At 63.9% G+C, this 457664-nt stretch carries 407 protein-coding genes, 13 tRNA genes, 3 rRNA genes, 1 other RNA gene and 5 pseudogenes (2 of these 429 running past the window's edge); 271 read left to right on the top strand and 158 right to left on the bottom strand.

Annotation, left to right across the window (positions count from 1 at the left end; genetic code table 11):
- Positions 1 to 162, bottom strand: the start of a protein-coding gene (gene rnhA, locus JYK05_RS08960; protein ID WP_175944412.1) for a ribonuclease HI. 300 nt of this gene lie to the left of the window's left edge; the window shows 162 of its 462 coding nt (coding positions 1-162); its start codon is at positions 160 to 162; the stop codon falls past the left edge of the window.
- On the bottom strand, positions 162 to 965 hold the full coding sequence (locus tag JYK05_RS08955) for a class I SAM-dependent methyltransferase (RefSeq protein WP_175944410.1): 804 nt from the start codon (positions 963 to 965) through the stop codon (positions 162 to 164). The genes rnhA and JYK05_RS08955 overlap by 1 nt, the downstream gene beginning before the upstream one ends.
- Before the next feature lie 17 nt (positions 966 to 982).
- Here JYK05_RS08955 and gloB point away from each other — a divergent pair, with 17 nt between their 5' ends.
- The 7 genes from gloB (at position 983) to JYK05_RS08920 (ending at position 10859) form a co-directional block, all read left to right on the top strand.
- Entirely contained in the window at positions 983 to 1831 is an 849-nt protein-coding gene (gene gloB, locus JYK05_RS08950) for a hydroxyacylglutathione hydrolase (protein ID WP_206466699.1), read from the top strand.
- Positions 1832 to 1980: 149 nt separating this feature from the next.
- On the top strand, positions 1981 to 3633 hold the full coding sequence (locus JYK05_RS08945; RefSeq protein ID WP_206466698.1) for a transglycosylase SLT domain-containing protein: 1653 nt from the start codon (positions 1981 to 1983) through the stop codon (positions 3631 to 3633).
- A 110-nt stretch (positions 3634 to 3743) separates the two neighbouring features.
- Positions 3744 to 4976, top strand: coding sequence for an MFS transporter (locus JYK05_RS08940; protein ID WP_175944405.1), 1233 nt, complete (start codon positions 3744 to 3746; stop codon positions 4974 to 4976).
- A 352-nt stretch (positions 4977 to 5328) separates the two neighbouring features.
- Entirely contained in the window at positions 5329 to 6471 is a 1143-nt protein-coding gene (gene carA, locus JYK05_RS08935; RefSeq protein WP_175944403.1) for a glutamine-hydrolyzing carbamoyl-phosphate synthase small subunit, read from the top strand.
- A 21-nt stretch (positions 6472 to 6492) separates the two neighbouring features.
- Entirely contained in the window at positions 6493 to 9747 is a 3255-nt protein-coding gene (gene carB / locus JYK05_RS08930) for a carbamoyl-phosphate synthase large subunit (RefSeq protein WP_206466697.1), read from the top strand.
- 114 nt (positions 9748 to 9861) lie between these two features.
- Positions 9862 to 10338, top strand: a complete 477-nt coding sequence (greA, locus tag JYK05_RS08925) for a transcription elongation factor GreA (RefSeq protein ID WP_175944399.1) — start codon at positions 9862 to 9864, stop codon at positions 10336 to 10338.
- Positions 10338 to 10859, top strand: coding sequence for a DUF4149 domain-containing protein (locus tag JYK05_RS08920; protein ID WP_371826374.1), 522 nt, complete (start codon positions 10338 to 10340; stop codon positions 10857 to 10859). Before greA ends, JYK05_RS08920 begins: the two co-directional genes overlap by 1 nt.
- 46 nt (positions 10860 to 10905) lie before the next feature.
- On the opposite strand, the gene JYK05_RS08915 is transcribed toward JYK05_RS08920, so the two are convergent.
- Positions 10906 to 11445: a YhbY family RNA-binding protein gene (locus JYK05_RS08915; protein ID WP_206466696.1), complete on the bottom strand. Its 540-nt coding sequence runs from the start codon at positions 11443 to 11445 to the stop codon at positions 10906 to 10908.
- 333 nt (positions 11446 to 11778) lie between these two features.
- Between JYK05_RS08915 and JYK05_RS08910 the strand changes: the two genes are divergently transcribed.
- The 11 genes from JYK05_RS08910 to phoR all read left to right on the top strand — a co-directional run bounded on the left by JYK05_RS08910 (position 11779) and on the right by phoR (position 23978).
- Positions 11779 to 12453, top strand: coding sequence for an RlmE family RNA methyltransferase (locus JYK05_RS08910; protein WP_175944395.1), 675 nt, complete (start codon positions 11779 to 11781; stop codon positions 12451 to 12453).
- Positions 12454 to 12626: 173 nt separating this feature from the next.
- Complete coding sequence (gene ftsH / locus JYK05_RS08905) at positions 12627 to 14513, top strand: ATP-dependent zinc metalloprotease FtsH (protein WP_175944393.1); 1887 nt, start codon at positions 12627 to 12629, stop codon at positions 14511 to 14513.
- A 195-nt stretch (positions 14514 to 14708) separates the two neighbouring features.
- Positions 14709 to 15509, top strand: coding sequence for a dihydropteroate synthase (folP, locus tag JYK05_RS08900; RefSeq protein ID WP_206468260.1), 801 nt, complete (start codon positions 14709 to 14711; stop codon positions 15507 to 15509).
- Positions 15510 to 15619: 110 nt separating this feature from the next.
- A complete protein-coding gene (gene glmM, locus JYK05_RS08895; RefSeq protein ID WP_206466695.1) occupies positions 15620 to 16978 on the top strand; it encodes a phosphoglucosamine mutase in 1359 nt (452 codons plus the stop codon).
- A 207-nt stretch (positions 16979 to 17185) separates the two neighbouring features.
- Entirely contained in the window at positions 17186 to 18217 is a 1032-nt protein-coding gene (gene pstS, locus JYK05_RS08890) for a phosphate ABC transporter substrate-binding protein PstS (RefSeq protein WP_175944389.1), read from the top strand.
- 161 nt (positions 18218 to 18378) lie between these two features.
- On the top strand, positions 18379 to 19362 hold the full coding sequence (gene pstC, locus JYK05_RS08885; RefSeq protein ID WP_206466694.1) for a phosphate ABC transporter permease PstC: 984 nt from the start codon (positions 18379 to 18381) through the stop codon (positions 19360 to 19362).
- Complete coding sequence (pstA, locus tag JYK05_RS08880; protein ID WP_175944385.1) at positions 19359 to 20246, top strand: phosphate ABC transporter permease PstA; 888 nt, start codon at positions 19359 to 19361, stop codon at positions 20244 to 20246. The genes pstC and pstA overlap by 4 nt, the downstream gene beginning before the upstream one ends.
- Positions 20247 to 20261: 15 nt before the next feature.
- Positions 20262 to 21137: a phosphate ABC transporter ATP-binding protein PstB gene (gene pstB / locus JYK05_RS08875; protein WP_206466693.1), complete on the top strand. Its 876-nt coding sequence runs from the start codon at positions 20262 to 20264 to the stop codon at positions 21135 to 21137.
- A gap of 42 nt (positions 21138 to 21179) precedes the next feature.
- The gene (phoU, locus tag JYK05_RS08870; protein ID WP_206466692.1) at positions 21180 to 21884 is read left to right on the top strand and encodes a phosphate signaling complex protein PhoU; all 705 of its coding nucleotides are present in this window, start codon (positions 21180 to 21182) and stop codon (positions 21882 to 21884) included.
- 39 nt (positions 21885 to 21923) lie between these two features.
- Positions 21924 to 22625: a phosphate regulon transcriptional regulator PhoB gene (phoB, locus tag JYK05_RS08865; protein ID WP_159836615.1), complete on the top strand. Its 702-nt coding sequence runs from the start codon at positions 21924 to 21926 to the stop codon at positions 22623 to 22625.
- Between the two features lie 39 nt (positions 22626 to 22664).
- On the top strand, positions 22665 to 23978 hold the full coding sequence (gene phoR, locus JYK05_RS08860; protein ID WP_206466691.1) for a phosphate regulon sensor histidine kinase PhoR: 1314 nt from the start codon (positions 22665 to 22667) through the stop codon (positions 23976 to 23978).
- A gap of 40 nt (positions 23979 to 24018) precedes the next feature.
- Here phoR and ppk1 read toward each other — a convergent pair whose 3' ends face one another.
- Positions 24019 to 26082, bottom strand: a complete 2064-nt coding sequence (gene ppk1 / locus JYK05_RS08855) for a polyphosphate kinase 1 (protein ID WP_175944377.1) — start codon at positions 26080 to 26082, stop codon at positions 24019 to 24021.
- 257 nt (positions 26083 to 26339) lie between these two features.
- Here ppk1 and ppx point away from each other — a divergent pair, with 257 nt between their 5' ends.
- A complete protein-coding gene (ppx, locus tag JYK05_RS08850) occupies positions 26340 to 27848 on the top strand; it encodes an exopolyphosphatase (protein WP_206466690.1) in 1509 nt (502 codons plus the stop codon).
- A 15-nt stretch (positions 27849 to 27863) separates the two neighbouring features.
- Here ppx and JYK05_RS08845 read toward each other — a convergent pair whose 3' ends face one another.
- Both JYK05_RS08845 and JYK05_RS08840 read right to left on the bottom strand, forming a co-directional pair.
- The gene (locus JYK05_RS08845) at positions 27864 to 28685 is read right to left on the bottom strand and encodes a GNAT family N-acetyltransferase (RefSeq protein WP_175944372.1); all 822 of its coding nucleotides are present in this window, start codon (positions 28683 to 28685) and stop codon (positions 27864 to 27866) included.
- A 126-nt stretch (positions 28686 to 28811) separates the two neighbouring features.
- A complete protein-coding gene (locus tag JYK05_RS08840) occupies positions 28812 to 29270 on the bottom strand; it encodes a histidine phosphatase family protein (RefSeq protein WP_206466689.1) in 459 nt (152 codons plus the stop codon).
- A 121-nt stretch (positions 29271 to 29391) separates the two neighbouring features.
- Between JYK05_RS08840 and JYK05_RS08835 the strand changes: the two genes are divergently transcribed.
- Positions 29392 to 29468: transfer RNA gene (locus JYK05_RS08835), tRNA-Pro, on the top strand.
- Positions 29469 to 29530: 62 nt separating this feature from the next.
- Entirely contained in the window at positions 29531 to 29704 is a 174-nt protein-coding gene (locus JYK05_RS08830; protein WP_175944367.1) for a hypothetical protein, read from the top strand.
- Between the two features lie 262 nt (positions 29705 to 29966).
- Here the strand turns inward: JYK05_RS08830 and JYK05_RS08825 are convergent, their stop codons facing one another.
- The 3 genes from JYK05_RS08825 to JYK05_RS08815 form a co-directional block, all read right to left on the bottom strand.
- The gene (locus tag JYK05_RS08825; RefSeq protein WP_371747339.1) at positions 29967 to 30287 is read right to left on the bottom strand and encodes a hypothetical protein; all 321 of its coding nucleotides are present in this window, start codon (positions 30285 to 30287) and stop codon (positions 29967 to 29969) included.
- Between the two features lie 29 nt (positions 30288 to 30316).
- The gene (locus tag JYK05_RS08820; protein WP_175945236.1) at positions 30317 to 31003 is read right to left on the bottom strand and encodes a peptidoglycan DD-metalloendopeptidase family protein; all 687 of its coding nucleotides are present in this window, start codon (positions 31001 to 31003) and stop codon (positions 30317 to 30319) included.
- Between the two features lie 128 nt (positions 31004 to 31131).
- Positions 31132 to 32037: an aldose epimerase gene (locus tag JYK05_RS08815; protein ID WP_206466688.1), complete on the bottom strand. Its 906-nt coding sequence runs from the start codon at positions 32035 to 32037 to the stop codon at positions 31132 to 31134.
- A 509-nt stretch (positions 32038 to 32546) separates the two neighbouring features.
- On the opposite strand from JYK05_RS08815, the gene JYK05_RS08810 reads away from it, so the two are divergent.
- Together JYK05_RS08810 and JYK05_RS08805 are read left to right on the top strand one after the other, a co-directional pair.
- The gene (locus JYK05_RS08810; protein WP_206466687.1) at positions 32547 to 33377 is read left to right on the top strand and encodes an undecaprenyl-diphosphate phosphatase; all 831 of its coding nucleotides are present in this window, start codon (positions 32547 to 32549) and stop codon (positions 33375 to 33377) included.
- A gap of 79 nt (positions 33378 to 33456) precedes the next feature.
- A tRNA-Arg gene (locus tag JYK05_RS08805) sits at positions 33457 to 33533 on the top strand.
- Positions 33534 to 33762: 229 nt separating this feature from the next.
- Here JYK05_RS08805 and JYK05_RS08800 read toward each other — a convergent pair.
- The 8 genes and pseudogenes from JYK05_RS08800 to imuA (JYK05_RS08765) form a co-directional block, all read right to left on the bottom strand.
- Positions 33763 to 33954 (bottom strand): annotated as a pseudogene (locus JYK05_RS08800) (IS5/IS1182 family transposase); the annotation flags it as partial.
- A gap of 249 nt (positions 33955 to 34203) precedes the next feature.
- The gene (locus JYK05_RS08795; RefSeq protein ID WP_206466686.1) at positions 34204 to 36855 is read right to left on the bottom strand and encodes an SIR2 family protein; all 2652 of its coding nucleotides are present in this window, start codon (positions 36853 to 36855) and stop codon (positions 34204 to 34206) included.
- Positions 36856 to 37026: 171 nt separating this feature from the next.
- Complete coding sequence (locus tag JYK05_RS26635; RefSeq protein ID WP_206466685.1) at positions 37027 to 37509, bottom strand: HNH endonuclease; 483 nt, start codon at positions 37507 to 37509, stop codon at positions 37027 to 37029.
- A gap of 262 nt (positions 37510 to 37771) precedes the next feature.
- A complete protein-coding gene (locus tag JYK05_RS08785) occupies positions 37772 to 38683 on the bottom strand; it encodes a hypothetical protein (RefSeq protein WP_206466684.1) in 912 nt (303 codons plus the stop codon).
- 99 nt (positions 38684 to 38782) lie between these two features.
- The gene (locus JYK05_RS08780) at positions 38783 to 39391 is read right to left on the bottom strand and encodes a hypothetical protein (protein ID WP_206466683.1); all 609 of its coding nucleotides are present in this window, start codon (positions 39389 to 39391) and stop codon (positions 38783 to 38785) included.
- A 314-nt stretch (positions 39392 to 39705) separates the two neighbouring features.
- A complete protein-coding gene (locus JYK05_RS08775; RefSeq protein ID WP_206466682.1) occupies positions 39706 to 42867 on the bottom strand; it encodes an error-prone DNA polymerase in 3162 nt (1053 codons plus the stop codon).
- 20 nt (positions 42868 to 42887) lie between these two features.
- Positions 42888 to 44375 carry a DNA polymerase Y family protein gene (locus tag JYK05_RS08770; RefSeq protein WP_206466681.1) on the bottom strand — a complete coding sequence of 496 codons (1488 nt, stop codon included), beginning with the start codon at positions 44373 to 44375 and terminating at the stop codon, positions 42888 to 42890.
- Positions 44299 to 45012 (bottom strand): translesion DNA synthesis-associated protein ImuA, encoded by a 714-nt coding sequence (gene imuA, locus JYK05_RS08765; RefSeq protein ID WP_206466680.1) that lies wholly within the window; start codon positions 45010 to 45012, stop codon positions 44299 to 44301. The genes JYK05_RS08770 and imuA (JYK05_RS08765) overlap by 77 nt, the downstream gene beginning before the upstream one ends.
- A gap of 283 nt (positions 45013 to 45295) precedes the next feature.
- Between imuA (JYK05_RS08765) and JYK05_RS08760 the strand changes: the two genes are divergently transcribed.
- The 3 genes and pseudogenes from JYK05_RS08760 to JYK05_RS08750 all read left to right on the top strand — a co-directional run bounded on the left by JYK05_RS08760 (position 45296) and on the right by JYK05_RS08750 (position 46968).
- Entirely contained in the window at positions 45296 to 45640 is a 345-nt protein-coding gene (locus JYK05_RS08760) for a hypothetical protein (protein WP_206466679.1), read from the top strand.
- A 53-nt stretch (positions 45641 to 45693) separates the two neighbouring features.
- Positions 45694 to 46666 (top strand): annotated as a pseudogene (locus JYK05_RS08755) (SOS response-associated peptidase family protein).
- 80 nt (positions 46667 to 46746) lie between these two features.
- Complete coding sequence (locus JYK05_RS08750; protein WP_206466678.1) at positions 46747 to 46968, top strand: hypothetical protein; 222 nt, start codon at positions 46747 to 46749, stop codon at positions 46966 to 46968.
- A gap of 32 nt (positions 46969 to 47000) precedes the next feature.
- Here the strand turns inward: JYK05_RS08750 and ligD (JYK05_RS08745) are convergent, their stop codons facing one another.
- A complete protein-coding gene (gene ligD, locus JYK05_RS08745; protein ID WP_206466677.1) occupies positions 47001 to 48965 on the bottom strand; it encodes a DNA ligase D in 1965 nt (654 codons plus the stop codon).
- 1 nt (position 48966) lies between these two features.
- Entirely contained in the window at positions 48967 to 49254 is a 288-nt protein-coding gene (locus JYK05_RS08740) for a hypothetical protein (protein WP_206466676.1), read from the bottom strand.
- 424 nt (positions 49255 to 49678) lie between these two features.
- Here JYK05_RS08740 and yidD point away from each other — a divergent pair, with 424 nt between their 5' ends.
- The 5 genes from yidD to JYK05_RS08715 all read left to right on the top strand — a co-directional run bounded on the left by yidD (position 49679) and on the right by JYK05_RS08715 (position 55467).
- Complete coding sequence (gene yidD, locus JYK05_RS26630) at positions 49679 to 50161, top strand: membrane protein insertion efficiency factor YidD (protein ID WP_206466675.1); 483 nt, start codon at positions 49679 to 49681, stop codon at positions 50159 to 50161.
- Between the two features lie 589 nt (positions 50162 to 50750).
- Entirely contained in the window at positions 50751 to 51377 is a 627-nt protein-coding gene (locus JYK05_RS08730; RefSeq protein WP_206466674.1) for a tyrosine-type recombinase/integrase, read from the top strand.
- A gap of 750 nt (positions 51378 to 52127) precedes the next feature.
- Complete coding sequence (locus JYK05_RS08725; RefSeq protein ID WP_206466673.1) at positions 52128 to 53690, top strand: recombinase family protein; 1563 nt, start codon at positions 52128 to 52130, stop codon at positions 53688 to 53690.
- The gene (locus JYK05_RS08720) at positions 53687 to 54586 is read left to right on the top strand and encodes a ParB/RepB/Spo0J family partition protein (RefSeq protein WP_206466672.1); all 900 of its coding nucleotides are present in this window, start codon (positions 53687 to 53689) and stop codon (positions 54584 to 54586) included. Before JYK05_RS08725 ends, JYK05_RS08720 begins: the two co-directional genes overlap by 4 nt.
- Positions 54583 to 55467: a plasmid partitioning protein RepB C-terminal domain-containing protein gene (locus JYK05_RS08715; protein WP_206466671.1), complete on the top strand. Its 885-nt coding sequence runs from the start codon at positions 54583 to 54585 to the stop codon at positions 55465 to 55467. Before JYK05_RS08720 ends, JYK05_RS08715 begins: the two co-directional genes overlap by 4 nt.
- Positions 55468 to 56803: 1336 nt before the next feature.
- Here JYK05_RS08715 and JYK05_RS08710 read toward each other — a convergent pair.
- The 6 genes from JYK05_RS08710 to JYK05_RS08685 all read right to left on the bottom strand — a co-directional run bounded on the left by JYK05_RS08710 (position 56804) and on the right by JYK05_RS08685 (position 61687).
- Positions 56804 to 57559, bottom strand: a complete 756-nt coding sequence (locus JYK05_RS08710; RefSeq protein ID WP_206466670.1) for a hypothetical protein — start codon at positions 57557 to 57559, stop codon at positions 56804 to 56806.
- Positions 57559 to 58596 carry a hypothetical protein gene (locus JYK05_RS08705; protein ID WP_206466669.1) on the bottom strand — a complete coding sequence of 346 codons (1038 nt, stop codon included), beginning with the start codon at positions 58594 to 58596 and terminating at the stop codon, positions 57559 to 57561. Before JYK05_RS08705 ends, JYK05_RS08710 begins: the two co-directional genes overlap by 1 nt.
- The gene (locus tag JYK05_RS08700) at positions 58597 to 58998 is read right to left on the bottom strand and encodes a hypothetical protein (protein ID WP_206466668.1); all 402 of its coding nucleotides are present in this window, start codon (positions 58996 to 58998) and stop codon (positions 58597 to 58599) included.
- Positions 58999 to 59208: a DNA-binding protein gene (locus JYK05_RS08695; protein ID WP_206466667.1), complete on the bottom strand. Its 210-nt coding sequence runs from the start codon at positions 59206 to 59208 to the stop codon at positions 58999 to 59001.
- Between the two features lie 121 nt (positions 59209 to 59329).
- Entirely contained in the window at positions 59330 to 60181 is an 852-nt protein-coding gene (locus tag JYK05_RS08690; RefSeq protein WP_206466666.1) for a hypothetical protein, read from the bottom strand.
- Positions 60182 to 60316: 135 nt separating this feature from the next.
- Positions 60317 to 61687: an integrase family protein gene (locus tag JYK05_RS08685; protein ID WP_206466665.1), complete on the bottom strand. Its 1371-nt coding sequence runs from the start codon at positions 61685 to 61687 to the stop codon at positions 60317 to 60319.
- A 615-nt stretch (positions 61688 to 62302) separates the two neighbouring features.
- On the opposite strand from JYK05_RS08685, the gene JYK05_RS08680 reads away from it, so the two are divergent.
- The 4 genes from JYK05_RS08680 to JYK05_RS08665 all read left to right on the top strand — a co-directional run bounded on the left by JYK05_RS08680 (position 62303) and on the right by JYK05_RS08665 (position 64467).
- Positions 62303 to 62668 (top strand): DUF805 domain-containing protein, encoded by a 366-nt coding sequence (locus tag JYK05_RS08680; RefSeq protein WP_206466664.1) that lies wholly within the window; start codon positions 62303 to 62305, stop codon positions 62666 to 62668.
- A 308-nt stretch (positions 62669 to 62976) separates the two neighbouring features.
- Positions 62977 to 63432 carry a hypothetical protein gene (locus tag JYK05_RS08675; RefSeq protein WP_206466663.1) on the top strand — a complete coding sequence of 152 codons (456 nt, stop codon included), beginning with the start codon at positions 62977 to 62979 and terminating at the stop codon, positions 63430 to 63432.
- A 152-nt stretch (positions 63433 to 63584) separates the two neighbouring features.
- Positions 63585 to 63983 carry an RT0821/Lpp0805 family surface protein gene (locus tag JYK05_RS08670; RefSeq protein WP_175944359.1) on the top strand — a complete coding sequence of 133 codons (399 nt, stop codon included), beginning with the start codon at positions 63585 to 63587 and terminating at the stop codon, positions 63981 to 63983.
- Positions 63984 to 64005: 22 nt separating this feature from the next.
- Positions 64006 to 64467: an NUDIX hydrolase gene (locus JYK05_RS08665; RefSeq protein ID WP_206466662.1), complete on the top strand. Its 462-nt coding sequence runs from the start codon at positions 64006 to 64008 to the stop codon at positions 64465 to 64467.
- A gap of 15 nt (positions 64468 to 64482) precedes the next feature.
- Here the strand turns inward: JYK05_RS08665 and JYK05_RS08660 are convergent, their stop codons facing one another.
- Together JYK05_RS08660 and JYK05_RS08655 are read right to left on the bottom strand one after the other, a co-directional pair.
- Positions 64483 to 65424 carry a transporter substrate-binding domain-containing protein gene (locus JYK05_RS08660; RefSeq protein ID WP_241269788.1) on the bottom strand — a complete coding sequence of 314 codons (942 nt, stop codon included), beginning with the start codon at positions 65422 to 65424 and terminating at the stop codon, positions 64483 to 64485.
- Positions 65425 to 65458: 34 nt separating this feature from the next.
- The gene (locus tag JYK05_RS08655) at positions 65459 to 67168 is read right to left on the bottom strand and encodes a glutamine--tRNA ligase/YqeY domain fusion protein (RefSeq protein WP_206466661.1); all 1710 of its coding nucleotides are present in this window, start codon (positions 67166 to 67168) and stop codon (positions 65459 to 65461) included.
- A 314-nt stretch (positions 67169 to 67482) separates the two neighbouring features.
- Here JYK05_RS08655 and JYK05_RS08650 point away from each other — a divergent pair, with 314 nt between their 5' ends.
- Entirely contained in the window at positions 67483 to 67695 is a 213-nt protein-coding gene (locus tag JYK05_RS08650; protein WP_206466660.1) for an ornithine carbamoyltransferase, read from the top strand.
- A gap of 7 nt (positions 67696 to 67702) precedes the next feature.
- Here the strand turns inward: JYK05_RS08650 and JYK05_RS08645 are convergent, their stop codons facing one another.
- Positions 67703 to 68923: a CaiB/BaiF CoA-transferase family protein gene (locus JYK05_RS08645; protein WP_206466659.1), complete on the bottom strand. Its 1221-nt coding sequence runs from the start codon at positions 68921 to 68923 to the stop codon at positions 67703 to 67705.
- Between the two features lie 267 nt (positions 68924 to 69190).
- Between JYK05_RS08645 and alaS the strand changes: the two genes are divergently transcribed.
- The 9 genes from alaS to JYK05_RS08600 all read left to right on the top strand — a co-directional run bounded on the left by alaS (position 69191) and on the right by JYK05_RS08600 (position 78594).
- Positions 69191 to 71815, top strand: coding sequence for an alanine--tRNA ligase (gene alaS, locus JYK05_RS08640; protein ID WP_206466658.1), 2625 nt, complete (start codon positions 69191 to 69193; stop codon positions 71813 to 71815).
- Positions 71816 to 71953: 138 nt separating this feature from the next.
- Positions 71954 to 72190, top strand: a complete 237-nt coding sequence (locus JYK05_RS08635; protein ID WP_206466657.1) for a hypothetical protein — start codon at positions 71954 to 71956, stop codon at positions 72188 to 72190.
- Between the two features lie 175 nt (positions 72191 to 72365).
- The gene (locus tag JYK05_RS08630) at positions 72366 to 73421 is read left to right on the top strand and encodes a low specificity L-threonine aldolase (protein ID WP_206468258.1); all 1056 of its coding nucleotides are present in this window, start codon (positions 72366 to 72368) and stop codon (positions 73419 to 73421) included.
- A 97-nt stretch (positions 73422 to 73518) separates the two neighbouring features.
- The gene (locus JYK05_RS08625) at positions 73519 to 74667 is read left to right on the top strand and encodes an iron-containing alcohol dehydrogenase (protein WP_206466656.1); all 1149 of its coding nucleotides are present in this window, start codon (positions 73519 to 73521) and stop codon (positions 74665 to 74667) included.
- Between the two features lie 3 nt (positions 74668 to 74670).
- Complete coding sequence (locus tag JYK05_RS08620) at positions 74671 to 75108, top strand: thioesterase family protein (RefSeq protein ID WP_206466655.1); 438 nt, start codon at positions 74671 to 74673, stop codon at positions 75106 to 75108.
- Positions 75109 to 75178: 70 nt separating this feature from the next.
- On the top strand, positions 75179 to 76060 hold the full coding sequence (locus JYK05_RS08615; protein WP_241269896.1) for a branched-chain amino acid ABC transporter permease: 882 nt from the start codon (positions 75179 to 75181) through the stop codon (positions 76058 to 76060).
- On the top strand, positions 76053 to 77165 hold the full coding sequence (locus JYK05_RS08610; protein ID WP_206466654.1) for a branched-chain amino acid ABC transporter permease: 1113 nt from the start codon (positions 76053 to 76055) through the stop codon (positions 77163 to 77165). The genes JYK05_RS08615 and JYK05_RS08610 overlap by 8 nt, the downstream gene beginning before the upstream one ends.
- A complete protein-coding gene (locus tag JYK05_RS08605) occupies positions 77162 to 77899 on the top strand; it encodes an ABC transporter ATP-binding protein (protein WP_206466653.1) in 738 nt (245 codons plus the stop codon). Before JYK05_RS08610 ends, JYK05_RS08605 begins: the two co-directional genes overlap by 4 nt.
- Positions 77896 to 78594: an ABC transporter ATP-binding protein gene (locus JYK05_RS08600; RefSeq protein WP_206466652.1), complete on the top strand. Its 699-nt coding sequence runs from the start codon at positions 77896 to 77898 to the stop codon at positions 78592 to 78594. The genes JYK05_RS08605 and JYK05_RS08600 overlap by 4 nt, the downstream gene beginning before the upstream one ends.
- Position 78595: 1 nt before the next feature.
- Here the strand turns inward: JYK05_RS08600 and iolB are convergent, their stop codons facing one another.
- From iolB to JYK05_RS08565, 7 genes are all read right to left on the bottom strand, one after another.
- Positions 78596 to 79402, bottom strand: a complete 807-nt coding sequence (gene iolB / locus JYK05_RS08595; RefSeq protein ID WP_206466651.1) for a 5-deoxy-glucuronate isomerase — start codon at positions 79400 to 79402, stop codon at positions 78596 to 78598.
- Positions 79399 to 80301 (bottom strand): myo-inosose-2 dehydratase, encoded by a 903-nt coding sequence (iolE, locus tag JYK05_RS08590; RefSeq protein WP_206466650.1) that lies wholly within the window; start codon positions 80299 to 80301, stop codon positions 79399 to 79401. The genes iolB and iolE overlap by 4 nt, the downstream gene beginning before the upstream one ends.
- A 21-nt stretch (positions 80302 to 80322) precedes the next feature.
- Positions 80323 to 82191, bottom strand: a complete 1869-nt coding sequence (iolD, locus tag JYK05_RS08585; protein ID WP_206466649.1) for a 3D-(3,5/4)-trihydroxycyclohexane-1,2-dione acylhydrolase (decyclizing) — start codon at positions 82189 to 82191, stop codon at positions 80323 to 80325.
- Complete coding sequence (gene iolC / locus JYK05_RS08580) at positions 82188 to 84194, bottom strand: 5-dehydro-2-deoxygluconokinase (protein WP_206466648.1); 2007 nt, start codon at positions 84192 to 84194, stop codon at positions 82188 to 82190. The genes iolD and iolC overlap by 4 nt, the downstream gene beginning before the upstream one ends.
- 17 nt (positions 84195 to 84211) lie before the next feature.
- A complete protein-coding gene (locus JYK05_RS08575; protein WP_371747337.1) occupies positions 84212 to 85000 on the bottom strand; it encodes an ATP-binding cassette domain-containing protein in 789 nt (262 codons plus the stop codon).
- Positions 85001 to 85011: 11 nt separating this feature from the next.
- Complete coding sequence (locus tag JYK05_RS08570) at positions 85012 to 86181, bottom strand: ABC transporter permease (RefSeq protein WP_206466647.1); 1170 nt, start codon at positions 86179 to 86181, stop codon at positions 85012 to 85014.
- Between the two features lie 140 nt (positions 86182 to 86321).
- Complete coding sequence (locus JYK05_RS08565) at positions 86322 to 87374, bottom strand: sugar ABC transporter substrate-binding protein (protein WP_175944318.1); 1053 nt, start codon at positions 87372 to 87374, stop codon at positions 86322 to 86324.
- Between the two features lie 228 nt (positions 87375 to 87602).
- Here JYK05_RS08565 and JYK05_RS08560 point away from each other — a divergent pair, with 228 nt between their 5' ends.
- From JYK05_RS08560 to JYK05_RS08550, 3 genes are read left to right on the top strand one after another with little or no spacing between them, the layout of a single operon-like run.
- A complete protein-coding gene (locus JYK05_RS08560) occupies positions 87603 to 88481 on the top strand; it encodes a MurR/RpiR family transcriptional regulator (RefSeq protein WP_206466646.1) in 879 nt (292 codons plus the stop codon).
- Positions 88471 to 89475: an inositol 2-dehydrogenase gene (iolG, locus tag JYK05_RS08555; protein ID WP_206466645.1), complete on the top strand. Its 1005-nt coding sequence runs from the start codon at positions 88471 to 88473 to the stop codon at positions 89473 to 89475. The genes JYK05_RS08560 and iolG overlap by 11 nt, the downstream gene beginning before the upstream one ends.
- 5 nt (positions 89476 to 89480) lie before the next feature.
- Positions 89481 to 90497 (top strand): Gfo/Idh/MocA family oxidoreductase, encoded by a 1017-nt coding sequence (locus JYK05_RS08550; protein WP_206468256.1) that lies wholly within the window; start codon positions 89481 to 89483, stop codon positions 90495 to 90497.
- Positions 90498 to 90539: 42 nt separating this feature from the next.
- On the opposite strand, the gene JYK05_RS08545 is transcribed toward JYK05_RS08550, so the two are convergent.
- Positions 90540 to 90875, bottom strand: a complete 336-nt coding sequence (locus tag JYK05_RS08545) for a helix-turn-helix domain-containing protein (RefSeq protein WP_175944313.1) — start codon at positions 90873 to 90875, stop codon at positions 90540 to 90542.
- Complete coding sequence (locus tag JYK05_RS08540; RefSeq protein WP_175945230.1) at positions 90872 to 91198, bottom strand: type II toxin-antitoxin system RelE/ParE family toxin; 327 nt, start codon at positions 91196 to 91198, stop codon at positions 90872 to 90874. Before JYK05_RS08540 ends, JYK05_RS08545 begins: the two co-directional genes overlap by 4 nt.
- A 247-nt stretch (positions 91199 to 91445) precedes the next feature.
- Here JYK05_RS08540 and JYK05_RS08535 point away from each other — a divergent pair, with 247 nt between their 5' ends.
- A complete protein-coding gene (locus tag JYK05_RS08535; RefSeq protein WP_206466644.1) occupies positions 91446 to 91673 on the top strand; it encodes a sulfurtransferase TusA family protein in 228 nt (75 codons plus the stop codon).
- Between the two features lie 74 nt (positions 91674 to 91747).
- Here the strand turns inward: JYK05_RS08535 and galU are convergent, their stop codons facing one another.
- Together galU and JYK05_RS08525 are read right to left on the bottom strand one after the other, a co-directional pair.
- The gene (gene galU, locus JYK05_RS08530; protein ID WP_175944309.1) at positions 91748 to 92629 is read right to left on the bottom strand and encodes a UTP--glucose-1-phosphate uridylyltransferase GalU; all 882 of its coding nucleotides are present in this window, start codon (positions 92627 to 92629) and stop codon (positions 91748 to 91750) included.
- A 74-nt stretch (positions 92630 to 92703) separates the two neighbouring features.
- A complete protein-coding gene (locus JYK05_RS08525) occupies positions 92704 to 95571 on the bottom strand; it encodes a valine--tRNA ligase (protein ID WP_206466643.1) in 2868 nt (955 codons plus the stop codon).
- A gap of 220 nt (positions 95572 to 95791) precedes the next feature.
- On the opposite strand from JYK05_RS08525, the gene JYK05_RS08520 reads away from it, so the two are divergent.
- From JYK05_RS08520 to JYK05_RS08490, 8 genes are all read left to right on the top strand, one after another.
- Complete coding sequence (locus JYK05_RS08520) at positions 95792 to 98146, top strand: UvrD-helicase domain-containing protein (protein ID WP_206466642.1); 2355 nt, start codon at positions 95792 to 95794, stop codon at positions 98144 to 98146.
- Complete coding sequence (locus JYK05_RS08515) at positions 98143 to 98895, top strand: 5'-methylthioadenosine/adenosylhomocysteine nucleosidase (protein WP_206466641.1); 753 nt, start codon at positions 98143 to 98145, stop codon at positions 98893 to 98895. Before JYK05_RS08520 ends, JYK05_RS08515 begins: the two co-directional genes overlap by 4 nt.
- 95 nt (positions 98896 to 98990) lie before the next feature.
- A complete protein-coding gene (locus JYK05_RS08510) occupies positions 98991 to 99251 on the top strand; it encodes a hypothetical protein (RefSeq protein WP_206466640.1) in 261 nt (86 codons plus the stop codon).
- Between the two features lie 38 nt (positions 99252 to 99289).
- Positions 99290 to 99721 (top strand): hypothetical protein, encoded by a 432-nt coding sequence (locus tag JYK05_RS08505; RefSeq protein ID WP_241269787.1) that lies wholly within the window; start codon positions 99290 to 99292, stop codon positions 99719 to 99721.
- Between the two features lie 241 nt (positions 99722 to 99962).
- Positions 99963 to 101867, top strand: a complete 1905-nt coding sequence (locus tag JYK05_RS08500; RefSeq protein ID WP_206466638.1) for a propionate--CoA ligase — start codon at positions 99963 to 99965, stop codon at positions 101865 to 101867.
- 115 nt (positions 101868 to 101982) lie between these two features.
- Positions 101983 to 102114, top strand: coding sequence for a hypothetical protein (locus JYK05_RS26520; protein ID WP_256443308.1), 132 nt, complete (start codon positions 101983 to 101985; stop codon positions 102112 to 102114).
- Positions 102114 to 102374: a BPSL0067 family protein gene (locus tag JYK05_RS08495; RefSeq protein WP_241269786.1), complete on the top strand. Its 261-nt coding sequence runs from the start codon at positions 102114 to 102116 to the stop codon at positions 102372 to 102374. The genes JYK05_RS26520 and JYK05_RS08495 overlap by 1 nt, the downstream gene beginning before the upstream one ends.
- Positions 102375 to 102382: 8 nt before the next feature.
- On the top strand, positions 102383 to 102817 hold the full coding sequence (locus JYK05_RS08490) for an STY0301 family protein (RefSeq protein WP_206466637.1): 435 nt from the start codon (positions 102383 to 102385) through the stop codon (positions 102815 to 102817).
- 66 nt (positions 102818 to 102883) lie between these two features.
- On the opposite strand, the gene JYK05_RS08485 is transcribed toward JYK05_RS08490, so the two are convergent.
- Complete coding sequence (locus JYK05_RS08485; RefSeq protein WP_241269785.1) at positions 102884 to 104134, bottom strand: MFS transporter; 1251 nt, start codon at positions 104132 to 104134, stop codon at positions 102884 to 102886.
- Positions 104135 to 104491: 357 nt separating this feature from the next.
- On the opposite strand from JYK05_RS08485, the gene JYK05_RS08480 reads away from it, so the two are divergent.
- Complete coding sequence (locus tag JYK05_RS08480) at positions 104492 to 106114, top strand: methyl-accepting chemotaxis protein (RefSeq protein WP_371826373.1); 1623 nt, start codon at positions 104492 to 104494, stop codon at positions 106112 to 106114.
- Positions 106115 to 106985: 871 nt separating this feature from the next.
- Here JYK05_RS08480 and JYK05_RS08475 read toward each other — a convergent pair.
- Together JYK05_RS08475 and JYK05_RS08470 are read right to left on the bottom strand one after the other, a co-directional pair.
- Entirely contained in the window at positions 106986 to 108458 is a 1473-nt protein-coding gene (locus tag JYK05_RS08475) for an HDOD domain-containing protein (RefSeq protein WP_175944288.1), read from the bottom strand.
- Between the two features lie 141 nt (positions 108459 to 108599).
- Positions 108600 to 110477 carry a bifunctional diguanylate cyclase/phosphodiesterase gene (locus JYK05_RS08470; RefSeq protein WP_241269784.1) on the bottom strand — a complete coding sequence of 626 codons (1878 nt, stop codon included), beginning with the start codon at positions 110475 to 110477 and terminating at the stop codon, positions 108600 to 108602.
- Positions 110478 to 111011: 534 nt separating this feature from the next.
- Here JYK05_RS08470 and JYK05_RS08465 point away from each other — a divergent pair.
- The 3 genes from JYK05_RS08465 to JYK05_RS08455 are packed head-to-tail and all read left to right on the top strand — an operon-like array spanning position 111012 to position 113413.
- Positions 111012 to 112286 carry an EAL and HDOD domain-containing protein gene (locus JYK05_RS08465; RefSeq protein ID WP_175944284.1) on the top strand — a complete coding sequence of 425 codons (1275 nt, stop codon included), beginning with the start codon at positions 111012 to 111014 and terminating at the stop codon, positions 112284 to 112286.
- A 52-nt stretch (positions 112287 to 112338) separates the two neighbouring features.
- Positions 112339 to 112890 (top strand): peroxiredoxin, encoded by a 552-nt coding sequence (locus JYK05_RS08460; RefSeq protein WP_371826421.1) that lies wholly within the window; start codon positions 112339 to 112341, stop codon positions 112888 to 112890.
- A 37-nt stretch (positions 112891 to 112927) separates the two neighbouring features.
- Positions 112928 to 113413 carry a hypothetical protein gene (locus tag JYK05_RS08455; RefSeq protein WP_206466636.1) on the top strand — a complete coding sequence of 162 codons (486 nt, stop codon included), beginning with the start codon at positions 112928 to 112930 and terminating at the stop codon, positions 113411 to 113413.
- A gap of 15 nt (positions 113414 to 113428) precedes the next feature.
- Here the strand turns inward: JYK05_RS08455 and cydB are convergent, their stop codons facing one another.
- Positions 113429 to 114436 (bottom strand): cytochrome d ubiquinol oxidase subunit II, encoded by a 1008-nt coding sequence (gene cydB, locus JYK05_RS08450; RefSeq protein WP_206466635.1) that lies wholly within the window; start codon positions 114434 to 114436, stop codon positions 113429 to 113431.
- A 24-nt stretch (positions 114437 to 114460) separates the two neighbouring features.
- Positions 114461 to 115924, bottom strand: coding sequence for a cytochrome ubiquinol oxidase subunit I (locus JYK05_RS08445; RefSeq protein ID WP_206466634.1), 1464 nt, complete (start codon positions 115922 to 115924; stop codon positions 114461 to 114463).
- 224 nt (positions 115925 to 116148) lie between these two features.
- On the opposite strand from JYK05_RS08445, the gene sugE reads away from it, so the two are divergent.
- The 7 genes from sugE (at position 116149) to JYK05_RS08410 (ending at position 122762) form a co-directional block, all read left to right on the top strand.
- Positions 116149 to 116469, top strand: a complete 321-nt coding sequence (sugE, locus tag JYK05_RS08440; RefSeq protein ID WP_206466633.1) for a quaternary ammonium compound efflux SMR transporter SugE — start codon at positions 116149 to 116151, stop codon at positions 116467 to 116469.
- A 273-nt stretch (positions 116470 to 116742) separates the two neighbouring features.
- The gene (locus tag JYK05_RS08435) at positions 116743 to 117372 is read left to right on the top strand and encodes a DUF4126 domain-containing protein (protein ID WP_206466632.1); all 630 of its coding nucleotides are present in this window, start codon (positions 116743 to 116745) and stop codon (positions 117370 to 117372) included.
- Complete coding sequence (locus JYK05_RS08430; RefSeq protein ID WP_371826372.1) at positions 117369 to 119969, top strand: ABC transporter permease; 2601 nt, start codon at positions 117369 to 117371, stop codon at positions 119967 to 119969. The genes JYK05_RS08435 and JYK05_RS08430 overlap by 4 nt, the downstream gene beginning before the upstream one ends.
- Before the next feature lie 20 nt (positions 119970 to 119989).
- Entirely contained in the window at positions 119990 to 120424 is a 435-nt protein-coding gene (locus tag JYK05_RS08425; RefSeq protein WP_206466631.1) for a group II truncated hemoglobin, read from the top strand.
- A gap of 83 nt (positions 120425 to 120507) precedes the next feature.
- Positions 120508 to 121239 carry an alanyl-tRNA editing protein gene (locus tag JYK05_RS08420; RefSeq protein WP_206466630.1) on the top strand — a complete coding sequence of 244 codons (732 nt, stop codon included), beginning with the start codon at positions 120508 to 120510 and terminating at the stop codon, positions 121237 to 121239.
- The gene (locus JYK05_RS08415) at positions 121236 to 121820 is read left to right on the top strand and encodes a DUF924 family protein (protein ID WP_241269783.1); all 585 of its coding nucleotides are present in this window, start codon (positions 121236 to 121238) and stop codon (positions 121818 to 121820) included. Before JYK05_RS08420 ends, JYK05_RS08415 begins: the two co-directional genes overlap by 4 nt.
- A 66-nt stretch (positions 121821 to 121886) precedes the next feature.
- A complete protein-coding gene (locus JYK05_RS08410; RefSeq protein ID WP_206466628.1) occupies positions 121887 to 122762 on the top strand; it encodes a DUF5672 family protein in 876 nt (291 codons plus the stop codon).
- A 16-nt stretch (positions 122763 to 122778) separates the two neighbouring features.
- Here JYK05_RS08410 and JYK05_RS08405 read toward each other — a convergent pair whose 3' ends face one another.
- The 10 genes and pseudogenes from JYK05_RS08405 to JYK05_RS08360 form a co-directional block, all read right to left on the bottom strand.
- Positions 122779 to 123525, bottom strand: coding sequence for an SDR family oxidoreductase (locus tag JYK05_RS08405; RefSeq protein WP_206466627.1), 747 nt, complete (start codon positions 123523 to 123525; stop codon positions 122779 to 122781).
- A gap of 13 nt (positions 123526 to 123538) precedes the next feature.
- On the bottom strand, positions 123539 to 124123 hold the full coding sequence (locus tag JYK05_RS08400) for a TIGR00730 family Rossman fold protein (protein WP_206466626.1): 585 nt from the start codon (positions 124121 to 124123) through the stop codon (positions 123539 to 123541).
- Positions 124123 to 124860, bottom strand: a complete 738-nt coding sequence (locus JYK05_RS08395) for a TetR/AcrR family transcriptional regulator (RefSeq protein WP_206466625.1) — start codon at positions 124858 to 124860, stop codon at positions 124123 to 124125. Before JYK05_RS08395 ends, JYK05_RS08400 begins: the two co-directional genes overlap by 1 nt.
- Before the next feature lie 161 nt (positions 124861 to 125021).
- The gene (locus JYK05_RS08390) at positions 125022 to 125588 is read right to left on the bottom strand and encodes a diacylglycerol kinase (RefSeq protein WP_206466624.1); all 567 of its coding nucleotides are present in this window, start codon (positions 125586 to 125588) and stop codon (positions 125022 to 125024) included.
- Entirely contained in the window at positions 125585 to 126616 is a 1032-nt protein-coding gene (locus JYK05_RS08385; RefSeq protein WP_206466623.1) for a glycosyltransferase family 1 protein, read from the bottom strand. The genes JYK05_RS08390 and JYK05_RS08385 overlap by 4 nt, the downstream gene beginning before the upstream one ends.
- A gap of 31 nt (positions 126617 to 126647) precedes the next feature.
- A pseudogene (locus JYK05_RS08380) lies at positions 126648 to 127424 on the bottom strand (UDP-2,3-diacylglucosamine diphosphatase); the annotation flags it as partial.
- Positions 127425 to 127681: 257 nt separating this feature from the next.
- Complete coding sequence (locus JYK05_RS08375; protein WP_206466621.1) at positions 127682 to 128185, bottom strand: RDD family protein; 504 nt, start codon at positions 128183 to 128185, stop codon at positions 127682 to 127684.
- 7 nt (positions 128186 to 128192) lie between these two features.
- A complete protein-coding gene (locus tag JYK05_RS08370; protein ID WP_175944247.1) occupies positions 128193 to 128948 on the bottom strand; it encodes a DUF3106 domain-containing protein in 756 nt (251 codons plus the stop codon).
- Positions 128949 to 128975: 27 nt separating this feature from the next.
- Entirely contained in the window at positions 128976 to 129428 is a 453-nt protein-coding gene (locus JYK05_RS08365) for a DUF3619 family protein (protein WP_206466620.1), read from the bottom strand.
- On the bottom strand, positions 129425 to 129988 hold the full coding sequence (locus JYK05_RS08360; RefSeq protein WP_175944243.1) for an RNA polymerase sigma factor: 564 nt from the start codon (positions 129986 to 129988) through the stop codon (positions 129425 to 129427). Before JYK05_RS08360 ends, JYK05_RS08365 begins: the two co-directional genes overlap by 4 nt.
- A 368-nt stretch (positions 129989 to 130356) precedes the next feature.
- On the opposite strand from JYK05_RS08360, the gene JYK05_RS08355 reads away from it, so the two are divergent.
- The 5 genes from JYK05_RS08355 (at position 130357) to pssA (ending at position 135436) form a co-directional block, all read left to right on the top strand.
- Positions 130357 to 132120: an acetolactate synthase 3 catalytic subunit gene (locus tag JYK05_RS08355; RefSeq protein ID WP_206466619.1), complete on the top strand. Its 1764-nt coding sequence runs from the start codon at positions 130357 to 130359 to the stop codon at positions 132118 to 132120.
- Between the two features lie 109 nt (positions 132121 to 132229).
- Positions 132230 to 132721 carry an acetolactate synthase small subunit gene (gene ilvN / locus JYK05_RS08350; protein WP_008341906.1) on the top strand — a complete coding sequence of 164 codons (492 nt, stop codon included), beginning with the start codon at positions 132230 to 132232 and terminating at the stop codon, positions 132719 to 132721.
- Positions 132722 to 132789: 68 nt separating this feature from the next.
- On the top strand, positions 132790 to 133806 hold the full coding sequence (ilvC, locus tag JYK05_RS08345; RefSeq protein ID WP_175944239.1) for a ketol-acid reductoisomerase: 1017 nt from the start codon (positions 132790 to 132792) through the stop codon (positions 133804 to 133806).
- 105 nt (positions 133807 to 133911) lie between these two features.
- Positions 133912 to 134556 (top strand): phosphatidylserine decarboxylase, encoded by a 645-nt coding sequence (locus tag JYK05_RS08340; protein WP_206466618.1) that lies wholly within the window; start codon positions 133912 to 133914, stop codon positions 134554 to 134556.
- Positions 134557 to 134569: 13 nt separating this feature from the next.
- Complete coding sequence (gene pssA / locus JYK05_RS08335) at positions 134570 to 135436, top strand: CDP-diacylglycerol--serine O-phosphatidyltransferase (RefSeq protein ID WP_175944235.1); 867 nt, start codon at positions 134570 to 134572, stop codon at positions 135434 to 135436.
- A gap of 75 nt (positions 135437 to 135511) precedes the next feature.
- Here the strand turns inward: pssA and JYK05_RS08330 are convergent, their stop codons facing one another.
- Positions 135512 to 136192 carry a glycine zipper 2TM domain-containing protein gene (locus JYK05_RS08330; RefSeq protein ID WP_206466617.1) on the bottom strand — a complete coding sequence of 227 codons (681 nt, stop codon included), beginning with the start codon at positions 136190 to 136192 and terminating at the stop codon, positions 135512 to 135514.
- Between the two features lie 320 nt (positions 136193 to 136512).
- Here JYK05_RS08330 and JYK05_RS08325 point away from each other — a divergent pair, with 320 nt between their 5' ends.
- Positions 136513 to 137433, top strand: a complete 921-nt coding sequence (locus JYK05_RS08325; RefSeq protein ID WP_206466616.1) for a restriction endonuclease — start codon at positions 136513 to 136515, stop codon at positions 137431 to 137433.
- 471 nt (positions 137434 to 137904) lie between these two features.
- Here JYK05_RS08325 and lysS read toward each other — a convergent pair whose 3' ends face one another.
- The 4 genes from lysS to JYK05_RS08305 form a co-directional block, all read right to left on the bottom strand.
- Positions 137905 to 139431, bottom strand: coding sequence for a lysine--tRNA ligase (lysS, locus tag JYK05_RS08320; protein WP_206466615.1), 1527 nt, complete (start codon positions 139429 to 139431; stop codon positions 137905 to 137907).
- 93 nt (positions 139432 to 139524) lie between these two features.
- Positions 139525 to 140629, bottom strand: a protein-coding gene (prfB, locus tag JYK05_RS08315) for a peptide chain release factor 2 (protein WP_175944228.1) whose coding sequence is annotated in 2 segments (ribosomal slippage) — positions 139525 to 140547 and positions 140549 to 140629 — 1104 coding nt in all. Because the reading frame shifts where the segments join, the coding sequence is not laid out codon by codon here.
- 240 nt (positions 140630 to 140869) lie between these two features.
- Positions 140870 to 142570 (bottom strand): single-stranded-DNA-specific exonuclease RecJ, encoded by a 1701-nt coding sequence (gene recJ / locus JYK05_RS08310; protein ID WP_206466614.1) that lies wholly within the window; start codon positions 142568 to 142570, stop codon positions 140870 to 140872.
- Positions 142571 to 142582: 12 nt separating this feature from the next.
- Entirely contained in the window at positions 142583 to 143695 is a 1113-nt protein-coding gene (locus JYK05_RS08305) for a regulator (RefSeq protein ID WP_206466613.1), read from the bottom strand.
- 222 nt (positions 143696 to 143917) lie between these two features.
- Between JYK05_RS08305 and JYK05_RS08300 the strand changes: the two genes are divergently transcribed.
- The 9 genes from JYK05_RS08300 to ftsB all read left to right on the top strand — a co-directional run bounded on the left by JYK05_RS08300 (position 143918) and on the right by ftsB (position 154860).
- On the top strand, positions 143918 to 145171 hold the full coding sequence (locus JYK05_RS08300) for a lipoprotein-releasing ABC transporter permease subunit (protein ID WP_175944223.1): 1254 nt from the start codon (positions 143918 to 143920) through the stop codon (positions 145169 to 145171).
- Positions 145164 to 145877: a lipoprotein-releasing ABC transporter ATP-binding protein LolD gene (lolD, locus tag JYK05_RS08295; protein WP_206466612.1), complete on the top strand. Its 714-nt coding sequence runs from the start codon at positions 145164 to 145166 to the stop codon at positions 145875 to 145877. The genes JYK05_RS08300 and lolD overlap by 8 nt, the downstream gene beginning before the upstream one ends.
- Before the next feature lie 22 nt (positions 145878 to 145899).
- Positions 145900 to 146688 (top strand): TatD family hydrolase, encoded by a 789-nt coding sequence (locus JYK05_RS08290; RefSeq protein WP_175944219.1) that lies wholly within the window; start codon positions 145900 to 145902, stop codon positions 146686 to 146688.
- A gap of 84 nt (positions 146689 to 146772) precedes the next feature.
- On the top strand, positions 146773 to 149292 hold the full coding sequence (locus tag JYK05_RS08285; protein WP_206468251.1) for a ComEC/Rec2 family competence protein: 2520 nt from the start codon (positions 146773 to 146775) through the stop codon (positions 149290 to 149292).
- A gap of 28 nt (positions 149293 to 149320) precedes the next feature.
- Positions 149321 to 150124, top strand: a complete 804-nt coding sequence (locus JYK05_RS08280; protein ID WP_206466611.1) for an alpha/beta fold hydrolase — start codon at positions 149321 to 149323, stop codon at positions 150122 to 150124.
- Between the two features lie 147 nt (positions 150125 to 150271).
- Entirely contained in the window at positions 150272 to 151966 is a 1695-nt protein-coding gene (locus tag JYK05_RS08275; RefSeq protein ID WP_206466610.1) for a CTP synthase, read from the top strand.
- On the top strand, positions 151963 to 152817 hold the full coding sequence (gene kdsA, locus JYK05_RS08270; RefSeq protein WP_206466609.1) for a 3-deoxy-8-phosphooctulonate synthase: 855 nt from the start codon (positions 151963 to 151965) through the stop codon (positions 152815 to 152817). Before JYK05_RS08275 ends, kdsA begins: the two co-directional genes overlap by 4 nt.
- 175 nt (positions 152818 to 152992) lie before the next feature.
- Entirely contained in the window at positions 152993 to 154276 is a 1284-nt protein-coding gene (gene eno / locus JYK05_RS08265; protein WP_206466608.1) for a phosphopyruvate hydratase, read from the top strand.
- 119 nt (positions 154277 to 154395) lie between these two features.
- The gene (ftsB, locus tag JYK05_RS08260) at positions 154396 to 154860 is read left to right on the top strand and encodes a cell division protein FtsB (protein WP_206466607.1); all 465 of its coding nucleotides are present in this window, start codon (positions 154396 to 154398) and stop codon (positions 154858 to 154860) included.
- Positions 154861 to 154949: 89 nt separating this feature from the next.
- Here the strand turns inward: ftsB and JYK05_RS08255 are convergent, their stop codons facing one another.
- From JYK05_RS08255 to JYK05_RS08245, 3 genes are all read right to left on the bottom strand, one after another.
- Positions 154950 to 155297, bottom strand: a complete 348-nt coding sequence (locus JYK05_RS08255; RefSeq protein ID WP_175944207.1) for a hypothetical protein — start codon at positions 155295 to 155297, stop codon at positions 154950 to 154952.
- Between the two features lie 148 nt (positions 155298 to 155445).
- Positions 155446 to 156396 carry an Hsp33 family molecular chaperone HslO gene (gene hslO / locus JYK05_RS08250; RefSeq protein ID WP_175944205.1) on the bottom strand — a complete coding sequence of 317 codons (951 nt, stop codon included), beginning with the start codon at positions 156394 to 156396 and terminating at the stop codon, positions 155446 to 155448.
- 60 nt (positions 156397 to 156456) lie between these two features.
- A complete protein-coding gene (locus JYK05_RS08245) occupies positions 156457 to 156981 on the bottom strand; it encodes a gamma carbonic anhydrase family protein (RefSeq protein ID WP_206466606.1) in 525 nt (174 codons plus the stop codon).
- Positions 156982 to 157165: 184 nt separating this feature from the next.
- On the opposite strand from JYK05_RS08245, the gene JYK05_RS08240 reads away from it, so the two are divergent.
- The 10 genes from JYK05_RS08240 (at position 157166) to JYK05_RS08195 (ending at position 166334) form a co-directional block, all read left to right on the top strand.
- Positions 157166 to 158020, top strand: a complete 855-nt coding sequence (locus tag JYK05_RS08240; protein WP_206466605.1) for a ferritin-like domain-containing protein — start codon at positions 157166 to 157168, stop codon at positions 158018 to 158020.
- Positions 158021 to 158069: 49 nt separating this feature from the next.
- Complete coding sequence (locus tag JYK05_RS08235; RefSeq protein ID WP_206466604.1) at positions 158070 to 158954, top strand: alpha/beta fold hydrolase; 885 nt, start codon at positions 158070 to 158072, stop codon at positions 158952 to 158954.
- A gap of 89 nt (positions 158955 to 159043) precedes the next feature.
- A complete protein-coding gene (locus tag JYK05_RS08230) occupies positions 159044 to 159874 on the top strand; it encodes a 3',5'-nucleoside bisphosphate phosphatase (RefSeq protein ID WP_206468250.1) in 831 nt (276 codons plus the stop codon).
- A gap of 147 nt (positions 159875 to 160021) precedes the next feature.
- Positions 160022 to 160651 (top strand): L-threonylcarbamoyladenylate synthase, encoded by a 630-nt coding sequence (locus tag JYK05_RS08225; protein WP_206466603.1) that lies wholly within the window; start codon positions 160022 to 160024, stop codon positions 160649 to 160651.
- A gap of 97 nt (positions 160652 to 160748) precedes the next feature.
- On the top strand, positions 160749 to 161414 hold the full coding sequence (locus JYK05_RS08220) for a site-2 protease family protein (protein ID WP_159836517.1): 666 nt from the start codon (positions 160749 to 160751) through the stop codon (positions 161412 to 161414).
- A 4-nt stretch (positions 161415 to 161418) separates the two neighbouring features.
- On the top strand, positions 161419 to 162621 hold the full coding sequence (locus JYK05_RS08215) for a tryptophan--tRNA ligase (protein WP_175944195.1): 1203 nt from the start codon (positions 161419 to 161421) through the stop codon (positions 162619 to 162621).
- Positions 162621 to 163229, top strand: coding sequence for a bifunctional 2-polyprenyl-6-hydroxyphenol methylase/3-demethylubiquinol 3-O-methyltransferase UbiG (locus JYK05_RS08210; protein WP_206466602.1), 609 nt, complete (start codon positions 162621 to 162623; stop codon positions 163227 to 163229). Before JYK05_RS08215 ends, JYK05_RS08210 begins: the two co-directional genes overlap by 1 nt.
- Positions 163230 to 163292: 63 nt before the next feature.
- Positions 163293 to 164213, top strand: a complete 921-nt coding sequence (dapA, locus tag JYK05_RS08205) for a 4-hydroxy-tetrahydrodipicolinate synthase (RefSeq protein WP_206466601.1) — start codon at positions 163293 to 163295, stop codon at positions 164211 to 164213.
- 186 nt (positions 164214 to 164399) lie between these two features.
- The gene (gene bamC, locus JYK05_RS08200) at positions 164400 to 165542 is read left to right on the top strand and encodes an outer membrane protein assembly factor BamC (protein ID WP_206466600.1); all 1143 of its coding nucleotides are present in this window, start codon (positions 164400 to 164402) and stop codon (positions 165540 to 165542) included.
- Between the two features lie 18 nt (positions 165543 to 165560).
- Complete coding sequence (locus JYK05_RS08195) at positions 165561 to 166334, top strand: MBL fold metallo-hydrolase (protein ID WP_206466599.1); 774 nt, start codon at positions 165561 to 165563, stop codon at positions 166332 to 166334.
- A 110-nt stretch (positions 166335 to 166444) separates the two neighbouring features.
- Here the strand turns inward: JYK05_RS08195 and JYK05_RS26285 are convergent, their stop codons facing one another.
- Positions 166445 to 166699 (bottom strand): hypothetical protein, encoded by a 255-nt coding sequence (locus tag JYK05_RS26285; protein WP_236572749.1) that lies wholly within the window; start codon positions 166697 to 166699, stop codon positions 166445 to 166447.
- A gap of 264 nt (positions 166700 to 166963) precedes the next feature.
- Positions 166964 to 168202, bottom strand: coding sequence for a cupin domain-containing protein (locus JYK05_RS08185; RefSeq protein WP_206466597.1), 1239 nt, complete (start codon positions 168200 to 168202; stop codon positions 166964 to 166966).
- A 33-nt stretch (positions 168203 to 168235) separates the two neighbouring features.
- Between JYK05_RS08185 and JYK05_RS08180 the strand changes: the two genes are divergently transcribed.
- Entirely contained in the window at positions 168236 to 168781 is a 546-nt protein-coding gene (locus JYK05_RS08180; RefSeq protein ID WP_175944186.1) for a peptidylprolyl isomerase, read from the top strand.
- 53 nt (positions 168782 to 168834) lie between these two features.
- On the opposite strand, the gene JYK05_RS08175 is transcribed toward JYK05_RS08180, so the two are convergent.
- From JYK05_RS08175 to JYK05_RS08155, 5 genes are all read right to left on the bottom strand, one after another.
- Entirely contained in the window at positions 168835 to 170229 is a 1395-nt protein-coding gene (locus tag JYK05_RS08175; protein WP_241269782.1) for a hypothetical protein, read from the bottom strand.
- Entirely contained in the window at positions 170192 to 172816 is a 2625-nt protein-coding gene (gene mutS / locus JYK05_RS08170) for a DNA mismatch repair protein MutS (RefSeq protein ID WP_206468248.1), read from the bottom strand. The genes JYK05_RS08175 and mutS overlap by 38 nt, the downstream gene beginning before the upstream one ends.
- A 281-nt stretch (positions 172817 to 173097) precedes the next feature.
- Entirely contained in the window at positions 173098 to 173466 is a 369-nt protein-coding gene (locus tag JYK05_RS08165) for a YqjD family protein (RefSeq protein WP_175944184.1), read from the bottom strand.
- A 181-nt stretch (positions 173467 to 173647) separates the two neighbouring features.
- Positions 173648 to 174946 carry a lysophospholipid transporter LplT gene (lplT, locus tag JYK05_RS08160; protein ID WP_206466596.1) on the bottom strand — a complete coding sequence of 433 codons (1299 nt, stop codon included), beginning with the start codon at positions 174944 to 174946 and terminating at the stop codon, positions 173648 to 173650.
- A gap of 223 nt (positions 174947 to 175169) precedes the next feature.
- On the bottom strand, positions 175170 to 175973 hold the full coding sequence (locus JYK05_RS08155) for an inositol monophosphatase family protein (RefSeq protein ID WP_206466595.1): 804 nt from the start codon (positions 175971 to 175973) through the stop codon (positions 175170 to 175172).
- A 278-nt stretch (positions 175974 to 176251) separates the two neighbouring features.
- On the opposite strand from JYK05_RS08155, the gene JYK05_RS08150 reads away from it, so the two are divergent.
- Complete coding sequence (locus JYK05_RS08150; RefSeq protein ID WP_241269781.1) at positions 176252 to 177019, top strand: RNA methyltransferase; 768 nt, start codon at positions 176252 to 176254, stop codon at positions 177017 to 177019.
- 180 nt (positions 177020 to 177199) lie between these two features.
- Complete coding sequence (cysE, locus tag JYK05_RS08145; RefSeq protein ID WP_175944178.1) at positions 177200 to 177994, top strand: serine O-acetyltransferase; 795 nt, start codon at positions 177200 to 177202, stop codon at positions 177992 to 177994.
- Here cysE and JYK05_RS08140 read toward each other — a convergent pair.
- From JYK05_RS08140 to JYK05_RS08125, 4 genes are all read right to left on the bottom strand, one after another.
- Positions 177989 to 178798 (bottom strand): UDP-2,3-diacylglucosamine diphosphatase, encoded by an 810-nt coding sequence (locus JYK05_RS08140; protein WP_175944176.1) that lies wholly within the window; start codon positions 178796 to 178798, stop codon positions 177989 to 177991. The genes cysE and JYK05_RS08140 overlap by 6 nt on opposite strands.
- An 11-nt stretch (positions 178799 to 178809) precedes the next feature.
- Positions 178810 to 179301 carry a peptidylprolyl isomerase gene (locus tag JYK05_RS08135; RefSeq protein ID WP_175944174.1) on the bottom strand — a complete coding sequence of 164 codons (492 nt, stop codon included), beginning with the start codon at positions 179299 to 179301 and terminating at the stop codon, positions 178810 to 178812.
- A gap of 73 nt (positions 179302 to 179374) precedes the next feature.
- Positions 179375 to 179953 carry a peptidylprolyl isomerase gene (locus tag JYK05_RS08130; protein ID WP_206466594.1) on the bottom strand — a complete coding sequence of 193 codons (579 nt, stop codon included), beginning with the start codon at positions 179951 to 179953 and terminating at the stop codon, positions 179375 to 179377.
- Between the two features lie 92 nt (positions 179954 to 180045).
- Complete coding sequence (locus JYK05_RS08125) at positions 180046 to 180846, bottom strand: M48 family metallopeptidase (protein ID WP_175944171.1); 801 nt, start codon at positions 180844 to 180846, stop codon at positions 180046 to 180048.
- A gap of 454 nt (positions 180847 to 181300) precedes the next feature.
- Between JYK05_RS08125 and cysS the strand changes: the two genes are divergently transcribed.
- The 7 genes and pseudogenes from cysS to JYK05_RS26280 form a co-directional block, all read left to right on the top strand.
- Positions 181301 to 182698: a cysteine--tRNA ligase gene (gene cysS, locus JYK05_RS08120; RefSeq protein WP_206466593.1), complete on the top strand. Its 1398-nt coding sequence runs from the start codon at positions 181301 to 181303 to the stop codon at positions 182696 to 182698.
- Positions 182699 to 182745: 47 nt separating this feature from the next.
- A complete protein-coding gene (locus JYK05_RS08115) occupies positions 182746 to 183780 on the top strand; it encodes a DNA-3-methyladenine glycosylase (protein ID WP_206466592.1) in 1035 nt (344 codons plus the stop codon).
- A gap of 127 nt (positions 183781 to 183907) precedes the next feature.
- Positions 183908 to 184879 carry an acetyl-CoA carboxylase carboxyltransferase subunit alpha gene (locus tag JYK05_RS08110; RefSeq protein WP_206466591.1) on the top strand — a complete coding sequence of 324 codons (972 nt, stop codon included), beginning with the start codon at positions 183908 to 183910 and terminating at the stop codon, positions 184877 to 184879.
- A 54-nt stretch (positions 184880 to 184933) separates the two neighbouring features.
- Positions 184934 to 186361, top strand: coding sequence for a tRNA lysidine(34) synthetase TilS (tilS, locus tag JYK05_RS08105; protein WP_206466590.1), 1428 nt, complete (start codon positions 184934 to 184936; stop codon positions 186359 to 186361).
- 345 nt (positions 186362 to 186706) lie between these two features.
- Positions 186707 to 187957, top strand: coding sequence for an aspartate kinase (locus JYK05_RS08100; protein WP_175944160.1), 1251 nt, complete (start codon positions 186707 to 186709; stop codon positions 187955 to 187957).
- A gap of 176 nt (positions 187958 to 188133) precedes the next feature.
- Positions 188134 to 188226: transfer RNA gene (locus JYK05_RS08095), tRNA-Ser, on the top strand.
- Positions 188227 to 188705: 479 nt separating this feature from the next.
- A pseudogene (locus tag JYK05_RS26280) lies at positions 188706 to 188950 on the top strand (T6SS effector amidase Tae4 family protein); the annotation flags it as partial.
- 165 nt (positions 188951 to 189115) lie between these two features.
- On the opposite strand, the gene JYK05_RS08090 reads toward JYK05_RS26280, so the two are convergent.
- The 10 genes from JYK05_RS08090 to JYK05_RS08045 form a co-directional block, all read right to left on the bottom strand.
- On the bottom strand, positions 189116 to 189880 hold the full coding sequence (locus JYK05_RS08090) for a M48 family metalloprotease (RefSeq protein ID WP_175944158.1): 765 nt from the start codon (positions 189878 to 189880) through the stop codon (positions 189116 to 189118).
- A gap of 141 nt (positions 189881 to 190021) precedes the next feature.
- On the bottom strand, positions 190022 to 190969 hold the full coding sequence (gene mdcH / locus JYK05_RS08085) for a malonate decarboxylase subunit epsilon (protein ID WP_175944156.1): 948 nt from the start codon (positions 190967 to 190969) through the stop codon (positions 190022 to 190024).
- Positions 190966 to 191604 (bottom strand): malonate decarboxylase holo-ACP synthase, encoded by a 639-nt coding sequence (locus tag JYK05_RS08080; protein ID WP_206466589.1) that lies wholly within the window; start codon positions 191602 to 191604, stop codon positions 190966 to 190968. The genes mdcH and JYK05_RS08080 overlap by 4 nt, the downstream gene beginning before the upstream one ends.
- Positions 191605 to 191619: 15 nt before the next feature.
- Entirely contained in the window at positions 191620 to 192228 is a 609-nt protein-coding gene (locus JYK05_RS08075; protein ID WP_206466588.1) for a hypothetical protein, read from the bottom strand.
- A 43-nt stretch (positions 192229 to 192271) separates the two neighbouring features.
- Entirely contained in the window at positions 192272 to 193096 is an 825-nt protein-coding gene (gene mdcE, locus JYK05_RS08070) for a biotin-independent malonate decarboxylase subunit gamma (protein WP_175944151.1), read from the bottom strand.
- The gene (locus tag JYK05_RS08065; protein WP_175944149.1) at positions 193093 to 193950 is read right to left on the bottom strand and encodes a biotin-independent malonate decarboxylase subunit beta; all 858 of its coding nucleotides are present in this window, start codon (positions 193948 to 193950) and stop codon (positions 193093 to 193095) included. The genes mdcE and JYK05_RS08065 overlap by 4 nt, the downstream gene beginning before the upstream one ends.
- On the bottom strand, positions 193947 to 194261 hold the full coding sequence (locus JYK05_RS08060) for a malonate decarboxylase subunit delta (protein WP_206466587.1): 315 nt from the start codon (positions 194259 to 194261) through the stop codon (positions 193947 to 193949). The genes JYK05_RS08065 and JYK05_RS08060 overlap by 4 nt, the downstream gene beginning before the upstream one ends.
- 21 nt (positions 194262 to 194282) lie before the next feature.
- On the bottom strand, positions 194283 to 195158 hold the full coding sequence (locus JYK05_RS08055; RefSeq protein ID WP_206466586.1) for a triphosphoribosyl-dephospho-CoA synthase: 876 nt from the start codon (positions 195156 to 195158) through the stop codon (positions 194283 to 194285).
- Between the two features lie 5 nt (positions 195159 to 195163).
- Positions 195164 to 196840 carry a malonate decarboxylase subunit alpha gene (gene mdcA, locus JYK05_RS08050; RefSeq protein ID WP_206466585.1) on the bottom strand — a complete coding sequence of 559 codons (1677 nt, stop codon included), beginning with the start codon at positions 196838 to 196840 and terminating at the stop codon, positions 195164 to 195166.
- Positions 196837 to 197619 (bottom strand): GntR family transcriptional regulator, encoded by a 783-nt coding sequence (locus JYK05_RS08045; RefSeq protein WP_206466584.1) that lies wholly within the window; start codon positions 197617 to 197619, stop codon positions 196837 to 196839. The genes mdcA and JYK05_RS08045 overlap by 4 nt, the downstream gene beginning before the upstream one ends.
- Before the next feature lie 168 nt (positions 197620 to 197787).
- On the opposite strand from JYK05_RS08045, the gene JYK05_RS08040 reads away from it, so the two are divergent.
- The 3 genes from JYK05_RS08040 (at position 197788) to JYK05_RS08030 (ending at position 200249) form a co-directional block, all read left to right on the top strand.
- Positions 197788 to 199104: an MFS transporter gene (locus JYK05_RS08040; protein WP_206466583.1), complete on the top strand. Its 1317-nt coding sequence runs from the start codon at positions 197788 to 197790 to the stop codon at positions 199102 to 199104.
- Positions 199105 to 199325: 221 nt separating this feature from the next.
- The gene (locus JYK05_RS08035) at positions 199326 to 199673 is read left to right on the top strand and encodes a hypothetical protein (protein WP_206466582.1); all 348 of its coding nucleotides are present in this window, start codon (positions 199326 to 199328) and stop codon (positions 199671 to 199673) included.
- Between the two features lie 210 nt (positions 199674 to 199883).
- On the top strand, positions 199884 to 200249 hold the full coding sequence (locus JYK05_RS08030; RefSeq protein WP_206466581.1) for a hypothetical protein: 366 nt from the start codon (positions 199884 to 199886) through the stop codon (positions 200247 to 200249).
- Between the two features lie 82 nt (positions 200250 to 200331).
- Here the strand turns inward: JYK05_RS08030 and fabI are convergent, their stop codons facing one another.
- Positions 200332 to 201123, bottom strand: a complete 792-nt coding sequence (fabI, locus tag JYK05_RS08025; RefSeq protein ID WP_175944135.1) for an enoyl-ACP reductase FabI — start codon at positions 201121 to 201123, stop codon at positions 200332 to 200334.
- Between the two features lie 324 nt (positions 201124 to 201447).
- On the opposite strand from fabI, the gene JYK05_RS08020 reads away from it, so the two are divergent.
- The 6 genes from JYK05_RS08020 (at position 201448) to JYK05_RS07995 (ending at position 209766) form a co-directional block, all read left to right on the top strand.
- Positions 201448 to 203271, top strand: a complete 1824-nt coding sequence (locus tag JYK05_RS08020; RefSeq protein WP_241269895.1) for an extracellular solute-binding protein — start codon at positions 201448 to 201450, stop codon at positions 203269 to 203271.
- A 10-nt stretch (positions 203272 to 203281) separates the two neighbouring features.
- Positions 203282 to 204322 carry a microcin C ABC transporter permease YejB gene (locus JYK05_RS08015; RefSeq protein WP_206466579.1) on the top strand — a complete coding sequence of 347 codons (1041 nt, stop codon included), beginning with the start codon at positions 203282 to 203284 and terminating at the stop codon, positions 204320 to 204322.
- A gap of 1 nt (position 204323) precedes the next feature.
- On the top strand, positions 204324 to 205436 hold the full coding sequence (locus JYK05_RS08010) for an ABC transporter permease (protein ID WP_371747335.1): 1113 nt from the start codon (positions 204324 to 204326) through the stop codon (positions 205434 to 205436).
- Positions 205433 to 207031 (top strand): ABC transporter ATP-binding protein, encoded by a 1599-nt coding sequence (locus JYK05_RS08005; RefSeq protein ID WP_175944129.1) that lies wholly within the window; start codon positions 205433 to 205435, stop codon positions 207029 to 207031. The genes JYK05_RS08010 and JYK05_RS08005 overlap by 4 nt, the downstream gene beginning before the upstream one ends.
- Positions 207032 to 207178: 147 nt before the next feature.
- Positions 207179 to 207850: a C40 family peptidase gene (locus JYK05_RS08000; RefSeq protein ID WP_175944127.1), complete on the top strand. Its 672-nt coding sequence runs from the start codon at positions 207179 to 207181 to the stop codon at positions 207848 to 207850.
- A 371-nt stretch (positions 207851 to 208221) separates the two neighbouring features.
- Positions 208222 to 209766 (top strand): 2-isopropylmalate synthase, encoded by a 1545-nt coding sequence (locus JYK05_RS07995; RefSeq protein WP_175944125.1) that lies wholly within the window; start codon positions 208222 to 208224, stop codon positions 209764 to 209766.
- Between the two features lie 63 nt (positions 209767 to 209829).
- Here the strand turns inward: JYK05_RS07995 and JYK05_RS07990 are convergent, their stop codons facing one another.
- Positions 209830 to 210345, bottom strand: coding sequence for a hypothetical protein (locus tag JYK05_RS07990; protein WP_175944123.1), 516 nt, complete (start codon positions 210343 to 210345; stop codon positions 209830 to 209832).
- Between the two features lie 152 nt (positions 210346 to 210497).
- Here JYK05_RS07990 and JYK05_RS07985 point away from each other — a divergent pair, with 152 nt between their 5' ends.
- From JYK05_RS07985 to JYK05_RS07865, 25 genes are all read left to right on the top strand, one after another.
- Positions 210498 to 211793, top strand: a complete 1296-nt coding sequence (locus JYK05_RS07985; RefSeq protein WP_241269780.1) for a branched-chain amino acid ABC transporter substrate-binding protein — start codon at positions 210498 to 210500, stop codon at positions 211791 to 211793.
- A gap of 206 nt (positions 211794 to 211999) precedes the next feature.
- Positions 212000 to 212269: a 30S ribosomal protein S15 gene (gene rpsO, locus JYK05_RS07980; RefSeq protein ID WP_175944121.1), complete on the top strand. Its 270-nt coding sequence runs from the start codon at positions 212000 to 212002 to the stop codon at positions 212267 to 212269.
- A gap of 352 nt (positions 212270 to 212621) precedes the next feature.
- Positions 212622 to 214760: a polyribonucleotide nucleotidyltransferase gene (gene pnp / locus JYK05_RS07975; protein ID WP_175944119.1), complete on the top strand. Its 2139-nt coding sequence runs from the start codon at positions 212622 to 212624 to the stop codon at positions 214758 to 214760.
- Positions 214761 to 214968: 208 nt separating this feature from the next.
- A complete protein-coding gene (locus JYK05_RS07970) occupies positions 214969 to 216000 on the top strand; it encodes an NAD(P)H-quinone oxidoreductase (protein ID WP_175944117.1) in 1032 nt (343 codons plus the stop codon).
- Between the two features lie 171 nt (positions 216001 to 216171).
- Positions 216172 to 216945 carry a triose-phosphate isomerase gene (tpiA, locus tag JYK05_RS07965; protein ID WP_175944115.1) on the top strand — a complete coding sequence of 258 codons (774 nt, stop codon included), beginning with the start codon at positions 216172 to 216174 and terminating at the stop codon, positions 216943 to 216945.
- An 81-nt stretch (positions 216946 to 217026) separates the two neighbouring features.
- Positions 217027 to 217413 carry a preprotein translocase subunit SecG gene (gene secG, locus JYK05_RS07960; protein ID WP_175944114.1) on the top strand — a complete coding sequence of 129 codons (387 nt, stop codon included), beginning with the start codon at positions 217027 to 217029 and terminating at the stop codon, positions 217411 to 217413.
- A 128-nt stretch (positions 217414 to 217541) separates the two neighbouring features.
- A tRNA-Leu gene (locus JYK05_RS07955) sits at positions 217542 to 217626 on the top strand.
- Positions 217627 to 217800: 174 nt separating this feature from the next.
- The gene (locus JYK05_RS07950) at positions 217801 to 218160 is read left to right on the top strand and encodes an NADH-quinone oxidoreductase subunit A (RefSeq protein WP_040051564.1); all 360 of its coding nucleotides are present in this window, start codon (positions 217801 to 217803) and stop codon (positions 218158 to 218160) included.
- A gap of 61 nt (positions 218161 to 218221) precedes the next feature.
- Positions 218222 to 218701 carry an NADH-quinone oxidoreductase subunit B family protein gene (locus tag JYK05_RS07945; RefSeq protein WP_006052903.1) on the top strand — a complete coding sequence of 160 codons (480 nt, stop codon included), beginning with the start codon at positions 218222 to 218224 and terminating at the stop codon, positions 218699 to 218701.
- Positions 218702 to 218721: 20 nt separating this feature from the next.
- Positions 218722 to 219324: an NADH-quinone oxidoreductase subunit C gene (locus tag JYK05_RS07940; RefSeq protein WP_175944110.1), complete on the top strand. Its 603-nt coding sequence runs from the start codon at positions 218722 to 218724 to the stop codon at positions 219322 to 219324.
- A 9-nt stretch (positions 219325 to 219333) separates the two neighbouring features.
- Positions 219334 to 220587 (top strand): NADH-quinone oxidoreductase subunit D, encoded by a 1254-nt coding sequence (locus tag JYK05_RS07935; protein WP_175944108.1) that lies wholly within the window; start codon positions 219334 to 219336, stop codon positions 220585 to 220587.
- 168 nt (positions 220588 to 220755) lie between these two features.
- On the top strand, positions 220756 to 221241 hold the full coding sequence (gene nuoE, locus JYK05_RS07930; RefSeq protein ID WP_206466578.1) for an NADH-quinone oxidoreductase subunit NuoE: 486 nt from the start codon (positions 220756 to 220758) through the stop codon (positions 221239 to 221241).
- Complete coding sequence (gene nuoF, locus JYK05_RS07925) at positions 221238 to 222560, top strand: NADH-quinone oxidoreductase subunit NuoF (protein ID WP_175944104.1); 1323 nt, start codon at positions 221238 to 221240, stop codon at positions 222558 to 222560. Before nuoE ends, nuoF begins: the two co-directional genes overlap by 4 nt.
- A gap of 49 nt (positions 222561 to 222609) precedes the next feature.
- Positions 222610 to 224946, top strand: a complete 2337-nt coding sequence (gene nuoG, locus JYK05_RS07920; protein ID WP_206466577.1) for an NADH-quinone oxidoreductase subunit NuoG — start codon at positions 222610 to 222612, stop codon at positions 224944 to 224946.
- Positions 224947 to 226011, top strand: a complete 1065-nt coding sequence (gene nuoH / locus JYK05_RS07915) for an NADH-quinone oxidoreductase subunit NuoH (RefSeq protein WP_175944100.1) — start codon at positions 224947 to 224949, stop codon at positions 226009 to 226011.
- A gap of 35 nt (positions 226012 to 226046) precedes the next feature.
- Complete coding sequence (gene nuoI, locus JYK05_RS07910; protein WP_159836462.1) at positions 226047 to 226535, top strand: NADH-quinone oxidoreductase subunit NuoI; 489 nt, start codon at positions 226047 to 226049, stop codon at positions 226533 to 226535.
- Positions 226536 to 226659: 124 nt separating this feature from the next.
- Positions 226660 to 227358, top strand: a complete 699-nt coding sequence (locus JYK05_RS07905) for an NADH-quinone oxidoreductase subunit J (RefSeq protein WP_206466576.1) — start codon at positions 226660 to 226662, stop codon at positions 227356 to 227358.
- A gap of 20 nt (positions 227359 to 227378) precedes the next feature.
- A complete protein-coding gene (nuoK, locus tag JYK05_RS07900; protein WP_007588140.1) occupies positions 227379 to 227684 on the top strand; it encodes an NADH-quinone oxidoreductase subunit NuoK in 306 nt (101 codons plus the stop codon).
- Between the two features lie 17 nt (positions 227685 to 227701).
- A complete protein-coding gene (gene nuoL / locus JYK05_RS07895) occupies positions 227702 to 229807 on the top strand; it encodes an NADH-quinone oxidoreductase subunit L (protein WP_206466575.1) in 2106 nt (701 codons plus the stop codon).
- 13 nt (positions 229808 to 229820) lie between these two features.
- Positions 229821 to 231311, top strand: a complete 1491-nt coding sequence (locus JYK05_RS07890; protein WP_175944094.1) for an NADH-quinone oxidoreductase subunit M — start codon at positions 229821 to 229823, stop codon at positions 231309 to 231311.
- 25 nt (positions 231312 to 231336) lie between these two features.
- Positions 231337 to 232809 (top strand): NADH-quinone oxidoreductase subunit NuoN, encoded by a 1473-nt coding sequence (nuoN, locus tag JYK05_RS07885; RefSeq protein WP_175944092.1) that lies wholly within the window; start codon positions 231337 to 231339, stop codon positions 232807 to 232809.
- Positions 232809 to 233129 carry a DUF2818 family protein gene (locus tag JYK05_RS07880; RefSeq protein ID WP_175944090.1) on the top strand — a complete coding sequence of 107 codons (321 nt, stop codon included), beginning with the start codon at positions 232809 to 232811 and terminating at the stop codon, positions 233127 to 233129. Before nuoN ends, JYK05_RS07880 begins: the two co-directional genes overlap by 1 nt.
- A gap of 49 nt (positions 233130 to 233178) precedes the next feature.
- Positions 233179 to 233775, top strand: coding sequence for an NUDIX domain-containing protein (locus JYK05_RS07875; protein WP_206466574.1), 597 nt, complete (start codon positions 233179 to 233181; stop codon positions 233773 to 233775).
- A 205-nt stretch (positions 233776 to 233980) separates the two neighbouring features.
- Complete coding sequence (locus JYK05_RS07870; protein WP_206466573.1) at positions 233981 to 234430, top strand: DUF1178 family protein; 450 nt, start codon at positions 233981 to 233983, stop codon at positions 234428 to 234430.
- Between the two features lie 218 nt (positions 234431 to 234648).
- Complete coding sequence (locus JYK05_RS07865; protein WP_206466572.1) at positions 234649 to 235104, top strand: MaoC family dehydratase; 456 nt, start codon at positions 234649 to 234651, stop codon at positions 235102 to 235104.
- On the opposite strand, the gene JYK05_RS07860 is transcribed toward JYK05_RS07865, so the two are convergent.
- The 8 genes from JYK05_RS07860 to JYK05_RS07825 all read right to left on the bottom strand — a co-directional run bounded on the left by JYK05_RS07860 (position 235101) and on the right by JYK05_RS07825 (position 243119).
- Positions 235101 to 235790, bottom strand: coding sequence for a glutathione binding-like protein (locus tag JYK05_RS07860; RefSeq protein WP_206466571.1), 690 nt, complete (start codon positions 235788 to 235790; stop codon positions 235101 to 235103). The two genes, JYK05_RS07865 and JYK05_RS07860, sit on opposite strands and share 4 nt — an antisense overlap.
- Positions 235791 to 235906: 116 nt before the next feature.
- The gene (locus JYK05_RS07855) at positions 235907 to 237133 is read right to left on the bottom strand and encodes an acyl-CoA dehydrogenase family protein (protein WP_206466570.1); all 1227 of its coding nucleotides are present in this window, start codon (positions 237131 to 237133) and stop codon (positions 235907 to 235909) included.
- A gap of 22 nt (positions 237134 to 237155) precedes the next feature.
- Complete coding sequence (locus tag JYK05_RS07850) at positions 237156 to 238253, bottom strand: phosphotransferase (RefSeq protein ID WP_206466569.1); 1098 nt, start codon at positions 238251 to 238253, stop codon at positions 237156 to 237158.
- Positions 238254 to 238287: 34 nt separating this feature from the next.
- The gene (locus JYK05_RS07845) at positions 238288 to 239007 is read right to left on the bottom strand and encodes a histidine phosphatase family protein (protein ID WP_206466568.1); all 720 of its coding nucleotides are present in this window, start codon (positions 239005 to 239007) and stop codon (positions 238288 to 238290) included.
- A 4-nt stretch (positions 239008 to 239011) separates the two neighbouring features.
- Positions 239012 to 239800: an oxepin-CoA hydrolase, alternative type gene (locus JYK05_RS07840; RefSeq protein ID WP_206466567.1), complete on the bottom strand. Its 789-nt coding sequence runs from the start codon at positions 239798 to 239800 to the stop codon at positions 239012 to 239014.
- Positions 239797 to 241338 (bottom strand): 3-hydroxyacyl-CoA dehydrogenase, encoded by a 1542-nt coding sequence (locus JYK05_RS07835; protein ID WP_206466566.1) that lies wholly within the window; start codon positions 241336 to 241338, stop codon positions 239797 to 239799. Before JYK05_RS07835 ends, JYK05_RS07840 begins: the two co-directional genes overlap by 4 nt.
- A gap of 62 nt (positions 241339 to 241400) precedes the next feature.
- The gene (locus JYK05_RS07830; protein ID WP_206466565.1) at positions 241401 to 242582 is read right to left on the bottom strand and encodes a pyridoxal phosphate-dependent aminotransferase; all 1182 of its coding nucleotides are present in this window, start codon (positions 242580 to 242582) and stop codon (positions 241401 to 241403) included.
- A gap of 42 nt (positions 242583 to 242624) precedes the next feature.
- A complete protein-coding gene (locus JYK05_RS07825) occupies positions 242625 to 243119 on the bottom strand; it encodes a putative toxin-antitoxin system toxin component, PIN family (RefSeq protein ID WP_206466564.1) in 495 nt (164 codons plus the stop codon).
- 55 nt (positions 243120 to 243174) lie between these two features.
- On the opposite strand from JYK05_RS07825, the gene yaaA reads away from it, so the two are divergent.
- Together yaaA and JYK05_RS07815 are read left to right on the top strand one after the other, a co-directional pair.
- A complete protein-coding gene (gene yaaA / locus JYK05_RS07820; protein WP_175944065.1) occupies positions 243175 to 243954 on the top strand; it encodes a peroxide stress protein YaaA in 780 nt (259 codons plus the stop codon).
- A 24-nt stretch (positions 243955 to 243978) separates the two neighbouring features.
- Positions 243979 to 245139: a M14-type cytosolic carboxypeptidase gene (locus JYK05_RS07815; protein WP_206466563.1), complete on the top strand. Its 1161-nt coding sequence runs from the start codon at positions 243979 to 243981 to the stop codon at positions 245137 to 245139.
- 87 nt (positions 245140 to 245226) lie between these two features.
- On the opposite strand, the gene JYK05_RS07810 is transcribed toward JYK05_RS07815, so the two are convergent.
- The 4 genes from JYK05_RS07810 to JYK05_RS07795 all read right to left on the bottom strand — a co-directional run bounded on the left by JYK05_RS07810 (position 245227) and on the right by JYK05_RS07795 (position 248924).
- Positions 245227 to 245829, bottom strand: coding sequence for a BspC domain-containing protein (locus JYK05_RS07810; protein ID WP_175944062.1), 603 nt, complete (start codon positions 245827 to 245829; stop codon positions 245227 to 245229).
- A gap of 146 nt (positions 245830 to 245975) precedes the next feature.
- Positions 245976 to 246650, bottom strand: a complete 675-nt coding sequence (locus JYK05_RS07805) for a hypothetical protein (protein WP_206466562.1) — start codon at positions 246648 to 246650, stop codon at positions 245976 to 245978.
- A 67-nt stretch (positions 246651 to 246717) separates the two neighbouring features.
- A complete protein-coding gene (locus tag JYK05_RS07800; protein WP_206466561.1) occupies positions 246718 to 247527 on the bottom strand; it encodes a response regulator transcription factor in 810 nt (269 codons plus the stop codon).
- Between the two features lie 185 nt (positions 247528 to 247712).
- Entirely contained in the window at positions 247713 to 248924 is a 1212-nt protein-coding gene (locus JYK05_RS07795; protein WP_175944055.1) for a DUF2863 family protein, read from the bottom strand.
- A gap of 615 nt (positions 248925 to 249539) precedes the next feature.
- Between JYK05_RS07795 and JYK05_RS07790 the strand changes: the two genes are divergently transcribed.
- From JYK05_RS07790 to JYK05_RS07755, 8 genes are all read left to right on the top strand, one after another.
- Positions 249540 to 251071 (top strand): 16S ribosomal RNA (locus JYK05_RS07790).
- Between the two features lie 63 nt (positions 251072 to 251134).
- Positions 251135 to 251211: transfer RNA gene (locus JYK05_RS07785), tRNA-Ile, on the top strand.
- 69 nt (positions 251212 to 251280) lie between these two features.
- A tRNA-Ala gene (locus JYK05_RS07780) sits at positions 251281 to 251356 on the top strand.
- 288 nt (positions 251357 to 251644) lie between these two features.
- Positions 251645 to 254522 (top strand): 23S ribosomal RNA (locus tag JYK05_RS07775).
- Positions 254523 to 254663: 141 nt separating this feature from the next.
- Positions 254664 to 254777 (top strand): 5S ribosomal RNA (rrf, locus tag JYK05_RS07770).
- The 16S, 23S and 5S rRNA genes sit together here with 2 tRNA genes alongside, the layout of an rRNA operon.
- Before the next feature lie 213 nt (positions 254778 to 254990).
- Entirely contained in the window at positions 254991 to 255854 is an 864-nt protein-coding gene (imuA, locus tag JYK05_RS07765; protein ID WP_175940535.1) for a translesion DNA synthesis-associated protein ImuA, read from the top strand.
- On the top strand, positions 255739 to 257403 hold the full coding sequence (locus tag JYK05_RS07760; protein WP_206466560.1) for a DNA polymerase Y family protein: 1665 nt from the start codon (positions 255739 to 255741) through the stop codon (positions 257401 to 257403). The genes imuA (JYK05_RS07765) and JYK05_RS07760 overlap by 116 nt, the downstream gene beginning before the upstream one ends.
- A 5-nt stretch (positions 257404 to 257408) precedes the next feature.
- On the top strand, positions 257409 to 260873 hold the full coding sequence (locus JYK05_RS07755) for an error-prone DNA polymerase (RefSeq protein ID WP_241269779.1): 3465 nt from the start codon (positions 257409 to 257411) through the stop codon (positions 260871 to 260873).
- A gap of 1 nt (position 260874) precedes the next feature.
- On the opposite strand, the gene JYK05_RS07750 is transcribed toward JYK05_RS07755, so the two are convergent.
- Both JYK05_RS07750 and JYK05_RS07745 read right to left on the bottom strand, forming a co-directional pair.
- Positions 260875 to 261804, bottom strand: a complete 930-nt coding sequence (locus JYK05_RS07750) for an SDR family oxidoreductase (RefSeq protein ID WP_206466559.1) — start codon at positions 261802 to 261804, stop codon at positions 260875 to 260877.
- A complete protein-coding gene (locus tag JYK05_RS07745; protein WP_206466558.1) occupies positions 261801 to 262007 on the bottom strand; it encodes a heavy-metal-associated domain-containing protein in 207 nt (68 codons plus the stop codon). The genes JYK05_RS07750 and JYK05_RS07745 overlap by 4 nt, the downstream gene beginning before the upstream one ends.
- 95 nt (positions 262008 to 262102) lie before the next feature.
- On the opposite strand from JYK05_RS07745, the gene cueR reads away from it, so the two are divergent.
- Together cueR and JYK05_RS07735 are read left to right on the top strand one after the other, a co-directional pair.
- A complete protein-coding gene (gene cueR, locus JYK05_RS07740; RefSeq protein WP_175940531.1) occupies positions 262103 to 262489 on the top strand; it encodes a Cu(I)-responsive transcriptional regulator in 387 nt (128 codons plus the stop codon).
- A 222-nt stretch (positions 262490 to 262711) separates the two neighbouring features.
- Positions 262712 to 262858, top strand: coding sequence for a DUF3563 family protein (locus JYK05_RS07735; protein ID WP_175940530.1), 147 nt, complete (start codon positions 262712 to 262714; stop codon positions 262856 to 262858).
- Positions 262859 to 262953: 95 nt separating this feature from the next.
- Here the strand turns inward: JYK05_RS07735 and JYK05_RS07730 are convergent, their stop codons facing one another.
- Positions 262954 to 263358, bottom strand: a complete 405-nt coding sequence (locus tag JYK05_RS07730; protein WP_206466557.1) for a DUF305 domain-containing protein — start codon at positions 263356 to 263358, stop codon at positions 262954 to 262956.
- Positions 263359 to 263457: 99 nt separating this feature from the next.
- Here JYK05_RS07730 and JYK05_RS07725 point away from each other — a divergent pair, with 99 nt between their 5' ends.
- Positions 263458 to 263802 carry a hypothetical protein gene (locus JYK05_RS07725; protein WP_241269778.1) on the top strand — a complete coding sequence of 115 codons (345 nt, stop codon included), beginning with the start codon at positions 263458 to 263460 and terminating at the stop codon, positions 263800 to 263802.
- A 10-nt stretch (positions 263803 to 263812) separates the two neighbouring features.
- On the opposite strand, the gene JYK05_RS07720 is transcribed toward JYK05_RS07725, so the two are convergent.
- The gene (locus JYK05_RS07720) at positions 263813 to 264658 is read right to left on the bottom strand and encodes a 23S rRNA (adenine(2030)-N(6))-methyltransferase RlmJ (RefSeq protein WP_206466556.1); all 846 of its coding nucleotides are present in this window, start codon (positions 264656 to 264658) and stop codon (positions 263813 to 263815) included.
- Positions 264659 to 264918: 260 nt separating this feature from the next.
- Between JYK05_RS07720 and JYK05_RS07715 the strand changes: the two genes are divergently transcribed.
- From JYK05_RS07715 to JYK05_RS07650, 14 genes are all read left to right on the top strand, one after another.
- A complete protein-coding gene (locus JYK05_RS07715; RefSeq protein ID WP_241269777.1) occupies positions 264919 to 265077 on the top strand; it encodes a hypothetical protein in 159 nt (52 codons plus the stop codon).
- Positions 265078 to 265090: 13 nt separating this feature from the next.
- A complete protein-coding gene (locus tag JYK05_RS07710) occupies positions 265091 to 266296 on the top strand; it encodes a patatin-like phospholipase family protein (protein ID WP_206466555.1) in 1206 nt (401 codons plus the stop codon).
- Between the two features lie 130 nt (positions 266297 to 266426).
- Positions 266427 to 266909 carry a low molecular weight protein-tyrosine-phosphatase gene (locus JYK05_RS07705; RefSeq protein ID WP_175940526.1) on the top strand — a complete coding sequence of 161 codons (483 nt, stop codon included), beginning with the start codon at positions 266427 to 266429 and terminating at the stop codon, positions 266907 to 266909.
- Between the two features lie 128 nt (positions 266910 to 267037).
- The gene (gene iscR, locus JYK05_RS07700; protein WP_040050918.1) at positions 267038 to 267565 is read left to right on the top strand and encodes a Fe-S cluster assembly transcriptional regulator IscR; all 528 of its coding nucleotides are present in this window, start codon (positions 267038 to 267040) and stop codon (positions 267563 to 267565) included.
- Positions 267566 to 267654: 89 nt separating this feature from the next.
- Complete coding sequence (locus JYK05_RS07695; RefSeq protein WP_206466554.1) at positions 267655 to 268878, top strand: IscS subfamily cysteine desulfurase; 1224 nt, start codon at positions 267655 to 267657, stop codon at positions 268876 to 268878.
- Between the two features lie 48 nt (positions 268879 to 268926).
- The gene (gene iscU / locus JYK05_RS07690) at positions 268927 to 269355 is read left to right on the top strand and encodes a Fe-S cluster assembly scaffold IscU (protein ID WP_206466553.1); all 429 of its coding nucleotides are present in this window, start codon (positions 268927 to 268929) and stop codon (positions 269353 to 269355) included.
- A 100-nt stretch (positions 269356 to 269455) separates the two neighbouring features.
- A complete protein-coding gene (iscA, locus tag JYK05_RS07685) occupies positions 269456 to 269779 on the top strand; it encodes an iron-sulfur cluster assembly protein IscA (protein WP_175940523.1) in 324 nt (107 codons plus the stop codon).
- An 84-nt stretch (positions 269780 to 269863) separates the two neighbouring features.
- Positions 269864 to 270394: a Fe-S protein assembly co-chaperone HscB gene (gene hscB, locus JYK05_RS07680; RefSeq protein ID WP_175940522.1), complete on the top strand. Its 531-nt coding sequence runs from the start codon at positions 269864 to 269866 to the stop codon at positions 270392 to 270394.
- A 75-nt stretch (positions 270395 to 270469) separates the two neighbouring features.
- On the top strand, positions 270470 to 272335 hold the full coding sequence (gene hscA / locus JYK05_RS07675) for a Fe-S protein assembly chaperone HscA (RefSeq protein ID WP_206466552.1): 1866 nt from the start codon (positions 270470 to 270472) through the stop codon (positions 272333 to 272335).
- 25 nt (positions 272336 to 272360) lie between these two features.
- Complete coding sequence (fdx, locus tag JYK05_RS07670; RefSeq protein WP_206466551.1) at positions 272361 to 272702, top strand: ISC system 2Fe-2S type ferredoxin; 342 nt, start codon at positions 272361 to 272363, stop codon at positions 272700 to 272702.
- Between the two features lie 14 nt (positions 272703 to 272716).
- The gene (gene iscX, locus JYK05_RS07665; RefSeq protein WP_175940519.1) at positions 272717 to 272914 is read left to right on the top strand and encodes a Fe-S cluster assembly protein IscX; all 198 of its coding nucleotides are present in this window, start codon (positions 272717 to 272719) and stop codon (positions 272912 to 272914) included.
- Positions 272915 to 273223: 309 nt separating this feature from the next.
- Positions 273224 to 276043, top strand: coding sequence for a xanthine dehydrogenase family protein molybdopterin-binding subunit (locus JYK05_RS07660; protein ID WP_206466550.1), 2820 nt, complete (start codon positions 273224 to 273226; stop codon positions 276041 to 276043).
- A complete protein-coding gene (locus JYK05_RS07655) occupies positions 276040 to 276612 on the top strand; it encodes a (2Fe-2S)-binding protein (RefSeq protein WP_206466549.1) in 573 nt (190 codons plus the stop codon). The genes JYK05_RS07660 and JYK05_RS07655 overlap by 4 nt, the downstream gene beginning before the upstream one ends.
- Positions 276612 to 277862: a c-type cytochrome gene (locus JYK05_RS07650; protein ID WP_371826420.1), complete on the top strand. Its 1251-nt coding sequence runs from the start codon at positions 276612 to 276614 to the stop codon at positions 277860 to 277862. The genes JYK05_RS07655 and JYK05_RS07650 overlap by 1 nt, the downstream gene beginning before the upstream one ends.
- A 46-nt stretch (positions 277863 to 277908) precedes the next feature.
- Here JYK05_RS07650 and JYK05_RS07645 read toward each other — a convergent pair whose 3' ends face one another.
- Positions 277909 to 278847 (bottom strand): patatin-like phospholipase family protein, encoded by a 939-nt coding sequence (locus JYK05_RS07645; protein WP_241269776.1) that lies wholly within the window; start codon positions 278845 to 278847, stop codon positions 277909 to 277911.
- A 314-nt stretch (positions 278848 to 279161) separates the two neighbouring features.
- On the opposite strand from JYK05_RS07645, the gene gltX reads away from it, so the two are divergent.
- The 7 genes from gltX to JYK05_RS07610 all read left to right on the top strand — a co-directional run bounded on the left by gltX (position 279162) and on the right by JYK05_RS07610 (position 282084).
- Positions 279162 to 280568, top strand: coding sequence for a glutamate--tRNA ligase (gltX, locus tag JYK05_RS07640; RefSeq protein ID WP_206466547.1), 1407 nt, complete (start codon positions 279162 to 279164; stop codon positions 280566 to 280568).
- Positions 280569 to 280706: 138 nt separating this feature from the next.
- Positions 280707 to 280782 (top strand) — tRNA-Ala (locus JYK05_RS07635).
- A 154-nt stretch (positions 280783 to 280936) separates the two neighbouring features.
- Positions 280937 to 281012: transfer RNA gene (locus tag JYK05_RS07630), tRNA-Glu, on the top strand.
- Between the two features lie 76 nt (positions 281013 to 281088).
- Positions 281089 to 281165 (top strand) — tRNA-Asp (locus JYK05_RS07625).
- A gap of 73 nt (positions 281166 to 281238) precedes the next feature.
- A tRNA-Glu gene (locus JYK05_RS07620) sits at positions 281239 to 281314 on the top strand.
- Between the two features lie 74 nt (positions 281315 to 281388).
- Positions 281389 to 281465, top strand: a tRNA-Asp gene (locus JYK05_RS07615).
- A 7-nt stretch (positions 281466 to 281472) separates the two neighbouring features.
- Positions 281473 to 282084 carry a GNAT family N-acetyltransferase gene (locus tag JYK05_RS07610; RefSeq protein WP_206466546.1) on the top strand — a complete coding sequence of 204 codons (612 nt, stop codon included), beginning with the start codon at positions 281473 to 281475 and terminating at the stop codon, positions 282082 to 282084.
- Positions 282085 to 282103: 19 nt separating this feature from the next.
- Here the strand turns inward: JYK05_RS07610 and JYK05_RS07605 are convergent, their stop codons facing one another.
- The gene (locus tag JYK05_RS07605; RefSeq protein ID WP_175940512.1) at positions 282104 to 282946 is read right to left on the bottom strand and encodes a helix-turn-helix domain-containing protein; all 843 of its coding nucleotides are present in this window, start codon (positions 282944 to 282946) and stop codon (positions 282104 to 282106) included.
- Positions 282947 to 283077: 131 nt separating this feature from the next.
- Between JYK05_RS07605 and JYK05_RS07600 the strand changes: the two genes are divergently transcribed.
- Positions 283078 to 283497 (top strand): gamma-glutamylcyclotransferase, encoded by a 420-nt coding sequence (locus tag JYK05_RS07600; protein ID WP_206466545.1) that lies wholly within the window; start codon positions 283078 to 283080, stop codon positions 283495 to 283497.
- A gap of 94 nt (positions 283498 to 283591) precedes the next feature.
- On the opposite strand, the gene JYK05_RS07595 is transcribed toward JYK05_RS07600, so the two are convergent.
- Together JYK05_RS07595 and JYK05_RS07590 are read right to left on the bottom strand one after the other, a co-directional pair.
- Complete coding sequence (locus JYK05_RS07595) at positions 283592 to 283840, bottom strand: hypothetical protein (RefSeq protein ID WP_175940510.1); 249 nt, start codon at positions 283838 to 283840, stop codon at positions 283592 to 283594.
- Between the two features lie 286 nt (positions 283841 to 284126).
- The gene (locus JYK05_RS07590; RefSeq protein WP_241269775.1) at positions 284127 to 284843 is read right to left on the bottom strand and encodes a YdcF family protein; all 717 of its coding nucleotides are present in this window, start codon (positions 284841 to 284843) and stop codon (positions 284127 to 284129) included.
- 280 nt (positions 284844 to 285123) lie between these two features.
- Between JYK05_RS07590 and JYK05_RS07585 the strand changes: the two genes are divergently transcribed.
- The gene (locus JYK05_RS07585; protein ID WP_206466544.1) at positions 285124 to 285435 is read left to right on the top strand and encodes a hypothetical protein; all 312 of its coding nucleotides are present in this window, start codon (positions 285124 to 285126) and stop codon (positions 285433 to 285435) included.
- A 164-nt stretch (positions 285436 to 285599) separates the two neighbouring features.
- On the opposite strand, the gene JYK05_RS07580 is transcribed toward JYK05_RS07585, so the two are convergent.
- Both JYK05_RS07580 and JYK05_RS07575 read right to left on the bottom strand, forming a co-directional pair.
- A complete protein-coding gene (locus JYK05_RS07580; protein WP_175940508.1) occupies positions 285600 to 285851 on the bottom strand; it encodes a hypothetical protein in 252 nt (83 codons plus the stop codon).
- Between the two features lie 184 nt (positions 285852 to 286035).
- Positions 286036 to 286437, bottom strand: a complete 402-nt coding sequence (locus tag JYK05_RS07575) for a transposase (protein ID WP_035969202.1) — start codon at positions 286435 to 286437, stop codon at positions 286036 to 286038.
- A 401-nt stretch (positions 286438 to 286838) separates the two neighbouring features.
- Here JYK05_RS07575 and JYK05_RS07570 point away from each other — a divergent pair, with 401 nt between their 5' ends.
- The 9 genes from JYK05_RS07570 to truB all read left to right on the top strand — a co-directional run bounded on the left by JYK05_RS07570 (position 286839) and on the right by truB (position 299239).
- Entirely contained in the window at positions 286839 to 287738 is a 900-nt protein-coding gene (locus JYK05_RS07570) for a LysR family transcriptional regulator (RefSeq protein WP_206468243.1), read from the top strand.
- Positions 287739 to 287797: 59 nt separating this feature from the next.
- Entirely contained in the window at positions 287798 to 289036 is a 1239-nt protein-coding gene (locus JYK05_RS07565) for a pyridoxal phosphate-dependent aminotransferase (RefSeq protein ID WP_206466543.1), read from the top strand.
- 323 nt (positions 289037 to 289359) lie between these two features.
- Positions 289360 to 290406, top strand: coding sequence for an SMC-Scp complex subunit ScpB (scpB, locus tag JYK05_RS07560; protein ID WP_206466542.1), 1047 nt, complete (start codon positions 289360 to 289362; stop codon positions 290404 to 290406).
- Between the two features lie 129 nt (positions 290407 to 290535).
- Complete coding sequence (gene rluB / locus JYK05_RS07555; RefSeq protein WP_206466541.1) at positions 290536 to 292476, top strand: 23S rRNA pseudouridine(2605) synthase RluB; 1941 nt, start codon at positions 290536 to 290538, stop codon at positions 292474 to 292476.
- A 349-nt stretch (positions 292477 to 292825) separates the two neighbouring features.
- Positions 292826 to 293284 (top strand): ribosome maturation factor RimP, encoded by a 459-nt coding sequence (gene rimP, locus JYK05_RS07550; RefSeq protein WP_175940666.1) that lies wholly within the window; start codon positions 292826 to 292828, stop codon positions 293282 to 293284.
- Positions 293281 to 294756: a transcription termination factor NusA gene (nusA, locus tag JYK05_RS07545; protein WP_175940503.1), complete on the top strand. Its 1476-nt coding sequence runs from the start codon at positions 293281 to 293283 to the stop codon at positions 294754 to 294756. The genes rimP and nusA overlap by 4 nt, the downstream gene beginning before the upstream one ends.
- A gap of 92 nt (positions 294757 to 294848) precedes the next feature.
- Positions 294849 to 297833, top strand: a complete 2985-nt coding sequence (gene infB, locus JYK05_RS07540) for a translation initiation factor IF-2 (protein ID WP_206466540.1) — start codon at positions 294849 to 294851, stop codon at positions 297831 to 297833.
- Positions 297834 to 297928: 95 nt separating this feature from the next.
- The gene (gene rbfA, locus JYK05_RS07535) at positions 297929 to 298306 is read left to right on the top strand and encodes a 30S ribosome-binding factor RbfA (RefSeq protein WP_175940501.1); all 378 of its coding nucleotides are present in this window, start codon (positions 297929 to 297931) and stop codon (positions 298304 to 298306) included.
- Positions 298307 to 299239 carry a tRNA pseudouridine(55) synthase TruB gene (gene truB / locus JYK05_RS07530; RefSeq protein ID WP_206466539.1) on the top strand — a complete coding sequence of 311 codons (933 nt, stop codon included), beginning with the start codon at positions 298307 to 298309 and terminating at the stop codon, positions 299237 to 299239.
- An 80-nt stretch (positions 299240 to 299319) separates the two neighbouring features.
- On the opposite strand, the gene JYK05_RS07525 is transcribed toward truB, so the two are convergent.
- From JYK05_RS07525 to JYK05_RS07510, 4 genes are all read right to left on the bottom strand, one after another.
- The gene (locus JYK05_RS07525; RefSeq protein WP_175940499.1) at positions 299320 to 300879 is read right to left on the bottom strand and encodes a DHA2 family efflux MFS transporter permease subunit; all 1560 of its coding nucleotides are present in this window, start codon (positions 300877 to 300879) and stop codon (positions 299320 to 299322) included.
- A 24-nt stretch (positions 300880 to 300903) separates the two neighbouring features.
- Complete coding sequence (locus JYK05_RS07520; RefSeq protein ID WP_175940498.1) at positions 300904 to 302154, bottom strand: HlyD family secretion protein; 1251 nt, start codon at positions 302152 to 302154, stop codon at positions 300904 to 300906.
- A gap of 52 nt (positions 302155 to 302206) precedes the next feature.
- Positions 302207 to 303730 carry an efflux transporter outer membrane subunit gene (locus tag JYK05_RS07515; RefSeq protein WP_175940497.1) on the bottom strand — a complete coding sequence of 508 codons (1524 nt, stop codon included), beginning with the start codon at positions 303728 to 303730 and terminating at the stop codon, positions 302207 to 302209.
- Between the two features lie 86 nt (positions 303731 to 303816).
- Positions 303817 to 304329 carry a MarR family winged helix-turn-helix transcriptional regulator gene (locus JYK05_RS07510; protein WP_175940496.1) on the bottom strand — a complete coding sequence of 171 codons (513 nt, stop codon included), beginning with the start codon at positions 304327 to 304329 and terminating at the stop codon, positions 303817 to 303819.
- A gap of 325 nt (positions 304330 to 304654) precedes the next feature.
- Here JYK05_RS07510 and typA point away from each other — a divergent pair, with 325 nt between their 5' ends.
- The 6 genes from typA (at position 304655) to JYK05_RS07480 (ending at position 314356) form a co-directional block, all read left to right on the top strand.
- Positions 304655 to 306478, top strand: coding sequence for a translational GTPase TypA (gene typA / locus JYK05_RS07505; RefSeq protein WP_175940495.1), 1824 nt, complete (start codon positions 304655 to 304657; stop codon positions 306476 to 306478).
- A gap of 355 nt (positions 306479 to 306833) precedes the next feature.
- On the top strand, positions 306834 to 309695 hold the full coding sequence (locus tag JYK05_RS07500) for a 2-oxoglutarate dehydrogenase E1 component (protein WP_206466538.1): 2862 nt from the start codon (positions 306834 to 306836) through the stop codon (positions 309693 to 309695).
- Between the two features lie 82 nt (positions 309696 to 309777).
- Positions 309778 to 311091 carry a 2-oxoglutarate dehydrogenase complex dihydrolipoyllysine-residue succinyltransferase gene (odhB, locus tag JYK05_RS07495; protein ID WP_206466537.1) on the top strand — a complete coding sequence of 438 codons (1314 nt, stop codon included), beginning with the start codon at positions 309778 to 309780 and terminating at the stop codon, positions 311089 to 311091.
- An 87-nt stretch (positions 311092 to 311178) separates the two neighbouring features.
- Positions 311179 to 312609 carry a dihydrolipoyl dehydrogenase gene (lpdA, locus tag JYK05_RS07490; RefSeq protein WP_206466536.1) on the top strand — a complete coding sequence of 477 codons (1431 nt, stop codon included), beginning with the start codon at positions 311179 to 311181 and terminating at the stop codon, positions 312607 to 312609.
- 85 nt (positions 312610 to 312694) lie between these two features.
- Positions 312695 to 313792: a cell division protein ZapE gene (zapE, locus tag JYK05_RS07485; protein WP_175940491.1), complete on the top strand. Its 1098-nt coding sequence runs from the start codon at positions 312695 to 312697 to the stop codon at positions 313790 to 313792.
- Between the two features lie 147 nt (positions 313793 to 313939).
- On the top strand, positions 313940 to 314356 hold the full coding sequence (locus tag JYK05_RS07480) for a transposase (RefSeq protein ID WP_175940490.1): 417 nt from the start codon (positions 313940 to 313942) through the stop codon (positions 314354 to 314356).
- A 76-nt stretch (positions 314357 to 314432) separates the two neighbouring features.
- Here the strand turns inward: JYK05_RS07480 and JYK05_RS07475 are convergent, their stop codons facing one another.
- The 7 genes from JYK05_RS07475 to JYK05_RS07445 form a co-directional block, all read right to left on the bottom strand.
- Positions 314433 to 314882, bottom strand: a complete 450-nt coding sequence (locus JYK05_RS07475) for a DUF2147 domain-containing protein (RefSeq protein ID WP_206466535.1) — start codon at positions 314880 to 314882, stop codon at positions 314433 to 314435.
- Positions 314883 to 314990: 108 nt separating this feature from the next.
- Positions 314991 to 315779: a 5'/3'-nucleotidase SurE gene (gene surE / locus JYK05_RS07470; protein ID WP_206466534.1), complete on the bottom strand. Its 789-nt coding sequence runs from the start codon at positions 315777 to 315779 to the stop codon at positions 314991 to 314993.
- Positions 315780 to 315849: 70 nt separating this feature from the next.
- Positions 315850 to 316089: a hypothetical protein gene (locus tag JYK05_RS07465; RefSeq protein WP_206466533.1), complete on the bottom strand. Its 240-nt coding sequence runs from the start codon at positions 316087 to 316089 to the stop codon at positions 315850 to 315852.
- A 170-nt stretch (positions 316090 to 316259) separates the two neighbouring features.
- Entirely contained in the window at positions 316260 to 317141 is an 882-nt protein-coding gene (locus JYK05_RS07460; RefSeq protein ID WP_206466532.1) for a DUF1571 domain-containing protein, read from the bottom strand.
- A gap of 142 nt (positions 317142 to 317283) precedes the next feature.
- Positions 317284 to 318504, bottom strand: coding sequence for an MFS transporter (locus JYK05_RS07455; protein ID WP_206466531.1), 1221 nt, complete (start codon positions 318502 to 318504; stop codon positions 317284 to 317286).
- Between the two features lie 291 nt (positions 318505 to 318795).
- Positions 318796 to 318882: transfer RNA gene (locus tag JYK05_RS07450), tRNA-Leu, on the bottom strand.
- A gap of 135 nt (positions 318883 to 319017) precedes the next feature.
- A tRNA-Leu gene (locus JYK05_RS07445) sits at positions 319018 to 319104 on the bottom strand.
- A gap of 255 nt (positions 319105 to 319359) precedes the next feature.
- Here JYK05_RS07445 and rnr point away from each other — a divergent pair.
- The 5 genes from rnr to rpiA all read left to right on the top strand — a co-directional run bounded on the left by rnr (position 319360) and on the right by rpiA (position 324690).
- Entirely contained in the window at positions 319360 to 321828 is a 2469-nt protein-coding gene (gene rnr, locus JYK05_RS07440; protein WP_206466530.1) for a ribonuclease R, read from the top strand.
- A gap of 97 nt (positions 321829 to 321925) precedes the next feature.
- Positions 321926 to 322669, top strand: a complete 744-nt coding sequence (gene rlmB, locus JYK05_RS07435) for a 23S rRNA (guanosine(2251)-2'-O)-methyltransferase RlmB (RefSeq protein ID WP_206466529.1) — start codon at positions 321926 to 321928, stop codon at positions 322667 to 322669.
- 10 nt (positions 322670 to 322679) lie between these two features.
- Positions 322680 to 323504, top strand: coding sequence for an N-acetylmuramoyl-L-alanine amidase (locus tag JYK05_RS07430; RefSeq protein WP_206466528.1), 825 nt, complete (start codon positions 322680 to 322682; stop codon positions 323502 to 323504).
- Positions 323505 to 323528: 24 nt separating this feature from the next.
- The gene (locus JYK05_RS07425; protein WP_206466527.1) at positions 323529 to 323924 is read left to right on the top strand and encodes a SirB2 family protein; all 396 of its coding nucleotides are present in this window, start codon (positions 323529 to 323531) and stop codon (positions 323922 to 323924) included.
- Positions 323925 to 324003: 79 nt separating this feature from the next.
- On the top strand, positions 324004 to 324690 hold the full coding sequence (gene rpiA, locus JYK05_RS07420) for a ribose-5-phosphate isomerase RpiA (protein WP_206466526.1): 687 nt from the start codon (positions 324004 to 324006) through the stop codon (positions 324688 to 324690).
- A gap of 81 nt (positions 324691 to 324771) precedes the next feature.
- On the opposite strand, the gene JYK05_RS07415 is transcribed toward rpiA, so the two are convergent.
- The 3 genes from JYK05_RS07415 to JYK05_RS07405 all read right to left on the bottom strand — a co-directional run bounded on the left by JYK05_RS07415 (position 324772) and on the right by JYK05_RS07405 (position 328904).
- The gene (locus tag JYK05_RS07415) at positions 324772 to 326172 is read right to left on the bottom strand and encodes an undecaprenyl-phosphate glucose phosphotransferase (protein ID WP_206468242.1); all 1401 of its coding nucleotides are present in this window, start codon (positions 326170 to 326172) and stop codon (positions 324772 to 324774) included.
- A gap of 28 nt (positions 326173 to 326200) precedes the next feature.
- Entirely contained in the window at positions 326201 to 326947 is a 747-nt protein-coding gene (locus JYK05_RS07410; protein WP_159836384.1) for a Crp/Fnr family transcriptional regulator, read from the bottom strand.
- Positions 326948 to 327917: 970 nt separating this feature from the next.
- The gene (locus JYK05_RS07405) at positions 327918 to 328904 is read right to left on the bottom strand and encodes a DUF1839 family protein (protein WP_241269774.1); all 987 of its coding nucleotides are present in this window, start codon (positions 328902 to 328904) and stop codon (positions 327918 to 327920) included.
- Positions 328905 to 329388: 484 nt separating this feature from the next.
- Here JYK05_RS07405 and JYK05_RS07400 point away from each other — a divergent pair, with 484 nt between their 5' ends.
- The 4 genes from JYK05_RS07400 to JYK05_RS07385 all read left to right on the top strand — a co-directional run bounded on the left by JYK05_RS07400 (position 329389) and on the right by JYK05_RS07385 (position 333620).
- Positions 329389 to 329922 carry a GNAT family N-acetyltransferase gene (locus JYK05_RS07400; protein WP_175940479.1) on the top strand — a complete coding sequence of 178 codons (534 nt, stop codon included), beginning with the start codon at positions 329389 to 329391 and terminating at the stop codon, positions 329920 to 329922.
- 128 nt (positions 329923 to 330050) lie between these two features.
- A complete protein-coding gene (locus JYK05_RS07395; protein WP_175940478.1) occupies positions 330051 to 331202 on the top strand; it encodes a glycosyltransferase family 4 protein in 1152 nt (383 codons plus the stop codon).
- Between the two features lie 536 nt (positions 331203 to 331738).
- Positions 331739 to 332500 carry a FadR/GntR family transcriptional regulator gene (locus JYK05_RS07390; protein WP_175940477.1) on the top strand — a complete coding sequence of 254 codons (762 nt, stop codon included), beginning with the start codon at positions 331739 to 331741 and terminating at the stop codon, positions 332498 to 332500.
- Positions 332501 to 332648: 148 nt separating this feature from the next.
- The gene (locus tag JYK05_RS07385; RefSeq protein ID WP_206466524.1) at positions 332649 to 333620 is read left to right on the top strand and encodes a Gfo/Idh/MocA family protein; all 972 of its coding nucleotides are present in this window, start codon (positions 332649 to 332651) and stop codon (positions 333618 to 333620) included.
- 14 nt (positions 333621 to 333634) lie between these two features.
- Here JYK05_RS07385 and JYK05_RS07380 read toward each other — a convergent pair whose 3' ends face one another.
- The 6 genes from JYK05_RS07380 to JYK05_RS07355 form a co-directional block, all read right to left on the bottom strand.
- Positions 333635 to 334294, bottom strand: a complete 660-nt coding sequence (locus tag JYK05_RS07380) for an amino acid ABC transporter permease (protein ID WP_175940475.1) — start codon at positions 334292 to 334294, stop codon at positions 333635 to 333637.
- 152 nt (positions 334295 to 334446) lie between these two features.
- Positions 334447 to 335247 (bottom strand): cystine ABC transporter substrate-binding protein, encoded by an 801-nt coding sequence (locus JYK05_RS07375; protein ID WP_175940474.1) that lies wholly within the window; start codon positions 335245 to 335247, stop codon positions 334447 to 334449.
- 114 nt (positions 335248 to 335361) lie between these two features.
- On the bottom strand, positions 335362 to 336393 hold the full coding sequence (locus tag JYK05_RS07370) for a quinone-dependent dihydroorotate dehydrogenase (RefSeq protein WP_175940473.1): 1032 nt from the start codon (positions 336391 to 336393) through the stop codon (positions 335362 to 335364).
- A gap of 95 nt (positions 336394 to 336488) precedes the next feature.
- Complete coding sequence (locus JYK05_RS07365; RefSeq protein WP_206466523.1) at positions 336489 to 337316, bottom strand: arginyltransferase; 828 nt, start codon at positions 337314 to 337316, stop codon at positions 336489 to 336491.
- A 123-nt stretch (positions 337317 to 337439) separates the two neighbouring features.
- Positions 337440 to 338189 carry a leucyl/phenylalanyl-tRNA--protein transferase gene (aat, locus tag JYK05_RS07360; protein WP_175940471.1) on the bottom strand — a complete coding sequence of 250 codons (750 nt, stop codon included), beginning with the start codon at positions 338187 to 338189 and terminating at the stop codon, positions 337440 to 337442.
- Between the two features lie 16 nt (positions 338190 to 338205).
- Positions 338206 to 338751, bottom strand: coding sequence for an NUDIX hydrolase (locus tag JYK05_RS07355; protein WP_175940470.1), 546 nt, complete (start codon positions 338749 to 338751; stop codon positions 338206 to 338208).
- A 194-nt stretch (positions 338752 to 338945) separates the two neighbouring features.
- On the opposite strand from JYK05_RS07355, the gene glp reads away from it, so the two are divergent.
- From glp to moaE, 3 genes are read left to right on the top strand one after another with little or no spacing between them, the layout of a single operon-like run.
- A complete protein-coding gene (gene glp, locus JYK05_RS07350; protein WP_371826371.1) occupies positions 338946 to 340172 on the top strand; it encodes a gephyrin-like molybdotransferase Glp in 1227 nt (408 codons plus the stop codon).
- 13 nt (positions 340173 to 340185) lie between these two features.
- Entirely contained in the window at positions 340186 to 340443 is a 258-nt protein-coding gene (gene moaD, locus JYK05_RS07345) for a molybdopterin converting factor subunit 1 (RefSeq protein ID WP_035970519.1), read from the top strand.
- Position 340444: 1 nt separating this feature from the next.
- Positions 340445 to 340918 (top strand): molybdopterin synthase catalytic subunit MoaE, encoded by a 474-nt coding sequence (gene moaE / locus JYK05_RS07340; protein WP_175940468.1) that lies wholly within the window; start codon positions 340445 to 340447, stop codon positions 340916 to 340918.
- 70 nt (positions 340919 to 340988) lie between these two features.
- Here moaE and JYK05_RS07335 read toward each other — a convergent pair whose 3' ends face one another.
- A complete protein-coding gene (locus tag JYK05_RS07335; RefSeq protein WP_175940467.1) occupies positions 340989 to 341531 on the bottom strand; it encodes a group III truncated hemoglobin in 543 nt (180 codons plus the stop codon).
- A 293-nt stretch (positions 341532 to 341824) separates the two neighbouring features.
- Here JYK05_RS07335 and JYK05_RS07330 point away from each other — a divergent pair, with 293 nt between their 5' ends.
- Both JYK05_RS07330 and clpB read left to right on the top strand, forming a co-directional pair.
- Positions 341825 to 342316, top strand: a complete 492-nt coding sequence (locus JYK05_RS07330; protein WP_206466522.1) for an Rrf2 family transcriptional regulator — start codon at positions 341825 to 341827, stop codon at positions 342314 to 342316.
- 184 nt (positions 342317 to 342500) lie between these two features.
- Entirely contained in the window at positions 342501 to 345098 is a 2598-nt protein-coding gene (clpB, locus tag JYK05_RS07325) for an ATP-dependent chaperone ClpB (protein WP_206466521.1), read from the top strand.
- 166 nt (positions 345099 to 345264) lie between these two features.
- On the opposite strand, the gene JYK05_RS07320 is transcribed toward clpB, so the two are convergent.
- From JYK05_RS07320 to trxA, 10 genes are all read right to left on the bottom strand, one after another.
- Positions 345265 to 345849 (bottom strand): YidB family protein, encoded by a 585-nt coding sequence (locus JYK05_RS07320; protein ID WP_371826419.1) that lies wholly within the window; start codon positions 345847 to 345849, stop codon positions 345265 to 345267.
- Positions 345764 to 346327, bottom strand: a complete 564-nt coding sequence (locus tag JYK05_RS07315) for a helix-hairpin-helix domain-containing protein (RefSeq protein ID WP_206466519.1) — start codon at positions 346325 to 346327, stop codon at positions 345764 to 345766. Before JYK05_RS07315 ends, JYK05_RS07320 begins: the two co-directional genes overlap by 86 nt.
- A gap of 264 nt (positions 346328 to 346591) precedes the next feature.
- Positions 346592 to 348856, bottom strand: a complete 2265-nt coding sequence (gene pbpC, locus JYK05_RS07310; protein WP_206466518.1) for a penicillin-binding protein 1C — start codon at positions 348854 to 348856, stop codon at positions 346592 to 346594.
- A 4-nt stretch (positions 348857 to 348860) separates the two neighbouring features.
- Positions 348861 to 354851 (bottom strand): Ig-like domain-containing alpha-2-macroglobulin family protein, encoded by a 5991-nt coding sequence (locus JYK05_RS07305; RefSeq protein ID WP_206466517.1) that lies wholly within the window; start codon positions 354849 to 354851, stop codon positions 348861 to 348863.
- A gap of 119 nt (positions 354852 to 354970) precedes the next feature.
- Positions 354971 to 356332 (bottom strand): MATE family efflux transporter, encoded by a 1362-nt coding sequence (locus tag JYK05_RS07300; protein WP_206468241.1) that lies wholly within the window; start codon positions 356330 to 356332, stop codon positions 354971 to 354973.
- A 43-nt stretch (positions 356333 to 356375) separates the two neighbouring features.
- Positions 356376 to 358139: a glycosyltransferase family 39 protein gene (locus JYK05_RS07295; protein ID WP_206466516.1), complete on the bottom strand. Its 1764-nt coding sequence runs from the start codon at positions 358137 to 358139 to the stop codon at positions 356376 to 356378.
- 235 nt (positions 358140 to 358374) lie between these two features.
- Positions 358375 to 358629, bottom strand: a complete 255-nt coding sequence (locus JYK05_RS07290; RefSeq protein WP_175940459.1) for a type B 50S ribosomal protein L31 — start codon at positions 358627 to 358629, stop codon at positions 358375 to 358377.
- A 155-nt stretch (positions 358630 to 358784) separates the two neighbouring features.
- Entirely contained in the window at positions 358785 to 359612 is an 828-nt protein-coding gene (locus JYK05_RS07285; protein WP_175940458.1) for a zinc-dependent peptidase, read from the bottom strand.
- 153 nt (positions 359613 to 359765) lie between these two features.
- The gene (rho, locus tag JYK05_RS07280; RefSeq protein WP_159836362.1) at positions 359766 to 361031 is read right to left on the bottom strand and encodes a transcription termination factor Rho; all 1266 of its coding nucleotides are present in this window, start codon (positions 361029 to 361031) and stop codon (positions 359766 to 359768) included.
- 281 nt (positions 361032 to 361312) lie between these two features.
- On the bottom strand, positions 361313 to 361639 hold the full coding sequence (gene trxA / locus JYK05_RS07275; protein WP_008349330.1) for a thioredoxin TrxA: 327 nt from the start codon (positions 361637 to 361639) through the stop codon (positions 361313 to 361315).
- A 332-nt stretch (positions 361640 to 361971) separates the two neighbouring features.
- On the opposite strand from trxA, the gene ffs reads away from it, so the two are divergent.
- The 9 genes from ffs (at position 361972) to JYK05_RS07230 (ending at position 370393) form a co-directional block, all read left to right on the top strand.
- Positions 361972 to 362070: signal recognition particle sRNA small type (gene ffs, locus JYK05_RS07270), an RNA gene on the top strand.
- Positions 362071 to 362198: 128 nt separating this feature from the next.
- Complete coding sequence (dnaX, locus tag JYK05_RS07265; protein WP_175940457.1) at positions 362199 to 365003, top strand: DNA polymerase III subunit gamma/tau; 2805 nt, start codon at positions 362199 to 362201, stop codon at positions 365001 to 365003.
- Positions 365004 to 365138: 135 nt separating this feature from the next.
- Positions 365139 to 365465: a YbaB/EbfC family nucleoid-associated protein gene (locus JYK05_RS07260; RefSeq protein ID WP_159836360.1), complete on the top strand. Its 327-nt coding sequence runs from the start codon at positions 365139 to 365141 to the stop codon at positions 365463 to 365465.
- Positions 365466 to 365515: 50 nt separating this feature from the next.
- Positions 365516 to 366112, top strand: a complete 597-nt coding sequence (gene recR, locus JYK05_RS07255) for a recombination mediator RecR (RefSeq protein ID WP_175940456.1) — start codon at positions 365516 to 365518, stop codon at positions 366110 to 366112.
- Positions 366113 to 366122: 10 nt separating this feature from the next.
- Positions 366123 to 366347: a DUF1653 domain-containing protein gene (locus JYK05_RS07250; protein WP_206466515.1), complete on the top strand. Its 225-nt coding sequence runs from the start codon at positions 366123 to 366125 to the stop codon at positions 366345 to 366347.
- A 31-nt stretch (positions 366348 to 366378) separates the two neighbouring features.
- On the top strand, positions 366379 to 367584 hold the full coding sequence (locus JYK05_RS07245) for a CaiB/BaiF CoA-transferase family protein (protein WP_206466514.1): 1206 nt from the start codon (positions 366379 to 366381) through the stop codon (positions 367582 to 367584).
- A gap of 94 nt (positions 367585 to 367678) precedes the next feature.
- Positions 367679 to 368716: an ABC transporter substrate-binding protein gene (locus JYK05_RS07240; protein WP_206466513.1), complete on the top strand. Its 1038-nt coding sequence runs from the start codon at positions 367679 to 367681 to the stop codon at positions 368714 to 368716.
- A 2-nt stretch (positions 368717 to 368718) separates the two neighbouring features.
- Entirely contained in the window at positions 368719 to 369549 is an 831-nt protein-coding gene (locus tag JYK05_RS07235) for an ABC transporter ATP-binding protein (RefSeq protein ID WP_206466512.1), read from the top strand.
- A 10-nt stretch (positions 369550 to 369559) separates the two neighbouring features.
- The gene (locus tag JYK05_RS07230; protein ID WP_206466511.1) at positions 369560 to 370393 is read left to right on the top strand and encodes an ABC transporter permease; all 834 of its coding nucleotides are present in this window, start codon (positions 369560 to 369562) and stop codon (positions 370391 to 370393) included.
- Positions 370394 to 370416: 23 nt separating this feature from the next.
- Here JYK05_RS07230 and JYK05_RS07225 read toward each other — a convergent pair whose 3' ends face one another.
- On the bottom strand, positions 370417 to 371391 hold the full coding sequence (locus JYK05_RS07225; RefSeq protein ID WP_206466510.1) for an NADPH:quinone oxidoreductase family protein: 975 nt from the start codon (positions 371389 to 371391) through the stop codon (positions 370417 to 370419).
- 103 nt (positions 371392 to 371494) lie between these two features.
- Between JYK05_RS07225 and surE (JYK05_RS07220) the strand changes: the two genes are divergently transcribed.
- From surE (JYK05_RS07220) to rlmD, 6 genes are all read left to right on the top strand, one after another.
- Entirely contained in the window at positions 371495 to 372253 is a 759-nt protein-coding gene (surE, locus tag JYK05_RS07220; protein ID WP_175940449.1) for a 5'/3'-nucleotidase SurE, read from the top strand.
- A complete protein-coding gene (locus JYK05_RS07215) occupies positions 372250 to 373248 on the top strand; it encodes a protein-L-isoaspartate(D-aspartate) O-methyltransferase (protein WP_206466509.1) in 999 nt (332 codons plus the stop codon). The genes surE (JYK05_RS07220) and JYK05_RS07215 overlap by 4 nt, the downstream gene beginning before the upstream one ends.
- 5 nt (positions 373249 to 373253) lie before the next feature.
- A complete protein-coding gene (locus JYK05_RS07210) occupies positions 373254 to 374195 on the top strand; it encodes a peptidoglycan DD-metalloendopeptidase family protein (protein WP_175940662.1) in 942 nt (313 codons plus the stop codon).
- 13 nt (positions 374196 to 374208) lie between these two features.
- Entirely contained in the window at positions 374209 to 375315 is a 1107-nt protein-coding gene (gene rpoS / locus JYK05_RS07205) for an RNA polymerase sigma factor RpoS (protein ID WP_175940447.1), read from the top strand.
- A gap of 60 nt (positions 375316 to 375375) precedes the next feature.
- A complete protein-coding gene (locus JYK05_RS07200; RefSeq protein WP_206466508.1) occupies positions 375376 to 376149 on the top strand; it encodes a 3'-5' exonuclease in 774 nt (257 codons plus the stop codon).
- Between the two features lie 63 nt (positions 376150 to 376212).
- Positions 376213 to 377631, top strand: a complete 1419-nt coding sequence (gene rlmD, locus JYK05_RS07195; protein ID WP_206466507.1) for a 23S rRNA (uracil(1939)-C(5))-methyltransferase RlmD — start codon at positions 376213 to 376215, stop codon at positions 377629 to 377631.
- Between the two features lie 85 nt (positions 377632 to 377716).
- Here the strand turns inward: rlmD and JYK05_RS07190 are convergent, their stop codons facing one another.
- Positions 377717 to 378415 carry a Bax inhibitor-1/YccA family protein gene (locus JYK05_RS07190; RefSeq protein WP_206466506.1) on the bottom strand — a complete coding sequence of 233 codons (699 nt, stop codon included), beginning with the start codon at positions 378413 to 378415 and terminating at the stop codon, positions 377717 to 377719.
- 326 nt (positions 378416 to 378741) lie between these two features.
- Between JYK05_RS07190 and ndk the strand changes: the two genes are divergently transcribed.
- From ndk to JYK05_RS07105, 17 genes and pseudogenes are all read left to right on the top strand, one after another.
- Entirely contained in the window at positions 378742 to 379167 is a 426-nt protein-coding gene (gene ndk / locus JYK05_RS07185; RefSeq protein WP_175940443.1) for a nucleoside-diphosphate kinase, read from the top strand.
- Between the two features lie 156 nt (positions 379168 to 379323).
- Entirely contained in the window at positions 379324 to 380466 is a 1143-nt protein-coding gene (rlmN, locus tag JYK05_RS07180) for a 23S rRNA (adenine(2503)-C(2))-methyltransferase RlmN (protein ID WP_175940442.1), read from the top strand.
- Between the two features lie 185 nt (positions 380467 to 380651).
- On the top strand, positions 380652 to 381764 hold the full coding sequence (locus JYK05_RS07175) for a helix-turn-helix domain-containing protein (protein WP_206466505.1): 1113 nt from the start codon (positions 380652 to 380654) through the stop codon (positions 381762 to 381764).
- A gap of 145 nt (positions 381765 to 381909) precedes the next feature.
- On the top strand, positions 381910 to 383226 hold the full coding sequence (ispG, locus tag JYK05_RS07170; protein WP_175940440.1) for a flavodoxin-dependent (E)-4-hydroxy-3-methylbut-2-enyl-diphosphate synthase: 1317 nt from the start codon (positions 381910 to 381912) through the stop codon (positions 383224 to 383226).
- 6 nt (positions 383227 to 383232) lie between these two features.
- On the top strand, positions 383233 to 384582 hold the full coding sequence (gene hisS / locus JYK05_RS07165) for a histidine--tRNA ligase (protein WP_175940439.1): 1350 nt from the start codon (positions 383233 to 383235) through the stop codon (positions 384580 to 384582).
- A gap of 124 nt (positions 384583 to 384706) precedes the next feature.
- Positions 384707 to 385336, top strand: a complete 630-nt coding sequence (locus JYK05_RS07160; protein ID WP_175940438.1) for a tetratricopeptide repeat protein — start codon at positions 384707 to 384709, stop codon at positions 385334 to 385336.
- Between the two features lie 137 nt (positions 385337 to 385473).
- Positions 385474 to 386616 (top strand): outer membrane protein assembly factor BamB, encoded by a 1143-nt coding sequence (bamB, locus tag JYK05_RS07155; RefSeq protein WP_175940661.1) that lies wholly within the window; start codon positions 385474 to 385476, stop codon positions 386614 to 386616.
- A gap of 361 nt (positions 386617 to 386977) precedes the next feature.
- Positions 386978 to 388318 carry a ribosome biogenesis GTPase Der gene (der, locus tag JYK05_RS07150; RefSeq protein ID WP_206466504.1) on the top strand — a complete coding sequence of 447 codons (1341 nt, stop codon included), beginning with the start codon at positions 386978 to 386980 and terminating at the stop codon, positions 388316 to 388318.
- 149 nt (positions 388319 to 388467) lie between these two features.
- Positions 388468 to 388704 carry an RNA chaperone Hfq gene (gene hfq, locus JYK05_RS07145; protein ID WP_006999489.1) on the top strand — a complete coding sequence of 79 codons (237 nt, stop codon included), beginning with the start codon at positions 388468 to 388470 and terminating at the stop codon, positions 388702 to 388704.
- A 73-nt stretch (positions 388705 to 388777) separates the two neighbouring features.
- A pseudogene (hflX, locus tag JYK05_RS07140) lies at positions 388778 to 389858 on the top strand (GTPase HflX); the annotation flags it as partial.
- Between the two features lie 316 nt (positions 389859 to 390174).
- Positions 390175 to 391563 carry an FtsH protease activity modulator HflK gene (hflK, locus tag JYK05_RS07135; protein WP_206466502.1) on the top strand — a complete coding sequence of 463 codons (1389 nt, stop codon included), beginning with the start codon at positions 390175 to 390177 and terminating at the stop codon, positions 391561 to 391563.
- Positions 391564 to 391575: 12 nt separating this feature from the next.
- Positions 391576 to 392475 (top strand): protease modulator HflC, encoded by a 900-nt coding sequence (gene hflC, locus JYK05_RS07130; protein ID WP_206466501.1) that lies wholly within the window; start codon positions 391576 to 391578, stop codon positions 392473 to 392475.
- 54 nt (positions 392476 to 392529) lie between these two features.
- Positions 392530 to 392715 (top strand): DUF2065 domain-containing protein, encoded by a 186-nt coding sequence (locus JYK05_RS07125; protein ID WP_175940433.1) that lies wholly within the window; start codon positions 392530 to 392532, stop codon positions 392713 to 392715.
- An 89-nt stretch (positions 392716 to 392804) separates the two neighbouring features.
- Positions 392805 to 393977, top strand: a complete 1173-nt coding sequence (locus JYK05_RS07120) for an ATP phosphoribosyltransferase regulatory subunit (protein WP_206466500.1) — start codon at positions 392805 to 392807, stop codon at positions 393975 to 393977.
- A 129-nt stretch (positions 393978 to 394106) separates the two neighbouring features.
- Positions 394107 to 395453 (top strand): adenylosuccinate synthase, encoded by a 1347-nt coding sequence (locus JYK05_RS07115; RefSeq protein ID WP_175940431.1) that lies wholly within the window; start codon positions 394107 to 394109, stop codon positions 395451 to 395453.
- Between the two features lie 104 nt (positions 395454 to 395557).
- A complete protein-coding gene (locus tag JYK05_RS07110; RefSeq protein ID WP_175940430.1) occupies positions 395558 to 396118 on the top strand; it encodes a phosphoribosyltransferase in 561 nt (186 codons plus the stop codon).
- 285 nt (positions 396119 to 396403) lie between these two features.
- Entirely contained in the window at positions 396404 to 398296 is a 1893-nt protein-coding gene (locus JYK05_RS07105; RefSeq protein WP_206466499.1) for a potassium transporter Kup, read from the top strand.
- A gap of 76 nt (positions 398297 to 398372) precedes the next feature.
- Here the strand turns inward: JYK05_RS07105 and JYK05_RS07100 are convergent, their stop codons facing one another.
- Both JYK05_RS07100 and JYK05_RS07095 read right to left on the bottom strand, forming a co-directional pair.
- Positions 398373 to 400715, bottom strand: a complete 2343-nt coding sequence (locus JYK05_RS07100) for a Tex family protein (protein ID WP_206466498.1) — start codon at positions 400713 to 400715, stop codon at positions 398373 to 398375.
- A complete protein-coding gene (locus JYK05_RS07095; RefSeq protein ID WP_206466497.1) occupies positions 400712 to 400963 on the bottom strand; it encodes a hypothetical protein in 252 nt (83 codons plus the stop codon). Before JYK05_RS07095 ends, JYK05_RS07100 begins: the two co-directional genes overlap by 4 nt.
- 25 nt (positions 400964 to 400988) lie before the next feature.
- On the opposite strand from JYK05_RS07095, the gene JYK05_RS07090 reads away from it, so the two are divergent.
- The 3 genes from JYK05_RS07090 to JYK05_RS07080 all read left to right on the top strand — a co-directional run bounded on the left by JYK05_RS07090 (position 400989) and on the right by JYK05_RS07080 (position 404394).
- Positions 400989 to 401801, top strand: coding sequence for a colicin transporter (locus JYK05_RS07090; RefSeq protein ID WP_206466496.1), 813 nt, complete (start codon positions 400989 to 400991; stop codon positions 401799 to 401801).
- A 64-nt stretch (positions 401802 to 401865) separates the two neighbouring features.
- Positions 401866 to 402087 (top strand): DUF465 domain-containing protein, encoded by a 222-nt coding sequence (locus tag JYK05_RS07085; RefSeq protein ID WP_206466495.1) that lies wholly within the window; start codon positions 401866 to 401868, stop codon positions 402085 to 402087.
- Between the two features lie 78 nt (positions 402088 to 402165).
- A complete protein-coding gene (locus tag JYK05_RS07080) occupies positions 402166 to 404394 on the top strand; it encodes an ATP-dependent DNA helicase (RefSeq protein ID WP_206466494.1) in 2229 nt (742 codons plus the stop codon).
- On the opposite strand, the gene JYK05_RS07075 is transcribed toward JYK05_RS07080, so the two are convergent.
- Together JYK05_RS07075 and JYK05_RS07070 are read right to left on the bottom strand one after the other, a co-directional pair.
- Positions 404391 to 404984, bottom strand: coding sequence for a transposase (locus JYK05_RS07075; protein WP_206466493.1), 594 nt, complete (start codon positions 404982 to 404984; stop codon positions 404391 to 404393). The two genes, JYK05_RS07080 and JYK05_RS07075, sit on opposite strands and share 4 nt — an antisense overlap.
- Positions 404985 to 405188: 204 nt before the next feature.
- Positions 405189 to 405992 carry an outer membrane protein assembly factor BamD gene (locus JYK05_RS07070; protein WP_371747414.1) on the bottom strand — a complete coding sequence of 268 codons (804 nt, stop codon included), beginning with the start codon at positions 405990 to 405992 and terminating at the stop codon, positions 405189 to 405191.
- A 261-nt stretch (positions 405993 to 406253) separates the two neighbouring features.
- On the opposite strand from JYK05_RS07070, the gene JYK05_RS07065 reads away from it, so the two are divergent.
- The 11 genes from JYK05_RS07065 (at position 406254) to JYK05_RS07015 (ending at position 419046) form a co-directional block, all read left to right on the top strand.
- The gene (locus JYK05_RS07065) at positions 406254 to 407438 is read left to right on the top strand and encodes an RluA family pseudouridine synthase (protein WP_206466491.1); all 1185 of its coding nucleotides are present in this window, start codon (positions 406254 to 406256) and stop codon (positions 407436 to 407438) included.
- A complete protein-coding gene (pgeF, locus tag JYK05_RS07060) occupies positions 407435 to 408277 on the top strand; it encodes a peptidoglycan editing factor PgeF (protein WP_206466490.1) in 843 nt (280 codons plus the stop codon). Before JYK05_RS07065 ends, pgeF begins: the two co-directional genes overlap by 4 nt.
- A 299-nt stretch (positions 408278 to 408576) precedes the next feature.
- Positions 408577 to 410628 carry a class I poly(R)-hydroxyalkanoic acid synthase gene (gene phaC / locus JYK05_RS07055; RefSeq protein WP_206466489.1) on the top strand — a complete coding sequence of 684 codons (2052 nt, stop codon included), beginning with the start codon at positions 408577 to 408579 and terminating at the stop codon, positions 410626 to 410628.
- Between the two features lie 62 nt (positions 410629 to 410690).
- Positions 410691 to 411872 (top strand): acetyl-CoA C-acetyltransferase, encoded by a 1182-nt coding sequence (locus JYK05_RS07050; protein WP_175940418.1) that lies wholly within the window; start codon positions 410691 to 410693, stop codon positions 411870 to 411872.
- 94 nt (positions 411873 to 411966) lie between these two features.
- Positions 411967 to 412707, top strand: coding sequence for a 3-ketoacyl-ACP reductase (locus tag JYK05_RS07045; RefSeq protein ID WP_175940417.1), 741 nt, complete (start codon positions 411967 to 411969; stop codon positions 412705 to 412707).
- A 161-nt stretch (positions 412708 to 412868) separates the two neighbouring features.
- On the top strand, positions 412869 to 413444 hold the full coding sequence (gene phaR, locus JYK05_RS07040) for a polyhydroxyalkanoate synthesis repressor PhaR (protein ID WP_175940416.1): 576 nt from the start codon (positions 412869 to 412871) through the stop codon (positions 413442 to 413444).
- Positions 413445 to 413618: 174 nt separating this feature from the next.
- A complete protein-coding gene (gene rimO / locus JYK05_RS07035) occupies positions 413619 to 414956 on the top strand; it encodes a 30S ribosomal protein S12 methylthiotransferase RimO (RefSeq protein WP_206468240.1) in 1338 nt (445 codons plus the stop codon).
- Positions 414957 to 414959: 3 nt separating this feature from the next.
- On the top strand, positions 414960 to 415892 hold the full coding sequence (locus tag JYK05_RS07030) for a sugar kinase (RefSeq protein WP_206466488.1): 933 nt from the start codon (positions 414960 to 414962) through the stop codon (positions 415890 to 415892).
- A 37-nt stretch (positions 415893 to 415929) separates the two neighbouring features.
- Positions 415930 to 417114: a beta-ketothiolase BktB gene (gene bktB, locus JYK05_RS07025; protein WP_206466487.1), complete on the top strand. Its 1185-nt coding sequence runs from the start codon at positions 415930 to 415932 to the stop codon at positions 417112 to 417114.
- Between the two features lie 22 nt (positions 417115 to 417136).
- Positions 417137 to 417820, top strand: a complete 684-nt coding sequence (locus tag JYK05_RS07020; protein WP_241269773.1) for a hypothetical protein — start codon at positions 417137 to 417139, stop codon at positions 417818 to 417820.
- A gap of 32 nt (positions 417821 to 417852) precedes the next feature.
- Positions 417853 to 419046, top strand: a complete 1194-nt coding sequence (locus JYK05_RS07015) for a cystathionine beta-lyase (RefSeq protein ID WP_175940412.1) — start codon at positions 417853 to 417855, stop codon at positions 419044 to 419046.
- Here JYK05_RS07015 and serB read toward each other — a convergent pair whose 3' ends face one another.
- Positions 419047 to 419886, bottom strand: coding sequence for a phosphoserine phosphatase SerB (gene serB, locus JYK05_RS07010; RefSeq protein WP_206466486.1), 840 nt, complete (start codon positions 419884 to 419886; stop codon positions 419047 to 419049). It lies immediately after the preceding gene.
- A 772-nt stretch (positions 419887 to 420658) separates the two neighbouring features.
- A complete protein-coding gene (locus tag JYK05_RS07005) occupies positions 420659 to 421615 on the bottom strand; it encodes a LysR family transcriptional regulator (protein ID WP_175940410.1) in 957 nt (318 codons plus the stop codon).
- Between the two features lie 120 nt (positions 421616 to 421735).
- On the opposite strand from JYK05_RS07005, the gene JYK05_RS07000 reads away from it, so the two are divergent.
- The 11 genes from JYK05_RS07000 (at position 421736) to JYK05_RS06950 (ending at position 434440) form a co-directional block, all read left to right on the top strand.
- Positions 421736 to 422752: a zinc-binding alcohol dehydrogenase family protein gene (locus JYK05_RS07000; RefSeq protein WP_175940409.1), complete on the top strand. Its 1017-nt coding sequence runs from the start codon at positions 421736 to 421738 to the stop codon at positions 422750 to 422752.
- 148 nt (positions 422753 to 422900) lie between these two features.
- On the top strand, positions 422901 to 423455 hold the full coding sequence (locus JYK05_RS06995) for a DUF6013 family protein (RefSeq protein WP_175940408.1): 555 nt from the start codon (positions 422901 to 422903) through the stop codon (positions 423453 to 423455).
- 199 nt (positions 423456 to 423654) lie between these two features.
- Positions 423655 to 424572, top strand: a complete 918-nt coding sequence (locus tag JYK05_RS06990; RefSeq protein ID WP_175940407.1) for a Ku protein — start codon at positions 423655 to 423657, stop codon at positions 424570 to 424572.
- Positions 424573 to 424614: 42 nt separating this feature from the next.
- On the top strand, positions 424615 to 427413 hold the full coding sequence (ligD, locus tag JYK05_RS06985) for a DNA ligase D (protein ID WP_206466485.1): 2799 nt from the start codon (positions 424615 to 424617) through the stop codon (positions 427411 to 427413).
- Positions 427414 to 427434: 21 nt separating this feature from the next.
- Positions 427435 to 427656 (top strand): hypothetical protein, encoded by a 222-nt coding sequence (locus JYK05_RS06980; protein ID WP_241269772.1) that lies wholly within the window; start codon positions 427435 to 427437, stop codon positions 427654 to 427656.
- Between the two features lie 207 nt (positions 427657 to 427863).
- Complete coding sequence (locus JYK05_RS06975; RefSeq protein WP_206466484.1) at positions 427864 to 428481, top strand: biliverdin-producing heme oxygenase; 618 nt, start codon at positions 427864 to 427866, stop codon at positions 428479 to 428481.
- Positions 428478 to 430856, top strand: coding sequence for an ATP-binding protein (locus JYK05_RS06970; protein WP_206466483.1), 2379 nt, complete (start codon positions 428478 to 428480; stop codon positions 430854 to 430856). Before JYK05_RS06975 ends, JYK05_RS06970 begins: the two co-directional genes overlap by 4 nt.
- Positions 430849 to 431313 (top strand): response regulator, encoded by a 465-nt coding sequence (locus JYK05_RS06965; RefSeq protein WP_206466482.1) that lies wholly within the window; start codon positions 430849 to 430851, stop codon positions 431311 to 431313. Before JYK05_RS06970 ends, JYK05_RS06965 begins: the two co-directional genes overlap by 8 nt.
- Before the next feature lie 74 nt (positions 431314 to 431387).
- Positions 431388 to 433325 carry a response regulator gene (locus JYK05_RS06960; protein WP_206466481.1) on the top strand — a complete coding sequence of 646 codons (1938 nt, stop codon included), beginning with the start codon at positions 431388 to 431390 and terminating at the stop codon, positions 433323 to 433325.
- A gap of 135 nt (positions 433326 to 433460) precedes the next feature.
- On the top strand, positions 433461 to 433928 hold the full coding sequence (locus JYK05_RS06955; protein ID WP_175940401.1) for a VOC family protein: 468 nt from the start codon (positions 433461 to 433463) through the stop codon (positions 433926 to 433928).
- A gap of 35 nt (positions 433929 to 433963) precedes the next feature.
- Positions 433964 to 434440, top strand: coding sequence for a VOC family protein (locus JYK05_RS06950; RefSeq protein ID WP_206466480.1), 477 nt, complete (start codon positions 433964 to 433966; stop codon positions 434438 to 434440).
- Here the strand turns inward: JYK05_RS06950 and fetB are convergent, their stop codons facing one another.
- Positions 434441 to 435256 carry an iron export ABC transporter permease subunit FetB gene (gene fetB, locus JYK05_RS06945; RefSeq protein ID WP_175940399.1) on the bottom strand — a complete coding sequence of 272 codons (816 nt, stop codon included), beginning with the start codon at positions 435254 to 435256 and terminating at the stop codon, positions 434441 to 434443. It lies immediately after the preceding gene.
- Positions 435253 to 435951, bottom strand: coding sequence for an ATP-binding cassette domain-containing protein (locus JYK05_RS06940; protein WP_206466479.1), 699 nt, complete (start codon positions 435949 to 435951; stop codon positions 435253 to 435255). Before JYK05_RS06940 ends, fetB begins: the two co-directional genes overlap by 4 nt.
- A 114-nt stretch (positions 435952 to 436065) precedes the next feature.
- Between JYK05_RS06940 and JYK05_RS06935 the strand changes: the two genes are divergently transcribed.
- The gene (locus tag JYK05_RS06935; protein WP_206466478.1) at positions 436066 to 438450 is read left to right on the top strand and encodes an AsmA family protein; all 2385 of its coding nucleotides are present in this window, start codon (positions 436066 to 436068) and stop codon (positions 438448 to 438450) included.
- A gap of 526 nt (positions 438451 to 438976) precedes the next feature.
- On the opposite strand, the gene JYK05_RS06930 is transcribed toward JYK05_RS06935, so the two are convergent.
- The 5 genes from JYK05_RS06930 to JYK05_RS06910 form a co-directional block, all read right to left on the bottom strand.
- On the bottom strand, positions 438977 to 439222 hold the full coding sequence (locus JYK05_RS06930) for a DUF2795 domain-containing protein (protein WP_206466477.1): 246 nt from the start codon (positions 439220 to 439222) through the stop codon (positions 438977 to 438979).
- Positions 439223 to 439255: 33 nt separating this feature from the next.
- Entirely contained in the window at positions 439256 to 439516 is a 261-nt protein-coding gene (locus JYK05_RS06925) for a hypothetical protein (RefSeq protein ID WP_206466476.1), read from the bottom strand.
- A 228-nt stretch (positions 439517 to 439744) separates the two neighbouring features.
- Complete coding sequence (locus JYK05_RS06920) at positions 439745 to 441481, bottom strand: ClcB-like voltage-gated chloride channel protein (RefSeq protein WP_175940394.1); 1737 nt, start codon at positions 441479 to 441481, stop codon at positions 439745 to 439747.
- Between the two features lie 146 nt (positions 441482 to 441627).
- On the bottom strand, positions 441628 to 442431 hold the full coding sequence (locus JYK05_RS06915) for an aldo/keto reductase (RefSeq protein ID WP_206466475.1): 804 nt from the start codon (positions 442429 to 442431) through the stop codon (positions 441628 to 441630).
- Positions 442432 to 442471: 40 nt separating this feature from the next.
- Positions 442472 to 443209: a glutathione S-transferase gene (locus tag JYK05_RS06910; protein ID WP_206466474.1), complete on the bottom strand. Its 738-nt coding sequence runs from the start codon at positions 443207 to 443209 to the stop codon at positions 442472 to 442474.
- Between the two features lie 221 nt (positions 443210 to 443430).
- Here JYK05_RS06910 and JYK05_RS06905 point away from each other — a divergent pair, with 221 nt between their 5' ends.
- Positions 443431 to 444669, top strand: coding sequence for a cystathionine gamma-synthase family protein (locus JYK05_RS06905; RefSeq protein ID WP_206466473.1), 1239 nt, complete (start codon positions 443431 to 443433; stop codon positions 444667 to 444669).
- A gap of 216 nt (positions 444670 to 444885) precedes the next feature.
- Here JYK05_RS06905 and JYK05_RS06900 read toward each other — a convergent pair whose 3' ends face one another.
- Both JYK05_RS06900 and JYK05_RS06895 read right to left on the bottom strand, forming a co-directional pair.
- Positions 444886 to 445140 carry a hypothetical protein gene (locus JYK05_RS06900; RefSeq protein ID WP_175940391.1) on the bottom strand — a complete coding sequence of 85 codons (255 nt, stop codon included), beginning with the start codon at positions 445138 to 445140 and terminating at the stop codon, positions 444886 to 444888.
- 300 nt (positions 445141 to 445440) lie between these two features.
- The gene (locus tag JYK05_RS06895; RefSeq protein ID WP_175940390.1) at positions 445441 to 446505 is read right to left on the bottom strand and encodes a YeiH family protein; all 1065 of its coding nucleotides are present in this window, start codon (positions 446503 to 446505) and stop codon (positions 445441 to 445443) included.
- 115 nt (positions 446506 to 446620) lie between these two features.
- Here JYK05_RS06895 and JYK05_RS06890 point away from each other — a divergent pair, with 115 nt between their 5' ends.
- From JYK05_RS06890 to JYK05_RS06855, 8 genes are all read left to right on the top strand, one after another.
- Positions 446621 to 447511, top strand: a complete 891-nt coding sequence (locus JYK05_RS06890) for a LysR family transcriptional regulator (protein WP_175940389.1) — start codon at positions 446621 to 446623, stop codon at positions 447509 to 447511.
- 99 nt (positions 447512 to 447610) lie between these two features.
- A complete protein-coding gene (locus JYK05_RS06885; RefSeq protein ID WP_175940388.1) occupies positions 447611 to 448387 on the top strand; it encodes a sugar phosphate isomerase/epimerase in 777 nt (258 codons plus the stop codon).
- A 34-nt stretch (positions 448388 to 448421) separates the two neighbouring features.
- Positions 448422 to 449429, top strand: a complete 1008-nt coding sequence (locus JYK05_RS06880; RefSeq protein ID WP_206466472.1) for a sugar kinase — start codon at positions 448422 to 448424, stop codon at positions 449427 to 449429.
- 76 nt (positions 449430 to 449505) lie between these two features.
- A complete protein-coding gene (locus tag JYK05_RS06875; protein WP_175940386.1) occupies positions 449506 to 450789 on the top strand; it encodes an MFS transporter in 1284 nt (427 codons plus the stop codon).
- 135 nt (positions 450790 to 450924) lie between these two features.
- Positions 450925 to 451896 (top strand): D-glycerate dehydrogenase, encoded by a 972-nt coding sequence (locus JYK05_RS06870; RefSeq protein WP_206466471.1) that lies wholly within the window; start codon positions 450925 to 450927, stop codon positions 451894 to 451896.
- Positions 451897 to 452020: 124 nt separating this feature from the next.
- Positions 452021 to 453115, top strand: coding sequence for a LacI family DNA-binding transcriptional regulator (locus tag JYK05_RS06865; RefSeq protein WP_206466470.1), 1095 nt, complete (start codon positions 452021 to 452023; stop codon positions 453113 to 453115).
- A 10-nt stretch (positions 453116 to 453125) separates the two neighbouring features.
- Positions 453126 to 453944, top strand: a complete 819-nt coding sequence (locus JYK05_RS06860) for a YhfC family intramembrane metalloprotease (protein WP_206466469.1) — start codon at positions 453126 to 453128, stop codon at positions 453942 to 453944.
- Between the two features lie 14 nt (positions 453945 to 453958).
- The gene (locus JYK05_RS06855) at positions 453959 to 454324 is read left to right on the top strand and encodes a DUF3022 domain-containing protein (protein WP_175940382.1); all 366 of its coding nucleotides are present in this window, start codon (positions 453959 to 453961) and stop codon (positions 454322 to 454324) included.
- A gap of 235 nt (positions 454325 to 454559) precedes the next feature.
- Here JYK05_RS06855 and JYK05_RS06850 read toward each other — a convergent pair whose 3' ends face one another.
- Together JYK05_RS06850 and JYK05_RS06845 are read right to left on the bottom strand one after the other, a co-directional pair.
- On the bottom strand, positions 454560 to 454988 hold the full coding sequence (locus JYK05_RS06850) for a PGDYG domain-containing protein (RefSeq protein ID WP_206466468.1): 429 nt from the start codon (positions 454986 to 454988) through the stop codon (positions 454560 to 454562).
- A 168-nt stretch (positions 454989 to 455156) separates the two neighbouring features.
- Positions 455157 to 455690 (bottom strand): Spy/CpxP family protein refolding chaperone, encoded by a 534-nt coding sequence (locus JYK05_RS06845; protein ID WP_206466467.1) that lies wholly within the window; start codon positions 455688 to 455690, stop codon positions 455157 to 455159.
- A gap of 235 nt (positions 455691 to 455925) precedes the next feature.
- On the opposite strand from JYK05_RS06845, the gene JYK05_RS06840 reads away from it, so the two are divergent.
- Both JYK05_RS06840 and JYK05_RS06835 read left to right on the top strand, forming a co-directional pair.
- Positions 455926 to 456381 (top strand): Lrp/AsnC family transcriptional regulator, encoded by a 456-nt coding sequence (locus JYK05_RS06840; RefSeq protein ID WP_175940379.1) that lies wholly within the window; start codon positions 455926 to 455928, stop codon positions 456379 to 456381.
- 136 nt (positions 456382 to 456517) lie between these two features.
- Positions 456518 to 457633: a saccharopine dehydrogenase family protein gene (locus tag JYK05_RS06835; protein WP_206466466.1), complete on the top strand. Its 1116-nt coding sequence runs from the start codon at positions 456518 to 456520 to the stop codon at positions 457631 to 457633.
- A gap of 9 nt (positions 457634 to 457642) precedes the next feature.
- On the opposite strand, the gene JYK05_RS06830 is transcribed toward JYK05_RS06835, so the two are convergent.
- A protein-coding gene (locus JYK05_RS06830; protein WP_175940377.1) for an ATP-binding protein crosses the window boundary here: on the bottom strand, positions 457643 to 457664 show its 3' end. The gene runs 563 nt beyond the window's last position; the window shows 22 of its 585 coding nt (coding positions 564-585); its start codon lies beyond the right edge, outside the window; its stop codon occupies positions 457643 to 457645.

Genomic DNA, 457664 nt, shown 5'->3' with positions numbered 1-457664 from the left:
CTCCATGCGGTTGTTCGTGGTCGCGGCTTCGCCGCCGAACAGTTCCTTTTCGAGCGCGCCGAAACGCAGAAGCGCGCCCCAGCCGCCTGGACCGGGATTGCCTTTGCAGGCGCCGTCAGTATAGATGTCGATTACTTTGGCCGATGCGGATTCGTCAGTCATCAATGCTCGTTGCGAGTGTGCGGGGCCGCGACCGGCGCGAGTCCGGGCGCGAGCGCGGTTTTGATCAGCTTGCGTGGACCGATGAGCCGCATGCCGCGCACGCGCTTCACCGCGGTGATCATGTACGCAGCGCCGAAGATGGGCCACCAGCGGTCGCCGGCGGGCTCCATGAATTCATAGCGCTGCAGCCATTTGTCCGTCAGCAGCGGCGGACGATAGCAGCCGAAGCGCCCGCGTTCAAGGTCGAAGCCGAGCAGCTTTATCCAGTCCTTGATGCGCGTGAACGCGATCATGTCGTGCGCCTCTGGCACGAACGGGCGTCCTGCCACCTTGCCGAGCGATTGCCGCGCGCCCCACAAGCTCAGCGAATTGAAACCCAGGATGATCAGCTGGCCTTCGGGCACGAGCACGCGCTCGGCTTCGCGCAAAAGCCGGTGCGGATCGCGCGAGAATTCCAGCGTATGCGGCAGCACGAGCAAATCGACGCTCTGCGCTTCGAACGGCAAATCCAGGAATTCACACCAGACCGTGCTCCGGCCTTCCGGCGCGCTCGCGCCTCGTGCGGACGTGCGCGGCAGCGTGTACGGCGCGCTCGCGCCGCTTTCGGCGTCGAGTACGAGCGCGCGCCCGGTCATGCGATTCTCGCGCAAGGCGTCCAGTTGCGGCATGCCGAGCTGAAGCGCGTGATAGCCGAAGATGTCGCAGACCACGCGGTCGAGCTGCGCCTGCTCCCACTCCAGCACGTAGCGTCCGGGCGCGGAGTTCGTCCAGGCGGGCCAGTCTATAATCGCTCGGTCAGACATGTTCGGATGCCGCGTAGATGATCGCCATGGATTCGTTTGCTGAAGATTCGTCCAAACGCGCGCCCAGGCGCGAACTCGAGTACGTGCCGGTCCCGGCCTTCGAAGACAACTACATCTGGCTCGTGTCGGATTCGCGCAATGCCGTCGTGATCGACCCGGGCGACGCCGCGCCCGTCGAGGCCTATCTCGCCGAACGCGGCTGGCGGCTGACCGCTATTTTACTCACGCACCATCATCGCGACCATGTCGGCGGCGTGAAAGCATTGCTCGATAGCCGATCGGACGAGGGCATTCCGGTGTACGGACCGGCCGGCGAGCGCATCGAGCATCTGACCGAGCGGCTGGCAGGCGGCGACACGGTACGCATCGCGCAGCCTGCGCTCCGCTTCACCGTTATGGATGTGCCCGGCCATACGGCCGGCCATATCGCTTACTTCCAGGAAGACGACGGCAACGGCACGCCGCATGTCTTTTGCGGCGACACGCTGTTCGCGAGCGGCTGCGGGCGTCTTTTCGAAGGCACGCCGCAGCAAATGCTCACGTCGCTCGACGCACTCGCCGCGCTCCCGGACGCGACGCTCGTGCACTGCGCGCACGAGTACACGCTGTCGAACATTCGCTTCGCGCGGGCCTGCGAGCCGGACAGCGCGGCGCTCTCACGCTGGAGCGACGAAGCGCAGGCGCTGCGCGCCGCCGGCAAGCCGACGCTGCCTACGACCATCGGTCATGAAAAAGCGGTAAATCCGTTCTTGCGCGTCGATCAGCCGACAATTCAAGCGGCGCTTGTCGCGCAGTTCCAGGAGCCGGTCAGCAGCCGCACGGAGGCGTTCCGCATGCTGCGCGGATGGAAGGATAACTTCCGCTGATCGCAGGGAACTTAATCCAATACTTTAGGAACGGCGATAGATGCAAGATTTTGCAGGGGTTTTACGTGCATTCTTATTGACGTCCTAGGTTCGGTTCCGTACCATCGGCTCCAAATTTCCAAGCATATCTTTTGGAAGCCGAGACGTTCATGCGACTAACATTAAGTGCGCTATCCGTCCTGACGCTGGCCGCGTGCGCCAGCCAGGGGCCGACAGCGCCCGCCTCCGATCCTACTTCCGCCACTCCTACCGCCGCCTCGCAGCAACAAGTCGCCGACACGATTCGCCGCACCGCAGCCGCCAAGGAAACCATCAACGTCGACAAGACGCCTGTCACTTCGCTCGCCGGTTCCGCGGACTTGTGGAGCCGCATTCGCAATGGCTTCCAGATTCCGGACCTGCAAAGCGATCTCGTCGACATGCAGGTGAACTGGTACGCGCAGCGTCCGGATTACGTCGAGCGCATGACCACGCGCTCGCAGAAGTACCTGTATCACATCGTCGAGGAACTGGAGCAGCGCCACATGCCGACGGAACTGGCGCTTTTGCCGTTCATCGAGTCGGCGTACAACCCGCAGGCGCTGTCGGTTGCGAAGGCGGCCGGCATGTGGCAGTTCGTGCCGGGCACCGGCCGCGATTACAACCTCAAGCAGAACATGTGGCAGGACGAGCGCCGCGACGTGCTTGCGTCGACGAGCGCCGCGCTCGACTATCTCTCGCGTCTGCATGACATGTTCGGCGACTGGCACCTGGCGCTTGCCGCATACAACTGGGGCGAGGGCAATGTGCAGCGGGCCATTGCGCGCAACGAAGCGGCCGGCTTGCCGACCGACTACGAAAGCCTGCGCATGCCCAACGAGACGCGCAATTACGTGCCGAAGCTGCAGGCCGTCAAGAATATCGTGACGAATCCGCAGCAGTACGGTCTCGCGCTGCCGGACATTCCGAATCACCCGTACTTCGTCACGGTCACGACCGCGCGCGATATCGACGTGACCATGGCCGCGAAGCTCGCCGGCATGAGCGTCGAGGAATTCCGCTCGCTGAATCCGTCGTTCTCGAAGCCGGTCATTCTCGGCGCGACGAATCCGCAAATCCTGCTGCCGTTCGACAACGCCGCCACGTTCCAGCGCAACCTCGGTTCGTACACGGGCGCGTTGTCGTCGTGGACCACGTACACGGTGACGGAGCGGGCGCGGCCCGCAGCCATCGCGGAGAAGATCGGCGTCGACGCGGACACGCTCATGTCGGTCAATCGCATTCCGGCGGGCATGCGTCTGAAGCCGGGTTCGACCATCGTCGTGCCGCGTACGGACGACGACGACGAAGACATCAGCGCGGACGTCGCCGCCAACGCGATGCTCGCGGTCGAGCGCGACGTGCCCGACACGCGCAAGATGGCCATTCGCGTGCGCCGCAAGCAGTCCATCGCGACGCTGGCGGACCGTTACAACGTATCAGTGGCGCAGGTGCGCGCCTGGAACCATACGCATCGCGATATGTTCATGCCGGGGCAAGTGGTCGTGCTGCATGTTCCGTACGGTCGTGCCGTGCCCGCCGAGCCGGGCCCGGTGCGCGTCGAGACGGTGGCGGCGTCGAGCCGTTCTTCGGGCGGCGTCAGCCGAATCGGCACGCATGTCACCGCGAAAACGCCGCACGGCAAGGCGCCGGGGCATACGCTCACGCGCGTGTCGGCCACGATCTCGCCGAAGACGGGGGCTTCCGCCAAGCCCGCTGCCGCGGCCAAGACGGAAAAGCACGCCGCCGCGCATTCGGCCGGTTCCAAGGCCAAGAAGAAATAAGCGCAGCGCGGCTCGCGCTTTCTGCTTATTCCACGCCGTCACCAAGGTGACGGCGTTTTCATTTGGCGGCGCAGTTAAACTGGCGTTTCAAAAGAACAACTGTCCAGCGCATGCCGTCCTCCGTTCGTCTCCGGGTGTTCTTCCTCTTCGCCGCCGGGTATTTCGTCTCGTACGTGTTCCGCGGCGTCAATCTCGGCTTCGCGCCGCTCATCACGCATGATCTCGGTCTCTCCGCCGCCGATCTCGGCTTGCTAACGTCGCTCTATTTCATCGGCTTCGCGATCGCGCAGATTCCGGTCGGCGTGCTGCTCGACCACTACGGGCCGCGCCGCGTCACCGCCGGCATGCTGGTCTTCGCGGCGGCCGGCATCTGGACGTTCGGTGCGTCGCACGGGCTGGGCGGATTGATGGTGGGCCGCTTGCTGATCGGCGTAGGCGTTTCCGTCTGTCTGAGCGCGGCGTTTAAGGCGTCCGCGCAGCATTTTCCGGTCGCGCGCCTGCCGCTCGTCAACGGCTTCACGATGGCGGTCGGCGGGCTCGGCGGCGTGGTCGTCGGCTCGCCGCTCGCGTCGCTGTTGCAGACGGCGACATGGCGGCAGGTGTCGATCGGCCTTGGCGTCTTCACGCTCGTCGTCGCGGCAGCCATCGCGCTGTTCGCGCCTCGCAAGGCCGACACGCATCATCAGGCCGATATCATCAGCCAGTTCAAGGGCACCTGGCACATCCTCAAAAGCGGCGCGTTCTGGAAGATCGCGTCGTTCTCCGTCGTCACGCAGGGCGTCTTTTACGCGATGCAATCGCTGTGGATCCGCCCCTATCTGCTCGACGTGATGAACCTGACGCCCGCGCACGCCGCCGCGCTCGTCTCGGTGCTCGGTTTCGCGATGATGCTCGGTTGCGTCGGCTTCGGCGCGGCGGCGCGCGGCATGGAGCGGCGCGGCGTGTCCGTCTACGCGTTCTGCGGCGTGGGAATGGCGCTCTACGTGCTCGTGCAGGTGTTGATGGTGCTGCGCGTGCCGCTGCCGCCCGCGACGTTACTTGCCGCGTACGGCGTGTTCGGCGGCACGGGCATATTGAGCTATGCGGTGATGGCCGAGTATTTCCCGTCGCACATGATCGGCCGGGCGACGACGACGCTCACGCTCGTGATTTTCCTGTTGATCTTCGGGTTCCAGGTCGGCGTGGGCGCAGTGCTTTCGCGCTGGACGCCGGAAAGCGGCCACTATCCGGCAGCTGCGCACGTGACGGTGTGGAGCGTTTTGATCGCGTTGCAATTGGCGAGCGCGGTATGGTACGTGTTGCCGAGCCGCGTGCTGCATAAGACGGGGCGAACTGCATCGTAGAGGTGTCGCGAGAACGGGACGTGCGGCAAGCGGAGACTTCCGAAATTTGGCGAAACGTCTGATTTCACGCTATAATTCGAAGGTTTGAGCATATCAACCCGCACCCTAGCGCCTACCTCCCATACACCGTCGTTCGCTGCGCCTGGCAGCGCGCGCTGCACGCCGCAATCGTCCGCTCCGCAACCTCGTTCGCTTAGTGCGAGCAAGCTGGTCGGAGCCGCGATTCCCGGGTTTCCCGCGTGTCAGCCGCCGCCCTCGCGCAAGGATGCCCGCGCTCGTTTCGTGCCGCGGCCCCACGCCTGAATTTCGGACAGACAGGTCGGTAACAGGGTGTTCCCCCAAGGAGCTTCCCGTGTTGCCGTCATTCTCCCCAGCACTTCTCGCACTTGCCGACGGCACGGTCTTTCGTGGTCAATCGATCGGCGCCGAAGGTTCGACGATCGGCGAAGTGGTGTTCAACACCGCGATCACCGGCTATCAGGAAATCCTGACCGATCCGAGCTACGCCCGCCAGATCGTCACCCTGACGTATCCGCATATCGGCAACGTCGGCGTCAACGCCGAGGACGTCGAAGCCAGCCGAGTCCATGCCGCCGGCCTCATCATCCGTGACCTGCCGGTGCTCGCTTCGAATTTCCGTTCCGAGCAAACCCTCTCCGATTATCTGAAGGCGCAAGGCATCCCCGCCATTGCGGGCATCGACACGCGCAAGCTCACGCGCATTTTGCGCGACAAGGGCGCGCAGAACGGCTGCATTCTCGCCGGCAGCGACGACGAGGCGAAGGCTCTCGAACTCGCGCGCTCGTTCCCCGGACTCGCCGGCATGGACCTCGCGAAGGTCGTGTCGACGAAAGAGCGTTACGAGTGGACGCAGCGCGAATGGCGCCTCGGCAGCGGCTACGGCACGCAGGACGCGCCGAAATTCCGCGTCGTCGCGTTCGACTACGGCGTCAAGTACAACATTCTCCGCATGCTGGCCGAGCGCGGCTGTCACGTGACCGTGCTTCCGGCTGAAGCGACTGCCGCCGACGCGCTGGCGCTTAACCCGGACGGCATCTTCCTGTCGAACGGCCCCGGCGACCCCGAACCGTGCGACTACGCGATCGCCGCCACGCGCGAATTCATCGAGCGCGGCATTCCCACGTTCGGCATCTGCCTCGGGCATCAGATCATGGGGCTCGCCGTCGGCGCCAAGACCACGAAGATGAAGACCGGCCACCACGGCGCGAATCATCCGGTGAAGGACATGGAAGACGGCCGCGTCGTGATCACGTCGCAGAACCACGGCTTCGCGGTCGATGCCGCGACGCTCCCCGCGAACGCCAAGGTCACGCACGTCTCGCTTTTCGACGGCACGCTGCAAGGCTTCGCGCTGACCGACAAGCCCGCGTTCTGCTTCCAGGGCCACCCGGAAGCGTCGCCCGGCCCGCACGACATCGCGTATCTGTTCGACCGCTTCATCAAGCTGATGGAGACGGCGAAGGTCGCCGCATAAAGAACACCACAGAGCACAGTTATGCCGAAGCGCACAGACATCAAGAGCATTCTCATCATCGGCGCGGGCCCGATCATCATCGGTCAGGCGTGCGAGTTCGACTATTCCGGCGCGCAGGCGTGCAAGGCGCTGCGCGAGGAAGGCTACAAGGTCATTCTCGTCAACAGCAATCCCGCGACGATCATGACCGATCCGAACACGGCGGACGTCACCTACATTGAGCCGATTTCGTGGGAAGTGGTCGAGCGCATCATCGCGAAGGAGCGCCCGGACGCGATCCTGCCGACCATGGGCGGGCAGACCGCGCTCAATTGCGCGCTCGACCTGTTCCATCACGGCGTGCTGGAGAAGTACAACGTCGAGCTGATCGGCGCGTCGCCGGAAGCCATCGACAAGGCGGAAGACCGCCAGAAGTTCAAGGACGCGATGACCAAGATCGGCCTCGGTTCGGCCAAGTCGGGCATCGCGCATTCGATGGAAGAGGCGCTCGCCGTCCAGGCGCAGATCGCCGAAGCGACCGGCAGCGGCGGTTATCCGACCGTGATCCGGCCGTCGTTCACGCTCGGCGGATCGGGCGGCGGCATCGCGTACAACAAGGAAGAGTTCGAGGAAATCTGCCGTCGCGGTCTCGATCTTTCGCCGACGCGCGAGCTCTTGATCGAAGAATCGCTGCTCGGCTGGAAAGAGTACGAGATGGAAGTGGTCCGCGATAAAAAGGACAACTGCATCATCGTGTGCTCGATCGAAAACCTCGATCCGATGGGCGTGCACACCGGCGACTCCATCACCGTCGCGCCCGCGCAGACGCTCACCGACAAGGAGTATCAGGTGCTGCGTAACGCGTCGCTCGCGGTGCTGCGCGAGATCGGCGTGGACACGGGCGGCTCGAACGTGCAGTTCGCGATCAACCCGAAGGACGGCCGCATGGTCGTCATCGAGATGAATCCGCGTGTGTCGCGCTCATCCGCTTTGGCGTCGAAGGCGACGGGCTTCCCGATCGCGAAGGTCGCCGCGAAGCTCGCCTGCGGCTACACGCTCGACGAGCTCAAGAACGAAATCACCGGCGGACAGACGCCGGCATCGTTCGAGCCGACCATCGACTATGTCGTGACGAAGGTGCCGCGTTTCGCGTTCGAGAAATTCCGCGAGGCCGATTCGCGTCTCACGACGCAGATGAAGTCGGTCGGGGAAGTGATGGCCATTGGCCGCACGTTCCAGGAGTCGTTCCAGAAGGCGCTGCGCGGTCTGGAAGTCGGCGTGGACGGTCTCGACGAAAAGACCACGAGCCGCGACGAAGTGATCCGCGAGATCGGCGAGCCGGGCCCGGACCGCATTTGGTATCTCGGCGACGCTTTCCGCCTCGGCCTCACGCCCGAGGAAATCTTCGAGGAAACGTCGATCGACCCGTGGTTCCTCGCGCAGATCGAACAGATCGTGCTGAAGGAGAAGGCGCTGCAAGGCCGTGCGCTCGAAAGCCTCACGCGCGACGAACTGCTGTATCTGAAAAAGAGCGGCTTCTCGGATCGGCGTCTCGCGAAGCTGACGGGCTCGACGCAAGCCGACGTGCGCAAGAAGCGCCATGAACTGAAGGTGCGTCCGGTGTACAAGCGCGTCGATACGTGCGCGGCCGAATTCGCGACGAAGACCGCCTACATGTACTCGACGTACGAGGACGAGTGCGAAGCGAATCCGACGGACAAGAAGAAGATCATGGTGCTCGGCGGCGGGCCGAACCGGATCGGGCAGGGCATCGAGTTCGACTACTGCTGCGTTCACGCCGCGCTCGCCATGCGCGAAGACGGCTATGAAACCATCATGGTCAACTGCAATCCGGAGACCGTGTCCACGGACTACGACACCTCCGACCGCCTCTACTTCGAATCGCTCACGCTCGAAGACGTGCTCGAAGTCGTCGATCTGGAAAAGCCGGTCGGCGTGATCGTGCAGTACGGCGGCCAGACGCCGCTCAAGCTCGCGCTGGACCTCGAGGCGAACGGCGTGCCGATCATCGGCACGTCGCCGGACATGATCGACGCCGCCGAAGACCGCGAACGCTTCCAGAAGCTGCTGAAGGATCTCGACTTGCGTCAGCCGCCGAACCGCACCGCGCGCACCGAAGACGAAGCGTTGAAGCTTGCGGAAGAAATCGGTTATCCGCTCGTCGTGCGTCCTTCGTACGTGCTGGGCGGCCGCGCGATGGAAATCGTGCACGAGCCGCGCGACCTCGAACGCTACATGCGCGAGGCCGTGAAGGTGTCGAACGATTCGCCGGTGCTGCTCGACCGGTTCCTGAACGACGCGATCGAATGCGACGTCGACTGCATCTCGGACGGCGAAGCCGTGTTCATCGGCGGCGTGATGGAGCACATCGAGCAGGCGGGTGTGCATTCGGGCGATTCGGCCTGTTCGCTGCCGCCGTATTCGCTGTCGGACGCGACCGTCGACGAGCTGAAGCGTCAAACCGCTGCCATGGCCAAGGCGCTGAACGTCGTCGGCCTGATGAACGTGCAGTTCGCCATCCAGCAGGTTCCGCAGGACGACGGCACGAAGAAGGACGTCATCTACGTGCTGGAAGTGAACCCGCGCGCATCGCGCACGGTGCCGTATGTGTCGAAGGCGACGAGCCTGCCGCTCGCGAAGATCGCCGCGCGCGCGATGGTCGGTCAGACGCTCGCGCAGCAAGGCGTGACGAAGGAAGTGGTGCCGCCGTACTTCAGCGTGAAGGAAGCGGTGTTCCCGTTCGTCAAGTTCCCGACGGTCGATCCGGTTCTCGGACCGGAAATGCGTTCGACCGGCGAAGTGATGGGCGTGGGCCGCACGTTCGGCGAGGCGCTTTTCAAATCGCAACTCGCGGCCGGTTCGCGCTTGCCGGAATCGGGCACGGTGCTCTTGACGGTGATGGACGCGGACAAGCCTAAGGCCGTGGAAGTGGCGAGCATGCTGCACGAGCTCGGCTATCCGATCGTCGCGACCAAGGGCACGGCTGCGGCCATCGCGGCGGCGGGCGTGCCGGTCAAGGTCGTCAACAAGGTGAAGGACGGCCGGCCGCATATCGTCGACATGATCAAGAACGGCGAGATCGCGCTCGTCTTCACGACGGTCGATGAAACCCGCGCGGCGATCGCCGATTCGCGCTCCATCCGCATGAGCGCGCAGGCCAACAAGGTCACGTACTACACGACGATGTCGGGCGCGCGTGCCGCCGTGGAAGGCCTGCGTTATCTGCGCGATTTGGAAGTCTATGATTTACAAGGCTTGCATGCTCGCCTAAACTAAGGCTTCGACGACTGGTCTAAGTAACACGAGCCGCGGTTGAGCGGTATCTCCTAATACGGGAGATGCGCTAACCGCGGTAATTTTTTTACGGCTGTTTTTTGCTTTGGGTTGTCTATGAGCACGATTCCCTTGACCAAGCGCGGCGCGGAGTTGCTGCGCGACGAATTGCAACGCCTGAAGGCTGTCGAGCGTCCGGCGGTCATCAACGCGATCGCGGAAGCGCGCGCGCAGGGCGATCTGTCTGAAAACGCAGAATACGATGCCGCGAAGGAGAAGCAGGGCTTCATCGAGGGCCGGATCGCCGAACTCGAATCGAAGCTGGCGGCGGCGCAAGTGATCGACCCGACGACCGTGGATGCGGATGGCCGCGTGGTCTTTGGCGCGACGGTCGAACTGGAAGACCTGGAATCGGGCGATACGGTGACCTACCAGATCGTTGGCGACGACGAAGCGGATATCGATCACGGCCTGATCTCGGTGAGCTCGCCGATTGCGCGCGCGCTCATTTCGAAGTCGGAAGGCGACGTCGCGTCGGTGCAGGCGCCGGGCGGCGCGCGCGAGTACGAAATCATCGCTGTCCGTTACGTCTGATGGCCATCGCGCACCGCGTTTTTCGCATCGTCAGCATGCTCTGGGTCGGCAGCCTGCTGACGCTCGGCCTCGTTGCCACGCCCGTTCTCTTTTCGATGCTGGACTCTGCCGTGGCCGGATCGGTGGCCGCGCAGTACTTCAGGATCGAGGCGTTCGTGGGCGTCGTCAGCGCGCTGATTCTCGTTCTGATCGGCAATCGCTTCGTGAAAAGCGGTATCGCGGACTATAAGCGCGTGCGGTGGATTGTCGCCGTGATGCTGGTGTGCGTGCTCGCCGGTTACTTTGCGTTGCAGCCGTTCATGAACTCGCTGCGGATGGCGGCGCAGGCAGCCGGCACCGATCTCGCCAGTTCGCCGTATGCGCGGCAGTTCGGCATTCTGCACGGCATATCGAGCGCCATCTATCTGATCGAATGTCTTTTCGGTATCGCGCTCGTGTGGCGCTTGCCGGGCAGTGCGCCGAGCGCCATCGTGCCGAAGAACAAATCGGCGAAGATGGCGGCCAAGCGGGCGCGGAGCTAATCGCGCCGTGGCCACATGCGGCGCGAACGCTCTCGCGCCGCGCTGCTTACTTCGCGGCCTGATGCTGGCGCTTCGAGCTCGTCTGACGCTTCTTCGCGCGCTTCACGTTGCCACCCGCGGTCACGCGCTCGTTGCCGAGCACTTTAAGCGTCTGCTTCTTGGGCTTTTTGAACGCAGGTGCATCGCGCGAGATTTTCACGGCTTTGACGATGCGCGGCGCGCGGCCCTTCGAAGGGCGCTCGACGGCTTCGGCCGCGCTCGGCGGCATAGTGCTGCGCGTGCGCGTGTTGCGGCTTTTTGCCGGCGCGGCGCCTTCCGGCCGCCAAATGACGAGCAGCTTGCCGATATGCTGGATAGGCGCTGCGTTCAGGCGGTCGCAGATTTCGTCGTAAATGGCGATGCGCGCTTCGCGGTCGTCGCCGAACACGCGAATCTTGATGAGCTGGTGCGCTTCGAGGTGCACGCCGATTTCGTTCAGCACGGCATCCGTCAAACCCTCCGCGCCGACGAGCACGACGGGCTTGAGCGCATGGGCCTGGGAGCGCAGGTCGGAGCGTTGGGCAGGAGAGAGTTCGAGAGCTGGCATGAGAAATTGGGGAGTCGACTAAAATAGGGCGGCGCGGGCCTGACGGCGTGCCAAACGCGTATGCGAAGTGCGAAGAAGCCGGCAAGATGGCCGGGTTCGGCCGGTCGAGGTGGACCGCCGCCAAAAACAAAATAGGCCGAAGACGCGATTGCCGGGCGCATTCGAGCGCCCGCGGAAACGTTCCGGCCGACAAGACGCGTATTATCCGCTAAAAGCGCCGCATGTTGCTGCAAGATTTCGCGCACGCAATCCCGAGACCACGCATCGGCGCGGACTGCTCGCGCCACCGAAACACCTTCCACGCCGCACGAATGCGGCATGAGTTCAGCTTGAATGGCAAAGAATCGCTTCAATCATTCGTGGTTGCATGACCACATCAACGATCCGTACGTGAAGATGGCGCAGCGCGAGGGCTATCGGGCCCGCGCCGCGTACAAACTCAAGGAGATCGACGAGCAGGATAAGCTCATCAAGCCGGGGCAGGTCATCGTCGATCTGGGTTCGACGCCCGGAAGCTGGAGCCAGTATGCGCGCAACAAGCTCGCGCAGGGTTCGAAGCGCGACGCGCAGCGCGAGGGCGGCATCGACGGTACGATCATCGCGCTCGATATCCTGCCGATGGAACCGATCGCGGACGTGACTTTCATTCAAGGCGACTTCCGCGAGGACTCGGTGCTCGCGCAACTGGACGAAATCGTCGGTGAGCGGCAAGTCGACCTTGTAATCTCCGACATGGCCCCCAACCTCTCCGGAGTAGCGAGTGCGGATGCGGCGCGGATCGAGCATCTTTGCGACCTGGCGCTGGAATTCGCTCAAAACCATCTGAAACCGGAGGGTGCGCTGCTAGTCAAATGTTTTCATGGCAGCGGCTACAGCCAGATCGTCGAGAAGTTCAAGCACCAGTTCAAAGTCGTCGCGCCGCGCAAGCCCAAGGCGTCTCGGGATAAATCGTCCGAGACTTTCATCCTCGGGCGGCGGCTCAAAAATCCGGCTGCCGGACCCGCTTAAACGATGTCGGCGAATTTCAGCGATGTTTTCGCGGATTATGCCGAAAAAAGACCATCTAACGCTATTTAGGCGGTAGTGAAACCTTATGGCAGGGGTTAGCGGTCTGGATTAGAATGCTTTGGTGGCGCCGCAAGGTTTATGTAGGCGCCCGTCTATGAGTGAGGAGTGGTGCTTTGAACAACAATATGTTCTCTAAAGCGGCAGTGTGGCTCGTGATCGCACTGGTGCTGTTTACGGTGTTCAAGCAGTTCGATAAGCCCCGCGTCCAGGAAGGCGTGTCGTATTCGCAGTTCATGGACGACGCCAAGAACGGCAAGGTCAAGAACGTCACGGTTCAGGGGCGCAATCTCACGGTCACTCCGACAGACGGCCAGAAGTACCAGATCGTGTCGCCCGGCGACATCTGGATGGTCGGCGATCTGATGAAATACGGCGTTCAGGTCAGCGGCAAGGCTGACGATGAACCGAATGCGCTCGTCTCCGCGCTGTACTACCTTGGGCCGACGATCTTGATCATCGGTTTCTGGTTCTACATGATGCGGCAGATGCAGGGAGGCGGCAAAGGCGGGGCGTTCTCGTTCGGCAAGTCGCGAGCGCGGCTGATCGACGAAAACAACAACGCGATCAACTTCACGGACGTGGCCGGCTGCGACGAAGCGAAGGAAGAAGTGTCGGAACTGGTGGACTTCCTGCGCGATCCGCAGAAGTTCCAGAAGCTCGGCGGGCGCATTCCGCGCGGCGTGCTGCTGGTCGGCCCTCCAGGTACTGGTAAGACGCTTCTGGCGCGCGCCATTGCGGGCGAAGCCAAGGTGCCGTTCTTCAGCATCTCGGGTTCGGACTTCGTGGAAATGTTCGTCGGCGTGGGCGCGGCCCGCGTGCGCGACATGTTCGAGCAAGCCAAGAAGCATGCGCCGTGTATCGTGTTTATCGACGAAATCGACGCGGTCGGCCGTCATCGCGGCGCCGGCATGGGCGGCGGCAACGACGAGCGCGAGCAGACGCTGAACCAGATGCTCGTCGAAATGGACGGCTTCGAGGCGAATTCGGGCGTCATCGTGATCGCCGCGACGAACCGTTCGGACGTGCTGGACAAGGCGCTCTTGCGTCCGGGCCGTTTCGACCGTCAGGTGTACGTCGGTCTGCCGGATATCCGCGGTCGCGAGCACATCATGAAGGTGCATCTGCGCAAGGTGCCGATTGCGAACGACGTGGACGCATCGGTCATCGCGCGCGGCACGCCGGGATTCTCGGGTGCGGATCTCGCGAACCTCGTGAACGAAGCCGCGCTCTTCGCGGCGCGTCGCGGCAAGCGGATCGTCGAAATGCAGGACTTCGAGGACGCGAAGGACAAGATCTTCATGGGTCCCGAGCGCAAGTCGGCGGTCATGCGTGAAGAGGAACGCCGCAACACGGCGTACCACGAGTCGGGCCACGCGGTCGTCGCCAAGCTGTTGCCGCATGCGGACCCGGTTCACAAGGTCACGATCATGCCGCGCGGCTGGGCGCTGGGCGTTACGTGGCAACTGCCGGAGCATGATCGCGTGAACCTGTATCGCGACAAGATGCTTGAAGAGATCGCGATCCTGTTCGGCGGCCGCGCAGCGGAAGAAGTGTTCCTGAACTCGATGTCGACCGGTGCTTCGAACGACTTCGAGCGCGCAACGAAGATGGCGCGCGACATGGTGACGCGTTACGGCATGTCCGACGTGCTCGGCACGATGGTGTACGTCGACACGGAACCCGACGGCATGTTCGGCAAGCTCGCGTCGAAGACGGTTTCGGAAGCGACGTTGCAAAAGGTCGATGCTGAGATCCGCCGCATTCTCGACGAGCAGTACGCGCTTGCGCGCAAGCTGCTGGAAGACAACCGCGAGAAGGTCGAAGCCATGACCAAGGCGCTGCTCGAATGGGAAACCATCGACGCAGACCAGATCAGCGACATCATGGCCGGCCGTCCGCCGCGTCCGCCGAAGAACATGCCGCCGCCGTCGGGCGACTCGCCCTCGAGCGGCAATAGCGGCACCGAAGTGAAGCCGGGCAGCGCAACCGCGCCGGCCTAAGCTTCCCGAGTCGTATCATGGGCCGGCGTGCACTGCACGCCGGCCCATTTTTATTTTCAGGCCCGCGTTCTGCCGGGTCGAACGCCCAGCCACTCGCTCTCGCCCATACGCTTGACCACGCTCACTTCCTCCCCCGCACTCGCCGAGCCGCTGCAATGCGGCCGTTTCACGCTGACGTTCGAGCGACCGCTCGTCATGGGCATCCTGAACGTCACGCCGGACTCGTTCTCTGACGGCGGCCGCTTTCTTTCCCGCGACGCGGCATTGGCCCGCGCCGAGCAGATGCTCGCAGACGGCGCGGACATGATCGACATCGGCGGCGAATCGACTCGTCCAGGCGCCCCGCCAGTGCCGCTCGACGAAGAGCTCGAACGCGTCGTCCCGATTGTCGAAGCATTGCGCGGCGTGCAGGTTCCGCTTTCGGTGGATACCTACAAGCCCGCCGTGATGCGCGCCGCGCTCGAAGCCGGCGCGGACATGATCAACGACATCTGGGGGCTGCGCCAGGACGGCGCACTCGACGCCGTGAAGGACAGCAACTGCGGTCTGTGCGTGATGCACATGCTCGGCGAGCCCCGCACGATGCAACTTCACGAACCGGTCTACGACGACGTCGTCGCCTCGGTGCGAGACTTCTTCGCCGAGCGGCTGGCCGCGCTCACGACGGCGGGCATTGCGGCGAATCGCATCACATTCGATCCCGGCTACGGCTTCGGCAAAACCGTCGGGCATAATTACACGCTACTTGCCGAACTCGCGGCAACGCTGCCAGGCGGCACGCATCGCGCGCTATTGGCCGGCATGTCGCGCAAATCGATGCTTGGCGCCGTCACCGGTCGCAGCGCGAGTGAGCGCGTGTTCGCGAGTGTCGCGGCGGCGGTGTGCGCGGCCGAACGCGGCGCGGCCATCATCCGCGTGCACGACGTAGCCGAGACCGTAGACGCACTGAAAGTTTGGCAAGCCACCAGGCAGGCGGCGCGTCGCGCGCACGATTGACGCGCGCTGGCGTCGTAGCACTGCGGCGAAGGCGCTCGCGCTCGCAGTTCACCAACGAACAACGCGGATAAAGAACAGGCGCCGTAATCCGCGAGGAGGGTCACGCAACAATGGCAAGACGATATTTCGGAACGGACGGCATTCGCGGGCGCGTGGGCGCGGCCCCGATCACGCCGGATTTCGTGCTCAGGCTCGGCTACGCGGCCGGGAAGGTGCTCGCGGGCGGCGACCAGTCGCCGCAGAAGGGCAACCGGCCGACGGTGCTCATCGGCAAGGACACGCGCGTGTCCGGCTACATGCTGGAAGCGGCGCTCGAGTCCGGCTTCTCGGCAGCCGGCGTCGACGTGATGCTCGCCGGCCCGATGCCCACGCCCGGCGTCGCTTATCTGACGCGCGCGCTGCGGCTGTCGGCGGGCGTCGTCATCAGCGCGTCCCACAATCCCTACGAGGACAACGGCATCAAGTTCTTCTCCGCCGATGGCAACAAGCTGCCCGACGAAGTCGAACACCAGATCGAGGCGCAGCTCGAACAGCCGATGGACTGCGCGCCGTCCGAACGGCTCGGCAAGGCGCGCCGTCTCGACGACGCGGGCGGCCGTTACATCGAATTCTGCAAGAGCACGTTCCCCGCGAGCTTCGACTTGCGCGGCTTGAAGCTGGTGGTCGACTGCGCGCACGGCGCGGCGTACGACGTCGCGCCGCACGTGTTCCACGAACTCGGCGCGGAAGTGGTGCCGATCGGCGTGTCGCCGAACGGCTTCAATATCAACGATGGCGTCGGCGCGACGGCCCCGGATGCGCTCGTGCGCGCGGTGAAGGAGCATGGTGCGGATATCGGCATCGCGCTGGATGGCGACGCGGACCGCCTGCAGATCGTCGATTCGGCCGGGCGCCTCTATAACGGCGACGAGTTGCTCTACGTGCTGGTGAAGGACCGCATCGCGACGCACGGCAACGTGGAAGGTGCGGTCGGCACGCTGATGACCAACATGGCGGTCGAAGTCGCGCTGAAGGAGGCCGGCGTGCAGTTCGTCCGCGCTGCGGTCGGCGACCGCTACGTGCTCGAGAAGCTGCGCGAGCGCGGCTGGCAACTCGGCGCGGAAGGCTCGGGCCACATTCTGTCGCTGGACCGGCACTCGACGGGCGACGGCATCGTCTCGGCGCTCCTCGTGCTCGCGGCGCTCAAGCGCAGCGGCAAGACGCTCGCCGAACTGCTCGACGGCGTGAGCCTTTTTCCGCAGAAGCTCATCAACGTGCGCATGAAAGCGGGCGCGGACTGGAAAAACAGCGACGCCATCCGCCGCGCCGTCGAGCAAGCCGAGCAATCCCTCGAATCGCGCGGTCGGGTCTTGATTCGCGCGTCGGGAACGGAACCGGTGTTGCGCGTGATGGTGGAAGCCGCCGCGCAGGCGGACGCCGTCCGGCACGCGGAAACGATTGCGCAGGTCGTAAAAGACGTCACGTCGTAAGCGTGCGCGGAAGAATGCACGTTTCGCGAAAAGCGGGCTTCGGCCCGCTTTTTTATTGCACGTTCGCAGCCTGACGAATGAACGCACGATCGACTTTCCGTTTGAAAGTCGCCTGTCACATGCCCTTAACCGAGAGTCACATTACTGTCACAGAGACTGCCTATATTTCGCGTATCGTCCCACACGCTATTCAACCCTGGAGGTCTCATGAAATTGATGCACACCGCGCTCGCTGGCGTAATTGGCGCAATGCTGGCCATCTCTGCGCAAGCGGCCGATATCACCGGCGCGGGCAGTACCTTCGCAGCTCCGATCTACACCAAGTGGGCAGATGCCTATCAAAAAAGCGGCGGCGGCAAGGTCAACTATCAGGGCATCGGCTCGTCGGGCGGCGTGAAACAGATCATCGCGAAGACGGTCGATTTCGCGGGCTCCGACGCTCCGCTGAAAGATGACGAGCTCGCGAAAGACGGCCTCTTCCAGTTCCCGACGGTGGTCGGCGGCGTGGTGCCGGTCATCAACGTGCCGGGCGTGAAGGCGGGCGAACTGACGCTGTCGGGCCAGGTGCTCGGCGACATCTATCTCGGCAAGATCAAGAAGTGGAACGACCCGGCTATCGCGGCGCTGAACCCGAAGGTCAAGCTGCCGGATACCGACATCGCCGTGGTGCGCCGCGCGGACGGCTCGGGCACGAGCTTCATCTGGACGAATTATCTGTCGAAGGTCAACGCCGACTGGAAGTCGAAGGTGGGCGAGGGCTCGACGGTCAACTGGCCGACGGGCACGGGCGGCAAGGGCAACGACGGCGTCGCGGCATTCGTGCAGCGTCTGCCGGGCGCGATCGGCTATGTCGAGTGGGCGTACGCGAAGCAGAACCACATGACCTACGTCGGCCTTAAGAATTCGGCGGGCACGGTGGTGGAGCCGAAGACGGAGACGTTTAAGGCGGCGGCCGCGGGCGCGGACTGGTCGAAGTCGTTCTATCAGATCCTGACGAACGAGCCGGGCAAGGACGCATGGCCGATCGTCGGCGCGACCTTCGTGCTCTTGCATTCGACGCAGGACAAGGCGGCGCAAGGCACCGAGACGCTCAAGTTCTTCGACTGGGCGTTCAAGAACGGCGGCCAGGCTGCGAACGACCTCGATTACATCTCGCTGCCGGAGTCGGTCGTCTCGGAAATCCGCACGCAGTGGAAGGCGAAAGTCAAGGATGGTTCGGGTAAGCCGGTCGCGGAGTAATGCCGAAGTAGCGCAGTCATATTGTCTGAAACTGTCCTAAGCTGAAGCGGCGGACAAATGCAGCAAAGCAAGCAGTAAAGAAGCAGTAAAGAAGCAGTAACAAGCCGCGCGGCGATCGAGAGGTTGCCGCGCGTCTGACACGTAGCGTAACCAAGGCTCCCATGTCGGACATCAACTTAGCGTCGGCACCGCCGGCGGCGCAATCGCAGCGCGCGCCGAGCCGTATCGGCGACATCATTTTCGGCGGCATTACCCGGCTGGCGGCCGTGGTGACGCTGCTCCTGCTTGGCGGCATCATCGTCTCGCTCATCATTGCGTCGATGCCGACCATCCAGAAATTCGGGCTCAGCTTTCTCTGGCGCGCGGAGTGGGATCCGCCCAGCGAGAGCTTCGGCGCGCTCGTGCCCATCTACGGCACCATCGCGACCTCGATCATCGCGCTCATCATCGCGGTGCCGGTGAGCTTCGGCATCGCGCTCTTTCTGACGGAACTGTCGCCGACGTGGCTGCGCCGGCCGCTCGGCGTCGCCATTGAACTGCTCGCGGCGATTCCGTCGATCGTCTACGGCATGTGGGGTCTGCTCGTGTTCGCGCCGATCTTCGCGACGTACTTCGAAAAGCCGCTCGGCGCGCTGCTCGGCGGCGTGCCGCTCATCGGCGCGCTGTTTCAGGGACCGCCCATCGGCATCGGCATTCTGTGCGCGGGCGTTATTCTCGCGATCATGATCATTCCGTACATCGCGTCCGTGATGCGCGACGTGTTCGAAGTCACGCCCGTGCTGCTGAAGGAATCGGCGTACGGCATCGGCTGCACGACGTGGGAAGTGATGTGGAAGATCGTGCTGCCGTACACGCGCGCCGGCGTGATCGGCGGCGTCATGCTCGGTCTCGGCCGCGCGCTCGGCGAGACCATGGCGGTGACCTTCGTGATCGGCAACACCAATCTGCTCGACAACGTGTCGCTCTTTTCTCCGGGCAACAGCATCACCTCGGCGCTCGCGAACGAATTCGCGGAAGCGAGCCCCGGCCTGCATACATCCGCGCTGATGGAGCTCGGTTTGATTCTCTTCGTCATCACGTTCATCGTGCTCGCGCTGTCAAAGCTGCTCTTGATGCGCATGCAGCGCGCGGAGGGTGCAAAGTGAGCCGTCCCGCAACGTTCAATCAGGACCACGAGCGCACCGTCGCCACGCGCATGAAGCTGCAACGCCGCCGCCGCGGCACCAACGCGATCGCGCTGACGCTCTCGCTCGCGGCCATGGCGTTCGGCCTCGTCTGGCTCGTGTGGATTCTCTTCACGACGCTGAAGCTCGGCGTCTCCGGGCTGTCCGTCGAACTGTTCACGCAGTCGACGCCTCCGCCGAACACCGATGGCGGCGGTCTCGCCAACGCGATCGTCGGCAGTCTCATGCTCGTCGTGCTGGCAACGTGCATCGGCACGCCGCTCGGCATTCTCGCGGGCGTGTATCTCGCGGAATACGGGCAGAAGCGCTGGCTCGCGAACGTGACGCGCTTCATCAACGACATTCTGCTGTCCGCGCCGTCCATCGTCGTCGGTCTCTTCGTGTATGCGCTCGTCGTCGCGAAGATGGGGCGTTTCTCGGGCTGGGCCGGCGTGATCGCGCTCGGACTCTTGCAGATTCCCATCGTCATCCGCACGACGGAGAACATGCTGAACCTCGTGCCCAACGCGCTGCGCGAGGCGGCCTTCGCGCTCGGCACGCCGAAGTGGAAGATGGTGATGTCGATCACGCTGAAGGCGTCGGTCGGCGGCATCGTGACGGGCGTGCTGCTGGCCGTCGCGCGCATTGCAGGCGAGACCGCGCCGCTGCTCTTCACGGCGCTGTCGAACCAGTTCTTCACGCTCGACATGAATCAGCCGGTGGCGAATCTGCCGGTGACGATCTACAAGTTCGCGATGAGCCCGTTCCCGCAATGGCAAACGCTCGCGTGGGCCGGCGTGTTCCTGATTACGCTCGGCGTGCTGGGTCTGAATATCCTGGCGCGCGCGATTTTTTCCAAGAAATAAGGGTGGAGTGATTCCATGAACATGGTCGAAAGTGGTGTCAGCCACCTGAATTCGAAGACTGAAGCCAAGCCGGTCGAGCGCGGTCCCGCGCCGGGCAGCGTACGTCCGACGCACGGCTCGCAGCCGGCGGATTCCATCAAGCCGAAGATCGAGGTGAACAACCTCAACTTCTTCTACAACAAGTATCACGCGCTCAAGAACATCAACTTGCGCATTCCCGAGAAGAAAGTGACCGCGTTCATCGGTCCGTCGGGATGCGGCAAGTCCACGTTGCTGCGCACGTTCAACAAGATGTTCGCGCTGTATCCGGAGCAACGCGCGGAAGGCGAAATCCTGATGGACGGCGCCAATCTGCTCGACACGACGAAGGACATCTCGCTCTTGCGCGCGCGCGTCGGCATGGTGTTCCAGAAGCCGACACCGTTCCCGATGTCGATCTACGACAACATCGCGTTCGGCGTGAAGATGTTCGAGCAACTGTCGCGCTCGGAGATGGACGACCGCGTGGAATGGGCGCTGACGAAGGCCGCGCTCTGGACCGAAGTGAAGGACAAGCTCACGCAAAGCGGCTACGGTCTGTCGGGCGGCCAGCAGCAGCGTCTGTGCATCGCGCGCGGCATCGCCATCCGGCCGGAAGTGCTGCTGCTCGACGAACCGTGCTCCGCGCTCGATCCGATTTCGACGGGCCGCATCGAAGAACTGATCGCGGAGTTGAAGAGCGACTACACGGTGGTGATCGTCACGCACAACATGCAGCAGGCCGCGCGCTGCTCGGACTACACTGCTTATATGTACCTCGGTGAATTGATCGAATTCGGCGACACGGAAAAGATCTTCATCAAGCCGGCCCGCAAGGAAACGGAAGACTACATCACGGGCCGCTTTGGCTGATCGGCCGGTCAGCGAACGAACAAAGGACTACAGGAGCAGAACATGTCCGATAAACATCTGTCGAGCCAGTTCGACGCCGATCTGAACGCGGTGTCCTCGAAAGTGCTGGAAATGGGCGGTCTCGTCGAGTCGCAGATCACCGCGGCGATGCAGGCGCTGAACGAGTTCGACGTGCAGATCGCCGATCAGGTCATCGCGGCGGAAGCGCGCCTGAACACGATGGAAGTCGAGATCGACGAGGAGTGCAGCAACATCATCGCGCGCCGTCAGCCGGCCGCGCGCGACTTGCGCCTGCTCATGGCGATCTCGAAGACCATCACGAATCTCGAACGCGCCGGCGACGAAGCCGAGAAGATCGCGAAACGCGTAAAGCGCATCAACGAAGACGGCGCGGGCCGCACGGTGAACATCGCGGAAATCAAGCTCTCGGGCGAGATGGCCGTGTCGATTCTGCGCCGCGCGCTCGATGCGTTCGCGCGTCTCGATACGGTCGCCGCCGCGCAGATCGTGCGCGACGACAAGGCCATCGACGACGAATTCCGCGCCTTCGTGCGCAAGCTCGTGACGTACATGATGGAAGACCCGCGCACCATTTCGGCGGGGCTCGATTATCTGTTCATCGCGAAAGCCGTGGAGCGCATTGGCGATCACGCGAAGAACATCGCGGAGTTCATCATCTACATCGTGAAGGGCACGGACGTGCGCCACATCTCGCGCGACCAGCTCGAACGCGAGGCGCTCAGTTAATCCAACGATTCACTCAAGCAAAAAGGTCAAGAGGTGCCGATGCCCAGCAGTATCCTCGTCGTCGAAGACGAACCCGCGATCTCCGAACTGATCTCGGTGAATCTGCAACATGCGGGACATTGCCCGATTCGCGCGTATAACGCGGAGCAGGCGCAAAACCTGATCAGCGACGTGCTGCCCGACCTCGTGCTGCTCGACTGGATGCTGCCCGCGAAGTCCGGCATCGCGTTCGCGCGCGAGCTGCGCAACAACGAGCGCACGAAGCACATTCCGATCATCATGCTCACCGCGCGCGGCGACGAGCAGGACAAGGTGCTCGGACTCGAAATCGGCGCCGACGATTACGTGACCAAGCCGTTTTCGCCGAAAGAACTGATGGCGCGCATCAAGGCCGTGCTGCGCCGGCGCGCGCCGCAGCTGACGGAAGACGTCGTCGCGATCAACGGCCTGCGTCTCGATCCGGCGACGCATCGTGTTGCCGCCAATCATTCGGGCAACGACATCAAGCTCGATCTCGGGCCGACGGAGTTCCGTCTGCTGCATTTCTTCATGACGCATCCGGAGCGCGTGCACAGCCGCACGCAGCTGCTCGATCAGGTCTGGGGAGATCATGTGTTCGTCGAGGAGCGCACGGTCGATGTGCACATCAAGCGTCTGCGCGCCGCGCTCAAGCCTGCGGGCTGCGATGCTATGATCGAAACGGTACGCGGCAGCGGCTACCGGCTCGCGAAGGGCGCGTGAGCCCGCGCCCATCTTCGCCTTCATCGATCTCCCGACAACATGAACATCATCTGGACGCGTTCTATCGTGTCCCTCGCGCTCCTCGCGGTGCTGTGCGCCGCGATCGGCGCATTCGCGGGCGTGCGCGCGGCGCTCGCTGTCGCCGTCATCATGCTCGTCGTGCAGAGCTTCGTGAGCACGTATCACACGCAGCGGCTATGGCGTCTCCTGGACGCGCCGGTGTACGGCCAGGTGCCGAGCGCGCTCGGCATCTGGGGCGAGATCTATTACCGCCTGCACAAGCTCGCCAAACGCTGGCATGCGCAGGTGCGTCAGGTCGAGCAGCAGCATTCGCGCTTCATTCAGGCGATTCAGGCATCGCCCAACGGCGTGGCGATGCTGGACGATCACGACCAGATCGAATGGTGCAACGCCATTGCGGAGAAGCACTTCGGGCTGGACGCGAAGCGCGATCTGCGTCAGCACATCACACATCTCGTGCGTCATCCGGATTTCATCCGCTATCTGAATTCGCACCGCTACGAAGAGATGCTCATCATGCGGGGCATGGGCGCGAACCGGCAGCGGACTGTCTCGGTGCAGGTGTTCCCGTACGGCGAGAATCGCAAGCTGATTCTCACGCAAGACATTACCGAACTCGAGCGCACCGATTCGATGCGCCGCGATTTCGTCGCGAACGTCTCGCATGAACTGAAGACGCCCCTCACCGTGCTCTCGGGCTTTCTCGAAACGATGCGCGAGTTGCCGCTCGACGAAGCCGACCGCGCGCGCTATCTCGACATGATGAATCAGCAGGCCATGCGCATGCAGAACATCGTGCGCGATCTGCTCGTGCTGGCGAATCTCGAAGGCGATGTGCGTCCGCCCGGCGACGAACTGCTCGACATGCGCGCGGTGCTGCGTCATCTGGAAGACGACGCCAACAGTCTTTCGGGTGGGCGTCATCGCATCCATTTTCATAACGATGACGCGCTGACCGTGGCCGGCGCGGAGACGGAACTGGTGAGCGCGCTCGGCAATCTGGTGACGAACGCGGTTCGCTACACGCCGGATGGCGGCAGCATCGACGTGTCATGGGAACGCGTGGACGATCGCGCGGTCTTCACCGTGCGCGACAGCGGCCTCGGCATTCCGGCGGAGCATATTCCGCGCTTGACGGAGCGTTTCTATCGCGTGGACCGGAGCCGTTCGCGCGATACGGGCGGCACCGGGCTCGGGCTTGCCATCGTCAAGCATGTGCTGCAACGGCATCATGCCGATCTCGACGTGAAAAGCGAAGTAGGGCGGGGCAGCACGTTCACGGTGCGCTTTCCCGCGTCGCGCACGGCGTTGCGCAAATCCGTGGCTGCTTGAATCTGCACGGCGCGCCGCGCGCCGCCGCGCCGCTCGCCAATCACGAACAGAACTTCGCGAGCAGTCCCAACTGTGCGTTGCGCAGCGCCTTGCCCGAACGGCGCTTGCGATAGTGCCCGTCGCTTTGCATGACCCACGCCGACTGGTTGTCGCCGAGACACACGGACAAGCCTTCGGCAATCACGCGGCGCTTGAGACGCCGGTCGCGGATCGGGAACGCCACTTCCACGCGGCGAAAGAAGTTGCGATCCATCCAGTCGGCGCTCGACAGATACACGTCTTCCTTGCCGTTCGCATAGAAATAGAAGATGCGGTGATGTTCGAGGAAACGCCCGACGATCGAGCGCACCGTGATGTTCTCCGACAGATCTTCGACGCCCGGCTTCAGCGAACACACGCCACGCACGATCAGGTCGATTTTCACGCCCGCATGCGATGCCTCGTAGAGCGCCGCGATCACGGTTGGTTCGAGCAGCGCGTTCATCTTCGCGACGATGCGCGCCCGTCGGCCCGCGCGCGCATGTTCGGCTTCGGCGCGAATCGCTTCGATCAGCTTGGCGTGCAGCGTGAACGGCGACTGCCATAGCTGATGCAGCGCAAGCTCGCCGCCGATGCCCGTCAACTGCTGGAAGACGTGATGCACGTCTTCGCACATTTGCTGATCCGCGGTCATCAGGCCGAAGTCGGTATAAAGGCGCGCCGTGCGCGGATGATAGTTGCCGGTGCCCAGATGCGCGTAACGCTTGAGCACGGTCTTGCCGCCTTGCGACACGCGCCGCACGATCAGCATCATCTTCGCGTGGCACTTGTGGCCGACGACGCCATACACGACATGCGCGCCCACCGCTTCGAGTTGCGACGCCCAGTTGATGTTCGTTTCTTCGTCGAAGCGCGCGAGCAGTTCGACCACGACGGTCACTTCCTTTCCGTTGCGCGCCGCCTGCATGAGCGCGTCCATCAGCGGCGAATCCGTGCCGGTGCGGTAGATGGTCTGCTTGATCGCCACCACTTGCGGATCTTTGGCCGCTTGCAGCAGCAGTTCCAGCACGGGCTGAAAGCTCTCGTACGGATGATGCAGCAGGATATCGCCCTGATCGATGGCATCGAAGAGATTGGTCGTATTCGCAATCGACTTCGGCACCGACGGAATATGCGGCACGAACTTGAGGTCCGGCCGGTCGACCATTTCGGGCAACTGCATGAGTCGCACGAGATTGACCGGCCCGTTCACGCGATAGCAGTCGCGCGGATTGAGCTGGCTTTCGTCGAGCAGGCGGCGAATGAGATGCGGCGGCGTTTCCGCAGATACTTCGAGCCGCACCGCATTGCCGAGATGCCGCGCGGGCAGTTCGCCCTGCAACGCGACGCGCAGATTCGTGATCTCGTCTTCGTCGACGAAAAGCTCGCTATTGCGCGTAATGCGAAACTGATTGCAATTGCGCACCGTCAGGTGCGGAAACAGTTCGCTCACGAAGTGCTGCATGAAAGAACTCAGCAGCACGAAACCATGCGGATAACCCGAAAGCGCCTCCGGCATGCGCACGAGGCGCGGCAACGCGCGCGGCGCCTGCACGATGCCCATCATCGCCTGACGGCCGAACGCGTCGGTGCCTTCCAGTTCGACGACGAAGTTCAGGCTCTTGTTCAGCACGCGCGGAAAAGGATGCGCGGGATCGAGCCCGATCGGCGTCAGCACCGGCAGCAGTTCGTTCTGGAAGTATTCGCGCGCCCACGCGGTCTGCTGTTCGGTCCAGGTTTCCGCGCCATGAAAATAAATTCCTTCCATTTCGAGCGCGGGCAGTACGGTCTCGTGCAGCATCGCGTATTGTTGATGCACGAGGCGTTGCGCGCGTTCGGAGACGAGATCGTAGACGTGTTGCAGCGACATTCCGTCCGGCGAGAGCGTGCCGGGGTTGTCGCGCATCTGCTCCTGAAGCCCGGCCATGCGGACTTCGAAAAATTCGTCGAGATTGCTGCTCGTAATGCAGATAAAGCGCAGACGTTCGAGCAGCGGCACCGATGTGTCGGCGGCTTGCGCCAGTACCCGCTCGTTGAAACCTAAGATGCCTAGTTCACGGTTGAAGAGCGGATAACGTATGGACATCGGCTGGGCGTAAGGTGTCTCGATCGGAAGGGCAGAAAAGCGTTCGGATGATCTCACACTAGGATGTCTTTATTGTGACAGAACGATTTTCACAAATTCTACTCACATTGCGGATAGCGTCGCTAGCGGGCGCGCGCGTTCGCGCTTCTGTTGCGGTTTCGGATCGTCGCGCCTGCATGAAATAAAATCCGTGTCTCTCGGCAGCGTGTCGCTGACACGCGGTTGCGCTTTCTCACTTCACGATTTCCGGATATCCGATGGTCACACATCCTCATCTTCTCGCCGCCGTCGACCTCGGATCGAACAGTTTCCGGCTGATCGTCGGCCGGGTCGAGGAAACGCCCGCGGGCAGCCAGATCTATCAGGTCGATGCGTTGCGCGAGCCGGTTCGTCTCGCGGCCGGTCTCTCGAAGGACAAGATGCTCGATCGCGCGTCGCAGTTGCGCGGCTGGGATGCGCTGAAGCGCTTCGGCGAGCGTCTGCGCGACTTTCACCCGGATCAGGTGCGCGCGGTCGCCACCAACACCCTGCGCGTCGCAAAAAACGCGCACGACTTTCTGATCGAAGCCGAAATCGCGCTCGGTTTTCCGATCGAAGTGATCGCGGGCCGCGAGGAAGCGCGCCTCATCTACGCGGGCGCGGCGCATTCGGTGCCGGCGAGCGCGGGCAAGCGGCTCGTCGTGGATATCGGCGGCGGATCGACGGAGTTCATCATCGGCGCGCATTACACGCCGATCCACATGGAAAGCCTCTATATCGGCTGCGTGAGCCACAGCCGCCAGTTCTTCCCGGCCGGCAACGTCGACGAATACACGATGCGTCAGGCCGAACTCGCCGCCAAGCGCGAGATCCAGATCATCTCGCGCGAATACAAGCAGACCGGCTGGGATCAGGCGATCGGCTCGTCGGGCACGGCGCGGGCGCTCGCCGAACTGGTCGAGGCGAACGGCTTCAACGATCCCGAGTACACGCACGGCATTTCGCGCGGCGGGCTGGAACGGCTGAAGCGCGCGCTCATCAAGGCGGAGAACGTGAACCGGCTGAAGCTCGTCGCGCTGAAGCCGGACCGCATACCGGTGCTGGCGGGCGGGCTTTCCATCATGCTCGGCGTGTTCGAGGAACTGGGGATCGAATACGTCGATACGACCGACGCTGCGTTGCGCCTCGGCGTACTGTACGACCTGCTCGGCCGCTCGCAACATCAGGACATGCGCACCGTGACGGTCGAAGGCTTCAAGCGCCGTTACGGCGTCGATGCCGCGCAGGCCGAGCGCATCGGCAATCTCGCGATCAGCTTCTACGATCAGCTCGGCGAGCCGGACGGCGAGCGCAGCGCGGAGAACCGCATGTTCCTCGCGTGGGCGGCGTCGCTGCACGAGATCGGCTTGTCCATCGCGCACAGCGCGTATCACAAGCATTCGGCGTATATCGCGAGCAATGCCGACATGCCCGGCTTTTCGCGCACGGATCAGGCGCGGCTCGCGGCGCTCGTGCTCGGTCACGCGGGCAAGCTCGGCAAGCTCGCGCAGGCGCGCGGCGTCGACTGGACGCTGCTGTTCTGCCTGCGACTCGCCGCGCTTCTGTCGCGCCGCCGCACGGATGTCGGCCTGCCCGGCATCGAAGTCAAAGCCGCGGGCGGCGGCTTCGAAGTGCGTCTGCCGAGCGAGTGGGTGACGAACAATCCGCTGACCGACTACAGCCTCGCGCAGGAAGCGATGGAATGGGAAAAGATCGGGCGGCCGTATCGCGTGATTTACACGGATTGAGCATCCTCCCGACGCTCAACGTCCCGCGTCGCCGATGAAGTGCCGCGCGTAACGCGCGTTGATGTCGGAGAGGCGGAATAGCGTCAGAAAATCCGCCGTGTTGAAATCCGGGTCCCACGCGGGCGCGCCGCAAATCTTCGCGCCGAGGCGCAGATAGCCTTTGACGAGCGGCGGCGGACTCACCGCGACGCCCGTGCGCAGCTCCTCGACTGGCAGCGGCGTATGCGCGAAGGCGCGGTACTCGTGCGCGGTGAGCGCGTCGGCGGGCAGCGACGCGTACAGATTCGCGGCGTAATGACCGCCGTCGTTCATGCCGACGCTCGCGCAGCCGAGCATCGTCTCGTAGCCGTTCTGCATCATGTACGTGGCGAGCCCGCCCCACAGCGACATGATGACCGCGCCGTTGCGATAGTCCGGATGCACGCACGAGCGGCCCACTTCGACGAGCTTCGGCCGCAGATGCGTGAGACGCGACATGTCGAATTCGCTTTCCGCATAGAGACGGCCGATGCGCGCGGCCTGATGCGGCGGCAACACGCGATACGTGCCGACGACCTTCAGCGTGTCGAGATCGCGCACGAGCAGGTGATCGCAATAGGCGTCGAACGCGTCGACGTCCAGCCCGGCGGGGCCCGAAAGACGCGCGCCCATTTCCTCGGCGAACACGCGGTAGCGCAGACGTTGTGCTTCGCGCAGCGCGTCGTCGGAGCGCGCCCATGCGACCTGCAAGCGGTGCTGGCCCGTGACGGTTTCGGCCGTGCGCGGAAGGTGGCGGCGCGAATCGAGCGAGAGCGATGACGCTCCGAAGGGCAGGAAAGGCGTCGGCAGATCGTGCATTGGCATTCCTCGGCGGAAAGGTGACTAACTTTCCGCCAATGTAAGGATGCCGGGTGACGCTCGCATGGCTTGGCAGTGACGTTTCGATGAAACGACACACGCCCCCGCGACATGCGCTTTCGACCTCTAAAGCAGGTCCGGACACATCACCGTGCGCACCACGACTTGCCCGTCGCCGCCGCGCGAGCGGCCTTGGAACCACCACACGCCGCTTTTCTTGATGGACCAGTCCGCTTCGTGTCCGGTCAGCAGCAACGCGGCCACGCGCCCGAGCGTCGGCTGATGCCCGATCACCACGACGGTTTGTCCGACGACATCGGGCCAGCCGGCGGCGTCGAGCACGTGCTGCGCGGTCTTGCCGGGCGCGAGATCGTCCACCACGCGATAGCGGTCGCCGAACGCTTCGGCGGTCTGGATCGTGCGCGTGGCGGGACTCGCGAGGAAGAGGGCGTCGTCGTCGATGCGCGCTCGCAGCCACTTCGCCATGCCTTGCGCCTGCTTGCGTCCGCGCGAGGTGAGCTGACGCGCGAGGTCGCTCGACGCCTGGTCTTCCGCTTCGGCGTGACGCCAGATAATGAGGTTCATCGATCGTCTCCAGAATGAATGGCGTTTGCGATTGGCTTAGAACGTTGCGTGCCCGCTCGTAGCGTCGCCGCGCAGTCGCATTTGCGGATATGAGGCATCGACGCTACAATACGCGGCTCGTCGGAGCGTAGCGCAGCCTGGTAGCGCATCTGATTTGGGATCAGAGGGTCGAAGGTTCGAATCCTTTCGCTCCGACCACGATACAACGAAGGGGTTACAAGTCTCGGCTTGTAACCCCTTCGTCTTTTCCAGGAAACCTCATGCCGCGTATCGCCTTGTCGTTCGCATGCTCCGCCGTCTTCGCGCTCGCGTTGTCCGCGTGCGCCGATTCCTCCAGCCAGAAGCATCCTCCGCAAGATCCGCCCGACTATCACGGCGTGCCGACCGACACGCGTCCGCCGTCGATGTTGATCGCGCCGACGCAGCCGCAGTAATCCGACTGCGAATCGGTCATAACGACTGAGTAAGAGACTCTAACGCAGATCGAAGCGAATTTTTTGCAGCACGGTTATCATGGGGCAACTCGTCGCAACTGGGTTTCGCCATGAATCTGTTGTGGGTTTTCGCTGCGGTCGCGCCTCTCGCGCTTGCTTCGCTTTTCGGGTTCGCCGCCCGCATCGATCCGGCATCGGGCCGCTGGCGCACGCGAAGGAGTACGCGAAGAGACGCGCCTTCGGACGCCTGAGTCAGCAGGCGCTACTGCTTGCAGCGGATCACCATCGAACGATTCTTGATGTTCGCGCCGAAGATGCCCGCCACCGATCCGCCCGAAGTGGCGCCGTTGTCGGCGTCTTTCGAAATCACGTCGTAGCCGTACGCGCCGCACACTTCGCCCGCTTGCTTGTAGCACGCTGCCCAGCTCGTGCTCGCGTCGCTGCCGCTGCAGTTGATCGCGAAGCCCGTGTCACCCGAGGGCAGGTAGGTCATCGTGGCGGTGTGCGCGCAGCCGGCCAGCGCGCCGCTCAAGGCCGCCGCCGCGAATAGCGCGGCCGCGGTCATCGTGTTTGCGAATCTCATTGTCTTCCTCGTAACGGCCGCGCGCCTCTTTAGCGCGGCGGCAAATAGCGCGACGGGTCCGTCGAGCGGCCCATGTAGCGCACCTCGAAGTGCAGCATCGTGCGATCGCTGTCGGTGTCGCCCATTTCGGCGATCTGTTGTCCCTGCTGCACCGTCTGACCTTCCTTCACCAGCAACGCGCGATTGTGGGCGTAGGCGGTCAGATAGTCGTCGTTATGCTTGACGATCAGCATGTTGCCGTAGCCGCGCAGGCCGTTGCCCGCATAGACGACACTGCCTGTCGCCGCCGCCACGACCGGCGTGCCCGCCGAGTTCGCGATGTCGATGCCTTTCGAATTCTTGCCGTCGAAGCCGCGGATCACGGTGCCTTGCGCCGGCCATACCAGTGAGACGCCCGGACCTGGTTTCGCGGGTGCATCGGCCTTTGCTTCGCTCTTTGCGCCGGTGCCTGCGCCTGCCGACGTCGCGCCGGACGCGCTCGCGCTGCCCGCAGGCGGCTCGACGCGCAGCACCTGGCCGACTTCGATGGCGTCCGGATTCGTGAGCGCGTTCCAGCGCGCGATGTTCCTGGTCGACGTGCGGTTCTCCCGCGCGATCTTCGAGAGCGTGTCGCCGCGCTGCACGCGATAGTATCCCGGCGCGACCGGGGCTGATCCGCACGCGGCGAGCACCGCGACCAAGGATGCGACGACCGCTGCGCGGACGACCTGTCCAATTCTTTTCTGCAAAACCTGACCTCGTAGAGCGCCGCCGCGCGTCGGGCGGCGGCGGATAGGAAGGCAGGATTTTACCGTCCCGGATTTGCGCGCACAGAAAGGCGCGTGCGAGTCGGCGGGCGCGGGCTTTAGGGCGCTGACGAGATCACGAGCCGAAGCGACGCCGTCTCGGTCTTGCCCGGCGCGAGCCAGCGCAGGCCGTAGCCGTTGTGGATGGCGTCGGGCAGGCCGATCCACGGCTCGACGCAATAGAAGTCCGACGTATCCGACTCGGTCCACGTCGTGACGGCGTACCACGGCACCGAATCGGGCTGTTGCAGCTCGAAGCTCACGGTGCGGTTCGGCAAGACGAGCCGCACGGGTTCATCGGAAGGCCCCGTCAGGCAGTGAAAGCAGTCGACGATACTCGCATCCGCCAGCGAATAGCGCGGCGCGCCCGTTTCGGCATCGGTGATGGAGCCGTCCGGCAACTGACGCCGCCGCTCCGTGCGCGGCAGCTCGACGCTGCTTTGGGCGCGCTGATCGTGCGGCAGATGAAAGTAGAAGTGATGCCCCGCGTAGTAAGGCAACGCGACTTCGCCCGGATTCGATGTCGTGAGTTCGACCTCCAGCGTCACGCCGTCGATGAGACGGTAGGCCGCCTCGAAACGGAATGCGAACGGGTAGCCCTCGCGCGTCGCGTCGCTGTCCACGAGCGTCATGCGCACGCCGTGGCCGTCGGCATCGCGCGTGGAAGAGAAGGGGAGATCGCGCGCGAAGCCGTGCGTCGGCAGCGCATGCACGGCGCCGTCCGGATCGCGCCATTTGCCGATTTCGCCATCGACGAAATGCCGCCCGAGAAACGGGAACAGCAACGGATTGCCGCCGCGAATCTTCGCGGCATTCGACCAGGCGGTTTCATCGAGCGAATCCGGCCAGTGGATGACCGGCTGGCCGCCGACGCGCCAGGTCATGAGCCGGCCGCCCGCTTGCGGCGCGAGCTGGATGACCGCGCCGTCGCGCTCGATTTCGATGACGTCTTTCTCGGATGACATGATGGCAACGCACTCCGTTCAATGGCCGACTGGTTCAAGGATTTGTCGATTCTGCCTTGGATTGTTCTACGCATAAACCCTTTGCGGGAAACCGCGACTGCACAGCGCAATCACCATGTGTTGTTATATGTACCTAATGTGAGGAACCAGACGGACAGGAGTCGACATGGATCTGGCGATGGCAATGGGCGTCGCGATGTTTAGCCTCTTCGGCGCGAGCACGGCGGTCTTTCTCTATAAACTCAAAGGATGAAACCTTAATAAACGGTCACGCGTTTCTTTCGGTTTTATTGGACTCTGCTTTCCGTTATATTCTGATTCGCCGACGTTCTCCTGTCGGTGTCCATTTGTGTGCGCAAGCCGCTTGGCGCTGGGTTTTCCCCTAGGCATAATCGGTCCCGGCTTGCGCGCCGCACCATTTTTTCCCCATTTATCTCTGCTTCGCGCCACACGGCGCGGCGAGCGATTTCGCGGCGCGTCCTTCATTTCTCCACGACAAGGACCGACGCGTGACTCTCTGGTTTCTCGTATTTCTCAGCGTGCTTCAGGGCGTAACCGAACTCTTTCCGGTGAGCAGCCTCGGCCATACATTGCTGGTTCCAGGTTTGCTCGGCATGCATATCGACAAGCACGCGCCGCAATTGCTGCCGTTTCTCGTCGCGCTGCATCTCGGCACGGCGCTCGCGTTGCTCTGGTATTTCCGCAAGCGCTGGATTGCGCTGATCGGCGGCTGGTTCGCCTCCCTCGGCGGACGCCGCAACGACGACGCGCACATGATGTGGGCGCTCATCATCGGCACGATTCCGACGGGCATCGTCGGTCTGTTGCTCGAAAAGCGCCTCGAGGCGATTTTTCATGATCTGCGGATCGTCGCTGCGGCGCTGATCGTGAACGGCGTGTTGCTGTGGCTCGGTGATCGCCTGCAGAGAAGCCGCGCCGCGCGCGCGCCGGAAAAGCTCACGTTCAAGCAGGCGTTTCTGGTCGGCCTGGCGCAGATCGGCGCGCTGATTCCCGGCTTCTCGCGTAGCGGCCTGACGATGATCGCGGGCGTCGGCGCCGGTCTGACGGCCGAGGCGGCGGCGGAATTCTCGTTCTTGCTCGGCACGCCGATCATTTTCGCGGCGGGCGTGCTCGAATTGCCGAAGCTCTTTCACGCGCCGGGCCAGCTGTTCGACGCCGTGCTCGGCGGCGTGCTGACCGGCATCGCCGCTTACCTGAGCGTTCGCTTCCTGATGCGCTATTTCGAAGGCCACGGCAAGCTCGCGTCGTTCGGCGTGTATTGCGTGATCGCGGGCGTCTTCTTCCTCGGCTGGTTCATGATGCACCCCCAGCCGGTTTGATGCGCGTGACCGCGCGGCATGTCGGATGAGGTAAAATCCCGGCTCTCCCGGCTGCGCGACTTGCGCGCGCAGCCGTCACCCGCCCTTAGCTCAGTTGGATAGAGCAACGGCCTTCTAAGCCGTAGGTCACACGTTCGAGTCGTGTAGGGCGGGCCAGTAGAATCAGAGACTTAGGCTTGTGAAACGTCGCTGCGAGTCGGCTTGTTATTCTTTGTAACCACTATGTAACCCGATTGTGTCAACAGTAGATCGACGCTTCGAGAACCGCGTCGCTCTGTTGCGCTACGGCGGGTGGCCCGAAAAGCCGTTCAAGAGCAAGCTAACGACCTGTGCTGCGTCGATCAAGCTCTTGCACATTAAGAGTCAAAAAGTAGGGCGGCGGGGTCACTGCTGGATGATAGGACGGGCGACCTGTAACCGACGGCATTGCGCCATCGAAGCCCAATGATGCAAGGTCAAGCTCTTCAACAAATGCCTCGATAACCCTTACCGGATTGTCCTCAGCAACAAAGTCATCGAGGCATTCTGGAAGCAGCGTCACCTGCTTGCGATCTTCACCTTCTATGAATCGCTTCATCCGGTCGCCTATCTGAATGAGTTAATCCAGTTTAGGCGATCTACGTGTTTTCACACAAGCTCGACCCGATGCTGTCGTTCAGCAACTCGCAGATCTGACGACAGCTTCCAGGGTGGAACGGTCGTCGGGTTGACAAAATTGGCGGCCGAACACGAGTAGCCGAAGCCGGCACCAAATTGCACAAAAAGGTTTCCGCACAATCGTGTTCGAGTTTTGCATATGTAAAGCAAATGCGTTCGAGAGGATGTCTCAACGTTTCTTTTTTGACATCTGTTCGCTCAGGTCCGAGAAAAAGTTGGCCTCTAGCGTACCTAGCGACTTGAACGCTTTAACACGCGTCGCTGGGTCATGAGACTCCAGATCGGCGCCTTGTCGCTCCAGCTGCTTTGCGATGTTTTCAGACTGGGCTTCAACAACTGAATGCAGCGTCATTGCCATCGCGGCGTCATACTTACTCAATGCCTCAACCGTGAGGTACGAGCGAATTCTTTGCGATTTTTCGGAAACTTTGTTACTCCACAACAGCTCGCCGAGTGTGCGATCATCGCTTCTCAGACCCACCAAAAGATCGACAAACTGAACAATCCCAATATGGCTGACCATAAACTCGGTGAGATGATTAAAGTTCGAAGACGCCACGTCTTCATACAGCTGTCGGTCGGCAGTGGCAAACAGTGCTCGCGTTCCCTTTTTGTGATCGGCATCTATGAGTGCCAGCTGCAAAGCATCGTGCTCCACGAGAATGGGCTGCTTGCCATTCGACAGGCGTGTCGCATTACGCTGCTCGAGCGTCGGGTAAAGCTTGCTGTAGACCCCGTTCTTGACCGACTCAACAACCACAAAACCGTTCTTCTCGATCCAGCGCCTTAGTTCCCTCTCAGTTGTGTATGGAGCAACACGCTTTACGAACGCGTCGAATCCACGCGAGTGGCCATTTTCCACTGCGTTCACATATGCGCCAACGAACACATTGATATTACCCGGGCCGTGATATAAGGCATCACTACGAGCCAAAGCTTCAAAATTGTCACCGGCCTCTTTTGCGTACACAATTGCGGCGTTCTTGTGGCTTATCATCTCGTTCAGGTAACCACTATACGCAGTTATTTGAAGCTTGTTCCCGGCTTTGGCGGCAGCATCCTTAATCCGCTTCAGTAAATCAACATAAGTTTGGTGATGAGGATGCCCCTCAATGAAGGTTGGCAAGAGCAGATTCGTATCGAAATAGATTTTTTGAGGAAGTGTCGCGCGATGCAATAACGTTGTATGTGGCGCCCGAAAAGCAAGTTCAACGGCGAAGCTTATACGGCCCAGTTCCCCCAGGAGTTCAGCCTCTCGTTCAGTTGGGTGTTGAAACAAGCTATCGATTGTGCGTTCCACTCGCTCACGATCGAAGGCCGACAGCTTATGTGCGCACTCGGCAAGAACTGGGCGAAAAGCCAGATTGTCAGGTGCCTTCCCGGCCGCGAAAGCCGCACCTAAGTCCCACCCGCGACGATGGACGATTTCCTTGAGGAACATAGTTAGCGCATCGCCGACGTGCTGCGGGGGGCGCCACCCCTCCTGCACATGAGCGCGATCCATCAGACTTGTTTTTAAGCATTGTATGGATTCATTCAGCGTTGAGGCGCCATCTGGATCGCCCATCCACGCGAAACGGTTACCTCTTGCACCTTCTACACGGTGTCTGCGAACCAGCTTTGCGTCGATAAGCTCTTTGATTGCGGAATCAACGATCTGATCTACATCTCTACCTTTTACACCCAGCGCGTTTCTGACGGTCTCGCGAAGGTCAATCAGACCGAGCGATTTAGGATGGGCGCGTTGAAGCGACGCTGACAGAATCCCCTCGATTACGATTTCTCGAAGGGGTGTATTTTCGGATGCAACGCTAACCCGCGCATAGCATGCAGCAAGGTATTGCTTGGTTACAGAATATGGATGGTCTGTCGAGAGGGATGTTTTTTGATGTCCACGTTTATTTGCATTTGCGAACTCAGAAATTCCCGCCCAGAGTGCTTCATGTTTGTTGCTCTCTTGGTATTTTATGACCGTAATATTGAGACGATTCGCCTTTTGAATCAGTTCGGAAGCGTTTGACTCCGGCAGGATCGCCATATGCCGCCCCGGCGGAGCAACGCCGAACTTCTTTTCTATTTGTTCAAGAACGTAACGAATCGCTGGATCGTAAAAGGAAAATCCAAGAAATAGCACTTCCCTGTGTAGAAAAATTTGCGTCAGAAGATCGATGTACGCGTCATTTCCCATTAATGTGTGGAACTGATTCTCAGACAGGATCATGCCCTGCGGAAATTCTACACAACCGTGAATTCGCGCTACATATAACTCGGTTTCCCAGGTTGCCTGTGCGAAACTGGCATCCCCTAGTCGATAGTCTCGCGGTACTTGTTGACGGGCAACGGCAATTGCATCGAGTATCGACCGGTCGAAGTTCGTTGTTAAGACACCCTTGAAGGGCAGGGACGCGAGGTGTTTTAGCGGCTTGGCGTCGTATGTACCGAGTATTGCCTTGATGATCGAATGCTTATCGCTTTCCAGCGTTTCGTCGGTGACCCAAAAAAAGTCTGCGGCTTTCGTCAAACTACCTTTCGCAACGTAATGCACTATCTGTGTCGCGGTCATCGGATCGTTCGGACGAATAGTCTCCGCCATGCGGTTGAGTAGGCCCTTCCAATCTGGTAACCCCGCCAACATTGATACCCCAGCACCGGTGAAGAGGATGGGGAATTCCGATTTTCGGAAAAAATCCGCAAGAGCGTCCGCGACCAACGTCGTTTGATTTGTCATTGAGAATACGGGTCGAATCGAGGGAATCATTCTGCCACATTGGCACATGGGATAAGCACTGTTCCGCGCATGGGCGGCTGCTTTCAGAGTCATCGGGGCGCTCGAATGTCTCACAGGCCACCGAGCCGACCGGCAGTTCCTGGCCGACAAGAGGCGGACACGAACACGCGGCCGGCAGTCCGCGCCCACCCCCAGCGCGCGCTACAGTCCGAATTTTGAAGCCGCCGCTCACGGGGAGCGGCGACCTCTGCTCACAACGCAGCCTCAGGAATAAGCGCTGCAGAATTGAAGTGCAATCGTCTTCAGTCTCCCTCCGCGTGCGTACCATTCCTTTATCGACATGGCCGCTTTCGCGCGGTTACATGTCCGACAGGAGGTGGCGAGGTTGCTGTCTTCATGTGATCCACCCAGTGACCTTGCTATGATGTGGTCAACTTCCAGCGGTCCTTCAGTTGTGCCGCAGTAGAGACACGTGTACGCGTCACGTTTGAAGATGCGGTCGCGGGTAGCAGACCATTCGCGCTGCGGCTGGCGACTGCCATAAGAACGAGTAGTGCGCAACTGCGACTCCGACTTCAAGAACTCCTCGTCCTCGAATTGGCGCACGTCCTTCGCGCTATATCTCACGATCCCCTTTGCACGATGGCAGCGCGGCGTGGTCCCGCGAGATCGCAAGCTCCGAAGCGAAAGAACAGAGATGGCCCAACGATTGGCGAGTTCTTCTTCGCTTAGATTTGAAGGGTTCATGACGCCTCCTGAGGCCGGGTTAGCGCACGCTTCGGGATTGCGCAGCCTCAACTGTAACGGCGTTCTGGTGAATCGCTGCTGCGCTCTGAATGCTGACATCGTTTTGTGATGGCGGTGGCTGTGCCCGCTTTATTGCGAACCGCCAAGTGCCGCAACCGGCCAAAAGCCGCCGGTCGTGTCAAGGGGCCATAGGACGTTCGGGCGGCGGCTTCGCCTCACATAACGGACTAATCAATTGCAAGGCATTAGATGCGCAGCCGAGCTAGGCATGGGGTGATGCGGCGGCATCAGACCAGCCGTACTTGATTGCAATATCGTGCCACTTCTCGGCCACCGGGAACAGGGGTGAAAGGATCTCGTCACGCAGGCGGTCAAACTCGCGATCACGATGGGCCGTCATGGCTTGCTGCGCTTCGCCGGCGCTGTTGTACTGCTCCGGTACATACCGGCCATCGAGCGAGTATCCCCATGGCTCACCGTGCATTGCAGGCAGTCGGTCCGCGTCGGAGAACCGGCTTCGGTTGTACTGATCGAGCGTGACGAGAAAATCGCCGTGCATCCTCCACAGCCCAGCGGCAATCTCCGCGACGTTCTTCCTGTCGCCTTCAGCCTTCGATTTGGTGTGGATCTCCTGCAGGATGGCAAGTTCCAAGCCGCCGACTATCGCGAAGCTGGCGACCGTCGGCAATCGCACCGTGTATGCACGGAAAACGATGTTGTCGGCCATCCGTCGCAGCGGCTTGAGTTCTGCCTCGTCCTTGTCGTTAAGATACATCCTAAATTGGCTCTGTAGCGACATCAGATCGGCCTCAATCTGCCGCTTTGCATCCTGCGTGACGGCTGCATTCACGATGCCCGCGATGCGTTCGAGCAGCTGCAACTGAAAGGCTGTAAAGTCCCGCGTATGGTCGCCAAACACCGTATTCCACACCTGCGTGCCGATGCCTTGAAGAATGCCCTCGGAGATCATGATCGCCACCCATCCCCAAGTGAACGGCTCCACGACAAACTCGCGAATGGGCGGGCCGCCTTCCGGTGGTCGAAAGGTGGTCAATAAGAAGCGTTGTCCGGAATCGCCTAGAATTTCGCGCATCTGAATGTGGGGGATAGTCGCTTTCGGATAGCGCTGAGGAGGCAATTCAAAATCTGACCGGAGTCGAAGGTGGCAGGGCATCGTGAGGCTCCGAAAAATGGCTGCAATGTGTCAGCCCGCACGGTCATCTTGACGCGCGACCGAGCCTGCTTTACTCGCTATCGCAACGGCACACCCCCATCACAAGGGCGGGCGAGAGGGCTTCATCCGTCCGCGGTATTCCATTCCGTGCCACTCACTGAACGGGACATAGCGAGAAACGTCCGCCTCAAACGCAAGTCGTTCGTTGTCCGGCAGATTCGGTTCGGTTTGCGCGGTACAGCTGGCCTGCGCCGAGCGGTCGAGCAGCACCCATAGCGTATTGGGGATGATCTGCTTGCGTTGACCATCGGCTGCGACGTACTGATTAAACGGATCGATGTCGACGCCGGCAGCCTTCAGGCTGTCATAGCTCGATCGCGCACAGTGGGTCTCGGCGGGCGACATCGGGTTCCAGTCCCAGACGCGTCGCTTGCGGTGGCCCTTCGCAGTCGCTTCAAAGGCGGTAGGCATCGCTAGCGGCAGCCGGTAGATCGCGCTTGCGGTCCGCCCCTCTTCCCGGATCGTCTGGTCGTATGAGAAGCAAATGTTAGGGCCATGGGCCACTCTCGAAGCGCCGGGCTGGTGTGGGAACTGGCTCAGCACTACCTGCTCGGAATCGGCGTACGTGATCATGACGTGCCCCACGCTAACTGCAAACGAGGCATTGATCCGGTAACCCCAGATGGCGATATCGATCGTAGTTCCCATGGGTGTCCCCGTGAACCGGATGCGATACTACTACATTCATTTTTCCCGACACACCGTTCGTTTGCGCACAGACTATTGGAGATCCGCTTACCACGCTGTCGCTGCGCACAGCTACTGAAGGACTGCGGTAGCAATACAGACTTCCGGCGCGATCTTAAACTGGCCCTTCGAATGGACCTTGCGGAATGGCTTAGCGATGTGCCCACTTATCTAACGACCGCTTGGCACATGATACTGGCCATTTCAAAACCAACGCCTTGATGGGCAGCAATGGGTCGCTAAGCGCCGGCCGGGCCGGCCTATACTGCTACGCTCTAGCAGAAGTTCTTGCTAACCGCCGTCAGTCCACCGAGAAGATGCGACATGTCGACAAGTCGCTGTGCGACCAAGTGTCGGACTTCACCTTCGCATTGCCACGTGCCGTACACCGCGAGCAATGACGCGCCCAACGCTTCACGCCGCTGCCTTTCGAGCAGGGAGGGCCACACAATGACGTTGACGTTGCCCGTCTCGTCTTCGAGCGTCACGAACATGACGCCCTTCGCGGTGCCGGGCCGCTGCCGGACGGTCACGAGCCCGCAGCCTCTCGCGAGACGCCCGTTCCGGTAGGTACGTAAAGTCGATGCCGGCACGAGCCGCTGTTCGAGCAGCGCCGGCCGCAGCAGCGACAATGGATGACGCCCGAGCGTGAGGCCCGCGGAGTTGTAGTCGCTCACGATGTCCTGCGCCTCCGACGGCGCGCCCAGCGTCGGCGTTTCGTCGTCGATGCGCGTATCGGCGAGCATGTCATGGTCAGGCACTGCGGCAGCCGACTGCCACAGTGCTTCGCGACGATTCCCTGCAAGCGACTGCAAAGCGTTGGCCGCGGCAAGCACCTGCAGGTCGCGGCGGTCGAGTTGTGCGCGTCGCGCGAGGTCGCTCACGCTTTCGAACGGCTTCACGGCTCTGGCCGTTTCGATTCGCTCGGCCGCGCCTTCGCGCATGCCCTTGAGCAACGACAGCCCAAGCCGAACGACAGGCTTCTGCCGACCGGGGCGCTTTTCGAGCACCGAATCCCAGCCGCTGATGGTGACGTCGATCGGCGCCATCTCGACTCCGTGACGCCGCGCATCCTGCACGAGCTGAGACGGCGAATAAAAGCCCATCGGCTGCGAGTTGAGCATCGCGGCCAGAAAGGCGGCCGGCTCGTGGCACTTGAGCCAGCTGCTCGCATAGACGAGCAGTGCGAAGCTCGCCGCATGACTTTCCGGAAAGCCGTATTCGCCGAAGCCCTTGATTTGCTCGAAGATGGCTTCCGCAAACGCTTTGTCGTAACCGCGTTCCTGCATGCCGTTGACAATGCGGTCGTAATACTGCTGCAGGCCGCCCTTGCGCTTCCAGGCCGCCATCGCGCGCCGCAACTGGTCGGCTTCGCCCGGCGTGAAGCCGGCTGCGAGAATCGCCACCTGCATCACTTGCTCCTGGAAGATCGGCACGCCGAGCGTGCGCCCCAATGCAGTTTCCAGCGCCTCGCTTGGATAGGTGACCGGCTCGAGCTTCTGCCGTCGCCGCAGGTAGGGATGGACGGCACCGCCTTGAATGGGCCCCGGACGCACGATGGCCACCTCGATCACGAGATCGTAGAACTCTCTTGGCTGCATGCGCGGCAGCATGCTCATCTGCGCACGCGACTCGATCTGGAAGACGCCGACCGTGTCCGCACGACAAATCATCTCGTAAGTGGCCGCATCCTCCGCCGGAATGTCCTGCATCTCGAAGCGCTCGCCGCGTTGCTCCGAGACGATATCGAGCGTGCGTCGAATCGCCGACAACATGCCGAGCGCGAGCACGTCGATCTTCAACAATCCCAGTGCTTCGAGGTCGTCCTTGTCCCACTGAATGGCGCTGCGCTCCGGCATCGCCGCGTTTTCGACCGGCACGAGGCGCGTGAGCTTGCCACGGCTGATGACAAAGCCGCCCGAGTGCTGCGATAGATGTCGCGGAAAATTCAGTATCTGCGCGGCGAGATTCGCCCACATGGCGATGAGCGGATTGGCCGGATCGAGGCCGGATTCTTCGAAGCGACGCAGCAGGTCTTGTGAGTGATCGAACCACTGATGGCTCTTGGCGACCTTGTCGACGATCTGCGGATCGATGCCGAGCGCCTTGCCTGTTTCTCGAAGCGCGCCACGCGGACGGTAGGTCGAAACGGCAGCCGCAATCGCCGCCCGGTCGCGTCCGTACTTGCGGTAGATGTATTGGATGACCTCTTCACGCCGCTGATGCTCGAAGTCGACGTCGATATCGGGCGGCTCGCCGCGCTCCTTGCTGATGAAGCGCTCGAACAGCATGTTGCCGCGCGAAGGGTCCACCTCCGTTACGCCCAGGCAATAACAGACCGCGCTGTTCGCCGCCGACCCGCGCCCCTGACAGAGAATGTGCTGGCTGCGGGCAAAGCGCACGATGTCATAGACGGTGAGGAAGTACGCCTCGTAACGCATCTCCCGGATCAACTGCAGTTCGTGTTCGACTTGCTGCTGCACGTTGTGCGGAATGCCCGCAGGGAAACGCCGGTGCGCGCCAATGTACGTCTCTTGCCGGAGATACGCCTCATGTGTGTAGCCCTCGGGAACCAGCTCGTTCGGATACTCGTAGCGCAACTCGTCCAGCGAAAACGTGCAGCGGCCGAGCACCTTCAAGGTCTCGGCGAGCGCGTGCGGCGGATAAAGATTGGCAAGCCGCAAGCGCGAACGCAGATGCTGCTCCGCGTTGGGCGCAAGCTCGTAGCCGCATTCGGCGACAGGCTTGCCCAGGCGGATTGCGGTCATCGTGTCCTGCAGGGGCTTTCGCGAGCGCACGTGCATCAGGACATTGCCGGTCGCCACGACAGGCACGCCGCTGCGCGACGCGACGTCTTCGACTACACCGCGATGGATGTCATCCATCGCGCGCTGATGCAGCGTAAGCCCGACCCACGCACGAGCGGGGAACGTCTGGCGCAACCAATCGAGTTGCGCGGCGAGCGTTTCTTCCTTCGCGGGAAAGTCCGGCACCAAGATCGCCAGGCAGTCGGGCATGCCTTTCAGATGCGCGTACTTCGGGTCGGGCCGCGCGAGATCGTCAGGCGTCAGGAGATAGCTGCCTTTGGCCGCCCGCATGCGTGCCAGCGTGATCAACTCGCACAGGTTGCCGTAGCCCTCGCGGTTCTGTGCAAGGAGTATGAGACCGAAGGCGGGCCGCTTCTCCGCGCCATGACTTGCATGAACCAGACGAAAGTACGAGCCGATGATCAGCGGCAGCTTTTCTTCCTTGGCCTGCACATGCGCGCGCACGACGCCCGCGACCGAGCACTCGTCGGTGATGGCGAGTCCCGCGTATCCGAGTTGTGACGCACGCAGCACGAGTTCTTCACCGTGCGAGGCGCCATGCAGAAACGAGAAGTTGGTGAACGCGAAAAGCTCGGCGTAGTCGGGCAGGGCCGACGAGGGAAAGTCCACAATGCTACCTCCTCATCCGCTTATCCAAAGAGCCCGTGAAGAAACCAGCGCGTTTCTTCGCTCGTCACGCTCGGCCGCTCACGGTAGATCCAGTAGCAGCTTTTATCGTCCGCTTCGGCGACGAAATAGTCGCGCGTCACCAGTGCGCCGTCATGCCAGCCGGCTTCGATCCGCTCGCCGGTCGAAACGAGCTTGAGCGGCGAGCCGTAGAACGGGCGATGGTTCTTGACCATCAAGCGCAGGGGCGCATGCAACAGCCAGGTCGGTCGCGGAAGATCATCGGGCGCGGACACGGTCTTGGGACCGCCATTCGGGCCGTTCTTCGAACCGCTCTGAACCGGCACCCACTGGTTGGCGTGCTCGGGCCGATGGTCAGGCGCAGGCGCCGGCCGCAAGACGTTCTCGGCGCCCAGGCGGGCGGCCAATAGTTCGAGCAGCCGGTTATGGTCCTGCGCCGATCCGCCGGGCTCCGGAAAGAGCGTATCGCTGGGCGGCTCGGCCGCCTGCACGTCCGCTGCCGTGAGGCGCACGGCGATCACTGCGGCTTGCAATTCCGTGCGTCCGAGCCGCTCCTTCAGAAGACGAAGCAGATGCTCCTCATGCCAGGTCGGCTCGGCCAGCGCAAGATCGATGAACGTCGGCTCGATGGCCTGGCGTCCGCGCTCGTGCTCCAGCGTGACGGTGGCATGCGTGAGCGCCAGTTGCTGGGCGGCGAGCCACCCGCACAATTGCACGACGAGCCGCCGCGCCGAGAAGAGAATGGCTTCCGCATGCTCCACGCGATCGGGCAGCTCGACGCGCGCGCTGAAGGTCGGTGGCAATTCAAGCCACTCGTGAAGTTCGGGAGCCAGGCCATAGGCCCGGTCCAGCGAATCGAGCAGGTCCACGCCACACCTCTTTTTCAAACCTGCGCGAGGCAGGCGTTGGATATCGCTCAGCACACGGCAGCCGAGCCCGTTGAACCAGTCGGCGAAGCGGCGCAGCTCCGGCACGACCATGAAGGGCAAGCCGCCTAGCTGACGCTCGAGCGACTGCACCTTGAGCACGCGCCGGCGGCCGGCCTTGGCGAGCAGCCAGGCGCCGCGTCCCGTGGGCGCGACGCTCATACCCGCCGTCACGCCAATCGCACGGACGACTTCCCTGATTTCCTTGCATACACGCAGAATGCCGCCAAAGAGGCGCAGGCTCGCGGTGACTTCCACGACGATGGTCTCTTCTTCGCACACGGCCACCTGCGGCGAGAAGCGCAGCAGCGCAATCGCAACGTCGCGCTGCATGTCTTGCTCGCGTTCCGCGCTGCGGTCGAACATGAGCGCATCAGGCGCGAGCGTCACGACTCCGCCACGCTTCATCCCGACTCGCACACCGGCGCCTCTGGCCACCGCATCGAGCACGATGACCTTGTCGCGCTCGAGCACCACGCATCCGTGCTCAGACGGAGGCGACCACCTCGGTCGAAATACCTCCAGCGAAAGCCGGGGCAAGTGAATGGCGACGAACACGGCCATAGGAACTCAGCAGGATCGGCGACGGTTGTAGGGTGACGGACAGTTGCTCAGTCTGGGCGGGACCGCGTCGTTTGATGATGTCGACCGCGATCCCGCCCTCTGCCGGTCTCACGCTGAGCCGTAGCGTCGCCGGTGACGCGTCCTGCGCGCTCGCAAGCGGCCGCACCAGGACCAGCAACGTCTCGGTCGCCTGAGCCACGAGGTGCAAGCGCCGCAGTGCCTCCGAGCGGATGTGCTGCTGCCAGAGGAGCAGCGCGCCGCAGGTGCCGGCCTGCAATACGCGCTCGGCGCACCACAACGCATCGGCGGTCTTCGACGCACGCAGCCACATCAGCTTGTCCACCGGCACACCGAGATACGAGAACGCCAGCGCATTGGGCACATGCGGCGCTTGCAGCAGCACGACAGGCCGCTGACTCACACGGGTGAGTGCCGGGCGCATCAAGCGCATCTCGCCGATCCCGGGTTGCTGGACTAACAACTCCACGAGTGCGCCGAGCGGCCAGCCGCCGCCTGGCAGTTCCGCCGACAAGGCCGGGTAGCCGGTGTCGACGGTTTTTCCGAAGGCGCGCGCGAGCTGCGAGCCGCGCCACAGCGCGGGATGGATGGACTCGACGTGTTTGGGCAGGGCGGCCATTTTGCATAAGTACTGTATGGATGTACAGTACTTTACATCGAAAAACGCAACATGACATTGCGCCCTTTTTGTGGCCGCGATTTCGCGCGGTGACTATGCTCTAGCGCATTACGCTGAGCGGCCGCGCGCACCGCCAGCGGGAATTACCGACAGAGATCCGGGCCATGCCCGCAGGTGGAAGTGAGCGACCCCCGTTGAATCCGGCGCATGTGTCCGCAGTTGCTGGTGACGATGGGTGCGTCCGTTGTGGACCACAATGAATCAAGGATGAGAGACTCGACGTATGGCTGAACCGGATAACCACGAAGTGTCGGAAGCGCGGGCGGAACTGCTGTGCTTCCTGGTCGCAACTGCCGCGGCCTCGTATTCGCTGACGCACGAGTGGCGGGTCGACCACGTGGTTGAAAGTTGCCGAATCTGGCTTCGACGCAATCAGCGGCAAATGGACTGGCTTGAACGTGTGCGTCTCGGACAACTCGCGCTCCAGATCGCGAGGCGAGACCTAAAAGGCGCCGGCATTGCGGTGCGCCAGTCGAATGTCCAGGCGCTCTTCACGGGCGACATGCAACTCAACTATTCATGCACCGTCATCAAGAAAATGCTGGCGTTGTGCAAAGAGGCGCTCTGAAGATCCGAACGACTTCAGCCAATGCCGCGACCATCCAACGAGGAACCTTCCGCATGTGCTACTCCGCGCAGATCCAGGCCGACTATCGTCGCTATGTGAAGATGTTCGGCGCACAGATGGACATCCGCGAGTTCGCGCGCCTTTTCTGGGAGCGCGCGGAGGGCAGCAAGGTTAAAATTTCCGAAAGCGATGGAAGACGCGTTCCGTGAGCCAGCGAACGACGACGAGCGTCAGATCAGGGAGTTCATCGACCGGTACAACGCGGAACAGACGACGAAGCTGGAGCAGGAGCTCTTCAAGCAGCGCACCCGACTCGCAGATGCGGAGCGCACATTGCAGACGAAGACCACCAAGGCAGCAACCGAGAGCAAGCGCATCGCGACCGACAAGATCGAAGCTGCGTTGCGTCGCCTCGCAGACATAAACCGCATTGAGCAAGAGCCTCGTGATTCACGCATCTTTCCGGGCTACTACGCGCCTGTCCTCGTGGTCGAAAACGGGCAGTACGTGGTCAAGCCAATGCGCTACCAGTGTCGCATTGCAGGTAAGCCTGCGAACTACGACATCAAATACCCCGGCACGTACAACGCGCGGCGTGACAGTCTTGACAAGTTCTGGAAGCCCTGTTTCGGCTACACGCACGGATTGCTGCTGGTTGACGTCTTCTATGAGAACGTAACGCGCGCGAAGTGCGAGAACACGTTGTTTGAGACGCACGACGGACCGCAGGCGCCGGGCGAGAACGTCGTCCTGGAGTTTCGACCCGATAACGGCCAACTGCTGATGGTCGCCTGCCTGTGGTCGAAGTGGACGGCGCCGGGTCAGCCGGATCTTTTGTCGTTTGCTGCGATTACGGACGAGCCGCCTGCTGAAGTCGAAGCCGCCGGTCACGACCGCTGCATCGTGCGGATCAAGCAGGAGAACGTGAACGCTTGGCTGAATCCCCAAGCCTCCAATCTTGCCGCGCTTGATGCGATTCTGGAAGATCGCGACCGGCCGTACTACGAGCACCGGCTAGCAGCATAAATCGCCGTAAGCGGGCGATACGTGCATCCCTCGGAACACCTCTTGCTCGTCCATCGTTATTCTTTACTGAGGAGGCAGCGATGGCAGGCGACAATTCGTATAAGCCCGGTGAAATCGTCAAGGTGTCGGGCATTTACTCCGTGGTCCATGAAGATGGGAAGGATACGTTCGAAGTGACATGCGTTGAAGGCGAGCACTTTCCTCCGACGCGCAGCGGCAAGGGCGCCCACTATGAACTGAAGTACGGCGCTACCCACTCGCACAAGCACAGCGACTTGAAGGGCACCGAGGCGCGTAGCTAATGTCAGAGCCGCTGAGTGAGACTGCGACCCGTCTAGCGCTTTAGGCCGACTGCCCGGCGCATCGCGGCGGTAATGCCTTGCCGCGTGCGCCAGTAGCCTTCCCATGGATCATCTGAGAGCGTGCGTTGCCGATGTATGGCTTGCGCCATTGTCCACTGGTCGCCGCTCTTGACGTCGTTCAACTCATCCCATGAGATCGGCATCGACACGGCCATGCCAGGGCGAGCCCGCACTGAGAATGCGGCGACCGTGCTGGCGCTTCGCCCGTTGCGCAAATAGTCGATAAAGATCTTGCCGACGCGATTCTTCGGGCCCAGCACCGCTGAAAAGCGTTGCGGTACCACGCGGGTCATGTGCTGCGCCACCGCCTGTGAGAAGAGCTTAACCTCATCCCATCCTTGTCGGCGGGTGAGCGGCACGACGATGTGAAAGCCTTTGCCGCCGCTCGTCTTGGCGAATGAGCGCAAACCCAGCTCATCCAGTACCACCTTGACGAGCGAGGCGGCTTCGAGCATCGCCGACCACGGCAAAGCTGGGTCGGGATCCAGATCAAAAATGACACGGTCAGGATGTTCGAGGTCAGGCGCCACGCCATTCCATGAGTGAATTTCCACGACGCTCATCTGCGCGAGTCCGACCAGCGCGTCGGCGGTGTTTGCGACCAGCAGCGGCTTGTGACCCGGATACAGACTGACGGGCAACTCTTCAATGCCGGGGATGCGCGCGCGCTCGGAGTGCTTCTGGAAAAACAGCTCGCCGGCAATGCCGTCGGGCGCACGCACGAGGGCAAGCGGTCGGTTATGCAGGTAGGGCAGCGCCCATTCGGCGATGGCGTCGTAGTAACGCACCATGTCAAGCTTGGTGCGGCCTGAGGCCTGATCCATCACGCGCTGTGGGTTGCTAATCTTGATGTCGCCGACGACGACCGTGCCGCGCGGACCTGGACGTTCGCGCGTCGATCCGATCGCCTTGGGGGCATCAACCAGCGGATCGGCGATGACCTTCTCTTCTGTCACCGCGCGTGCCGGCTTGTCTTCGCGCAGCGCATGAAAGACAGGATGGCGAATTTCGCCGTTGGGCGTCCATTCGAGAAACGCGACCTCCGCCACGATCTCAGGCTTAAGCCAGTAAAATTCGCGGTCGCGCTCGGGTTGGGGCGCGTTATAGAAGGCAGGTTGAGCCTGCTGCAAAGCGTGGGCGCGCCTGCTGAATGCAGCACTTCGCGCGGGCGCGAGGTGAGGCGCCACATGGCCGGCATACCGGAAAGCGCCATCTGGCTCGTAGACGCCGAGCAACAAGGAACGCACGCCTGATTTCGCGCCTCTCAACCGCGAGAAGCCGCCGATCACGAACTCTTGTCTGAGGTTGCACTTCAGCTTTATCCAGTCGTTTGAACGTCCGGACCGGTACGGCGCGTCTGCCCGCTTGCCGATGATGCCTTCCAGCTGCATCTTGCAGGCGGAGGCTACGAGTGAGGCTGGATCTGCCGCAAAATCGTCGGAATAGCGAAGGAGCGGACTCTCGACGCTTTGCATCAATTTCTGAAGGATGGCCCGCCGAGCCCGCAACGGCTGCTCCCGGAGATCGGTGCCGTTGAGCCACAGCAGGTCGAAGACGTACAGAACAATGTCCGCCGTGCTTCGTCGGTCAAAGGCGTTCTGGAGGGAATTGAAGTCGGGCTTGCCGGCAGCGTCGAGCACCACCGCCTCACCGTCGATCCACGCGCTTTCGACGGGCAGCGCCTCAAGTGCGGCACGCAACCGCGGCATGCGGTCCGTCCAGTCGTGCCCGTTTCGGGTAATCAGCTGGACGTCTGCCCGCTCGATGCGCGCGAGCATCCGGTAGCCGTCGAACTTGATCTCGTAAGACCAGTCGCCTTCCGCAGGATGACGTTCAACCAGCGTCGCGAGCTGCGGCTCGATTAGCGCAGGCATCTCGCCCGGCGGTGTGTCCGGCGCGCGCACGCGCGTCGCGCGCGAACCGCCCCAGCGCCCCATCTCAGTCCTCCGAGCCCGGTGGCAAGTTACCGCCGCCATCGTCATCATCGCCGCTCAAGAAGAGATTCGGCGGATGAAGCGCCTGCGTCGTGTCAATCCCAGCCATCTGAAGGGCTGCATCGATGCACTGAAGTTCGCGATGGAAGCGCATCTGCCAGCGCGACGGCGGTTCATCATCGCCTAGCACCGTCATGCCGTTGTGTATGACAAGGGCATATCGTGCAACCAGCAGCGCATCGACGAGCTGCGCTTCGCGTTTGGCTTGTTCTAAGAATGTAGTCGCTTTCATGGCGTCGCATCCTCCCGGACTCCATGGCGCAAGCGCTGCGCCCGGGTTGCTGTTGAGCACCAAGGGTCCATAACGGGCCATGCACCGTTATCGGCTCTGCCCGCTCAACGGAGCGGGCCTCATTTGAGCGTTGGTTTGCGTCTACGAGTCGCAGTTGCCGTCCCGCAGCTAGGCATCGCAGCATAGGGACGACTTCAGCGCCCGTTCCGCCGGGCAGCGCGATCTTCAGCGACTGCGACAACCGGCAAGTTTCTACCATTCACCTGCGCATTGCCGCGTTGGTCTCTAGGGGCTAGCGGTCCAAGTCCAGGACCAGCCGGTTGAGCCGACGACCAGCGCTCAAGCAAAGTCGCTTCGCAATAGAAAGGCGGCCGGACGGGTATGCGATCTGCTCTTTGCCCCACAACGCTTCCAGGGAAGGCCCATGCTGACCTCAGTGTTTTTGAAAGGTATTCGCCTCTACCAGCGCTACGTTTCTCCTCGCAAGGGCTTCGCATGTGCGTACCGCATCCACACCGGTGGACAGAGTTGTTCGAACTTTGGCTTTCGGGCGATTGAACGGCACGGGCTGACGCGGGGCCTTAAGCTCCTCCGGCGGCGCCTTGATCTCTGTGCGTGGCATCACTATCGAGAGCGCAACGCCGGACTCACAGGTCGCCCGGCCGTTGTACGCCAAGCTGGATTCGTCTACCTAGGTAGCGATGATGGCTGCGCGCCTGGCTGTTCGCTTGGCGAATGCGGCTTCGCCGAGAACTGTGCATGTGACGTCTGCGAGATCGGTGCGTGTTGGATCGCGCTCAGTACATGCTCCGGCGGAGCCTGCGGAGGCGGTCGCCAGCGCGAAGCTTGGCGGCGAGATGCACGCGCCCAGCGCCGCAGCCGCTACGGTCCAGGTCGGCATTGGTAATTCGACAGCCGTTCAACTGAAGACTGCCGAGAGTCGCTAACGGCGGATCAGCCGGCAAGGGCGTGGGGCGGCTCGCGGCCACAAGCGGGCGTTCACTCTCACGGTCACGTCGACGTCCCTGCGGCCGTTCGACTTCAACCATGGCCGTTCGGACGCCTATCCCCCAGATCGATGGTTCGGCCGGAGTGATATCCAGCCGGGCTCGAGCTGACGATCAAGTGTTGCTGGACGGCGGAACGAGGATAGACACTCAGGTCTGGCTTGCCGAGCCGCTCGCATCCTTGTGAACCAGGTCGCACGCCGTCAAGCGGCGAATTTCCGCATGTCGCCGTTCTTAGCTTCTTGCTGCGGCAATCTTTCAGGGCGACTTAGAATTATTTAATTAAGTCGGTGCACGAACGTTCGAAAGAAGTCGGGTGCAGGCAGATTTTTCATCAAGATTCCGCACGGCGTCGGACGACAAGGTTGGAAGGCAGCCGATGTGGCTGATCGCATGCCGAGACGACTACAGAAAGAAAGTCGCGTGGATCCGATAAGACCAATCCGTAAGAGCAAAATGCGATCTCCTCTCGACAGAAGGGAGATCGTCATGGAACCGCTGAAGGGCAATGAATTGCAGAGCGTGCCCTGGAACAAGGGTCGTCTTACCGGACAGAAGTCACCGTTGAAGCTCTCGGAAATCTGGGCTATACGCACAAGACTGCAACTGGCGGCCAACGTTCGCGAGCTAGCAATGTTCAACTTGGCAATAGATAGCAAGCTTCGAGCATGCGATCTAATGCGGTTGCAAGTTCGCGACATATGCATGGGAAGCCGCGTGGTAAGTCGGGCGACGTTCATGCAAAAAAAGACACAACGGCCCGTGCAGTTTGAGATCACTGAACGAACTCGGGCTAGCGTCTTGGACTGGATCACAGCGAAGGGATTGAAACCTGCCGACTATCTGTTTTCGAGTCGCGTTAATGACTCGCCGCATCTCTCCACCCGGCAATACGCCAGGATCGTGCATAAATGGGTCGCTTCTATTGGACTCGATGACGCCGCGTATGGAACGCACACGATGCGACGCACGAAAGCGTCGCTGATCTATCGCCGCACGAAGAACCTTCGCGCTGTACAGCTGTTGCTAGGTCATACGAAGCTTGAAAGTACCGTTCGCTATCTCGGTGTTGAGGTTGATGACGCACTGGATATGGCGGAGCAGACGGAAGTCTGATGACTCAGATTAGCCGTAGCCGACTGCCTCTGGACGCAGGCAGTCTCGTCAGCGTATGCGGCGGCTACAGATGAGCCGGGACTTACGCCTTCTCTTGGATTCACGCATGCCCGACTACGGCAAGGGTGATCGCTGGTGTCAAACCGAACTTGGAGAATATATGAATGCCATCCGACAGTGCGAGAACTGCAGAAGACGATTCAGGGTCCGGCCACAATCTCCCAACCAGCGGTTTTGCTCTCGGGATGAATGCCAGCGTGCTCGGCGAATGCTTTGGCAAAGAGAGCGACTGCGGTCGGACCTCGATTATAGAGAGAATCAACTTCGAGCCAGTGCTGACTGGCGAGCTAGAAACCCTGAATACTGGAAGGCGTATCGCGAGAAGCATCCGGATTATGTCGAACAAAACCGTGAGAAACAGAGGAATCGAGCGTCACGCAAGCGTACCGTTGCAAATATGGATGTCAGGGATGACCGAGATGCTTTGAGATCAGGAACTTACATCTTGACTGCCGTCGCGGCGTCATTGCATGTAAAGATGAATGCGTGGATTGTGCATCTATCAGTGCTGGGCAACGTTGAGTGTAGTCTCGCCGAAGCGTTGTAATTAGATGACTCGTGCAGGCTGACTCCATGCGCTGCTACTCTTTGTCTGACGAGAATCGCTCTGCTCGGCTGGGCGACATCCTGTGCCGTGCCACGTATTAGTTGCGCGGTAAGTTATGAGCCGAATACGTACCGGTAGCGAGAATGTCTGGTGAGCTTGAGTCAACAACATGCAGCACCGGCTCCGCGATCAGGGCTGCTGAATATGTACGCATGTCTACCGAACATCAGCAGTATTCGGCAGAAAATCAGCGTACCAAGATTCGGGAGTATGCGGACCGGCATCGGATCGCCGTAGTCGCGACTTACGCTGACGAGGGGAAGAGCGGCCTTCGACTTGATGGTCGCGCAGCACTACAGCGGCTGATACGCGACGTCGAATCAAAAAGCACAGACTTCGAACTTATCTTGGTCTACGACGTTAGCCGCTGGGGACGGTTCCAGGACGCCGATGAAAGCGCCTACTACGAGTACGTTTGCAGACGCGCTGGAATCAACGTTGTGTACTGCGCTGAGCAGTTCGAGAACGACGGGTCCCCTGTCTCGACGATCGTCAAAGGCGTGAAGCGCGCGATGGCGGGAGAGTACAGCCGGGAACTTTCTACCAAAGTTTTCGCAGGTCAATGCAGACTAATCGAGCTTGGCTTCCGCCAGGGAGGTCCGGCGGGTTTCGGGCTGAGGAGGGTGCTTCTTGATCAAACCGGCCTTATCAAAGCAGAACTTGGACGAGGGGAGCGGAAAAGCATACAAACTGACCGGGTCATCCTTATGCCCGGACCGGAGAGCGAGACTACGATTGTCCGACTCATCTATCAATGGTTCATAGAAGAGTCCTTGTCGGAGGCTCAGATCGCAGCCAGGCTGAACTCCATGAACGTCCGAACGGACCTTGACCGTCTTTGGAGCCGAGCGACGGTACACGAGGTTCTAACAAACGAAAAGTACATTGGCAATAATATCTACAACAGGGTCTCATTTAAGCTCAGAAAGCTTCGCGTCACGAACCCTCCTGACATGTGGATAAGGAGGGACGCTGCATTCAAACCAGTCTTGCCCGCAGATGTGTTCTATATTGCGCAAGGGATCATGCGAGCCCGCGCGCATAGGTATTCTGACGAGGAATTGTTGGACCGCCTTAGGCACCTCTATCGAACACGTGGCTTCCTATCTGGCTTCATTATCGATGAAACGGAAGGAATGCCATCTTCGTCTGTCTACTCGTACCGATTCGGTAGCTTGGTGAGAGCCTATCATGCTGTCGGCTTCACCCCGGACCGGGATTATCAATACGTTGAGATAAATCGGCTCCTTCGCAGAATCCATCCGGAGATTGTCAATGACACGGAAAGGCTTATCGCCAAAGTCGGAGGGGAGACCCTAAGGGATCCCGCCACGGATGTCTTACGGGTCAATCGGGAGTTCACGGTTTCCATTGTTCTGGCCCGCTGCCAGCACGTCGGCTTCACAAGGCGGAGGTGGAAGGTTCGGTTCGATGCGAGCTTGCTTCCAGACATAACCGTCGCGGTAAGAATGAAGGACGGAAACGAGTCTGCCCATGACTATTATCTACTCCCGCGCTTAGACTTTGGTCAACGGGACATTCAGCTGGCCGAGAGGAACTCTGTCGAACTGGAAACGTATCGCTTCGACACACTGGACTATCTCTATCGCATGGCTGAACGTACTCGTCTTCGGAGAGTCGCATGAACTTACGTTCCAGTCCGCTTGTCATTCGAACCATCCCGATAGATCGGATAGAGATATTGAACCACCGTGAGCGCAACAGCCGGATTTTCGAGGAGATTGTTGGAAACATACAGACGATCGGACTGAAGAAGCCAATTGTTGTAGCCCCTAGAACCCACTCGGACGGCACGGAACACTTCATACTCATCTGTGGCGAGGGGCGTTTAACCGCTTTTACCTCGCTGGGCGAGCGCGAAATTCCAGCGCTAGTCGTCGATGTAGATGATGAAGATGCTCTCATCATGAGTCTGGCCGAAAACATTGCACGTCGCCAGTACCGACCGCTTGAGCTTTTATTTGGGATTCGCCAGTTGGCAGACAAAGGTTACGCTGCTAAGGCAATATCAGATAAGACTGGGCTCGCAACGTCATACGTCCAGGGAATCATGACACTCTTGAAGCATGGTGAGGAACGACTGCTCGTTTCGGTTGAAAGCGGGGCGATCCCGTTGAATGCTGCACTTTCTATTGTCCGTGCTGGTGACGACGACAAGGCGGTTCAAACCGCTCTCCAAGAGGCTTACGAAAGCGGTCAACTGCGAGGGCGACAGTTAGTGCGTGCGCGGCATGTGATCGAGAAGCGGCAACTGCTGGGCCGTGGAATCGTTCACAAGCCACCTGGGAAACGTTCGACGCTTACTGCAAGTGGGCTTATAAGGACGTACCAGAATGAAGCTAAGCGCCAAAAGGTCCTTGTTCGAAAGGCGGACTTCACGCAACAGCGGCTTCTCTTTATCGTAGGAGCGCTGCGTCAGCTGTTTGCAGACGAAAATTTCGTGAATCTTCTTCGCGCCGAAGCAATCAGCTCACTTCCAAAATACATCGCTGACCGCGTTTGGCCAGGGAGTTCAGCATGAGCCGCGTACAACTTGGATTCATCCCGGAGCCAATTAGTGTCCCGCTGGAGTCTATCTTGCCGTCAAGACAGCCAACAGCCGGGCTAGCGAATTCGCGGAAGTTCAAACAGATTGTTTCGTCGATCCAGGAAGTTGGCCTTATCGAGCCGCTTTCTGTGATGCCGGAGGACAAGGGCCTTGGTGGTTTTGTTCTCCTAGATGGACACTTGCGCCTAATCGCCTTGCGGACCCTGCGAATTTCGCACGCAGCGTGTCTCGTCTCTACCGATGACGAAGGATACACCTACAACAACAGGGTGAATCGCCTCTCCGCGCTACAAGAGCACTACATGATCCGTCGAGCGATGGAGCGGGGCGCCTCCCCGGAGCGCTTGGCCAAGGCGCTGGGCGTCAACCTTTCACATATCATCAGCAAAGCCACGCTGTTAGACGGGATCTGTCCCGAGGCGATTGAACTGCTCAAGGATCAGCAGTTCTCCCCTAGCTTATCGCGCGTGCTCCGCCGGATGAAGCCGACGCGACAGGTCGAATGCATCGAACTTATGTTGGCAGCCAACAATATCACTGCTGCATATGCGGAGGCGTTATTGGCCGCAACCCCTTCGGATCGGCTCGTTGAAGGAAAACGACGCCCCCGGCGCATCGTAGTAAGCCAGGAACAGATTGCGCGGATGGAACGTGAGATGGGCAATCTGCAGAACAGGTATAAGCTTGCTGAGCAAAGCTTCGGACAAGACGTTTTGAACCTAGTCTTGGCAAGAGGATATCTGGCGAAGTTGCTCGAGAATGAGGAAATTATGCGGTACCTCCTAGCTCATCACCCCGATCTTGTGAAAGAATTCGAACTAATCCTCGAGTCGGTGTCGTTGGAACAAGCTTGACATAGATCATCGCGGACCGTCATCGTATAACATCTCCTCACAGCGCTTCCAGAACTCGCTCACAACTGCACTCTCACGGTTCAGAGCTAGCTCATCGGTGAACAGGTCTTGAACCATGGGGCAGGAGCGCCCGTGCTTAATATGGTCTCGGCAGATCCTAAGCGCAAGTTGGCCGAGTTGGACGCGCAGCATAAGGTCGAACCACGTCCTGTAGCGCGACTGCCACACATGAGTGGTCTCCACTAAATGAACCAACGACCAAGATCGAGTTAGTTCGTGAGACACCAGCGACGCGCAAACCAGGTAGCACATGCAGTGCACCCGCGCATCGTCGTTTTGACCTTGGGAGTTCCACCGTGCATACAATTTTCAGGTAACGTTCGACAGAACGAGAACAGCTGTCGTAATCGATGGCATCACGGGGCACAGGACAACGTATCTTGGCCTCACTAGACGCACAGGTTTGAAATTCAACGTTTCGGCGCGTGTCCTTTCGACTCGCTTTCTTGTCCGGTCTCCGCCTGAAAGCAGCCTTTGCAGGCAATGGCGTCGAAACGTCTCTTATGGGTCGGGCTCGGCCTTCCTTACGGGCGATGCGGGGATGCGGGATCGTAAAATCGCGTCGACTACCATGGGCTCATGCATACATGTACATGGGGTGAATCAGGGTGAATCAGAGTCATAACGGACTGTAATCGGCATCCCGTCCATGACGTCGTTCCTGAATGGGGAACGTCTCAATGAACCATTGAATTGGTATAAGCAGCTTCGCTTGCGGCGCTCAAGCCGTTTATGGATCAGCTGGCACGAGAGGGGAACGGGTTAGAGAAGTCGGGGAATGGGGCGGCGGCGCCAGGATGTCGAACTTAAGCGCGCTTGATGCGACTGACCGGACCACTTCCTCAGTCGCGCCGCCAGTTCAAGTGTATGACATCGGAGGGAGTTCCGCACGGCCTCTCGCGCGTGCGCATACATGGAGCATGTCGCTTCCAGTCTGCGCCTCCATCATCGCGGCTTAGCCGATTTTTGGATCGGCTTCTGGCGCCGAAGCACTACAGGAGCAGCACATAGTTATTCTCCCTTGAAGACTTCACGAGAGTCAGCACTTGAGAATGGCAATGTCATACAGTCGTGCGTGTCGAATATGTTGTGCATTTTTGGACCTATCCCAGAAGTTCTGTGACTCAGTAGCTGGTTATAAAAAGTTATCAGGGTGGTCAGATGAAATCCCGAGCGCCTGGACGTGCTAAAGGCACTGGGTTGGCTTACGACGCGTTCGTCGCTACTACCCCCTTGCCTGATTTGATCCAGGCCAATCAGCGCTATATCTGAGCGGCTATCGCACCGTTGCGAGCGCCGCCTGACGTTCGTCCGTCAGCTTTTGCGCGCGGGCCTTAGCTGCAAGCGTTGCTTCGCGCTCGCGTTGCGTTCGCGCCGCCGCCGCGCGGGCAATCTTTTCGCTGGTGCTTGGCAGAGAAGCGACAAGCTCGCGGAGACGGGCGCGGCCCTGCTCGGCTACCTCTGGACGGGCATCGCCTTCCGGCGCGGCAAGAGCAGGCACGAGGGCGCGTGCGTCGGCAATGCAGATGCGACCGGCGCGGACGCCCTCCATCACAACGGCCTCGCGCATGCCAACGTCGCGACCGAGAGAGGCGAACCACTTCGGTCGACGATGATCGGCATGCGCAATATGGATCAGACGCCCGTACGCTTCGCGGAAAGCCATCCGTGCGCCGATCTCGTCGCCGCCGTCTAGCACAGGGCGCGCAATCGATAACGCCTCGATGATTTCCGGAAGCGTGATGCACGATTCGCGCTCGTCCGCGCCGCGCAGCGCGATTGCCCATGCCTCATCCGTGCCAGGATATCCGTCCGACTGTTTTGGCAGGCGAGAAATAACGTCGCTCGGGGTCGGGGCGAAACGGCTTTCCGCCAAGTGCTGCGACAAAGCAATGCGCACTTGCTCGAGCGAGAACGGGGAGAGCAGCGTCCACCATATGCGCAGCGCCTCCTGCGACGGGAGCGGCTTATTTTCCACTTCGAATGCCGCACGAAGCGCCGCTGCGAAATTTTTCTTTTCGAATTCCTGCATCAGACGGTTTCCATATCGATAGTGAGCGGTTCATCGTCCGACGCCGGGTGCTCGCCAAGGAACGCGGCGATGGTGGCTTCGTTGCGGTCGGCAATTTGGGTGCTCCGTCCGTTTGCGCGCGGCGGGTTCGCATCGTAGGCGACGAACGAATCGATTTTCGAAGCGTCGCGAAGACTCAGGTCGAGCCCGTTGTAGACCGCGCCCCGGTCGTTTTGCCCCATGTGCCACGCTGAACGGCTGCATCCGCGTATTGCAGTGCGGAGTTCATCCGAGCTGTAGCCCATGTCGAGCGCACGCTTGATGAGCTTGCGGCGCTTGTCGTCAAGCTTCGAGCGCGGCGAGCGCATCGTCTGCTGCCAGTAGGCAAAGACTTCCTCGACGTCACTCGTGCGTGGCGTGGTGTTGTCGGGTTCATCCGGAACGACCACTTCTTGGCGCGATTCGTCCCGATTCTTCGAATGTGCTTCCGCTGACTCGCAAACAGCGGCCAGCCCGCTAGGGATGGCGACGGAGTTTTGTTCCTGTTCCTGTTCCTGTTCCTGTTCCTGTTCCTGTTCTTGGCTTGCAGGGGGCTTCGAAGGGGCTTCGAAGGAGCTTGGCTTCTGAGCGACGCCCGGCCGTCGCTTCGTCATGTGAAACGACGCGCGATACTTGTCGAAGAAGCCTGCCAGATAAGGGTTTTCAGGAAGGGCGTTGTACTCGTTCTGAACGCCTGCGCAGCGCTTATCGGTGGCGGCAAGGGTCGGTGCAATCTGGTATGCCGCCATCTCCATGACCCAAACCATCTCCGAGGCTTCATCGTATTGGCAAAACCCTGCTTCGATGCAGCTTCGAAGGCCCTTCAAAGCCCCTTCGAAAGGCAAACCGGTATCGTGCGAGATGTAGGTCACCGGTGCGTAGTAGAGGCCGATCATGTTCGCGTGGGGCGAACTCAGCAGATACAGGCCGACAACCTGAGCCTCAGCACCTGCTTTGCGCAACTTCTTGCCCGTGCCGCCGATCCAAAATTGAGGGCTTACCTTGGCGTAGTCGCGCATTCATTCACTCCGTTCCGCAGGCGCAGTCGACGGGCGCTCGCGCTGTGCCACAGAGTTGAAGTGGCGCAGCCAAGCGCGAACGGCGCGGCGGTCACGCTCGGTGAAGAAATAGATGCCGCGCTTAATCGGCTTGCCGTCACGATCCACTGCGGATCCCATGACGCACGGAATCCGGAGGCCCTTGCGGCGGAGCTCGTGTACCAAGTCGGGACCATTCGAGCACCCGGCTACGCGGTCAAGTTGTTCCCGCGTCAGGCTGGGGCGTGCGAGCAAACCCTGAATGACACGAAGTTGACGAGGACTCGTGACACCCTCAAAGTCGGATATGCCGGTATCATTGCTGAGGTTCAATGCGGTTCCGAAGAAGTCCGGCGTTGCTTGGTCGCGGTCGGACTTCTTCATTTACTGCGCTCCCGCCAATTGTTCCAGGGCATCGGCGGGCCACATCAAACGGCCATTCGGCATCTTCACCGGGCGCAGGCAGAAATACGCGCCGGTCTGGCAATAGCGCTTGCGAATGGATTGCGGCCGCAGCGTCAACTGCGCAGCCAGTTCTTCGGTCGAGAGAAGCGAGCGATTCGTTGCAATCGCCCGCAGTTGGGTAGTCGTCATGTCGGTATCACCTTTGCCGTGTGAGCGGCGTTGATTTGCAGGTGATACGGATTCTTTGGCGCGGCCTCGATTTCTCCAATGCAAACGGGCACCAGTGGGCGCCAGCGGGCGCAACAGGGTGTCAACGGGCGCTCGGGTTCATCCTCTTACGCAGCGCATCCTTCGTAAGGAATTTCACCTTATTGCCGGAGTCGTACTTGATGCCTTCTCCTTCAACTTGACCCATAAGCGGTGTAGGGGGCCTCTCAAGGGCGGCTAGGAGTAAAAGTTCGGCCCATACGGAGTGGTAGTTATCCGGTTCTTCGGCGTTACTTCGCGCCTTTCTAATAACGTGGTCCAGCGGGTAATTTCTGGTTGGCGTCTTATGCGTCCGCGTTCGAAATGAGTAAGCTTGAAACGCTGCCTGTGGCGGCGCGCTGTCGATCTCGGGGTTCGGACCTGAGATGGCCGCTTCGACTACCTGGTCGCGCGCCGCCGCCTCGACTTCCGAACTAACGAATCCAGCAAGCACTTGTTGCGCGTCTAAACCGCCCGGAAAGATCGGGTCATAGATCAATTCTCTGTCGCCGTACTCTTCATATATGAGAATGACCCGGCTTAGGTCTTCGGCGAAGTTAGCCTCGAACTGGCGTCTCCAGACGAACACGCCTTCAGGCAGGAGGAGAACCGCATTCTTCTTCCACTCGACGTATCCCTGTTCGTCGTTCTTATATCTCGCCTTCAATTCGGCTTTGAGGCTCAGCAGCTCGTCAAAAGCGTGTTTCCACTCTTTGGAAAACACCTCCACAACCTTGCCGTCTCTGATGCGGAAAGTGGAAACCTTGCGCATCTGGAAATGGTAGTCCTCGCCACAACGCCGTCCGAACACCTCAGCAACCGCATCGGGGGAGAACAGCCAGCCAGTCACCAGCGGAATTGCCCGAACCGGCAGCGCTTCTTCCCCATTGATTGAAACAACAACCTTGCGCCTCATAGACCGCACACCTTCATGCATAAACCTTCAAATCGGAGCCCCTGCCGGGCCGGTGAAGGTGCCCGGCCGTTCCGCCCGTCGGCGTAGGCAGGAGCAAACTATCGCGGCCGCGCACGCTGCGCGCCGCCGTATCGGCTAACCCACTGCGCGCATATTCGATTGGTCGGCTGCGCTGGAGTCAAACGAGATGCCCGCCTGCTCAAGCATCCATGCTTCGATTTTGTCGTGCCACATGCGAAGCAGATCCAGCGGGCGACGGCGGTAATGCTTTTCCGCTAGCGCGCTCGGCTTGTGGCCTTGAATCTGCGCTACCACGCCCACCGGGCACTCTACCCACTCCGCGAGCGTGCCGAACGAGCGGCGCAGTCCATGCAGGCTAATATGCGGCAAGCCGGCTGCAATCTGCGCCTTATTGTGTGCGATGCGCGGCTCGGCCAGCTTGCCATCGGCGGCGCGGGCGCTGGAGAAAACCCAATCCGAGCGCTTCCACGGCTTGCCTTCGGCCTCTAGCCGCACCAGCGTCCGCACATTCGGCGGCGTATCGTTCAACCGCTTCAATTCGAGCAGCAGGCTCCGCATGTAGGGGGTCATAGGAACTAAGCGGCCCGCGTCCTTTTCGATCTTGTCATCGAGATGAATGCTGCGCCACTGGAAATCCACGTCATCCCATCGAAGCCCTGCGAGCTCCTCTCGGCGCGCGCCGCTCAATAGGAGGACCTGCAGGTAGATGGAGATTACCGGGTTGCCGATACGGCGCACCGCGGCGAACCACGCCGCAAGTTGCTCACGCTGAAGACAGTCGGCTTTCGCTTTGGGGCGGGGTACAGCGTCGCGCACCGTGCGCGCAGTGTATGCGCCGTCAGGGACGAGCCCACGATAGTCCGGGCGTTCGTCGCACCATCGGATGAACGCGCGCAGTTTGCGATACGACTGCTCGGCATTCGTGGGGCGGCTCTGCGCCTCTTCATGCAGCCACTCGGCCACGCGCTCGGCCTCGAGGTCGGAAAGTTTGAATCGCATGAGCGGGGCGAGTGGTCCTGCGACAGTCAATCCGGAGCCGCGACGCCGCTCCTCGCCGCCCGCATGCGCAAGTCGGATATGGTCGTCATAGTGGCGCTCGCTCCACTTCGATTTATGAGCGGCCAGATAGGCTTCCCAAGCCTCGCGCACGTTGGCGTCCTTGCGGCGCGCTTCAAGCCGGCGGGCGGCGGTGGCGGCAAGCTGCTCCGCCTTTTCCTCGCGCGGGTCTTTCCCTTTGTCGGCTAGTCGTTTTAACCGTCGCGCCTCATCTCGGGCAGCGTCGATGCCCCAATCTTTTGGCGCACCTATCGAAACGCGGATGGTCGCGCCGCCTAGCTTGCCCTGCCACACATAAGTGCGGGCTCCGGCCGTCGTCGCGCGTAAGCCGAGGCCGGTGGCACCGGTGTCCCATATGAACGCCTGCGACTTGCCGTCGGGGCAGCTATGCCCGCCAACACGCGCCGCCGTGAAATTTACCTTTGCCATTGCGCCCCTCATCGGTTGCCGGGTTACACGACGTTCCATGTAACCCCCATGTAACCGCATTATGGCAAGGCGACTCACCGCAAATCAACGGCCTAATGTAACCGAATGCCGCCAAACCAACGCTGCATAAGGCTTTTGCGGGATTAGAGAAATTTCGATCAACGTTGGTAAATTGCTACTTGCTCGGCCTTCTAAGCCGTAGGTCACACGTTCGAATCGTGTAGGGCGGGCCAATTCCTACCGTTCCGCTGGACGTCTTAAACGCCGCTTTTGCGGCGTTTATGCTTTGTGCGCATGCAACTGTGCCGAACGGCGAGCGCGTGCCGCTTCTCGCGCTTCCGCGCTCCTCCCTGCGCTATGCAATCTATCGGCGTCGCAGTCGTGCCTTCCGCTCAGTTTCGACCATCATCGAAGAATGTAACGTTTTGGACAGCTTATTGACCCGAGCGCGTCCAGATTCCACAATGCGCGCCCGCGGCCATCGTTGCGTGAGTGCCGCGCATCAACCCCCGCCCACTGCTGGACGTAACGCTTCATACGGCGGCCTCGCGTGTGGACGCCGCGCGAAGCAAAGCTTGCGGTAGTTCTCCAACAACAATATTCGATACAAACAGAATGACGTTCTGGTTGAAGAGGCGGCTCACGCCTGACGGTCGCGCAACACGCAAGGAATACGCGATCACAACATGCATCTTCGCGTTCATCGCCGTTGCGATAAAGGTTACCCATATAGGCGAACTGATCGGCGATGACCTCATGCCGACTCTTCTCCTCATCGCCTTCATAGTGCTTCTATTCTGGACAGAAAGCGCAGTGCTGGTGCGCCGCTTACATGATGTCGGCTTGAGCGGATGGTGGTGGTTTCTGCTGACCGTTCCCTTCGCCGGGAACGTGTGCATCATCCTGCTGTTCTTTGTCGGGCCAGACAAGTTCAGCAGAAGCGCCCGATACCCCAATCCCAGAAAACCAAAATCGCTGTAGGTGTCCAGGCTCGCGCGATTCATAGAAAGCTTCGCGCCGCTGCGCCTTCCTATGGAAAGTCGGCCAGTGCGGCTGCGCGATGGCTATGCGTCGCGCAGGCTTGCCCCAAGCATCAAGCGAATGCGCTGCGAGCGTTCCTAACGTCATAGCAATCCCTCACCAAACTGGCCCACTTCCTGCCCGTAGTCCGCACCCGCGCGGCGCCTCGCGACCAACGCCTTCGAACATCCCGAGCGACGCTCGCTTGCGGTGCGCGCCTGCATCATCGCGGCGCGCGATGCACCGAATGAATCCGCGAAAGAGGGCGCATGAACAAACGAGCCTACGAATCGAGTACGGCGCAATGCGCGCTATGGAACCGCAGGCAATTGCGCGTCGAACGCGAAGCGCGGCGCGTGCTCGTCGCGTCGACGGAGCGCGCGCTCGGCGAGTCGCTCGTCAAGCTGTTCGACCTCAAGGGCTTTCCCGCGCGATTCGTCGCCGACGTGTCTTCGCTCAGACAAGGCGTCAGCGAATGGCATCCGCACGTGCTGTTCATCGATACGCGCATCGGCGGATGCGCTCACTACGCGCTCGTCCGCGAACTGCGGGCGCATCCGGACGATCAGACGCGTCTCGTCGTCGCGATGAGCGGCTTCCTGCCTGAAGAGCCGCTCGCCGCGCTCAAAGAAGCGGGTTACGACGGCCACTGTCGCCGCCCGTGTCCGGTGTGGCAGATGACCGATATCCTCGACGAGTACTTCGCCTGCCACCTCGTGCGCTAGCGGACAACTGTTTCACGAAGCGCAAGCGTGAAAGCGAGCCGAGATCGGTCAGAAAACCGACCGCCGCCTCATGCTATTCTCGCTGCACGCCGGCTGGCGCGAGAAGGTCGACGCGCCCGGCGCCGCACCACTTCGCAACGAGGAGAATCTTCATGCCGATCCATCATCGAGCGCCCGCTCGCGCCTGCATCCGCACGACCGTGGCCGTCGCGTTCGCCGTCGCCAGCGCGGGCGCTTTCGCGGCCAACCTGGGCTTTCTGAACAACACGCCGATCACGTACATGAAGCAGCGCGATCTTCAGGCGCTCAACAAGGCCGCGCAAACCGCGCTCGATACCAAGAAGGACGGCGAATCGCTCGACTGGAACAACGAAGGCACCGGCAACACCGTGCCGATCAACGGCACCGTGACGCCGCAGAACACGTTCGATTCGGACGGGCTCAAGTGCCGCAAGGTCACGCTGGTCGCCAACGCGAAAGGGCAGACGCAGACGTGGGCCCCGACCGCCTGCAAGCAAGCCGACGGCAAATGGAAGCTGAAGAAACAATGAGCATGAGCGGAGCGAACGCCCGATGACCGGCCGCACCGTATCGTGCGGGGTCGTCATTCTGAACGCACAGGGCGACGTCCTGCTGTGCCATGCGACCGAAACCGCGCATTGGGACGTGCCCAAGGGCCAGGCCGATCCGGACGAGAGCCCGCGCGACGCGGCGTTGCGCGAGCTCGTCGAAGAGACGGGCATCGTGCTGTCGGCGGAGCGCCTCGCGCATCTGAAGGATCTCGGCCGCTTCGTCTATCGGCGCGACAAGGACCTGCACCTCTTCGCGGTGCGCGTCACGGACGACGAGGTGGACCTGGCCAAATGCGTGTGCGAGTCGTACTTCCCGCGCTATAGCGACGGCACCATGATTCCGGAGATGGATGCCTACCGCTGGGTCAGTCCCGCGGAAGTCGACCGCTTCGCGAGCCGCAGTCTTGCGCGGCTGTTTCAAACGACGCTTTCGCTCGCGGAACTGCACGAAACGCTCGACTGAACGCTGATTTGCGCCTTAGTCGACCCGGTGGTCGTTCGGATGCGCGAAGAGCGCCTTCATCTCCGGCGACATCGGGAATCGCAGGTTGATGCCGTCGGGCGGAATCGGCTGCATGAACCACGCTTCGTAGAGCTTCGCGGCCTCGCCGCTGCGCTGCATGTTCGCGATCACGTCGTCGACCATGCGCTTAAACACGGGATCGCCTCTGCGCATCATGCAGCCGTAGGTCTCGGTCGCGAGCGATTCGCCCGTCACCATATAGTCGCTGCGCGCCGCGCCTTGCTCGGCGATCTGTCCGTAAAGCAACGGATCGTCCATCACGAACGCGACCGCGCGATCGTTCTTCAGTGCTCCGAACGCTTCTGCATGGTCTCGCGCGCTGATGATGCGCATGTTCAGCTTGCGCTCCATCGTCATCTGCCGAAGGATGCGCTCGTCCGACGTGCCCGCTGTCGTCGCGACGGTCTTGCCGGCGAGATCCGCATAATCGCGAATGCCCGACTTGCGCTTCACCGCCATGTGGATGCCGTACTGAAAGATGCTGTTGGAAAACGCGACGAGCGGATCACGCTCCGCGATATGCGCCGTCGAGCCGCATTCCAGATCGATCTGGTTGTTGACCACGTAGGAAATGCGGTTCGCGGACGTGACGACCACGTTCTTGATCGCGAGATTCGGCATGTTGAGCCGCCGCTTGACCTCGTCGACGACCTTCAGCGCGATGGCATACGAATAGCCGGTCGGCTGCTGCCGCACCATGTACGAGAACGGCACCGACGACTCGCGCGCGCCCAGCACGATGGCGCCGTTCTCCGCGATCTTGCGCAGCGTCGCCGACGGCGGCATCTGATCGATTGCCACCTGCGCGGAAGCCGCACGTGCGACCGGGCACGCGAGCGCAAGCGCCGCCGCCATCGCGCCGACGATGCGAACTGCGGGCGATTGCGGCGCTTTCATGGTGTCCTCGCTCGGAGCGTGAGCCTTCGCGCGATCACGCCGGCTTGCCCCAGCTGTCGCGCAAGCTGACGATCCGGTTGAACACCGGCTTGCCCGGCTGCGAATCCACGCGGTCCGCGACGAAGTAGCCGTGCCGCTCGAACTGGAAGCGGTCCTCCGGCATGGCTTCGCGGGCGCTCGGCTCCAGATACGCATTCACGACGCGCTTCGAGTCCGGGTTCAGAGCGTCCAGAAACTCCGCGCCGCCCGCGCCCGGCTGCGGCTCCTTGAACAGACGGTCGTAGATGCGCACTTCGGCGGGGTAGGCCGTGGCCGCGCTGACCCAATGGATCGTGCCCTTGACCTTGTACGCGTTCGCGCCTTCCGTGCCCGACTTGCTGTCGGGGAAGTAATTGCAGTGGACGGCGGTCACGTTGCCGTTTTCGTCCTTGTCCGCGCCCGTGCATTCCACGACGAAGCCGTACTTCAGCCGCACCTTGTTGCCCGGGAACAGCCGGAAATAGCCCTTCGGCGGCGTTTCCTGAAAGTCCTCGCGCTCGATCCACAGTTCGCGCGAAAAGGCAAACGTGCGCGTGCCGCGATCCGGATGATGCGGATGCACCGGCGCGCTGCACTCGTCGGCCTGGCCTTCCGGATAGTTGTCGATAATGAGCTTCAGCGGATCCAGCACGGCGATGGCGCGCGGCGCTTTCTCGTCCAGATCGTCGCGCAGCGCGCCTTCGAGCACGCTCATGTCGATCCACGAATCCACCTTCGTCACGCCGACGCGCTCCACCATCAGGCGGATGCTTTCGGGCGTGAAGCCGCGACGCCGCACGCCGACGATCGTCGGCATGCGCGGATCGTCCCAGCCATCGACGTGATTCTCCTGCACGAGTTGCAGGAGCTTGCGCTTGCTCGTGATCGCGTACGTGAGGTTCAGACGCGAAAACTCGATTTGCTGCGGCAGCGGACGCTTGAAGACGCCGTCGTTCGCGAGCTGCGCGAGAAACCAGTCGTACAGCGGACGGTGATCCTCGAATTCCAGTGTGCACAGCGAATGCGTGATGTTTTCGAGCGCATCCGACACGCAATGCGCGTAGTCGTACATCGGGTAGATACACCACTTGTCGCCGGTACGATAGTGATGCGCGAAGCGGATGCGATAGATGACCGGATCGCGCATGTTGAAGTTCGGCGAGGCCATGTCGATCTTCGCGCGCAGCACGTGCTCGCCTTCCTTGAACTCGCCCGCCTTCATGCGGCGGAAGAGGTCGAGGTTTTCTTCGGGCGTGCGGTCGCGATACGGCGAGTTGATGCCCGCTTCCGTGGCCGAGCCGCGCGTCGCGCGCATTTCCTCGGCGCTCTGGCTGTCGACGTACGCCTGACCCTTCGCGATCAGCATTTCCGCGAACTCGTACAGCTTGTCGTAGTAGTCGCTCGCGAAGTATTTATGCTCGCGGCCGTCCTTGTTCCAGTCGTAGCCGAGCCACTTCACGGCGTCGATGATGGACTCCACGTACTCGACGCTTTCCTTCTCGGGATTCGTGTCGTCGAAACGCAGATGGCACACGCCGCCGTAGTCCGCGGCCAGCCCGAAGTTCACGCAGATGCTCTTCGCATGGCCGATGTGCAGGTAGCCGTTCGGCTCGGGCGGAAAACGCGTCTCGACCCGCTGCGCCCATTTGCCGGAGCGGTTGTCGTCTTCGATGATGTTGCGGATGAAATTGGATGGCGCCGGGGCGTCGTTGCGATCGGTGTTCATGCGAAAAAGAGTGCCAACGGATGCGCTCGCGTGTGATCGGTTCGGCAGCCGTTCCGCGCGGCTCGGAACGGGTTCGAATCATGACTGAATATCGGGTCGATTCTACCTTACGCAACCGGCGCGGGCAGGCGGGTTGCGCCTCACCGCCGGCGGGTGGCGCGCGAGCCGTTTCGTAACGACCGTAACGGGACGTAAATCGCCTTGTGAGCCGCATCGGGCGGATTTTATGATCGGCTCGCCACGTCGGGTTACGGCCCGGCGAAGGACACAAAAGACATCACAACGACAACACAAGCAGAAGAAGGAACCCAGCCATGAAGAAGATCGCTACCACGACCATCAAGCTCGCCGCGGCCGCCGCGTTCGTTTCGAGCCTCGCCGCGTGCTCGGGAATGTCGCGCCAACAGGCGCACGCCGGCGTCGGCGCCGCAGCCGGCGGCGCGCTCGGCTATCTCGTGACGGGCGGGCCGCTCGGCACCGTCGCGGGCGCGGCGGCCGGCGGTCTGATCGGCGCGGGCGTGCGCTGATCTCCGCTCAGATCGCCTTCGACGCCCGTAGTCGCCCAATTTTCTCGTCGTCGTAACCGAGCACGTCGGCGAGCACGCTCGCCGTGTGTTCACCGAGCATCGGCGGATGCGCGCGCGCTTCGGGCGGCGTCGCGCTCATCTTGATCGGGCTCGCGACGAGCTTCACCGCGCCGCCTTCCGGGTGCGGCAAGTCGATCTGCATCCGGCGGGCGACCACCTGCGGGTCGTCGAATACTTCCGCGAGATCGTTGATCGGCCCGCACGGCACGCCCGCCGCTTCGAGCGCCGCGAGCCATGCGTGCTTGCCGCGCGCGCGCACCATGCCCGCGAGAATCGGCACGAGCAGTTCACGATTGCGCACGCGCGACGGGTTCGTCGCGAAACGCGGATCGTCCGCGAGTTCCGCGCGCCCGCCCGCTTCGACGAACTTGCGGAACTGGCCGTCGTTGCCGACCGCGACGATGATCCAGCCATCGCTCGTCTGGAAGGTCTGATACGGCACGATGTTCGGGTGCGCGTTGCCCCAGCGCACTGGCGGCTTGCCGCTCGCGAGGAAGTTCGTGTTCATGTTGGCGAGCATGGCGACCTGCACGTCGAGCAGCGCCATGTCGATGTACTGGCCTTCGCCCGTTCTGTCGCGGTGACTGAGGGCCGCGAGCACGCCGACCGTCGCGTACATGCCGGTCATCAGGTCCGCGATGGCGACGCCGGCCTTCTGCGGCCCGCCGCCCGGCTGGCCGTCGCGCTCGCCGGTGATGCTCATAAACCCGCCGATGCCCTGAATGATGAAGTCGTAGCCCGCGCGCTGCGCATACGGACCGGTTTGCCCGAAGCCCGTCACCGAGCAATAGACGATGTCCGGCTTCACCTGCGCAAGCGATTCATAGTCGAGCCCGTACTTCTTCAGTTGACCGACCTTGTAGTTTTCCAGCACCACATCGCTTTGCGCGGCGAGTTCGCGCACGATGCGCTGGCCTTCTTCGGTGGCGATATCCACCGTCACCGAGCGCTTGTTGCGGTTCGCCGCGAGATAGTAGGCGGCTTCGCGCGTGTCCTCGCCGTCCGGCGTCTTCAGATACGGCGGGCCCCAGTGGCGCGTGTCGTCGCCGGTTCCGGGCCGCTCGATCTTGATGACGTCCGCGCCGAGATCGGCCAGGGTCTGCGCGCACCACGGTCCCGCCAGCACGCGGGTGAGATCCAGTACGCGGATATGGCTCAGTGCTCCCATTCGATATATCGCTCGCTTGATGTGGTTCGGTGGATCGGCTGCTTTTCACGCGACTGTCGCACGAAACCGCGCAGAGGCGAAAGCAGGGCGGACGCGAACAGCGCGTAACGACTTTCGAAGACTCGCTCCAAGCCGTTATCGGGCGGGGCCGCGCGGCGAATCCCGTATAATCAAAGATTACTTCTGCCTGGCCGAAAGTCCTTGTCGCAAGCCGTGCCGGGCAATACCAAAAACCGCATCAGAGAACGCAGACGCGCCCCGTACGCCATGAAAGCCGCCGAAATACGCGAGAAATTCCTGAAGTTCTTCGAATCGAAGGGCCACACGATCGTCCGCTCGTCGAGCCTCGTGCCCGGCAACGACCCGACGCTGCTTTTCACGAACTCGGGCATGGTCCAGTTCAAGGACGTGTTCCTCGGCGCCGAATCGCGGCCGTACACGCGCGCGACCACCGCGCAGCGCAGCGTGCGCGCGGGCGGCAAGCATAACGATCTGGAGAACGTCGGCTATACCGCGCGGCATCACACGTTCTTCGAGATGCTCGGCAACTTCTCGTTCGGCGACTACTTCAAGCGCGACGCCATCCACTTTTGCTGGGAGCTGTTGACGAAGGTCTACATGCTGCCGCCGGAGAAGCTCACCGTCACCGTCTATCAGGAAGACGACGAAGCCTACGACATCTGGGCGAAGGAAATCGGCGTGCCGACGGAGCGCATCATCCGCATCGGCGACAACAAGGGCGCGCGCTACGCATCGGACAACTTCTGGCAGATGGCCGATACCGGCCCGTGCGGTCCGTGCTCCGAAGTGTTCTACGACCACGGTCCGGAGATCTGGGGCGGCCCGCCGGGATCGCCTGAGGAAGACGGCGATCGCTTCATCGAGATCTGGAATCTCGTGTTCATGCAGTTCAACCGCGACGCGCAGGGCAACATGACGCCGCTGCCGAAGCAGTGCGTGGACACGGGCATGGGCCTGGAACGTCTTGCCGCCGTGCTTCAGCACGTGCATAGCAACTACGAAATCGACCTGTTCCAGACGCTCATCAAGGCCGCCGGCCGCGAAACGAACACGGCCGATCTGGAAAACAACTCGCTGAAGGTGATCGCGGACCACATCCGCGCGTGCTCGTTTTTGATCGTCGATGGCGTGATTCCCGGCAACGAAGGCCGCGGCTACGTGCTGCGCCGTATCGTGCGCCGCGCGATCCGTCATGGCTACAAGCTCGGCAAGAAGAGCGCGTTCTTCCACAAGCTCGTGGCCGATCTCGTCGCGGAAATGGGCGCGGCGTATCCCGAACTGAAAGACGCGCAGCAGCGCGTGACCGACGTGCTGCGTCAGGAAGAAGAGCGCTTCTTCGAGACGATCGAGCACGGCATGTCGATTCTCGAAGGCGAGCTCGCCGAGCTGGAAAAGAAGGGCGTCAAGCAACTGGACGGCGAACTCGCGTTCAAGCTGCACGACACCTACGGTTTCCCGCTGGATCTGACGGCTGACGTGTGCCGCGAGCGCGGCGTGACGGTCGACGAACCCGCGTTCGACGACGCGATGGCCCGCCAGCGCGATCAGGCGCGCGCGGCCGGCAAGTTCAAGCTCGCGCAGGGCCTCGAATACTCGGGCGCGAAGACCACGTTCCACGGCTACGAGAAGGAAATTTTCGACGACGCGAAGATCGTCGCGCTGTATGTGGAAGGCGCGTCGGTTCAGCAGGCCGAAGCGGGACAACAAGCGGTCGTCGTGCTCGACCACACGCCGTTCTACGCGGAATCGGGCGGTCAGGTCGGCGATCAGGGCGTGCTCGTCAACGCGTCCACGCGCTTCGAAGTGGCCGACACGCTGAAAGTGCAGGCCGATGTCGTCGGTCATCACGGCACGGTCGCGCAGGGCACGCTCAAGGTCGGCGACGTGGTGAAGGCGCAGATCGACGCCGTGCGCCGCGCCCGCACCGCGCGCAATCACTCAGCCACGCACCTGATGCACAAGGCGCTGCGCGAAGTGCTCGGCGGCCATGTGCAGCAAAAAGGCTCGCTCGTCGATGCCGACAAGACGCGCTTCGACTTCGCGCATAACGCGCCGATGACGGACGAGCAGATCCGCCGCGTCGAAGAGATCGTCAACGCGGAGATTCTGGCGAACGCGCCGGGCGTCGTGCGCGTCATGCCGTACGACGAAGCGGTGAAAGGCGGCGCAATGGCGCTCTTCGGCGAGAAATACGGCGACACGGTGCGCGTGCTCGATCTCGGCTTCTCGCGCGAACTCTGCGGCGGCACGCACGTGCAGCGCACGGGCGATATCGGCTTCTTCAAGATCGTGATGGAAGGCGGCGTGGCGGCGGGCATTCGCCGCGTCGAGGCGATCACCGGCGACAACGCGGTGCGCTACGTGCAGGACCTCGACGCGCGCATCAACGCGGCGGCGGGCGTGCTCAAGGCGCAGCCCTCGGAACTGACGCAGCGCATCGGGCAGGTTCAGGAGCACGTGAAGTCGCTCGAAAAGGAACTGGCCGCGCTCAAGTCGAAGCTCGCATCGAGCCAGGGCGATGAACTGGTCTCGCAAGCGGTGGACGTCTCCGGCGTTCACGTGCTCGCCGCCGAACTCGAGGGCGCGGACGTGAAGACGCTGCGCGAAACCGTCGACAAGCTGAAGGACAAGCTGAAGAGCGCGGCAATCGTGCTCGCATCGGTCGATGGCGGCAAGGTGAGCCTGATCGCGGGCGTGACGCCGGATGCATCGAAGAAGGTGAAGGCGGGCGAACTCGTCAACTTCGTCGCGCAGCAAGTGGGCGGCAAGGGCGGCGGGCGCCCCGACATGGCGCAGGCGGGCGGTACGGAGCCTGCCAAGCTGCCGGCCGCGCTCGCGGGCGTGACGGGCTGGGTGCAGCAACAGCTCTAAATGCAGCGCATTCGCGCGAAGCAGTCTGAAGCGGCCCGATTCGGCGAAAGTCGATCGGGCCGTTTGCATTGATGATTACAAGCTGTCAGGCATACGGCGTGCAACTCCGGTTCATCCAACCACAAAGGGAGATGAACCATGAATCGCACATTCGCATCCGTTTTGCTCGCCACCGCGATGATCGCTTCGACGGGAGCGGCACAGGCGAAGGGCTGCATGGAAGGCGCGGCCGTCGGCGGCGTCGCGGGGCACGTGGCGGGCAAGCATGGCACGGCGGGCGCGGTCGGTGGCTGCGCGATCGGCCATCATGAGGCCAACAAGAAGGACAAGAAGGCTCAACAGGCTGCGGCAGCAAGCGCGCCGAGCGGCAAGTAAGCCGTAGCACGCGGGCGGCTGGCGGCTTACTTGCCGCTCGCGTTCGCCGGGCGCGCGCACAGCGGCATCGAGTGACCGCGCCCGCGCGACCGAACCGCTAAAATGGCCGGCATCCCGGCGCAGACGCATGACCTACATCGTCCGCGCGCAGCCCCGAGCCATCACAGCGATTCCCATGACAGCGCCCACGCTACTCACCCAGCATTTCGCCTCCGACAACTACGCCGGCATCTGCCCCGAGGCGCTCGCCGCGCTCGTCGAGGCCAACACGAGCGGCCACGAACCCGCGTATGGCGACGATTCGTGGACCGCGCGCGTCTGCGACCGCATCCGCGAACTCTTCCAGACCGATTGCGAAGTCTTCTTCGTCTTCAACGGCACGGCGGCCAACTCGCTCGCGTTGGCTTCGCTGTGCCAGTCGTATCACTCGGTCATTTGCCACGAACTCGCGCATATCGAAACCGACGAATGCGGCGGCCCCGAGTTCTTCTCCGGCGGCTCGAAGCTGCTCACGGCGAAGGGCGAGAACGGCAAGCTCACGCCCGATGCCATCGAGGAACTCGTCACGAAGCGCGCCGACATCCACTATCCGAAGCCGAAGGTGGTCGCGCTCACGCAGGCGACGGAAGTGGGCACCGTCTATACCGTCGAGGAAGTCCGCGCGATCGCCGCTATCGCGAAGCGCCGGCATCTGAAGGTGCATATGGACGGCGCGCGTTTCGCGAATGCGGTGGCGACGCTGAACGTGCATCCGTCCGAGATCACGTGGCGCGCGGGCGTCGACGTGCTGTGCTTCGGCGGCACGAAGAACGGTCTGCCGGTCGGCGAGGCGGTCGTGTTCTTCGATAAAGCGCTCGCCACGGATTTCGCGTATCGGCTGAAACAGGCCGGGCAGCTCGCATCGAAGATGCGCTTTATCTCCGCGCCGTGGCTCGGCCTGCTCGACGACGACGTGTGGCTGCGTAACGCCCGCCATTCGAACGCCATGGCGCAACTGATGGCGGAACGCCTCGCCGATATTCCCGGCGTGAACGTGCTGTTCAAGCCCGAGGCCAACGCGGTGTTCGCGGAACTGCCCGCGCATGTTTCCGCGGCGCTGCGGGCGAAGGGCTGGCGGTTCTATCAGTTCATCGGCTCGGGCGGCTGCCGGCTGATGTGCGCATGGGACACGAAGCAGGAAACCGTCGAGCGTTTCACCGACGAAGTGCGCGCCCTTAGCGCGGCCCGCTGATTTTCCGGCGTGCCTGAGCGCGCGGCGGACCCCGATTGACACGTTCGCCGCGCGGCTCCAACATGGCCGCACCCTTAATCGCCTGCCACCGCCCGCCATGGCCTTCATCTTCTATCTGACGCATATCCATCTCGGCTACGACTCGCTCGACATGCTGCAAAGCGAATGCGCGCGCATCGGCATGAAAAGGCCGCTCGTCATCACCGACAAAGGCGTCGCGGCGGCGGGGCTGTCCGCGCGCGTGATCGAGAGCGCGAAGCTCGGCGCGCTGCCCGTATTCGACGACACGCCATCCAACCCGACCGAAGCCATGGTCATTCAAGCCGCCGCGCAGTACAAGCGCGAAGGCTGCGACGGGTTGATCGCGGTAGGCGGCGGTTCGTCGATCGATCTTGCGAAGGGCGTCGCGATCGCCGCCACGCACGACGAACCGCTCACGCACTACGCGACCATCGAAGGCGGCAGCGGCAAGATCACCGAGCGCGCCGCGCCGCTCATCGCGGTGCCGACTACATCCGGCACTGGCAGCGAAGTGGCGCGCGGCGCGATCATCATCCTGAACGACGGGCGCAAGCTCGGCTTCCATTCGTGGCACCTGCTGCCGAAGTCCGCCATCTGCGATCCTTCGCTCACGCTCGGCCTGCCGCCCGGCCTCACCGCCGCAACCGGCATGGACGCGATCGCGCATTGCATCGAAACGTTCCTCGCGCCCGCGTTCAATCCGCCCGCGGACGGCATCGCGCTGGACGGGCTCGAACGCGCGTGGGCGAACATCGAGCGCGCCACACGCGACGGTCAGGACCGCGACGCGCGCCTCAACATGATGTCGGCGTCGATGCAAGGCGCGATGGCGTTTCAAAAGGGCCTCGGCTGCGTGCATTCGCTGTCGCATCCGCTGGGCGGCCTTGCGGTGAACGGGCGCACGTCGCTGCATCACGGCACGCTCAACGCGGTCGTTCTGCCCGCCGTGCTGCGCTTCAACGAGCGCGCGCCGACCGTCGTCGCCGAGCGTCGTTTTGAACGCATGCGCCGCGTGATGAATCTCGCGGATAACGCGGACGTCGCGCAGGCGCTGCACGACATGACAGAACGCCTCGGCTTGCCGACGCGTCTGTCGCAAATGGGCGTGGACGAAAGCATGTTCGACAAGGTGGTGAAGGGCGCGCTCGCGGACCATTGCCACAAGACCAATCCGCGCGAGGCGAGCGCCGACGACTATCGCCGCATGCTGATGGAATCGCTCTGACCCATGACCAAGCCGGTTCGAACCACGCGCGCGGATTATCCGCACTTTCTCGCGATCAGCACGCGCTGGTCGGACAACGACGTGTATGGACACGTCAATAACGTGGTCTATTACAGCTACTTCGATACGGTGGTGAACGAGTATCTGCTGCGCCGGGGCGTGCTGGATTTCACCGCAGGCGAGACCATCGGGCTCGTCGTCGAGACGCGCTGCAATTACTTCGCGTCGGTGACGTTTCCGCAGCGCATCGACGCCGGCTTGCGCGTGGAGCGGCTCGGCACGTCGAGCGTGCGCTATGAGGTCGGCATCTTCGCGGAAGGTTCGGACGAGGCAGCCGCGCAAGGGCATTTCGTGCATGTGTACGTGAATCGCGTGACGCGCAGGCCGGTGCCGTTGCCCGCGCCTCTCGTCGATGCGTTGAAGCCGCTCGTCAACGCCTGAGGGTGTCGTGTCGCTTCAGTGGTTCACTGTCAGCCTGCTGAACGGCGTGAGTGTCGGGCTGCTGCTTTTCATGCTGTCGGCTGGGCTCACGCTGATCTTTTCGATGCTCGGCGTCCTCAACTTCGCGCACGCGAGCTTCTACATGCTCGGCGCGTATGTCGGACAAGCGCTTGCCGTTCGTAGCGGATTCTGGATCGCGCTGGTTGTGGCGCCGCTCGTGGTCGGCGTGCTCGGCGCACTGTTCGAGCGATATCTTCTGCGACGCGTGCATTCGCGCGGCGCGCTCGCGGAACTGTTGCTGACATTCGGCGCGGCCATGGTGATCGGCGAGGGCGTCAAGCTCGTCTGGGGCCTCGGTCCCTTGCCCGCGACGATCCCTCACGCGCTCGACGGCCCGCTCTTCACGCTGTACGGCGCGGCCTTCCCGCGCTATCGCGTTTTCATGATGACGCTTTCCATCGCGATGCTCGGCGTGCTCACCATTGTGCTGCGCACATCGCGCACGGGCTTGGTCGTGCGGGCGGCCCTGACGCATCCGGCAACCGTCGAGACGCTTGGACACGACGTGCCGCGCGTCTTCACGACGGTCTTCGCGGTCGGCACCGCGCTCGCCGCGCTCGCGGGCGTGATCGGCGCGCCGCTTGCCGTGATCGAACCCGCGATGGCCGATGCGGTCGGGCCTATCGTGTTCGTCGTCGTGGTGATCGGCGGCATCGGGTCGCTGTCGGGCGCGCTCTTCGCGTCGCTCCTGATCGGCTGCGCGCAGACTTTCGCGGTCGGCTCGACGGCATCGGCGGGCAGCATCGCGGCATCGTTCGGCATCGCATTGCCCGATGCGTGGCGCGCGCTGACCCTCGCGCAGCTTGCGCCGGTCCTGCCGTATCTGCTGCTCGTGGCGATGCTCGCCGCGCGCCCGCACGGATTCATGGGCGAGCGCACGCGCGATGCATAGGTCGGTCCCGTTCGTCCTGCTAATGGCCGCGCTCGCGCTGCCGCCGGTTTTCTTCCATCAATCGTGGCTGCTCGCGTATCTCGCGCAGACGGCGACGTTGATCGTCTTCGCGCTCTCGTACAACCTGCTGCTCGGGGAAACCGGCTTGCTGTCGTTCGGGCATGCGGTGTATGCGGGCCTCGGCGCGTTCGCCGCCGCGCACGTCTTCAACGGTTTGCGCGTGCCTTTGCCGCTGTTGCCGCTCATCGGCGGATGCGCCGCCGCGCTAGCCGCCGTGCCCCTCGGCGCGATCTCGACGCAGCGCGCGGGCACCGCATTCGCGATGATCACGCTCGGCATCGGCGAGCTCGTCGCGGCGAGCGTATGGCTCGTTCCCGGCTGGTTCGGCGGCGAGGGCGGCGTGAGCATCGACCGCGCGAGCGGACCGCCGTTCTTCGCGTGGACCTTCGGCCCGCTGTGGCAGGCGTATGCGCTGATCGCGTGCTGGTGCTTCGTCTCGACACTCGCGATGTTCGCGTTCACGCGCACGCCGATGTGCCGGCTCGCCAATGCCGTGCGCGACAATCCGGCGCGCGCCGCAGCCATCGGCTTCGCGCCGCGCCGCGTACGCTTCACGATGCTCGTCGTGTCGGCGTTCTTCGCGGGCGTCGCGGGCGTGCTGTCGCTCGTCAGCGTGGAATTGGTGTCGGCTGAAAGCGTCGGGCTCGCGCGCTCGACGGGCGTGCTCGTGGCGACCGTGATCGGCGGCACGGCGTCGTTCTTCGGTCCCGTCATCGGCGCGGTGCTGCTGACGTTTTTCAGCGTGGGCGTCGCGAGTGTGTCCGCCGCGTGGCCGATGTACCTCGGGCTCTTCTTCATGTGGGCGGTCGTCGCGTTGCCGGATGGCATCGCGGGCCTCATGACGCGTGATAAGCGTGTGCTCGCCCTGCGCGTGCTTAGCGCGATTGCGTGGGGCGTTGCGGTGGTCGTCGCCGTCGAGACGCTCTATGCGCGTCACGCCGATGCCGTCACGCCATCGCGCGGCGCGTGGTGGATTGTGGTGCCGTGCGCGATGCTCGGGCTTTGGCTCGCTCGCATAAGCGCACGAAGGGAGCACGCGCGATGACGTCGGCACTGCGCGTCGAAGGCCTCGTCAAGCGATTCGGCGCGACCGAAGTACTGCGCGGCGTCGATCTGCGCATCGAGAATGGCGAGCGCCACGCGATCATCGGACCGAACGGCGCGGGCAAGTCGACGCTCTTCGATCTGATCTCAGGCCGCGCGAAGCCGGACGCGGGCCGCATCGTTACGCAGGGCGTCGATATCACCGGCAAGCCGCCGCAGCGCGTGAGCCGCGTGCTCGCGCGCAGCTTCCAGACGACGAGCGTGTTCGGGCGTCTCTCCGTGTTCGACAACCTTCGGTGCGCGGTGCTGGGCGCGGCGTCGTCGCGATGGGTGGATCGCTGGTTTCGCTCGCATGCGATCGACGAGCGTGCCCGCGCGATGCTCGATGCCATCGGTCTTTCTTCACGCGCCGACGAGCCCGCCGCGCGCCTCACGTATGCCGAGCAGCGCGCGCTGGATCTGGGCATCGCGCTCGCAACCGATGCGCCGCTCATTCTGCTCGACGAACCCACTGCGGGCATGAATCGCGCGGAAGCGGCGCGCGCGCTCGCGTTGATTCGCGCGACGACGCAAGGCCGCACGCTGCTCGTCATCGAACACGACATGGATGCGGTGTTCTCGCTTGCTGATCGCGTGTCGGTGCTGGTTCGAGGGCGCGTGATCGCATCCGATGCGCCCGATGCGATCCGTCGCAATCATGATGTGCAAGAGGCTTATCTGGGAGCTGCCGCATGAGCGCGGCGCTGCGCATCGAGGACTTGCGTGCGTGGTACGGCGCGGCGCAAGTGCTGCACGGCGTGAACTTGTCGGTTGCAGAAGGCGAGGCTGTCGCGCTTGTCGGCCGCAATGGTTCGGGCCGATCGACGCTCGCGAAAGCGATCATGGGCCTCGTGCGATGCGCGGGCGATATGCGTTATCGCGACGTGCAACTCGTCGGACAGCGTGCGTTTCGCATCGCGCGGCTGGGCATCGGCTATGTGCCGGAGACGCGCGATGTATTTCCCTCCCTGAGCGTGCGCGAGAACCTCGCGCTCGGCGAACGTAAAGGCACGCGCTTCGCCTTCGACGATGCGTACGCGCTCTTTCCCGCGTTGCGTGAGCGTGCGTCGGTGAAGGCCGGCGCGCTATCCGGCGGCGAGCAACAGATGCTCTCGCTCGCGCGCACGCTGATGGGCGATCCATCGCTCATCGTCATCGACGAGCCCGGCGAAGGGCTCGCGCCGCAAGTGATCGCGCAAGTGGCCGCGTGCCTCTCGACGCTGCGCGAACGCGGCGTGGCGATACTGCTGATCGAAGAGCGGCTCGCGATCGCGCGCATGCTCGATGCGCGCGTCGCAGTGATGGGACACGGCGCGGTGCGCTTCGACGGTTCGCTCGCGCAACTGGAGCAGCGCGACGACGTAATGCGCGAGTGGTTGTCGGTAGGGTGAATCAGCCTTTGCTGTCGCGCTCCACGATCCATTCGTGCTTCGGATCGTTCTTGAAGTGCCACGTCCGCTTGTCGCCCGCCATCACGTTGAGATAGTAATTGTCATAGCCATAAGGCACGACGACCGGGTGATAGCCGCGCGGCACCATCACGACATCGCGATCTTCCACGGCCATGGTTTCGTCGAGATCGCGCTCGTCGGTATAGACGCGCTGGAACGCAAAGCCTTGCGGCGGGTTCAAGCGGTGATAATACGTCTCTTCGAGCGCGCTTTCAGTTGGTACGTTGTCCTGATCATGCTTGTGCGGAGGATAACTCGATGCATGTCCGCCGGGCGTTCTCACTTCCACCACGAGCAGCGACTCGGCGGTTTCGGTTTGCGGGAGAATATCGCAGACGTAGCGCGTATTCGCGTGCTTGCCGCGCGTCGAGCGTTTCATCTGCGATGGCTCGATGAGGCGCGGCGGATAGCGTCCCGTTGCAGGCGCGCTCGCCACCGCAAGCTCCGTTTCGCGCTCGGCGCGCACGATGGCGGCGAGCTTCGGCGGAACATAGACCGCATACGGCGCGGCGTCTTCGAACACGCTGTCGCGCGAGCCGATCGACTGCCAATGCTCGTCGCCGGCTTCGATGCTCACCGTCCCGGTCAGCACGACGATGCAGCTTTCGCGATCCGCGTCGTACACATGCACGACATCGTCCGCATCCATGCGATACGCGGCGAAGCCCACATGCTTCCAGCCCGCGGAATCCGGTGTAACGCGCGCGATGGTCTGGCCTTCGCGCGATGCTTTCACTAGCAGGCTCATGCCGCCTCCTTGTACGTTGCATCGACGAGCGCGCGCAGCGTGCGATAGCCCTTGTCGGCATACGCATAGCTCGGCGCAATCACAGGGTCTTGTTCCGCTTCGACCACGAGCCATCCGCGATAGTCATGCTCAGCAAGACACGCGACGATGCCGTGATAATCCACCGCGCCGTCGCCCGGCACCGTGAACGCGCCGTTGATGACCGCATCGAGAAAGCTCCAGTTGCGGTTGCGCGCGAGCTTCACGATATCGGTGCGCACATCCTTGCAATGCACATGGCACACGCGCGCGATGTGCTTTTGCAGCACGCTCAACGCATCGCCGCCGGCGAACGTGATATGGCCGGCATCGAAGAGCAGGCCGACGTCATCGCTCGTCAGCGCCATCAAACGGTCCACGTCCGCCGGGGTTTCGACATACGCGCCCATGTGATGATGATAGGCGACGCGCACGCCCTTAGAAAGCGTGTACTCGGCGAAGCGGTTCAGCCGCTCGGCGTATTGGGACCATTGCGTATCCGAGAAGAAGCGCGGACGCTGATACAACGGACGCGGCGCGCCCTGAATCGAATCCGCGACTTCGCCATAGACCATGACGGTCGCGCCGTTTTGCGCAAGCAGGTCGAGGTGCGGGCCTACCGCTTCGATCTCTTCTTCCGCGCTGCGTCGCGCGAGCTGGCCGGAATACCAGCCGGAGACGAGCGCGAGATCGTATTGCGCGAGCAGCGCCTTCAACGCCTGCGGTTCGCGCGGGAACTTGTTGCCGAGCTCGAAGCCTTCATAGCCGATGCGCTTGCCTTCGGTCAGCGCCACGGAAAGCGGCGTCTCGCCGCCGAGCGAAGGCAAGTCGTCGTTCATCCATGACAAGGGATTGATGCCGATGCGGACATTCAGGGGCATGGTGTCGTGTCCTTTTGATGCTTAGTCGATGTTGCCCGCGCGAGCCTTCAGCGCCTGTTCATACTTCGCGCGCGCGGACATGACCGCATCGCGATCCGAGACTTCGGGCACCGCCACTTCCCACCACCATCCGCCTTCTTCGGTAGTGCGGGCGGGATCGGTGTCGATGGAGATCAGATAGCTGCGGTCCGCAGCCCGCGCGCGCTTCATCGCGTCCTGCAATTCATTGACGTTGGCGACGTGTTCCGCGAGCGCGCCCATCGAACGCGCGTGCATGGCGAAGTCGATATGCGGCGCGCCCGCTTCGCCTTGCTTGCAATCGTCGAGCAGATTGTTGAACGGCGCGCCGCCGCACGCCTGCTGCAAGCGGTTGATGCAGCCATAGCCGCGATTGTCGAGCAATACGACGATGAGCTTCGCGCCGAGCATCACCGATGTAGCCAGCTCGCTATTCATCATCAGATAACTGCCGTCGCCGACGATCACGATCACTTCGCGTTCGGGCCGCGCGAGCTTCACGCCGAGGCCGCCCGCGATTTCATAGCCCATGCACGAATAGCCGTATTCGACGTGATAGCCGCCCGGCGCGCCCGTGCGCCATAGCTTCTGCAAGTCGGCGGGCAGCGTGCCCGCGGCGCAGACGACGATATCGTCAGCCGGCGACGCATCGTGCGAGCGTTGCACCGCGCCGATCACCTCCGCTTCGCGCGGCAGGCGGCCGTCCGGCGGCGGCGTGTTCGTCACGTGCGCGACGGTCTCGCGCCAGTCGTTCGCAAGACGCTGCGCACGCGTGGTCCATTCGGGCGCGGCACGCCAGTCGCCGAGCGCCTGCGATAGCGCTTCGAGCGCGAGACGTGCATCCGCTTCGACAGCCACGGCGTTCTGCTTCAGCGCATCGAACGGATTGGCGTTGATGGCGAGGAGCTTGGCCGCTGTGAAGAGCGTGTTCGATCCGGTCGTGAAGTCCTGCAAGCGCGTGCCGACGGCAAGCACGCAATCGCTCGCATGCGCCAGTTCGTTCGCGGACGACGATCCCGTTACGCCGATGCCGCCCACGTTCAACGCGTCGTCCCATGCGAGCGCGCCCTTGCCGGCCTGCGTTTCCGCGACCGGAATGCCGTGCTTGTGCGCGAAGTCGCGCAGCGCCTCGGTGGCGAGACCATATAGCACGCCGCCGCCCGACACGATCATCGGCTCGCGTGATTCACGCAGCAACGCAGCGGCACGCTCAATCTCGCGCGACGATGAAGCCGGCGCATGAAACTCGACTGCACGCGGCTCGAAGAACGAAGCAGGGTAGTCGTACGCCATCGCCTGCACGTCTTGCGGCAGCGCGAGCGTCACAGGTCCGCATTGCGCGGCGTCGGTCAACACGCGAATGGCGCGCGGCAATGCGCTCAACAACTGCGCGGGATGCACGATGCGATCGAAGTAACGCGACACGGCCTTGAGCGCATCGTTGGCCGATGCGCCTCCATCATGCGCATCTTCGACTTGCTGCAACACGGGATCAGGCGCGCGCGAGACGAAGATATCGCCGGGCAAAAGCAGCACCGGCAAGCGGTTGACATGCGCGAGCGCGGCCGCTGTGACGAGATTCGTCGCGCCCGGGCCGATGGATGTCGTCACCGCCATCATGCGGCGTCGCATGTGCGCCTTGGCGAAGGCAATCGCGCTATGCGCCATCGCTTGTTCGTTATGCGCGCGGTACGTCGGCAGTTCCTCGCGATGCCGATAGAGCGCCTCGCCCATGCCCGCGACATTGCCGTGCCCGAAGATCGCGAATACGCCGCCGAACAGCGGCTCGCCGTGTTCAGTGCGCAGTGCCGCGAGATAGCGCACGAGCGCCTGCGCGGCGGTCAGTCTGATGGTGGAAGCCACTGCGTTCATGCGGCTTGCTCCTGGGTTGCGTGAAGGGTCTTGATATCGGCGGTCGTATCTTGCGATGCGCGCGCGTCGCGCCATGCCGCGATCAAGGTCTCGAACGTGCGGCGCACGCGGGCGATGAGTTCGTCGTCGCTTATTTCGCCCGCAAGCCAGGCGTGGCTCGGCTCGTGAAAGATGGTGCGGCCTACAGTAAAGCCTTTGCATGTCTTCGACGATGCCGCTTGATTGAAGCCATCGCGCAACTGATCGACGCCCGCGGACAATCCCAGCAGCACGACGCCACGGCAATACGGATCGCGCTCGGCGATCAAGCCATCGACGGCTTGCCATTGCGCCGCGCTCATCGGTTCGAGCTTCCACCACTCGGGGTATAACTGAAGGTTATAGAGGCGCTTCAGCGCCCGATACACGGTGTCGTCCGCAACGGGCGGTCCGTTCTTCGGCACGATCACTTCGAGCAGCAGTTCGTGGCCGCTTGCCTGCACTGCATCGTAAAGCGCGCGCAACTGCGCTTCCTGTTCGAGCCGCACGTCATGTGGATGATCCGGGTGATAGTGAACGAGGCACTTCACCACATGCTCGCGCGGCCATTCGACGAGCGTCGTGCCGACCGATCGCCCATGATCGAAGACGAGCGGCATCGAGCCGGGCAACTCCACCGGCCGGCCGATCCACCAGCCGCGCCCCGTTGCCGCGTTGAGCGCATCCTGTCCGTAGCGGTCATCGATCAACACGCCGATACGTCCTTCGAGTTGCAAGTCCTTTTCCGTCTGCGCGACCGCTTCGACGAACAAGCCCTTGAGCGCCGCTATGCGCGCTTCGCTAGCGCCCGTTTGCTGCGCGAGTTCGAAGAACTGGTTGCGGTGATCGAACGCGAAGCCCAGCACTTCGTCCCATGCCTTGCGCGCAGGGCTCACGCGATGCAGCCGCGCGAGCGTCGCATCGCGGTCGGGGCGGCGCATGCGTGCCGGGTCTTGCTTCGCGGCGGCGAGGAAATAGTCGAGTTCGGCGGGCGTCGGCATCGCAGGCGCGCAGCCGTGTCGCGACACGACGAGCGCGCCGCAGGCATTCGCCGCGCTCGCGCAGGCTTCGAGCGGCGCGTCGCGCAGCCAGCCGGAGAGGAAGCCGGAGGCGAACGCATCGCCTGCGCCGAGCACGTTCAGCACTTCCACTTCGACGCCGCCGTGTATCGGCGCATCGTCGATGGAAGCGGGCACCGCGCCTTCGATGATCGAGCATCCGAGCGGCCCGCGCTTCACCACGAGCGTCGCGCTCGTGACGGTACGCACCATCGTGAGCGCATCGATGAGACGATCCTTGCCGCCCGCGATACGGAACTCTTCTTCGGTGCCGATCACGAGATCCATCAGCGGCAAAATACGCTGCAAATGCGCGGTCACGCCTTCGTTCGCGACAAAGCGCGTCTCGCCATCGGCCTTGCCCGTGAGACCCCACAACACCGGCCGATAGTCGATGTCGAGTATCGTGCGGACCTGATTGCGTCGCGCATATTCGAGCGCGCGGCGGCTCGTGTGGTTCACGTGCTCCGTCGAGAAGTGCGTGCCCGTGATCAGCAGCGCCTTCGATGACGCGATATACGCTTCGTCGAAATCGCTTTCGTCGACGGCCATGTCCGCGCAGTTCTCGCGATAGAAGACGAGCGGGAACGTATCGCGATCTTCTATGCCGAGCAGCACGAGCGCGGTCAGCCGCTCGGGATCGGTTCGAACGTGACTGATATCGCAGCCTTCGCGCGCGAGCGTTTCGGTGAGAAAGCGCCCCATGTGGTCATTGCCGACGCGCGCGAGCATCGACGACTTGAGCCCGAGCCGCGCGCAGCCGAACGCGATATTCGCCGACGATCCGCCCAGATACTTCGCAAACGTCGATACGTCTTCGAGCCGCGCGCCGACTTGCTGCGCATACAGATCGACGGCGAGACGCCCGAGGCACACGATATCGCGCGTGCGATCCGGCGCGAAACGGGAAGTGTTTTGTGCAGGCATGAATGATGTCCCTGGTATCAGATGGTCGCGCCTTCGAGCTCGCCGATCATCTTCTGCATTTCCGCGCCGCCCGCCATCATGTCGAGCACTTCGTTCTTCGTGATGGTGTCCTTCGTGAAGGTGCCCATCGAACGGCCGCGGTTGAGCAGCGTGAAGGAATCGCCGATCGGATACGCGTGGTGCACGTTATGCGTGATGAAGATCACGGAGATGCCTTTCGCGCGCGCCTTGTGAATGAGCTTGAGCACATTGAAGCTCTGCTTCACGCCGAGCGCGGCAGTCGGTTCGTCCAGAATCAGCACGCGCGCGCCGAAGTGAATGGCGCGCGCAATCGCGAGACATTGCTTCTCGCCGCCGGACATGGTGCCGATCGGCTGATGCGCATCGCGCACGTTGATGCCCATTTCCGCGAGCTTGGCGCGCGACGTTTCGGCGGCGAGATCGAGGTCCATCACGCTGAAAAGACCGAAGCGCTTTTTCTGCGGCTCGCGGCCCATGAAAAAGTTGCGCGCGACCGACAGCAGCGGCACGAGCGCGAGGTCCTGATACACCGTCGCGATGCCGAGGTCGAGCGCTTCCTTCGGCGATTGAAAATGCACGGGCTTGCCATCGACCAGATACTGGCCAGCAGAAGGCGCGTGCACGCCTGCCAGCGTCTTGATGAGCGTGGACTTGCCCGCGCCGTTATCGCCGAGCAGACAGTGCACTTCGCCGCGTTTGAGCCGCAACGTGACGCCGTTGAGCGCGATCACCTTGCCGAAGAACTTGCTGACGTTTTCCAGCGCGAGAATGTTGTCGTCGTTCATGGCGGTCGTCCTCATTGCGCCTGCGACACGCGGCGGCGCACGTAGTGATTGAAGAGCACGGCGATCAGCAGCATCACGCCGAGAAACACGCGGAACCAGTCGGAGCTGACGTTCGTGTAGGTGATGCCGATCTGCACGACGCCGAAGATTAGTGCTCCGAAGCATGCGCCGACGACCGAGCCGTATCCGCCCGTGAGCAACGTGCCTCCGATGACCGCCGCGATGATCGCTTCGAATTCCTTCTGCAAGCCGCGATCCGCCGCCGCCGAGCCGATATCGCACACTTGCAGCACGGCGAAGAGGCACGAGCAGAACGCAGTCAGCACGAAGAGCGAAATCTTCACGCGCTTGACCGGTACGCCGACGTTCTTCGCGGCGTTCGCATCGCCGCCGACCGCGAGAATCCAGTTGCCATAGCGCGTTTTTGCGAGCACGAACGCGCCGATCGCCGCGAGCACGAGCCACCAGATGATGACCTTCGGGATGCCGGGCACGAGCGGTTCGCCGCTATCGAGCAACTTGCCGATGCCCAGATGCGCGAGCCACGTGAAGAAGCCGTGCAGCGCTACGCCATGAAAGAGCGTATCGGCGACCCAGTCTTTCTGCGCGAGATCGCCGACGCCGGAGATGATCGTGCGGTCCGCGAACATGATCGAGAGGGCGAGCGTCAGGCCGCGCAGAATGAACAGAAACGCGAGCGTGACGATGAATGACGGCAGGCGCGTGCGCATCACGAGATAGCCGTTGAGCGCGCCGAGCAGCATGGACGCAGCGAATGCGAAGAGAATCGAGACGGAAATCGGCCAGTGAAAATAGACCGAGGGCAGCGCGACCATCATGCCGGCGAAGCCGATCATCGAGCCGATGGACAAGTCGAATTCGCCCGCGATCATCAAAAGGCACGCGCCGACCGCGAGCAGCCCGAGGTAGGCGGCCACTTGCGACCAGTTCATCACGCCGTCGAGGTTGAACATGCCCGACGAACCCGCGCCCAAACCAAACACGATGAATACCAGCACCGTGCCCGATATCGCGGCGAATTCCGGACGGTTGAGCAGATGCCCGAACCACGACTGCCGGCGCATCCGCTCGTCCGATGGCCTGTCCTTGTCGGTCGCAGCGTCGGCGCTGTCGTGCTGAGGATTCGCGTGTGGAGGATAGTGCTTGCCGGCTACGCCCATGATGGCTCCTTGAAACGATCACTAATGCGGTACGGATGCGTGCGGTCCTGCCGCGTCCGCGAACGGACGCAGCAGCATGTCGTGTTGGAGAAAAGCAGGCGGCTCGCGTAACGCGCCGCCCGAAAAAGGTCAGCCGTGCTTCAGCGATACTGCCCGGCGTACTTCACGACCTTGTCGAGATTGTCTTTAGTGATGAAGCCCGGGCCCGAGCGAATGTTCTTCGGCCCGTACGACGGCTGCAAGCCGTAGGTTTCGAGGCGCGCCTTGAACTTCGGGTTCGCTTCGAGAAGCTGACGGATCTTCGCCGGATCGGTGGTGTGTTCCTTCTTCACGATGGCGAGCACCGCGACCGGAATGTAGCCCTGCAAGTACGGTTGCTGGTCGATGGCGAACTTGATCGTGCCGTCCTTGATCGCCTTCGCGATGTCGTCGGAGAAGTCGAAGGTCACGAAATAGACCTTGTTTTGCAGGCCCATTTGCGTCACGGCCTTGAGCGTCGCGGAAGCGGGCGTCGGTCCGAGCGTGAGAATCGCCTGCGTGTCCGGATGATTGCGCAGGAACGCCGAGACCTTCGACTGGATCTCGGTCGGGTCCTGTCCCGAATCGACCGTGGACGCCTTGTAGTCCACACCGATGGCATCGGCGAAACCGCGGCAACGGTCGAACGACACCGTGTTCGTCGCGATATGGTTCACGCACAGAAACGACTTCACGCCGGCCGCCTTCGCCTTCTCGCCCGCCGCTTTGCCCGCCACGTATTCCGGCTGACCGATGTGCATGATCGCGCCGAGTTGCGCGCTTTGTTCCTCGGTGCCCGAGTTGATGGTGACGAGCGGGATCTTCTTGGCCGTCACCTTGTTGAGCGCGCTCTTCAGCACGTCGAAGTCCGCGATCGTCGTGATGACGCCGTCGTAATTGCGCGCGGCGGCCTGTTCGATGAGACGCGCCATGTCGGCGATGTCCCCGTTGGGCGGATTGCGATAGTCGGTCTGGACGTTGAAGTCTTCGTCCGCCTGTTTGATCGCGTTCTTGATGGTGTTCCACCACGAGTCCGAGTCCGGCGCGTGGCTGATGAGCACGAATCTGGCGTCCGGCGCCGCGTGAGCGGGGGACGTCGTGAACAACGCGGCGCTGCACAGCGCAGCAGCAGCCGCCAGCGCGCGCAGCGCGGCCCGACCGTTGCAAAGGGTCATTGTCTCCACCTATCTCGGTTGTTGTCTGGTGTGATCTTTTGGCGAGCCGTTCGAGGGCGAGGAGCCGCTCTCACCGAGCTCACGAGCAAGAGTAGGTCAGTTTTCGGCGGTCTGCAATAGATATTTCAACGGTGCGACAAATGGAAAATGCTTTCCAAATCGCGCGCGGGCTTTCTATAATCGGCTGCACCGGCGCTCGCTTTCGGGCGCCGACGAACCGGGCTTTCCATGCAGGATGAAACCAGTACCGACGTCCTTTCCGTCGACGACCTGATGCAGCGGATCACCGATGCGTACGATTCGCTGCCGCGCCAGCTGAAGAGCGTGGCGTCGTATATCGAGCAGCATCGGCAGAGCGTGATGATGGACCGCACGAGCGATATCGCCGCGTCGTGCGGCGTGCATCCGTCCGCGGTCGTGCGTTTCGCGCAGCGTTTCGGCTTCTCCGGCTTCTCCGACCTTCAGGCGGTGTTCCGGCAGGCGTACGCGGGCGGCAGCACGGGGCAGAGCTATCAGCAGCGCATTCGCAAACTAATCGACGAGAAGGCCGGCGTCGCATCGGGCGTTTCCGTGGCGCGCGAATTCATCGCGGCGAGCCGCGCGGGTCTGGACGAACTCGAAGCCGGCCTCGACGACGCGCAGTTCGAAGCCGCCGTCGAGATGCTCGAGAAGGCGGAGAACATCTATGTGATCGGCGTGCGCCGCTCGTTCGCGGTGGCGAGCTACATCGTCTATGCGCTCGGCCATACGAAGAAGCGCGTGCATCTGATCTCGGGCGTCGGCGGCATGTTCCGCGAACAGATCCGCAGCGTGAAGAAGGGTGACGTACTGATTGCGATCAGCTTCGCGCCGTACGGCAAGGAGACGCAATATTGCGTACGCGCGGCGCAGCATCACGGCGCGGCGACGCTCGTCATCACCGATAGCCAGCTTTCGCCGCTCGCGCGTCATGCGAGCGCGAGTCTGCTCGTGAAGGAGGGCAGCGCGTTCGCGTTCCGCTCGCTCACGAGCACCATCTGCCTGTGCCAGGCGCTTTTCATTGCGCTCGCGTACCGGCTCGAATTGAACGTCGAAGAATCCAGGGAGACAGGCGGTTATGACGATTGACGTGGCGGTGTTTGGAGCGGGGCGCATCGGCAAGATTCACGCGGCGAATCTGGCGCGGCAGCCGGGCGTGCGGCTGAAGTATGTCGTCGATGTGAACCGTGACGCGGCGGCCGCGCTTGCGGAACAGCACGGCGCGCAAGTAGCTGATATCGACGGCGCAATGGGCGATGCGACGATCGGCGCGACCGTCGTGTGTTCGAGCACGGACACGCACGCGGACCTCATCATGCAGTCGGCCTCACAAGGCAAGCACGTCTTCTGCGAGAAGCCGGTGGACCTGACGCTCGAACGCGCGCGCGCCTGCGCCGATGCCGTTCAACGCGCGGGCGTCGTGTGCATGATCGGCTTCCAACGGCGCTTCGATCCGACGTTCTCGGCGCTGAAGGCGCGCGTCGAAGCGGGCGAGATCGGCGATCCCGAAATGCTGATCGTCACGAGCCGCGATCCGGGCGCGCCGCCGGTCGGATACATCAAGCATTCGGGCGGCATCTTCAAGGACATGCTGATCCACGACTTCGACATCTTTCGCTGGATGCTCGATGACGAAGCCGAGACGCTGCACGCGACCGGCAGTTGCCTCTCCGATCCGGCTATCGCGGATGCCGGCGATATCGACTCGACCGCGGTCACGATCCGCACGAAGCGCGGCCGGCTGTGCCAGATCAACACGGCGCGGCGCGCGGCGTATGGCTACGACCAGCGGTTCGAGTTGCTCGGCAGCGCCGGCATGCTTCAGGCGGGCAATGTGCGGCCGACCGAAGTGACCGCGTATTCGAAGACGTCCGTGTCGACGGACGTGCCCGAGGCGTTCTTTCTCGAACGCTACCGCGCGGCGTATGCGCTGGAAATCGCGCATTTCTTCGATGCCGTGAATCACGGCAAGCCGGTCCGCACGACGGTCGCCGATGGCCTGAAGGCGCTGGAACTGGCCGAAGCCGCGACGCTTTCGTGGCGCGAGAAGCGCATCGTGCGGCTTGCGGAGCAACAAGCGTGAGCGCGGTGCGCGTGGTGCGCGTGGGTATCGTCGGGCTCGGGCGCCTCGGACGCCGCCACGCCGAGAATCTTGCGTGGCATGTGCCGGGCGCGAAGCTCGTTGCCGCGTGCAGTCCCGTCGACGAGGAACGCGCGTGGGCGCGCGAACGCTTGCCGGAGCTTGCGCTCTACGCGGACTACGACGCGCTGCTCGCCGATGCATCGGTCGATGCGGTGTGGCTCGTCACGCCGACCTCGCTGCACGCGCGGCAGATCATCGCCGCGCTGGAGGCGGGCAAGCACGTCTTCTGCGAAAAGCCGCTCTCGCTCGATCTCGCCGAATGCGACCGCGTGATCGAAGCCCACGCACGGCATCCGCAATTGCACGTGATGATCGGCTTCGTGCGCCGCTTCGACGCGAGTTATCGCGATGCGTTCGAGCAAGTCGGGAAGGGCGCGATCGGCCGGCCGTTCATGGTGCGCTCGCAGACCTGCGACAAGAACGACCCCGACGGTTTCTTCGTCCGCTTCGCGCCGACTTCGGGCGGACTCTTTCTCGATTGCAGCGTGCATGACATCGACCTCGCGCGCTGGATGCTCGGCAATCCGCGTGCGAAACGCGTGTTCGCGAGCGGCACGATCGCGATACACGAGGGCTTGCGCGAATGCGGCGATATCGACAACGGCGTGGGTGTAGTCGAATTTGACGATGGCCGGCTCGCCGTGTTCTACGCCTCGCGCACGATGGCGCACGGACATGATACGCAGACCGAAATAATCGGCGCAGCGGGCGCGTTGTCGGTGGGGCGCAATCCGCGGCTGAACCGCGTCGAAATCGCCGATGAGCACGGCATGCGCAACGCGTGCACGCCGACGTTCTTCGAGCGTTTCGAGGATGCGTTCTTGCGCGAGGCGCAGGCATTCGTCGCGTTGCTGAAGGACGGCACGCCGACCGGGCTCACGCTGAACGACGCGCGGGAGGCGACGCGCATAGGCATCGCGTTGCGCGAAGCGTATGCGAGCGGGCGGCCGGTGGATCTTTGAGCGCTGCGGAACGCATCGCCCGCATTCGCGTTGATACCGCCGTCAGCCGACGACCAGCGTGACCGGCTTGCCTATGCGGGCGAGCATTTCCACGAGCGAGTCGATGGTGAACTTGCTCGACTTCTTGTTGACGACGTCCGATACGCGTGGCCGCGTGACGTGAAGAATCTCGGCGGCGTCGGCTTGCTTCAGTTCTTGCGCTTCGATCCAGGCCGCCAGCTCGTCCATGAGTTGCTCTTTAAGCAAGAGCGTCTGACCGATGAGCGCCTGTGACTCGGCTTGATACCGGCGTGCTTCCGCGGGCGCGAAACCAAGCTCTGCGAAGATGTTCGCACCTCGCTTGGTCACGTGTCGGACTTTCGTGTCAACCTTGTTCATGTTCGTGCCTTTCTTTCCCGAACGATCGCCCGATAGCGAGCGGCGGCGATCTCCTTGTCGTGCGTGGATGTCGCTTGCGATTTCTTCTGGAAGCAATGCAATACGAAAACCGCTTCTTCGAACTTCGCTACGTACATAACGCGAAAGATTCCGCTTGTGCCCCTGATGCGGATCTCGCGCACACCGGGGCCAACATCGTTGAAGGGCTTCCAGTCTTCGGGATCAAGCCCGACTTGCAGACGGCCAAGTTGGAAGCCTGCTTCGCGCCGTGCCGCAGAGGGAAACTCAAGGATGTCGTCATAGGACGAGCCGACCCAGCGGATTTCTTTCTCATCGGGGCATTGTACAAAATTTTATACAGTTCCGCCGACGCACGCGGTCGAAAGGCGCCGGGCACGCAGAGACTGCGAAGGTTGGTGAACGAGAGCTGAAAAATCTATCCGCTCGCACTGGAGCCGTGAAGTGGAAAACTCCCAAGGGAAGCGAAGGAGGGCAACGCTCGGCCGGCAGGTAGATCTCCAACCGCTGCGTTAAAATGGAACCATCAGGCACACGGAAGGTTCAATCGCGATGGAAGTTCACAAGGAAGTCGACGCACGCGGGCTCAACTGCCCGTTGCCGATTCTGCGGGCGAAGAAGGCGCTGGCCGACATGACGAGCGGCCAGATTCTGAAAGTGCTCGCGACCGATCCCGGTTCGCAGCGCGATTTCGCCGCGTTCGCCAAGCAGACCGGCAATGAAATCGTCGAGTCGAGCTCGCAGGACAAGACGTTTATCTTCTTGATGCGGCGCCGCTGAAAATCAGAAGCGCAAAAGCAAAATGCCCGTCACGCAAGTGACGGGCATTTTTTTTCGTACAGGGCCGTTGACGCTTAGCCTTCGAGAACCGGCGAACGCGTGCGCAGGTATTCTTCGAAGTCCTTCGCCACTTCCGGATGGCGCAGCGCGAATTCGACCGTCGCCTTCAGATAGCCGAGCTTGCTGCCGCAATCGAAACGCGTGCCGTGATACTTGTACGCGAGCACTTGCTCATCCGACAGCAGCGACTGAATCGCGTCCGTCAGTTGCAGCTCGCCGCCCGCGCCGGGCTTGAGCGCGCGGATGTGATCGAAAATGCGCGGCTTCAGCACATAGCGACCGACCACGCCCAGGTTCGACGGCGCAACCGCCGGCTCCGGCTTCTCGACGATGCCCGAGAGCTTGACGATGTTGTCTTCCCACTCCTTGCCGTCGATGATGCCGTACGACTTCGTGTCTTGCGGCGGGATTTCTTCGACGCCGATCACCGAGCTGTGATAGTGGTCGAAGACTTCGATCATCTGCGACATGACGGGCGGCCTGCCGTACAGCAAGTCGTCCGCGAGGATCACGGCGAACGGATTGTCGCCGACGAGCTTTTCGGCGCACAACACCGCATGACCGAGACCGAGCGCCTCGGCCTGCCGCACATAGAAGCAGTCCACGTGGCTCGGCTTGATGCTGCGCACGAGTTCGAGAAGCTTCTCTTTGCCGCGCGCCTCCAGCTCGGCTTCGATCTCATAGGACTTGTCGAAATGATCTTCGATGGCACGCTTGCTGCGGCCGGTGACGAAGATCATTTCGGTGATGCCGGCGGCCATCGCTTCTTCGACCGCGTACTGAATCAGCGGCTTGTCGACGACCGGCAGCATTTCCTTCGGGCTAGCCTTGGTCGCGGGGAGGAACCGTGTGCCGAGACCCGCAACGGGAAAAACCGCTTTGGTAACTTTTAGCATGTGATGACCCTGATCCTCTTAATCATTTAGAACATCGAGTGAAGCGACTGAACAGGGCGTAAAAACGACTCCCATCATACGGGCAGTCGCAATAATTGCGCCTGAAGCTTCTCGATAGTGGTCTTGAATTCTGCCAGCCTTTTGCGCTCCTGTTCAACGACAGCGGCCGGCGCTTTTGCAACAAAGCTTTCATTGCCCAGCTTCGCGTTACATTTGACGATCTCGCCGCCAAGACGTTCGACTTCCTTCGTCAAACGCTCGCGCTCGGCAGCCACGTCGATCTCTACTTTCAGCACCAGCTTGTTCGCGCCGACGATGGCGACCGGTGCGCCTGACGCTTCCTTGTCGAGCGCCGCTTCGTCGTCGATGATCTTCACTTCCGCAAGACGCGCAAGCGCCGCGACATAAGGCGCGAACGACGAAAGACGCGCGGCGTCGCCGTGCGCGAGCAAGGGCACCTTCACCGCGGGCGACAGGTTCATCTCGCCACGCAGATTACGACATGCGTCGATCACTGCTTTCAGTTCGGCGGCCCACTGTTCAGCGGATTCATCCAGCTTTTTCGTCTCGGCGCGCGGATACGGCTGCGTCATGATCGACGCTTCGCCTTCCTTCGCGCCCGCCGGGTAAGCGTCCGTCAACGGGGCGACCTTCTGCCACAACGCTTCGGTAATGAACGGAATGACCGGGTGCGCCAAACGCAGCACCGTTTCCAGCACGCGCAAGAGCGTGCGGCGCGTGGCGCGCTGCTGCTCGGGCGTGCCGTTCTGAATCTGCACCTTCGCGAGTTCGAGGTACCAGTCGCAGTACTCGTCCCACACGAACTTGTAAATTGCGCTTGCGACATTGTCGAAGCGATAGTCCGCGAAGCCCTTCTCGACTTCCGCTTCCACGCGCTGAAGCAGCGACACGATCCAGCGGTCCGCCTGCGAGAAGTCGGTATAGCCGCCGGGCCCGCAGTCGCCGGGCTTGCAGCCGGCCACGTTCGCAAAACCGCAATCGTGGCCTTCGCAATTCATCAAGACGAAACGCGTGGCGTTCCAGAGCTTGTTGCAGAAGTTGCGATACCCCTCGCAGCGTGCCAGATCAAAATTCACATTGCGACCGAGCGTGGCCATCGACGCCATCGTAAAGCGCAGCGCATCCGTGCCGAACGCCGGAATGCCGTCGGGAAATTCCTTGCGCGTCTTCTTCTCGATCTGCGCGGCCTGCTTCGGATTCATGAGGCCGCTCGTGCGCTTGGCGACGAGCGTTTCGAGGTCGATGCCATCCACGATGTCGATCGGATCGAGCGTATTGCCCTTGCTCTTCGACATCTTCTGACCTTCCGCGTCGCGCACGAGGCCGTGCACATAGACGGTATCGAAGGGCACCTTGCCGGTGAAATGCGTGGTCATCATCACCATCCGGGCGACCCAGAAGAAGATGATGTCGAAGCCCGTCACGAGCACCGAAGAAGGCAGGAACGCCTTCAGCTCTTTCGTCTCGTTCGGCCAGCCGAGCGACGAGAAGGGCACGAGCGCGGAGGAGAACCACGTGTCGAGCACGTCGTCGTCGCGCTTGAGCGCGCCGGTGTAACCCTGGCGCTCAGCGTCGGCGCGCGCTTCGTCTTCGGTCTTCGCGACGAAGATTTCGCCGTTCTCGCCGTACCACGCGGGAATCTGATGCCCCCACCACAACTGACGCGAGATGCACCAGTCCTGAATATTTTCGAGCCACTGATAATAGGTCGTGGTCCAGTTCTCCGGCACGAACTTGATCTCGCCGTTGCGCACCACGTCGAGCGCGGTTTCGGCGATCGACTTGCCCGGATTGAACGTGCCTTCGGGCGCGGGCTTGCTCATCGCGACGAACCATTGGTCGGTCAGCATCGGCTCGATGACGACGCCCGTGCGGTCGCCGCGCGGCACCATCAGCTTGTGCGGCTTGACGGAATCGAGCAGACCTAGCGCTTCGAGATCGGCGACGACCTGCTTGCGTGCGTCGAACCGGTCCATGCCGCGATATTTCTCGGGCGCGTTGTCGTTGATCTTCGCGTCGAGCGTGAGAATCTCGATTTGCGGCAGCTTGTGGCGCTGTCCGACCGCGTAGTCGTTGAAGTCGTGCGCGGGCGTGACCTTCACGACGCCGGTGCCGAACTCGCGGTCCACGTAGTCGTCCGCGATCACGGGAATTTCGCGGTCACACAGCGGCAGCACGACCGTCTTGCCGATCAGGTGCGCATAACGCTCGTCTTCCGGATGCACCATCACGGCGACGTCGCCGAGCATGGTTTCCGGGCGCGTCGTCGCGACAGTGAGATGGCCCGAGCCGTCCGGCAGCGGATACTTGATGTGCCAGAGGCTGCCGTTCTCTTCCTCGCTCACGACTTCGAGATCGGACACGGCCGTGCCGAGCACCGGGTCCCAGTTCACGAGCCGCTTGCCGCGATAGATGAGCCCTTGCTTGTAGAGCGTGACGAAGACGTCGCGCACGGCGGCGGACATCTTGTCGTCCATCGTGAAGTATTCGCGCGACCAGTCGATCGACGCGCCGAGCCTGCGCACCTGCCGCGTGATGGTCGAGCCGGATTCCTGCTTCCACGCCCACACGCGCTTCAGAAACTCCTCGCGGCCCAGATCGTGGCGCGAGATGCCTTGCGCATCGAGCTGTCGTTCCACGACGATCTGCGTCGCGATGCCCGCGTGGTCCGTGCCCGGCACCCACAGCGTGTTCTCGCCGAGCATGCGGTGATAGCGCGTGAGGCCATCCATGATGGTCTGGTTGAACGCGTGCCCCATGTGCAGCGTGCCGGTGACGTTCGGCGGCGGCAGTTGAATGGAGAAGTTCTTGGCACCTTCCTTGAAGGTCGGCGCGGAATAGCCGCGTTTTTCCCATTCCGGGCCCCACTGGGACTCGATGTTCTGGGGCTCGAAGCTCTTCGCAAGCGTGCTGTCGCTCATCGTGAAATCTGCCGAAAAATGCGTGAAAAGATGCGGGGTAATCACCGATTATAAGGTTTGGACCGCGCAATCGGACGAATCCGGGCGCGGCCGGTCCGCTGCCGTGGATGGCTCGCCGGGCGACGCCATCGGCGCGGTCTTATAATGGTCGGCTACCCGGCGACTCCTCGCCCGCTCATTGGCACGCTCACTGGCGCGCTTTGCGCCGCTCCACTTTCCCATGCCCGATTTACTCGCCAACCTCAATCCCGAACAGCTCGCCGCCGTGACGCTGCCGAACGAGCCCGCGCTGATCCTCGCGGGCGCGGGCAGCGGCAAGACGCGGGTGCTCATCACCCGCATTGCGTGGCTGATTCAGCAGGGTTACGCATCGCCGCCGACCATTCTCGCGGTCACGTTCACGAACAAGGCGGCGCGCGAGATGATGTCGCGCCTGTCGGCGCTTCTGCCTATCGACACGCGCGGCATGTGGATCGGCACGTTCCACGGCCTGTGCAACCGCATGTTGCGCGCGCATTACCGCGACGCGGGCCTGCCGCAGTCGTTCCAGATTCTCGACACGGCGGACCAGCTTTCCGCGATCAAGCGGCTCATGAAGGGCCTGAACGTCGACGACGAGAAGTATCCGGCGAAGAATCTCCAGTACTTCATCAACAACGCGAAGGAACAAGGGCTGCGTCCGAAAGACGTCGATGCGACCGACAACTTCAATCGCAAGTTCGTCGAGCTGTACGAGGCTTACGACCAGCAATGCCAGCGCGAAGGCGTCGTCGATTTTCCCGAGCTGCTGCTGCGCTGCTACGAACTGCTCGCGCACAATCCGCCGCTGCGCGCGCATTATCAGGCGCGCTTTCGCAATATCCTCGTCGACGAGTTTCAGGACACCAACAAGCTGCAATATGCGTGGCTGAAGCAGCTGGCGGGCGAGCACAACGCGATCTTCGCCGTGGGCGACGACGATCAGTCCATCTACGCGTTTCGCGGCGCGAATGTCGGCAACATGCACGATTTCGAGCGCGAGTTCCGCGTGCGCAATCTCATCAAGCTGGAGCAGAACTACCGCTCGCACGGCCATATTCTCGATACCGCGAATTATCTGATCGCGAACAACGCGCGGCGGCTCGGCAAGAATCTGCGCACGGACGCGGGGCACGGCGAGCCGGTGCGCGTTTATGAGGCCGCGACCGATTCGCAGGAAGCGGGCTGGATCGTCGAGGAGATCAAGGCGCTCATCAACACCGGCCTCGCGCGCGGCGAGATCGCGGTGCTGTATCGAAGCAACGCGCAGTCGCGCACCATCGAACATACGCTGGTGAACGCGGGCATTGCGTATCGCGTGTATGGCGGCTTGCGGTTCTTCGAGCGTCAGGAAATCAAGCACGCGCTCGCGTATCTGCGGCTGATCGACAATCCTAACGACGACACTGCGTTTGCCCGCGTCGTCAATTTCCCGACGCGCGGCATCGGTGCGCGTTCCATCGAGCAACTGGCCGACGCCGCGCGTCTCTACAACTGTTCGATGGCCGCCGCCGTGCCTTACGTGACCGGCAAGGCGGGATCGAGCCTCGGCGCGTTCGCGACGCTCATCGCGAAGATGCGCGCCGAAACGCAGCAGATGAGCCTGCCGGAAACGGTCGAATACGTCGTGCGCGCAAGCGGACTCGCCGCGTTCTACGAGACCGAGCGGGAAGGGCAGGACCGGCTCGAAAACTTGCAGGAACTGGTGAACGCAGCGGCGGCGTTCGTGAGCGAAGAAGGCTACGGGCTGGATACGCCCGCGCGGTCGATTCCGCTGCGCCCCGGCGCGACCGCCGCGCAGGAGATCACAGCGGTGAGCGAGGACGGCGAGATCGAAGTGCTGGATGCGCCCGGCATCGCCGATCCCGCGCAGAATCCGGACACCATGACGCCGCTCGCGGGCTTCCTGTCGCATGCATCGCTCGAAGCGGGCGACAACCAGGCGCAAGCCGGACAGGACGCCGTGCAGTTGATGACCGTCCACGCGGCGAAGGGTCTGGAGTTCACGGCGGTGTTCATCACCGGGCTCGAAGAAGGGCTCTTCCCGCACGAAAACAGCGCGCAGGAATCCGACGGGCTCGAAGAAGAGCGGCGGCTCGCGTATGTCGCGATCACGCGGGCGAAGGAGCGGCTGTATCTGTCGTTCGCGCAGAGCCGCATGCTGCACGGCCAGACGCGCTACAACATCCGCTCCCGCTTTTTCGACGAACTGCCGGAGGGCTCGCTCAAATGGCTCACGCCGAAAGTTGAAGCGGGCGCGCGCTGGGGCGGTCGCGCCGACAACGCCGGCTGGGGCCGCGACTGGTTCGCGCGGCCGGGACAGGAACGCGGCGGACCATCGACGCCGAGTCCGGCGCTGCCGTCGTTCGCGAACGAACAGCGCGCGGCCGATACCGGCTTCAAGGTCGGGCAGGCCGTCTTTCACACGAAGTTCGGCGAGGGCACCGTGACCGCGCTCGAAGGTTCTGGCGGCGATGCTCGCGCGCAAGTGCGCTTCAAGCGGCACGGCGAAAAGTGGCTGGCGCTGGCGGTGGCCAAGCTGCAGGCCGTCGAATGAAGCGGCTCGCGATCATGGCGGCGCTGCCGCAGGAACTGGGCGACCTGATCGCGCACATGCGGCACGCGGGCGACGTGCGCACGGTGACGCTCGGCAAGCGCGAATATCACGTCGGCGAGGCGCACGGCGTGCCTGTGGTGGTGACGCTCGCGCGCATCGGCAAGGTCGCGGCGGCCGCCACGGCGAGCGCGCTCATCCATGTCTTCGGCGTCGATGCGATTCTCTTCACCGGCGTCGCGGGCGGCGTGCGGGCGGATGTGCGCGTGGGCGATATCGTCGTCGCGAATGCGCTGCTTCAGCACGATCTCGACGCATCGCCGTTTTTTCCGCGTTACGAAGTGCCGCTGCTGGAGCGCACGCATTTCGACGCCGACAGCGCGTTGTCGGACGCGCTCGCCGCTGCGGCGGTCGCGTTCATCGAAACAGAAGGCGACGCGCTCGCCGAACGCTTCGCCGTCATGCGGCCGCGCGTGCATCGCGGGCTGGTGGTGAGCGGCGACAAGTTCATCGCGAGCCACGAGGCGGTGAGCGCGTTGCGCGCTGCGCTGCCGGATGCGCTCGCGGTCGAGATGGAAGGCGCGGCGCTCGCGCAGGTCTGCTACGAGCACGGCGTGCCGTGCGCCGTTGTCCGCACCATTTCCGATACGGCCGATGCCGAAGCGCCCGCGTCCTTCGCGGAATTCTTGACGGCCATTGCGGGGATGTACTCGTCGGGGGTGCTGTCGCGGTTTTTGATGCGGGCTGGGTGAGGCGGTTGAGGCGGTTGGCACATCAAGCTTGTTATTGAGAATGATTCTCAATACAATCGAGCCTTACATCGTGGATACACGACTGGAGGCCCGACGTGACCAACGATCCAAAGCCCGACGGCGTAACGCACGCCGAACCGCGCGATGCACTAGCAGCCTGCGCCATTGCAGCGAACGCCGCCAAAGTTCTCGAAACGACCCGCCGCGCCTGGGCCGAGGCGCCCGCCGCGCCGTCGCCCGCGCGCGCCGAATGCCCGCCGCCGCGCGCCGCGCGAAAGAAGCGCATCGTGCCGCGCCGCTCCCGCTGGGCGAGTCTCGTCGCCGCCCTGAACGAATGGAGCCCGAAGCCGCTGTGATCGCCGCCGACCATACTCCCAACGCCCTCGACACCCGCATGCTCGACGCAAGCCGCTTCCCGCTCGTACGCGTGCGACGCCGGGCGATGAAGCCCGGCTATGCGTTCGGGTGGTCCGCGCAGATGCGCCGGCTGCTCGCGCTCGCAACGCCGTTCGTCATCGTCGCGGAACACAGCGACGACGAAACTCCCGACGACTTCGCTCTACGCGCCGCGTGGCTGCGCACGCATCGCGTGGCGCTGGCGGCGCACTGCCGAGGATTCATCGTGATCGAGCCGCGCATCGAGGCGCGGGCGACGACGCGCGAAACGCTGCGCGCGCTCATGCAAGACAGCGGCGTGCGAACGGTCGTTGTATCGAGCATGCGCGTGGCAGGCGAACTCGCGCCGGTCCTGCTCAGGCACGGCGCGGCACCGGCGAGCGCGCCGCTATCGCGCAGATCGAGCAAATCAAGCAGCCGCGCGCTCTGAACGCGCGGACCGCTGACACGCGCAACTGCCCGGACACAAAGAACCCGACGGCATCAGCGCCGCGCTCGGCAATCATGCGCCCAAAGCCGCTCGCAACCGTGTCGATCGCATCGTCCGATGACACGTCGCTGAGACGATCAGGGCGCGCCCTCTCTAGGCAGCCGTTCGCCCGCTGCTCTATGCTGTGGAGCGAGTCGCCAAGCCGCGACTCGCCCCGCATTGCATCTTGCAGAGGACGCGCATGCCGACTTACCGAGAAGCGTATCGCCAGTCGATCGAAGAGCCCGAAGCGTTCTGGGCCGAACAGGCCCGCCGCATCCATTGGCAGACGCCGTTCGAACAGGTGCTCGATGCGAGCAACCCGCCGTTCGCGCGATGGTTCGTCGGCGGGCGCACGAACCTGTGCCATAACGCGGTCGATCGCCATCTCGCCTCGCGCGCGCAGCAAGACGCGCTCGTCTATGTCTCGACTGAAACGGGCATCGAGCGTCGCTACACCTACGCCGAGCTGCACGCGGAAGTGAACCGCATGGCCGCCGTCATGCGTTCGCTGTCGGTCAAGAAGGGCGACCGCGTGCTGATCTATCTGCCGATGATCCCCGAGGCGCTGTTCGCGATGCTCGCGTGCGCGCGCATCGGCGCGATCCATTCGGTCGTGTTCGGCGGCTTCGCGGCGCCGAATCTCGCGGCGCGCATCGACGATGCCGAGCCCACGCTCATCGTCACCGCCGATGCGGGCGCGCGCGCGGGCAAGGTGATCGACTACACGCCGCTCGTCGACGAAGCCTTGTCGCGCGCCGAATTCAAGGTGCCGCAAGTGCTTTTGATCGACCGGCAGCTCGCGCCCGAGCGCCTTCAGGCGAGTTATCTCGTCGCGTACGAGCCGCTGCGCGAGCAATTCTTCGATGCGCACGTTCCCTGCGAATGGCTCGAATCGAACGAGCCGTCGTATGTGCTCTACACGTCCGGCACCACGGGCAAGCCGAAGGGCGTGCAGCGCGATGTCGGCGGCTATGCGGTCGCGCTCGCCGCGTCGATGGAGCATATCTTCCAGGGCGCGGCCGGCGACACGATGTTCACGGCATCGGACATCGGCTGGGTCGTGGGGCATAGCTACATCATTTATGCGCCGCTGATTGCGGGACTGACGACCGTCATGTACGAAGGCACGCCCGTTCGTCCGGACGGCGGCATCTGGTGGCGGCTCGTCGAGCAGCACAAGATCAACCTGATGTTCACCGCGCCCACCGCGATCCGCGTCCTGAAGAAGCAGGATCCGGCGCTGATGGAGAAATACGATCTGTCGAGCCTGCGCACGCTGTTTCTGGCGGGCGAGCCGCTCGACGAGCCCACCGCGCAATGGATCCAGAGCGCGTTGCAGAAGCCCGTGATCGACAACTACTGGCAGACGGAAACCGGCTGGCCGATGCTGGCCATACCGCGCGGCATCGAACAATTGCCGTCGAAGCTCGGCTCGCCGGGCGTGCCGTCGATGGGCTTCAACCTGACACTGCGCAACGAGATGACCGGTGAGCCGTGCGCGCCGGGCGAGAAGGGCGTCGTGACGCTCGGCTATCCGCTGCCGCCGGGCTGCATGCAGACGGTCTGGGGCGATGACCGGCGCTTTATCGAGACGTACTGGCGCAGCGTGCCGAATCAGATGGTTTATTCGACGTTCGACTGGGGCGTGCAGGACGAGGACGGCTACGTGTCGATACTCGGGCGCACCGACGACGTGATCAACGTGGCGGGGCATCGACTGGGCACGCGCGAGATCGAGGAGGCGTTGTCGGCGCACGCGGCGGTCGCGGAAGTGGCGGTCGTCGGCGTGACCGATGCGCTCAAAGGCCAGACGGCCACGGCCTTCGTCGTGCTGCGCGACGCCGATCGCATTAATGCGCCGGGCGCGCGCGAAGGCATGGAAGCGGAGTTGTGCCACGCGGTCGATACGCAGCTCGGCGCGATTGCGCGTCCAGCGCGCGTGCATTTCGTCTCGATGCTGCCGAAGACGCGATCGGGCAAGCTGCTGCGCCGCGCGATTGCCGCGCTGGCCGAAGGCCTCGATCCCGGCGAGCTGCCGACTATCGAGGACGCTAGCGCGCTTGCGCAGATCAGGGCGGCGCTGGAAGCATCCGGCAAGCGATGAGGCAGACACGCGGCATTGATCTTCCGCAAACGATGCCGCAATTTAACGCTCGCGGGCGATATTGCCTGATGCGGTGGCGCATACGATCAGGAGACCTTTTCAAAGGAGGGTCTCCATGTCATACCGATATTCCGACGCAGCCAACCTGGAAGGCACCGACATGGTCGGATCGCACCAGTGCGTCGATCTGGTCAAGCACGATGCGGACGCGCCCGCGACCGCGCTCTGCGGGAAGGGGCACGGGTGATGGATACCCCGTTGATCCCGGTCGGCACGGCCATCGCAACCTTCGTCAAAGGCGAATACCGGAGCCACGCGCACGGCAATCACGCAGCGTTCTTCCTGCGCAGCGACGGACATTGCATCTGGGTGATGGATCAATGGGCGAACGACGAGGACAACAAGCCGGTGGTCTCGTCGCGCGCCATCTGTCGGAAAGGCCGGCTGAAAAACGGCAGATACGTGGACCCGAGCAATAACGCCGACGCGTTCTCCATCATCGAATGAGGACGAGCGTGAAATTGTGCAGCAGGCATTGGCTGCGTGCAGTGATCGCCGCTGCATCGCTGGCGACGTCGGCCGCCGCCGGCGCCGTCGAGATCGCGTGCCCCGCCCGCGTGACGATGCAGCCCGCCGTCGTCACCGATGCACCGGACGGATGGCAGCCGCAGCAACGGCGCACGACGCTATCGGTGCAGGACGTCGTCGTGACGATCGGGCCGCCCGAGCAACGGCATGATTTGAAGCCGGAGATCACGACGGTCAACGGCCAAAGGTCGTACAACTGGCGATTCGTCGCCGCCGAGAACGAGCACGGCGTCTGGCTGTCGTGCGGATATGGCAACACGATACTGCTTTCGCAAAAGCTCTCGACGCCCGTATCCCGATGTCAGGCGCAGGAGCCTATCGTCGAGAATGGCTACAGGAAGCTCGTCATCACCTGTCGTTGAGCCTGCCCGCAAACACAAACGCCCGATCACGTTTCCATGACCGGGCGTTCTACCGAAACACGAGGCTCAAGCCTTCGCGTCGTGCGTCTTAGGCAGCAACACCGTCAGCACGCCGATTAACGGAAGGAACGCGCACAGCTTGTACACATAATCGATGCTCGTCACATCCGCGAGATGCCCGAGCACCGCCGCGCCGACGCCGCCCATGCCGAACGCGAAGCCGAAGAACAGGCCCGCGACCATGCCGACCTTGCCGGGAATCAGTTCCTGCGCGTAGACAAGAATCGCCGAGAACGCCGACGCCAGCACGAGCCCGATCACCACCGACAGCACGCCGGTCCAGAACAGGTTCACATACGGCATCAGCAAGGTGAACGGCGCTACGCCGAGAATCGATACCCAGATCACCGCCTTGCGTCCGACCTTGTCGCCAACCGGCCCGCCGATGATCGTGCCCGCCGCGACCGCCGCGAGGAACACGAACAGGTGAATCTGCGCGGCCTGCACCGATATGCCGAACTTGCTGATCAGATAGAACGTGAAATAGCTCGTGATGCTGGCAAGGTAGAAGTACTTCGAAAAGACGAGCAGGACGAGCACGCTCATCGCCATCACGACCTTCTCGCGCGGCAGCGCCGCGTGCGCCGCTTTCCCGCGACCTTTCTTGACCGCCGGATGACGCTTGTACCAGCGGCCGATGTTCGCGAGCACGACCATCGCGAGCAGCGCGGCCGCCGAGAACCACGCAATCGAGCGCTGGCCGTGCGGAATGACGACGAGCGCGGCAAGCAGCGGCCCGAGCGACGAGCCCGCGTTGCCGCCCACCTGAAACAGCGACTGCGCGAGGCCGTGCTTGCCGCCTGAAGCCATGCGCGCCACGCGCGACGATTCCGGATGAAACACCGACGACCCGCAGCCCACCAGCGCCGCCGCAATCAGCAACGTGCCGAAGTTGCCCGCGATCGACATCAGCAGGAGACCGGACAGCGTGAAGCCCATTCCGACCGGCAGCGAATACGGCTTCGGGTGCTTGTCCGTGTACAGCCCGACGATCGGTTGCAGCAGCGATGCGGTGATCTGATACGTCAACGTGATCAGGCCGATCTGCCCGAAGGTGAGCGCGAACTCGCTCTTGAACATGGGATAGATCGCCAGAATCAGCGACTGGATCATGTCGTTGAGCAGATGCGAGAAGCTGATCGCGCCCAGCACGGAGTACACGGTGCGCGGCGCTGGCACGGGCGCGGCGTTCGCCGCACTCAAAGCCGACGCGCCGCCCGGACTCGGAAAAGCGCCTTTGTCGATACTCGTTTGCATAGTGACTGAGGGAAAAAAAGCGGTGGTTTCGGATTCGTCGTTCTGCCCGCGATTCATGCAGGAACCGAATGTGTGTCAAGTGTAGGGTGGCTCGCTTGCGTTGTCATGCCAAGGTTTGTCGAGAATCGGACACGTCGCGGGCGAGCCGGCGCATATCGTCGGAACAAACGAATTTTGGCCGGTTATAAGAATCGCCGGGCACCGAACGGCCGTACGCACCGCGCTAAAGAAAACGAGGCTTATGCCGTAGACCAGCGATGTGGGCGTCCCGTAGAGCGGGCGTACCGTTCGAAGAAAATCACACGGGGATACATGATGAGACTCTTTCCGCTACGCGCCGCGCGAGGCGCCGGCCTGATGCCGAACGCCGCTTCGGGACAGGCGGCAGGCGCAAGAAACAAGACGGCTTCGAAGCGCGCGCTGTCCGTGAAGGCGACATTGCGCCTCGCGTTCGGCCTCGTTCTGGCGGGCACGCTTGGCATCGGCGCGATTGCGCTCACGCAGATCAGCCGGCTCAACGGCGCGACCGAGTCCATCTACACGCAAGGCTATGTCGCGAGCCGCGCGGCCGAGGAAACGCGCGGCTACCTGCTGCGCGCGAGCCGTTCGCAGAAGATGCTGCTTACCGCATCGACGGCGAAGGAACGCGACGACCTCGGCAACGAGATCGAACGCGCGCTGACCGAGATCGGCAAGGAGCAGGCGCAACTGGCGCAGTACATTGACCATGCGGATACCGACGCGCTCGCGCAACAGAAGCGCTTCTCCGCCGCGCTCGCGACGTGGAGCGGCAACCTGCGCGGCTTCGTCAAGCTCGTGAAGGAGCAGCCGCTCGATCTCTCGCAGATGAACTGGCAAGTCGGCATGCAGGACGTCTCGCTGCTCGTCGAGACCAGCAAGCTGGAGAAAATGGTCGATGAACTCGTGGCGCGCCGGGGCGCCGCCGCGAAAGCGACCATCGACGCCGCCGCGTTCATCTTCCATTCGTCGTTCGTGATGGTGTCGGTGCTGACGATTGCGCTCTTCGTGCTCGCGATCATCGTCAGCGAATGGGTCGTGCGGCGTCTGTCCGGACAACTCGGCGGCGAGCCCGGTTATGCGAAGGAGATCGCGAGCCGCATCGCGTCGGGCGACCTCGCGTATCCGATTCGCCTCAAGCGCCGCGACGACGCCAGCATGCTCTACGCGTTGTCAGAAATGCAGTCGGGCTTGTCGGCGACGGTCGGCGACATTGCGGCGAGCGCGGAGGCGATCGCGTCGGCGTCGAGCGAAATCTCGACGGGCAACGTGGATCTGTCGCGCCGCACGGAAGAGCAGGCGGTCGCGCTGGAGAAGACGGCGGCCAGCATGGAGCAACTGACGTCGACGGTGCGCCAGAACGCCGATAACGCGATGCAGGCGACGACGCTCGCGCACAATGCGTCAGAGATCGCGGAGAAGGGCGGCAAGGTGGTGGGTCGCGTGGTCGAGACGATGGAGCGCATCGATGCGAGCGCGAAGAGCATCGGCGACATCATCGGCGTGATCGAGGGCATTGCGTTTCAGACGAACATTCTCGCGCTGAACGCGGCTGTGGAAGCGGCGCGCGCGGGCGAGCAGGGACGCGGCTTCGCGGTCGTGGCGGGGGAAGTGCGCGCTCTGGCGCAGCGGTCGTCGGCGGCGGCGAAGGAGATCAAGACGTTGATCGACACGTCGGTTTCGCGCGTGTCGGATGGCTCGACCTATGCGCAGGAGGCGGGCGCGACGATGGAGGAAGTGGTGCGCGCCGTGCGACGCGTGACGGACATCATGGGCGAGATTTCGGCGGCTTCGGCCGAGCAGAAGTCGGGCATCGAGGCGATCGGACACGCCGTTTCGCAAATGGACGCCGGGACGCAGCAGAACGCCGCGCTCGTCGAGCAGGCGGCGGCTGCGGCGCAATCGCTCGATGATCAAGCGCGCGCGCTTAAGGGGCTTGTTGGGAAGTTTCAGTTAGCTTGAGCGTTCTTTCTGTTGTTGGCCTTGCCCTTGCTCTTGCCCAGGGCGAGGGCGCTTCATGCTTGCTTAGATGAACTTCTCTTTCGTCGTGGAACTTGATTTCGCGTCGGTCTATTAGCGTTGCCCCTCCCCGGGGCGGGGGTCACTTTCTTTGCTGCTGCAAAGAAAGTAACCAAAGAAAGCAGCTTTTTCGCCCGCGGTTTCAAATGAAGGTGCACTCCGCAGAAAAGCATTGGCACTCAGCTTGAATCAGCCCTGAATCACCCTCCACGCCCGCTGACCGCCACGTCCTCCGAGCCCCTTGGCTCGTCAAAACCATCTTCAAACGACGGCTCTGCCACGTATTCAAGTCTCGGCAAGCCGCGTCAGCCCAACGACCAAAGGTTGCGAGACAACCGTTCTAATCAGCATTAACACCGGCGCGTAGGTGCCGGCTCGGCCGCGGTTGCGCCTATAGCTGCCCGTGGCCGCTTACGACTTGCGACTTACGACTTGCGGCTGTGGCAACGGCTACGACTAAAACTACGGCTACGACTGCGGCTACGGCTACGGCTATTCGTTGAAGTAATTGTTCAGTGATGCGAAGCATAAGATGGTTTTGACGAGCCAAGGGGCTCGGAGGACGTGGGTGTTCAGTGGGCGTGGAGGGTGATTCAGGGCTGTTTCAAGCTGAGTGCCAATGTCTTTCTGCGGAGTGACCACACGATCAATGCTTTGGGCCAAGAAAAAGCTGCTTTCTTTGGTTACTTTCTTTGCAGCAGCAAAGAAAGTGACCCCCGCCCCGGGGAGGGGCAACGCAAATAGACCGATACAAAAACAAGTTCCCCGACGAAAGAGCGCGGCGAGAACAAAGAGCAACGAGAAAAACAAAAGCTCAGATCAACTCAACTTCCTTCCAATCAGCATTGGAAAAGAAACGGCTAAGCTCCCGTGTGAGCTCATTGAGCGCCCCCATCTCCTGGGGAGAAATCTTGTGCACATGCTGCCCCACCGTCCAGTCGCCATAAACGAGCGCGACAGTCGAATCCTTCGACTTCACGGGCAGCAGCACGAAAGCCTGCGCCTCGCCGAGCGTCTCCTTGTACCAGCGCGGCAAACGCGCGTCGATCCGCGGATCGTGGGCATTCTCGATGAAGATGCCGACTGGATTCGTGATCGCGAGATGGAACACATCGGGCCGGAACTCAGCGCTAAAAGAAAGCGAAGAAAGCATCGGCTCGATGCCCGCGCCCATCCCCAGACGCGCCTGGAATTCGTTGTTTGCCTGACGCACGAAGACGACCGTGCGCGAAAGACCGAGCCCCGCGAGCACCGCCTCCGACGCCAGCGCCAGCACCGGCGAGAGCGCGTTCTTCGACGGCAGCGAGCGCAAGTCGGCAAGACTCGCGCCGATGCGCGCCTCCGCCGATACGCTCGCCCGCGCCATGGCGTCCGCGTTCGCCTGCAATTCGACGATCTCGCGCATCACGCCGTCGCCGCTGTCCTCGCTCGCGAGCGCAAGGCTCATCGACGCGAGGGTTTCCGCATCCGCATTGAGTGCGCCGCTGTAGCGCTCGGCGATATCGACGAGCATCGATTCGCGCCCGCCCGCCGCGACGTTCTGCGCGGTGAGCGCATCGGCTACTTCGGTCGAATAGTTGGTGACGGCCTGTAGCCAGCGCACGTGCTTCGGCACGGTTTCATCCGGCGGCGCGGTCGGGTCGCTCGCGCGCATGCCGGCGCGGATCGTTTCCGGCAGACGCCAGCGGTCCGCCGCCTCGATGCCGATTTCCTCGAACGTCACGCCGAGCAGCGCGGCGCACGCGCTGCTGTCGCTGATGTTCTCGGTGGCCGCTTTGCGGCGCAACTGGTCCCACTCGTGTTCGAGATAGAACGCGACGAGCAGCTTGCCGATCTGCCGCATCAGCGTGCAGACCACCGCTTCTTCCGCTGAACGGAGGTCGATGCGCTCCGTCACTTGCCGGGCGACGGTGCCCGAAAGCAGCGTGCGGTTGAGTTCGAGCTTGGCGTCGATGCGGCGCGGCGCGCTCTGATGAAAGTGGTCGACGAGCTTGAGTCCGACGACGAGATGGCCGACCGCGTCCATGCCGAGCACCATCAGCGCCCGCGTGACGGTCGTGATGTTGCCGCCGAAAGCCATGTACATCGCGGAATTGGCGAGCCGCAGCACCTTCTGCGTGAGCCCGAAGTCCGACAGCACGACTTGCACGAGCGCAGTGAAGTCGAGGTCGTCGTCGCTCATCGCGGACACGGTCGTGCGCAGCGCCTGCGAAAGCATCGGGAAGTCCCCGCGCTCGCTCATGCGCCCCCACAACTTGTCCAGTAGTTCGGCCTTGGTGCGTGCCATGCGTAAAAAAACCTGTTGTAGCGCAACGGCTAACCCGAAGCGGCTCTGCCCGATCCATTCATTCAGCGGCCAGCCCCGGAAGATACACGGATTCAGGGCGTTAAGGCGCGCTCTTCGATTAGAACACGAACATTCGTACGCTCATATTGTCTCGTGCAGCACGAGCGAACTCGATTGGAACGAACGCGCGAGTTCGTCCGACGGCATGGCATGACTGATCAGCCAGCCCTGTATGTGGTCGCAGCCCATTTCGGCGAGCAAGTCCCGCTGCGCCTCGGTCTCGACGCCTTCCGCGACGAGTTCCAGTCCGAGCGACTGCGCGAGCCCGACCACCGCGCTCACGATCGCGCGGTTGTTGCGCGACGTAATCAGGTTTTCGACAAAGCTGCGGTCGATCTTGAGCTTCGCGAGCGGAAACCGTTGCAGATAGGCGAGGCTCGAATATCCGGTGCCGAAGTCGTCCACGGCAAAGCGGATGCCGAGCGCGCGCAGCGCTTCGAGCAGGCGCGTCGCTTCTTCCGGGTCCTGCATCAGCAGGCTTTCGGTGATCTCGAAGACGAGCCGCTTCGCGTCGATGCCCGTCAGCGCGATGGCTTCCTTCACCGCGGCCAGGAAGCGCTTGTCGCGGAACTGCCGCGGCGACACGTTCACCGACACGTAATCGAGCCGGATGCCGATGGCGTCCCACTGCACGAGCTGCATGCACGCCGCCTTCAGCACCCAGTTGCCGAGATAGTTGATGAGGCCGATGGACTCCGCGAGCGGAATGAACGTCGACGGCGGCACGAGCCCATGCACCGGATGATGCCAGCGCATCAGCGCTTCCACGCCGACGACCGCGCCCGTGCGGATCTTCGTGATCGGCTGGAAGAAGAGCGAGAACTCGCCGTTGCGCACGGCCTCGTAGAGGTCCGCTTCGAGCTTCAGACGCTCCGCGTCGGCGGGATCGTCGTCGAGCGTATGGACGACGAGCGTGTTGCCGCCCGCGGCCTTCGCCTGCGCGAGCGCGAGATCGGCCATGCGCAGCAGGCTCGCCTGCACGCCGGATTTCGCCGTCGCGCCGTCTTTCACGGCGTGGTCCGGATACAACGCCACGCCGATGCTCGCCGACAAATGCGTGTGCTGCCCGCGATACCGGTACGGCTGCGCGATCGCGGTCAAGAGCCGGCGCGCAAGATTCTCGGCGGCTTCGGCGGTCGCGCCCGCGGGCAGCAGCAGGGCGAACTCGTCGCCGGCGACGCGCGCCACGCGCTCACCGTGCGTGGCCGTGTGCTGGATGCGGCGCGCGGTTTCGCGCAGCATGTCGTCGCCGGCATCGGAGCCGAGCGCGCGGTTGATGCGCTGATAGTCGTCGATATCCAGCAGGACGAGCGCCGTATGCGTCCGCGTGCGTTCCGCTTCGGTCTGCATCGCGGTCACCGCCGCCTGAAGCGCGGTCGCGTTCTCGAGGCCGGTGAGCGGATCGTGATGCAGCGCGTGCGTGAGCGACGCTTCGCGTTCACGCCAGCGCGACACGTCGAACGCGGCGAGCGCGAAGCCGGGCGCGCCTTGCGAGGCGGTCGCCAGAAGCCGCAGCTCGACGCAGATCGGGTAAGTGAGCGACTTCACGAGGTTGAGCGTCGCGCATTCGAGCTGGCCGCTTGCGCGCGCGCGGGCGACGAGCGCGTCCAGTTCGCCTGCTTCCTCCGACGGCACGAGATCGTGCAGCGTCAGCATGCTCAGGTAGTCGTGGTGATAGCCGATGAAGTCGATGCTCGCGTGCGACACGTACTGAAAGCGCAGCGCGTCGTCCACGTGCGCGAGGAAATCGACCGCGCCGAGCGTCGCTTCGAGCGCGGCGGCGGGCTTGCCCGCGATGCTTACGCCGTGAGCCGCAGAGGACGCGGAGGTCGGCGCCCCAGCGTCGTGCTCGTGCGGATCGCGGTCGTCTCGCGCGGCGGGTCTCCATGCGCGGCAAAGCACATCGAGCGCGATGCGCCACGGTGCGCGGCGGGAGACGGAGGTCCGGTTCGCTTGCATGGTCAGTTAAGGTTCTCGCGGCGGCGCGCGGCCGATGGTCGACGCACGGGCTGATCGTCGGATGCTTCGGCGGCGCGCGATTACCGCTTCGAGCGGCTCGGCGTTCGGCGCGTCGGCATGACGCGCGGCACGCTCTATCAGGCGAGTTATCGGCGGTTCAGCGAAATTCTTTAACCGTCATGCCGCTGCATGGCGCTCTGGCCCGAGACGCCGCCGGCAATCAGGGAAAACGCCCGGCGCGGCCGTTGCGCGCTTGGCGTAAAAGATGGACGCATGGCGATTTTCGGTTACAGTGCGCGTTTCCGGCGGAAACGCCCCGGCCCCGGTCGCCATGCGGCGGGCGTTCCGCGTTACGGTCGCCCGATTCGGGAATTTGTCGCACACGTTACGCTTCATGATCGATTGTCTTTTATCGCCGGCCCGAGCAGGTCGTTGCGGCTTCGAGACCGCTCACGTGCCGGCGTCGGCGCAAACCTTTGCGTCCACACTCGTAGTCCCGCCTGACGGATTCGTCGCGCTCATTCGGTTCCCGTCATGCCCGATTCTTCGCTGAAACTGCGCGCCCGACGCGAGCCGAGCGTCTATGTCGGCCGCCAGCCGATTCTCGACGGCGCGGGCGCGCTCGCCGCCTACGAGCTCCTCTTCCGCGATAGCCCCGAGAACCGCGCTCGCGTCGATGACGACGTGCAGGCGACCGCGCATGTCGTCGCGCGCACGGTCGGCGAGATCGGCGTGCCGGCCGTGCTGGGCCTGCATCCCGGCTACGTGAACATGAGCCGCGAGCTGATCTTCGACGACATCGTGCATCTCATGCAGCCCGAGCGATTCGTGCTCGAGTTGCTGGAGAACATCGAGTTCGACGACGCGCTCTTCAAGCGATGCGCGCAGTTGCGCCGCGATGGCTTTCGCTTCGCGCTGGACGACGTGACGCGCCTCGACGATGCATTGCTCGCCGCGCTGCCATCGGTCGATATCGTCAAAGTGGACCTGCTCGCCGCCGAGCGCTCGCAGTTGCGCGAACTGACGGCGCTCGTGAAGAAGCACGGCAAGCTGCTCGTCGCGGAAAAGGTCGAGACGCACGAGGACTTCACAGAGGCGCGCGAACTCGGCTTCGATCTCTTTCAGGGCTACTTCTTCGCGCGGCCGCAAGTGCTGTCGGCGCGGCGCGCGAGCCCGGCGCGCGGCACGCTGCTGCGGCTTCTGGCCGTGCTCGGCAGCGATCCCGGCCTGCGCGAGCTCGAAGTGGAACTGAAGCGCAATCCGGATATCGTGCTGCAACTCATGCGCCTCGCCAATTCGAGCGCCCATGCGCGCGGACGCAACGTGTCGTCGCTGAAGGAAGCCATGGCCGCCGCCGGCACGCGCCAGTTGATGCGCTGGACGCAACTGCTGCTGTACGCGGACGGCAGCGGCCTGCCGTGGCGCTCGGATCCGCTCCTGCAACTCGTCGGCACGCGCGCGCGCTTCATGGAACTGGCGGCGAATGCGCTGCGTCCATCGGATGAAGCGTTCTCGGATGCCGCGTTCATGACCGGCATTTTTTCGCTCGTGCATGTGGTGGTGGATCTGCAGCCGGCCGAAATTGTCGATAAGCTGCATCTGGCCGCCGATATCCGCTCGGCCATTTTGGCCGGCAAGGGCGAACTGGGCGCGCTGCTCGGCATCGCGCGGGCGACTGAGCGCGGGGATATCGAAGCGATCGACGCGCGCCGGCTCGCCGATCCGGCGCTCGACGCGCTGACGCCCGCGCTTCTGGCTTCGCTTCAGGTCGAAGCGGCCGCGTGGTTCAGCGAACAGCGGCTCGACTGAACGCCGCACCAACCGGTCACGGAGAGACATCCGCATGAAAAGAAGAACGAAGATGGCAGGCGTGGCGCTTTCGGGCTTGATCGCATGCGCGGTCGCGGCGTATCCGTTGATGGCGCGCGCCACCCTCAAGCCGGGCGATGTCGCGCCGCCGTTCGTCACGCAGGCGTCGCTCGGCGGCAACGTCTTCGACTACTCGCTCGCGGACGCGCTAAAGAAAGGCCCGGTTGTGCTGTACTTCTATCCGGCGGCTTTCACGAAGGGCTGCACGATCGAGGCGCACGAGTTCGCCGAAGCGGTGGATCAATACAAGGCGCAGGGCGCGACGGTGATCGGCGTGTCGCACGACGATATCGGCACGCTGCAGCGTTTTTCAGTGAGCGAATGCCGCAGCAAGTTCCCGGTCGCGGCCGACACCGACGCGAAGATCATCGGCGCATACGACGCCGCATTGCCGTTCAAGAGCTCGATGGCCAACCGCGTGTCGTACGTGATCGCGCCGGACGGCAAGGTCATCTACGAATACACGAGCCTGTCGCCGGATCAGCACGTCGCGAACACGCTGCAGGCGCTGCGCGACTGGAACGCGAAGCACAAGGCACAGTGATGGCGGCCGCTTCGTTCGCTCGCAAAGGGTAGCCGTCATGCCGATCGTTCTCGCGCTCATCGCGCTGGCGGCGCTGATCTACGGCGCGGTGTGGTCCTTCGACGCGCTCGATGCGCGCTTCGGGCTGGGCGTGGCCGTCGGCGTCGCGGTGGTCGTGGCGGCGGCGGTCGCGGCGGGCATCGCGTACTGGCTCGCGCGGCGTCGCGAAATCGCGCCGAATCTGCCGCGCGTCAAGGGCGACGCCACCAACTGGACGCACGAACTGAAGCGCGACTGGGGCGGCGTGCGGCTCGCCGCGGGCAAGCGCCTGCTGGACGTGCGCGTAGGCGATGCGACCGGCCACTACATCTTCGCGGACTTGCGCGACGCGCAGCTGGCGCACGATGACGCGCGTGGCGAGTGGCACGTCATTCTCGACGTCGCCGACAAGGCTCACGGCCAATGGCGTCTGCCGATGACCGACCGCGCAGAAGCCCGCAAGTGGACGCGCATTCTCTCGCTCGCGGTCGCGCAAAAGCTCTGACGCGCGATGCGGCTGTCATTCCACGTGATAGCCGATGTCGCTGCGCACCTTGCCACGAAACACCCAGTACGACCAGGTCACGTAGATCATCAGCACCGGCAGCAGGAACAGCGTTCCGATCAGGAAGAACTGATGCGTGATCGGCGCGGCCGACGCGTCCCATAGCGTCACGGAAGGCGGCGCGATAAACGGCCACAGGCTGATGACGAGCCCCGTGAACGCGAGGAAGAAAAGGCCCATCGAGCAGACGAAGGGCAGCACTTCGCGGCCTTTTGTGAGGCTCGACCAGAGCTTCCACGCGAGAAACGCGGTCAGCAACGGCACGGGCGCGAACGCGAAGGCCATCGGAAAGCCGAACCAGCGCGCCGCGATGCGCGCGTCTTTGAGCGGCGTCCACAAGCTGATGAGCAGAATGAACGCGAGCACGCCGATGAGCGCGAAGCGCGCCATCTTGCGGCCCCACGCCTGCAAGTCGCCTTCGGTCTTGAGCACGAGCCACGTCGAGCCTTGCAGCGCGTAGCCGAATATCAGGCCGACGCCGACCAGGAGCGGAAACGGCGCGAGCCAGTCCCAGCTCGTTCCCGAGTACTGACGGCCGACGATCGGAAAGCCCTGAATGAACATGCCGAGCACGATGCCTTGCGAGAACGTGGCGAGCAGCGACCCGTACGCGAACGCGCGATCCCACAGCCACTTGCGCGCGCCGACGACTTCGCGGAATTCGAACGCCACGCCGCGAAAGATCAGCCCGAGCAGCATGAAGAGAATCGGGAAATAGACGGCCGGCACGATGATCGCGTAGGCGAGCGGAAACACCGCGAACAGTCCGCCGCCGCCGAGCACGAGCCACGTTTCGTTGAAGTCCCAGACGGGCGCGACGGAGTTGATCATCAAGTTGCGCTCGTCGTGGTCGCGGCGCAGCAGAAAGAGCATGCCGACGCCGAGATCGAAGCCGTCGAGCAGCACGTACATGAACACGGCCAGCGCGAGAATGGCGGCCCACAGCGGCACGAGATCGAGCATCGCGTTCTCCGGTTGTCAGGATGGCTAGTGCGGCCGGCGCGGCGGCACGATGTCGTCGCTCGGCGCGACATCCGCCGTTTGCCGCGACGTGTCGCCGCTCGACGATACCGCCGAAAGCGGCCGCGCCGCGCGCGTCTTCGGCTGAAGCAGTTCGTTCTCGTGGCCTTGCGTGGCTTCGGACGGACCGATGCGCACCAGACGCCGCAAGAGGATGTATCCCGAGCCGAAGATCACGGCGTACGCGAGCACGTAGAGCAGCCACGAGAGCCCGACATCGCCGGTGGTGAGCGAGGGCGTCACCGAATCGCGGGTGCGCAGCACGCCGTACACGGTCCACGGCTGCCGGCCGGCTTCGGTCGTCGTCCACCCGGCGAGCACGGCGATGAAGCCGAGCGGCATCGCGAACGTGGCCGCGCGCAGCCATCGCCGGCTGCGTTCCAGCTTGCCGCGCGCGAAGAGCACGATGCCCGACAGCACGATCGCGAGCATCAGCATCGCGATCCCGACCATGATGTGGAACGCGAAGAACACGACCGCGACAGGCGGGCGGTCCTCGCGCGGAAAGTCCTTGAGGCCGCGCACGTAGCCGTTCGGATCGTGCGTCAGATAGATGCTGCCTAGCACCGGCACCGAAATCTCGAAGTGATTGCGCTCTTCGTCCTGATCGGGAATGGAGAGGAGATTGGCGGGCACGCGCGAGCCGGAGTCCCACAGCGCCTCCATTGCGGCGAGCTTGGCCGGCTGATGCTTGAGCGTGTTGAGGCCGTGAGCGTCGCCGAGCACCATCTGCACGGGCACCATGATGATCAGGAAGATCAGCGACATCTTGAGCATCACGCGGCTTTCCTCGATCGCGCGGCCCTGACGCATGTACATGGCGCCGACGCCGAGAATGACGAAGGCGGTGGTCACGAGAAACGCGCTCACCGTGTGGCTCAGCCGGAACGGAAACGACGGCGAGAAGATCACGTCGAAGAAGCTGACCACTTCGAAGCGGCCGTCGGGCATGAGGCGGTAGCCTTGCGGCGTCTGCATCCAGCTATTGACGGCGAGAATCCAGAACGACGAGATGAGCGTGCCGAGCGCGACGAACAGCGCGGACATCACGTGCGCCCACTGCGGCACGAGCTTGCGGCCGAAGAGCAGCACGCCGAGAAACGCCGATTCCAGGAAGAACGCGGTCAGCACTTCGTAGCCCATCAGCGGGCCGACGACGTTCGCGGTGCGGTCGGCGTAGCGGCTCCAGTTGGTGCCGAACTGAAACGGCATCACGATGCCCGACACCACGCCCATGCCGAACGACACCGCGAAGATCTTGAGCCAGAACGCCGACAGCCGCCGGTAGACATCGCGCTTGGTGATCCACCAGTTGACTTCCAGCGTGGCGATGAAGCAGGCGAGCCCGACGGTGAAAGCCGGAAGCAAGATATGAAACGCGATGACCCACGCGAACTGAAAGCGCGAGAGCAGAACCGGGTCGATATGCATGAACGCTCCTTGGCGATTCTTGCAACGTTTGCGTCGAACGATGCGAAAGTGCGCGCGTCGTCCTTGGTCGTCCTTTAATACACCGTTTGCCGGGGCGGGACACGCGGCGCGCATGACCCCTTTGCTACAATTTCGACCTCGCGCTCATCAGCTAACCGCGTGCCGGACGACCGGGACGCGCATCGACTCATTGGGGACGGCCCCATTTTCATGGGAGTGACCCGATGTCCTGGATTCTTCTCTTCATTGCCGGTCTGCTGGAAGTCGCGTGGGCGGCGGGGCTCAAGTCGTCCGACGGCTTCACCAAGCTCGGGCCGTCCGTGTTCACACTCGTGACGGCCATCGGCAGCTTCGTGCTGCTCGCGCTCGCCATGCGCCAGTTGCCGCTCGGCACCGCGTATGCGGTGTGGACCGGCATCGGCGCGGTCGGCGCGTTCGTGTTCGGCATCGTGTTCATGGGCGAGGCGGTGTCGGCGGCGCGCATCGTGAGCGCGGTGCTCATCATCGCGGGCTTGATCGGACTCAAGCTCACGTCGGGGCACTGAAAGGCGCGGGAACGGCAATCGCTTGACCGCTGCGGTGCCACACGCCCACTGCGGGCATTTTGCGTGGATATAATGATCTGAAGTCAGTCTGCCGGGCGCCTCGCGTGCGGTTGCGGTTTTCGCGGCGAGAGGCTGGCGGTTCCATCTTACGCGCGCCCGCGTCGCGGCATTTGTCGGTCACGCTCCGATCAGCGGAAGCGGGCCGATTGTTTCAGCCGGTACAGCATCGAGCCGTGGCCCCAAGCGCGCGGCTGGCGCAACAAGGAGGCGGCAATGCTGGAATCACTTTCGCTCGCTGCGGGCCTTTCATGGGCGAGCGGGCTGCGCCTGTACCTCACGGTCTTCGTCGCCGGCCTGTTCGCCCGCATGGGCGTCATTCATCTGCCCGACACGCTCGCCGTGCTCGCTTCCCCGTGGGTGATCGGCGCGGCGGCGTTCCTCGCGTTCGTCGAATTTCTCGCCGACAAGATCCCCGCGCTGGATTCCCTGTGGGACGCCATTCATACGTTCATTCGCATTCCCGCCGGCGCCGTGCTCGCGGCGGGCTCGCTCGGCCACGCCGATCCGACGCTGCTCACCATCGCCGCGCTCGCGGGCGGCACGCTCGCCGGGGCGTCGCATTTCGCGAAAGCGGGCACGCGCGCGCTCATCAATCTTTCGCCGGAGCCGGTGTCGAACTGGGCGGCATCCGCCACCGAAGATGTCGGCGCGACGCTCGGCCTCGTCCTCGCGTTCTTCGTGCCGCTGCTGTTCCTCGTCATGCTGATCGCGTTTCTGGTGGTGGCCGGCTGGGCGCTGCCGCGTCTCGTGCGCGGCGTGCACGGCGGCGTGTCGCGCATGGCCAAGCATATGCTGCCGGGCACGCATAACCCGATCAGCCGACTGCGGAGCAAGCACGATTGAGCACCGCGGCCAACGACAAACCGGCGGCCAAGGCGTCGCACGCACCTCACCACACGCATTCGGGCGCCCGACTCGACTTCCTCCAGACCGTGCGCCAGTCATGGCGCATGACCGCGCGCGACTGGCGCGCGGGCGAACTCACGATGCTGTTGCTCGCGCTCGTGCTGGCCGTCGCCGCGTTGTCGAGCGTCGGTTTTCTCGCGGATCGCATGCGGCAGGGACTTGCGCGCGACGCCCGCCAGATGATCGCCGCCGATTTCGTCGTGCGCGCCGATCACCCCGTCGATCCGATGTTCGCTCAAGAAGCGCGCGCGCTCGGGCTGGAAACGGCGGGCACGACCATTTTCCCGAGCATGGTCAGTTCGGCCGGGCAGACGCCGCTTTCGCGCCTCGCGGCGATCAAGGGCGTGACGCCGGGCTATCCGTTGCGCGGCGCGCTGCGTATCGCGCCGGGCCCCGATGCGCCCGATGCGCCCGCGCAAGGCATTCCCGCGCCCGGCACCGTCTGGGTCGATCCCGCGCTGCTCGACGCGCTGAAGACAAAAGTCGGCGGCGCGGTGAAGGTCGGCACGCGCACCTTCACGGTCGCGGCGGTCATCACGCGGGAAATGGACCGCGGCTTCTCGTTCGTGAACTTCTCGCCGCGTCTGATGATGCGCGCCGATGAAATCGCGGCAACGGGGCTGGTCGGCTACGGCAGCCGCGTGACGTACCGGCTACTCGTCGCGGGACCGGACGCGCAGGTCGAGCGGTTCGCGCAGTTCGCGCGCGGCAAGACCGACGGCGGCAAGCTGCGCGGCGTCGCGCTTGAATCGCTGTCGGACGGCCAGCCGCAAGTGCGGCAGACCATCGACCGCGCGAGCCACTTCCTCACGCTCGTTTCGCTCCTGACGGCGCTGCTCGCTGCGGTCGCCATCGCGATGGCCGCGCACCGCTTCGCGCGACGCCATCTGGACGGCTGCGCCGCGATGCGCTGCCTCGGCGTCAGCCAGCGGACGCTGCGCGCGCTCTTCGTCAACGAATTTCTGGCGATCGGCGTGATCGGCAGCGTGGCGGGCATCGTGCTCGGGTTCATCGGGCATCTGGTGCTGCTGCACGCGCTGGGTTCGCTCGTCGATGTCGAGTTGCCGCAGGCGAGCGTCTGGCCCGCGTTGCAAGGCATCGCGATGGGCCTCGTGCTGCTGCTCGGCTTCGCGCTGCCGCCGCTTTTGCCGCTGACGCGCGTGCCGCCGGTCCACGTGATCCGCCGCGAACTGGGCGATGCCAGCCGTATCGCGTATGCGGCGTACGGCATCGGCGTGCTGCTGTTCGGGGCGCTGCTCGTGGTCGCGGCGGGCGAGCTGAAGCTCGGCGTGATCGTCGCGGGCGGGTTCGCGGCGGGGCTGCTGCTTTTCGGCGTCATCGCGCGGGCGGCGCTGTGGGCGGCGGCGCGCTTCGTGCGGCGCGAGAGGAGCCGCGCGGGCGTCGGCTGGCGCTATGCGCTCGCGTCGCTGGAGCGGCGCAGCGGCGCGAGCGCGTTGCAGATCACGGCGCTCGGCATCGGGCTGATGTGTCTCTTGCTGATCGGCATGACGCGCAACGATCTCATCAAGGGATGGCGCGACGCCACGCCGCCGGATGCGCCCAACGAGTTCCTGATCGACATCCAGCCGGACCAGCGCGACGGCGTGCTCGCCTATCTGCACGGCCACGGCCAGCCCGACGCCGTGCTTTCGCCGATGGTGCGCGCGCGCCTCGTCGCGATCAACGGCAAAGCGGTGAATCCGGACAGCTACGACAAGCCGGACGCGAAGCGGCTGGTGGACCGCGAGTTCAACCTCTCCTACACGACCGCGCTGCCCGACGACAACCGCGTGACGCAGGGCGCGTGGTACGGCACGAGCGGCAAGCCGCAGGTGTCGATGGAAGAGGGCATCGCGAAGACGATCCGCGTGAAGATGGGCGACATGCTGCGTTTCGACGTGGCGGGCCTGCCGGTGGAAGCGCCCGTCACAAGTCTGCGCAAGGTGGACTGGAATTCGTTCAAGGTGAACTTCTTCGTGCTGATGCCGCCCGAGGCGCTCGCGGACTTGCCCGCGACGTTCATCACGAGCTTCCATCTGCCCGCGAACGACCAGCGCATGATCGACGGCCTGATCGCCGCGTACCCGAACGTCACGGCCATCGACACCGCGCCGATTCTCGCGCAGATCCAGCGCACGCTCGCGCAGGTGATCGGCGCGGTGCAGTTCCTTTTCATCTTCACGCTCGCGGCGGGCGTGCTCGTGCTGTACGCGGCGCTTGCCGGCACGCGCGACGAGCGCATGCGCGAGTCGGCGTTGTTGCGCGCGCTCGGCGCGTCGCACCGGCAAGTGCGCTCGGTGCAGGTCGCGGAGTTCGTCGCAGTCGGCGCGTTGTCGGGGCTCATGGCCGCGCTCGGCGCGCAGGGCATCGGCTACGTGCTCGCGTCGCGCGTGTTCGAGTTTCATATCGATTGCAATCCGTGGCTCGTGCCGGCGGGCGTCGTCGCGGGCATCGCGTGCGCGGGGCTCGGCGGCTGGCTCAGCCTGCGGCGCGTGCTGGCGCGACCGGCGCTGCAGTCGCTGCGGGACGCGTAGTTTTCAGTCAAAGCAAAGCAATGAGCGAAGTGAATCAACCGGCTTCCGAAGACGAAGCGACCAATCAACAAGCAGCGCCGACCGCGTTCGAACTGATCGGCGGCGAGGAGCGCGTGCGCGCGCTCGTCGACCGTTTCTACGATTTGATGGACCTGGAGCCCGAGTTCGCGGGCATTCGCGCGCTGCATCCGCCGACGCTCGACAATTCGCGCGACAAGACCTTCTGGTTCCTGTGCGGCTGGATGGGCGGGCCGGATCACTACATCAGCCGCTTCGGGCATCCGCGGCTGCGGGCGCGGCATCTGCCGTTCGCCATCGCGTCGAGCGAGCGCGATCAATGGCTGCGCTGCATGGCCTGGGCGATGGAGGACATCGGCCTCGCCGAGCCGCTGCGCGAGCGCCTGCTCACCTCGTTCTTCAATACCGCCGACTGGATGCGCAACCGTCCCGGCTGATTCGCCCCGCTGTGTACCGGGCGAGGCCGCGCCGGTTTGCGGCATCATCTGCGATCACGCAAGGTTTTCGAGGACACGAAGTCATGACTACACGCGCGCTCTTTCGCGAGGACGCTTATCAACGACGCTGCGATGCGACCGTCACCGCCATCGACGAGGCGGGCATCCATCTGGACCAGACCGTGTTCTATCCGCTCGGCGGCGGGCAGGCGGGCGATGCCGGAACGCTGACGCTCGCGGACGGCACGGTCATCGCCATCGCGGATACGCGCAAGGCCAAGTTCGAAGGCGCGACGCCCGACGATGCCGTGCACGTGCCCGCGCCCGGTCAGGAAGACGCGCTCGCGAAGCTCAAGGTGTGCGACGCCGTGAGCGCGGAAATCGACTGGGAGCGGCGGTACCGGCATATGCGGCTGCACACGGCGAGCCACCTGATCTGCGCGGTGCTGCCGTATCCGGTCGATGGTTGCAGCATCACGACCGATTACGCGCGGCTCGATCTCGCGACCGTCGAGCCGATCGAGCGCGAAGCAGTGGAAGCGAAGCTGCGCGAACTCGTCGGCGGTTCGCACGACGTGCGCACCGAATGGATCACCGACGACGAAATGTCCGCGCGCCCCGAGCTGGTCCGCACGATGAGCGTGAAGCCGCCGATGGGCCTCGGCCGCGTGCGGCTTCTGCGCATCGAGAACGTGGACTTGCAGCCGTGCGGCGGCACGCATGTGCGCAATACCGGCGAAATCGGCACGCTGCGCATCGCCAAGCTGGAAAAGAAGAGCGCGCGCACGCGGCGGCTCGTGTTGGAGCTCGCTTGACCACGGATCCGCGCGCGCAGGACGTGCTGGACTTCTGGTTCGGCGCGCCGGGCTCGCCGGAATTTGGCACCGAGCGCAGGCAGTGGTGGACCAAGAAGCGCGCGTTCGACGCCATGCTGACCGAACGCTTCGGCGCTCTGCTCGACGAAGCGCAGGCGGGCGGCCTGGAAGCGTGGGAACGCGAGCCGCTTTGCGCGCTCGCGCTGATCGTGGTGCTGGATCAGTTCTCGCGCAATTGTTATCGCAACAAGCCGCGCGCCTTCGCCGGCGACGCGCGGGCGCTCGCGGTCGCGAAGAAGCTGGTCGGGCAGGGCGACGATTTGCGGATGCCGAGCGCCTGTCATCGCGCGTTCGTGTACACGCCGTTCGAGCACGACGAAACGCTCGCCAGCCAGCGCCAATCCGTGCGCCTCTTTGCAAAACTGCGCGACGACACGGGCGTCGCGAGCTTCTACGACTCCGCGTTGAGACACGCGGAAGTCATCGAACGATTCGGGCGCTTTCCGCATCGGAACAGGATACTCGGACGCGAGACGCTGCCCGCCGAAGAAGCGTGGCTCGCCGAGCACGGCGGTTTCTAGAACTCCGTCGATAGCCGCGCGCCGCGCGCCGACTTATTTTCATCGCTTTGCTTTTGCGGGAACGCGATGAAAGACTTCAGCAAGATCACACTGGTTTCCGTGACAGGGCTGCCCGACGCGACGCGCGCCGTCTATGCGCTCACGCTGAGCCTGCGCCAGATGCCTGGCGCGCGTGCCGTGCTGTGCAGCCCGCAGGCGCCCGCGAGTCTGCCGGCCGGCATCGAGCATCGCAAGATCGCGCCGCTCAATTATCAGGAATACTCGTGGTTCATGATGTACGCGCTGTGGCGCGTCGTGGAGACCGAGTTCGCGCTGATCGTCCAGGATGACGGCTGGGTGCTCGACACCGCGAACTGGACCGACGATTTTCTCGAATACGATTACGTCGGCCCGATGGCGCACGTCGGACGTATCGATACCAGCGAAGGCACGCGCTGGGTCACGCACTACGCGTGGAGCGCCGAACTCGGCAAGCCTGCGCAGACGGTGATGCCGGTCATCAACGGCGGCTTTTGCTTGCGCAGCCGGCGCATGATGCGCGCGCTCATCGACCATCCCGAGATCCGGATGACGATTCCCGCGCCCGACAAGATCGGCGGCGATCCGCTCAAGGTCGAATGGACGAACTGCGCGCTCAACGAGGACGTGCAACTCACGTGCGTGCTGCGGCCCGAACTGGAAGCCGTCGGCCTGCGGTTCGCGCCGGTCGAGATGTGTCTGCGCTTCGGGATCGAACACGCCGGGGCGGCGCATCGCGACGTCGACATGATGTCGCTCTTCGGGCAGCACTGCAAATGGCGGCGGCTCATCGGCATCGATCCGCCAGTCATTCAGTATCGGACCAAGCGCAGCATCGCCGAGCGCGCGTTTCGGGAAATGGATATCGCGCGCATGCTCGAAGCGCGCGGCTATGAACTTCGCTTCGCGCCCGAAGACCTGTGATGCGCGGGGCGCAAACTTAACGTCCGCCCGTCACGTCCAGAATCGCGCCGGTCACATACGACGACGCGTCCGAGAGCAGCCAGACGATCGACTCTCCGACTTCGTCCGCCGTGCCGGGGCGTCCGAGCGGCGTGTGCACACCGAGCACGTGCGCGCGGTCCGGCTTGCCGCCGCTCGCGTGGATCTCGGTTTCGATGAGGCCGGGGCGGATGGCGTTGACGCGCACGCCTTCCGGGCCGAGCTCCTTGGAAAGCCCGATGGTCATCGCGTCGACCGCGCCTTTGGAGCCCGCGTAGTCCACGTATTCGTTCGGCGACCCGAGCCGCGCCGCCGCCGACGACACGTTCACGAGCGAGCCGCCGTGGCCGCCGCGCGAGCGCGACAGACGCCGCGCCGCCTCGCGGGCGCACAGATACGCGCCGAGCACGTTGGTGTCGAAAATGCGCTTGAGCCGCTCGATGTCCATGTCGGCCAGAGGCGCCCCCGGCGCGACGATGCCCGCGTTGTTCACCACGCCGTCGAGCTTGCCGAAGGCTTGTTCGGTGGCGTCGAACATGGCGATGATCGCCGCTTCGTCGCGCACGTCGCCGGCAATCGCGATGGCCTTGCCGCCCGCCGCGCGCACCGCCGCGACGGTTTCTTCGGCGGCCTGCGCGTTCGACGCGTAGTTCACGCCGACCGACCAGCCGCGCGCGCCCGCGAGAATGGCAGCCGACCGGCCGATGCCGCGGCTCGCGCCGGTGATCAGGATGACTTTGGACATCGCTCGATTCTCCTTAGACTGCGTTGCGTTTCTCGGACCACTTGTCGTTCGCGGGCGGCGTGTAGGCCGCGAGCTTCGCGATCATCTCGTTCGGCTCGGCGGCCACCTGAATCATGTCCAGATACGGCTTGCGCATGAAGCCTTCGTCGATGGTATGACGCAGCATCGACAGAAGCGGGTCGAAATAGCCGTTGATGTCCAGCAGGCCGACGGGCTTCTGGTGATAGCCGAGCTGCGCCCACGTGTACACCTCGAAGAACTCTTCGTACGTGCCGACGCCCCCGGGCATCGCGACGAAGGCATCGGCGAGATCGGCCATCTTCTTCTTGCGCTCGTGCATGTCGGGCACGACGTGCAGTTCCGTGAGATCGGTATGGCCGACTTCCTTCGCGAGCAGCAGTTCGGGAATTACGCCGACCGCGCGTCCGCCGGCGGCGAGCACTTCATCGGCGATCAGGCCCATCAGCCCGACGCGGCCGCCGCCATACACGAGCGACAAGTTCGCCTCGACGAGGGCGCGGCCGAACGCGCGCGCGGCTTCTGCATAGACGGGGCGGGCTCCGGAGGCGGAGCCGCAATACACACACACTGCCTTCATTATCGGGAATCCTTCGGTGTTTCGTTCTTCGATGCGCTGGCGGCATCGTCGCGCGGCGGCAGGAAGTCCGCATATTCGCGCTTGGGCATCTTACCGGACACCAGATCGTCGAAAAGCTGGCGCGAGCGGCCGCGCAGATACGGCGCCATGATCGAGATGATGTGCACGCTCACCTGATGAAGCTCCGCGCGAATCGCTTCCTGATCGTTGTACTTGCGCGGGTTCATCACGTACTGATACGAGAGCCAGTAGGTCGCGATCACGCCGATGTTCGTCGCGATGACCTCGATCTCGGCGGGCGTCGCGACCATTTCCTGATCGGCGACGAGCGCCTCGCACAACTGCTGCGCGAAGCGCACCTTGTGCGTGATGATCTGCTTGAAGTGCGTTTCCAGCGTGCGGTTGCGCGCGAGAAGGTCGTTCAGGTCGCGGTAGAGAAAGCGATACGTCCAGAGAAAATCGGCCATGTACTGCAGATAGGACCACATCTCGTCGATGGTCGGCCGGTGATCGTCCGGAAAGCGCAGGCGCTTCTGAATCTGCTGCTCGAACTGCGCGAAGATGCTGTTGATGATGTCGTCCTTGTTGCGGAAATGGTAGTACAGATTGCCTGGACTGATTTCCATCTCCTCGGCGATGGTCGTCGTGGTGACGTTGGGCTCGCCGATATCGTTGAACAACTTCAGCGACAGCTCGAGAATCCGTTCGCGGGTACGGCGGGGAGGTTTCGCTTCCATGTCGTCCGACCTTGGCATCCGGTTGCGGCGGCCTCGTGCAAGCATGCCCGCGTCCGGTTCCGTTGCTATTTTTGAGAATATCGGACGATTATAAACCGCTCGTTCTCCGTTCCGGACGCGGCCTCGCTGACCCGGCGACGACTTTACGAGATACGGCGCGCTCAAGCCAGAAGTCGCCCGAGCCACGCAGCCGCGGCGGGCGCGTGCGGCCACAGAATCATGGCCCACGTGAGCACGCATACCGCGAGCGCGACCATCACGGCGGCGCTGCCGAAGTCCTTCGCGCGCTTCGAGAGTTCGTGGCGTTCGAGCGAGATGCGGTCGATCGCCGCCTCGACGCTCGAATTCAACAGTTCGACGATGAGCACCAGCAGCACGGAGCCGATTAGCGCGGCGCGCTCGACAGGCGCCACCGGCACGAAAAGGCTGCACGGCAAAAGGATTGCCGCGAGCGTCAGTTCCTGCCGGAAGGCGCTTTCCTCGCGAATCGCGATGCGAAAACCTGCGATCGAGTTCTTCATCGCGTGCCAGGCGCGCGTGAAGCCGCGATTGCGCTTGTACGGATTGAAGGGGAGGTCGTCGGTGCCGAGCGGCTCGGTTGCCTGAGCGTGCGAATCGAGCGTATCCGCGCTGGCGTCGGTGTCGTCGTCGAACGGGTCCATGATGCGGCCCGCCGCCGCGCGGGCGTTCGCTTCGGCGCGTTCCTCCGCCAACGGGCGACGCGTCATGCGGGCGCCCGGTCGGCGCGCGGCGCGCGCGGCTCGAACTGCCGCAAATGCGACGCGAACTGCTCCGACGCCGCGCGCCAAGAGAAGCGTTCGGCCCAGGCGCGCGCGTCGGCACGGTCGATCTTCAGCGCCTGAAGGCACGCCTCGCGCAGGTCGTCGTCGAGCGCGCCGGGTCCGTGTTCGCCGAGCACGTCGATCGGGCCCGTGACCGGATACGCCGCGATCGGCGTGCCGCAGGCCATCGCTTCCCGCAGCACGAGGCCGAACGTATCGGTGCGGCTCGGAAACACGAAGACATCGGCGGCGGCGTACACCTTCGCGAGTTCCGGCTGCGACAGCACGCCGAGATAGTTGACGTTCGTGTAGCGAGATTTCAGCTCGGCGAGCGCCGGGCCTTCGCCCGCGACCCATTTCGAGCCGGGCAGATCGAGTTTCAGAAACGCTTCGACGTTCTTCTCGATCGCCACGCGCCCGACGTACAGAAAGATCGGCCGCGCGGTGTTGAGCACCTTCGAGTCCATCGGATGGAAGATGTCGAGATCGACGCCGCGCGTCCACAGCACGACGTTCGTGAATCCATAGGCCTCCAGATCTTTCTTGACCACGGGCGTCGGCGCCATCACCGCCTGCGACGGTCCGTGGAACCAGCGCAGAAAGCGATACGTCATCGCGAGCGGAATGCCGAAACGCGCCTTCACGTATTCGGGAAAGCGCGTGTGATAGGCGGTGGTGTACGGCAGCTTGTGACGCAGCGCGTACGCGCGGGCGGCGAGGCCGAGCGGGCCTTCCGTCGCGATGTGCAGCGCATCGGGATCGAACGCGTCGATGCGCTCGGCGACATGACGGCCCGCCATCAGCGACAGGCGAATCTCGGGATAGGTCGGGCAGGGAATCGTCCTGAATTCGAGCGGCGTGAGCATATCCACGCGATGCCCGAGCGCCGTCAGTTCCTTGCTCGTATTCTTGAGTGTGCGCACGACGCCGTTGACTTGCGGCTCCCATGCATCGGTCACGATCATGATCTTCATTGCGGTTCCTCGTGTGGCCTGATGGATGCGTTCACACCGTCGCGCGGGCTTTCGCGGCCGGCTGTCCGGGCGCGCGCATGACGGTCCAGTAGACGACCTTCAGCTCGCCGTCGTAGGTCTCGACGAGCGCGGAGAGACTCTCTACCCAGTCGCCGTCGTTGCAATACAGGATGCCGTCGATATCGCGAATCTCGGCCTTGTGGATGTGCCCGCACACGACGCCGTCGCAGCCGCGGCGGCGCGCTTCATCGGTCATCACGCGCTCGAACTGCGAGATGAAATTGACCGCGTTCTTGACCTGATGCTTCAGGTACTGCGAGAGCGACCAGTAATTGAGGCCGAGCTTCGTGCGCACGCGATTGAACCAGCGGTTGAGCAGCAAGATCGCGGTGTACGCGGTGTCGCCGAGATAGGCGAGCCATTTGGCGTGCTGAATGACGCCGTCGAAGAGATCGCCGTGGACGATCCACAAGCGCTTGCCCGCGAGCGTCGTGTGAAACGCCTCGCCGCGCACGTGAATGTCGCCGAACGCGAGATCGCAGAACTGGCGCGCGGCTTCGTCGTGATTGCCGGGGATATAGACGACTTGCGTGCCCTTGCGCGCCTTGCGCAGGATTTTCTGCACGACGTCGTTGTGCGCCTGCGGCCAGAACCAGCCTTTGCGAAGCTGCCATCCGTCGATGATGTCGCCGACGAGATACAGATATTCCGATTCGTGATGCCGCAGGAAGTCGAGCAGATAGGCGGCCTGACAGCCGCCGGAGCCTAAGTGGATATCCGAGAGCCAGATCGTGCGATAACGATGCGTTCCGTCCGCCGATTCGTTATCGGCGACGGGGGGCGCCGTCTCGAGTGACTCGGGCACAAGCGCCGACGGATCGACGCGCAAGCCGGAACTGCGAAAACGGTAAGCGGTGGAGGGATCGAATGCCGGCGTGACTGTCGGGTGGAGGGCCATTGGCTCGCGCATCGAGTTTTGGTATGCGCATTACGCCGTGCGGCCGTGACCGAGCCGTGACAGTCACGAGAAGTTCTTATTACGCGTGAAGCCGACGAGAGTTCCAGCTACGCCGCGACGATGCGCGTGCCGGCGAGGCGGTCGTGCAGGAACTGGCGGGCGGGATCGAGCCAGACGGCTGCCGCCCACAGCGCGATCCAAACGGGGAGCACGATCAGCGTCTGCGGCACCGCCAGCGAAAGCAGCGGGTGCAGCGCGAGCGGCGGCAGGAACCATAGCCACGCGAGCACATAGCGCGCTAGCGCCCGGCCGACGGTGAGCGGCTCGCCGCGCGCATCGACGACTTTCAGGCGCCAGGTTTTCATCGGCAACGTCTGGCCGCCGTGCGTCCAGAACCACACGAAATACGCCGCCAGCACGAGACCGATCCACGACATCAGCCAGTCGTGATGCGTGAGGCCGCTGCGCTGCTGGGTGAGTGTGCTGAAGAGATACCCGGCGATGAACACGACGCCGAACAGGATGACGCCTTCGTAGACCATCGTGGAGAGGCGCCGGCGCAGGCTGGGCGCGCGAAGCGGCGGGATGGTCGCGGTGGCGGAGACGCTCATCGCGCGATCACGAACCGTTGTACATCGAAGGCGCCTGCTGCGGCGAAACGGGAATCGGCGTGGCCGGGACGATGCTCGCGGCGTTCGGCACGGCAGGCTGCAACGGCGTGCCCGATGCCGGCGCGCCCGCGCCCGGCCCGGCTTCCGCGTGCGAAGCCGCATGGCCCTGCTCGCGCGCCGCGACGAGACGGTTGATGTCCTTCACTTCGGCCTTGCCGGTCGGCGGGGCGCTGACCACGGTCGGGCGGCGGCCTCGCTCGCTTGCGGCGAGCTTTTTCTTCTGTTCTTCCGAGAGCTTCTGATACGCGTCCCAGGCCTTTTCGCGCTTGTCGGGCGGCACGAGCTTCGACACCTGGTAGTTTTCCCGCGCGACCTTGCGCTGGTCGGGCGTCATGCGCACCCATTCCTCCATGCGCTGCTGCAGCCGCTTCTGTGCGTCCGGCGACATGCGGTGATAGCGCGATGCGATCTTGAGCCACTTTTGCTTGCGCTCGTCGCTGAAGGAGTCCCACTGCGTGGCGAAAGGTGCGAGCGCAACGCGCTGCGCCTCCGTCAGGCGGCTCCAAGAGAGCGGGTTGTCCGATGAAAGCGCGGCGAGCGGCGAGAGAGACCCGTCCGCGCCCGCGCTCGCGCCGCTGGGCGCGGCGGCGGACATGGACGCCGTGGCGGAGGACGAATAGAAACGCGGGTAAGTAGCGGCGAACGCGACCAGACCCGCAATCGCGCAGCCGAAGACAATCGCGAGACCGCGCTTGTAACTCACCCGAATTTCCCCCGCTCGGTTTGATGCTTAGTGATTGCGCGTCAGATACGCGTTGAAGCCGTGATCGAGATAAGCGTCGAGCGGCAGGCTGTCGCTCATCATGGCCGCGTCGATGTCGGCGAGTTCGGCCTTGCGCTGCTGATCTTCCCAGTAAGCGATGCCCGCCAGCGCGACGGCGAGCGCGAACACCGGGCCCGCCAGCCCGAAGCCGCCCAGGCGCGCGAACAGGCTCTTGCGGCCGTGCGCATCGCCGGAACCGCCGGCCAAGAGCGCGGCGCCCGCGCCGGCCAGAACCGGCGTGAACGCAGGCGCAGCGGCGGCGACCGCCACTTTCTCGGGCTTCTTGCGCGCGATCGCGGCGCGGCGCGCCTCGGCGAGCCGATCCATCGCGGCGGCCGGAATGGCCGACGTGCTTTCGTCGAGCGCGCGCACGACCTTTAGCGCGAACTCGTTTTCCTTCGTTTCAAGAGCGGAACTCATAGCGTGATCCCTTTGGCTTTCAGGGCTTGCGCGAGAGCGTGCGTGGCGCGTGAACAGTGCGTCTTCACGCTGCCCTCGGAGCAGCCCATCGCGGCGGCCGTCTCTGCGACATCCATATCTTCCCAGTAACGCATGAGAAAAGCTTCTCGTTGACGCGCCGGTAACTTCTGGATTTCCGCGTCGATCAGGTTGAGCACCTGCTCGCGTTCCAGCCGGCTCTCGCTGCTTTCGCTGCCGGTCGCGCCGTCCTCGGATTCGAAGGTTTCGAGCGGGTCGAACTCGTCGTCGTCGGCGCTGCCGAACGAGGAGAACAGGCTGATCCAGGTATTGCGTACTTTCTGGCGGCGAAAGTAGTCGTGCGTCGCATTCTGGAGGATACGCTGGAACAAAAGAGGAAGCTCGGCCGACGGCTTGTCGCCGTACTTTTCCGCGAGCTTGATCATGGCGTCCTGGACGATGTCGAGCGCCGCGTCGTCGTCGCGGACGGTGTACACGGTCTGCTTGAACGCGCGTCTTTCGACGCCCGCCAGAAAATCGGCGAGTTCCTTGTCTGATGCCATCCGTTGGGGACCCGGCGCAACGAATTTGCGTCGAAAGAGATTGTGGAGTTCCAGGAAAACCTGCGGATGCTAGCAAATTTTCGCTGTCGCGGGAGGATCGGGAAACGATTTGTTGCGCGGTATTGCGTGCTCAGGGCATGCGAGAAACGCCCGACCGAAACATTCCAGGCGTGGCGGGGAAATTTTTGCTTGACCGTGCCCGCAAAAACGGGCTATCGTTCCCGACTCGCATCATAAAGTGAATTGTCTGCTTTGAGGCGAGCCCAAGAAGTTCGCCTGTCAAACCAAGACGCGCCGCTTGAACCCGAGCCACAAGCCCGGCAGAGAGCACCCGATCAATTTTTTGCCGAAAATTCGAAAGGTGATGAATGAACATGCCTAGCGCGGAATTCTCCACGTCGGATACCACTCCCTCTCACGAAGCCGATTCCATCGGTGCGACCGTGCTCATGCGCGCGCTTGCCGACGAAAACGTCGAGTTCGTGTGGGGCTATCCCGGCGGCTCGGTACTCTACATCTACGACGAGCTGTACAAGCAGGACCAGATTCAGCACATTCTCGTGCGCCACGAGCAGGCCGCCGTGCATGCCGCCGACGCGTATTCGCGCTCGACCGGCAAGGTGGGCGTGTGCCTCGTGACTTCCGGCCCGGGCGTCACCAATGCCGTCACCGGCATCGCCACGGCCTACATGGATTCCATTCCGCTCGTCGTCATCAGCGGGCAGGTGCCCACTGCGGCCATCGGCCTCGACGCGTTCCAGGAATGCGACACCGTCGGCATCACGCGGCCCTGCGTCAAGCACAACTTCCTCGTGAAGGACGTGCGCGATCTCGCCGCCACCGTCAAGAAAGCCTTCTACATCGCGCGCACGGGGCGTCCCGGCCCGGTGCTGATCGACATTCCGAAGGACGTGTCGAAAGCGCCGTGCCGCTACGAGCCGGTCAAGAGCGTGTCGCTGCGCTCGTACAACCCGGTCACGAAGGGCCACTCCGGCCAGATCCGCAAGGCGGTGCAACTGCTGTTGTCGGCCAAGCGCCCGTACATTTACACCGGCGGCGGCATCATTCTCGCGGACGCATCGCGCGAACTGAACCAGTTCGCCGATCTGCTCGGCTATCCCGTCACCAATACGCTGATGGGTCTGGGCGGCTATCGCGCGAGCGACAAGAAGTTCCTCGGCATGCTCGGCATGCACGGCACCTACGAAGCCAACATGGCCATGCAGCACTGCGACGTGCTGATTGCCATCGGCGCGCGCTTCGACGACCGCGTGATCGGCGACCCGAAGCACTTCGCCTCGTCGCCGCGCAAGATCATTCATATCGACGTCGATCCGTCGTCCATCTCGAAGCGCGTGAAGGTCGATATCCCGATCGTCGGCGACGTGAAGGAAGTCCTGAAAGAGCTGATCGAGCAGCTTCAGCACGCGGAGCACGGGCCGGACACGGCCGCGCTCAAGTCATGGTGGGACGAGATCGAAGGCTGGCGCTCGAAAGACTGCCTCGCCTACGACCGCAAGAGCGAGATAATCAAGCCGCAGTACGTCGTCGAGAAGCTCGCGGAGCTGACGGACGGCAACGCCTTCGTGTGTTCGGATGTCGGCCAGCATCAGATGTGGGCGGCGCAGTTCTACCCGTTCAACAAGCCGCGCCGCTGGATCAACTCGGGCGGCCTCGGCACGATGGGCTTCGGCCTGCCCGCCGCGATGGGCGTGAAGATGGCTTATCCCGACGAGGACGTGGTCTGCATCACGGGCGAAGGCTCCATCCAGATGTGCATTCAGGAGCTCTCGACCTGCAAGCAGTACAACACGCCGGTCAAGATCATCTCGCTCAACAACCGCTATCTCGGCATGGTTCGCCAGTGGCAGCAGATCGAATACAAGAAGCGCTATTCCAGTTCGTACATGGACGCGCTGCCCGACTTCGTGAAGCTCGCCGAAGCGTACGGCCACGTCGGCATTCGCGTCGAAAAGACCGCGGACGTCGAACCGGCGCTCAAGGAGGCGCTGCGTCTGAAAGATCGCACCGTGTTCCTCGACTTCCAGACCGATCCGACCGAAAACGTATTCCCGATGGTGCAGGCAGGCAAAGGCATCACGGAAATGCTGCTCGGCTCTGAGGATCTCTAACGCGGCTTTGTCACGCGAGGCTCGTGCGCGCCTGTCTCCACAAAGGACGAGCGCCGCGCGCGGGTTTCTCGGACGAACGCTTCTTCTGGACATATCGGGAAACACGCACATGAAACACATCATCTCCGTACTGCTGGAAAACGAGCCGGGCGCGTTATCGCGTGTCGTCGGGCTCTTTTCCGCGCGCGGCTACAACATCGAAACGCTGACGGTGGCGCCGACCGAAGACAGTTCGCTGTCGCGGCTCACCATCGTCTCCATCGGCTCGGACGACGTGATCGAACAGATCACGAAGCACCTGAACCGCCTGATCGAGGTGGTGAAAGTGGTCGACCTGACAGAGGGCGCCCACATCGAGCGCGAGCTGATGCTCATCAAGGTAAGGGCAGTCGGCAAGGAACGCGAAGAGATGAAGCGGATGGCGGATATCTTCCGCGGCCGCATCATCGACGTGACCGAAAAGACCTACACCATGGAACTGACGGGCGCCTCCGACAAGCTCGACGCGTTCATTCAGGCGCTCGACGCCACGGCGATTCTCGAGACGGTTCGCACGGGCAGTTCCGGCATCGGCCGGGGCGAGCGCATCCTGAAGGTGTAGCACCACACGCAACTCGACTCATTTCCTCTGCTTCTCGCGGAGACAGACCCAGGACTCAAGGAACCACCATGAAAGTTTTCTACGACAAAGACGCCGACCTCTCCCTCATCAAGGGCAAGCAAGTCACCATCATCGGTTATGGCTCGCAAGGCCATGCGCACGCGCTGAACCTGAAGGAAAGCGGCGTGAACGTGACGGTCGGCCTGCGCAAGGGCGGCGCCTCGTGGAGCAAGGCCGAGAACGCCGGCCTGCCGGTCAAGGAAGTGGCCGAAGCGGTGAAGGGCGCCGACGTCGTGATGATGCTGCTGCCCGACGAGCAGATCGCCGAGGTGTACGCGAAGGAAGTCCACGCGAACATCAAGAACGGCGCGGCGCTCGCGTTCGCGCACGGCTTTAACGTGCACTACGGCCAGGTGATTCCGCGCGCCGATCTCGACGTCATCATGATCGCGCCGAAGGCGCCGGGTCACACCGTGCGCAACACGTACACGCAAGGCGGCGGCGTGCCGCACCTGATCGCGGTCGCGCAGGACAAGACCGGCTCGGCGCGCGACGTGGCGCTCTCGTACGCGGTGGCCAACGGCGGCGGCCGCGCGGGCATCATCGAAACGAACTTCCGTGAAGAAACGGAAACCGACCTGTTCGGCGAACAGGCGGTTCTGTGCGGCGGCACGGTCGACCTGATCAAGGCCGGCTTCGAAACGCTGGTGGAAGCGGGCTACGCGCCGGAAATGGCGTACTTCGAGTGCCTGCACGAACTGAAGCTGATCGTCGACCTGATCTATGAAGGCGGCATCGCCAACATGAACTACTCGATCTCGAACAACGCCGAGTACGGCGAGTACGTGACGGGTCCGCGCATCGTCACGGAAGAGACGAAGAAGGCGATGAAGGCCGTGCTGAAGGACATCCAGACCGGCGAATACGCGAAGAGCTTCATCATCGAGAATCGCGCCGGCGCGCCGACGCTGCAATCGCGCCGCCGCCTGACGGCCGAGCATCAGATCGAGCAGGTCGGCGAGAAGCTGCGCGCAATGATGCCGTGGATCGCCAAGAACAAGCTCGTCGACCAGTCGAAGAACTAAGTTTTTCGCGCGTCACGGTTCTTGCTGTCGTGAAAGCCGCCCGAAGCCGCTGTGCCGAGGGCGGCTTTTGCTATCCTACGGGTTTTAAAAACACAGACCTCGTTCATGAACTATCCCCATCCGATCATTGCCCGCGAAGGCTGGCCGTTCATCGCCATCGCGGCCGTCGTTGCCATTCTCGTGCAGGCGATCGGCGGCTTCGGCTTCGCCTGGATCTTCTGGCTGATCGTGATTTTCGTCGTCCAGTTCTTCCGCGATCCGCCGCGCCCCATTCCCACGCAGGCCAATGCCGTGCTGTGTCCGGCGGACGGGCGCATCGTCGCGGTGGAAACCGCGCATGATCCGTACGCGGGCCGCGAGGCGCTGAAGATCAGCGTGTTCATGAACGTGTTCAACGTGCACTCGCAGCGTTCGCCGGTCGACGGCGCGATCACCAAGGTGCAGTATTTCCCGGGCGCGTATCTGAACGCGGCTGTCGACAAGGCGTCGACCGAGAACGAGCGCAACGCCATCGTGCTGCAAACCGCGACCGGGCATACGGTGACGTCGGTGCAGATCGCCGGGCTGATCGCGCGGCGCATTCTCTGCTACGTCCACGCGGGCGAGCCGCTCACGCGCGGCCAACGCTACGGCTTCATCCGCTTCGGTTCGCGCGTCGACGTGTATCTGCCGGTCGGCAGCCGGCCGCGCGTGGCGATCGGCGAGAAGGTGTCCGCCTCGTCGACGATTCTCGCCGAGTTCGCGGAATAACGCGGAGGCGTCGATGGCGGCATTCAAACCGCGCCGGAACCGCATGAACGGGGCGCCGCCGCGCGCGTTTCGTCGCAACAAGGCGGTGCAAGACGTCGGCGCCGTGGAAACGCGGCGCGCGAAGCGGCAGCAATTCCTGAGAAAGCGCGGCATCTATCTGCTGCCCAATGCGTTCACCACGGCTGCGCTCTTCTGCGGCTTCTTCGCGGTCGTTCAGGCGATGAACGTGCGCTTCGAGATCGCGGCCATCGCCATTTTCGTCGCGATGGTGCTCGACGGCATGGACGGCCGCGTCGCGCGCATGACGCATACGCAGAGCGCGTTCGGCGAGCAGTTCGACAGCCTGTCGGACATGGTGTCGTTCGGCGTCGCGCCGGCGCTCGTCATGTACGAATGGGTGCTGAAGGACCTCGGGCGCTGGGGCTGGCTCGCGGCGTTCGTGTACTGCTCGGGCGCGGCGCTGCGGCTCGCGCGCTTCAATACGAATGTCGGCGTGGTCGACAAGCGCTATTTTCAGGGCTTGCCGAGCCCGGCCGCGGCCGCGCTGATCGCCGGCTTCGTGTGGCTCGCGACCGACAATCGCGTGCCGCTCAAGCTCGTGTGGCTGCCGTGGGTCGCGTTCGCGCTGACCGTCTACGCGGGCGTCACGATGGTGTCGAACGCGCCGTTCTACAGCGGCAAGGCGCTCGATGTGCGCTATCGGGTGCCGTTCGCGGGCGTATTGCTGGTCGTGGTGGCGTTCGTGCTCGTTTCGTCGGATCCGCCCGTCATGCTGTTCTGCCTCTTCGTGCTGTATGGCTTCTCGGGCTACGTCTGGTGGGCGTACATGGCCATGCGCGGGAGACCGAATCCGGCGCGCAGTTCTCAGCGCGACCACTAACGCGGGGTTTCCACGATACAAAAGGGCGGCGGGTTGCTAACCCCGTCGCCCTTTTTGCATGAGGCGGTCGGCCTATCAGCCCGCGTCGACCAGCGTGCCGTTATGCACGCGCACATGCTGCCCCTGCGCGAACGGCGGCTGCTGATGATAGGTGAAATAACGCGTCTTGCCGTTTTCCATCCGCACCCGTACCGAGTAATCGGTTTCGCTGCGCAGGTGCTTTTCGACCGAATTGCCCGCGAGCCCGCCGCCGAGCGCGCCGAGCAGCGTCATGGCGGTGCGGCCGCCGCCGTGTCCGAACTGATTCCCGACGACGCCGCCCGCCACCGCGCCGCCGACCGCGCCGATGCCGGTTCCGTGCCCTTCGCGACGCACGGCTGAGATGGCTTCGACGGTGCCGCACGTCGAGCAATAGGCGGGGTGTTGCGGCGGCTGCTGTGCGTATGATGGTTGCGCTGGCGCTTGCTGTACCGGCTGAGTCGCGGCTTGCGCGGGCGCGGTTTGCGCGGCTACCGGCTGGACGGCGGGCGGCGCGGCGGGCGCGACCACCGGTTGTTGCTGCGCGACTGCGGCGGTCTGCGTCTGCGCGTTCTGCGCGGAATTGCTGTGCGCGCCGGGGAAAAACCCGGTCACGGCGGCCGTTGCCGCAAGGCTCGCGACGATGACCGCGCCCGCAGCCGTCGCGACCAGCGGATGCAGGCGGCGCGGCTCGCCGGTGCCGGGCGTGGGCGTGATGTTGTTGGTCCCGTTGTCCATTTCTAACCTCCGTTAGAGGCGAAGTGCCGATAGCGTCAATTCTCGCGCAGATGCCGCGTCGGCGCTTTTTCAGGTTGTAACCGCGTTTTCTTGATAGAAGCACGTTGGATGCCAGGCGTGACGGGCAAATAAGGTTCTTCGTGGATTGCGGGCAGAGGCCGTATGCGACCCAAAGCGGACCAATGCAGCAGTGGTTCGAGAATGACTCCTACCAAAGGGGAGCGGACGTTCCGTGCTTAGTCACCGGTCAAGGAACGGGTATCATCTCTCACCGCGACGCAGAACCGCGGCGTTGCCGTTTGACTCAATAATTTTCGACAATGGCCATTCCCGACTTTCAGACTTTGATGTTGCCCGTCCTGCGCTCTTCCGAAATGGGCGAGGTGAAAATTTCCGATGTGGTTCAGTCGCTGGCTGACAAATTCGAACTGACAGAGGACGAGCGATCAGAACTATTGCCATCTGGAAAGCAGACCACTTTTGCAAACCGTGTGCATTGGGCCAAAAGCTATCTGGGCAAGGCTGGACTGGTGGAGTTGACCAAACGAGCACACTTTAAGATTAGTGACCGCGGGCGTGAGGTATTAGCCAATCCTCCTGAAAAGATCGACATTCACTTTCTGGACCAATTTCCGGAGTTCGTGCTGTTCCGGGACGCCGGCAATGGTAGTGACAACGCAGGAAAAGACTCGCCCACAGTCGAAGCAGTCCAAGCGAGCGGCATGACGCCGGACGAAATCATCCGAAAGGCTCACGCAGAGCTGGACGATGAACTTAGTCTTGACTTGGTCGCCCGCGTTATTGCCGCACCACCGGAGTTTTTCGAGCGCTTAGTGGTCCAATTATTGTTGGCCATGGGTTACGGGGGTTCTACAAGCGACGCCGGCCGAGCGCTAGGCAAGAGCGGTGACGGCGGCGTTGACGGTGTTATCGATCAGGACGCGTTGGGCTTGGATCGTATCTACGTGCAGGCGAAGCGCTACTCTGACGGCAACAGTGTAGGCTCGGGCGCGATCCGCGATTTCTTCGGGTCACTGGATCGCTTCAAGGCAGCAAAGGGACTTTTTGTCACCACCTCGTCGTTCTCGCCTGCCGCCAGAGAAACGGCTGAATTCCTCAGCAAGCGCATCGTCTTAATTGACGGTCGCCAGCTGGCCAAGCTGATGATTCGGTTCAACGTCGGGTGTCGCGTTGAAGAAACCATTGAGCTAAAAAAGGTCGATGAAGAGTTTTTTGAGTGAACGCAGGACGGCCGCACCGCGGAGCAGCCATTCGAATCGCCGGAGGACCGAAAGGCTCAACGACGCGTTATGGCAGGTGACGCTGCGTGGCTACAAACAGACGCTTAGACGGTGCGACCGCGCTTGCTTACTGCGACGTAAGGCCGACGATCCGACTTTGCGCCGATTGGAACGCGCTGGAATACCCTTCAGCGCCATGAGCCATTCCGTCGGCTCGGATGGTTGAGCCGTCATCCATTCACCTACTGGCGAAGTCCGAAAAGGCCGATGTCTTACCAAATCTAGTCTGTACCTCAATGTCCGGTACCCAATCGTAGCTGCCATCTGAGCGTCTCAGCCACACTTCGCCCGACTGGCTGCTTGATGGCCGAATAAAGCCTATCGCGAACGGTTCCCCGGACATCCACGAAGGGCCAAAAAAAACGCGCCCCGAAGGACGCGCTTTTCACCGAGAACGAACCGATCCGCCGCTCAATCTTCCCGACGAAGATGCGGGAACAGAATCACATCGCGGATGCTCGGGCTGTCGGTCAGCAGCATCACCAGACGGTCGATGCCGATGCCGCAGCCGCCCGTCGGCGGCATGCCGTATTCGAGCGCGCGAATATAGTCCGCGTCGAAGTACATGGCTTCCTCGTCGCCCGCGTCTTTCTGGTCGACTTGCTTCTGGAAGCGCGCGGCCTGATCTTCCGGATCGTTCAGCTCGGAGAAGCCGTTCGCGATCTCCCGGCCCGTGATGAACAACTCGAAGCGCTCCGTGATGCCCGGCACCGAATCCGACGCGCGCGCGAGCGGCGAGACCTCGATCGGATAGTCGACGATATACGTCGGTTCCCACAACTGCGATTCCGCCGTCTCTTCGAAGAGCGCGAGTTGCAACGCGCCGATGCCCGCGTTCAGGAAAGCGGGCTGCGTCGTATCGACGCCGAACTTCTTAAGTTCCGCGCGCAGGAACACCGCGTCGGCAAGCTGCGCGTCGGTGTACTGCGGCGCGTACTTTTGAATCGCCTGATTGATGGTCAGGCGATGAAACGGCTTCGACAAATCCAGCTCGCGCCCCTGATACGTGATGGTCGCCGTGCCGAGCGCATCGACGGCGGCCTGACGGATCAGTTGTTCGGTGAAGTCCATCAGCCAGCGGTAATCCGTGTAGGCCGCGTAGAACTCCATCATCGTGAATTCCGGGTTGTGGCGCGGCGACACGCCTTCATTCCGGAAATTACGATTGATCTCGAACACGCGCTCGAAGCCGCCGACGATCAACCGCTTGAGATAAAGCTCCGGCGCGATGCGCAGGAACATCTGCATGTCGAGCGCGTTGTGGTGCGTGACGAACGGTTTGGCCGCCGCGCCGCCCGGAATGGGATGCAGCATCGGCGTTTCGACTTCCATGAAGTTCGCCTGCGCCATGAAGTTGCGGATCGACGTGACCGCCTTCGTGCGCGCCATGAACGTCTTGCGCGACTCCGGCGTGACGATCAGATCGACGTAACGCTGGCGATAGCGCATTTCCTGATCGGCGAGGCCGTGGAACTTGTCCGGCAGCGGACGCAGCGCCTTCGACAAGAGCCGCAGTTCCGTGCAGCGCACCGACAGTTCGCCCTTGTTCGTGCGAAACAGCACGCCCTTCGCGGCGATGATGTCGCCCAGGTCCCACTTCTTGAATGCCTCGTAGACGTCCGCGCCGACGTCGGCAGGCGTCACGAAGAACTGAATCTGGCCGCTGCCGTCCTGAACCGTCGCGAAGCTCGCCTTGCCCATCACGCGCTTGAGCATCATGCGGCCCGCGAGCGCGACGGGCAGGGGATTCGCTTCCAGCGTCTCCTTGTCGGTCTCGGCGTAGTCGCTTTGCAGCGCGGCCGCCTGATGCGTCGGGCGGAAATCGTTCGGATAGGCGACGCCTTGCTCACGCAGCGAGCGCAGCTTGTCGCGGCGCTCGGCGATGATCTGGTTGTCTTCCAGTTCGGGAGCGGCGCTCGTCTGAGTCGGTTCGGTCATGATGATTCTTGGCTTGTGATGCTGCGGATGTGCGGCAAATGCGCGGCGGATGAAACGAAGGCGGCGCGACCGGAAGCCGCGCCGCTCGAAGACTCAAACGCCCTGTTTCAAACTCGCGCTGATGAAGTCGTCGAGGTCGCCGTCGAGCACGGCGCGCGTGTTGCTCATTTCGACGTTGGTGCGCAGGTCCTTCACGCGGCTCTGGTCGAGCACGTAGGAGCGAATCTGATGGCCCCAGCCCACGTCCGTCTTGCTGGATTCGAGCTTGTCCTGCTCCGCCTGACGCTTGCGCATTTCGAATTCGTACAGACGCGCCTTCAGCATCTGCATGGCTTCGGCGCGGTTGCGGTGCTGCGAGCGGTCGTTCTGGCACTGCACGACGATGCCGGTCGGCGCGTGCGTGAGACGCACGGCAGAGTCCGTCTTGTTGATGTGCTGGCCGCCCGCGCCCGATGCGCGATAGGTGTCCGTGCGGATATCGGCCGGATTGATCTCGATCTCGATGGAATCGTCGATTTCCGGATACACGAACACCGACGAGAACGACGTGTGCCGGCCGCCCGACGAATCGAACGGCGACTTGCGCACGAGCCGGTGAATTCCGGTTTCGGTGCGCAGATAGCCGTACGCGTACTCGCCTTCGACCTTGATGGTCGCGCTCTTGATGCCCGCGACGTCGCCTTCGGATTCTTCGAGCACTTCGGTCTTGAAGCCCTTGCGTTCGCAGTAGCGCAGATACTGGCGCAACAGCATGGACGCCCAGTCGCACGCCTCGGTGCCGCCCGCGCCCGCCTGAATGTCGATGAAGCAGTTGTTCGGATCGGCCGGGTTCGAGAACATCCGGCGGAATTCCATGTCTTCGACGCGCGCTTTCAGTGCGCCGGCGTCGGATTCGCAGGCGACGAGCGTGTCTTCGTCGCCTTCCTCGCGCGCCATCTCGAAGAGTTCTTCGGCGTCGCGCAGATCGTTGTCGAGGGCGGAGAGCGTCGACACCACGCCGTCGAGCAGTTTCTTTTCACGACCGAGCGCCTGCGCGTTCTTCGAGTCGTTCCAGACGTTCGGGTCTTCGAGTTCCTTGTTGACTTCGGCTAGACGCGCGGACTTGGCGTCGTAGTCAAAGATACCCCCGTAGCTCGCCCGCGCGGCGGCGCAGGTCGGCCAGAAGGCTTTCGATCGCGTTGAGACGTTCTGCTTCCATTGTCGATCTTCGGCTTCGTAAAAAGGTCAAATTATAGCCGATCGACACGCTTTTCCCGCGCGGGCGGCGCACGCGGACGCACGCCGCTACACGCGAAGCGGGGCGCTTTGTCGTCCGCGCGCAGGCGCTTCGCGCAGGGCTTCGGTGTTCGTTGCCAGCGGGAACGCCGGCCGTAATTGCGCGACCGTATTGGCGCAGCCGGCGATCAGCGGATGTTGTGCCGGCGGATGCCGAACCCGCTCAAGCCGCGTGCTCGACGATCAGCTGCACGCGCGCCACGCCGTTCCACGAATCGCTGACGAGCCGGTACGCGACGGTCGCGCGCGGCGGCAGCGGATCGACGTGGTTGAACCAGATCGCGTTGAAGCGCTGACGGCCGCGCATCAGTTGCAGCTTCAAGTGCTTGTCTTTCACGAGCGATTGCGACGCGACGTCGAACTCGCCCGAAAACGTCGGCGCCGGAAAGCCCTGTCCCCAGACGGCGGCGTCCAGCAGTTCGATGAATTGCGGCGTGAAGTACGCGTCTTCCAGTTCGCCGTCCGTCTCGATGGTCCGCGAGAGCGCGTCGGCCGTCAGCCATTCGCGGCCGACTGCTTCGAACGCGTCGGTGAAGCGCGGGATGTCGGCGGTGGCGAGCGTGAGGCCCGCCGCCATCGCGTGGCCGCCGAACTTGTGGATGAGACCGGGCTCGCGCTTGCTGATGAGATCGACCGCATCGCGCAGATGAAAGCCCGGAATCGAGCGGCCGGAGCCTTTCGAGAGCGTACCGGCGTCATCGGCGTGCGCGAACGTGAACGACGGCCGATGAAAGCGCTCCTTCAGCCGTCCCGCGACGATGCCGATCACGCCCTGATGCCAGCTCGCGTCGTAGAGCGTGAGCGTCGCGCGTTCGCCGGCATCGAACGATTGCAGTTCGGCGAGCGCCTGCTGCTGCATGCCGGCTTCGATCTCGCGCCGCTCGCGGTTCATCGCGTCGAGCTGCTGCGCCAGTTCCCAAGCGCGGCCGATGTCGTCGGTCGTCAAACATTCGATGCCGAGCGACATATCCGACAGCCGTCCCGCCGCGTTCAGGCGCGGCCCGAGCGCGAAGCCGAGATCGAAGCCCGACGCGGCGCGCGCGTCGCGGCCCGCCGCGCGGAACAACGCGGCGATGCCCGGCTGCATGCGGCCCGCGCGGATGCGCTTCAAACCCTGCGCGACGAGAATCCGGTTGTTGCAGTCGAGCTTCACGACGTCGGCCACGGTGCCGAGCGCGACGAGATCGAGCAAGCCGTCCAGGCGCGGCTCCGGCGTGCTCTCGTACGCGCCGCGCCGGCGCAGTTCGGCACGCAGCGCCAGCAGCACATAGAACATCACGCCGACGCCCGCGATGCATTTGCTCGGAAAGCCGCAGCCCGGCTGATTCGGATTGACGATCGCGCGGGCGGCGGGCAGTTCGTCGCCGGGCAGGTGATGATCGGTCACGACGACGTCGATGCCGAGCGCGTTGGCCGCCGCGACGCCTTCGACGCTCGCGATGCCGTTATCGACGGTGATCAGCAAGTCGGGCGCGCCGAGCGGCGAGCGCGCGGCCAGTTCGACGATCTCGGGCGTCAGTCCGTAGCCGTATTCGAAGCGGTTCGGCACGAGATAGTCGATCGTCGCGCCGAACATGCGCAGGCCGCGCACGGCAACCGCGCAGGCGGTCGCGCCGTCGCAGTCGTAGTCCGCGACGACGAGCATGCGCCTGCCGGCCGCGAGCGCATCGGCGAGCACGGCGGCGGCGGCGTCGCAGCCCTTCAGGCCGACGGGCGCGTGCAGGCGCTTCAACTCGGTTTCGACTTCGTCCGGCGAGGTGACGCCGCGCGCCGCGTAGAGCCGCGCGATCACGGGATGCAGGCCGTGGCGCATCAGGGCTTCGGCGTCGGCGGGGGACGAGGCGCGGGTAACGATTCGCGTCATGCGGAAAAGCCTTTATTCGATGAGAAGCGCCGCGATCGGCCGGCGGCGCCAGAACTTGCGCAAGTCGCCGCGCGTGACCGACAGCGTGACCGAGCCGGTATCGCCGCATAGCGTGAGACGCAGGCGCTTGAGCGAACCGCTCAATAGCGCATCGAGCGCCGGCGCGAACCACGCTTCTTCGAGCGTCTTCAGCGCGGCGTTCCAGCGCGCCCAGTCCTGCTCGATGAACGGCGCGGAGAACGGGTCCAGTTCGACGAGCGTCGCGCCTTCGCCGTTTTTCGGAAGCGCTGCGAACGACCCCGGCGGCGTCGACGGCTTCACGCCCGAAGCGAGCGCAAGGCCGCGCGTGGCGGCGGCATCGGACATCACGGCGGCGAACGGGCGCGTGACCGGGCGCATCGCGCCTTGTCCGTGCAGCCAGATCGAATTGATCGGCGGCAGTCCGCGCGACTCGCGCTCGACGTTCAGCGGGTGCTCGAACCATGCCATCTGCACTTCGTTCTGCAGCTTCATCCACGGGCGCGAGCGTTCGCCGGTGCGGGCTTCGTGCGGCAGCCAGATTTCGATGTTGCGTCCCGCCGCGCGCAATGGCGACGCGCCCGCGAGCGCGCCGAGCGCATCGCCTGATACGTACCAGCGCAGCGGCGTTGGCGCCTGCACCGCGATGCCGAGGTCCTCGATGACCGGCCGCGCGGTGTCCAGCAGCGCGCGCGCTTCTTCGGTGCGCACGCCGAGCGTGGCGGGATCGATCAACACGAGATGATCGTGCGCAATGCGCACATGAACCGGCTCGATGCAGGCCCAGAGCGCGGCGTCATTGGAATCGGACGCGCCGGGGTCGCCGCCATCGGCTAAAAGCATGAAGGGCGCGAGCGGGGCGTCGTCGGCGTAACGTTGACTGGCGTTCGGCGAAACGATGCCGAAGCGTTGCGCGATCCAGCGCTCGTGCGGCAGCGTGCGCTGAAAGTCTTCGCCGATCACGCGTTCTTCGAGCGTGGCGCGGGCGAGCAGCGTGTCGAGCGCCGCGCTTTCCAGTCCGTGCAGCGCGGTTGCGGCGTCCGCCGCCGAGGGCAGGGCGAACGGCAGCAGAAGGTGAAGGTCGGGAACGGGCATGATGGTCGGCATTGTAGGCGAAAGCGGCAGGCGTCATCGGCGCAGGCGCGGTGCGCCAAGCGCTGCGCGACCCGCGCTTGTTACGGCGCCGACCTGAGGTGTGGCAAACTTTCGCAAATTTCGCGGCGCGCGGCGAATGGACCTGTCATGCGCCGCCATTTCGGGGCGATTTACCGCGGCATTCGTCATGCGCCGTCGTACAGCAACGCAGCAACACCAGACACAAGGATTCGCTTGAAACTTCCGTACGAATGGCAGATCGGCTGGCGCTACACGCGCGCCAGCAAACGCACCACAGGCAACGGCTTCATCTCATTCATCGCGCTCGTGTCGATGGCGGGCATCGCGCTCGGCGTCGCCGCGCTGATCGTCGTGCTCTCGGTCATGAACGGCTTTCAGAAGGAAGTGCGCGACCGCATGCTCTCGGTGCTCGCGCACGTCGAGATCTTCTCGCCGACCGGCTCCATGCCCAACTGGCAACTGACCGCGCAGGAAGCCAAGCGCAATCCCGAAGTGATCGGCGCGGCGCCCTATGTGGAAGCGCAGGCGCTGCTCACGCGGCAAGGCGCGGTGAGCGGCGTCGCGCTGCGCGGCGTGGAACCGTCGCTGGAGCCGGAAGTGTCGGATATCGGCAAGGAAATGCGCGCGGGCAAGCTCGCGGACCTGGTTCCTGGCGAATTCGGCATCGTGCTCGGCGCCGATCTCGCGACCAACCTCGGCGTCATGACCGGCGACAAGATCACGCTCGTCGCGCCCGAAGGCACCATCACGCCCGCGGGCATGATGCCGCGTCTCAAGCAGTTCACGGTGGTCGGCATCTTCGAATCCGGGCACTACGAATATGATTCGACGCTCGCGCTCATTTCGATCCGCGACGCGCAGGCGCTCTTTCGCCTGCCCGCGCCGACCGGCGTGCGCCTGCGCCTGAAAGACATGCAGCGCGCGCCCGAAGTCGCGCGGCAACTGTCGCACACGCTTTCCGGCGAACTCTATATCCGCGACTGGACGCAGCAGAACAAGACGTGGTTCTCCGCCGTGCAGATCGAAAAGCGCATGATGTTCATCATTCTCACGCTGATCATCGCGGTGGCGGCGTTCAATCTCGTGTCGTCGCTCGTCATGACCGTCACCGACAAGCAGGCCGACATCGCCATCCTGCGCACGCTCGGCGCGCAGCCCGGCTCGATCATGAAGATATTCGTGGTGCAGGGCGTGACCATCGGCTTTATCGGCACGGCGCTCGGCGTGTCGCTCGGCTGCCTGATCGCGTGGAGCATTCCGTGGCTCGTGCCGATGATCGAGCATCTACTGGGCGTGCAGTTCCTGCCGCCTTCGGTGTATTTCATCAGCGAGCTGCCGTCCGAACTCGTGCCGGGCGATGTCATGAAGATCGGCGTCATCGCGTTTTTGTTGTCGTCGCTCGCGACGCTCTATCCGAGCTGGCGCGGCGCGAAGGTTCGTCCGGCGGAGGCGCTGCGCTATGAGTGACCTGATTCCGGCTAACAACCTCGTGCTGGAGGCGTCGGCGATTTCGAAGACTTTCGTGCAGGGCGGCTCGAACGTGCAGGTGCTCGACAACGCGCAACTCGACGTCTATCGCGGCGAGAAGCTCGCGATCGTCGGCGCGTCGGGTTCCGGCAAGAGCACGCTGTTGCATGTGCTCGGCGGCCTCGACGAGCCGAGCGCGGGCAAGGTGTCGCTGCTCGGCAAGCCGTTCACCGAACTGAAGGAAAAAGAGCGCAACGAACTGCGCAACCGCGCGCTCGGCTTCGTGTACCAGTTTCATCATCTGCTGCCCGAATTCACCGCGCTCGATAACGTCGCGATGCCGCTGCGCATTCGCCGCATGAGCGAGGACGCCGCGCGCAAGGAAGCGATGGGCATGCTGGAGCGCGTCGGCATCGGGCATCGCGCGAAGCATCGGCCGGGCGCGTTGTCGGGCGGCGAGCGGCAACGCGTCGCGATTGCGCGCGCGCTCGTCACGCGTCCGGCGTGCGTGCTCGCCGACGAACCGACCGGCAACCTCGACGGCGGCACCGCCGACACGGTCTTCAACCTGATGCTGGAGCTTTCGCAGACGCTGGAGACGAGCTTCGTGATCGTCACGCACGATCCCGATCTCGCCGCGCGCTGCGACCGCATCATGCGTCTGCGCGACGGCGTGCTGCACGAAGAGCCGCCGGTGCCGGTCTAAGCGCCGCGCCTCGGGGGACGCCATGTGGATCGACACGCACTGTCACCTCGATGCGTCAGAGTTCGACGCGGACCGCGACACCGTGGCCCGCGCGGCCCTCGATGCGGCAGTAACGCGCATCGTGATTCCGGGCGTCGAGCGGTCGAACTTCGATACGGTGCGCGCGCTGGCGCATCGCATCGAAGGCGGCGCGTATGCGCTCGGCATCCATCCGCTTTTCACGCCGCGCGCCACCGACGATGATCTGCGCGTGCTGCGCGAAGAGATCGCTGCGAGCATGGATGATCCGCGCTTCGTCGGCATCGGCGAGATCGGGCTGGATTACTTCGTGCCGACGCTCGACGACGCGCGCCAGCAGTTCTTCTACTACGAGCAACTGAAGCTCGCCCGCGAGTTCCAACTGCCGGTGATTTGCCACGTGCGCAAGTCGCAAGACAAGGTGCTGAAGGGCCTGCGCGTGCACGACATTCATTGCGGCATCGCGCATGCGTTCAACGGCAGCTTCCAGCAGGCCGAGGCGTTCATCGCGCAGGGCATGCGGCTCGGTTTCGGCGGCAATCTGACGTTCGAGCGGGCGCGGCAGATCAGACGGCTTGCGGCCGATCTTCCGCTCGATGCCATCGTGCTCGAAACCGATGCGCCCGACATTGCGCCCGCCTGGCGCTACAAGGGCCGCAATACGCCGGATCAGGTCGCGGGCATCGCGAAGGTGCTCGCGCAACTGCGCGGCATCGGCGAAGACGCGCTTTCACTAGGCACAACGGCTAACGCGCACGCCGCGCTGCCCCGGCTCGCGCTCGCGGCTTCATAATCGTTCACGGTTGCATTTGCTTCGGATCGCTGACTTTTGATCCGGGCGGATGCGTTTTGCGTGACGATAGAAGAGAGCGTAGGCGTGCGGGCGGTGTTGCTGTGTTTTGCATTGGGCGTCGCGTGGTTGCAGCAACAGGCGGCGTTGCCGGGCGTCGGCGGCTGGGCGGCTTGCTTCGCACTTGCTTGCGTGGCGGCGTACGTCGGTTGTGCGCTGCGCGGGCGGCGGCGCATCGCGGCTTTCGCCGTTGCGGCCGCTGCAATCGGCTTCGCGTATGCCGCCGTGCGCGCCGAAATGCGCTTGCAGCAGCACTTGCCGGTCGAGTTCGAGCAGCGCGATATTGAACTGACCGGCTTCGTGCGCGGTCTGCCGGAGCCGCAAGCGGAAGGCACGCGCTTTCTCTTCGAAGTGGAGTCGAACGGCGCGGGCTTGCGCAATTTCCCGCGTATCGTGAGGCTGCTTTGGGCGCCTGCTGTGCCGCCCGGACTCGTCGCGGGTCAACGCTGGACGCTCACGGCGCGGCTCAAGCGCGCGCATGCCAACGCAAACTTCGCGTTGCGCGATGGAGAAGTGACTTTGCTCGAACGCGGCATTCGCGCGACGGGCGCGGTGTCCGCCAGCCGGCCCGCGCGACGCCTTCGCGGCGATGCGATCGGACCGTGGCTCGCCATCGACCGATGGCGCGCGCGCATCCGGCAGCGCATCGAAACCGTGCTCGCGGATGCGCCGCATCGCGGGATCGTCGTCGCGCTGGCGGTGGGCGCGCAGGATTCTGTGAGCGATGCCGATTGGGCCGTTCTGCGCGCGACCGGCACGAGCCATCTCGTCGCCATCTCCGGCCTGCATATCGGCTTCGTCGCGGGGCTTGCGGCTTTCACCTGCGGCTTCGTATGGAAGCGCATCCGCTTGCGTGGCGTGCCCGCGCCGCTCGTCGTGGCAGCGCCGAAAGTGGCGGCACTCGGCGCGGCGTCGTTTGCGGCGTTCTATGCCGCGCTCGCCGGCTTCAACGTGCCCACGCAGCGTACGTTGTGGACGCTCGCCGTGTTCGCCGTCGCGTTCGTCGGCGGGCGGCGGCCGGCGGCGTCGGTCGTGCTCGCGTGGGCGCTCGCGTTGGTGTTGATCGTCGACCCGTGGGCGGTGACGTCGCCGGGGTTCTGGCTCTCGTTCGTCGCGGTAGCGGCGATTTTGCATGGCATTGCGGCGTACGGCAGGCACGCCAAGAAAGCGCCGTCCGATGACACCGACGACTGGCTCGCGGGCATGGAGGCGCGTGATCCGCTGCTGCCGGATGAAGTGGCGTCGGGGCAAGCCGTCGCCGATGCGCCGTCGCGTAAGCCCTCGCGCTCGCTGACAAGCGCGTGCCACCGCGCCGCTGACAAGATACGCGGGCATCTGGCATCGAGCGCACGCGTGCAATACGCCGTCACGCTGTCGCTCGCGCCGTTGACCGCCTACTGGTTCTCGCAGATCCCGCTCGTCGGGCCGCTCGCCAATGCGTTCGCCATTCCGTGGATCAGCTTCGTCGTGACGCCCGCGACACTTGTCGCGCTAATCCTTCCCGCACCGCTCGATGTACCGATGCTTCATCTGGCGCACAGCGCACTGTGCATCCTCTTCGACGCGCTCGAACGGTTAGCCGACGCAGGCCCCGCATGGTCGCTCTGGCACTTGCGGCAGCCCGGCATGTTCGCGCTCGCCGCGTCGCTCGCGGGCGCGGCGTGGGCGCTCGCGCCGCGCGGCTGGCCGCTGCGCTTCGCCGTGCCGCTCACCTGGCTGCCGCTTTTGGTACCCGCGTCGAACGGCGTAGCAGACGGCGCGGTTCGCGTGACCGCGCTGGATATCGGACAAGGCTCGGCCCTTGTCGTCGAGACAGCGCGACACACGCTGCTCTTCGACGCAGGCCCTGGCCCCGAGTCGACGCACGCGGGTGAGCGCATCGTCGCGCCATATCTGCTCGCGACGGGCGTGCGTTCGCTGGATGCGCTCGTCGTCAGCCATTCCGATTCGGATCACGCCGGCGGCGCGCCCGCGGTGCTGCAAGCGGTCGCGGTGCGGCAACTGCTGGCGTCGCTGCCCGCGAGCCATCCGCTCTGGTCCGACGCCAAAAAGCGCGGCGGCGATACGCTGCGTTGCGTCGCCGGCCAGCACTGGATATGGGACCGCGTGGACTTCCGCGTGCTATGGCCCGACCCCGGGCCGCTCACCGGCACGCCGAATCATCAGGCTTGCGTGCTGAAGGTGACGAACGCGGCAGGGCGCGCCGCGCTCTTCACGGCCGATATCGAAGCGGACGTCGAACGCACGCTGCTCGCGCGCGATGCCGCCGCGCTGCGCGCCGACGTCCTGATCGTGCCGCATCACGGCAGCCGCACGTCGTCGACCGAGCCTTTCCTCGATTCGGTCGGGCCGCTCGCCGCGGTATTTCAGGTAGGCTATCGCAACCGCTTTCACCATCCGAATCCCACGGTGTACGCGCGCTACCGGTTGCGCGACATCGCGCTCACGCGTAGCGACGAGGACGGCGCGGCGCGCATCGACATGGGTGAGGAGATCGTGCTCGATCGCTACCGGCAAACGCACGCGCGTTGCTGGATGGGGCGCTGAAAACAATACGACAAGAACGAGGAGCCGCTTGAAGGACATCATCCATTTCTCGCACGCGAACGGCTTTCCGGCGCCCACTTACCGCACAATGTTCGCCGAACTCGCGGACGACTACGAGATCCGCAGCATCGAACGATATGGCCACGATCCGCGCTTTCCGGTCACGCAGGGCTGGCCGCGTCTCGCGGATCAACTGATCGAGGACATGAGCCGCTACCGGCAAGACGCGCATCCGAAGGTGTGGCTCGTCGGGCATTCGCTCGGCGGCTATCTTTCGCTGATGGCGGCGCAGAAGCGCCCGCAGTGGGTGAAGGGCGTGGTGATGCTGGATTCGCCGATCATCGCGGGATGGCGCAGCGGCCTGCTGCGCGCGACGCAATGGACCGGACTCGACGAGCGCCTCTCGCCCGCGTCCGCGACGAAAAAGCGCCGCACGCACTGGGCGAGCCGCGACGAAGCGTGGCGGCATTTTCGCGCGAAGCCCGCGTTCGCGCGCTGGGACGAGCGCATGCTGGCCGACTACATCGACTTCGGCATTCCGCAGACGCACGCCGACGGCACGCGCACGCTCTCGTTCGACCGGCACGTCGAATACCTGATCTATCGCACGCTGCCGCACACGCTCGGCGCGCGCTTCGGGCACGGCGCGCCGGTGCCGGTCGGCTTCGTCGCGGGCACGCATTCCACCGAAGTGCGGCAGGTCGGACTGCACATGACGCGGCGCATCGCGGGCGAGCACTTCGAATGGATCGAAGGCAGCCATCTCTTTCCGATGGAGCGGCCCATCGAGACGGCGCGCGCCATTCGGCGGCTGCTTCACGCGATGAGTTGATGGCGCTTGAAAGGGCGCAAGCGTGCAGGAAAATGGTGCGCGCAAACAGCGCTCAAAAGGGATCGACGCGAGGCGTTGGGGCGCGTCGGCCGCTGGGTCGCGGACGGCCTTTACGGTATAATCCGTTTTTCCCGCGAGCATCTAGCGATGACCAAATATGTATTCGTCACCGGCGGCGTAGTTTCTTCCCTCGGCAAGGGTATTGCCGCCGCCTCCCTCGCCGCGATCCTCGAATCGCGCGGTCTGAAAGTCACCCTCCTCAAGCTCGATCCCTACATCAACGTCGACCCCGGCACGATGTCCCCGTTTCAGCACGGCGAAGTGTTCGTGACGGAAGACGGCGCGGAGACCGACCTCGACCTCGGCCACTACGAGCGCTTCATCAGCACGAAGATGCGCAAGGCCAACAACTTCACCACGGGCCAGATTTACGAATCGGTGATCCGCAAGGAACGCCGCGGCGAGTATCTCGGCAAGACGGTGCAGGTCATTCCGCATATCACCAACGAAATCCAGGCGTTCGTCGAGCGCGGCGCGGCCGCCGCGACGTGCGGCCAGCCGGATGTCGCGATCGTCGAGATCGGCGGCACGGTGGGTGACATCGAATCGCTGCCGTTCCTCGAAGCCGCGCGTCAGATGAGCCTGCGCATGGGCCGCCACAGCGCGTGCTTCGTGCACCTGACGCTCGTGCCGTTCATCGCCACCGCGGGCGAACTCAAGACGAAGCCGACGCAGCACAGCGTGCAGAAGCTGCGTGAAATCGGTATCTATCCGAACGTGCTCTTGTGCCGCGCGGATCGCCCGATTCCGGACGACGAGCGCCAGAAGATTTCGCTCTTCTCGAACGTGCATGAGGAAGCGGTCATTTCGGTGTGGGATGTGGACAGCATCTACAAGATTCCGCAGATGCTCAACGACCAGGGCCTCGACGAAATCGTCTGCAACGAACTGAAGCTCTCGCCGAAGCCCGCCGACCTGAAGATGTGGTCGGACCTCGTCGAGAAGCTCGAAAATCCGAAGCACGAAGTGACCATCGGCATGGTCGGCAAGTACGTGGAACTCACCGAGTCGTACAAGTCGCTGATCGAGGCGCTGCGTCACGCGGCCATTCACACGTCGACCAAGGTCAACATCGAATATATCGATTCCGAGCAGATCGAAGCCGAAGGCGCCGATGGCCTGAAGCACCTCGACGCCGTGCTCGTGCCGGGCGGTTTCGGCCGTCGCGGCACCGAAGGCAAGATCAAGGCGATCCGCTATGCGCGCGAATCGAAGACGCCGTATCTCGGCATCTGCCTCGGCATGCAGCTCGCGGTCATCGAGTTCGCGCGCGACGTCGCCGGCCTCGCGGACGCGAACAGCACCGAGTTCGATTCCAGCACCACGAACCCGGTCGTCGCGCTCATCACCGAGTGGTACGACCGCGCGGGACGCATCGAAAAGCGCAGCGAAGAGTCGGATCTCGGCGGCACCATGCGCCTCGGCTCGCAGAAATGCCCGATCAAGCCCGGCACGATGGCCGAGCGCATCTACGGCACGGATGTGAACGAGCGTCATCGTCACCGTTATGAAGTCAATAACCGTTTCGTGCCCCAGCTCGAAGCGGGCGGCCTTATCATCAGCGCCCGTACGCCGAGCGAGGATCTGCCCGAGATGATGGAGTTGCCGCAGTCGATGCATCCGTGGTTCGTCGGCGTGCAGTTCCACCCCGAGTTCACCTCGACGCCGCGCGACGGGCATCCGCTCTTCAAGGCGTTCGTCGAAGCGGCGCGCGCGCACAGCATCGCGGCGGGCGGCGAGAAGGCTGCGCCGGTCGCGGCAACGGCGGGAGCACAGGCATGAAGCTCTGTCACTTCGAAGCGGGACTCGACCAGCCGTTCTTCCTGATCGCGGGCACGTGCGTCGTCGAATCGGAGCAAATGACCATCGACGTCGCGGGCCAGCTCAAAGAAATCACGCAGAAGCTCGGCATCCCGTTCATCTACAAGTCCTCGTACGACAAGGCGAACCGCAGTTCGGGCAAGTCGTTCCGCGGCCTCGGCATGGACGAAGGCTTGCGCATTCTCGGCGAAGTGAAGAAGCAACTCGGCGTGCCCGTTCTCACGGACGTTCACGCCGAGCATGAGATCGAAGCGGTCGCATCGGTCGTGGACGTGTTGCAGACGCCCGCGTTCCTGTGCCGTCAGACCGACTTCATCCACGCGTGCGCGCGTTCCGGCAAGCCTGTGAACATCAAGAAGGGCCAGTTTCTCGCGCCGCACGACATGAAGAACGTGATCGACAAAGCGCGCGACGCCGCGCGCGAGGCGGGGCTGTCCGAAGACCGCTTCATGGCGTGCGAGCGCGGCGTGTCGTTCGGCTATAACAATCTGGTGTCGGACATGCGGTCGCTCGCGATCATGCGCGATACCAACGCGCCGGTCGTGTTCGACGCGACGCACTCGGTGCAGTTGCCGGGCGGGCAGGGCACGAGTTCGGGCGGCCAGCGCGAGTTCGTGCCGGTGCTGGCGCGCGCGGCGGTCGCCACGGGCGTCGCCGGGCTGTTCATGGAGACGCATCCTGATCCGGCCTGCGCGAAGTCAGATGGTCCGAACGCGGTGCCGCTCGCGCGCATGGAATCGCTGCTGACGACGCTGATCGCGCTCGATCGTGCGGTGAAGAGCGGACCGTTTCTCGAAAACGACTTCAACTAGAGCCCGCGCGCAGGCTTCAGGCTGCGTCACAGGGCGAACGAGCCGCAGTGAACCGGCCGCGCGCCGGAAGGTCTGAGCCAGGCCAACGAAGCGAGGCCAGCGCAGCAGAGCAGTAAAGCCAGCGCTGGCCGCTTCGATCGTGACTGACAGAATTCATCGTCAATTTGAGGAAACCATGAGTGCTATCGTAGATATCATCGGCCGCGAGATTCTCGATTCGCGAGGCAATCCGACCGTCGAATGCGACGTGTTGCTCGAATCGGGCACGATGGGCCGGGCCGCAGTGCCGTCGGGCGCATCCACGGGCTCGCGCGAGGCCATCGAACTTCGCGACGGCGAAGCCGGCCGCTACGGCGGCAAGGGCGTGCTGAAGGCAGTCGAACACATCAACACCGAGATCTCCGAAGCCATCATGGGCCTCGACGCCTCGGAACAAGCTTTCCTCGACAAGACGCTGCTGGAGCTCGACGGCACCGAGAACAAGTCGCGCCTCGGCGCCAACGCGCTGCTCGCGGTGTCGATGGCCGTCGCCAAGGCCGCCGCCGAGGAAGCCGGCTTGCCGCTGTATCGCTATTTCGGCGGCTCCGGCGCCATGCAACTGCCCGTGCCGATGATGAACATCGTCAACGGCGGCGCGCACGCGAACAACAGCCTGGACATTCAGGAATTCATGATCGTCCCGGTCAGCCAGCCGACGTTCCGCGAAGCGCTGCGTTGCGGCGCGGAAGTGTTCCATGCGCTGAAGAAAATCCTGTCGGATCGCGGCATGAGCACGGCAGTGGGCGACGAAGGCGGCTTCGCGCCGAACTTCGGCAGCAACGACGAGTGCCTGTCGACCATCCTGCAAGCCATCGAGAAAGCCGGTTATCGCGCGGGCGAAGACGTGCTGCTCGCGCTCGACTGCGCGGCGAGCGAGTTCTACCACGACGGCAAGTACCAGCTTGCGGGCGAAGGCCTGCAACTGTCGTCGGGCGAATTCACCGACTATCTCGCGACGCTCGCCGACAAGTTCCCGATCGTGTCCATCGAAGACGGCATGCACGAAAGCGACTGGGACGGCTGGAAGACGCTGACCGAGCGCCTCGGCAAGAAAGTGCAGCTCGTCGGCGACGATCTCTTCGTCACCAACACGCGCATCCTCAAGGATGGCATCGAGCGGGGCATCGCGAACTCCATCCTCATCAAGATCAACCAGATCGGCACGCTGACGGAAACCTTCGCGGCGATCGAAATGGCCAAGCGCGCGGGTTACACGGCGGTCATCTCGCACCGCTCGGGCGAGACGGAAGATTCGACCATCGCGGATATCGCGGTCGGTCTGAACGCCGGCCAGATCAAGACCGGTTCGCTGTCGCGCAGCGACCGCATCTCGAAGTACAACCAGTTGCTGCGTATCGAAGAAGACCTCGGCGATATCGCGAGCTATCCCGGCAAGTCGGCGTTTTATAACTTGCGTTAAAAGTCCTCGCTAAAGCTTTTGCCGCTTTAGTCGATAAGGACGTTGATCTTATCTTCTGCCCGCCGCCCCGGCCTCGTGTCGAACGAGACCGAAGGGCGGCGCTTATTTCGGCTACTTGAATGCGGCTCGTAACTGTCGTTCTGGTCTTGTTGCTGGCGCTGATCCAGTACCCGCTCTGGTGGGGACACGGCGGCTGGCTGCGCGTGCATGAATTGCAGCAACAACTCGCGCAGCAGACGGACAAGAACACGAACCTGAAGCTGCGCAACGAACGCGTGCAAGGCGAAGTGCAGGACCTGCAAAGCGGCACCGCCGCCGTGGAAGAGCGGGCGCGCTACGAAATGGGCATGGTGAAGGACAGCGAGGTGTTCGTGCAGTTCGTCGCGCCCAATTCGACCGCGCCTGCGAATTCGGCGAACGTGCCGGGCATGAACGGCTCGACGCGCGGGCAGGTATCCGCCGCGCCGTTGCGCGTGGTGCCGAACCCGGTGTCGCGTTCAAAGCAGGAGTTGCGCGATCTGGATCGCAAGGCGCGCAAGGACAAGGCCGCCGAAGCCAAGAAAAAGCAGGGCGCGGGCGGGTGACCTAAAGCACTCAGCGGGCACTCAGCGGGCAAATAAAAATGGCGCAGTCGTGATCGACTGCGCCATTTTTTTCGGTTCGCGCGAGCGGCCTACCACCACGTCCCGATGCCGACGCCCGTGCCCCAGTAAGGACCGCCCCAGCCGCCGCTCGAATACCCGCCGTACACGCTGATGGGCGGCGTGTAGTAGCCGGACATCATCTTCGCGTTGTTGCCGGCAGTCGCGGCTTGCTGCGATTCGCTCAGCGCCTGCTTGTCGATCTCGTTGTAGCGCTGCATCTGCTCCTCGGGCGTGAGCGTCTGCTGCGCCGTCGTCGGCGTATTCGGCAGACGGCTGTAGATCGGCGACGGGCCCGGCGGGTCCATCATGCAGCCGGTGACAAGCAGCGCGGCGGCGGCACACGACGAAAGTTTCAACAGTGACGATGCGGTTTTCATTTGCGACCTCCAGCCGGTCGGACAACTCATCAAGCGTCAATCATAGCGCGCGGTGCGTGCTGCGAAACCCGCTCGCCGCGCGGTCGCTCTGGCCGTCCGGCGCGTGTCCGGCGCGCGCAGAGGCCCGCCGGACAAGGCATCGAGCCGATCAGTGCCGCTGATCCGATGCCGGACTCACGCCCTGCGACAGCTCTTTTGCGACAAAAAGTTGCGCAACGTCGACCGGGTCGAACTCGTAGCGTTGATTGCAGAACTCGCAGTGCACTTCCACGCTGCCGCGTTCTTCGATCACGCTGTCCACCTCTTCGCGCCCGAGCATCTTCAGCATGCCGCCCACTTTCTCGCGCGAGCAGGTGCACTGGAAGCGCGCCGGCGCGGGTTCGAAGTGCTGCACGTTTTCCTGCCAGAAGAGCCGCCGGAACACCGTTTCGGGATCTTCCTTCAGCAGTTCTTCGTTCGACAGCGTGCTGCCGAGATGACAGACGCGCTGCCACGTATCGGCGTCGTGCTCGCCCGGATGCGGGACGATGCCGCCATCGCCCGGCAGCTTCTGCAACAGCATGCCGACGGCGCGGTCCGTATTCGCGGCGAGCCACAGGCGCGTGTCGAGCTGCTCGGAATGATGCATGTACTGTTCCAGCACCTCGGCCATCGACGCGAGCGGTCCGTGCTCGCCGGACAGCGGCACGATGCCCTGATACGGCTGCTGGCCGGGCTTCTTGTCGGACGGATCGAGCGTGATGACGCAGCGGCCGTGACCGTTGCGGTTGAGCAGTTCCGCGAGCGGCATGTCGTCGCGAAGCGTGCTTTCCGCGCCTTCCGCGAGCTTGGCCGTCGCGCGCAGCGTCAGCGCCGAGCTGCATTGCACGACGAGCATCTTCACCGGACCGTCGCCGTAGATCTGCATGATGAGCGTGCCGTCGAACTTGAGGTTCGCCGAAAGCAGGGCGCACGCGGCCATCATCTCGCCGAGCACGTTGCGCACGGCCGTCGGATACGCGCGGCGCGCGAGCACTTCCTGCCACGTATTGCGCAGCGAAACGATCTCGCCGCGCACCGGCGCCGCGTTGAACATGAATTTCTGCAACTGGTCGTTCACAACTCTTCCTTGGGTGTTGAGGCGGAACGTGCCGCTCTGCGTCTCGCGCAGCGCCGCCGTTCAGCCGATGCGCACGAGCTGCGCCTTGTAGTATTCGCGCCGGTCGGCGTAACTTGCCGTGGCCGCGCGCATGCGGGCGATGTCCGCCTCGCCGATTTCACGCACCGCCTTCGCGGGCGCGCCGAGAATCAGCGTGTTGTCGGGGAAAACCTTGCCTTCGGTGACGATCGCGCCCGCGCCAACCAGACAGTTGCGGCCGATTACCGCGCCATTCAAGACCACCGCCTGAATCCCGATCAGCGAGCCTTCGCCGATGGTGCAGCCGTGCAGCATCGCCTGATGGCCGACGGTGACGTTTGCCGCAATCGTCAGCGGAAAGCCGGGGTCGGCGTGCAAAACCGCGCCTTCCTGCACGTTGCTGCCGCGGCCGACGACGATCGGCTCGTTGTCGCCGCGCAGCGCCGCGCCGAACCAGACGCTCGCGCTTTCTTCGAGCGTGACGCGGCCGATAATGGTCGCGGTATCCGCGAGGAACACGCTTTCGTGAATGGTGGGGGCGTCGTCGCCGAGTTTGTAGATCGCCACGGTGTCTCCTCTGGCTTGCGTCTTCGATGATTGGATGCCGGCCGCGCGGCGCTAGAATGCGCGTCTTTGCTCGACGCTGCGCCGGCCGGCGCTATAGTTGCGCGGTGTTTTGCCCTGCCGGATCATCATTTTAGCCGGTTGCGGCATTTCGCCTCTGGGCCACCATTCTCGATTAGCCGCTGTCATGCCGAATCTCTCGCCGCCTACCGCTTTCAAGCCGGATGCCGACGACTCCTGCGCCCGCCGCACGGCGCTCGCAATCCTGCGCGAGCGCGAGCCGATCGCGAAGGCGGAACGGGCGCGTGCGCTCTTCGAAGGCGTGCGCGCGGGCGCGTTGCCAGTCGATCCGGCGCTCGCGCTCGACGATCCCGGCGATCTGCCGGGCCGCCCGGCGCGGCCCGAACTCGTCGAGCCGTCGTCGCTGAAGCGCCGCGGCATGCAGTCGGAAGCCGGGCGCGCGGTGCTGCTGCATGCGCTTGCGCATATCGAATTCAACGCGATCAACCTCGCGCTCGACGCCGTGTGGCGCTTTCCCTCGATGCCCACCGATTTTTACGTCGACTGGCTCAAGGTCGCCGCAGAAGAAGCGCATCACTTTTCGCTGCTGCGCGCGCGTCTCGCCGAATTCGGGCACGCTTACGGCGACTTCCCGGCGCACGACGGACTCTGGGAAATGGCGGAGCGCACGCGCGGCGACGTGCTCGCGCGCATGGCGCTCGTGCCGCGCACGCTGGAGGCACGCGGGCTCGACGCGTCGCCGCCCATCCGCAAGCGGCTCGCGCAGGCGGGCGATCACGCGTCGGCAGCCATTCTCGACGTAATCCTGCGCGACGAGATCGGGCATGTGCTGATCGGCAATCGCTGGTTCCGCTTTCTCTGCGACAACGCGGCGCTCGATCCGCACGTCACCTACGAACGCCTCGCCGAGCAGTATCACGCGCCGAAGCTGCGCGGCCCGTTCAATTTCGAAGCGCGCCGCGACGCCGGTTTCGACGAGGCCGAACTCCGCGCGTTGGCCGGACTCGACGCATCGGCGTAGCCGCTATACTGAACGGTCATCCTTTTTCACGAATTTCCCGAGGCGGACCATGAAAGAATCGCGCTCCGAGTTCGTCGATGCGCGCGGCGTGCGCCTGCACGTGCGCCGCTGGGGCTCGCCCGACGCGCCCATGCTGTTCATGCTGCACGGCTGGATGGACGTCGCGGCGTCGTTCCAGTTCGTGGTCGACGCGCTCGCGGGCGACTGGCAAGTGCTCGCGCCCGATGCGCGCGGCTTCGGCCTGTCGGACTGGCCGGTCGCGCAAAAGGGCGGCGGGCACTACTACTTTCCCGACTATCTCGCCGATCTCGACGCGCTTCTCGACCATTACGCGCCCACGGACCAAGTCGATCTGGTCGGCCACAGCATGGGTGCGAACGTCGCGCTGCTCTACGCGGGCGCGCGGCCGGCGCGCGTGCGGCGCGTGGTCGATCTCGAAGGCTTCGGACTGCCCGCGACGCGTTCCTCGCAGGCGCCCGGCGCGCTTACGCGATGGCTCGACGATCTGCGCGCGCCGCCGCCGCTGCGCCCCTATGCGAGCCTCGACGAAGTCGCCGACCGGCTCATTCGCACGAATCCGCGTCTCGCCCGGTCGCGCGCGCGTTTTCTCGCGCAGCACTGGTCGCGGCAGGAAGCGGACGGCGCGTTCCATCTGCTCGCGGACCCGGCACACAAGCTGCGTAGCCCTGTGCTGTATCGCCTCGACGAGGTGATGGCCGTCTGGTCGCGCGTGCAGGCGAAAGTGCTGCACGTGGAGGCGGAAGGGTCGCCGACGCTCGCGAGCTTCGCGGGCTCGATGCCCATCGCCGAATTCAAGACGCGCTTTGCCGCGTTCCCCGACTGGCGCGAGGAGATCGTCGGCGATGCGGGGCACATGATCCATCATGACCAGCCGGAGCGCGTCGCCGCGCTGATCGAGTCGTTCTGCGCGTGACGGCGGGGCCCTGGCTGGCCGCGGCGCGGTCATCGGGGTAAGCGTTGTTCCATGCCGTTCAAGTAAAATGACATTCCATGAAGCCGACCATTAACGCCGATCTGCATTGCCACTCCACCGTCTCGGACGGCCAGCTTTCGCCCGCCGAAGTGGCGGCGCGCGCGCATGCGGGCGGCGTGCAGGTGTGGTCGCTGACCGACCACGATCAGCTGGGCGGACAGCGCGAGGCGCGCGCGGCGGCCGAGGCCCTCGGCATGCGCTATCTGCCGGGCGTCGAGATATCGGTGACGTGGGCGTCGCGCACGGTGCATGTGGTCGGCATGAACGTCGATCCGGAGAATCAGGCGCTCGTCAACGGCCTCGCTTCGACGCGCAACGGACGCGCGGCGCGCGGCGTGGCGATCGGCGAGGCGCTCGCGGCGGTGGGCATTCCGAACGCGTACGAAGGCGCGCTGCGCTATACCGACGACCCCGACATGATCTCGCGCACGCATTTCGCGCGCTTTCTCGTCGACGAAGGCTACGCCGAGACGACCTCCGACGTGTTCGCGCGCTATCTGGGCGACGGCAAGCCAGGCTTCGTCGGCCATCGCTGGGCGAAGCTCGCGGATGCGATGCAGTGGATTCGCGACGCGGGCGGCGAGCCGATCATCGCGCATCCGGGCCGCTACGACTACACGCCGGTTCAGTTCGCCGCGCTCTTCGACGAGTTCATCGAGTTGGGCGGCAAGGCCATCGAGGTCGTGACCGGCAGTCATACGCCCGACCAGTACCGCGAGTACGCTGATGTCGCGCGCCGTTACGGCTTCGAGGCGTCGCGCGGTTCGGACTTTCACGGGCCGGGGGAAGGGCGCGTCGATCTGGGCCGGCTTCCGCCGCTGCCCGAGGACCTCACGCCCGTCTGGGCGCGCTGGCTGTAACGCCTCGGCGCGTGCCTTGCGCGCACGCGCACGGTCCTTGCCTCACGGCATCTATTGCACGCACGGTTTGACCGAAGCGTCGCGCTCGCGCACTCACGCGCGAGGCCGACGCCTCCACGGGCAAGAACGACACAACAAGGCGTCCCCATGTCCCAATTCTTTCGCATTCATCCGGATAATCCGCAGCCGCGTCTGATCAATCAGGCGGTGCAGATCATCAAGGACGGCGGCATCGTCGCGCTGCCGACCGATTCGAGCTACGCGCTCGCCTGCCATCTGGACGACAAGACTGCGGTGGAGCGGCTGCGGCGCATTCGCGGCATTGACGACAAGCAACTGCTGTCGCTGCTCGTGCGTGATCTGTCTGAGCTCGCCAACTTCGCGATGGTCGACAACCGGCAGTATCGGCTGATCAAATCGGTCACGCCGGGGCCGTACGTGTTCGTGCTGCAGGCGACGAAGGAAGTGCCGCGCAGGCTGTCGCATCCGTCGCGCAAGACCATCGGGCTGCGCGTGCCGGATCACGAGATCACGCTCGCGCTGCTCGGCGCGCTCCGCGAGCCGCTGCTCGCCTCCACCCTGATCCTGCCGGGCGAGACTGAGCCGCTCAACGACGCCGAGGAAATCCGCGAGCGGCTGGAAAAGCAGATCGAGCTCGTGATCGATGCGGGCGCGTGCCCGGCCGAGCCGTCCACCGTGATCGACCTGACGGGCGGCGAGCCGGTGCTGGTGCGCGCGGGCCGGGGCAGCCTGGAGCCGTTCGGCCTGGCGGCGTGAGCGCGGCCTTCCGGCTGCGCATTTCCGAAGCCAGAACCGCCGCGCGCAAGCCGCGCCGCGCCTGCCGACGCCTGCCCGCTTGATACAATAGCGCCCTATGGATCCTTCCCTGATACAAACCATCGCGGTCTACGCGCTCCCGGTGATCTTCGCGATCACGCTGCACGAGGCCGCGCATGGCTATGCCGCGCGCCTGCTCGGCGACAACACGGCTTACGTGCTCGGCCGCGTTTCCATGAATCCGATGCGCCATATCGACCCGATCGGGACTATCGTCATTCCCATCGTGCTGTACTTCGTGACGAGCGGCGCGTTCATGTTCGGCTACGCGAAGCCGGTTCCCGTCGCGTTCGGCAATCTGCGCAATCCCCGCTGGGGCGGCCTGTGGGTCGCGGCGGCGGGTCCGGGCAGCAACTTCGTGCAGGCGCTCCTCTGGGGCGTGCTCGCGGTGCTGCTCGCCGCCTTTCATGTCGATGAACCGTTCTTCACGCGCATGGCGGCAGCCGGCGTCGGCGTGAATCTGGTGTTCGGCGTGCTCAATCTCTTTCCGCTGCTGCCGCTCGACGGCGGGCGCATTCTGTCGGCGCTCTTGCCGGTGCGCGCGTCGCTTGCTTTTCAGAAGATCGAGCCGTACGGTTTCTGGATCGTGATGGCGCTCATCATGACCAACGCGCTGACGCGCTTCTGGCTCGGCCCGCTCGTGAACGTGGGCTACGCGGCGGTGTCGGCCATTCTGAATCCCTTCGCTTCACTCTTTCCCTAAGATCATGTTCCCTGACCGTATCTTCTCCGGCATGCGGCCCACCGGGTCGCTGCACCTCGGCCACTATCACGGCGTGCTGAAAAACTGGGTGCGGCTGCAGTCCGAATATCCGTGCTTCTTCGCGGTCGTGGACTGGCACGCGCTCACCACGCACTACGAGACGCCCGAGGTCATCGAGAAAAACGTCTGGGAAGTGCTGATCGACTGGCTCGCTTCCGGCATCGATCCGGCGCAGGCCACGCTCTTCATCCAGAGCCGCGTGCCTGAACACGCGGAATTGTCGCTGCTGCTCGGCATGGGCACGCCGCTCGGCTGGCTCGAACGCGTGCCGACCTACAAGGAGCAGATCGAGAAGCTGAAGGAGAAAGACCTGTCCACCTACGGCTTTCTCGGCTATCCGGTGCTGATGGCGGCGGACATTTTGCTGTATCGCGCGTCGCTGGTGCCGGTGGGCGAAGATCAGGTGCCGCACGTCGAAATGACGCGCGAGATCGCGCGCCGCTTCAACTATCTCTACGGCAAGGAGCCGGACTTCGAAGAGAAGGCGCTCGAAGCCGCGAAGAAGCTCGGCGGCAAGCGCGCGAAGCTGTATCACGAACTGCGCGTCGCGTATCAGCAGGAAGGCGACGACGAGGCGCTCGAACAAGCCCGCGCGATGCTGCAGGAATCGCAGAGCCTGTCGATGAGCGACCGCGAACGCCTGTTCGGCTATCTGGAAGGCGCGCGCAAGCTGATTCTCGTCGAGCCGCAAGTGCTCTTGACGGAAGCGTCGCGCATGCCGGGCCTCGACGGGCAGAAGATGTCGAAGTCCTATGGCAACACCATCGGCCTGCGCGAAGACGCGGAAACCATCACGAAGAAAGTGCGCACCATGCCGACCGATCCGGCGCGCGTGCGCCGCACCGATCCGGGCGATCCGGACAAGTGCCCGGTGTGGCAACTGCATCAGGTCTACACCGACGAAGAGACGCACAAGTGGGTGCAGCAGGGCTGCCGGAGCGCGGGCATCGGTTGCCTGGACTGCAAGCAGCCGGTGATCGAAGGCATTCTGCGCGAGCAGCAGCCGATGCTCGAACGCGCGCAGAAGTACATGGACGATCCGTCGCTGCTGCGCGCGATCGTCGCCGATGGCTGCGACAAGGCGCGCAAGTTCGCGACGGAGACCATGCGCGACGTGCGCGAAGCCATGGGCCTGTCGTACAACTGATGGATGCCGGCACGCCGAGCGGCTGGGTCACGCGCTGGGCGCATCTCGTTGCGCCCGGCGCCGGCGTGCTCGATGTCGCATCGGGCAGCGGACGCCACGCGCGCTGGTTCGCGCAGCGCGGTCACGCGGTGCTCGCGGTCGATCGCGACGTCGAGGCGCTTGCGTCCCTCTCCGCTTGCGACGGCGTCACGACGCTCGACGCCGATCTCGAAGGCGCGCCGTGGCCGCTTTCGGCCAATCGACGGTTCGGCGCGGTCGTCGTCACGAACTATCTGCATCGGCCGCTGTTCGGTCATCTGATCGACTCGCTCGCGCCCGGCGGCGTGCTCATCTATGAGACGTTCGCGGCGGGCAACGAGCGCATCGGCAAGCCATCGAATCCCGCGTTTCTGCTCGCGCCCGGCGAATTGCTCGACGCAGTGCGCGGCCGGCTTCGCGTGATCGCGTACGAAGATGGTTACGTCGAACATCCGCGTGCTGCCTATGTGCAGCGAATTTGCGCGGTCCGCGAGTTGCAGGCAACGAATAGCGTGCCGTCCGGCTCAGAAAAACCGCTCACGGTTGGTAACACGTCTTCGGGTTCGCCTCGTTACGATTTGGCGGGCTAATCCGCTACAATCGCGTAATATCGCTTTTTGCGATTAAATTCACGATTAAATTCATAGAGTTTCATGACTAACGGAACTAACGGCGGGTCCAACGGCGGCGGCCTCCGGATTCGCGGCAGCATCCCTGCCATCGTCACACCGATGCACGAGGACGGTAGTCTCGATCTGCCGGCGTTTCGTAAGCTGATCGACTGGCATGTCGAGCAGGGCTCGAACGGACTCGTGGTCGTGGGAACGAGCGGCGAGTCGGCCACGTTGTCGGTCGAAGAGCACGTCCTGATGGTGCAGACGGCAGTCGAGCACGCGGCCAAGCGGTTCCCGATCATCGCGGGCGCGGGCGGCAATTCGACGGCGGAAGCCATCGAACTCTCGAAGCAGGCCAAGAAAGTCGGCGCGGATGCCACGCTGCAAGTCGTGCCGTACTACAACAAGCCGACGCAAGAGGGCATGTACCGGCACTTTCGCGCGATCGCGGAAGCCGTCGATCTTCCCGTGATTCTCTATAACGTGCCGGGCCGCACCGTTGCCGACATGAGCAACGAGACGATCCTGCGCCTGGCCGACGTGCCGGGCATCATCGGCGTGAAGGAAGCGACCGGCAACATCGATCGCGCCGCGCATCTCATCAAGCACGCGCCGGCCGATTTCGCCATTTTCAGCGGCGACGATCCCACGGCCATCGCGCTGATGCTGCTCGGCGGCCACGGCAACATTTCGGTGACGGCCAACGTCGCGCCGAAGCAGATGAGCGAACTGTGCCGCGCCGCGCTCGCAGGCGACGCAATCACCGCGCGTCGCATCCATCTGAGCCTTTTGGAACTGCACAAGCAACTGTTCTGCGAATCCAACCCGATTCCGGCGAAATGGGCGCTGCAAGCGCTCGGCCGCATGGAAGGCGGCATCCGCCTGCCGCTCACGCCGCTCGACGCGCGCTTTCACGACATCGTGCGTGGCGCGCTGCAAAGCGCCGGGCTGCTCTCTTGACCGAAGCGCGGCGGCGCACTCGCGATATCGACGACACATCGAAATCGACGGCGCCGCGCAATGTGATCGAAGCGATCGCGACCCGTCATCAACCGCCGCTCATCGGCCTCGCTTGCCCGCGTTCGCACGCGGGACCGACGTGAGGCGATGCGTAACAGCACGTCATCTGCAGCAAAGAAGGACCTCATGAAACATTCCACTCTTCTTACCCAAGCCAAACGCCTGAGCGTGCTGTCGCTTGGCGCCGGCGTCGTCTTCGCGCTGGCGGGTTGCGACACGCTGAACGACTGGCTCGCGCCCGATCGCGTGAATTACAAGGCTGCTGAAACCGCGCCGTCGCTCAACGTGCCGTCCGATCTCAGCACGGCCGACATCAGCCAGCGTTACGCGGCGCCGCCGCCGATCAACACGCTCGGCGGCACCGCGCAGCGCAACGCGACGCCCGCGGGCAACCTGACGCTCGGCGTGCCGAATGCACAGGATCCCTACGGCATGCACGTCGAGAGCGACGGCGATCGCCGCTGGCTCGTCGTGGATGGCCGTTCGCCGGATCAGGTCTGGCCGCAGTTGCAGGAGTTCTGGACCGAGAACGGCTTCACGCTGAAGACCGATTCGCCGCAGACCGGCATCATGGCGACCGACTGGGCCGAGAATCGCGCCAACATTCCGAACGACTGGTTCCGCAACAGCGTCGGCAAGCTGCTCGACTTCGCGTATTCGTCGGGTACGCGCGACATGTTCCGCACGCAAGTGGATCGCGCGTCGGACGGCTCGACCGATATCTCCGTCACGCATAGCGCGATGGAAGAAGTGCTGACGGGTCAGGACAAGACGTCGTCGCGCTGGGAAACGCGTCCGCGCAATCCGGCGCTCGAAGCTGCGTTCCTCGCGAAGATGATGCAGAAGTTCGGCCTGACCGAAGACCAATCGAAGCAGCTGATCGCGCAGGCGCGTCCCGCCGGCGCGAAGGTGGCCGTCGAGCAGACGGCGGGCACCTCGACGCTGGATCTCGCGGAGCCGTTCGACCGCGCGTGGCTGCGCGTCGGCCTCGCGCTGGATCGCACGAACTTCACGGTCGACAATCGCGACCGCGAGAAGGGCATCTACTACGTGCACTATTCCGATTCAATGGCAGAGCTGAAGAAGGAAGGCATTCTCGGCAAGCTGTTCTCCAGCAATTCGCCGAAGCCCACGCGTCAGTTCCTCGTGAACGTTCGTCCGAAGGCGGACGCGCTCACGCAGGTCGCCGTCGTCGATGCGAACGGGCAGCCGGACAACTCGTCTGATGCGCAGCGCATCGTGTCGCTGCTTCACGCGCAACTCAACTAAGCCCGGCGCCGAGCGATTGTGAGATTCGCCAGTCTGGGTAGCGGCAGTGAAGGCAACGCGTTGCTCGTCGAGTCGACGAGCGGCACGACTACCACGCGCGTGCTGCTCGATTGCGGTTTTTCGGCGAAGGAAGTGGAGCGCCGGCTCGCGCGGCTCGGGTGCACGGCGGCGCAACTCGATGCCATCGTCATCACGCACGAGCACACGGACCATATTGGCAGCGCGTTGACCCTCGCGCGCAAGTGGTCCATTCCGCTGTATATGAGTTGGGGCACCGCGCGGGCGGTCGGCGCAGACGAAGCGAAGGTCGATCTACGCGTGCTGTGGGGCGACGAGAGCGTTGCCATCGGCGATGTCAGCCTGCTGCCGTACACCGTGCCGCACGACGCGCGCGAGCCGCTGCAATATGTCTTTTCGGATGGCGCGAGCCGTCTCGGTGTCCTGACTGATGTCGGCGTGGCGACGCCACATATCACGAGCGTTCTGAGCGGTTGCGACGCGCTCGTGCTCGAATCCAACCATGATCTCGCGATGCTTGCCGCAAGCCGCTATCCTGCGTCGCTGAAGGCGCGCATCGGCGGGACGCATGGACACCTGAATAATGATGCCGCCGCCGCGATTCTCGCATCGCTCGATCGTTCCAGAATGCGGCATCTGGTGGCCGCGCATCTGAGTCAGCAAAACAATCTGCCGCATCTCGCGCAGGCCGCGCTCGCGGCGGTGCTCGGCGCGTCGGCAGAGGATGTCGTGGTGGCATCGCAAGCGGATGGCTTCGACTGGTTGACGCTGTAGACAGCGAACCGCGAGCAGCAACAAAAAAACCGGCGTAAGCCGGTTTTTTTGTATGGGCCGCTTCAAGCGGCCCTGCCAGGCGTCATGCGCTGGCGTAAAGCCTGATGGCCTTACTGGCTTGCGCCCGAAGCCGGAGCAGCCGACGAAGCAGCAGCGTCCGAAGCAGCGCCAGCTGCCGAAGCTGCGTCGCTTGCAGCGGCCGATGCGCTCGATGCAGCAGCGTTTGCGTCCGAAGCGGCAGCAGCCGGAGCCGAAGCAGCCGACGAATCGCTTGCAGCGCTCGGAGCAGCCGTATCGCTAGACTTGTTGCATGCAGCCAGGGCAACAGCAGCCAACAGGGATGCTACGAGGAGGGATTTCTTCATGATCACGTCCTTTTATGGTTAAAGGTAAGCAACAGCGCAAAGTACCGGTAATGTGTGCTCCAACACCGACCTGGGCCGCTGTGGAGCCTCACAATTCTTTTTGTGTGAGACCTACACGGCTTGGCCGGAAATTATAGGCACTTTCGTCACGACCGTCGATAAATGCGGGGACGGTACGTTGTCTTTCTCATACAAACTTTCGTATTGCGGAACAGCAAAACCAGGGCCTTCGGTGAATCGCGCGACGCTTTCGCGCCAAGCGTTTCAGGCCGGCGGGTCCGTCTGAATCCAGCCCGCACGATACCACTCGTGCAGCAGGGATGTCATTGCCGAATCGTCTGTAAGTGTTACAAAGCGTTTCGCTTCCAGACGCCGTTTGTCAGCCAACTCCGGCAGCCACTTTTTAGCCTTTGCGGATAACGCGGCCGCTTCGCCATTAACGAAATACGAGTGCGTGTTGTAGAGCAAATTCGTCTTTCTATCTAGTCGGATCCCTGTCTTTTTCGCCCGCTCAACAAATTTTTGCTCATTAAGCGCGCGAGACGGCGGATCGAATACGACATTGGCTTTCGGCTCACTCAGATAACTTCCGAGAAACTCCGCGACGTCCTTTTCATTCCAGGTGAGCTTCGCAAGGATCGCGCCAACACGTTCGATGAGAAGCGCCGGTAATTCGCCCGGCTTCGCGACCGGGGGCTGCGCGGGATCGCGATAGCGCGCATCGGCTTTGCCTGCGTTCGCTTCATCTCCCGCGCGCTCTGCAAGGTGATAGAGAAACTGCGCGGTGAGTTCACGAGCCGAGGGCGCGCGAAAGCCGATGGAGCACGTCATGCATTCACCTTCGGCGATACCGTCGTGCGCGATATGCGGCGGCAGATACAGCATGTCGCCGGGCTCCAGCACCCATTCTTCTTCAGGCTCGAAGTGCTGTAAAACTTTCAACGGCAGGCCGGGTTTTAGCGAGAGATCGCGCTGCGCGCCTATGCGCCAGCGCCGCTTGCCGTGCACTTGCAGCAGGAACACGTCGTAAGAGTCGAAGTGCGGGCCGACGCCGCCGCCATCCGTGGCATAAGAGATCATGAGGTCGTCGAGACGCGCGTCAGGAATGAAGCGAAAACGGTTCATCAGCGCATGCGCGCGCTCGTCGTGCAGGTTCACGCCTTGCACGAGCAGTGTCCATTCGCGTTTCCTGACGGAAGGCAGTTCGTCCGGCGCGAACGGGCCGTGCTCGAGGTTCCAGGTATTGCGAAAATGCGTGATGAGGCGCGATTCCACGTCGTCGAGATCGGCGAGTTCGAACAGGTCGTCGCGCGGAATGGGCGCGGACATGCCGGGGATCGCCTGACGGATCAGAAGCGGTTTTTTCTGCCAGTAACGCCGCATGAACTGTCGCGGCGTGCGGTTGCCCAACAACGGTGTGATCTCGTCGGGAAGCGGCGCGCCGGAGGGCTCGGAAAGGCTGGGAAGGGGTAAGGTGGGAACGTCTGAGGGCCGCTGGCGCATCGTATAATCGAGGCTTGTATCTTGGAGGATTCAATGAAAATTGCGAAAGACACTGTCGTTTCGGTCGCCTACAAGCTATCGGATGCGCAAGGCAATCTGATTGAGGAGAGCGACGAGCCGATGGTCTATCTGCACGGCGGCTATGATGGCACGTTCCCCAAGATCGAGGAAGCGCTGGACGGTCGCGAGCCGGGTTATGAAACGCTCATCCAGCTCGAGCCGCAAGATGCGTTCGGCGAATACGATCCCGAGCTCGTCAAGATCGAAGAGCGCAGCCGTTTTCCGGAACCGCTGGAAGTGGGCATGCAGTTCGAAGGCACGCCCGAGGATAGCGACGACGATCTCGACTCGCTCATCTATACGGTGACGGATGTCGCGGAAGACAAAGTGGTGCTCGACGGCAATCATCCGCTTGCCGGCATGGCGCTGCGCTTTGCGTTGTCGGTGCAGGAAGTGCGCACCGCGACGGAAGACGAGGTCAAGCATCAGCACGCGCATGGCGTAGACGGCCTCGAAGTGCTGGATGAAGACGAAGACGACGACGAGCCGCGCACGGACTCCGGCCCGACGCTGCACTAAGCGCATCCGGGTTTCCGGGCGTCGTCGCAAAGCGCAGCTTCGGCTGCGCTTTTTTATTGCGCGCTGCCGTTGCCGGACACGCCCGACGCGGGCACCGGGAGAATAGGCGGCAACGCTTGCGGCGGCGTGAGAATGGGCGGCAAGCCTGACGCCGGCTGCATGAGCGAAGGCGGCGCGGGCAACTGCGCAGGCAGATCGTTGCGCGGCAGCGCGGGCGGTGTGGAAGCGGGCGCAGTGGGCATGTAATCGGAATATGAGCCGTAAGGCGCGCTCGACGGCGCGGACTGCGCGGGCGTCTCTGCTCTCGGCTCTGTCGCTTCGTGCTTGCGGGAGTCCTGCGCGTTCCGCAGGTCGCGCACGTCGCGTACATCGCGTATATCGCGCACGCGCAACCGAAACGGCGGATGCCATCGCGCGTCGCTGACCACTTCCAGCCATTGCGACTGCGGTCGCTTAAGCGAAAGCGCGACGCGCGTCAGATTCGTCACGGTCAGCCCCTTGTCGTTACGCAGCGGCTGGTCGATATGAAAACCGTTCGGCTCGGACGCTTCCGTTCGATGAATGACGATCACCGGCCCGCGAAACGTCTCCGCCGCTTTCACGAGCGAGCGTTTGAGTTCGAGAAAGCCATCGCGCGGTTCGTTCGCCCGCGAAAAGCGCAGCCACGCGAAACGGTCGCGCCGTTCGTAACGCGCGAAGTCGGGATCGCCCTGCAACACGATGACGAGCGCCCGCATGCCCGCGCGCCGCGCCGATTCGGCAGCGTGATCGAGCCAGAACGTCGTCGCGACCGTGCGATCCTCGAACTCGCCGTTGCGCCCGCCTGCCGTCAGATAATGGTTGTTCGGACTCGGCGCATTCAGGCCGATGAACGCAATGCCTTCGGCCTGCCAGCGCACGTTTTCACGAAACGGCCGAAAGCGCGCAACCTCGCTTTCGCGTGTGAGCGTGAGCGGATTCTGTCCCAGCGAACTGGCATCCGCGAAGAAAAGCTGCCGAACGAAATCTAGCCGCTCGACGGGATCGTACGCGCCGCCATGCGTCAGGCCGCAATCGGCCCAATCGTGCTGGCCGAGCAGGAGCACCACCGGCGTTCGCGATGCATCCAGCAGATCGCGCCGCGACTGATAGATGCTGTCGCGGCACGGCTCGGTCGCGCCTTTCACGTTGCCGTCGTAGACGATGAAGCCGACGCTGCGATCCCGCGCGATGGCATCGAGCATTTGACGCACGGGCGTTTCGTCAGCGGGGCGGGTGAGCGCGTCCGAGATCACCGCGAAGGTCAGCGGATCGCCATTTTGCGCGTGTGCCTGAGCAAAGGCGCCCGCCAAGAGCGTCGTTACGAACGCGCCATTGCAGAGCCGAGCGGCCGCGCGCAGAAGACGCGACGCGCCCGTGCCGGCGATGGGCTCAGTGCGACGCATCCGGCGCTTGATTCGCCAGTTCATGCAGTTCGTACAGCAAATCAAGCGCATCGCGCGGACGCACGTCGTTCGGATCGAGCGCGCGCAGTTTGTCGAGCACCGGATGATCGGGCGCGGGTCGAGCGGCGGGTTCGCTATCCGGCTCGTCGTCGAACGCGTACGGCGGGCTCGCGAAGAGATCGAACTGCGCGGTCGGCTGCCCGATGGACTGCTGCTCCAGATGCACGAGATGCTTGCGCGCGGCGCGGATCACCGCCGACGGAACGCCCGCGAGTTGCGCGACCTGCAAGCCGTAGCTCTGGTTCGCCGGCCCTTCGTTGACCGCATGCAGGAACACGATGCCGTGATCGTGCTCGACCGCAGACAAGTGCACGTTCGCCGCCTGCGTGAACTCGGTGGGCAGCTGCGTCAATTCGAAATAATGCGTCGCGAACAGCGTATAGCAGTGGTTGTGCGACAGCAGATGCCGCGCGATGGCCCACGCGAGCGCGAGGCCGTCGAACGTCGAGGTGCCGCGGCCAATCTCGTCCATGAGGACGAGGCTAGACGACGTGGCGTCGTTGAGAATGGCGGCGGCTTCGGTCATCTCGACCATGAACGTGGACCGGCCGCCCGCGAGATCGTCGGCCGCGCCGATGCGCGTGAAGATGCGGTCGAGCGCGCCGAAACGCGCGCGCCTGGCCGGCACGTAGCTGCCGACATACGCCATCAGCGCAATGAGCGCTGTCTGCCGCATGAACGTCGATTTACCGCCCATGTTGGGGCCGGTGATCAGCAACAGCTTGCGGTCGTCGTTCAGGCAGCAATCGTTCGCGATGAACTGCTCAACCTGCGCCTCCACGACCGGGTGCCGTCCCTGTTCGATGTCGATGCCGGCGTCCGCCGCGAACTCCGGCGCGACCCAATCGAGCGCGCGCGCACGCTCCGCGAACGCGCCTAGCAAGTCCAGTTCGGCGAGCGCGCTCGCGACGCGCTGACAATCTTCGAGAAACGGCAACAGGTTTTGCAGCAGCGCTTCATAGAGCGCGCGTTCGCGGGCGAGCGCCCGTTCCTGCGCCGACAGCGCCTTGTCCTCGAATGCCTTGAGCTCGGGCGTAATGTATCGCTCCGCGTTCTTGAGCGTCTGACGGCGGCGGTAATCGTCCGGCACCTTGTCGGTCTGGCCGCGCGTCACTTCGATATAAAAGCCATGCACGCGGTTGTATTCGACGCGCAGGTTGCCGATGCCCGTGCGCGCGCGCTCGCGCGCTTCGAGGTCGATCAGGAATCGATCGCAGTTCTCCGAAATATCGCGCAGTTCGTCGAGATCGGCGTCGTAGCCGCACGCGATCACGCCGCCGTCGCGAATCAGCGCGGCCGGCTCGGGCGCAATGGCGCTCGAGAGAAGATCGAGGCATTCGTGCGGCGGTTCGAGCGCCGCGCCGATGCGCGCGAGCGCCGCCGGCTGCGCGGGCAACGCGGCGACGAGCGTCTGAAGCTCGGGCAGCGCGGCAAACGTGTCGCGCAGGCAGGACAGATCGCGCGGACGCGCCGAGAGCAGCGCGAGCCGCCCCGTGATGCGTTCGATGTCCGAGATCTTGCGAAGCGCCGTGCGCAGCGCATCGAGACCGCTCGCAGCCGGCGCGTCGAGCAGCGCGCCGATCGCATGCTGGCGAGCCTGCGCGACGGAAGCATCGCGCGGCGGATGATGCAGCCAGTGACGCAACAGGCGGCTGCCCATGCTCGTGCAGCAGGTATCGAGCAGCGAGCAGAGCGTCGGCGATTCGGTGCCGCGCAGCGTTTCGGTCAGTTCGAGATTGCGGCGCGTCGCCGGGTCGAGCCCGATGTACTCCGACTCATGCTCGACCTTGAGGCTTCGCACATGGCGCAACTGCTGCCCTTGCGTCGCGGCGGCGTAGAGCAAGAGCGCGCCCGCCGCGCCGCACGCGCAGGTCAGCGTCTCGCCGCCGAAACCGTCGAGGCTCGCGACGTTGAGTTGCTCGCGAAGGCGCTGCGTGCCGGAGCCGACATCGAAGTGCCAGGCGGGCACGCGCGTCGGCGCGGCGAGATTCGCGACGCCGAAAGTCGCCTGCATGTCTGTGACGGTATCGGCGATGAGCGTCTCCGACGGACGGATGCGTTCCAGCGCCGCTGCCACTTGCTCGGGCGCGACTTCCGCGAGCCGCAGCGCGCCGCTCGCCAGATTGAGCCACGCGAGGCCGACGCTCGTCACCACGCCGCGCCGGTTGTGCGCGGGGCAGAGCGCGAGCAGATAGACATCGCTCTTGTCGGAGAGCAGCGCCGCGTCGGTGAGCGTGCCGGGCGTGACCACGCGCACGACCTTGCGCTCGACCGGCCCTTTCGACGTCGCCGGATCGCCGATCTGTTCGCAAATCGCAACCGATTCGCCGAGCTTCACGAGCTTCGCGAGATATTGCTCGCACGCGTGGTGCGGCACGCCCGCCATGCGGATCGGATTGCCACCGGACGCGCCGCGTTGCGTGAGGGTGAGATCGAGCAGGCGCGCGGCTTTCTCGGCATCGTCGAAGAAGAGCTCGTAGAAATCGCCCATGCGATAGAAGACGAGCGTGCCGGGATGCTCCGCCTTGATGCGCAGGTACTGCTGCATCATCGGCGTGTGCTGCGCGAAATCTGCCGGAAGCGCGGCGGCGGCCGGTGCGGAAGGAGAGTCGGGAGTTGCCGTGTGATTGCCCATCTTGCGTGCGGTAAGAGCCAACGGGCGGAACGCAACGCGCGCTCAGCCGCGATTCAGCCGATAGTGCAAGAGTTTAACCCGTCGTAATCAGATGACGGAGGCGGCCGAAAGGCATAGGCCGCGCGACGGGAGATGCAAAAGCAAGCGGGGCCACCCTGCGGCGGCCCCGGTGTCACAGGCAAAGCAGGCGCGATGCTTCAGGAGCGTCCCGCCAGAAAGCCGACGAGCAGCGCGAGACCCGCGACCGCGCCGAGCGTGTGCCACGGCTTGTCATGGACGAAGTCGTCCGCGTAGCCCGCTGCGTCGCCGAGCCTGTCGGTGATGGCCGAACTCGCGCCGTCCATCTGCGAGCGCGCGAACTTCAGCTTCGATTGCAGTTGCTTGCGCAGGCGGTCGGCGTCGATATCCTTCGCGCCCTGAAGCGAGCTTTCCAGATCGTCGAGCAGGCTGCGCAGCTGGTCGGTCGCCGAATCGACGACATCGCCCGCACCGCGCACGGCGCGCTGGCCGACATCGGCTGCGCCATTGATCTTGCTGTCGAGCGTCGAACGTGAAAACAGTCCCATTTCATTGCTCCTTTATTTGACGTGCCGGAGAATGGCTGCGCGCGAGCTATGTCATGATCCGGCCCGCGCGGCCTCTTGCGCTGATGCGCGTTCCTGCTGTTACGACTCAAACCGTGCGCCGTCGTTTCCTCCCTTGGTCAGACGGCGACGCATGCAGCCGGATTCAACGGACAAGCAAGGTTCATTCCTCGACGAGCGCGCCCAGATCCACTTCCCGTTCATTGCGCGTATGGCGGCGCATCGCGAGCGCCATCATCCCGCAGACGAAGACGCCGAACACGACGATGATCCATTGCACCGGCACCTTCTCGGTCAGGAGCAGCGCATACGCGCCGAGCATCGCGAGCACGGCGAGATTCTGGTTGAAATTCTGCACGGCGATCGAATGACCCGCCGAAAGCAGCGTCGCGCCGCGATGTTGCAGTATCGCGTTCATCGGCACGATGAAAAAGCCCGACAAGCCGCCGAGCGCGATCATCAGCGGATAGGCCATCAGTATGTAGGCCGGCGCGAAAAGCGGACCGATGTGAACGCCCGCGCCCGCCGGAAACAGGTCCTTGTTGTAGAACGCCATCGCGATCGCCACCGCGCCGATCAGCACGCCGACCGGCAGCACCTTCAGCGACTGCCGCAGCGCGATCCACGCGGACGCCGCTGCCGCGCCGAGCGCAATGCCGACACCCGTGATGCCTTGCAGAACCGCCGCCTTCGAAAGTGACAAGCCGAGGTTCGCATCGGCCCACTTCAGCACGAGCAGTTGCAGCGTGACGGCCGCGCCCCACAGGAGCGTCGTGACCCAGAGCGCGATCTGCGCGAGCTTGTCGCTCCACAACACCTTGAAGCAGCGCGAAAAGTCGTGCACGAGGCGCGTCGGCTGCGTCAGCAGATTCGGATAACGCGCGCCGGTATCGGGGATGAACGCGTTGATGACGGCCGCCGATGCGTAAATCACCATCACGGCGAACATCGCGGCGTGGGCGGCGCTCGTGACGAGCGGCACATGCGCCTGCGACACCCAGCGTTCGACGACCTGACTCACGAGCGCGCCGCCGATCACAGTGCCGATGATGGTCGAGCCGACCGTCGCCGATTCGAGCCACGCGTTGGCCGCGATCAGCTTTTGCGGCGGCAGCAGTTCGGTGAGGATGCCGTACTTGGCCGGCGAGTACGCGGCCGCGCCGAGGCCGACGACGCCGTACGCGATCATCGGATGCACGCCGGCGATCATCAGCGCGCAGCCGCCTGCCTTCAACGCGTTCGAGATGAACATGACGTGGCGCTTTTGCAGCGCATCGGCGAATGCGCCGACGAAAGGCGCGAGCACCACGTACGAAACGGTGAAGAAGATCTGCAAGAGCGGCGTGACCCACGGCGCGGAGCGCACGACGGCGAGCATCGCGATGGCGGCGATCAGAAGCGCGTTGTCCGCCAGCGACGAGACGAACTGCGCGGCGATGATCGTATAGAAGCCTTTTTTCATGGGTGCGGGCGGCCGGGGCGCGTGGCGCCGTAAACGGAAACTGAAACGGAAATGAAAATGAAAATGAAGGGGAGAAAGCGCGCCCCGCGGAACGCGAAGCAAAAGATTGCACTCTAGCCGAGCGCGACGTTCATTGCAGAGCACGCGGCGCGCCCGTCAGGCTAATGGAAACGGAGCGCGGCTGCGCGCGCTCCGGCAAAGCGATTGCTTCGCGTGCGCCGGCTTATTCGCCCGTCAGACGCGTGCGCGAATACATGTCGAGAATCTTGACCATCTGCGCGTACACCTTCGGGTTCGCGGCGACGATCTCGTTCTGAAACAGGAAGTCCGATTCGCCCGTGTAGTTGCCGACGAGCCCGCCCGCTTCGGTCACGATCAGGCTGCCCGCGGCGACGTCCCACGGATGAATGTCTTGCTCGAAGAAGCCGTCGAGCCGTCCGGCCGCGACGTTCGCGAGATCGAGCGCCGCCGCGCCCGGACGGCGCAGCCCCGCGCACGACATCGTCATTTCGCTGAACAGACGCGTGTAGGCGTTCAGGCCCTGACCGTCGCGGAACGGAAAGCCCGTGCCGATGAGCGCGTCGGAGAGGCGGTCCAGCTTGCCGACGCGAATGCGCCGCTCGTTCAGATACGCGCCGCCGCCGCGCGAGGCGGTGAACAGATCGTTGCGCGTCGGATCGTAGACGACGGCTTGCGTGACCGTGCCCTTGTGCGCGAGCGCGATCGACACGCAGTAGTACTGGAAGCCGTGAATGAAGTTGGTGGTGCCGTCGAGCGGATCGATGATCCACTGATAGTCCGATTCGCGATCGTCCTGGCCCGACTCTTCCGCGAGAATCGAATGATCGGGATAGGCGTTGCGCAGCGTCTCGATGATGGCCGCTTCCGACGCCTTGTCGACTTCCGTCACGAAGTCGTTGTGCTGCTTCTTGCTGACGAGGAGGCGGTCCAGGTCCAGCGACGCGCGGTTGATGATCTGTCCGGCGCGGCGCGCGGCCTTGACAGCGATGTTGAGCATCGGATGCATGAGCGAAATCCTTTGACCGCCGCGCGTTGCACTCACGTGCGCGGGCGATGGGTTGCAAGATGGGTTGGCGACAACGACTAAGGTCGACGAAAGACGAATTGAATAAGAGCGGGGCGCTCGCAGACGTTCACGAAGCGCGAAGGGGCCATTTTACCCGAATGCGGCCGGGCGCAGCGAGGGCGGCCGAGCGGGTCAATCGGCGATAACATAGCGGGTTAGTCCCGCAGTTATCCGCAAACATCTGCAACCCGTCTGCAACTCAGAGCACGAACCGCGCCTTGGAATCCAACGATCTCTCTCTCCCCGCCGGTGGCTTCACGTCCACGCGATTCATCCTCGTCGAGCCGAGTCATCCGGGCAATGTGGGCGCCGCGGCCCGCGCGCTCAAGACGATGGGCTTCGCGCGCCTCGTGCTGGTCGCGCCGCGCGTCGCCGACGTGAAGAACGACCCCGAAGCCATCGCGATGGCGAGCGGCGCGGACGACGTGCTCGCGTCCGCGCATGTCGTCGATACGCTCGCGGATGCGCTCGTCGGCGTGCACTGGTCCGTCGCGCTGACCGCGCGCACGCGCGAGTACGGTCCGCCGCACATGCCGCCGCGTGTCGTGGGCGAACGCGCGCGCGAGCTCACGCATCACGGCGACATTGCGCTCGTCTTCGGCAACGAGCGCACCGGGCTTTCCAACGCGGATGTCGAACGATGCAGCGCGCTCGCGCATATTCCCGCGAACCCCGCGTACAGCTCGCTCAATCTCGCGCAGGCGGTGCAGGTGCTTGCTTACGAACTGCGGCTCGCGTTTCATCAGGCCGCGCCCGTCGCGACGCCCGGCGAAACGGTGGTGCAGCTCGCACCGAGCGATGAAATCGAAGGCATGTACGCGCACCTCGAAGAGGCATTGATCGCGCTATCGTTCCTTGATCCGGCCAATCCGAAGAAGCTGATGTCGCGCGTGCGGCGTCTTTTTGCACGAGCCGGTCTCGAACGTGAGGAAGTGAACATTCTTCGAGGCATTGCAAAGCATATTCTTCTGCGTGGTAAGCCGTGAGCGCGACCGCGTTGTCATCGGGGGCATCGGGCGCGTCCTGCAACGGCGGCGCGCTCGTCCTACAATCGGCACAAAACGGCTCGCCGTCATAAGCTTTGCGCGTTTTCAGCAAAGCAGAACGCGACACAGTGCGACCCGGCGCGATCCAGCGCCATCTTTCCCCCGACCGAGACCACCGCCATGTTCGACCGATTTCGCGAAGACATCGCCGCCATTCGTGAGCGCGATCCCGCCGCTCGCAGCGTCTTTGAAGTCGTCACGTGTTATCCGGGCCTGCATGCCATCGTCCTGCATCGTTTCGCGCACGGCTGCTGGAACCGCGGCTGGCGCTGGCTCGGGCGCTTCGTGTCGCAGATCGCGCGTTTTCTGACCGGCATCGAGATTCATCCGGGCGCGACGCTCGGGCGGCGCGTGTTCATCGATCACGGCATGGGCGTGGTGATCGGCGAGACGGCTATCGTCGGCGACGACTGCACCATCTACCAGGGCGTGACGCTCGGCGGCACGTCGCTCTCGCGCGGCGCGAAGCGGCACCCGACGCTCGAGCAAGGCGTGATTGTCGGCGCGGGCGCGAAAGTGCTCGGCAGCTTCACCGTCGGCGCGCAGGCGAAGATCGGTTCGAACGCGGTCGTCGTGAAGCCGGTGCCGGCGGGCGGCACGGCGGTGGGCAATCCGGCGCGCGTGGTGATGCCGGCCGTCGCGAAAAAGCCCGATGCGCGCGAGAACGCGAGCGCCGCGTTCTGCGCGTACGGCATCACGCCTAACGCGGACGATCCGGTGTCGCTCGCCATTCACGGCCTGATCGATCACGCATCGACGCAGGCGCAGCGCACCGACGAGATCGTCGCGGCGCTGGAGCGGCTCGGCGCGCGCGTCGAGGCGCTGCACGGCGTGGACGGCGCGGCGCTGCTCGACCTGAAGCGCCTCTCAAAAGTGATCGAAGGCGAGGCGCGCAGCGCCGAACGTCACTTATAGCGGAAGCGCGCGCACGCCGCCGGCATCCAGACGTAGATAGCCGCCGCGCGGCGCGTCGATATCCAGTTCCCAATCGGGCAGCACCCAGCGCACGCCTTCCACTTCGCGATGCATCGCCGGACGGTGCGTATGGCCGTGAATCAGCGTATGCGTGCGGCTTCGGATGAAGAGCTCCGACACGGCCTTGCGCGTCACGTCGTATTTGGCCGATACGCCGTTCATGCGCGCGCCTTCGCTTTTGCTTCGCATGCGTTCGCCAATGGCGAGCCGCGCGCCCAGCGGCAGCGCAAGAAAAGCGCGTTGCGCGTAGGAGTTGCGCGCGAAGCGGCGAAAGTACTGATACGCGCGATCCGCGGTGCACAGCGCGTCGCCGTGCGCGAGCACGATGCGCGTGCCGAACGCGGTCATCGCGTACGGATCGGGCAGCAGCATGGCGCCGGCTTCGCGCATGAAGCGCTTGCCGAGCAGAAAGTCGCGATTGCCGTGCATCACAAAGAGCCCGATGCCGCGCTCCGAGAGCGTGTGCATGAGCTTCGTCATGCGCCGCGCGAAGCGTGCGCGCTCGTGGTCGACGGCGGGATCGAGCACGTCGTCGCCGACCCAGAACTCGAACAGGTCGCCGAGAATAAAAACGGAGTCCGCCTCGCTGGCCGTGACTTCGATGAAATGCTCGAACGCGGCGACCGTCTTCGGTATCGCCTCGCTCAGGTGCAGGTCCGAAATGAAAAACAGCGGACGCGCGACATGCGCGCTGCCCGCTGCTTCGTGTTTCGCTTCGCGACCGAAAGACTTCGTATCGATCATGCGATGAACGATCAGACCACCACGGCCTTCTCGATGATCACGTCATCGACCGGCACGTCCTGGTGAAAGCCCTTCGAGCCCGTCTTGACCTTCTTGATCTTCTCGACGACATCCAGACCTTCGACGACGCGGCCGAACACGGTGTAGCCCCAGCCTTGCGGCGTCGGCGACGAGTGGTTCAGGAAGTCGTTGTCCTTCACGTTGATGAAGAACTGCGCGGTGGCCGAGTGCGGGTCGTTGGTGCGCGCCATCGCGACCGTGCCGGTGTCGTTCGTGAGGCCGTTGTTGGCTTCGTTCTGGATCGGCGCGTCGGTCGGCTTCTGCTTCATGCCCGGCTCGAAGCCGCCGCCCTGAATCATGAAGCCGTCGATCACGCGATGGAACACCGTGTTGTCGTAGTGGCCTTTCTTCACGTAGTTGAGGAAGTTCTCAACGGTCTTCGGCGCTTTTTCCGCGTCGAGTTCGATCTTGATGACGCCGTGGTTCGTATGCAGTTCGACCATGTTCTTTCTCCGGTGTGTTGAATGAGCGCAATGCGCGGCGCGCGACCATCGCGCGCCGCCGCGAGTGTTCGTGTTACTGGGACACCACGGTGGCCGACTCGATGACGGTCGGCTTCTGCGGCACGTCCGCCATCGGCCCGCGCGTGGTGGTCGGGCTGCCTTCGATCTTCTTCACGACATCCATGCCCGAGACCACCTTGCCGAACACGGCATAGCCGTTGCCGTCCGGGTTCGGATAGTCGAGGCCGGCATTATCGACCGTATTGATGAAGAACTGCGCCGTTGCCGAGTTCGGATCGCTCGTGCGAGCCATCGCGATGGTGCCGGTCGCGTTCTTCAGGCCGTTGCGGCTTTCGAGCGGAATCGGCGCGCGCGTGGGCTTCTCAGCAAAGCTCGTGCTATAGCCGCCGCCCTGAATCATGAAGCCGGGAATCACGCGATGAAAGATCGTGCCGCTGTATTGACCGGACTTCACGTAGGCCAGAAAGTTCTCGACGGTCTTCGGCGCCTTCTCCGGATACAGCTCGACGCGGATGTCGCCTTGCGACGTCTTGAAGAGCACGTTCGGATGCGCGGCCTGCGCGCTCTGAGCAAAGGCGGGGGCTGTCGCGATCAGGGCGGCGCCGGACAGCGCCAACATCAGCAATTTCATGAAGGTCCAATCCTCGATTGATGGATGCAAAGCGTCGTGCAATCGCGCGGCGCAGGTCGACAGCTTACCGCCTGCGCGCGCGGGTTCTCTCGTTACGGCTGCCCGTCGGGCGCGACATAAGGCGACGTGGGCAGCGGGCCGCTCGGTCCGCCGAACGGCGAGTAGCTGTCGGGCGAGGGCATCGTGGTGAAATCGGAGCCCGGCGCGGGCGTCCACAAATCCGATGCCGCGCGCGGCGCCGACGCCGCCTGCGCGCCGGAAGCCGCAGCCGCTCCGCGCTTTCTCGGCGGCGGCGTGATGATGTTCTGGATGGCGGTCACGCGCTGGCGCGTGACCGGGCTCGTCGAGCCGAGCGACTGCGCGCGTTTATACGATTCGCTCGCGAGCCGCAAATACAGATCGCCGAGATTGTCGTAGGCGAGGGCATAGCCGGGATTCGCTTTCACGGCCGTTTCCAGCGCGACGCGCGCATCTTCGTAGCGGCCTTTCTTCGCGTACAGCGCCGCGAGATTGTTGTACGGCTCGGGCAACTCGGGGTAAGCCTGCGTGAGCTCGGTGAACGCGGTGATGGCTTCATCGTCGCGATTCAGACGGGCCAGCACCGTCGCGCGCTTGAACTTCGCCTGCACGTCGCGCGGATGCGTGGCCAGGCGTGCGTCCAGTTGCGTGAGCGCGGCGTTCCAGTCCTTGTTGGCGATGGAAGCGTCGATCTGCGGCGTATCGTCCGCCGTGGCCGTCGATACCTGCGCGAGCGCCGCGCTCGACCAGCCGAAGCATGCGGCGACGCCGAAGACGGCGACAGCGGCGGTGCGCGCAAGCGTCGCGGCAAAGCGTGAGCGGAAACGGAAAAGGAAGCGATCGGCCGCGGGCCGGCGAGAGAATTGCAGAGGCATGCGCGCGTGGGCGTGAGTCACTTGAATATGGGTCAAGGAAGGAGGCGGGAAGAAAGCGAAGAACCCGGAAGCTCGGCTGTGAACGATTCGGAAAGCGACTGCCGGGCGACGCGCGAAACACCATGAACGGCGGGGCCGAAAGCGAAGCACGAAGCACGCGTTACATTGCCCGCCGCGCGGCCGCCTGGAGGTTTCATGGGCTCAAATCCGGGTGTTATACTCCGACCCATTCTAACAAAAGGTCCGGACGTTCCGCGCACGCGTCTTGCACACGACATACGCTCGTGCTCACGCGCTGCCGACATCGGACTGTCTTCGCCACTCGTGGCCGTCTCCGTCCTGGTCGTATGACCGTCGTGTTCGCGCTCGCGTGTGCGTCTTCTTCGCCCCGCAAGATCGAGCACGCCGTTTGCGACTCCACGCACGGTTGGTTCCGGCTCACGCACTGTCCTCTATGAATTCGCTGCGCATCTACAACACGCTCGCGCGTGACAAGCAACCCTTCACGCCGCTTCGCCCCGGCGAGGTACGCATGTATGTCTGCGGAATGACGGTCTATGACTATTGTCATATCGGTCATGCGCGCGTGATGGTGGTGTTCGATGTCGTGCAACGGTGGCTGCGCACGCTCGGCTACAAGGTCACGCACGTTCAGAACATCACGGACATCGACGACAAGATCATCCGTCGCGCGGTCGAGAACAACGAGCCGATCAAGTCGCTCACGCAGCGCTTCATCACGGCGATGCACGAAGATGCCGCCGCGCTCGGCGTCGCGCGCCCGGACATCGAGCCGCGCGCCACCGACTTCATCCCGCAGATGCTCGGCATGATCGATGCGTTGGAAGCGAACGGCTACGCGTATCACGCGAAGGACGGCGACGTGAACTACGCGGTGCGCAAGTTCACGGGCTACGGCAAGCTCTCGGGCAAGTCGCTCGAAGACCTGCGCGCGGGCGAGCGCGTCGCGGCCAACGATGCCAAGGAAGATCCGCTCGACTTCGTGCTGTGGAAGCGCGCGAAGGAGGGCGAGCCCGCGGACTCGGGCTGGGACTCAAAGTGGGGACGCGGCCGTCCGGGCTGGCATATCGAATGTTCGGCCATGGCCTGCAAACTGCTCGGCGAACATTTCGACATTCACGGCGGCGGCCAGGACTTGCAGTTCCCGCATCACGAGAACGAGATCGCGCAAAGCGAAGGCGCGACCGGCCAGACCTTCGTGAACTACTGGATGCATAACGGCTTCGTGCAGATCGACAGCGAGAAGATGTCGAAGTCGCTCGGCAACTTCTTCACGATCCGCGAAGTGCTCGAAAAATTCGATGCCGAAGTGGTGCGCTTCTTTATTGCGCGGGCACACTATCGGTCGCCGCTGAACTACAGCGACGTGCATCTCGACGATGCAAGGAACGCACTGACGCGTCTATATACGGCGTTGAAGGATGTCGAGCCGGACAATCAGCAACTTGACTGGGACGAGGCGAACGCGCAGCGTTTCCAGTCTGCGATGAACGACGACTTCAACACGCCGGTGGCCGTGTCCGTGCTGTTCGATCTCGCAAGCGAAGTCAACCGCACGCGCGATGCGGCGCTCGCGCGCCAGCTCAAAGGCCTGGGCCAGGTGCTCGGCTTCTTCGGCCGCGAGCCGCGCGCCTTCCTGCAACAAGCAGGCGGCACCGCTGTGGCAGAAGGCCTGTCGCCGCAAGAGATCGAAGCCAAAATCGCCGAGCGCATCGCCGCGAAGCAGGCGAAGAACTATGCCGAAGCAGACCGGATTCGCGCCCAGTTGCTCGAAGCCGGAATTGCGCTTGAAGACAAACCGGGTGGGTCGACCGAATGGCGTCGCGTTTGAGCGCGACCCTTCGAACCCTCTGATCGACTCGCCAGGCAGGAGGCAAGATGGCAACGGCCAGGAAGACGCCGGTCAAGCGACCCGCGTCAGGAAGCGCTGCGTCGCCCGCAACGAAGCGGACGCGCGGTGCGCAATTGAACGCAAGCACGCAGACAGAGAGTGCCTCGACCGCAGCGCCGCGCAAGACCGCGCTCAAGCGGGCATCGAAGGACACGCCAGGCGCGCACGTGAACGGCGCGCGCCGCGTCAACGGCGACGATGTCTCCGCGCGAACGTCGAAGGCCGACATCGTGCCCGCGCCTGCGCCGCGAGCGAAGGGCAACGGCCGCGCATCCGCGAGCGATGCGGCGAACGCGCAGTCGCTCGTCGCGGACAAGGAGCCGGGTGAAGTCGTGCGCAAGTCGCGCGTGGTCACGGCCGATGCCGCCGTGCCCGCGCAAGTGGGCGGCCTCACGCGCGAGATCGAGCGTCCCGACTACTGGGACAAGGCCTGCGCCGATCTCATGAAACGCGACCGCATTCTCAAGAAGCTGATCCCGAAGTTCGGGCAGATGCATCTCGTCAATCTCGGCGATCCGTTCTCGACGCTCGCGCGTTCGGTTGCCGGACAGCAGATTTCGGTGAAGGCCGCGCAAGCCATCTGGGAGCGCGTGAAGACCGCGTGTCCGACCATCCTGCCGGCGGATTTCATCGCGCTCGGCGCGGAGAAGCTGCAAGCGTGCGGCCTCTCGAAGCGCAAGACCGAGTACATCCTGGATCTCGCGCAGCACTTCGTCTCGGGGGCGCTGCACGTGGATACGTGGGCGTCGATGGACGACGAAGCCGTGATCGCCGAGCTCACGCAGATTCGCGGCATCGGACGATGGACGGCGGAGATGTTCCTCATCTTCAACCTGTCGCGCCCGAACGTGCTGCCGCTCGACGACCTCGGCCTCATTCAGGCGATCAGCGTGAATTACTTCAGCGGCGAGCCGGTCACGCGCAGCGAAGCGCGCGAGGTCGCGGCGAACTGGGAGCCGTGGCGAACCGTCGCGACGTGGTACATGTGGCGCAGCCTGAACCCGATTCCCGCAGACCACTGATTCGCAAGCGCATTTGCCGGACTATCGTTGATTTATAATTGATAGTTCCCGCGCGTTTTTAACAGGGACGGAGGCGGTTAGAATAGACGCCCTTGCGCCCCTGCCCGTTGTTCAAGGACTCGAACACATGAAGACCACGTTTCTGGATTTCGAGCAGCCGATCGCTGAACTCGAAGCGAAGATCGAAGAACTCCGCTTCGTTCAGGACGATTCCGCTGTCGACATCTCGGAAGAAATCGAGCGGCTGTCGAAGAAGAGCCAGCAGCTCACCAAAGATTTGTACGCCAACCTGTCGCCGTGGCAGGTTTCGCAAATCGCGCGCCATCCGCAGCGTCCGTACACGCTCGACTATGTGAGCGAACTGTTCACCGACTTTCACGAACTGCATGGCGACCGCTCTTTCGCGGACGACCTGGCTATCGTCGGCGGCTTCGCGCGTTTCAACGGGCAGCCGTGCATGGTGATCGGCCATCAGAAGGGCCGCGACACCAAGGAGCGCGCATTGCGCAACTTCGGCATGCCGCGTCCGGAAGGCTATCGCAAGGCCGAGCGGCTCATGCGCCTGGCCGAAAAGTTCAGCATGCCGATCTTCACGTTCGTCGATACGCCGGGCGCGTATCCGGGCATCGGCGCGGAAGAGCGCGGGCAGTCCGAAGCCATCGGCCGCAATCTGTTCGTCATGGCCGAGCTCAAGACGCCGATCATCACGACGATCATCGGCGAAGGCGGCTCGGGCGGCGCGCTGGCCATTGCCGTCGCGGACACGGTGATGATGCTGCAATTCTCCACGTACTCGGTCATCTCGCCGGAAGGCTGCGCGTCGATTCTGTGGAAGAGCGCAGCGAAGGCGCCGGAAGCGGCCGAGGCGCTCGGTTTGACCGCGCATCGGCTGAAGGCGCTCGGACTCATCGACAAAATCGTGAACGAGCCGCTCGGCGGCGCGCATCGCGATCCGAAGGGCATGGCCGCGCTCCTGCGCCGCGCGCTCGCGGATTCGCTGCGTCAGTTCCAGGGCATGAGCATGCAAGACTTGCGCGATCGCCGCTTCGACAAGATCATGGCCTACGGCAAGTTCAAGGAATCGCTGCCCGGCGCATGATCGCGCCGTCCTGACGCTTGCTTCTTCCTCTTCTTCCTTCTCTTCGCGATTCTCGTGACATCCGACAGCGAAACCACGGCCGGCCGCCTCGTGCTCGAGGCGGTCCGCGCGGCAGTGGCCGATGCCGGACTCGCCGCTGATTCGCTGCTTGCCGTCGCACTGAGCGGCGGCCTCGATTCCACCGTTTTGCTCGATGCCGCCGTGCGCGTGTTCGGGGCGGCGCGCGTCGTCGCGTTCCATGTGCATCACGGGCTGAGTCCGAACGCCGATGCGTGGGCCGCGCACTGCCAGTCGTTCGCCGCGTCGGTCGGCGTGCGTTACGCGGCGCGCCATGTCGACGTCATGCGCGCGGGCGGCGAAAGCCTCGAAGCCGCCGCGCGCGATGCGCGTTATCGCGCGCTCGACGAACTCTGCGACGGGCACGGCGCGGCGGCGCTCTTGATCGCGCATCACGCCGACGATCAGGCGGAGACTGTGCTGCTGCAATTGTTGCGCGGCGCGGGCGTCGCCGGGCTCGCCGCGATGGCGCCGCAGCGGCTCGACGGCGCGAACGTGCCGCGCCTGCGGCCGTTGTTGCGGCTCTTGCGGGCGCAACTCGAGCAGTACGCGCACGAGCGCGACTTAAGCTGGATCGACGACGAATCGAACGCCGATACCCGCTACGCGCGCAACGCGTTGCGCCACGACGTGCTGCCGGTGCTCGCCGTGCATTTCCCCGGCTTTCGCGATGCGCTCGCGCGCACGGCGTCGCATGCGGCATCGGCGCAGCGGCTGCTCGACGATCTGGCGCGTCTCGACATGGACACCGCGCAGAGCGAAGAGGAGGGCGCGCTCGCACTCGACGCGCTGCTCGCGCTCGACGACGAACGCGCCGTCAACGTGCTGCGCTACTGGATGCGCACGCACGACTTGCCGGCTGCATCGACGGCGCGCGTCGCGGATATGCTGCGCCAGCTCCGGCACGCGGCGAACGCGCGCGACGGTCATGCGCTGCGCGTCGATCATGCGGGGCGGTGTCTGCGCGTGTATCGCAATGCGCTCTTCTGGGAAACCGGCGACAGCGCGGATGCGCCCGACCTCGATCAGGGCGCGGCGGTGCCGAAGGCGCCGAGCGAATTGCACTGGCAGGGCGACGAAGTCTGGCGGCTGCCGCAGTGGCGCGGCTCGTTCGTGTTCGAGCCGGCCGCGCTGCCCGGTGTCGATGTCGTCGCGGAGGGCTTGTTGCGCGCGGCGCCCATCGTCGCGCGCTCGCGTGCCGGCGGCGAGCGCATGCGTCTTTACGCCGATGCGCCGAGCCGCACGCTCAAGAACCTGTTTCAGGAGCGCGGCGTGCCGGCGTGGAAGCGCGACGTGCCGCTGCTTTTCATTCGCGATGCGCTTCTCTTCGTGCCGCTCGTCGGCGTGAATCGCGAAGTGGCGCCGGAGACGGCGAATGCGCCGTTGCGCCGCATCGTCTGGCGGCCGGATTTGCTACTCGCCTGACAAGCGTCACCAAGGCGTGCTGCAGGAAGCCGGTAAAATAGGGCGCGCCGCCGTCCAATCTTGAAATTTCGGCCTCGATCGGGTACCGTAACTCGTTTGCCCGCCACGCGCTTTGCGCGGCATCTCCGTTCAAAAGACGCGAATTTCGCCCGTGATGCGCCGCTTGCGCCCCCTTGCGCGCATTAGTCACTCTACGAGTGCGACTCCCCAGGCGGGCATGCGGCGGCACCCGCGTATCGTTGCTGGCTTTCCTTATCCCCGAAGCCGCCGAGCGCAACGCCATAGCAACACGAGCAGCACGCATCGAGCGCGTCAGCGCGGTTTTCCCTTCAGTTCAAAACGACAATGGCACTCATCGTACACAAATACGGCGGCACTTCGATGGGCTCGGTCGAGCGCATCAAGAACGTCGCCAAGCGCGTCGCCAAATGGCACAAGGCCGGCCACCGAATGGTCGTCGTGCCCTCGGCGATGTCCGGCGAAACCAACCGCCTGCTCGGTCTTGCGAAAGACATCACGGCGAATCCGGACCCGCGCGAACTCGACATGATTGCCTCCACGGGCGAGCAGGTGAGCGTCGGACTCCTCGCCATCGCGCTTCACGCGGAAGGCCTCGACGCCGTGAGCTATGCCGGCTGGCAGGTGCCGATCAAGACGGACAGCGCGTTCACGAAAGCGCGCATCAGCGAAATCGACGGCGAACGCGTGCTGAAAGACCTCGACGCGGGCAAGGTCGTGGTCATCACGGGCTTTCAGGGCGTCGATCCGGAAGGCCATATCGCCACGCTCGGGCGCGGCGGCTCGGACACGTCGGCGGTCGCGATCGCGGCGGCGCTGAAGGCCGACGAGTGCCTGATCTATACCGACGTCGACGGCGTCTACACGACCGACCCGCGCGTCGTCGAAGAAGCGCGCCGGCTGGATCGCGTGACCTTCGAGGAAATGCTGGAAATGGCGAGCCTGGGCTCGAAGGTCCTGCAGATCCGCTCGGTGGAATTCGCCGGCAAGTACCAGGTGAAGACGCGGGTGCTGTCGAGCCTGACCGATCCGCTCATGCCGCTCGAGGCCGAGATGCACTCGGGCACCCTGATTACTTTTGAAGAAGACGAGAACATGGAAAAGGCAGTTATCTCCGGCATCGCGTTCCAGCGCGACGAAGCGCGCATCGCGGTCATGGGCGTGCCCGACAAGCCGGGCGTCGCGTATCAGATTCTCGGTCCGGTGGCCGATGCGAACATCGACATCGACATGATCATTCAGAACCAGAGCGTGAACGGCAAGACCGACTTCACGTTCACGGTCGGCCGCGGCGACTATCAGCGCGCGCTTGAGATCCTGAACGGCCAGGTAAAGGGCCACGTGAACGCGGAAACCGTGCTGGGTGATCCGAAGGTGTCGAAGGTATCGGTCGTGGGCGTGGGCATGCGCTCGCACGTGGGCATTGCGAGCACGATGTTCCGCACGTTGTCGGAAGAGGGCATCAACATCCAGATGATCTCGACGTCCGAAATCAAGATTTCCGTGCTGATCGACGAGAAGTACACCGAGCTTGCCGTTCGCGCGCTGCACAAGGCGTTCGAGCTGGATCGCGGCTGAGCGGCCGAGCGGCTGGGCAGGCGGCTTCGTACTCTTGGCACTGTTGCGGTTCGGCTGTCGGCGAGATTCGAATTTGATCGATTGGAAAAAATCGTCATGCGAATTTGACCGCTGCGGCTGAACAGGCTATTATCTCGATCTCGTTGCACTGCACTCCCGGTGCAACGAAAAGTTTGGGAGACGTGGCCGAGAGGTCGAAGGCACTCCCCTGCTAAGGGAGCATCTGGCTAAAAACTGGATCGAGGGTTCGAATCCCTCCGTCTCCGCCAGTGGTAGGAGAAAAGCCCCGCAAGTCGGAAGACTTGTGGGGCTTTTTGTTTTGTGCGTCCGGCAGCGCGCGGCTGGTTCGAATTGTTTCGTGTCAGTCGTCTAGTGCTGCATGCCGCAGTTAGCCGAGTGCTCGAAGTCCCGAGAGCGCGACTGGCTGCCGCGTTAATATGACGCGAGCATGCGCCAATTCCCCAGAACACGACAGCGTCCCGCCCACGCGATATTCTGTGGCCGTCAAAGTTTGTCGATTAGCGGCTTCGTTGCTGGCGATTCATTGCGATTGTCGGATGGACTCTTATGCTAGAACGCCACGTAATCCAGATGGCGGCCTTCGGCTCTTAGACATAGGCCAAACATCAAGCATAACGAAATAACGCGCGTGTCGAGCGAACGGCCTCGGGGACAACATGACCGACCGACTCGTAGCAAAAGGTGACCGGACCACCACGAAGGGGCGCGTGCTAGGCGGCTAGCCGCAGGCCGCACAGGCATCATTGAAAATTTTCACGCTACTGGACGCGCGACGGAGAGCGCGCGGATAACGCAAGTGGCGGGCATATTGATCTTTGGAACGGCAACAAGCTAACGTCACCTAGTGTCCAAGGGGCAATCAGTGGTTTCAAACGAGCTGAAAACCCTTCGTCGCGGGCGTTGGCGGTGTTGCTACTGACTTTAGGTACAGTTTGCTTCTATCGGTTCTACTACGCTGCTGTGTGGCATTGACTGATTTGTTCCGAATGCGCCGCACATGCGCACGTCGGCGATCGCAGCAACGAAAAAAAGCCCGCGGTGCGATGCATCAGCACCCACATCTGACCCAGGCACCGCGGACTCATCACTTAGTGGCTCGCGCAATCCTGCTCCCGCTCAACCGCGCCAGCCCCAACGTCACTTCGCCGCAAGCCTCTCCTCGATATGCTTCGCGCGCGACGGCGACGACGGGTGCGAACTCAGCATGCTCGACTTCCCGCCATCCAGCGCCGCGAGCTTCTGGAATGCAGTAACGAGCCCCGCCGGGCTGTAGCCCTTCTTCTTCTGCATATCGAACGAATAATCGTCGGCGGCGCTTTCCTGCGACTGCGAGAACTGCGCGTTGACGAACTTCTCCGAAAGATCGCCGAGCTGCGATGCCGACAGGCTGCCGACCACGCCGCCCGCCGACGACGCCACCGAGCGCGCCGCCGACGTCGCGTAGGCCACCTGCATCGCCTTCTTCGTGTGGCCGAGCGCCACGTGGCCCATCTCATGGCCGACCACGCCGCGCACTTCGTCGTCGTTCATCATGTCCATTAGGCCGCTATAGACGCGCACGCAGCCGTTGGCCATCGCCCACGCATTGACATCTTTCGTGATGTATACCTTGTAGTTCACCGGCACGCCGTTGATGTTGTCGCCGAGCTGCTTCGCGATGCGGTTCAGGCGCTGCGTGTACGCGCTCGACGCCGGCGCGATCTTGCTTTGCGCATCCATCTCCGAGCACGACTTGTCGGAGAGCTGGCGCACGTCGGCGTCGCTGAGCGTGAAGGCCTGCGTGGCCATCTGGCCGGATTGCAGCAGCGTGTCCGGGCTCAGATTGGCGACGCTTCCACAGGAAGCGAGCGCGAAAGCTGCGGATGCCGCGGAGGCTGCAATTGCAATGCGTACGTGTTTCATGGTCTGCCTTATGAGTTGTTGTGATCGATCCGCGCGATTCGCGGATGGAGCGCAATGCTCACGGGCGAGCGCGTCGTAAGCTATCCGACAATTCCTATTTTCTGACGGCTCAATGACGAATCGCCGACAGACCGCGCAGATTCATGCATCGGCGCGGCGGCATGCCGCGCGCACGCGCGCCGCAATCGATGACACCGGCGACGCGTCCATCGCAATTGCCGGTGCATCAGGCAGGGCTTCCGCGAGAAGCTGGGTGAGCGTGCGGCCGGGCGGCATTTCGACGAACACGTTCGCGCCGCGCTCGGCGAGTGCGATCGTCGAATCGTGCCAGCGCACCGGATAACGCAGGTTGGTCGCGAGGTCTTCGCGGATCGCATCGGCGCGCACGAGGGCGCGCGCGCCGCGATTGCCGACATACGCGATCCGCGGCGCGACGAAGCGCACCTTGTCGGCTGCTTCGGCGAGGCGCACGGCTGCGTCGTCGAGCAATACGCAATGCGACGGCACGCTCACCGCGAGCCGCTCCGCCTTGCGCGCGCCGCGTGCGAGGGCGGCTTCGCGCACGGCGTCGAGCGATTGATCGCTGCCCGATACGACGATTTGCCGCGGCGCATTCAGATTGCCGAGGTAGGCATCGGCGCGCGCCTCGTCGCGAACCTTCTCGATCACGCTCGCGACCTCGCGTTCGTTCAGGCCGAGTATCGCGAGCATGCCGTAGCCGCGCGGATACGCGTCCTGCATGAGCGTGGCGCGCAGGCGCACGAGCCGCAATGCATCGTCGAAAGCAATCGCGCCGCAGGCGACGGCCGCGCCATAAGCGCCCACGGACAAGCCCGCGACCGCGTGCGGTTCGATGCCTTCTTCGGCCAGCGCCCGCGCGGCCGCCACGCCCGCGACGGTCAGCGCGATCTGCACCGCGACGGTCGATGCGAGCGCGTTCGCGTCATCGAGCGATAGAACGTCTTCGCCGAGAATGGCCGACGCCTCGGCGAGCGTTCGCGCGATAGCCGGATGCGGCTTCTCGCCGCCGAGGCGATGCAGGAAGCCAGGCGTCTGCGCGCCTTGTCCCGGGAACAGATAGGCGATCACGGCACGGCCCACGGATCGGCGGCGAGGCTCGGGCCGTCCGCGTGACGGAGCAGCACGCGGACGTTTTGCCCGGTGTATTCGGCGAGCGAGAAGGCGGCGTCGGTGGTTTCGATTTGCACGTCGATGCGCGTGCCGACGCAGCGCGCTTCGTGCGAGAGCGCATCCAAGAGACGCGACGCATCGGCGCGCGAGAGCGGCTCGGGCGCTCGCACGATGACGTCGAGATCGCTGGTTGGCGTGACCGTCGGCTGGCCGCTCGCCAGTTCGAAGCCCGTGCTCCCGGCGGGGCCCCAGGCGAGTCCGGAAGCGTCGAAGATCGGCGCGACGGCGCGCAGCAGCGCGAAGGCGGGCATGTTTCTGCGCGATGCGGCGGGCTCACGCAGCCTCAATGCTTCGGGCGTCAGCACGCACTCGATGTCACGCGCCTCGACCCACGTGCCGAATCGCTCGCTGCGCGTGGCCCCGCGTATGCCGACGGCGATTGCGCTACCCATGCGCGGCGCGCGTCGCACGACGACGAACGGCGCGCGCGCGAGCGATGCGTCGACCCACGCGGGGGCGTCGGCGAACGGCGGGGCTGCCGGGGACAATGCGAGCAAGTCGTGCGGGCGCGGTTCGGGCGGCAGGAGGGTCATCGCGCGGTCAACTCCCTATACGACGGTTGGGCGGCGCGGCAGGCCGAGCGAGAGACCGGGCTTGCGAGAGGCGCGATTGTTGACCTGGGAGAGTCGTCCGCCGCGCATCGTTGATTGCGCTCGAGGATTCGGGCTGACGGGTCCGCGCACAATCGCGACATCGCGCGGTGCGGGCAAGGTGCTTCCATTGACGCGCAGAAAAGCATAGGTCCGAGCGATTGCGCCATCCGCACACGCGATGCAAACCCAGCGGCGCAGCGCGCGCGGGAAGTCCCGCGCCGTGCGTGAGCCGCGTATCGCACTCGATGCGCCGAAGGCGTCCCGTGCGTAGCGAAGCTGTCGCTCGGACGGCGCGAGCGTGCGGAACGCGCCGCGATTGCCGCACTGGACCGCATGGACGTGCCGAACGCGCCTAGTGAAGCGGATGGGCGCCGCACAGCGCAGCTTGAACGCGCGCAATGCGCCGCAAGCACCGACCGCGCCGAGAACGCCCAAAGAGCCGAATGCGCCGAATGCGCCGAATGCGCCGAACACGCCGAACACGCCGAACACGCCGAACCCGCCGAACACGCCGAACACGCCGAACACGCCGAACACGCCGAACACGCCGAACACGCCGAACACGCCGAACGGTCAGAACGCACGAAACGCCCCAACTCCTCGGGCATCACCCCTCCCACTGCTCGCGCATCCGCCGTCGCACTTCCACCGACGCCGCCCGCGTGCGCTTCGAATCCGCCGACGTCAATCGGTTTGACAAATCGCGCGGTCCGCCACGCGCATCTACAACGGCCGCAACCAGCGATGCCTTCACGCGCTCGATATCCGCCTGCGAAGGCGCATCCGCATTCACGCCTTCGATCAATTCGTGCAGTAACCCGAGCTTCGCATACGCGCTCATCTTGTACGACATCGGCAGGACGGTATCGCCGAGCGCATCGAGGCTCTCGACGCTGCGCCGCGTGACGCGCGCCGCCGCTTCCTTGCCCATGGCGTGCACCGCCGTGCCGGACGCATCGAGAGCGACGATCCGGTTCGCCTGATAGCCGTGCGCGAGATACGCGCCCGACATCGCCGGCCCGACGATCAGCGCGATCACCGGATGCCCGGCGAGCCGCGCGCTCGCGTAGGCATCCACCGCGGCGGCGCACGCGAGATGAATGCCGAGCAACTCCTCGCGCCGTCCATACGCCTGGCTCTTCACATCGACGATCGCGACGATGGGCCGCTTCGACTCGGCGTCGCGGTCGGCGTCGATCACCTCGCGCACCGCGCGGGCGAGCAGCCAGCCCTGTTCGAGTCCGACCACGTTGTCGGTCGCGCGAGGGAAGCGGTTGTGCGGGTCGGGCACCACGGCGATGAAGCGCGCCGCCGCGCCATTCAGTTCGCCGTCGCGCGCGCGAACCGGGCCGCTTTCGGCGTCGGCAGGTGCCGACGTCAGCGCATCCAGCCAGCACGCGCCGCGCGAAGTCATGGCGTTGATCGTGCTCATCGTTGCGATCCTCCAGTCTGGTTCCACAGCGCGCGCAGCGTGTCGGGATCGATCGCGTCGGGATTCACGCGCGCAAGGCGTTCAACGAAACCGTCCACGTCCTCGCTGCGATGCCGCGCCGGCACGCCGTGCGCGAACGCAGCAAGCACCGCGTCGCGGACCTGCGCCGTATCGTCGTCGACGAGCGTATCCGCCAGCCCGACCGCCACGCGCTCTTCGCCGCCGATCATCGACCAGATGAGCCGGCGATCACCCGCGTCGAGTTCCTCGATTCCTGCTTCCTGCTCGATCACTTCCGGCCCGTTCATGCCGAGCCGCGCCTGCCGCGTCATCACGAGTTCCGTGCACAAGGCCGCAGCCAGCGACATGCCGCCGAAGCAGCCGACCATCCCGCCGATCACGCCGACCACCGGCACGTGCCGCCGCAGCGCGACGATAGCCGCCTGAATCTCCGCGATCGCCGCGAGGCCGAGGTTCGCCTCCTGCAAGCGCACGCCGCCCGTTTCGAAGAGGATCACCGGACGAATCGCGCGGCCCGCTTCGAATTCGCCGAGCGCGAGTTCGAGCGCGGCCGCGATCTTTGCGCCCGACACTTCGCCGATGCTGCCGCCCTGAAACGCCGGCTCGATCGCCGCGATGACGGCCGGCTCGCTGCCGAGCGTGCCGCGCGCGATCACCGCGCCGTCGTCGGACTGGCAGACGATGTTCTGCATCGCGAGCCACGGCGATTCGAGCCGGTCGAACGGGCCGAGCAGTTCGCGGTACGTGCCCGCATCGAGCAAGGCCCGGGCGCGCTCGCGCGCCGTCATTTCGATGAAGCTGTGCCGGGCGAGAAACGTGTCGTGGGCATTCATCGCGCCTCTCCGCTTTCCTGCGCGTCGCTGGCTTCGGCGGCTTCCGAGAGGCGCAGCATCACGACGCCCGGCGTCGCGCCGAAGTCGTTGAGCTCGAATTTCGCGGCGCCGTCGTAGCGCTGGAAGAAGCGGTCGAGCACGCTTTTCCATACGTGCTCGTAGCCGTCGACGCTCGTGCGGATCACCACTTCCGCGTTGGCCGTCTGCGACGGTGTGAGCAGCACTTCGAGATCGCCCGATCCGACCACGCCCACGTGCGCGCGGCGCGTGACGGGCCGTTTGGCGGGATATTCGTATCGCATGTTTTCCATCTTCGTTCCTCTGTTTGCGTCTCAGGACGATTGCCCGAGGCTGTCGAGAAAGAGCGTGGCGGCGAGCAGGTCGGCCGCGCCGCCCGGCGATGCATTCAGCGCCAGCAAGTCAGCGTCGAGCCGCGCGAGCGCCGCTCGTCCCGCTGCATGCGCCATTCCGCCGTGGTCGATCACGCGCCGCGCGCCGTCTTTCGCGACGGCGAGCGCCTTCATGCCGCCGCGATGCAAGAGGCATGTATCGTCGAGCGAGGCCATGATGGCGACGAGCGCGTCGAGCCGCGCGTTGGTTTCGGAGAGACCGCGGCGGCGCGCATCGGCGAGCGCCGGCAAGCCGATTCGCAACGCGTGCGGAAAGCCCTCGCGCGCTTCACCGCGCGCGCCCGCCACGCGAAAGCGCGCCGTCACGCGCGCGCCGTGGCTCGCCTGCGCGGACGCGGGCGCGAAGCGGTCGTCGTATCGCGCGATTTCAGCCGCCGACGCGCAGATCGCTTCGCTGTCGCCGGGCGCGTGCATCGCCGCGCCGGCGCACAACAAGCCGACGATCCAGATCGCGCCGCGATGCGCGTTGCTGCCGCCGGTCGCGCGCAGCATCGCGGCTTCGCCTTCGCGGCCGATGCGCGCGAGCCGTTCGCGCAGCGCCTGCGACGGCGCGACGCCCAACGCGGCCCGCCCGATAGCGAGAAACGTCGGATGCAGTGCGCGCGCCGAGCGCAGCATCGTGTCGAGGTCGAGATCGCGATGCGCGCCGCTGCCGCGTTCGTCGACGAGCGCGGGCTTCGGCGTGAGACGCGCCTCGGCGATCAGCGCATCGACGGCGAGCGCGGCGATGACAGGCGCAGGCGCGGCGCGCGCGCTCCGGCAAGCCTCATCGCGGAGAAGGGGAAGGGCGGCGGTCATCGCGCTCACCAGCTTCTGAAGCGCGCGGGCGGCGCATACAGACCGCCGGACCACGCGACGAGATCGTCTATGCTGCGCGCGGCGAGCATCGAGCGTTTTGCGTCGCCGCGCCGCACGCCGAGGTCTTCCGGGAACGCGACGATGCCGCGCCGCCGCAGTTCGGCCGTCTTGTTGGCATCGGCGCGCATGCCGATCGGCGTCACGCCCGCGACGGCGGCGAGCGCCGCGCGCCGTTCGTCGATGCCTTCGGCCGCGTTCAGATACGCGATGCCTTCTTCGGTCACCACGTGCGTGACGTCGTCGCCGTAGATCATCACGGGCGCGATCGGCATGCGGCTTTTTTCTCCGACGGCGATCGCGTCGAGCGCATCCACGATGGTCGGCTCGCCGCCTTTCTTGTACGTCTCGGCGGTCTGCACGACGAGCTTGTGCCCGCGCGCGATGGCCGGATTCGGGCCGTCGTTTTTCAGGAGCTTGAGCCACGCTTCGCTCGAATGACGGCGGCCGCGCGGATCGTGTCCCATGTTCGGCGCGCCGCCGAAGCCCGCGAGCCGCCCGAGCGTGACGGTCGATGAATTCGCGTCCGCGTCCATCTGCAAGGTCGAGCCGATGAAGAGATCGACGCCGTACTGTCCCGCAAGCTGGCAGAACACGCGATTCGAGCGCAGGCTGCCGTCGCGTCCGGTGAAGAACACGTCCGGGCGCGCCGCGATGTACTTCTCCATGCCCACTTCGCTGCCGAAGCAGTGCACGCTCTCGACCCAGCCGCTTTCGATGGCGGGAATGAGCGTCGGATGCGGATTGAGCGCCCAGTGCGTGCAGATCTTGCCCTTCAGGCCGAGCGATTCGCCGTAGGTCGGCAGAAGCAGTTCGATCGCCGCCGTGTCGAAGCCGATGCCGTGGTTCAGCGACGTGACGCCGTAGCGCGCGTAGATCCCGCGAATGGTCATCATCGCCATCAGGATTTGCAACTCGCCGATGTGGCGCGGATCGCGCGTGAAAAGCGGCTCGACGGCGAACGGCCGGTCCGCCTTCACGATCACATCGACCCACGAGCCGGGAATATCGACGCGCGGCAGTTCATCGACGATCTCGTTCACCTGCGCGATCACGATGCCATGCCGGAACGCGGCCGCTTCCACGATGGTCGGCGTGTCCTCGGTGTTCGCGCCGGTGTACAGGTTGCCGTGGCGGTCCGCCTTTTCCGCGCAGACGAGCGCGACGTTCGGCGTCAGATCGATAAACATGCGCGCGTACAGTTCGATGTACGTATAGATCGCGCCGATCTCGAGCAGCCCGTCCTCCAGCAGTTGCGCGACGCGCAGGCTCTGCGGACCGGCATAGGCGAAATCGACCTTGCGCGCGATGCCCTGTTCGAAGAGCGTCAGATGCTCGGGCCGGCTGATGCTCGAAATCAGCAGATGCACGTCGTGCACGCGCTCGGGATCGAGCCGCGCAAACGCACGCGACAGAAAATCCGCCTGCTTCTGGTTGTTCCCTTCGAGCGCGACGCGGTCGCCCGTGACGATTAGCGCATGCAGCGCGTCCACGATGCGTTCCGTGTCGAGCACCGGACCGTCGAGCCACGGCTCGATCAGCTTCAGGCGGCGCGCTTTTTCCTGGGCGCGCGTGTTCCAGCTTCGGGATGGCGTGAGGGCATCGGCGGAAGGGGACGAATTCATCGGTCGGCCTGTCGGGAAGACGTTCGTGAGGATTGAGCGGCGGAAGAGCGCGCGCGGCGCTTGTTTTTCACCTCTTTCGATGCAGCGAGCGCCTGCGCATCGGCGAGAAAGCGGTGGATCAGCTCGCCCGTCGCGAGCAAGTGGCGTGCGACGAGCGTCTGCGCGGCTTCGATGTCGCGTGCGGCGAGCGCATCGAAGATCGCGCGGTGCTCGGCATCGGAGGAATCCTTGTGGATCGGCAAGCCGAGTTTCAGGCGCAGATAGCGCTCGCCGCGCCGGTGCATCTGGCCGATCAGTTCCATCAGATGCGGGCGATTCGCCGGCGCGTACAGGCTCGTATGGAACTGCTCGTTGCGCATGACATAGAGCGTGGGGTCCGGCTCGTTCTCGGCGGCTTCGAGCAGGCGTTTGCATTCCGCGAGCGTTTCCGGCGTGTGGTGCGCGATGGCGATGCCGATGGCGAGACTTTCGAGCGATGCGCGGATCTCGTAGATCTCGCGCGCTTCGTCCGCCGATTGCGGGCTGACGGCGGCGCCGCGATTCGGCTCGATTTTTACCCAGCCTTCGCTTTCCAGTTGCCGGAAGGCTTCGCGCACGGGGATCGCGCTCACCGAGAACTGCCGGGCGATCGCATCCTGACGCAGCGGCTCGCCGGGCGTGAGCGAGCCTTCGACGATGGCGGCGCGCAATGCATCCGCGATGAAGCGCGACGTGCTCTGGCGCGGCTCGAACTGCGCGTCGCGAAACGAAGCCGCTTGTGAAGAGAGATTTGTCGACATGGCTGCTAGGTGAAAGTGCGGAGTTGTCGCGTCCAGTTGTTCAAATATTATATATAAAACCGCACACGGAACCCCCGGTGCTTTCCCTAGACGCCGACACTAGAACCAATAACACGCGCGTCGAATTTCCCGTCAGTTGCCGACCCGCAGAGAAAGGAGAGACACGCCATGCCTAGCACGCTAGATCGACCGATCAGCGCCACGCGCGCCACGAGGACACCGCTCAACCGTTCGCAAATCACCGGCTTCTGGGGCGCATGGGCGGGCTGGACGCTCGACGGGATGGACTCGTTCATCTACGCGCTCGTGCTCGCGCCGGCGCTGACCGAGCTGCTGCCGCGCTCCGGCTATGCGGCGACGCCCGCGAATGTCGGTCTCGCCGGATCGATTCTTTTCGCGCTGTTTCTGGTCGGATGGGGACTGTCGTTCATTTGGGGGCCGCTCGCGGACCGCTTCGGGCGCACGAAGGTGCTCGCGGCGACCATCTTCACGTTCGCCATCTTCACCGGGCTGGCGGCCACCGCGCACACGGTCTGGGCGCTCGGCATCTATCGCTTCTTCGCGGGCGTGGGCATAGGCGGGGAGTGGGCGCTCGCCGGAACGTACGTCGCGGAAGCCTGGCCGGAAGACCGCCGCAAAATGGGCGCGGGCTATCTGCAAACCGGCTACTACGCGGGCTTCTTCCTCGCGGCGGCGCTGAATTACACCATCGGCGCGGCGTTCGGCTGGCGCGCGATGTTTCTCGTCGGGCTGTTTCCGGTCGTCGTGTCGATTCTCGTGCTGACGCGCGTCAAGGAAACCGACAAGTGGGAGCGCGCCGAAGCCACGGCGGCGCCCGCGGTCAAGCATCAGAGTCCGCTGCGCGCCATTTTCTCGGCGCAGTATCGCAAGCGCACCATCGTCGCGGCCGTGCTGCTCACGGTGGCGATCATCGGGCTCTGGGCCGGCGCGGTATATGAACCGTCGGCGGTCATCCAGCTCGCGACGCGCGCCGGCCTGACCAAGCCCGAAGCCGCGCGCATGGCGTCGATCGCGACGGGGCTCTTGTCCATCGGCACGATCATCGGCTGTCTCGCGCTGCCGCCGATGGCCGAGCGCATCGGCCGCCGCAAGACGCTCGCGGTGTACTTCGTCGGCATGGCGGCGTCCATCGCGCTGTCGTTCGGCTGGGCGTTCTATTTGAACAACGGGCTCGTGCCGTTCATCGCGCTTCTGTTCGTGCTCGGCTTCTTCGGCGGCAACTTCGCGCTCTTCAGCCTCTGGCTTCCCGAGCAGTTCGAAACCCGCGTGCGGGCGACGGCGTTCGCGTTCTGCACGTCGATCGGGCGTTTCTTCGGCGCGATCGTGAACTTCGGCATCGGCGCGATGGTGCTGAACATGAAGACGCTCGGCGTGCCGATCGCGCTGACGGGCATTGCGTTCCTGATCGGCCTCGCGGTCATTCCGTTCGCGCCGGAAACGAAGGGCCAGGAACTGCCCAACTGATTGGTATGACATGCGGTACTATCGCGGCGGCCCTGCGTGGGCCGCCGTTCGTTTTGGCGCGGGTAGCGGCAAGCGCCAGGGCTTGACTCCTCGTCAGGATCTCGCCCGGAAGAAGCGGCGACCGGCTGGTAACGCGAGGTTACGAACTCGAACAACTGTCTGGCAAATCGTTCGATATAGTCGATTCAACACAACAAACATCCCATCGAGGTGGGCTTCACATGAACAAGGTTTCGAAGGCTTCCGTGGCGTACGCGCTCGTGCTCGGCGGCTTGACGGTGTCGGGCGCGGCAATGGCGGGAGTGTCGGTGGGCGTGAACATCGGGGTGCCCGCGCCGGTCTACGTCGCGCCGGCGCCGGTGTATGCGCCGCCTCCGCCGCCCGTCGTGTATGCGCCGCCGCCGGTCTATGCGCAGCCGGCCGTCGTGATCGGCTGGCACGGCGATCGGTACTGGGACGGCCGTCGCTATTGGGATCGCGACGACTGGTATCGGTATCACGGACGCGGCCACGCGTATGGCCACGAGGAACACGGTCACGGAGACCACGGGCGTCACGGCTGGCATTGAGCCGCGAATCGCTCGATAGCTTCGGCTCAGAAAGCCACCACGCGAATGCGGGTGGCTTTTTGTTTTGCGGCTCCGCGATGTAACCAAACGTAAGCTTTCCTCTGACTTAACGTCGAAAGGCGCACGAACTTACAAACCGGAAATATCCGGCTGAAAGCATTCCGTTATATTTCGTGGCAAGCCAACAACGAGAAAACGAGGATCAGAGCCATGAAACCTACGAGGCATTTGCTCGCAGCCGCGCTGAGCGTCGCGGCATGGGCGGCGGGCAGCTCCGCGCAAGCGGCGGACGTGCACGTCGGCGTGAATATCGGCGTCCCGGCGCCCGTCTATGTCGCGCCCACGCCGGTTTACGCGCCGCCACCGCCGCCGGTCATCTACCAGCCCGCGCCGATGTATGCGCCGCCGGTGGTGATCGGCTGGCACGGCAACCGGTACTGGGACGGACGACGCTACTGGAGCCGCGGCGACTGGAATCGCTATCACGGCTACGGCCATGGATACGAGCACAGACACGGGAACGGTCACGATCACGGCCACGGAAATGGCCACGGCCACGGTCACGGTCACCGTTGATCTCGCTCGACTGCCGCCAAACGACAAAGGGGCCGTTCCGCAAAGGAACAGCCCCCTATCTGAAGCAATGCCGCGAGCGCGCTTACTCGCCGATGCCCGCCATGCCGCCGACGACCGCGTGGAAACCGGCATCGACATGCACGATCTCCGCGCTCACGCCGCCCGCCAGATCCGACAGCAGGAACGCGGCGACGTTGCCGACCTGCTCGATCGTCACGTTGCGCTTGAGCGGCGCGTTGTCTTCCACGAAATCGAGAATCTTGCTGAAGCCCTTGATGCCGCTCGCCGCGAGCGTCTTGATGGGGCCGGCCGAGATGCCGTTCACGCGCACGCCTTTCTGGCCGAGCGATGCCGCAATATAACGCACGCTCGCTTCCAGCGACGCCTTCGCGAGACCCATCGTGTTGTAGTTCGGAATCGCGCGTTCCGCGCCGAGATAGCTGAGCGTGAGCAACGACGCGCTGTCCGAGAGCATAGAGTGCGCGGCCTTGGCGAGCGCCGGGAAGCTGTACGCGGAGATGTCGTGCGCGATGCGGAAGTTCTCGCGCGTCATGCCTTCGAGGAAGTCGCCGGCAATCGCCTCGCGCGGCGCGAAGCCGATGGAATGCACGAGGCCGTCGAGCGTATCCCAGCGTTCCTTGAGCGAGGAGAAGAGCGCTTCGATGTCGGCGTCGCTGCTCACATCGCACGGGTAGATCATGTCGCTGCCGAATTCGGTTGCAAATTCGGTGATGCGGTCCTTGAAGCGCTCGCCGACATACGTGAACGCCAGTTCCGCGCCCTCGCGCTTGCAGGCCTGTGCGATACCGTAAGCGATCGAGCGGTTCGACAGCAAGCCGGTCAGCAGAATTCGTTTTCCAGCGAGAAAGCCCATGAATGCTCCTTGAATGTCAATGTCACGCGAGGCTCGCAAGGCGTCTCGATTGCGGGCTTCGCGTCGGGTGCGGCGCGCATCGGTTCGGCGGGACGACAGGGCATCGAAAAAGACGCCTTCCGTGCGCCAAACCGCATGGCGTTTTGATTGGGTAGAATTCTCTCACATCGCCAGAGCCGTCCGGCCGCTTCCGCCCGGGTCCTGCGTCTCGCATTGCGTGAGCGCCGGGCCATTCACTCATCTCGCAAGGAGCCTATGACCGGGCTGTCGACGTCCCGCCTGCCGTTCGCATCACCGCCCGCGCGGGGCGAGCGCTTCGCGCTCATGCTCGCCGCCTGCACGGCCTGCATCGCCTTCTTCGCGGGCAGCCCGGCGTTCGCCGCGCACGCGTACGCGCAGTACGGCGAGCCGAAGTATCCGCCGGACTTCAAGCACTTCGATTACGTGAATCCCGACGCGCCGCGCGACGGCACGCTGGTGCTCGCCAATCCGAGCCGCCTGACGAGCTTCGACAAGTTCAATCCGTTCACGCTAAGGGGCAATCCCGCGCCGGGCCTCGGGCTCATGTTCGAAAGCCTGACGACAGGAAGCTCGGACGAAGTGGCGAGCGCCTATTGCCTGCTCGCGGACAATATCGACGTGGCGCCGGACGGATTGTCGACGACCTTCCACATCAACCCGAAAGCGCGCTTCAATAACGGCGATCCGGTCACGGCCGAAGACGTCAAGTTCTCCTTCGAGACGCTGAAGAGTCCGAAGGCCGCGCCGCAATTTTCGGTGTACTTCGGGCAGATCACGCGGGCGGTGGTCGTCGATCGGCTGACGATCCGCTTCGAATACAAAGTGGCGACGCGCGAAATGCCGCTGCTCGCGGGCGGCATTCCGGTGTTCTCGCGCAAATGGGGCATGCGGCCCGACGGCACGCGCATTCCGTTCGATCAGCTCGCGTTCGAAAAGCCGATCGCGAGCGGCGATTACCAGATCGACTCGTTCGACAACGGCCGCACGATCACCTACAAGCGCGATCCGCATTACTGGGGCGCGTCGCTGCCGGTGCGCGTCGGCACGCACAACTTCGCGCGCATCGACTACAAGCTGTATTCGGACGCGACCGCGCGGCTCGAAGCGTTCAAGGCCGGCGAGTACGACGTGCTCGTCGAAAATGTCGCGCGAAGCTGGGTCCGGCGCGATATCGGCAAGCGCTTCGACAGCGGCGAGCTCATCAAGCGCGAGTTTCCGCATCACAACGGCACCGGCATGCAGGGCTTCTTCATGAACCTGCGCCGGCCGCTTTTCAAGGACGTGCGCGTGCGGCAGGCGCTCGATCTCGCGCTCGACTTCGAGTGGCTCAACCGGCAACTGTTCTTCAACCAGTACAAGCGCACGGACAGCTTCTTCGTCAACACGGACCTGCAGGCGAAAGGCATGCCGAGCGAAGGCGAGCTCGCGATCCTGAACCCGCTGCGCAACAAGCTCGATCCCGCGGTCTTCGGCGAGATGCCGAAGCAGCCCGACACCGATCCGCCCGGCTCGCTGCGCGCGAATCTCATCAAGGCGCGCGAGTTGCTGGCGCAAGCCGGCTGGACGTATCGCGACGGCGCGCTGCGCAATGCGAAGGGCCAGCCGTTCGTGTTCGAGATACTCGACGACACGGGCGGCGGCGCGTCGATGGAGCCGGTCGCGGCCGCGTTCGGGCGCAACCTGCAGAAGCTCGGCATCACGATGAACTTTCGCACGGTCGATTACGCGCTGATCCAGAAGCGCCTCGATGCGTTCGACTTCGACATGACGAGCGTGCGTCTGCCCGACGTGCAGGTGCCCGGCACCGAGCAGGTGTCGCGCTTCGGCAGCAAGTACGCGGACGACCAGGGCTCGGATAACCTCGCGGGCGTGAAGTCGCCGGCCATCGACGCGATTTTGCGCAAGGTCGTGTCCGCGCAGACGCGCGATGAACTCGTGGACGCCACGCACGCGCTCGACCGCGTGCTGATGAACGGCTACTACGTGATTCCGCACTGGTACTCGGCGACGCATCGGGTCGCGTACCGCAACACGCTCGGCTATCCGTCGACGCTGCCGCTCTATTACGTCGCGGACGAATGGGTGCTCTCGACGTGGTGGCAGAAGCCCGCGGCGGTATCTAAATAAGGACGACGCGATGTGGAGCTACATCCTCAAACGCATTCTGTTGATGATCCCGACGCTCGTCGGCGTGCTCACGCTGACGTTCGTCGTGATCCAGTTCGTGCCGGGCGGTCCTGTGGAGCAGGCCGTTCACGACCTGCGGCGCGGCAACGCGGAAGGCGGCGCGGCGTTCGGCATGCGCTCGCACACCGGCGTCGATGCGCAGCAGATCGCGCAACTCAAGGCGCTCTATGGCTTCGACAAGCCGCCGCTCCAGCGTTATCTCCTGATGCTCGGCAAGTTCGCGCGCTTCGATCTCGGCGAGAGCTACTTCCGGCATCAGAGCGTCTGGTCGCTCATCGTGTCGAAGCTGCCGGTGTCGATCAGCATCGGCTTGTGGACGTTCTTCATAACGTATCTGATATCGGTGCCGCTCGGCATCGCGAAGGCCGTGAAGAACGGCTCGAAGTTCGATGTCGCGACGAGTCTCATCGTCCTGATCGGCTTTGCGATTCCCGGCTTCGTGCTGGGCGTGCTGCTGCTCGTGCTGTTCGGCGGGGGAACGTTCTGGCAACTCTTCCCGTTGCGCAACCTGACTTCGGACAACTGGGCGACGCTCTCGCTCGGCGGGAAGATTCTCGATTATCTGTGGCACATCACATTGCCCGTGGTGGCGTCGGTGGTCGGGAGCTTCGCCATCATCACGATGCTGACCAAGAACGCGTTTCTCGACGAAATTCGCAAGCAATACGTGCTCACCGCGCGCGCGAAGGGTCTGAGCGAGCGGCGCGTGCTGTGGAAGCACGTGTTCCGCAATGCGCTTTTGCCGCTGATCGTCGGTTTTCCGGCGGCGTTCATCGGCGCGTTCTTCACGGGCAGCCTGCTGATCGAGACGCTCTTTTCGCTCGACGGCCTCGGGCTGCTTTCGTACGAATCGGTCGTGCGGCGCGATTATCCCGTCGTGCTCGGCACGCTGTATCTCTTCACGCTGATCGGCCTCGCGACGAAGCTCATCTCGGACCTTTGCTACGTATGGGTCGATCCGCGCATTCAATTCGAGCAACTGGAGCGTTGACTTGAACCGAGCCGCATCGTCGCGCCGCGCCGCGACCGCAACAGACGGCCAGCCGCTGCGCCCCGAAGTCTCGATGACGCCCGGGCGGCGCGTGTGGCAGCGTTTCAAACGCAACCGGCTGGGGTACTGGAGCCTCGTCGTGTTCGTCGCGGCGTTCGTCATCAGCCTCGCGGGGCCGCTGTGGTCGAACGACAAGCCGCTCGTCGTGCGCTATCAGGGGCAGTTCTACTTTCCGCTCGTGAAGAATTACGCGGAGACGACCTTCGGCGGCGACTTCCCGACGCCCGCGGATTATCTCGATCCGTTCGTGCGCGACCGCTTCAACGCGCCCGGCAACTTCGCGATCTATCCGCCGAATCACTATTACTACGACACGCTCAATTACTTTTCGAAGGGCTCGAACCCGGCGCCGCCGTCGCGCGAAAACTGGCTCGGCACGGACGACCGCGGTCGCGACGTGTTCGCGCGGCTTCTCTACGGCTTTCGCGTGTCAGTGCTGTTCGCGCTCGTGCTGACGGCCATCGGCACCGCGCTCGGCGTGGTCGCGGGCGCGGTGCAGGGCTATTTCGGCGGACGCATCGACATCACCGGGCAGCGGCTGATCGAAATCTGGAGCGCGTTGCCGGAGCTTTATCTGCTCATCATCTTCGCGTCCATCTTCGAGCCGAGTCTGATCCTGCTCATCGTGCTGCTGTCGCTGTTCGGCTGGATCGGCCTGTCGGATTACGTGCGCGCGGAGTTTCTGCGCAACCGCACGCAGGACTACGTGCGCGCCGCCCGCGCGATGGGCTTGTCCAACTGGCAGATCATCTGGCGGCATGTGCTGCCCAATAGCCTGACGCCCGTCATCACATTCCTGCCGTTTCGCATGAGCGGGGCGATTCTCGCGCTCACGAGCCTCGACTTTCTCGGGCTCGGCGTGCCGCCGCCGACGCCGTCGCTCGGCGAACTGCTCGCGCAGGGCAAGGCCAATCTCGACGCGTGGTGGATTTCGGTGTCGACCTTCGGCGTGCTCGTCGCGACGCTGCTTCTGCTCACCTTCATGGGCGATGCGCTGCGCAATGCGCTCGACACGCGCATCGCGGATGCGGTGAAGGCCGGAGGCGGTCAATGAGCGCGCCGCTCTTGTCGATCGACAATCTGCGCGTGCGCTTCGGCGACACGCTCGCCGTCGATGGCGTGAGTCTCGACGTCCGCGCGGGCGAGCGCGTGGCGCTCGTCGGCGAGTCGGGCTCGGGCAAGAGCGTGACGGCGTTGTCGGTGCTGCGTCTTTTGCGCGATGCCGAAATGACGGGCGCGATCCGCTTCGCCGGTGAAGACCTGCTCGCGAAAAGCGAACGCGAGATGCGTGGCCTGCGCGGCTCGGACATCGCGATGATCTTTCAGGAGCCGATGACCGCGCTCAATCCGCTGTACACGGTCGGCGATCAGATCGGCGAGACGATTCAGCTTCACGACGGCGCGAGTCCGCGCGAGGCCCGCGAGCGCGCCATCGCGCTGCTGGCGCGCACGGGCATCACGGAGCCGGAGCGGCGCGTCGACAGTTATCCGCATCAGCTTTCAGGCGGCCAGCGCCAGCGCGTGATGATCGCGATGGCGCTCGCGTGCCGCCCGCGTCTCTTGCTCGCCGACGAGCCGACGACCGCGCTCGACGTGACCATTCGCGCGCAGATCGTCGAACTGTTGCTGGAACTTCAGCGCGACGAGGCCGAGAAGCGCGGCATGGCCGTGCTGCTCATCACGCACGATCTGAATCTGGTGCGGCGTTTTGCAGAGCGCGTCGCGGTGATGGAAAAGGGCGTGCTCGTCGAAAGCGGCGCGGTCGATACGATTTTCGAGTCGCCGCAACACCCGTACACAGAGCGCCTGCTGAACAGCCGTCCGGAGCGGCGCGTGCTGCCGGTGCTGCCGATCGCGCCCGTGCTGCTCGATGCCAAAGACGTGCGCGTCGACTATCCGACGCGGCTCCCGGGATTTCAGGGATGGTTCCGGCGCGGCCGCTTCAAGGCCGTCGACGACGTGACGCTCTCCGTGCGGCAGGGCGAAACGCTCGGCATCGTCGGGGAATCCGGATCCGGAAAATCGACGCTCGCGATGGCGCTGCTCGGCTTGCAGCGCATCTCGCATGGAAGCGTGCAGTTTCAGGGCAGGGCGCTCGGCGATTTTCGCGGACGCGAAAAGACCGTGCTGCGCTCGAATCTGCAAGTCGTGTTTCAGGACCCGTTTAGCTCGCTTTCGCCGCGCCAGACGGTGGAGCGCATCGTCGGCGAAGGGCTGGCGCTGCATCGACCTGAACTGGATGCCGCCGCGCGCCGCGCCAAGGTGATTGCCGTGCTGCGCGAAGTCGGGCTGGACCGCACGGCGCTCACGCGCTACCCGCACGAGTTCTCGGGCGGGCAGCGGCAGCGCATCGCGATTGCGCGCGCGCTCGTGCTGGAACCGAGCATTCTCATTCTCGACGAACCGACGAGCGCGCTCGATGTCTCAATCCAGACTCAAGTTCTGGCGCTGCTTGCCGACATTCAGAAGAAGCACAACCTGGGATATGTGTTTATTAGCCACGACTTACAGGTGATCGGCGCGATGGCGCATCGCGTCGCGGTCATGCGAGATGGAAATGTCGTCGAGGCTGGTGAAGTAGAGAAGATTTTTGCGAATCCTTCGGACGAATACACACGAAAGCTACTGGCGGCAGCCCTGAATTCCTAAAATTCTTTCTTTTTCGTCAATTGCGTGTCCGTCTCAATTGTATTTTCCTATTTCTTTTGACAGTTAAATACTTTGTGGCTAGTATGCGTTCAAACTTTCACATATCTCACTGATTTTTCAGTCTTTAATTGTAAAACCTACCGACCGATGCAACCACTCACGTTGACTCAGACATGTGCGCGCGCTGCCGCGGGCATGTTGCTCGGCCTTCTGATGACCACCACTTCCGGCGCTTTCGCCGACGAAGTCAGCAGTAACAGCCAAAATGCCGGCAACGGCATCACCACCGCATCCAAAGCCACCGACACCGCGGCCATCGCCGCCACGGCGGACACCGCCAGCGCACCGCGCGGCGCGAAGGCGTTCTTCTCCGGCGTGGCGAGCAAGGCAGGCGACGTCGTCGTCGGCGCGCTCAACATGATCGGCGTGCGCTATCGCTGGGGCGGCGACACGCCGGATTCCGGCCTCGATTGCAGCGGCTTCGTGCGCTACGTGTTTCAGGACACGCTCGGCATGACGCTGCCGCGCCGCGCCGAAGAAATGAGCCGCGTCGGCGAGAAGGTTCGCGTGTCGGACCTCAAGCCGGGCGATCTCGTGTTTTTCAACACCATGCGCCGCTCGTTCTCGCACGTCGGCATCTATATTGGCGACAACAAGTTCGTGCATTCGCCGTCCACCGGCAGCACGATCCGCGTCGACGACATGGAAAACGGCTATTGGGAAAAGCGGTTCACGGGTGCGCGCCGCATCGAGAACGCGCAGTTCAACGACGGCACGGAATTGCGTCAGCGCGTGAGCGCGACGCTCGGCGGTTACTGATCGACTTTTCGCAACATCGTTTCTCGCGCTCATCACAAAAAGCCTGCATTCTCGCGAACGCAGGCTTTTTGCTTTGTGGCGTCGTCGCTAAGTGGGCTATTGATTCGATCGTAAAGCCTCATTGCACGCGTCTTCGAAAGCCGTTATAGTTTTCGAATGAACATTTCTCTGTTCCTCCTCTCGTCTTCTTCGGCTGGTGCGTTTCTACGCGCACTATCGCTACTAGCGCGCCTACCGCGCTGATCTGTCTCGCCTCCCGTCTGCTCGTTCAAGGTTTTCGACGCCAGCGGTGGCGCGAACACCCGGATTCCGTTTTGTCGTTCTATCTCGATATTCCCAACAATCGATAAATCTCCCCACAGGAGCCCAACATGGCAGCAGACAAGTTGATCATCTTCGATACGACCTTGCGTGACGGCGAGCAGTCCCCCGGCGCTTCGATGACGAAAGAGGAGAAGATCCGCATCGCGAAGCAACTGGAGCGCATGAAGGTCGACGTGATCGAGGCCGGTTTTGCCGCCAGTTCCAACGGCGATTTCGACGCGATCCAGACGATCGCCTCGCTCGTGAAGGACAGCACGGTCTGCTCGCTTGCCCGCGCCAACGACAAGGACATCCAGCGCGCCGCCGATGCGTTGAAGCCCGCGAACCGCTTCCGCATTCACACGTTCATCGCCACTTCCGCGCTGCATATGGAAAAGAAGCTGCGTATGTCGCCGGAGCAGGTGTACGAACAGGCGCGGCTCGCGGTGCGCTTCGCCCGCAAGTTCACGGACGACGTCGAGTTCTCGCCGGAAGACGGCAGCCGCTCGGACATCGACTTCCTGTGCCGCGTGCTCGAAGCCGTGATCGACGAAGGCGCGCGCACGATTAATATCGCCGATACGGTTGGTTATGGCGTGCCGGAACTCTACGGCAACCTCGTGAAGACGCTGCGCGAGCGCATCCCGAATTCGGACAAGGCCATTTTCTCTGTGCACTGCCACGATGACCTCGGCATGGCGGTCGCGAACTCGCTCGCGGGCGTGCAGATCGGCGGCGCGCGTCAGGTGGAATGCACGATCAACGGCTTGGGCGAGCGCGCCGGCAATACGTCGCTCGAAGAAATCGTGATGGCGGTCAAGACGCGCAAGGATTACTTCGGGCTCGATCTCGGCATCGACACGACGCAGATCGTGCCGACTTCGAAGCTCGTCTCGCAGATCACCGGCTTCGTCGTGCAGCCGAACAAGGCGGTGGTCGGCGCGAATGCGTTCGCGCATGCATCGGGCATCCACCAGGACGGCGTGCTGAAGGCGCGCGATACCTACGAAATCATGCGCGCCGAAGACGTGGGCTGGAGCGCGAACAAGATCGTGCTCGGCAAGCTGTCCGGCCGCAACGCGTTCAAGCAGCGTCTCGAAGAACTGGGCGTGCAGCTCGAATCGGAAGCGGAAGTGAACGCCGCGTTCGCTCGCTTCAAGGATCTCGCGGACCGCAAAGCCGAAATCTTCGACGAAGACATCATGCAGATCGTCTCGGAAGAATCGCCGGAAGCGCAGGCGAAGGAGCATTTCCGCTTCGTCTCGATGAAGCAGCATTCGGAGACCGGCGAGCAGCCGCAGGCACGCGTGGTCTTCGCCGTGGACGGCACCGAAATGACGGGCGAAGCGCGCGGCAACGGTCCGGTGGACGCTACGCTGCACGCGATCGAATCGAAGGTGGAAAGCGGCGCCGAACTCGTGCTGTACTCGGTCAACGCGATCACGACCGGCACGCAGGCGCAGGGCGAAGTGACGGTGCGTCTGTCGAAGAGCGGACGTATCGTGAACGGCGTCGGTACCGATCCGGATATCGTCGCCGCTTCCGCGAAGGCGTATATCGCGGCGCTCAACAAGCTGCATTCGAAGGTCGAAAAGCTCAATCCGCAGCTTTGATCGGCAGACAGTCGCAAGAAAGCGAAAGCCCTCCTCGGAGGGCTTTTTTGCGCGCGCCGCCTGTCAGAACAGACTGCGCCGATCGGGATCGTGCAGCGGATCGGGCGACTTCTGCATCAGGCGCAGGACGCCCTCATCGTCGAAATAGAAGCTGTACATCAAGTACCAGAAGTTCGCCTCCATGTAGCGATACGTCCAGACTTCGCGCTTCATCAGCGGGAAATACGACGTTTCGACCGGCCGGCCGAAGTTCACGAGCACGTCCTTCTTGGTCCACGTGCCGATTTGCGCTTTGTAGAACTCGCTCTCGTCGAGCACCTGCCGCACGTTGACGATCTTGCCCGAGGCGTCGATGTCCGCTGCGGTCGTGAATTCGCCGAGCGGCTGCGTCGGCCACATCAGGCGCTTGCCGCCGTTCGGCAGGTCGTAGACTTCGCGCGGCGGGCCGAGGCGGGCGACGATCGTCGAGGCATCCGCGCCTGCCTGATAGTTCTGCCACGGCTGCGCGCAACCCGCGAGCAGCAACGCCGTCCCGGCGCAGACGAGCGCGCCGCGCAGACGGTTGAGTGAGTGCAGCATTGAAGCCTCCACGTGCAGGTTCCTCGCGATGGCGAGGGTTTTTCTTCGCTTTGCTGGATTTTGACATGCGGCGCAAGAACCATGCGTCGCGCCGGCTTGCATCGCGCCCGCGCCGCAGCCTATGATCCGCGCTTTCATCTTCGGAAAGAGCGATGGCAAGCCTCAGTCTCATGAAGTCGCGCGCGCGGTGGCTGCGGATCGCGTTGACGTGCGTAGCCTTGACGTGCGCAGTGAAGGCCGGCGCCGCCGATCTTGCGCCCATCAAGCTCGCGATGATCGAAGGCATGTCCGGTCCGTTCGCCAACGCGGGCGCGGCGGTCGAGCGCAATCTGCGCTTCGGCGTCGAGCGGGTGAACGCGCGAGGCGGCGTCAAGCTGGCCGACGGCATGCATCCGCTCGAGCTCGTCGTGCTCGACGGCAAGGGCAGCAGCGAGGCGAGTCTCGTGCAGTTGCGCGCGGCCATCGACCAGAAGATCGGCTTCGTCATGCAGGGCAACAGTTCGGCGGTGGCGGCGGCGCTGGTCGCGGCCATCGACAAGCAGAACGAGCGCGAGCCGGACCACCGCGTGCTGTTCTTGAACTATTCCGCCGACGATCCCGCGCTCACCAACGACGCGTGCAGCTTCTGGCACTTCCGCTTCGACGCGCACGCCGGCATGCGCATGGACGCGCTCGCAGACGCGCTGCAACGCGACCGCGCGGTGAAGAAGGTCTATCTGCTGAATCAGGATTACAGCTTCGGCCACGACGTGAGCCGCGAGGCGCGGCGCGCGTTGCAGATGAAGCGGCCCGACATTGCGATCACGGGCGACGAGTTTCATCCGATCGGGCGCGTGAAGGACTTCTCGCCGTATATCGCGAAGATTCGCGCGAGCGGCGCGGATGCCGTCATTACCGGCAATTGGGGCAACGACCTGACGCTGCTCGTGAAGGCGGCGCGGGAGCAGGGACTCGGCGCAAAGTTCTACACCTTTTACGGCAACAGTCTCGGCGCGCCCGCCGCGCTTGGCGATGCCGGCGTGAAGCGCGTGATCGCCGTCGCCGACTGGCACCCGAACGCGGGCGGCGCGGCCTCCGACGCGTATTACCGCGCGTTCCGCGCGCGCTTTCCCGCCGCCTCCGACGACTACCTCGTGCTGCGCATGCCGCTCATGATCGACATGCTCGCCACCGCCATGACGCGCGCCGGCAGCGCGGACCCGCTCGCTGCGGCGCGCGCGCTCGAAGGCATGCAGTTCGACGGCGCCGGCTTTCATCCATCGACCATGCGCGCCTCGGATCATCAAGTGATCCAGCCGCTCTACGTGATGGAGATGGACAAGGCCGGCACGCCGGGCGTGCGGTCCGACAACGAAGGTTCCGGCTACGGCTTTCGCACGCTGCTGTCGGTGCCCGCCGCCGACACCGCGCCCCCGACCACGTGCAAAATGACGCGCCCGTCGCGTTGAGCGCATGGAGCCGTCCGCTCGGCGAAGCGCGGTGTGCTATACTCTGCGCTTCGTTTTTGGCTGGAAGCGGCGTTCTCAAGACGCGCAAAGCTCGAAAACGAAGTGAATTGGGCGCGACTCGTCGAGTTGTCGAGTTGGGCCTGTCGACGCAAACCACGGCACGGCCTTTCTTCCGTGACCGCCTGTCTGTATCAAAGGAAAAGCAAATGTCCGTAGCAGAAATCAAGAAGTCCGACGTCGTCGCTGAATACGCGCGCGGCGCCAACGATACCGGCTCCCCCGAAGTGCAAGTCGCACTGCTCACGAGCCGCATCAACGAACTGACCATCCACTTCAAGGCCCACACGAAGGATCACCACAGCCGCCGCGGTCTGCTGCGCATGGTCAGCCGTCGTCGCAAGCTGCTCGACTACCTGAAGGGCAAGGATGCGGATCGTTACCGCTCGCTGATCGAAAAGCTGGGTCTGCGCAAGTAATTGGCCCCTGGCGTGGCTTCGCGGCCAGTGTTCTAACGAAGTGCCTGTGTCAGTTCGCTGATGCAGGCATTTTGTTTTTGCGCGATCCGCTCGCGAAGTGGTGCCGGATCGGTTTCATCGGCCGGCACTTCGTAGTTAGTCGTTCTCGGCAGTCATACGCTTTACCCGACACTCGGTCCAGCCTCGCGGCAGAGCTTTGTGTCATTCCAGCGCGGCCCCGCGGCCCGTTCGCGCGCCGCACTGGAATGGCATAACACACCTCTCACGCGCGGCCCGGGACCGTCCCGCCCAGCGCCGCAGAGACAGCTCATGCGCTCGACCGAAGGCGCGGCGCAACATAGAAGGAGTCGCAATGTTTAATAAGATCGTCAAAGAGTTCAAGTGGGGACAACACAACGTCCGCCTGGAAACGGGTGAAATCGCGCGTCAGGCAAGCGGCGCGGTGATCGTCGATGTCGAAGACACTGTGGTGCTCGCGACCGTCGTCGGCGCGAAAACGGCCAAGCCGGGTCAGGATTTCTTCCCGCTGACCGTCGACTATCTGGAAAAGACCTACGCCGCCGGCAAGATCCCGGGCGGCTTCTTCCGTCGCGAAGGCCGTCCGTCGGAAGGCGAGACGCTCATCTCGCGCCTGATCGACCGTCCGCTGCGTCCGCTCTTCCCGGAAGGTTTCTATAACGAAGTGCAGGTCGTGATTCACGTCCTGTCGCTGAATCCGGAAATCCCGGCGGATATCCCCGCGCTGATCGGCGCGTCCGCTGCGCTCGCGGTGTCCGGTCTGCCGTTCAACGGCCCGGTCGGCGCGGCCCGCGTCGCTTACATCAACAACGAGTACGTGCTGAACCCGACGCGTGCGCAGATGAAGGAATCGGCGCTCGATCTGGTCGTCGCGGGCACGGAGCGCGCGGTGCTGATGGTCGAATCCGAGGCGCAGCAGCTTTCTGAAGAAGTGATGCTCGGCGCGGTCGTGTTCGGCCACGAGCAGATGCAAGCCGCGATCGACGCGATCCACGAACTGGTTCGCGACGGCGGCAAGCCCGAGTGGGACTGGCAGCCGGCGCCGAAGAACGAAGCGCTGATCGCGCGCGTCACCGAAATCGCGAAGCCGGAACTCGAAGCTGCGTACCAGCTGCGCAACAAGCAGGCGCGCTCGACGAAGCTGAAGGAAGTCTACGCAGCGACGTCTGCGAAGCTCGCCGAGGAAGCGGCGGCATCGGGCACGGCGGCAGCGGATGCGGCCACCGTCGGCAACATCCTGTTCGATATCGAAGCGAAGATCGTCCGCTCGCAGATCCTGAACGGCGAGCCGCGTATCGACGGCCGCGACACGCGCACGGTGCGCCCGATCGAAATCCGCACGGGCGTGTTGCCGCGTACCCACGGCTCGGCACTCTTCACGCGCGGCGAGACGCAGGCGCTCGTGATCGCGACGCTCGGCACCAAGGGCGACGAGCAGAACATCGACGCGCTCGAAGGCGAATACCGCGAGCGCTTCATGCTCCACTACAACATGCCGCCGTTCGCCACGGGCGAAACCGGCCGCGTCGGTTCGCCGAAGCGCCGTGAAATCGGCCACGGTCGGCTCGCCAAGCGCGCGCTCGTCGCGTGCCTGCCGAGCGCCGACGAATTCGGCTACTCGATCCGCGTCGTGTCCGAAATCACGGAATCGAACGGTTCGTCGTCGATGGCTTCGGTCTGCGGCGGCTGTCTCGCGCTGATGGACGCCGGCGTGCCGATGAAGGCGCACGTCGCCGGCATCGCAATGGGCCTGATCCTCGAAGGCAACAAGTTCGCGGTTCTGACCGACATTCTCGGCGACGAAGATCACCTGGGCGACATGGACTTCAAGGTGGCCGGCACCGCCCAAGGCGTGACCGCGCTGCAGATGGACATCAAGATCCAGGGCATCACGAAGGAAATCATGCAGGTCGCGCTCGCGCAGGCGAAGGAAGGCCGCATGCACATCCTCGGCAAGATGACCTCGGCGGTGCCGGGCACGAACACGGAGCTGTCGGAATTCGCGCCGCGCATGATTACGCTGAAGATCAATCCGGAGAAGATCCGCGACGTGATCGGCAAGGGCGGTTCGGTGATCCGCGCGCTGACCGAAGAGACGAACACGACCATCGACATTTCGGACGACGGCGTCGTGACCATTGCGAGCACGAGCGCCGAAGGCATGGCCGAGGCGAAGAAGCGCATCGAGAACATCACGGCCGAAGTGGAAGTGGGCCAGGTCTACGAAGGTCCGGTGCTGAAGCTGCTCGATTTCGGCGCGATCGTGAATATCCTGCCGGGCAAGGACGGTCTGCTGCACATCTCGGAGATCGTCAACGAGCGCGTGAAGGACATCAACGATTACCTGAAGGAAGGTCAGGTCGTGAAGGTCAAGGTCATCCAGACGGACGAAAAGGGCCGCGTGCGCTTGTCGGCCAAGGCGCTCTTGAACGAAGCCGCGCAACAAACGGAACCGACGCAGCCGCAGCAGTAATGCGGTAATGTGTAGACGGCCGGCCGCTTCTGCGAGCCGGCCGTTTTCTTGTATGGCGTCAATTGGACGATGCGGGACTATGCATTGTCCGATGCGTCGCCGGACTCGATGGCACTGTGGAGCGTGGATTGCTCATCGCGTGCGCAGCGCCATCCGGTTCGAGCCGTTCGAATCGATCCATCCCGCCATGCCCATTCAGGGGAATGCTATGAAGGCCGTCGAAATCACCGAATTTGGCGCACCCGAAGTTCTCAAGCTGGGCGAGCGCCCGATGCCCGAAGCAGGCAAGTGCGAGGTGCTCATCAAGGTGGCCGCTTCCGGTGTGAATCGGCCGGACGTCTTTCAGCGCAAAGGCGCCTATGCGCCGCCGCCGGGCGCGTCCGATCTGCCGGGGCTGGAAGTGGCGGGCGAAATCGTCGACGGCGACCTCGATTCGAAGCACAACCCGTTCGGTCTCAAGAAAGGGGATCGCGTGTGCGCGTTGCTCGCGGGCGGAGGGTACGCAGAGTATGCGGTTGCGCCGCTGGAGCAATGTCTGCCGGTACCAGCCGGTTTGTCCGATATCGAAGCGGCCTCGCTGCCGGAAACGTTCTTCACGGTGTGGAGCAACGTCTTCGAGCGCGCGCATCTTGGCTCCGGCGAAAACGGCGAGGAAGAGACGCTCCTCGTGCAAGGCGGATCGAGCGGCATTGGCGTCACGGCCATCCAGATTGCGCGCGCGCTCGGCTTTCGCGTCTTCGCGACCGCGGGCAGCGACGAGAAATGCCGCGCGTGCGAGACGCTCGGCGCCGAGCGGGCGATCAACTACAAGACAGAGGATTTCGTCGAAGTGGTGAGGTCGCTCACGAACGATCGTGGCGTCGACGTGATTCTGGACATGGTCGCGGGCGACTATCTGCCGCGCGAGTTGAAGGCGCTCGCCGATGGCGGGCGCATCTGCGTGATCGCGCTCTTGGGCGGCGCGAAGGCGGAAATCAATCTCAACGACATTCTGCGTCGCCGGCTAGTCATCACCGGCTCGACGCTGCGTCCGCGTCCCGTCGCTTTCAAGGCGAAAATCGCCGCGAAGCTGAAGGAGCGCGTATGGCCCGAGATCGAGGCAGGGCGCATTAAACCGGTCATTCACCAGGTGTTCCCGGCAAGCGAGGCGGCCGCCGCGCATGCCCTGATGGAAAGCAGCACGCATGTCGGCAAGATCGTGCTCGACTGGACGGAAAACGGGCAACAAAGCGCGTCATAGACGCGAAACGGTTATCGGCGGTTTGACCGAGTTATCTGTAACACAGTAAAATCGCCTGTTTTGCAAGCAGTTCGCAGTTTGTAGCGGTTCATTCCCATAACGCGGCGGCTGATTGAAAAGCACGGCCGCTATAACTAAAGCGGCCGTCGCAAGCCGCCGAGTGACGAGACAATGTCGAGACAACGAGCGAAACTGGTGGTCGGCAACTGGAAGATGCACGGCCGCATGCAGGAAAACGCGGCTCTGCTGACCGAAGTGGCGTCGGGGGCATCGGCCTTGCGCAACGGCGTGGACGTGGGCGTGTGCGTGCCCTATCCGTATCTCGCGCAGGCGCAGGCGCTGCTGGACGGATCGGTGGTGCGCTGGGGCGTGCAGGACGTGTCGGCGCATGTGCAGGGCGCGTACACAGGCGAAGTCGCGGCCGAAATGACGCTCGACTTCGGCGCGACGTACGCGATCGTCGGGCATTCGGAGCGCCGCGCGTACCACTACGAAACGCCGGAACAAGTCGGAGCGAAAGCGCGGCGAGCGCTCGAGGCAGGACTGACGCCTATCGTCTGTGTCGGCGAAACGCTCGATGAACGCGAGCGCGAGGCGACGGAGCAGGTCATCGGCGCCCAGTTGGATGCGGTGCTGCTGATGCTGGACGAGGAGCAGGCGGCGCGCATTGTCGTCGCCTACGAGCCGGTCTGGGCGATCGGCACGGGCAAGAGCGCGACGGCCGACCAGGCGCAGCGCGTTCACGCGTTCCTGCGCAAGAAGCTGGCGGAGAAGTGTGCCGCCGCAGCCGAAGTGCCATTGCTCTATGGCGGCAGCGTCAAACCCGAGAACGCGCAGGAGTTGTTCGGGCAACAAGACATCGACGGCGGGCTGATTGGCGGCGCGTCGCTGAAGTCGAAAGATTTTCTTGCGATCTGCCAGGCGGCGCGAACCGTGTTGCAATAATCGGTTCGTGGTGGGAGCAGTCGAAAGAGCATGTCGCGACACGTGAGTGTCACGGAAACATCAAGATCCAGGTGAGTTGAAATGCTGTATTTGAAGACATTGATTATCGTCGTCCAGTTGCTGTCGGCGCTTGGCGTGATCGGGCTCGTGCTGCTTCAGCACGGCAAGGGCGCCGACATGGGCGCGGCGTTCGGCAGCGGTGCGTCGGGCAGTTTGTTCGGCGCGACCGGCTCGGCGAACTTTCTTTCCCGTACCACGGCTGTGCTCGCCGCGATTTTCTTCATCACGACGCTCGCGCTCACGTACCTCGGAAGCTACAAGCCCCAGACGTCGGCCGGCGTGCTCGGCGCAGGTCCGACGTCTGCTTCAGCGCCTGCTGCGGCTGGAAAGACCGCATCGGCTCCTGCAGCTGCGCCGGCATCGGCAGCGCCTGCGTCATCGGCGCCGGGCACCGATGTGCCGAAATGAACGCCAAAACAAATTTTCGCGAAATTCGTGTTTTGTGCGTTGAACAATTCGTGGGACCTAGTTATAATTCAAGTCTTGAAGCGATTCGCGGCAATTAAGAAGTTTGTTTTCCCGGATTGCAGTACAGTGCCGACGTGGTGAAATTGGTAGACACGCTATCTTGAGGGGGTAGTGGCGAAAGCTGTGCGAGTTCGAGTCTCGCCGTCGGCACCAAAAGTTATCCAATGCCAGCCGCATGCATCGCTTCGGCTGGCATTGTCACTTCTGGAGTACCCTTACGACATCGTTGATATCGTGAGCGGTCCCAAGTGAATCCCGTCGCCGGGTGGTCTGTCCCGGCAAGCATCTCAATCATCACTGACCGAAACTACCGATCAGAGGAAAGCCTTGAACCTCGCACCCTATTACCCCGTCTTCTTGTTTCTTCTGGTGGGCCTTGGTTTAGGTATAGCGCTGGTCAGCATCGGCAAGATTCTCGGTCCCAACAAGCCCGACACCGAAAAGAATGCCCCGTACGAATGCGGCTTCGAAGCATTCGAAGACGCGCGTATGAAGTTCGATGTGCGCTACTATCTCGTCGCAATTCTTTTCATCATCTTCGACCTTGAGACGGCGTTCCTGTTTCCGTGGGGCGTGGCCCTGCGCGACATCGGCTGGCCCGGCTTCATGGCCATGATGATCTTTCTGCTCGAATTCCTGCTCGGCTTCGCCTACATCTGGAGAAAGGGCGGTCTCGACTGGGAATGACGGGTAGATCACCGGATTCATGGGCGGCTTTGGCTGGCTGCTCATCTGGAGTGGAAATCAAATGAGTATCGAAGGGGTCTTGAAGGAAGGCTTTGTCACCACCACGGCTGACAAGCTGATCAACTGGACGCGCACCGGCTCCCTGTGGCCGATGACGTTCGGTCTCGCGTGCTGCGCGGTCGAGATGATGCATGCGGGCGCCGCCCGTTACGACCTGGACCGCTTCGGCGTGGTGTTCCGTCCGAGCCCGCGCCAGTCCGACGTGATGATCGTCGCCGGCACGCTGTGCAACAAGATGGCGCCCGCGCTTCGTAAGGTGTACGACCAGATGGCCGAGCCGCGCTGGGTCATTTCCATGGGTTCGTGTGCGAATGGTGGCGGCTACTACCACTATTCGTACTCCGTCGTGCGTGGCTGCGACCGTATCGTTCCGGTCGACGTCTATGTCCCGGGCTGCCCTCCGACGGCCGAGGCGCTGGTCTACGGCGTGATCCAGCTGCAGGCGAAGATTCGCCGCACGAACACCATCGCCCGTCAATAAAGGCCTGAGCCTCCCCAACTATGGCAAGCAAACTCGAGACCCTCAAAGCGAACCTCGAGGCGGCGTTTGGCGACCGTCTCCAGAACATCACCGAGTCGCTGGGTCAGGTGACGGTCGTCGTGAAGGCGGCCGACTATCTTGAAGTCGCGACCCGGCTGCGTGACGACCGCTCGCTCGGCTTCGAGCAGCTCATGGACCTCGCCGGCATCGACTATTCGACTTTCGGCGACGGCGTCTACGAAGGCCCGCGCTTCGCGGCCGTCGTGCATCTGCTCTCCATCTCGAACAACTGGCGCCTGCGCGTGCGCGTGTTCGCTCCGGACGACGAAGTGCCGATCATTCCGTCGCTCGTCGATATCTGGTCGTCGGCCAACTGGTACGAGCGCGAAGCATTCGACCTGTACGGCATCGTGTTCGAAGGCCACCCCGATCTGCGCCGCATTCTCACGGACTACGGCTTCATCGGCCACCCGTTCCGCAAGGACTTCCCGGTCACGGGCTTCGTCGAAATGCGCTACGACCCGGAAGAGAAGCGCGTCGTGTATCAGCCTGTGACGATCGAGCCGCGCGAAATCACGCCGCGCGTGATCCGCGAAGATCGCTATGGTGGTCTGAAACATTAAGAGAGCGTCATGGCAGACATCAAGAACTACACGCTGAATTTCGGCCCGCAGCACCCTGCCGCGCACGGCGTGCTGCGCCTCGTGCTCGAACTCGACGGCGAAGTGATCCAGCGCGCCGATCCGCACATCGGCCTCTTGCATCGGGCGACCGAGAAGCTCGCCGAAACCAAGACCTTCATTCAGTCCGTGCCGTACATGGACCGTCTCGACTACGTGTCGATGATGGCGAACGAGCACGCCTACGTGATGGCCATCGAGAAGCTGCTCGGCATCGACGTGCCGATCCGCGCGAAGTACATCCGCGTCCTGTTCGACGAAATCACGCGCGTGCTGAACCACCTGATGTGGATCGGCTCGCACGCGCTCGACGTCGGCGCGATGGCGGTCTTCCTCTACGCGTTCCGCGAGCGCGAAGACCTGATGGACGTGTACGAAGCGGTCTCGGGCGCGCGCATGCACGCGGCGTACTACCGTCCGGGCGGCGTCTATCGCGACCTGCCTGACGCAATGCCGCAATACAAGGTCTCCAAGATTCGCAATGCGAAGGCGCTGGAGAAGATGAACGAGAACCGTCAAGGTTCGCTGCTCGACTTCATCGAAGACTTCTTCAATCGCTTCCCGGGCTATGTCGACGAGTACGAAACGCTGCTCACCGACAACCGCATTTGGAAGCAGCGTCTCGTGGGCATCGGCGTGGTGAGTCCCGAGCGCGCGTTGCAGCTCGGCATGAGCGGTGCGATGCTGCGCGGCTCGGGCATCGAATGGGATCTGCGCAAGAAGCAGCCGTATGAAGTCTACGATCAACTGGACTTCGACATTCCGGTGGGCGTGAACGGCGACTGCTACGACCGCTATCTCGTGCGCGTCGAGGAAATGCGTCAGTCCACGCGTATCGCCAAACAGTGCATTGCCTGGCTGCGCAAGAATCCCGGCCCTGTGATGGTCGATAATCACAAGGTTGCGCCGCCGTCGCGCGTCGGCATGAAGAGCAACATGGAAGAGCTGATTCACCACTTCAAGCTCTTCACGGAAGGCTTCCACGTGCCGGAAGGCGAGACCTACGCCGCGATCGAGCATCCGAAGGGCGAGTTCGGCATCTATCTCGTGTCGGACGGCGCGAACAAGCCGTACCGCCTGAAGATCCGCGCGCCTGGCTTCGCGCATCTGGCCTCGCTGGACGAGATGGCGCGCGGCCACATGATCGCCGACGCCGTCACGATCATCGGAACGCAAGACATCGTGTTCGGCGAGATTGATCGCTGATTCCGTCGTCCGCTCGCGCGGCGCGCTCGTCGGCCGGGCCGCCGTCGCGCTGAATCGAGCGCAAAGCGTTGAAGCAATTACAGGAAACCGCAGGACGCCAGGTCTGCCGCAATAAGATGCCCGCGGCAGGTTTTCGTTCGGTAGGAATTGAAAGAGTCGTGTCTGAAAATGATCTCAGCTGAAGGCCTGAAAGAAATCGATCGTGCGATCGCGAAGTATCCCGCCGAGCAGAAGCAGTCGGCGGTGATGGCTGCGCTTGCTGTCGCTCAGGAAGAGCACGGATGGCTCTCGCCCGAACTCATGAAGTTCGTCGCCGACTATCTGAGCATGCCGCCTGTCGCGGTGCAGGAAGTCGCCACGTTCTACACGATGTACGAGCTCGCGCCGGTCGGTAAGCACAAGATCACGCTCTGCACGAACTTGCCCTGCCAGCTCGGCCCGGACGGCGGCTCGGATAGTGCTGCTCAGTATCTCAAGCAGAAGCTCGGCATCGACTTCGGCGAAACCACGCCCGACGGCAAGTTCACGCTGAAAGAAGGCGAGTGCTTCGGCGCGTGCGGCGATGCGCCGGTCATGCTGGTGAACAACCACCGCATGTGCAGCTTCATGAGCCGCGAGAAGATCGACCAGTTGATCGAGGAACTTTCGAAATGACGTCTCTCCACGATCGTCACATCAAGCCGCTGATCCTCGCTGGCCTCAATGGCGAGAACTGGCATCTCGAAGATTACGTTGCGCGCGGCGGCTACAAGCAGCTGCGCCGCATTCTGGAAGAAAAGATTCCGCCCGAGCAGGTGATTGCCGACGTGAAGGCGTCGGGTCTGCGCGGTCGCGGCGGCGCGGGCTTCCCGACCGGCCTGAAGTGGAGCTTCATGCCGCGTCAGTTCCCGGGGCAGAAGTATCTCGTCTGCAATTCGGACGAAGGCGAACCGGGCACGTTCAAGGACCGCGACATCCTGCGCTGGAACCCGCACGCGCTGATCGAAGGCATGGCCATCGGCGCGTATGCGATGGGCATCACCGTCGGCTACAACTACATCCACGGCGAGATCTGGGAAGTCTATAAGGTGTTCGAAGCGGCGCTGGAAGAAGCGCGCGCTGCCGGCTATCTCGGCGCGAACATCCTCGGCTCCGGCTTCTCGTTCGAGTTGTACGCTCACCACGGTTACGGCGCATACATCTGCGGCGAAGAAACCGCGCTGCTCGAATCGCTCGAAGGCAAGAAGGGCCAGCCGCGCTTCAAGCCGCCTTTCCCGGCGAGCTTCGGCGTGTACGGCAAGCCGACCACCATCAACAACACCGAGACGTTCGCTGCGGTGCCGTTCCTGCTGGAAATCGGGCCGCAGAATTACCTCGAGATCGGCAAGCCGAACAACGGCGGCACGAAGATTTTCTCGGTGTCGGGCGACGTGAATCGTCCGGGCAACTATGAAATTCCGCTCGGCACGCCGTTTTCGACGCTGATGGAACTGGCCGGCGGCGTGCGCGGCGAGTCGATCAAGGCGGTGATTCCGGGCGGGTCGTCGGCGCCGGTGGTGCCGGGCGAGATGATGCTCGCGACCGATATGGACTACGATTCGATCGCCAAGGCGGGTTCGATGCTCGGCTCGGGCGCGGTCATCGTCATGAACGAAACGCGGTGCATGGTGCGTTCGTTGCTGCGGCTGTCGTACTTCTATTACGAGGAGTCGTGCGGTCAGTGCACGCCTTGCCGCGAAGGCACGGGCTGGCTGTATCGCGTGGTGCATCGCATCGAGCACGGCCTCGGCCGCAAGGAAGACCTGGATCTGCTGAATTCTGTCGCCGAAAACATCATGGGCCGCACGATCTGCGCGCTCGGCGATGCGGCGGCCATGCCGGTGCGCGGCATGCTGAAGCACTTCTGGAACGAATTCGAATATCACGTCGAGCACAAGCACTGTCTCGTCGGCGGGCACGCGCATCATGCGGCGTCCGAGGCGCTTACCGCGTAATCAGGCGCACAGTCAGTTGCGCGAAAGAGGTTGAGGACCATTCCCCATCATGGTTGAACTAGAAATTGACGGCAAGACGGTCGAGGTGCCCGAAGGCAGCATGGTGATCCAGGCTGCGCACAAGGTCGATACGTACATTCCTCACTTCTGCTATCACAAGAAGCTGTCGATCGCGGCGAACTGCCGGATGTGCCTCGTCGAGGTCGAAAAGATGCCGAAGGCCGTCCCCGCGTGCGCCACGCCCGTGTCGGCCGGCATGGTCGTGCGAACCGCCTCCGACAAGGCCGTGAAGGCCCAGCAGTCGGTGATGGAGTTCCTGCTGATCAATCACCCGCTGGATTGCCCGATCTGCGATCAGGGCGGCGAGTGCCAGTTGCAGGATCTGGCCGTGGGTTACGGCAAGTCCCAGTCGCGCTACAACGAAGAAAAGCGCGTGGTGTTCCACAAGAACGTGGGCCCGCTCATCTCGATGGAAGAGATGACGCGCTGCATCCACTGCACGCGCTGCGTGCGCTTCGGCCAGGAAATCGCCGGCGTCATGGAACTCGGCATGCTGGGCCGCGGCGAGCATTCGGAAATCACGTCGTTCGTCGGCAAGACGGTGGATTCGGAGCTGTCGGGCAACATGATCGACCTGTGCCCGGTCGGCGCGCTGACCAGCAAGCCGTTCCGCTACAGCGCGCGGACGTGGGAACTGTCGCGCCGCAAGTCGGTGAGCCCGCACGATTCCGTCGGTTCGAACCTGGTCGTCCAGGTGAAGAACAACCGCGTGATGCGCGTTCTGCCGATGGAAAACGAAGCCATCAACGAATGCTGGATCTCGGACAAGGACCGCTTCTCGTACGAAGCGCTCAATAGCGACGAACGTCTCACCACGCCGATGCTCAAGCAGGGCGGCAAGTGGATCGAAACGGACTGGCAGACGGCGCTCGAGTACGTGGCGAAAGGCATCAAGGGCATCAAGGCGGATCATGGCGCGAACGCCATCGCCGCGCTCGCGACGCCGCATAGCACGGTCGAAGAACTGTATCTGCTGAAGCAGTTCGCGGAAGGCGTCGGCTCGCCGAACGTCGATTTCCGTCTGCGTCAGAACGACTTTTCCGCGCCGGTGGGCGCCGGCGCGCCGTGGCTCGGCGTGAAGATCGCCGACCTGTCGAACGTCGATACGGCGTTCGTTATCGGCTCGTTCCTGCGCCGCGATCATCCGCTTTTCGCCGCGCGTCTGCGTCAGGCAGCGAAGAACGGCGCGATGCTCACGTTCCTGAACGCGAGCAACGACGATTCGCTGATCCCGACCGCGCACCGTCTGGTCGCGGCGCCCTCGGCGTGGCTCGATCAGCTCGCTGGCATCGCGGGTGCGATCTCCGAAGCGCGCGGCGTCGCGCTGCCGGACGCATTCGCCGGTCGCGAGGTGTCGGCTGCGGCGAAGGACGTGGCGGCTTCGTTGTCGGCGGGCGAGAAGCGTGTCGTGCTGCTCGGCAACGTGGCGGTCCAGCATCCGGACTTCGCGCAGATTCAGGCGGCGGCGCAATGGATCGCCGACAACACCGGCGCGACGCTCGGCTTCCTGACCGAAGGCGCGAATTCGGTCGGCGGTTATCTCGTCGATGCGCTGCCGGGCGAAGGCGGTCTCGACGCCCGCGCGGCGTTCGAACAGCCGCGCAAGGGCTATGTGCTCTTCAACGCGGAGCCGGAGCTCGACGCGGCCAACCCGGCGCAAGCCGTCGCGGCGCTGAAGGCAGCCGAGATGGTGGTCGTGCTGTCGCCATTCAAGCACGGCATGGAGTACGCCGACGTGCTGCTGCCCATCGCGCCGTTCACGGAGACGTCGGGCACGTTCGTCAACGCGGAAGGCACGGCGCAGTCGTTTAACGGCGTCGTCCGCGCATTGGGCGAGACGCGTCCGGGCTGGAAGGTATTGCGCGTGCTGGGCACGATGCTCGGTCTGCCGGGCTTCGAATTCGACACGGCGGAAGAAGTGCGCGTCGCGGCGCTCGGCACGGGCGACCTCACGGCGCGTCTGTCGAACAAGACGACGGTCGCACCGAAGCGCGCTGCATCCAACATTTCGGTGAAGGGCGGCTTCGAGCGTCTCGCCGACGTGCCGATCTATCACGCCGACCCGCTCGTGCGCCGCGCGCCGTCGCTGCATCTGACGGCAGCCGCACGCGACGCGAATGTCGCCGGCCTGCCGACGACGCTCTTCGACAAGCTCGGCCTGAAGGACGGCGACGCCGTGCGCATCAAGCAAGGCGACCTGTCGGTGGTGATGCCCGCGGTTCGCGACGCGAACCTGGCGGAAACGGTGGTGCGCGTGTCGGCGGCTACCGCGGCTGGCGCCGCACTCGGCGGCCTGTTCGGTGAACTGGTAGTGGAGAAGGCGTAAATGGGCTTGTTCGATACGATCAACGCAGGCGGCACGCAGCTTCTGGGCGTTGCCTGGCCGACCGTGTGGGCGCTGGTGCGCATCCTCGTGGTTGCGGTGGTGATCCTGCTGTGCGTCGCGTACCTGATTCTTTGGGAACGCAAGCTCATCGGCTGGATGCACGTGCGTCTCGGCCCGAACCGCGTCGGCCCGGCAGGCTTGCTGCAGCCAATCGCGGACGTGCTGAAGCTGCTGCTGAAGGAAGTCATTCAGCCGACGCAGGCGAGCAAATGGATCTACGTCATCGCGCCGATCATGACCGTGGTGCCGGCCTTCGCGGTCTGGGCGGTGATTCCGTTCCAGGCGAAAGCCGTGCTCGGCAACATCAACGCGGGTCTCCTGTACATCATGGCGATCTCGTCGATCGGCGTGTACGGCGTGATTCTCGCGGGCTGGGCGTCGAACTCGAAGTACGCGTTCCTCGGCGCCATGCGCGCAGCGGCGCAGATGGTGTCCTACGAAATCTCGATGGGCTTCGCGCTCGTCGTGGTGCTGATGGTCGCGGGCACGCTGAACATGTCGGATATCGTCGCTTCGCAGCAGCGCGGCATCTTCGCGGGCTTCGGCGTCAACATCCTGTCGTGGAACTGGCTGCCGCTTCTGCCGATGTTCGTCGTGTACTTCATCTCGGGCATCGCTGAAACGAACCGTCACCCGTTCGACGTGGTGGAAGGCGAATCGGAAATCGTCGCGGGTCACATGATCGACTACTCGGGCATGGCGTTCGCGCTGTTCTTCCTCGCCGAGTACATCAACATGATCGTGATCTCGGCGATCGCGACGACCCTGTTCCTGGGTGGCTGGGACGCGCCGTTCGGCTTCCTGTCGTTCATCCCGGGCGTATTCTGGTTCGTGCTCAAGGTTTTCTTCCTGCTGTCGGTCTTCATCTGGGCCCGCGCGACATTCCCGCGCTACCGCTATGACCAGATCATGCGTCTCGGCTGGAAGGTGTTCCTGCCGGTCTCGGTAGTGTGGGTGGTCGTGATCGGCTTCTGGATCATGTCGCCGCTCAACATCTGGAAGTAGTCGGACGAACCCAGGACAAGAGCGGACCAAACATCATGAACGCAATTCAGAACTTCTTTAAGACCTTCTTCCTGACCGAACTGCTGAAGGGTCTGGCGCTGACGGGCCGTTACACGTTCCAGCGCAAGATCACGGTGCAGTTCCCGGAAGAAAAGACGCCGGTGTCGCCGCGCTTTCGCGGACTGCACGCGCTGCGCCGCTATGAAAACGGCGAAGAGCGCTGCATCGCGTGCAAGCTGTGCGAAGCGGTGTGCCCGGCGCTCGCGATCACCATCGAATCGGAAACGCGCGCGGACAATACCCGTCGCACGACGCGCTACGACATCGACCTGACCAAGTGCATCTTCTGCGGCTTCTGCGAAGAGAGCTGCCCGGTCGATTCGATCGTCGAGACGCACATCCTCGAATATCACGGCGAAAAGCGCGGCGATCTGTATTTCACGAAGGACATGCTGCTTGCAGTGGGCGATCGCTACGAGACGGAAATCGCCGCATCGAAGGCGGCCGACGCGCCTTACCGTTGATGCGAAGCGGATGCCGGCGTCGCGCCGGCGTCCAAGTCGAAGCGATTTTGCTGTTGCTGTTGGCGCGTTGCGCCGCGCGCTGACGCACCCTGCCTGATGATGGCCTAACGATGAACCGGTAATCATGGAATTCACAACCGTACTGTTCTATATCTTCGCGCTGCTGTTGACCGTGTCCGCGCTGAAGGTGATCACCTCGCGCAATCCGGTGTCATCCGCGCTCTTTCTCGTGCTCGCGTTCTTCAACGCGGCCGCGATCTGGATGCTGTTGCAAGCCGAATTCCTCGCGATCCTGCTGGTTCTCGTGTATGTCGGCGCGGTGATGGTGCTCTTCCTCTTCGTCGTGATGATGCTCGACATCAACATCGACGTGCTGCGGCGCGACTTCAAGCGTTTCGTGCCGCTCGCGACCATCGTCGGCGCGATCATCGTCATCGAAACGGCGCTGATTCTGTGGCACGGCTACGGCGCGACGGTCACGCCGCTGCGTGATGCGGGCACGGCTGCCGCGGGCGCCGGCGTGAGCGGCGCGGCGCTGATGCCGAATACGCAGCTCATCGGCAAGGTCATTTACACGGACTACATCTTCGCGTTCGAAATCGCGGGTCTGGTGCTGCTGGTGGCGATCATCGCGGCCATCTCGCTGACCGTGCGCGACAAGAAGGACAAGAAGACGCAAACCGTCAGCAAGCAGGTCAAGGTTCGCCGTCAGGACCGCGTGCGCCTCGTCAAGATGCCGGCCGAAACGCAGGCGCCGGATGCAACGGTGGAACCTGCCGTGACCGGCAACATCGGCGCGGGCGTGGTGGATAACAAGGGCTGAGCGCGAAGGAGAGAACAAACATGTTGAGTCTTGCCCATTACCTCGTGCTCGGCGCGATCCTTTTCGCGATCAGCATCGTCGGCATCTTCCTGAACCGCCGCAACGTCATCATCATCCTGATGGCCATCGAACTGATGCTGCTTGCGGTGAACACCAATTTCGTCGCGTTCTCGCACTATCTGGGCGACGTTCACGGCCAGATTTTCGTGTTCTTCGTCCTGACCGTGGCCGCTGCGGAAGCCGCGATCGGTCTCGCGATTCTCGTGACCCTGTTCCGTAGCCTCGACACGATCAACGTCGAGGACCTCGATCAGCTCAAAGGTTAATTTCAGGCTAGGCTGTTATGTCCACGACACTCAATGAAAACCTCCTGCTCGCGGTCCCGCTGGCTCCGCTCGCGGGCTCGCTGATCGCGGGGCTGCTCGGGAAGACGGTGGGGCGCAAGGGCTCGCACCGCGTCACCATTCTCGGCGTCTTCATCTCGTTCATCCTGTCGGCGTTCGTGTTCTACGACGTGATGATGGGCGCGAGCTTCAACGGCACCGTCTACGAATGGATGACGATGGGCTCGCTCAAGATGGAAGTCGGCTTCCTCGTCGATTCGCTGACGGCGATGATGATGGTCATCGTGACCTTCGTCTCGCTGATGGTGCACATCTACACCATCGGCTACATGGCGGAAGAAGACGGCTATCAGCGCTTCTTCTCGTACATTTCGCTCTTCACGTTCTCGATGCTCATGCTCGTGATGAGCAACAACTTCCTGCAGCTGTTCTTCGGCTGGGAAGCGGTGGGTCTCGTTTCGTATCTGCTGATCGGCTTCTACTTCACCCGTGAAAGCGCGATCTACGCGAACATGAAGGCGTTCATCGTCAACCGCGTCGGTGACTTCGGCTTCCTGCTCGGCATCGGCCTGCTGCTGGCGTTCGCGGGTTCGCTGAACTACGGCGACGTCTTTGCGCAAGGCGAAAAGCTCGCCGCCATGACGTTCCCGGGCACGAGCTGGGGCCTGCTGACCGTGGCGTGCATCTGCCTCTTCATCGGCGCGATGGGTAAGTCCGCGCAGTTCCCGCTGCACGTGTGGCTGCCGGATTCGATGGAAGGCCCGACGCCGATCTCCGCGCTGATCCACGCGGCAACGATGGTGACGGCCGGTATCTTCATGGTGACGCGCATGTCGCCGCTCTTCGAGCATTCGGATGCCGCGCTCTCGTTCGTGACGGTGATCGGCGCGATCACGGCGCTGTTCATGGGCTTCCTCGGCGTCGTGCAGAACGACATCAAGCGCGTGGTCGCGTATTCGACGCTCTCCCAGCTCGGCTACATGACGGTCGCGCTCGGCGTGTCGGCGTACCCGGTGGCGGTGTTCCACTTGGGCACGCACGCGTTCTTCAAGGCGCTGCTGTTCCTCGGCGCGGGTTCGGTCATCATCGGCATGCACCACGACCAGGACATGCGCAACATGGGCGGTCTGGCCAAGTACATGCCGATTACGTGGATCACGTCGCTGATCGGATCGCTGGCGCTGATCGGCACGCCGTTCTTCTCGGGCTTCTATTCGAAGGACTCGATCATCGATGCGGTGAAGCTGTCGCATCTGCCGGGTTCGGGTTTTGCATACTTCGCGGTGGTGGCGAGCGTCTTCGTCACGGCGCTGTATTCGTTCCGTATGTACTTCCTCGTTTTCCACGGCAAGGAGCGCTTCCGCGGTCCGAAGCATCCGGACTCGCCGATGGGCGCCGAAGAGGCGACGCACGGCCAGGGCCACGGTAGCGACGATCATGGTCACGCACACGGCCACGGCCACGGTCACGGCCACGATGACCACGGCCACGGCCACGGCCACGCACACGAGCCGCACGAAAGCCCGTGGGTCGTCACGCTGCCGCTCATCCTGCTGGCGATTCCGTCGGTCATCATCGGCGCGATCATGATCGGCCCGATGCTCTTCGGCGACTTCTTCTCGCACGGCGTCGTGTTCGACAAGGTGATCTACATCGCCGAGAACCACGAAGGCATGCGCGAAATGGCCGAAGAATTTCACGGCTGGTTCCCGATGGGCCTGCATTCGGTCGCAGGCCTGCCGGTGTGGCTCGCGCTCGCGGGCGTGATTGTCGCGTGGTTCCTGTACATGAAGCGCCCGGATCTGCCGCCGGTGATCCGCCGCCGCTTCGGCCCGATCTATACGCTGCTCGACAACAAATACTACTTCGACAAGATCAACGAAGTGGTCTTCGCCCGGGGCGCGGTCGCCATCGGTCGCGGGCTGTGGAAAGAGGGCGATGTGGTCGTCATCGACGGCGTCGTCAACGGCAGTGCGCGGTTCGTCGCCTGGTTCGCCGGTGTGATCCGCTTCCTTCAATCCGGTTACATCTATCACTACGCGTTCGCCATGATTATCGGCATGTTGGGGCTCTTGACCCTGTTTGTAACGCTCGGCGGCAAATAAGGCGAGGGACCCTATGCACTCTTTTCCGATTCTCAGTGTCGCGATCTGGCTGCCGATCATTTTCGGCGTCCTGGTCCTGGCTGTAGGTTCCGACCGTAACCCGGCGCCCGCGCGCTGGGTCGCGCTGATCGGCTCGGTTCTCGGTTTGATCGTGACCCTTCCGCTGATCACCGGCTTCGATACGTCGAGCGCCGCGCTGCAGTTCGTCGAACAGGCGAACTGGATCGAGCGGTTCAACATCACGTATCACCTGGGTGTCGACGGCATCTCGATGTGGTTCGTCGTGCTGACCGCGCTCATCACCGTGATCGTCGTGATCGCGGGGTGGGAAGTCATCACGGAGCGCGTCTCGCAGTACATGGCCGCGTTCCTGATCCTCTCGGGCATCATGATCGGCGTGTTCTCCACGGCCGACGGCCTGCTGTTCTACGTGTTCTTCGAAGCCACGCTCATTCCGATGTACATCATCATCGGCGTGTGGGGCGGCCCGAATCGCGTGTATGCGGCGTTCAAGTTCTTCCTGTACACGCTCGCCGGCTCGCTCCTGATGCTGGTCGCGTTGCTGTACCTGTACACGCAGACGCACACGTTCGATCTTGCCACGTGGCAAGCCGCCAAGATCGGCATGACGCCGCAGGTGTTGCTCTTTATCGCGTTCTTCCTGGCGTTCGCCGTGAAGGTGCCGATGTGGCCGGTTCACACCTGGCTGCCGGACGCGCACGTCGAAGCACCGACCGGTGGTTCCGTCGTGCTGGCGGCGATCATGCTGAAGCTCGGCGCATACGGTTTCCTGCGCTTCTCGCTGCCGATCGCGCCGGACGCGAGCCACTTCCTGGCGCCGGTCGTCATCACGCTGTCGCTGATCGCGGTCATCTATATCGGCCTCGTCGCGATGGTGCAGGCCGACATGAAGAAGCTCGTCGCGTATTCGTCGATCGCGCACATGGGCTTCGTCACGCTCGGCTTCTTCATCTTCAGCCAGCTCGGCGTGGAAGGCGCGATCATCCAGATGATCTCGCACGGCTTCGTCTCGGGCGCGATGTTCCTGTCCATCGGCGTGCTGTACGACCGCGTGCATTCGCGTCAGATCGCGGATTACGGCGGCGTCGTGAACACCATGCCGAAGTTCGCCGCGTTCTCGATGCTGTTCGCGATGGCCAACTGCGGTCTGCCGGGCACCTCGGGTTTCGTCGGCGAGTTCATGGTGATTCTGGCTGCCGTGAAGTTCAACTTCTGGATCGGCTTCCTCGCCACGTTCACGCTGATTCTCGGCGCGGCCTACACGCTGTGGATGTACAAGCGCGTGTATTTTGGCGCCGTTGCGAACGACCACGTCGCGAAGCTCGCGGACATCAACAAGCGTGAAATGTTCATGCTGCTCGTGCTCGCGCTCTTCACGCTCTATATGGGCCTGCATCCGAAGCCCTTCACCGACGTGATGCACGAGTCGGTGGCAAACCTGCTCTCCCACGTCGCGCAGTCCAAGCTGCCGCTGGCTCAGTAACGCCGTGCGGAGGAACTAAAAGATCATGCAAAACGCCCCTATGAGTGTCCTGTTGCCCGACGGCATCCTGATGGCCGCCGTCGTCGTGGCCTGGTTGAACGACACGATGTTCGGTCCGTCGAGCCGCCGTACCACTTACGCGATCGCGCTGGTCTCGACCATCGTCGTCGGCGTGTGGTTCGCGTTCTCGGCGCTCGATCCGACGCCGCATTACTTCTTCGCGCGCATGTATATCGTCGATCCGTTCGCGAGCGCGATGAAAGCGGTCGTGACGCTCGGTTATGCGGTGTCGATCATCTACTCGCGCAAGTATCTGGAAGACCGCGATCTGTTCCGCGGCGACTTCTTCCTGCTAGGCCTGTTCTCGCTGCTCGGCCAGTGCGTGATGATTTCGGGCAACAACTTCCTCACGCTGTACCTCGGTCTCGAACTGATGTCGCTGTCGCTGTACGCGGTCATCGCGCTGCGCAAGGACGTGCCGCAGTCGAACGAATCGGCGATGAAGTACTACGTGCTCGGCGCGCTCGCGTCCGGCTTCCTGCTCTACGGCATCTCGATGCTGTACGGCGCGACCGGCTCGCTGGAACTGAACGAAGTGCTGAAGGCCGTGGCGTCGGGTCGCATCAATGACGCGGTGCTGCTCTTCGGCGTGATCTTCATCGTGGCGGGCGTGGCGTTCAAGATGGGCGCGGTGCCGTTCCACATGTGGGTGCCCGACGTCTATCAAGGCGCGCCGACGGCCATGACGCTGCTGACCGGCGGCGGCCCGAAGGTCGCGGCGTTCGCGTGGGGCCTGCGCTTCCTGGTGATGGGCCTGCTGCCGTTCGCGGTCGACTGGCAGGAGATGCTGGTGATTCTCGCGGCGCTGTCGCTGATCGTCGGCAACGTCACGGGTATCGTGCAGAAGAACATCAAGCGGATGCTGGCGTACTCGGCCATCTCGAACATGGGCTTCGTGCTGCTCGGCCTTCTGGCCGGCGTGGTCGACGGCAAGGTGACGGGCGCTGCGGGCGCGTACAGCTCGGCGATGTTCTACAGCATCATCTATCTGGTGACGACGCTCGGCACCTTCGGCATCGTGATGCTGCTCGCGCGCCGCGACTTCGAAGCCGAACAGATCGACGACTTCAAGGGCCTCAACCAGCGCAGCCCGGTCTTCGCGTTCGTCATGATGATCATGATGTTCTCGCTTGCCGGCATTCCGCCGACGGTCGGCTTCTATGCGAAGCTCGCCGTGCTCGAAGCGACGATGAACGCCGGTCTGACGTGGCTCGCCGTGCTGGCCGTGCTGACGTCGCTCGTGGGCGCGTTCTACTACCTGCGTATCGTCAAGCTGATGTACTTCGACGCGCCGCAAGACGCATCGCCGATCGTCGCGGATGGCCTCAATCGTTCGCTGCTGGCGTTCAACGGTTTGGCCGTGCTCGTGCTGGGTCTGGTTCCGGGCCCGCTGATGACGGCGTGCCTGCAAGCAATCACGCATACGCTGCCGCTGTAATGTCGGCTGCGGGCTGGTTTATCGTGTTGTTGGCGCTCGTCGGCGCCAACGTGCCGTTCCTGAACCAGCGCCTTTTCGCTGTCGTGCCGGTGCCGCTGCCGGCGCCGACGCGCCATCAGGCGGCGAAGAAGAGCGCGTGGATCAGGATCGGCGAGTTGATCGTTCTCTACTTCGTGGTTGGCGCGCTCGGCTTCATGCTCGAAGCGCGCGCCGGCAACCGTTTCGATCAGGGATGGCAGTTCTACGCCATCACCTTCAGTCTGTTCGTGGTGCTCGCGTTTCCGGGCTTCACCTATCAATATCTCGTCAAACGCCGCTGATGGCTTCGCGCCCTCGGCGGCTGTTTGCTTAACCGGCACAGGGTGCAAGATGGCAGACCAGTTCACCGTTTCCGACAATGACGACGGCCTCATCGAGAAGAAGGTCGAAAGCGTCACGCTGCATGAAGGCAAGTTCCTCACGCTCAAGCGCGATACGGTGGCGTTGCCCGACGGCAAACACGCGACGCGCGAGTTCGTGGAGCATCCGGGCGCGGTGATGATCCTGCCGGTTTTCGACGACGGCCGCGTCCTGCTCGAACGTCAGTTTCGCTATCCGGTCGGGCGCGTGCTGCTCGAATTCCCGGCAGGCAAGCTCGATCCGAACGAGGACGAGTTGACGTGCGCCAAGCGCGAATTGCAGGAGGAAACCGGCTACACCGCGCGCGAATGGATCTTTCTGACGCGAATTCATCCGGTCATTTCGTATTCGACGGAATTCATCGACCTGTACCTGGCGCGCGGTCTGACGGCCGGCGACGCAAAGCTCGACGAAGGCGAGTTCCTCGAAACGTTCATCGCGGACGAAGCGCAGTTGATGGCGTGGGTCAAGGACGGCACGATCAGCGACGTGAAGACCATCATCGGCGCGTTCTGGCTGGAGAAGATCCGCTCGGGCGAATGGCAGGCGGGCAGGGCGGCTGAGTAAGACGCGCGCTGGCTCTGTCATCACGGAAAGCGGCCGCGATGGCCGCTTTTGTCGTTTTGACGCTCGCGCTCGGCGGCGAAAGTGGCGAACAGCTAGAATCTGAAATCGCTCGCTCGTGTTCGTTCGGACGTCATGAAGTCACGAGCCAACGCACGACCGTTCGCAAAACGCGATTCTGAGATAAACTCACCGAAGTCCCATCAGCATGAAGGTCCTCGATTTAAAGTGCTCGCACGAACATCGCTTTGAAGGCTGGTTTGCTTCGACCGAAGAATTCGAGTCGCAGCTGGGCCGCAAGCTGGTCGCGTGTCCCGTTTGCGCGACGACGGATGTCAGTCGCATGCCGTCCGCGCCGCGCCTGAATTTGTCTTCGGCGCGTGGCGAGGCGTCGGCGCAGGCGCAAGCGCCCAAGGCATCGCCGGATGCGGCCGCCGTGCAGGCGCGCGCGCTCCAGTTCATGCGAGAGCTGATCGAGAAGACCGAGAACGTGGGCGAGCGTTTCGCCGAAGAGGCGCGGCGCATCCACTACAACGAAGCGCCGGCGCGCAATATCCGCGGCGTCACGACGCCCGAAGACGCGCACGCTCTGCTGGAAGAAGGCATCGAAGTAATGCCGCTGCCCGTGCCGGCCGCGTTGAAGGAGCCGCTGCAGTAAAGACTGACGCGGCGTCTTCCCGGCTTCGGCCCGACAAGGAGACATCGCGTATGAGTGGTCATTCCTTCGTTGCGTATCACGGCTGCCGTCTTGCAGCCGTCTCGTCTCGCATCGTCACCAAATTCCTCCGTATCGATCGCACGGGTCCCGCTTCTTCGAGCGCGATCCGGCGCCTCCTGCCGCCTTCGATTGTCTGACGCTAAAACGAGGACCTACCCATGACCTATAGCTTCGAAGATTTCGAAGTCGGTTCCGCGGTGACGCTGAGCGCGCATACCTTCAGCCGCGAGGAGATCATCGAGTTTGCCAGCCGCTACGATCCACAGCCGTTCCATCTGTCGGAGAAAGCGGGCAGGGCGTCGCATTTCGGCGGACTCGTCGCGAGCGGATGGAACACGTGCTCCGCGATGATGGGCATTCTCGTGCGCGACATGCTCGCCGATTCGACGTCGATGGGCTCGCCCGGTCTCGACAACATTCGCTGGCTCAAGCCCGTGCGCGTCGGCGATTCGGTGTGGCTCACCGTGCGCGTGCTGGATAAGCGCGTGTCGAAGAGCAAGCCCGATCGCGGTATCGTCTCGACACGCTGGGAAGCGCACAATCAGGACGGCGAACTGGTATTGACGGTGGATTCCGCTGCGCTCTTCGGCCTGCGGACGCCTGCCGCGATCTAGCGCTTCGCGTACTGCGTCGCGCCGAACAGCACTTCCTTCTCCTTGTCGGTGAAGGGCTTGCGTTCGCGCGCCAGCACCTGCACGCCGCGCTCCACGGCCGGCCGCGCCGCGATGGCGTCGAACCAGCGCCGCACGTTCGGCAATTTATCCAGCACGATGCCCTGGTTCTCCCACGAACGCGTCCACGGGAAGGTCGCGATGTCCGCAATCGTGTACTCGTTTCCGGCGAGGTATTGCGTGACCCCGAGTTGCTTGTCCATCACGCCATACAGCCGGCGCGCTTCGTTCGTGTAGCGGTTTATCGCGTAGTCGATCTTCTCGGGCGCGTAATTGCGGAAGTGATGCGTCTGCCCGAGCATCGGTCCAACGCCGCCCATCTGAAACATGAGCCATTGAATCGTCGTGTAGCGGCCGATGGCATCCGCGGGCAGCAGTTTGCCGGTCTTCTCTGCGAGATACACGAGGATCGCGCCCGATTCGAACAACGCGAACGGCTTGCCTTCCGGACCGTCGTTGTCGATGATCGCGGGAATCTTGTTGTTCGGGCTGATGGCGAGAAAGTCGGGTTTGAATTGGTCGCCCGCGCCGATATCGACGGGATGAGCCCGGTATTCGAGGCCGGTTTCCTCCAGCATGATGTGAATCTTGTGCCCGTTGGGCGTCGGCCAGCTATACACGTCGATCATGTGCGCTCCTCAGTCGTGCAGGTGACGCATTCACGCGCGGCTCGCGGAATGGCAGCGAAAATTAGAGCATGTTTGCGCTGGCCGTGCAGCGCCCGCCCGTGGCTTCCAACGGCGAATCAGTCGCGCGGTTCCAGGTATTTCGCCAGTTCCAGTTTCGCGATGGCATTGCGATGCACTTCGTCCGGCCCGTCCGCGAGCCTCAACGTGCGCGCCGATGCATACGCGTACGCGAGCGGAAAGTCGTCGCAGATGCCCGCCGCGCCGTGCGCCTGAATCGCCCAGTCGATCACCTGACATGCGATGTTCGGCGCGACCACCTTGATCATCGCGATCTCGCCGCGCGCGCCCTTGTTGCCGACGGTATCCATCATGTACGCGGCCTTCAGCGTGAGCAGCCGCGCCTGCTCGATCATGATGCGCGCCTCGGCGATGCGCTCCTGCGTCACGCCATGCTGCGCGACGGGCTTGCCGAACGCGACGCGCGAAAGCGTGCGCTTCGCCATGAGTTCGAGCGCGCGCTCCGCGAGTCCGATCAGCCGCATGCAATGATGGATGCGTCCCGGCCCGAGCCGGCCTTGCGCGATCTCGAACCCGCGTCCTTCGCCGAGCAGCATGTTGGCGGCGGGCACGCGGACCTTGTCGAGCGTGATGTCCATGTGACCGTGCGGCGCGTCGTCGTAGCCGAACACGTTCAGCGAGCGATGCACGGTGATGCCTTCAGCGTCCGCCGGCACGAGAATCATCGACTGCTGCGCGTGCTTCGGCGCGTCGGGGTCGGTCTTGCCCATCACGATGAACACCTTGCAGCGCGGATCGCCCGCGCCGGACGACCACCACTTATGGCCGTCGATGACGTAGGTGTCGCCGTCGCGCGTGATGCTGCAGCGGATATTCGTCGCATCCGAAGAAGCGACTTCCGGCTCCGTCATCAAAAACGCCGAGCGGATCTCGCCACGCAAGAGCGGTTCTAGCCATTGTGCTTTCTGCGCATCCGTGCCATAGCGTTCGATCGTTTCCATATTGCCCGTGTCGGGCGCGCTGCAATTGAAGACTTCGGGCGCCCAAGGCACGCGGCCCATGATCTCGCAAAGCGGCGCGTATTCGAGATTCGTCAGACCGGCGCCGCGTTCCGACGACGGCAGGAACAAGTTCCACAGCCCTTCGCCGCGCGCTTTGTCCTTCAACGCTTCGATGAGGCGCGTCGGAACCCACGCGTTGCCGGCCGCGCGATTCGCGGCGATCTCGTCGCGGAATGCGTTCTCGTTCGGATAGATATGCGCGTCGAAGAAAGCGAGCAATGTCGCGCGCAACGCCTCCACTTTCGGCGTGTAGTCGAAGTTCATCGGCTCGTCTCCTGATGCGTTGTCATGCGCCGACTTTCTGCGCGTATTGCCACGCGAGTTCGGCCATCGGCCGGGCGCGGCGGCCCGCGTCGATGGCCTGCGCGCTCGCCGCCGTGCCATCCACGACGCGCTTCATGATGCCTTGCAGGATCGCGGCGATGCGGAACATGTTGTAGGCGAGATAGAAGTTCCAGTCGCCTTCGATGTTCAAGCCCGTCCGCTCGCAATAACGCGCGACGTACGCGGCTTCGTCGGGAATGCCGAGCGTGGTCCAGTCCAGCCCGGCGATGCCGCGGAACTGCGACGGATCGACATGCCACGCCATGCAGTGATACGCGAAATCGGCGAGCGGATCGCCGAGCGTCGAGAGTTCCCAGTCGAGCACGGCGAGCACGCGCGGTTCGTTCGGATGAAAGATGAGGTTATCGAGCCTGAAATCGCCATGCACAACGCTCACCTTCGCCGCCGCCGACGCAGGGACATGCTGCGGCAGCCAGGCGATCAGGCGATCCATCGCGTCGATTTTTTCGGTCTGCGACGCGACGTACTGCTTGCTCCAGCGGCCGATCTGCCGCTCGAAGTAGTTGCCCGGCTTGCCGTAGCCGGTGAGACCGGCGGCTTCGGCGTCGACCGTATGCAGCGCCGCGATGACGCGATTCGTTTCGTCGTAGATCGCGGCGCGTTCGGAGGGCGTCATGCCGGGCAGCGACGGGTCCCACAACACGCGGCCTTCGACGAACTCCATCACGTAGAACGCGCGGCCGATCACGCTTTCGTCCTCGCACAAGGCGAGCATGCGCGCGACCGGCACGTCGGTGGCGGCGAGCGCGTCCATCACGCGATACTCGCGCTCGATTGCATGCGCCGACGGCAGCAGCTTCGCGGCGGGGCCGGGCTTCGCGCGCATCACGTACGCGCGCGACGGCGTGACGAGCTTGAACGTAGGGTTGGACTGGCCGCCCGCGAACTGCTCGACGGCGAGCGGTCCGGCGAAGCCATCGACGTGCGCGGCGAGCCATGCCGCGAGCGCATCGGCGTCGAAGCGTTGGGCTTCGTGCACGGGGCGCGTGCCTTCGAATGCTGAAAAGTCGGAGTGCTGATTTGTCTCGTTGTCTGCCATCGTCTCCTCCGTTTTTGTATGCGCGATGCTTAGTTCATTCGCTCGCCTTGAACTTCACGAACTGCGCGTAGAGCAGTTCCATCGTGGTGTTTCGCACGTCCGCGTGCAGCGGCGAGGGCGGCGAATGATTGATGGCGTGCACGACCCAGTCGCCGGGTTTCTCGCCGACATCGAGCGCGTTGATGCAGCCCGTCGCCTGCGACAGATGACCGAAGAACGCGCGCCCGCCCGCCGTGATCGCATGCGAGAGCAGCGCGCGATTGACGCCGCCGTGCAGCACCAGCAGCACCGTGTCCCACGACGTGTCCGCGCGCAGCCGCGTCATGGCGGGCAGCGCGCGGTCGAGCAACTGGCCTATGGTCTCGCCGCCCAAGAATTGCGTCGCTTCGGGCACGACGCCATCGAACACGGAAAGAAACGCGCGCTCGATGTCGCTCGTGGAAAGGTTAGCGAGCCGTCCGCCGCGGATCTCCTGCCACTCCGGCCAGATTTCGATTTGCGCCGCCTGGCCCGTTTCCGCGAGCACGCGCTCGGCCGTTTCGATGGTGCGCGGCAGGCCGCTCGCGATCACCCGATCGAAGCAAACGTTTTGCGCGGCGAACTCGCGGCCCGCCGCGCTCGCTTCCTCGCGGCCACGCGCGTTGAGCGGCACGCTTTCAGGGTCGATGGCGCGGCCGGTATCGTCGAAATAGGTCACGTCGCCGTGACGCATCAGGAAGATGCGCCGCCGCTTTGGCAGGTCGTAGTGAGCCATGATTTCAGCGATAGTTCGGCTGGCGCTTTTCGAGGAACGCGGTGATGCCTTCGAGCGCGTCGCCGCGATGAAGCGCCTCCACGAAAGCGTCGCGCTCCATATCGAGATGCGCGGCGAGCGGCTGCACGTCCGCCGCATTCATCAGCGACTTGATGCGCGCGAGCGCCTTGGGCGACACGCTGCCGAGATCGTCGGCCCACGCGATAGCGGCATCCAGCGCAATGCCTTTCTTCGTCAGCCGATTCACGACGCCGACTTCGTGCAGACGCGACGCGCCGATCGGCTTCGCTTCTAGCAGCACCTCGCTCGCGAGCGTGCGCGGCAACGCGCGCGTCAGGAACCACGAAGCGCCGCCGTCCGGCGTGAGGCCCACGCGCGCATAGGACATGACGAACTTCGCGTCGTCGGCGGCGACGATCAGATCGCACGCGAGCGCAAGCGAAAAGCCCGCGCCGGCCGCCGCGCCTTCGACCGCCGCGATGACCGGCTTCGTCGACGCGCGCAGCGCGCTGATCCATTCGGCGAGCAAATCGATGCTCTCTGCCTGCACCGACGGATCTTTCGCGCGGTTTTCCAGCAGCCGGTTCAGGTTGCCACCCGCGCAGAAAAAGTTGTCGGCCCCCGTCAGCACGATCGCGCGCACGGAGTTGTTGCGCTCGGCCGTCGACAAGGCTTCGATCCCGGCCGCGTACATGTCCGGATGCAGCGCGTTGCGCGCGCCCGGATTGGACAGCTTGAGCACGAGCGTGGTGTCGCTGCCTGCGGGCCGGTGTGTCAGCAGTTCGGCGCTCATCGGAGCTCCTCGGTATGGGTGAGGGAAAGTCCGAGCTGCGCGCGGCGCGTGAGCCACGGAGAAGGGCGATAGCGCGGATCGCCGAGCGCGCTCTGGATGTTGCGCAGAATCGTGAGAATGGTCGTGGCGCCGAGCGAATCGCCGAGCGCGAGCGGCCCGCGCGGATAGCCCAGCCCGAGCGTCACCGCGAGGTCGATGTCCTCCGGCGTCGCGATGCCTTGCTGCGCGATGTCGCAGCCGATGTTCACGATGGTCGCGATCACGCGCTGCGCGACGAAGCCCGTCGAATCGCGGATGACGGTGACGGGCGCGCCGTCGGCGGCAAAGAGCGCGTGCGCCGCGTCGCGCATGGCGGGCGTGGTCGCGGGCGTCGTCATGATGGTGCGGCGCGCGACGGTATCGAGCGGAAAGAGCGTATCCACGGCGACGACGCGCGTGGCGTCGAGATGTTCGGCGACGGCGGTCGTGGTCGCGTCGAAGCCGAGCGGCGTGACGACGATGAGCGAATCGGGCGCGGGCGTGTTGCCCGTGTCGATGTGCACGGCGGCGTCGTGCTTCGCGATGACTTTCAGCACCTGCTCGCGCGCAGCCGGCGACGCGCGGCTGATCCACACGCGCGCCGGCAGTTGCGTCGGCGCGGGCGGCTCGTCCGGCACTTGCTGCTTGCCTTCCACGTAGCGATAAAAGCCTTCGCCCGCCTTGCGTCCGATGAGCCCGCCCGCGAGGCGCGTGCCGGTGATGGGCGACGGCGTGAAGCGCGGCTCCTCGTAGAACTGGTGATAGATCGACTCCATCACCGGATGCGAGACGTCGAGCGCAGTCAGATCCAGCAACTCGAACGGCCCGAGCCGGAAACCGGCCTGCTCGCGCATGATGCGGTCGATGTCCGCGAAACTCGCGACGCCTTCGCTCGCCACGCGCAAGCCTTCGGTGTTCATGCCGCGCCCGGCGTGATTCACGATGAAGCCCGGCATGTCTTTCGCGCGCACCGGCGTGTGACCCATGCGGCGGGCGAGTTCCATCAGCGCGTCGCCGGCTTTTCGGTCGCCGCGCAAGCCGTCGATGACTTCGACCACGCGCATCAGCGGCACCGGGTTGAAGAAGTGAAAGCCCGCGACGCGTTCCGGTTTCGCGCAGCCCGCCGCGATCGCGGTGATGGACAGCGACGACGTGTTCGACGCCAGAATGCACGCGTCGCCGACGACCGCTTCGAGTTCGCGAAAGAGTCCGCGCTTGATCTCGAGGTTCTCGACGATCGCCTCGACGACCGCGCCGCAGTCGGAGAGCGCGCCGATATCCTTCGCGTCGTGGACGCGGGCAAGCGCGGCGTGCGCGTCCGCTTCCTTCAGCTTGCCCTTGGCGGTGAGCTTGTCGAAGGTGTTGGACAGATACGCGCGCGCGGCCGCGAGTGCTTGCGGATTCGCATCGTAGAGACGCACGGTCAGCCCGGCGAGCGCCGCGATCTGCGCGATGCCGCGTCCCATCGCGCCGCTGCCGACGATGCCCAAGGTCTCGATCTTGTATTCCTGCGGACTCATGATGCGGTTCGACTCCTCGATGTTCTCTGTGTTGTCTATCGTGTCCGGCAGCAAGACGACGCTCAGAGCTTGCGCAGTCGGTCCAGCGCGAGCGCGAGCGTCTCCTCCTTCTTCGCGAAGCAGAAGCGCACGACGCCCGACTCGTGAGACTCGTGATAGAACGCCGAAACGGGAATGGCGGCGACGCCGATCTCGCTCGTCAGCCATTGCGAGAACTCGGCTTCGGGCATGTCGCTGATCGCCGAATAATCGACACACTGGAAGTAGGTTCCGTCGCACGGCAGAAGCGAGAAGCGCGTATCGGCGAGCCCAGCGCGGAAGAAGTCGCGCTTCTTCTGATAGAACGCGGGCAGTTCCAGATACGGCTTCGGATCTTCCAGATAGTGCGCGAGGCCGACCTGCATCGGCGTGTTCACCGTGAACACATTGAACTGATGCACCTTGCGGAACTCGGCCGTCAGCGCGACGGGCGCGGCCACATAGCCGATCTTCCAGCCGGTCACGTGAAACGTCTTGCCGAAGCTGGACACGACGAAACTGCGCTTCGCGAGCTCCGGATAGCGCGACACGCTCTCGTGCGGCGCGCCGTCGTAGACCATGTGTTCGTAGACTTCGTCGGAGACGATCAGCAGATTCGTCCCGCGCACGATGTCTTCGAGCTTGCGCATGTCTGTATCGCGCCACACGCGGCCCGTCGGATTGTGCGGCGTGTTGATCATCAGAAGCCGCGTCTTCGGCGTGATCGCGGCGGCGATCTTGTCGAAAGGCAGCGCGTAGTCGGGCGCTTCGAGCGACACGAACACCGGCTTGCCGCCCGCCAGTTCGATGGCCGGCACGTAGCTGTCGTACATCGGCTCGATCACGACGACTTCATCGCCCGGATGCACGCAGCACAGCACGGCCGTGAGCAGCGCCTGCGTCGCGCCGGCCGTGACGGTGATCTCGCGGTCGGCGTCGTAGGCGCGGCCGTAGAGCGCCTCGATCTTGCGCGCGATCGCCTGGCGCAACGGCGCGGCGCCCGACATCGGCGGATACTGGTTGTGGCCGTCGCGCATGGCGGACGCGACGGCATCGACGATGCGCGCGTCGCAGTCGAAATCGGGGAAGCCTTGACCGAGATTCACCGCGCCTTTTTGCGCGGCGAGCGCGCTCATTACGGTGAAAATGGTCGTGCCGACATTCGGCAGACGCGACGGGAAGGACAGATCGGGTGCAGCCGGATTCAGTTCGTGCGTAGCGTTCATAGCGTAGTAGGACGTGGGCTGAGCGGTATTCACATGCGATGATCAGGCAAGCGCGGCAAGGGCGGCCATGCTGGCGTGCGCTTCGAGCGCGGCGACGAACGGCTTGGGCTCGGCGATGCGAAACGCGAAGTCGCGCGCGACGCGGCGCGCGAGCTTCAGCACCGCGCGATCTTTCGAGACGAGCCAGTCCGCCTGCGATGACTGCGCGAGTTCGAGGAACTTCTGGTCGTCGCGGTCGCGGCACTTCGGCAAAGGAGGCGCGTTTGGCGATGCTTCGGGGGCAACCAGCTGCGACAGATTCGCGAGCTCCCCGAGCGCCGCCGACTTGTCGATGCCCATGCGCACGAACTGCGGATAGTCGAGCACGTATGTCAGTTCGGCAAGGCACCGGGCGTCGATCAGCGCATCGAGCGCGCGGGCTTCGAGCGCGGCGCGGATCGGCCGCGTGACCGGATCGTCGAACACGAGAATGTCGATCCACACGTTCGAATCGAGCACGACCCGCAGATTGTGAGGCGGCGCGGCGGAATTTTCCATTCGATACAATCGGGGGTTTATGCCTATGTCGCCGGCGGGGTGCCGGCGAGCCTCCATGATAATCGTTCTCTCGCCCGCAAAATCCCTCGACTACGAGACGCCCGCTCACATCAAGAAGCACACGCTGCCCGAATTCGTCGATGACGCCGCCGAGTTGATCGAAGGCTTGCGGCAGCTTTCGCCGCAGCAGATCGGCGGCATGATGGGCATCTCGGATCAACTCGCGGCGCTGAACTTCCAGCGTTATGCCGAATGGTCGAAGACCTTCGACGCGCGCAATTCGAAGCAGGCCGTGCTCGCCTTCAACGGCGATGTGTATGAAGGCTTCGCGGCGAAGACGCTGACTTCCGCCGATCTCGACTACGCGCAGAATCATGTGCGCGTGTTGTCAGGCTTGTATGGGCTGCTGCGGCCGCTCGACCTGTTGCAGCCGTATCGGCTGGAAATGGGCACTAAGTTTCCGAATGCGCGCGGCAAGGATCTGTATGCGTTCTGGGGCGAGCGCATCACGGCGGCGCTTAACGAGCAGTTCAGGCGGCAGCGCGGCGCGCGCGTGCTGGTCAATTGCGCGTCGGAAGAATATTTCAAGTCGGTGAAGCCCAAACAGCTCGACGTGCCCGTCGTCTCGCCAGTCTTCGAGGACTGGAAGGGCGGCCGCTACAAGATCATCAGCTTTCACGCGAAGCGCGCGCGAGGCCTGATGGCGCGCTACGCGGTGCAAAACAGAATCGACGAGCCCGAGGCGCTGAAGGGCTTCGACAGCGAAGGCTACCGGTTCGACGCCAATGCATCGAACGATACGACTTATGTGTTTCGCCGCCGCGTCGCGGAGTGAGACAGGCGCATCGAGGACATCATCATGAGCATTTCGATTACCAGCAATTTCGACGCAGGCGCGATCGACGTCGTCGACGCGAGCTATCCCGCGAACATTCGCCTGCGCGTGCGTCCGGACACGAAGGCCGACTTCGCGCAGTGGTTCTACTTTCGCGTCTCGGGCGCGCGCGGCGAGCGCCTCGTGATGACGTTCGAGAACGCGGCGCAGTGCGCCTTCCCCGATGGATGGCGCGACTATCGGGCGGTCGCGAGCTACGATCGCGTGAACTGGTTCCGCGTGCCGACGCAGTATGACGGCCGCGTGCTGACGATCGATCACACGCCGGACTTCGATCGCGTGTACTACGCGTACTTCGAGCCGTATAGCGAGGAGCGACATTCCGAGTTTCTCGGCGCCGTTCAGCAGATGCCGCATGCAACGTTGACGGAACTCGGCCGGACGGTCGCGAACCGGGCTGTGTCGCTGCTTACGCTTGGTCTGCACGACGAGGCGGCCGCGCGTCCCAGAAAGAACGTGTGGATCATCGCGCGCCAGCACCCCGGCGAGACGATGGCGGAATGGTTCGTCGAAGGGTTCGTGAAACGTCTTGCAGGCTGGGGCGATTGGTCGGGCGATCCCGTCGCGCGGGCGCTCTTCGATCGCGCGGTGTTTCATATCGTGCCGAACATGAATCCGGACGGCAGCGTGCTCGGCAATCTGCGCACGAATGCAGCGGGCGCGAACCTGAATCGCGAATGGATGGAGCCGAGCGCCGAGCGCAGCCCCGAAGTGCTGGTCGTGCGCGACGCGATTCGTGCGACCGGTTGCGACATGTTCTTCGATATCCACGGCGACGAAGCCATTCCGCACGTGTTCGTCGCCGGGTCCGAGATGCTGCCGGACTTCACCGAGCAGCAGGCGCAAGAGCAGAAGGCGTTCGTGCAGTTCTTCAAGCAGGCAAGTCCTGACTTCCAGGATGTGCACGGCTACGAGAGCGGCAAATATCGTGAAGATGCGCTCAAGCTCGCGTCCAAGTACATGAGCAACGAGTACAAGTGTCTGTCGCTCACGCTGGAAATGCCGTTCAAGGACAACGCTGATCTGCCGGACGAGCGCGTCGGCTGGAACGGTGAACGCAGTGCGGCGCTGGGCGCCGCGATGCTGCAGGCGATTCTCTGGCATTTGCAGGCGTTCGCGGCGTGACGGCGGGCGCTATCCGCAAACAATGAAAAGGGCGTGGCCGTCTTGCGATGGCCACGCCCTTTGTTCATGCCTCGCCGCTTAGGCCGGCTAGTGTTTCTTCGACGCCTTTTTTGCGCTTTTGCCGCTGCTCGTGCCGCTGTTCGTGCTCTTACCTGCCGCCGCCGCTTTCTTCGACGACGACTTCGTCTTCGCGCCATGCTTGCCTTTCTTGCCGGACGTGCTGCGCGGTTCGGCATGCGGACGCAGCGGCGGAACCGGGTCATTCCAGCCGAAGGCGAGCATCTGACTGCCGACATAGCCACAACGGAATTTGAGCGGCGTCGAATCTTTCTCGCCGCTTTTCGCGACGCCTTGTCCTTCGACGGTCACCACATTGTCGACCTTGATGCGCTGCTTCTTTTCGTCGAACGAGTCGTTCCACGGTTCGATGGTGGAATGCGATGAATCGAATGAAGCGGGCGGGAATTCGACATGATCGAAGGCCGCCGACGTGCTCGCGATGAAGTTGCCATGCGCGGCGCAATCCGCAACCAGCGGATTAGCGTTGAAATCGGTCACGAAGTGATGAACCAGTTCATTGCGCTCGTCGAGCGTATCGGCAAAGGCGGACGTCGCGCACAGAAGAGCGGCGCATACCGCGAACCGGCCGACGAGCCTCATCAGCCGGCGCGGTGCAAAGTTACTTTCCATCAATTTGGCGCTAAGAAGACACGGGCAAGTAAGATGCCTCGTGTGGGGAAGGAGTTCAATCTTATCGCACTTTGTGCGGGTATCGGACCGAGGAGCATGCGAGAGGGCGTGGTCTCGGTGCGCGCGGATGCTGTTTTAGATCGACGTCAAACCCGCGGACCACGGTCCAGGCGATAGCGGCGCACGTCGTACGTGGTTATCCACGCAGGCTTGTACACCGTGATCAAAATGGTGAGAAGTCCGGTGAACAGGGACTCACCGGCACCCAGCAATAGCGATCCGCGCGTGAATGCAGCGGGCACATTCACCGCACCGCCGGCAAGCGCTGCCTCGAGCAACACGGTCGAGCCACAAGCAGCCGCCACTGCCGCGGCCGACACGATGAACCCGTGACCTGCGATGAAGGTGAACAGGTTGCGCGGCAGCCATGCGTTGGACAGACGCTGCAGCAGTGTCGATACCGCGACGGGCACGGCACCGAAGAGGAGATACGTGATTGCGACCGAGAGCCACGAGGCATCGAGCACCACGGCAGCGAGCCCTGTGCTCGCGGCCGTGCCGATGAGCGCGAGCCGCCAGTCGAAGAGCGTGACCATCAGCGTGGCGCCCAGCAGGTGGATGACGGGCCCGTCATCGAACCAAGCGTTACAGGCCCATAGCACCGTTACCGAGACGATCACCCCGAGCCAGACGTGCTGGAGCGTGGCGTCGTGCAGGCGATTGAACGGCCGCTGCACCAGGACGAGTGCAAGCAGCCCCGCGGCAACAATCCAACTGCCGACGGTCAGCCAAAGCGGTAGCGGTGTGTAGAAGAACCCCATGACTGCATATTACTCGTTACGTTTGAAACGTGTGCGCAATCAACGAACCCGGATGCCGCGATTGTTGCTAGAACGACGCCTCGGGCTCCGCGGCCATGGGCAGCGAAGCGCCTTCCTGATTCTCGAGCGGCGGATATTTCGTCCGCCGCTTGCGTAGCGGGACGACATTCGACTCGCCCGGCGTTGCGCGGACGGCTTGCTCAGCGCCGCTGCGCAAAATCTCTAGATACGAGTTCTGCACGCCGTTGTAAATGGCGACTGCCGCCGCTCGGTTCGGAGCCCCGAGTTGCTGGAAGATGCTTGCAAGATGAATCTTGACGGTGCCTTCGCTGATGCCGAGCGTCTTCGCGATCATCTTGTTCGTGCTTCCCATATGCACGCAGCGCATGATCTGTTGCTGGCGCGGAGAGAGCGTCGGATGAACGCGCGCGCTATCGGGCATCGCGGCCAGGGCTTGCTGACGGCGGATCGGCAGATCGCGGATGGGCGCGAGATCGATGACATCCGGCGGAACATAGTGACCGCCGATGAGCACCATTTCGAGGGCCCGCAGAATGAGGATGGGTTCGAGCGTGCGAGGAATGACGCCCATTGCGCCCGCGCTCATGAGCATGTAGACCTGCGCGGCGCCGGAGCGGTCCACCATGATTGCGGCCGGGACGGCGGGCGCGTTATCGAGCAGCGCTTCGAGCTCACTCATGCGCATGCTCTCCGCCCAATCGATGACGATCATGCGGGCCTCGATGCGCTTCAGCGCAGATCCCGCCTGCCGCCAGTCTCTCACTTCGGTGAACTGCGCTTGACGTGCGACACGGCGCAGCAGTGTTTTGAGGCCCGCACGGCGCTCCGCGTCCGAACCCATGATGATTATTTTCATGCTCAACCTCTTGTCAATACATCCGACGCTCACTCGCGGCGGAACTGAACGCCAGCGAATGTCGGCGTTGGCGTGATATTGACAAACTTCTTGCGATTGCGCCCCCTATCCGAATGGCATAGGCGAAAAGCACAAAGCCCCGCGCGAGGGCGGGGCTTTGCCGATCTGCTGAGCAACGACGCGTGTCAATGGAAGTGGGGCTGCGCGGGCTCGGCGTCCTCGGGCATCTCGGCGTGGACGATCTCGCCCAGCGGATCGGCGTAGAGCGGCACGCCGCAGTCATCGCAGAACTCCGGCTCGAAGCGCCCTGCATGTCGGCGGACGTCCGTGACGCCGGACTTTCTTAGCAACTCGACGATCTCTTCGACCGGACCGTCAGCGCCTTCCAGTTCGGCTTCGTCTTCGAGGCCCGCCTCGCCGTTCTCGCGCCCGTACAGCGGCCAAACGACGCCATAAATCACGTCGTTGCTACCGCGACGGGTGAAGCCGATGCGATATTCGTCGATGCGGCGCTCGCCGAAGCCCGCGATGACCGCGCGCAATTCCTGCGGGCCGGTGCCGAGCGTATCGAAGAGATAGCGAACAGCGGTGCGGACGGTGTGAGGGCGTACTTGCTCGTCGGCATCTCGACACGCCGAATAGTAGGCATCAGGCAACAAACATTCGAATTCGCAGCCGGGAAGAATACTCGCGAAGCTGGCGCCACCCTGCGCCGCCCATTGCTCGAGACATTGACTGCGCTCGATCCGCGCTCCGTTCTCGTCTTCCTGCCAGCGAAAGAAGGCTTCACCCGCCGGAACGACGGCGACGGCGAGCAGAAAGCGCGGATCGGCGAGGATCGGCGAGGTCTCCGGTAAGTCAGCCAGGTTCATGCGCGCGCTGACACCGCCGAGCGCAGTGTGCGTCAGCTGTTGCGCGAGGCGCGCCGTATCGACATGATGCCGCGGCAGCTGGTCGATGCTGTACAGATAGGGCGCAACGGCGAGGCGTGCGCCGCTAGCCAGCACGTGCGCCTGCAACTGCGTGCGGAGCGCGTCGACTGAATCGCTCTTCAATGTGCCTGATGGAATCGCATAGCGCGTCCACGCGAGCACCGGGGCCGCGATGAGGAGAGACTCGTGCGGCACGCCGTCGATATCGATTTTGAACGATTCGCTATGCGTTTCCGCCATGTCGGCCAACGCGCCGTAGGCGTCGGGATGATTCTGCTGAAGGTGATCCAGAGCAGCATCAAGGGTTGTTTGGTTGCCGTTGCGCACCAGTTTGGCGATGAGGGTGTCGAGGCGGGCTTCCCAGAAGCGATCTTCGACGCGGCTGCCCGAGGCGAAAAGCGCGAGAGAGAGGCTGACGAGTTTGTCCGCGTCTGGTGGGAGGCGTTTGGCGGTTCGCGTGCGCATATCAATACAAGTTCATTTGGGCGAAGAACCTTATATTGTAGTCGTTCGGCCGGCTGTTTTACGGGATGCGCGCGCCGGCTGATCGGTAGGCGCGCGGGAGCCACGTTGTTCTTTCGAGCGATCGAAAAAAGTTTCGCGACGCCCTTGCGATCCGCGTTGGCACTCACTACAATTCCGTTCCTTCGCGATTAAACGAACGCGAAGGAAGCGGGAACGGTGGTGTCGTGGTGGTGGGCTTGGAAGGCAATATGGTTCTGAGCGCGGTTGACGAGTGAAATGCTTCAAAAACTTGTTGACACTGACCGAAACGACGTACATAATCTCGTTTCTCTGCTGCTGATGCAGCGACGCAAGACGAAGCGGTTGAGCCCAGTGCTCGATGCGGCGAGGTGAAAAGTCTTGGCGGATTGCTCTTTAAAAACTAACAGCCGATAAGTGTGGGCGCTTGATGGCGAGTGCGGTTGCGGTGCTTAGGCGCTGCGGCATAAGCAAAAGTATCAAGAGTCTCACACGAAGTATCAGAGGAAGGTTTATCTGTCTTAGGACGGATTAATCATCGTCAGTACGTTGAGTGAGCGACCGGTTTCTTAGAAACCGAAAACAGTAACAGGCATTGAACTGAAGAGTTTGATCCTGGCTCAGATTGAACGCTGGCGGCATGCCTTACACATGCAAGTCGGACGGCAGCGCGGGCTTCGGCCTGGCGGCGAGTGGCGAACGGGTGAGTAATACATCGGAACGTGTCCTGTAGTGGGGGATAGCCCGGCGAAAGCCGGATTAATACCGCATACGATCTACGGAGGAAAGCGGGGGATCTTCGGACCTCGCGCTGTAGGGGCGGCCGATGGCAGATTAGCTAGTTGGTGGGGTAAAGGCCTACCAAGGCGACGATCTGTAGCTGGTCTGAGAGGACGACCAGCCACACTGGGACTGAGACACGGCCCAGACTCCTACGGGAGGCAGCAGTGGGGAATTTTGGACAATGGGGGCAACCCTGATCCAGCAATGCCGCGTGTGTGAAGAAGGCCTTCGGGTTGTAAAGCACTTTTGTCCGGAAAGAAAACTTCGCCGCTAATATCGGTGGAGGATGACGGTACCGGAAGAATAAGCACCGGCTAACTACGTGCCAGCAGCCGCGGTAATACGTAGGGTGCGAGCGTTAATCGGAATTACTGGGCGTAAAGCGTGCGCAGGCGGTCTGTTAAGACCGATGTGAAATCCCCGGGCTTAACCTGGGAACTGCATTGGTGACTGGCAGGCTTTGAGTGTGGCAGAGGGAGGTAGAATTCCACGTGTAGCAGTGAAATGCGTAGAGATGTGGAGGAATACCGATGGCGAAGGCAGCCTCCTGGGCCAACACTGACGCTCATGCACGAAAGCGTGGGGAGCAAACAGGATTAGATACCCTGGTAGTCCACGCCCTAAACGATGTCAACTAGTTGTTGGGGATTCATTTCCTTAGTAACGTAGCTAACGCGTGAAGTTGACCGCCTGGGGAGTACGGTCGCAAGATTAAAACTCAAAGGAATTGACGGGGACCCGCACAAGCGGTGGATGATGTGGATTAATTCGATGCAACGCGAAAAACCTTACCTACCCTTGACATGGTCGGAAGTCTGCTGAGAGGTGGACGTGCTCGAAAGAGAACCGGCGCACAGGTGCTGCATGGCTGTCGTCAGCTCGTGTCGTGAGATGTTGGGTTAAGTCCCGCAACGAGCGCAACCCTTGTCCTTAGTTGCTACGCAAGAGCACTCTAAGGAGACTGCCGGTGACAAACCGGAGGAAGGTGGGGATGACGTCAAGTCCTCATGGCCCTTATGGGTAGGGCTTCACACGTCATACAATGGTCGGAACAGAGGGTTGCCAAGCCGCGAGGTGGAGCCAATCCCAGAAAACCGATCGTAGTCCGGATCGCAGTCTGCAACTCGACTGCGTGAAGCTGGAATCGCTAGTAATCGCGGATCAGCATGCCGCGGTGAATACGTTCCCGGGTCTTGTACACACCGCCCGTCACACCATGGGAGTGGGTTTTACCAGAAGTGGCTAGTCTAACCGCAAGGAGGACGGTCACCACGGTAGGATTCATGACTGGGGTGAAGTCGTAACAAGGTAGCCGTATCGGAAGGTGCGGCTGGATCACCTCCTTTCTCGAGCTTCGCACACCAAGTTAAGCGCTCACGCTTATCGGCTGTGGTTTAGAAACAGGCTAAGGGTCTGTAGCTCAGTCGGTTAGAGCACCGTCTTGATAAGGCGGGGGTCGTTGGTTCGAATCCAACCAGACCCACCATGTCGGCGGTCGTTAGCGCGTGAGCGCTTACGAAGGCCCCACCCTCGAAGAGGGCGGGTCAATAGACGCGGGGGATTAGCTCAGCTGGGAGAGCACCTGCTTTGCAAGCAGGGGGTCGTCGGTTCGATCCCGTCATCCTCCACCATCAATCTTCAATGCCTAGCGTTCACGAGCAGTGAATGTTAAGCATTGGCGATTGCTAGCCAGTTGATGCTGTAGGTATTGCAAGACACCTATCGGCTAAACGTTCTTTAACAATCAGGAAGAAGTAGTAAAGAGATTATCTGAAAGCACTTAGAGATGGGTGTGAGTAGGGTAGTCAGGGTAGTGATTGTATCGAGTATGAAAAGTGATCTTCATTGATGACTTGGAATACGGCACAACGCGAATACTCAGCCTATGACAGAGGTGTCGCGAGACACACTCGTTATAGGGTCAAGCGAACAAGTGCATGTGGTGGATGCCTTGGCGATCACAGGCGATGAAGGACGCGGTAGCCTGCGAAAAGCTTCGGGGAGCTGGCAAACGAGCATTGATCCGAAGATGTCCGAATGGGGAAACCCACTCCGTATGGAGTATCCATAGCTGAATACATAGGCTATGTGAAGCGAACGCGGTGAACTGAAACATCTAAGTAACCGCAGGAAAAGAAATCAACCGAGATTCCCAAAGTAGTGGCGAGCGAAATGGGAAGAGCCTGTACTCTTTATTTGTATTGTTAGCTGAACGCTCTGGAAAGTGCGGCCATAGCAGGTGATAGCCCTGTAAGCGAAAACAGTATGAAAGAACTAGGGGTACGACAAGTAGGGCGGGACACGTGAAATCCTGTCTGAAGATGGGGGGACCATCCTCCAAGGCTAAATACTCGTGATCGACCGATAGTGAACCAGTACCGTGAGGGAAAGGCGAAAAGAACCCCGGGAGGGGAGTGAAATAGATCCTGAAACCGCATGCATACAAACAGTCGGAGCCTCGTAAGGGGTGACGGCGTACCTTTTGTATAATGGGTCAGCGACTTACGTTCAGTAGCGAGCTTAACTGATTAAGGCAGGCGTAGCGAAAGCGAGTCCGAATAGGGCGATCAGTTGCTGGGCGTAGACCCGAAACCAAGTGATCTATCCATGGCCAGGTTGAAGGTGCGGTAACACGTACTGGAGGACCGAACCCACTAACGTTGAAAAGTTAGGGGATGAGCTGTGGATAGGGGTGAAAGGCTAAACAAACTTGGAAATAGCTGGTTCTCTCCGAAAACTATTTAGGTAGTGCCTCGTGTATCACCTTCGGGGGTAGAGCACTGTCATGGTTGTGGGGTCCATTGCGGATTACTACGCCATAGCAAACTCCGAATACCGAAGAGTGCAATCACGGGAGACAGACATCGGGTGCTAACGTCCGGTGTCAAGAGGGAAACAACCCAGACCGCCAGCTAAGGTCCCAAAGATTGGCTAAGTGGGAAACGAAGTGGGAAGGCTAAAACAGTCAGGAGGTTGGCTTAGAAGCAGCCACCCTTTAAAGAAAGCGTAATAGCTCACTGATCGAGTCGTCCTGCGCGGAAGATGTAACGGGGCTCAAGCCAGTCACCGAAGCTGCGGATGCGAGTTTTACTCGCATGGTAGGAGAGCGTTCCGTAAGCCTGCGAAGGTGCGTTGAAAAGCGTGCTGGAGGTATCGGAAGTGCGAATGCTGACATGAGTAGCGATAAAGGGGGTGAAAGCCCCTCGCCGTAAGCCCAAGGTTTCCTACGCAACGTTCATCGGCGTAGGGTGAGTCGGCCCCTAAGGCGAGGCAGAAATGCGTAGCTGATGGGAAGCAGGTCAATATTCCTGCACCATTGTTAGATGCGATGGGGGGACGGATCGCGGAAGGTTGTCCGGGTGTTGGACGTCCCGGTCGCTGCATTGGAGAAGGTGCTTAGGCAAATCCGGGCACGTAATTCAAGGGTGTGGCGCGAGTGACTTCGGTCACGAAGCAATTGGAAGTGGTTCCAAGAAAAGCCTCTAAGCTTCAGTCTAACGATGACCGTACCGCAAACCGACACAGGTGGGCGAGATGAGTATTCTAAGGCGCTTGAGAGAACTCGGGAGAAGGAACTCGGCAAATTGGTACCGTAACTTCGGGATAAGGTACGCCCTGGTAGCTTGACTGGCCTGCGCCAGGAGGGTGAAAGGGTTGCAATAAACTGGTGGCTGCGACTGTTTAATAAAAACACAGCACTCTGCAAACACGAAAGTGGACGTATAGGGTGTGACGCCTGCCCGGTGCCGGAAGATTAAATGATGGGGTGCAAGCTCTTGATTGAAGTCCCGGTAAACGGCGGCCGTAACTATAACGGTCCTAAGGTAGAAATTCCTTGTCGGGTAAGTTCCGACCTGCACGAATGGCGTAACGATGGCCACACTGTCTCCTCCCGAGACTCAGCGAAGTTGAAGTGTTTGTGATGATGCAATCTCCCCGCGGCTAGACGGAAAGACCCCATGAACCTTTACTGTAGCTTTGCATTGGACTTTGAACCGATCTGTGTAGGATAGGTGGGAGGCTATGAAACCGGAACGCCAGTTTCGGTGGAGCCGTCCTTGAAATACCACCCTGGTTTGTTTGAGGTTCTAACCTTGGTCCGTGATCCGGATCGGGGACAGTGCATGGTAGGCAGTTTGACTGGGGCGGTCTCCTCCCAAAGCGTAACGGAGGAGTACGAAGGTACGCTAGGTACGGTCGGAAATCGTGCTGATAGTGCAATGGCATAAGCGTGCTTAACTGCGAGACCGACAAGTCGAGCAGGTGCGAAAGCAGGTCATAGTGATCCGGTGGTTCTGTATGGAAGGGCCATCGCTCAACGGATAAAAGGTACTCTGGGGATAACAGGCTGATACCGCCCAAGAGTTCATATCGACGGCGGTGTTTGGCACCTCGATGTCGGCTCATCTCATCCTGGGGCTGTAGCCGGTCCCAAGGGTATGGCTGTTCGCCATTTAAAGAGGTACGTGAGCTGGGTTTAAAACGTCGTGAGACAGTTTGGTCCCTATCTGCCGTGGGCGTTGGATATTTGAAGGGGGCTGCTCCTAGTACGAGAGGACCGGAGTGGACGAACCTCTGGTGTACCGGTTGTCACGCCAGTGGCATCGCCGGGTAGCTATGTTCGGAAGAGATAACCGCTGAAAGCATCTAAGCGGGAAACTCGCCTTAAGATGAGATATCCCCGGGGCTTCGAGCCCCTTGAAGGGTCGTTCCAGACCAGGACGTTGATAGGTCAGGTGTGTAAGTGCAGTAATGCATTGAGCTAACTGATACTAATTGCCCGTAAGGCTTGATCCTATAACCAGTGTGTCTTAAGCCACCCCGAAGCGGGTGCGCCACCGGTTGAGTAGCGACTGTGCCCACAGTCACTACCCCAAACCACTACTTCTTCCCCGATTGGTTGTAGCGCCCCACAGGCGAGACAACATCCCCTTAAAGCCTGATGACCATAGCGAGTCGGTCCCACCCCTTCCCATCCCGAACAGGACCGTGAAACGACTCCACGCCGATGATAGTGCGGATTGCCCGTGTGAAAGTAGGTAATCGTCAGGCTCCCCTTGCTCAAAACAAAAACCCCACCCCGCAAAGGTGGGGTTTTTGCGTTTGGGGCGGCAAAGCCACTCTTAGCCGCGCCCCGTCTCACCTCCTCGGATCTTCCCACCCATACCCCAGTGCACCCCGAAATACTGTATAAATGTACAGTATTAACCGGAGGCCGCATCGCGTTCACGCATAGCGGACTCTGCATACGGCAGACGGGAATCCATGGGTGCCGCACTTTCATTACTGGACATCGGACTGACGTCGCGCTTGCAGCAGCAGCTATGGCAAGGCGAGCAGTTCACCACCTCGCATTCAGGCGTCGTTCCGAGCGGCTATCGAATGCTGGACCTGGCGTTGCCAGGCGCAGGCTGGCAGCCGGGCACCGTGACCGAAGTGCTGATCGAAGAAAGCGGCGTCGGTGAGATCCGGCTGCTTGCGCGCACGTTACGGGACTTGACGACGGTTCAAAGCCGCTCCGTCGTCTTCATCGCGCCACCCTGGATGCCCAATCACGCCGCGTTTCGGGCAATGAACATCGCGCCGAATAAGCTCGTCTGGGTCAAAGCGCCCGACGATCAGGTGTTATGGGCCGCGGAACAGTCGCTCAAGCAGGAGGGCATCGGCGCTGTGTTGATCTGGCTGCCCAAAGCGCGTCCCGAAGCCTTGCGGCGATTGCAGGTCGCAGCGCAGGAGTCGCAATCGCTGGCGTTCCTGTTTCGTCCATTGAATGCCGCGAAGCAATCATCGGCGGCGCCGCTGCGAATGGTCTGCAAGCCGATGCTGCCCGCCGCCGCGCCAACGATGAATCGTCGCGAATGGATGCAGGTCGTCATGCTGGAGATCAGCATCATCAAGCGACGCGGTCCGTTGCTGGAAAAGCCGTTGCATTTGCGCTTGCCGCTGCAGTTGCCCGCGTTGCCCGAGCATCTGCGCCGCGCCAGCCAGCAAAGGAAAGCACGAGAGGTCAAACATGTTGTGGATAGCGGTGACATTGCCGCTTTTATCGCTCGAAGCAGTCAAGCCGCCATCGATGCCATGCGCATCGGCCGGTTCGATTTCGCCTGGAGCGAGGCCGATGCCGAATGACCGCGCCGACACGTCAGTCGCGCAGGACATCGATCAGCCCTGTTTCGCGCTCGCCGATCACGCGCGCATCCTGCTGCCCGACCTCATCGCGTTTCGTCTGGGAGTGAGGCCCGGCAGCACGCGCTCTCACGCGTTTGCGCTGGCGCCGCGGCTGACGCTGCTCGCGGTCGATGTCAACGCGGAGCAGCGCGCGCTCGAAGCGGTGGCGCTGGCGTTGCTCGCGTTCACGCCGAAAGTCGTGCTCGCGCATGCGAATACGGTGCTGCTGGAAGTCGGTGCGAGCACGCGGCTTTTCGGCGGCTTGCGGGCGCTGATCGCCAAGGTGTCGTCGACGGTGAAAGGATGCGGCTTGACGTCGCGAATGGGCTGTGCGCCGACCGCGTGGGGCGCCTGGCTGCTCGCGCATGCGCGCACTCGCCGCGTGACGCGTCGCGTGCGCATCGTCAAGGAGACGACGCTCGTGCGCGTGCTTGACGCGTTGCCGGTGTCGCTGGTTCCGTCGGCGGAATCGCATGGGAACGTGTTCGAACAGATCGGCTGTTCGACGCTCGCCGATTTGCGCCGCCTGCCGCGCAAGGGCGTCGCGCGGCGGTTCGGGCAGGGCATTCTGCAATGGCTCGCGCAGGCTTACGGGCAGGCGCCCGATCCGCGCGAGGCGTTCTGTGCGCCGGCATCGTTCGAGGCTCGGTTGGAATTGCAGGCACGCGTGGAAAGCGCCGAGGCGCTGCTGTTCGCAGCGCGCCGGCTCGTGCTGCAACTGGCCGGCTGGCTGAGCGCGCATCACGCCGCGGTGAGCGAATTTTCGCTGCTGCTGGAGCACGAACTGGCCGCGCGCCACGCGCCGAAAACATCGACGCTCAAGGTCGCGTGGGCCGTGCCGACGCGCGACGCCGATCACGTCCTCTGGCTGCTGCGCGAAAAGCTGAATCAGACGACGCTCGTCGCTCCAGTCATCGAAATGAAGCTGTTCGCCGACAAAGTCAGCGAGCACGCGCCGCCGTCCGACACGCTGTTTCCGATGCCGACTTCCGACAACGAATCGATGGCGCAACTGCTCGAACGTCTGAGCGCGCGCCTGGGCGCGGAGAATGTCGTGCAACTGGTTGCGCGGGAGGATCATCGGCCTGAGGCAGCGATGACGGTCGAGCCTTATCAGGCAGTGCGCGATAGCAAGCCCAAGCGCACAAAAAAGCCGAAGCACGCGCATGTCGAAACTGCGCCCGAGGAAGCGACCGAAGAAGCGCAGGAAGACGAGCCAGAGACCGACACCGACGAGCCGCTGCAACTTCCCGATCGCGCCGTGCCTTCGCAGCCGCGCCCCTCGTGGATCCTCGAAACGCCGCAAAAGCTGCAACTGCGCAACGAGCGGCCGTTCTATCGCCGTCCGCTGAAGCTCATCAGCCGAACCGAGCGCATCGAAGCGGGCTGGTGGGACGGCAACGGCGTCCAGCGCGATTACTACGTCGCCTCCGACGATCGCGGCCGCATGTTCTGGCTGTATCGCGAGCGTCTGAGCGGCGCGTGGTTCCTGCACGGATTCTTTGGATGACGCCGATGGACGATCTCAACGACATCATCGGTCTGGCCGACGACGGCGGAGACTTTTCCGGCGCCGTGTCCGCGTCCACGCTCCTGCCCGGATACGCCGAACTGCATTGCATCAGCAATTTCTCGTTTTTGCGTGGCGCGTCGCATCCGCAGGAATTGGCCGCCGCGGCGCTCGAGCACGGCTATACCGCGCTCGCGATCACGGACGAATGCTCGCTCGCGGGCGTCGTGCGGGCGCACGCGGCGATCAAAGACATCGAGGCCAAAGTCAAAGCCGCGGTCGAAGCCGCGCGGCTCGCCGGCCAGCCGTTGCCCGACCAATCGACACTCAAGCTAATTATCGGCAGCGAATTGAATCTGACCGATGCCGACGGCCAACCGTTCTGCACGCTCATCGCGCTGGCGACGAACCGCGAAGGCTACGGCAATCTGTCCGAGCTGATTTCGCTTGCGCGCTCGCGTTCGCCGAAGGGCCAGTATCGGCTGGGGCCGGAAGATTTCACCGATCCGGCCGCGTCGTCCAATGCCACGGATGCCGCCGATCTGCGCGGCGATATCGCGCATCTGAAGCATTTGCCCGACTGCCTGCTGATTCTTGTGCCGCAGCGCGCGGCGACGCTCGCCGACACGCTCGAACGCGCGCACTGGCTCGCCAACTTCGCGGCGGGCCGCGCGTGGCTTGCGCTGGAACTCTGGCAGGACGGCAGCGACGACGAGCGCCTCGCTTCGTGTCGCGTCATTTCGGAGGCGAGCGGCCTGCCGCTCGTCGCGGCAAGCGGTGCGCTGATGCACGCGCGCTCGCGCAAGCCCTTGCAGGACACGCTGACTGCCGTTCGCCTCGGCCGTCCGCTTGCCGAATGCGGCTATGCGCTCGAAGCAAACGCGGAGCGGCATTTGCGCACGCGCCTGCGCATCGGCGCGCTGTATCCGAAGGCGGCTATCGCGGAAACGCTGAAAGTGGCGGCCCGCTGCACGTTCCGTCTCGACGAGCTTCAGTACGAATATCCCGAGGAACTCGTGCCGCCGGGCGAAACGCCCGCGAGCTATCTGCGCAAACGCGTGATGGCGGGCGCGAAGGTGCGCTGGCCGAACGGATTCGATGCCGACACCATCGGTCTCATCGACAAGGAACTGGCGCTCGTCGCCACGCTGGGCTACGAGAAATACTTCCTGACGGTCTACGACATCGTCGCCTTTGCGCGCAGCAAGGGCATTCTGTGTCAGGGGCGCGGCTCGGCGGCGAATTCGATCATCTGCTTCTGTCTTTTCATCACCGAACTGGATCCGGTCAGAATGGGCCTGCTGGTCGAGCGATTCATTTCCCAGGCGCGCAACGAGCCGCCCGATATCGACGTCGATTTCGAGCACCAGCGGCGCGAGGAAGTCATTCAGTACATTTACCGGAAATACGGGCGGCATCGCGCGTCGCTGGCGGCGTCGGTCACGACGTATCACACGCGCAGCGCGCTGAAGGACGTGGGCCGCGCGCTCGGGCTGGATGCATCGCTGATCGAGCGCATCGGCAAGGCGCAGCAGTGGTGGGACGGGCCGTCGGCGGTGGCCGGCTATCTGCGGGAAGCGGGCTTCAGTGAAGACTCGCACATCACGCGGCATCTCATTCGCCTGACGCGCGAACTACGCGGCTTTCCGCGCCACTTGTCGCAGCACGTCGGCGGCTTCGTGATCGCGCGGGAACGGCTGTCGCGACTCGTGCCGATCGAAAACGCCGCGATGAAAGACCGCTGCGTGATCCAGTGGGACAAGGACGACATCGACCAGCTCAAGCTCCTGAAAGTGGACGTGCTCGCGCTCGGCATGTTGTCGGCGATCCGCCGCGCGCTCGAATTCGTCGCGCTGCGGCGGGGCATTCCGCAATTCGGCCTGTCGCACATTCGCCGCGAGGACAAAGCCGTCTACGAGATGTGTTGCCGCGCGGACACCATCGGCGTATTTCAGATCGAGTCGCGGGCGCAGCAGAGCATGCTTCCGCGCTTGCGGCCGCAAAAGTATTACGACCTCGTGATCGAAGTGGCGATCGTGCGTCCCGGCCCGATTCAGGGCGGTATGGTGCATCCGTATCTGCGGCGCAAGCAGGGTCTGGAGGAAGAGGATTATCCGAAGGAAGAACTGCGGCCCGTGCTCGGCCGTACGCTCGGCGTGCCGATTTTTCAGGAACAGGTGATGAAGCTCGCGATGGTCGCGGCAGGCTATACGGCCGAGCAGGCCGATCAGCTGCGCCGCGCGATGGCCGCCTGGCGACGCGGCAGCCATCTGGAAGAGTATCAGGCCGATCTCATGAAGAAGATGCTCGCGCGAGGCTACGAGCACGAGTTCGCGGCGCGCGTGTGCAAGCAGATCGAGGGCTTCGGCGAATACGGGTTTCCGGAGAGCCATTCAGCGAGTTTCGCGCTGCTCGTCTATTTCAGCGCGTGGATCAAGCGTTACGAGCCCGCGGCGTTTCTGGCCGGCCTCCTGAACAGTCAGCCGCTCGGCTTTTATTCGCCGTCGCAACTCGTGCAGGACGCGCGGCGGCACGGCGTCGAGGTGTTCGCGCCCGATGTTTCGCTGAGCGACTGGGAATCGGTGCTCGAATTGTCGCCGGGCAGGGGCGAGCGCGTCGTCTTCGATGCCGGCAAAGAGCAGCGGCGTCAGCAGTTTTACGGCGCGCCGTTGCCGCATCAGATCTTTCGCAAGACCGTGCGGCGCGGCGCGCGCAAGCTCGCCGCGCGTGTCCAGTTGCCGGCGCAGCGATACGGCGCGGGCGGGCCGGGCGTGCGCATCGGTCTGCAACTCATCAAAGGTCTGCCGCAAGCCGCGGCCGAGCGGATCATGATCGCGCGCGCCGAGGCGCCTTTCGTCGATGTCGACGATCTCACGCGCCGCGCTGCCTTGTCGCGCCGGGAACTGGAGGCGCTCGCAGCGGGCAACGCGCTCGCGAGCATCGCGGGGCACCGGCGTCAGGCGTGGTGGGCGGTGACCGCGCAGCAGCGCGCGCCGGAATTGCTGCGCGACGCGCCGATGCCCGAGGCGCCGCTCGCGTTGCCGCAGGCATCGGAGGGCCGCGAAATCGTCGATGACTACGCGAGTCTCGGGCTCACGCTCAATCGTCATCCGCTCGCGCTGTTGCGCGCGCGGCTGGCGCGCCTGCGTTTCCGCACGGCCGCTGATCTCGCGGATCTCAAGACCGGGCGCGTCGTGCGGGCGTGCGGCATCGTCACGGTGCGGCAGCGGCCGGGCACGGCGAACGGCACGATCTTCGTCTCGATCGAGGACGAAACCGGCGCGATCAACGTGATCGTGTGGCCGGGGCTCGTCGAGAAACAGCGCAAGGTGCTGCTCGGCGCGTCGCTGCTCGGCGTGCATGGCGTGTGGCAGAACGTGGGCGACGTGCGGCATCTGGTGGCGCAACGGCTCGAAGACCACACGGCGCTGCTCGGGCGCCTTGCCGCGTCGAGCCGCGACTTTCACTGAATCACGACGACGGCAGCGCCGGATAACTCGCGAGCAGCCGTTCGATCGCCGTATCGAACGGCGTGCGCCGCCCAATGCCGAGCGCCTTCAGGCGGCCCGAATCCAGATGGCAATCGCGCGGGCGCGGCGTCGCGTCGGTCGGTTCGCGTTGCGCGACGAGCTTCGCGTCCACCTTCAGCACGCGCGCGATGCGCTCGGCGATATCGAACTTCGTCATCGGTTCGTCGCCGGACCATTGCGTGATGCCGGAAATCGTCGCGCCGCGAGCGTGATGTTCGAGCATGCCGCGAATCACCACCGCGACGTCCGGTGTGTAGGTCGGGTAACGCGTCGCCCATGCATCCATCGAAGCCGGTGCTTTTGCCGGATCGGCGGAGGCGACGATGGCGGGCGTCAGGCTCGTCACCGCCGATTCGCTCCAGTCGACGACCGGTCCGTAAAGCAGCGGCAGACGCAGCACGCACGATTGCGGATCGGCTTCCAGCAACGCGCGCTCGCCGTCGAGCTTGCTGCGACCGTAGGCGTTCAGCGGCGCCGGCGCGTCGTCGGGAAAGTAGGGCGCCGACGTGCCATCGAAAACATAGTCCGTCGAAATCGACAGTACCCACGCGCCGAGCGCACTGGCTTCGGTTGCGATGACGCGCACGGCGTCCACGTTGAGCGCGCGGGCGAGCGGCGGGTCGTTCTCGCACACATCCGGCCGACGCTCCGCTGCCGCGATCACGACGGCATCCGGCTTTTCCCGGCCCAGGAAGGCGCGCACGGCGTCGTGATCGCAGATATCGAGCGGCACGCTGTCCGCACTCGCGCGCCGATGCGCGGTACGCACGACGCGCCACGGCGGCGCGCCGGCGAGTTCGGCCGATACTGCGCGCCCCAGAAGACCGGAGGCGCCGATCAGCGCGACAGTGAACCCCTTGCCGCCTGTCATGCGGAAGCTGCGCCTACGACGGTATAGCCGGCGTCGTCGATGGCGTCCTTCAGCGCCTGCTCCGTCTGCGTCGATTCGACCGCGACCGTACCGCGTTCCAGATCGACGCGAACCTGCGCCTCTGGGTCGATCTCCAGAATCGAACGCGTGACGGCAGCGACGCAATGCTGGCAACTCATGCCCTGAACTTCGAATTCAGTCATAGCGGTTTCCTCTTGAAATGAGTGAGAGTATCGACATCGTATACCTTGCCATGATGGGAAGGTGTAGAGTCGGCGGAAAGTCGAAGGAGAACAGGATGAACATTGGGGAAGCGGCCCGCGCGTCGGGCGTCACCGCGAAGATGATCCGGTATTACGAGAGCGTCGGCTTGCTCACGCCGGTCGGGCGGACCTCATCGGGATACCGCGTGTATGGCGAACAGGAAGTGCATGCGCTGCGATTCGTGCGACAAGCGCGGCGTCTGGGCTTTCTCGTCGAGGATATCCGCAAGCTGCTGGCGCTATGGCATGACCGGACACGAGCCAGCGCGGAGGTGAAGGCAATCGCGCTGGAACATGTCGCGGAACTCGATCGCCGGATTGCGGAGCTGACGGACATGCGTGACACGCTGTCGCACCTCGCACGGCATTGCCATGGCGACGAGCGCCCCGACTGCCCGATCTTGGACAAATTGGCGCAGTGAGTGCACCGTAACGGTGCGAAGAGCTGCCGTTTAGCCCTGTTTCCTTGTTGAATCAGTCATTTAAAGACACAGCGAGGAAGCACCATTCCGAATCGGAATGCACTCCATGCGGGCATTTCACTCACCCAATGCAGTTGGGTCAGCTATAATCCGGGTTATCCCTAATGCGGGTTATCCCTGACCCGAACCGCCAGGGACCAGCACCAATCCTTGGAGAACATCATGTTTGCAATCCTGCTCGAAAAACTCAGCATCTGGTTCGAAGCCGCCGAACAACGCCGCCGCGAAGAGTACCTCGCTCAGTCGTCGGACGTCGTCCAGCTCGAGAAGCGTATCCGTTCGCTCGAAAACAACGGCTACAACATCTGAAGCCCGAGTCCGCGCATCGCGAAGCGCGCCAGGTGTTGAAATGAAAAGCCCCGCCATGCGGGGCTTTGTCGTTTCGGCGCTTTTTCAGAGCGACGTCACTTGTGCGCGGGATGGGTCGCCAGCCACTGCTTCATAAACGCGATTTCCTTCTCCTGCGCCGCGATGATGTCCTTCGCCAGTTCGCGCAGTTTCGCGTCCTTTCCGTACTTCAGTTCCACCTTCGCCATCTCGACCGCGCCCTCATGGTGCGGAATCATGTGCGCGACGAAATCGCGGTCGGCGTTGCCCGTGTACTGAACGTCCGACATTCTCGACATCATCGATTCATCGGCGGCCTCGAAAGCTGCATTCGAGGGCGCATCCGCGTGGGCGGTGGTGCCATGTTTCATGCCCGACATGCCGTCGTGCGACGGCGCCGCGGTCTGGGCAAAGCCGCTTACGCTGAAGGAAACGGTGATGACGGCGAGTACCGCGCGCAGCAGATTCCGTGTCGACTTCATGATTCTCCCGAAAGAACGGTCAAGTGGATGTAAGCGCCTAGCCTAAAGCTTGCCACCGGGGTAAGGTAAAGCCGTTTCGTCTACCGAATAGAGCGATCGATGACACGCCACATCTCCAAGGCGACGCAGACCCGCCTGCTCGCAGCCTGCGCGGTGTTCGCCGTGGCGCTTTGCCACGGCAACTCGGCATTCGCGAAGCCCGGCGGCGAACCGCTCGTGCTCGATACGCAGACCGGCATTCATAGCGGCGTGAGCGGGACGGTCCTGCAAAGCGCGCCCCTCGGCGCGCCGGGCATGGTCCCGATGGCGACGTTACCCGGACTGCCGCCACAGGAGCAGCAGCCGATCGTGGTTTCGCCGTACGTCGAATATGGCGGGCAGACTGCGACCCCCGCGACGACTAACCCGAGCCACTCGCGCAGGCGACGGGAAGCGTACCCCTGATCCGACGCAATCAGTCCGCTCGTTGCTCCAGTTTGAAAGCAGCGCCTGCATCCTGACCGAGCGCATCGACGAGATAGGGCAACGCCTGCTTCAACTCGCTCGCGAGCTTATACGGCGGATTCAAGATGAACATGCCACTGCCGAACAAGCCGAGGCCGTCCGCCGGCGGCGCCTTGACGGTGAGCGACGCATGCAGCCAGCCCGTCGGCTGGATAGCCTTCAACTGATCGGCGAAACGTTGCGACTCCATGCGCGAGACTTGCGGATACCACACCGCATAGGTTCCGGTGGCGAAGCGCCTGAGCGATTCTTCCAGGCATTCGACGGTGCGCGCGTAGTCGCGCTTGTCTTCGTAAGACGGATCGATCAGCACCAGCGCGCGGCGCGGCGGCGGAGGAAGGATCGCCTTGATGCCTTCGAATCCGTCGCCGTCGTAGATCATCGCTCGGCGGCCGGCGTCGCGGAAGTTATGACGCAGCACGTCGATCTCCGTGCTGTGCAACTCGAAAAGCCGCATGCGGTCCTGCTCGCGCAGCGCGCGCCAAGCTAGATACGGCGAGCCCGGATAAAAGCGCAATGCGCCGTCCGGGTTCAACGCCTTTACTTCATCGACGTAATTGGCGAGCAGCGGCGGCAAGTCGGTGCGATCCCACAATCGCGCGATGCCCGATTCGTACTCGGCGTTCTTTGCCGCGAAGCCTTCCGCTAGCGAATACACGCCCGCGCCGGCATGCGTGTCGATGTACCAGTACGATTTGTCCTTCAGTCCGAGATATTGAAGCATCTGAATGACAATGGCGTGCTTCAGCACATCGGCGTGGTTGCCCGCGTGAAAGGCATGACGGTAACTGAGCATGACGAGTGACCCGCAAGAAGCGATGAAAAGCGAAAGCGATCAATTGTAGCGGAGCACGTAGGCGCGGTTATTCGGCTCGGCCGGCGGCTGCGACGCACCGCTACGTTCATGCACAATAGCCGCTCCCGGCTTCGCGCAATAGCTGGCCGAACGGCCTAGGCGATCCTTGCGAGCGAACGCGAATCCGCCTATGCCGATTGGCCGGCTTGATGGTCGCATGGTCCGCGTGTTGTCATTCAGTCTTCCGACAGGAGCTTGGCATGTCACAGAACGGTAAGCTGGACGGCAACACGGCGGTGGTCACAGGCATCGTGGACGGCGTGTCGACAACGGTCGAAGACGTGGCGCAGACCGCGTTCGAACCGGCGTCACGCACAGGGCAATCGTTCGTCGTGAGCCGCGGCTCGTACATGCAATAAGGAACGAGGCCCCATGTCAGAAAGCGACGACAAGCAAGCCCTCGGACGCGAACGCAGCCCCGAACAAGCGCCGCGCATCAGCTTGCCGCCCTACGAGACCATCGCGCTCCTGCTTCAGGGCGGCGGTGCGCTCGGCGCGTATCAGGCCGGCGTCTACGAGGGCTTGCACGAGGCGGACATTCACCCGAACTGGATCGCCGGCATCTCGATCGGCGCGATCAACACCGCGATCATCGCGGGGAACGCGCCGGAGAATCGCGTCGAGCGGCTGCGGGAATTCTGGGAAACCATCTGTCAGCCGGCGTTCGGCTTTCCGTTGCCCGCGTTTATCGAGCGCGCGTTCTTCGATTCGACCGACCAGATTCGAAAGGCCTTTACCGCGTTGCAGGCGGTCGATGCGCTCGTCGAAGGGCAGAAGGGCTTCTTCGTGCCGCGCTTTCCGCCGCCGTCGCCGGTGGCATCGAGTTCGCCCGAGACCGCGAGCTATTACGATACGACTCCGCTCAAGGCTACGCTCGAACGCCTTTGCGACTTCGACCGCATCAATTCGGGCGAGACGCGCGTGTCGGTCGGCGCCGTGAACGTGGCAACCGGCAACTTCGCGTACTTCGACAACACGCGAATGAAGCTGCGCGCCGAGCATTTTCTGGCCTCGGGCGCGCTGCCGCCGGGCTTTGCCGCCGTCGAGATCGACGGACAGTTCTACTGGGACGGCGGCCTCATGTCGAACACGCCGCTTTACGAGGTCGCGCAAGCCACGCCGCGCCGCGACACGCTCGCGTTCCAGGTCGATCTCTGGAGCGCGCGCGGCCCGGTGCCGGACAATATCGTCGATGTCACCGGCCGCATCAAGGACGTGCAGTATTCGAGCCGCACCCGGCTCGTCACCGACGAGATGCAGCGTGCCCAGCGTTACCGCAACGTGCTTAAGCACGTCCTCGACCTCGTGCCCGAGACGCTTCGCGACACCGACGAGTGGTGCCGCCGCGCCGCCGAACTGGCGTGCTCCAAGCGCTACAACATCATTCACCTGATCTATCGGCAGAAGGAGTACGAGGGCCAGTACAAGGACTATCAGTTCGGCTTCTCGACGATGCGCGAGCACTGGGAGACCGGGCTCGCGGATATCCGCCGCACGCTCGCGCACCGCGACTGGCTCGACATGCCGGACGGCGAAAGCGGCTTCGTCACGCACGACATTCATCGCGAAAAGGGCTGATCCTGCGCGGGGGAGAGCGCCGGTCGCGGGCCCGTCCGGGCGCGTTCCGACGAGCCTTTGTATAATCCGAGCGCATTCGAACCCGCGGTTGTCTGCGCGGCGTCCCACACCCATTTCCCCGTTCGGCCCGATGAATTCGATCGCAATCTGCTTCGTCTGTCTCGGCAATATCTGCCGGTCGCCCAGTGCGGAAGCGGTCATGCGCGAACTGGTCGAGCGGGCGAGACTGGCTGACCGGATCGTCATCGATTCTGCGGGCACGGGCGACTGGCACATCGGCCAGCCGCCCGACGAGCGCGCCCAGCGCGCGGCGAAAAAGCGCGGCTACGATCTCTCGGCGCTGCGCGGCCGTCAGGTGGCCGCAGCAGACTTTGCGCGCTTCGACCTGTTCATCGTCATGGACGACGCCAACGCTGCCGCGCTCACGTCGGTCTGTCCCCCGGAGTACCGCGACAAGATCCGGCTCCTGATGGAGTTTGCGACCCGCGACGACAGCCGCGTGGTCGTCGATCCGTATTTCGGCGGCGACGAAGGCTTCGAGCGCGTGCTGGACCAGTGCGAGGACGCCTGCGAAGGCTTGTTGAACGCGCTGCGGGCGCAGCTTCGGCCGTAGCTCGCCGCGCGCTGCCGGCGGCGAAAAGATCGACTAAATCGTTACTTATTCCGCCTGGATACTTGACTAAAACTGTGGGATATTTATACTTGATCAAAATCATCGAGTATTAGCGTTAGCCCCCAATTATGAGACTCACCACGAAAGGCCGTTTCGCCGTCACGGCGATGATCGACCTGGCGCTGCGCCAGGAGCAGGGCCCGGTGACGCTGGCAGGCATCAGTCAGCGCCAGCGCATCTCGCTTTCCTATCTCGAACAACTGTTCGGCAAGCTGCGTCGGCACGAGATCGTCGAATCGGTGCGCGGTCCGGGCGGCGGGTACAACCTCGCGCGTCGGGCGGAGAACGTCACGGTGGCGGACATCATCATCGCGGTGGACGAGCCGATCGACGCCACCCAGTGTGGCGGCAAGGGCACGTGCGAAGGCACGAAGCAGCACGACGGCCACTGCATGACCCACGAACTCTGGGCGACGCTCAATCAGAAGATGGTCGAGTATCTCGATTCCGTCTCGCTGAAAGATCTGGTCGACCAGCAACGCGCCCGCGAAGGCTCGGCAGCGGTGCTGCGCGACCGGCGCGCGGAACCGGCAGGCGTCGAGGCTGCGCGCGTCGTGCCCAAGGGTCCGAATTCCATTTTCAATCTGGCTGGCTGACCGCCCGGCCGTCGCGAACCGCAGAACGTACTGCAACGCGGCGCCAGCGACCCAGCCAAGCGATTTGACCGATTTTCCCGGAGCGACTGATGAACAACGATATCCCCCACCTGCCCATTTACATGGACTACAGCGCGACGACGCCGATCGATCCGCGCGTGGTGGACAAGATGATTCCGTATCTTCGCGAGCAGTTCGGCAATCCGGCCTCGCGCAGCCACCAGTACGGCTGGGACGCGGAGCGCGCGGTCGAGGAAGCGCGCGAGCAGGTCGCGGCGCTGGTGAATGCCGATCCGCGCGAGATCATCTGGACGTCGGGCGCAACCGAATCGGACAACCTCGCCATCAAGGGCGCGGCGCACTTCTACAAGAGCAAAGGCAAGCACATCATCACGGTGAAGACCGAGCACAAGGCCGTGCTCGACACCTGCCGCGAGCTGGAGCGCGAAGGCTACGAAGTGACGTATCTGGACGTGAAGGAAGACGGCCTGATCGACCTCGACACGTTCAAGGCGGCGATCCGCCCGGACACCATTCTCGTTTCCGTGATGAGCGTGAACAACGAGATCGGCGTGATTCAGGACATCGAGGCGATCGGCGAGATCACGCGTGAGAAGGGCATCATTTTCCACGTCGATGCGGCGCAGGCCACCGGCAAGATTCAGATCGATCTGCAAAAGCTGAAGGTCGATCTCATGTCGTTCTCGGCGCACAAGACGTATGGCCCCAAAGGCATCGGCGCGCTGTATGTGCGTCGCAAGCCGCGCGTGCGCATCGAAGCGCAGATGCACGGCGGCGGCCACGAGCGCGGCATGCGTTCCGGCACGCTCGCGACGCATCAGATCGTCGGCATGGGCGAGGCGTTCCGCATCGCGCGCGAAGAAATGGCGACGGAAAACGAGCGCATCCGCATGCTGCGCGACCGGCTGCTGCACGGCCTGCAGGAAATCGAAGAGGTGTACGTCAACGGCGACATGGAACGCCGCGTGCCGCACAACCTCAATATCAGCTTCAATTTCGTCGAAGGCGAGTCGCTGATCATGGCGGTGAAGGATGTGGCGGTGTCGTCGGGTTCGGCGTGCACGTCGGCCTCGCTCGAGCCGTCGTATGTGCTGCGCGCCCTCGGCCGCAACGACGAACTCGCGCACAGCTCGATCCGCTTCACGGTCGGCCGCTTCACGACCGAGCAGGACGTCGATTACGTCGTCAACCTGCTCAAGAGCAAGATTGCGAAACTGCGCGATCTGTCGCCGCTCTGGGAAATGCACAAGGACGGCATCGACATTTCGAGCATCCAGTGGGCGGCGCACTGAACGAAGCGCACTGCGTCCACGCGAAACGAACATACGGAGAGTTGAATCATGGCTTATAGCGACAAGGTTCTGGACCACTACGAAAACCCGCGCAACGTCGGCTCGTTCGCGAAGGACGACGACGCTGTCGGCACCGGCATGGTCGGCGCGCCGGCATGCGGCGACGTGATGAAGCTGCAGATTCGCGTGGGCGCGGACGGCATCATCGAGGACGCAAAGTTCAAGACCTACGGCTGCGGTTCGGCCATCGCGTCGAGCTCGCTCGTGACCGAGTGGGTGAAGGGCCGCACGCTCGACGAGGCGCTGTCGATCAAGAACACGCAGATCGCCGAAGAACTGGCGCTGCCGCCGGTGAAGATTCACTGCTCGATTCTCGCGGAAGACGCGATTAAGGCAGCGGTCGCCGACTACAAGCAGCGTCACGGCGCGGCTGGCGGCCAAGCGGAAGACGCTGAGGCGAAGCAGCACGCAGCATAAAGCCGGCATCACGCAGGTGGCAGGGAAAGGCCGCAGCGCCGCCGCACGAACGCGGCGGCGCTGCGGGAAGCAGGATTTGAGCGCGAGAGACGCGACGACTATGGCAATCACGTTGACGGAGAAGGCGGCACAACACGTGCAGAAGTATTTGACGCGGCGCGGCAAGGGCGTGGGCCTGCGCCTGGGCGTGCGCACGACCGGCTGCTCGGGTCTGGCTTACAAGCTCGAATATGTCGACGAACTGGCGCCCGAAGACATGGTGTTCGAATCGGCGGGCGTGAAGATCGTCATCGATCCGAAGAGCCTCGCTTACCTCGACGGCACCGAGCTCGACTTCGCGCGCGAAGGGCTGAACGAAGGTTTCCGCTTCAACAATCCGAACGCGAAAGACGAATGCGGCTGCGGCGAATCGTTCCGCGTGTGACGCGCGTGACGCCGGCGGTTTCGGCACAAGAGGCGGCGCGGGCCGCCTTTTTCATTCGCGCATCCCGAACTCACTGACACAGCCATGGCAACGCTCACCGACAGCCACTTCGATCTCTTCGGCCTGCCGCCGACTTTCGCCGTTGACCGCGACCGGCTCGACGACGCCTACCGCACCGTGCAGGCGCAAGTGCATCCCGACCGCTTCGCCGCCGCCGGCGACGCGCAGCGCCGGCTCGCGATGCAGTGGGCCACGCGCGCCAACGAGGCGTACCAGACGCTGCGCGATCCGCTGAAGCGCGCGCGCTATATGCTGTCGCTGCGCGGCATCGACGTCGGCGCCGAGAACAACACGGCGATGGAGCCGGCGTTCCTCATGCAGCAGATGGAATGGCGCGAGAATATCGAAGATGCCGCCGCGGCGAAGAACATCGGCGCGCTGGAATCGCTGCTTACCGAACTGCGCGATGAAGAGCGCGTGCGCTTTACCAAACTCGAAGCGCTGATCGACAGCAATGCGGATCAGGCGGCGAGCGAAGCGGTGCGTCAACTGATGTTCATCGAGCGCGTCGCGCATGAGATCGGCGCGCAGATCGAGCGGCTGGAAAACGCCTGAAGACGAGCGCACTCGCACTCCAGCACGACAAGAAAACACAGGCCCAGCGCGCCATACAACCCCACAAGACCAACGATGGCTTTACTGCAAATCTCAGAACCCGGCATGGCGCCCGCGCCGCACCAGCGGCGCGTGGCGGTCGGCATCGATCTCGGCACCACGAACTCGCTCGTGGCCGCCGTGCGCAACAGCGTGCCCGAAGCGTTGCCCGACGAGGACGGCCATGTGCTGCTGCCGTCGGTGGTGCGCTATCTGGAGAAGGGCGGCCGGCGCATCGGCCGTATCGCGAAGGAAGAAGCCGCGACGGACCCGCGCAACACGATCGTGTCGGTGAAGCGCTTCATGGGCCGCGGCAAGAGCGAAGTGGAAGGCGCGGAAAACGCGCCGTACGATTTCGTCGACGCGCCCGGCATGGTGCAGATTCGCACGGTCGATGGCGTGAAGAGCCCGGTCGAAGTGTCGGCGGAGATTCTCGCGACGCTGCGTTACCGCGCGGAAGACACGCTCGGCGAGGATCTCGTCGGCGCGGTCATCACGGTGCCCGCCTATTTCGATGAAGCCCAGCGCCAGGCCACCAAGGACGCCGCGAAGCTCGCGGGCCTGAACGTGCTGCGCCTGCTCAACGAGCCGACGGCCGCGGCCATCGCGTACGGCCTCGACAACGCTTCCGAAGGCCTGTACGCCGTCTACGATCTCGGCGGCGGCACCTTCGATCTGTCCATTCTGAAGCTCACGAAGGGCGTGTTCGAAGTCCTCGCGGCGGGCGGCGATTCCGCGCTCGGCGGCGACGATTTCGACCACGCGCTGTATCGCCATGTGCTGACGCAAGCCGGCATCCAGCCGAAGACGCCGGAAGACGTGCGCCTGCTGCTCGATCGCGTGCGCACGGCGAAAGAGGCGCTGTCGTCGGCGAGCGAAACGCGCGTGCAGGCGAGCCTGTCCTCGGGCGAAACCATCGACGTGGCCGTGACCGAAGCGCAGTTCGCCGCGCTGACCGAATCGCTCGTCGCGCGCACGCTCGGGCCGACGAAGAAGGCGCTGCGCGACGCGAAGGTGACGCCCGCCGATATCAAGGGCGTCGTGCTGGTCGGCGGCGCGACGCGCATGCCGGTGATCCGCCGCGCGGTGGAAGCGTTCTTCGGCCAGCCGCCGCTCGTGAATCTCGACCCGGATCAGGTCGTCGCGCTGGGCGCGGCGATTCAGGCCGATCTGCTCGCCGGCAACCGGCGCGGCGAGGGCGACGACTGGCTTCTGCTCGACGTGATTCCGCTGTCGCTCGGCGTGGAAACGATGGGCGGTCTCACCGAGAAGATCATTCCGCGCAATTCGACCATTCCGACCGCCCGCGCCCAGGACTTCACGACGTTCAAGGACGGCCAGACGGCGATGGCGATCCACGTCGTGCAAGGCGAGCGCGAGCTCGTCTCCGACTGCCGCTCGCTTGCGCGTTTCGAGTTGCGCGGCATTCCGCCGATGGCGGCGGGTGCTGCGCGCATCCGCGTCACGTATCAGGTGGACGCGGACGGCCTGCTGTCGGTCTTTGCGCGCGAGCAGACATCGGGCGTGGAGGCGTCGGTGGTGGTGAAGCCGTCGTACGGTCTCGCCGATGACGACGTCGCCCGCATGCTCGAAGAGAGCTTCAAGACCGCCGAGACCGACATGCGCGCCCGCGCGCTGCGCGAGGCGCTCGTCGAAGCGCAACGGCTGATCGAAGCGACGCAGGCCGCGCTCGCCGCCGACGGTGAATTGCTCGACGAGGCCGAACGCGCGCAGATCGAAACGCTGATCGGCGAACTGGCGACGCGCTCGCAAAGCGAGTCGGTCGAGCAGATCGACGAGGCGACGAAGGCGCTCGCCGCCGCCACCGACGAATTTGCCGCGCGCCGCATGAACAAGAGCATTCGCCGCGCGCTCGCGGGCCGCAAGCTCGACGACGTCTGATCCACTCAAGCATTCACGGAAAACCATGCCTCAAATCGTTGTGCTGCCTCATGTCGAACTTTGCCCGGACGGCGCGGTGATCGACGCCGATGTCGGCAAGAGCATCTGCGACAACCTGCTGGAACACGGAATCGAGATCGAGCACGCGTGCGAGAAGTCGTGCGCGTGCACGACCTGTCACGTCATCATCCGCGAGGGCTTCAACGCGCTCGAACCGTCCAGCGAGGACGAAGACGATCTGCTCGACAAAGCCTGGGGTCTCGAGCCGACATCGCGGTTATCATGTCAGGCGATGATGCCCGCCGAGGACGATCTGGTGGTCGAGATTCCCCGGTACTCCATCAATCACGCCAAAGAAAATCACTGACAGGAGGCTCGCTCATGAAGTGGACAGATACTCAGGAGATCGCGATGGCCCTGACCGACGCGCACCAGGATGTCGATCCGCAATATGTGCGTTTCACGGACCTGCATCGCTGGGTGACCGAGCTGGAAGGTTTCGACGACGACCCGCAGAAATCGAACGAGAAGATTCTCGAAGCCATTCAGGCGGCGTGGATCGAAGACGCGGACTACTGAGTCCGTCTCTCGCTGATTGTTGAACGACGGCGGCGCTCGCAGGAGCGTCGCCGTTTTCGTTTATACAAGTCGCGCCGAATCTTGACAGAACTTGACGCCGCGCGCGTTGTTGCGCGCGCATCGGCCCCTTAAAATCCCGCCCTCTGCGTGCCGGCAAACGATGCCGGCCGTCACCATAACGTCCGGACACCGTCGCTGCTTGCGGTTCGATCCTTTGCATTGCAAACGAATGTCACGACGACCGCGCCGCGGCGGCGCGTTCGTCAGCGCCTGCGCGCGTCCAGAAGGCGTTCATTCGAGGAGAAGTACATGGGGAAACTCGGCCTGTCGCGTCGCGGTTTTCTGAAGGCGGGGGCGCTCGCGGGCGTATCCGTGTTCATCGCGCCTTTGGGCAGCCGCGCGTTCGCCGCGCTGTTCGAAGAGCGCATTCTGACGCCCGTTCAATGGCATGCGACGAGCGGCTATCCGAAGTTCCGCATCGACGGCATCGCGAAAGTCACGGGCGACAAAGTCTTCGCACGCGATATCCGCGCGAAGGACATGCCGCATTGGCCGCAGGAGCAATCGCATGCGCTGATCCTGCGCACGACGCTCGCGGATCGCCTCTACGAAGGCATCGACCTTTCGATCCTCGACGGCGGGCTCGCGCCCGATCGCGTCGTGACGGCGGATGACCTCGCGCGCGACAAGCTCGCGTTTCCCGCCTTTTACGGCGACGACATGCTGCTGCCCGCCGGCAAGACCCCCGCGTATCTCGGCCAGGCGGTCGCCATCCTGATTTATCACGACTTCGCGCGCTTCCGTCTCGCGAAGGACAAACTTCAGTTCCGCGAAGGCGTCGTCCGCTATGGCGCGACGACGGGTTTCATCGAGCGCGATCCGTGGGCGTCGTTCCGCTTCGTGCGCGTGGGCGGCAAGACGCCGTTCGACGACGACGCGTTCTCCAGCCTGAAAGACTCGCCGCTTTTCCCGCACATGCTGAAAAAGCGCGAGCCCGTCTGGGCCGACGCCAACGAACACGGCAAGCTCGACGAGCAGGGCATGTTCCACGCGCAGGCCATCGCGAACGCGCTGGATCATCCGCCGGGAGAATGGCTCGTCGTGGATCGCGAATACAAGACGCAATCCGTCGATACCGCCGCGCTCGAACCCGACAACGTGAACTGCTGGTACGACGCGGCAACGCAGTCGCTGCACATGGTCGTGCCGACGCAAGGGCCGTATGAAGTCGCGCAGAGCGCGCTGGAGATGGCGACGAAATCGCGCTTCACGGTGAAGAACCTGTTCCTGCATCCGTGTTACACGGTCGGCTACGGCTCAAAGGATCACTTCAACGTGCCGTTCTACGGTCTCGTCGCGGCGATGTACGGTGACGGCCGCCCGGTGCGCCTCGCGTTCGACCGCTTCGAGCAGTTCCAGAGCTCGCTCAAGCGCCACGCGTTCGACATGCGTTATCGCATGGCGGTCGACAGGAAGACCGGCAAGATTCAGGCGTTCAAGGGCGAGTTCATCGCGAACGGCGGCGGACGCTGCAATTTCTCGCCGTCGGTGGCGATGGTCGGCGCGACCGCCGCGCAATCCATCTACTACATTCCGCAGAGCGACCTGACCGCGGTCGCCATCGCTTCGCGCGCCGTCGATGCGGGCTCGGCGCGCGGCTACGGCACGCTGCAAAGCATGGCGGCGACCGAAATGATGATCGACGACATCGCCGCGCAACTCGGCACGGACCCGATCGACCTGCGTCTAGCCAACGTCATGCGCACCGGCATGAAGAACACGCAAGGCGCGATTCCGGCAGGCGCCGTGCGCGCGGAAGACGTGCTGCGGCAGGCGAAGGCGCATCCGCTGTGGGCGGGGCGCGCGCAACGCAAGGCGGAGTACGAAGCCGCGCATCCGGGCATGCGCTATGGCGTTGGCTTCGCGTGCGTGCAGAAAGACTTCGGCACCGGCGCGGAGAGCGCGTTCGCCAAAGTCGAATTCAGCGCGGACGGACGCATCGCGCTCTCGCACTCGGGCGCGGAGATCGGCACGGGATCATCCACGGCGCAGGCGCTCGTCGTCGCAAAGTGGCTCGGCAAGCCCGCCGCCGAGGTCCACATGGCCGTCACCGACTGGGCGGATCTGCCCGTCGTCACGAGCGGCGATCCGTACCTCATGTCGCAGGCCGAGCAGGACAGGCTGAGCGCGAATCCGCGCTGGTCGCCCGCGTACATGTCGCCGGCGAGCGCGACGAATTCTGCGTACTACTTCTCGCACGCGACGCGCGAGGCGGCGCGCGTGCTGTTCCGCCACGGCCTCTGGCCCGCCGCGATGGCGATCTGGGGCCAAGGCATCGGCGGCGGTCAGGCGGCATCGTTCGTCGTGCGAATAGAAGACGCGCGCTGGAGAGACGGCAAGCTGTCCGCCGACGGCCTCGAGCCGATTCCGTTCGACGTCCTCGCGAAGAAGGCGCACGAACTCGGACTCGCGACCGGCGCGGTCGTGCACACGTTCAACCGCTGGCAGTGGAGCGAAGCGCAGTTCGACATTGCAGGCACGGCCGATCAGTTGCCGCTCGACGGCTTGTCGGTGCGCTTCGGCAGCGGTGCCGCCGATAAAGGCAAGGCGACCGCCAACGGGTATCACGTGCTCGACCGCACGCGCGTGATGATTCCGCCGGTGCAGCGCAATAACGCGATGGTCACGTACTACAGCGCGGTGGGCACGCTCGTCGAACTGGCCGTGAACGAGGCGAGCGGCAAGGTCGAACTGCTGTCGCATCACTCGATTCTCGAATGCGGCAATCCGATCGCGCCGCAACTCGTCTCGGGGCAGTTGCAGGGCGGCCTCGCGATGGGCATCGGGCACGCGCTGCACGAGTATCTGCCGCTCTACGAAGACGGCCCCGGCAACGGCACGTGGAACTTCAACCGCTACCGGCTGCCGCTCGCGAGCGATGTCGCCGTGTGGAATCAGACCAGCGACGTGCTGTCGCCGCTCAGTGAGACCGATCCGCCGAAGGGCATCGCCGAAGTGGTGATGATTCCGGTGGTCGGGGCCATCGTCAACGCGATCGCGCACGCGATCGGCCATCGCTTCACCGACCTGCCGGTGACGCCGCAAAACATTCAGGAGGTGCTCGCATGACGGCCATCCCATCCGCCGCGGGCGTCGACATGCGCTCGCTCTCGATGACGATCAACGGCAACAAGGTCGGCCCGATGCCGGTGCCGTCCGGTTTGCCGATGATCGACTTTCTGCACGAATACGCCGGTCTCACGGGCTCGCGGCTGGGCTGCGGGCAGGGCGTGTGCCATGCGTGCGTGGTGATCGTCGATCACGCGGACGGCACGAGCGAGGAAGTGCGCACGTGCATCAACGGCGCGCACTTCTTCGACGGCAAGACGGTGCGGACCATCGAAGGACACGCGAAGCGCAACGAACGCGGCGAGGTGGTCGAACTGTCGCCGGTGCAGCAGCAGTTCCTCGATCATTTCAGCTTCCAGTGCGGCTATTGCACGCCGGGTTTCGTCAACGCGACGACGGTGCTGCTCGAGCGGCTCAAGCGCGAGCCGATCGCGAAGGATCAGATCGAAGCGACGATCATGGCCGCGCTCAACGACCACATCTGCCGCTGCACGGGCTATGTGCGCTACTACGAAGCCGTGAAGGACCTCGTGCTCGCCACGCCCGGACTCGTGAAGGACGCCGCATGATGAAATCGATCATGACGCGTACCGTGCGCCGCTCGTTGATGCGTGTGCTTCCGTTTGCACTGTCCGCGCTCGCGCTGTCCGCGTGCCACAGCGATGGCGATGTGGCGCAGAAGGCCGCCGCTTCGCCGGAAGTCGTCGCTCGCGGACGCTACCTCGCGCAAGCGGCTGACTGCGCTGCCTGCCACACGGCCGAAGGCGGCGCGCCGTTCGCGGGCGGCGTGAAGCTGGAGTCGCAATTCGGCACGTTCTATGGCAGCAACATCACGCCCGATGCGAAGTACGGCATCGGCAAATGGACGTCCGACGCGTTCTACGCGGCACTGCACGACGGCAAGACGCCGCATGGCAAGCTGTATCCCGCGATGCCGTACACGTCGTACCGGCAGATGTCGCGCGAAGACAGCGACGCTATCTACGCTTACCTGATGGCGCAAAAGCCCGCCGCGGTGCCGAACGTCCAAGCGAGTCTGCGCTTTCCGTACAACATGCGTTTCGCGGTGCGGTTCTGGGACATGCTGTTTGTGAACGACGCGCTGCCCGATGCATCCGCAGGCCAATCGGCCGACTGGACGCGCGGCCGCTACCTTGCCAACGCGCTGGGGCACTGCGCGGAATGCCACACGCCGCGCGGCGCGTTCGGCCAGCTCGCGAACGCGAAGGCGCTGCAGGGCGGCGCGCTCGGACGCATCGCCGCGCCGGATATCACGCCGGCTGCATTGGCGGCGCGCGGCTGGACCGGCGCGGACTTGCAGGCGTACTTCTCGACGGGCGTCGCGCGGCAGGGTTCGGCATTCGGCGAAATGCATCGGGTCGTGTATCTGAGCACGCAGCATCTGAATCGCGATGACGCCCGCGCGCTCGCGACGTATCTGCTCGGTGACGCGCCCCCCGCGCCAGCGCCGGTCAAGCTGCAATCGGCCGACGCGGAACAACTCGCAGCCGGCCGCAACCTGTATCTCGATTCGTGCGCCGGCTGTCACGGACGCGAAGGCGAGGGCAAGCCGCACGTCGCTGTCGCGATGACGGACAACTCGACGCTGCGCCAGGGCGACGCGCGCAACCTGATCGTATCGATGCTCGACGGCATCGAAACGCAGCCGTTCGCGGGCGTCGAACGCATGCAGCCGATGCCAGGCTTCGCCGCGACCTACAGCGACGAGCAGATCGCGCAGTTGGCCAACTACTTGCGGGCGACATGGGGCGGCCAGCCCGGCGATGTCACCGCCGACAAGGTGAAGTCGCTGCGCTGATGCGCGAAGGCCACGCATTGCGTGGCCTTCGTCTTTTCTGGTGCCGTCAAACGCGCATGCCGCGCTCGGCCAGTTGCCGCTGCAACGTCGGCCACATCTTCGACACCGCTTCTTCGCCCGCAAGGATCGCGGCGTTGCGCTGACTGAAGTCGCTGCTGCTCATCGCGTTCAGATTCGGGCGGATGACCGCGTTCGCGTATTTGTCCAGCTCGTAAGCCTTGATCGACTGGCCCATGATGGTGAACGTCTGCATCAGCACGTCGAACGAACTCTGCGTGAGCGCCGTTTCCGGCCGCGCGGAGATATCGACCGCGATCACGAAATCCGCGCCCATCTTGTGCGCGAACGCGGCGGGCACCGGGCTCACCAGTCCGCCATCGACATATTCGTGGTCACCGATCTTCACCGGCTCGAAGATCGACGGCACGCTGCACGACGCCCGCACGGCCACGCCGGTATTGCCGCGCTGGAAGAGAATCGGCTGGCCGGTTTTGAGGTCGGTGGCGACGATGCCGAGCGGCTTCGCCATCTTTTCGATCGGCCGGTTGTCGAGCGTCTTGTTCAGGAAGTTCTGCAGCGCCACGCCTTGCAGGATGCCGCGCGCGCGAAAGGGCATCGCCCAGTCGCTGATGGAGGCTTCGTCCATCGTCAGCGCCAGTTTGTTCATCGCGATGCCGGTCATGCCGGACGCGTACAACGCCGCGATCACCGAACCCGCGCTCGTGCCCGCGACCAGATCGACGCGGACGTTGCGCGCTTCGAGCGCCTTGATGACGCCGATATGCGCAAACCCGCGCGCCGCGCCGCCGCCGAGCGCGAGGCCGATTCGCGCGGCGCGTTGCGGGTCCGGGGCCGGCGTATTCGCGACCGGCGCGCTCTTGCCGCCGAGGCGGCCGCCGCTCGTGCTCGTGCAGGCCGCAAGAACGGACGACGCCGCCGCGAGCGAGAATGCACGGCGGGAAATGAGACGTGACGATGATTCCAAGTGAGACTCCAGCGATGCGGCGAGTGTGCGATTGCATGCGCGTTTCGGGTGCTCGCAAAACGGCGCGCACATCATAAAACAAAAGGCGCCGGCTCAGGCGCGAGGCGGGCGGCGGGTATAATTTCGGGTCATTGAGCCGGTGCCGGACGCGCGTGCCCGACGTGCCCGACGTGCGTGCATCCCGGCCGGCAACCGCTTTCGTGCAAGAGCCAACGGCGCTTTCACGCGCCGCCCGTTCGCCTCTTCGCTCTCTCGCTCGGCCGCTTCTTTCCGCCGGGCGAGCGCAAACATTCGAGTACATCGAGAAAACAGCAATGACCCAAGTCCGTACCCGCTTCGCCCCGAGCCCGACCGGCTTCATCCATCTCGGCAACATCCGCTCCGCGCTCTATCCGTGGGCGTTCGCGCGCAAGATGAAAGGGACCTTCGTGCTGCGTATCGAGGATACGGACGTCGAACGTTCGACGGAGGCGTCCGTCGACGCGATTCTCGAAGGCATGGCGTGGCTCGGCCTCGATTTCGACGAAGGCCCGTTCTATCAGATGCAACGCATGGACCGTTATCGCGAGGTCGTCGGCCAGATGCTGGAGAAGGGTCTCGCCTACCACTGCTATATGTCGACGGAAGAACTCGACGCGTTGCGCGAGCGTCAGCGCGCCGCCGGCGAAAAGCCGCGGTACGACGGCACGTGGCGTCCGGAACCGGGCAAGACGCTGCCGCCGATTCCGGAAGGCGTGAAGCCGGTGGTGCGCTTTCGCAATCCGCTGACGGGCGTGGTCGCGTGGGACGACGCGGTGAAGGGGCGAATCGAGATATCGAACGAAGAGCTCGACGACCTCGTGATCGCGCGCCCCGACGGCACGCCGACGTACAACTTCTGCGTGGTCGTCGACGATCTCGACATGGAGATCACGCACGTGATCCGCGGCGATGACCACGTGAACAACACGCCGCGCCAGATCAACATCCTGCGCGCGCTCGGCGGCGAGACGCCGGTTTATGCGCATCTGCCGACCGTGCTGAACGAGCAGGGCGAAAAGATGAGCAAGCGTCACGGCGCGATGGCCGTGATGGGTTACCGCGATGCCGGGTACTTGCCGGAGGCGGTCGTCAACTATCTGGCGCGGCTCGGCTGGTCGCACGGCGATGCGGAGATTTTCTCGCGCGAGCAGTTCATCGAATGGTTCGACCTGGAGCATCTCGGCAAGTCGCCCGCGCAATACGACCACGACAAGCTCAATTGGCTGAACGCGCACTACATCAAGGAAGCGGACAACGCGCGGCTCGCCGGGCTGACGCGGCCGTTCCTGCTGCAAGCCGGGATCGACGCCGCGGCAATCGACAACGGCGCGCCGCTCGATCAGGTCGTCGGGCTGCTGAAGGATCGCGCGTCGACGGTGAAGGACATCGCCGACAACGCCGCGATGTTCTATCGCGAGCCCACGATCGAAGCCGACGCGTTCGCGCAGCATGTGACCGACGCCGTGCGGCCGGCCATCGCGGACCTGCGCGCGGCGCTCGAACAAGCCGAGTGGACCAAGGAGGGCATCTCGGCGGCATTGAAGGCGACGCTCGGCGCGCACAAGCTCAAGATGCCGCAACTCGCGATGCCGGTGCGCCTGCTCGTCGCGGGCACGACGCATACGCCGTCCATCGACATCGTGCTGATGCTGTTCGGCCGCGACACGGTGCTGCGTCGTCTGGCGCGCGCGGCCGCTTGAGCATGGACGCGCGCAAGACGGCCGAATATGTCTTGCGCGCGTTCGCGAAGGTGATAAGTGAAAAAATTGTCAGTTCTATCGCCAGAAGGTATTTACAACTTAAAAAGCGGCCTATAGAATCTCGTTTCTGTTCTGCAAGGGGGTATAGCTCAGCTGGGAGAGCGCTTGCATGGCATGCAAGAGGTCAGCGGTTCGATCCCGCTTACCTCCACCAAGAACAGATGAAGTGATTGCGAAGTTGTTCTCCGGTTTCGGAAGTCGCAAAAAATACTTCACAAGTAACGCGAAGTTGTTTAGAATCTCGGTCTTCGCTGATTTGCAGCAGTAAATTAGCGAAGCAAGCGGTAACGACAGAATCACAAGTTTCTGTCCCCTTCGTCTAGAGGCCTAGGACATCACCCTTTCACGGTGAGTACAGGGGTTCGAATCCCCTAGGGGACGCCAGAATTCAGGCGGCTGCTAGAAAATGCGCTGTCGGTTTTATGAGGTGACTAGAGCCTCGTGGAACAAGGAAAGAGCTGGAGCGGTAGTTCAGTTGGTTAGAATACCGGCCTGTCACGCCGGGGGTCGCGGGTTCGAGCCCCGTCCGCTCCGCCAACATTTTGCGAGCAGGAAATACTCCGGCTGATCAGCCGGTTTTTTTTCGCCGCAGGATTGCAAGAAGTACGTTGTCCCCTTCGTCTAGAGGCCTAGGACATCACCCTTTCACGGTGAGTACAGGGGTTCGAATCCCCTAGGGGACGCCAGAACATCGGCGGCTGCTAGTAGAAAGCGCTGCACATTTTTCGAGGCTTGGTCTTCGAGAAACGATGAAAAAGTTGGAGCGGTAGTTCAGTTGGTTAGAATACCGGCCTGTCACGCCGGGGGTCGCGGGTTCGAGTCCCGTCCGCTCCGCCAGCTTGTTGTGAAAAAATCCAGCCTTCGGGCTGGATTTTTTTTGCCTGCTTTTCGCCTCGCCGATTCGCTCTTCTCACCGGCATCGCATTTTCCATTGCCAGCAGGCGCGCGCTGTCTTAGTGTGGAGGCACTGTCCCGTGCCTGCATGCGTGCGATGCTCGACCCGACCGAAGACCTCTCGCTCTACCAACTCCGCCAGGCGACGATGGCCGATTTCGCCTTCGCCGAGGCCCTCACGCACGACAACATGGTCGGTTATTACCGGCGCCACAATCTTGTCTGGCGCGGCGACTTGTTTCTTTCGAGCTGGCGCGAGTCGGAGAACTTCATCCTGCAGGCGGACGGCGTACCCATCGGCGTCATGCGCGTGACCGAAGAAGACAACTCGCTGCATATACGCGATGTGCAAATCGCGCCGGGCTACCGGGGACGAGGCGCGGGCACGTTTCTGCTGAACACGGCGCATCGCTGGGCCCGGGCCCGTGGGCTGGCGGAATGCCAACTGCGCGTTTTCGTCGACAACCCGGCGGCGCGTCTTTATATGCGGCTCGGATATCGTCCGGCCGGCCCCAGGCTGGCCCAGCTCGGCGCCATTCGACATATGGTCCGGCGCGTCTGAGCCGACGCAGCGCGCAGCATTAGACAGCGCGCGTGTCGTTCTGATCGCGCTCGTCGCTGGCGTCGCGGGCGAAGAACGCACGCGGACTCTCGCCGAAGGCACGTCGAAACATCGCCGAAAACGCGCTCTGGCTCTGATACCCCAGCTCACGCGCGACCTGCGCCAGCGGCCGGCCCTGACTCAGCAATGGAATGGCGCGCGCCAGCACCGCCTGCTGGCGCCACTGCGAGAAGCTCACGCCGAGTTCGCGTCGGAACAGGCGTGCGATGGTGCGCGTGCTCGCGCCGGCTTCCGACGACCAGCGTTCGAGATCGGAATGCGAAGGGTCCGCGAGCACCGCGTCGCAGAGCGCGCGCAGGCGCTTCTCGTTCGGCATCGGCACGGAGAGCGGCAGCGGCTGCGACCGGATGATCTCGTCCAGTGCAAGCGTGCCGAGCAGGCGCTCGCGCTCACGCGTGATCGACGCTTCGTCCAGCGCCGCGATCACCTCGCGCAACAATGGCGACACCTCCACTACGCGGCACGCCCCAAGTCCCGCCGGCACGACGCTCGCGTCCACATAGAGCGTGCGCAGATACGCATCTTCCACGATCAGCACTTCGTGCGTGACGTTCGGCGGCACCCAGATCGCGCGCGAGGGCGGCACCATCCACGTCGAATCGGCGGTTGCCACGCGCAGCACGCCCCGCGACGTGTAGGCGACTTGCGCCCACGGATGCGTATGCAGCGCGATCCGCACGCCATAAGGCACCGGGCGCGAGCGAACGCGGATCGGATGGTCGAGCGTCGGCGAGTGCTCGACGGGAATGTCGAGGTGTTCGACCTGCTCGAACGGCGGGCGGGGATCGGCGAACGTGGGCATGGCGGCTCGTCGGGCGGCCTGGCTGGCCGCGATCCGCCGATCTTAACCGAAGCGAGCCGGCAGTCCGTCCGCGCAATTTTGGGCGGCGATAATGCGTACCTCGGCGACTAGCGGAAGGAGCGATTTCTTCGATGCAATACGTTTTCGTGTACGGCACGCTGCGCGCGGGCGAGATCAATGACATTAATCGCGCGGCCGAGCGCAGCGGGATCGCGGCGCCGCAATGGATCGGCACGGCGCACGTGCGTGGACGGCTTTACGATTTCGGCGCTTATCCCGGCCTCGTTCTCGATGAGGAGGGCGGCACGCCGGTCAAAGGCGATGTATATCGCATCGAGGATGCGCTCGTCGCCGTGCTGGACGAGATCGAGGAAGTCTATCCGGGCGTCGAGGGACTTTTTCGCGCGCACCGGCTGCATGTGGATGTCGAACTGGATGGCGAGGCGACGCATGTCGATTGCCTCATCTATCCGGTAGCCGCGAGTGCGGTGCAGGAATTGCCGCGCATCGAGGGCGGCGATTGGGTGGCGCATCGCGCAGCACGCGCTTGAGCGCCTATATGACGGTTTCTCGCCGTCATCGCGTTCATGCACTGCGATGACGGCGCGGCGCGACCCGCCAGAAGCAGGCCGGCGACCGAGGGCCTTACTCGGCCGAATGGTGCATCGACTTGCCGTGCGACTTCTTGTGATGACCCGACTTGTGCATCGTGTTCGATTGATCCATCTGCATGTTTTGCATGCTGGACTGCTGCGATTGCAGATTCTGCGCGCGCGATTCGATGTCCGCGATCCGTGCGGGGTCGGTGCTCATCGTCACGCCTTGTTCGCTCTGCGCGTACGCCGATGCGACCGCGCTCAGGGACAACAAAACAGCCAGGGACACTTTCTTCATTGTTACCTCCTAGTAGCAGTTGAACCCGGGAATCGCCTGTCCGATCCGGTTGGAAAGACAGATACATCAGAGCAAAAATCGCTCCCGCCTGGCCTTGGCGCGCATCCGTAACGGGATGCCTACGGGAACGAGCCTCCGCCTGACTGCGCCCATCATAGGCCGAGATCAGGTCAGCGGCGTGTCGGACGACGATACCGGCCCGGCCTTGCCAGCCGGAGCGGAATGATACCGGCGCGTACAGGTACTTTCCAGTCCTGATTATTTTGATATAGAACCGTTCGGCGTCTTAGTACAGGTGCAGCCAGCGCCAGACGTGGAAACGCGCGAGACCCACCAGCTCGTGCAGCGCAAGCTCGCTGTTCTCGAGGCTTCTGTATCGCGGTAATACCGTCAGCCGATTCTCACGCACGTCCGAAACATAGGGCTGCGGTTCGTAGCCGAACGCTTCGAAGGCCCGGACCGAACGTCGCATGTGATACGCGGATGTGATGACGATCAACCCAGTGTCATGGGCGTTGCCTAAGATGGCGGCTACGTTCTGCGCGTTCTGGTACGTGTTGAGGCTCTTGTTCTCGCGCGTCAGATCGGCCGGTGCGACGCCCTGAGCCAGGACATACGGCGCGTAGTTGTCGGCCTCGGCCTGTCCGTGGTGCTGGGGATCGCCGCCGCTCAGAATGACGCGGCACGAAGCGCCTGTTTCCCGGCATTGCCGATACAGCCGCGCCGCCGCGGCGATGCGCGGCATCGAATCGCTTTTGGGCACCAGCTTGCCGTGACGCCGGTCGGTGCCGCCGCCCATCAGGACGATGGTGTTTTTCGGACCGAAAGAGGGCGGCATGGTGTCTTCGTAACCCCGCTGCGCGATGTGCAGCAGCGGTCTAGCGAGCCAGCCGCTCCCGAGGCCCCAGGCGAGCAGAACGGTGAGGATGATAATCGCCGCACGAAGGCGCTTGCAAAACGCAAACAATGCAAAAAAAAGCAGCAATAAAGTAAATAGAACCAATTTAATTGGAGTAACGTATTGGTTTCAGGGCAATTTGCTCCGTCATCGCGTGGTCAGAGCGCATCGGCGGTTGTCGCAGGAAAGCGCGTGATCAGCGCGCTCTCAACGGGGGCTTTTAATAGAAAGCAGCACCTAGCGCAAGCGGCGGCCAAACATTCAGGCAGCGAACGCTTAAATCGTTCGCTGGCGTGAAATTCGGCGCGCCGCGTTTAGTCGACGTCGCGGACCGTCTTGCGACCGTCACGAGCGTCGTCACGGCTGCACAGGAAGAAAAAACGAGATGACCACGTATTCCAACGAAGCGGTACTCGAAGCACTTCGCCGGGCGCAGTATCGTCAAGTTCCGTGGGCGAAACGCCCCAAGGGTTTCGACCACCTTCGCGCCCTCGGGCTACTCGAGCTCGCGCGGCAACGCACCGTCGCGCCAGCGCCGGGATTTCATGCACCCGTGGATATCGCCGTCGTCACCGAGCGCGGAAAACAGGAATTCACGCGGCTCTCGCGCGATGAGCGTTCCATCGACTGGGATTTGCGTCGCACGGAACCGTACATCTTCGGTGGCCACGAAGCGGTGCTCGAAGCCAGAATGTGACGCGACGGCGGAAAGCGGTAGTTGAAGTCCGGGCAAAAAAAAGCCCGTGTCCGAGGACACGGGCAGACCGGATTCCACTGTTGCCATGCTGTGCTCATGGCATTGGGTGTGACTGCCGCCGATTCAGCGGGTTCCGCCTGAATCAAGACTCGTTGCCCGAAGATTCAGTGATGCGGCGAGCGTTCGTCGCGGTCGTTGTCCGGCCGAGCGCGCGCGTTGCTTGCAATGTCGCCGCGCAGATCGCCGCGCGGCGCAGGCGGCGTCGCGGCGCGAGCGCGCGCAACGTCAGGCGATGCGGGCGCCGCCGTCTTCGCGGTGAGGTGCAGATCGGATGCAGGCGGCTGCGCGTGAGCAACGGTCGCCACGCCGGCGAGCCCCGCCAAGACGCCACGCACGAGCAGTAACGAAACCTTCATGAGAGTGTCCTGAAGCCCTGATCGGACCTGTTGGGTCACTCGTCACGCTAAGCCTCGATTCGTTGCGGCGCTGTAAGCAATCGTAAAGAGATGTATCGCGCAACGAACCGCGCGAGTTCGGCCTTGCAGCGCCCGAAAGTGATCGAAGCCGGCAGGACCGGCTTCGACGTGTGATGCAGTAGGCTTAGGCCATCTTGGCCGGCGCGCGCCACGATTCGGGATTGGTCCAGAACGCGCCGCGCAGTCGATCGCGGCTCGGCGGAGCGGGCGGCTTCACCGCGCTCGATCCGATACGCCCGCGCAGCGACACCTCGCGGCCGTTGCTCGACAGACGCTTCACGATTTCCGCGAGCGTGCCGTCGGCTTGCCATTCGTCGAAACGACGGCGGCAGGTGGGCGGCGAGGGATAACGGCCCGGCAGCTTCGACCAGCCTTCGCCCGTCGATAACACCCACAGCACGGCATTGACAACCGATCGCGCTTCGACGCGCGGCCGGCCGCGCCGCTCGCTGCGCGCGGGCTCCGAACAGAACAACGCCTCAACCAGCGCCCACTCGTTATCTCTCAAATCGTCGAACAGCACCATATCTCACCTCAGCGAAGCTAACCCCGGTGCGCTGCCCCGCGCCGCGCACTCTGGTCGAATCCGATGAACGAATCCAGGGAAGGCCGAAGCGGCTGCGGCAAACCAGTTTCCGATACGTCCGCTGTGCTTCGACCTCTGTGCGCAATGAAATGCGAGAACCATGCCATGCACGTCGCGAAATCCGGGAAACCCGCATGGCAGTAGGCTGACGCGATGCCAGCATGGCCCGTATCAGACCCGAATCCGATTGATTAAGAAATCGGGACAATCACCAATCCTGTGCAGGAGGCCCTCCCGGCGTGCGTTCCGGGCGGTTTGCTGCACCGCAGCGAAACCGTCGCGATGGCCTATAATTCCGCATGAGACCAAGCTTTTCATGAATCGCCGGAATGAACGCCTCCCTGAACGTGACGTTGCGCCAACTGCGCGTCTTTATTGAAGTGTCGCGGCTGCGCAGCTTCAGCCGCGCCGGGGCCGAGATCGGCTTGACGCAGTCAGCGGTGAGCCGCTCGGTGCGCGAGTTGGAAAGCGAAATCGGACTGAAGCTCATCGACCGGACCACGCGGGAAGTGCAACTGACCGATGTCGGCGTGGGTCTCGTCGGCACGGTGTCGCGCCTGCTCGCCGATCTGGACGAAGCCCTGCGCGAAGCGCGCGATCTGGGGCAGCAGCGTCGCGGGCGGGTGATCGTGGCGGCGAGCCCCACGATCGCGTGCCGGCTGATGCCGCGCGTGATCGCGTCGTGCTCGCGGCAGTTTCCGCTCGTCACGCTCAGCCTGCGGGACGACGTCCAGTCCGACGTGCTCCGAAAAGTGAAGTCGGGCGAAGTGGATTTCGGCGTCGTGATCGGCCCGTCTTCCGCCGACGATCTGCTCGGCGAAGCGGTGATGACCGATTCGTTCTGCCTCGTCGCGCGGCGCGATCATCCTCTCGCGCACGAACGCGCCGCGCCCTGGGAGGCGCTCGCGGGCGAGCGGCTCGTCATGCTGGACTACGCATCGGGCAGCCGCCCGATCATCGATGCCGTCATGCAGCAGCACGGTGTCGAAGCGCACGTGGTGCAGGAGCTCGGTCATTCGGCGACCGTCTTCGGGCTGGTGGAGGCGGGCGTCGGCGTGAGCGTGTTGCCGTGGCTCGCGCTGCCGTTGCCGGCGGATTCGTCGCTCGTCGCGCTGCCGCTCGAACCGCGGGCCGAACGCACGGTGGAACTGGTGCGGCGGCGCGACCGCTCGCTGTCGCCGGCGGCGCAGTCGGTGTGGTCGCTGATCGCGGGGCTGCCGCGACGCGCCGAAGAACTGTGAAGGCCGCGCGCTTTTTAACGCGCTCGCGTTAGACTTCTTCCTTTTCGACGGAGCGGGCGATGAGTGAATCGGAAGGCGCGGTAATCGCTGAATTGGGCGGCTTGACGGCGCAGACGCACGCGGGCGGCGCGCCGAACGCGCGCGACGCCGTGCGGGCGTTGCGTCCCTCGCAGATTCGCGAAGTCGCGAATGCCGGCTTCGGCGTGCCGGACGTGCTGCCGTTCTGGTTCGGCGAGTCGGACCGGGTCACGCCCGAGTTCATTCGCGATGCGGCAAGCCGCGCGCTCACCGACGGCGCGACGTTCTACACGCACAATCTCGGTATCGCGCCGCTGCGCGAGGCGCTCGGCCGCTACGTCAGCGCGCTGCACGGCCCGACGCCCGCCGATCACATCGCGGTGACGAGCGCGGGCGTGAACGCGCTGATGCTGGCCGCGCAACTCGTTGCTGGCGCGGGCGACCGCGTGGTCGCCGTGACGCCGCTGTGGCCGAACCTCGTCGAGATTCCGAAGATTCTCGGCGCGACGGTCGAAACGGTCTCGCTGACCTACGGCGAGCGCGGATGGACGCTCGATCTCGACCGGCTGCTCGCCGCGCTCACGCCGTCCACGCGCATGCTGATGATCAACTCGCCGAACAACCCGACCGGCTGGACGATGACGCGCGAGGAGCAGCGCATCGTGCTCGACCATTGCCGGCGTCACGGCATCTGGATCGTGGCGGACGAGGTCTACGAGCGTCTGTATTACGGTCCGGGCGCGAACGTGGCGCCGTCCTTCCTCGATCTCGCGGATCGCGACGAGCGCGTGATCGCGGTCAATTCGTTCTCGAAGGCGTGGCTCATGACCGGCTGGCGGCTCGGCTGGCTCGTCGCGCCGGCGCGCCTGATGGACGACCTCGGCAAGCTCGTGGAATACAACACGTCGTGCGCGCCGTCGTTCGTGCAGCAGGCGGGCATCGTCGCGGTGGAACAGGGCGAGCCGTTCACGCAATCGCTCGTCGCGGACCTGCGTGCGAGCCGCGATCACCTGGTGAACGCGCTTCAGAGTATCGAAGGTGTCGACGTGCGCGCCCCGGACGGTGCGATGTACCTGTTCTTCTCGCTGCCGGGCGCCGAGCGCAGCCTCGAACTCTGCAAGGCGCTGGTGAAAGAGGCCGGGCTCGGGCTCGCGCCAGGCAGCGCATTCGGCGCGGAAGGCGAAGGCTTCGTGCGCTGGTGCTACGCCTGCGATTCCGCGCGCCTCGACGTGGGCGTCGAACGCCTGCGGCGCTTTTTGTCAGCGCGCGGTGCGAAGTGAGGGGCTAAGTGAGTCGAGCGGGGCGTTAATCGATCACCTTTACGCCCCGGTTCTTTTTGCGTAATATGGCGCTCAGTCACGCGCTTTCGCCAGGAAAGCGCCACCTCGTCCGGCTGGGATGGCCCGGCGATTCGCTCACCGATCGCCCATTTGACGCCTCTCCCCGGTGCGTGCTCCCAATCAATATGACCGATTACAATCGGGCGAGCGCGTCTTGAAACTCCGCGTCCAGCTTTATCGCGCGCACCGCTTCGGTGACGTTCGAACTCGCTCAGGCTCGTTTTGAACCGGATCATTGACCATTAAGGGTTGACCCAAGCTGCATGAATACCCAAGAGGCGAAAATCGTCCTCGAGACTGCTTTGATCTGCGCGCAGGAACCGCTGCGGGTGAGTGAATTGCGCAAGCTCTTCGCCGAGGACATTTCGGCCGATACGGTGCGCACGCTGCTCGAAGGACTACAGGCTGATTGGTCGGGGCGCGGCGTCGAGCTGGTGGCGCTTGCGTCGGGATGGCGCTTCCAGAGCAAGCCCGCCATGCGGACTTATCTCGACCGGCTCAATCCCGAAAAGCCGCCGAAATATTCGCGGGCGGTGCTCGAAACGCTCGCCATTATTGCTTATCGGCAGCCGGTCACGCGCGGCGATATCGAAGAGATTCGCGGCGTGACGGTGAATACGCAGGTGGTGAAGCAGCTGGAAGATCGCGGGTGGATCGAGGTCATCGGACATCGCGACGTCCCCGGCCGGCCCGCGCTGTACGCCACGACCAAGCAGTTTCTCGACGACCTCGGCCTGACCGCGCTCGACGAACTGCCGGCGCTGGACAATCCGTCGGCGCAGTTCGAGGCGTCGCTGCTCGCGCAGCATTCGATCGATTTTCCGGACGGCGCGGCCGCGCAGGCGTCTGCTGGCGAAACCGCAGTGGACGACACGACGGCCGTCGCGGCTCCGGCAGAAGCGAACGTCGCGAACGATGCGGCCGCGCAGGCGTCTGCTGGCGAAACCGCAGTGGACGACACGACGGCCGTCGCGGCTCCCGCAGAAGCGGACCTGGCGAACGATGCGCCCGAGGCCGCGATGCCTGCCGTCGCCGACACGCCGGACGCTTCGCCGAGTGAAGCATCGGAGGCCGGAACGCTTCGTGCGAGCGAAGACAAGGACGGGCCCGTGTTGACCGAGGTCCGCCTGATGCCCGCGACCGATGCTTCCGATTCAGAAGAAGCGCCTGCGTTGGCCGACGCAGGCGACGCTGGCACACATCGAGAACACGATGCGACCGACGCCCGCCTATCGAGCGGCGTCGAGCGGAACGACGCCGACCTGAACGACGGCGACTCCGACGAAGAACTGAAGGCGCGCCGCGCCTGATGCAATTGCATGGCCCCTGATTCAACCGGCTCTCGATAAAACATCACGTCGAAGACGACGAGCCGGACCGGTCAGCGGAAATTTTTGACGCGCCCGCCAAAGGGTGCGCATTCGACATTTGAGGTTGTTTTGACACACTCCCACGACAGCGATTCGCCCGAATCCGCGCGCCCCGTGCATGGCGCGGACGCCCATGAGTCGGCCGATGCCGGCGAACGCACGCGCACCGACGAGAGCGCGGACGGCGACGATCGTCCGCGCCGCGGCTTGCGCCGCGGTCCGCGCAGTCTGATCGCACGCCGCCGGGCTGTCGCCAAGACCAAGGGCGCGGATGGCGCGCCCGACGCCGCGACCGACGCGCCGCCGCCGGAGGGCGCCGCCGCCGCGCAGGCGCGCGCGCCGCGCAAGGAAGCGGGCGCGAAGGCGCCGCGAAAACCGGCAGCGAAGCGCGAGCCCAAGCGCGAGACGGCGGACGGCCAGCAAGACGCCGCGCGGCAAGGTGGCCGCAAGCGTGGGCGGCGCGACGAGGCAGAAGTCGCTGTGGAGGCGTCGGTCGAAGCCGCCGCATCCGCCCCACGCGAGGGCGGGCAGCGCAAGAATCCGCCGGGAAAGCGCGAACGGCAGCCGCGCAACGGCAAGCGCAACGATGCAGGCCCGGCGACGGTCGAGAGCGCGGCGGCCGCCGCCGTCGACGACGTCTTCGCGTACGTCACGTCCCCGGCATTCGACGCGGACAACGGCTCGGCCGGCGTGCGCGCGCCGATGCTGCGCCGTGGCCGCAACGCGCCCCAGCAAAAGCGCGTGCTGGAACCGGACGACGACGCCCCGAAGCTGCATAAAGTGCTGGCCGACGCCGGCATGGGCTCGCGTCGCGACATGGAGGAATTGATCATCGCCGGGCGCGTGTCGGTGAACGGCGAGCCCGCGCACATCGGCCAGCGCATCATGCCGACCGACCAGGTGCGCATCAACGGCAAGCCGCTCAAGCGCAAGCTCGCGAGCAAGCCGCCGCGCATCCTGCTGTATCACAAGCCGACGGGCGAGATCGTCAGTCACGCGGACCCCGAAGGCCGTCCGTCGGTGTTCGACAAGCTCCCGTCGATGAAGACGGCGAAGTGGCTCGCGGTCGGCCGGCTCGACTTCAATACGGAAGGGCTGCTGCTGCTCACGACCTCCGGCGATCTGGCGAACCGGTTCATGCACCCGCGTTACAGCGTCGAGCGTGAATATGCGGTGCGCGTCGTCGGTCAGTTGTCCGAGGCGATGAAGCAGAAGCTGCTCAAAGGCGTGGAGCTCGACGACGGCCCCGCCAACTTCCTGCGCATTCAGGACGGCGGCGGCGAAGGCACGAACCATTGGTATCACGTCGCGCTGGCGGAAGGCCGCAATCGCGAAGTGCGCCGCATGTTCGAGGCGGCGGGGCTCATGGTCAGCCGCCTCATCCGCACGCGCCACGGTCCGATCGCGTTGCCGCGCGGTCTCAAGCGCGGGCGCTGGGAAGAGCTGGAAGACAACCAGGTGCGCAGCCTGATGGCGGCGGTCGGCCTGAAGGCGCCGACGGCCGAGAAGGGCGGACGCAGCGCCGCGCCGCGCGTTCAGCCTGATCCGATGCAGACGTCGATGGGCTTCATCACGCGCGAGCCGGTCTTGAGTTCGCACTTGCGCGCGGCGCAGACGCCGGCGCGCGGCGGCCGGCGCGGCGGCGCGGGCGGGCTTCCCGGCGCGTTTGGCGCGAGCGGCATGGGCGGCATGGGCGGCTTCGGCGGCAACATGGGCAATACCGGCAACATGGGCAATACCGGCAACGCCGGCGGCCCGGGCCGACGAGGCGGCCGCGAGGCGAACGGCAACCGCATCGGCAATGAGCCGAATGGCAATCGCGCGAACGGCGGCCGCTCGGGGCAGCGCAATGCGCGCGGACAGGGTCCGCAAGGCATGAGCGGGCCGGCCAAGCGTCCGGCGGGCGGCAACGGCCCGCGCGGCAACCGTCAGGGCGGCGGGCAGCAAGGCGCGGGGCAAGGCAAGGCCGGCGCCGGACGCGGCCCGCGCAACCGCACGCGCGGACGTTGAACGCGCGTTGACGAGCAACTTCGGTCGGCCGCCGGTTCGCCTGCGGCCGATGTAGCAGATCGTCTCGCCGCGTCATCGGCATAAAGCAAAAAAGCATGCGAATTGCCACGAAATGGGTCGCATCGCGGGCTTTACGTTTGCGTTTATCCCGAAAAATGGCTAAAATCACAAAGTCGCTGGGCACATAGTTTTTTCGCTGCCCGGGTGCGACCTCGGTTGAAAAAGATGGGCGTTGCGCCCATTTTTTTTTGGCTTTTTGGTTCGGCATCTCGGGAGCAGGGGTGCGCCCAGTCAAGGCGCTCGCCCGCAGGTGTTTCGCGGCGCGGGCGCGAAACACCTTGGAGTTACTGTGCAACTGACGGAACTGATTGAAACCACGGTCTCGAGCCTGGGCTACGAGCTTGTCGATCTCGAACGTTCGGGAGGCGGCATGCTGCGTATTTATATCGACCAGCCGGCCGGTATCGCCATCGAAGACTGCGAGAAAGTCACGCGTCAGCTTCAGTATGTGCTCGAAGTCGAAAACGTCGATTACGACCGCCTCGAGGTGTCGTCGCCGGGGCTCGACCGCCCGCTCAAGAAGCTGGCCGACTTCGAGCGCTTCGCCGGCAACGAAGCCGTCATCACATTGAAAAAGCCGCTGGACGGGCGCAAGTCGTTCCGCGGTGTTCTGCACGCCCCCGAGGGCGACAAGATCGGTTTGGAATTCGAAGGGAAGGACGGCGCCGCGATGCTCGATTTCACGCTCGCGGACCTCGATAAAGCACGTCTCGTCCCCAAAGTTGACTTTAGGAGCCGCAAACAATGAGTCGCGAAGTTTTGATGCTGGCGGATGCGCTGGCGCGCGAAAAGAACGTCAACAAGGACGTGGTGTACGCAGCTCTGGAGGCTGCGCTTGCTTCGGCAACGAAAAAGCTGTTCGAGGAAGATGTCGATATTCGCGTCGCGATCGACCGTGAAAGCGGCGAGCACGAGACGTTCCGCCGCTGGCGCGTGGTGCCGGACGAGGCGGGCCTTCAGGAGCCCGACCAGGAAATCCTGCTGTTCGAAGCGAAGGAGCAAAAGCCCGACGCACAAGTGGACGACTATATCGAGGAACCCATTCCGTCGATCGAATTCGGCCGCATAGGCGCGCAGGCTGCCAAGCAGGTCATTTTGCAGAAGGTGCGCGACGCCGAGCGCGAGCAGATCCTGAACGACTTCCTCGAGCGCGGCGAAAAGATTATGACCGGCTCGGTCAAGCGTCTGGACAAGGGCAATTTCATCGTCGAATCCGGACGCGTCGAAGCGCTGCTGCGCCGCGACCAGCTGATTCCGAAGGAAAACCTGCGCGTGGGCGACCGCGTGCGCGCGTATATCGCGAAGGTCGACCGCACGGCGCGCGGCCCGCAAATCGAACTGTCGCGCACCGCGCCCGAATTCCTGATGAAGCTCTTCGAACTCGAAGTGCCGGAAATCGAACAAGGGCTGCTGGAAATCAAGGCGGCCGCGCGCGATCCCGGCGTGCGTGCGAAAATCGGGGTGATCGCCTACGACAAGCGCATCGACCCGATCGGAACGTGCGTGGGCATCCGCGGTTCGCGTGTGCAGGCCGTACGCAACGAGCTCGGTGGCGAGAACGTCGACATCGTGCTATGGTCGGAAGACCCCGCGCAGTTCGTGATCGGCGCCCTCGCGCCGGCAGCCGTCCAGTCGATCGTCGTCGATGAAGAAAAGCATTCGATGGACGTCGTCGTGGACGAGAGCGAACTCGCGGTCGCCATCGGCCGCAGCGGCCAGAACGTTCGACTCGCCAGCGAGCTCACCGGCTGGCAGATCAATATCATGACGCCGGACGAATCGGCGCTGAAGCAGAACGAAGAGCGCGGCAAGTTGCGCAATCTGTTCATGGCGCGTCTGGATGTGGACGAGGAAGTCGCCGACATCCTGATCGACGAAGGCTTCACGAGCCTCGAAGAAATCGCCTATGTGCCGCTCAACGAGATGCTCGAAATCGAAGCGTTCGACGAAGACACCGTGCACGAGCTGCGCAACCGGTCGCGTGACGCGCTGCTCACGATGGCGATCGCCAACGAGGAGAAGGTCGAAGGCGTAGCACTCGATCTGAAGAGCCTCGAAGGCATGGACAACGAGCTTCTCGCAAAGCTCGCGGAGCATCAGATTCAGACCCGCGACGACCTCGCGGAGCTGGCAGTAGATGAACTGGTCGAGATGACCGGGATGGAAGAGGATAACGCTCGCGCGTTGATCATGAAAGCACGTGAACACTGGTTCCAGTGAGAAATGACCATGGCGCACTGAAATATCGCGGCCAGTTCGGCCGCATGACCCGATCTAACCGCAAGGACTGATCCTTGCATCAAGAGGAATGAATGGCGAGTAACAACGTAGCCCAATTTGCCGCGGAACTCAAAATGCCTGCGGGCGTGCTGCTCGAGCAGTTGCAGGCGGCTGGCGTCCAGAAAGCGAGCGCGAACGACGACCTGTCCGAGACGGACAAGGCGCGTCTGCTCGATCATTTGCGCAAGTCGCACGGGTCCGCCGATGCCGACAAGCGCAAGATCACTCTGACCCGCCGGCATACGTCGGAAATCAAGCAATCCGACGCAACGGGTAAGGCTCGCACCATTCAGGTCGAGGTGCGCAAGAAGCGTGTGTTCGTGAAGCGCGACGAGGCAGGCATCGAGCAGCCGGCCGAAACGCCGAATCATGTCGAAGACGAAGTCGACGAGGCCGAACTCCAGCGCCGCGAGGAAGAAGCCCGCCGCGCCGCGGAGCAACTCGAGCGCGAAGAGCGCGAGTTGAAGGAGCGTCAGGCGCGTCTCGAACAGGAAGAAGCGGAGCGTCGCGCCCGCGAGGAAGCGGCCGAAGCCGAGCGTCGCCGCCAGGAAGCGGAAGCGGAGCGTCGTGCGCAAGCCGCCGCGCAGGCCGCCGAGATCTCGCGCGCCGCACAGGCAGCGCGTCAGGAAGCTCGTACGCCGGTCGCCGCCGAGGTGAAGGCCGAGGTCAAGCCGCCGAAGCAGGACGATACCGCGCAGCGCGAAGCCGCCGAAAAGGCAGCGGAAGAAAAGGCGGCGAGCGAACGCGCCGCCCAGCGCGAAGCCGCGAAGAAGGCCGAGGACGCCGCGCGCGAAGCCGCCGAAAAGGCGCGTCTCGAACAGGAAGCCATCGCGAAGCGTCGTGCCGCGGCTGAAGCCGAAGCGCGCGCCATTCGCGAGATGATGAACACGCCGCGCAAGGCGCAAGTCAAGGCGCCCGAACCGGCGCCCGCGGCGAAGCCCGCCGAAGCGGCCAAGGCTGCCGAAGCGAAGGGCACGCTGCACAAGCCGGCGAAACCCGAAGGCGCGCAAGCCGCGCGTCCGGCAGCCGCGAAGAAGCCGGCGCCCGGCGCGGCAGCGCCCGCCACGACGGCGCCGACCGGCGACAAGAAGAAAGCCGGCGGCAAGGGCGGCTGGCAGCAGGACGACGCATCGAAGCGCCGCAGCATCAAGACGCGCGGCGACACGAGCGGCGGCGTCGATCGCGGCTGGCGCGGCGGTCCGAAGGGCCGTGGCAAGCATCAGGAACAGACGTCGTTCCAGGCGCCGACCGAGCCGATCGTCCGTGAAGTGCATGTGCCGGAAACCATCTCGGTGGCCGATCTCGCGCACAAGATGTCGGTGAAGGCTTCGGAAGTCATCAAGGTGATGATGAAGCTCGGCCAGATGGTCACGATCAACCAGGTGCTGGACCAGGAAACGGCGATGATCGTCGTCGAGGAACTGGGCCACCGCGCGGTCGCGGCGAAGCTGGACGATCCCGAGGCGCTGCTCATCGAAGGCGAAGCCGCCGAGGAAACGGCAGAGCGTCTGCCGCGTCCGCCGGTCGTTACCGTCATGGGTCACGTCGACCACGGCAAGACCTCGCTGCTCGACTACATCCGTCGCGCGAAAGTGGCGGCGGGCGAAGCGGGCGGCATCACGCAGCATATCGGCGCGTACCACGTCGAAACGCCGCGTGGCGTCATCACCTTCCTGGATACGCCGGGTCACGAGGCCTTCACGGCCATGCGTGCGCGCGGCGCGAAGGCAACGGACATCGTCATTCTGGTGGTCGCGGCCGACGACGGCGTGATGCCGCAGACGAAGGAAGCCATCGCTCACGCGAAGGCGGGCGGCGTGCCTATCGTCGTGGCGATCAACAAGATCGACAAGCCGGAAGCGAACCCGGACCGCGTGAAGCAGGAACTGGTCGCGGAAGGCGTGGTGCCGGAAGAGTACGGCGGCGATTCGCCGTTCATCGAAGTGTCGGCGAAGACCGGCAAGGGCATCGACGATCTGCTGGAAAACGTGTCGCTGCAAGCGGAAGTGCTGGAATTGACCGCTCCGGTCGACGCTGGCGCGAAGGGCCTCGTGATCGAAGCGAAGCTGGACAAGGGCAAGGGCCCGGTCGCGACCATTCTGGTGCAGTCGGGCACGCTGAACCGCGGCGACGTGGTTCTCGCGGGCAGCGCCTACGGCCGCGTGCGCGCCATGCTGGACGAAACCGGCAAGCCGACGAAGTCCGCGGGCCCGTCGATTCCGGTAGAGATTCAGGGTCTGTCGGAAGTGCCGGCGGCGGGCGAAGAAGTCATCGTGTTGCCGGACGAGCGCAAGGCGCGCGAAATCGCGCTGTTCCGTCAAGGCAAGTTCCGCGACGTGAAGCTCGCCAAGCAGCAGGCCGCGAAGCTCGAGAACATGCTGGAGCAGATGGGCGAAGGCGAAGTGCAGAACCTGCCGCTCATCGTGAAGGCGGACGTGCAGGGTTCGCAGGAAGCGCTCGTGCAATCGCTGCAGAAGCTCTCGACCGGCGAAGTGCGCGTGCAGATCGTGCACAGTGCGGTCGGCGCGATCAGCGAGTCGGACGTCAACCTGGCGACGGCGTCGAAGGCGGTCATCATCGGCTTCAACACGCGTGCGGATGCGCAAGCCCGCAAGCTGGCCGAATCGAACGGCATCGACATTCGCTACTACAACATCATCTACGACGCAGTGGATGAGGTGAAGGCGGCCATGTCCGGCATGCTGGCGCCGGAAAAGCGCGAGACGGTGACGGGCACGGTCGAGGTGCGTCAGGTCATTCGCGTGCCGAAGGTCGGTCTGATCGCGGGTTGTATGGTCACGGACGGCTTCGTGAAGCGCACGTCGTCGGTTCGCGTGATCCGCAACAACGTCGTTATTCACACCGGCGAGCTGGATTCGCTGAAGCGCTTCAAGGACGACGTCAAGGAAGTGCGTCAGGGCTTCGAGTGCGGTATCTCGATCAAGAACTTCAACGACATCGTCGAAGGCGATCAGCTGGAAGTCTTCGAAGTGACGGAAGTGGCTCGCACGCTGTAATGCATTAGTACGCCGAGCTCGAGGCGGAGCGGGCCTGACGGCTCGCTCCGCCTTTTTCTTTGGCGCGGCGATAGAGAAGGGAAGGAACCAAGATCATGGCTAAAAGACGTACGTCCACGAATCGCAACGTGCAGATTGCGGACCAGATTCAGCGCGATCTCTCGGAACTGATGCGCGAAGTGAAGGACCCGCGCATCGGCCTCGTCACGATGCAGAGCGTCGAACTGACGCCCGACTACGCGCACGCGAAGGTCTACTTCACGACGCTCACCGGCGATCCGAAGCAGACGGAGGAGGCGCTCAACCACGCAGCCGGTCATCTGCATAACCTGCTGTTCAAGCGCCTGCACATTCATACGGTGCCGACGCTGCATTTCCACTACGATAAGACGATCGAGAAGGCCGTCGAGATGTCGCGCCTGATCGACGAAGCCAACGCGACGCGCGCCAAAGACGACGAAGAAGGTGCGTGAGTGAAAGGCGGTACGAAGATCCCGCGCCGCGCGCTCGACGGCGTGTTGCTGCTGGACAAGCCGCTCGGTTTGTCGAGCAACGACGCGCTTATCAAGGCCAAGCGTCTTTATCTCGCGAAGAAGGCGGGTCACACGGGCACGCTCGATCCGCTTGCCACCGGTCTCTTGCCGCTGTGCTTCGGCGAGGCGACGAAGTTCTCGCAAGACTTGCTCGAAGCGGACAAGACGTACGAAGCGACGATGCGCCTCGGCATTCGCACGACGACGGGCGATGCCGAAGGCGAGGCCGTAGAAACGCGCGACGTCCTGTGCGACGAAGCGGCCGTCGAAGCGGCGATGCAGCGGTTTCTCGGCGACATCGTGCAAGTGCCGCCGATGTACTCAGCGCTCAAGCGCGACGGCAAACCGCTCTACGAATATGCTCGCGCCGGGCAGACGGTCGAGCGCGAGGGCCGTCAGGTGACGATTCACGCTCTAAGAATGCTCGCCTGCGCGCTGCCGCTCGTGACGTTTCGCGTGACCTGCAGCAAGGGCACGTATGTGCGGACGCTGGCGGAAGACATCGGCGAGGCGTTGGGCTGCGGCGCGCATCTGACGGCGCTGCGTCGAACCGGAGTCGGCGCGCTGACGCTGGAAGGCGCGGTGACGCTGGATGCGTTGGCCGCTGCGGCCGAGTCGGAACGCGATGGCTGGCTGCGTCCGGTCGATGCGCTGTTGTCGACGTTCCCGGCCGTGCATCTGCGCGACGAAGCGACGCGGCGCTTCAGGCACGGTCAGCGGCTGCGTCTGGATGAGCTGGGCGAAGCGGCATCCGTTTGGCAAGCTGAGGACACGCGAGTGCGCGTCTATGACGATGCGGGAAAGTTGCTCGGCGTCGCGCGGGCGGCGGAGGGCGTGCTCGCCCCTGAGCGGTTGGTGGTGAGCGGGTCTTGACTGACCGCAGCGAGCGCATCCACAAATAAAAAAGGAGAGGCCAGCGCCTCTCCTTTTTCATTTCCGCCGATGCATTCCGTTCAATGCGCCGCCGATGCTGCCGCTGCCGAATCGCCGCCGCCCGAGCGCTCGGGACGCGTGATCCAGATCAGCGCGATCAGCGCCACGAAAATCCCGGCCGAAATGTAGAACATGTCGTTCACGCCGAGCTGCGCGGCCTGCTGCGTCGCCATGCTGTTGAAGAGCCCGTAAGTCTGCTCCTTCGACATGCCGAGCGTGCTCATCTGTTGCATTGAATTGGTGAACGTCGGGTTGTACGAGTTCGCCTGTTCGATCAGTTGCGCGTGATGCACGATCGAGCGATGTTCCCACGCCGTCGAGAAGATCGACGTGCCGATGCCGCCACACATGATCCGCACGAAGTTCGACAAGCCGGACGCAGCCGGAATGCGATGCCCCGGCAAGCCCGACAGCGTGATCGACACGAGCGGAATGAAGAAGCCCGCCATGCCGATGCCCTGAATGAGCGTCGGCAGCGTTAGCGTCCACGTATCGACGCCGGTCGTATAGCGCGAACGCATCCAGAAGCAGAGCGCGAACACGAGGAACGCGGCCGTCGCGATGCGCCGCGGGTCGGTGCGCGGCAGGAACTTGCCCGTGATCGGCGAAAGCAGAATGGCGAACACGCCGACCGGCGCCATCACTAGCCCGGCGTTCGTCGCCGTGTAGCCGATGTCCGTCTGCAGCCACAGCGGCAGCAGCACGAGATTGCCGAAGTACAGCCCGTAACCGATCGACAGCGCAATGGTGCCGCCCGTGAAGTTGCGCAGTTCGAAGAGCGACAGGTCGACGACCGGATGCTCCGCCGTCAGCTCCCACACGATGAAGAACGCGAACGAAATCACCGCGATCAGCGCCAGCACCACGATGGTCGTCGAGTTGAACCAGTCGAGGTCCTTGCCCTTGTCGAGCATGATCTGCAACGAGCCGACCCAGATCACGAGCAGCCCGAGGCCGACCGTGTCGATGGGCGCCTTGCGGATCGCGGAATCGCGGTCGCGGAAGATGGCGAACGTGGCGAGCGCCGCCGCGATGCCGACCGGGATGTTCACGTAGAAGATCCACGGCCACGAGATGTTGTCGGAGATCCACCCGCCGAGCACCGGCCCGGCGACCGGCGCGATGAGCGTGGTCATCGACCACATGGAGAGCGCCATCGGCGCTTTTTCACGCGGATAGCTCGCGAGCAGCAGCGTCTGCGACAGCGGGATCATCGGGCCAGCGACCGCGCCTTGCAGCACGCGCGCGGCCAGCAGGAACGGCAGCGTCGGCGCGAGACCGCACAGCCACGACGCGAGCACGAACAGGATGATCGAGCCGAGGAACAGGCGCACTTGTCCGAATCGCTGCGTGAGCCAGCCCGTGAGCGGCACCGAAATGGCGTTGGCGACCGCGAAGGACGTGATCACCCACGTGCCCTGGTCCGAGGAGACGCCGAGATCGCCCGAAATCGACGGAATCGAGACGTTCGCGATCGACGTGTCGAGCACGTTCATGAACACCGCGAGCGACACAGCGATCGTCCCGATGACGAGCTTGCCGCCCGAAAGCGGCGGATGGACGACGTTAGCTTGAGACATGTGTTGGTTCCGCGAAGCGGCCGCTTACATCAGCTTGGCGGCCGACGCGGACTTCGTCGCGTTGCCGCGCGAAGCCGCGGGCGAGCCCGTGCCTTGCGTACCCGCGCCGCCGCCCGCGTTCTGCTGGATGATGCGCGCGATTTCCGCGTCGGCCTGGGCGCCGTACTTGTCGAACACGTTCGTCTGATAGACGGTGTTCGGCACGTTGCCCAGCTGGCCGCCTTGCTCGTCCTTGATCGTGACGTCGACGTTCATCGACAAACCGATGCGCAGCGGATGCTGCTCCAGTTCCTTCGGATCGAGTTCGATACGCACCGGCAGGCGCTGCACGACCTTGATCCAGTTGCCGGTCGCGTTCTGCGCGGGCAGCAGCGAGAACGCCGAACCCGTGCCGGCCGAGAAGCCGATGACCTTGCCGTGGAACACGACGCCCGAGCCGTACAGATCGGCCGTCAGTTCGACCGGCTGGCCGATGCGCATGTGCTTGAGCTGCACTTCCTTGAAGTTCGCGTCGACCCACACGCCGTTAAGCGGCACGATGGCCATCAGCGGATTGCCCGGCGCGACGCGCTGGCCGACCTGCACCGAACGCTTCGCGACGTAGCCCGTGACCGGCGCGGGCAACGTGTTGCGCGCGTAGTTGATGTACGAGTCGCGCACCTTGGCGGCAGCGGCGAGCACGTTCGGATGGTCCGCGATAGTCGTGTTCGCCGTCAGCGACCGGTTCGAGGCCAGTTCCTGCTGGGCGGCGTCGAGCGCGGCCTGCGCGCTGCGCACGGCGTCGCGTGCGTGCGAGATTTCTTCCTGCGACACCGCGCCCGTCTGCGCAACCGTCAGGCGGCGGCGCAGGTCGTCTTGCGCGCGGGACAAGTCCGACTTGCGCAGCGCGACTTGCGCTTCGTACTGGTTGTTGTTGACGAAGAACGTGCGGACCTGCCGCACCGTCTGCGCGAGATTCGCTTCCGCCTGATCGAGCGCGACTTTGGAATCCGCCGGATCGAGCGCGACGAGCGGATCGCCGACCTTCACGGTCTGCGTGTCGTCGGCGTTCACGGACACCACGGTGCCGACCACTTGCGGCGTGATCTGCACGACGTTTCCGTTGACGTACGCGTCGTCCGTCGACTCGTGGAAGCGGGCGACGAGGAAGTAGTACAGGCCGTATGCGATGGCGGCGATGAGAATGACGAGAACGATCAGCGTCATCAGCATGCGGCGCTTGCCACTGCTCTGCTTCGGTGCGGGCGCGGCGGCGGTTTGTTGAGGGTCGCTCATGAAGGGCTCCGAAAATTCCGTATTGGTCTTGATGCGTGTTCTTTTGAGTCGCTCAGTGCGACGGCGCGGCTTGGTCTGCAGCCTGCCGTTGCCCGCTGCCGTCGATGGCGAGATTCGTGCTCGTGGCGTCGAAACCGCCGCCGAGCGAACGAATCAGCGCGATTTGCAGATCCGAGCGCTTCAGGCGCAGGTTCGTCACCGTCTGCTCGTTGGCGAGGCGGTTTTCGTCCGCCGTGAGCACTTGCAGTTGCGGCGAGAGGCCGGCCTTGTAGCGGATCACCGCCAACTGATAGGCGCTGGTCGCAGCAGCGAGCGCGCGTTGCGCGTCGGCCATTTGCCTGTCGAGCGAGCGGATCGACGAGATGTTGGTCGCTACGTCGTTCAGCGCGTTCACGAGCGTCTGATTGTAGTTGGCGACGACATTGTCGAAATCGGCGTAACGGCCTTTGAGCTGCGCGCGCAGCGCGCCGGCGTCGAAGATCGGCAGGTGAATGGCCGGTCCCGCCTGAATCTGCCGGCTGCTCGCCATCAGGAAGCGGCTCCAGCCGAACGCGTCGAAACCGAAACTCGCCGCGAGATTGATGTCGGGGAAGAACTCGGCCTTCGCCTCCGCGATGTCATGCGTGGCCGCTTCGACCTGCCAGCGCGCCGCGACGATGTCCGGGCGGCGCGAGATGAGGTCGGCCGGCACGTTGTCCGGCAGCGTCACGTTGACGTTGGGATCGATCACCGGATTGGCGATCTGCAAGCCGCGGTCCGGGCCCTTGCCGAGCAGCGCCGCCAATTGATAGCGCACCGACTGGATCTGCCCGTCGAGTTCGCTCAGGTTCGTCTGGCTCGTCGCCACGTTGCCTTCGGCCGTGCGGCGTTCGACGTTCGTATCGAGGCCCGCGGTCACGCGTCCGCTCGTGATGCGGCCGACGTCCTGGCGATTGGCGATCTCCCGCTGCGTGACGTCGCGCAGCGCGTAGAGCAGGGCGAGCTGGTTATACGTGCGCGCCACGGACGCCGCGAGCGTCACGCGCGCCTGCTGCATGTCCGCCTCGGCTGCCTTCTGCTGCGAGACGGCCATGTTCAGCCGCGAGCGGTTCTTTCCCCACAGGTCCAGGTCCCACGACGCGCTGGCGAGCACGTTGTTCTCGCTGAACCAGGTGCCGCCGTACGGCGGCGGAAAGAGCGCGTTGCCCGAATAGAGCTCGCGCGTCCATGAATACTGGGCGTTCACGTGCGGATAGAGCGTCGAGCGCGAGCTTTCGATATACGACGATGCCTTCGCGATGCGCGCCTGAGCCTGCGCGATGCTCGGATTGTCCGCGACGGCTTCGTCGATCAGTTGCGGCAACTGCGGATCGCCGAACTGCTTCGCCCAGTCGAGATTCGGCCACTGGCCGCCTTGCCCCGGCACGCTCTCAGTCGACTGCAAGGCGTCGGGCGTGGTGATCTGCTTGTCGCTCGAGATGCCCGCGTAATTCGCGCAGCCGGCGACCGCGAGCGCGGCCACGGCGGCCGCCACGGCGCTCTTCGCGCCGCGCAGCGCGCTTTTCGGCCTGCACGCGGACAAGGAAAGGTGTTTCATCGCTCGTCTCTTGAGATGAGTGTTAAAGATGGACGTTGCAATCAATTCTTGGGTGGTCAAGCTGGATTCCCCGGTCCATTTGCTTGTCAGCGCAATGGCATACCAGGCTTATCATTGCCGCCTGCGGGACACGCGGCAGGATCGCACGTATTAGCGAGAATGCGGCGGAGCATGCTCTTCAGAAAGCCGACTTCCTCGGGCGTGAAGCCCGCAAGCAACGCATCCAGCACACGCGTGAAGATGGCCGGCACCTTCTCCGCCATCGCGCGGCCGTCGGCTGTGAGCGCGAGCCGCACGACGCGCCGGTCTTCCTCGCTGCGCACCCGCGAGAGCAGGCCGCGCTTTTCCAGACGGTCGATGAGGCGCGTGACCGCGCTCGCGTCAATGCCGTATTCCCGCGCTATATCCGCCGCCGTCAGGCACTTGCCGACCGCCAGCATGAAGACGATGCTCGCCTGCGTGCTCGTGATGCCGAGTTCGGACGTGGTGTGCTGCGTCACCATGTTCCACAGCGTCGAGCGCACGCGGCTCAGCAAATAGCCGACGCTTTCGCTCAACACGTAGTTGTCGATCGCCGTGGGTTTCGGAGCGTCGCTCATGAAAAATTTTGTGCGAGTGCAATAGTTGACTAGGCAGGATTATAGGGGCGTCAATCCGCCTCTGCAACAGTCTTTTCTGAGAATGCTTAACAATCGGCGCGGGAGCGCAGTGCTTTGTAGACGCAGCTCGATGCTGACACGTGCGCGTGCTATAATTTTCGGTTCTCACCGCGCCGGGCCCGAAGAGTCATTCCAGGCAGTCACACAGCAGTCACGCAAATCGAAAGCGTGACGTGACGCTTATCCGAGGGTCTGCCGAGCCATCAGCCATTGAGCGTTCTGCTTGGCGGCCCTCGCTCCGACGGCGCACAACCAAGATACTCTTATGACTCGCGCCCTCCGCAATATCGCCATCATTGCCCACGTCGACCACGGCAAGACCACGCTCGTCGACCAGTTGCTCCGTCAGTCGGGCACGTTCCGGGAAAATCAACAAGTCGCCGAGCGCGTCATGGACTCGAACGACATCGAAAAGGAACGCGGCATCACGATTCTCGCGAAGAACTGCGCGGTCGAATACGAAGGCACGCACATCAATATCGTCGACACGCCGGGACACGCCGACTTCGGCGGCGAAGTGGAGCGCGTGCTGTCGATGGTCGATTCCGTGCTGCTGCTCGTCGATGCCGTCGAAGGCCCGATGCCGCAAACGCGCTTTGTCACGAAGAAAGCGCTGGCGCTCGGTCTCAAGCCGATCGTCGTGATCAACAAGGTGGACCGTCCGGGCGCGCGCATCGACTGGGTGATCAACCAGACGTTCGATCTTTTCGACAAGCTCGGCGCCACCGAAGAACAGCTCGACTTTCCGGTCGTCTACGCGTCGGGCCTGAACGGCTACGCGAGCCTCGATCCGGACACGCGCGAAGGCACCATGCGTCCGCTCTTCGAAGCCATCCTCGAACACGTGCCGGTGCGCCCGGCCGATCCGGACGGCCCGCTGCAGCTTCAGATCACCTCGCTCGACTACAACACGTACGTCGGCCGTATCGGCGTGGGCCGCATCGCGCGCGGGCGCATTCGCCCCGGCATGCAGGTCGCGGTGCGCTCGGGTCCGGACGGCGCGATCCTCAACCGCAAGATCAATCAGGTGCTGTCGTTCCACGGCCTGGAGCGCGTGCAAGTCGAGGAAGCGCAGGCCGGCGATATCGTGCTGATCAACGGCATCGAGGAGATCGGCATCGGCGTGACCATCTGCTCGCCGGAAAATCCCGAGGCGCTGCCGATGATCACCGTCGACGAGCCGACGCTCACGATGAACTTCCTCGTGAACTCGTCGCCGCTCGCGGGCAAGGAAGGCAAGTTCGTGACGAGCCGCCAGATTCGCGACCGCCTCACGAAGGAGCTGAACCACAACGTCGCGCTGCGCGTGAAAGATACCGGCGACGAAACCACGTTCGAAGTCTCGGGTCGCGGCGAACTGCATCTGACGATTCTCGTCGAGAACATGCGCCGTGAAGGCTACGAGCTTGCCGTGTCGCGTCCGCGCGTCGTGCTGCAGGAAATCGACGGCGTGAAGTGCGAGCCGTATGAAAACCTGACGGTCGATATCGAAGACCAGCATCAGGGTGGCGTGATGGAAGAGCTCGGCCGTCGCAAGGGCGAAATGCTCGACATGACGTCCGACGGCCGCGGCCGCACGCGCCTCGAATACAAGATTTCGGCGCGCGGTCTGATCGGCTTCCAGAGCGAGTTCCTGACGCTTACGCGCGGCACGGGCCTGATGAGCCATACGTTCGATTCGTATGCGCCCGTCAAGGAAGGCTCGGTTGGCGAGCGCCGCAACGGCGTACTGATCTCGCAGGACGACGGCGCGGCTGTCGCCTACGCGCTGTGGAAGCTGCAGGATCGCGGCCGCATGTTCGTGTCGCCGGGCGATGCGCTCTATGAAGGCATGATCATCGGCATTCACAGCCGCGACAACGACCTCGTCGTGAATCCGATCAAGGGCAAGCAGCTGACCAACGTGCGTGCCTCGGGCACCGACGAAGCCGTGCGCCTCGTGCCGCCGATCCAGCTTTCGCTGGAATACGCGGTCGAATTTATCGACGACGACGAACTCGTCGAAGTGACGCCGCAGTCCATTCGCCTGCGCAAGCGTCATCTGAAAGAGCACGAGCGTCGTCGCGCGAGCCGCGAATCGGCGGAGTAAATCGTCTCCGACGTTGCCGTCAAAAAGCCGCCTTCGGGCGGCTTTTTGCATTCGATGCTTGGCCGCATGCATTAAAGAATCGCCAACCGAGGCCGACAATGACGCATGACTGTCGCTCTTGCATCGACCGGAAACGCCCGCACATGCCCGTTGCAGAAGGGCGAATGCGTACGCAACGGTGCGACGTCCGGTCATATGACGAATGCATGTGTGCTATGCTATTCGGATTAGCTGTCGCTTTTTAGGTCCTTCCAAGCAGACTTGATTCGCGCAATCCGCTAAACGGTCAGGCCGTGTCGCGGAAGGTTTTGTAACCCGCACTTCCTCGAGAAACTCGAAGAAAGGTGAGCGTAAAATGATGAAGCAATTCCAGTCGAACTCTTATCTGTTCGGCGGTAATGCTCCGTACGTCGAAGAGTTGTACGAGGCATATCTCGATAATCCCGCGTCAGTGCCCGAGACCTGGCGAGCCTATTTCGACGCGTTGCAGAACGTGCCCGCGTCGGACGGCACGAACCACAACGACGTGGCCCACGGCCCGATCGTCGAGTCGTTTGCCCAGCGCGCGAAGTCCAACGGCTTCGTTCAGCGCGAAGGCGCCACCGAAGATCTCGCTACCGCGCGAAAGCAAGTCTACGTTCAGTCCCTCATCGGCGCGTATCGCTTCCTCGGCTCGCAATGGGCCAACCTCGATCCGCTCAAGCGCCGCGAGCGTCCGCATATTCCCGAACTCGAACCTGCGTTCTACGACTTCACCGAAGCCGACATGGACCAGACGTTCAGCGCCACGAACCTGTATTTCGGTTTCGAGCGCGCAACGCTGCGCGAGATCGTCAAGGCATTGCGTGACACGTACTGCGGCACGATCGGCGCCGAGTACATGTATATCAGCGATCCGGAACAGAAGCGCTGGTGGAAGGAGCGTCTCGAGTCCATCCGCTCGACGCCGAACTTCTCGAACGACAAGAAAAAGCACATTCTTAACCGCCTGACGGCCGCCGAAGGCCTCGAGCGTTTCCTGCACACCAAGTACGTCGGCCAGAAGCGTTTCTCGCTGGAAGGCGGCGAGAGCTTCATCGCGTCGATGGACGAAGTCGTGCGTCACGCGGGCAAGAACGGCGTGCAGGAAATCGTCATCGGCATGGCGCACCGTGGCCGTCTGAACGTGCTGGTCAACACGCTCGGCAAGATGCCGGCGGACCTCTTCGCCGAATTCGAAGGCAAGCACGTGGACGACCTGCCGGCCGGCGACGTGAAGTACCACAAGGGTTTCTCGTCGGACGTGTCGACGGAAGGCGGCCCGGTTCACCTGTCGCTCGCGTTCAACCCGTCGCACCTGGAAATCGTCAACCCGGTGGTCGAGGGCTCGGCGAAGGCGCGCATGGATCGCCGCGGCGATGAAGAAGGCCTGCAAGTCCTGCCGGTGCAGATTCACGGCGACGCGGCCTTCGCGGGCCAGGGCGTCGTGATGGAAACGCTGAACCTCGCGCAAACGCGCGGCTACGGCACGCACGGCACGCTGCATATCGTCATCAACAACCAGATCGGTTTCACGACGTCGGACCCGCGCGATTCGCGCTCGACGCTGTACTGCTCGGACGTCGTCAAGATGATCGAGGCGCCGGTGCTGCACGTGAACGGCGACGATCCCGAAGCGGTCGTACTCGCCACGCAGCTCGCGATCGACTTCCGCATGAAGTTCCACAAGGACGTGGTGGTGGACATCGTCTGCTTCCGCAAGCTCGGCCACAACGAGCAGGACACGCCGGCGGTCACGCAGCCGCTGATGTACAAGACCATCGCGAAGCATCCCGGCACGCGCGCGCTGTATGCCGAGAAGCTGGTGCAGCAAGGCGTGATCACCGCCGAAGACGCCGACAACTACGTGAAGGCGTACCGTCAGGCGATGGACGAAGGCCATCACACCATCGACCCGGTGCTCTCGAACTACAAGAGCAAGTACGCGGTCGACTGGGTGCCGTTCCTGAACCGCAAGTGGACCGACGCCGCCGACACCGCCGTGCCGCTCGCCGAACTGAAGCGTCTCGCTGAGCGCATCACGACGATTCCGGAGAACTTCAAGCTGCATCCGCTCGTCGAGCGCGTGATCAACGATCGTCGCGCGATGGGCCGTGGCGAAGCGAAGCTCGACTGGGGCATGGGCGAGCATCTCGCGTTCGCGTCGCTGGTGGCATCCGGCTATGCCGTGCGTCTGACGGGCCAGGACTCCGGCCGCGGCACGTTCACGCACCGCCACGCGGTGCTGCACGATCAGAACCGTGAACGCTGGAACGACGGCACGTACATTCCGCTGCAGAACATCGCGGACAACCAGGCGAAGTTCACGGTCATCGACTCGGTGCTGTCGGAAGAGGCGGTGCTCGGCTTCGAGTACGGCTATTCGACCGCCGAACCGAACACGTTCGTCGCGTGGGAAGCGCAGTTCGGCGACTTCGTGAACGGCGCGCAAGTGGTGATCGACCAGTTCATCTCGTCGGGCGAAGTGAAGTGGGGCCGCGTCTCCGGCCTCACGATGATGCTGCCGCACGGCTACGAAGGCCAGGGTCCGGAGCACTCGTCGGCGCGCATCGAGCGTTTCCTGCAACTGTGCGCGGACCACAACATGCAAGTGGTTCAGCCGACGACGCCGGCGCAGATCTTCCATCTGCTGCGCCGTCAGATGATCCGCCTGTTCCGCAAGCCGCTCATCATCGCCACGCCGAAGTCGCTGCTGCGTCACAAGGAAGCGGTGTCGGACCTGTCGGAACTGGCGAAGGGCTCGTTCCAGCCGGTCATCGGCGAAGTGGACGAAAGCATCGACGCGAAGAAGGTCAAGCGCGTGATCTGCTGCTCGGGCCGCGTGTACTACGACCTCGTCGCGCATCGCCGCGAAGCGAAGGCGAACGACATCGCCATCGTGCGTATCGAGCAGTTGTATCCGTTCGCGCACAAGCAGTTCGACGCGGAACTCAAGAAGTACGAAAACGCGACCGAAGTGGTCTGGGTGCAGGACGAGCCGCAGAACCAGGGTGCCTGGTTCTACATCGAGCACCATCTGCGTGAAGGCATGAAGGAAGGGATGAAGCTGGCCTATAGCGGCCGTCCCGCTTCCGCCTCGCCTGCGGTCGGCTACTACGCGAAGCACTACGAGCAGCAGAAGGCGCTGGTTGAAGGCGCGTTCGGCCGCCTGAAGGGTGCGCAGACCATCGCGAAGTAATCGTTGCCTGATCGGACCGGCGCGCGGCAAGCGCGCCGGTTCCGACGCTCGTACACACAGAACGCATTAGGACAATACAGAAATGACTATCGTAGAAGTCAAGGTTCCCCAGCTTTCCGAGTCGGTCTCGGAAGCCACCATGCTGCAATGGAAGAAGAAGCCGGGCGAGGCAGTCGCCCAGGACGAAATCCTGATCGAAATCGAAACCGACAAGGTGGTGCTCGAAGTGCCCGCGCCGTCGGCTGGCGTGCTCGCGCAGGTCATCAAGCATGACGGCGATATCGTCACCGCTGACGAGATCATCGCGAAGATCGACACGGAAGCGAAAGCAGGCGAAGCGCCCGCAGCCGCAGCCGCTGGCGACGCCGAAGTGAAGCCCGCGCCGCAAGCCGAGCCGGCCGTGGCGTCGTCGTCGGCGACCGCGCAAGCCACCGCCTCGGCGACCGGCGGTTCGGTCACGGGCGGCGCGGCATCGCCCGCCGCGACGAAGATTCTGGCCGAGAAGGGCGTGTCCGCCGACCAGGTGTCGGGCTCGGGCCGCGACGGCCGTATCACGAAGGGCGACGCGCTCGCCGCGCAAGCCGGTGCGCCCGCCGCCGCGAAGGCACCGGCACCGGCTGCTGCGCCCGCGAAGGCGGCGAAGCCTTCGCTGCCGCAAGTCAACGCGCCCGCATCGGCTGACCAGTGGCTGAAGGATCGCCCGGAACAGCGCGTGCCGATGTCGCGTCTGCGCGCGCGTATCGCCGAGCGTCTGCTCGAATCGCAGCAAACCAACGCCATTCTGACGACGTTCAACGAAGTCAACATGGCGCCGGTCATGGACCTGCGCAACAAGTACAAGGACCGCTTCGAGAAGGAACACGGCGTGAAGCTCGGCTTCATGTCGTTCTTCGTGAAGGCCGCCGTGCACGCGCTGAAGAAGTTCCCGCTGGTGAACGCGTCGATCGACGGTAACGACATCGTTTATCACGGCTACTTCGACATCGGTATCGCGGTCGGTTCGCCGCGCGGTCTGGTGGTGCCGATTCTGCGCAACGCGGATCAGATGAGCCTCGCCGACATCGAGAAGAAGATTGCCGAATTCGGCGCGAAGGCGCGCGACGGCAAGCTGTCGATCGAAGAAATGACCGGCGGCACGTTCTCCATCTCGAATGGCGGCGTGTTCGGCTCCATGCTCTCGACGCCGATCATCAACCCGCCGCAGTCCGCCATTCTCGGCGTGCACGCGACGAAGGAACGCGCTGTGGTCGAAAACGGCCAGATCGTGATCCGCCCGATGAACTACCTCGCGCTGTCGTACGACCACCGCATCATCGACGGCCGCGAAGCCGTGCTGTCGCTCGTCGCCATGAAGGACGCGCTGGAAGATCCGGCCCGTCTGCTGCTGGACCTGTAAGAACACCGTGCCTTCGGTGCGCGCGATAGGCTCGCGCGCACCGCTCGAAGGCGTCTCCGCAAGAGCGGGGTCTACTCAAGGAAAGTCATGTCCAAGGAATTTGATGTCGTCGTGATCGGCGCGGGCCCGGGCGGCTATATCGCGGCGATTCGCGCAGCGCAACTCGGCAAGACGGTTGCGTGTATCGAGAAGTGGAAGAACCCGGCAGGCGCGCTGAAGCTCGGCGGCACCTGCCTGAACGTGGGCTGCATTCCGTCGAAGGCGCTGCTCGCGTCCTCCGAAGAATTCGAAAATACGTCGAAGCATCTGGCGGATCACGGCATCAGCGTGTCGGACGTGAAGCTCGATGTGTCGAAGATGCTGGCGCGCAAAGACGGCATCGTCGAAAAGATGACGAAGGGCATCGAATTCCTGTTCCGCAAGAACAAGGTCACGTGGCTCAAGGGTCACGGCAAGTTCACCGGCAAGACGGACGCCGGCGTGCAGATCGAAGTGTCGGGCGAAGGCGAAACGGAAACCGTCACGGCGAAGAACGTGATCATCGCGACGGGCTCGAAGGCGCGTCATCTGCCGGGCATTCCGGTCGACAACAAGCTGATCGCCGACAACGAAGGCGCGCTCTCGTTCGACTCGGTGCCGAAGAAGCTCGCCGTGATCGGCGCGGGCGTGATCGGTCTGGAACTCGGCTCGGTGTGGCGTCGTCTGGGTGCCGAAGTGACGGTGCTCGAAGCGCTGCCGCAGTTTCTCGCCGCAGCGGATGATTCGCTCGCGAAGGAAGCCGCCAAGCAGTTCAAGAAGCAAGGTCTCGACATTCACCTCGGCGTGAAGATCGGCGAAGTGAAGACGACCGGCAACGGCGTGTCGATTGCGTACACGGACAATCAGGGCAACGCGCAAACGCTGGAAGCGGACCGCCTGATCGTCTCCGTCGGACGCGTGCCGAACACCGATAACCTCGGTCTGGAAAGCATCGGCCTGAAGGCGAACGAGCGCGGCTTCATCGACGTGGACGATCACTGCGCGACGAGCGTGCCGGGCGTGTACGCTATCGGCGACGTCGTGCGCGGCCCGATGCTCGCGCACAAGGCGGAAGACGAAGGCGTGGCAGTGGCGGAAATCATCGACGGTCAAAAGCCGCATATCGACTACAACTGCGTGCCGTGGGTCATCTACACGGAGCCCGAAATCGCGTGGGTCGGCAAGACCGAGCAGCAGCTCAAGGCCGAAGGCCGCGAGATCAAGACCGGTCAGTTCCCGATGATGGCCAATGGCCGCGCGCTGGGCATCGGCCGGGCGGAAGGCTTCGTCAAGATGATCGCGGACGCGAAGACCGACGAGATTCTCGGCGTGCATGTCATCGCAGCGGACGCGTCGGATCTGATCGCGGAAGCGGTCGTCGCGATGGAGTTCAAGGCGGCGTCGGAAGACATCGGCCGCATTTGCCATCCGCATCCTTCGCTATCTGAAGTGATGCGCGAAGCGGCGCTCGCCGTCGACAAGCGCGCGCTGAATATGTAATCGCTCGACTTCGGGCAACAGCAGGCATCGCACACGAAGGCGAGCGGATCAAACCGCTCGCCTTTGTCACATCGAGCGGCAGAAGATGAACGTCACCGAATACTACGAAAACGAACTGCGCACGCGGGGCTACCAGTCTGACGAGGCGCAGCTGGCGGCGGTCGCGCGCCTGCAACGCTGCTACGAAGAATGGGTCGCGTACAAGGCGCGCCGCTCGAACGCGATCCGGAAGTTTCTCGTGCATCCGGAACTGCCGCGCGGTGTGTATATGTGGGGCGGCGTCGGGCGCGGCAAGAGTTTTCTGATGGACAGCTTCTATGCCGTCGTGCCGGTGCAGCGCAAAACGCGCCTGCATTTTCACGAGTTCATGCGCGAAGTGCATCGGGAACTGGAGGAACTGAAGGGCCAGGCCGATCCGCTCGACGAACTGGCGCGGCGCATCGCGAAGCGTTACCGGCTGATCTGCTTCGACGAATTTCACGTCTCGGATATCGCCGACGCGATGATCCTGTATCGGCTGCTGGACCGTTTATTCAACAACGGCGTGCAGTTCGTGATGACGTCCAACTACCAGCCGGACACGCTATATCCGGAAGGCTTGCACCGCGACCGGTTGCTGCCCGCCATCGAGTTGCTCAAGAAGAATCTCGACGTGCTCAATGTCGACGCGGGCACCGATTATCGAAAGCGCACGCTGTCGCAAGTGCAGGCGTACCACACGCCGCTCGGCGCGGCGGCGGACAAGGCGCTGCGCGCGGATTACGCGAAGCTCGCCGCCGTTCCTGACGAAAGCCCGATCCTGCATATCGAAAAGCGCGAGATCAAGGCGCTGCGCAAAGCGGATGGCGTAGTGTGGTTCGACTTCGCGACGCTTTGCGGCGGCCCGCGCTCGCAGAACGACTATCTGGAGATCGCGAACCGCTTCCACGCGGTCATCCTGTCGGACGTGCCGCAGATGTCGCCGCGCATGGCGTCGGAAGCGCGCCGCTTTACGTGGCTAATCGATGTTTTCTACGACCACAAGGTGAAGCTGCTGATGTCGGCGGCGGTGCCGGCGGAGGACTTGTACGTGGAAGGGCCGATGGCGAACGAGTTCGCGCGCACGGTGTCGCGCATCGTCGAAATGCAGTCGCAAGAGTATCTGGAGGCGCCGCGGCGGCTCGCGAACATTTCGCTTACGTGAGCTAATACGAGAATCAAAAACAGGCGTCTAGCCAAACGGCATAAGGCTTTCGCCGGTTTTTCAAGATTAGGACCTCTCTGATTTGCCGGTTGAAGGGCACTCGGTATCGTTCTGCCAATTAATCAGCAGTTAATTGGAGAGAATGCCGTGAAACCCTACCGCGATATGTCCGACGAAGAATGGCAGATGGTCGCGCCGCTGCTTCCGGAATTGCGTCCGCGCTCGGAGTTGCGCGGCCGTCCTCTGGCCAACACGCGTGCCGTGCTCAACGGCGTGCTGTGGGTCATGTATAGCGGCGCGTCGTGGTCCACGCTGCCGCGCAAATACCCGTCGTATCAGACGTGCCATCGGCGCTTCAAGGCGTGGCATGAATCGGGCGTGCTGCTGCGCGTGATGACGCAGCTCTTCGGCCCAGCCGGTGAATCGCTGTACGGGCTCATGACGTCGCGCATGCGCGTGCCGGCCGAATTGCCTGTTGTGACAGCGCAAGCCTTGGAGCCGATGCGCGCCATCGCGGCGGCGCGCTCGCCGCAGGACGACGAGGCGGTTCGTCACGCTGCCTGAACTGCGCGCTGAACCAAAAGAAACGGGCGGAAGACACTCAGTCTTCCGCCCGTTTTTCTTTGCAGATCAAGAAGTGCTACTGCTGCCGCACCCACGTTTGCGAGCGCCCGAGCAGCGACACGCCGATATAACCGCGCACCACCAGCTTCTGACCGCCGTCTTCCAGCTTCATCTTGCACTTGTACAGCTTGCCGTTTTCCGGGTCCAGAATCTGGCCGCCTTCCCACGTATCGCCGTTTGGCTTCATGCCCGTGATGATGGTCATGCCTTTGACCAGTTGATCCTTCCGGTCGTCGGTGCACGCGGTGCAGCGCCGGTCCGGATGATCGAATTCGCCAATGCCGCGTACCACCTTGCCGGAGAGCTGCCCGCTACCGTCGTCGATGATCTGGATGATCGCCTTCGGCTTGCCGGTGGCGTCATCGATGGTTTGCCAGGTACCCGCGGGCGACGACGCCTGCGCGAACGCGCCCGCCGCCGACATCGCGATAAGCGCGCCAGCCGCGATGCGGACGAAGTGCTTCATAGTGCCTCCTTGTTTTTGTGATCGTGGCGCCCGAAGCCGTTGCCGGGCGCGTTGCCGACGCAGGATACGAGAAACCGTCCGTGGCGTCTGGGAGGAAAGGCTCTAGGCTCACGCGCCGCCGCGCAGACCGGCTTCGAGCGTGGCGAACGTGCGCGAATCGGTGCGATCGAAATGCAGCGGCGTCACCGAGATGCGCTTGCTCGCGACCACGGCGGTCTCGCTGTCGGGCGCGTTCTTGCGCTGACCGCGCTGGAATCTCAGCCAGAAGTAGTCGATGCCGCGCGGATCGGTCTCATCGACCACGTCGATGCCTTCCACGAGCCCGACGCCTTGCCGCGTCACCGTGAGCGGACCCGCCGCGGATGCATCGCAGTCCGGGAAGTTGACATTAAGACAGGTCGGCGCGTCGTGCGAGATGGCCAGCAACTGACGGATCACGCCGGGCGCGAGCGCTCGCGCCGTATCCCAGCGCACGCTCTCACGGTCGGAGAACGTCTGACTGAGCGCAATGGACGGCAGGCCGAGCAGAAGGCCCGTCATCGCCGCGCCGACGGTGCCCGAGAACATCGTCTCGACGCCGAGGTTCGCGCCGCGATTGATGCCCGACAACACGAGCGTCGGCGGCGCATCTTTCATGAGATGCCGCGCGGCCATCACGACGCAATCGCCGGGCGTGCCCTGAACGCCGAAGCGCCGCTCGCCCTGACGCGAAATGCGCAGCGGCGAATGCAGGCTGATGGAGTGCGAAGTGCCGCTCTGATCGTGCTCGGGCGCGACGACCCAGACTTCGTGCGCAAGCTCTGCGGCGACAGCTTCGAGCACGGCCAGGCCGGGCGCGTCGATGCCGTCGTCGTTGGTCAGCAGCACACGTTGGACGATGGGTTCCATGGCGGGCATCGCGAATCACTCCTCGGTCGGTTAACAGGTCGACCGATTATTACAGAGATCGCGACGGGCAGACGGGCGCTTACTTGACGCCCAAGCCGCGCAGAACGGCGTTGCCGTCTTCGGTGAGGCGCACCTTGGGGCCGTCCGCGCCCGGCGAGACGATTTCGACGTAGCCGTACTCCTGCAGCGAGGTCACATCGGGCGGTGCGGCCATCGCGTCGATCGGCGCGTGCATCAGCAAGAGCAGCGTGGCGATTTCGTGATGACTCAAGAGCCGTTTGATGGCTCGCACGGGAGCCGAAGCAGAGCGGAGGTTCATGCGCGAACTCCTTGGTTTACATGACGATTCGCGCCGCGGACAGAGCGGCGTCGTGGATGTCGATGATGAAGTGCGGCAAGCGTATCGGCCGAAACTTAGGCGAGACTTAAACGCTGCGCGTCGGCAGCGAGGCGCGTGTTACAGCGTATGTCACGCCGTCGGCGCGCGCTTCAGAAGCGGTAGTCGGGGTTGCGTGGATCGAATGTCAGGCCGTCGAACGACTTCGGCTCGATGTGTTCGAAGACGACGCTTTCGAACACTGTGCCGTCGTTGTCGAAGGATTCGACCGCGCGAATGAGCGGCGCTTCGAGATCGAGGTCGATCACTTCGCGCTTCGCATAGAAGTCGGGTTGCCCGGCCGGCGCGACATAGGTCAACGCGACGACGCGCACGCCATTAACGGTCGACACCGCGATATCCGACGGCTGGGTGATGCCGGCGTCGGCGAACTTCCTGCCTTCGCCGATGAAACGCTGCGTCACGGCATCGATGCCGAGCTCGCGGATCGAATGGTTCGATTGCGCGCGGGCGAGTGGTCCGTTCAGCGATGTCCACATCGGCACGACACCGAGCACGCCGCCGAGATGGCCGTATAGCTCGTCGGGGCGCTTGGACTCGTCGTAGATGACTTCTTGGCCCGCATGGGCGCCATCCGGCAGCCATCTGGCGTAGATGCGCAGCGGCTCGCGCGTGACGCGCACGAGCATGTGGTCGGGCCGCTTCGGCCATTTTCCGCCGATGCGCTCGCGTCGAAGGATCGTGAATTCGCACGACGCATAGCGGACCAAGCCGTCGCGCAGGTAGCGCGGCAGCGTCGCGGGATCGAGTGAGCGAAAGAGGGCGACGAGTTCGTCGTCTGTGAGGCGCGCGAGCTTGCCGTCGGCGGCGGCGCGTGCGAGCCATTGGGCTTGTCGATAGGCAGTCTGGCTGGCGATTTCGTTGACCGCCAGCTGCGGAGTCGCTCGGGCGGGGGCCGGGCTAGTGGTAATCGCCGCTGAGAGCGCGCACGCGAGCGTCGAGTGGAGGAGGCGACGGACGTGCGCTTGCGTCATGACTTGTCTTCCCGTTTGACGGTGCCGGAGTGGTCAGGTGTAAACGGGGAGCTGCAAGGATTCTTCCTTCGAGCGCAAGCGGGAGTCGTCGGGCGAGGCGTCCAACAGGTTCGCCGGACGCCCACTACCTAGGCCCCAAGCCCTATCCCGTCGCCCCCACTTCCTCCGCCGACCGGGTCATATCGATCCCCCTGCGCTCCCGGCTAAAGAAAATCAACGCCGCGATCACCACCGCAACCGTACCCGCGACGATCGCCATCGCCATGCCGTAGTTGTTTCCATGCGAAGTGGCAATCGACGCCTGCATCGTCGCATTGATTGCGGCCAGCAAATTGCCGAGTTGATACACGAGCCCAGGAAAAGTGGCGCGAATCTCATCGGGTGATATCTCGTTCAAATGCACCGGAATCACGCCCCACGCGCCTTGCACCGATATTTGCATCAGAAACGCGCCGATCGCCAGCGCAACCGGAGTTACCGAAAACGCCCACAGATAAAGCACCGGCAACGCAATCAGTGCCGCGATAAAAATGGTCACACGCCGCCCGATTCGCTCAGACAACGACCCGAAAAACAATCCCCCGACAATCGCGCCGATATTCAGCACGATGGTAATGATGGACACGGTATGCGGATCGAAGTGATGCTGTTCGCGCAGAAACGTCGGATAAAGATCCTGCGTGCCGTGCGAGAAGAAATTGAATGCGGTCATCAAGATGATCGCGTAGAGAGAAAGCGTCCAGTTCTGCTTGAGCGTCGCGAGCAAGCCGGGGCGCGCGCGTTTTTCCATCGCACGCCACGCGGGAGATTCCGGCACATGCGCACGGACATAAAGCACCAGCAGCGCGGGCGCGACGCCGACAAAAAACATGCCGCGCCAGCCGACGAACTGATACAGCACGCCGAATACGATCGACGCCAGCAGATAACCGCTCGGATAACCGGCTTGCAGCAAGCCGGACACGAAGCCGCGCGCCTTGGGCGGCACGGTTTCCATCGTCAGCGCAGAGCCGACGCCCCATTCACCGCCCATCGCGATGCCGAAAAGCGAGCGCAAGATGAGAAGCGTCGTCAGGTTGGGCGAGAGGCCGGATAGTAACTCCAGCAACGAATAACACGCGATATTGACCATCAGCGTCGGACGGCGGCCGAACTTGTCCGCGAGCCGGCCGAATATCAGCGCGCCGATAGGGCGCATGGCGAGCGTGAGCGTAATGGCAAAGGCGACTTCGGGAATCTTCGTGTTGAATTCCGCGGCAATATCCTTCAGGACGAAAACCATCAGGAAAAAATCGAATGCGTCCAGCGTCCAGCCGAGATAAGCGGCAATCGTTACGTTTCTTTGTTCTCGCGTCCAACTCATCGCCTGGGTCTCCGTATCAGTATTGATCGATGATATGCAATGCGATTGCACGCGGCGGTCATGCGGCCACGCGGGCAGGACGAGTGTACGCCGCCGTTCAAGAGCGTGCTGATCGTTACTAATGGAGAGAAGACGATAACGCGGCCGATCCATTCATTTCGCTTTGCTCCGAGTCATACGTCGAATAAAAACGAAAGCAAATCGAAGCCGCTAAATAAGCAGAAAAATCGCGCGCAGAAAACAAAAAGCCCCACGTGCATATGCGTGGGGCTCTTCGCGAGAAAGGGACCTTGGTGCCCAGGAGAGGACTCGAACCTCCACGGTGTTGCCACCGCTAGGACCTGAACCTAGTGCGTCTACCAATTCCGCCACCTGGGCCAAGGGGTACAGCGAGCCCGCTATTTTAGCGGGAAGCCGAGCCGTGTCAACTGCGCTTCACGACCGGCAGGAGCCGAAAAGCACGGTCTCCGCATAAAAAGAAAACGCCACCCGAAGGTGGCGTTTCCTGACATCTGGTGCCCAAGAGAGGACTCGAACCTCCACGGTGTTGCCACCGCTAGGACCTGAACCTAGTGCGTCTACCAATTCCGCCACCTGGGCAAGGGTGCGTTACTGCGTGTTTCTTTGCGTGCGTTCAGCAGCAAAGAACGCCATTATAGCGACTCGGGAACCGCTGTCAAGCATTTCGACGCGGCTCACGTCAGGGCTGCGGTTTGCTTACGTGTAAGGCGCGAGCGCCGGCCTGGCAGCCGGAGTCCACAATAGGCAGTGTTAGAATGATTTCAACGATTGCCGCTCGACTAACGGCAAAACACGGCGAAAGTCCAGTCCAACGAGAAGAACTCTATTAAGCCCTTGAGCAAATATCCGTATCCGATTCCCAGCCGCGAAGAGATTCTCGGCGTGCTGCGCACGAGCGAAACGCCTCACTCCGCGAACGACATCGCCGAGGCCCTGTCGATCAAGCGCCAGGAGCGCGAAGGATTTTTCAAGCGACTGGCGGCCATGGAACGCGACGGGCAAATCCGGCTCGACAAGCGCGGCCATTATCAGCTCACGCATCCGTCGAACTTCGTCGCGGGGCGCGTGCAGGGTCATCGCGACGGCTTCGGTTTTCTGATCCGCGATGACGGCCAGGACGATCTCTTCCTGCCCAACGGCGAGATGCAGAAGGTCATGCACAACGACCGCGTGCTCGCGCGCATCGTCGGCTACGACCGGCGCGGGCGGCCCGAAGGCCATATCGTCGAAGTCACCGACCGCGCGAACAAGCGCATCATCGGGCGGCTCGTGAATGAAAACGGCGCGCTGATTCTCGTGCCGGAAGACAAGCGCATCGGCCACGACATTCTCATCACGCAGAACCCGAAGAAGGCGAAAGTCGGGCAGGTCGTGTCCGTCGATCTGACGGACTTTCCGAGCCGCCATTCGCAGCCGCTCGGGCGCGTGGTCGAAGTGATCGGCGACATCGACGATCCCGGCATGGAAATCGAGATCGCGGTGCGCAAGTACGGCGTGCCGCATCAGTTCAGCGACGCCGCGCTCGCCGCGGCCGCGAAGCTCCCCGACGAAGTGCGGCCGGTTGACATCCGGCATCGCGTAGATCTGCGCGACGTGCCGCTCGTCACGATCGACGGCGAAGACGCTCGCGACTTCGACGACGCCGTATATTGCGAGCCCGTCGCCGTCGGCCGCGGACAAGGCTTCCGTCTGCTCGTGGCGATCGCCGACGTGTCGCATTACGTGCGTCCGAACGAGCCGCTCGATGTCGACGCGCTGGACCGCAGCACGTCGGTGTACTTCCCGCGGCGCGTGATCCCGATGCTGCCCGAGAAGCTCTCGAACGGGCTGTGCTCGCTGAATCCGGACGTCGACCGCTGCGTGCTCGTGTGCGACATGATCATCACGGCGCGCGGCGAGATCAAGGCGTATCAGTTCTATCCGGGCGTGATGCACTCGGCGGCGCGTCTCACGTACACCGAAGTCGCGGCCGTGCTCGCCAACACCAAGGGCCCGGAAGCCGCGCGGCGCGCGGAACTGGTGCCGCAGTTGCAGAATCTGTATGGCGTCTTCAAGGCGCTGCACGCGGCACGGCAGAAGCGCGGCGCGATCGACTTCGACACGACCGAGACGTACATCGTCGTGAACTCGCAGGGCAAGATCGAGCAGATTCTGCCGCGTCATCGCAACGACGCGCATCGGCTGATCGAAGAGTGCATGCTCGCGGCCAACGTCTGCGCGGCGGACTTTCTGAAGCGCAACAAGCATCCGGGCCTATACCGCGTGCATGCGGGGCCGACGGAGGAAAAGCTCGAAAACCTGCGGCAGTTTCTGCGCGGCGTCGGCCTGACGCTGACGGGCGGCGACAAGCCCCACGCGAGCGACTATGCGGCGCTGATAGCGCAAATCCGCGACCGGCCCGATGCGCAGATGCTTCAGTCAATGGTCCTGCGCTCGATGCAGCAGGCCGTCTACAGCCCGGACAACATCGGTCACTTCGGGCTCGCGTACGAGGCGTACGCCCACTTCACGAGCCCGATTCGCCGCTATCCCGACCTGCTCACGCATCGCGCCATTTACGCGATTCTGCAGGGCAAGAAATACGTGCCGGATATTGGCCACGACGTTTCGCTGAGCACGGGCTTGACGAAAGCCGCGCGCGAAATGCAACTGGCCGACGACAGCGCGCGCAGCCGGTCGCGCAACAGCGTCGCGGTGTGGGAAGAACTCGGCCTGCATTGCTCGTCGAACGAGCGTCGCGCCGACGAAGCGTCACGCGACGTCGAAGCCTGGCTCAAGTGCTATTTCATGCGCGACAAGCTGGGCGAGGAATACGGCGGCATGGTGAACGGCGTGACGTCCTTCGGCATCTTCGTGCAACTCGATTCGCTCTTTATCGAAGGGCTCGTGCATGTGACGGAACTCGGCTCGGACTACTTCCAGTACGACGAGATCAAGAACGAGCTGCGCGGCGAGCGCACCGGTATCCGCTATCGCATGTTCGATCGCGTGCGCGTGCAGGTGGGCCGCGTCGATCTCGATGCGCGCAAGATCGACTTCCGTCTGGTGCGCGATACGCCGGTGAAGCCGTCGCCGCGTTCGTCGTCGGGCGCGGCCGATCACGGCGCCTCGGGCGCCAATGGCGCAACGGGTCCGCGCATTCGTCCGCTGAACGACGATGCGGCAAGCACGCGTCAGCGCGGCGGCACGAAGAAGGGCGCGTCGCCGGCGGCGCGCGGCGGCGCGGCGAAGAAACGCGGAGGGACGTCCAACTCGGCGTCGAAGTCGTCGGCGCAGGGGCGGCCGGCGCGCAAGAAACGCTAGCCGACGCTCATCGCGTCAACGAATACGCGCGGTCCGGTGCGCTTTGCACCGGGCCGCGTCGTGCTTTTCATGGTTATCACGAAGGTTCGAATCAGTCATGTCACGTCTCAAGGTTCTTTACGGTTTCCACGCGGTGACGGCGCGCGTGCGGGCGGATGCCTCGTCTATCGAGGAAGTGTTGTACGACCCCACGCGCAAGGACCGCCGCATGCAGGACTTCCTGCGTGCCGCGAAGGACGCGGGCGTGCGTCTGATCGCCGCCGACGAAGGGCGTTTGTGGGGCCTCGCGGGCAATATCCAGCATCAGGGCGTCGTGGCCCGCGCGCACGACTTGCCGCTCGCGCAGAACCTCGCCGAACTGCTCGACGGCATCTCGGGAACGCCCTTGCTGCTCGTGCTCGATGGCGTCACCGACCCGCATAATCTCGGCGCATGCCTGCGCGTCGCGGACGCGGCGGGCGCGCATGCGGTCATCGCGCCGCGCGATCGTTCGGCGGGCCTCAACGCGACCGCCGCGAAAGTGGCGAGCGGCGCGGCCGAAAGCGTGCCGTACATCACGGTGACGAATCTGGCGCGCGCGCTGCGCGAACTGAAGGATGCCGGCGTCTGGGTGATCGGCACGGCGGGCGAAGCGACGGCGAGCGTCTATGAGACGAAGCTCGACGGCGCGGTGGCGATCGTCGTGGGCGCGGAAGGCGAGGGCATGCGCCGCCTCACGCGCGAGACGTGCGACGAGATCATGCATATTCCGATGGCGGGCGCGGTGGAGAGCCTGAACGTGTCGGTGGCGAGCGGCGTGTGCCTGTTCGAGGCGGTGCGGCAGAGGATGGTGAAGAAGTAAGGTGTTTCGCATGCTTCGCCTCGTCTGTCTCGCGCTCGCCTGCGCTTTCGTTACCGCCTGCACCCCCACCATGCAAAACCGCGGCACCTACATCGCCGACACGCAACACCACGCGAAAAACGCCGATTCGCGCGTGCGTTTCCTCGTCATGCACTACACGGAAATCGACGAAGCGCGCTCGCTCGCCGTCCTCACGGGCGATGAGGTCAGCGTCCACTACGTCGTGCCCGACGCGCCGCGCATCGAGAACGGCGAGCCGGTCGTCTATCAGCTCGTGCCCGAAGAGAAGCGCGCGTGGCATGCCGGCCAGAGCTACTGGCAGGGCGCGACGGAGCTTAACGCGTCGTCGATCGGCATCGAGAACGTGAACCTCGGACCGATCGATACCCCCGCCGGCCGCACCTGGCAGCCGTATCCGCCCGCGCAGGTCGATGCGCTCGTGAAGCTTTCGCGCGACATCGTCGAGCGTTACGGCATTCCGCCGACGCGCGTGGTCGGCCATAGCGACATCGCTCCGCAGCGCAAGATCGATCCCGGTCCGCTCTTTCCGTGGCGCACGCTGTACGAGGCGGGCATCGGCGCATGGCCCGACGATGCCGCCGTCGCCGCGCATCTCGCCGGCCGCGATCCCAAAGCGCCGTGCGACGTGCGCGCGTTGCAGGAAAAGCTCAAGCGCTACGGCTACGACGTCGCCACCGACGGCATGCTCGACGAGAAGACGCGCCGCGTCTTCGGCGCGTTCCAGATGCACTTCCGGCCGTCGGACTACGCAGGCGACGCCGATGCGCAAACAGACGCCATCGCGCAGGCCTTGCTGGACAAGTACTTCCCCTGACCGTTGCGTTAGACAAAAGAAGAAATGGGCGACTATTTTCTGCCGCTGCGCGCGCTCCATATGACCTGCGCGGGCCTGAGCATCGCGGGCTTCGTTGTGCGCTGGATCTGGATGCTGACGGACTCGCGCCTTCTCACCGCCCGTGCGAGCAAGATCGTGCCGCATATCGTCGATACGCTCCTGCTCGCGAGCGCGATTGCACTCGTCGCGATCATCGGCTTTGGGCCGAACGCGGCGTGGCTGGGCGCGAAGATCGCGGGCCTCGTCGTCTACATCGTGCTCGGCACCTTCGCGCTCAAGCGCGGCCGGACGAAGGGCGCGCGCGCCGTCTTCGGCGTGCTGGCGATCATCGTCTTCGCGTTTATCGCGTCCGTCGCGCGCACGCACGATCCGCTCGGATTCCTGCACGGCATCCTCTGACCGCATGCTCAAAAAGCGCGGGAAGGCGGCGCGCGCTCCGATAAAATCGCGTTTTCCCCTCACGCGCAGCACCATTTCCATGACTCAGGACGAACTCAAGCAGCGCGTCGGCCAGGCCGCGGCCGACTATGTGAACGCGCACGTGCCCGAAGGCTCGATCATCGGCGTCGGCACCGGATCGACGGCCAATTGCTTCATCGACGCGCTGGCCGCCTCGAAAGCGCGTTATCGCGGGGCGGTATCGAGTTCGCTCGCGACGACCGCGCGGCTCGAATCGCACGGCTTCAAGGTGTTCGACCTGAACGACGTGGACACGCTGCCGGTCTACGTCGACGGCGCCGACGAAATCGACGCGAGCGGCGCGATGATAAAAGGCGGCGGCGGGGCGCTCACGCGCGAGAAGATCGTGGCGTCGGTGGCCGAGGTGTTCGTGTGCATCGCGGATGCGAGCAAGCGCGTCGACGTGATGGGCACGTTCCCGCTGCCCATCGAAGTCGTGCCGATGGCGCGCACCGCGATCGGTCGCAAGATCGCCGCGCTCGGCGGCGTGCCCATCGTGCGCGTGATGCAGGACGGCATGCCGTTCATCACCGACAACGGCAACGAGATCATCGACGTGAAGGGCCTCTCCATCACGGACCCGCGCGGACTCGAAGCGCAAATCAACGCGTGGCCGGGCGTGGTGACGGTGGGTCTTTTCGCGGCGCGCGGAGCGGACGTGTGCCTGCTCGGCACGGAGCAGGGCGTCGAGCGTATCGACTACTGAAGCGCGTCGCCACAAGCACAACGGGCCCGGCAACGCGAGTCGCCGGGCCCGTTTTCGTTCAATGCAGCGCGTTCAATACGCTTAGTACGCGTTTCGTCCGATAAAGCCCTTGAACAGCGTCATCGCGACGATCTTGATGTCGAACCAGAACGACCAGTTGTGAATGTAGAACAGGTCGAACTTCACGCGGTTCTGCATCTTCTCGACCTTCTCGGTCGCGCCGCGATATCCGTTCACCTGCGCCCAGCCAGTAATGCCCGGCTTGATGCGGTAGCGGAACATGTAGCCGTAGACGAGATCCTTGTACAGATCGTCGTGTTCGATCGCATGTGGACGCGGCCCGACCACCGACATATCGCCGAACAGCACGTTGATGAACTGCGGCAGTTCGTCGAGACTCGTGCGGCGCAGGAACGCGCCGATCTTCGTCACGCGCGGGTCGTTGCGCGTCGCCTGCGTCACGTGACCCTTGGTCTCGCGATGCACGGCCATCGAACGGAACTTGTAGATCTTGAACGGCCGTCCGTCCGCGCCCTTGCGGTTCTGCGTGAAGAACACCGGCCCTTCCGATGTCGCCTTGATCGCGATTGCAATGGTGATCATGATCGGCGAGAGCGCGAGCAGCGCGGCCGCGGCAAAGCAGCGGTCGAACAGCAGCTTCGGCCACATCTGTAAGGTGCTGACAGGTGACGTCGTCAGGTTGATGGTCGCGAGCCCCGCGACATCGGTCATCGAATGGTTGAAGAGCGAGATGCTGCGCGTGTCCGGAATCAGCCGCAGATTCACGAAGTCGTGCCGCAGCGCATGCACGAAGCGATAGATCGTGTGTTCCTGCGAAAGCGGCAGCGCGAGCCACACTTCGTTGATGTCCTCGGCGCGCACTTTCTCGACGAGTTCGTCGAAGTCGTTGAGCACCGGCAGGCGCATGGACGCGCCGGGCCGGCTGCCGAGGCCGCTTGCATGGAGTTCTTCGTCGCCCGTCGTGTCGAGCAGACAGACGGGCGTGAAGCCTTGCTCGGGCGTGCTCGACAGATGCGCGAGCAGCGTGCGCGCGAAGCCCTGCGCGCCGACGATCGCCACCGTGCGCTGATTGAAGCCGCGGCCGCGCATGATTCGCAGGCTCGCGTACACCGCGCATTTCGCGAGCACGATCAGCGCGCCGGAGATGAGCGTCGAATACGCGAACCAGAGCCGCGACACGGCGTCCATGCGATGCAGCGTGAAGGCGAGCAGAAGCGCCGCGGCGGCCACCGTCATCCAGGCGAGCGTGACGCGCGCCAGCATCATCGGAAGCGGCTTGCCGCGCCAGGCTTCGTACACCCCGAACGTCGGGAACAACAGCAATGCCAGCACGCTATTGAATGCGATCAGGAGCTTCTCGATATCGCTGAATTCGAGCGAGGAAAAGCGCATGGAATGCGCGATCACCCCGCCCGCGACGATGAAGAAGACGTCCAGACAGCGCGCCGTCCAGCCGAACATATCGTGACTTTTATTGTGCATCCGTATCTCAGACACTGGAGGCCGAAGCCGTCTCCTGCGCGCGCAGACGCGGCAGCAGGCGGTCGAACTCACGTTTGACGAGGCCGTAGCATTCGCAGGCGCGCGCTTCCAGCCCTTCGCGATCCACCACCTTGATGCAGCCGCGGCTATGGTGGATGAGACCCGCATCGTGCAGCTTGCCGGCCGCTTCGGTCACGCCTTCGCGACGCACGCCGAGCATGTCGGCGATCAGCTGCTGCGTGACTTGCAGTTCGTTCGACGCGGTGCGGTCGATTTCGATCAACAGCCAGCGGCAAAGCTGCTTGTTGAGCGAATGATGACGATTACACGCCGCGGTCTGCGCGACTTGCGTGAGCAGGGCCTGCATGTAGAGCAGCATCAGGCGGCGCAGAAAGTCCGAACGTCCGAACTGTTCGCGCAGTGCCTGAGCGCTCATGCGATATGCGAAGCCCGGGCACTGCACCTGGACACGCGTGGGCATCGTTTCGCCGCCGGTCAGGACCGGCACGCCCGTCATGCCTTCACGGCCGACTGCGGCGATTTCGACCGAGCCGCCGTCTTCCATCGTATGCAACAGAGAGATGATGGCGGTCGTCGGGAAGTACACGTGATGAATACGTTGGCCCGAATCGCAGAGCAGTTGCTCGGTGCGGAGTTGAACCAGTTCGAGATGCGGAGTCAGAGCTTGCCACTCATGTGCCGGAAGGGCGCCGAGGAGGTGGTTGCCGTGCAGGTCGGACTGAAGGGTCAGCATGTTTGTTCTCTCGTAACTTCGCGCGTTGCGCTTCACTTTTTTCTTTACTGGTGTGATCGTTCTCGGGTCGCGTCTCGCGCGGCTATGAAAACGTCTCACACCAGCCCCGTTAGCAGCCCGTGCTCGCTTGAGTTGATTTAGTAGATCGCGTCGCTTCGGGTTGCGCGACTCTTTTAGCGAGGACTGTGCCAATGCGGCGAACGTCAATGCTGGTGGGGCCTCACCGTCTGAACGCCTGCTGTGATGCGGCGCAGCGTCGCCTTTTTGTTTCAGTCTTGAACATCGGTGGTCTTAGGAATCCGCATACGCCCGGAGGGGTATCGTCAGCGCAAACGGCTTGTAAACCGGTCCAGGCTTTGACGATCACCGTGCGATAAGCCTCAGAGAGCCGCGTCCCACCGAGAGAACCCCTCCTTTTGTAGGGACATTGAAAATTGATTCATCTGTGTTCCATCATGTTCGTGGCCTAACGAACGTGCTGCCGGCGCGAGACCTCTTGCTTCCCGCCAAAGCCTTGCTGCATAAGGCTTCGCGCGGAGTGAAGGATGTGTTCCATGGCAATTTCGCAAACGGCTAAACGTTGCGCCCGTTTCACGAAACGGCTCGTCTGTGGGCCATGCCGCGCCCGAATGCGTGAATCGTGCCCGCGAGAAGGCGTGAGTTGCCCCACATAGGGCGCGCGAGCGATTCGTTTTTCCCCCGAAAACCGCGATCGACGTGTCAAACGTTTGCGCTGCGCACGGCGATGCCGAGGTTCGACGCGATACCGGAAGGTCCCCGCCGAACGTATGGAACGCGCCATTACGCGGTGCGGAAATGTTTCATCGGGGACAATAGGGTGCATGCCGCACGTCGCATCTCACCATGCGAGCGTGAAATGCGCATGACGCGACGTGCGATCATCGCGATGTCATACGCGCGTGCATTGCGCATGCATTGGGCATGCATCGCGCATCACGCATTGGAATGATCAACAGACGATTGCCGCGAGCGTGGGCACCACGCGCTCGTACGCGGCTTCCATGATGTCGAACGAGGCGTCGCAGAGATCCGCCTGCCCGTCTGCGAGCGCCCGCGCGAGCCGGCATTGCAGCGCCATCGCTTCGCTTGCTATCGCGCGAGCGGCCACGTGCGTCGTCACGGGAATATCGAAGCCGTGTTCGCGCATCCATTCGAGGTAATGCGCGAGCAGTTCGAAGTTCGCGCCCAACTGACGCATCACATGACACCCATAGGGCCGCGCATACGCTTCTTTGCGCTCGAGCATCGTATCGACGTGCGCGGGAAACGCGCTGCGCCAGCGCGATATCGGGTTGTGCATCGGACGGCGCAGCAGATGCGCGCATAAGAGGTCCGCCGATCCTTCCGCAAGCGCTGTCCCGCCGAGCGATTCGCCCACGCGTTTGATGAACTCCACATGCGGGAATAGTGCTTGCCCATGCGTTGTGCCCGCTGCACCGGATAACGTCGTATCGTGCGCGGCCTTGGTTCCGAGCACGCCGTCGTAGTCGTCGCCGTGAAGCAGGTGATAACCGCTGTGATGAAAGTAACCGAGCCGTCGCGCGTTGGGATCGATCACATCAATGCCGATGGTGGTCTTCACATGCTCGCGTCGATAGTGCGTCGCGGGCATGTCGGGCAAAAAGAACGCATCGACTTCGACGAGGACCGTATTGCCGCGGCGCGTTTGCACGAGCGCGCGTTCTTCCAGCGAGCCGAACAGAGCGAGTTCATGCACCTGCAAGCCGTAGAGCTTTTCGATGTCTTCACAAGGCGGACGGCCGAGCGTGAACTGATCGTCTTCGAAGTCCTGCGTGACCGTGTAGGCCAGCATCGCATGCGGTTCGAGTCCGTTGCCATGCAAGAGCTCGATCCACAGGTCGACGGGGCCTGCGCCATCGCGCCAGATGCGTTCGGCGCGATGCAGCGCGTGCGCGCGATGACGTTTCGCGCGCATGCGCAAGGGATCGAGTGAAACGACGCGTGAACGACTGACGCCGGAACTCGTCATACCGCTGGTATGAAACGCGCTCATGGGCTTACCTCGGGCCTGAAAAGCCGGCAACCGATACCGCGTGCGCGCCGAAGCATTCGTTGTTTTTACCTGCGTTTTTATCGCTTGCGCTTTTATCGCTTTCTAAGGCGCCGCGTTCAATGGCGGGTTGCATTGTGATTTTCCCATGAAGGTGCGCAACGACGCGAGTGCTATCGCGGCACGTGCACGAGCCTTCCGCGCGTGGCGCAGGACTCGGGTGACATGTCGTGATGGATCTCGTGAAGGCGTCCTTTTCCCCGAAGACGCCTTCTTGTGTGGTTGGCCTTATTTGACGGGGCTGCAAGCCCTGGAGTCGGTGCGCCCCCGCACTGAAAGCTTGTTTCGCGGGACGTAACGTTCAATCGTCGCAACGCCGGTGAGAAACCGGCAGCAAGGAGAACAACCAATGAATTGGAAGACCCTGGATTTCGAACAGCTCACTGCGCGCGAGCTTTATCTGATTCTGCGTGCGCGCAGTGCGGTGTTCGTCGTCGAGCAATCGCATGTGCATCTCGATGCGGACGGCCGCGATGAAACCGGCGTGCACGTCTTCGCCACCGATGACATGACGCGCCCGATGCCGGTGCTCGCGTACGCGCGCATTCACGAAGGCGATCTCGAAGATCCCGAAGTCGTCGTGGACAAAATCCTGACGAGTCCGCTGCGTCGTGGCGATGGCACCGCGCACGCGCTCATCGAACGCGTGCTCAACGTGTGCGCCGAACGCTGGCCCGGCCGCGCCGTGCGGCTCACGGCGCCCGTGAGTCTGCGCGCGTTTTACGAAGCGTTCGGTTTTCGCAAGACGGAAGGACCGTTCCTCGAACACGGCATGCCTTATATCGGTCTGACAAGAAAAGGCCGCACGACGCGCGAAACGAGCGCAAGCAAGCTGCAGCAAGCGGGCGTCAACGCGTTCGCCAATACGTACGAACTGCTCTGAAGCCCGACGCGCGCCGCTTGTGTTCGGCGCGCGCGTGTCCGCGGTACCCGTAGCTCTTCTTCAAAACGATAACGAACCGCGCGGCCGGCGTAATCACGCATGCCGGCACGCGCGCAACCGGCACCCACATGCGAATAGTCCATCTCGCCAACCACGCGCAGATCATCGGCAACGGCACCGTCAACATGATGGTCGATCTCGCATGCATGGAGGCGCGCATGGGACACGACGTGGTCGTCGCTTCGTCGGGCGGCGGCTTCGAGCCGCTGTTGCGGCGTCATGGCATCACGCACATTCCGTTGCAACAGTCGAGGCAGCCCTGGCGCGTGCCGTCGATGATCGCGGGCTTCAATCGTCTCATCGATCGTTTCGATCCCGACATCGTTCACGCGCACATGATGACGGGCGCGCTCATCTCGCGATTCGGCAGCATGCGCCGCCGCTTCGCGCTCGTGACCACCGTGCATCACGAATTGCAGAAGAGCGCGTCGCTCGTGCGCGCGGGCGATCGCATGGTCGCCGTGAGCGATGCCGTTGCACGCACGCTGGAGGAGCGCGGCATCGGGCGCGAGCGCGTGTCGGTCGTGCTCAACGGCGCGGTCGGCGCGCCGCGCCTCACGTGTCGTCCTGCGGCGCGTCCGGTGCACATGAAGCGGCCGAGCGTCGTCTGCGTCGCGGGAATGTATCGGAGAAAAGGCATTGCGGATCTTCTGAAAGCCTTCGCGATCGTGCGGGAACAAACGGCGCATCAGCGCGACTTCATCGCGGAGCCGCACCTGTATCTGATCGGCGATGGTCCCGAGCGCGAGTCGATGGAAGCGCTCGCCGCGGAACTCGGTCTGCAATCGGCTGTTCATTTCACGGGCTTCGTGACCGACCCGCGCCCTTATCTCGCGAACGCCGACGTCTTTGCGCTCCTGTCGCATCAGGACCCGTGTCCGCTTGTGATCGCCGAGGCGCGCGAGGCGGGCTGCGCGATTCTCGCGACGCGCGTGGGCGGCATTCCCGAACTGCTCGATGGCGGCGGCGCGGGCGTGCTCGTCGCGCCGGGCGATCCGGCGCAGGCCGCCGCGAAGTTGCGCTGGCTGCTGCTCGATTCGCAAGCGCGCAGTCAGTATGCGGCGCGCGCGCGGGAAGACATTCAGCGGCTTTCGGTCGAAAGAGTCGGCAGCGACTACGTCGCCATTTATCAGCAGACGCTCGCGGAGCGCGAGGCGCTGCAACGCCGCGATCAACGCATGCACGCGAGGCGTCCGCGCGCCTCCGACGGTGCCATGTAAGCGCCCCAATACGCCGCGCAAAACGATGCGACGGCGTTTGAAAGCCGCATTCTCATGAACTAAGCACTGCATGAGAATTTCGGTAATCGCGTCATACAATAGCCGCCCCCGCGCGGGCGAGCGTTCGCGTTCGCACAGAAAGCCTACGAGATGCTTGCTCAAATGAGTGCATGAACGGCTGACGATTTCCGGCCGAAAAATCACACAATAAAACGCCGCGCTGCGACGCTGTCATTCATCAGTTTCCCTGATGAACGACGGCGCCCGCGCGGCGCGAGCGCAGGAATTGAGCGTACGAATACTCAATCAATAGGGCAACGAATGGTAACGGCGGCCAACGAAGGCGGCTCGTGTGCGGCGATCAGAGGGAATACCCTGTCAGGAAATTCCTCACTGGTTTTCAGCGCGACGAAGACGCAACGTGTAGTGCGACGAATGGATGTTCGCAAATTCCTCGCCCTGGCCGCCGCAGGGCGCGTGAGAGAACGCGCGCAGACACACATGGGCTACGGACAGGCGGATAGGGGAGAAGCGTGATGGATGAAAACAAAGAGCGGTCGCTGGTGGCGAAGGTCATGGACGGGCTGGTCTCGGGGATCGTCGAGCAGAAGTACGGCGCGATACTGCCGCCGCAAGACATCCTTTCGAAAGAGTTCGACGTGAGCCGCACCGTCATGCGCGAAGCGCTCTCGATGCTGCTCGCCCGTCACATGCTGGACGTGCGGCCGAAAACCGGCACGCGCATCCGGCCGATGAGCGACTGGCGTCTCATCGACGAAGACGTGGTGTCGTGGCGTTTTCGCGCGAAGCCGGATCAGACTTTCTTGCGGGATGTAATCGAATTCCGCATGTTGATCGAGCCGCGCGCCGCCGCGCTCGCCGCCGCGCGCGCGACGCCCGATGAGATCGCTGGCATCCGCGACGCGTTCGATACGCTCTCGCGCCTTCAGGTCGGCGAGCCCGAGTATCAGGCAGCGGACGAAGTGCTGCATACGCGCATCGTCGCCGCCAGCGGCAACCAGTTCTTCCGGCAGATGACGGCCATCGTGCGCGGCGCGCTCGTGACGGTGAATCCGATCGTGGATGGCATCGAGTCCGTGCGCGAGGCGACGCTCGCGGCGCAGCGCAGCGTCGTCGAGGCGATCGAGGCGAAAGACCCGGCAGCCGCCGAACGCGCGACGCGCTCGCTCGTCGATCTCGCGGCGGAGGAAGTTGGGCGCGCGTTCTCGCTCGAACGCATGATTCAGCCGAGCCAGCCGGTCTCGCCGCCGGACGTGAACGCGTCGGCCGGAGCCTGAGCGGGTTCGAGCGCTGCCGCTGTCGGTGCGAAGGCGCGGCGCAATCGCATCGTCCGATGAAAGCCGGGCCTCGTGCCCGGCTTTGTCTTTTTCGCGCGGCGCATTCAGGCACAATCCCCGCACGACCCAATATCCGGAGGCAAACTGCATGGAATCGATACGCTGGGGCATCGTCGGCGCGGGGCGCATCGCGCGGCGCTTTGCCGAGAGCCTGCAACACGTCGAGGGCGCGACGCTCGCGGGCGTGTCTTCGCGGCGGCCCGAGTCGGCGCGCGCGCTCGCCGAGCCGTTCGGCGCGGCCGCATTCGATGACTTCGATACCTTGCTCGCGAACATCGACGCGCTCTACGTCGCGACGATGCAGGACAGCCATCCGCACTATGCGTTGCGCGCGTTCGCCGCGGGCAAGCCGGTGCTATGCGAGAAGCCCGCCGCCGTGAACGCGCGCATTTTGCAGCAGATGATCGACGCGGCGCGTGGCGCGAAGGTCCTCTTCATGGAGGCGATGAAGCCGCCGTTCTACCCGCTGTATCGGCGCTTGCGCGAGCATTTGCAGGCCGATCCGATCGGCGATATCGGCCTCGTGCGCGCGGGCTGCTCGATGGCGAACGTGCCGGCGGATCATCCGTCCTTTTCACTCGAAGCGGGCGGCGGCGCGTTGCTCGATATCGGCATCTACGAGGCGTTTCTCGCCGTCGACTGGCTCGGCGAGGCGCTCGATGTGCAGACGATCGGCCGCGTCGGCGCGACGGGCGTCGATGTCTTCGCGAGTCTGAACGTGCGGCACGAGCGCGGCATCGCGCAACTATTCTGCGGAATGGACCTGCAAGGACGCGGCGACGCGCTCATCGGCGGCACGAAAGGCACCGTGACGATTCACGAGAACTGGTGGAACCCGGCTCGCGCGACCATCGCCTATACGGACGGCCGCAAGGTGGAACTCGACGAGCCGTTTTCAGGCGGCGGCCTCAACTACGAGACCGCGCACTTCTGCGAGCTGCTGCGCGCGGGTCTCATCGAAAGCCCGGTGATGCCGCATGTCATGTCCATGCGGATGATGGCGATCATGGACGCCGCGCGGCGCGATCTGCGCGTGCGCTTCCCGTTCGAGGAAGACTGAACGAGGCGCGCGCGTTAGTGCCGGCCGGGCAGCGCGAGCCGCCGCTCGAACACGCGCTGCACGACTTCCAGCACGCTGCACAGCAGCCAGTAGACGAAGGCCGCCGCCAGATAGAGCGGCAGCGGCTGATACGTCGCCGCGATCACTTCCTGCGCGCTACGCAAAAGCTCCGTCACCGTGATGACGGAAACGAGCGACGTGTCCTTGATAAGGCTGATGAGGCTGTTCGAAAGACTCGGCACCGCGATGCGCAGCGCTTGCGGCCCGATCACGTAGCGCAGCGTCTGCGTGCGCGACAGGCCGAGGCTGTACGCCGCGAGCCATTGTCCGCTGTGAATGCCGAGAATCGCGCCGCGCATGCTTTCTGACAGATACGCCGCCACGTTCGCCGATAACGCGATGACGCCCGCGGGCGTCGGTTCGAGCGAAATGCCGAGGCTCGGCAAGCCGTAATAGATCACGAAGATCTGCACGAGGAGCGGCGTGCCGCGCATCACGCTGACGTAGACGCGGCCGATGCCGACGAGCGCGCGGTTGCGGCTGATGCCCATCAGCGCCAGCACCGTGGCCGCGATGAGGCCGAAGAACATCGAGTACAGCGCGAACTTGATCGTCAGCAGCGCGCCTTGCGCCAGCACCGGCGCCGATTGAACCAGCAGGGAAGTGGTCGACATGAACGGGAAAACGTAAGCGGAAAGCGCGCGGATGGAAACGAAGAGCCGGGCGGCGCGCGAAAGCGCACATCATAAACCGGGCGCGAAAAAGAGAAGGGCGGCACCGTGAGACGATGCCGCCCGATCATGCGTGCGCTCGCGTGTCTGCGTGCTTACTTCGCCGGCTTCGTCACGTCGATGCCGAACCACTTGTCGGAGATCTTCGCGAAGGTGCCGTCCTGTTCGAGCTGGGTCATCGCGTCGTCGATCGCCTTCGCGAACTTCGGATTGCCCTTCTTAAACGGAATGCCCGACGGATTGCCCGCGCCGACATTCGCGCCCGTGCGCAGCGGCAACTGCGAGTTCTTAAGCAGGTACGCGAGCATCAGGCGGTCGTTGAGCGCGGCGTCCAGACGGCCCGCGGCCAGATCGCGCAGATATTCCGGCGCGCCCGGGTATGTCTTCACGTCGATGCCCGGCACCGACTTGGCCATGTCCATGTAGTTCGTGCCGAGGCCGACGCCGAGCTTCTTGCCCTTCAGGTCTTCGAGCGACTTGAAGTCACGCTTGTCGTCGGCGCGCTGGATCAGCTGCGCGTTCGAATACGTGTACGCAGGCGAGAAGTCGAGCGTTTCCTTGCGCTTGTCGGTGATGCCGACCTGGTTCACGATCACATCGAACTTGCCCGCTTGCAGGCCCGCGATGATGCCGCTCCACTCCGTCGTGACGAACTCGGGCTTCACGCCGAGCTTCGCGGCGACGGCCTTCGCGATATCCACGTCGAAGCCGACGAGCTCGCCCGACGGCGCCTTTGAGTTGAACGGCGGGAACGTGCCTTCGAGACCGACGCGCAGCGTGCCGCGCTGCTTGACCTGATCGAGCAGGTCTTCTGCGTGCGCCGTGGCGGTGACCGCGGTGAACGCCGCGCCGATCAGGCTGGCGGCGACGAGCTTCTTGAGCGTGGACAGGTTCATCGTGTTGTTCTCCTCGTGTTGGCAAAGTGGCGCGCCGCTTCTTCCAGCGCCGCGCCCGATAGGTGCGGCATCATAGAGAAACTGCAACCGGCGCGTAAGATCGTTTGCTTATGTCTATATTCCCTGCGCGAGCGACTCGACGCATTCGGTGACAAGCGCCGGCCCGCGATAAATCAGCCCCGTGTAGATCTGCACGAGCGATGCGCCCGCCGCGAGCTTCGCGCGCGCATCGGCGCCGGAGAAGATGCCGCCCACGCCGATGATCGGCACTTCCGTGCCCACTTCCGCGCGCAGTTTGCGGATCACCTCGTTCGATGCATCGAACACCGGACGCCCCGACAGGCCGCCCGCTTCGTCGGCGTGCGCCATGCCCGCGACGGCCGCGCGCGACAGCGTCGTGTTGGTGGCGATCACGCCGTCGATGCGATGCGCGAGCAGCGTGCCCGCGATCGACTTGATTTGCTCGTCGTCGAGATCGGGCGCGATCTTCAGCGCGAGCGGCACGAGCTTGCCGTGCAGATCGGACAAACGCTGCTGCTTGTCCTTCAGCGCCCCGAGCAGCGCGTCGAGTTCGCCCGCGCCCTGAAGTTGCCGCAGGTTCTTCGTGTTCGGCGACGAAATGTTGATCGTCACGTAGCTCGCGAACGGGTACACGCGTTCGAGACAGTACAGATAGTCTTCGGCTGCGCGCTCCATCGGCGTATCCGCGTTCTTGCCGATGTTGAGCCCGAGCACGCCGCGATAACGCGCGGCCTGCACGTTCGCGACGAACTGATCGACGCCGCCGTTGTTGAAGCCCATCCGGTTGATGAGCGCGCCGGCTTCCGGCAAACGGAAGATGCGCGGGCGCGGGTTGCCCGGCTGCGCGCGCGGCGTCACGGTGCCCACTTCGATAAAGCCGAAGCCGAGCGCCGCGAGCCCGTCGATGCACGCGCCGTCCTTGTCCAGTCCCGCCGCGAGGCCGACCGGATTCCTGAACGTGAGGCCCATCACGGTGCGCGGCGAATCGGGGCCGCGCTTGCCGAGCACGCCGGCGAGTCCGGTGCGGCCGGCCGCGCGGAGCATGCGCAAGGTCAGGTGATGCGCGTCTTCCGCGTCCATGCGAAAAAGGCGCGAACGCGCGAGCGGGTAGAGAGAACTGAACACGGATGAGCGCCGGCGACGGCAAATTTTTTTAAGACCGCTATTTTAGCGGCTTTGTGACGTGCGCCCGGAGCCGGATGACATGCGCGTGGACGCCGTTATTTCGGCTGGCCCGGCCCTGTGCTGCGGCCCGGCATCGGCAGGGCGCCGGCCGAGTGCGTCGTCGCGGGATCGAGCACGGACCAGCGGCCATCGACGAGCCCTTCCAGCGGCCGGAAATTGGCCTTGTACGCCATCTTTTCGCTCTCGCGTATCCAGTAGCCGAGATACACGTGGGGCAAGTCGAGGCTTCGCGCCTGTTCGATCTGCCACAGGATGTTGAACGTGCCGTAGCTCGTCTTCGGCAGGTCGGGCTCGAAGAACGTGTACACGGACGAAAGCCCGTCACCGAGAATGTCGATCATGCTGATCATGCGCAGCGCGCCGGGCGCATCCGGCGTGTCCGGCGAGGCCGGTTCGCGGAACTCGACGAGCCGCGAGTTGATCCGGCTCTGCAGCAGAAACTGCTCGTACTGATCGCGGCTGTCGCGGTCCATGCCGCCGCCCGCGTGCCGCGCCGACTGATAGCGCATGTAGAGCGCGTAGTGTTCCTCGTCGTAATGCAGGGGCGCCACGCTCGCGATCAAATTGCCGTGCTGCTTCCACACGCGCCGCTGCGCGCGGTTCGGCGCGAAGCGCGCGACGGGCAGGCGCACCGGCACGCAGGCGCGGCAGCCGTCGCAGTACGGGCGATACGTGAAGACGCCCGAGCGCCGGAAGCCCGCCTTGACGAGTTCCGTGTAGACGTCGGAGTTGATCAGGTGGCTGGGCGTCGCGACTTGCGAGCGCGCCACGCGCCCTTCCAGATAACTGCAAGGGTAAGGCGCTGTTGCATAGAATTGCAGCGCGGAAAGCGGTGACAGTGGCAGCTCGTTCGGATGTGTCACTTTGGCGGCTCTCGCAGGCGTCGTCTCTTCATTGCCGCGTGCGCATCGCTGTTGGCGAAGGCGTGCGCGGCGGATCGTGCGTGTCTGAGTACTCGTGTCGCAAACGGTGCGCCCGGCGCGGGTTCAGGATGATCGGGGCGCGGCCGTGCCGGTGAGGTCGATGAGCACGGACTTGTCGAAGCGCCACGGGATCGGCGCTTCGGCGACCGCGCGGCGCAGATGCGCGACGAACGCGCGGCGAGGAATCTCGCGGCCGCCCAGCGACGCCAGATGCGACGTGTTCTGCTGGCAGTCTATCATCTCTATTTTGTGGCGGCGCAAGTGTCCGACAAGTGCCGCGAGCGCGATTTTCGAGGCATCCGTTTCGTGCGCGAACATGGATTCGCCGAAGAACATGCGCCCGAACGACACGCCATACAGCCCGCCCACGCGCACGCCGTCGCGCCACGTTTCGATGCTGTGCGCCTCGCCCGCGCGATGCAGCGACGTATAAGCCTCCACGATATCCGCCGTGATCCAGGTGCCGCGCTGGCCTTCGCGCGGCGTGTCGGCGCAGGCGCGCATCACGGCAGGAAAGTCGTGGTCGACGCGCACTTCCCACGCATCGTCGCGAAGGACGCGCTTCAACGTCTTGCGCAGCGAATGCGACACCTTGAACTCGGCGGGCACGAGCACCATGCGGGGATCGGGGCTCCACCACAGCACGGGCTGTCCGTCCGAATACCACGGGAAGATGCCGCGCCGGTAGGCGTCGACGAGCCGCGAGGGCAGCAGATCGGCGCTCGCGGCGAGCAAGCCCGGCGCGCCGCTCGATGCGCCGAGCGCGCGCTCGACCGGCGGAAACGGATCGTCGTGGGCGAGCCAGGGGACCATGATCGTCCTGCGCCGTTCAACCTTCGCGCAGCGTGCGGAAAATGTCGCCGGTATGCAGCGTGAAGTTGCCGGCGGCGCGGTCGGCGAAGAAAAAGCGCAGCGTCTGGCCGACGGTCGGGAACGCGATCTCGTCCCACGGAATTTCGCTCTCCTCAAAGAGCCGCACTTCCAGACTTTCTTCGCCGGGGTCCAGTTCGATATCGAGCAGCCGCGCGAGATAGAACAGATGCACCTGATGCACGTGCGGCACGTTCAGCAGCGTGAAGAGGCTCTGGATTTCGACGCGCGCGCCGGCTTCTTCCAGCGTTTCGCGGGCGGCGCCTTCGCTCGTCGTCTCTTCCATTTCCATGAAGCCGGCGGGCAGCGTCCAGTAGCCGTAGCGCGGCTCGATCGCGCGGCGGCACAGAAGCACCTTGTCGTCCCACACGGGCACGGTGCCCACGACGTTGCGCGGGTTCTGATAGTGCACGGTGCCGCAGTTGTTGCAGACGAATCGCTCGCGGTTGTCGCCGGGCGGAATGCTCAGGCCGACCTCGTGGCCGCAGACGGAACAGAATTTCATGGAAATGGACGCTGGAAGTGTGCTGCGAGTGTATCACTGGGGCGGGGCAGCTTTCGCGTGCGGCGGCGCGTGTCGGGTGCCGCGCGACGAGTCGCTACAATAGTTGCCGATAGCCTCATTTTTCCATTCCTTCAGCGCGCCGCGCTCCCAGCGAAGCCATGTCCTCTCCGTCAGCCGGTTCCTCTCGTCCTCCGATGCTCGCCACAGCCGATGCCCTCGGTCGTCTGCTCGACGCCGCGCGCCCGGTGACGGACACCGAGCGTATCGACACGCTCGACGCCCTCGGGCGCGTGCTCGCCGCCGACGTGACTTCGCCGCTCGACGTCCCGCCGATGCACACGAGCGCGATGGACGGCTACGCGGTCCGCGCCGCCGATCTCGCCGCCGCCAGCGACGCCGCGCCGGTCGCGCTGCGCGTCTCGCAGCGCATCCCGGCCGGACACACGGCCGAGCCGCTCGCGGCAGGCACGGCGGCGCGCATCTTCACGGGCGCGACGGTGCCGCCGGGCGCGAATGCCGTCGTGATGCAGGAAATGGCGCAGGCGTCCGACGATGGCACCGTTGCGTTCACGCAGCCGCCCGCCGCAGGCGAATGGATCACGCGGCAGGGCGCGGACATCGAGCGCGGCTCGGTCATTCTGCGCGCCGGCACGCGGCTGACGCCGCAGGCGCTCGGTCTCGCGGCGTCGGTCGGCTGCGCGGCGCTGGATGTGACGCGTCGCGTGCGCGTCGCGATTTTCTTCACCGGCGACGAACTGCGCATGCCCGGCGAGCCGCTCGCGCCCGGCGCCATCTACAACTCGAACCGCTTCACGCTGCGCGCGCTGCTCGCGAAGCTCGGCTGCGACGTGACGGACTTCGGCATCGTGGCCGACCGGCTCGACGCCACACGCGACACGCTGCGCCGCGCCGCGCTCGACCACGATCTGATTCTGACCTGCGGCGGCGTTTCCGTCGGCGAGGAAGATCATGTGAAGCCGGCGGTCGAAGCAGAAGGGCGCATCGCGATGTGGCAGATCGCGATGAAGCCGGGCAAGCCGCTCGCGTTCGGCGCGGTCCGGCGCGGCGAAGGCGGGCAGGAGGCGTTCTTCATCGGCTTGCCGGGCAATCCTGTTTCGAGCTTCTGCACGTTCTTGCTGTTCGTGCGGCCGTTCGTGCTGCGCCTCGCGGGCGTTGAGGATGTCGCGCCGCGCGTCTACTCCATGCGCGCCGACTTCACGCAGAAAAAGGGCGATCGGCGCAACGAGTTTCTGCGCGCGCGCGTGAACGACGGCGGCGGCCTCGATCTCTTCCCGAACCAGAGTTCGGCGGTACTGACGTCCACCGTCTGGGGCGACGGCCTCATCGACAATCCGCCGAATCACGCGATCAGCGCGGGCGAGACGGTGCGGTTCATTCCCTTTTCAGAGTTGATGCGGTAAGGAACGAAGTCCCATGAAAGTCGAACTGAGATTTTTTGCGAGCGTGCGCGAGGCGCTGGGCGTCGCGAACGAGACGGTGAGCGTGCCGGATACGGTCGTCAATGTCGGCGACGTGCGCGCGTGGCTGCGCATGCGCGGCGGCGTGTGGGCCGAGACGCTCGCGGAAGGCCGCGCATTGCGCATGGCCTGCAATCACGTGATGACGAACGCCTCGCAGCGCATCACCGATGGCTGCGAAGTCGCGTTTTTCCCGCCGGTCACGGGTGGCTGACATGGGAACGCATGCGAAAGTCCGCGTGCAGGAAGCCGATTTCGACATCAGCGCCGAAGTGGCCGCGCTGCGCGCCGACAATCCGAAGGTCGGCGCGGTCGCGTGCTTCGTCGGCACGGTGCGGGATCTGAACGAAGGCAGCGCCGTCGAGACGATGGAACTGGAGCACTACCCCGGCATGACCGAGAAGTCGCTCGAAGCGATTGCCGATCAGGCGCGCGAACGGTGGCGCGGCTCGGACGTGCTCATCGTGCATCGCGTGGGCAAGCTCAAGCCCCTCGATCAGATCGTGCTCGTCGCGACGACCGCGATGCATCGCGCGGAAGCGTTCGAATCTTGCGCGTTCGTGATGGATTATCTGAAGACGCAGGCGCCGTTCTGGAAGAAGGAAAAGACGGAGCAGGGCGAGCGCTGGGTCGACGCGCGCGAATCCGACGACGCAGCCCTTGCGCGATGGACGCCGCCGCAAGGCTGAGGAGCGGCGTTCGAACTCGTCGACGACGTGGTTTTTGCCTGCCGAACGCGCCGCGCAGTTTAGACGCGCGTCAGTCTTCGTCGGCCGGCTTGCCGACGAACTTCGCCGGGAACGGCTCGCCTGCCGGGCGCTCGGGGAAACGCGGCTCATCGCGGTCGCCGGTGCGCTGGCGCTTGAGCGCCGCGAGCAGGGCTTCCTGCGCCTCGGGAATCCGGTAGTCCCAGCCGAACTTGCTCAACTGGAGGCTTTGCGCGATGCGCAGCGCCGGCTCCATGAACTGCACCGCCGCGCCGGGCTCATAGCGCGCTTCGACGGTGTTCAGAAACAGCGACAGCCAGCGCGCGAAGTGCTGCGGCTCGATGCCCTCCAGCGGCCGATGCGCCTCCTGCACGTTCCCCCGATACTGCTTAGAGCCGAGCACGAGGCTCGACCAGAACGTCGTCATCTTCGCGAGATGCTCGTCCCAACGGCCGGTCAGTTGCCGCGCGAAGATCGGGCCGAGCAGCGGATCGTCGTCCACGCGGCGATAGAACGCCTCGACCAGCGCGCGGATATTCGTTTCCGTGGGCTCGCTCTCGCGGGTGATGGCGTTACTCGTTTCGTCTCGGTTCATGGCTGAAGACTTCATGGCTGCAAACAGTAAGGCTGCAAACAGTAAGGCTGGCGTCCGAGGCCGAATCATCGCGAATCTGGCTGACGCAAAGCACCCAAGTGGCGCAAAATGTTGAGCAGTGCTCTGGCGCGTGACGGTTCTGTCGCGACTGCCGCGAGCGGATATTAGACCCTGTGACGCTCGCGCGGGCGATGGCCCCGGCCGCCGCGCGGATTTGTCCGGCTTCGTTCGCCCGTCAGTCGATTCACGCAACCTCGGCTTTTTTCCACTCCGCCGTCCGACGCACCGAGGCCATGCGACTGACCGACTACACCGATTATGCGCTGCGGGTGCTGCTGTATCTGTCGGTGCGGCCGGCGCGGCTCTCGACCATCCGCGAGATCTCCGACGCCTACGGCATCTCCAAGAATCACCTGATGAAGATCGTCCAGCAACTCGGCGACCTCGGCTGGGTGGAAACCGTGCGCGGACGTCACGGCGGCCTGCGGCTCGCGGCGCGCTCGCGCGGGCTGACCATCGGCGACATCGTCAGGGAAACCGAGAGCGACTTCGCGCTCGTCGGCTGCTTCGGCGCGCAGACCGACGGCCGCCATTGCGCGATTCAGCCGGCTTGCCGCCTGCGCGGCGTGCTGGCGGCGGCGCGCGATGCCTTCCTCGCCGAACTCGACAAGCATACGGTCGGCGAGTTGTCCGAGCCCGCGAGCGAGCTCGCGCGGCTGCTCAGCATCGCGCCCGTCGATGCGCCGTACGCCACTGCGCTCGTCCCGCGCGCCGCTTCGTCCTGACCGACACTTCCGCACGATCACGCGGCACTGAACGAAACCTGCACAGCGCGGTCTTTCGAAAGCGCCGCCGCGCGTTTCGGACGCGGCCAATCCTGCAAAAAACCCCCGGAATGAGCGGTTTGCGCGCTTGAAACCGCCCGAAAGCGCCTCATTTTGGTTGTATTCGAATTGGAGCTCACCAAAAATGAGAATCGACAAACTCACTACCAAATTTCAGGAAGCACTGTCGGACGCGCAAAGTCTGGCTGTCGGCAACGACAACCAGTACATCGAGCCCGTGCATCTGCTTTCCGCGTTGATCGCGCAACGCGACGGCTCCGCGCGCTCGCTGCTTTCGCATGCCGGCGTGCAGGTTCAGGCGTTGCAGGCGGCGCTCAACGAGGCCATCAGCCGCCTGCCGCAAGTTCAGGGCACGGACGGAAACGTTCAAGTGAGCCGCGACCTCGCCGGTCTCTTGAACAACGCCGACAAGGAAGCGCAAAAGCTCAACGACACCTACATCGCGAGCGAAATGTTCCTGCTCGCCGTGGCGGACGACAAGGGCGAAGCGGGACGCATCGCCAAGCAGCACGGGCTCACGCGGCGCGCGCTGGAAGCGGCCATCAATGCCGTGCGCGGCGGCGCGCAGGTGAACAGCCAGGACGCCGAGAGCCAGCGCGAGGCGTTGAAGAAATACACCGTCGATCTGACCGAGCGCGCCCGCGTTGGCAAGCTCGACCCGGTGATCGGCCGCGACGACGAGATCCGCCGCTCGATCCAGATCCTCCAGCGCCGCACGAAGAACAATCCGGTGCTGATCGGCGAGCCGGGCGTCGGCAAGACGGCCATCGTCGAAGGCCTCGCGCAGCGCATCGTCAACGGCGAAGTGCCGGAAACGCTCAAGGGCAAGCGCGTGCTGTCGCTCGACATGGCGGCGCTGCTCGCGGGCGCGAAGTATCGCGGCGAGTTCGAGGAGCGGCTCAAGGCCGTGCTGAACGACATCGCGAAGGACGAAGGCCAGACCATCGTCTTCATCGACGAGATTCACACGATGGTCGGCGCAGGCAAGGCCGAGGGCGCGATGGACGCGGGCAACATGCTGAAGCCGGCGCTCTCGCGCGGCGAGCTGCACTGCATCGGCGCGACCACGCTGGATGAATACCGCAAGTACATCGAAAAGGACGCGGCGCTTGAACGGCGCTTCCAGAAAGTGCTCGTCGATGAACCGTCGGTGGAAGCGACCATTGCGATCCTGCGCGGCTTGCAGGAGAAGTACGAGCTGCACCACGGCGTCGAGATCACCGACCCGGCTATCGTCGCGGCGGCGGAACTGTCGCATCGGTATATCACGGACCGCTTCTTGCCGGACAAGGCCATCGACCTGATCGACGAAGCTGCGTCGCGCATCAAGATGGAAATCGATTCGAAGCCCGAAGAGATGGACAAGCTGGACCGCCGTCTCATTCAGCTGAAGATCGAGCGCGAGGCCGTGAAGAAGGAGAAGGACGAAGCATCGCAGAAGCGCCTGCAACTGATCGAAGAGGAAATCGACCGGCTGAACCGCGAGTACTCCGACCTCGAAGAAATCTGGACCGCTGAGAAGGCGGCGGTGCAGGGCAGCGCGCAACTGAAGGAAGAGATCGAAAAGGTGCGCGCCGACATCGCGCGTTTGCAGCGCGAGGGCAAGCTCGAAAAGGTTGCCGAGTTGCAGTACGGCAAGCTGCCCGAACTGGAAGCGCGTCTGAAGCAGGTCACGCAGGCGGAATCGCAGGAGCAGAACAACCCGACGCGCCCGCGGCTTCTGCGCACGCAGGTCGGCGCGGAGGAAATCGCGGAAGTCGTGTCGCGTTCCACCGGCATTCCGGTGTCGCGCATGATGCAGGGCGAGCGCGAGAAGCTCTTGCAGATCGAAAGCAAGCTGCACGAGCGCGTCGTCGGTCAGGACGAGGCGATCGGCGCGGTCGCGGATGCCATCCGCCGTTCGCGCGCCGGTTTGTCGGACCCGAACCGTCCGTACGGGTCGTTCCTGTTCCTCGGGCCGACGGGCGTCGGCAAGACCGAGCTGTGCAAGGCGCTGGCGGCGTTCCTTTTCGATTCCGAGGATCACCTGATCCGCATCGACATGAGCGAGTTCATGGAGAAGCACAGCGTCGCGCGGCTGATCGGCGCGCCGCCGGGGTACGTCGGCTATGAAGAAGGCGGCTATCTGACCGAAGCCGTGCGCCGCAAGCCTTATAGCGTGATCCTGCTCGATGAAATCGAGAAGGCGCATCCGGACGTGTTCAACGTGCTATTGCAAGTGCTCGACGACGGCCGCATGACGGATGGCCAGGGCCGCACAGTGGACTTCAAGAACACGGTGATAGTGATGACCTCGAACCTCGGTTCCCAGGTGATTCAGGGCATGGTCGGCGAGCCGCAGGAAGCCGTGAAGGACGCGGTCTGGGAAGAAGTGAAGCTGCATTTCCGGCCCGAGTTCCTGAACCGTATCGACGATGTCGTCGTGTTCCACTCGCTGGATCGCGCGAATATCGAGTCCATCGCGAAGATTCAGTTGCAGCGTCTGCACGACCGGCTGGCGAAGCTCGACATGCAGCTGGACGTGTCCGATGCGGCGCTGGAACAGGTCGGCAAGGTGGGCTACGACCCGGTGTTCGGCGCGCGGCCGCTGAAGCGCGCGATTCAGCAGGAGATCGAGAACCCGGTCGCCAAGCTGATTCTCGCCGGGCGGTTCGGACCGAAGGACGTCATTCCGGTCGATGTCCGGGACGGCGAGTTCGTGTTCGATCGCGTGGTGCACTAAAGCGCTGGCTCCTTCGCGAGTCGAAGGAGCCTAGTTACAAAGGCAACCAAGCGATTCGTTGCCTTTTTTATTGCCCGCGACTTTTGAGCGGCATCCGCAGCAAAGCAAAAGCCCCGCGCCGGCGTGAGCCGGGCGCGGGGCGAAGCGTGCGACAGGACGATCGCGCTTATCCCTGCTTCGGCTCTTCGCTCTTGCCGAACAGACCGGCGAGACCGCCGAGCGAGCCGAGCACCCCCGTCAGGTCGAGCTTGCCTTCGGGCGGGACTTCGCCGTTGGGCGTCGCGCGATCGACGATATGCGGCAGCACCGCCGCGAGCATGCCGGAGAGTTGATCGCCCGACACGCCCGCCTTCTGCGCGAGCGCGCCGACGTTGTCCGCGCCGAGCACGTTCGTGAGGACGCCCGGGCTGATCGGCTTGTTTTCGCCGTTGCCGATCCACGACGAGACGATATCGCCCGCGCCGTTCTGATGAAAACGTTCGATCAGCCCCATGATGCCGCCGGGCTGACTGTTGACGAATTCGAGCGCCGCCGCGATCAGGGCGGCCTGGCCGGACTGGCCCGGTTGACCAGGTTGGCCGCCTTGTTGCGACGAATTGCCGAGGGAAGAGGCGAGGATATCGAGTAGGCTCATGGCAGTCTCAGTACTAAAGGTTGCAGATGAATTACAGGCTGGCGGCCGACGCGCTCGCCGCCTTGTCTTTCTTTCGCTTCGATTTCGAGGGCTTCGCGTCGCTGGCTGCCGCGGCAGCGGTGGCGCCCGACTTCTTGACCGAAGCAGCGGTAGAAGCCGAAGCAGCCGCCGGGCCCGATGCCGGGGCGACGGCCGGCGTCTGCGCGGTCGTGGCTGCGGGCGATGTCGCAGCGGTCGCCGCCGCCGATGACTTGATGGTCGAATTCGGCGCGGCCGCGCCGTGAGAAGCCGTCGCGGCGGGCTTCGATGCCTTGCCGGTCGGCGGCAGCGAAGATCCGCCGATGGTCAGGCCGTTCTCTTCCAGCTTGGCGACCGACTTGGCGCCGAGTCCTTTGACGCGGTTGGCGAGATCGTCCGCGTCCTTGAATGGGCCGTTCTTCGTGCGTTCGTCGACGATCGCCTTCGATTTGACGGGCCCGAGGCCCTTGACCGAATCGAGCGCGGCTTGATCGGCGGTATTGACATCGACGGCAGCGAACGCCGCGCCGATGGACAGCGTGAACGCGAGGCACAGCATCAACAGCTTTCTCAGCATGACGACACTCCAGGCAGATTGACGGAACGAAAGAAACGAAGGAAGCGAAGGCCGCACGGTCCGGCAAACGGACGATGCCGTAAAGGATAGGACAAATCCGTGTTTCGAACGCGGGCCGTCTGCATTGTGCATGACGCTGCCCGAAGCGCTCCATCTGCGCACAATCTTTAACGCAGCATGCATGCTGCGGACGCCCGGACCACGCGCAGGGCAAATGAATTACTGAAACGCTTCGTCGTGCCAACGGTGCGCCAGCGCCGGCAGCTATTTCGCGGCAGGCGCGGCAGTCTTCGCGAAGGCGCCGCGCACTTCGAAGTTGACCGAGTCGATCACCTCGCCGCGCGCATCGACGAGTTGGAGCCGATGACGGCCCGGCCACGGCAGCCACGCGGCGCGGGCGTGGCGGCTGAACGGCTTGCCATCGAGCCGCCAGCCGAGCTGGCCGCTGCCGCCCGTGCGCTCAAACCACACGCGCTGGCGCGCGGGCGGAATGTCGGGATCGAGTGCGAAGATGGTGCCGTCGGTCGGCGCGCCGATCCTGGCCGGGCTCGCGTCGGGGCTTGCCACGTCCCGCAAGCGTTCGCGGCGGCGAGCGTGCGCATCATCGGCTTCCGTTCCCGCCGCTGCATTCGCCGTCAGACCGATCTTGTTCATCTCCGTGCCGCGCAGGAACCATTCGTCGCGCGCGGGCTCCACGTCGTTCTGATACGCGACGCGCGTCCTTACGACGCCCGGCGGCGCATCCGGCGCGCGGCTGTTCGCCCGGCGATGCAGATAATTGACGATGGTATTCCACGCCGGGGCCGCACCGGTGACGCCCGAGACGTCCCACATCGGCGCGCCGTCCGCGTTGCCGACCCACACGCCCACCGTATAGCGCGACGTGAAGCCTACCGCCCAGTTATCGCGCATGTCCTTGCTCGTGCCGGTCTTCACCGCGCTGAACGTGCGCGTCGCGAGCACGCTGTCGAAGCCGAACGTGCGCGTGCGGGCGTTGTTGTCCGCGAGGATGTCGGTGACGATAAAGCTCGCCTGCGGACTGAACACGCGCTGGCCGGCAGGCGCGGCAGCGTGGCCCGTGAGATCGAAAAACGGCCGCGCGATGCCGCCGTTCGCGAGCACCCGATACGCGTTGGTCAGCGCAGCCAATGTCACATCGGCGCTGCCGAGCGCGAGGCTGAAGCCGTAGTAGTCGCCGGTGCGCGTGAGCGGCAGGCCGAGCGCCACCAGCGTGCGCGCGAACCGATGCGGCGTGACGAGCACGAGCGCGCGCACGGCCGGCACGTTCAGCGACGAGCCGAGCGCCGTTCTCACGCTGAGCCAGCCTTTGAAGTCGTGATCGTAGTTCTGCGGGATGTAGAGGCCGCCGCCCGTGGCGAGATCGAGCGGCGCGTCGTCGAGCAAGGTCGCGGCAGTCAGGCGCTTTTCGTCGATCGCTTGCGCATAGAGAAAAGGCTTGAGCGTCGAGCCGGCCTGACGCGCGGCGAGCACGGCATCGACCTCCGGCGCATTCGACAAACCGCCCGCCGATCCGACCCATGCCAGCACGTCGCCCGACGCGTTGTCGATGACGATCGCCGCCGCGTCGTGCACGTTGCGCGGATGCGCGCGGGCGTTCAGCTCGGCGAGCGTGCGCGAGAGCGTGTCGCGCGTGAAGCGTTGCAGGCGCGCGTCGAGCGTCGAGCGCACGCGGTCGCCCGCCGCCGGATGCGCTTCGCCGGCGATGCGCCGAGCCACGTGCGGCGCGAGCGCGTCGTCGCCGGAAGCGAGCGCCGGCGCGGCGGCGCTGCGCGTGAGCGTCAGTTGCGCGTAGCTGTCGAGATTGGCGCACGCGTCCGCGTCACGCGAAGGGCCCGGCGCGCGCAAGCCGTTCATGTCGCGCAGAATCACGCAGGCGCGCGCGGCGACCTTCGTGTACGACGCATTCGGCGCGCGCACGAGCGCCGCGGCCAGCGCGGCTTCGCGTTCGTCCAGGCCGGAGGGTGCCTTGCCGAAAAGCGTCTGCGAAAGCGCCGACAGCCCGACGATCTCGCCCCGGAACGGCACGAGGTTCAGATACGCCTCGAGGATCTGATCCTTGCGCCACGTGCGTTCGAGCCACAGCGCGCCGACCGTCTGCTGCGCCTTCTCGCCGATACTGCGCCGTCCGGCGGGCTTGCGGCCTTCATCGCCGATCAGGCCGGTCAACTGCATGGTGACGGTCGATGCGCCGCGCGTGCGCGTATTCCACAGATTCGCCCAGGCGGCGGCCGCCGCGCCGCGCCAGTCGACGCCCGCGTGCTCGTAGAATCGTTTGTCCTCCGAAACGACGATGGCTTCGCGCAAGGCCGGCGATACGTCTGCCAGCGCGACCCAGTCGCCGCGCCGCGCGCTCGCGTCGATGCGCGTGCGTTGCAGTGTTTCGCCGTTGCGGTCGAGCAGCAGCCAGTCGGAACTGCGCCAGTTCGCGCGCACGTCGCTGAAGCTGGGCGCGGCGTGCGGCGCCGCGCTCAGCAGGCATGCGACCACTAAACAGGCGGCGCGTCTCATCGCGTCATCTCGCGGCGAGCGGGTTCACGACCATCCGCGCATTGGGCAGCGCGCCGAAGGTCGACGGCGCATAGAGCGCCTCCACGCGCGTCGGCGGCAGGCCGAAGCTGCCGGCGTTGTTCAGGCGCATTGTGTATTCCACATGAAGCTTGCCCTTCGGCAGATAGTCGTAATACGCGCGATAACCGTCGAACGCGCGCTCCACGTACATCGGCCATTGGCCGCTGCTTCGCTCGCCTTGCGTGGCGGATTCCGAATCGCGGCCGAGCCCGGAACCGAGAATCGTCGCGCCGGCGGGAATCGGATCGTTGACGACGACCCACGTCATGTCGCTTTGAGCGTCGATGTCGAGACTCACGCGCACGATATCGCCACGCGAGAACGCGCCTTTCACGGCCGGTTCGACCGGCGTGATGGTCTTCGCGATCCGATAGCCGGCCGCAAGCGGCGCTTTCATATCGACGGCGGCGAGGCTCTCGATGGTCGCCCACGGTTTGCCGGTGCCTTGCTGCGTGAGCGCAAGCGAGCCGGTCGACCACGGCAGCATCACGCTGCGCGTGTTCGCGGTGCGCGTGATCGGCGTGGCGGACGCCATCGGCGCGGGCGCGGCGGCGGCCCAGTCCACCGTTTTCGACGACGCGCCGAGGCGAATGTCCGTGCTGCCCGTGACCGGCGTGCTTTCGAACACGCGCGAGAACCGCGCGACCGCGAGCGAGCCCCACAGGTTGGCCGTCGTGGTGGACCATGCGCCGTTCGTCTGCAACGCGAGCAGGCCCGCGACGAGGCGCGGCATCTCGTCCTTCCAGCCGGGCGCGTCGGCGAAGAGTAGCGCGGTGCGCGCGGCGTTGGTCTCGACGCCGGTCATGAACCACCAGAGATCGTCGTCCGACGCGGTCGAGAACGTCAGGCGCGTGCCCTGATAGGTGAGCCGTGCCCGGATGATCTGCTCGGCTTGCGCGCGCTTCACTTCGCGGTCCGGAATGCCATCGACGCGCGAGAGGATCGCGTAGTAATCGAGCACAGCGGAAGTCGGCCACTGATTCGGCGCGATGGTGATCGAATCCAGCATGCGCGGCTGCGCGACGCCATAGCGCGACAGGGCTTCGATGGCCGCGAGCTTCTCGAAGTCGAAACCGTTGCGCGGAGCCCAGAAATTGCGTTGGATCTTGCCGTCGACGACGTTCGCCAGCGCTGCCGTGAGCCTGTCGCGCAGGTCGGCGGGCAGCGCGAAGCGGCGGTCCGTTTTGGCCGCTTCGTCGGTCACGGCGAGCAGGTAGGCCGTGAGCGTCGGACTGCCGGTCGCACGGGAGTCGTCGTACGGCGGGAAGTAGTTCGCGAGGCCATCGGCATCCAGATACGTGGCCATATGCGCGAGCACCGCTTGCCATTGCGCCGCGTCCATCAGCCCGAGCGCGCGCGAAGTCTGCTGCTCGAGGCAGCTGTACGGATAGTTGAGGAACCAGCGGCGCACGCCCGGCAAGCCGTCCGCGAGCTTCGGCTGCAACGACACCGCGATGCCGCCGCGCACCGTGCCGGCAGCCGTCTTTGTAGCGTCGGCGGGCGGCGCGACGGGCACGCTCAGCGTGCCGTCGACTTGCGCGATGGTCGCCTGCTGCACCGAGACGGGAATCGCCGCGACGATGCGCTGCGTGAGCTTCACTGCATCGCTCGCCTTGCCGGTGCCTTGTTCGACGGCGCTCACGTTCCACGCGAGGCTCGCCGACGATTCCCCGCCGGGCATATCCGGCGGCGTCACATCCCATGCGACTTCCTGCGACGACTCGGCCGCGAGCGCGACGGTGCGCGAATCGAGCGCGAGCGATCCGGCGCGCGGCGTCACGAGCACGCGCATCGCGCGGGGCGTGGTATTGCGCAGCGTGAACTGAGCGCGGAACGTATCGCCGACGCGCACGAGTGGCGGCAGGCCGGAGACCAGTTGCAGGTCCTGGCCGGTCTGGATCGATGCGCTGCCCGTGCCGAAGCGGCCCGCGCCGACCGCCGCGATTGCCACGATCCGAAAGCGCGTGAGCGAATCGTTGAGCGGCACGTCGAGCGTTGCCTCGCCGTTCGCATCCAGCGTCACGCGCGGATTCCAGAGCAGCAGCGTGTCGAAAAGCTCGCGCGTCGGGCTATGGCCGCCGCCGCCGCCCGCAGGCACTGCCTTGCGCCCGAAGTGCCGCCGCCCGATGATCTCCATCTGGGCCGTCGATGTCTCCACGCCATACGCGCGCTGCTGCAGCATCGCATCGAGCACGTTCCAGCTTTGATTCGGCATGAGTTCGAGCAACGCTTCGTCGACCGCTGCGACGGCGATTTGCGTGCCAGCCGGCGCGGGCTTGCCGTCGGGCAGGGCGACTTTCACCTTCACGTGCGCCTTGCCGCGCACCGAATAAGACTTCGCGTCCGGGCTTACGCTGACCGCGAGCTTGTGCGACGCGATGCCCACCTTGATCGACGCCAGTCCATAGCGGAACGCGGGCTTCGACAGATCGACGAGCGGAGTCGGCGCCTGATACTGACGGCCTTCGTACCAGAACGCGCGCGCCCATTCGACCGGCGCCTTCCAGCCCCAGGTGAAGAACGAGTACCACGGCACGTCGCGCAAGCGGCCGCGCAGCGCGAGCACCGACACGTACACGTTCGGCCCCCACGCATCCTGCACCTTCAGATCGATGGTCGGGTCCTTGCCGTTCAGTTCGGCCACATGCGTTTCCACGATGCCTTCGCGTTCGACTGCGACGAGCGCCGTCGCCGAGCGGAACGGCATGCGCACCTGGAACCGCGCGGTCTCGCCCGGCTCGTAGCTGGTCTTTTCCGGCAACACGTCGATGCGGTCGGTGTTCTCGCCGCCGAACCACAGTTCGTCTTCGCGCGTGACCCAGACGGACGTCGTCGCGTTGGCTTCGCGGCCGTCGCCGTCTTTCGCGACGGCGATGAGATCGATATTGCCCGGCTGCTTGAGCTTCGCTTCGCACGACAGCAGGCCGTGGTCGTCGCTCTTGCCGCTGCACAGCGTGCCGAGATCGTTCGTCTCGGTGTGGTTGTCGTAGGCATAGAAGCCGCCGACCATGCGCTTGCGGGAGCTCGTCATCGCGTGGACGATGCCCTTGATCTGCATCGGCACGCCGGCGCGCGGCTTGCCTTGCAGATCGAGCGCGATGGCCTGCACCGGCACCGTGCTGCCGACCGACACCCACGAGCCCGATTTCACGCCGACCGCCACGGCGGCGGGCCAGAGCGTCGTGTTGCCGCTGATGGTCTGCACTTCGCCGTTCGGATCTGCGAAAGTGGCTTCGAGCGCGAGGCGCTTCGGTGCATCGACGGCGGGCAGCGGGGCGACCGTCAACTTGCCGACGCCGTCGCGGTCGAGCGTGACGCGCTCCTTGTCGGCGACGAGCTTCGTCGTGGCATCGCTTTGCTGCTGCTGCGCTTCGTCGTCGTCGTTCTGGTCCTCGGCGGGCGCGCTCGCGCCGTCGTTGGCCGGCTTGCGATACGGCGCGAAGCTGAAGGCGTCGTATTGCGAAGCGAAAGGCGGCGCGATGTCTTTCACGAGCGCCGACACCGCGACCGGCACCTTCGACGCCGCGCCGCCCTGCACGTATTCGAGCCGCACCGAGACGGGCGCTTCGCGCGCCGCGATCAGTCCGGCCGACTTGCTGTCGCCGGCAGAAATCGAGCCTTTGAACACCGGCAGCCGGAATTCCTCGACGCGGAAGCTCCCGGTTTCGTAGGACTCCGTGACGCGGGCGTCGTCGTCATCGCTCGTGCCTTGGGCGGTGCCGTCGTCGAGCGAGACGCTGTACTCGCCGAGTTTAGCCGCCGTCGGCACAGTAAAGGTGGAGTCGGCGCTGTGATCGGCGGCCCACGTCAGCGGCAGATGCCACGTCTGTCCGCTGCCGACATGGCGAATCGTCACGCGCGTCGGATAACGCTTCGGAAAGGCGAGGCCGCCGAGCGTCTCGACGCGCATGAGGTGCTTCATCGACACGGTTTCGCCTGCGCGCAGCAGCGTGCGGTCGAACACCGTGTGCGCGCGGGTGGTCCGCGTGCTGCTCATGTCCGTTGGGACGTTGAAGCGCCACGATTCGATGCCGCGGTTCCAGTCCGACATCACGAAGGCCATGTCGGGACCGGTCGCGGGATCACTGACGCGTGCCGAGACGAAGAAGCCGCCGTAGGCGAGGCTAGTTCCGTTGCACTCGTGCAGCGGCGCGAGCGACTTGCCGATTCTCGCGATGCCTTCTCCATCGGTGACGCCGGCGGCGACCTGTTCGCCGTTGCAGTCGGTCACGCGCACTTGCGCGTTCGGCACGGGCTTGCCCTTGTCGAGCGTCGTGACCCACACGAGGCTGTTCTCGCGCCCCTGCTTCAGATGCACGCCGAGGTTCGTGACGAGCACGGAGGTGCGCACGTACATCGCCTGATGCTTCGCCATCAGCGATGCGCCAAGCGCGGGCGACGCCAGTTCGACCACATAAAAGCCGGGTTTGCTAAGCGGAATGCCGACGACTTCGAACGGCCGCAGCGCCTTCGGATCGGCCGCCGGCAGCGTCAGCGTCTCGACGCCCGCGTGCTTGCTCAGAAGCGAGAGCGAGCGCGCGTCGAAGTACACACCGTCTGTCGTGTTCGTGACGATCGGCGCGATGCCGTTGGTCAACGCATGCGGCGCGAGCGATTCCACGGTTCTTCGATTGATCGACATACCGCCGAATGCTTCGACGGTTTTCATCCATTGACGGATGTCCGTGTCCGCATCGACCCGGAGGCTCGTGATCTTCGACGTGCCCGAATTCAGCCCTTGCACATGCAGATCCGCTTCGACATGACGCAGCGTGACGGGCAGCATCGCGGGCATGTTCGGTTCCGCGAAGCGTTCGATGATGCCGAACTCGCCCGAAGAGAACTTCGCGAGCGGCGGCATCGGCGCGGTCTGCGTTTTGAGCGGGAAGAAATCCGCGTTGGCGAGCTTGCGGCCGCTCACGTCTTTCAGATCGGCGGGCGCTTCGATCGTGAGGCTCGCGCGCTCGGGCAGCGGCGCGGCGAATTCCACGCCGCTCACTTCGTCGTCCTTGTTGTCGGGATCGAAGTGCGGCGCGGCGGTGCCCTTCGGTCCGCGCAGAACGAACTTCTGCGCGTCGGTGCGGCTGATCGGCGCGGTGAAGGTGACGCGCAGCGGCCGCAGCGGCGTACACGGCGCCTGCGCGTTCTCGCGCTCGCACGTGAAGCCTGCCTTGAACGGCTCGCGCACCTTGAACTCGAAGCGCCGCTCGGCATCGTTCGGAATGCCGCTCGGTCCCGTCACGCCGACGCCGTAGACGAGCTGCATCTTGGTCGCGGAGGGCAGCGTCTGCTGGCAAGCGAGCGTCAGAACGCGGTCGCTTTCTTTCTCGTAGTGGAATTGTTTGAGGATCGCGCCGCGCGTGGCGGAGTCGAGCATGCGCACCGGGATGCGATTGCCGATTGCGCTCGATTCGCACCACACATGATCGAGCACGGAAGCCTGTGTCGCCGGACCGTTTAGCCGCAACACGAACGCCTGGTCTTCCTCGATGTCGCCGTAGTCCGGTTGAATGGCCGTCACGAACGGCCCGCCGGTCTCGAACGTGAAGTGGCTCGGCCCCGCGAGCGCGTTGCCTGCGGCGGATTTCAGGCCGGCGTCGAGGTCAATCGAGCAGCGCACGCCGGGCGGCAGATCGGCGGCGAAATCGAAGGCCCACGTTTTCTGGTCGATCCAGCGGGCGCTGCCCGCGGTGGCCGACGCCGGCGCGCCGCTACACGCGATCTTGCCGGGCGCCGCCGCGGCGGGATTGCCGAACGCGGTCATCGGTTCGTCGAACTTGACGACGACTTGTCTCGCCTGCGTGACCTTGCCTTGGGGCGAGACGCTGGCGGCGCGCGCGGCATCGGCACGATGCACGGCGGCGCTCAGGCCAAGCGCTGCCAGCACGGTGGTTGCGGCCAGGATCCATTTTTGTGTGTTCGTAACGCGGCTCATCCACTCGCTCCGAGATTCCTCGGGCGGGATTTTACGGGACTCCTACCGAATTCCGTCTATGCGGCACGGCCATCGACGCTTTTCGACGCTTTCTCCCGCTTTTGATGACACGCGCTCGCTCAGTCCGCGTCCACCGTATCGAGATGCCGCACGCTCACGCGCCGCCAGTAGAGGAACAGTCCGACGCCCGCCACGCCGAGGCTCAGCGAATTGGCGATCCAGAATCCGCGCGCGCCTTGCAGCCACGCGGGCACCGCGCCGCCGACATCGAAGCCCAGCAGATAACCGCCGCCGAGCCCGATGCCCCACAGCGCGATGGCATAAATCACGGTAGGCACCAGCGTCACCTTGTACGCGCGCAGTATGAACGCGGTGGTGATCTGCAGCGCGTCGCAGAGGTGATAGAAGACGATGATGAGCACGAGCGGCATCGCGGCCGCGATGACGTTCGCATCGGGCGTATAGGCCGCGATGATGTGCGGCCGCGCGGCGAGCAGGATCACGCCGTACACGCACGCCAGCACGCACGCCATGCCGATGCCGTGCCGCGAGATCGACGCGGCGTCGTCGAAGCGCCGCGCGCCGAGCGCCTGCGAAACCAGCGTGGACGAGGCAATGCCGATGGCAAGCGGCGTCATGTAGAGCACCGCGCCGAGGTTGCCCGCGATCTGATGGCCCGCGAGCGTCGTCGTGCCGAAGCGCGAGATGAAGAGCGCCATGAACGTGTACGACGTCACTTCGATCAGATAGGAAAGCCCCATCGGAATGCCGAGCCGCAAGAGCGCGACTTGCCGCCTGAATGCGGGCCACGAAAAGCGCGAGAAGATGCCGAACGGGCGGAAGAACTCGAACTTCACGAGCACCGTCATGCCGACCGCCGCCAGCACCCAGTTGATGAGCGTGCTCGCGAGCGCGCAGCCGGGGCCGCCGAGCGCCGGCACGCCCGCGCCGCCGAAGATGAACCACGTATTGAGCGGAAACTTGAGAATCAGGCCGCCGACTTGCAGAAACATCACGAGCCGCGGCTTGCCGACCGCGTTGGTCAGTGAACTGTAGACGCGAAACGCAAGGCTCGCGGGCAAGCCGAACGACAAGATGCGCAGATACTGCACCGTGCGTTCGTGCAGCGCGGGCGGCGCCTTAGCAAGACTCAGAAGCGGCTCGGGAAAGAAGAGCAGCACGAAGCCGATCACCGTCAGCGCCACCGCGAGCCACAGCGCCTGGCGCGTCTCCTCGCCGATCTCGCTCTCGCGTCCCGCGCCGAAAAGCTGCCCGGCAATCGGCTGAAGCGCGACGAGAATGCCCGTCAGGCCGATGTAGATGGAGATATAGACCGACGAGCCGAGACCGAGCGCGGCGAGGTCGGTGGCGGAGAAGCGGCCGACCATCGCGGTGTCGATCACGCCGAACGCGATCACCGCGAGTTGCCCGATCAGCACCGGCCACGCGAGCGCCGCGATGGTTCGCACGTCGCGCCACATGCCGGCCTGGCCGTTCGGGATCGAGAGCTTGGGAAGCATGGCCTTACTGCGTTCGGCGCAGCGTGCGCGGGCGCAACGGCTTCTTCGCCGGCGGCGCGGGGCGCTGGATGCGCACGTAGAGGCGGAAGCGTTCGTCGCGGTCGGCGGCGCGGCGGCCTTCCCACACGAGCTTCCACTGGAACGTCGAGATGGAGGGCGGATCGCCGTAATCGGCGCGGTCCTGTCGGAGGATCACATCGCAATCTTCGTCGAACGCGAAATGCATGCCGCCGAAATAGGCGAAGGTCGCGATCTGCGCATCGCCGAGACGCACAGGCGAGATGCACGTGTAGTCGGGCGGAAGATGATCGGCGATCTGCTCCGCCACGTCGCGATACGTGCGGCTGTAGTTGACGACCGGCAGCCAAAGCGTCATGAGCAGCACCCACATCAGCGTGGTGCCCGCGCTCGACAACACGACGCTGCGCCACAGCACCTTCGGATGCCGCGCAAGCCGCCAGCGAGCGAGCAGGAACCAGCAGACCGTCACCGCCACCGCGCACACGAAGGAAATGAGCTTGAACTCGGGATGAAAGCCCGGCACGAGACGCGCGAGGTTGCGCGCCATCGGCGCCGGGAAGCCGATCATGCCCGCCGTCCACACGAGCCACACCAGCGAGCCGATGATCGTGAAGCTGAGCATTGCGAACCAGTCGATCGCGTTGATCGCGCCGCGCTTGAGCGTCGGCAGCGCGAACGTCGCGAGCACGGAAAGCGGCGGCAAGAGCAGCAGGAAGAGGCGGTTGGTCTCGTGCGCCTGCAACACGACGAGCACCAGCAGCGGCCCAATGATCGACAACGGCACCGCCACGTGCGGCGAGCGGCGCATGCCGCCCCAGCTCACGAACGCCCAGATCGCGAGCGGCCACGCGGGCCACGCGAAGAGCGGCAGGTTCTTCATCGCGTAGCCGAACACGAGCGATGGCGGCCCGGAGAACGTATAGAAGCTCGTGCGCCACCATTGGCGCAGCCACCACTCGCCGTCGTCGGGAAAGAAGTGCAGCGTCGGCAACACCCATGCGGCGATCAGCACGACGGCGACCGGCAGGCCGTAGATCAGCAAGGGCGCGGCGCGCACCTGACGCACGATGATGGTCATGGCGAGCGTGCAGAGCAGCAGCGCGAAGACGAGCACCGGCGAGCTCGACAGCCCGACGACGCCGATCGCCGCGCCCCACACGAGCGCGCCGTGTACCGGCTTGTCGAGGCTGCGCACGAGGCCGTAGATGAGCATGGCCGTGCCGGCGAACTGCGCGAGCTGCGGCGTGGTTTCGTGGCCGCGCTCGGCCAGGCCGAAGCACGCGAGCAAAATCAGGAGCGCGCCGTCGGCGAGGGTGCGGCCATAGTCGCGCGGTTCCGGCTCGCCGCCGAACGCGTACTTGAACGGCTGCGCTTCTTCGCGGCGGCCGAGCAGATACGTCGAATACCAGACGAACGCGCACGCGAGACAGAAGAGCAGGCCCGTCACGACGCGCGACGCGTTGCTCGCATCGACCCACGGGCTCAGGAGGCGAATGAACGTCGCGCCGAGCCAGTACATCAGCGGTCCGTCGGCGGTCGGCGCCTTGCCGAGCAGATTCGGCAGGAGCCAGTCGCGGGCGTCGCCGTTGGCCATCGTCCACATCACGCCGAAGCCCGCTGCGTCTTCGTTCTTCCAGGGATCGCGGCCAAAGAGGCCGAACGACGCATACGTGATGCAGATGGCGAGCAGGAGCCAGCGCGGCAGGGCGCTGGTGGCGGAGGCGGTCAGACGAACGACAGATCGCATGCGAGAAGGCTTGATGGAGAGACGGACCGCCGACAGGCGTGTGCAAAAAGCGCGGCGGGGCCGGAGCATCCGGCATTGTAGTCGGGCAGCGGCTTCTGTAGCGTCTTGCCGCGTCGGCATGTAACCGCGCGCAACGACGCTCGCCGAAGACGCGACGACAGATGCAGCGACAGCAGGCGCAGGGACAAAAAAGGGCAGCCAAAGCTGCCCTTTTTGCTGAACCCTGAAGTCCGACTTACTTCTTGGTGGAGAAGCGCGCGAACTTGTTGTTGAACTTCTCGACGCGGCCGGCCGTGTCCATGATCTTCTGCTGGCCGGTGTAGAACGGGTGCGATTCCGACGACACTTCGATCTTCGCGAGCGGGTACGTCTTGCCGTTGTACTCGGCGGTTTCGCGCGTCTGGATGGTCGAGCGGGTCACGAACTTGAAGTCGTTCGACATGTCGACGAACAGGACTTCGCGGTAATCCGGGTGAATGCCTTCTTTCATGATGTTTCCTGGTATCTGGCGGTAGCCAACCCGCTGCACCGTTCACGGTGGCTTTAGCGAGTCACTTGCCTGGGGGTCGAAAAACGAAGATTATGCCAGAAAATCAGTCGGTTGATACTTTTTCCGAGACGTTTGCACGACTCAGTGCGCAGAACTCAACCCGCCAGCGCGCCCACGTTCGCCGGGTCCTGGCGGTAATAACGCGCGAGCAGCCGATACAACTCGGGATACTCGGCCTCGAAAGCCTGCGGCGTGACGAAGAGCGCCTCGCTGCAAACCGCGAAGAATTCCGACGGATGGTCCGCCGCATACGGATCGATCAGCGATTCTCGCTCGAAGCGCGCCCAGCGGCGCTTCGGCACCGCGTCCACGCGCGCGCAGAACTGGTCGTAGGCGTTGTCGAACACGTCGGACCACGCGGCATGGTCGAGCGGCGCGTGCCAGCGTCGAAAGAGCGGCGGATGCCCGTTAGCCTCGCCGTTCACCATGTCGATCTTGTGCGCGAACTCGTGAATCACGACGTTGTACGCGTCCGAGCCGTCCGCCATCTGCGCGTCCTCCCACGAGAGCACGACCGGGCCGCCTTCCCACGCCTCGCCGCTCGCGTCGTGCTCGATCTCATGCACCACGCCGGCTTCGTCCTCCACGGTCTTCTTGATCACGAACTCGCCCGGATAGACGATCACGCCGACCCAGCCGTCGTACAGATCGAGGCTCAGGTTGAGCACCGGCAGGCACGCCTGCGCGGCGATCGCGACGATCATGTCGTCGGTCAGTTCCAGTTCGTGCGCGGTGGAAAACGACTTCTGCGCGATGAACAGGCTCGTCAGCTCGCGCAGGCGGTCGCGGTCGGGCGCGCTCAAGTGGCCGAAAAACGGGAAGGCGTCGAGCGTGCGCTGCCAGAGGGCGTCGTCGATGGCGTACTTGCGCAGCGCGCGCTCGCGGCGTTGCGCGCCGAACCAGCGGGTGAAGAGGTTGGGCATCGGTCGGTCGAGTGGTGCACGGGATCGCGCAGGAACAGACGGGATTGTACGGATGCGAGCCCGACGGCATCGTGACCGGGCGCCCACGCGCCAATGAAAAAAACCGCCTGACGATGCAGGCGGTTCCTTGAAAGCGCGAAACAGGACGGAGAATCAACCCCCGCCGCGACGCATCAGGTCGAAGAACTCGGAGTTGCTCTTCGTCTGACGGATCTTGTCGAGCAGAAATTCCATGGCTTCGACTTCGTCCATGTCGTGAATGAACTTGCGCAGCACCCAGACCTTTTGCAGCAGATCCGGCTTGATGAGCAGTTCTTCGCGGCGCGTGCCCGACTTGTTCAGGTTGATCGACGGATACACGCGCTTTTCCGCGAGACGGCGCTCGAGGTGCACTTCCATGTTGCCGGTGCCCTTGAACTCTTCGTAGATCACGTCGTCCATGCGGCTGCCGGTTTCGATCAGCGCCGTGCCAATGATGGTGAGCGACCCGCCTTCCTCGATATTGCGCGCCGCGCCGAAGAAACGCTTCGGACGCTGCAGCGCGTTGGCATCGACACCGCCCGTCAGCACCTTGCCCGATGCCGGCACGACCGTGTTGTAGGCGCGCGCGAGACGCGTGATGGAGTCGAGCAGAATCACGACGTCATGCTTCATTTCGACGAGGCGCTTCGCCTTCTCGATGACCATCTCGGCCACCTGCACGTGACGCGCGGCGGGTTCGTCGAAGGTCGAGGCGATCACTTCGCCCGCGACCGAGCGCTGCATTTCGGTGACTTCTTCGGGACGCTCGTCGATCAGGAGCACGAACAGGACGACATCCGGATGATTGGCCTTCACCGCATGCGCGATGTGCTGAAGCATCACGGTCTTGCCCGACTTCGGCGACGCGACGAGCAGGCCGCGTTGGCCCTTGCCGATCGGCGCGATCATGTCGATGATGCGGCCGGTCACGTTCTCTTCGCCGCGCATTTCGCGTTCGAGCGGCAGCGGCTTATTCGGATGCAGCGGCGTGAGGTTCTCGAACATGATCTTGTGTTTCGAGGCCTCGGGCGGCTGCCCGTTGACTTTGTCGACCTTCACCAGCGCGAAATAGCGCTCGCCGTCTTTCGGCGTACGGACTTCGCCTTCGATGGTGTCGCCGGTATGCAGGTTGAAACGGCGGATCTGCGACGGGCTGATATAGATATCGTCCGTACTCGCGAGATACGAAGTCTCGGGCGAGCGCAGAAACCCGAAGCCGTCGGGCAGCACTTCGAGCGTGCCGTCGCCGAAAATCGTGTCGCCAGCCTTGGCGCGCTTTTTAAGAATCGCGAACATCAATTCCTGCTTGCGCAGGCGGTTCGCGTTTTCGATCTCCAGGCCATTGGCCATCTCGATCAGTGCAGACACGTGCTGAGACTTGAGCTCGGATAAATGCATACGGATTTCCCGCCGGGGAGAAGAGGTGCGACAGAAAGATTTGGGGAAGAGGTGAGCGGAACCGCTCTAGACTTAATACTGCTAGTTAATACTTCTTGAAGTCTTGTGATTCTAGCATAGCACACGCCGCGCAAGCCTCGGATAGGCCGGGGACGGGGCTTTTCGGCCGATGTTGTCGTGCGACAACATCGGCTCTCGCGCTTTTCATTCGAATCGCGCGGAATCGCGCAAAACCGCGCAGAGCGGGCGTCGATGAAAGCCGACGCCCGCCTGTGGTGCAGTTACAGGTTGCTGTCGAGAAATGCGGTCAGTTGCGACTTCGACAAGGCGCCGACCTTTTGCGCGGCGACCGCGCCGTTCTTGAACAGGATCAGCGTGGGAATGCCGCGCACGCCGAACTTGACCGGCGTCGACTGGTGCTCGTCCACATTGATCTTCGCAATCTGCAGGCGATCGCCGTAATCCTTCGCGACTTCGTCGAGGATCGGGGCAATCATCTTGCACGGACCGCACCACTCGGCCCAGAAGTCGAGCAGGACAGGTTTATCCGACTTGACGACGTCCTGTTCGAAAGAAGCGTCGCTGATGTGCTTGATTGATTCGCTCATTGTCTGAATACCTCTATTGATTCGAGGCCCGCGTTGGAATGCTCGCCACGATACACGAAAACTGGAAAAGGATTTCGCCGCTCATTTTGCCGCTGAATCGACAGCTCATGAGCGAACGAATGTCCCGCCACCGCGCCCGCCGATTCGAGCTCGAGCACGCACGGTCACAGGTAAGTCACATGCCATCTTAGCCTACTTTGCTATCCGTTGCCCGTGCCCGATAGCGACGATCTGAGGGCGAAAGCACGAAGCACAAGAGCACGGTCGCGCTTTGCAGCGAGGTTCGCGGCGAGCCTTCCGGGCGGCGCGCGGTGCGTGATACAATTCGTCGTGACGGGCCTCCTCGCATGGTGGCGCGGTCAACCTGGTCAGGTCGGGAACGAAGCAGCCACAGCCGCTTTCCACCAGTGCCGAGGGTCGGGCTCGTCACCTTCCGCTTTTCTTCTTGTCTTCTCCCCAGATTTCCCGGTTTTTCCAGTGCGGCGACAGCCTCGCTCGACGCTTGCCGCGTCCCGCTCTCGCGCGTTTGCCGCAAGTCGTTGCTGATACAATTTCGCGCATGACCTATCAAGTTCTCGCACGCAAATGGCGGCCGAAATCGTTCGAGTCGCTCGTCGGCCAGGAGCATGTCGTTCGCGCGCTCACGCACGCGCTCGACGGCGGCCGTCTGCATCACGCCTATCTGTTCACGGGCACGCGCGGCGTCGGCAAGACGACGCTTTCGCGCATCTTCGCGAAGGCGCTCAATTGCGAGACCGGCGTGAGCTCGAAGCCGTGCGGCGTGTGCCGCGCGTGCCGGGAAATCGACGAAGGCCGCTTTGTCGACTATGTGGAGATGGATGCGGCGAGCAATCGCGGCGTCGATGAAATGGCCGCGCTTCTGGAGCGCGCGGTGTATGCGCCGGTCGATGCGCGCTTCAAGGTCTATATGATCGACGAAGTGCACATGCTCACCAACCACGCGTTCAACGCCATGCTGAAGACGCTGGAAGAGCCGCCGCCGCACGTCAAGTTCATTCTTGCCACCACCGATCCGCAGAAGATTCCGGTGACGGTGCTCTCGCGCTGCCTTCAGTTCAACCTGAAACAGATGCCGGCGGGGCATATCGTCTCGCATCTCGAGCACATTCTCGGCGAAGAGCACATCGCGTTCGAGCCGCAGGCGCTGCGGCTATTGTCGCGCGCGGCGGACGGCAGCATGCGCGACGCGCTTTCGCTGACCGATCAGGCTATCGCCTATTCGGCGAATCAGGTGACCGAGGAAGCCGTGCGCGGCATGCTCGGCGCGCTCGATCAAAGCTATCTGATCCGTCTGATCGACGCGCTCGCCGCCGGCGACGGCGCGGGGGTGCTCGCCATCGCGGACGAAATGGCGCTGCGCAGCCTGTCGTTTTCGACCGCGCTGCAGGATCTGGCGAGCCTGCTCCACAGAATCGCGTGGGCGCAGTTCGCGCCGTCGTCGGTGTTGGACGAGTGGCCCGAAGCCGAAGATATCCGCCGCTTCGCGGACGCGCTGTCCGCTGAGCAGGTGCAGTTGTTCTATCAGATCGCGACGGTAGGCCGAAGCGAGTTGGGCCTCGCGCCGGACGAATACGCGGGCTTCACCATGACGCTGCTGCGCATGCTGGCGTTCGAGCCCGCGGGCGGGCCGGGCGGTGGTGGCGGCGGCCTCGCGGTGAACGCGCCGCAAGCGACGAAGCCGCAGCGCAGCGCGGCGCTCGCCGGCGCGATGGCCGAACGCGCGGTGGCGCCCGCGCCGGTTGCCGCGAAAGCGGCGAGCGGGGCATCTGCGGCGACGGACGAGCCGCACGCGCAGGGCCGTGATCGGAGCGGTGTTTCTCCGGCGCACGCGTCGACTTCTAGTGACGAGGCGTCCGCGACGAACGTCGAACGCGCGGGTGCGTCGCGCGTTGCCGCGACTCGCCCGGAAGACAAAGCCGCCGATGTCGGCAACGCTCCGGCAGCCGCGTCGCTCGTGTCTGCGATTCGGCCGAAAGACGAAGCTGCCGATGTGGGCGATGCGCCACCAGCAGCATCGACCGTGTCGGCGACTCGCTCGGAAGCCAAAGCCGGCGAGAGAGAGAGAGCACTGCCAGCCGCGTCGCGCGTCTTTGCGAATCGGCTGGAAAACAAAGCTGCCGATGCGGGCGATGCGGCACCAGCAGCGTCGACCGTGTCCGCCACTCGCTTGGAAGACAAGCCCGGCGAGAGAGACAGCGCACTGCCAGCCGCGTCGCGCGTCTCCGCGATTCGGCCGGAAGACAAAGCCACCGATGTGGGCGATGCGCCACCAGCAGCGTCGCGCGCTTCCGGGAGTGAGCCAGAAGGCGAAGCTACCGATGTGGGCAATGCGCCACTAGCCGCGTCGCTGACGTCGGCAACGCGGCCGGAAGACAAAGCCGCCAACGAGCCGCCAGCCGCGCCCGCGCCGCTTACCGCGGCCGCGCGACAGACGGTGGACGCTGCTGCATCCGTGGAATCTCCCGCAAATTCCCGCGCCGGAAGCGGAGCTAGCGCCGCGCTCGAGGTGCTGCGCAGCGCAGGCATGCGGCTGTCGTCGGATCGTCCGGGGCGCGGATCGGCGGTGCAGGCGACCGCGCCGGCCGCTGTGCCCAAGCCCGTTGCCAAGCCCACTGTGAAAGTCCAAGTTCCGGAGCCGCGCCGTCCGGCGGTTCAAGCGGCATCCGCGTCGACACCGGCGTCGGCACCGGTAGCCACGTCCGAGCCGCAAGCCAAACCCGCCGCGAAAGTCATCCCGCCGTGGGAGGATATGCCGCCGGACGACTACGCGCCGGCATCGTCGGAAGATGCGTATTTCATGCCGCCCGACGACGGTTATATTCCCGCGTTCGACAACGGCCCCGACGACATGCGCTTTGGCAGCGAACCCGCGCCGAAGCCAGTCCCGAAGGCCGACACCGCGCCGTTGCCGCCCGCCGTGCCGCTCGATGCGCTCGGCGTCGACATGGAATGGCCCGCGCTCGCTGTCGATCTGCCGCTCAAAGGCGTCGCGTATCAGCTCGCGTTCAACAGCGAACTGACCGCTTGCGACGCCAATTCGGTCACGCTCACCGTCGCCGTGCCGATGTACAAGGACGCGGGCCACGTCGCGAAGCTCAAGAGCGCGCTCGCGGAGAAGCTCGGCCGCGCCGTCGAAGTCAATGTGAGCGTCGGTCCCGCGCGCCGCACGGCCGCCGCGCTCGACGCAGCCGAACGCGCGAAGAAGCAGCAGGAGGCCGAGCAGGAAATCCAGCGCGATCCGTTCGTGCAGTCGCTCATCCGCGATTTCGGCGCGAGCATCGTGCAAGGCTCGATCAGACCGCTGGCCGCATCGGGCGGACATACGCCGGGCGCATCCGCCTGACGGGCACGGTACAGTAAGCAGCAAGACACGCCGCACATTCGCCGCATGTGCGGCTTGAATCCCGAAGCGCGCCGCCGCACGTCGCGGCGCGCTCGCCGCCATCCGCATATCCGCTTTTCAGGAAGGAGCCGCACCATGATGAAGAACCAACTCGCCGGGCTGATGAAGCAAGCTCAGCAGATGCAGGAAAACATGAAGAAGATGCAGGATCAGCTCGCGCTGATCGAGGTCGAGGGCCAGTCGGGCGCCGGTCTCGTGAAAGTGACGATGACCTGCAAGAACGACGTGAAGCGCGTGCAGATCGACCCGAGCCTGCTCGCGGACGACAAGGACATGCTCGAAGACCTCGTCGCCGCCGCGTTCAACGACGCCGTGCGCAAGGCCGAAGCCACCACGCAAGAAAAGATGAGCGGCATGACCGCCGGCATGCCGATGCCGCCGGGCTTCAAGCTGCCGTTCTGATCGCGCGCGCCGAAGCGTATTCGGCGCGTTTCGATGCCAACGAAGGACACATGAAACAACCTTCCGCCCTGTCGGCGCTCGTCGAGGCGCTGCGCGCGCTGCCGGGCGTCGGCCCGAAATCCGCGCAGCGCATGGCGTATCACCTGATGCAGCATGACCGCGCAGGCGCCGAGAAGCTCGGCAATTCGCTGCTGTTCGCGACCGAGCACCTGCGTCACTGCGAGAAGTGCAACACCTTCACCGAGGCGCCGGTCTGCGAAGTCTGTCTCGATCCGGAGCGCGATCCGGCTCTGCTGTGCGTCGTCGAGACGCCCGCCGACCAGATCATGCTCGAACAGACGCTCACGTATCGCGGGCTGTATTTCGTGCTGATGGGCAGGTTGAGTCCGCTCGACGGCATCGGGCCGAAGGAGATTCACTTCGAGCGCCTGATCAACCGCGCGCTGGATGGCGTCGTGCAAGAGGTCGTGCTCGCGACGAACTTCACCAACGAAGGCGAAGCCACCGCGCATTACCTCGCGCAGACGCTCAAGTCGAAAGGGCTGAAGGTCACGCGGCTCGCGCGCGGCGTGCCGGTGGGCGGCGAGCTCGAATATGTCGATGCAGGCACCATCGCGCGCGCGATGCTCGACCGGCGCTCCGTATAAGGAAGACTTCATGACAGAAAGCGAAGCTCTCGCGCTCGCCACGCATCGGCATTACAAGGGCGGGCTGTATCGCGTGATCGGCGTGGCGCGGCACTCCGAAACGGAAGAAGCGATGATCGTCTACGAACACCTGTGGCCGCACGAGCGCGGCTTATGGGTGCGGCCCGCCGCAATGTTCACCGAAACGCTCGCCGACGGCACGCCGCGCTTCAAGCCGCTGGATCTGCCGCTCTGAAAGCCCGTACAAAAACAAAGGAGACGAAAACATGAGCGCAACCGCGGGGCCGCTCGCCGGCGTCAAGGTGCTCGAATTGGGCACGCTCATAGCGGGGCCGTTCGCAGCCCGCTTCATGGGCGAGTTCGGCGCGGACGTCATCAAGATAGAAGACCCGAACGGCGGCGATCCGCTGCGCAAGTGGCGCAAGCTCTATCCGGAAGTCGGCGGGACGTCGCTCTGGTGGGCGGTGCAGGCGCGCAACAAGAAGTCCGTGACCGTGAACCTGAAGGCCGAAGAGGGCAAGGAAATCGTGCGGCGGCTCGCGAAGGAAGCGGACATCGTCATCGAGAACTTCCGGCCCGGCTTGCTCGAAAAGCTCGGTCTCGGCTATGAAACGCTCTCTGCCGAGAACCCCGGCCTCGTGATGGTGCGGCTTTCCGGCTACGGCCAGACCGGGCCGTATCGTGACCGTCCGGGCTTCGGCGCGATCGCCGAATCGATGGGCGGCCTGCGGCACATCACCGGCTATCCGGACTTGCCGCCGCCGCGCATCGGCATTTCCATCGGCGATTCAATTGCGGCGCTGCACGGCGTGATCGGCGCGCTGATGGCGCTGCATCATCGGCAGGTGAACGGCGGCAAAGGGCAGGTGGTCGATGTCGCGCTCTACGAAGCCGTCTTCAACATGATGGAAAGCGTGGTGCCGGAATACGGCGTCTACGGTCTCGTGCGCGAGCGCACGGGCGCGTCGCTGCCGGGCATCGTGCCGTCGAACACGTATCCGTGCCGCGATGGCAGCATCGTCATCGGCGGCAATAGCGATCCCATCTTCAAGCGGCTGATGACCGCCATCGACCGCGCGGATCTCGCGAACGATCCGGCGCTCGCCTCGAACGACGGCCGTGTGCCGCGCACGCAGGAAATCGACGACGCCATCGCCGCGTGGCTTTCGACGCGCAGCATCGACGAGGCGCTCGCCGTGCTGAATGCGGCGGACGTGCCGGCCGGGCGCATCTACAGCGTCGCCGACATGTTCACGGACCCGCAGTACATCGCGCGGCAAATGCTGCAACGCTTCCCCTGGCAGGACGGCCGCGAGATCACGCTGCCGAACGTCACGCCGAAGCTCTCCGAAACGCCCGGCGAGACGCGCTGGCTCGGGCCGCAACTCGGTGAACACACCGATGAAGTCCTTACAACGCTCGGGTATCATCCTGACGATATCGCGCGACTGCGGGCGGCCAAGGTGATCTGAGCGAATCGCGTCACCCGGGCCGGCAGCGCAGACCAGAATGACAAGCAACCGGAGCGCGCTTCATGCGACATCCGGTGGACAGGAGACAACAACGATGAAACGCAGGACGTTCATCGCGAGCGGCGCCGTGCTCGCGGGTGGCGCAGTGACGGGCATGCCGCTCGCGTTCGCGCAAGGCAAGCCGGAACAGACGAAGGTGTCGATCGCCGTCGGCGGCAAGAACCTTTTCTACTATCTGCCGCTCACCATCGCGGAGCGCCGCAACTACTTCAAGGACGAAGGACTCGATATCGAGATCGCCGATTTCGCCGGCGGCGCGAAGGCGTTGCAGGCGGCGGTCGGCGGCAGCGCGGATGTCGTGTCCGGCGCGTTCGAGCACACGTTGCTGCTCCAGGCGAAGAACCAGTATTTCCGCGAATTCGTGCTGCAAGGTCGCGCGCCGCAAATCGTGCTCGCCGTATCGAAGAAGGCGATGCCGAACTACAAGTCCGTCGCGGACCTGAAGGGCAAGAAGATCGGCGTCACGGCGCCGGGTTCGTCGACGTCGATCATGGCGAGCTTCGTGCTCGCGAAGGCCGGTCTCAAGGCGACGGACGTGTCGTTTATCGGCGTCGGCGCGGGAGCGGGCGCGATCGCGGCGCTGGAGTCCGGCCAGATCGACGCCATGGCGAACCTCGATCCCGTCATGACCAAGCTCGACCGCGCGGGCGAGATTCGCATCGTCTCGGACACGCGCACGCTCGCGGATACCCGCACCGTGTTCGGCGGCAACATGCCCGCCGGTTGTCTCTACGCGTCGCAGAGCTTCATCAGCAAGAATCCGAACACGACGCAGGCGCTCACCAACGCGATGGTGCGCGCGCTGAAGTGGCTGCAATCGGCATCGGGCAAGGAACTGATCGCGACGGTGCCGGAAGGCTATCTGCTCGGCGACCGCGCGTTGTATCTCGATTCGTGGCAGCACGTGAAGGAAGCGATGTCGCCCGACGGCTTGATGCCGGAAGACGGCCCGGCCACGTCGCTGAAAACGCTCCAGGCGTTCGACGAAACCGTGAAGGGCAAGCCGATCGACTTGTCGAAAACCTGGACGAACGACTTCGTGAAGAAGGCGCTCGCCTCGGTCAAGGCGTGATCGTGGCGACGCCCTTAGAAGCCGCGCTCGCGCTGCAGGACGTCACCTGCACGTTCGCGTCGCGCGAGAATCGTAAGGACCGCTATACCGCCGTTCGCAATACCACGCTGTCGATTGCGCCGGGCGAGTTCGTGTCCGTGGTAGGCCCGACCGGATGCGGCAAGTCCACGCTGCTCAACATCTCGGCGGGCTTGCTGCAGCCGTCGTCGGGCACGGTGAGCGTGTTCGGCGAACCGCTGAAAGGCATCAACCGCCGCGCCGGCTACATGTTTCAAGCCGACGCGCTGATGCCCTGGCGCTCCGCGCTCGACAACGTGACCGCGGGCCTCGCGTTCGACGGCGTGCCGAAGGACGAAGCGCGCTCGCGCGGCGAAGCGTGGCTGAAGCGCGTGGGGCTGTCAGGCTTCGGCGACCGGTATCCGCATCAGTTGTCGGGCGGCATGCGCAAGCGCGTCGCGATGGCGCAGACGCTGATTCTCGACCCCGACATTATCCTGATGGACGAGCCGTTCTCCGCGCTCGACATCCAGACGCGGCAGTTGATGGAAAACGAACTGCTCGAACTCTGGGCCGCGAAGCGCAAGGCGGTGCTCTTCATCACGCATGATCTGGACGAAGCCATCTCCATGTCCGATCGCGTCGTCGTGCTGTCGGCGGGGCCGGGCACGCATCCTATCGGCGAGTTCGCGATCGACCTTCCGCGTCCGCGCGATGTCGCCGAGATTCGCTCGCATCCCCGCTTCGTCGAATTGCACGCGCAGATCTGGGGCGTGCTGCGCGAGGAAGTGCTCAAGGGCTATCAGCAGCAATTGAAGCCCGCCGTCGCAAATTAAGAATACGAACATGTGGAACAAGCTGCGCCCCAATCGTTCAAATCGGGCCAATCTCGCGCTGTGGCAGTGGCTGCTGCTCATCGCGTGCTTCGTCGTGTGGTACGTGCTCACCAGCCCGACGCTCTTGCCGCCTTTGTATTTCGACGACGCCAACAAGGCCGCGTTCTTCTTCGGCGAGCCGCAGAAGGTGCTCGTGCGCATCTGGGAGTGGTTTAGCGGCGGCGAGATTTATATCCACCTTTGGGTGACGCTGATCGAGACGGTGCTCGCGTTCGTGATCGGCACGGTGTCGGGGCTCGCGGTCGGCCTCTGGCTCGCGCTCGCGCCCACGACGAGCGCGCTGCTCGACCCCTACATCAAGGCGGCCAACTCGATGCCGCGCGTGATTCTCGCGCCAATCTTCGCGGTTTGGTTCGGGCTCGGCATCTGGTCGAAGGTCGCGCTCGGCGTGACGCTCGTTTTCTTTATCGTGTTCTTCAACGTGTATCAGGGCGTGAAGGAAGTGAGCCCTGTCGTGCTCGCGAACGCACGGATGCTCGGCGCGAACCGCAAGCAACTGCTGCGTCATGTGTATCTGCCGAGCGCGACGAGCTGGGTGTTTTCGAGCCTGCATACGTCGGTCGGGCTCGCGTTCGTCGGCTCGGTCGTCGGCGAATATCTTGGTTCGGCGCGCGGCGTCGGCTATCTGATTCTGCAGGCCGAAGGCACGTTCGACATCAACACCGTGTTCGCCGGCATTCTCGTGCTGACTGCGTTCGCGCTGGTGCTCGACGGGCTCGTCGCGCTCGTCGAGCGGCGGCTCATGAAATGGCAGCCGAAAACCGGCGATACCGAGAAGCTGTGAGATAGCAGCGATCTACGGCTCGATCACGGCTCGATCACGACCTTGCCCGTCACTCGGCGATTCATCATGTCGTCGAGGGCTTGCGGCGTCTCTTCGAGCGTGTAGCGTTTCGTGACGACGGGGCGCAGCTTGCCCGCTTCGATCCACTCGACCATTGTCGCGAATTCGCGGTCCGCGAGGGCGTGCTCGCGGCGCATGTGATCGCCCCAGAACACGCCGACGATGCTCGCGCCTTTCAGGAGCGCGAGGTTGAGAGGCAGCTTCGGAATCTCGCCGTTCGCAAAGCCGACGACGAGATATCGCCCGCGCCACGCGATGCTGCGAAACGCCGGTTCTGCATACGCGCCGCCGACGGGATCAAATATGACATCCGGGCCGTCGCCGCCGGTTAGCGCCTTGATGCGCTCGCGCAAGTCTTCCTTCGTGTAGTCGATGACATCGTCCGCGCCGTGCTCGCGGCAAAACGCGAGCTTCTCCGCGCTCGATGCCGCAGCGATCACCCGCGCGCCGCCGATCTTGCCGATCTGCACCGCCGCCAGCCCGACGCCGCCCGCCGCGCCGAGCACGAGCAGCGTCTCGCCGGCCTTCAGTTCACCGCGATCGACGAGCGCGTGATACGACGTGCCGTAGGCGAGCGTGAAAGCGGCGGCCTCTGCGAGATCGACGTGATCGGGCAGCGCGATGCACGCAGTCTCGCTCGCGCGCGCCTGCTCGGCGAACGCGCCGTGCGCCGTGTACGCGGCCACGCGCATGCCCGGCGCGAAGTGCGTCACGCCCGCGCCCACTTCGCGCACCACGCCCGCCAACTCCGCGCCCGGCGTGAACGGCAGCGGCGGCTTGAGCTGATACTTGTTTTGGATGATGAGCACGTCCGGAAAATTGACGCTCGCCGCCTTCACGTCGATGATGATTTCCCCGGCTCCGGTGTGCAGGTCCGGCAGCGTTTCGATGGTGAGCGTATCGGGTAATCCGTATTGATTGCAGCGAACGGCGCGCATGTCGTCTCCTCGTCGTCGAGGCAGTCAGTGTAGGGCAGCGCGGCGCTCCGGACGAGCCCGCGCGCGCGTTCGCGCGTCATCTTTCCTCGGTTACAATCGTCAGATGCGAATCCTACTCAGCAACGACGACGGCTATCTGGCGCGCGGCATCAACGTGCTGCACGACGCTTTGCAGCCGCTCGGCGACGTGACCGTGATGGCGCCCGAGCAGAACTGCAGCGGCTCGTCGAACTCGCTCACGTTGTCGCGGCCGTTGAGCATTCATCGCGCGCCGAACGGTTTCAACTTCGTGAACGGCACGCCGACCGACTCCGTGCATATCGCGCTCACCGGCATGCTGGACGAGCAGCCGGACCTCGTGGTGTCGGGTATCAACAACGGCCAGAACGTCGGCGAGGACACGCTGTATTCGGGCACCGTCGCCGCCGCCACCGAAGGCTTCATGTTCGGCATTCCGGCCATCGCGTTTTCGCTCGTCGGCCGCGACTGGCTTCATCTGGAAGATGCGGCGCGCGTCGCGGCGGAAATCGTCGCGCATTTCCTCGAACATCCGATGCCGGGTCATCCGTTGCTGAACGTCAATATTCCGAGCCTGCCGTACGACCAGCTCGGCGAATGGCGCGTGACGCGCCTCGGCAAGCGGCATCCTTCGCAGCCGGTCATCCGGCAGACGGACCCGCGCGGCAATCCGATCTACTGGATCGGGCCGTCGGGCGATGCGCTCGATGCCAGCGAAGGCACCGATTTCCACGCCGTGGCGAACGGCTATGTCTCCATCACGCCGCTGCAACTCGATCTGACGCACACGAAGCTCATGGCCGAGACGCGCGAATGGGCCGCCGCCGGGAGCCGCCGCTCATGACGGACGAGCGCGCCAAGCGCTTTCCGCTGGCGCTCGCGGACCTGGTACGCGAGCCGCGCAAACCCGCCGGCCGCGCGGATGCGTCGCGCGTGAAGCCTGCGGCCACGCCCGGCGCGTTGCGTTCGGCGGGCGGCGCTCAGAAAGCGGCGTCCGCTTTCGCTGTCAAAACGGCGAACGGGAAGCCGGTTCCCGCAGCGACTTCTCCTTTAGCGCGCAGTCCGGCGCAGGCGCCGCATCCACGAACGAGCGCGTTGCGCACCACGCAGCGTCCCGCTGAGCGCGACCCGAACGCGAACACCAACGCCGCGACGAAGAAGGGCGCGCCGAACGTCGCCCTGACGAGCACGCAGACGCTCACCTCCGAACGCGTGCGCGAGCGCATGGTCGAGCGGCTGCGCGGAAACGGCATCACCGATCCGCGCGTGCTCAACGCCATGTCGGTCGTGCCGCGCCACATGTTCGTCGATCCCGGCCTCGCCGCGCAGGCGTACGAAGACGCGGCGCTGCCGATCGGTCACCATCAGACCATCTCGAAGCCTTCCGTGGTCGCGCGCATGATCGAACTGGTCGCGGCCGGCCGCACGCTCGACAAGGTGCTCGAGATCGGGACCGGCTGCGGTTATCAGGCGGCGGTGCTGTCGCAGGTCGCGACCGAGGTTTATTCGATCGAGCGCGTGCGGCCGCTGTCCGAGCGCGCGAAGCTCAATCTTCGGCCGCTGCGCGTGCCGAACATCCGGCTGCACTATGGCGACGGCCGTCTCGGCCTGCCCGCGGCCGCGCCGTTCGATGCGATCGTCATCGCGTGCGCGGGGCTCGACGTCCCGCAAGCCTTGCTGGATCAACTGGCGGTCGGCGGCAGGCTCGTCGCGCCGGTCGGATCGCAGGCCGCGCAGTCGCAGGTGCTGACGCTCGTCACGCGCGTTTCGGCGACGCAGTGGCGCGAGTCGCAGCTGGATCGCGTTTTCTTTGTACCTTTGAAATCCGGAGTGATTTGACACCGATGAGTATCTTGCGTGCTTGGCGAGTAGGGAGTGCGAACGTTCGCCTGACGGCGGCGCAGCGCAGCGTGTGCGTCGTTGCGCTAACCGTGCTGGCGGCGTGTTCGACGCGCATGGACATGGCGCCGGTGGTGGATAGGACCGGCGCGCCCATCGGGACGGATGCCGCCCAGGCCGCCGCGTCCAACGGTCCGCCGCCGCCGGGCTTCTACCGCGTGAAACCGGGCGACACCCTATATCGAATCGCACTGGAAAACGGTCAGAATTATCACGACATCGCTGCCTGGAACAATCTGACCAACCCGAATCAGATCGAGGTCGGTCAGCTGGTGCGCGTCGCGCCACCGGGAGCGAATGTCGCCGCGGCGACGCCGGGCGTGTCGACCGCGCCGATCGCGGGTGGCGCAGTCGAAGCGCAGCCGCTCAACGGCGGCGCGCAGCAGCCGGGCACGACAACGGGCACGGCTCAGCCGCCGTACTACGGGCCGAGTTCCGGCATGGGAACCGCGCCGGGCGCGGCGGCAGGCGCGGCACCGGGCGTGGCGGCGGGCGTCGACAACAGCGCAGCGGCGGCAGCGCAGCCGGCGTTCATCTGGCCGACGCGCGGCCCGATTCTCGGCACGTTCGACGACGCGAAGAACAAGGGTTTGAACATCGGCGGGGCGGCCGGAGATCCGGTCAACGCATCGGCGGACGGGCGGGTCGTTTATTCCGGAAACGGGCTGCGCGGCTACGGCAATCTCATTATCATCAAGCACGATGCGACTTTTCTCACGGCATATGCACATAACCGCGCTTTGATGGTAAAAGAGGGAGACGCGGTGACTAAAGGGCAGAAAATCGCTGAGATGGGGAACAGCGATTCGGACCGTGTGATGTTGCATTTCGAAGTTCGCCGGCAGGGTAAACCTGTTGACCCACTGAAGTATTTGCCGCCGCAATAAAAGCGGAGCCATCATGCCGAAAACGAAGCGCCGCCTGCCGCAAGCCGAGACTGAGACGATCAGCCGACCTTTGCAAGTGTCGGCGGAAGAGGGCGCTTCTACCCGCGACGAGGACGCCGAGAACATCGACGTCGATGTCGATTCCGACGAAGACGGCGCGGGCCGCGGCAAGCGCGCGGAAGACGGCGCTGAAACCGCCGACGGCGCAAACGATTCCCCGCCCGACGCGGACGACTTCCGCTCGCTGCTTCAGGCCGAACTCACGGCCGACACTATTCAGCATTACCTGAATCGCATCAGCGTGAAGCCGCTGCTCACCGTCGAGGAGGAGCAGCGGTATTCGCGTCTCGCGAAGGCCGGCGAGTTCGAGGCGCGGCAGGTCATGATCGAGCGCAATTTGCGGCTGGTCGTCAGTATCGCGAAGGGTTATTTGAATCGCGGCGTGCCGCTCCTGGATCTGATCGAGGAAGGCAACCTCGGCCTCATGCACGCGATTGAGAAATTCGATCCGACGCGCGGTTTCCGCTTCTCGACGTACGCGACCTGGTGGATACGTCAAAGCATCGAGCGCGCCATCATGAATCAGGCTCGCACGGTGCGGCTGCCGGTCCACGTGATTCGCGAACTGAATCAGGTGCTGCGCGCGAAGCGCCATCTGGAGAAGAATTCCGCCAACGCGAACGATCCCGTGGCGCCGGAGCGCCGCGACGCCAGCATCGACGACATCGCGTATCTCACCGGCAAGACGCCCGAGGAAGTCACCGACATTCTCGCGTTGAACGAACACACCGCTTCGCTCGACGCGCCGCTCGACCTCGATCCGGGCAGCAGCCTGCTCGACCTGCTTTCCGACGATCAAAGCCAGTCGCCGGATGCCGAAGTGCAGCACCGCGAACTCGAAACGCTAACGCGCTTGTGGCTCTCGCGGCTGTCGGACAAGCATCGGCATGTGATCGAGCGACGTTTCGGACTCAATCACATCGAGCCGGCCACGCTGGAAGAGCTGGCCGACGAAATGGGTCTCACGCGCGAGCGCGTGCGCCAGATCCAGCAGGAGGCGCTCGTGAGGCTCAAGCGTTTCTTCGCGTCCAACGGCGTTCGCAAGGACGCCGTGCTTTAGCGCTTACCTGGCGCCCGCGAGGGCGTCGTCGCACTTGTTCTGCCGCATTCCCAGGATTCAATGACACCGATTCTCGTATTCGACATCGAGACGATCCCCGATGTCGACGGCATTCGCCGTCTCGAAGATTTGCCCGCCGATATTTCGGATCGCGAAGTCGCCGACTATGCGTTCCAGATGCGCCGCGAGCGCGTCGGCAACGATTTTCTGCCGCACCATTTGCAACGCGTCGCGGCTATCTCATGCGTGTTTCGCGACAACAACGGCTTTCGCGTGCGCTCGCTCGGCGCGCCCGGCGACGGCGAAGCGGCGCTGATTCAGTCGTTTTATCGCGTGATCGAGAAATACACGCCGCAACTTGTTTCATGGAACGGCGGCGGATTCGATCTGCCGGTGCTGCATTACCGCGCGCTCGTGCACGGCATCGCCGCGCCGCGCTATTGGGACCTCGGCCAGGACGACCGCGAGTTCAAATTCAATAACTACATCAGCCGCTATCACATGCGGCATATCGACCTGATGGACGTCCTCGCGATGTATCAGGCGCGCGCCAACGCGCCGCTCGACGCGCTCGCGAAGCTCTGCGGCTTTCCCGGCAAGCTCGGGATGGACGGCGGCAAGGTGTGGGATGCCTTCTGCGACGGCCAGCTCGACGAGATCCGCAACTATTGCGAGACGGATGTCGTCAATACGTACCTGATGTATTGCCGGTTCCAGTTGATGCGCGGCGGCTTCTCGGCCGACGAATACAGCGACGAGGTCAACTTCGTGAAGAACGCGCTCGCGCAGGAAACGTCGCCGCACTGGGCCGAGTATCTCGCCGCGTTCGGCTGATGAGTTCTTGACGCTTCGTCTACAATCTCGCCTTTGCTATCACGTCAGTCAGGAAGTACGCAGGTGTCTGAAGCCGCTCGAAAAAATCCGCATCGCCGCCGCGCGGCGCCCGCGAAATCCGTCACGCCCGATCCGTCGTTCGTCGCGCCTGAAATCGAAATCGACGCGCTCGATATGGACGCGCGCGGCGTCGGCCGCACGGTGAACGAGGACGGCGAGCCGGGCAAAGTCATCTTCGTGGAAGGCGCGTTGCCGGGCGAACGCGTGAGCTATTCGAGCTATCGCAAGAAGCCGAGCTTCGAGCAGGCGCAGGTCGTCAAGGTGCTGCGCGAAGCGGTGATCCGCACGAAGCCGAAGTGCCAGTTCTTCGGCACGTGCGGCGGCTGCTCGATGCAGCATCTCGATGTGCGAGCGCAGATCGCGGTCAAGCAGCGCGTGCTGGAAGACAATCTTCAGCATCTGGCGAAGCTGCGCGCGGAAACCATGTTCCGGCCGATTCACGGTCCGTCGTGGGGATACCGCTACCGGGCGCGGCTGACCGTGCGCCATGTCGAAAAGAAGGGCGGCGTGCTGGTCGGCTTTCACGAGCGCAAAAGCAGCTACGTCGCAGACATGACAAGCTGCGAAGTGCTGCCGCCGCACGTTTCCGCGATGCTCGTGCCGCTGCGTCATCTCGTGGCGGGGCTGTCGATCCGCGATCGCATGCCGCAAATTGAACTGGCGGTGGGCTCGGACGTGACGGCGCTCGTTCTGCGCATTTTGGAACCGCTGACCGAAGCCGACGAAGCGCTGCTGCGGGCGTTCGCCGACGAGCACAACGTACAGTTCTGGCTGCAGCCGAAGGGTCCGGACACCGTTTATCCGTTTTATCCGCTCGACCGCGAACTGGCGTACACGCTGCCGGAATTCAACATCCGCATGCCGTTCAAGCCGACCGACTTCACGCAGGTCAATCATCAGATCAACCGTGTGCTCGTGTCCCGCGCGTTGAGCCTGCTCGCGGCGGAACGCACCGATCGCGTGCTCGATCTGTTCTGCGGCATCGGCAATTTCACGCTGCCGCTCGCCCGAGTGTCGCGCGAAGTGGTGGGCATCGAGGGTAGCGAGGCGCTGACGGCTCGCGCGCTCGAGAATGCGAAGGCGAACGGCGTCGAAGGACACACGTCCTTCGCGTGCCGGAATTTGTTCGAAGTCACCGCCGACGACATGCGCGCGCTCGGCCGCTTCGACAAGTTCCTGATCGATCCGCCGCGCGAAGGCGCGCTCGCGGTGTCGAAGGCGCTCGCGGACATCGCGCAGAGCGGCGACGACGCGATCCTGCCGAAGCGCATCGTCTATGTGTCCTGCAATCCGGCGACGCTTGCGCGCGATGCCGGCCTGCTCGTGCACGAGGCCGGCTACCGGATGAAGGGCGCGGGCGTCGTGAACATGTTCCCGCATACATCGCACGTCGAATCGATCGCCCTGTTCGAGCGGGACTGATTCGACTGCTCCTCGCGCGTTTTCAGCAGGCAAAGAAAAACCGGCCCGAAGGCCGGTTTCTTCGTCTCAGCGAAGCGTTTCGCGATTAGTTGCGATTGCCGCCGAAGATGCCGAGCAGCGCCAGCAGGTTCGTGAACACGTTGTACAGGTCGAGGTAGATGGCGAGCGTCGCGCTGATGTAATTCGTCTCGCCGCCGTTCACGACGCGCTGCACGTCGAACAGCATGTATGCCGAGAAAATCACGATGGCGAGCACGGAGATCGTCATCATCAGCGCCGGCAGTTGCAAGAAGATGTTTGCGAATGCGGCGAGCAGAATGACGATCACGCCCATGAACAGGAACTTGCCCAGCCCCGAGAAATCACGCTTGCTGACGGTCGCGATGGTGGCCATGGCCGCGAAAATCACGCCCGTGCCGCCGAAGGCCATCATGATGAGCTGCGGCCCGTTCGAGAAGCCGAGAATGAAGCTCAAGAGGCGCGAGAGCATCAGTCCCATGAAGAACGTGAAGCCGAGCAGGACGACGACGCCCATGCCGCTGTTCTTCGTCTTTTCGATCGCGAACATGAAGCCGAACGCGATGGCCAAGAACGCGATGAAGCTCATTGCCGGGCTCGTGGCCGCGAACAGCGAAAAGCCTGTCGCGACGCCGATGTACGCGCCGAGAACCGTCGGCACCATCGAAAGCGCCAGCAGCCAGTAAGTATTGCGCAGCACCTTGTTGCGCACCTCGACCGAGGTGACGGCGCCAGTGCGGCCGAAGCCGTAGGGTGATTCGTTCATGGTTTCTCCTTGCTCCAATTGTCCGTCGTTCAGTTTTACCGCTACGTTCTGATTACACGGGATCCTAACGTCGCTGTCTTAAGCCAGTATTAGTATCGCAACGGTGCACGGCTGGTCCATTGAGATACCGCGTTTTGCTCCAATATGGCTGCGGCGCGCGCAGAATTCAATGCTTGCCCGCTCTATTTCACAGCCTGCATGCACCCAGCCCACGCATGCTTTGATCCTTACGGCTCCGTAAGGTTTCAATCGCAATCATACCTTGCTTCGTGCTACAATTGTCGATTCGTTTTAATCCGTAAACCGTTCATTTTTTGGAGTTTTTCATGGCGATCGAGCGCACCCTGTCGATTATCAAGCCGGACGCAGTGGCAAAGAACGTTATCGGCCAGATCTACAGCCGTTTCGAGAACGCTGGTCTGAAGATCATCGCGTCCCGCATGGTTCACCTGTCGCGCGCCGACGCAGAGAAGTTCTACGCGGTGCACGCCGCGCGTCCGTTCTTCAAGGACCTCGTGGAATTCATGGTGTCGGGTCCGGTCATGATCCAGGTGCTGGAAGGCGAGAACGCAATCGCCAAGAACCGCGACCTGATGGGCGCCACCGACCCGAAGAAGGCTGACAAGGGCACGATCCGCGCCGACTTTGCCGACAGCATCGACGCGAACGCCGTGCACGGCTCCGACGCTCCGGAAACGGCACGCCAGGAAATCGCGTTCTTCTTCCCGGAAGTGAACGTCTACTCGCGTTAATTCGTGTGCTGGTCGCCGCGTCTGGTTAAGGCGCGGTCAAACGCGCCTCAGCACAAGAATAGCTGCAAAAAAATAGTTGTGAATAAGCAGGAATTTGGCGCGAACGGTCCCGGGCAAGCGCCCGGGCTTCGCAATCTGGAAATGGCAGAACTCGACATGACGAGCAGCAGCACCGTCAATCTTCTCGATCTCGACGCCGCCGGGCTGGTCGCTTACTGCGGCAGCCTCGGCGAAAAGCCGTTTCGCGCCAAGCAATTGCAACGCTGGATCCATCAGTTTGGCGCCGACGACTTCGACGGCATGACGGATCTCGCGAAATCTTTGCGCGAAAAACTCAAGGGCCGCGCCACGCTGGCGATGCCCGACATCATTCGCGACCACGTTTCCACCGACGGCACGCGCAAGTGGCTGATCGACGTCGGCAACGGCAACGCGGTCGAAACCGTGTTCATCCCCGAAGAGACGCGCGGCACGCTTTGCGTGTCGTCGCAGGCGGGATGCGCGGTCAACTGCCGGTTCTGCTCCACCGGCAAGCAAGGCTTCTCCCGGAATCTGACGACCGGCGAGATCATCGGCCAGCTGCGCATGGCGGAGTTCGCGCTGCGCAAGTCGCTCGGGCGCGACGTCGGCGGGCCGGGCAAGGGCGAGCGCGTCGTCACCAACGTCGTGATGATGGGCATGGGCGAGCCGATGCTGAACTACGACGCCGTCGTGCCGGCCATGCGCCTGATGCTCGACGACAACGCCTACGGCCTGTCGCGCCGCCGCGTCACGCTGTCCACGTCCGGCGTCGTGCCGATGATGGACCGGCTCGCGGCCGATCTTCCCGTGGCCCTCGCGGTGTCGCTGCACGCGCCGAACGATCCGCTGCGCGACATGCTCGTGCCGCTCAACAAGAAGTATCCGTTGCGCGAACTGATGGCGGCGTGCCAGCGGTATCTGAAGGTCGCGCCGCGCGACTTCATCACGTTCGAATACTGCATGCTGGACGGCGTGAACGACAGCGAGGCTCACGCCCGCGAATTGCTCGCGGTGACGCGCGACGTGCCGTGCAAGTTCAACCTCATTCCGTTCAATCCGTTCCCGGAATCCGGCCTCACGCGCTCGAAGAACGAGCAGATCAAACGGTTCGCGCAGGTGCTGATCGACGCGGGCGTCGTCACGACGGTGCGCAAGACGCGTGGCGACGACATCGACGCGGCATGCGGTCAGCTCGCGGGCGCGGTGCAGGATCGCACGCGGCTCGCCGAGCGCACGAACCGCGCGGGAAGCAAGGTGATCGAGGTGCGCGCGGTCTGACGGATTCGCGGCTGCGCCCACGCTCCGACATGGCAAGACGGCAACGACCATGAGGCAAGCGCCGCGCGAAGGCGAACATTTTGTTATAAAGCGGTCTGCAACGGCGCCGGAGTTGTATCGTTCAGTGCTTTTGAACCTGACGGCGCAGCAGCGCAATATAAAAGAATCGATGCGAGGAATTTGGGATGAGTGAGCCGCAACACCCGACGCCTTTCGGCAGTCATACCGATGAAATGTCCGGCGATCAGCATGATGCCCGGACGCGGGTCGGAGGGGCGGCATCGCGCGAGGGCCAGCCGGAGACGCTGGACTCGTTGCAGGCAGTCGGCGCACGTCTCGTGCAACTCCGGCACGCCAAGGGATGGTCGATCGACGACGTTTCCGCCCGGCTCAAGGTGTCGCCGCAGAAGCTCGCCGCACTCGAAGAAGGCGACATCAGCCAGTTGCCCGACCGGACGTTCGCGGCGGGCATCGTGCGCAGCTACGCGAAAGTGCTCGGCGCCGATCCGGCGCCGTTCACGCAGGCGTTCCGGCGTGACGGCGTGCCCGTCGAGCACAATCTGAAGGTGCCGGCGTCGTCGGGCGCTGGCTTGCCGCGCGGCCGCGTCTCGGTGCCGCTCGGCAATTCGTCGGGCCGCAAGCGTTCGTGGCTGTGGGGCGTCGCGGCGATCGTCGCGGTGCTCGCGGCGCTGGTGATGTGGCATACCGGCGGCGATTCGTCGGCGTGGCTCGCGCGGCTCAAGTCGACCACCGGCGCGGGGCTCGCGTCGACGTCCGGCGACAAGCCGGCCGCGTCGCAAGTCGCGACGCCCGACGAAGCCGCCGCCGCGAACACCGGCGAAGCATCGCTGCCCGAAGTGGCGGCCGCGCCCGGCGAGCAGCCGATGCCGCGTCCGCTCGGCACGAACGCGTTGCCGGCGTCGTCGTCCACCATTACGGCCGTGCAGAGCGCGAGCGCGCCCGCAGTGGCCGCGCCGGCGCCGAAGGCCGCATCGGCGGCCGTCGCGACGGCACCGGCTTCGGCCGCGACCGTGGCAACGACGGGCAAGGGCACGAACGCCGTCGAATTGAAAGTGAAGGAAGATAGCTGGTTCAGCGTGCGCGGCAAGGACGGCAAGGAAGTCTTCTCCGGACTGGTGCGCGCGGGAAGCACGCAGCGCGTTCAAGGCGAAGCGCCGTTCAAGGTGACGGTCGGAAACGCGAGGGGCGTCGAGTCGCTGTCGGTGGACGACGAGCCCGTCGACGCCAAGAAGTATTCTTCCGCCCGCGGAAACGTCGCGCGCTTCTCGCTGCCGTAAGGACATCACGCGGGCGGCTTGAGGCTCCGCGCGACGCGCGCGGACAAGTCAGGGGCGCCACGGTCTTTCCCGTGACGCCCGTTCGAGGTTCCATTCAAGCAACTCCGGCTGCCTGTCAGCGCCCCGGTTGCCAAAGGGTTTTTCGATGCAATCCGAAGCTCAATCCCTGATTAGCAGCAAAATCTGTTCGACGGAGCCGGTCTTCGGCGGTCCGTTGCCGCGGCGGTCGTCGCATGCGGTGGACGTGCGCTGGGGCGGCCAGCTCGTGACCATCGGCGGGGATGCGCCCGTGCGCGTCCAGTCGATGACCAACACCGATACGGCCGACGCCATCGGCACGGCGATCCAGATCAAGGAACTCGCGCAAGCCGGATCGGAACTCGTGCGCATCACGGTGAATACGCCGGAAGCGGCGGCGGCCGTGCCGCATATCCGCGAGCAACTCGACCGCATGGGCGTGACCGTGCCGCTCGTCGGCGACTTCCACTACAACGGCCACTTGCTGCTGCGCGATCATCCCGCGTGCGCCGAGGCGTTGTCGAAGTATCGAATCAACCCGGGCAACGTCGGACAGGGCGCGAAGCGCGACACGCAATTCGCGCAGATGATCGAAGCGGCAATCCAGTACGACAAGCCGGTGCGCATCGGCGTGAACTGGGGCAGTCTCGATCAGGACCTGCTCGCGCGCATGATGGACGAGAATGCCGCCCGCGCGACGCCGTGGGAGTTGCAAAGCGTGATGTACGAGGCGCTGATCCAGTCGGCGATCGGCTCGGCGGAACGCGCCGTGGAACTGGGGCTCGGACGCGACAAGATCATCCTGTCGTGCAAGGTGAGCGGCGTGCAGGATCTGATCGCGGTCTACCGCGAACTGGCCAAGCGCTGCAGCTTCGCGCTGCATCTCGGCCTGACCGAGGCGGGCATGGGCTCGAAGGGCATCGTGGCGTCCACGGCGGCGCTGTCGGTGCTGCTGCAAGAGGGCATCGGCGACACTATCCGCATTTCGCTCACACCCGAGCCGGGCGGCGCGCGCACCGGCGAAGTGGTCGTCGGACAAGAAATTCTGCAGACCATGGGCCTGCGCTCGTTCACGCCGATGGTCATTGCGTGTCCCGGCTGCGGGCGCACGACGAGCACGCTGTTCCAGGAACTCGCGTCGCAGATTCAGACCTACCTGCGCAACTCGATGCCCGTCTGGCGCGACCAGTACCCCGGCGTCGAAAAGATGCACGTCGCCGTGATGGGCTGCATCGTCAACGGGCCGGGCGAGTCGAAGCACGCGAACATCGGCATCAGCCTGCCGGGTTCGGGCGAAAATCCGGCCGCGCCGGTGTTCGTCGACGGCGTGAAGGTGAAGACGCTGCGCGGCGAGCGCATTGCCGAAGAATTCCAGCAAATCGTTAGCGACTACGTCGAGCGCACTTACGGCAAGCGCGTCGAAACGTCCGCGGCATCAATCTAAAGACAGATGACTGAACAGAAGAAACGGCTCGCGAAGCTGACGGGCGTGAAGGGCATGAACGACATCCTCCCGCAGGATGCCGCGTTGTGGGACTTCTTCGAAACCACCGTGAAGTCGATGCTGCGCGCATACGGCTATCAGAACATTCGCACGCCGATCGTTGAGCATACGCAGCTTTTCACGCGCGGTATCGGCGAAGTGACCGATATCGTCGAGAAGGAGATGTACAGCTTCACCGACGCGCTGAACGGCGAGCATCTCACCATGCGCCCGGAAAATACGGCGGCCGTGGTGCGCGCGACCATCGAGCACAACCTGCTGTACGACGGCCCAAAGCGCCTGTGGTACATCGGCCCGATGTTCCGGCACGAGCGTCCGCAGCGCGGGCGGTATCGCCAGTTCCATCAGGTCGGCGTCGAGGCGCTCGGCTTCGCAGGTCCGGACACGGACGCGGAAATCATCATGATGTGTCAGCGCCTGTGGGACGACCTCGGGCTGACGGGCATCCGCCTCGAACTCAATTCGCTCGGCCAGGCGCACGAACGCGCGGCGCACCGCGAGAAGCTGATCGCGTATCTGGAACAGCACGTCGATGTACTCGACGAGGAAGCGAAGCGCCGTCTCTACACGAACCCGCTGCGCGTGCTCGACACGAAGAATCCGGCGATGCAGGAGATCGCGCAGAACGCGCCGAAGCTCGTCGACTTCTTGGGCGATGAGTCGCGCAAGCATTTCGAAGGCGTGCAGCGGCTGCTGAAGGCCAACAATATCCCGTTCACGATCAACCCGCGTCTCGTGCGCGGCCTCGATTACTACAACCTCACCGTCTTCGAGTGGGTCACCGACAAACTCGGCGCGCAGGGCACGGTGGCGGGCGGCGGGCGGTACGATCCGCTCATCGAGCAGCTCGGCGGCAAGCCGACCGCCGCATGCGGCTGGGCGATGGGCGTCGAGCGCATTCTCGAACTGCTGAAGGAAGAAAATCTGGTGCCGGAAGCCGAGGGCACGGACGTCTACGTCGTGCATCAGGGCGAGCAGGCGGCAGAGCAGGCGTTCATCGTGGCGGAGCGTCTGCGCGACACGGGGCTCGACGTCATTCTGCATTGCAGCCCGGACGGCGCGTCTTCCAGCTTCAAGTCGCAGATGAAGAAGGCGGACGCAAGCGGCGCGGCGTTCGCGGTGGTGCTCGGCGAGGACGAACTCGCGCAGGGCATGATCGGCGTGAAGCCGCTGCGCCGCTCGGGCGACGAAACGTCCGATGCGCAAAAGAACGAGCAGGTGAACGTTCCGGCGGAAGACTTGACCGAATACCTAATCAATGCGATGGTTGCAACCGCCGCGGACGAGGATGCCTAAAGCATAGGAATCGAAGCGAAGCCGTGCGCATCCGGCGGAATCGAGTGCAAGCGCGTGTAAGCGCGTTCCGCCATCGCGCCAGGCGAACGAAGGGCCATGAAACGCAGGAAGGAATAGCTGGACGATGAGTTACCACGACGAACAAGAATCGCTGGAAAGTGTCAAGGCCTGGTGGGCCAAATGGGGTAACACCACGACGTGGATCGTGCTCGTGGCGCTCGTCGTTGCGGCCGCTTTCAACGGCTGGAATTACTGGCAGCGGCGTCAGGCTGCCGAGGCTTCGGTGCTGTACGACCAGCTTCAGCAAGCGGTCAACGGGAGCGATCAGAAGCTCGTCGCGCGGGTCGCATCGGACATGGAAGACAAGTTCGGCCGCACCGCTTACGCCGAGATGAGCGCGCTTCTGGCCGCGAAGTCTTTGTATATGGCAGGCGATACGGCCGGCGCGAAGGCTCAGTTGCAGTGGGCCGTCGATCACGCGAAAGACGACGAGTACAAGCAAATCGCGAAGCTGCGCCTCGCGCTCGTGCTCTCCGACGAGAAAAATTACGACGCCGGCCTGAAGCTGCTCGCCGACGCGCCGCTCGATGCGTTTAAGGGCGTGATCGCGGACCGCCGGGGCGATCTGCTCGCTGCGCAAGGCAAGCGCGACGATGCGCGCGCCGCGTACCAGACGGCCCTCGCAGCGCTGCCGGCGAACGACACGTCCGCGCGGCAACTGGTCCAGTTCAAGCTCGATGCGCTCGGCGGCTGACCCGCATCGCTTCCGACGTTCGGCGCTCCGCTAGCGCTGAAGCCGTTTCGCCAATCAAGCCGCCGCGCCGCGTGTCGCCCGCAAGCGATTCGCGGCCGCGCCGGTCAACCGAATTCACATTCATGTTGCGTCCTCCGATGATCCAATTGAAACGCTACGCCGTGCCGCTCGCCTGCGCGATGACCGTGCTTCTGGCCGCCTGTTCGTCGACCAAGGACGAGCGCCGCGTGCCGACGCCGCTCGTCGAGTTCAAGCCGGTGCTGAACGTCAGCCAGGCGTGGAAGGCCAGCGTCGGCAAGGCCGGCCGCTATCTGTTCTCGCCGGTCGCGGTGGGCGACGCCGTCTACGCCGCGGGCGAGAACGGCACCGTCGCGAAGATCGACGCGAAGACGGGTCAGGACGTCTGGCGCACGAAGCTGAAGGACGATCTGTCCGCAGGCGTCGGCAGCGACGGCAATCTGACGGCGGTCGGCGGCCTGAAGGGCGCGGTCTACGTGCTCGGACCCGACGGCAAGCAGTTGTGGACGGCGACCGCGCCGGGCGAAATCATCTCGCCGCCGCTCGTCGGCAACGACCTCGTGATCGTGCGCACCATCGACGGCAAGGTGGTCGCGTTCAACGCCCAAACCGGCGAGCAGAAGTGGATCTTCCAGTTGCGCGCCGTGCCGTTGAATCTGCGCGTGGCCGCCGGCATGACGTTCGCCGGCAGTCAGGCGGTGCTCGCGGGCTTCCCGGGCGGCAACTTCGCCGCGATCAACCTGCAAACGGGCGATGCCTACTGGCAAGCGCCGGTGTCGTACCCGAAGGGCGTGACCGAAGTCGAGCGCATCAACGACGTCACGGGCGCGCCCGGTCTCGTCGGCGCGCAGACCTGCGCGGTCACGTTCCAAGGCAAGATCGGCTGCTTCGACGCCAATTCGGGCCGTGCGGTGTGGGAGAAGAACTTCTCGAGCGACAGCGGCCTTGCGCAAGACGAGCAGATCGTCGCAGCGGGCGACGACTGGTCGGTCGTGAATGCGTTCCGTGCCGCCGACGGTTCGCCCGTCTGGAAGAACGACAAGCTCAAGAACCGCCAGGTGAGCGTGCCGTTCATCCTCGGGCGCGCGGTCGTTCTCGGCGACTACAAGGGCTTCGTGCATTTCCTGAGCACGGACAACGGCGAACTCGTGGGCCGCATGCCGACCGACGGCAGCGCGATCACCGCCGCGCCGGTGCTGGCGGGCAATACGCTCGTCGTGCAGACGCATGACGGCGATCTCTACGGCTTCCGTCCGCAGTAAGTCTCGAAACGGCGCGTCGGCTCGCCCGAGGCGAAGCGCCGTGGAAAGCCGCGCTGGCGGGTTCGTCCGCGCGGCATGCAAGAAAGAGGGCGCGTCCACCGTACGCGCCCGGCAACAACACTCAGTACGCAGGGCGTGACAGAACAAAGCGCGTCGCGCGGTGACGCGGCGCGAGAATAGCCCTCGGACAGACAGAACAACGGCGCACGGCGCCGGCGCTCGATCGCCACGCACCCTCGCGTGGCTCGAGCCGAATCCATGCTAATTTTCGACAAGCGCAGCCATTGCGCAGCGTAGGCGGGACTGACGTTCGCACCGCACGTTTCGCGTTCGCCTTGCGTTCAACCGTGAACAACATCTGATGAAACCCGTGATTGCCCTCGTCGGGCGCCCCAATGTGGGGAAATCGACTCTCTTCAACCGGCTGACGCGTTCGCGCGATGCGCTCGTCGCCGACCTGCCCGGCCTGACGCGCGACCGCCATTACGGCGAAGGTCGCGTCGGCGGCGAACGGCCGTATCTCGTCGTGGATACGGGCGGCTTCGAACCGGTGGCGAAAGACGGCATCCTCCATGAAATGGCGCGGCAGACGCGGCAGGCCGTGGAAGAAGCGGACGTCGTCGTGTTCATCGTCGATGGACGCAACGGGCTCGCGCCACAGGACAAGTCCATCGCGGACTATTTGCGCAAGACCGGCCGGCCGCTCTTTCTCGTCGTGAACAAGGCCGAGGGCATGAAGTACACGGCGGTCGCGTCCGACTTCTACGAGCTCGGTCTCGGCGATCCGCGGGCGATCTCGGCCGCGCACGGCGACGGCGTGACCGAGATGATCAACGATGCGCTCGACATCGCTTATGCCGGTCACACGGAAGAAAGCGAGGAAGAAAAGGCGCAGCACGGCGTGAAGATCGCTATCGTCGGGAGACCGAACGTCGGCAAGTCGACGCTCGTGAACACGCTGATCGGCGAGGAGCGCGTGATCGCATTCGACATGCCGGGCACCACGCGCGATTCGATCTATGTTGATTTTGAGCGACAAGGCCGCAAATACACGTTGATCGACACGGCCGGCCTGCGTCGACGCGGCAAGGTGTTCGAGGCGATCGAGAAGTTCTCGGTCGTGAAGACGCTGCAGTCGATCTCGGATGCGAACGTCGTGATCCTGCTGCTCGACGCGCAGCAGGACATCTCGGATCAGGACGCGCATATCGCGGGCTTCGTCGTCGAACAGGGACGCGCGCTCGTGGTGGGCGTGAACAAGTGGGACGGTCTGGATTCGCATGTGCGCGAGCGCACCAAGGCCGATCTCACGCGCAAGCTCAAGTTTTTGGACTTTGCTAAATTTCACTACGTCTCGGCGCTGGAGAAAACCGGCATCGGCGCGCTGATGAAATCGGTCGACGACGCCTACGCCGCCGCGATGGCCAAGCTGCCGACGCCGAAGCTCACGCGCGCGCTGATCGAAGCCGTCGAGTTCCAGCAGCCGCGCCGCCGCGGGCCTGTGCGGCCGAAGCTTCGCTATGCGCACCAGGGCGGTCAGAATCCGCCGATCATCGTCGTGCATGGCAACGCGCTCGATGCGGTCACGGATACCTATAAACGGTATCTGGAAGGGCGCTTTCGAGAAACTTTTGGACTGGCCGGCACTCCATTGCGCATAGAGTTCCGCTCGAGCAAGAACCCTTATGCGGACAAGGACTGAGAGCCGCTTCAGTCAAGCGTTGCGGCCCGATTGGCCGGGTGGCCGATCTCTTGCCGAAACGAAAATCGGCTATAGTGTAGCGATTGTCGGCGGATCTCTTTTTCTTCGTCCACAATACTTCTAACCTGCAAAAAAATACGGAGTTTGCTATGAGCAACAAAGGGCAATTGTTACAAGACCCGTTTTTGAACGCGCTGCGTAAAGAGCACGTGCCGGTGTCGATCTATTTGGTCAACGGCATCAAGCTTCAAGGGAACATCGAATCGTTCGACCAGTACGTTGTGTTGCTCAGAAATACGGTCACCCAGATGGTCTACAAGCACGCCATTTCCACGGTCGTGCCGGCCCGTCCGGTGAATTTCCATCCGGACGCCGAATCGTCCTAAACCTCGTCGCGGCCGGCGGCAAGATCGCAGCTAAATGCGACTCGCCGGTCGCTTCAAAAACGAATACATCAATTTGATTAACGCCGCACTCGTCGGCATCGACTTCGGCAAGATCGATTTCGAAGCCAGTCTCGAAGAACTCAGTCTGCTCGCAGAAAGCGCGGGCGCCCATCCCGCCGTTACGCTCACCGGACGCAGGTCCAGTCCGGACGCCAAAATGTTCATCGGCAGCGGAAAGGTCGAAGAACTGCGCCTTTCCTGCGAAGCGAACGACGTCGAACTCGTCATCTTTAATCACGCCCTCGCTCCGGCGCAGCAGCGCAATCTCGAGATGGCGCTCAACCGCCGCGTGGTGGATCGCACGAGCCTCATCCTCGATATCTTCGCGCAGCGCGCCCGCAGCCACGAAGGCAAGCTGCAGGTCGAACTCGCGCAACTGCAATATCTGTCGACGCGGCTGATCCGCGCGTGGACTCACCTCGAACGACAGAAGGGCGGCATCGGCTTGCGCGGTCCCGGCGAAACGCAGCTGGAAACCGACCGCCGTCTGATCGGCGAACGCATCAAGGCGCTCAAGACGCGTCTTGCCAAACTGCGCCGCCAGCACGGCACGCAGCGCCGGCAGCGCACGCGCAATCGCACGTTGTCGGTGTCGCTCGTCGGTTATACGAACGCGGGCAAGTCCACGCTTTTCAATGCGCTCACCAAGGCGCAGGCGTACGCGGCCAACCAGTTGTTCGCCACGCTCGACACCACTTCGCGCCGCGTATTTCTCGGCGAGGAAGCGGGGCAAGTGGTGGTGTCCGATACGGTCGGTTTCATCCGCGAGTTGCCGCACCAGCTCGTCGCCGCATTCCGCGCGACGCTGGAGGAAACCGTTCACGCGGATCTGCTGCTGCATGTCGTGGATGCATCGAGCCCCGTGCGCCTGGATCAGATCGATCAGGTGAACGAGGTATTGCGCAGCATCGGCGCCGAATCCATTCGCCAGATTCTCGTCTTCAACAAGATCGACGCAGTGCCGGAACTCGCGGCCCGCGGCGAGGCGGTTGAAAGGGACGAGTATGGTAATATTTCGCGCGTCTTTTTGAGCGCGCGCACCGGTCAGGGACTCGACGAACTGCGCGCCGCCATCGCCGAAATCGCTGCGGCCGACGAAGGCGAACCCGAAGAAAGCCTGCCCAGCGTGCTCGCCGAAACACAAGCGCCGGCGGAAACGTCGGAAATGTCGGGAACGCCGGAAGTGTCGGATGAGCCGGAAGTATCGAATGCGCCGGAAGCCACGGACGTCACACAATCCGGGCAACCCGCGCAGTCCGGGCCGAACGAGACACACGACGCCAACGCGCAGCCGGAAGACCACCGGCCAGCCGAACAACGTGACGGCCACCAGGTTCCCGAGCACGGACACTGAACTGCTCCGCAATACCGACGCGGCATCGAACCGGCTGTCTAATGGTGAATCACCGAGTGAACGATTACAACGAGCGGACTAACAGGCAGCGCATGAGCGCCGTCTTTTCCATCAACGATCCGCGCTGGGGGCGGGGCGACGCCAATGGTGTAAAGAACGACGCGAAGCGTCCGCAAGACGGCAAGCGCGGCAACGGCAAGGAAGAAGGGCCGCCCGACCTCGATGAGATGTGGCGCGAGTTCAACCGCCGGATCGCGGGCATCTTCGGCCGCAAGCCAGGCGGCGGCATGCCGCGCGACAACGGCCGCGGCACGAAGATCGGTGTCGGCATCGTCATCGGCGTGCTGATCGCCATCTATCTCGGCAGCGGCGTGTTCGTCGTGCAGGACGGGCACGTGGGCGTGGTCTCCCAGTTCGGCCAGTATCGGCAGACGGTGCCGCAGGGCATCCACTGGCGCTTGCCGTATCCGTTCCAGTCGCACGATATCGTCGATACGTCCCAGATCCGCTCGGTCGAGATCGGGCGCGGCGTCGCGCTCGCGCAGGGCAACGTGCGCGATGCATCGCTGCTCACGAACGAGGCCGACATTCTCGACGTGCGCTTCGCGGTGCAGTATCAGATCAAGTCGCCGACCGACTTCCTGTTCCGCAATCTCGATCCCGACCAGAGCGTGACCGAAGCCGCGCAATCCGCCATCCGCGAGATCGCGGGCGCGTCGGCGACGGACGATCTGCTCTACAAGGACCGCGACACGCTGCGCGCGCGTCTGGCCGAGACCATCCAGCACGCGCTCGACGCGTACCGCACCGGCTTGCAGGTGACGGGCGTCACGGTGCAGAGCGTGCAGGTGCCGACTCAGGTGCAGGCGGCGTTCGAAGAAGCGTCGCGCGTGCGGCAGGACAACGAGCGCGCCCGCGACACCGCCCAAGCCTACGCGAATCAACTGCTGCCGCGCGCGAAGGCCGATGCCGCGAAGATGATCGACGAGGCGACCGCCTACAGCAATCGCCAAGTCACGCAGGCACAAGGCGACGCCGAGCGCTTCAAGCAGGTCTACGCCGAATACTCGAAGGCGCCCGCCGTCATTCGCCAACGCATGTACCTGGACACGATGCAGCAGATCTACTCCCGCACCACGAAGGTCTTCGTGGACAGCAAGGCCGGCAACAACGTGGTCTATCTGCCGCTCGACAAGCTCGTCGAAGCGAATCGTCAGCAGGCGAAAGACGCAGCCGCGAACCCGGCCGACGCCGCGTCGGCCAGCGCGCCCGCGGCGGCTAGCGCCGAAGTGCGCCCGCAAGGCTCCGCCGCCGCTTCAGCCGCTGCGGTCCCCGCCAGCGGCGCGGCAGGCGCGAGCGCGCCGAATGCCGCGAGCGGCGCAGGCGACCCGCTGCGCTCGCGCGATGCGTTCCGCTCGCGCAGCCGTCAAGACGATCTGCAGTAAGGAGCGCTCAACATGAATCGAATCATTGCGCTCGTCGTCGCGGTCGTGGTCGTGCTCTTCATCGGCTCGTCGATGGTCTTTACCGTCGACGAACGGCATGCCGGCGTCGTGGCCGCGCATGGCGACAGCAACCCGCGTCTGGATGGCCCGGGCCTGCACTTCAAGCTGCCGCCGCCGTTTCAGACGCTGACGCTCATCGACACACGCACGCTCACCATCGACGAGGGCGGGGCGGACCGCTTCACCACGTCGGACAAGAACGAAGTGCTGGTCAACACGGTCATCAAGTATCGCGTGGCGGATCCGCTTAAGCTCTTCGTGAGCAACGAAAAGAACACGCAGAGCGCGCAGGAACGCCTCGCCGCGCTGACCCGCACCGCGCTTGCGAGCGCGTTCGCGAATCGTTCGCTCAGCGATGCGCTCGCCAATCAGCAAGCGCTTGAAACCGAGGCGCAGAAGGCGGTGGAAGGCGCGGCATCGGGATTCGGCGTGAAGCTGGTCGATCTTCAAATGACGCGCGTCGACTTTCCGTCGGCGGTGGCGGATTCCGTCTACAAGCGCATGATCGCCGCGCGTCAGCAGGCGGCGGCGAACGAGCGCGCGAAGGGCACCGCGGACGCCGACAAGATCAAGGCCGACGCCGAGCGCGAGCAGCAGCAGATTCTCGCCGACGCCTACAGCCAGGCGCAGTCCATCAAGGGCGAAGGAGACAGCAAGGCGGCAGCCATCGCCGCCGATGCCTATGGACGCGACCCGCAGTTTTACCAGTTCTATCAGAGCCTCGAAGCGTACAAGAAGACGTTCAAGGCGGGCGACGTGATCGTGGTCGACCCGAGCAGCGACTTCTTCCGTTTCATGAAGAGCCCGAACGGCGGCGCCGACACGTCCGCCTCCGCCGCGCCGAAGCGCTGACCGCACCCGCGCCGCGCGGCTCTTACGTCGCGCGGCGCTCATCCTCCGTAGACAATGGTCGAGACGATACTGCTCGCTCTTGCGTTGATGTTGATTATCGAAGGCATGTTCCCCTTCGTCTTTCCGACGGCCTGGCGCGATACGTTCCGCCGCATCGCCGAGCGCCCGCCGCATCACATCCGCATCGGCGGGTTGATCGCGATGGTGCTGGGGCTGATTCTGCTCGTTATCGCGACGTAGCCGCGAAGCAGCGTCTTTTCGCCTATCTTTGTCCTTATCCTTCATGCGCGCCGCGCTTTGACGCGTCGCGCCCCGCAGGAAACGTATCGATGTCCACCTGGCTTCTTCCCGAGAATATTGCCGACGTGTTGCCGTCGGAAGCGCGCAAGATCGAAGAACTGCGCCGGCGCCTGCTCGACCGCTTCCGTTCGTACGGCTACGAGCTCGTCATGCCGCCGATGCTCGAATACCTCGAATCGCTGCTGACGAGCGGCGGCAGCGACCTCAATCTGCGCACGTTCAAGCTCGTCGATCAACTGTCGGGGCGCACGCTCGGGCTGCGCGCCGACATCACGCCGCAAGTCTCGCGCATCGACGCGCACTTGCTGAACCGGCAAGGCGTGACGCGCCTGTGCTATGCCGGCGTCGTGCTGCACACGCGTCCGCGCGGCCTGCACGCCACGCGCGAGCAGATTCAGATCGGCGCGGAAATCTTCGGCCACGCCGGCCTCGAAGCCGACCTCGAAATTCAGCAGCTGATGCTCGACTCGCTGCATCTCGCCGGTCTGACGAAAGTGCGGCTCGATCTGTGTCACGCGGGCGTGCTGGCGGCGTTGCTCGAACTGGAGCCGGCGGCGGCATCGCTCGGCGAGGCGCTCTACGACGCGCTCGCGAGCAAGGACGTGCCGCGCCTGAACGAACTGACGGCGCATCTCGGTCAGGTGCCGCGCGAGGCATTGCGCGCGTTGCCATCGCTCTACGGCGATGCCTCCGTGCTCGAGACGGCGCGTGCGCGCCTGCCGAATCTGCCGGTGATCGCGCGCGCGCTCGACGATCTCGCGTTCCTCGCGGCGCAGGCGGATGGCGCCGAACTGATGATCGACCTCGCCGATCTGCGCGGCTACGCATACCACAGCGGCGTGATGTTTTCGGCGTACGTCGATGGCGTGCCGAACGCGGTGGCGCGCGGCGGCCGTTACGACGACGTGGGCCTCGCCTACGGCCGGGCGCGCCCCGCGACGGGCTTCTCGCTCGATCTGCGCGAAGTGGCGCGCATTTCTCCCGTCGATGCGCGCGGCAGTGCGATCCTCGCGCCGTGGAGGCACGACGAACCGCTGCGCGCGGCGGTCGCAGCATTGCGCGATGCCGGAGAAGTCGTGATTCAGGCGTTGCCGGGCCACGATCACGACCTCGACGAGTTTGCGTTCGACCGCGTGCTAATCGAACGCGACGGCCGGTGGGAAGTGGAAGAGCGCGTGACGCCGGCGCGCGCAGGCGTCTGATCGGCAAGGACTTTTGCGAAGACGCGCGTGCGCGCGCCGACGTGACGGAATCGCGAAACGCATCCCGAAAAATTCGGAACGCGCCGCGAACATAGGTAAAATACGTTTTTAACCAGCTAACGAATCAACATGTCTGCCAGTGCAGTGAATGTGAACCCAGGGCGCAATGTCGTCGTGGTGGGCACCCAATGGGGTGATGAGGGCAAGGGCAAGATCGTCGACTGGCTGACGGACCACGCCCAGGGCGTCGTGCGCTTCCAGGGCGGCCACAACGCCGGACACACGCTCATCATCGGCGGCAAGAAAACCATTCTGCGCCTCATCCCGTCGGGCATCATGCGCGCGGGCACGGCCTGTTACATCGGCAATGGCGTCGTGTTGTCGCCCGAGGCGCTCTTCAAGGAAATCGACGAACTGGAAGGCGCGGGCATCGACGTTTCGAAGCGCCTGTTCATTTCCGAAGCCGCCACGCTGGTTCTGCCGTACCACGTCGCCATCGACCAGGCGCGCGAAGCGAAGCGCGGCGCCGGCAAGATCGGCACGACGGGGCGCGGCATCGGCCCGGCGTACGAAGACAAGGTCGCGCGACGCGGCCTGCGCGTGCAGGATCTCTTCGACCGCGCCGTGTTCGAAGAGCGTCTCTCCGAAGCGCTCGACTTCCATAACTTCGTGCTAACGCAGTACCTCGGCGCGAAGGCCGTCGACTTCCAGCAAACGCTCGACACGATGCTCGGCTTCGCCGACCGTCTCGCGCCCATGGTCACCGACGTCTCCCGCCGTCTCTACGACGAGAATCACGCTGGCCGCAATCTGCTGTTCGAAGGCGCGCAAGGCACGCTGCTCGATATCGACCACGGCACGTATCCGTTCGTCACGTCGAGCAACTGCGTCGCCGGTGCGGCGACGGCCGGCGCGGGCGTCGGCCCGCAGAAGCTGAATTACATTCTCGGCATCACGAAGGCGTACTGCACGCGCGTCGGTTCGGGCCCGTTCCCGAGCGAGCTGTACGATGCGGACAACGCGCAGCGTCAGGATCAAGTGGGTCTGAACCTCGCCACGGTCGGCAAGGAATTCGGCTCGGTCACGGGCCGCCCGCGCCGCACCGGCTGGCTGGACGCCGCCGCGCTGCGCCGTTCCATTCAGATCAACGGCATCTCGGGCCTGTGCATGACCAAGCTCGACGTGCTCGACGGCCTCGAAGAAGTGAAGCTGTGCGTCGGCTATACGCTCGACGGCAAGCCGGTCGACATCCTGCCGCGCGGTGCATCCGAAGTGGCGCGCTGCGAGCCGGTCTACGAGACCTTCGGCGGCTGGAAGGAAAGCACCATCGGCATCACGCAGTGGGACAGCCTGCCGGAGAATGCGCGCGCTTATCTCACGCGCGTGCAGGAAGTGGCCGGCGTGCCGATCGACATGGTTTCGACCGGTCCGGACCGCGACGAAACCATTCTGCTTCGTCATCCGTTCAAGGTCTGAGCGCGCGTTAGCCTCGACCTGAACCGGACGCTGTAAAGAATGTGGCCGCTTCATGCGGCCACATTTCGTATATAACCGCAGTATGCAATCGAAAGAGCCTCACCATGATCGCGATGACCGACCCGCGTAACGACGACAAGAATCTCTGGGTCAACTGGGACGAATATCACCGGTTGATCGAACTGCTCGCGCTGACCGTGCACGACTCCGGATGGAAGTTCGACAAGATCCTGTGTCTCGCGCGCGGCGGCCTGCGCGTGGGCGACCAGCTGTCGCGCATCTACGACCTGCCGCTCGCCATTCTCGCGACGAGCTCGTATCGCGAAGCCGCGGGCACGCAGCAGGGCGATCTCGACATCGCGCAGTACATCACCATGACGCGCGGCGAGTTGTCGGGCAATGTGCTGCTGGTGGACGATCTCGTCGATTCGGGCGTGACGCTCGCGCGCGTACAGGAGCATCTGAAGGAGCGTTATCCCGCGATCACGGCCGTGCGTTCCGCAGTGCTGTGGTACAAGGCGTGCTCGAAGGTGAAGCCGGACTACCACGTTCAGTTTCTCGAAACGAATCCGTGGATTCATCAGCCGTTCGAGGAATGGGACACGGTGCGTCCGCACAACCTCGGCGCGTGGATCAAGCGAGGCATGCAAAACGGCCGCGCGTAAGCCAACCACCGCTTTGTTTCGACAAGAGGCGCCGTTGCGTCCGGGCTTGTGCCCGGCGCAACGGCGTTTTGCATTTCGGGCCGCTTTCACCGCGACCCGCGCATCAAGCCGGCGGAAGGATGCGCGTAAGCATGCACGACCTGCCGACGCGTTTGGGGCGCGATGCTAAACTTCCAGTCGCGCCTCTCGTGGCAAGTGAGCAACATGCGAGAGGCCGTTTTTGCGCGCGGCGTTAGATAGAATGGCGTTCGGTTTTTTACCGCTCTGGACGGACATTTCGTTTTTATGACTACCCTGACTCACGCGCAAGAGCGCAAACAGCCGTTGCCTTCGCTTGCGCTCGCGGCCATCGGCGTCGTCTTCGGCGACATCGGCACGAGTCCTCTTTATGCGCTGAAGGAAGCCTTCAGTCCCTCGCACGGCATCGGTCTTTCCGAAGCCTCGATTCTCGGCGTCATCTCACTGCTCTTCTGGGCCATCGTGATGGTGGTCGCGATCAAATACGTGCTGTTCGTCATGCGCGCCGACAACAACGGCGAAGGCGGCGTGTTCGCGATGATGACCCTCGCGCTGCGCAGCGTGAAAGATCCCGGCCGGCTCTCCGGCGTGCTGATGATGCTCGGCATCTTCGGCGCGTGCATGTTCTATGGCGATGCCGTCATCACGCCGGCCATGTCCGTCATTTCGGCGGTGGAAGGTCTGGAAATCGCCGCGCCCAAGCTGTCGCCGTACGTGATTCCGATCACGATGATCATCCTCATCATGCTCTTCTGGATTCAGCGGCACGGCACGGCGGTCGTCGGCAAGCTGTTCGGGCCGATCATGCTGCTGTGGTTCCTGACGCTCGCGGTGCTGGGCGCGTATCACATCGCGCTCGCGCCGGGCGTGCTGGTCGCGCTGAATCCGTACTATGCGTTCTCGTTCATGGCCGACCACGTGCTGCAAGCGTATATCGTGCTCGGATCGGTGGTGCTGGTGCTAACCGGTGCAGAGGCGCTCTACGCGGACATGGGGCACTTCGGCGCAAAGCCTATCCGCTTCGGCTGGTATGGACTCGTGATGCCGTCGCTCTTGCTGAACTACTTCGGCCAAGGCGCGCTCTTGATGCACTCGCCGAAGGCCATCGAGAGTCCGTTCTTCCTGCTCGCGCCGGAATGGGCGCTGCTGCCGCTCGTCATTCTCTCGACCATCGCTACCGTCATCGCGTCGCAAGCCGTCATCTCGGGCGCGTACTCGCTCACGAGTCAGGCCATTCAGCTCGGCTACGTACCGCGCATGAAGATCCTGCATACGTCGGAACTGGCCATCGGGCAGATCTATATCCCGCTCGTCAACTGGATGCTGCTGTTCATCATTCTGTGCATCGTCGTCGGCTTCAAGAGCTCGGAGAATCTCGCGGCGGCCTATGGTCTCGCCGTGACCGCGACGATGCTCGTGACCACCATCCTCGTGTCGGTCGTGATGACGAACCTGTGGGGCTGGAACCGCTTTCTCGTCGGCGGGATGATCGCCGTGTTCCTTGTGATCGACATCGGCTTCTTCGGCGCCAGCCTGTTGAAGATCGAGCAGGGCGGCTGGCTGCCGCTGTGCATCGGCGGGGCGCTCTTCTTCCTCTTGATGACGTGGTACAAGGGCCGCATGATCGTGAAGGACCGCACGGCGGCGGACGGTATTCCGCTGATGCCGTTCCTTCAAGGGCTGCTCGCGCATCCGCCGCATCGCGTGTCGGGCACGGCCATCTATCTGACGGGCAGCGATTCGCTCGTTCCGGTGAGCCTTCTGCATAATCTGAAGCACAACAAGGTGCTGCACGAGCGCACGATATTTCTCAACTTCATTACGCGCGATATTCCGTACGTGGACGACTCGCATCGCCTGGACGTGAAGGACATCGGCGGCGGGCTGTTTCTGGTGAAAGCGGCGTACGGCTTCAACGAAACGCCGGACGTGAAGGCCGTGCTCGAGCAGATCACGCGCACGCACGCGATGACCTTCGAGTTGATGGACACCTCGTTCTTCATGGCGCGCGAAACCGTGGTGCCGACGGAGCTTCCGGGCATGTCGGTATGGCGTGAACGTGTCTTCGCGTGGATGCATCAGAACGCCGCGAAGCCCACCGATTTCTTCAGCATTCCGGCGAATCGCGTGGTTGAACTCGGGACCAAGATCGAGATCTGACCGCGCTCTCGGTCACGGAGCACAAACAAAAAACCCACGCCGCGAAGCGTGGGTTTTTTCGTTGGAGCCTGCCGAATCAGCGTTTGAGTTTCGCGAACGCCGCGGCCATCGCGCCTGCCGGTTCCGGCTCGCGGCGCTGGTTCGGGCGCGCGTCGCGCCCGCCGCCGGCCGCGCGCCGATCCTGCCCGCCGCGCGCCGGCGCGCCCGCGTTGGCTGCGGATGCCGGCGCGAAATCGTCGTCGAGACGCATGGTCAGCGAGATCCGCTGGCGCTTGACGTCGGTTTCGAGCACTTTGACCTTCACGACCTGACCGGCCTTCACGACTTCGTGCGGGTCCTTGATGAACTTCGTCGACATGGCCGACACGTGGACGAGTCCATCCTGATGCACGCCGATATCGACGAACGCGCCGAACGCCGCGACGTTCGTCACCACGCCTTCGAGGACCATGCCCGGCGCGAGGTCCGAGATTTTCTCGATGCCTTCGCGGAACGTCGCGGTCTTGAACTCGGGGCGCGGATCGCGGCCCGGCTTTTCGAGTTCCGCGAGAATGTCGCGCACGGTCGGCAGACCGAAACGATCGTCGACGAATTCGGCGGGCGAGAGGCCCGCGAGCGCCTCGCGCTTGCCGAGCACATCGCCGACGTGCTTGTTGATTTTCGCGAGAATGCGCTCAACCACCGGATACGCTTCCGGGTGCACTGACGAGCGGTCGAGCGGATTCTCGCCGTTGTTGATGCGCAGAAAGCCCGCCGCCTGCTCGAAGGTCTTGTCGCCGAGACGCGGCACGCGGCGCAGATGCTCGCGCGACGGGAACGGCCCGTTGGCGTCGCGGTATTCGACGATATTGCGCGCGAGCGTCGCATTGAGACCCGACACGCGGGCGAGCAGGGCGACGGAAGCTGTGTTCGCATCGACGCCGACGGCGTTCACGCAGTCTTCCACCACGGCGTCGAGCGAACGCGCGAGTTCGCGCTGATTCACATCATGCTGATACTGGCCGACGCCGATGGCTTTCGGCTCGATCTTGACCAGTTCCGCGAGCGGGTCTTGCAGACGCCGCGCGATCGACACCGCGCCGCGCAGCGATACGTCGAGTTCGGGAAACTCCTTCGCGGCGAGTTCGGACGCCGAATACACCGACGCGCCCGCTTCCGACACCACGATCTTTTGCAGCTTCAGATCCGGATGCTTCGCGATGAGTTCACTCGCGAGCTTGTCGGTTTCGCGCGAGGCGGTGCCGTTACCGATCGAAACGAGTTCGGCCTTCGTCTCGCGTGCGATTCGCGCGAGCTTCGCAAGCGAGCCGTCCCAGTCGCGGCGCGGCTCGTGCGGGTAGATGGTATCGGTGGCGAGCAGCTTGCCGGTGCGATCGACGACCGCCACCTTCACGCCGGTGCGCAGACCCGGATCGAGACCGATCACGGCCTTCGGACCCGCGGGCGCCGCCAGCAGCAGGTCTTTCAGATTGCGCGCGAACACGCGAATCGCTTCGTGTTCGGCTTCTTCGCGCAGTTGCGTGAGCAGTTCGTTCTCGATATGCGGCTGCACCTTCACGCGCCAGCACCAGCGGCAGACATCGGAGAGCCACTTGTCGGCCGGGCGGTTGCGGTTCGAGATGCCGACATGGTGCGCGATCATCGCTTCGCACGGATGCGGCACTTGTGTATCTAGTTCTTCGCCGAGACCGAGCTTCACCGACAGCACGCCGGCATTGCGCCCGCGGAAGAGCGCGAGCGCGCGATGCGACGGCACCGTGCGCACCGTCTCGCTGTAGTCGTAGTAATCGCGGAATTTCTCGCCTTCTTCGCCTTCCTTGCCGTCCACCACGCTCGATATCACGAGCCCCTGATTGAACAGATATTCGCGCAGCTTGCCGAGAATTTCGGCGGTCTCGCCGAACTGTTCCGAGAGAATGTCGCGCGCGCCGTCGAGCGCGGCTTTCGTGTCCGCGACGCCTTTCTCGGCATCGACGAACTTCGCCGCTTCGGTGTGCGGATCGAGCGTCGGATCGGCGAGGAGCGCCTGCGCGAGCGGCTCGAGCCCGGCTTCGCGCGCGATCTGCGCGCGCGTGCGGCGCTTAGGCTTGTACGGCAGATAGAGGTCTTCGAGCACCTGCTTGCTGTCGGCGCCTTCAATCGCGCCGCGCAGTTCGTCGGTCAGCTTGCCTTGCTCGTCGATGCTTTGCAGGATCGCCGCGCGCCGGTCTTCGAGTTCGCGCAGATAGAGAAGGCGCTCTTCGAGCGTGCGCAGTTGCGTGTCGTCGAGATTGCCGGTGACTTCCTTCCGATACCGGGCGATGAACGGGACAGTGGAGCCTTCATCGAGAAGCTGCACGGCGGCGGCGACCTGGCGCGGCTGCACGGTGAGCTCGGTGGCAATGCGCTGTACGATCTTGAGTGCTACGGTTTCCGTCATGATTGCGCTGTCTGCTGGCTCGTCGGAAAGCGGCGCGGGCGTCCTGCATCGCCGCGTCCGTGCGGGCGGCGCTCGAGGCCTCGCGGCGCGCCGCGACGAGCGATGGGCCGGGTTTCTGAGCGGGGCATTTTGCCATAAATGCCGAAGCGCTCCGGCGCGCGGTGATAGAATTTCGGGACCGCGCACGCCCGTTTTTCACCTTCGCGCACCTGATTCCTTATCACGTTGCCGTTCATCAACTTGCTCAACTTTCGCCTTACGAAGCTCGCGCCGATGGCTGTTGCCGCATCGTCGATATGCGCGCTTGCCGTCGTCTTGCCGCGGTATGCGAACGCCCAGACGCCGAAGCCCATCGACCCGACGACCGCAGTTAGCACGCAGCCGCTCGATGCGTCCCAAAGCGGCGCGGCGAGCGCCGACAACAGCGCGGACAACAGCGCCGACGCCGCCCTTCGCGCCGGCTTCGAGCGGCGTCAGAAGGCGCTCGACCAGCGCACGTCGGAGAACGACTATCGCTATGGCGTGAAGCAGCACGACTGCTACAGCAAGTTCTTCGTGAACCATTGTCTCGACAATGCGCGCACCGAGATGCGCGAGGCGCGTCAGCAGATCCGGCAGGAGCAACTCGCGCTGAACGACGAGCAACGCGCGGAACGCGTGAAAGAGCGCGACCGGCAGACGGCGTTGAAACAGGCGCAATACGAAGCCGACGCGCCGCAACGCGCGGCCAACGAGCGCGCGAACCAGCAGGCGTACGAGGACAAGCAGCGCCAGAACGCGCTCGCCGCCGCCCAGCGCAACGCGGAAGCTCCGCAGCGCGCGGCGAACCAGAAGGCTTACGATCAGAAGCAGGCGGACTACCAGAAGAAGCTGGAGGACGCTCGCGCCCGCGGCGTGCAGGAAGCGCAGGAGCGCGAACAGAAGGCGCAGCGATTCGAGCAGAAGCAGCAGGAAGCGGCGCAGCATCGCGCGGAAGTCGAAGCGCGTCAGAAGGAAGCCGCCCGCAAGCAGCAGGAAAAGGCACAGCAAGCACAGCAAGAGCAGTTGAAGCAACAGCAGCAACAACAGCAGCAGCAAGGCAAGTAGCGCCGCGTCGGCGCGAAGACCGGGCCCACCGGGCCGACCGGGTGTCCCGGGACAGGAGGCGAGCATGCAGCAACGCTTGAACGCACCCCGACAAAGCGCAGCGGATGCCGCGATGATCCGCGACCGCATCGCGCAATTGCAGGACGAGCATCGCGGTCTGGACACGCTCATCGGCAAGCTGTCCGGCATCGACGACCTCGAGCTGCGGCGCTTGAAAAAGCGCAAGCTCAAGGTGAAAGACACCATCCTCCTGCTGCAATTGCAGCTGGACACGGACCCGCACTGAGCGGCCCCGACGCGTGGCGCAGTCGCCTGCGCGTGGCGCACGGCACGAAACCGCAGTATTCGCAGGATCAGGCTCCCTTTGAACTCTCCCGCCCAACCGTCCGATGCCGCGAGCGCGCCGCTCGCGCTGACGAACAAACGCAGCGTCGAACTCGATGCGATCTTCTCCGCCGATGGCCTGCTCGCCCGCGCCATCGACGGCTATCGGCCGCGCGCATCGCAGATTGAAATGGCGCGCTCGGTCGCCGCGGCGATGGAAGCGTCCGGCCGCGCGATGCCCGAGCCCGCGATGTTCGAAGCGCAGCGCCGCCCCGCGCGCAAGCTCGGGCCGTCGGACAAGCCGCATGCGCCCGACGAAGAGACGGCCGACGACGTCGGCATCGCGACCGCGAAGGCCGCCATCGACGGCGGCGAGAACACGTTGATCGTCGAGGCCGGCACCGGCACGGGCAAGACCTACGCTTATCTCGTCCCGGCCATGTTGTGGGGCGGCAAGGTCATCGTCTCGACGGGTACGAAGCATCTGCAGGATCAGCTCTTCCAGCGCGATATTCCGACCGTGCGCGACGCGCTCGCCGTGCCGGTGTCGGTCGCGATGCTCAAGGGCCGCGCGAACTACCTCTGTCACTACTATCTGGGGCGCACCGCCGACAACGGCCGGCTGCCGTCGCGCCAGGACACGTCGCATCTGCAGGAGATCGTCCGCTTCGCGAAAATCACGCGCACGGGCGACAAGGCCGAGCTCGCGAGCGTCCCCGAAAACTCGCCCGTCTGGCCGATGGTCACCTCCACGCGCGACAACTGCCTCGGTCAGGAGTGTCCGCACTACAAGGACTGCTTCGTGATGCAGGCGCGCAAGGAGGCGCAGCAGGCCGATATCGTCGTGGTGAATCACCATCTGTTCTTCGCCGACGTGATGTTGCGCGATACCGGCATGGCCGAATTGCTGCCGATGGCCAACACCATCATCTTCGACGAAGCGCATCAGTTGCCCGAAACGGCGACGCTCTTCTTCGGCGAGACGCTTTCCACCACGCAACTGCTGGAACTGGCGCGCGATACCGTCGCGGAGGGCCTGAGCCACGCGCGCGACGCGGCCGACTGGACCAAGCTCGGCGCGGCGCTGGAGCGGGCGGCGCGTGATTTGCGGCTCGCGTTCAAGGAAGATTCGGCGCGCTTTTCGCTCGGCCAGCTTCCGGACGGGCATCCGCTCTTCGAGGCGCTCGACACGCTCGAAACGCACCTCGATGCGCTCGCGGCGGCGCTGTCGTCGCATGCGGAGCGGGCAGAATCGCTGCAGGCGCTCGTGCGGCGCGCGCGCGAGTTGCAGGACTTGCTCGCGGGCTGGACCACGCCGCCGACGCCGCTCGAACGCGCCGTCGCGGACGACGAAGACACCGCGCAACAGACGGCGAAGGACGAGCCGAATGAGATGGTGCGCTGGGTCGAGGTGTTCTCGCACACGGTGCAGTTGCACGAGACGCCGCTATCCGTGGCGCCGATCTTCGCGAAGCAGCGCGCGGGCGTGCCGCGTGCGTGGATCTTCACGTCGGCGACGCTTTCGGTGCGCGGCGACTTCACGCACTACGCGGCGCAAATGGGCCTGAACGCGCGCCGTTCGATGACGCTGCCGAGCCCGTTCGATTATCCGACGCAAGGGTTGCTGTACGTGCCGCGCAATCTGCCGCAGCCGTCGTCGCCACAATTCACGGATGCCGTCTTCGAGGCGGCGCTCCCAGTGATCGAGGCGGCCGGCGGCGGCGTGTTCGTGCTGTGCACGACGCTGCGCGCGGTCGATCGCATTTCGGCGCGGCTGCGCGACGTGATCGAGCGTCGCGGCTGGCAGAATCCGCTGCTGGTTCAGGGCGATGCGAGCCGCACGGAACTGCTCGACCGCTTCCGTGCATACGGCAACGCGATTCTCGTGGGCAGCCAGAGCTTCTGGGAAGGCGTCGATGTGCGCGGCGATGCGCTCTCGCTCGTCGTGATCGACAAGCTGCCGTTCGCGCCGCCGGACGATCCGGTGCTGGCCGCGCGCCTCGATGCGCTCACAAAAAAAGGACTGAGCCCGTTCGCCGTGCATCAGTTGCCGCAGGCGGTCATCACGCTGAAGCAGGGCGCGGGTCGACTGATTCGCGCGGAAACGGATCGCGGCGTGCTGATGATCTGCGACACGCGCCTCGTCGACAAACCGTACGGACGGCGCATCTGGCAAAGCCTGCCGCCGTTCAAGCGCACGCGCGAGCTCGATGTCGTGCGCGCGTTCTTCAGCGATTCGCGCAGCTCGGCGGTGGAACTGGCCGACTAGCCTTCCGTGACGCTGCGCACGTTGAAGATCGCCTGAGCGAGCCGCGCGGCGCGCTCGGCTGCGGCCTCGTCGGCGCCACGCGCGAGGCGCACGCGCATCGATTGACGGCCGTATGCGCCGTCGAAGCTCGGCCGCGTGGCAGCCTTGCTGGCAACGGGCTTCGGCGCGGTTTCGCCGCGTCGCCCCGGCGCGTCGGCGAAAATGCGCGCGTTGACGATCGCGCCCGGCTTGACGCGGATCCCGTTCGACGCCAGCACGCGGTTGACCTCGGCCGCCAACGGCTGCGCCCGTTCCCGCGACTGCAAGTCACCGCGAAACTCACGGATGGCGCGCGCGTCGGGAAAGCCGTCGCGTTCGGCGTCGATACGCGCGAATCGCTGCAGGCCGATACTGTCGATGAGCGCGTCCGCGCAATCACGATCGGACAGACCGAACCAGCTTTGCAGCAGGCAAATCCGCAGCATGCGCTCGGTGTGCACCCGCGCCTCGAGGTTCGGCTGGACGATCGCGCACAGCGTCGGCCAGGGCAGCAAGGAATCCATCGTGTCGAGAAATGCGTCGCGCTGGGTGCGCGGAACCGTTACAGCCATGCTGGTCTCTTGCAGAAAACGTGTTGCAGACGAGGGCTCGCTTCGCACGGATGCCTGCGAACGCCTTCAGGATTGCTAAATTTTGTTGCGGGATTCTGTTGCCGGACTTTGTTGCCAAATGGCAAAAATCTGGACGAAAAAATAGGGCGATTCAACGCCCTTGCAAACGAAGCCGGCGCAAGCGCGCCGGCCGTTCGACATGCATTACCAGATCTGATACCAGGGCTTGTCCGTGCCCGGACGACGCTTGCCGGTGACATACGGGCTGTCTGGGAACGTCGCGGCGAGCACGCGCTTGGTGTCGTCGGCGAGTTGCGGCTGATCGAGCCTCTGATACGACATCATCATGATGTGCAGCGCGTCTTCGGTAGCCGGGGCGTTCTTGTATTCGCGAATGGCGAGTTGCGCCCGGTTGATCGCGGCCACATACGCGCCACGGCGGAAGTAGTAATCGGCGGCATGCACTTCATGCGAAGCCAGCGCGTTCACGATATAGCGCATGCGCTGGGCGGCGTCCGGCGCGTACTTGCTTTGCGGATACTTGTCGACGACCACCTTGAACGCGTCATACGACTCGCGCAGCGACTTCGGATCGCGCTCGCTCATGTCCTGGCCGGAGAAGCGGCCGAAGAGACCGAGGTCGTCGTTGAAGTGGATCATGCCCTTCAGATAATACGCATACGCGATATCCGGATGATCCGGATGCAGGCGGATGAAACGGTCGATGGCCTGATCCGCCGAGGCGGTTTCGCCGTCCTTCCAGTTGCAGTACGCGACGTTGATCTGCGCCTGCTGCGCGAAGTGGCCGAACGGGTCGCGGCCTTCGAGCGCCTCGAAATACTTGGCGCACTTGCCCCAGTCGCTGCCGGATAGCGCGTCCTGGGCCTCCGTATATAATTTGTTGTTATTCCACGTTGCCGTTTCGTCGGTTTTCTCGGGCAGGCCGTGGCAGGCCGTGACGATGGCGACGCTCGCGGCCAGCGCCAGATACTTGATCGATCGCTGCATCGCTTGATGAATGGTGTTGAAGGCTCGCATCAGTGCTTGCATTTCCTGGGCTGATTTCTGGCTTGCTTCTTAACTAATTCCAACTGTGTGCGGCAGTGCTTCCGGTGCAGTCTTTTGCGCGCGGCGCGCTGCTCGGTCGATCGCCTCGTTTCGCCCCGTTTCGTCATTCGCAACGGTCGCGCGTGATGACTCGTCAGGCTGTCGGCTTCCTGTCGGCTTCGATAGAGACCGCGGTCTGCTTCCCGTCAATCTCTCGTTCACATGACTCGCTCAAGTACTCGTCGTACCAAAGACCAACTCAAAGATTATAGCCCATGCGCCAACGGCGACGACTCGGCTTTGCCCGAATCGGAAGCCGGCGCGGGCCCGCAACAAGGCGCCGACGCGCCTCGCACGGCGCGCGTGCCCGACGAACTCGCGGGCGACCGGCTCGACAAGGTGCTTGCCAAGGTTTTCCCGGAGTTTTCGCGCAGTCGTCTGCAAAGCTGGATCGAAGAGGGCCGCGTGCTGGTCGACGGCGCGAGCGCGAAAGTGCGCCAGCCGGTGCCGCTCGGCGCGACCATTTCGCTCGTCCCTGACCTGTTGCCCGAGCAACTCGCCTTCACGCCCGAGCCGGTGCCGCTCGACATCGTGTACGAAGACGACGCGCTCGTCGTCATCAACAAGCCCGCGGGAATGGTCGTGCATCCCGCGGCCGGCAACTGGAGCGGCACGCTGCTGAACGGCCTGCTGCATCGTTACGGCAGTGCCGCGGCCGGCTTGCCGCGCGCGGGCATCGTGCATCGGCTGGACAAGGAGACGTCCGGGCTGATGGTCGTCGCGCGCACGCTCGAAGCGCAAACGGACCTCGTGCGCCAGTTGCAGGCGCGCACGGTGAAGCGCCGTTATGTCGCTTTCGTGTGGGGCACCATGCCGGAGGACGGCACCATCGACGCGCCCATCGGCCGCGATCCGCGCGAACGCACGCGCATGGCGGTCGTGCAGAGCGCGGCGGGCAAGCCGGCGCGCACGCACTTTCGCACCATCGACCGGGCGAGGTGGCAAGGCCAGCCGGTGAGCGCCATTCATTGCGATCTCGAAACGGGCCGCACGCACCAGATTCGCGTGCATTGCGCGCACGTCGGACATCCGCTTCTGGGCGATCCGGTCTACGGGCGCGCGCGCGGCAAGCGTTCGGTGACGCCGCTGCCGGACGGCTTCGCGCGGCAGGCGCTGCATGCGTGGCGGCTCGGCCTGATCCATCCGGTGACGGGCAAGGCCGTGCACTGGCGCGCCGACGTGCCCGAGGATATGACCGCGCTCGCCGCCGCACTCGGATTCGGACGCGAAGACGAAGCGGAATTCGACGACGAAGACGAAGACGAGGAGTTCGTGCAGGTCTACGAGGCGGACGAAGACTGGGAAGAGGGCGAGGGCGACGACGATTACGAGGACGACGAAGCATGACCGATTCACACGCGGCGCAGCCATACGCATTGGACCCGAAACACTGCCTCTGGCCGCAATGGCGCGTGGCGCCGCGCGTCCACGCGTTCGTGACGACGCGCGCGGGCGGCGTGAGCGAGGCGCCGTATGACGGCGGCGCGCCGCAAGCGGGCGGTTTGAATCTGGGCCTTTCGACCGGGGATGCGCCCGCCGCCGTGCAGGAGAACCGCCGCCGCGCGCTCGCGCTGACCGGCGCGCGCGACGCCGCGTGGCTCGAACAGATCCACGGCACGCAAGTCGAAGACGCCCACGCGGTCATCGAGGCGCGCGCGTCAGGGCCGACGCGCGCCGACGCGAGCGTGACGGATCGCGCGGGCATCGTCTGCGTCGTGATGACGGCGGACTGCCTGCCCGTGCTCTTCTGCGATGACGAAGGCCGGGCGGTCGGCGCGGCGCATGCGGGCTGGCGCGGGCTCGCTGGCGGCATCGTCGAGAAGACGGGCGAGCGCGTGGCGGCGCTCGCCGGCACGCCGACATCGGCACTGAACGCTTATCTGGGACCGGCGATCGGACCGAATGCGTTCGAGGTCGGCGAAGACGTGCTCGACGCGTTCGTCGCCGCGAGTCGGGCACAAAGCCGGGACGCGACCGCCGCCGCATTCAAGGCCGCCGGCGCGCCCGGCAAATACTTCGCGGATATTTACGCGCTCGCGCGGTTGCGGCTCGCCGATATCGGCATCGACGCGGCGCGCATTCACGGTGGCACGCACTGCACCGTGACCGAAGAAACGCGCTTCTATTCCTACCGGCGCGACCGCGTGACGGGCCGCATGGCCGCGATGATCTGGCTCGCCGATTGATCGGAAAAGCCGCATCACCGAACGCCCGAAACCGCGCGGCAAAAAGGCATTTCTTTCATGGGGGAAAACGATAATTATAAAAACATCGCACTGCGGCAAAATCGGGACGAAGCATTGACATGCTTGACGCCCAAGCGCAAGAATGTTCCCAGATTTGTGTTCAATCGGGCACGGCGTAGCGAGGGCGGCTCCCGCCCGGCGCGCAAAGGCGCACCCATACTTTCGCGCGCTGGCCGAGACGGCCCGGCAATGCCTGCATCAGCAATCAGTCTTTCGAGACTCAGAGGTCAAAGGCGGGTATGGCTTCCAAAACATCCTCTTCATCTTCCCGCTCCCGTACCGCCGCCGAAGACAGCACCCCGGCGCAGCCAGCAGCCGACAACACGGCAGGCGTACAGCAGGCATTCGACCAATGGTTGAATGCGTGGCGCGCGGTCGCCGATCCGGCGCAGTGGGCGAAATTCACTCAACAGACGAATCCGGCGAATCCGGCGGCTGATGGCGCGTCCGCGAACGGCGGCGCTTCGCCTTCTTCCGCATTCGGCGGTTTCCCGTTCCAAGGTTTCGGCGGTCTTCCGGGCGCGTTCCCGGGTAGATTCCCGACCGCTTTTCCGACCATCGCGAGCATGCCGCAGATGCCGGACCTCGCGAAGATGAACGGTCTCGCCGAATTCGCGAAGCTCGCGAGCAGCATGCCGGGCTTCGGCGCGGCGATGCAGGGCCTGCCGACGTTGCCGAAGATTCCGACGGCGGCCATCGCGCCCGAGCGCCTGCATCAACTGCAAAGCGACTACACGCGCGACGTCGGCGAACTGATGAAACAGGCGAGCGGACAGAGCATCGATCCGGCTGCGCTCAAGGATCGGCGTTTCAAGGACACCGCGTGGCAATCGACGCCCGCGTTCGCATTCACGGCCGCATGGTATCTGCTGAACGCGCGCTATCTTCAGGAACTCGCCGACGCCGTGCAGAGCGATCCGAAGACGCGCGAGCGCATTCGCTTCGCCGTGCAGCAGTGGGCCGCCGCGGCCGCGCCGAGCAACTATCTCGCGCTGAATCCCGAGGCGCAGAAGGCGCTCATCGAAAGCAAGGGCGAAAGTCTGCGCCAGGGCATGCTGAACCTGCTCAACGACATGCAGCGCGGCAAGATCTCGCAGTCGGACGAATCGGTGTTCGCCATCGGCAAAAACGTCGCGACGACCGAAGGCGCGGTCGTGTACGAGAACGAGCTCATGCAGCTCATTCAGTACAAGCCGCTCGCGCCGAAGGTGTATGCGCGGCCGCTCTTGATCGTGCCGCCGTGCATCAACAAGTTCTACATCCTCGATCTTTCGCCGGAAGGCTCGCTCGTGCGTCATGCGCTCGAATCCGGCCAGCAGGTGTACATGATCTCGTGGCGCAATGCGGACCAGTCCATTGCTCACAAGACGTGGGACGATTATGTCGGCGAAGGCGTGATGCAGGCGATGAGCGTCGTCTCCGACATCTCGGGCGCGGACAAGATCAATACGCTCGGCTTCTGCATCGGCGGGACGCTGCTCGCCACGGCGCTCGCCGTCGAGAAGGCGCGCGGCAACGAGCCGGCCGCGTCGATGACCTTGCTCACCTCGATGCTCGACTTCTCCGACACGGGCGTGCTCGACGTCTTCGTCGACGAGGCGCACGTGGCCATGCGCGAGCAGACCATCGGCGGCAAGAACGGCGCGCCGCCGGGACTCATGCGCGGCATCGAGTTCGCGAACACGTTCTCATATCTGCGCCCGAACGATCTCGTGTGGAACTACGTCGTCGATAACTACCTGAAGGGCCGCACGCCGCAAGCGTTCGATCTGCTCTTCTGGAACAGCGATTCGACGAACCTGCCCGGTCCCATGTGCGTCTGGTATCTGCGCAACACGTATCTGGAGAACAAGCTGCGCGAGCCGGGCGCGGTGACGGTGCTCGGCGTGCCGATCGACTTGTCGACCATCACGACGCCCACATTCATCTACGGTTCGCGCGAAGACCATATCGTGCCGTGGAAGTCGGCGTATGCTTCGGCGCCGCTGCTCTCCGGGCCGCAGACCTTCGTGCTCGGCGCATCGGGGCATATCGCGGGCGTGATCAATCCGCCGTCGAAGAACAAGCGCAGTTTCTGGATGCTGGATAGCGCGGGCGAGCGCCTGCCGGAAACCGCCGACGCCTGGTTCGACGCCGCGAGCGAGCATCCCGGCAGCTGGTGGCCGACGTGGACGCAGTGGCTCGCCAAGCAGTCCGGCGAGCAGCAGAAGGCGAGCGCAGGGCTCGGCTCGAAGGATTATCCTGTGATCGAGGCGGCTCCGGGCCGTTACGTCCTCAAGCGCGACAGTTGACCGACGCGAACGGATCGGCCGCAGCCACACCGCTCTAACATTCGATGCCAAAGGAAACGGAAATGACTGACGTAGTGATCGTATCGGCCGCGCGCACCGCGGTTGGCAAATTCGGCGGCTCGCTTGCGAAGATCGCAGCGCCGGAACTCGGCGCCACCGTGATTCGCGCGGTGCTCGAGCGCGCGGGTCTGAAGCCCGAGCAAATCAGCGAAGTCATTCTGGGCCAGGTGCTGACCGCGGGCTCGGGGCAGAACCCGGCGCGCCAGTCGGTTATCAAGGCCGGCTTGCCGGAGATGGTCCCCGGCATGACGATCAACAAAGTTTGCGGCTCGGGACTCAAGGCAGTGATGCTCGCGGCCAACGCGATCATCGCGGGCGATTCCGAGATCATCGTCGCGGGCGGCCAGGAGAACATGAGCGCCGCGCCGCACGTGCTGCCCGGCTCGCGCGACGGCTTCCGCATGGGCGATGCGAAGCTCATCGACTCGATGATCGTCGATGGCCTCTGGGACGTCTATAACAACTACCACATGGGCACCACCGCAGAAAACGTCGCGAAGGAATACGGCATCACGCGCGAAGCGCAGGATGCGTTCGCCGCGCTGTCGCAGAACAAGGCGGAAGCCGCGCAAAAGGCCGGCCGCTTCAACGACGAAATCGTGCCCGTGTCGATCCCGCAGCGCAAAGGCGAGCCGATCCAGTTCGCCACGGACGAGTTCGTGCGCCACGGCGTCACCGCCGAAGCACTCGCGGGACTGAAGCCCGCGTTCTCGAAGGAAGGCACGGTGACGGCGGCGAACGCTTCGGGCATCAACGACGGCGCGGCGGCCGTGGTCGTGATGTCGGCGAAGAAGGCCGAAGCGCTGGGTCTCACGCCGCTCGCGCGCATCAAGGCGTACGCGAGCGCGGGCGTCGATCCGAAGATCATGGGCATGGGTCCGGTGCCGGCATCGAAGCGCTGTCTGGAACGCGCGGGCTGGAGCATCGACGATCTCGACCTGATGGAGATCAACGAAGCGTTCGCCGCGCAGGCGCTGGCGGTCCATAAGCAGATGGGCTGGGATCAGGAGAAGATCAACGTGAACGGCGGGGCGATCGCGATCGGGCATCCGATCGGCGCGTCGGGCTGCCGCATTCTGGTCACGCTGCTGCACGAAATGCAGAAGCGCGATGCGAAGAAGGGCCTGGCGTCGCTGTGCATCGGCGGCGGCATGGGCGTCGCGCTGGCGGTCGAGCGGCTGTAACACGGCAAGCGGCTGCAAGCCGCGTCGGAACGAAGAAAGGGACAAGCGGGCGGCGCCTTCGGGCGCGCACCGCATAACGAAAAGGGAGTCGAGCATGACGAAGCGCGTAGCGTATGTAACGGGCGGGATGGGCGGCATCGGCACCAGCATTTGCCAGCGGCTCCACAAGGACGGCTTCACGGTCGTGGCAGGCTGCGGGCCGAACTCGCCGCGCCGGGTGAAATGGCTCGAAGACCAGAAGGCGCTCGGCTTCGACTTCATCGCCTCCGAAGGCAACGTCAGTGACTGGGAATCGACCAAGAACGCGTTCGACAAGGTGAAGGCCGAAGTCGGCGAAGTCGACGTGCTCGTCAACAACGCGGGCATCACGCGCGATGTCGTGTTCCGCAAGATGACACACGAGGACTGGACCGCGGTCATCGATACGAATCTGACGAGCCTCTTCAACGTCACGAAACAGGTGATCGACGGCATGGTCGAGCGCGGCTGGGGACGGGTCATCAACATTTCGTCGGTGAACGGGCAGAAAGGCCAGTTCGGCCAGACGAACTATTCGACGGCCAAGGCCGGCATTCACGGCTTCACGATGGCGCTCGCGCAGGAAGTGGCGACCAAGGGCGTGACGGTCAACACGGTCTCGCCGGGCTATATCGGCACGGACATGGTGAAGTCCATTCGCCCGGAAGTGCTGGAGAAGATCGTCGCGACCATTCCGGTGCGGCGTCTCGGCACGCCGGACGAGATCGGCTCGATCGTCGCGTGGCTGGCGTCGGAGGAATCGGGTTTCTCCACCGGGGCGGATTTCTCGCTCAACGGTGGATTGCACATGGGCTGACGGGCCGCGATCGCCGGCGGGGCGCATGGGGCGTCCGCGCCGGCGAATGCCGCCTGCCGGATACATCAACGATGCGGCGAACCCGCAGCAACGCTTTTTTGCGACAACGCAAGACATGCTTGCTGCCATCGCAGTAAAGTCTCGCGTTTTGAAGGCGTTCAATGACCACCACGACTACTACAAAGAAATCCGCCGAACGACTCATCAAAAAATATCCGAACCGGCGGCTCTATGACACGGAGACGAGCACCTACATCACGTTGTCCGACGTGAAGCAGCTCGTGCTCGATCAGGAAGACTTCAAGGTGCTCGACGCCAAGTCCAACGACGACCTGACGCGCAGCATCCTTTTGCAGATCATTCTGGAAGAAGAGAGCGGCGGCTTGCCGATGTTCTCCTCGGTGATGCTCTCGCAGATCATCCGCTTCTACGGCCACGCCATGCAGGGCATGATGGGCACGTATCTGGAGAAGAACATTCAGGCGTTCATCGACATCCAGCAGAAGCTCTCGGAGCAAAGCAAGGGCATCTACGACGGCAACGCGCTCAATCCGGAAGTCTGGTCGCAGTTCATGAACATGCAGGCCCCGATGATGCAGGGCATGATGACGAGCTACATCGAGCAGTCGAAGAACATGTTCGTGCAGATGCAGGAGCAGATGCAGAATCAGGCGAAGACGATGTTCAACACGTTCCCGTTCCCGACGCCGACTGCGCCGTCAGGGGACAAGAAGTAGGCAAGCCGGGCGTCCTCGCTTCGGGCGAGCCGGCCCGGAAGGGCTTTCACGGATGCTCCGGGGTAAAATACGGGATTGGCCTCGTGCGTCCGGCGACGCCCCTCATCCGACCGTTTCCCCGTGAAAAATTCCCCAGATTCAATCGTCAAGACCCACTCCGCGCCGAAGATCGGCATGGTCAGCCTCGGCTGCCCGAAAGCCCTCGTCGATTCGGAGCAGATCATCACCCAGTTGCGCGCCGAGGGTTATCAAATCTCCGGCAGCTATGACGGCGCCGACCTCGTCGTCGTCAATACGTGCGGCTTCATCGACGAAGCGGTGCAGGAAAGCCTCGACGCCATCGGCGAGGCGCTCAACGAAAACGGCAAGGTCATCGTGACCGGCTGCCTCGGCGCGAAAAAGAGCGCGAGCGGCAGCGGGCTCATCGAAGAAGTGCATCCGAAGGTGCTGGCCGTGACCGGCCCGCACGCGACCAACGAAGTGATGAACGCGGTGCACGCGCACTTGCCGAAGCCGCACGATCCGTTCGTCGATCTCGTGCCGCCCGCCGGCATCAAGCTCACGCCGCGCCATTACGCGTATCTCAAGATTTCCGAAGGCTGCAACCATCGCTGCACGTTCTGCATCATTCCGTCGATGCGCGGCGATCTCGTATCGCGCCCCGTCGCCGAAGTGATGCTCGAAGCCGAGAATCTCTTCAAGTCGGGCGTGAAGGAACTGCTCGTCATCTCGCAGGACACGAGCGCGTACGGCGTCGACGTAAAGTACCGCACCGGCTTCTGGAACGGCAAGCCGCTCAAGACGCGCATGACCGAACTCGTCGGCGCGCTGGGCGAACTCGCCGCGCAATACGGCGCGTGGGTGCGCCTGCATTATGTCTATCCGTATCCGAGCGTCGATGAAGTCATCCCGATGATGGCGGAAGGGCCGCTCAAGGGCCACGTGCTGCCGTATCTCGACGTTCCGTTCCAGCACGCGCATCCCGAAGTGCTCAAGCGCATGAAGCGCCCGGCCAACGCCGAAAAGGTGCTGGAGCGCGTGAAGGCATGGCGCGCGATGTGCCCCGATCTGACGATTCGCAGCACGTTCATCGCAGGTTTTCCGGGCGAGACGGAAGAGCAGTTCCAGACGCTGCTCGACTTCATCGAGGAAGCGGATCTGGATCGCGTTGGCTGCTTCGCGTATTCGCCGGTCGAAGGCGCCACCGCAAATGAGCTCGACGGCGCGCTGCCCGACGACGTGCGCGAGGAACGCCGCGCGCGCTTCATGGAACTGGCCGAGGAACTGTCGGCGAAGCGCATGAAGAAGAAGGTCGGCAAGACGCTGAAGGTGCTTGTCGATGAAATCAGCGCGGAAGGCGGCATCGGGCGCACGGCGGCGGATGCGCCGGAAATCGACGGCGTCGTGTATATCGCGCCGCCGACGAAGGCGTCGAAGCGCTACAAGGCAGGCGACTTCGTTTCGGTGAAGATCACGGGCGCGGACGGCCACGATCTGTGGGGCGAGGTCTAAGCGATGACCCCGCAAACGCCCCACGCGCCGCACATCCTCGCGCTCGGCGAGGCGATGATCGAGTTCAATCAGGCGAGACGTGACGAGCCGACGTATCTGCAAGGTTTCGGCGGCGACGTATCGAACTTTCTGATCGCGGCGGCGCGGCAGGGCGCGGCGACGGGCTTCGTTTCGGCCGTCGGCAACGATGGTTTCGGGCAACTGCTGCTCGATCTGTGGCGCGCGGAAAACGTCGATACGTCCGCCGTTCGCGTCGATCCGGACGCGCCAACGGGCGTCTATTTCGTGTCGCACGGCGCGAGCGGGCATCGCTTCGACTATCTGCGCGCGGGGTCGGCGGCGAGCCGCTATGCGCCGTCGCATTTGCCGCTCGACATGATTGCGGCGGCAAAAGTCGTGCATCTGTCGGGCATCAGTCTCGCGATCGGCGTGAGCGCGTGCGATGCCGCGTTCGCGGCTATCGACCATGCGCGCAGCAACGGCGTGAAGGTCAGCTTCGACACGAACCTGCGCCTGAAGCTCTGGCCGCTCGCCCGCGCCCGCGCGGTGATGCTCGAAGCGATCCGCCAGAGCGATATCTGTCTGCCGAGCTGGGACGACGTCACCGTGCTCACGGGCCATGAAGACAAAGACGCCATCGTCGATACGCTGCTCGCGCTCGGCCCGAGAATCGTCGCGATGAAGCTCGGCCCGGAAGGCGCGTATATCGCGACGCCGGACGAGCGGCGCGTGGTGCCGGGCCGTGTCGTGAATGCGGTCGATGCAACCGGCGCGGGCGATTGCTTCGGCGGTGCGTTCATCGCGCGGCTCGTCGCGGGCGACGATCCTTTCGCGGCCGCGCACTACGCGAACGCGGCGGCGGCCTTGTCGACGCAAGGCTTCGGCGCGGTCGCGCCGATTCCGGACCGGGCGGCCGTCGAACGCGCGCTGGCGTGAGCTTTCATAAAATCATTCGATAGGCAAAGGAGACGACATGGAACGCGAAGTGGTGGTGGCAAGCGGCGTACGCACGGCAATCGGCGACTTCGGCGGCGCGCTCAAGGATTTCACGCCGACCGATCTCGGCGCGCGCGTGGTGCGCGAGGCGCTGTCCCGCGCGAGCGTCGCGGGCGAGGAAGTCGGACACGTCGTGTTTGGCAACGTGATCCAGACGGAGCCGCGCGACATGTATCTCGCGCGCGTCGCGGCGCTCGACGGCGGCGTGTCGCAGCACGCGCCCGCGCTCACCGTGAACCGGCTGTGCGGCTCGGGCTTGCAGGCAATCGTGTCGGCCGCGCAGTCGATTCTCCTCGGCGATGCGGACATCGCCATCGGCGGCGGCGCGGAAAACATGAGCCGCGCGCCGTACGTGATGCCCGCCGCGCGCTTCGGCCAGCGCATGGGCGACGCGCGCGTCGTCGACATGATGCTCGGCGCGCTCAACGACCCGTTCCACAAAATTCACATGGGCGTGACGGCGGAGAACGTCGCGAACAAGTACGGCATCACGCGCGAGGCGCAGGACGCGCTCGCGCTGGAATCGCACCGTCGCGCGGCCAACGCCATCGAATCCGGCTACTTCAAGGAGCAGATTCTGCCGATCACGCTCGCATCGAAGAAGGGCGACACCGTGTTCGATCGCGACGAGCACGTGCGCATGAACGCGACGGCCGAAGACTTCGCGAAGCTGAAGCCGGTATTCGCGAAGGAGAACGGCACGGTGACGGCGGGCAACGCGTCGGGCATCAACGACGCGGCGGCAGCCGTCGTGCTGATGGAACGCGGCGTCGCGGAAAAGCGCGGCGCGCGGCCGCTCGGGCGGCTCGTCGCGTACGCGCACGCGGGCGTCGATCCGACCATCATGGGCATCGGCCCGGTGCCGGCCACGCGCAAGGTGCTGGAGCGCGCGGGCCTTTCCGTCGACGATCTCGACGTGATCGAAGCCAACGAAGCGTTCGCCGCGCAAGCCTGCGCGGTCACGCAGGAACTGCGGCTCGATCCCGCGAAGGTGAACCCGAACGGCTCGGGCATTTCGCTCGGGCATCCGATCGGCGCGACGGGCGCGCTCATCACGGTGAAGGCACTGTACGAGCTGCAGCGCATCGGCGGGCGTTACGCGCTCGTGACCATGTGCATCGGCGGCGGGCAGGGGATCGCCGCGATCTTCGAGCGTATTTGACGTGGTATCGAAGGAAAGAAGGATGACAGAAGCAACGAAGGCAACGAATCGGCCGGGCTTGCGGGCCGCGCTGACGATGACCGCCGGCTTGGCCGCGGCGCTCGCGCTCGCGGGCTGCAATTCGCCGATGCCGCCGGATGCGTCAGCGTCGGCGTCGGCGAGCGCCCGGAGCGCGCTGACTGGCGAATCGTATGGCGCCGACAAGGCGATCCGGACGCTCGCGCTGCCGCCGCAAAAGCCGCTCGCGCCGAATCCGGAGTACGCGCGCTTCCCGCGCTACGTGGGCACGCTCGGCGGCAAGCAGATCGAGATGAAGCTCGGCGCCAAGACCGACGACGCGTCCGGCGTGCACGGCGAGTATCGCTTCGCCGGCAGCCCGACGGTGATCCTCGTGGCGGGCGACCGCGACGGCGAAACGCTCGAAATCGAGGAGTCGAACGACGGGACGCACATTACCGGCAACTGGGTCGGCAAGTTCGAGGCGGACGGAAGCGTCTCGGGCGAACGCATGGACCCGGACGATTCGAACGCGCAGCCTTTCGAAATGCGGCCTGCCGTCGCTGGCGTGACGCTGCCTCGCGCGCCGGTCAGCACCGGCGCCGCCGCTGCGCCCGCCGCGCCTTCGCTCGAACCCGCGCCGCCTGCGTTGCCTTCCTCGCCGCCGAACGCCGTGGGCGGCACGACGAACGTCATCATCGGCGAATAACGCCTTCTTTCATCCACGCTGACAGCCAGCCCATGACCGATTTCAGCAGCAAGGACCGAGACCTGCAAACGCGCATCGTCCAGCCGGACGACCGCATCACGCCCGGCTTCGAGTCGTTCTCCGTGCCGGTGGCGCGGGCCTCGACGGTCGTTTTTCCGGATCTCGCGACCATGCGCGCGCTGGTCTGGAGCGACGACTCGAAGTGGCGCTACGGCCTGCACGGCACGCCGACGACGATCGCGCTCGCGCAGCGCCTCGCCGCGATCGAGGGCGGCGAGCATGCGCTCTTGCAGCCGTCCGGCCTCGCGGCGATCTCCAACGTGTACTTTGGCCTCGTGAAAGCGGGCGATCACGTGCTCGTGCCGGACAACGCGTACTCGCCGAATCGCGAGCATGCGGACTGGCTCGCGAGCGACTTCGGGCTCGAAGTCAGCTACTACGATCCGATGATCGGAGCCGGCATCGCCGATTCGATCCGTCCCAACACGAAGCTCATCTGGCTCGAAGCGCCCGGCTCGGTCACGATGGAAGTGCAGGACGTGCCGGCCATCGCCGCGGTCGCGCGGGCACGCGGCATCGTGACGGCCATCGACAACACGTTCTCGGCGGGACTCGCGTTCAAGCCGTTCGATCACGGCGTCGATATCTCGGTGCAGGCGCTGACGAAGTATCAGTCGGGCGGCAGCGACATTCTGATGGGCGCAACCATCACGCGCGACGTCGAATTGCACAAGAAGCTCAAGCGCGCGCGCATGCGACTGGGCGTCGGTGTGTCGGCGGACGATGCATCGCTCGTCTTGCGCAGCCTGCCTTCGATGAAACTGCGTTATGAAGCGCACGACCGCTCCGCGCTCGCGCTCGCGCGGTGGCTTAAGACGCGCACAGAAGTGGCCGCGGTGTTGCATCCCGCGCTCGACGATTGCCCCGGCCACGAGTTTTTTGCACGCGACTTTTCGGGCGGCGCGGGCGGTCTGTTCTCGATCGTGTTGGATGCCCGATACAGCGCCGAACAGGTCGATGCGTTCGTCGAGGCGCTCGAACTGTTTTCGATCGGCTGGAGCTGGGGCGGCGCGCATAGCCTCGCGATGCCCTACAACGTGCGCTCGATGCGCACCGCGTCGCAATGGCCGCACGAAGGCGTGCTCGTGCGGCTCTACGTGGGACTCGAAGACGAAGCGGATTTGCGCGCGGACATCGAATCCGCGCTCGGCAAGGCGTTCGCGTAATTAGAACAGGCGAAGCAGGCCGTCCAGTCCGACGAAGTTGAACGCGACGCTCGCCGACTCGCGCACGACGGGCTTCGCGCGAAACGCCACGGACAGGCCGGCTTCGGCCATCATCTTCAGATCGTTGGAGCCGTCGCCCATTGCAATCGCCCGCTTCGGATCGATGCCGATCTTCGTGCACGTCTCAAGCAGCGTGCGCGCCTTAAAATCGGCATTCACGATTTTACCGATGACCTTGCCGGTCAGCTTGCCATCGACGATTTCGAGCGTGTTCGCGCGCGTGTAGTCGAGTCCGAGGCGCGTCTTCAGGCGCTCGGTGAAGAACGTGAATCCGCCGGATACCAGCAGCGTCTTCAGTCCCGCCGCGCGCGCGCCTTCCAGCATGCGCTCCGCGCCCGGCGACAGTCGCAGGCGTTCTTCATAGACGCGTTCGAGCGCCGTGGCGTCGAGCCCCTGCAAAAGCGCGACGCGGCGCGTGAGGCTTTCATTGAAGTCCTTGATCTCGCCGCGCATCGACGCTTCCGTGATGGCGGCGACTTCGGCCTTCAGCCCGCAAAAGTCCGCGATCTCGTCGATGCATTCGATGGTGATCAGCGTCGAGTCCATGTCCATGGCGACGAGACCGAAATCGGAAAGCTGCGCTTGCGGCTCGATGTAGGCGTAGTCGAGCGCGTGCGTTCCGCAATAGGCATCGACGTCGGGACGTTGAAGCGGATCGGCATCGACGAGGCGCAAGAGCGTGTCGTCGATACGTGAAGCCGTGCGCGAGCGGGCGAGGGCGGCAAGCGGCCGCAAATGCGAATCGGCGATCGGGGCGGGGCTTTGAATGACGAGGTTCATCGGAGCGGTTCGTTGTCGAGCGATGGCGCGGGAAGCAGGTATTGTACGGGGCGGGTGTTGTTTCGACGCCGTGCGGTCATCCTCGGCATTTTGCATGCGGCATAGGGCGTGCGGCATGCGGCACGCAAAACGCGAACCTCGCTACCGCATGACCGCAGCCGGCTCGACTTGCCAATACGGCACCTCGCCGAACCGCTTTGCGAGATGTACGGGCGGGGCGCTACCTCACGCCGGGCGAGCAGCGTTGGCATCTTGCATGGGGCATAGGGCATGCTGCATGCAAATCGCGGAACTCCCTACCGCACGACCGCAGCCTACTCGACGTCTCAGTACGGCGGGTGACCGAACCGCCTCGCGAGCAGTATGCGAGGGGCGCTACGTCGACGCCGCGCGGGCATCCTTGGCATTTTGCATTCGGCATAGCGCGTGAGCCATGCAAAACGCAAGACTTGCTACCGCATCACCGCAGCCGGCTCGACTTGCCAATAAGGCGGCTCGCCGAGCCGCTTTGCGTGATGTACGGGCGGGGCGCTACCTCAACGCCGGGCGAGCCGCATTGGCATCTTGCATGCCGCATAGGGCACGCAGCATGCAAAACACAGAACTCCCTACCGCACGACCGCAGACTATTCGACGTCTCAATACGGCGGCTGGCCGAACCGCCTCGCGAGATGTACGCGCGCGAGGCGCTACCTCGACGCCGGGCGGCATACTTGGCATTTCGCATGCGGCATGACGCATGCGGCATGCAAAAGGCAATACACAAAACTCGCTACCGCATCACCGCCGCCGGCTCGACGTCCCAATAAGGCGGCTCCCCGAACCTTCCCGCAAGAAACTCGATGAACGCCAGCGTCTTCGGCGGAACGAACGCGCGACTCGGATACACCGCCCAGATCGCGACCGTCTGCGCGATCGGATAATCATCGAGCACGGTGACGAGTTCTCCGCTCGCCAGCAACGGCGCCACGCTCCACGTCGACTTCAGCCCGATGCCGATGCCCGCCGCGAGCGCATCGCGAATCACTTCGCCGTTGTCCGTGACGAGCCGGCCGGACACGCGCACATCGATCACGCCCGTCGGCGTCACGAAACTCCAGTCGCGCTGATCCGCGAGAATCACGCATTCGTGCTGTGCCAGATCGGCGGGATGGCGCGGCGTGCCGTGTTTCTCCAGATAAGCGGGCGACGCGCATAGCACGCGGCGATTGCTGGCGAGCTTGCGCGCGACGAGCGTCGAGTCCTTCAACGCGCCGATGCGTATCGCGAGGTCGATGCCTTCATCCACAAGATCGACGATCTGATCCGTCATGCGCAAGTCCATCGTCACGCTTGGATACTGCGCGAGGAATGCCGGAATCAGCGGCGAGATGTGCTGACGGCCAAGCGATGAGGGCATCGTCACGCGCAGCCTCCCGTGCGGTTCCGCGAGCGCCCGGCCGACCGACGCGCGCGCCGCATCCGCCGCGTCGAGCAACTGGCGCGCATGCGCCGCGAAAATCTCGCCTTCCTGCGTGACGCTCACGCGCCGCGTCGTCCGATGCAGCAGCCGCGCGCCCAGCATTCGTTCCAGGCCCGCGATGCGCGCGCTCGCCACGGCCGGCGACAAGCCGAACTCCCGCGCGGCCGAGGACAGGTTCGAGAGCGCCGCCGCCCGCACGAAAAGGCTCACGTCGAGCAAATCGAGCCGGTCTCGCGCGTGTCCTTCAACCCAAGCGTCGCTCGCCATTTGATGGATTCCACGAAAAATGTTTCATGCATTATCGCGGTTTTCCGATAGCGTGGCGCACGCTACGATGCAGTCACCGTTTGCATTAAGAATCCAAAGTCACCTCAACAAGGACACATCATGAAAGCCATCGGTCTGACACGTTACTTGCCCATTTCGAATCCCGAATCGCTCATCGACATCGAACTCGACAAGCCCACGCCGACCGGCCGTGATCTGCTCGTCAGAATCGAGGCCATCGCGGTGAATCCTGTCGACACGAAAGTGCGCGCGCCGAAGGACAAGGTCGAAGAAACGCCGCGCGTGCTCGGCTGGGACGCGGCCGGCGTCGTGGAAGCCGTCGGTCCGGACGTCTCGCTCTTCAAAGTGGGCGATGCCGTGTACTACGCCGGCGACATCACGCGGCAAGGCGCGAACAGCGAATTCCATCTGATCGACGAGCGCATCGTCGGCGCAAAGCCGAAGTCGCTCGACTTCACGCACGCGGCCGCGCTCCCGCTCACCACGCTCACGGCATGGGAAGCATTGTTCGACCGGCTGAAGGTGTCCGCCGAAGGCAAGGACGCGGGCAAGACCGTGCTCATCATCGGCGGCGCGGGCGGCGTCGGTTCGATCGGCATTCAGCTCGCCAAGCAAGTGGCGAAGCTGCACGTCATCGCGACGGCGTCGCGGCCCGAGTCGGCGAAATGGGCGACGGAGCTGGGCGCGGATCGCATCGTCAATCACTTCGAGGACATTCCGGCGCAACTGAAGGACGCCGGCATTCTTCAAGTCGACTATGTGCTCATCTTCAACGACACCGACAAGCATTTCCCGGCCGCGGCCGAAGTCGTGAAGCCGCAGGGCAGCATCTGCACGATCGTCGAGAACGCGGCGCCGCTTCCCGTCGAACTGCTGAAGGCGAAGAGCGCGGCGTTCCACTGGGAGTTCATGTTCACGCGCGCGATGTTCCAGACGCCCGACATGATCGAGCAGCACAAGCTGTTGTCCGAAGTGGCGCGGCTGATCGACGCAGGCACCATCCGCACGACGCTCGGCAAGAACCTCGGAAAGATCAACGCCGCGAATCTGCGAGAAGCGCATCGCCTTCTGGAAGAAGGGCGCGCGATCGGCAAGCTGGTGATGACCAGTTTCTGAAACGCTTCGGCGCAATTTTTCCGGCATGCGCGGGCTCGGGTTTTCCCCGACGAAGCCCGCGCATCCTCGGCGCTAGACTGACTCCGCCTTAAGCCGATCCGGCGCCCGCCGCGCCGGATTGCTCTCGCGCTTATTCAGGAGATGCCGGATGAATCGACTCTCGAACGCAGTGCGCGGCGCGTGTGCAGCCGTGGTCGCTTGCGGGCTGCTTGCGACGGCGCACGCCACGCCCGGCATCCGCGTGTTGTCCGAAGCGCCCAACGACGGGCCGATCAAATACACGGTCAAGATGACGTCGAAAACCTTCGGCAACGAGCAGGAGACGCGCACCATCCGCTCCGGCGAGAGCGACGACTTCACCTGGCAGGCGTCCGCGCCCAAGGGCGCGCAGGCGGTGCCGGACGGGTGCCCTCAGCTTTCGTCGATCCCGCGTGGCGCAGACGGCGCAGCCGTGCGTCAGGTGCAGATTCGCTTTGCGCCCGTCGTCGCGGACAACGGCTCGGCCAACGTGCAGTTGAGCTTTCGCGCGTACGCGCCGAAGGGCACAAGCAAGGTCACGGTCGCAGGCAAGGCGTTGCAGTGTCCCGTCGATTCCCGCGTCAGCCAGATCGTGCGTTTCAGCATGCCGACGTCGACCGGCTCGAAGAAGACCGTCACGCTCGACGACGGCACTCAGTTGACCATCACCGCGAGCCGGAAGTAAGCCGCTCGCGCCGCGTATCTACGCGGCACGCCGTCACGCAACTAACGGTCTTTGTCACCCACCGGCGCGAATGACAGGCGGTGCCCATCGTTGGCATCCTTCCTGCTACCAGAACCGATGCGCATGGCGTCGCGCCCGATCGCGCCGCCGACATGCCAACCGCCAACGCATCGACCGTTCCGTCAGCGAGGTAATCGCGATGCCGCACATGATCTGGAAAGGCGCGATCAGCTTCGGGCTGGTCCACGTGCCTGTGCAACTCTATCCGGCCACACAGTCGGAGAAGGTCGGCTTCAATCTGCTCGATAAACGGTCGATGGATCCTATCGGCTACAAGCAGATCAACAAGAACACCGGCAAGGACGTCACGCGCGACAACATCGTGCGAGGCTTCGAGTACGAGAAGGGCAAGTACGTCGTGATGACCGACGCCGAAATCCGCGCGGCCAATCCCGAATCGACGCAGACAGTCGATATCCTCTCGTTCGTCGATGCCCCCGAGATCTCGTTCCTTTCGCTCGACACGCCGTATTACCTCACGCCCGACCGCAAGGGCGAAAAGGTCTATGCGCTCCTGCGCGACGCGTTGAAGGATACCGGCAAGGTCGGCATCGCGAGCGTCGTGCTGCATAACAAGCAGCATCTTGCCGCGCTGATCCCGGTCGGCCCCGCGCTTGCGCTCAACACGCTGCGCTGGGGCGACGAAGTGCGCGACTTCAGCCAGTTCACGTTTCCGGACGAAGACACCAAGAAGGCCGGCGTCACGACGAAGGAACTGGACATGGCCAAGCGTCTTATCGACGACATGAGCGACTCGTGGGACCCGACCAAGTATCACGACACCTTCCGCGACGACATCATGGCGCTCGTCGAGAAGAAGGTGAAGGAAGGCAAGGTCGCCGAAGTGATGAAGTTCGAGGAAGGCGGCGAGGCGAAGGCGAGCGCAGACATTCTCGACTTGTCCGAACTGCTCAAGCGTAGCCTGAAGAAAGGCGGCGCAACGAAGCGCGGCGGCGGCTCAAGCAATGCCGACGACGGCGGCGACGACGCGGGCAAGGACGCCAGCGAGGAACCCGCGCGCCCGGCGCGCAAGACGGCGCGTCGCAAGCGCGCTTAGCGCGAGATAAGCGCCATCGGACGACACAAGGACTTCACGACGATGACGGGCAAGCTCGAAACCTATCAGCGGATGCGGCGTTTCAACGAAACGCCCGAGCCTTCGGGCGAAAAGACCGCCGCGCGCAAGACGGCGCGCCGCAAGAAGGCGCCCGCGCAGGCGCTTTCTTTCGTGATTCAGGAACACGACGCGCGGCGGCTGCACTACGACTTCCGGCTCGAACTCGACGGCACGCTGAAATCGTGGGCCGTGCCCAAAGGGCCGAGCCTCGATCCGTCGGTGAAGCGGCTGGCGGTGCATGTCGAAGATCACCCGATCGACTACGGCTCGTTCGAAGGCGCCATTCCCGAGGGCAATTACGGCGCGGGCAGCGTCATCGTATGGGATCGCGGAACGTGGGCGCCGCAGACCGGCACCGCCGAAGACGCCGCCCGCGAGTACGAGAAAGGCAAGCTCAAGTTCACGCTCGACGGCGAGAAGCTGCACGGCGGCTGGACGCTCGTGCGCAGTCACATGCGCGGCAGCGGCGACAAGGAACAGTGGTTCCTCATCAAGGAACGCGACGAGGAAGCGCGGCCCGAATCCGAATACGACGTACTCCTGAAGAAACCCGGCAGCGTGCTGTCCGACTCGCTCGGCGCGCGGCTCGAAAACGGCGAACTGCGCGATCGCAACGAGCGCAAGGCGAAGCCGGCGGCGCGAAGAACGGTGCCGCGCCCGCCGAGCGACGCATCGAACGGTCACGCGCATCCGGATATCGTCGCGACGCGCAACAGCGAATCGCTGCGGGCGCTGTCGCACGATCCGGCCATAGAAGGCGCCGAAAAGGCCAAGCTCCCCGCGCTCCTGAAGCCGCAACTCGCCACCCTGGTCGATGCCGCGCCGCCCAGCGACGAGTGGTCCTATGAGATCAAGTTCGACGGCTATCGCGTGCTCGCGCGCATCGAGCGGACCAAGGGCAAGAGCGATATCCGCATCTTCACGCGCAACGGCAACGACTGGACGGCCAAGTTTCCGAAGCAGGTGAAGGCGCTGGAGAAGCTCGATATCGACAGCGGCTGGCTCGACGGCGAAGCGGTCGTGCTCGACGACCGCGGCTTGCCGGACTTTCAGGCGCTGCAGAACGCGTTCGATGTCGGGCGGCCGCAGGGCATCGTCGTGTACTTCTTCGACCTCGCGTTTCTGAACGGCTACGACCTGCGCAACGTGCCGCTCGTGCAGCGCCGTGCGCTATTGAAAGCGATCGTCGAACCGGTCGACGACCCCGCCTTGCGCTATTCCGAAGACTTCGCCTTCAGCGCCGACGACCTGCTCAAGAGCGCGTGCGACATGGCGCTCGAAGGGATCATCGGCAAGCGGATCGACTCGACGTATGTCTCCGGGCGCAGCAACTCGTGGATCAAGCTCAAGTGCCGGCGTCGGCAGGAGTTCGTCGTCGCGGGTTACTCGGAGCCGTCCGGCAGCCGCGGAGCGTTCGGCGCGCTTCTGCTCGGCGTGTACGACGCGAAGGGCAAGCTGCAATACGCGGGGCGCGTGGGCACCGGCTTCGATCACGCAACGCTCGTCGCAATCAAGAAGGAGCTCGACAAGCGCGAGACGGATCGCATGCCGTTCGAGAAAGAGCCGCAGGAACGCAGCCGCACGCCGGTGCATTGGGTGAAGCCCGAACTCGTGGCCGAGTGCAATTTCGCGGAATGGACCAAGGAGCGCATCGTGCGACAAGCATCGTTCGTCAGTCTGCGCGACGATAAACCCGCGCGGCAGATCGTGAAGGAAGAGCCGGCATCGGCCGAAAAGGTCGATGCCGAGGAAGAGAAGACAGTGACGCCCAAAGCGCGAAAGACGGCGGCGAAGACCGCGGAAAAGACAGCGGCCAAAACAGCCGCCAAAACGGCCGCCACAACGGCCGCCACAACGGCCTCGAAGTCCCGCGCGAGCGCGACCGAAATCGAAGGCGTGAAGATCAGCCATCCGGACCGCGTCATCGACAAGTCGACGGGCCTGAGAAAGATCGATGTGGTCGAATACTACGCGTCGATTGCCGAATGGATGCTGCCGCACTTGCAGGATCGGCCGGTTTCGCTCGTGCGCGCGCCCGACGATATCGGCGGCGAACTGTTCTTTCAGAAGCACAGCGCGCGGCTCGCGATTCCGCATATCACGCAGCATCCGGACGTCGATCCCGGGCATCCGCCGCTTCTCACGGTCGAATCGGCGCAGGCGCTCGTCGGCACCGCGCAGATGGGCACGATCGAACTGCATACGTGGAACTCGGTGGCGTCGAACATCGAGAAGCCGGATCGCATGGTGTTCGATCTCGATCCGGGCGAGGGCGTCGGCTGGGATCGCATGGTGGAAGCGGCGAAGCTAACGCGCGACTTGCTGGAAGAGCTCGGGCTAACGTCTTTCTGCAAGACGAGCGGCGGCAAGGGGCTGCATGTGGTCGTGCCGCTCGCCAAGCAGGCAGGCTGGGACGAGATGAAGGGCTTCTCGCAGGCCGTCGCGCAGTTCATGGCCAAGACGCTGCCGAAATTTTTCTCGGCGAAAATGGGCATGCAGAATCGGCAGGATAAAATTTTCGTCGATTATCTGCGCAACAATCGCGGGTCCAGCACGGTCTGCGCGTTCTCGCTGCGGGCGCGGCCGGGCATGGGCGCGTCGATGCCGATCAGTTGGGACGAACTCGACGACACCACGCGCGGCGACCAGTGGAACATCGGCAATGCGCGCGAGCGGATGGACGCGCTCACCGCCGATCCCTGGGAAGGCTATGCCAAGGCGCGCCAGCGGCTCACGGCGCAGATGAAAAAGCGCCTGGGCATCGACGGCTCGCGCGGGTGATTCACAAAACCGGAGCGCATCATGAACCAGGCGAAGGACGAACCCAAAAGCACGCCCGAAGCGCCTCGGGACGACGAGGCCAACGCAGCGAGCGACGACCGCGCGAAGCCGCCGCTGCCTCACGAGACGGATCAGAGCGTGCTGTCGCAAGATGAGGAAACTCCGCGCGATGTCGGCAAGCAGGCGCATGAGGACGTCGAACGCGGCCTCGTCGATACGGAGCGCAGAAGCAGCGAACCGTGAAGCGGAAAATGGGCTGACGCGCGGCCGATGCGCCGATGTCCATGACATCGGAGGGGCGCGTTGCGTAGAATGGTCGTCTGTCTCGAAAAAAACAGGTGACAGCCCCTTTTTACCGGCCGCCACGCGCAACGCCTCCCGGTCCGGTAAGACCTTCCAGTCAGCTTGCCTTTTGCCGCATATCCGGCGCAACAAGCCACACAACCGAACATGCGACACGACCTTCTGTCCCGCCTGAAGCAAGAAACCGCTGCGTGTCATTCCCGTCTGGAGCATACGCTCGACCTGATGCGGGACGGCTTGCAGCGCGACGAATACATCGCGCTGCTCGAACGTTTCTATGGCTACGTTGCGCCGTGGGAAGACGCGGTCGGCGCATGCCTGCCTGCGTCGCTGCACGCGTTCTTCGATGAGCGCCGCAAGACGTCGCTGCTTGCCGCCGATCTCGTCGCGCTCAGTGGCGATCCCGCAGCCGCCGAGTCCATCATGATCGCGAACGCGCGGAGCTTGCCGCCGATCGACGATCTCGGCAGCGCATTCGGCTCGCTCTATGTGATGGAAGGCTCGACGCTCGGCGGGCGCTTCATCGCGCCGCACGTGGCCGAGCAACTGGGCCTCGCGCCGGGCGTCGGCAACGCCTACTTCGACGGCTACGGCGCGCGCACGGGCAGCATGTGGAACGCGTTCCGCGAAACCGCCGTCTCGGTCGTCCCGGAAACGGGATACGACGCCGCAGTGAGCGCCGCCATAGGAACGTTCGATAGTCTGCAGGCGTGGCTGTGCGTGGATGCGCCCGACGCGCGAGCGATTTCGGGAGCCGCCGCATGAGCAACCCAGCGAATCCTTTGAGCGCAAGCCACGTCGCCGGTCCGCCAGACGCAGAAGCGCGCCGCCGCACGCTCGATTCGGGCGTGGTGAGCAAGGACTGCGACGCCGAGCCGATTCACATTCCCGGCGGCATTCAACCGCACGGTTATCTGGTCGTGCTGGCCGAAGAAGCCGGCGATCAGGCCGGCCCGCGCATCACGCAAGCGAGCGAGAATATCGCGGCGCTGACCGGCGAAAGCGTCGAGGCGCTGCTCGGCAAGCCGCTCGACGCGCTCGTCGGCGAAGACGCCGCGCGGCGCGTCATGCGCGCCGCATCCACGATGCAGGTGGAGGACTCGCCGCTCTACGTCGGCGCCACGGACAAGCCCGCGCGGCTCGATGTCACGGTTCATCGGCACGACGGCGTGCTGATCGTCGAAATGGAAGCGACCGCCGAGCCCGGCGAAGCGGCGTTCTCGTCGATGTATCCGCTCGTGCGCACGTTCGCCCGCGATCTGCAGGACGCCACCACGGTCGAGGAACTCGCGGCGCTGGCCGTGCGCGAGGTCCGCGCGATTTGCGGTTTCGGCCGTGTGATGCTCTACAGCTTCGACGCGGAAGGCCGGAGCCACGTGCTCGCCGAAGACCGCGACCCGCGCTATCCGTCGTTCCTGCATCAGTTCTTCCCGGCATCGGATATTCCGACTCAGGCGCGCGCCCTGTACCTGCGCAACCGCATCCGCCTCGTGTCGGATGTGAACTACGTGCCCGCGCGCCTCGTCCCGGCCGTCAACCCGGTCACCGGCCGCCCGGTTGATCTGACCTTCGCCACGCTGCGCAGCTTCTCGCCGGTGCATCTGGAGTACATGCGCAACATGGGCACGAACGCGTCGATGTCCGTGTCGATCGTCGTGCGCGGGCAGCTCTGGGGCCTCATCTCGTGCCACGATCAGGACGCGCGCCGCGTGCCGTTCAGCACGCGCGTGGCGGTCGAGCATCTCGGGCACATGCTGTCGCTGCAAATCGAGGCGAAGGAGGAGCGCGAGCAGGGCGAATATCTCGCCGAATTGCGCCGCACGATGGCCCGTCTCATCGCCGCGATGAGCGAGCACGAGAGTTTCGTCGCCGGGCTGCAAGACGTACCGCGAGATTTGCTCGGCTTCACGCGTTCCGAAGGCGCGGCCATCGTGATGAACGACCAGATCACGCTGATGGGCAAAACGCCCGACGAAGAGACGGTGCGCGCGCTCGCGCTCTGGCTCGCGGAGAACACGTCCGGCGTCTGGTCGACGGATTCGCTCGCGCGCCAGTGGCCGCCGGGGCAGGCGCATCAGGACACGGCGTGCGGCGTGCTCGCCGTGCCGGTGTCGCAGATCTTCCGGAACTATCTGCTGTGGTTCCGGCCGGAGGTCATGCAGACCATCAAGTGGGCCGGCGAGCCGGTGAAGATTCGGGGCGAGGACGGCGCGAGCGCGCCGCGCACGAGCTTCAGTCCCTGGCTCGAAACGGTGCGCGGACATTCGGTGTCGTGGCGCCAGGCCGAACTCGAAGTCGCGAGCGAGTTGCGCGGCGCGCTGCTCAACATCGTGCTGCGTCGCGCGGAAGAGCGCGCCGAGATGGCGACCGAACTGGCCCGCGCGAACAAGGAACTCGAAGCCTTCTCGTACTCGGTGTCGCACGACCTGCGCGCGCCGCTGCGCCATATCGCCGGGTACGGAGACCTGCTGCGCGAGCTGGAAGCCGAGCGCATGTCCGACAAGAGCCGCCGCTTTCTCAACAACATGCTGGAATCGGCGCGCTTCGCGGGCACGCTCGTCGACGATCTTCTGACGTTCTCGCAGATGGGCCGCGCCGCGCTGCGCCCCGCGCCGGTCGACCTCGGGCAACTCGTGCGATTCGTCGTGCGCGAGTTCGACTCGGAAACCGTCGGACGGCACATCGAATGGGTGATCGGCGAGCTGCCGCGCGTCACCGGCGACGCCGCTTTCCTGCAACTCGCCGTGCGCAATCTGATCTCGAACGCGGTGAAATATACGCGGACGCGGGAATCGGCGAAAATCGAGATATTCGCGACGCGCAGTGGCGACGAGCACATCATCGGTGTGCGTGACAACGGCGTCGGGTTCGACATGAAGTACGAAGGCAAGCTCTTCGGCGTGTTCCAGCGGCTGCATCGCGCGGAGGAGTTCGAAGGCACGGGAATCGGCCTCGCGAACGTGCGGCGTATCGTCGAGCGGCATGAGGGGCGCACGTGGGCCGAAGGGCGGCTGGGCGAGGGCGCGGTATTCTATTTCTCGTTGCCGGTCGAGTTTCACAGCGTGACGGGCCGGGAGGCCGGCAAGCCGAAGGCCGCATCCGCAACGTCAGTGACAAAATCAAGACCAGACCATGCTTAAACCGATACTGCTCGTCGAAGACAATCCGAACGACCTCGAGCTTACCCTCGTCGCGCTGGACAAAAGCCAGCTCGCCAACGAAGTGATCGTTGCGCGCGACGGTCAGGAAGCCATCGACTATCTCACGTGCGAGGGCCATTGGAAGGAACGCGCGCCGGGCAATCCTGCTGTCATCATGCTCGATCTGAAGCTGCCGAAAATCGACGGCCTCGAAGTGCTCGACATGGTGCGGTCGAACGCGGGGCTCAAGAGCATTCCGGTCGTCATGCTGACGTCTTCGCGCGAGGAGCAGGATCTCGTTCGCAGCTACGAGCTCGGCGTGAACGCCTACGTGGTGAAGCCGGTGGAATTCGCGGAATTCGTCGAAGCCATCAGCGATCTCGGCGTCTTCTGGGCCGTGCTCAACGAGCCGCCGCCCGGCTCCACGCGTTTTCGTCGTCCGTCGGCGGGGCAGTGACGATTGTGCCCATGTTCGCCGTCGTGACTTTCTCAGCGCCCGCGCGCCCGCTTTCGAGCGAGGCCGCCTAGACCATGCAGCCCCTGCATCTGCTTCTCGTCGAAGACAACGCACTCGATGCGGAACTGACGATTGCCCAGCTCGAACGCGCCGACTACATCGTGGACGCGACCATCGTCTACGATTCCGCGAGCTTCAACGCCGCGCTCGACAGCCAGCGGTTCGACGTGATTCTCGCCGACTTCGTGATGCCGACGTTCTCGGGCATCGAGGCGCTGTCCATTGCGAGCGAGCGCACGCCGGACACGCCGTTCATCTTCGTGTCGGGTCTGCTCGGCGAAGAACACGCCGTCGACATGCTCAAGCGCGGCGCGACCGATTACGTGCTGAAACAGCGTCTGCAACGGCTGCCCGCGGTGGTGCGCCGCGCGATGCGCGAAAGCGCGGAACGCGAGCAACGCATCGCGGTGGAGCGGGCGCTGCGCGAGACCGAAACGCATTTTCGCCTGCTGATCGACGCGCTGAAGGATTACGCCGTCATCACGCTCGATCCCGATGGGCGCATCCGCACGTGGAACGCGGCCTCCGAGCGCATTCTGGGCTTTCCGGCGCAGGACGTGCTCGGGCAGAGCGCGAGCATCTTCTATAGCCAGGAAGACCGCGAAGCCGGCGTGTACGACAACGAACTGGAAACGGCGCGGCGCGAAGGCAGCGCGAGCGACGATCGCTGGCTGTGGCGCAAGGATGGGCACTCGTTCTTCGCATCCGGCGTGACGACCGCGATCCGCACCGAGCATGACGAGCTCATCGGTTTCTCGAAGATCGTGCGCGACGCGACCGACGCCCACATGGCCGCCGACGCGCTGCGGCTCGCGAAGGATCAGGCGGAATCCGCGAACCGCGCGAAGGACCATTTTCTGGCGGTGCTCTCGCATGAACTGCGCACGCCGCTCACGCCGATTCTCGCGGCCGTGCGGCTGCTCGAAATCAAGCACCCGCTGCCGCCCGACGCGCACCCGACGCTCGATCTCATTCGTCGCAACGTCGAACTGGAAGCGCGGCTGATCGACGATCTGCTCGATCTCACGAGCATCGCGCGCGGCAAGCTGAGCCTGAACTTCGCGAACGTCGCGCTCGATACGCTGCTCACGAGCGCGGTCGACATGTCGGAGGCCGATCTGCGCGCGAAGCAGCTCACGCTCGAAACGCGGTTCGAGGCGGAGCGTTTCGTCGTGCTCGGCGATGCGGCGCGGCTTCAGCAGATCATCTGGAATCTGATGAAGAACGCGGTCAAGTTCACGCCGGCGGGCGGGCGTATCGAAGTGCGCACGTGGAACCCGGACGACCGGACCATTGCGGTGTCGGTGACCGACAGCGGCATCGGCATCAGCGCGGAGGCGTTGCCGCGCATCTTCTCGGCGTTCGAACAGGCCGACGATTCCATCACGCGCTCGTTCGGCGGATTGGGCCTCGGTCTTGCCATCGCGAGCACGCTCGCGCAGAAGCACGGCGGCACGCTCTCTGCGCATAGCGACGGCCGCGACATGGGCGCGCGTTTCACGCTGACGCTGCCGCTCGCGCGCGTGCAGCCCACGCACGAAGCCGCGCCGCTGCCCGAAGCCGCGCGCCACGAGACGGGGCGGGCGTTGCGCGTGCTGCTCGTCGAAGACAACGAGCAGACGTCGTCGGCCATGGCGGAAGTGCTGGAGATGCTCGGCCACGATGTCGCGGTCGCCACGACCGTCGCGGCGGCGTTGGAACGGGCGAGGAGCGCGCCGTTCGATCTGCTCGTGAGCGATATCGGCTTGCCGGATGGCAGCGGACTCGATATCGCCCGCGCGTGGCGCGAGCTTCAGCCGGACAAGCCTTCTGTCGCCATCACGGGATACGGCATGGACGAGGACATCCGGCGCTGCCGCGAGGCAGGCTTTCGCGATCATCTGACGAAGCCCGTCAACTTCTCGCGGCTCGAAGCGCTGATTCGCTCGCTCGCGGAGCAGCTTTCGCAGTAGCGCCTTCGGTGCGCGCGCGTCTGCAAAAATTTGCGCCGGCTGCACGGAACGATGTCGATTGGCGGCATGCTTGCACGTCGTAGGACAGAGAGCGGGTGAGCCCGCTCGTCCACCACGTTCAATCACGGAGCCACCATGTCGCACAGTCCCGTCAAAGCCATTCCCGAAGGCATGCACTCGCTCACGCCGCACCTCGTGTGCGCGGGCGCGGCCGAAGCCATCGAGTTTTACAAGCGCGCGTTCGGCGCCGTCGAGATGGGACGCCTGCCCGGCGACGACGGCAAGCTCATGCACGCGATGGTCAAAATCGGCGATTCCATGCTGATGCTCGTCGACGAGCACCCGGACTTCGGCATGCTCGGCGCGAAGTCGCTGAAAGGCTCGCCCGTCACCATTCATCTGTACGTGGAAGATGTCGACGCCACGGTGAAGCAGGCCGAAGCCGCCGGCGCGCGCGTCACGATGCCGGTCGCCGACATGTTCTGGGGCGACCGCTACGGGCGTCTGGAAGACCCGTTCGGGCATCAGTGGTCGGTCGCCACGCACAAACGCGATGTGAGTCCCGCCGAAATGCAGCAGGGCAAGTGCGCGCCCCGCGAATGACGTCAGGCGGTATCCGAATCCCAAGGAGAAAGCTCATGCAGAAGATTTCGCCCTGCCTGTGGTTCGAGGCCGACAATGCGCAGGAGGCCGTCGACTTCTACCTCACCGTGTTCAACAACGCGCGCATCGTCGAAACCATGCGCCACACCGAAGCCAGCCCCGGCCCCGCGGGCAGCGTCCTTGCCGTGCTGTTCGAACTCGACGGCGAGGAGTTCATGGCGATCAACGGCGGCTCGCAGTTCAAGTTCACGCCCGCCATTTCGCTGTTCGTGAACTGCGAGAGCCAGGACGAGATCGACCGGTACTGGGACAAACTGCTCGACGGCGGGCAGGCGCTCGCGTGCGGCTGGGTGACGGACCGCTTCGGCGTGACGTGGCAGATTGCGCCGTCGCGGCTGCGCTCGATGCTTCAGGACCCCGACCCGGCCAAAGCCAACCGCACGATGAAGGCGATGATGAGCATGATCAAGCTCGACATCGCGGCGCTGGAGCGCGCTTACCACGGCGCGTGATCACGCGCGGCGCTTCTTCGCCTTGCGCTCGACGAGCTTCGACGCATTGAAGCGGTGATCCGGCGAAAAGAGCCGCCGGTACGTCATCACGACCGCGCCGACGACGCCCAGCCCCGACGCCGCCGCGATCAGAAACATGATGACGATCTGATAGCGCACCGCCTGCAATGGCGACTGCCCCGCCAGCACTTGCCCGGTCATCATGCCGGGCAGGCTCACCAGACCGACCACGGCCATCTGATTGAGCGTCGGAATCATGCCCGCGCGCACGGCCTGGCGCGCGGGCCCTTTGGCTGCTTCCCAGCGCGTCGCGCCGAGCGCGAGCGACATCTCGACCGCGCCGCGTCCGGCGGTCAGTTCTTCCGTCATGCGTTCGATGCCGAGCGACACGCCCGTCAGCGTATTGCCGAGCACCATGCCGAGAATCGGAATCGTGTATTGCGGCTCGTACCACGGATGAATGCGGATCACGACGAAAAGCCCGAACGCGCCGATGAGCCATGAACTGCCCCAGATCGACACGATGCTGTCCGCGCGCTGGCCGGCATACGTGCGCCGCCCGCGATCGGACGCCGCGAGCCCCGCGATCACCGTCATCAGCACCATGAGCGGCAGCACGACATACCAGCGGCTGAACGCGAACACCCAGCCCAACACGTAGCCGATAAAGAGCAATTGCACGACGGTGCGCACCGCCGCGATCAGGAGCCGCCGCTCCAGCCCGAGGTCGAGCGCGACGGAAAGCGCCCCGTTCACGACGATGAGCGCCGCCGCGAGCCCGATATCGACGAGGCTCAGATTCTGGTAACCGTTCACACGGCCTCCGCGGTTTCAGTGAGCGTGCCCGCCGACATCGCAAGATGGCGCGTGGCGACGCGGCGAGCCTGCTCCGGATCATGCGATACCCAGATGCAGGCGCGCGCTTGCATTCCTTGGCCTCCGTCGAACCACGCGCCAACGAGCGCTTCGATCGCGCGCACGGACGCGGGATCGAGCGAGGCGGTCGGCTCGTCGAGCAAAAGCACATCGGGCGCGAGTTGCAGCACGCGCACGAACGCGGCGATCTGCGCTTCGCCGCCCGACAACTCGCTTGCGAGCTTGTCGAGGAAATCGGCGCTGCGTCCTGCTTCGCGCGCGAGGCGCGCGGCGGCGTCGCGATCGAATTGCGCATCGCGATAGGTCTTCAGCGTGTACGGATAGCGCAGGTTGTCCTCGACAGTTCCGTCGAGCATGGCGGGCCGCTGTGCGATATAGGCCACGCGCCGCCGATACGCCGGAATGCCCGCGCGTTCGATGCGCTCGCCGCGCCACGTGACGACGCCCGCATCGAACGGATCGAGCAGCGCGAGCGTGCGCAGGAACACGCTCTTTCCCGACCCCGACGGCCCGGTGATGGCGACGCGTTCGCCCGCGCGCAGCGTGAAATCGGTGGGATGCAGCAGTACGGTGCCGCGCAGCGCATCGCGGCGCGCGACGCCTTTTGCCGCCACGAGCGGTCTCTCGTTGGTCATCTGCGAATTCGTGGGGAATGTGTTGTGGCCGTCATCTTACGCGGGCTCGTGGACATGAACCGGGCACATCTCATGCTGGCGCGAAGTGAATCAGAAAAAACGGATGGAGAGGTCATGGCGCAAGCCCGAACCGCCGGAAAAATCGGAAAGATCGCAGCATGGTTCTTCGCCATTCTCGCGGTCCTGATCGCCGTGCTGGTGATCGTGTTCCTGACCTTCGACTGGAACCGGCTGCGGCCCTGGATCGACGACAAGGTGTCGCAGGCGATCGGCCGTCAGTTTCAGATCACGGGCGACCTCAAGGTCGGCTGGCGCCGTCCGCCGAACGAAACCGGCTGGAAGCGGTGGGTCCCGTGGCCCCGCTTTTCCGCCGAGAAAATCACCATCGCGAACCCGGACTGGGCGCGCCAGCAGCACTTCGCGACGCTCGATGAAATCGACTTCCAGGTCGCCGTGCTGCCGCTTCTCGCGCATGACATCGTGATTCCGAACATCAACCTCGTGAATCCGTCCATCGACATTGAACGGCTAAAGGACAATCGCAACAACTGGACGTTTAAGTTCAAGCAGTCGAGCGAGCCTTCGACATGGAATCTGAAGCTCGGCGACATTTCGCTCGCCAAAGGCACGATCGGCGTCCATGACGAAGTGACCAAGACGCAGATGGACATCGTCGTCGATACGCTCGGCCAGGCCGTGCCAATCGGCGAAGTGATGAAGCAGCAGGAAGCGGCATCGACCAAGTCGTCGGCGGAGATGGTCGGCAAGGGCGGGGCCGCCAAGCTCAGCAAACAGGCGGATGCGGCGGCGGCGTCCGAAGCGTCGGCTGCATCGGCGGCGTCGGCAGCGGCAGCGGCGAATGCATCGGCGCCGAATCCGGCGAGCACATCCGCGAACAAGAGCATCACGACCAAGGACGCGCCCAAGCCGCCGATTCCGCCGTATGCGTTCGGCTGGACCGCGAAGGGCACGTACAACAACGGCAAGGTCTCGGGCGAAGGCAAGCTCGGCGGCGTCCTCGCGGTGCAGGACGCGCAGCGCCCGTTCCCCGTTCAGGCCGATGTGCGGCTCGGCGATACGCATATTGCATTCGTCGGCACCGTGACCGATCCCGCGCATCTCGCCGCGGTCGATCTGCGGCTCTGGGTGCAGGCGGTCAGCATGGCGCATTTGTACACGTTCACCGGCCTCACGCTGCCGGAGACGCCGCCTTTCGCAACGGAAGGACGCCTGACCGGTCAGTTCAGGGAAGAAGGCAACGTCTTCCACTACGAGAACTTCACCGGGCGCGTGGGCGGCAGCGATATCAACGGTTCGCTCGTCTATGCCGCCAGGAAGCCGCGGCCGCTGTTGCAAGGCGAACTCGTATCGCACCTGCTGCAGTTCTCGGATCTTGCGCCGATCATCGGCGCGGACTCCAACGCCAGCAAGGAGAAGCGCGGCGACGCGAAGAAACAGCCGTCCGCCAAGGCGCTGCCGACCGAGGAATTCAAAACGGACCGCTGGAAGGCCATCGATGCCGACGTGAAGTTCACCGGTCAGCGCATCATCAAGGACCCGAAGCTGCCGATCACGGATCTCTACACGCATGTGGTGATGAAGGACGGCGTGCTCTCGCTCGAGCCGCTCAAGTTCGGCGTCGCAGGCGGCACGTTTGCATCCAATATTCATCTCGATGGCAGCGACGCGCCGCTGAAGGGCAAGGTCTCGGCCGAGGCGCGGCATCTGAAGCTGAAGCAGCTGTTCCCGACCAACAAGACGATGCAATCCGCGCTCGGCGAAGTGAACGGCGACGCCGCGCTGTCCGCGACCGGCAATTCGCCTGCGGCGCTCGCCGCGAGTTCGAACGGCGAAGTGAAGGCGCTGATCACCGAGGGCACGGTGAGCCGGCTCTACATGGAAGCGGCGGGCCTGAACGTGGCGAACGTGGTCTACGAGAAGCTCTTCGGCAACCGTGACGTGAACATCAATTGCGCGGCCGCCGACTTCGTGGTGACGAACGGCGTGCTGGATTCGCGCGTCTTCGCGCTCGATACCGACGATGCGGTGATCAACGTCGATGGCACCATCAACCTGAAGACCGAGGACATGGATCTGGGCATCCATCCGCACACGAAGGGCTTCCGCATTTTCTCGCTGCGCTCGCCGTTGTATGTGAAGGGCACGTTCAAGGAGCCGAAAGTGGGCGTGAACGTCGGGGCGCTGGCGGTGCGCGGAGGCGCGGCGGTCGGGCTCGGGCTGATCAATCCGTTCGCGGCGCTGATTCCGCTCATCGCGCCAAGCAACAACAAGCCGCTGCCGTGCGGGCAGATGCTCGCGGACATTCAGAAGCCGCCGACCGCGCCGCCCGCCGGGCAGAAGCAGAAGGCGAAGGCTGCGCCGGCGTATATGTCGTCGGGCGCGGCCGCCGCCGGCGCGGGCGCGGGTGCCGCGGACAAGGCGCCGAAGAAGCCGGCGTTGCCGGGGGCCGCGAGTGCGGGGCAGTATCGGGGGAGTTGAGTCATCTGCGACGCCGTGGCCCGCGCGTCTGTTGCGTGACGATGCGGCTGCGGCGATGTTCGAGTCGGCGTTCGCCGTTGACCGCCGCGCTGACGCTCCGTTAGATGGAGCCCGACGACGCTCGCTTCTTCGCGGACGATAATGAAGCCCCGGGCAACACGACAACGAAGATTCACATCTGCATGTGCGCGACCGCGCCGGTCAGGCCGACGAGGCCGAAGCACGAAAACACCACGCGTACGAATAGCCCGCCGCCAGCAACGTTCAGCCGAAGCGTGACGCATTCCGACGCGCGCGTGGGTTTCGCTTCGGCGTCAACGACTTAACGCAGTTCTAGGCAGGTTATCAACAGGGTGATGCACGGTTTATGTGGATAGACGCCGCGCTGGCTCGTCATCGTCATTCGGAGGAGGGCTTGCAGCGAGATCGCGCCGATCATGCTGCCGATAGGCGTTCGGTGCGGCGCGAGCGGAACTCGCGCTTGACAGGTACGCGTGCGAAGCGACGTTCGTTCGCCCTTTGCTCTTCAACCAGCGATCCCCGGCCCGCCATTACTCCCCAGCAACTGCTCGACCGAATCCGCATCCGCGTAATCCTGCTCCGGCAGGCCATCGAACACGTTGATCACATCGTTGCTCGCGCCCGCCTGCCGCGCCGCTTCGACCAGCGTGTCCTTGTTCGCGGGAAACTGCACCATGCGCAGCGTCTGCGCGATCTCATCGTCGATCGGCTCGTCGTTCAGGAGGTGGTTTTCTGCGGGCTTGTCGGTCATCGTCGAATCCGTTGTTATGAAAGTGATGCGCGTTCAGGTCAGCACTTGAATCGGCTGGCTCGCCATGCCGTGCCTCGGGGCGCGCGACTTTGGTAGCGGCACTTGACGCCAGTGCGCGTGATCGAGGTTCTGCGCGCTCACGTCCGGCGCGGGCGGCGACACCGGCCCGGCGTTGACGCGCAGCGCAGCGCGGGTCGCCGACGCGACCGCCGAATCCGTCGAACTGGTATGCAGCGGCGCGGCGTAGCACGACACCGAGACCAGCGCCATCGACAACAACGTTGAGGTCTTCATCGGGCAACCCCTCCTCACGTAAGCAGCCAAGAGCAACAAGCAAAGCCTATGCCGAATTTCCTCACGCGTGCGTTTGGCGCACCGTTAGCGTCGCGCCAGGATGCGCACGGGCGCGCCGAGCGGGCGTCGCGCGACCATAGTTCGAGTGATGCGTGAACTTGCGCACGCACGCCTCGGACGCGCATTCTTCCGAAGCGGCGAGCCACGAAATTGCACGGCCGCGCAGTTTCAGCGCGTGGTCGGGTTCAGACGGAAGTATGCGTCCAGAAGCGAGGTCTTGTACACGACGCCGAGCAGGAGCGGCGCGGACTTGCGCTCGATCACCGGCAGCCGTTCGCCCTGAAACGCGAGGAAGTGCTGTAGCGCCTCGCCGAGCGACATGTCGGGCGTAAGCACGTCGAATTGCGGCTGGAGATAATCGGCGGCGGTCTTCGTCGCCGTGTCGTGGGCGTCGAGCAGATCGGACGTGATGTCCTTCAGCGCGACGACGCCGCGAAAGCGCCCGGCTTCATCGATCACGTAGAGGTACTTCACCGGATACTCGAGGAACACGCGCGTCATGTCCTTCACGTTCGCCGTCAGCGGCACGACCGTATCGGCGGGCTTGACGAGTTCGCGCATCTGCGTCGCGGCGAGCCGCAGCCGCTCCTTTTCTTCGCGCGTGCGGCGCAGCGTGACTTCGTACATCGAGGTCTGCTCCGACGTCCGCGCGATGAAATACGCCACGACGCACGAGAGCATCAGCGGTAGCACGACCTGATACGAGAGCGTCATTTCGAAGATCATCAGGATCGCCATGAGCGGCGCGTGCGTGGCGGCGGCGAGAAAGGCGCCCATGCCGACCATCGCGTAGGCGAACGGCGCGGACGTCGAATGCGGCCAGATGCCATGCACGCCGAGCCCGAAGAGACAGCCGAGCACCGCGCCCACGAAGAGCGTCGGCGTGAAGATACCGCCGACCGCGCCGGACCCCGCGGTCGCCGCCGTCGCGATGGTCTTGAAGACGAGCACCGTGAGCAGCGCCGTCCAGGTCCACGGTTGATGCAGCAGCGAGTTCACGACCTCATAGCCGTTGCCCCAGACTTCCGGCCACCATACGGAGATGATGCCGACGATCAGTCCGCCGAGCGCGAGCCGCACCGGCAAAGGCAGCGGCAGCAGCGCGAAGCGGCGTTTCGACGCCGCGAGCAGTCGCAGAAAATGCGGCGCCAGCGCGCCGCACAGCAGGCCGAGCACCACGAAAAGCAGCACTTCGACGCCCGCGATGGTCGGGAACACCGGCATCTCGTAAGGCGGCCGATAGCCCGCGAACTCGCGCATCGTGATATTGGCGACGACCGACGACACGACGATCGGTCCGAAGCTCTCCATCGCCATCGAGCCGAGCACGATCTCGGTGACGAAGAACGCGCCGGCGATCGGCGCGTTATACGCCGACGTGATGCCCGCCGCCGCGCCGCACGCGACGAGCAGACGCAGGCGCGGCGGATCGAAGTGAACCCATCGGCCGATGAGCGACGACGCGAGCGCTGCGAGCTGCACCATCGATCCTTCACGGCCGATGGAGCCGCCGCTCGTGATGGTGAACAGCGACGACAGGCTTCGCCAGACCGTTTGCGAGACCGGCACCGCACCGTCGCCGATGGTGACGGCTTCCATGTAATCAGCGTTGGCCTGCTTCTTCGCATGCCGCCGCGCCGCGATCAGGCAGAAGCCCGCGACGAGTCCGCCGGCGGCCGGCAGCGCGATGCGCGCGGGCCACGGCAGCATGGTCGCCAGCGCGACGAGTCCTTCGGAGTGATTGCCCAGAAGCCGCTGCGAGAGCGCGATGCCTCCGCGAAACACGGTCGTCGCAAACGCGCCCGCCACGCCGACGACCACCGCCCAGATGAGCATCGTGTGCGAGTCGGACAGCCGAAAGAGTCGTTGCGCGTGCGTGCGCAGCTTGAGCAGGAACGAGAGCACGGGTCGATTAGCTGTAAGCGTGGATAGCTTAGAAGCAAAAGGAATAAGGCGCCGCAAGGATAGCATTGCGCGAGGGCCCCGCAGACCGTGCGCGCAAAAAAGCCCGGCGCGCGATCGCGGGCCGGGCTCCATCATGCGCGGGCAGGCTACCACTTCGGCGCGAACGACGGATTCGCGTTGCGCTTGCCTTCGTCGAGCTTGTCGATTTTGGCGATGTCGTCGGGATCGAGCTTGAGCTTTTGCGCGTCCCAGTTGGCTTGCTGGTGCTCCGCATTGGTCGATGCCGAGAGCACGACGATGTCGCGCGACAGCAGCCATGCGAAGGTCACCTGCGCGGGCGTCGCGCCGTGTTTCTCGGCGATCGCCTTGATGGTCGTGTCGTTGTGGGCGCGGCCTTCGCCGAGCGGCATGTAGGCGGTGACCTTGACGCCGAGCCGCTGCGTCGCTTCGACGAGCGGACGGTTGGCGAGAAACGGACTTACCTCGATCTGGTTCGTGACGATCTCGCGCCCGCCCGGCGCATTCAACGCTTCTTCGAGCAGCGGCGCGGTGAAGTTCGACACGCCATAGTGACGGATCAGGCCGAGCTGCTGCGCTTCCTGCATCGCGGCGAGGGTTTCGGCGATGGGCACCGCGCCATCGGGCGACGGCCAGTGCACGAGCGCGAGGTCGATGGTGCCGATATCGAGCTTCGCGTGACTGTCCTTCAGGCTCGCGATCAGCTTGTCGTGCGCGAGGCGATCCCACCAGACTTTCGTCGTCACCCAGACGTCGTCGCGCGCGATGCCCGATTCGCGCACGCCCCGGCCGACGGCGGCTTCGTTGTTGTAGAACTGCGCCGTGTCGATATGGCGATAGCCGATTTGCAGCGCGCTCTTGACGGCTTGCGTGGTTTTATCGGCATCGACGCGGAACGTGCCGAGACCGAAGGAAGGAATCGTTTCGACCATGCTGGCTCCTTTGTTGAGGTAGGTAACGCCAGGACGCAGTTCAATGCGCGCCCTGATCGAGTTCGGGGTAGTGCCGGAAAATGCCGGATTCGTTGAACGGAATGCGCCGCTCCGAATCGACATACGCCGCGATGTTCGGCCGTTTGAGCACGGCGTCATGCAGCGCCGACACGCGTGGATAGTGCCTGGCGAAGGTCTTCATCGCGCGGGGGAATGCATAATGCAATCCCTCGACGATCTGGAACATAGACAGATCGACATAGGTGACCGTGTCGCCGATCATCTGCGTGTCGCCGTGCGGGTTCTGCTTGAGCACGCGCTCGAAATAGCCGATGAACTTCGGCACGCGCTTCTCGATGAAATTCTTCGTGCGAATTTTCGCGGCGTCTTTCTGGTCTTCGTAATACAGATCGGTGGCGAGCGGATGATGCGTGTCGTGTACCTCGGCGACGAAATCCGCGATGGTCAACTGCAAACCATGCGCGACGTAGCGTAACGCTTCGTCCTTTGGCGCAAGGTTCAGCTTCGGGCCAAGATAAAGCAGGATGTTCGCCACGTGCGGCACGATGAGTTCGCCGTCTTTGAGGAACGGCGGCGCAAACGGAATATGCGGCTCCGTCTTGCTGTTCAGCAGCTTCATCATGGCGTCCATGCCATAACCGCTCTTCTTGGATGCGCGCGCGACATCGATGTACTCCGCACCGGCATCTTCCAGCGCAAGCCGCACGAATTCACCGCGGCCCTGCAAGCCGTCCCAGTAATACAGTTCGTAAGCCATGCGTGAACTCCTCATCGATCGGCCGCAAGCGGCGAAGCGCGTCGTTGCTGCTATTGAAGCACGATGCGCGCGGCGTGAAGCGTGACCGCAGCAACACCTATACCCGCGCGCGGAGCGGCGATTGGCTGAAAAGCTGCGGTGTAGAATGGCCTTTTGCATGCGGTCTACATAACGCCGCATGCAGCATGCAAGCGATACATCGACAAGCAAGCGGAGAAGGGATGGACAAGCAAGGCTTCACCACGAGCATCGTTCACGGCGACCGTAGCGCGGGCGTCGAACATGGCGGCCTGCGCCAGCCGATCCATACATCGGTGCAGTACGGGTTCGAGCGCGTCGAAGACCTGATCGGCGTGTTCCAGGGCACGAAGAAGGGCGGCTATAACTACGCGCGGCAGGGCACGCCGACGACCGCCGCGCTCGAACGCAAGCTCACGATGCTGGAAGAAGGCGTCGGTTCGATCTGCTTCAGCACCGGCATGGCCGCGATCACGGCGGTGTTCCTGACGCTGTTGCGCGCGGGCGACCATCTCGTTGCGAGCCGTTACGTGTTCGGCAACACGAACAGTCTCTTCAATACGCTTCGCACGCTCGGTATCGAGGTGACGACCGTCGATGCCGGCAAGACCGAACATGTCGCCGAGGCCATCACGCCGAAGACACGCATGGTCTTCGTCGAAACCATCGCGAATCCGGGCACGCAGGTGCCGGACCTCGCTGGTATCGGTGAGCTCTGCCGCGAGCGCGGGCTGGCTTATGTCGTCGATAACACGATCACGTCGCCCGCGCTTTTCAAGCCGAAGCACGTCGGCGCGAGCCTCGTCGTCAACTCGCTGACGAAGACCATCGCGGGTCATGGCGCGGCGCTCGGTGGTGCGGTCACGGACACGGGGCTCTTCGACTGGAGTCAGTATCCGAACATCGCCGACGATTACCGACGTGCCGGCCCGAAGGAACAAGGGCTGTTGCAGATCCGCAAGAAGGGTCTGCGGGACATGGGCGCCTCGCTGTCGTCCGAGCAGGCGCATCAGATCGCGCTCGGCGCCGAGACGCTCGCGCTGCGCGTCGCGAAGTGCAGCGACAACGCGCTTGCCCTTGCGCGCTTTCTGGAAGGGCACGAGGCCATCGGGCGCGTCTTCTATCCGGGGCTGGAAAGTCATCCGCAATATGGCATCGCGAAGTCTTTGTTCAAAAGCGGCTCGTGGCTGCTTTCGTTCGAGTTGCGCAATCCGGACAAAATGATCGACGTCGTTAATGCACTGCAACTGCCGGTGAAGGCTACGGGTCTGGGCGATACGCGCACGCTCATCATTCCCGTCGCGCCGACGATCTTCTTCGAAGCGGGCGCGCAGACGCGCAAGGCGATGGGCATTTCCGACGGCATGATCCGGCTGTCGGCGGGCATCGAAGAGAGCGACGATCTGATCGCGGATTTCGAGCAGGCGCTTCGGCTTGCTTGATTTTTTCGGGCGAGCGATCGATTTGTAGAGGGACTGCCTTCGGGCGGTCTTTCTGATTTCGTTAGGTAATCTAACTAAAAATGGATTGCCTGCTCGTATGGTAGCTTTTGCAATGGGCAAGCGTTGACCCGAGTTTGGAACTGGCGACGCGCAAGTGGAGCCGAAACGTCCGGGAGGCTCGGTCACTCGACAAGCAACCGAGCCGAAGCGAGCGGCTTAGCGATGGTGCTCTGCGTAGTAGCCCGCAGCCTGGTCGAGCTCGGCCTGAGCCTGCTTCAACAACTGCTTGGCCTTCTCTGCGTGACCGCCGAACTGACCGTGACCGGCCGATCGCGCGGCCTCGATGTGCCGGTATCCCTGATCGACGAGCTGGTGCGCGCCTTCGATGTCGTGATTGACTGCACCGCCAGCAGCCATCGCAGTGGTAGCGGCAAATGCGAGGGCAGCAGCAGTGATGATCGAGCGTTTCATATGTCTTTCTCAGTTACGTTGTTGAGCAGCAGACGACACGGTAAGAGACGGTCTCTTCGTGTCGTTGACGGCGAATCGCGCTGCTGTGCAGATATTCGCTGAGGCGTACAACGTTACTGAAGCACATGCTGCTGACTTCGCAGAATCTCCTTTTAGTAACCGCGGATTACGAGATAAGTCGGGTCTGCATTGGTGAAAGCAAAAGGAAGTTAGCACTCCGGCGCATTGCACGAGCTTCGTCGCTCAAAAGCAAGGGCGTCTCAGTACATTGGACGCCGCATTCGCACACTTACGAGCAGATCAACCGAAGAGGCGTTCGACGCCGTACGTGATCGCCAGCCCGCCGCCCACCAGCCACACGTAGAGGATCGCGCCGGTTGCGATCGCGCGCGGGCCGGCTTCACGAATCTGCGCGATGCGCGTCTCCATACCGAGCGCGGTCATTGCCATCGTGAGAGCGAAGGTGTCGAGCGTGTTGAGCGTGCTCGTGGCGCTTTCCGGCAGGATATGAAGCGAATTCACGACGACGAGCGCGAGGAATCCGAGCGCGAACCATGGCACCGCGAGCTTGCCTTTTGCATTGTTGGCTCGCGTTGCCGCATCGCCGCGCGTCCGGTTGATCCATACGCCGACCACGAGCAGCACCGGCACCAGCAACATGACGCGCGTCATCTTGACGATCGTCGCGATGTGCGTCGCCTCCGGGCTCACGTTGCTCGCCGCGCCGACGACCTGCGCGACTTCGTGGATCGTGCCGCCGAAGAATAGCCCAGCGCCGAGCGTATCGAGATGCAGCCATCCTGCGTGCATCGCGATCGGATAGAGGAACATCGAGAGCGTGCCGAACAGCACGACGCTTCCGACCGCCATCGCGCTCTTGTGCGGCTTGGATTGCAGCGTCGACTCAAACGCGAGCACGGCGGCCGCGCCGCAGATCGCGCTGCCGGCCGCAGTGAGCAGCGCCGTATCGCGGTCGAGCTTCATGAGCTTCATGCCGACCCACGTGCCGATAATGAGCGTGCTCACGACCACGAGCGCCGATACGGCGAAGCCCGGCAGGCCGACTTGCGCGATCTCCTGAAGACTTACGCGCAGTCCAAAGAATGCCACCGCGATGCGCAGGAGCTTGCGCGCCGAGAAGTTGACGCCGGCGGCCCAACTCTGCGGCATGCCGTCCTTGAGCGCATTGCCGTACAGCGCGCCTGCCACGATGCCGACGATCAGCGGGCTGATCCCGAGCCCGGCGATGGCAGGAAGCGCGGATAGCCGCGTGACTGCGGCGGCGAACAGCGCGACGAACAGGATGCCGTTGAGTTGACCACGGGTGGACGAACCGGAGGCAAGCGAGGCGGGGGCGGTGGACATATGCGGCGTCCTTCGAAGAGCATTTGAGCGATGTCGCTATCCTAGTTCGGATATATGCATATGAGAAATCGTGATTTAGAATGCAACATATCCGTTTCGCTGATACTTCCGCGCCGTGACCCCCGACCAGTTGATAACGTTCGCCACCGTAGCGGAGCACGGCAATATCAGCCGGGCGGCGGTCGCATTGCATCTTTCGCAGCCCGCCGTGTCGGGCCAACTCCGTTTATTGAATGAAGAATTCGGTGAACCGCTGTATCAGCGCGACGGACGCGGCATCCGACTCACGCCTGCTGGCGAAGGGCTGCTCGGCTACGCGACGCGCTTGCGGGAGGCGTACCAGCAAGCGCACGCGCTGCGCGACGCGATGCGCGGGCTGGAAAGCGGCACGTTGCGCATCGGCGCGAGCACGACGCCCGCGAGTTATCTGCTGCCATACCTGATCGCGGCGTTTCGCAAACGCTACCCGGACGTCGTCGTCACGACCATCGACGGGAACACGGCGGAAATCGTCGCGGCGCTCGGCTCGCTCGATGTCGCGATCATCGAGGGACCGGCCGGTCTTGGGCTGCCGCCAACGGCGGGCGTGACCCCTTGGCTCGACGACGAAATCGTGGCCATCGTGCGCGCCGGGCATCCGCTTGCCGATGGCCGTGCCGGCGCGACGCTCGAAGTAATCGGCGAGCATTCGCTGGTATTGCGCGAGCGCGGTTCGGGCGTGCGCCAGATCGTCGAGCGGGCGTTCGCCGAAGCTGGGGTGGAGATGCGCGTCGCGCTCGAGATCGCAGGCGTGGAGGGCGTGAAGGAAGCGGTGCGAGCGGGCATGGGCATCGGCTTCGTCTCCGCGATGTCCATCCGTCACGAGGACGATGCGCTACGGCGTCTGCATATCGCGCCCGAGCCGCTCATGCGGCGTTTCTCGCTTCTGGTGCCACATGCAGCCGCACCGTCGCGCGCCGCCGCGCGTTTTGTCGAGATTTGCGAAGACCGCGCCGCGATCGGCTAGGGAATTCCACTATGGCGCGAGCGCCTGGTCAGGGCGCAGTATCCGAACTCAGTCAGGCGCTTCGGCGTCTTTTTTGAATGCCATATTGGAACCGGTTCCATGAGACAGTCGAGCAGCAGCGCGAGAACCGAAATCGTGATCGTCGCGAGCGCGTTCGGCGTGGATGCGATCCGCCGCGACGGTCATGCCGCGTGGGCGGAGAAGGCGTCGCTCTCGGGCGCGGACGGTTTCGAGGTACGTCGGGAACTGTGCGAAGACACCAGCCTGGACGCACTCACGCGGCTCGGTGAGTGCATTCGGGCCGCTGGTTTATGGGCCGTGCATTCGACGCCTGCCACGCTATTTTCTGCTGACGGCTCGCTCGACCATGAAGCGCTTGCGCTCGCAATCGATGAAGCGCGGGCATTGGGTGCGCGCATCGTCAAGCTGCAACTAGGCGGCGACGAGCGCGGCGTGGCGACGGATTCCGCGACGCTGGAGGCGCTCACACGCGCCATCGACGGCTCTCCGGCCCGGGTGTTGGTCGAGAACGGCCAATTGCGGGCGGGCGGTTTGCCGGATGCATTCGAAATGCTATTCGCCGCGCTGCCGGCCGAGAGCAATCTTGCAATGACCTTCGATACCGGCAACTGGCGCTGGGCCGACGTCGATCCGCTCGACGCTGCCAGGCGGCTCGGGCGATACGTCGGCTATATACACTGCAAGGCGACGCAAGGCGAGGGCGCGCGGCGCTTCGCCGTGGCCCCGGCCCACGACGACACGCAGTTCGCCGCGCTTCTCGCGCATTTGCCGTCCGATGCGCCACGCGGGATCGAATTTCCGTTCCGCGACGAAGCCGACGCAGCGACTCAGGTGGCGCGCATCGCGGCGTTCTGATTTGAATTCTGTACGCAAAAGACAAGGATCGAACATGCAGGTTGAGCACGAAGCTCTGGACGTCGTCACTTACGGCGAAGCGATGACGATGTTCGTCGCCGCGGAAACGGGCGATCTCGCGTCGGTCGGCCACTTCACGAAGCGCGTCGCCGGGGCGGATCTGAATGTCGCCATCGGCTTGTCGCGGCTCGGCTTCAAGGTCGGCTGGATGAGCCGCGTCGGCCGCGATTCGTTCGGCCGCTACGTGCTCGACGTGCTCGCGGCGGAAGGCATCGACGCGCGCTGCGTCAGCATCGACGAACGCTATCCGACGGGCTTCCAGCTGAAGGGCAAATGCGACGACGGCAGCGATCCCGCAGTCGAGTATTTCCGAAAAGGCTCGGCGGCAAGCCATCTTTCGGTGGACGATTACGTCGCCGACTACGTGCTCGGCGCGCGTCACCTGCACCTCACGGGCGTCGCGCCGGCAATCTCGGCAAGCTCGCGCGAACTCGCGTTTCACATGGCCCGCGAAATGCGTGTCGCAGGCAAGTCCATCTCGTTCGATCCGAACCTGCGGCCGACGTTATGGCCGTCTCGGGAAGCGATGGCCGAGTCGCTGAACGCGCTCGCCTCGCTGGCCGACTGGGTTCTGCCCGGCGTGAGCGAGGGCCTCGTGCTTACCGGTTATGCCGCGCCCGAGGACATTGCGGCGTTTTATCTCGATCGCGGCGCGAAAGGCGTCGTGGTCAAGCTCGGCGCAGAGGGCGCGTACTTCCGCACTGCCGATGGCGACTCCGGCGTCGTTGCCGGCGTGCCGGTCGCGAACGTGGTCGATACCGTCGGCGCTGGCGATGGCTTCGCAGTCGGCGTCGTCAGCGCGCTGCTCGAAGGGCGCAGCGTGCGAAATGCAATTGCGCGCGGCAATCGCATCGGCGCATTGGCGATTCAGGTGATCGGCGACAGCGAAGGCCTGCCGACGCGCGAGGCGCTCGACGCGCTCGAATCGCAGGACCAGAGCGGCAAGAACGACAAGACGGCCCAAGCCGCGATCATCGTCTGACATCGCGAGACGACACCGAGGCGAGCTCGATCACGACCTCGCCCTAAACACCCGACACTCAGCGTTCGGAGACAACATGCACACATCCTCGACACCCAAGCTCGCCGTGCGCCGCTGGTGGGCGATCATGCCGATCGTCTTCATCACGTACAGCCTTGCGTATCTCGACCGCGCGAACTACGGCTTCGCTTCGGCCGCCGGCATCAATCAGGACCTCGGGATCAGCAAGGGACTGTCGTCGCTGATCGGCGCGCTCTTCTTCCTCGGCTATTTTTTCTTCCAGATTCCGGGCGCGATCTACGCGGAACGCCGTAGCGTCAAGAAGCTCGTGTTCTGGAGTCTCGTGCTCTGGGGCGGATGCGCGGCGGCGACGGGCATGGTCAGCAACATTCCGTCGTTGATGGCGATTCGCTTCGTGCTCGGCATCGTCGAAGCGGCAGTGATGCCCGCGATGCTCGTCTTCATCGCGAACTGGTTCACAAAGTCCGAGCGGTCGCGCGCGAATACGTTCCTCATTCTCGGCAATCCGGTGACGGTGCTGTGGATGTCGGTCGTATCCGGCTATCTCGTGAATTCGTTCGGCTGGCGTCATATGTTCGTCGCCGAAGGTCTTCCGGCGATCGTGTGGGCGGTGATCTGGTGGTTCATCGTCAAGGACAAGCCCGCGCAGGTGAGCTGGCTTTCAGATCAGGAGAAGCGCGATCTCGACGCGACGCTGCGCGCGGAGCAGGCCGCGATCAAGCCGGTGAAGAACTATCGCGAAGCCTTCAAATCGCCCGCTGTCATGAAGTTGTGCGCGCAGTATTTCTGCTGGAGCATCGGCGTGTATGGCTTCGTGCTGTGGCTTCCGTCGATTTTGAAGAGCGGCTCCACGCTCGGCATGGTCGAGACAGGGTGGCTTTCGGCGGTGCCTTATCTCGCGGCCACCATTGCGATGCTGCTGGCCTCATGGGCATCCGACAAGCTCCAGGCACGCAAGGCGTTCGTGTGGCCCTTCCTGCTGATCGGCGCGGTCGCGTTCGCGGGTTCGTATCTGCTTGGGACAACTAACTTCTGGGCTTCGTACACCTTGCTCGTGATTGCCGGTGCCGCCATGTATGCGCCGTACGGGCCTTTCTTTGCGATCGTGCCCGAGCTGCTGCCGAAGAACGTCGCAGGCGGAGCGATGGCGCTCATCAATAGCATGGGCGCGCTGGGCTCCTTCGTGGGTTCTTATGTGGTCGGTTATCTGAATGGGGCGACTGGTTCGCCGGCAGCCTCATATGTGTTCATGAGCGTTGCGCTCTTGCTTTCTGTTTGGTTCACGTTGGCTGTCAAGCCTCAGGCGGCCGTTCCGGCTTCGGGGGTATTGCGGTCTTGATGTATGCGGTTTCGTGCGACTGGCTTCGTCGGTATGTTGGCGCTGAATCGCACAACGGATGAATTGACACGTTAAGCTGAAGCAAGAACCGCAAAGAGAACTCATCGCTCACAGGGCGCAACCTGAATTCCGACCATGACCCAGAAAAAGATCGTAGCCTACAAGCCCCTACCGCCCGACGTGGAAGCGTACCTTCGCACGCACGCGGAAGTCGTCAACGTCGATCCGAAAGACCACGCCGCGTTCGTGGCGGCGCTCAAGGACGCCGACGGCGCCATCGGCGCAAGTGTGAAGATCACGCCCGACATGCTCGAAGGCGCGACGCGCCTGAAGGCGTTATCGACCGTATCGGTGGGCTTCGACAACTTCGATGTAGACGACCTGACGCGTCGCGGCATCGTCCTGACGCACACGCCCGACGTGTTGACCGAATCCACCGCCGATACGGTATTCGCGCTGATCCTTGCGAGCGCGCGCCGCGTTGTCGAACTCGCCGAATGGGTGAAGGAAGGCAACTGGAAGGGAAGCATCGGCGAAGCATGCTTCGGCGTCGATGTGCAGGGCAAGACGCTCGGTATCGTCGGGCTCGGGCGCATCGGCGGGGCAGTCGCGCGGCGCGCGGCACTCGGCTTTCGCATGAACGTGCTCTATACGAACAGGCAGCCCAACGAGCAAGCCGAGCAGCAATACGGCGCGAAGCGCGTGCCGCTCGACGAACTGCTCGCGCAGTCCGACTTCGTGTGTCTGCAAGTGCCGCTCACGCCTGAAACGCGCGGTCTCATCGGCGCAAGTGAATTGAAGAAGATGAAGCCGAGTGCGATTCTCATCAACGCGTCACGCGGGCCGACCGTCGACGAAGCTGCGCTTATCGAAGCCCTGAAAAACGGCACGATCCGCGCCGCTGGCCTCGATGTGTTCCAGCAGGAGCCATTGCCAGCCGATTCGCCGCTTCTGTCGATGAAGAACGTCGTCGCGCTGCCGCACATCGGCTCGGCCACGCACGAAACGCGGCATGCAATGAACCGCAATGCCGCAGAGAATCTGATCGGCGCGCTCGACGGCACGCTCACCGAAAACATCGTCAATCGCGAAGTGCGCATGCGCTAACAGCGATGGGATCGGCGCGTCGCATGCGATAACATGCGCTTGGGCGGCACGCTTGCACCGCCTCGCATTTTGCATGCAACGCGCATCGGCGCTTGACGAGTACGAGCCAGCCTCACGACACATCATGTCCGACGATCCCAACAAGCAGACTTCTCGCCCGCTGACCTTTGCCGCACGACGCGCGACGATAACCGATGTCGCGCGCGAGGCCGGCACCGGCAAGACCAGCATTTCGCGCTATCTGAACGGCGAGACCGGCGTGCTCTCGCTCGAATTGCGCGAGCGCATCGAAGCGGCCATCGCGAAGCTCGACTATCGGCCGAATCAGATGGCGCGCGGCTTGAAACGCGGGCGCAACCGGCTGATCGGCATGTTGCTCGCCGACCTCACGAATCCCTATTCGGTCGAAGTGCTGCAAGGCGTCGAAGCCGCTTGTCATGCGCTCGGCTACATGCCGCTCATTTGCCACGCCGCGAACGAGGTCGACATGGAGCGGCGTTATCTGCAACTGCTCACCACCTACCGCGTGGAAGGCGTGATCGTCAACGCGCTCGGCGTGAAGGAAGAACTGCTGCAGGGCTTCACGCAAGGCGGCATTCCGGTCGTGCTCGTGGACCGCACGGTCGAAGGCATCGTCACGGATATGGTCGGGCTCGACAATCCTGCGGCCGTCGCGCTTGCGACGCGTCACCTCGTCAATGAAGGTTTCGATGAGATGCTTTTCATCGTGCAGCCGGTGACGCACGTGAGTTCCCGACGCTTGCGCGAAGCCGCGTTTCGCGAGACGGTCGCGGCGCTCGGCGCAAGCGGTTCCACGCTGGTGCTCGATCTTTCGGATGCCGCGTCCGCGCTCGCCGAAATGGACCGGCGTGTCGATGCTGCGCGCTCGTCCGGCAAGCGCGTCGCGCTTTTCGCGGCGAACGGGCCGGTTGCGCTGCGCGTCGCAGTGCACCTGAAGGAGCGGCACGGCCCGGACTGGCAGGCGAGCGTCGCGCTGCTCGCCATCGACGATTCGGAATGGGCGGAACTCGCAGGCATGACGGCGGTTCGTCAGCCGACCTACGACATCGGCCGGCGCGCGGTCGAGTTTCTGCACGAGCGGCTCGGTGGTGCGTTGACGCCGGCGCGCGAGTGCCTTCTGCCGGGCGAACTCGTCGTGCGATCCTCGACGCAACGCTCGGCCGGCATCACGCAACAGCCGGCGACTCACGGACTCTGAAGGAACCTGAATGGTCAGCATCCCGACGCTGGCGGGCCTCGTATTCGTGACGCTCGTCGTCGCGGCCATGCCCGTCGTGTTGTACCGAAAGCTGCGCACGCGTTTTCGGCTGGTGCCACGCGAGCCGATTCTCGGCATCGCGGTCTTCGCGCTCTTTGCGATGGTGATCGAGCGCGCGCTGCACGGCTTCGTGCTCGGCAATGCGGTGACGTCGGACTGGCTGTCGAATCCGGTGGTGTTCGTCGTGTACGGCGCGCTCGCGGCAGGCGTATGCGAGGAAGCGGGGCGCTTCGCCGGCATGAAGTGGCTGATCCGGCGCGAGCCCGGCGCGCTCGAACGACACGGCCCGGCGCTCGGCTACGGCATCGGTCACGGCGGGGCGGAGGCGTGGATCGTCGGCGCGCTGGTGCAAGCGCAGTGGATTCTGTATGCGATTCTTGCGAATAGGGGCACGCTCGACGCGCATTTCGAAAGCGCGCCGCTCGACGCCCTCGCGCGCATCCACATGATCCTCATGAGCTTGTCGCCGGTGTCGGCGGGCATCTTTCTGGTCGAGCGCGTGAGTGCGTTCGTCTTCCAGCTCGGCTTCTCGGCGCTCATGTGGCAACTGCTGCGCGAGCGCTCGCGTGCTGCGCTTGGCGTGCTGATCGCCGCTCATGCGCTCGTCGGGCTGCCCGCTGCGCTGTTTCAGGCGCGCCTGATTCCGCTCGTCGCGGCGGATGCGGTGTATCTCGTGCTGGGCGTGATCGTCGCGCTCGCGCTCGTGCGCTACTATCGCCGCGCCGCCGAAGCCGACAACTCAACGTCTCCCGCCGCGCACCAACTCTGAACGACCAAGACCAAATGGACGATTACCAATACGACTGCGCGAGCGCGGATATCGACATGCTCGCGCACGTGATCAGCGATCTCTTCCCCGAGCAAACGCAATTCGCCGAGCGCATCGACGACGACGGCCGCACTTCGCTGATGATTCACTACATCGCGATGCGCTTCGGCTCGACGGCGCGGCGCATCACCATCGACGTGCGCTTCGATCCTGGCGCGCTCGCGCGATACCGCGCGCTGCCGCCGCGCTTGCAGGCGCGCAGCTACGCGGTGCTGCGGGCCTATGTCGAGGCGACGCTCGGCTCGCTGGAAGAACGTTATGCGAACGGGGAAGCGGTGCCGCGCGAGCTTGAGATCGAAATGGGCGATGACTTTGCGTGAGCGCGCTTAGGGCTGCGCGTGGAGATCGAGGGTGTCAAACCGCTCGAAGCAGTTCGAGCGACCAAGGCACCTTCACGCCATCGAGGCGTATGGATTTCGTCTACCCGTTGAACGTATGGCGCTTGCAGCGTTGAAAGCGCACGCCGTTGCTTGCGCTCAGCGGTATTTGCGAAAGAGGGGCTCTTGCAGATGCCGAGGCGTTCACGGTTCATCAGAAACCCTTCAGTCGAGAAGCTCAAGCGTCGCGATACACCTTCGCGAATCGCGCCGCCTTGACCACGCCGTAATCGCCCGCTGCATACTGCATGACCCAGTCGCCGGGCTCGCCTGTCAGCACGTCGCCCGCAGCGGAGCGCGCGATGCTGAACGGCTCCTGCATCTGCTTCGCGAGCACGACGCTCGGCCGGTTCCGATACGTGCCCGGCTCGCCATGCGCGATGCCCCCTTCAGGCGCGTACTTCGCGTCGAAACGTTCGCGCGACACGACCCAGCGTTCGCCCGATGCGCCCGTCACGATGGCGTCGCCCGTCGCATAGCGGTTCGGTCCTTCGAGACTCATCAGTTCACCGGCGGCAGCCGCGAATACTACGGTAACGGCCTCATTCTTTACGACGCGGCGCGCGAGAGGATCGGCGAAGAGGTCGGGTTGGGCGAGTTCGAGCATGGGAAAGATGAATACATGAAGACGGGGTGAAGACCGCGATGCTAACGGCTATCGCGGCATTTTGCATCCATCATGCCGCACGCAGCATGCAGCATGCCGCATGCAAAATGCAAGAAGGCCCGCATCGATGAAATGCGGGCCTCTCGTTCCGGGACAATCGCCGCTTACTTAGGGCTTCGTCGTCGATGCAGCGTCTGCACCCGACGCGCGCGGATGCCGCGACCCATGTTCACGGCGACCGTGGTGTTCCCCTTCCTGACGGAAGCTCGTGTCGGCGAGCTTCTTCTGTTCCGGCGAGAGGCTCGCGTACAGCGGCTCGAATGCGTCGACCAGACGCTTCGTACCGTCTGCATTGGCTTGCGTGATCTGCTGATACTGCTTCATGTCGTCGAGTGCCGACATAGTGTCACGTTGCGCAATGCGTTGGCGATACAGATCCGCCATCGTGCGGGCGTTTTCACGCATGGCGTCGGCGAAGGGCGCCCACTGTGCTTCCTGCGCGGACGTGATCTTTAAACTCGAATGCAATTGGGCGATGCGTTCTTCGACGCGCGCTTCGCGCTTCGAGCCTGCGGGCGCGGACGCCGACGCGGGCTGGGCGGCGACCGCAGGAGCGGACGCGCTTGCCACAGGCGCGGACGATTGTGCGAAGACCGCCGTGACGGCGCAGGATGTCGCCAGTGCGACGAGTGTTTTTTTCATTCGTAAGCCTTTCGATCAATGGAAAAGTGGCGAGCCGCGTGGCCCGGCCCCCGTTCTGACAACAGGGCCGGCTCGACCGCGAGAATGACGCCATCGCCCGATATTAGTATCACGAATGAGCGACAATTCGCCTGCATTGCCACAACTGCTTACATTCGATACGTCTCTGGAAAAATGCCATCGAATAAAGAATGCAAAACAAAGCCATGCAAAGCCAAGCGAAGGGGATGACGACATGAGACCACCGCGCCTCGATCAACTCGATGACATCGACCGCAATCTGGTCGCGCTGTTGCAGACCAATGCCCGCGACAGCGTCGCGAATCTCGCGCGGCAACTGGGCGTCGCGCGCACGACGGTCATTGCCCGCATGGCGCGGCTGGAGAAGAACAACGTGATCGCGGGCTACGGCGTGCGGCTCGGGCAAGACGTGCTCGACGCAAGCATTCAGGCGTACGTTGGTATCAAGCTCGCGCCGAAGTACGGCCGCGACGTCCAGAAGCGTCTCGCGCGCATGCCCGAAGTTCAACTGCTGTGCGCGGTGAGCGGCGAGTTCGATTATGTCGCGTGGCTTCGCGCGGATTCGCCGGACCGTCTCAACGACATGCTGGACGAGATCGGCGCGCTCGAAGGCGTCGAGCGGACGACGACATCGATCATTCTGGCACGCAAGATCGACCGCACCGGCTAAGGCATGCAAACTACAAACCGCATCGAACGGTCGTCTAACTGACGAAAACCATCGCCGTTTCGCATCATTTTGCGTCTAGGATCAATATTCGCGGGCTCCTACACTGAGGCGTTCATGCCCCAACAAGGAGACAAAGATGAAAGTGGCACTGGTCGGCGCCGGATTGATCGGTCAAAGCATTGCGCATTTGCTGCGTGAAACGGGCGACTTCGAGGTCGTCGCTTTCGATCGCGATGAACACGCGCTCGCGCAACTCGACGCGCAGGGCATCGCGACGCGCCGCGTCGATTCGGCCGATACGCCGGCCTTGCGTCACGCGCTCGGCGGTTTCGATGCGCTCGTGAACGCCCTGCCGTATTACCTCGCGATCGGCGTGGCATCCGCGGCAAAGTCGGCGGGCGTGCACTACTTCGATCTGACCGAGGACGTGCGCGCGACGCACGCGATTCGCGCCATCGCCGACGGATCGCATACTGCATTCATGCCGCAATGCGGGCTCGCGCCGGGTTTCATCGGCATCGTCGCGCACGATGTCGCCGGACGGTTCGACAACTTGCGCGAAGTGAAGATGCGCGTGGGCGCGCTGCCGCAGTTCCCGACCAACGCGTTGAAGTACAACCTGACGTGGAGCATCGACGGCCTCATCAACGAGTATTGCCAGCCGTGCGAAGCAGTACGCGAAGGCCGCACGCAATGGGTGCAGCCGCTGGAAGGCGTTGAACATTTCTCGCTGGACGGCATCGAGTACGAAGCGTTCAACACGTCGGGCGGACTCGGGACCTTGTGCGAAACGCTTGCGGGAAGAGTCGAGACGCTGGACTACAAGTCGGTGCGCTATCCGGGGCATCGCGACCTGATGAAGTTCCTGCTCGACGACCTGCGCATGTCCACCGACCGCGACGGCCTCAAGGCGATGCTCAAGCGCGCGGTCCCCTCGACGGCGCAGGATGTGGTGCTGATCTTCGTCACGGTGACCGGCATGCGCAGCGGCAGCGATCAACTGGTCCAGCAGGTTTTCACGCGCAAGATCGTGGCGAAGGATGTATGCGGTATTCCAATGAGCGCGATTCAGATCACGACGGCGGGCGCCGTGTGCGCCGAACTGGATCTGTTCCGCGAAGGCATCTTGCCGCAGAGCGGCTTCGTGCGGCAGGAGCAGGTTCCGCTGGATGCGTTCCTCGCGAACCGCTTCGGCAAGCTCTACGAAGGGGCGAACGCGCTGGAGACGACGCGCCGCCTCGCGGTCGCATAGCACGCTTGGTCATGTGTGAGCGACGAGGCGC

The organism is Caballeronia sp. M1242 (genome assembly GCF_017220215.1).
In the GTDB taxonomy this organism is placed as follows: domain Bacteria; phylum Pseudomonadota; class Gammaproteobacteria; order Burkholderiales; family Burkholderiaceae; genus Caballeronia.
Note: the sequence above shows the minus strand (reverse complement) of the source record. Positions and strands in the feature narration are given on the sequence as shown.

What these genes read in the sequence shown, in the direction of transcription:
- JYK05_RS08955 (WP_175944410.1), bottom strand. Translation starts at nt 965, where the DNA reads ATGTCTGACCGAGCGATTATAGACTGGCCCGCCTGGACGAACTCCGCG.
- gloB (WP_206466699.1), top strand. Translation starts at nt 983, where the DNA reads ATGATCGCCATGGATTCGTTTGCTGAAGATTCGTCCAAACGCGCGCCC.
- JYK05_RS08945 (WP_206466698.1), top strand. Translation starts at nt 1,981, where the DNA reads ATGCGACTAACATTAAGTGCGCTATCCGTCCTGACGCTGGCCGCGTGC.
- JYK05_RS08940 (WP_175944405.1), top strand. Translation starts at nt 3,744, where the DNA reads ATGCCGTCCTCCGTTCGTCTCCGGGTGTTCTTCCTCTTCGCCGCCGGG.
- carB (WP_206466697.1), top strand. Translation starts at nt 6,493, where the DNA reads ATGCCGAAGCGCACAGACATCAAGAGCATTCTCATCATCGGCGCGGGC.
- greA (WP_175944399.1), top strand. Translation starts at nt 9,862, where the DNA reads ATGAGCACGATTCCCTTGACCAAGCGCGGCGCGGAGTTGCTGCGCGAC.
- JYK05_RS08920 (WP_371826374.1), top strand. Translation starts at nt 10,338, where the DNA reads ATGGCCATCGCGCACCGCGTTTTTCGCATCGTCAGCATGCTCTGGGTC.
- JYK05_RS08915 (WP_206466696.1), bottom strand. Translation starts at nt 11,445, where the DNA reads ATGCCAGCTCTCGAACTCTCTCCTGCCCAACGCTCCGACCTGCGCTCC.
- JYK05_RS08910 (WP_175944395.1), top strand. Translation starts at nt 11,779, where the DNA reads ATGGCAAAGAATCGCTTCAATCATTCGTGGTTGCATGACCACATCAAC.
- folP (WP_206468260.1), top strand. Translation starts at nt 14,709, where the DNA reads ATGGGCATCCTGAACGTCACGCCGGACTCGTTCTCTGACGGCGGCCGC.
- glmM (WP_206466695.1), top strand. Translation starts at nt 15,620, where the DNA reads ATGGCAAGACGATATTTCGGAACGGACGGCATTCGCGGGCGCGTGGGC.
- pstS (WP_175944389.1), top strand. Translation starts at nt 17,186, where the DNA reads ATGAAATTGATGCACACCGCGCTCGCTGGCGTAATTGGCGCAATGCTG.
- pstC (WP_206466694.1), top strand. Translation starts at nt 18,379, where the DNA reads ATGTCGGACATCAACTTAGCGTCGGCACCGCCGGCGGCGCAATCGCAG.
- pstB (WP_206466693.1), top strand. Translation starts at nt 20,262, where the DNA reads ATGAACATGGTCGAAAGTGGTGTCAGCCACCTGAATTCGAAGACTGAA.
- phoU (WP_206466692.1), top strand. Translation starts at nt 21,180, where the DNA reads ATGTCCGATAAACATCTGTCGAGCCAGTTCGACGCCGATCTGAACGCG.
- phoB (WP_159836615.1), top strand. Translation starts at nt 21,924, where the DNA reads ATGCCCAGCAGTATCCTCGTCGTCGAAGACGAACCCGCGATCTCCGAA.
- phoR (WP_206466691.1), top strand. Translation starts at nt 22,665, where the DNA reads ATGAACATCATCTGGACGCGTTCTATCGTGTCCCTCGCGCTCCTCGCG.
- ppk1 (WP_175944377.1), bottom strand. Translation starts at nt 26,082, where the DNA reads ATGTCCATACGTTATCCGCTCTTCAACCGTGAACTAGGCATCTTAGGT.
- ppx (WP_206466690.1), top strand. Translation starts at nt 26,340, where the DNA reads ATGGTCACACATCCTCATCTTCTCGCCGCCGTCGACCTCGGATCGAAC.
- JYK05_RS08845 (WP_175944372.1), bottom strand. Translation starts at nt 28,685, where the DNA reads ATGCACGATCTGCCGACGCCTTTCCTGCCCTTCGGAGCGTCATCGCTC.
- JYK05_RS08840 (WP_206466689.1), bottom strand. Translation starts at nt 29,270, where the DNA reads ATGAACCTCATTATCTGGCGTCACGCCGAAGCGGAAGACCAGGCGTCG.
- JYK05_RS08830 (WP_175944367.1), top strand. Translation starts at nt 29,531, where the DNA reads ATGCCGCGTATCGCCTTGTCGTTCGCATGCTCCGCCGTCTTCGCGCTC.
- JYK05_RS08825 (WP_371747339.1), bottom strand. Translation starts at nt 30,287, where the DNA reads ATGAGATTCGCAAACACGATGACCGCGGCCGCGCTATTCGCGGCGGCG.
- JYK05_RS08815 (WP_206466688.1), bottom strand. Translation starts at nt 32,037, where the DNA reads ATGTCATCCGAGAAAGACGTCATCGAAATCGAGCGCGACGGCGCGGTC.
- JYK05_RS08795 (WP_206466686.1), bottom strand. Translation starts at nt 36,855, where the DNA reads ATGACTCTGAAAGCAGCCGCCCATGCGCGGAACAGTGCTTATCCCATG.
- JYK05_RS26635 (WP_206466685.1), bottom strand. Translation starts at nt 37,509, where the DNA reads ATGAACCCTTCAAATCTAAGCGAAGAAGAACTCGCCAATCGTTGGGCC.
- JYK05_RS08785 (WP_206466684.1), bottom strand. Translation starts at nt 38,683, where the DNA reads ATGCCCTGCCACCTTCGACTCCGGTCAGATTTTGAATTGCCTCCTCAG.
- JYK05_RS08780 (WP_206466683.1), bottom strand. Translation starts at nt 39,391, where the DNA reads ATGGGAACTACGATCGATATCGCCATCTGGGGTTACCGGATCAATGCC.
- JYK05_RS08770 (WP_206466681.1), bottom strand. Translation starts at nt 44,375, where the DNA reads ATGGCCGTGTTCGTCGCCATTCACTTGCCCCGGCTTTCGCTGGAGGTA.
- imuA (WP_206466680.1), bottom strand. Translation starts at nt 45,012, where the DNA reads ATGGCCGCCCTGCCCAAACACGTCGAGTCCATCCATCCCGCGCTGTGG.
- JYK05_RS08760 (WP_206466679.1), top strand. Translation starts at nt 45,296, where the DNA reads ATGGCTGAACCGGATAACCACGAAGTGTCGGAAGCGCGGGCGGAACTG.
- JYK05_RS08750 (WP_206466678.1), top strand. Translation starts at nt 46,747, where the DNA reads ATGGCAGGCGACAATTCGTATAAGCCCGGTGAAATCGTCAAGGTGTCG.
- ligD (WP_206466677.1), bottom strand. Translation starts at nt 48,965, where the DNA reads ATGGGGCGCTGGGGCGGTTCGCGCGCGACGCGCGTGCGCGCGCCGGAC.
- JYK05_RS08740 (WP_206466676.1), bottom strand. Translation starts at nt 49,254, where the DNA reads ATGAAAGCGACTACATTCTTAGAACAAGCCAAACGCGAAGCGCAGCTC.
- yidD (WP_206466675.1), top strand. Translation starts at nt 49,679, where the DNA reads ATGCTGACCTCAGTGTTTTTGAAAGGTATTCGCCTCTACCAGCGCTAC.
- JYK05_RS08730 (WP_206466674.1), top strand. Translation starts at nt 50,751, where the DNA reads ATGGAACCGCTGAAGGGCAATGAATTGCAGAGCGTGCCCTGGAACAAG.
- JYK05_RS08725 (WP_206466673.1), top strand. Translation starts at nt 52,128, where the DNA reads ATGTCTGGTGAGCTTGAGTCAACAACATGCAGCACCGGCTCCGCGATC.
- JYK05_RS08720 (WP_206466672.1), top strand. Translation starts at nt 53,687, where the DNA reads ATGAACTTACGTTCCAGTCCGCTTGTCATTCGAACCATCCCGATAGAT.
- JYK05_RS08715 (WP_206466671.1), top strand. Translation starts at nt 54,583, where the DNA reads ATGAGCCGCGTACAACTTGGATTCATCCCGGAGCCAATTAGTGTCCCG.
- JYK05_RS08710 (WP_206466670.1), bottom strand. Translation starts at nt 57,559, where the DNA reads ATGCAGGAATTCGAAAAGAAAAATTTCGCAGCGGCGCTTCGTGCGGCA.
- JYK05_RS08705 (WP_206466669.1), bottom strand. Translation starts at nt 58,596, where the DNA reads ATGCGCGACTACGCCAAGGTAAGCCCTCAATTTTGGATCGGCGGCACG.
- JYK05_RS08700 (WP_206466668.1), bottom strand. Translation starts at nt 58,998, where the DNA reads ATGAAGAAGTCCGACCGCGACCAAGCAACGCCGGACTTCTTCGGAACC.
- JYK05_RS08695 (WP_206466667.1), bottom strand. Translation starts at nt 59,208, where the DNA reads ATGACGACTACCCAACTGCGGGCGATTGCAACGAATCGCTCGCTTCTC.
- JYK05_RS08690 (WP_206466666.1), bottom strand. Translation starts at nt 60,181, where the DNA reads ATGAGGCGCAAGGTTGTTGTTTCAATCAATGGGGAAGAAGCGCTGCCG.
- JYK05_RS08685 (WP_206466665.1), bottom strand. Translation starts at nt 61,687, where the DNA reads ATGGCAAAGGTAAATTTCACGGCGGCGCGTGTTGGCGGGCATAGCTGC.
- JYK05_RS08680 (WP_206466664.1), top strand. Translation starts at nt 62,303, where the DNA reads ATGACGTTCTGGTTGAAGAGGCGGCTCACGCCTGACGGTCGCGCAACA.
- JYK05_RS08675 (WP_206466663.1), top strand. Translation starts at nt 62,977, where the DNA reads ATGAACAAACGAGCCTACGAATCGAGTACGGCGCAATGCGCGCTATGG.
- JYK05_RS08670 (WP_175944359.1), top strand. Translation starts at nt 63,585, where the DNA reads ATGCCGATCCATCATCGAGCGCCCGCTCGCGCCTGCATCCGCACGACC.
- JYK05_RS08665 (WP_206466662.1), top strand. Translation starts at nt 64,006, where the DNA reads ATGACCGGCCGCACCGTATCGTGCGGGGTCGTCATTCTGAACGCACAG.
- JYK05_RS08660 (WP_241269788.1), bottom strand. Translation starts at nt 65,424, where the DNA reads ATGAAAGCGCCGCAATCGCCCGCAGTTCGCATCGTCGGCGCGATGGCG.
- JYK05_RS08655 (WP_206466661.1), bottom strand. Translation starts at nt 67,168, where the DNA reads ATGAACACCGATCGCAACGACGCCCCGGCGCCATCCAATTTCATCCGC.
- JYK05_RS08650 (WP_206466660.1), top strand. Translation starts at nt 67,483, where the DNA reads ATGAAGAAGATCGCTACCACGACCATCAAGCTCGCCGCGGCCGCCGCG.
- JYK05_RS08645 (WP_206466659.1), bottom strand. Translation starts at nt 68,923, where the DNA reads ATGGGAGCACTGAGCCATATCCGCGTACTGGATCTCACCCGCGTGCTG.
- alaS (WP_206466658.1), top strand. Translation starts at nt 69,191, where the DNA reads ATGAAAGCCGCCGAAATACGCGAGAAATTCCTGAAGTTCTTCGAATCG.
- JYK05_RS08635 (WP_206466657.1), top strand. Translation starts at nt 71,954, where the DNA reads ATGAATCGCACATTCGCATCCGTTTTGCTCGCCACCGCGATGATCGCT.
- JYK05_RS08630 (WP_206468258.1), top strand. Translation starts at nt 72,366, where the DNA reads ATGACAGCGCCCACGCTACTCACCCAGCATTTCGCCTCCGACAACTAC.
- JYK05_RS08625 (WP_206466656.1), top strand. Translation starts at nt 73,519, where the DNA reads ATGGCCTTCATCTTCTATCTGACGCATATCCATCTCGGCTACGACTCG.
- JYK05_RS08620 (WP_206466655.1), top strand. Translation starts at nt 74,671, where the DNA reads ATGACCAAGCCGGTTCGAACCACGCGCGCGGATTATCCGCACTTTCTC.
- JYK05_RS08615 (WP_241269896.1), top strand. Translation starts at nt 75,179, where the DNA reads ATGCTGTCGGCTGGGCTCACGCTGATCTTTTCGATGCTCGGCGTCCTC.
- JYK05_RS08610 (WP_206466654.1), top strand. Translation starts at nt 76,053, where the DNA reads ATGCATAGGTCGGTCCCGTTCGTCCTGCTAATGGCCGCGCTCGCGCTG.
- JYK05_RS08605 (WP_206466653.1), top strand. Translation starts at nt 77,162, where the DNA reads ATGACGTCGGCACTGCGCGTCGAAGGCCTCGTCAAGCGATTCGGCGCG.
- JYK05_RS08600 (WP_206466652.1), top strand. Translation starts at nt 77,896, where the DNA reads ATGAGCGCGGCGCTGCGCATCGAGGACTTGCGTGCGTGGTACGGCGCG.
- iolB (WP_206466651.1), bottom strand. Translation starts at nt 79,402, where the DNA reads ATGAGCCTGCTAGTGAAAGCATCGCGCGAAGGCCAGACCATCGCGCGC.
- iolE (WP_206466650.1), bottom strand. Translation starts at nt 80,301, where the DNA reads ATGCCCCTGAATGTCCGCATCGGCATCAATCCCTTGTCATGGATGAAC.
- iolD (WP_206466649.1), bottom strand. Translation starts at nt 82,191, where the DNA reads ATGAACGCAGTGGCTTCCACCATCAGACTGACCGCCGCGCAGGCGCTC.
- iolC (WP_206466648.1), bottom strand. Translation starts at nt 84,194, where the DNA reads ATGCCTGCACAAAACACTTCCCGTTTCGCGCCGGATCGCACGCGCGAT.
- JYK05_RS08575 (WP_371747337.1), bottom strand. Translation starts at nt 85,000, where the DNA reads ATGAACGACGACAACATTCTCGCGCTGGAAAACGTCAGCAAGTTCTTC.
- JYK05_RS08570 (WP_206466647.1), bottom strand. Translation starts at nt 86,181, where the DNA reads ATGGGCGTAGCCGGCAAGCACTATCCTCCACACGCGAATCCTCAGCAC.
- JYK05_RS08565 (WP_175944318.1), bottom strand. Translation starts at nt 87,374, where the DNA reads ATGACCCTTTGCAACGGTCGGGCCGCGCTGCGCGCGCTGGCGGCTGCT.
- JYK05_RS08560 (WP_206466646.1), top strand. Translation starts at nt 87,603, where the DNA reads ATGCAGGATGAAACCAGTACCGACGTCCTTTCCGTCGACGACCTGATG.
- iolG (WP_206466645.1), top strand. Translation starts at nt 88,471, where the DNA reads ATGACGATTGACGTGGCGGTGTTTGGAGCGGGGCGCATCGGCAAGATT.
- JYK05_RS08545 (WP_175944313.1), bottom strand. Translation starts at nt 90,875, where the DNA reads ATGAACAAGGTTGACACGAAAGTCCGACACGTGACCAAGCGAGGTGCG.
- JYK05_RS08535 (WP_206466644.1), top strand. Translation starts at nt 91,446, where the DNA reads ATGGAAGTTCACAAGGAAGTCGACGCACGCGGGCTCAACTGCCCGTTG.
- galU (WP_175944309.1), bottom strand. Translation starts at nt 92,629, where the DNA reads ATGCTAAAAGTTACCAAAGCGGTTTTTCCCGTTGCGGGTCTCGGCACA.
- JYK05_RS08525 (WP_206466643.1), bottom strand. Translation starts at nt 95,571, where the DNA reads ATGAGCGACAGCACGCTTGCGAAGAGCTTCGAGCCCCAGAACATCGAG.
- JYK05_RS08520 (WP_206466642.1), top strand. Translation starts at nt 95,792, where the DNA reads ATGCCCGATTTACTCGCCAACCTCAATCCCGAACAGCTCGCCGCCGTG.
- JYK05_RS08515 (WP_206466641.1), top strand. Translation starts at nt 98,143, where the DNA reads ATGAAGCGGCTCGCGATCATGGCGGCGCTGCCGCAGGAACTGGGCGAC.
- JYK05_RS08505 (WP_241269787.1), top strand. Translation starts at nt 99,290, where the DNA reads ATGCTCGACGCAAGCCGCTTCCCGCTCGTACGCGTGCGACGCCGGGCG.
- JYK05_RS08500 (WP_206466638.1), top strand. Translation starts at nt 99,963, where the DNA reads ATGCCGACTTACCGAGAAGCGTATCGCCAGTCGATCGAAGAGCCCGAA.
- JYK05_RS26520 (WP_256443308.1), top strand. Translation starts at nt 101,983, where the DNA reads ATGTCATACCGATATTCCGACGCAGCCAACCTGGAAGGCACCGACATG.
- JYK05_RS08495 (WP_241269786.1), top strand. Translation starts at nt 102,114, where the DNA reads ATGGATACCCCGTTGATCCCGGTCGGCACGGCCATCGCAACCTTCGTC.
- JYK05_RS08485 (WP_241269785.1), bottom strand. Translation starts at nt 104,134, where the DNA reads ATGCAAACGAGTATCGACAAAGGCGCTTTTCCGAGTCCGGGCGGCGCG.
- JYK05_RS08480 (WP_371826373.1), top strand. Translation starts at nt 104,492, where the DNA reads ATGCCGAACGCCGCTTCGGGACAGGCGGCAGGCGCAAGAAACAAGACG.
- JYK05_RS08475 (WP_175944288.1), bottom strand. Translation starts at nt 108,458, where the DNA reads ATGGCACGCACCAAGGCCGAACTACTGGACAAGTTGTGGGGGCGCATG.
- JYK05_RS08470 (WP_241269784.1), bottom strand. Translation starts at nt 110,477, where the DNA reads ATGCAAGCGAACCGGACCTCCGTCTCCCGCCGCGCACCGTGGCGCATC.
- JYK05_RS08465 (WP_175944284.1), top strand. Translation starts at nt 111,012, where the DNA reads ATGCCCGATTCTTCGCTGAAACTGCGCGCCCGACGCGAGCCGAGCGTC.
- JYK05_RS08460 (WP_371826421.1), top strand. Translation starts at nt 112,339, where the DNA reads ATGGCAGGCGTGGCGCTTTCGGGCTTGATCGCATGCGCGGTCGCGGCG.
- JYK05_RS08455 (WP_206466636.1), top strand. Translation starts at nt 112,928, where the DNA reads ATGCCGATCGTTCTCGCGCTCATCGCGCTGGCGGCGCTGATCTACGGC.
- cydB (WP_206466635.1), bottom strand. Translation starts at nt 114,436, where the DNA reads ATGCTCGATCTCGTGCCGCTGTGGGCCGCCATTCTCGCGCTGGCCGTG.
- JYK05_RS08445 (WP_206466634.1), bottom strand. Translation starts at nt 115,924, where the DNA reads ATGCATATCGACCCGGTTCTGCTCTCGCGCTTTCAGTTCGCGTGGGTC.
- sugE (WP_206466633.1), top strand. Translation starts at nt 116,149, where the DNA reads ATGTCCTGGATTCTTCTCTTCATTGCCGGTCTGCTGGAAGTCGCGTGG.
- JYK05_RS08435 (WP_206466632.1), top strand. Translation starts at nt 116,743, where the DNA reads ATGCTGGAATCACTTTCGCTCGCTGCGGGCCTTTCATGGGCGAGCGGG.
- JYK05_RS08425 (WP_206466631.1), top strand. Translation starts at nt 119,990, where the DNA reads ATGAGCGAAGTGAATCAACCGGCTTCCGAAGACGAAGCGACCAATCAA.
- JYK05_RS08420 (WP_206466630.1), top strand. Translation starts at nt 120,508, where the DNA reads ATGACTACACGCGCGCTCTTTCGCGAGGACGCTTATCAACGACGCTGC.
- JYK05_RS08410 (WP_206466628.1), top strand. Translation starts at nt 121,887, where the DNA reads ATGAAAGACTTCAGCAAGATCACACTGGTTTCCGTGACAGGGCTGCCC.
- JYK05_RS08405 (WP_206466627.1), bottom strand. Translation starts at nt 123,525, where the DNA reads ATGTCCAAAGTCATCCTGATCACCGGCGCGAGCCGCGGCATCGGCCGG.
- JYK05_RS08400 (WP_206466626.1), bottom strand. Translation starts at nt 124,123, where the DNA reads ATGAAGGCAGTGTGTGTGTATTGCGGCTCCGCCTCCGGAGCCCGCCCC.
- JYK05_RS08395 (WP_206466625.1), bottom strand. Translation starts at nt 124,860, where the DNA reads ATGGAAGCGAAACCTCCCCGCCGTACCCGCGAACGGATTCTCGAGCTG.
- JYK05_RS08390 (WP_206466624.1), bottom strand. Translation starts at nt 125,588, where the DNA reads ATGACGCGTCGCCCGTTGGCGGAGGAACGCGCCGAAGCGAACGCCCGC.
- JYK05_RS08385 (WP_206466623.1), bottom strand. Translation starts at nt 126,616, where the DNA reads ATGAAGATCATGATCGTGACCGATGCATGGGAGCCGCAAGTCAACGGC.
- JYK05_RS08375 (WP_206466621.1), bottom strand. Translation starts at nt 128,185, where the DNA reads ATGAGCGTCTCCGCCACCGCGACCATCCCGCCGCTTCGCGCGCCCAGC.
- JYK05_RS08365 (WP_206466620.1), bottom strand. Translation starts at nt 129,428, where the DNA reads ATGAGTTCCGCTCTTGAAACGAAGGAAAACGAGTTCGCGCTAAAGGTC.
- JYK05_RS08360 (WP_175944243.1), bottom strand. Translation starts at nt 129,988, where the DNA reads ATGGCATCAGACAAGGAACTCGCCGATTTTCTGGCGGGCGTCGAAAGA.
- JYK05_RS08355 (WP_206466619.1), top strand. Translation starts at nt 130,357, where the DNA reads ATGAACATGCCTAGCGCGGAATTCTCCACGTCGGATACCACTCCCTCT.
- ilvN (WP_008341906.1), top strand. Translation starts at nt 132,230, where the DNA reads ATGAAACACATCATCTCCGTACTGCTGGAAAACGAGCCGGGCGCGTTA.
- ilvC (WP_175944239.1), top strand. Translation starts at nt 132,790, where the DNA reads ATGAAAGTTTTCTACGACAAAGACGCCGACCTCTCCCTCATCAAGGGC.
- JYK05_RS08340 (WP_206466618.1), top strand. Translation starts at nt 133,912, where the DNA reads ATGAACTATCCCCATCCGATCATTGCCCGCGAAGGCTGGCCGTTCATC.
- pssA (WP_175944235.1), top strand. Translation starts at nt 134,570, where the DNA reads ATGGCGGCATTCAAACCGCGCCGGAACCGCATGAACGGGGCGCCGCCG.
- JYK05_RS08330 (WP_206466617.1), bottom strand. Translation starts at nt 136,192, where the DNA reads ATGGACAACGGGACCAACAACATCACGCCCACGCCCGGCACCGGCGAG.
- JYK05_RS08325 (WP_206466616.1), top strand. Translation starts at nt 136,513, where the DNA reads ATGGCCATTCCCGACTTTCAGACTTTGATGTTGCCCGTCCTGCGCTCT.
- lysS (WP_206466615.1), bottom strand. Translation starts at nt 139,431, where the DNA reads ATGACCGAACCGACTCAGACGAGCGCCGCTCCCGAACTGGAAGACAAC.
- recJ (WP_206466614.1), bottom strand. Translation starts at nt 142,570, where the DNA reads ATGACGCGAATCGTTACCCGCGCCTCGTCCCCCGCCGACGCCGAAGCC.
- JYK05_RS08305 (WP_206466613.1), bottom strand. Translation starts at nt 143,695, where the DNA reads ATGCCGACCATCATGCCCGTTCCCGACCTTCACCTTCTGCTGCCGTTC.
- lolD (WP_206466612.1), top strand. Translation starts at nt 145,164, where the DNA reads ATGAGTGACCTGATTCCGGCTAACAACCTCGTGCTGGAGGCGTCGGCG.
- JYK05_RS08290 (WP_175944219.1), top strand. Translation starts at nt 145,900, where the DNA reads ATGTGGATCGACACGCACTGTCACCTCGATGCGTCAGAGTTCGACGCG.
- JYK05_RS08275 (WP_206466610.1), top strand. Translation starts at nt 150,272, where the DNA reads ATGACCAAATATGTATTCGTCACCGGCGGCGTAGTTTCTTCCCTCGGC.
- kdsA (WP_206466609.1), top strand. Translation starts at nt 151,963, where the DNA reads ATGAAGCTCTGTCACTTCGAAGCGGGACTCGACCAGCCGTTCTTCCTG.
- eno (WP_206466608.1), top strand. Translation starts at nt 152,993, where the DNA reads ATGAGTGCTATCGTAGATATCATCGGCCGCGAGATTCTCGATTCGCGA.
- ftsB (WP_206466607.1), top strand. Translation starts at nt 154,396, where the DNA reads ATGCGGCTCGTAACTGTCGTTCTGGTCTTGTTGCTGGCGCTGATCCAG.
- JYK05_RS08255 (WP_175944207.1), bottom strand. Translation starts at nt 155,297, where the DNA reads ATGAAAACCGCATCGTCACTGTTGAAACTTTCGTCGTGTGCCGCCGCC.
- JYK05_RS08240 (WP_206466605.1), top strand. Translation starts at nt 157,166, where the DNA reads ATGCCGAATCTCTCGCCGCCTACCGCTTTCAAGCCGGATGCCGACGAC.
- JYK05_RS08235 (WP_206466604.1), top strand. Translation starts at nt 158,070, where the DNA reads ATGAAAGAATCGCGCTCCGAGTTCGTCGATGCGCGCGGCGTGCGCCTG.
- JYK05_RS08225 (WP_206466603.1), top strand. Translation starts at nt 160,022, where the DNA reads ATGTCCCAATTCTTTCGCATTCATCCGGATAATCCGCAGCCGCGTCTG.
- JYK05_RS08220 (WP_159836517.1), top strand. Translation starts at nt 160,749, where the DNA reads ATGGATCCTTCCCTGATACAAACCATCGCGGTCTACGCGCTCCCGGTG.
- JYK05_RS08215 (WP_175944195.1), top strand. Translation starts at nt 161,419, where the DNA reads ATGTTCCCTGACCGTATCTTCTCCGGCATGCGGCCCACCGGGTCGCTG.
- JYK05_RS08210 (WP_206466602.1), top strand. Translation starts at nt 162,621, where the DNA reads ATGGATGCCGGCACGCCGAGCGGCTGGGTCACGCGCTGGGCGCATCTC.
- dapA (WP_206466601.1), top strand. Translation starts at nt 163,293, where the DNA reads ATGACTAACGGAACTAACGGCGGGTCCAACGGCGGCGGCCTCCGGATT.
- bamC (WP_206466600.1), top strand. Translation starts at nt 164,400, where the DNA reads ATGAAACATTCCACTCTTCTTACCCAAGCCAAACGCCTGAGCGTGCTG.
- JYK05_RS26285 (WP_236572749.1), bottom strand. Translation starts at nt 166,699, where the DNA reads ATGAAGAAATCCCTCCTCGTAGCATCCCTGTTGGCTGCTGTTGCCCTG.
- JYK05_RS08185 (WP_206466597.1), bottom strand. Translation starts at nt 168,202, where the DNA reads ATGCGCCAGCGGCCCTCAGACGTTCCCACCTTACCCCTTCCCAGCCTT.
- JYK05_RS08180 (WP_175944186.1), top strand. Translation starts at nt 168,236, where the DNA reads ATGAAAATTGCGAAAGACACTGTCGTTTCGGTCGCCTACAAGCTATCG.
- JYK05_RS08175 (WP_241269782.1), bottom strand. Translation starts at nt 170,229, where the DNA reads ATGAACTGGCGAATCAAGCGCCGGATGCGTCGCACTGAGCCCATCGCC.
- mutS (WP_206468248.1), bottom strand. Translation starts at nt 172,816, where the DNA reads ATGATGCAGCAGTACCTGCGCATCAAGGCGGAGCATCCCGGCACGCTC.
- JYK05_RS08165 (WP_175944184.1), bottom strand. Translation starts at nt 173,466, where the DNA reads ATGGGACTGTTTTCACGTTCGACGCTCGACAGCAAGATCAATGGCGCA.
- lplT (WP_206466596.1), bottom strand. Translation starts at nt 174,946, where the DNA reads ATGAAAAAAGGCTTCTATACGATCATCGCCGCGCAGTTCGTCTCGTCG.
- JYK05_RS08155 (WP_206466595.1), bottom strand. Translation starts at nt 175,973, where the DNA reads ATGCATCCGATGCTCAACATCGCTGTCAAGGCCGCGCGCCGCGCCGGA.
- cysE (WP_175944178.1), top strand. Translation starts at nt 177,200, where the DNA reads ATGTTCGACCGATTTCGCGAAGACATCGCCGCCATTCGTGAGCGCGAT.
- JYK05_RS08140 (WP_175944176.1), bottom strand. Translation starts at nt 178,798, where the DNA reads ATGATCGATACGAAGTCTTTCGGTCGCGAAGCGAAACACGAAGCAGCG.
- JYK05_RS08135 (WP_175944174.1), bottom strand. Translation starts at nt 179,301, where the DNA reads ATGGTCGAACTGCATACGAACCACGGCGTCATCAAGATCGAACTCGAC.
- JYK05_RS08130 (WP_206466594.1), bottom strand. Translation starts at nt 179,953, where the DNA reads ATGAAATTGCTGATGTTGGCGCTGTCCGGCGCCGCCCTGATCGCGACA.
- JYK05_RS08125 (WP_175944171.1), bottom strand. Translation starts at nt 180,846, where the DNA reads ATGCCTCTGCAATTCTCTCGCCGGCCCGCGGCCGATCGCTTCCTTTTC.
- cysS (WP_206466593.1), top strand. Translation starts at nt 181,301, where the DNA reads ATGAATTCGCTGCGCATCTACAACACGCTCGCGCGTGACAAGCAACCC.
- JYK05_RS08115 (WP_206466592.1), top strand. Translation starts at nt 182,746, where the DNA reads ATGGCAACGGCCAGGAAGACGCCGGTCAAGCGACCCGCGTCAGGAAGC.
- JYK05_RS08110 (WP_206466591.1), top strand. Translation starts at nt 183,908, where the DNA reads ATGAAGACCACGTTTCTGGATTTCGAGCAGCCGATCGCTGAACTCGAA.
- JYK05_RS08100 (WP_175944160.1), top strand. Translation starts at nt 186,707, where the DNA reads ATGGCACTCATCGTACACAAATACGGCGGCACTTCGATGGGCTCGGTC.
- JYK05_RS08090 (WP_175944158.1), bottom strand. Translation starts at nt 189,880, where the DNA reads ATGAAACACGTACGCATTGCAATTGCAGCCTCCGCGGCATCCGCAGCT.
- JYK05_RS08080 (WP_206466589.1), bottom strand. Translation starts at nt 191,604, where the DNA reads ATGACCCTCCTGCCGCCCGAACCGCGCCCGCACGACTTGCTCGCATTG.
- mdcE (WP_175944151.1), bottom strand. Translation starts at nt 193,096, where the DNA reads ATGAGCACGATCAACGCCATGACTTCGCGCGGCGCGTGCTGGCTGGAT.
- JYK05_RS08065 (WP_175944149.1), bottom strand. Translation starts at nt 193,950, where the DNA reads ATGAATGCCCACGACACGTTTCTCGCCCGGCACAGCTTCATCGAAATG.
- JYK05_RS08060 (WP_206466587.1), bottom strand. Translation starts at nt 194,261, where the DNA reads ATGGAAAACATGCGATACGAATATCCCGCCAAACGGCCCGTCACGCGC.
- JYK05_RS08055 (WP_206466586.1), bottom strand. Translation starts at nt 195,158, where the DNA reads ATGACCGCCGCCCTTCCCCTTCTCCGCGATGAGGCTTGCCGGAGCGCG.
- mdcA (WP_206466585.1), bottom strand. Translation starts at nt 196,840, where the DNA reads ATGAATTCGTCCCCTTCCGCCGATGCCCTCACGCCATCCCGAAGCTGG.
- JYK05_RS08045 (WP_206466584.1), bottom strand. Translation starts at nt 197,619, where the DNA reads ATGTCGACAAATCTCTCTTCACAAGCGGCTTCGTTTCGCGACGCGCAG.
- JYK05_RS08040 (WP_206466583.1), top strand. Translation starts at nt 197,788, where the DNA reads ATGCCTAGCACGCTAGATCGACCGATCAGCGCCACGCGCGCCACGAGG.
- JYK05_RS08035 (WP_206466582.1), top strand. Translation starts at nt 199,326, where the DNA reads ATGAACAAGGTTTCGAAGGCTTCCGTGGCGTACGCGCTCGTGCTCGGC.
- JYK05_RS08030 (WP_206466581.1), top strand. Translation starts at nt 199,884, where the DNA reads ATGAAACCTACGAGGCATTTGCTCGCAGCCGCGCTGAGCGTCGCGGCA.
- fabI (WP_175944135.1), bottom strand. Translation starts at nt 201,123, where the DNA reads ATGGGCTTTCTCGCTGGAAAACGAATTCTGCTGACCGGCTTGCTGTCG.
- JYK05_RS08020 (WP_241269895.1), top strand. Translation starts at nt 201,448, where the DNA reads ATGCTCGCCGCCTGCACGGCCTGCATCGCCTTCTTCGCGGGCAGCCCG.
- JYK05_RS08015 (WP_206466579.1), top strand. Translation starts at nt 203,282, where the DNA reads ATGTGGAGCTACATCCTCAAACGCATTCTGTTGATGATCCCGACGCTC.
- JYK05_RS08005 (WP_175944129.1), top strand. Translation starts at nt 205,433, where the DNA reads ATGAGCGCGCCGCTCTTGTCGATCGACAATCTGCGCGTGCGCTTCGGC.
- JYK05_RS08000 (WP_175944127.1), top strand. Translation starts at nt 207,179, where the DNA reads ATGCAACCACTCACGTTGACTCAGACATGTGCGCGCGCTGCCGCGGGC.
- JYK05_RS07995 (WP_175944125.1), top strand. Translation starts at nt 208,222, where the DNA reads ATGGCAGCAGACAAGTTGATCATCTTCGATACGACCTTGCGTGACGGC.
- JYK05_RS07990 (WP_175944123.1), bottom strand. Translation starts at nt 210,345, where the DNA reads ATGCTGCACTCACTCAACCGTCTGCGCGGCGCGCTCGTCTGCGCCGGG.
- JYK05_RS07985 (WP_241269780.1), top strand. Translation starts at nt 210,498, where the DNA reads ATGGCAAGCCTCAGTCTCATGAAGTCGCGCGCGCGGTGGCTGCGGATC.
- rpsO (WP_175944121.1), top strand. Translation starts at nt 212,000, where the DNA reads ATGTCCGTAGCAGAAATCAAGAAGTCCGACGTCGTCGCTGAATACGCG.
- pnp (WP_175944119.1), top strand. Translation starts at nt 212,622, where the DNA reads ATGTTTAATAAGATCGTCAAAGAGTTCAAGTGGGGACAACACAACGTC.
- JYK05_RS07970 (WP_175944117.1), top strand. Translation starts at nt 214,969, where the DNA reads ATGAAGGCCGTCGAAATCACCGAATTTGGCGCACCCGAAGTTCTCAAG.
- tpiA (WP_175944115.1), top strand. Translation starts at nt 216,172, where the DNA reads ATGTCGAGACAACGAGCGAAACTGGTGGTCGGCAACTGGAAGATGCAC.
- secG (WP_175944114.1), top strand. Translation starts at nt 217,027, where the DNA reads ATGCTGTATTTGAAGACATTGATTATCGTCGTCCAGTTGCTGTCGGCG.
- JYK05_RS07945 (WP_006052903.1), top strand. Translation starts at nt 218,222, where the DNA reads ATGAGTATCGAAGGGGTCTTGAAGGAAGGCTTTGTCACCACCACGGCT.
- JYK05_RS07940 (WP_175944110.1), top strand. Translation starts at nt 218,722, where the DNA reads ATGGCAAGCAAACTCGAGACCCTCAAAGCGAACCTCGAGGCGGCGTTT.
- JYK05_RS07935 (WP_175944108.1), top strand. Translation starts at nt 219,334, where the DNA reads ATGGCAGACATCAAGAACTACACGCTGAATTTCGGCCCGCAGCACCCT.
- nuoE (WP_206466578.1), top strand. Translation starts at nt 220,756, where the DNA reads ATGATCTCAGCTGAAGGCCTGAAAGAAATCGATCGTGCGATCGCGAAG.
- nuoF (WP_175944104.1), top strand. Translation starts at nt 221,238, where the DNA reads ATGACGTCTCTCCACGATCGTCACATCAAGCCGCTGATCCTCGCTGGC.
- nuoG (WP_206466577.1), top strand. Translation starts at nt 222,610, where the DNA reads ATGGTTGAACTAGAAATTGACGGCAAGACGGTCGAGGTGCCCGAAGGC.
- nuoH (WP_175944100.1), top strand. Translation starts at nt 224,947, where the DNA reads ATGGGCTTGTTCGATACGATCAACGCAGGCGGCACGCAGCTTCTGGGC.
- nuoI (WP_159836462.1), top strand. Translation starts at nt 226,047, where the DNA reads ATGAACGCAATTCAGAACTTCTTTAAGACCTTCTTCCTGACCGAACTG.
- JYK05_RS07905 (WP_206466576.1), top strand. Translation starts at nt 226,660, where the DNA reads ATGGAATTCACAACCGTACTGTTCTATATCTTCGCGCTGCTGTTGACC.
- nuoK (WP_007588140.1), top strand. Translation starts at nt 227,379, where the DNA reads ATGTTGAGTCTTGCCCATTACCTCGTGCTCGGCGCGATCCTTTTCGCG.
- nuoL (WP_206466575.1), top strand. Translation starts at nt 227,702, where the DNA reads ATGTCCACGACACTCAATGAAAACCTCCTGCTCGCGGTCCCGCTGGCT.
- JYK05_RS07890 (WP_175944094.1), top strand. Translation starts at nt 229,821, where the DNA reads ATGCACTCTTTTCCGATTCTCAGTGTCGCGATCTGGCTGCCGATCATT.
- nuoN (WP_175944092.1), top strand. Translation starts at nt 231,337, where the DNA reads ATGCAAAACGCCCCTATGAGTGTCCTGTTGCCCGACGGCATCCTGATG.
- JYK05_RS07880 (WP_175944090.1), top strand. Translation starts at nt 232,809, where the DNA reads ATGTCGGCTGCGGGCTGGTTTATCGTGTTGTTGGCGCTCGTCGGCGCC.
- JYK05_RS07875 (WP_206466574.1), top strand. Translation starts at nt 233,179, where the DNA reads ATGGCAGACCAGTTCACCGTTTCCGACAATGACGACGGCCTCATCGAG.
- JYK05_RS07870 (WP_206466573.1), top strand. Translation starts at nt 233,981, where the DNA reads ATGAAGGTCCTCGATTTAAAGTGCTCGCACGAACATCGCTTTGAAGGC.
- JYK05_RS07865 (WP_206466572.1), top strand. Translation starts at nt 234,649, where the DNA reads ATGACCTATAGCTTCGAAGATTTCGAAGTCGGTTCCGCGGTGACGCTG.
- JYK05_RS07860 (WP_206466571.1), bottom strand. Translation starts at nt 235,790, where the DNA reads ATGATCGACGTGTATAGCTGGCCGACGCCCAACGGGCACAAGATTCAC.
- JYK05_RS07855 (WP_206466570.1), bottom strand. Translation starts at nt 237,133, where the DNA reads ATGAACTTCGACTACACGCCGAAAGTGGAGGCGTTGCGCGCGACATTG.
- JYK05_RS07850 (WP_206466569.1), bottom strand. Translation starts at nt 238,253, where the DNA reads ATGGCAGACAACGAGACAAATCAGCACTCCGACTTTTCAGCATTCGAA.
- JYK05_RS07845 (WP_206466568.1), bottom strand. Translation starts at nt 239,007, where the DNA reads ATGGCTCACTACGACCTGCCAAAGCGGCGGCGCATCTTCCTGATGCGT.
- JYK05_RS07840 (WP_206466567.1), bottom strand. Translation starts at nt 239,800, where the DNA reads ATGAGCGCCGAACTGCTGACACACCGGCCCGCAGGCAGCGACACCACG.
- JYK05_RS07835 (WP_206466566.1), bottom strand. Translation starts at nt 241,338, where the DNA reads ATGAGTCCGCAGGAATACAAGATCGAGACCTTGGGCATCGTCGGCAGC.
- JYK05_RS07830 (WP_206466565.1), bottom strand. Translation starts at nt 242,582, where the DNA reads ATGAACGCTACGCACGAACTGAATCCGGCTGCACCCGATCTGTCCTTC.
- JYK05_RS07825 (WP_206466564.1), bottom strand. Translation starts at nt 243,119, where the DNA reads ATGGAAAATTCCGCCGCGCCGCCTCACAATCTGCGGGTCGTGCTCGAT.
- yaaA (WP_175944065.1), top strand. Translation starts at nt 243,175, where the DNA reads ATGATAATCGTTCTCTCGCCCGCAAAATCCCTCGACTACGAGACGCCC.
- JYK05_RS07815 (WP_206466563.1), top strand. Translation starts at nt 243,979, where the DNA reads ATGAGCATTTCGATTACCAGCAATTTCGACGCAGGCGCGATCGACGTC.
- JYK05_RS07810 (WP_175944062.1), bottom strand. Translation starts at nt 245,829, where the DNA reads ATGGAAAGTAACTTTGCACCGCGCCGGCTGATGAGGCTCGTCGGCCGG.
- JYK05_RS07805 (WP_206466562.1), bottom strand. Translation starts at nt 246,650, where the DNA reads ATGGGGTTCTTCTACACACCGCTACCGCTTTGGCTGACCGTCGGCAGT.
- JYK05_RS07800 (WP_206466561.1), bottom strand. Translation starts at nt 247,527, where the DNA reads ATGAAAATAATCATCATGGGTTCGGACGCGGAGCGCCGTGCGGGCCTC.
- JYK05_RS07795 (WP_175944055.1), bottom strand. Translation starts at nt 248,924, where the DNA reads ATGCGCACGCGAACCGCCAAACGCCTCCCACCAGACGCGGACAAACTC.
- imuA (WP_175940535.1), top strand. Translation starts at nt 254,991, where the DNA reads ATGGGTGCCGCACTTTCATTACTGGACATCGGACTGACGTCGCGCTTG.
- JYK05_RS07760 (WP_206466560.1), top strand. Translation starts at nt 255,739, where the DNA reads ATGTTGTGGATAGCGGTGACATTGCCGCTTTTATCGCTCGAAGCAGTC.
- JYK05_RS07755 (WP_241269779.1), top strand. Translation starts at nt 257,409, where the DNA reads ATGGACGATCTCAACGACATCATCGGTCTGGCCGACGACGGCGGAGAC.
- JYK05_RS07750 (WP_206466559.1), bottom strand. Translation starts at nt 261,804, where the DNA reads ATGACAGGCGGCAAGGGGTTCACTGTCGCGCTGATCGGCGCCTCCGGT.
- JYK05_RS07745 (WP_206466558.1), bottom strand. Translation starts at nt 262,007, where the DNA reads ATGACTGAATTCGAAGTTCAGGGCATGAGTTGCCAGCATTGCGTCGCT.
- cueR (WP_175940531.1), top strand. Translation starts at nt 262,103, where the DNA reads ATGAACATTGGGGAAGCGGCCCGCGCGTCGGGCGTCACCGCGAAGATG.
- JYK05_RS07735 (WP_175940530.1), top strand. Translation starts at nt 262,712, where the DNA reads ATGTTTGCAATCCTGCTCGAAAAACTCAGCATCTGGTTCGAAGCCGCC.
- JYK05_RS07730 (WP_206466557.1), bottom strand. Translation starts at nt 263,358, where the DNA reads ATGAAGTCGACACGGAATCTGCTGCGCGCGGTACTCGCCGTCATCACC.
- JYK05_RS07725 (WP_241269778.1), top strand. Translation starts at nt 263,458, where the DNA reads ATGACACGCCACATCTCCAAGGCGACGCAGACCCGCCTGCTCGCAGCC.
- JYK05_RS07720 (WP_206466556.1), bottom strand. Translation starts at nt 264,658, where the DNA reads ATGCTCAGTTACCGTCATGCCTTTCACGCGGGCAACCACGCCGATGTG.
- JYK05_RS07715 (WP_241269777.1), top strand. Translation starts at nt 264,919, where the DNA reads ATGTCACAGAACGGTAAGCTGGACGGCAACACGGCGGTGGTCACAGGC.
- JYK05_RS07710 (WP_206466555.1), top strand. Translation starts at nt 265,091, where the DNA reads ATGTCAGAAAGCGACGACAAGCAAGCCCTCGGACGCGAACGCAGCCCC.
- JYK05_RS07705 (WP_175940526.1), top strand. Translation starts at nt 266,427, where the DNA reads ATGAATTCGATCGCAATCTGCTTCGTCTGTCTCGGCAATATCTGCCGG.
- iscR (WP_040050918.1), top strand. Translation starts at nt 267,038, where the DNA reads ATGAGACTCACCACGAAAGGCCGTTTCGCCGTCACGGCGATGATCGAC.
- JYK05_RS07695 (WP_206466554.1), top strand. Translation starts at nt 267,655, where the DNA reads ATGAACAACGATATCCCCCACCTGCCCATTTACATGGACTACAGCGCG.
- iscU (WP_206466553.1), top strand. Translation starts at nt 268,927, where the DNA reads ATGGCTTATAGCGACAAGGTTCTGGACCACTACGAAAACCCGCGCAAC.
- iscA (WP_175940523.1), top strand. Translation starts at nt 269,456, where the DNA reads ATGGCAATCACGTTGACGGAGAAGGCGGCACAACACGTGCAGAAGTAT.
- hscB (WP_175940522.1), top strand. Translation starts at nt 269,864, where the DNA reads ATGGCAACGCTCACCGACAGCCACTTCGATCTCTTCGGCCTGCCGCCG.
- hscA (WP_206466552.1), top strand. Translation starts at nt 270,470, where the DNA reads ATGGCTTTACTGCAAATCTCAGAACCCGGCATGGCGCCCGCGCCGCAC.
- fdx (WP_206466551.1), top strand. Translation starts at nt 272,361, where the DNA reads ATGCCTCAAATCGTTGTGCTGCCTCATGTCGAACTTTGCCCGGACGGC.
- iscX (WP_175940519.1), top strand. Translation starts at nt 272,717, where the DNA reads ATGAAGTGGACAGATACTCAGGAGATCGCGATGGCCCTGACCGACGCG.
- JYK05_RS07660 (WP_206466550.1), top strand. Translation starts at nt 273,224, where the DNA reads ATGGGGAAACTCGGCCTGTCGCGTCGCGGTTTTCTGAAGGCGGGGGCG.
- JYK05_RS07655 (WP_206466549.1), top strand. Translation starts at nt 276,040, where the DNA reads ATGACGGCCATCCCATCCGCCGCGGGCGTCGACATGCGCTCGCTCTCG.
- JYK05_RS07650 (WP_371826420.1), top strand. Translation starts at nt 276,612, where the DNA reads ATGAAATCGATCATGACGCGTACCGTGCGCCGCTCGTTGATGCGTGTG.
- gltX (WP_206466547.1), top strand. Translation starts at nt 279,162, where the DNA reads ATGACCCAAGTCCGTACCCGCTTCGCCCCGAGCCCGACCGGCTTCATC.
- JYK05_RS07605 (WP_175940512.1), bottom strand. Translation starts at nt 282,946, where the DNA reads ATGCCCACGTTCGCCGATCCCCGCCCGCCGTTCGAGCAGGTCGAACAC.
- JYK05_RS07600 (WP_206466545.1), top strand. Translation starts at nt 283,078, where the DNA reads ATGCAATACGTTTTCGTGTACGGCACGCTGCGCGCGGGCGAGATCAAT.
- JYK05_RS07595 (WP_175940510.1), bottom strand. Translation starts at nt 283,840, where the DNA reads ATGAAGAAAGTGTCCCTGGCTGTTTTGTTGTCCCTGAGCGCGGTCGCA.
- JYK05_RS07585 (WP_206466544.1), top strand. Translation starts at nt 285,124, where the DNA reads ATGACCACGTATTCCAACGAAGCGGTACTCGAAGCACTTCGCCGGGCG.
- JYK05_RS07580 (WP_175940508.1), bottom strand. Translation starts at nt 285,851, where the DNA reads ATGAAGGTTTCGTTACTGCTCGTGCGTGGCGTCTTGGCGGGGCTCGCC.
- JYK05_RS07575 (WP_035969202.1), bottom strand. Translation starts at nt 286,437, where the DNA reads ATGGTGCTGTTCGACGATTTGAGAGATAACGAGTGGGCGCTGGTTGAG.
- JYK05_RS07565 (WP_206466543.1), top strand. Translation starts at nt 287,798, where the DNA reads ATGAGTGAATCGGAAGGCGCGGTAATCGCTGAATTGGGCGGCTTGACG.
- scpB (WP_206466542.1), top strand. Translation starts at nt 289,360, where the DNA reads ATGAATACCCAAGAGGCGAAAATCGTCCTCGAGACTGCTTTGATCTGC.
- nusA (WP_175940503.1), top strand. Translation starts at nt 293,281, where the DNA reads ATGAGTCGCGAAGTTTTGATGCTGGCGGATGCGCTGGCGCGCGAAAAG.
- infB (WP_206466540.1), top strand. Translation starts at nt 294,849, where the DNA reads ATGGCGAGTAACAACGTAGCCCAATTTGCCGCGGAACTCAAAATGCCT.
- rbfA (WP_175940501.1), top strand. Translation starts at nt 297,929, where the DNA reads ATGGCTAAAAGACGTACGTCCACGAATCGCAACGTGCAGATTGCGGAC.
- JYK05_RS07525 (WP_175940499.1), bottom strand. Translation starts at nt 300,879, where the DNA reads ATGTCTCAAGCTAACGTCGTCCATCCGCCGCTTTCGGGCGGCAAGCTC.
- JYK05_RS07520 (WP_175940498.1), bottom strand. Translation starts at nt 302,154, where the DNA reads ATGAGCGACCCTCAACAAACCGCCGCCGCGCCCGCACCGAAGCAGAGC.
- JYK05_RS07515 (WP_175940497.1), bottom strand. Translation starts at nt 303,730, where the DNA reads ATGAAACACCTTTCCTTGTCCGCGTGCAGGCCGAAAAGCGCGCTGCGC.
- JYK05_RS07510 (WP_175940496.1), bottom strand. Translation starts at nt 304,329, where the DNA reads ATGAGCGACGCTCCGAAACCCACGGCGATCGACAACTACGTGTTGAGC.
- typA (WP_175940495.1), top strand. Translation starts at nt 304,655, where the DNA reads ATGACTCGCGCCCTCCGCAATATCGCCATCATTGCCCACGTCGACCAC.
- JYK05_RS07500 (WP_206466538.1), top strand. Translation starts at nt 306,834, where the DNA reads ATGATGAAGCAATTCCAGTCGAACTCTTATCTGTTCGGCGGTAATGCT.
- odhB (WP_206466537.1), top strand. Translation starts at nt 309,778, where the DNA reads ATGACTATCGTAGAAGTCAAGGTTCCCCAGCTTTCCGAGTCGGTCTCG.
- lpdA (WP_206466536.1), top strand. Translation starts at nt 311,179, where the DNA reads ATGTCCAAGGAATTTGATGTCGTCGTGATCGGCGCGGGCCCGGGCGGC.
- zapE (WP_175940491.1), top strand. Translation starts at nt 312,695, where the DNA reads ATGAACGTCACCGAATACTACGAAAACGAACTGCGCACGCGGGGCTAC.
- JYK05_RS07475 (WP_206466535.1), bottom strand. Translation starts at nt 314,882, where the DNA reads ATGAAGCACTTCGTCCGCATCGCGGCTGGCGCGCTTATCGCGATGTCG.
- surE (WP_206466534.1), bottom strand. Translation starts at nt 315,779, where the DNA reads ATGCCCGCCATGGAACCCATCGTCCAACGTGTGCTGCTGACCAACGAC.
- JYK05_RS07465 (WP_206466533.1), bottom strand. Translation starts at nt 316,089, where the DNA reads ATGAACCTCCGCTCTGCTTCGGCTCCCGTGCGAGCCATCAAACGGCTC.
- JYK05_RS07460 (WP_206466532.1), bottom strand. Translation starts at nt 317,141, where the DNA reads ATGACGCAAGCGCACGTCCGTCGCCTCCTCCACTCGACGCTCGCGTGC.
- JYK05_RS07455 (WP_206466531.1), bottom strand. Translation starts at nt 318,504, where the DNA reads ATGAGTTGGACGCGAGAACAAAGAAACGTAACGATTGCCGCTTATCTC.
- rlmB (WP_206466529.1), top strand. Translation starts at nt 321,926, where the DNA reads ATGTCACGTCTCAAGGTTCTTTACGGTTTCCACGCGGTGACGGCGCGC.
- JYK05_RS07430 (WP_206466528.1), top strand. Translation starts at nt 322,680, where the DNA reads ATGCTTCGCCTCGTCTGTCTCGCGCTCGCCTGCGCTTTCGTTACCGCC.
- JYK05_RS07425 (WP_206466527.1), top strand. Translation starts at nt 323,529, where the DNA reads ATGGGCGACTATTTTCTGCCGCTGCGCGCGCTCCATATGACCTGCGCG.
- rpiA (WP_206466526.1), top strand. Translation starts at nt 324,004, where the DNA reads ATGACTCAGGACGAACTCAAGCAGCGCGTCGGCCAGGCCGCGGCCGAC.
- JYK05_RS07415 (WP_206468242.1), bottom strand. Translation starts at nt 326,172, where the DNA reads ATGTTCGGCTGGACGGCGCGCTGTCTGGACGTCTTCTTCATCGTCGCG.
- JYK05_RS07410 (WP_159836384.1), bottom strand. Translation starts at nt 326,947, where the DNA reads ATGCTGACCCTTCAGTCCGACCTGCACGGCAACCACCTCCTCGGCGCC.
- JYK05_RS07405 (WP_241269774.1), bottom strand. Translation starts at nt 328,904, where the DNA reads ATGCGCGCGAAACGTCATCGCGCGCACGCGCTGCATCGCGCCGAACGC.
- JYK05_RS07400 (WP_175940479.1), top strand. Translation starts at nt 329,389, where the DNA reads ATGAATTGGAAGACCCTGGATTTCGAACAGCTCACTGCGCGCGAGCTT.
- JYK05_RS07395 (WP_175940478.1), top strand. Translation starts at nt 330,051, where the DNA reads ATGCGAATAGTCCATCTCGCCAACCACGCGCAGATCATCGGCAACGGC.
- JYK05_RS07390 (WP_175940477.1), top strand. Translation starts at nt 331,739, where the DNA reads ATGGATGAAAACAAAGAGCGGTCGCTGGTGGCGAAGGTCATGGACGGG.
- JYK05_RS07385 (WP_206466524.1), top strand. Translation starts at nt 332,649, where the DNA reads ATGGAATCGATACGCTGGGGCATCGTCGGCGCGGGGCGCATCGCGCGG.
- JYK05_RS07380 (WP_175940475.1), bottom strand. Translation starts at nt 334,294, where the DNA reads ATGTCGACCACTTCCCTGCTGGTTCAATCGGCGCCGGTGCTGGCGCAA.
- JYK05_RS07375 (WP_175940474.1), bottom strand. Translation starts at nt 335,247, where the DNA reads ATGAACCTGTCCACGCTCAAGAAGCTCGTCGCCGCCAGCCTGATCGGC.
- aat (WP_175940471.1), bottom strand. Translation starts at nt 338,189, where the DNA reads ATGGTCCCCTGGCTCGCCCACGACGATCCGTTTCCGCCGGTCGAGCGC.
- JYK05_RS07355 (WP_175940470.1), bottom strand. Translation starts at nt 338,751, where the DNA reads ATGAAATTCTGTTCCGTCTGCGGCCACGAGGTCGGCCTGAGCATTCCG.
- glp (WP_371826371.1), top strand. Translation starts at nt 338,946, where the DNA reads ATGCTCGCCACAGCCGATGCCCTCGGTCGTCTGCTCGACGCCGCGCGC.
- moaD (WP_035970519.1), top strand. Translation starts at nt 340,186, where the DNA reads ATGAAAGTCGAACTGAGATTTTTTGCGAGCGTGCGCGAGGCGCTGGGC.
- moaE (WP_175940468.1), top strand. Translation starts at nt 340,445, where the DNA reads ATGGGAACGCATGCGAAAGTCCGCGTGCAGGAAGCCGATTTCGACATC.
- JYK05_RS07335 (WP_175940467.1), bottom strand. Translation starts at nt 341,531, where the DNA reads ATGAACCGAGACGAAACGAGTAACGCCATCACCCGCGAGAGCGAGCCC.
- JYK05_RS07330 (WP_206466522.1), top strand. Translation starts at nt 341,825, where the DNA reads ATGCGACTGACCGACTACACCGATTATGCGCTGCGGGTGCTGCTGTAT.
- clpB (WP_206466521.1), top strand. Translation starts at nt 342,501, where the DNA reads ATGAGAATCGACAAACTCACTACCAAATTTCAGGAAGCACTGTCGGAC.
- JYK05_RS07315 (WP_206466519.1), bottom strand. Translation starts at nt 346,327, where the DNA reads ATGCTGAGAAAGCTGTTGATGCTGTGCCTCGCGTTCACGCTGTCCATC.
- pbpC (WP_206466518.1), bottom strand. Translation starts at nt 348,856, where the DNA reads ATGAGACGCGCCGCCTGTTTAGTGGTCGCATGCCTGCTGAGCGCGGCG.
- JYK05_RS07305 (WP_206466517.1), bottom strand. Translation starts at nt 354,851, where the DNA reads ATGAGCCGCGTTACGAACACACAAAAATGGATCCTGGCCGCAACCACC.
- JYK05_RS07300 (WP_206468241.1), bottom strand. Translation starts at nt 356,332, where the DNA reads ATGTGGCGCGACGTGCGAACCATCGCGGCGCTCGCGTGGCCGGTGCTG.
- JYK05_RS07295 (WP_206466516.1), bottom strand. Translation starts at nt 358,139, where the DNA reads ATGCGATCTGTCGTTCGTCTGACCGCCTCCGCCACCAGCGCCCTGCCG.
- JYK05_RS07290 (WP_175940459.1), bottom strand. Translation starts at nt 358,629, where the DNA reads ATGAAAGAAGGCATTCACCCGGATTACCGCGAAGTCCTGTTCGTCGAC.
- JYK05_RS07285 (WP_175940458.1), bottom strand. Translation starts at nt 359,612, where the DNA reads ATGCCCAACCTCTTCACCCGCTGGTTCGGCGCGCAACGCCGCGAGCGC.
- rho (WP_159836362.1), bottom strand. Translation starts at nt 361,031, where the DNA reads ATGCATTTATCCGAGCTCAAGTCTCAGCACGTGTCTGCACTGATCGAG.
- trxA (WP_008349330.1), bottom strand. Translation starts at nt 361,639, where the DNA reads ATGAGCGAATCAATCAAGCACATCAGCGACGCTTCTTTCGAACAGGAC.
- dnaX (WP_175940457.1), top strand. Translation starts at nt 362,199, where the DNA reads ATGACCTATCAAGTTCTCGCACGCAAATGGCGGCCGAAATCGTTCGAG.
- JYK05_RS07260 (WP_159836360.1), top strand. Translation starts at nt 365,139, where the DNA reads ATGATGAAGAACCAACTCGCCGGGCTGATGAAGCAAGCTCAGCAGATG.
- recR (WP_175940456.1), top strand. Translation starts at nt 365,516, where the DNA reads ATGAAACAACCTTCCGCCCTGTCGGCGCTCGTCGAGGCGCTGCGCGCG.
- JYK05_RS07250 (WP_206466515.1), top strand. Translation starts at nt 366,123, where the DNA reads ATGACAGAAAGCGAAGCTCTCGCGCTCGCCACGCATCGGCATTACAAG.
- JYK05_RS07245 (WP_206466514.1), top strand. Translation starts at nt 366,379, where the DNA reads ATGAGCGCAACCGCGGGGCCGCTCGCCGGCGTCAAGGTGCTCGAATTG.
- JYK05_RS07240 (WP_206466513.1), top strand. Translation starts at nt 367,679, where the DNA reads ATGAAACGCAGGACGTTCATCGCGAGCGGCGCCGTGCTCGCGGGTGGC.
- JYK05_RS07230 (WP_206466511.1), top strand. Translation starts at nt 369,560, where the DNA reads ATGTGGAACAAGCTGCGCCCCAATCGTTCAAATCGGGCCAATCTCGCG.
- JYK05_RS07225 (WP_206466510.1), bottom strand. Translation starts at nt 371,391, where the DNA reads ATGCGCGCCGTTCGCTGCAATCAATACGGATTACCCGATACGCTCACC.
- surE (WP_175940449.1), top strand. Translation starts at nt 371,495, where the DNA reads ATGCGAATCCTACTCAGCAACGACGACGGCTATCTGGCGCGCGGCATC.
- JYK05_RS07215 (WP_206466509.1), top strand. Translation starts at nt 372,250, where the DNA reads ATGACGGACGAGCGCGCCAAGCGCTTTCCGCTGGCGCTCGCGGACCTG.
- JYK05_RS07210 (WP_175940662.1), top strand. Translation starts at nt 373,254, where the DNA reads ATGAGTATCTTGCGTGCTTGGCGAGTAGGGAGTGCGAACGTTCGCCTG.
- rpoS (WP_175940447.1), top strand. Translation starts at nt 374,209, where the DNA reads ATGCCGAAAACGAAGCGCCGCCTGCCGCAAGCCGAGACTGAGACGATC.
- JYK05_RS07200 (WP_206466508.1), top strand. Translation starts at nt 375,376, where the DNA reads ATGACACCGATTCTCGTATTCGACATCGAGACGATCCCCGATGTCGAC.
- JYK05_RS07190 (WP_206466506.1), bottom strand. Translation starts at nt 378,415, where the DNA reads ATGAACGAATCACCCTACGGCTTCGGCCGCACTGGCGCCGTCACCTCG.
- ndk (WP_175940443.1), top strand. Translation starts at nt 378,742, where the DNA reads ATGGCGATCGAGCGCACCCTGTCGATTATCAAGCCGGACGCAGTGGCA.
- rlmN (WP_175940442.1), top strand. Translation starts at nt 379,324, where the DNA reads ATGACGAGCAGCAGCACCGTCAATCTTCTCGATCTCGACGCCGCCGGG.
- JYK05_RS07175 (WP_206466505.1), top strand. Translation starts at nt 380,652, where the DNA reads ATGAGTGAGCCGCAACACCCGACGCCTTTCGGCAGTCATACCGATGAA.
- ispG (WP_175940440.1), top strand. Translation starts at nt 381,910, where the DNA reads ATGCAATCCGAAGCTCAATCCCTGATTAGCAGCAAAATCTGTTCGACG.
- hisS (WP_175940439.1), top strand. Translation starts at nt 383,233, where the DNA reads ATGACTGAACAGAAGAAACGGCTCGCGAAGCTGACGGGCGTGAAGGGC.
- JYK05_RS07160 (WP_175940438.1), top strand. Translation starts at nt 384,707, where the DNA reads ATGAGTTACCACGACGAACAAGAATCGCTGGAAAGTGTCAAGGCCTGG.
- bamB (WP_175940661.1), top strand. Translation starts at nt 385,474, where the DNA reads ATGATCCAATTGAAACGCTACGCCGTGCCGCTCGCCTGCGCGATGACC.
- der (WP_206466504.1), top strand. Translation starts at nt 386,978, where the DNA reads ATGAAACCCGTGATTGCCCTCGTCGGGCGCCCCAATGTGGGGAAATCG.
- hfq (WP_006999489.1), top strand. Translation starts at nt 388,468, where the DNA reads ATGAGCAACAAAGGGCAATTGTTACAAGACCCGTTTTTGAACGCGCTG.
- hflC (WP_206466501.1), top strand. Translation starts at nt 391,576, where the DNA reads ATGAATCGAATCATTGCGCTCGTCGTCGCGGTCGTGGTCGTGCTCTTC.
- JYK05_RS07125 (WP_175940433.1), top strand. Translation starts at nt 392,530, where the DNA reads ATGGTCGAGACGATACTGCTCGCTCTTGCGTTGATGTTGATTATCGAA.
- JYK05_RS07120 (WP_206466500.1), top strand. Translation starts at nt 392,805, where the DNA reads ATGTCCACCTGGCTTCTTCCCGAGAATATTGCCGACGTGTTGCCGTCG.
- JYK05_RS07115 (WP_175940431.1), top strand. Translation starts at nt 394,107, where the DNA reads ATGTCTGCCAGTGCAGTGAATGTGAACCCAGGGCGCAATGTCGTCGTG.
- JYK05_RS07110 (WP_175940430.1), top strand. Translation starts at nt 395,558, where the DNA reads ATGATCGCGATGACCGACCCGCGTAACGACGACAAGAATCTCTGGGTC.
- JYK05_RS07105 (WP_206466499.1), top strand. Translation starts at nt 396,404, where the DNA reads ATGACTACCCTGACTCACGCGCAAGAGCGCAAACAGCCGTTGCCTTCG.
- JYK05_RS07100 (WP_206466498.1), bottom strand. Translation starts at nt 400,715, where the DNA reads ATGACGGAAACCGTAGCACTCAAGATCGTACAGCGCATTGCCACCGAG.
- JYK05_RS07090 (WP_206466496.1), top strand. Translation starts at nt 400,989, where the DNA reads ATGGCTGTTGCCGCATCGTCGATATGCGCGCTTGCCGTCGTCTTGCCG.
- JYK05_RS07085 (WP_206466495.1), top strand. Translation starts at nt 401,866, where the DNA reads ATGCAGCAACGCTTGAACGCACCCCGACAAAGCGCAGCGGATGCCGCG.
- JYK05_RS07075 (WP_206466493.1), bottom strand. Translation starts at nt 404,984, where the DNA reads ATGGCTGTAACGGTTCCGCGCACCCAGCGCGACGCATTTCTCGACACG.
- JYK05_RS07070 (WP_371747414.1), bottom strand. Translation starts at nt 405,992, where the DNA reads ATGCAGCGATCGATCAAGTATCTGGCGCTGGCCGCGAGCGTCGCCATC.
- JYK05_RS07065 (WP_206466491.1), top strand. Translation starts at nt 406,254, where the DNA reads ATGACTCGCTCAAGTACTCGTCGTACCAAAGACCAACTCAAAGATTAT.
- pgeF (WP_206466490.1), top strand. Translation starts at nt 407,435, where the DNA reads ATGACCGATTCACACGCGGCGCAGCCATACGCATTGGACCCGAAACAC.
- phaC (WP_206466489.1), top strand. Translation starts at nt 408,577, where the DNA reads ATGGCTTCCAAAACATCCTCTTCATCTTCCCGCTCCCGTACCGCCGCC.
- JYK05_RS07050 (WP_175940418.1), top strand. Translation starts at nt 410,691, where the DNA reads ATGACTGACGTAGTGATCGTATCGGCCGCGCGCACCGCGGTTGGCAAA.
- JYK05_RS07045 (WP_175940417.1), top strand. Translation starts at nt 411,967, where the DNA reads ATGACGAAGCGCGTAGCGTATGTAACGGGCGGGATGGGCGGCATCGGC.
- phaR (WP_175940416.1), top strand. Translation starts at nt 412,869, where the DNA reads ATGACCACCACGACTACTACAAAGAAATCCGCCGAACGACTCATCAAA.
- rimO (WP_206468240.1), top strand. Translation starts at nt 413,619, where the DNA reads ATGGTCAGCCTCGGCTGCCCGAAAGCCCTCGTCGATTCGGAGCAGATC.
- JYK05_RS07030 (WP_206466488.1), top strand. Translation starts at nt 414,960, where the DNA reads ATGACCCCGCAAACGCCCCACGCGCCGCACATCCTCGCGCTCGGCGAG.
- bktB (WP_206466487.1), top strand. Translation starts at nt 415,930, where the DNA reads ATGGAACGCGAAGTGGTGGTGGCAAGCGGCGTACGCACGGCAATCGGC.
- JYK05_RS07020 (WP_241269773.1), top strand. Translation starts at nt 417,137, where the DNA reads ATGACAGAAGCAACGAAGGCAACGAATCGGCCGGGCTTGCGGGCCGCG.
- JYK05_RS07015 (WP_175940412.1), top strand. Translation starts at nt 417,853, where the DNA reads ATGACCGATTTCAGCAGCAAGGACCGAGACCTGCAAACGCGCATCGTC.
- serB (WP_206466486.1), bottom strand. Translation starts at nt 419,886, where the DNA reads ATGAACCTCGTCATTCAAAGCCCCGCCCCGATCGCCGATTCGCATTTG.
- JYK05_RS07005 (WP_175940410.1), bottom strand. Translation starts at nt 421,615, where the DNA reads ATGGCGAGCGACGCTTGGGTTGAAGGACACGCGCGAGACCGGCTCGAT.
- JYK05_RS07000 (WP_175940409.1), top strand. Translation starts at nt 421,736, where the DNA reads ATGAAAGCCATCGGTCTGACACGTTACTTGCCCATTTCGAATCCCGAA.
- JYK05_RS06995 (WP_175940408.1), top strand. Translation starts at nt 422,901, where the DNA reads ATGAATCGACTCTCGAACGCAGTGCGCGGCGCGTGTGCAGCCGTGGTC.
- JYK05_RS06990 (WP_175940407.1), top strand. Translation starts at nt 423,655, where the DNA reads ATGCCGCACATGATCTGGAAAGGCGCGATCAGCTTCGGGCTGGTCCAC.
- ligD (WP_206466485.1), top strand. Translation starts at nt 424,615, where the DNA reads ATGACGGGCAAGCTCGAAACCTATCAGCGGATGCGGCGTTTCAACGAA.
- JYK05_RS06980 (WP_241269772.1), top strand. Translation starts at nt 427,435, where the DNA reads ATGAACCAGGCGAAGGACGAACCCAAAAGCACGCCCGAAGCGCCTCGG.
- JYK05_RS06975 (WP_206466484.1), top strand. Translation starts at nt 427,864, where the DNA reads ATGCGACACGACCTTCTGTCCCGCCTGAAGCAAGAAACCGCTGCGTGT.
- JYK05_RS06970 (WP_206466483.1), top strand. Translation starts at nt 428,478, where the DNA reads ATGAGCAACCCAGCGAATCCTTTGAGCGCAAGCCACGTCGCCGGTCCG.
- JYK05_RS06965 (WP_206466482.1), top strand. Translation starts at nt 430,849, where the DNA reads ATGCTTAAACCGATACTGCTCGTCGAAGACAATCCGAACGACCTCGAG.
- JYK05_RS06960 (WP_206466481.1), top strand. Translation starts at nt 431,388, where the DNA reads ATGCAGCCCCTGCATCTGCTTCTCGTCGAAGACAACGCACTCGATGCG.
- JYK05_RS06955 (WP_175940401.1), top strand. Translation starts at nt 433,461, where the DNA reads ATGTCGCACAGTCCCGTCAAAGCCATTCCCGAAGGCATGCACTCGCTC.
- JYK05_RS06950 (WP_206466480.1), top strand. Translation starts at nt 433,964, where the DNA reads ATGCAGAAGATTTCGCCCTGCCTGTGGTTCGAGGCCGACAATGCGCAG.
- JYK05_RS06940 (WP_206466479.1), bottom strand. Translation starts at nt 435,951, where the DNA reads ATGACCAACGAGAGACCGCTCGTGGCGGCAAAAGGCGTCGCGCGCCGC.
- JYK05_RS06935 (WP_206466478.1), top strand. Translation starts at nt 436,066, where the DNA reads ATGGCGCAAGCCCGAACCGCCGGAAAAATCGGAAAGATCGCAGCATGG.
- JYK05_RS06930 (WP_206466477.1), bottom strand. Translation starts at nt 439,222, where the DNA reads ATGACCGACAAGCCCGCAGAAAACCACCTCCTGAACGACGAGCCGATC.
- JYK05_RS06925 (WP_206466476.1), bottom strand. Translation starts at nt 439,516, where the DNA reads ATGAAGACCTCAACGTTGTTGTCGATGGCGCTGGTCTCGGTGTCGTGC.
- JYK05_RS06915 (WP_206466475.1), bottom strand. Translation starts at nt 442,431, where the DNA reads ATGGTCGAAACGATTCCTTCCTTCGGTCTCGGCACGTTCCGCGTCGAT.
- JYK05_RS06910 (WP_206466474.1), bottom strand. Translation starts at nt 443,209, where the DNA reads ATGGCTTACGAACTGTATTACTGGGACGGCTTGCAGGGCCGCGGTGAA.
- JYK05_RS06905 (WP_206466473.1), top strand. Translation starts at nt 443,431, where the DNA reads ATGGACAAGCAAGGCTTCACCACGAGCATCGTTCACGGCGACCGTAGC.
- JYK05_RS06900 (WP_175940391.1), bottom strand. Translation starts at nt 445,140, where the DNA reads ATGAAACGCTCGATCATCACTGCTGCTGCCCTCGCATTTGCCGCTACC.
- JYK05_RS06895 (WP_175940390.1), bottom strand. Translation starts at nt 446,505, where the DNA reads ATGTCCACCGCCCCCGCCTCGCTTGCCTCCGGTTCGTCCACCCGTGGT.
- JYK05_RS06885 (WP_175940388.1), top strand. Translation starts at nt 447,611, where the DNA reads ATGAGACAGTCGAGCAGCAGCGCGAGAACCGAAATCGTGATCGTCGCG.
- JYK05_RS06880 (WP_206466472.1), top strand. Translation starts at nt 448,422, where the DNA reads ATGCAGGTTGAGCACGAAGCTCTGGACGTCGTCACTTACGGCGAAGCG.
- JYK05_RS06875 (WP_175940386.1), top strand. Translation starts at nt 449,506, where the DNA reads ATGCACACATCCTCGACACCCAAGCTCGCCGTGCGCCGCTGGTGGGCG.
- JYK05_RS06870 (WP_206466471.1), top strand. Translation starts at nt 450,925, where the DNA reads ATGACCCAGAAAAAGATCGTAGCCTACAAGCCCCTACCGCCCGACGTG.
- JYK05_RS06865 (WP_206466470.1), top strand. Translation starts at nt 452,021, where the DNA reads ATGTCCGACGATCCCAACAAGCAGACTTCTCGCCCGCTGACCTTTGCC.
- JYK05_RS06860 (WP_206466469.1), top strand. Translation starts at nt 453,126, where the DNA reads ATGGTCAGCATCCCGACGCTGGCGGGCCTCGTATTCGTGACGCTCGTC.
- JYK05_RS06855 (WP_175940382.1), top strand. Translation starts at nt 453,959, where the DNA reads ATGGACGATTACCAATACGACTGCGCGAGCGCGGATATCGACATGCTC.
- JYK05_RS06850 (WP_206466468.1), bottom strand. Translation starts at nt 454,988, where the DNA reads ATGCTCGAACTCGCCCAACCCGACCTCTTCGCCGATCCTCTCGCGCGC.
- JYK05_RS06845 (WP_206466467.1), bottom strand. Translation starts at nt 455,690, where the DNA reads ATGAAAAAAACACTCGTCGCACTGGCGACATCCTGCGCCGTCACGGCG.
- JYK05_RS06840 (WP_175940379.1), top strand. Translation starts at nt 455,926, where the DNA reads ATGAGACCACCGCGCCTCGATCAACTCGATGACATCGACCGCAATCTG.
- JYK05_RS06835 (WP_206466466.1), top strand. Translation starts at nt 456,518, where the DNA reads ATGAAAGTGGCACTGGTCGGCGCCGGATTGATCGGTCAAAGCATTGCG.